Source organism: Oxalicibacterium flavum, assembly GCF_014635065.1.
In the GTDB taxonomy this organism is placed as follows: domain Bacteria; phylum Pseudomonadota; class Gammaproteobacteria; order Burkholderiales; family Burkholderiaceae_D; genus Oxalicibacterium; species Oxalicibacterium flavum.
Map to the genome: position 1 here is coordinate 1 of NZ_BMCG01000004.1, position 377,211 is coordinate 377,211.

At 62.3% G+C, this 377,211-nt stretch carries 372 protein-coding genes, 6 tRNA genes, 3 pseudogenes and 1 riboswitch; of the genes and pseudogenes, 259 read left to right on the top strand and 122 right to left on the bottom strand.

Features of this window, described 5'->3' with window-relative positions:
* The 4 genes from fdhF to IEV38_RS15385 form a co-directional block, all read left to right on the top strand.
* The coding region (gene fdhF, locus IEV38_RS10335) for a formate dehydrogenase subunit alpha (protein WP_188396145.1) at positions 1-1,860 on the top strand (1,860 nt) is incomplete at its 5' end.
* 21 nt (positions 1,861-1,881) lie between these two features.
* Entirely contained in the window at positions 1,882-2,706 is an 825-nt protein-coding gene (gene fdhD, locus IEV38_RS10340) for a formate dehydrogenase accessory sulfurtransferase FdhD (protein ID WP_188396146.1), read from the top strand.
* 29 nt (positions 2,707-2,735) lie between these two features.
* On the top strand, positions 2,736-2,963 hold the full coding sequence (locus tag IEV38_RS10345) for a formate dehydrogenase subunit delta (protein WP_188396147.1): 228 nt from the start codon (positions 2,736-2,738) through the stop codon (positions 2,961-2,963).
* 18 nt (positions 2,964-2,981) lie between these two features.
* Positions 2,982-3,113 (top strand): hypothetical protein, encoded by a 132-nt coding sequence (locus IEV38_RS15385; protein WP_268234722.1) that lies wholly within the window; start codon positions 2,982-2,984, stop codon positions 3,111-3,113.
* Positions 3,114-3,159: 46 nt separating this feature from the next.
* On the opposite strand, the gene IEV38_RS10350 is transcribed toward IEV38_RS15385, so the two are convergent.
* Both IEV38_RS10350 and IEV38_RS10355 read right to left on the bottom strand, forming a co-directional pair.
* Positions 3,160-3,357 carry a hypothetical protein gene (locus IEV38_RS10350; protein ID WP_188396507.1) on the bottom strand — a complete coding sequence of 66 codons (198 nt, stop codon included), beginning with the start codon at positions 3,355-3,357 and terminating at the stop codon, positions 3,160-3,162.
* 538 nt (positions 3,358-3,895) lie between these two features.
* Positions 3,896-4,138, bottom strand: a complete 243-nt coding sequence (locus IEV38_RS10355) for a hypothetical protein (protein ID WP_188396148.1) — start codon at positions 4,136-4,138, stop codon at positions 3,896-3,898.
* 151 nt (positions 4,139-4,289) lie between these two features.
* On the opposite strand from IEV38_RS10355, the gene IEV38_RS10360 reads away from it, so the two are divergent.
* Together IEV38_RS10360 and IEV38_RS10365 are read left to right on the top strand one after the other, a co-directional pair.
* Complete coding sequence (locus IEV38_RS10360; protein WP_188396149.1) at positions 4,290-5,249, top strand: LysR family transcriptional regulator; 960 nt, start codon at positions 4,290-4,292, stop codon at positions 5,247-5,249.
* 192 nt (positions 5,250-5,441) lie between these two features.
* Positions 5,442-7,457: an AsmA family protein gene (locus tag IEV38_RS10365; RefSeq protein WP_188396470.1), complete on the top strand. Its 2,016-nt coding sequence runs from the start codon at positions 5,442-5,444 to the stop codon at positions 7,455-7,457.
* A gap of 17 nt (positions 7,458-7,474) precedes the next feature.
* On the opposite strand, the gene IEV38_RS10370 is transcribed toward IEV38_RS10365, so the two are convergent.
* Positions 7,475-7,930, bottom strand: coding sequence for a hypothetical protein (locus IEV38_RS10370; protein ID WP_188396150.1), 456 nt, complete (start codon positions 7,928-7,930; stop codon positions 7,475-7,477).
* A gap of 799 nt (positions 7,931-8,729) precedes the next feature.
* Here IEV38_RS10370 and IEV38_RS10375 point away from each other — a divergent pair.
* The 17 genes from IEV38_RS10375 to IEV38_RS10455 all read left to right on the top strand — a co-directional run bounded on the left by IEV38_RS10375 (position 8,730) and on the right by IEV38_RS10455 (position 24,277).
* On the top strand, positions 8,730-10,247 hold the full coding sequence (locus tag IEV38_RS10375) for a CoA-acylating methylmalonate-semialdehyde dehydrogenase (RefSeq protein WP_188396151.1): 1,518 nt from the start codon (positions 8,730-8,732) through the stop codon (positions 10,245-10,247).
* A 77-nt stretch (positions 10,248-10,324) separates the two neighbouring features.
* Positions 10,325-11,089 carry a sulfite exporter TauE/SafE family protein gene (locus tag IEV38_RS10380; protein ID WP_188396152.1) on the top strand — a complete coding sequence of 255 codons (765 nt, stop codon included), beginning with the start codon at positions 10,325-10,327 and terminating at the stop codon, positions 11,087-11,089.
* A 134-nt stretch (positions 11,090-11,223) separates the two neighbouring features.
* The gene (gene mnmG / locus IEV38_RS10385; RefSeq protein ID WP_188396153.1) at positions 11,224-13,155 is read left to right on the top strand and encodes a tRNA uridine-5-carboxymethylaminomethyl(34) synthesis enzyme MnmG; all 1,932 of its coding nucleotides are present in this window, start codon (positions 11,224-11,226) and stop codon (positions 13,153-13,155) included.
* On the top strand, positions 13,152-13,817 hold the full coding sequence (gene rsmG / locus IEV38_RS10390; protein ID WP_188396154.1) for a 16S rRNA (guanine(527)-N(7))-methyltransferase RsmG: 666 nt from the start codon (positions 13,152-13,154) through the stop codon (positions 13,815-13,817). The genes mnmG and rsmG overlap by 4 nt, the downstream gene beginning before the upstream one ends.
* 99 nt (positions 13,818-13,916) lie before the next feature.
* Positions 13,917-14,687, top strand: coding sequence for a ParA family protein (locus IEV38_RS10395; RefSeq protein ID WP_188396155.1), 771 nt, complete (start codon positions 13,917-13,919; stop codon positions 14,685-14,687).
* A 47-nt stretch (positions 14,688-14,734) separates the two neighbouring features.
* Complete coding sequence (locus IEV38_RS10400) at positions 14,735-15,625, top strand: ParB/RepB/Spo0J family partition protein (RefSeq protein ID WP_188396156.1); 891 nt, start codon at positions 14,735-14,737, stop codon at positions 15,623-15,625.
* Positions 15,626-15,856: 231 nt separating this feature from the next.
* The gene (locus tag IEV38_RS10405) at positions 15,857-16,195 is read left to right on the top strand and encodes an ATP synthase subunit I (protein WP_188396157.1); all 339 of its coding nucleotides are present in this window, start codon (positions 15,857-15,859) and stop codon (positions 16,193-16,195) included.
* Positions 16,196-16,208: 13 nt separating this feature from the next.
* Complete coding sequence (atpB, locus tag IEV38_RS10410) at positions 16,209-17,039, top strand: F0F1 ATP synthase subunit A (protein WP_188396158.1); 831 nt, start codon at positions 16,209-16,211, stop codon at positions 17,037-17,039.
* An 82-nt stretch (positions 17,040-17,121) separates the two neighbouring features.
* Positions 17,122-17,364 carry a F0F1 ATP synthase subunit C gene (gene atpE / locus IEV38_RS10415; RefSeq protein WP_188396159.1) on the top strand — a complete coding sequence of 81 codons (243 nt, stop codon included), beginning with the start codon at positions 17,122-17,124 and terminating at the stop codon, positions 17,362-17,364.
* Between the two features lie 73 nt (positions 17,365-17,437).
* A complete protein-coding gene (locus IEV38_RS10420; protein ID WP_188396160.1) occupies positions 17,438-17,908 on the top strand; it encodes a F0F1 ATP synthase subunit B in 471 nt (156 codons plus the stop codon).
* Between the two features lie 2 nt (positions 17,909-17,910).
* Complete coding sequence (locus tag IEV38_RS10425) at positions 17,911-18,444, top strand: F0F1 ATP synthase subunit delta (protein WP_188396161.1); 534 nt, start codon at positions 17,911-17,913, stop codon at positions 18,442-18,444.
* Between the two features lie 38 nt (positions 18,445-18,482).
* Positions 18,483-20,018, top strand: coding sequence for a F0F1 ATP synthase subunit alpha (gene atpA, locus IEV38_RS10430; RefSeq protein ID WP_188396162.1), 1,536 nt, complete (start codon positions 18,483-18,485; stop codon positions 20,016-20,018).
* 27 nt (positions 20,019-20,045) lie between these two features.
* Positions 20,046-20,921, top strand: a complete 876-nt coding sequence (atpG, locus tag IEV38_RS10435) for a F0F1 ATP synthase subunit gamma (protein ID WP_188396163.1) — start codon at positions 20,046-20,048, stop codon at positions 20,919-20,921.
* 78 nt (positions 20,922-20,999) lie between these two features.
* Positions 21,000-22,400 (top strand): F0F1 ATP synthase subunit beta, encoded by a 1,401-nt coding sequence (gene atpD, locus IEV38_RS10440; protein ID WP_188396164.1) that lies wholly within the window; start codon positions 21,000-21,002, stop codon positions 22,398-22,400.
* A gap of 87 nt (positions 22,401-22,487) precedes the next feature.
* Entirely contained in the window at positions 22,488-22,910 is a 423-nt protein-coding gene (locus IEV38_RS10445; protein WP_188396165.1) for a F0F1 ATP synthase subunit epsilon, read from the top strand.
* Positions 22,911-23,016: 106 nt separating this feature from the next.
* A complete protein-coding gene (locus IEV38_RS10450) occupies positions 23,017-23,451 on the top strand; it encodes a CoA-binding protein (protein ID WP_188396166.1) in 435 nt (144 codons plus the stop codon).
* A gap of 16 nt (positions 23,452-23,467) precedes the next feature.
* Complete coding sequence (locus IEV38_RS10455) at positions 23,468-24,277, top strand: PPK2 family polyphosphate kinase (protein ID WP_188396167.1); 810 nt, start codon at positions 23,468-23,470, stop codon at positions 24,275-24,277.
* Between the two features lie 33 nt (positions 24,278-24,310).
* Here the strand turns inward: IEV38_RS10455 and IEV38_RS10460 are convergent, their stop codons facing one another.
* The 7 genes from IEV38_RS10460 to IEV38_RS10490 form a co-directional block, all read right to left on the bottom strand.
* A complete protein-coding gene (locus tag IEV38_RS10460; RefSeq protein ID WP_188396168.1) occupies positions 24,311-25,678 on the bottom strand; it encodes a sulfite reductase subunit alpha in 1,368 nt (455 codons plus the stop codon).
* Positions 25,675-26,700, bottom strand: a complete 1,026-nt coding sequence (locus IEV38_RS10465; protein WP_188396169.1) for an FAD:protein FMN transferase — start codon at positions 26,698-26,700, stop codon at positions 25,675-25,677. Before IEV38_RS10465 ends, IEV38_RS10460 begins: the two co-directional genes overlap by 4 nt.
* Positions 26,701-26,758: 58 nt before the next feature.
* On the bottom strand, positions 26,759-27,646 hold the full coding sequence (locus IEV38_RS10470; protein WP_188396170.1) for a DUF4198 domain-containing protein: 888 nt from the start codon (positions 27,644-27,646) through the stop codon (positions 26,759-26,761).
* 11 nt (positions 27,647-27,657) lie between these two features.
* On the bottom strand, positions 27,658-28,170 hold the full coding sequence (locus IEV38_RS10475; RefSeq protein WP_188396171.1) for a DUF2271 domain-containing protein: 513 nt from the start codon (positions 28,168-28,170) through the stop codon (positions 27,658-27,660).
* A gap of 42 nt (positions 28,171-28,212) precedes the next feature.
* Positions 28,213-28,875, bottom strand: a complete 663-nt coding sequence (locus IEV38_RS10480) for a PepSY-associated TM helix domain-containing protein (protein ID WP_188396172.1) — start codon at positions 28,873-28,875, stop codon at positions 28,213-28,215.
* Positions 28,876-29,008: 133 nt separating this feature from the next.
* Positions 29,009-29,890 (bottom strand): DUF4198 domain-containing protein, encoded by an 882-nt coding sequence (locus IEV38_RS10485; RefSeq protein ID WP_188396173.1) that lies wholly within the window; start codon positions 29,888-29,890, stop codon positions 29,009-29,011.
* Between the two features lie 9 nt (positions 29,891-29,899).
* Positions 29,900-30,412: a DUF2271 domain-containing protein gene (locus tag IEV38_RS10490; RefSeq protein ID WP_188396174.1), complete on the bottom strand. Its 513-nt coding sequence runs from the start codon at positions 30,410-30,412 to the stop codon at positions 29,900-29,902.
* Positions 30,413-30,809: 397 nt separating this feature from the next.
* Between IEV38_RS10490 and IEV38_RS10495 the strand changes: the two genes are divergently transcribed.
* Positions 30,810-31,268, top strand: a complete 459-nt coding sequence (locus IEV38_RS10495) for an Hsp20 family protein (protein ID WP_188396175.1) — start codon at positions 30,810-30,812, stop codon at positions 31,266-31,268.
* A gap of 76 nt (positions 31,269-31,344) precedes the next feature.
* Here the strand turns inward: IEV38_RS10495 and IEV38_RS10500 are convergent, their stop codons facing one another.
* On the bottom strand, positions 31,345-32,208 hold the full coding sequence (locus IEV38_RS10500) for a LysR family transcriptional regulator (RefSeq protein ID WP_188396176.1): 864 nt from the start codon (positions 32,206-32,208) through the stop codon (positions 31,345-31,347).
* A gap of 153 nt (positions 32,209-32,361) precedes the next feature.
* Here IEV38_RS10500 and cfa point away from each other — a divergent pair, with 153 nt between their 5' ends.
* Entirely contained in the window at positions 32,362-33,519 is a 1,158-nt protein-coding gene (cfa, locus tag IEV38_RS10505) for a cyclopropane fatty acyl phospholipid synthase (protein WP_188396177.1), read from the top strand.
* Positions 33,520-33,665: 146 nt separating this feature from the next.
* A complete protein-coding gene (locus IEV38_RS10510) occupies positions 33,666-33,884 on the top strand; it encodes a hypothetical protein (RefSeq protein WP_188396178.1) in 219 nt (72 codons plus the stop codon).
* A gap of 162 nt (positions 33,885-34,046) precedes the next feature.
* On the opposite strand, the gene IEV38_RS10515 is transcribed toward IEV38_RS10510, so the two are convergent.
* Both IEV38_RS10515 and glpD read right to left on the bottom strand, forming a co-directional pair.
* On the bottom strand, positions 34,047-34,379 hold the full coding sequence (locus tag IEV38_RS10515; RefSeq protein WP_188396179.1) for a hypothetical protein: 333 nt from the start codon (positions 34,377-34,379) through the stop codon (positions 34,047-34,049).
* Positions 34,380-34,518: 139 nt separating this feature from the next.
* Positions 34,519-35,973: a glycerol-3-phosphate dehydrogenase gene (glpD, locus tag IEV38_RS10520; RefSeq protein WP_229728982.1), complete on the bottom strand. Its 1,455-nt coding sequence runs from the start codon at positions 35,971-35,973 to the stop codon at positions 34,519-34,521.
* 278 nt (positions 35,974-36,251) lie between these two features.
* Between glpD and IEV38_RS10525 the strand changes: the two genes are divergently transcribed.
* The 10 genes from IEV38_RS10525 (at position 36,252) to thpD (ending at position 46,156) form a co-directional block, all read left to right on the top strand.
* Positions 36,252-36,746 carry a hypothetical protein gene (locus tag IEV38_RS10525; protein WP_188396180.1) on the top strand — a complete coding sequence of 165 codons (495 nt, stop codon included), beginning with the start codon at positions 36,252-36,254 and terminating at the stop codon, positions 36,744-36,746.
* 123 nt (positions 36,747-36,869) lie between these two features.
* Positions 36,870-37,967 carry a uroporphyrinogen decarboxylase gene (gene hemE / locus IEV38_RS10530; protein WP_188396181.1) on the top strand — a complete coding sequence of 366 codons (1,098 nt, stop codon included), beginning with the start codon at positions 36,870-36,872 and terminating at the stop codon, positions 37,965-37,967.
* Between the two features lie 1,054 nt (positions 37,968-39,021).
* On the top strand, positions 39,022-41,067 hold the full coding sequence (locus IEV38_RS10535; RefSeq protein WP_188396182.1) for a primosomal protein N': 2,046 nt from the start codon (positions 39,022-39,024) through the stop codon (positions 41,065-41,067).
* Between the two features lie 129 nt (positions 41,068-41,196).
* Complete coding sequence (locus tag IEV38_RS10540) at positions 41,197-41,619, top strand: lysozyme inhibitor LprI family protein (protein WP_188396183.1); 423 nt, start codon at positions 41,197-41,199, stop codon at positions 41,617-41,619.
* Positions 41,616-42,074, top strand: a complete 459-nt coding sequence (locus tag IEV38_RS10545; protein WP_188396184.1) for a GNAT family N-acetyltransferase — start codon at positions 41,616-41,618, stop codon at positions 42,072-42,074. Before IEV38_RS10540 ends, IEV38_RS10545 begins: the two co-directional genes overlap by 4 nt.
* A 97-nt stretch (positions 42,075-42,171) precedes the next feature.
* Complete coding sequence (locus IEV38_RS10550) at positions 42,172-42,768, top strand: MarR family winged helix-turn-helix transcriptional regulator (RefSeq protein WP_229728983.1); 597 nt, start codon at positions 42,172-42,174, stop codon at positions 42,766-42,768.
* A 121-nt stretch (positions 42,769-42,889) separates the two neighbouring features.
* The gene (gene ectA / locus IEV38_RS10555) at positions 42,890-43,429 is read left to right on the top strand and encodes a diaminobutyrate acetyltransferase (RefSeq protein ID WP_188396185.1); all 540 of its coding nucleotides are present in this window, start codon (positions 42,890-42,892) and stop codon (positions 43,427-43,429) included.
* 70 nt (positions 43,430-43,499) lie between these two features.
* Positions 43,500-44,801 (top strand): diaminobutyrate--2-oxoglutarate transaminase, encoded by a 1,302-nt coding sequence (ectB, locus tag IEV38_RS10560; protein ID WP_229729022.1) that lies wholly within the window; start codon positions 43,500-43,502, stop codon positions 44,799-44,801.
* Entirely contained in the window at positions 44,798-45,229 is a 432-nt protein-coding gene (locus IEV38_RS10565; protein WP_188396186.1) for an ectoine synthase, read from the top strand. The genes ectB and IEV38_RS10565 overlap by 4 nt, the downstream gene beginning before the upstream one ends.
* Positions 45,230-45,241: 12 nt before the next feature.
* Positions 45,242-46,156: an ectoine hydroxylase gene (gene thpD / locus IEV38_RS10570; RefSeq protein WP_188396187.1), complete on the top strand. Its 915-nt coding sequence runs from the start codon at positions 45,242-45,244 to the stop codon at positions 46,154-46,156.
* 308 nt (positions 46,157-46,464) lie between these two features.
* Here thpD and IEV38_RS10575 read toward each other — a convergent pair whose 3' ends face one another.
* Positions 46,465-46,998, bottom strand: a complete 534-nt coding sequence (locus IEV38_RS10575; RefSeq protein ID WP_188396188.1) for a hypothetical protein — start codon at positions 46,996-46,998, stop codon at positions 46,465-46,467.
* A gap of 312 nt (positions 46,999-47,310) precedes the next feature.
* Between IEV38_RS10575 and IEV38_RS10580 the strand changes: the two genes are divergently transcribed.
* A complete protein-coding gene (locus IEV38_RS10580) occupies positions 47,311-47,637 on the top strand; it encodes a BON domain-containing protein (protein ID WP_188396189.1) in 327 nt (108 codons plus the stop codon).
* A 63-nt stretch (positions 47,638-47,700) separates the two neighbouring features.
* Here the strand turns inward: IEV38_RS10580 and IEV38_RS10585 are convergent, their stop codons facing one another.
* Positions 47,701-48,192, bottom strand: a complete 492-nt coding sequence (locus tag IEV38_RS10585) for an SRPBCC family protein (RefSeq protein WP_188396190.1) — start codon at positions 48,190-48,192, stop codon at positions 47,701-47,703.
* A 192-nt stretch (positions 48,193-48,384) separates the two neighbouring features.
* On the opposite strand from IEV38_RS10585, the gene IEV38_RS10590 reads away from it, so the two are divergent.
* From IEV38_RS10590 to IEV38_RS10605, 4 genes are all read left to right on the top strand, one after another.
* A complete protein-coding gene (locus tag IEV38_RS10590; protein ID WP_188396191.1) occupies positions 48,385-50,439 on the top strand; it encodes a UvrD-helicase domain-containing protein in 2,055 nt (684 codons plus the stop codon).
* A 72-nt stretch (positions 50,440-50,511) separates the two neighbouring features.
* Positions 50,512-51,900 (top strand): chloride channel protein, encoded by a 1,389-nt coding sequence (locus IEV38_RS10595; protein ID WP_188396192.1) that lies wholly within the window; start codon positions 50,512-50,514, stop codon positions 51,898-51,900.
* The gene (locus IEV38_RS10600) at positions 51,897-52,100 is read left to right on the top strand and encodes a SlyX family protein (RefSeq protein ID WP_188396193.1); all 204 of its coding nucleotides are present in this window, start codon (positions 51,897-51,899) and stop codon (positions 52,098-52,100) included. The genes IEV38_RS10595 and IEV38_RS10600 overlap by 4 nt, the downstream gene beginning before the upstream one ends.
* Positions 52,101-52,112: 12 nt before the next feature.
* Positions 52,113-52,442: a DUF2288 domain-containing protein gene (locus IEV38_RS10605; protein WP_188396194.1), complete on the top strand. Its 330-nt coding sequence runs from the start codon at positions 52,113-52,115 to the stop codon at positions 52,440-52,442.
* Positions 52,443-52,479: 37 nt separating this feature from the next.
* On the opposite strand, the gene IEV38_RS10610 is transcribed toward IEV38_RS10605, so the two are convergent.
* Complete coding sequence (locus IEV38_RS10610; RefSeq protein ID WP_188396195.1) at positions 52,480-53,010, bottom strand: NAD(+) diphosphatase; 531 nt, start codon at positions 53,008-53,010, stop codon at positions 52,480-52,482.
* A 229-nt stretch (positions 53,011-53,239) separates the two neighbouring features.
* Between IEV38_RS10610 and IEV38_RS10615 the strand changes: the two genes are divergently transcribed.
* Complete coding sequence (locus IEV38_RS10615) at positions 53,240-54,388, top strand: helix-turn-helix transcriptional regulator (RefSeq protein WP_188396196.1); 1,149 nt, start codon at positions 53,240-53,242, stop codon at positions 54,386-54,388.
* Positions 54,389-54,424: 36 nt separating this feature from the next.
* On the opposite strand, the gene IEV38_RS10620 is transcribed toward IEV38_RS10615, so the two are convergent.
* Complete coding sequence (locus tag IEV38_RS10620; protein ID WP_188396197.1) at positions 54,425-55,000, bottom strand: outer membrane beta-barrel protein; 576 nt, start codon at positions 54,998-55,000, stop codon at positions 54,425-54,427.
* A 115-nt stretch (positions 55,001-55,115) separates the two neighbouring features.
* Complete coding sequence (locus IEV38_RS10625) at positions 55,116-55,808, bottom strand: hypothetical protein (protein WP_229728984.1); 693 nt, start codon at positions 55,806-55,808, stop codon at positions 55,116-55,118.
* A gap of 258 nt (positions 55,809-56,066) precedes the next feature.
* On the opposite strand from IEV38_RS10625, the gene IEV38_RS10630 reads away from it, so the two are divergent.
* From IEV38_RS10630 to IEV38_RS10655, 6 genes are all read left to right on the top strand, one after another.
* On the top strand, positions 56,067-56,399 hold the full coding sequence (locus tag IEV38_RS10630) for a hypothetical protein (RefSeq protein WP_188396199.1): 333 nt from the start codon (positions 56,067-56,069) through the stop codon (positions 56,397-56,399).
* 218 nt (positions 56,400-56,617) lie between these two features.
* Complete coding sequence (locus IEV38_RS10635) at positions 56,618-57,049, top strand: hypothetical protein (protein ID WP_188396200.1); 432 nt, start codon at positions 56,618-56,620, stop codon at positions 57,047-57,049.
* Between the two features lie 149 nt (positions 57,050-57,198).
* Positions 57,199-58,356 carry a DNA polymerase IV gene (gene dinB / locus IEV38_RS10640; protein ID WP_188396201.1) on the top strand — a complete coding sequence of 386 codons (1,158 nt, stop codon included), beginning with the start codon at positions 57,199-57,201 and terminating at the stop codon, positions 58,354-58,356.
* 107 nt (positions 58,357-58,463) lie between these two features.
* Entirely contained in the window at positions 58,464-59,018 is a 555-nt protein-coding gene (locus IEV38_RS10645) for an RNA polymerase sigma factor (RefSeq protein ID WP_188396202.1), read from the top strand.
* A complete protein-coding gene (locus IEV38_RS10650) occupies positions 59,015-59,905 on the top strand; it encodes a FecR family protein (protein ID WP_188396203.1) in 891 nt (296 codons plus the stop codon). The genes IEV38_RS10645 and IEV38_RS10650 overlap by 4 nt, the downstream gene beginning before the upstream one ends.
* Positions 59,906-60,038: 133 nt before the next feature.
* On the top strand, positions 60,039-62,453 hold the full coding sequence (locus IEV38_RS10655; RefSeq protein ID WP_229728985.1) for a TonB-dependent siderophore receptor: 2,415 nt from the start codon (positions 60,039-60,041) through the stop codon (positions 62,451-62,453).
* Between the two features lie 67 nt (positions 62,454-62,520).
* Here IEV38_RS10655 and mqo (IEV38_RS10660) read toward each other — a convergent pair whose 3' ends face one another.
* The 4 genes from mqo (IEV38_RS10660) to IEV38_RS10675 all read right to left on the bottom strand — a co-directional run bounded on the left by mqo (IEV38_RS10660) (position 62,521) and on the right by IEV38_RS10675 (position 67,669).
* Positions 62,521-64,206: a malate dehydrogenase (quinone) gene (mqo, locus tag IEV38_RS10660; protein WP_188396205.1), complete on the bottom strand. Its 1,686-nt coding sequence runs from the start codon at positions 64,204-64,206 to the stop codon at positions 62,521-62,523.
* A gap of 240 nt (positions 64,207-64,446) precedes the next feature.
* Complete coding sequence (mqo, locus tag IEV38_RS10665; RefSeq protein WP_188396206.1) at positions 64,447-66,060, bottom strand: malate dehydrogenase (quinone); 1,614 nt, start codon at positions 66,058-66,060, stop codon at positions 64,447-64,449.
* A 244-nt stretch (positions 66,061-66,304) separates the two neighbouring features.
* Entirely contained in the window at positions 66,305-66,964 is a 660-nt protein-coding gene (locus tag IEV38_RS10670) for an epoxyqueuosine reductase QueH (RefSeq protein WP_188396207.1), read from the bottom strand.
* A 117-nt stretch (positions 66,965-67,081) separates the two neighbouring features.
* Entirely contained in the window at positions 67,082-67,669 is a 588-nt protein-coding gene (locus IEV38_RS10675; protein WP_188396208.1) for a DUF4202 domain-containing protein, read from the bottom strand.
* A 102-nt stretch (positions 67,670-67,771) separates the two neighbouring features.
* Here IEV38_RS10675 and IEV38_RS10680 point away from each other — a divergent pair, with 102 nt between their 5' ends.
* The 12 genes from IEV38_RS10680 (at position 67,772) to IEV38_RS10735 (ending at position 80,029) form a co-directional block, all read left to right on the top strand.
* Positions 67,772-69,391, top strand: coding sequence for a sigma 54-interacting transcriptional regulator (locus IEV38_RS10680; protein ID WP_188396209.1), 1,620 nt, complete (start codon positions 67,772-67,774; stop codon positions 69,389-69,391).
* Positions 69,392-69,615: 224 nt separating this feature from the next.
* Entirely contained in the window at positions 69,616-70,170 is a 555-nt protein-coding gene (locus tag IEV38_RS10685) for an OsmC family protein (protein ID WP_188396210.1), read from the top strand.
* 17 nt (positions 70,171-70,187) lie between these two features.
* On the top strand, positions 70,188-71,321 hold the full coding sequence (locus IEV38_RS10690; RefSeq protein WP_188396211.1) for an acyl-CoA dehydrogenase family protein: 1,134 nt from the start codon (positions 70,188-70,190) through the stop codon (positions 71,319-71,321).
* Positions 71,318-72,565 (top strand): FAD-dependent oxidoreductase, encoded by a 1,248-nt coding sequence (locus IEV38_RS10695; RefSeq protein WP_188396212.1) that lies wholly within the window; start codon positions 71,318-71,320, stop codon positions 72,563-72,565. The genes IEV38_RS10690 and IEV38_RS10695 overlap by 4 nt, the downstream gene beginning before the upstream one ends.
* A gap of 87 nt (positions 72,566-72,652) precedes the next feature.
* The gene (locus IEV38_RS10700) at positions 72,653-73,861 is read left to right on the top strand and encodes a PAS domain-containing sensor histidine kinase (RefSeq protein ID WP_188396213.1); all 1,209 of its coding nucleotides are present in this window, start codon (positions 72,653-72,655) and stop codon (positions 73,859-73,861) included.
* On the top strand, positions 73,858-74,526 hold the full coding sequence (locus tag IEV38_RS10705; RefSeq protein WP_188396214.1) for a response regulator: 669 nt from the start codon (positions 73,858-73,860) through the stop codon (positions 74,524-74,526). The genes IEV38_RS10700 and IEV38_RS10705 overlap by 4 nt, the downstream gene beginning before the upstream one ends.
* Before the next feature lie 177 nt (positions 74,527-74,703).
* Positions 74,704-76,101 carry a CmpA/NrtA family ABC transporter substrate-binding protein gene (locus IEV38_RS10710; protein WP_188396215.1) on the top strand — a complete coding sequence of 466 codons (1,398 nt, stop codon included), beginning with the start codon at positions 74,704-74,706 and terminating at the stop codon, positions 76,099-76,101.
* Between the two features lie 2 nt (positions 76,102-76,103).
* Entirely contained in the window at positions 76,104-76,937 is an 834-nt protein-coding gene (locus tag IEV38_RS10715; RefSeq protein ID WP_188396216.1) for an ABC transporter permease, read from the top strand.
* A complete protein-coding gene (locus tag IEV38_RS10720) occupies positions 76,927-77,859 on the top strand; it encodes an ABC transporter ATP-binding protein (RefSeq protein ID WP_188396217.1) in 933 nt (310 codons plus the stop codon). Before IEV38_RS10715 ends, IEV38_RS10720 begins: the two co-directional genes overlap by 11 nt.
* A 42-nt stretch (positions 77,860-77,901) precedes the next feature.
* A complete protein-coding gene (cynS, locus tag IEV38_RS10725; RefSeq protein WP_188396218.1) occupies positions 77,902-78,345 on the top strand; it encodes a cyanase in 444 nt (147 codons plus the stop codon).
* Between the two features lie 18 nt (positions 78,346-78,363).
* Positions 78,364-79,224 (top strand): MBL fold metallo-hydrolase, encoded by an 861-nt coding sequence (locus tag IEV38_RS10730; RefSeq protein ID WP_188396219.1) that lies wholly within the window; start codon positions 78,364-78,366, stop codon positions 79,222-79,224.
* Positions 79,225-79,237: 13 nt separating this feature from the next.
* On the top strand, positions 79,238-80,029 hold the full coding sequence (locus IEV38_RS10735) for a sulfite exporter TauE/SafE family protein (RefSeq protein ID WP_188396220.1): 792 nt from the start codon (positions 79,238-79,240) through the stop codon (positions 80,027-80,029).
* 192 nt (positions 80,030-80,221) lie between these two features.
* On the opposite strand, the gene IEV38_RS10740 is transcribed toward IEV38_RS10735, so the two are convergent.
* Together IEV38_RS10740 and IEV38_RS10745 are read right to left on the bottom strand one after the other, a co-directional pair.
* Positions 80,222-80,298 (bottom strand) — tRNA-Asp (locus IEV38_RS10740).
* A gap of 41 nt (positions 80,299-80,339) precedes the next feature.
* Positions 80,340-80,415 (bottom strand) — tRNA-Val (locus IEV38_RS10745).
* Positions 80,416-80,640: 225 nt separating this feature from the next.
* On the opposite strand from IEV38_RS10745, the gene IEV38_RS10750 reads away from it, so the two are divergent.
* A complete protein-coding gene (locus tag IEV38_RS10750; protein WP_268234727.1) occupies positions 80,641-81,057 on the top strand; it encodes a PACE efflux transporter in 417 nt (138 codons plus the stop codon).
* A gap of 10 nt (positions 81,058-81,067) precedes the next feature.
* On the opposite strand, the gene IEV38_RS10755 is transcribed toward IEV38_RS10750, so the two are convergent.
* A complete protein-coding gene (locus IEV38_RS10755; protein ID WP_188396221.1) occupies positions 81,068-82,201 on the bottom strand; it encodes a mechanosensitive ion channel family protein in 1,134 nt (377 codons plus the stop codon).
* Positions 82,202-82,362: 161 nt separating this feature from the next.
* On the opposite strand from IEV38_RS10755, the gene pip reads away from it, so the two are divergent.
* The 9 genes from pip to IEV38_RS10800 all read left to right on the top strand — a co-directional run bounded on the left by pip (position 82,363) and on the right by IEV38_RS10800 (position 88,819).
* The gene (pip, locus tag IEV38_RS10760) at positions 82,363-83,328 is read left to right on the top strand and encodes a prolyl aminopeptidase (protein WP_188396222.1); all 966 of its coding nucleotides are present in this window, start codon (positions 82,363-82,365) and stop codon (positions 83,326-83,328) included.
* 77 nt (positions 83,329-83,405) lie between these two features.
* On the top strand, positions 83,406-83,873 hold the full coding sequence (locus tag IEV38_RS10765) for a TonB family protein (RefSeq protein ID WP_188396223.1): 468 nt from the start codon (positions 83,406-83,408) through the stop codon (positions 83,871-83,873).
* Positions 83,874-83,914: 41 nt separating this feature from the next.
* Positions 83,915-84,685, top strand: coding sequence for a YdcF family protein (locus IEV38_RS10770; RefSeq protein WP_188396224.1), 771 nt, complete (start codon positions 83,915-83,917; stop codon positions 84,683-84,685).
* 148 nt (positions 84,686-84,833) lie between these two features.
* Positions 84,834-85,298: a hypothetical protein gene (locus IEV38_RS10775; protein WP_188396225.1), complete on the top strand. Its 465-nt coding sequence runs from the start codon at positions 84,834-84,836 to the stop codon at positions 85,296-85,298.
* A gap of 106 nt (positions 85,299-85,404) precedes the next feature.
* Positions 85,405-85,884 carry a hypothetical protein gene (locus IEV38_RS10780; protein ID WP_188396226.1) on the top strand — a complete coding sequence of 160 codons (480 nt, stop codon included), beginning with the start codon at positions 85,405-85,407 and terminating at the stop codon, positions 85,882-85,884.
* A gap of 81 nt (positions 85,885-85,965) precedes the next feature.
* The gene (locus IEV38_RS10785; protein WP_188396227.1) at positions 85,966-87,399 is read left to right on the top strand and encodes a dihydrolipoyl dehydrogenase; all 1,434 of its coding nucleotides are present in this window, start codon (positions 85,966-85,968) and stop codon (positions 87,397-87,399) included.
* A gap of 293 nt (positions 87,400-87,692) precedes the next feature.
* The gene (locus tag IEV38_RS10790) at positions 87,693-87,995 is read left to right on the top strand and encodes an ElaB/YgaM/YqjD family protein (RefSeq protein ID WP_188396228.1); all 303 of its coding nucleotides are present in this window, start codon (positions 87,693-87,695) and stop codon (positions 87,993-87,995) included.
* Positions 87,996-88,013: 18 nt separating this feature from the next.
* Positions 88,014-88,409: a phage holin family protein gene (locus IEV38_RS10795; protein WP_188396229.1), complete on the top strand. Its 396-nt coding sequence runs from the start codon at positions 88,014-88,016 to the stop codon at positions 88,407-88,409.
* A complete protein-coding gene (locus tag IEV38_RS10800) occupies positions 88,406-88,819 on the top strand; it encodes a hypothetical protein (RefSeq protein ID WP_188396230.1) in 414 nt (137 codons plus the stop codon). Before IEV38_RS10795 ends, IEV38_RS10800 begins: the two co-directional genes overlap by 4 nt.
* Before the next feature lie 73 nt (positions 88,820-88,892).
* Here IEV38_RS10800 and IEV38_RS10805 read toward each other — a convergent pair whose 3' ends face one another.
* Complete coding sequence (locus IEV38_RS10805) at positions 88,893-89,423, bottom strand: c-type cytochrome (protein ID WP_188396231.1); 531 nt, start codon at positions 89,421-89,423, stop codon at positions 88,893-88,895.
* Positions 89,424-89,620: 197 nt separating this feature from the next.
* Between IEV38_RS10805 and IEV38_RS10810 the strand changes: the two genes are divergently transcribed.
* Positions 89,621-89,696, top strand: a tRNA-Arg gene (locus tag IEV38_RS10810).
* Between the two features lie 219 nt (positions 89,697-89,915).
* Positions 89,916-90,620 carry a DUF6602 domain-containing protein gene (locus IEV38_RS10815; RefSeq protein WP_188396232.1) on the top strand — a complete coding sequence of 235 codons (705 nt, stop codon included), beginning with the start codon at positions 89,916-89,918 and terminating at the stop codon, positions 90,618-90,620.
* Between the two features lie 107 nt (positions 90,621-90,727).
* Here the strand turns inward: IEV38_RS10815 and IEV38_RS10820 are convergent, their stop codons facing one another.
* Entirely contained in the window at positions 90,728-91,138 is a 411-nt protein-coding gene (locus IEV38_RS10820) for a universal stress protein (RefSeq protein ID WP_188396233.1), read from the bottom strand.
* A gap of 162 nt (positions 91,139-91,300) precedes the next feature.
* On the opposite strand from IEV38_RS10820, the gene IEV38_RS10825 reads away from it, so the two are divergent.
* Positions 91,301-92,002: an META domain-containing protein gene (locus IEV38_RS10825; protein ID WP_188396234.1), complete on the top strand. Its 702-nt coding sequence runs from the start codon at positions 91,301-91,303 to the stop codon at positions 92,000-92,002.
* A gap of 9 nt (positions 92,003-92,011) precedes the next feature.
* Here IEV38_RS10825 and IEV38_RS10830 read toward each other — a convergent pair whose 3' ends face one another.
* From IEV38_RS10830 to IEV38_RS10840, 3 genes are all read right to left on the bottom strand, one after another.
* Positions 92,012-92,431 (bottom strand): CBS domain-containing protein, encoded by a 420-nt coding sequence (locus tag IEV38_RS10830; RefSeq protein ID WP_188396235.1) that lies wholly within the window; start codon positions 92,429-92,431, stop codon positions 92,012-92,014.
* A gap of 88 nt (positions 92,432-92,519) precedes the next feature.
* A complete protein-coding gene (locus tag IEV38_RS10835) occupies positions 92,520-92,867 on the bottom strand; it encodes a plasmid stabilization protein (RefSeq protein ID WP_188396236.1) in 348 nt (115 codons plus the stop codon).
* 114 nt (positions 92,868-92,981) lie between these two features.
* Positions 92,982-93,170 carry a hypothetical protein gene (locus tag IEV38_RS10840; protein WP_188396237.1) on the bottom strand — a complete coding sequence of 63 codons (189 nt, stop codon included), beginning with the start codon at positions 93,168-93,170 and terminating at the stop codon, positions 92,982-92,984.
* Positions 93,171-93,376: 206 nt separating this feature from the next.
* Between IEV38_RS10840 and IEV38_RS10845 the strand changes: the two genes are divergently transcribed.
* The 5 genes from IEV38_RS10845 (at position 93,377) to IEV38_RS10865 (ending at position 98,038) form a co-directional block, all read left to right on the top strand.
* On the top strand, positions 93,377-93,580 hold the full coding sequence (locus tag IEV38_RS10845) for a hypothetical protein (RefSeq protein WP_188396238.1): 204 nt from the start codon (positions 93,377-93,379) through the stop codon (positions 93,578-93,580).
* 143 nt (positions 93,581-93,723) lie between these two features.
* A complete protein-coding gene (locus IEV38_RS10850) occupies positions 93,724-95,865 on the top strand; it encodes a TonB-dependent siderophore receptor (RefSeq protein WP_188396239.1) in 2,142 nt (713 codons plus the stop codon).
* Between the two features lie 10 nt (positions 95,866-95,875).
* Complete coding sequence (locus IEV38_RS10855; RefSeq protein WP_188396240.1) at positions 95,876-96,988, top strand: PepSY-associated TM helix domain-containing protein; 1,113 nt, start codon at positions 95,876-95,878, stop codon at positions 96,986-96,988.
* Entirely contained in the window at positions 96,981-97,709 is a 729-nt protein-coding gene (locus IEV38_RS10860) for an ABC transporter permease family protein (protein ID WP_188396241.1), read from the top strand. The genes IEV38_RS10855 and IEV38_RS10860 overlap by 8 nt, the downstream gene beginning before the upstream one ends.
* Positions 97,706-98,038 (top strand): hypothetical protein, encoded by a 333-nt coding sequence (locus IEV38_RS10865; RefSeq protein WP_188396242.1) that lies wholly within the window; start codon positions 97,706-97,708, stop codon positions 98,036-98,038. Before IEV38_RS10860 ends, IEV38_RS10865 begins: the two co-directional genes overlap by 4 nt.
* Before the next feature lie 30 nt (positions 98,039-98,068).
* Here the strand turns inward: IEV38_RS10865 and IEV38_RS10870 are convergent, their stop codons facing one another.
* The 3 genes from IEV38_RS10870 to IEV38_RS10880 form a co-directional block, all read right to left on the bottom strand.
* Positions 98,069-98,521 carry a YybH family protein gene (locus tag IEV38_RS10870; protein ID WP_188396243.1) on the bottom strand — a complete coding sequence of 151 codons (453 nt, stop codon included), beginning with the start codon at positions 98,519-98,521 and terminating at the stop codon, positions 98,069-98,071.
* 129 nt (positions 98,522-98,650) lie between these two features.
* Positions 98,651-101,218 carry a cyanophycin synthetase gene (gene cphA / locus IEV38_RS10875; RefSeq protein ID WP_188396244.1) on the bottom strand — a complete coding sequence of 856 codons (2,568 nt, stop codon included), beginning with the start codon at positions 101,216-101,218 and terminating at the stop codon, positions 98,651-98,653.
* A gap of 58 nt (positions 101,219-101,276) precedes the next feature.
* A complete protein-coding gene (locus IEV38_RS10880; protein ID WP_188396245.1) occupies positions 101,277-103,448 on the bottom strand; it encodes a cyanophycin synthetase in 2,172 nt (723 codons plus the stop codon).
* Positions 103,449-103,645: 197 nt separating this feature from the next.
* Here IEV38_RS10880 and IEV38_RS10885 point away from each other — a divergent pair, with 197 nt between their 5' ends.
* The 3 genes from IEV38_RS10885 to IEV38_RS10895 are packed head-to-tail and all read left to right on the top strand — an operon-like array spanning position 103,646 to position 107,387.
* On the top strand, positions 103,646-105,865 hold the full coding sequence (locus IEV38_RS10885; RefSeq protein ID WP_188396246.1) for a cyanophycin metabolism-associated ABC transporter: 2,220 nt from the start codon (positions 103,646-103,648) through the stop codon (positions 105,863-105,865).
* Positions 105,862-106,329 (top strand): cyanophycin metabolism-associated DUF1854 family protein, encoded by a 468-nt coding sequence (locus IEV38_RS10890; RefSeq protein ID WP_188396247.1) that lies wholly within the window; start codon positions 105,862-105,864, stop codon positions 106,327-106,329. The genes IEV38_RS10885 and IEV38_RS10890 overlap by 4 nt, the downstream gene beginning before the upstream one ends.
* Before the next feature lie 56 nt (positions 106,330-106,385).
* Positions 106,386-107,387, top strand: a complete 1,002-nt coding sequence (locus IEV38_RS10895) for an NAD(P)H-dependent flavin oxidoreductase (RefSeq protein WP_188396248.1) — start codon at positions 106,386-106,388, stop codon at positions 107,385-107,387.
* An 18-nt stretch (positions 107,388-107,405) separates the two neighbouring features.
* On the opposite strand, the gene IEV38_RS10900 is transcribed toward IEV38_RS10895, so the two are convergent.
* The gene (locus IEV38_RS10900; protein ID WP_188396249.1) at positions 107,406-107,981 is read right to left on the bottom strand and encodes a TMEM165/GDT1 family protein; all 576 of its coding nucleotides are present in this window, start codon (positions 107,979-107,981) and stop codon (positions 107,406-107,408) included.
* Between the two features lie 16 nt (positions 107,982-107,997).
* Positions 107,998-108,170, bottom strand: a riboswitch (yybP-ykoY riboswitch).
* Between the two features lie 185 nt (positions 108,171-108,355).
* On the opposite strand from IEV38_RS10900, the gene IEV38_RS10905 reads away from it, so the two are divergent.
* A complete protein-coding gene (locus tag IEV38_RS10905; protein WP_229728987.1) occupies positions 108,356-108,709 on the top strand; it encodes a hypothetical protein in 354 nt (117 codons plus the stop codon).
* Between the two features lie 99 nt (positions 108,710-108,808).
* On the opposite strand, the gene IEV38_RS10910 is transcribed toward IEV38_RS10905, so the two are convergent.
* The 5 genes from IEV38_RS10910 to IEV38_RS10930 form a co-directional block, all read right to left on the bottom strand.
* The gene (locus IEV38_RS10910) at positions 108,809-109,450 is read right to left on the bottom strand and encodes an NrsF family protein (RefSeq protein ID WP_188396250.1); all 642 of its coding nucleotides are present in this window, start codon (positions 109,448-109,450) and stop codon (positions 108,809-108,811) included.
* Entirely contained in the window at positions 109,447-110,010 is a 564-nt protein-coding gene (locus tag IEV38_RS10915; RefSeq protein WP_188396251.1) for a sigma-70 family RNA polymerase sigma factor, read from the bottom strand. Before IEV38_RS10915 ends, IEV38_RS10910 begins: the two co-directional genes overlap by 4 nt.
* A gap of 17 nt (positions 110,011-110,027) precedes the next feature.
* Positions 110,028-110,813 carry a phytanoyl-CoA dioxygenase family protein gene (locus IEV38_RS10920; protein WP_188396252.1) on the bottom strand — a complete coding sequence of 262 codons (786 nt, stop codon included), beginning with the start codon at positions 110,811-110,813 and terminating at the stop codon, positions 110,028-110,030.
* A gap of 76 nt (positions 110,814-110,889) precedes the next feature.
* On the bottom strand, positions 110,890-112,398 hold the full coding sequence (locus IEV38_RS10925) for a sensor domain-containing diguanylate cyclase (RefSeq protein ID WP_188396253.1): 1,509 nt from the start codon (positions 112,396-112,398) through the stop codon (positions 110,890-110,892).
* Positions 112,399-112,493: 95 nt separating this feature from the next.
* Positions 112,494-112,946 carry a 2,4'-dihydroxyacetophenone dioxygenase family protein gene (locus tag IEV38_RS10930; RefSeq protein WP_188396254.1) on the bottom strand — a complete coding sequence of 151 codons (453 nt, stop codon included), beginning with the start codon at positions 112,944-112,946 and terminating at the stop codon, positions 112,494-112,496.
* A gap of 158 nt (positions 112,947-113,104) precedes the next feature.
* Here IEV38_RS10930 and IEV38_RS10935 point away from each other — a divergent pair, with 158 nt between their 5' ends.
* The gene (locus tag IEV38_RS10935) at positions 113,105-113,938 is read left to right on the top strand and encodes an aldo/keto reductase (protein ID WP_188396255.1); all 834 of its coding nucleotides are present in this window, start codon (positions 113,105-113,107) and stop codon (positions 113,936-113,938) included.
* A gap of 249 nt (positions 113,939-114,187) precedes the next feature.
* On the opposite strand, the gene IEV38_RS10940 is transcribed toward IEV38_RS10935, so the two are convergent.
* Positions 114,188-114,814, bottom strand: coding sequence for an IMPACT family protein (locus tag IEV38_RS10940; RefSeq protein ID WP_229728988.1), 627 nt, complete (start codon positions 114,812-114,814; stop codon positions 114,188-114,190).
* A 266-nt stretch (positions 114,815-115,080) separates the two neighbouring features.
* On the opposite strand from IEV38_RS10940, the gene IEV38_RS10945 reads away from it, so the two are divergent.
* Entirely contained in the window at positions 115,081-116,778 is a 1,698-nt protein-coding gene (locus IEV38_RS10945) for a methyl-accepting chemotaxis protein (RefSeq protein WP_188396256.1), read from the top strand.
* 75 nt (positions 116,779-116,853) lie between these two features.
* Here the strand turns inward: IEV38_RS10945 and IEV38_RS10950 are convergent, their stop codons facing one another.
* Both IEV38_RS10950 and IEV38_RS10955 read right to left on the bottom strand, forming a co-directional pair.
* A complete protein-coding gene (locus IEV38_RS10950; protein WP_371869867.1) occupies positions 116,854-117,420 on the bottom strand; it encodes a DUF1109 domain-containing protein in 567 nt (188 codons plus the stop codon).
* A gap of 71 nt (positions 117,421-117,491) precedes the next feature.
* Positions 117,492-118,076 carry a sigma-70 family RNA polymerase sigma factor gene (locus tag IEV38_RS10955; RefSeq protein ID WP_188396258.1) on the bottom strand — a complete coding sequence of 195 codons (585 nt, stop codon included), beginning with the start codon at positions 118,074-118,076 and terminating at the stop codon, positions 117,492-117,494.
* 311 nt (positions 118,077-118,387) lie between these two features.
* Between IEV38_RS10955 and IEV38_RS10960 the strand changes: the two genes are divergently transcribed.
* Positions 118,388-118,666, top strand: a complete 279-nt coding sequence (locus IEV38_RS10960) for a pentapeptide MXKDX repeat protein (protein WP_188396259.1) — start codon at positions 118,388-118,390, stop codon at positions 118,664-118,666.
* A gap of 98 nt (positions 118,667-118,764) precedes the next feature.
* On the opposite strand, the gene ettA is transcribed toward IEV38_RS10960, so the two are convergent.
* A complete protein-coding gene (gene ettA / locus IEV38_RS10965; protein WP_188396260.1) occupies positions 118,765-120,432 on the bottom strand; it encodes an energy-dependent translational throttle protein EttA in 1,668 nt (555 codons plus the stop codon).
* Between the two features lie 231 nt (positions 120,433-120,663).
* Here ettA and IEV38_RS10970 point away from each other — a divergent pair, with 231 nt between their 5' ends.
* Complete coding sequence (locus tag IEV38_RS10970) at positions 120,664-122,544, top strand: potassium transporter Kup (protein ID WP_188396261.1); 1,881 nt, start codon at positions 120,664-120,666, stop codon at positions 122,542-122,544.
* A gap of 44 nt (positions 122,545-122,588) precedes the next feature.
* Here IEV38_RS10970 and rarD read toward each other — a convergent pair whose 3' ends face one another.
* The 3 genes from rarD to IEV38_RS10985 all read right to left on the bottom strand — a co-directional run bounded on the left by rarD (position 122,589) and on the right by IEV38_RS10985 (position 127,224).
* Entirely contained in the window at positions 122,589-123,479 is an 891-nt protein-coding gene (rarD, locus tag IEV38_RS10975; protein WP_188396262.1) for an EamA family transporter RarD, read from the bottom strand.
* A gap of 202 nt (positions 123,480-123,681) precedes the next feature.
* The gene (locus tag IEV38_RS10980; RefSeq protein WP_188396263.1) at positions 123,682-125,868 is read right to left on the bottom strand and encodes a TonB-dependent receptor domain-containing protein; all 2,187 of its coding nucleotides are present in this window, start codon (positions 125,866-125,868) and stop codon (positions 123,682-123,684) included.
* 297 nt (positions 125,869-126,165) lie between these two features.
* Positions 126,166-127,224 carry a GGDEF domain-containing protein gene (locus IEV38_RS10985; protein WP_371869868.1) on the bottom strand — a complete coding sequence of 353 codons (1,059 nt, stop codon included), beginning with the start codon at positions 127,222-127,224 and terminating at the stop codon, positions 126,166-126,168.
* Between the two features lie 403 nt (positions 127,225-127,627).
* Here IEV38_RS10985 and IEV38_RS10990 point away from each other — a divergent pair, with 403 nt between their 5' ends.
* Positions 127,628-127,834 carry a cation transporter gene (locus IEV38_RS10990; RefSeq protein ID WP_188396264.1) on the top strand — a complete coding sequence of 69 codons (207 nt, stop codon included), beginning with the start codon at positions 127,628-127,630 and terminating at the stop codon, positions 127,832-127,834.
* 60 nt (positions 127,835-127,894) lie between these two features.
* On the opposite strand, the gene cueR is transcribed toward IEV38_RS10990, so the two are convergent.
* Both cueR and IEV38_RS11000 read right to left on the bottom strand, forming a co-directional pair.
* The gene (cueR, locus tag IEV38_RS10995) at positions 127,895-128,332 is read right to left on the bottom strand and encodes a Cu(I)-responsive transcriptional regulator (protein ID WP_188396265.1); all 438 of its coding nucleotides are present in this window, start codon (positions 128,330-128,332) and stop codon (positions 127,895-127,897) included.
* 38 nt (positions 128,333-128,370) lie between these two features.
* Positions 128,371-130,827, bottom strand: coding sequence for a heavy metal translocating P-type ATPase (locus IEV38_RS11000; RefSeq protein ID WP_188396266.1), 2,457 nt, complete (start codon positions 130,825-130,827; stop codon positions 128,371-128,373).
* Positions 130,828-131,073: 246 nt separating this feature from the next.
* On the opposite strand from IEV38_RS11000, the gene IEV38_RS11005 reads away from it, so the two are divergent.
* Entirely contained in the window at positions 131,074-131,973 is a 900-nt protein-coding gene (locus IEV38_RS11005) for an aldo/keto reductase (protein WP_188396478.1), read from the top strand.
* Positions 131,974-132,150: 177 nt separating this feature from the next.
* Positions 132,151-134,553, top strand: a complete 2,403-nt coding sequence (locus IEV38_RS11010; protein WP_188396267.1) for a catalase — start codon at positions 132,151-132,153, stop codon at positions 134,551-134,553.
* 235 nt (positions 134,554-134,788) lie between these two features.
* On the opposite strand, the gene IEV38_RS11015 is transcribed toward IEV38_RS11010, so the two are convergent.
* Both IEV38_RS11015 and IEV38_RS11020 read right to left on the bottom strand, forming a co-directional pair.
* The gene (locus IEV38_RS11015) at positions 134,789-135,157 is read right to left on the bottom strand and encodes a c-type cytochrome (RefSeq protein WP_229728989.1); all 369 of its coding nucleotides are present in this window, start codon (positions 135,155-135,157) and stop codon (positions 134,789-134,791) included.
* Positions 135,154-135,696 carry a c-type cytochrome gene (locus IEV38_RS11020; protein WP_188396268.1) on the bottom strand — a complete coding sequence of 181 codons (543 nt, stop codon included), beginning with the start codon at positions 135,694-135,696 and terminating at the stop codon, positions 135,154-135,156. The genes IEV38_RS11015 and IEV38_RS11020 overlap by 4 nt, the downstream gene beginning before the upstream one ends.
* A gap of 214 nt (positions 135,697-135,910) precedes the next feature.
* On the opposite strand from IEV38_RS11020, the gene IEV38_RS11025 reads away from it, so the two are divergent.
* From IEV38_RS11025 to IEV38_RS11040, 4 genes are read left to right on the top strand one after another with little or no spacing between them, the layout of a single operon-like run.
* Positions 135,911-136,318 carry a c-type cytochrome gene (locus IEV38_RS11025; protein WP_188396269.1) on the top strand — a complete coding sequence of 136 codons (408 nt, stop codon included), beginning with the start codon at positions 135,911-135,913 and terminating at the stop codon, positions 136,316-136,318.
* Positions 136,315-137,340 (top strand): cytochrome c oxidase subunit II, encoded by a 1,026-nt coding sequence (coxB, locus tag IEV38_RS11030; protein WP_188396270.1) that lies wholly within the window; start codon positions 136,315-136,317, stop codon positions 137,338-137,340. Before IEV38_RS11025 ends, coxB begins: the two co-directional genes overlap by 4 nt.
* A gap of 41 nt (positions 137,341-137,381) precedes the next feature.
* Positions 137,382-139,922: a cytochrome c oxidase subunit I gene (ctaD, locus tag IEV38_RS11035; protein WP_188396480.1), complete on the top strand. Its 2,541-nt coding sequence runs from the start codon at positions 137,382-137,384 to the stop codon at positions 139,920-139,922.
* Between the two features lie 10 nt (positions 139,923-139,932).
* Positions 139,933-140,289, top strand: a complete 357-nt coding sequence (locus tag IEV38_RS11040; protein WP_188396271.1) for a hypothetical protein — start codon at positions 139,933-139,935, stop codon at positions 140,287-140,289.
* 51 nt (positions 140,290-140,340) lie between these two features.
* Here IEV38_RS11040 and IEV38_RS11045 read toward each other — a convergent pair whose 3' ends face one another.
* The 6 genes and pseudogenes from IEV38_RS11045 to IEV38_RS11065 all read right to left on the bottom strand — a co-directional run bounded on the left by IEV38_RS11045 (position 140,341) and on the right by IEV38_RS11065 (position 149,331).
* Positions 140,341-144,195, bottom strand: coding sequence for an autotransporter domain-containing protein (locus tag IEV38_RS11045; protein WP_229728990.1), 3,855 nt, complete (start codon positions 144,193-144,195; stop codon positions 140,341-140,343).
* Positions 144,196-144,303: 108 nt separating this feature from the next.
* Positions 144,304-144,411 (bottom strand): annotated as a pseudogene (locus tag IEV38_RS15470) (ESPR domain-containing protein); the annotation flags it as partial.
* A gap of 203 nt (positions 144,412-144,614) precedes the next feature.
* A complete protein-coding gene (locus tag IEV38_RS11050) occupies positions 144,615-146,480 on the bottom strand; it encodes a sensor histidine kinase (protein ID WP_188396273.1) in 1,866 nt (621 codons plus the stop codon).
* Positions 146,477-147,160 (bottom strand): response regulator, encoded by a 684-nt coding sequence (locus tag IEV38_RS11055; protein ID WP_188396274.1) that lies wholly within the window; start codon positions 147,158-147,160, stop codon positions 146,477-146,479. Before IEV38_RS11055 ends, IEV38_RS11050 begins: the two co-directional genes overlap by 4 nt.
* 245 nt (positions 147,161-147,405) lie before the next feature.
* Positions 147,406-148,734 (bottom strand): PQQ-dependent sugar dehydrogenase, encoded by a 1,329-nt coding sequence (locus tag IEV38_RS11060; RefSeq protein ID WP_188396275.1) that lies wholly within the window; start codon positions 148,732-148,734, stop codon positions 147,406-147,408.
* A gap of 258 nt (positions 148,735-148,992) precedes the next feature.
* The gene (locus tag IEV38_RS11065) at positions 148,993-149,331 is read right to left on the bottom strand and encodes a CzcE family metal-binding protein (protein WP_188396276.1); all 339 of its coding nucleotides are present in this window, start codon (positions 149,329-149,331) and stop codon (positions 148,993-148,995) included.
* A 250-nt stretch (positions 149,332-149,581) separates the two neighbouring features.
* On the opposite strand from IEV38_RS11065, the gene IEV38_RS11070 reads away from it, so the two are divergent.
* The 6 genes from IEV38_RS11070 (at position 149,582) to IEV38_RS11095 (ending at position 155,998) form a co-directional block, all read left to right on the top strand.
* Positions 149,582-151,159 carry an ABC transporter substrate-binding protein gene (locus tag IEV38_RS11070; protein WP_188396277.1) on the top strand — a complete coding sequence of 526 codons (1,578 nt, stop codon included), beginning with the start codon at positions 149,582-149,584 and terminating at the stop codon, positions 151,157-151,159.
* 60 nt (positions 151,160-151,219) lie between these two features.
* A complete protein-coding gene (locus IEV38_RS11075) occupies positions 151,220-152,206 on the top strand; it encodes an ABC transporter permease (protein ID WP_188396278.1) in 987 nt (328 codons plus the stop codon).
* On the top strand, positions 152,203-153,132 hold the full coding sequence (locus tag IEV38_RS11080; RefSeq protein ID WP_188396279.1) for an ABC transporter permease: 930 nt from the start codon (positions 152,203-152,205) through the stop codon (positions 153,130-153,132). The genes IEV38_RS11075 and IEV38_RS11080 overlap by 4 nt, the downstream gene beginning before the upstream one ends.
* Complete coding sequence (locus IEV38_RS11085) at positions 153,129-154,157, top strand: ABC transporter ATP-binding protein (RefSeq protein WP_188396280.1); 1,029 nt, start codon at positions 153,129-153,131, stop codon at positions 154,155-154,157. Before IEV38_RS11080 ends, IEV38_RS11085 begins: the two co-directional genes overlap by 4 nt.
* Entirely contained in the window at positions 154,150-155,157 is a 1,008-nt protein-coding gene (locus IEV38_RS11090; protein WP_188396281.1) for an ABC transporter ATP-binding protein, read from the top strand. Before IEV38_RS11085 ends, IEV38_RS11090 begins: the two co-directional genes overlap by 8 nt.
* A 151-nt stretch (positions 155,158-155,308) precedes the next feature.
* A complete protein-coding gene (locus IEV38_RS11095) occupies positions 155,309-155,998 on the top strand; it encodes a PEP-CTERM sorting domain-containing protein (RefSeq protein ID WP_229728991.1) in 690 nt (229 codons plus the stop codon).
* A 9-nt stretch (positions 155,999-156,007) separates the two neighbouring features.
* Here IEV38_RS11095 and IEV38_RS11100 read toward each other — a convergent pair whose 3' ends face one another.
* Positions 156,008-156,718, bottom strand: coding sequence for an LrgB family protein (locus tag IEV38_RS11100; protein ID WP_188396282.1), 711 nt, complete (start codon positions 156,716-156,718; stop codon positions 156,008-156,010).
* Positions 156,715-157,125, bottom strand: a complete 411-nt coding sequence (locus tag IEV38_RS11105) for a CidA/LrgA family protein (protein ID WP_188396283.1) — start codon at positions 157,123-157,125, stop codon at positions 156,715-156,717. Before IEV38_RS11105 ends, IEV38_RS11100 begins: the two co-directional genes overlap by 4 nt.
* 146 nt (positions 157,126-157,271) lie before the next feature.
* Between IEV38_RS11105 and IEV38_RS11110 the strand changes: the two genes are divergently transcribed.
* Entirely contained in the window at positions 157,272-158,141 is an 870-nt protein-coding gene (locus IEV38_RS11110; RefSeq protein WP_188396284.1) for a LysR family transcriptional regulator, read from the top strand.
* On the opposite strand, the pseudogene IEV38_RS15440 reads toward IEV38_RS11110, so the two are convergent.
* From IEV38_RS15440 to IEV38_RS11130, 4 genes and pseudogenes are all read right to left on the bottom strand, one after another.
* Positions 158,138-159,187, bottom strand: a pseudogene (locus IEV38_RS15440) (DUF418 domain-containing protein). The gene IEV38_RS11110 and the pseudogene IEV38_RS15440 overlap by 4 nt on opposite strands.
* A gap of 202 nt (positions 159,188-159,389) precedes the next feature.
* Positions 159,390-160,334, bottom strand: coding sequence for a YihY/virulence factor BrkB family protein (locus IEV38_RS11120; protein WP_188396285.1), 945 nt, complete (start codon positions 160,332-160,334; stop codon positions 159,390-159,392).
* 85 nt (positions 160,335-160,419) lie between these two features.
* Positions 160,420-161,343: an NAD(P)H-hydrate dehydratase gene (locus IEV38_RS11125; RefSeq protein ID WP_188396286.1), complete on the bottom strand. Its 924-nt coding sequence runs from the start codon at positions 161,341-161,343 to the stop codon at positions 160,420-160,422.
* Positions 161,344-161,348: 5 nt separating this feature from the next.
* On the bottom strand, positions 161,349-162,119 hold the full coding sequence (locus IEV38_RS11130) for a histidine phosphatase family protein (RefSeq protein ID WP_188396287.1): 771 nt from the start codon (positions 162,117-162,119) through the stop codon (positions 161,349-161,351).
* A gap of 615 nt (positions 162,120-162,734) precedes the next feature.
* Here IEV38_RS11130 and IEV38_RS11135 point away from each other — a divergent pair.
* Together IEV38_RS11135 and mdoH are read left to right on the top strand one after the other, a co-directional pair.
* Entirely contained in the window at positions 162,735-164,267 is a 1,533-nt protein-coding gene (locus IEV38_RS11135) for a glucan biosynthesis protein G (protein ID WP_188396288.1), read from the top strand.
* Positions 164,267-166,789: a glucans biosynthesis glucosyltransferase MdoH gene (gene mdoH, locus IEV38_RS11140; protein ID WP_188396289.1), complete on the top strand. Its 2,523-nt coding sequence runs from the start codon at positions 164,267-164,269 to the stop codon at positions 166,787-166,789. Before IEV38_RS11135 ends, mdoH begins: the two co-directional genes overlap by 1 nt.
* A 57-nt stretch (positions 166,790-166,846) precedes the next feature.
* Here mdoH and IEV38_RS11145 read toward each other — a convergent pair whose 3' ends face one another.
* From IEV38_RS11145 to trhO, 3 genes are read right to left on the bottom strand one after another with little or no spacing between them, the layout of a single operon-like run.
* Positions 166,847-168,871, bottom strand: a complete 2,025-nt coding sequence (locus tag IEV38_RS11145) for a sensor histidine kinase (protein ID WP_188396290.1) — start codon at positions 168,869-168,871, stop codon at positions 166,847-166,849.
* Entirely contained in the window at positions 168,868-169,764 is an 897-nt protein-coding gene (locus IEV38_RS11150; protein ID WP_229728992.1) for a pseudouridine synthase, read from the bottom strand. Before IEV38_RS11150 ends, IEV38_RS11145 begins: the two co-directional genes overlap by 4 nt.
* A 36-nt stretch (positions 169,765-169,800) precedes the next feature.
* Positions 169,801-170,652, bottom strand: coding sequence for an oxygen-dependent tRNA uridine(34) hydroxylase TrhO (gene trhO, locus IEV38_RS11155; RefSeq protein WP_229728993.1), 852 nt, complete (start codon positions 170,650-170,652; stop codon positions 169,801-169,803).
* A gap of 190 nt (positions 170,653-170,842) precedes the next feature.
* Between trhO and IEV38_RS11160 the strand changes: the two genes are divergently transcribed.
* Genes IEV38_RS11160 through IEV38_RS11170 form a run of 3 tightly spaced genes read left to right on the top strand, consistent with a single transcriptional unit; the run spans position 170,843 to position 171,928 of the window.
* Positions 170,843-171,337, top strand: a complete 495-nt coding sequence (locus tag IEV38_RS11160; RefSeq protein WP_188396293.1) for a hemerythrin domain-containing protein — start codon at positions 170,843-170,845, stop codon at positions 171,335-171,337.
* Positions 171,338-171,387: 50 nt separating this feature from the next.
* Positions 171,388-171,588 carry a hypothetical protein gene (locus IEV38_RS11165; protein ID WP_188396294.1) on the top strand — a complete coding sequence of 67 codons (201 nt, stop codon included), beginning with the start codon at positions 171,388-171,390 and terminating at the stop codon, positions 171,586-171,588.
* 22 nt (positions 171,589-171,610) lie between these two features.
* Positions 171,611-171,928, top strand: a complete 318-nt coding sequence (locus tag IEV38_RS11170) for a PQ-loop repeat-containing protein (RefSeq protein ID WP_188396295.1) — start codon at positions 171,611-171,613, stop codon at positions 171,926-171,928.
* 66 nt (positions 171,929-171,994) lie between these two features.
* Here IEV38_RS11170 and IEV38_RS11175 read toward each other — a convergent pair whose 3' ends face one another.
* Together IEV38_RS11175 and IEV38_RS11180 are read right to left on the bottom strand one after the other, a co-directional pair.
* A complete protein-coding gene (locus IEV38_RS11175; RefSeq protein ID WP_188396296.1) occupies positions 171,995-172,210 on the bottom strand; it encodes a hypothetical protein in 216 nt (71 codons plus the stop codon).
* Between the two features lie 81 nt (positions 172,211-172,291).
* Positions 172,292-173,371 (bottom strand): AI-2E family transporter, encoded by a 1,080-nt coding sequence (locus IEV38_RS11180; RefSeq protein WP_188396297.1) that lies wholly within the window; start codon positions 173,369-173,371, stop codon positions 172,292-172,294.
* 181 nt (positions 173,372-173,552) lie between these two features.
* On the opposite strand from IEV38_RS11180, the gene IEV38_RS11185 reads away from it, so the two are divergent.
* On the top strand, positions 173,553-174,263 hold the full coding sequence (locus IEV38_RS11185; protein WP_188396298.1) for an alpha/beta fold hydrolase: 711 nt from the start codon (positions 173,553-173,555) through the stop codon (positions 174,261-174,263).
* 158 nt (positions 174,264-174,421) lie between these two features.
* On the opposite strand, the gene oxlT (IEV38_RS11190) is transcribed toward IEV38_RS11185, so the two are convergent.
* Positions 174,422-175,699, bottom strand: coding sequence for an oxalate/formate MFS antiporter (gene oxlT, locus IEV38_RS11190; RefSeq protein WP_188396299.1), 1,278 nt, complete (start codon positions 175,697-175,699; stop codon positions 174,422-174,424).
* Positions 175,700-176,214: 515 nt separating this feature from the next.
* The gene (locus tag IEV38_RS11195; protein ID WP_188396300.1) at positions 176,215-176,724 is read right to left on the bottom strand and encodes an HPP family protein; all 510 of its coding nucleotides are present in this window, start codon (positions 176,722-176,724) and stop codon (positions 176,215-176,217) included.
* 224 nt (positions 176,725-176,948) lie between these two features.
* Between IEV38_RS11195 and IEV38_RS11200 the strand changes: the two genes are divergently transcribed.
* Complete coding sequence (locus IEV38_RS11200) at positions 176,949-177,566, top strand: TetR/AcrR family transcriptional regulator (RefSeq protein WP_229728994.1); 618 nt, start codon at positions 176,949-176,951, stop codon at positions 177,564-177,566.
* Between the two features lie 91 nt (positions 177,567-177,657).
* On the opposite strand, the gene IEV38_RS11205 is transcribed toward IEV38_RS11200, so the two are convergent.
* Complete coding sequence (locus IEV38_RS11205) at positions 177,658-178,572, bottom strand: pirin family protein (protein ID WP_188396301.1); 915 nt, start codon at positions 178,570-178,572, stop codon at positions 177,658-177,660.
* 2 nt (positions 178,573-178,574) lie between these two features.
* Positions 178,575-178,958, bottom strand: coding sequence for an OsmC family protein (locus IEV38_RS11210; RefSeq protein ID WP_188396302.1), 384 nt, complete (start codon positions 178,956-178,958; stop codon positions 178,575-178,577).
* A 217-nt stretch (positions 178,959-179,175) separates the two neighbouring features.
* On the opposite strand from IEV38_RS11210, the gene IEV38_RS11215 reads away from it, so the two are divergent.
* From IEV38_RS11215 to IEV38_RS11240, 6 genes are all read left to right on the top strand, one after another.
* Positions 179,176-180,213 carry an isocitrate/isopropylmalate dehydrogenase family protein gene (locus IEV38_RS11215; protein WP_188396303.1) on the top strand — a complete coding sequence of 346 codons (1,038 nt, stop codon included), beginning with the start codon at positions 179,176-179,178 and terminating at the stop codon, positions 180,211-180,213.
* 155 nt (positions 180,214-180,368) lie between these two features.
* A complete protein-coding gene (locus tag IEV38_RS11220; protein WP_188396304.1) occupies positions 180,369-180,635 on the top strand; it encodes a hypothetical protein in 267 nt (88 codons plus the stop codon).
* Between the two features lie 193 nt (positions 180,636-180,828).
* Complete coding sequence (locus IEV38_RS11225) at positions 180,829-181,338, top strand: sigma-70 family RNA polymerase sigma factor (RefSeq protein WP_371869876.1); 510 nt, start codon at positions 180,829-180,831, stop codon at positions 181,336-181,338.
* Positions 181,339-181,345: 7 nt separating this feature from the next.
* On the top strand, positions 181,346-182,356 hold the full coding sequence (locus tag IEV38_RS11230) for a FecR domain-containing protein (RefSeq protein WP_188396306.1): 1,011 nt from the start codon (positions 181,346-181,348) through the stop codon (positions 182,354-182,356).
* Positions 182,357-182,476: 120 nt separating this feature from the next.
* The gene (locus IEV38_RS11235) at positions 182,477-185,116 is read left to right on the top strand and encodes a TonB-dependent receptor (RefSeq protein ID WP_229728995.1); all 2,640 of its coding nucleotides are present in this window, start codon (positions 182,477-182,479) and stop codon (positions 185,114-185,116) included.
* A 15-nt stretch (positions 185,117-185,131) separates the two neighbouring features.
* The gene (locus IEV38_RS11240; protein WP_188396307.1) at positions 185,132-185,668 is read left to right on the top strand and encodes an EF-hand domain-containing protein; all 537 of its coding nucleotides are present in this window, start codon (positions 185,132-185,134) and stop codon (positions 185,666-185,668) included.
* Between the two features lie 253 nt (positions 185,669-185,921).
* On the opposite strand, the gene IEV38_RS11245 is transcribed toward IEV38_RS11240, so the two are convergent.
* Positions 185,922-186,344: a YbaN family protein gene (locus tag IEV38_RS11245; RefSeq protein ID WP_188396308.1), complete on the bottom strand. Its 423-nt coding sequence runs from the start codon at positions 186,342-186,344 to the stop codon at positions 185,922-185,924.
* Between the two features lie 206 nt (positions 186,345-186,550).
* Here IEV38_RS11245 and IEV38_RS11250 point away from each other — a divergent pair, with 206 nt between their 5' ends.
* From IEV38_RS11250 to IEV38_RS11395, 30 genes and pseudogenes are all read left to right on the top strand, one after another.
* Positions 186,551-187,075: a sigma-70 family RNA polymerase sigma factor gene (locus IEV38_RS11250; protein WP_371869877.1), complete on the top strand. Its 525-nt coding sequence runs from the start codon at positions 186,551-186,553 to the stop codon at positions 187,073-187,075.
* Between the two features lie 6 nt (positions 187,076-187,081).
* Positions 187,082-188,098: a FecR domain-containing protein gene (locus IEV38_RS11255; protein ID WP_229728997.1), complete on the top strand. Its 1,017-nt coding sequence runs from the start codon at positions 187,082-187,084 to the stop codon at positions 188,096-188,098.
* A gap of 93 nt (positions 188,099-188,191) precedes the next feature.
* Positions 188,192-190,654, top strand: a complete 2,463-nt coding sequence (locus IEV38_RS11260; RefSeq protein ID WP_229728998.1) for a TonB-dependent siderophore receptor — start codon at positions 188,192-188,194, stop codon at positions 190,652-190,654.
* A gap of 193 nt (positions 190,655-190,847) precedes the next feature.
* On the top strand, positions 190,848-191,360 hold the full coding sequence (locus tag IEV38_RS11265) for a sigma-70 family RNA polymerase sigma factor (protein ID WP_188396310.1): 513 nt from the start codon (positions 190,848-190,850) through the stop codon (positions 191,358-191,360).
* Positions 191,357-192,352, top strand: a complete 996-nt coding sequence (locus IEV38_RS11270) for a FecR domain-containing protein (protein ID WP_188396311.1) — start codon at positions 191,357-191,359, stop codon at positions 192,350-192,352. Before IEV38_RS11265 ends, IEV38_RS11270 begins: the two co-directional genes overlap by 4 nt.
* A gap of 113 nt (positions 192,353-192,465) precedes the next feature.
* Complete coding sequence (locus IEV38_RS11275; protein ID WP_188396312.1) at positions 192,466-194,973, top strand: TonB-dependent siderophore receptor; 2,508 nt, start codon at positions 192,466-192,468, stop codon at positions 194,971-194,973.
* A 159-nt stretch (positions 194,974-195,132) separates the two neighbouring features.
* On the top strand, positions 195,133-195,645 hold the full coding sequence (locus IEV38_RS11280) for a sigma-70 family RNA polymerase sigma factor (RefSeq protein WP_188396313.1): 513 nt from the start codon (positions 195,133-195,135) through the stop codon (positions 195,643-195,645).
* Complete coding sequence (locus IEV38_RS11285; RefSeq protein ID WP_188396314.1) at positions 195,642-196,664, top strand: FecR domain-containing protein; 1,023 nt, start codon at positions 195,642-195,644, stop codon at positions 196,662-196,664. The genes IEV38_RS11280 and IEV38_RS11285 overlap by 4 nt, the downstream gene beginning before the upstream one ends.
* Before the next feature lie 101 nt (positions 196,665-196,765).
* Complete coding sequence (locus IEV38_RS11290) at positions 196,766-199,219, top strand: TonB-dependent siderophore receptor (protein ID WP_229728999.1); 2,454 nt, start codon at positions 196,766-196,768, stop codon at positions 199,217-199,219.
* Positions 199,220-199,243: 24 nt separating this feature from the next.
* The gene (locus tag IEV38_RS15475; protein ID WP_371869878.1) at positions 199,244-199,525 is read left to right on the top strand and encodes a TonB-dependent receptor domain-containing protein; all 282 of its coding nucleotides are present in this window, start codon (positions 199,244-199,246) and stop codon (positions 199,523-199,525) included.
* On the top strand, positions 199,492-199,677 hold the full coding sequence (locus IEV38_RS15395; protein WP_188396316.1) for a TonB-dependent receptor: 186 nt from the start codon (positions 199,492-199,494) through the stop codon (positions 199,675-199,677). Before IEV38_RS15475 ends, IEV38_RS15395 begins: the two co-directional genes overlap by 34 nt.
* Positions 199,678-199,892: 215 nt before the next feature.
* Positions 199,893-200,414, top strand: a complete 522-nt coding sequence (locus IEV38_RS11305; RefSeq protein ID WP_188396317.1) for a sigma-70 family RNA polymerase sigma factor — start codon at positions 199,893-199,895, stop codon at positions 200,412-200,414.
* A 26-nt stretch (positions 200,415-200,440) separates the two neighbouring features.
* A complete protein-coding gene (locus IEV38_RS11310) occupies positions 200,441-201,415 on the top strand; it encodes a FecR domain-containing protein (RefSeq protein ID WP_229729000.1) in 975 nt (324 codons plus the stop codon).
* Between the two features lie 79 nt (positions 201,416-201,494).
* Complete coding sequence (locus tag IEV38_RS11315) at positions 201,495-203,951, top strand: TonB-dependent siderophore receptor (protein ID WP_188396318.1); 2,457 nt, start codon at positions 201,495-201,497, stop codon at positions 203,949-203,951.
* Between the two features lie 180 nt (positions 203,952-204,131).
* The gene (locus IEV38_RS11320; RefSeq protein WP_188396319.1) at positions 204,132-204,659 is read left to right on the top strand and encodes a sigma-70 family RNA polymerase sigma factor; all 528 of its coding nucleotides are present in this window, start codon (positions 204,132-204,134) and stop codon (positions 204,657-204,659) included.
* A complete protein-coding gene (locus IEV38_RS11325; protein ID WP_188396320.1) occupies positions 204,656-205,678 on the top strand; it encodes a FecR domain-containing protein in 1,023 nt (340 codons plus the stop codon). Before IEV38_RS11320 ends, IEV38_RS11325 begins: the two co-directional genes overlap by 4 nt.
* Positions 205,679-205,772: 94 nt before the next feature.
* On the top strand, positions 205,773-208,304 hold the full coding sequence (locus IEV38_RS11330) for a TonB-dependent siderophore receptor (protein ID WP_229729001.1): 2,532 nt from the start codon (positions 205,773-205,775) through the stop codon (positions 208,302-208,304).
* A 207-nt stretch (positions 208,305-208,511) separates the two neighbouring features.
* Positions 208,512-209,044 (top strand): annotated as a pseudogene (locus tag IEV38_RS11335) (sigma-70 family RNA polymerase sigma factor).
* Positions 209,041-210,060 carry a FecR domain-containing protein gene (locus IEV38_RS11340; protein WP_188396321.1) on the top strand — a complete coding sequence of 340 codons (1,020 nt, stop codon included), beginning with the start codon at positions 209,041-209,043 and terminating at the stop codon, positions 210,058-210,060. Before IEV38_RS11335 ends, IEV38_RS11340 begins: the two are co-directional and overlap by 4 nt.
* Positions 210,061-210,286: 226 nt before the next feature.
* On the top strand, positions 210,287-212,683 hold the full coding sequence (locus IEV38_RS11345; protein WP_229729002.1) for a TonB-dependent receptor: 2,397 nt from the start codon (positions 210,287-210,289) through the stop codon (positions 212,681-212,683).
* A gap of 117 nt (positions 212,684-212,800) precedes the next feature.
* The gene (locus tag IEV38_RS11350) at positions 212,801-213,175 is read left to right on the top strand and encodes a hypothetical protein (RefSeq protein WP_188396322.1); all 375 of its coding nucleotides are present in this window, start codon (positions 212,801-212,803) and stop codon (positions 213,173-213,175) included.
* A complete protein-coding gene (locus IEV38_RS11355) occupies positions 213,172-213,873 on the top strand; it encodes a DUF2325 domain-containing protein (RefSeq protein ID WP_229729003.1) in 702 nt (233 codons plus the stop codon). The genes IEV38_RS11350 and IEV38_RS11355 overlap by 4 nt, the downstream gene beginning before the upstream one ends.
* Positions 213,874-214,017: 144 nt before the next feature.
* On the top strand, positions 214,018-214,524 hold the full coding sequence (locus IEV38_RS11360) for a sigma-70 family RNA polymerase sigma factor (RefSeq protein WP_188396323.1): 507 nt from the start codon (positions 214,018-214,020) through the stop codon (positions 214,522-214,524).
* Entirely contained in the window at positions 214,521-215,519 is a 999-nt protein-coding gene (locus tag IEV38_RS11365) for a FecR domain-containing protein (protein ID WP_188396324.1), read from the top strand. Before IEV38_RS11360 ends, IEV38_RS11365 begins: the two co-directional genes overlap by 4 nt.
* Before the next feature lie 98 nt (positions 215,520-215,617).
* On the top strand, positions 215,618-218,086 hold the full coding sequence (locus IEV38_RS11370; protein ID WP_188396325.1) for a TonB-dependent siderophore receptor: 2,469 nt from the start codon (positions 215,618-215,620) through the stop codon (positions 218,084-218,086).
* 419 nt (positions 218,087-218,505) lie between these two features.
* Entirely contained in the window at positions 218,506-220,146 is a 1,641-nt protein-coding gene (locus IEV38_RS11375; RefSeq protein WP_188396326.1) for a PepSY-associated TM helix domain-containing protein, read from the top strand.
* 58 nt (positions 220,147-220,204) lie between these two features.
* A complete protein-coding gene (locus IEV38_RS11380) occupies positions 220,205-220,846 on the top strand; it encodes a nickel uptake transporter family protein (protein WP_188396327.1) in 642 nt (213 codons plus the stop codon).
* 31 nt (positions 220,847-220,877) lie between these two features.
* Positions 220,878-221,207 carry an iron transporter gene (locus IEV38_RS11385; protein WP_188396328.1) on the top strand — a complete coding sequence of 110 codons (330 nt, stop codon included), beginning with the start codon at positions 220,878-220,880 and terminating at the stop codon, positions 221,205-221,207.
* Positions 221,208-221,219: 12 nt separating this feature from the next.
* Positions 221,220-221,576 (top strand): DUF3325 domain-containing protein, encoded by a 357-nt coding sequence (locus tag IEV38_RS11390; RefSeq protein ID WP_188396329.1) that lies wholly within the window; start codon positions 221,220-221,222, stop codon positions 221,574-221,576.
* A 55-nt stretch (positions 221,577-221,631) separates the two neighbouring features.
* On the top strand, positions 221,632-222,261 hold the full coding sequence (locus IEV38_RS11395) for a hypothetical protein (RefSeq protein WP_188396330.1): 630 nt from the start codon (positions 221,632-221,634) through the stop codon (positions 222,259-222,261).
* Positions 222,262-222,302: 41 nt separating this feature from the next.
* On the opposite strand, the gene IEV38_RS11400 is transcribed toward IEV38_RS11395, so the two are convergent.
* A complete protein-coding gene (locus tag IEV38_RS11400; RefSeq protein WP_188396331.1) occupies positions 222,303-222,899 on the bottom strand; it encodes a DUF2242 domain-containing protein in 597 nt (198 codons plus the stop codon).
* Between the two features lie 174 nt (positions 222,900-223,073).
* On the opposite strand from IEV38_RS11400, the gene gpmA reads away from it, so the two are divergent.
* On the top strand, positions 223,074-223,796 hold the full coding sequence (gene gpmA / locus IEV38_RS11405) for a 2,3-diphosphoglycerate-dependent phosphoglycerate mutase (protein WP_188396332.1): 723 nt from the start codon (positions 223,074-223,076) through the stop codon (positions 223,794-223,796).
* A gap of 28 nt (positions 223,797-223,824) precedes the next feature.
* On the opposite strand, the gene IEV38_RS11410 is transcribed toward gpmA, so the two are convergent.
* The 3 genes from IEV38_RS11410 to IEV38_RS11420 all read right to left on the bottom strand — a co-directional run bounded on the left by IEV38_RS11410 (position 223,825) and on the right by IEV38_RS11420 (position 225,802).
* Positions 223,825-224,313 (bottom strand): GFA family protein, encoded by a 489-nt coding sequence (locus IEV38_RS11410; RefSeq protein WP_188396333.1) that lies wholly within the window; start codon positions 224,311-224,313, stop codon positions 223,825-223,827.
* A gap of 82 nt (positions 224,314-224,395) precedes the next feature.
* Positions 224,396-225,193 (bottom strand): hypothetical protein, encoded by a 798-nt coding sequence (locus IEV38_RS11415; RefSeq protein ID WP_229729004.1) that lies wholly within the window; start codon positions 225,191-225,193, stop codon positions 224,396-224,398.
* Between the two features lie 183 nt (positions 225,194-225,376).
* Positions 225,377-225,802 carry a hypothetical protein gene (locus IEV38_RS11420; RefSeq protein WP_188396335.1) on the bottom strand — a complete coding sequence of 142 codons (426 nt, stop codon included), beginning with the start codon at positions 225,800-225,802 and terminating at the stop codon, positions 225,377-225,379.
* 71 nt (positions 225,803-225,873) lie between these two features.
* Between IEV38_RS11420 and oxlT (IEV38_RS11425) the strand changes: the two genes are divergently transcribed.
* The 6 genes from oxlT (IEV38_RS11425) (at position 225,874) to pncB (ending at position 230,996) form a co-directional block, all read left to right on the top strand.
* Positions 225,874-227,211, top strand: coding sequence for an oxalate/formate MFS antiporter (oxlT, locus tag IEV38_RS11425; RefSeq protein WP_188396336.1), 1,338 nt, complete (start codon positions 225,874-225,876; stop codon positions 227,209-227,211).
* A gap of 255 nt (positions 227,212-227,466) precedes the next feature.
* On the top strand, positions 227,467-228,306 hold the full coding sequence (locus IEV38_RS11430) for an undecaprenyl-diphosphate phosphatase (protein ID WP_188396337.1): 840 nt from the start codon (positions 227,467-227,469) through the stop codon (positions 228,304-228,306).
* Positions 228,307-228,433: 127 nt separating this feature from the next.
* A complete protein-coding gene (locus IEV38_RS11435; RefSeq protein WP_188396338.1) occupies positions 228,434-228,712 on the top strand; it encodes a hypothetical protein in 279 nt (92 codons plus the stop codon).
* A gap of 97 nt (positions 228,713-228,809) precedes the next feature.
* The gene (locus tag IEV38_RS11440; protein ID WP_188396339.1) at positions 228,810-229,151 is read left to right on the top strand and encodes a zinc ribbon domain-containing protein YjdM; all 342 of its coding nucleotides are present in this window, start codon (positions 228,810-228,812) and stop codon (positions 229,149-229,151) included.
* A gap of 113 nt (positions 229,152-229,264) precedes the next feature.
* Positions 229,265-229,792 (top strand): SET domain-containing protein, encoded by a 528-nt coding sequence (locus tag IEV38_RS11445; protein WP_188396340.1) that lies wholly within the window; start codon positions 229,265-229,267, stop codon positions 229,790-229,792.
* 16 nt (positions 229,793-229,808) lie between these two features.
* The gene (gene pncB, locus IEV38_RS11450; protein WP_188396341.1) at positions 229,809-230,996 is read left to right on the top strand and encodes a nicotinate phosphoribosyltransferase; all 1,188 of its coding nucleotides are present in this window, start codon (positions 229,809-229,811) and stop codon (positions 230,994-230,996) included.
* Positions 230,997-231,165: 169 nt separating this feature from the next.
* Here the strand turns inward: pncB and IEV38_RS15480 are convergent, their stop codons facing one another.
* From IEV38_RS15480 to IEV38_RS11480, 7 genes are all read right to left on the bottom strand, one after another.
* Entirely contained in the window at positions 231,166-231,615 is a 450-nt protein-coding gene (locus IEV38_RS15480) for an ASCH domain-containing protein (protein ID WP_503826656.1), read from the bottom strand.
* Entirely contained in the window at positions 231,602-233,764 is a 2,163-nt protein-coding gene (locus IEV38_RS11455; RefSeq protein ID WP_188396342.1) for a GNAT family N-acetyltransferase, read from the bottom strand. The genes IEV38_RS15480 and IEV38_RS11455 overlap by 14 nt, the downstream gene beginning before the upstream one ends.
* 82 nt (positions 233,765-233,846) lie before the next feature.
* The gene (locus IEV38_RS11460; protein WP_188396343.1) at positions 233,847-234,425 is read right to left on the bottom strand and encodes a sugar O-acetyltransferase; all 579 of its coding nucleotides are present in this window, start codon (positions 234,423-234,425) and stop codon (positions 233,847-233,849) included.
* A 70-nt stretch (positions 234,426-234,495) separates the two neighbouring features.
* A complete protein-coding gene (locus IEV38_RS11465; protein WP_188396491.1) occupies positions 234,496-234,822 on the bottom strand; it encodes an antibiotic biosynthesis monooxygenase family protein in 327 nt (108 codons plus the stop codon).
* A gap of 14 nt (positions 234,823-234,836) precedes the next feature.
* Entirely contained in the window at positions 234,837-235,478 is a 642-nt protein-coding gene (locus IEV38_RS11470; RefSeq protein ID WP_188396344.1) for an FMN-binding negative transcriptional regulator, read from the bottom strand.
* Positions 235,479-235,485: 7 nt separating this feature from the next.
* The gene (locus IEV38_RS11475) at positions 235,486-235,803 is read right to left on the bottom strand and encodes a DMT family transporter (protein ID WP_188396345.1); all 318 of its coding nucleotides are present in this window, start codon (positions 235,801-235,803) and stop codon (positions 235,486-235,488) included.
* Positions 235,804-235,907: 104 nt separating this feature from the next.
* On the bottom strand, positions 235,908-236,207 hold the full coding sequence (locus IEV38_RS11480) for a TehB family protein (protein ID WP_188396346.1): 300 nt from the start codon (positions 236,205-236,207) through the stop codon (positions 235,908-235,910).
* 204 nt (positions 236,208-236,411) lie between these two features.
* Here IEV38_RS11480 and IEV38_RS11485 point away from each other — a divergent pair, with 204 nt between their 5' ends.
* Together IEV38_RS11485 and IEV38_RS11490 are read left to right on the top strand one after the other, a co-directional pair.
* Positions 236,412-238,682 carry a DEAD/DEAH box helicase gene (locus IEV38_RS11485; protein ID WP_188396347.1) on the top strand — a complete coding sequence of 757 codons (2,271 nt, stop codon included), beginning with the start codon at positions 236,412-236,414 and terminating at the stop codon, positions 238,680-238,682.
* Positions 238,683-238,714: 32 nt separating this feature from the next.
* Positions 238,715-239,719: a 2-hydroxyacid dehydrogenase gene (locus IEV38_RS11490; protein ID WP_188396348.1), complete on the top strand. Its 1,005-nt coding sequence runs from the start codon at positions 238,715-238,717 to the stop codon at positions 239,717-239,719.
* 39 nt (positions 239,720-239,758) lie between these two features.
* Here IEV38_RS11490 and IEV38_RS11495 read toward each other — a convergent pair whose 3' ends face one another.
* Together IEV38_RS11495 and IEV38_RS11500 are read right to left on the bottom strand one after the other, a co-directional pair.
* Positions 239,759-240,115 (bottom strand): response regulator, encoded by a 357-nt coding sequence (locus IEV38_RS11495; RefSeq protein WP_188396349.1) that lies wholly within the window; start codon positions 240,113-240,115, stop codon positions 239,759-239,761.
* Positions 240,116-240,117: 2 nt separating this feature from the next.
* Entirely contained in the window at positions 240,118-241,599 is a 1,482-nt protein-coding gene (locus tag IEV38_RS11500) for an ATPase domain-containing protein (RefSeq protein ID WP_188396350.1), read from the bottom strand.
* Positions 241,600-241,822: 223 nt separating this feature from the next.
* Between IEV38_RS11500 and IEV38_RS11505 the strand changes: the two genes are divergently transcribed.
* Complete coding sequence (locus tag IEV38_RS11505) at positions 241,823-242,194, top strand: response regulator (RefSeq protein ID WP_188396351.1); 372 nt, start codon at positions 241,823-241,825, stop codon at positions 242,192-242,194.
* Positions 242,195-242,248: 54 nt separating this feature from the next.
* On the opposite strand, the gene IEV38_RS11510 is transcribed toward IEV38_RS11505, so the two are convergent.
* Together IEV38_RS11510 and IEV38_RS11515 are read right to left on the bottom strand one after the other, a co-directional pair.
* Positions 242,249-242,707, bottom strand: coding sequence for a hemerythrin domain-containing protein (locus IEV38_RS11510; protein ID WP_188396352.1), 459 nt, complete (start codon positions 242,705-242,707; stop codon positions 242,249-242,251).
* A gap of 127 nt (positions 242,708-242,834) precedes the next feature.
* Entirely contained in the window at positions 242,835-243,974 is a 1,140-nt protein-coding gene (locus IEV38_RS11515) for a DSD1 family PLP-dependent enzyme (RefSeq protein WP_188396353.1), read from the bottom strand.
* Between the two features lie 359 nt (positions 243,975-244,333).
* Between IEV38_RS11515 and IEV38_RS11520 the strand changes: the two genes are divergently transcribed.
* The 3 genes from IEV38_RS11520 (at position 244,334) to IEV38_RS11530 (ending at position 247,399) form a co-directional block, all read left to right on the top strand.
* A complete protein-coding gene (locus tag IEV38_RS11520; protein WP_229729005.1) occupies positions 244,334-245,293 on the top strand; it encodes a Bug family tripartite tricarboxylate transporter substrate binding protein in 960 nt (319 codons plus the stop codon).
* A 65-nt stretch (positions 245,294-245,358) separates the two neighbouring features.
* A complete protein-coding gene (locus IEV38_RS11525) occupies positions 245,359-245,883 on the top strand; it encodes a tripartite tricarboxylate transporter TctB family protein (RefSeq protein ID WP_188396355.1) in 525 nt (174 codons plus the stop codon).
* Between the two features lie 13 nt (positions 245,884-245,896).
* On the top strand, positions 245,897-247,399 hold the full coding sequence (locus IEV38_RS11530; protein ID WP_188396356.1) for a tripartite tricarboxylate transporter permease: 1,503 nt from the start codon (positions 245,897-245,899) through the stop codon (positions 247,397-247,399).
* Between the two features lie 112 nt (positions 247,400-247,511).
* Here IEV38_RS11530 and IEV38_RS11535 read toward each other — a convergent pair whose 3' ends face one another.
* The gene (locus tag IEV38_RS11535) at positions 247,512-248,225 is read right to left on the bottom strand and encodes a GntR family transcriptional regulator (RefSeq protein WP_188396357.1); all 714 of its coding nucleotides are present in this window, start codon (positions 248,223-248,225) and stop codon (positions 247,512-247,514) included.
* A 253-nt stretch (positions 248,226-248,478) separates the two neighbouring features.
* On the opposite strand from IEV38_RS11535, the gene IEV38_RS11540 reads away from it, so the two are divergent.
* The 5 genes from IEV38_RS11540 to IEV38_RS11560 all read left to right on the top strand — a co-directional run bounded on the left by IEV38_RS11540 (position 248,479) and on the right by IEV38_RS11560 (position 255,431).
* The gene (locus tag IEV38_RS11540) at positions 248,479-249,702 is read left to right on the top strand and encodes a pyridoxal-phosphate-dependent aminotransferase family protein (protein WP_188396358.1); all 1,224 of its coding nucleotides are present in this window, start codon (positions 248,479-248,481) and stop codon (positions 249,700-249,702) included.
* Between the two features lie 133 nt (positions 249,703-249,835).
* Positions 249,836-252,832, top strand: a complete 2,997-nt coding sequence (locus IEV38_RS11545; RefSeq protein ID WP_188396359.1) for an FAD-binding and (Fe-S)-binding domain-containing protein — start codon at positions 249,836-249,838, stop codon at positions 252,830-252,832.
* A gap of 70 nt (positions 252,833-252,902) precedes the next feature.
* A complete protein-coding gene (locus IEV38_RS11550; protein ID WP_229729006.1) occupies positions 252,903-253,856 on the top strand; it encodes a lactate/malate family dehydrogenase in 954 nt (317 codons plus the stop codon).
* A gap of 216 nt (positions 253,857-254,072) precedes the next feature.
* Entirely contained in the window at positions 254,073-254,480 is a 408-nt protein-coding gene (locus IEV38_RS11555) for a GlcG/HbpS family heme-binding protein (protein ID WP_188396360.1), read from the top strand.
* 177 nt (positions 254,481-254,657) lie between these two features.
* Positions 254,658-255,431 carry a phytanoyl-CoA dioxygenase family protein gene (locus IEV38_RS11560; protein WP_229729007.1) on the top strand — a complete coding sequence of 258 codons (774 nt, stop codon included), beginning with the start codon at positions 254,658-254,660 and terminating at the stop codon, positions 255,429-255,431.
* Positions 255,432-255,627: 196 nt separating this feature from the next.
* On the opposite strand, the gene IEV38_RS11565 is transcribed toward IEV38_RS11560, so the two are convergent.
* The 7 genes from IEV38_RS11565 to IEV38_RS11595 all read right to left on the bottom strand — a co-directional run bounded on the left by IEV38_RS11565 (position 255,628) and on the right by IEV38_RS11595 (position 263,051).
* Complete coding sequence (locus IEV38_RS11565; RefSeq protein ID WP_229729008.1) at positions 255,628-255,873, bottom strand: hypothetical protein; 246 nt, start codon at positions 255,871-255,873, stop codon at positions 255,628-255,630.
* Between the two features lie 400 nt (positions 255,874-256,273).
* The gene (locus IEV38_RS11570) at positions 256,274-257,506 is read right to left on the bottom strand and encodes a porin (protein ID WP_308633624.1); all 1,233 of its coding nucleotides are present in this window, start codon (positions 257,504-257,506) and stop codon (positions 256,274-256,276) included.
* Between the two features lie 154 nt (positions 257,507-257,660).
* The gene (locus IEV38_RS11575) at positions 257,661-258,401 is read right to left on the bottom strand and encodes a YoaK family protein (RefSeq protein WP_188396362.1); all 741 of its coding nucleotides are present in this window, start codon (positions 258,399-258,401) and stop codon (positions 257,661-257,663) included.
* Positions 258,402-258,486: 85 nt separating this feature from the next.
* Positions 258,487-260,907 carry an acetamidase/formamidase family protein gene (locus IEV38_RS11580; protein WP_188396363.1) on the bottom strand — a complete coding sequence of 807 codons (2,421 nt, stop codon included), beginning with the start codon at positions 260,905-260,907 and terminating at the stop codon, positions 258,487-258,489.
* Between the two features lie 128 nt (positions 260,908-261,035).
* The gene (locus IEV38_RS11585) at positions 261,036-261,230 is read right to left on the bottom strand and encodes a DUF1427 family protein (RefSeq protein WP_188396364.1); all 195 of its coding nucleotides are present in this window, start codon (positions 261,228-261,230) and stop codon (positions 261,036-261,038) included.
* Between the two features lie 44 nt (positions 261,231-261,274).
* Entirely contained in the window at positions 261,275-261,484 is a 210-nt protein-coding gene (locus IEV38_RS11590) for a XapX domain-containing protein (protein ID WP_188396365.1), read from the bottom strand.
* Positions 261,485-261,626: 142 nt separating this feature from the next.
* A complete protein-coding gene (locus IEV38_RS11595; RefSeq protein ID WP_188396366.1) occupies positions 261,627-263,051 on the bottom strand; it encodes an acetamidase/formamidase family protein in 1,425 nt (474 codons plus the stop codon).
* Between the two features lie 386 nt (positions 263,052-263,437).
* Between IEV38_RS11595 and IEV38_RS11600 the strand changes: the two genes are divergently transcribed.
* The 5 genes from IEV38_RS11600 to arsH all read left to right on the top strand — a co-directional run bounded on the left by IEV38_RS11600 (position 263,438) and on the right by arsH (position 267,188).
* Positions 263,438-264,202: a DNA-3-methyladenine glycosylase gene (locus tag IEV38_RS11600; RefSeq protein ID WP_229729010.1), complete on the top strand. Its 765-nt coding sequence runs from the start codon at positions 263,438-263,440 to the stop codon at positions 264,200-264,202.
* 288 nt (positions 264,203-264,490) lie between these two features.
* On the top strand, positions 264,491-264,829 hold the full coding sequence (locus tag IEV38_RS11605; protein WP_188396367.1) for an ArsR/SmtB family transcription factor: 339 nt from the start codon (positions 264,491-264,493) through the stop codon (positions 264,827-264,829).
* Between the two features lie 69 nt (positions 264,830-264,898).
* Positions 264,899-265,405, top strand: coding sequence for an arsenate reductase ArsC (locus IEV38_RS11610; RefSeq protein ID WP_188396368.1), 507 nt, complete (start codon positions 264,899-264,901; stop codon positions 265,403-265,405).
* A gap of 9 nt (positions 265,406-265,414) precedes the next feature.
* Positions 265,415-266,452 (top strand): ACR3 family arsenite efflux transporter, encoded by a 1,038-nt coding sequence (gene arsB, locus IEV38_RS11615; RefSeq protein WP_188396369.1) that lies wholly within the window; start codon positions 265,415-265,417, stop codon positions 266,450-266,452.
* 1 nt (position 266,453) lies between these two features.
* Positions 266,454-267,188 (top strand): arsenical resistance protein ArsH, encoded by a 735-nt coding sequence (gene arsH, locus IEV38_RS11620; protein ID WP_188396370.1) that lies wholly within the window; start codon positions 266,454-266,456, stop codon positions 267,186-267,188.
* A 390-nt stretch (positions 267,189-267,578) separates the two neighbouring features.
* On the opposite strand, the gene glmS is transcribed toward arsH, so the two are convergent.
* The gene (gene glmS, locus IEV38_RS11625) at positions 267,579-269,396 is read right to left on the bottom strand and encodes a glutamine--fructose-6-phosphate transaminase (isomerizing) (RefSeq protein WP_188396371.1); all 1,818 of its coding nucleotides are present in this window, start codon (positions 269,394-269,396) and stop codon (positions 267,579-267,581) included.
* Positions 269,397-269,542: 146 nt separating this feature from the next.
* Here glmS and IEV38_RS11630 point away from each other — a divergent pair, with 146 nt between their 5' ends.
* Positions 269,543-270,013 (top strand): Lrp/AsnC family transcriptional regulator, encoded by a 471-nt coding sequence (locus tag IEV38_RS11630; RefSeq protein ID WP_188396372.1) that lies wholly within the window; start codon positions 269,543-269,545, stop codon positions 270,011-270,013.
* A gap of 25 nt (positions 270,014-270,038) precedes the next feature.
* Here IEV38_RS11630 and IEV38_RS11635 read toward each other — a convergent pair whose 3' ends face one another.
* The gene (locus IEV38_RS11635; RefSeq protein WP_229729011.1) at positions 270,039-270,920 is read right to left on the bottom strand and encodes a LysR family transcriptional regulator; all 882 of its coding nucleotides are present in this window, start codon (positions 270,918-270,920) and stop codon (positions 270,039-270,041) included.
* Positions 270,921-271,015: 95 nt separating this feature from the next.
* On the opposite strand from IEV38_RS11635, the gene IEV38_RS11640 reads away from it, so the two are divergent.
* A complete protein-coding gene (locus IEV38_RS11640; protein WP_188396373.1) occupies positions 271,016-272,191 on the top strand; it encodes an MFS transporter in 1,176 nt (391 codons plus the stop codon).
* A gap of 42 nt (positions 272,192-272,233) precedes the next feature.
* Here IEV38_RS11640 and glmU read toward each other — a convergent pair whose 3' ends face one another.
* The gene (gene glmU, locus IEV38_RS11645) at positions 272,234-273,589 is read right to left on the bottom strand and encodes a bifunctional UDP-N-acetylglucosamine diphosphorylase/glucosamine-1-phosphate N-acetyltransferase GlmU (RefSeq protein WP_188396374.1); all 1,356 of its coding nucleotides are present in this window, start codon (positions 273,587-273,589) and stop codon (positions 272,234-272,236) included.
* A gap of 18 nt (positions 273,590-273,607) precedes the next feature.
* Here glmU and IEV38_RS11650 point away from each other — a divergent pair, with 18 nt between their 5' ends.
* Positions 273,608-274,504 carry a DUF6279 family lipoprotein gene (locus IEV38_RS11650; protein WP_188396375.1) on the top strand — a complete coding sequence of 299 codons (897 nt, stop codon included), beginning with the start codon at positions 273,608-273,610 and terminating at the stop codon, positions 274,502-274,504.
* A gap of 3 nt (positions 274,505-274,507) precedes the next feature.
* Here IEV38_RS11650 and IEV38_RS11655 read toward each other — a convergent pair whose 3' ends face one another.
* From IEV38_RS11655 to IEV38_RS11665, 3 genes are all read right to left on the bottom strand, one after another.
* On the bottom strand, positions 274,508-275,158 hold the full coding sequence (locus IEV38_RS11655) for an FMN-dependent NADH-azoreductase (protein WP_188396376.1): 651 nt from the start codon (positions 275,156-275,158) through the stop codon (positions 274,508-274,510).
* Entirely contained in the window at positions 275,155-275,592 is a 438-nt protein-coding gene (locus IEV38_RS11660) for a GNAT family N-acetyltransferase (protein ID WP_188396377.1), read from the bottom strand. Before IEV38_RS11660 ends, IEV38_RS11655 begins: the two co-directional genes overlap by 4 nt.
* Positions 275,593-275,660: 68 nt before the next feature.
* Positions 275,661-276,101, bottom strand: coding sequence for a carboxymuconolactone decarboxylase family protein (locus tag IEV38_RS11665; RefSeq protein ID WP_188396378.1), 441 nt, complete (start codon positions 276,099-276,101; stop codon positions 275,661-275,663).
* A 102-nt stretch (positions 276,102-276,203) separates the two neighbouring features.
* Here IEV38_RS11665 and pdxR point away from each other — a divergent pair, with 102 nt between their 5' ends.
* On the top strand, positions 276,204-277,631 hold the full coding sequence (gene pdxR / locus IEV38_RS11670; protein WP_188396379.1) for a MocR-like pyridoxine biosynthesis transcription factor PdxR: 1,428 nt from the start codon (positions 276,204-276,206) through the stop codon (positions 277,629-277,631).
* A 39-nt stretch (positions 277,632-277,670) separates the two neighbouring features.
* Here pdxR and ttcA read toward each other — a convergent pair whose 3' ends face one another.
* Genes ttcA through IEV38_RS11685 form a run of 3 tightly spaced genes read right to left on the bottom strand, consistent with a single transcriptional unit; the run spans position 277,671 to position 279,828 of the window.
* A complete protein-coding gene (gene ttcA, locus IEV38_RS11675; protein WP_188396380.1) occupies positions 277,671-278,618 on the bottom strand; it encodes a tRNA 2-thiocytidine(32) synthetase TtcA in 948 nt (315 codons plus the stop codon).
* Positions 278,615-279,016, bottom strand: a complete 402-nt coding sequence (locus IEV38_RS11680) for a dihydroneopterin aldolase (protein WP_188396381.1) — start codon at positions 279,014-279,016, stop codon at positions 278,615-278,617. Before IEV38_RS11680 ends, ttcA begins: the two co-directional genes overlap by 4 nt.
* 32 nt (positions 279,017-279,048) lie before the next feature.
* Complete coding sequence (locus IEV38_RS11685; RefSeq protein ID WP_188396382.1) at positions 279,049-279,828, bottom strand: SDR family oxidoreductase; 780 nt, start codon at positions 279,826-279,828, stop codon at positions 279,049-279,051.
* Positions 279,829-279,891: 63 nt separating this feature from the next.
* Here IEV38_RS11685 and IEV38_RS11690 point away from each other — a divergent pair, with 63 nt between their 5' ends.
* The 7 genes from IEV38_RS11690 to IEV38_RS11720 all read left to right on the top strand — a co-directional run bounded on the left by IEV38_RS11690 (position 279,892) and on the right by IEV38_RS11720 (position 287,715).
* Complete coding sequence (locus IEV38_RS11690) at positions 279,892-281,052, top strand: class I SAM-dependent methyltransferase (protein ID WP_188396383.1); 1,161 nt, start codon at positions 279,892-279,894, stop codon at positions 281,050-281,052.
* 26 nt (positions 281,053-281,078) lie between these two features.
* Complete coding sequence (locus IEV38_RS11695) at positions 281,079-281,273, top strand: DUF2905 domain-containing protein (RefSeq protein ID WP_188396384.1); 195 nt, start codon at positions 281,079-281,081, stop codon at positions 281,271-281,273.
* Positions 281,274-281,315: 42 nt separating this feature from the next.
* On the top strand, positions 281,316-281,525 hold the full coding sequence (locus tag IEV38_RS11700) for a DUF2905 domain-containing protein (protein ID WP_188396385.1): 210 nt from the start codon (positions 281,316-281,318) through the stop codon (positions 281,523-281,525).
* Positions 281,526-281,672: 147 nt separating this feature from the next.
* Positions 281,673-282,998 (top strand): hemolysin family protein, encoded by a 1,326-nt coding sequence (locus IEV38_RS11705; protein WP_188396386.1) that lies wholly within the window; start codon positions 281,673-281,675, stop codon positions 282,996-282,998.
* 204 nt (positions 282,999-283,202) lie between these two features.
* Positions 283,203-284,627 (top strand): DHA2 family efflux MFS transporter permease subunit, encoded by a 1,425-nt coding sequence (locus IEV38_RS11710; RefSeq protein WP_188396387.1) that lies wholly within the window; start codon positions 283,203-283,205, stop codon positions 284,625-284,627.
* 123 nt (positions 284,628-284,750) lie between these two features.
* The gene (locus IEV38_RS11715) at positions 284,751-285,965 is read left to right on the top strand and encodes a GGDEF domain-containing protein (protein WP_188396388.1); all 1,215 of its coding nucleotides are present in this window, start codon (positions 284,751-284,753) and stop codon (positions 285,963-285,965) included.
* A gap of 103 nt (positions 285,966-286,068) precedes the next feature.
* Positions 286,069-287,715: a tetratricopeptide repeat-containing response regulator gene (locus tag IEV38_RS11720; protein WP_188396389.1), complete on the top strand. Its 1,647-nt coding sequence runs from the start codon at positions 286,069-286,071 to the stop codon at positions 287,713-287,715.
* A 2-nt stretch (positions 287,716-287,717) separates the two neighbouring features.
* Here IEV38_RS11720 and arsC read toward each other — a convergent pair whose 3' ends face one another.
* Positions 287,718-288,086, bottom strand: a complete 369-nt coding sequence (arsC, locus tag IEV38_RS11725; RefSeq protein ID WP_188396390.1) for an arsenate reductase (glutaredoxin) — start codon at positions 288,084-288,086, stop codon at positions 287,718-287,720.
* A gap of 160 nt (positions 288,087-288,246) precedes the next feature.
* Between arsC and IEV38_RS11730 the strand changes: the two genes are divergently transcribed.
* The 37 genes from IEV38_RS11730 (at position 288,247) to IEV38_RS11910 (ending at position 308,816) form a co-directional block, all read left to right on the top strand.
* On the top strand, positions 288,247-289,326 hold the full coding sequence (locus IEV38_RS11730) for a type 1 glutamine amidotransferase (RefSeq protein WP_188396391.1): 1,080 nt from the start codon (positions 288,247-288,249) through the stop codon (positions 289,324-289,326).
* A 108-nt stretch (positions 289,327-289,434) separates the two neighbouring features.
* Positions 289,435-289,520 (top strand) — tRNA-Tyr (locus IEV38_RS11735).
* 52 nt (positions 289,521-289,572) lie between these two features.
* Positions 289,573-289,646: transfer RNA gene (locus tag IEV38_RS11740), tRNA-Gly, on the top strand.
* A 42-nt stretch (positions 289,647-289,688) separates the two neighbouring features.
* Positions 289,689-289,763 (top strand) — tRNA-Thr (locus IEV38_RS11745).
* 86 nt (positions 289,764-289,849) lie between these two features.
* Positions 289,850-291,040, top strand: coding sequence for an elongation factor Tu (tuf, locus tag IEV38_RS11750; protein ID WP_188396392.1), 1,191 nt, complete (start codon positions 289,850-289,852; stop codon positions 291,038-291,040).
* An 81-nt stretch (positions 291,041-291,121) separates the two neighbouring features.
* The gene (gene rpsJ, locus IEV38_RS11755; RefSeq protein WP_188381155.1) at positions 291,122-291,454 is read left to right on the top strand and encodes a 30S ribosomal protein S10; all 333 of its coding nucleotides are present in this window, start codon (positions 291,122-291,124) and stop codon (positions 291,452-291,454) included.
* 210 nt (positions 291,455-291,664) lie between these two features.
* A complete protein-coding gene (gene rplC / locus IEV38_RS11760) occupies positions 291,665-292,327 on the top strand; it encodes a 50S ribosomal protein L3 (RefSeq protein ID WP_188396393.1) in 663 nt (220 codons plus the stop codon).
* 3 nt (positions 292,328-292,330) lie between these two features.
* Positions 292,331-292,951 (top strand): 50S ribosomal protein L4, encoded by a 621-nt coding sequence (rplD, locus tag IEV38_RS11765; RefSeq protein WP_188396394.1) that lies wholly within the window; start codon positions 292,331-292,333, stop codon positions 292,949-292,951.
* Positions 292,948-293,265, top strand: a complete 318-nt coding sequence (gene rplW / locus IEV38_RS11770) for a 50S ribosomal protein L23 (protein ID WP_188396395.1) — start codon at positions 292,948-292,950, stop codon at positions 293,263-293,265. The genes rplD and rplW overlap by 4 nt, the downstream gene beginning before the upstream one ends.
* Complete coding sequence (rplB, locus tag IEV38_RS11775) at positions 293,265-294,092, top strand: 50S ribosomal protein L2 (protein ID WP_188396396.1); 828 nt, start codon at positions 293,265-293,267, stop codon at positions 294,090-294,092. Before rplW ends, rplB begins: the two co-directional genes overlap by 1 nt.
* A gap of 10 nt (positions 294,093-294,102) precedes the next feature.
* On the top strand, positions 294,103-294,378 hold the full coding sequence (rpsS, locus tag IEV38_RS11780) for a 30S ribosomal protein S19 (RefSeq protein ID WP_124574225.1): 276 nt from the start codon (positions 294,103-294,105) through the stop codon (positions 294,376-294,378).
* Entirely contained in the window at positions 294,375-294,707 is a 333-nt protein-coding gene (rplV, locus tag IEV38_RS11785; RefSeq protein WP_188396497.1) for a 50S ribosomal protein L22, read from the top strand. Before rpsS ends, rplV begins: the two co-directional genes overlap by 4 nt.
* Positions 294,708-294,716: 9 nt before the next feature.
* Positions 294,717-295,535 carry a 30S ribosomal protein S3 gene (gene rpsC / locus IEV38_RS11790; RefSeq protein ID WP_188396397.1) on the top strand — a complete coding sequence of 273 codons (819 nt, stop codon included), beginning with the start codon at positions 294,717-294,719 and terminating at the stop codon, positions 295,533-295,535.
* Between the two features lie 2 nt (positions 295,536-295,537).
* Positions 295,538-295,957: a 50S ribosomal protein L16 gene (rplP, locus tag IEV38_RS11795; RefSeq protein ID WP_188396398.1), complete on the top strand. Its 420-nt coding sequence runs from the start codon at positions 295,538-295,540 to the stop codon at positions 295,955-295,957.
* A 12-nt stretch (positions 295,958-295,969) separates the two neighbouring features.
* Positions 295,970-296,161 carry a 50S ribosomal protein L29 gene (gene rpmC / locus IEV38_RS11800; RefSeq protein WP_188396399.1) on the top strand — a complete coding sequence of 64 codons (192 nt, stop codon included), beginning with the start codon at positions 295,970-295,972 and terminating at the stop codon, positions 296,159-296,161.
* Complete coding sequence (rpsQ, locus tag IEV38_RS11805; protein WP_188396400.1) at positions 296,161-296,433, top strand: 30S ribosomal protein S17; 273 nt, start codon at positions 296,161-296,163, stop codon at positions 296,431-296,433. Before rpmC ends, rpsQ begins: the two co-directional genes overlap by 1 nt.
* A 214-nt stretch (positions 296,434-296,647) precedes the next feature.
* On the top strand, positions 296,648-297,016 hold the full coding sequence (gene rplN, locus IEV38_RS11810) for a 50S ribosomal protein L14 (RefSeq protein ID WP_188381164.1): 369 nt from the start codon (positions 296,648-296,650) through the stop codon (positions 297,014-297,016).
* 9 nt (positions 297,017-297,025) lie between these two features.
* On the top strand, positions 297,026-297,340 hold the full coding sequence (rplX, locus tag IEV38_RS11815; protein WP_188396401.1) for a 50S ribosomal protein L24: 315 nt from the start codon (positions 297,026-297,028) through the stop codon (positions 297,338-297,340).
* A gap of 6 nt (positions 297,341-297,346) precedes the next feature.
* Positions 297,347-297,886 carry a 50S ribosomal protein L5 gene (gene rplE / locus IEV38_RS11820; RefSeq protein WP_188396402.1) on the top strand — a complete coding sequence of 180 codons (540 nt, stop codon included), beginning with the start codon at positions 297,347-297,349 and terminating at the stop codon, positions 297,884-297,886.
* Between the two features lie 7 nt (positions 297,887-297,893).
* Positions 297,894-298,199 carry a 30S ribosomal protein S14 gene (rpsN, locus tag IEV38_RS11825; protein WP_188396403.1) on the top strand — a complete coding sequence of 102 codons (306 nt, stop codon included), beginning with the start codon at positions 297,894-297,896 and terminating at the stop codon, positions 298,197-298,199.
* Between the two features lie 14 nt (positions 298,200-298,213).
* A complete protein-coding gene (gene rpsH / locus IEV38_RS11830; protein ID WP_188396404.1) occupies positions 298,214-298,609 on the top strand; it encodes a 30S ribosomal protein S8 in 396 nt (131 codons plus the stop codon).
* Positions 298,610-298,619: 10 nt separating this feature from the next.
* Entirely contained in the window at positions 298,620-299,153 is a 534-nt protein-coding gene (rplF, locus tag IEV38_RS11835; protein WP_188396405.1) for a 50S ribosomal protein L6, read from the top strand.
* Between the two features lie 9 nt (positions 299,154-299,162).
* On the top strand, positions 299,163-299,525 hold the full coding sequence (rplR, locus tag IEV38_RS11840; RefSeq protein WP_188396498.1) for a 50S ribosomal protein L18: 363 nt from the start codon (positions 299,163-299,165) through the stop codon (positions 299,523-299,525).
* Between the two features lie 12 nt (positions 299,526-299,537).
* Positions 299,538-300,056: a 30S ribosomal protein S5 gene (rpsE, locus tag IEV38_RS11845; RefSeq protein WP_188381171.1), complete on the top strand. Its 519-nt coding sequence runs from the start codon at positions 299,538-299,540 to the stop codon at positions 300,054-300,056.
* A gap of 10 nt (positions 300,057-300,066) precedes the next feature.
* A complete protein-coding gene (gene rpmD / locus IEV38_RS11850) occupies positions 300,067-300,246 on the top strand; it encodes a 50S ribosomal protein L30 (protein WP_229729013.1) in 180 nt (59 codons plus the stop codon).
* A 26-nt stretch (positions 300,247-300,272) separates the two neighbouring features.
* Complete coding sequence (gene rplO / locus IEV38_RS11855; protein WP_188396407.1) at positions 300,273-300,704, top strand: 50S ribosomal protein L15; 432 nt, start codon at positions 300,273-300,275, stop codon at positions 300,702-300,704.
* A 27-nt stretch (positions 300,705-300,731) separates the two neighbouring features.
* Positions 300,732-302,063 (top strand): preprotein translocase subunit SecY, encoded by a 1,332-nt coding sequence (secY, locus tag IEV38_RS11860; protein WP_188396408.1) that lies wholly within the window; start codon positions 300,732-300,734, stop codon positions 302,061-302,063.
* A gap of 24 nt (positions 302,064-302,087) precedes the next feature.
* Positions 302,088-302,306 carry a translation initiation factor IF-1 gene (gene infA, locus IEV38_RS11865; protein WP_005663428.1) on the top strand — a complete coding sequence of 73 codons (219 nt, stop codon included), beginning with the start codon at positions 302,088-302,090 and terminating at the stop codon, positions 302,304-302,306.
* Positions 302,307-302,345: 39 nt separating this feature from the next.
* A complete protein-coding gene (rpmJ, locus tag IEV38_RS11870) occupies positions 302,346-302,459 on the top strand; it encodes a 50S ribosomal protein L36 (protein WP_012081231.1) in 114 nt (37 codons plus the stop codon).
* A 27-nt stretch (positions 302,460-302,486) separates the two neighbouring features.
* The gene (gene rpsM, locus IEV38_RS11875) at positions 302,487-302,852 is read left to right on the top strand and encodes a 30S ribosomal protein S13 (RefSeq protein ID WP_188396409.1); all 366 of its coding nucleotides are present in this window, start codon (positions 302,487-302,489) and stop codon (positions 302,850-302,852) included.
* Between the two features lie 40 nt (positions 302,853-302,892).
* Positions 302,893-303,297, top strand: coding sequence for a 30S ribosomal protein S11 (gene rpsK, locus IEV38_RS11880; RefSeq protein WP_188396410.1), 405 nt, complete (start codon positions 302,893-302,895; stop codon positions 303,295-303,297).
* Between the two features lie 170 nt (positions 303,298-303,467).
* Positions 303,468-304,091: a 30S ribosomal protein S4 gene (gene rpsD, locus IEV38_RS11885; protein WP_188396411.1), complete on the top strand. Its 624-nt coding sequence runs from the start codon at positions 303,468-303,470 to the stop codon at positions 304,089-304,091.
* A gap of 94 nt (positions 304,092-304,185) precedes the next feature.
* On the top strand, positions 304,186-305,163 hold the full coding sequence (locus IEV38_RS11890; RefSeq protein WP_188381178.1) for a DNA-directed RNA polymerase subunit alpha: 978 nt from the start codon (positions 304,186-304,188) through the stop codon (positions 305,161-305,163).
* Between the two features lie 145 nt (positions 305,164-305,308).
* Positions 305,309-305,704 carry a 50S ribosomal protein L17 gene (rplQ, locus tag IEV38_RS11895; protein ID WP_188396412.1) on the top strand — a complete coding sequence of 132 codons (396 nt, stop codon included), beginning with the start codon at positions 305,309-305,311 and terminating at the stop codon, positions 305,702-305,704.
* A 192-nt stretch (positions 305,705-305,896) separates the two neighbouring features.
* Positions 305,897-306,259, top strand: a complete 363-nt coding sequence (cutA, locus tag IEV38_RS11900) for a divalent-cation tolerance protein CutA (RefSeq protein ID WP_229729014.1) — start codon at positions 305,897-305,899, stop codon at positions 306,257-306,259.
* Between the two features lie 31 nt (positions 306,260-306,290).
* Positions 306,291-308,069, top strand: a complete 1,779-nt coding sequence (dsbD, locus tag IEV38_RS11905; RefSeq protein ID WP_188396499.1) for a protein-disulfide reductase DsbD — start codon at positions 306,291-306,293, stop codon at positions 308,067-308,069.
* A gap of 108 nt (positions 308,070-308,177) precedes the next feature.
* Positions 308,178-308,816, top strand: a complete 639-nt coding sequence (locus IEV38_RS11910; protein ID WP_188396414.1) for a peroxiredoxin — start codon at positions 308,178-308,180, stop codon at positions 308,814-308,816.
* A 67-nt stretch (positions 308,817-308,883) separates the two neighbouring features.
* Here the strand turns inward: IEV38_RS11910 and hemB are convergent, their stop codons facing one another.
* On the bottom strand, positions 308,884-309,897 hold the full coding sequence (gene hemB / locus IEV38_RS11915) for a porphobilinogen synthase (RefSeq protein WP_188396415.1): 1,014 nt from the start codon (positions 309,895-309,897) through the stop codon (positions 308,884-308,886).
* 165 nt (positions 309,898-310,062) lie between these two features.
* A complete protein-coding gene (yihA, locus tag IEV38_RS11920; protein ID WP_188396500.1) occupies positions 310,063-310,782 on the bottom strand; it encodes a ribosome biogenesis GTP-binding protein YihA/YsxC in 720 nt (239 codons plus the stop codon).
* A 162-nt stretch (positions 310,783-310,944) separates the two neighbouring features.
* Between yihA and IEV38_RS11925 the strand changes: the two genes are divergently transcribed.
* From IEV38_RS11925 to msrQ, 5 genes are all read left to right on the top strand, one after another.
* Positions 310,945-311,607, top strand: coding sequence for a c-type cytochrome (locus tag IEV38_RS11925; RefSeq protein WP_188396416.1), 663 nt, complete (start codon positions 310,945-310,947; stop codon positions 311,605-311,607).
* 124 nt (positions 311,608-311,731) lie between these two features.
* The gene (locus IEV38_RS11930; protein ID WP_188396501.1) at positions 311,732-313,852 is read left to right on the top strand and encodes a cytochrome c biogenesis protein ResB; all 2,121 of its coding nucleotides are present in this window, start codon (positions 311,732-311,734) and stop codon (positions 313,850-313,852) included.
* A 138-nt stretch (positions 313,853-313,990) separates the two neighbouring features.
* A complete protein-coding gene (gene ccsB, locus IEV38_RS11935) occupies positions 313,991-315,118 on the top strand; it encodes a c-type cytochrome biogenesis protein CcsB (protein WP_371869872.1) in 1,128 nt (375 codons plus the stop codon).
* Between the two features lie 121 nt (positions 315,119-315,239).
* On the top strand, positions 315,240-316,214 hold the full coding sequence (gene msrP, locus IEV38_RS11940; protein ID WP_188396418.1) for a protein-methionine-sulfoxide reductase catalytic subunit MsrP: 975 nt from the start codon (positions 315,240-315,242) through the stop codon (positions 316,212-316,214).
* A gap of 1 nt (position 316,215) precedes the next feature.
* Entirely contained in the window at positions 316,216-316,863 is a 648-nt protein-coding gene (gene msrQ / locus IEV38_RS11945) for a protein-methionine-sulfoxide reductase heme-binding subunit MsrQ (RefSeq protein ID WP_188396419.1), read from the top strand.
* Positions 316,864-316,903: 40 nt separating this feature from the next.
* Here msrQ and lysA read toward each other — a convergent pair whose 3' ends face one another.
* Positions 316,904-318,190, bottom strand: coding sequence for a diaminopimelate decarboxylase (lysA, locus tag IEV38_RS11950; protein ID WP_188396420.1), 1,287 nt, complete (start codon positions 318,188-318,190; stop codon positions 316,904-316,906).
* Positions 318,191-318,207: 17 nt separating this feature from the next.
* The gene (gene lptM, locus IEV38_RS11955; protein WP_188396421.1) at positions 318,208-318,432 is read right to left on the bottom strand and encodes an LPS translocon maturation chaperone LptM; all 225 of its coding nucleotides are present in this window, start codon (positions 318,430-318,432) and stop codon (positions 318,208-318,210) included.
* A 49-nt stretch (positions 318,433-318,481) separates the two neighbouring features.
* Between lptM and cyaY the strand changes: the two genes are divergently transcribed.
* A complete protein-coding gene (gene cyaY / locus IEV38_RS11960; RefSeq protein ID WP_188396422.1) occupies positions 318,482-318,820 on the top strand; it encodes an iron donor protein CyaY in 339 nt (112 codons plus the stop codon).
* An 8-nt stretch (positions 318,821-318,828) separates the two neighbouring features.
* Here cyaY and IEV38_RS11965 read toward each other — a convergent pair whose 3' ends face one another.
* A complete protein-coding gene (locus IEV38_RS11965) occupies positions 318,829-319,458 on the bottom strand; it encodes a hypothetical protein (protein WP_188396423.1) in 630 nt (209 codons plus the stop codon).
* 45 nt (positions 319,459-319,503) lie between these two features.
* Entirely contained in the window at positions 319,504-321,852 is a 2,349-nt protein-coding gene (locus IEV38_RS11970) for a penicillin-binding protein 1A (protein ID WP_188396424.1), read from the bottom strand.
* Between the two features lie 309 nt (positions 321,853-322,161).
* Here IEV38_RS11970 and IEV38_RS11975 point away from each other — a divergent pair, with 309 nt between their 5' ends.
* From IEV38_RS11975 to IEV38_RS12005, 7 genes are read left to right on the top strand one after another with little or no spacing between them, the layout of a single operon-like run.
* Complete coding sequence (locus IEV38_RS11975) at positions 322,162-323,235, top strand: pilus assembly protein PilM (RefSeq protein ID WP_188396425.1); 1,074 nt, start codon at positions 322,162-322,164, stop codon at positions 323,233-323,235.
* Entirely contained in the window at positions 323,235-323,864 is a 630-nt protein-coding gene (locus tag IEV38_RS11980; RefSeq protein ID WP_188396426.1) for a PilN domain-containing protein, read from the top strand. Before IEV38_RS11975 ends, IEV38_RS11980 begins: the two co-directional genes overlap by 1 nt.
* Positions 323,865-323,879: 15 nt before the next feature.
* On the top strand, positions 323,880-324,548 hold the full coding sequence (locus IEV38_RS11985; protein ID WP_188396427.1) for a type IV pilus inner membrane component PilO: 669 nt from the start codon (positions 323,880-323,882) through the stop codon (positions 324,546-324,548).
* Positions 324,549-324,580: 32 nt separating this feature from the next.
* Positions 324,581-325,078, top strand: a complete 498-nt coding sequence (locus tag IEV38_RS11990) for a pilus assembly protein PilP (RefSeq protein ID WP_371869873.1) — start codon at positions 324,581-324,583, stop codon at positions 325,076-325,078.
* Between the two features lie 44 nt (positions 325,079-325,122).
* On the top strand, positions 325,123-327,171 hold the full coding sequence (locus IEV38_RS11995; protein WP_188396429.1) for a type IV pilus secretin PilQ: 2,049 nt from the start codon (positions 325,123-325,125) through the stop codon (positions 327,169-327,171).
* A 59-nt stretch (positions 327,172-327,230) separates the two neighbouring features.
* Complete coding sequence (aroKB, locus tag IEV38_RS12000) at positions 327,231-328,895, top strand: bifunctional shikimate kinase/3-dehydroquinate synthase AroKB (RefSeq protein WP_188396430.1); 1,665 nt, start codon at positions 327,231-327,233, stop codon at positions 328,893-328,895.
* A 42-nt stretch (positions 328,896-328,937) separates the two neighbouring features.
* On the top strand, positions 328,938-330,092 hold the full coding sequence (locus IEV38_RS12005) for a deoxyguanosinetriphosphate triphosphohydrolase (RefSeq protein WP_188396431.1): 1,155 nt from the start codon (positions 328,938-328,940) through the stop codon (positions 330,090-330,092).
* Between the two features lie 15 nt (positions 330,093-330,107).
* On the opposite strand, the gene IEV38_RS12010 is transcribed toward IEV38_RS12005, so the two are convergent.
* Entirely contained in the window at positions 330,108-331,196 is a 1,089-nt protein-coding gene (locus tag IEV38_RS12010) for an enoyl-CoA hydratase/isomerase family protein (protein WP_188396432.1), read from the bottom strand.
* A 113-nt stretch (positions 331,197-331,309) separates the two neighbouring features.
* Between IEV38_RS12010 and IEV38_RS12015 the strand changes: the two genes are divergently transcribed.
* Genes IEV38_RS12015 through IEV38_RS12045 form a run of 7 tightly spaced genes read left to right on the top strand, consistent with a single transcriptional unit; the run spans position 331,310 to position 339,570 of the window.
* Positions 331,310-331,840: a GspH/FimT family pseudopilin gene (locus tag IEV38_RS12015; protein ID WP_188396433.1), complete on the top strand. Its 531-nt coding sequence runs from the start codon at positions 331,310-331,312 to the stop codon at positions 331,838-331,840.
* A complete protein-coding gene (gene pilV / locus IEV38_RS12020; RefSeq protein WP_188396434.1) occupies positions 331,833-332,372 on the top strand; it encodes a type IV pilus modification protein PilV in 540 nt (179 codons plus the stop codon). The genes IEV38_RS12015 and pilV overlap by 8 nt, the downstream gene beginning before the upstream one ends.
* Positions 332,369-333,205: a PilW family protein gene (locus tag IEV38_RS12025; RefSeq protein ID WP_188396435.1), complete on the top strand. Its 837-nt coding sequence runs from the start codon at positions 332,369-332,371 to the stop codon at positions 333,203-333,205. The genes pilV and IEV38_RS12025 overlap by 4 nt, the downstream gene beginning before the upstream one ends.
* 20 nt (positions 333,206-333,225) lie before the next feature.
* A complete protein-coding gene (locus tag IEV38_RS12030) occupies positions 333,226-333,858 on the top strand; it encodes a pilus assembly PilX family protein (RefSeq protein ID WP_188396436.1) in 633 nt (210 codons plus the stop codon).
* On the top strand, positions 333,855-338,354 hold the full coding sequence (locus tag IEV38_RS12035) for a pilus assembly protein (RefSeq protein WP_188396437.1): 4,500 nt from the start codon (positions 333,855-333,857) through the stop codon (positions 338,352-338,354). Before IEV38_RS12030 ends, IEV38_RS12035 begins: the two co-directional genes overlap by 4 nt.
* Before the next feature lie 29 nt (positions 338,355-338,383).
* Positions 338,384-338,806 (top strand): type IV pilin protein, encoded by a 423-nt coding sequence (locus IEV38_RS12040; protein ID WP_188396438.1) that lies wholly within the window; start codon positions 338,384-338,386, stop codon positions 338,804-338,806.
* Entirely contained in the window at positions 338,728-339,570 is an 843-nt protein-coding gene (locus IEV38_RS12045) for an energy transducer TonB (protein WP_188396439.1), read from the top strand. The genes IEV38_RS12040 and IEV38_RS12045 overlap by 79 nt, the downstream gene beginning before the upstream one ends.
* Positions 339,571-339,628: 58 nt before the next feature.
* On the opposite strand, the gene hpf is transcribed toward IEV38_RS12045, so the two are convergent.
* From hpf to IEV38_RS12080, 7 genes are all read right to left on the bottom strand, one after another.
* Positions 339,629-339,982 (bottom strand): ribosome hibernation-promoting factor, HPF/YfiA family, encoded by a 354-nt coding sequence (gene hpf, locus IEV38_RS12050; RefSeq protein ID WP_188396440.1) that lies wholly within the window; start codon positions 339,980-339,982, stop codon positions 339,629-339,631.
* Between the two features lie 94 nt (positions 339,983-340,076).
* Positions 340,077-341,543, bottom strand: a complete 1,467-nt coding sequence (locus tag IEV38_RS12055) for an RNA polymerase factor sigma-54 (RefSeq protein WP_188396441.1) — start codon at positions 341,541-341,543, stop codon at positions 340,077-340,079.
* A gap of 18 nt (positions 341,544-341,561) precedes the next feature.
* Positions 341,562-342,302: an LPS export ABC transporter ATP-binding protein gene (lptB, locus tag IEV38_RS12060; protein WP_188396442.1), complete on the bottom strand. Its 741-nt coding sequence runs from the start codon at positions 342,300-342,302 to the stop codon at positions 341,562-341,564.
* 1 nt (position 342,303) lies between these two features.
* A complete protein-coding gene (lptA, locus tag IEV38_RS12065) occupies positions 342,304-342,855 on the bottom strand; it encodes a lipopolysaccharide transport periplasmic protein LptA (protein WP_188396443.1) in 552 nt (183 codons plus the stop codon).
* Positions 342,856-342,890: 35 nt separating this feature from the next.
* The gene (gene lptC, locus IEV38_RS12070) at positions 342,891-343,490 is read right to left on the bottom strand and encodes an LPS export ABC transporter periplasmic protein LptC (RefSeq protein ID WP_188396444.1); all 600 of its coding nucleotides are present in this window, start codon (positions 343,488-343,490) and stop codon (positions 342,891-342,893) included.
* Complete coding sequence (locus IEV38_RS12075) at positions 343,487-344,056, bottom strand: KdsC family phosphatase (protein ID WP_371869874.1); 570 nt, start codon at positions 344,054-344,056, stop codon at positions 343,487-343,489. Before IEV38_RS12075 ends, lptC begins: the two co-directional genes overlap by 4 nt.
* Position 344,057: 1 nt before the next feature.
* Positions 344,058-345,089, bottom strand: coding sequence for a KpsF/GutQ family sugar-phosphate isomerase (locus tag IEV38_RS12080; RefSeq protein ID WP_188396445.1), 1,032 nt, complete (start codon positions 345,087-345,089; stop codon positions 344,058-344,060).
* A 347-nt stretch (positions 345,090-345,436) separates the two neighbouring features.
* On the opposite strand from IEV38_RS12080, the gene IEV38_RS12085 reads away from it, so the two are divergent.
* The 4 genes from IEV38_RS12085 to IEV38_RS12100 all read left to right on the top strand — a co-directional run bounded on the left by IEV38_RS12085 (position 345,437) and on the right by IEV38_RS12100 (position 349,921).
* A complete protein-coding gene (locus IEV38_RS12085) occupies positions 345,437-346,951 on the top strand; it encodes a UbiA family prenyltransferase (protein ID WP_229729016.1) in 1,515 nt (504 codons plus the stop codon).
* On the top strand, positions 346,948-347,328 hold the full coding sequence (locus IEV38_RS12090) for an SMR family transporter (RefSeq protein WP_229729017.1): 381 nt from the start codon (positions 346,948-346,950) through the stop codon (positions 347,326-347,328). Before IEV38_RS12085 ends, IEV38_RS12090 begins: the two co-directional genes overlap by 4 nt.
* A 61-nt stretch (positions 347,329-347,389) precedes the next feature.
* Entirely contained in the window at positions 347,390-348,916 is a 1,527-nt protein-coding gene (locus tag IEV38_RS12095; RefSeq protein WP_188396447.1) for an ArnT family glycosyltransferase, read from the top strand.
* 87 nt (positions 348,917-349,003) lie between these two features.
* On the top strand, positions 349,004-349,921 hold the full coding sequence (locus IEV38_RS12100; protein WP_188396448.1) for an AEC family transporter: 918 nt from the start codon (positions 349,004-349,006) through the stop codon (positions 349,919-349,921).
* A gap of 68 nt (positions 349,922-349,989) precedes the next feature.
* On the opposite strand, the gene IEV38_RS12105 is transcribed toward IEV38_RS12100, so the two are convergent.
* Positions 349,990-354,096 carry an autotransporter outer membrane beta-barrel domain-containing protein gene (locus IEV38_RS12105; protein ID WP_188396449.1) on the bottom strand — a complete coding sequence of 1,369 codons (4,107 nt, stop codon included), beginning with the start codon at positions 354,094-354,096 and terminating at the stop codon, positions 349,990-349,992.
* 306 nt (positions 354,097-354,402) lie between these two features.
* On the opposite strand from IEV38_RS12105, the gene IEV38_RS12110 reads away from it, so the two are divergent.
* Positions 354,403-355,056, top strand: coding sequence for a response regulator (locus IEV38_RS12110; RefSeq protein ID WP_188396450.1), 654 nt, complete (start codon positions 354,403-354,405; stop codon positions 355,054-355,056).
* A 215-nt stretch (positions 355,057-355,271) separates the two neighbouring features.
* Complete coding sequence (locus IEV38_RS12115) at positions 355,272-356,987, top strand: sensor histidine kinase (protein WP_188396451.1); 1,716 nt, start codon at positions 355,272-355,274, stop codon at positions 356,985-356,987.
* 197 nt (positions 356,988-357,184) lie between these two features.
* Here the strand turns inward: IEV38_RS12115 and IEV38_RS12120 are convergent, their stop codons facing one another.
* A complete protein-coding gene (locus IEV38_RS12120) occupies positions 357,185-357,463 on the bottom strand; it encodes an acylphosphatase (protein WP_188396452.1) in 279 nt (92 codons plus the stop codon).
* Positions 357,464-357,465: 2 nt separating this feature from the next.
* Positions 357,466-360,318 carry an excinuclease ABC subunit UvrA gene (uvrA, locus tag IEV38_RS12125; protein ID WP_188396453.1) on the bottom strand — a complete coding sequence of 951 codons (2,853 nt, stop codon included), beginning with the start codon at positions 360,316-360,318 and terminating at the stop codon, positions 357,466-357,468.
* 212 nt (positions 360,319-360,530) lie between these two features.
* Here uvrA and IEV38_RS12130 point away from each other — a divergent pair, with 212 nt between their 5' ends.
* The 19 genes from IEV38_RS12130 to IEV38_RS12220 form a co-directional block, all read left to right on the top strand.
* Positions 360,531-361,724: an MFS transporter gene (locus tag IEV38_RS12130; protein WP_188396504.1), complete on the top strand. Its 1,194-nt coding sequence runs from the start codon at positions 360,531-360,533 to the stop codon at positions 361,722-361,724.
* A 12-nt stretch (positions 361,725-361,736) separates the two neighbouring features.
* A complete protein-coding gene (gene ssb / locus IEV38_RS12135) occupies positions 361,737-362,213 on the top strand; it encodes a single-stranded DNA-binding protein (protein ID WP_188396454.1) in 477 nt (158 codons plus the stop codon).
* Positions 362,214-362,440: 227 nt separating this feature from the next.
* A complete protein-coding gene (locus IEV38_RS12140) occupies positions 362,441-363,763 on the top strand; it encodes an NTP/NDP exchange transporter (protein ID WP_229729019.1) in 1,323 nt (440 codons plus the stop codon).
* A gap of 57 nt (positions 363,764-363,820) precedes the next feature.
* Positions 363,821-364,588: a GntR family transcriptional regulator gene (locus IEV38_RS12145; protein WP_188396456.1), complete on the top strand. Its 768-nt coding sequence runs from the start codon at positions 363,821-363,823 to the stop codon at positions 364,586-364,588.
* A 357-nt stretch (positions 364,589-364,945) separates the two neighbouring features.
* On the top strand, positions 364,946-366,676 hold the full coding sequence (locus tag IEV38_RS12150) for a fumarate reductase/succinate dehydrogenase flavoprotein subunit (protein ID WP_188396457.1): 1,731 nt from the start codon (positions 364,946-364,948) through the stop codon (positions 366,674-366,676).
* Positions 366,677-366,691: 15 nt separating this feature from the next.
* Positions 366,692-366,925 carry a 4Fe-4S dicluster domain-containing protein gene (locus tag IEV38_RS12155; RefSeq protein WP_188396458.1) on the top strand — a complete coding sequence of 78 codons (234 nt, stop codon included), beginning with the start codon at positions 366,692-366,694 and terminating at the stop codon, positions 366,923-366,925.
* Between the two features lie 9 nt (positions 366,926-366,934).
* Positions 366,935-367,882 carry a HEAT repeat domain-containing protein gene (locus IEV38_RS12160; protein WP_188396459.1) on the top strand — a complete coding sequence of 316 codons (948 nt, stop codon included), beginning with the start codon at positions 366,935-366,937 and terminating at the stop codon, positions 367,880-367,882.
* Positions 367,882-368,211 (top strand): ferredoxin FdxA, encoded by a 330-nt coding sequence (fdxA, locus tag IEV38_RS12165; protein ID WP_188396460.1) that lies wholly within the window; start codon positions 367,882-367,884, stop codon positions 368,209-368,211. Before IEV38_RS12160 ends, fdxA begins: the two co-directional genes overlap by 1 nt.
* Before the next feature lie 76 nt (positions 368,212-368,287).
* Positions 368,288-369,757, top strand: coding sequence for an ABC transporter substrate-binding protein (locus IEV38_RS12170; RefSeq protein WP_188396461.1), 1,470 nt, complete (start codon positions 368,288-368,290; stop codon positions 369,755-369,757).
* Between the two features lie 2 nt (positions 369,758-369,759).
* Positions 369,760-370,695: an ABC transporter permease gene (locus IEV38_RS12175; RefSeq protein ID WP_229729020.1), complete on the top strand. Its 936-nt coding sequence runs from the start codon at positions 369,760-369,762 to the stop codon at positions 370,693-370,695.
* Positions 370,692-371,549: an ABC transporter ATP-binding protein gene (locus IEV38_RS12180; protein ID WP_188396462.1), complete on the top strand. Its 858-nt coding sequence runs from the start codon at positions 370,692-370,694 to the stop codon at positions 371,547-371,549. The genes IEV38_RS12175 and IEV38_RS12180 overlap by 4 nt, the downstream gene beginning before the upstream one ends.
* Positions 371,539-371,928 carry a DUF971 domain-containing protein gene (locus IEV38_RS12185; protein ID WP_188396463.1) on the top strand — a complete coding sequence of 130 codons (390 nt, stop codon included), beginning with the start codon at positions 371,539-371,541 and terminating at the stop codon, positions 371,926-371,928. Before IEV38_RS12180 ends, IEV38_RS12185 begins: the two co-directional genes overlap by 11 nt.
* Positions 371,921-372,694, top strand: coding sequence for a ferredoxin--NADP reductase (locus IEV38_RS12190; protein ID WP_188396464.1), 774 nt, complete (start codon positions 371,921-371,923; stop codon positions 372,692-372,694). Before IEV38_RS12185 ends, IEV38_RS12190 begins: the two co-directional genes overlap by 8 nt.
* Positions 372,695-372,857: 163 nt before the next feature.
* Positions 372,858-373,859 (top strand): YeiH family protein, encoded by a 1,002-nt coding sequence (locus IEV38_RS12195; RefSeq protein ID WP_371869879.1) that lies wholly within the window; start codon positions 372,858-372,860, stop codon positions 373,857-373,859.
* A gap of 20 nt (positions 373,860-373,879) precedes the next feature.
* Positions 373,880-374,650 (top strand): electron transfer flavoprotein subunit beta/FixA family protein, encoded by a 771-nt coding sequence (locus IEV38_RS12200; protein WP_188396465.1) that lies wholly within the window; start codon positions 373,880-373,882, stop codon positions 374,648-374,650.
* A gap of 15 nt (positions 374,651-374,665) precedes the next feature.
* A complete protein-coding gene (locus IEV38_RS12205) occupies positions 374,666-375,643 on the top strand; it encodes an electron transfer flavoprotein subunit alpha/FixB family protein (RefSeq protein WP_188396466.1) in 978 nt (325 codons plus the stop codon).
* Between the two features lie 58 nt (positions 375,644-375,701).
* Positions 375,702-376,448: a sulfite exporter TauE/SafE family protein gene (locus tag IEV38_RS12210; RefSeq protein ID WP_188396467.1), complete on the top strand. Its 747-nt coding sequence runs from the start codon at positions 375,702-375,704 to the stop codon at positions 376,446-376,448.
* Between the two features lie 43 nt (positions 376,449-376,491).
* On the top strand, positions 376,492-377,103 hold the full coding sequence (locus IEV38_RS12215; protein WP_188396468.1) for a TetR/AcrR family transcriptional regulator: 612 nt from the start codon (positions 376,492-376,494) through the stop codon (positions 377,101-377,103).
* Positions 377,096-377,211: FAD-binding protein (locus IEV38_RS12220; protein ID WP_188396469.1), on the top strand; the 116-nt coding region annotated here is incomplete at its 3' end. The genes IEV38_RS12215 and IEV38_RS12220, both read left to right, overlap by 8 nt.

The following is a 377,211-nucleotide window of genomic DNA, read 5'->3' on the forward strand; positions in this document are numbered from 1 at the left end:
GGCGGCCTGGTGTCGTCGCGCTGCACCAACGAGGAAGGCTATCTGGTGCAGAAGCTGGTGCGTGCTGCCTTCGGCAACAACAACGTCGACACCTGCGCACGCGTCTGCCACTCGCCGACGGGTTATGGCCTGAAGGTCACCATGGGTGAATCGGCCGGTACGCAGACTTTCGATTCCGTCATGAAATCGGACTGCGTGCTGATCATCGGTGCCAACCCTGCAGCAGGTCACCCTGTGTTCGCCTCGATCATGAAGCGTCGCCTGCGTCAGGGCGCCAAGCTGATCGTCGTCGATCCGCGTACCACCGAAATGGTCAAGTCGCCGCACATCCAGGCCGACTACCACCTGAAACTGAAGCCGGGTGCCAACGTTGCCATCGTCAACGCGCTGGCGCACGTCATCATCACCGAAAACCTGCACAAGCCGGACTTCATCAAGGAACGTTGCGAAGTCGATTCCTTCGAGGAATGGGCAGAGTTCGTCTCGCTGCCGGAAAACTCGCCGGAAGCGCTGGAGTCCGCAACCGGTGTGCCTGCAGCCGACATCCGCGGCGCCGCCCGCATGTTCGCGAGCGCCAAGAACTCGGCCATCTACTATGGCCTGGGTGTGACCGAACACGCACAAGGTTCGACCACCGTGATCGGCATCGCCAACCTGGCGATGGCAACCGGTAACGTCGGCCGCGAAGGCGTGGGCGTCAACCCGCTGCGTGGCCAGAACAACGTGCAGGGTTCGTGCGACATGGGTTCGTTCCCGCACGAGCTGCCGGGCTATCGTCACGTGTCCGACTCGACCGCACGCGCCGAATTCGAAGCGGTCTGGGGCTGCACGCTCGAATCCGAACCTGGCCTGCGCATCCCGAACATGTTCGACGCCGCGCTCGAAGGCACCTTCAAGGGCCTGTACTGCGAAGGCGAGGACGTGGTCCAGTCCGACCCGAACACCCAGCACGTCACCGCTGCGCTGGAAGCCATGGAGTGCGTGATCGTCCAGGACATCTTCCTGAACGAAACCGCCAAGTACGCACACGTGTTCCTGCCGGGCGCATCGTTCCTGGAAAAAGACGGCACCTTCACCAACGCCGAACGCCGTATCTCGCGCGTGCGTAAAGTGATGCCGCCGAAAGCCGGTTACGCCGACTGGGAAGTCACCATGATGCTGTCGAACGCATTGGGTTACCCAATGAACTACAAGCATCCGCGCGAAATCATGGACGAGATCGCCGCACTGACGCCGACCTTCACCGGTGTGAGCTTCAAGCGCATCGACGAACTCGGCGGCAGCATCCAGTGGCCATGCAACGACGAGGCACCGGAAGGCACCCCGACCATGCACATCAACGAATTCGTGCGCGGCAAGGGCCGCTTCATCCCGACCAAGTTCTACGGCAGCGGCGAGCGTCCGAGCAAGGACTACCCGTTCATCCTCACCACGGGTCGCATCCTGTCGCAGTACAACGTCGGCGCGCAAACCCGTCGTACGTTCAACAACATGTGGCACAGCGAGGATCGCCTGGAAATCCATCCGGACGATGCCGCTGAAAAAGGCATCAAGCAGAACGACTGGGTCGGTATCAAGTCGTCTGCCGGTGAAACCGTGCTGCGTGCCGACATCACCGAGCGCATCCAGCCGGGCGTGGTTTACACCACGTTCCACTTCCCGGAATCGGGTGCCAACGTGATCACGACGAACTCGTCCGACTGGGCCACCAACTGCCCAGAGTACAAGGTGACGGCCGTTCAGATCACGCCGGTGAACCAGCCGTCGGAATGGCAGCGTACGTACAACCGCTTCAACACGCAGCAGGAACGCTTTGCGACCACCGACATGGTGCCGCGCGAGCCTGCCGCCACGAAGTAAGGTTGGCGTTCGCCCTGTGCGATGAATGCCGTCATTGACGATGAACGCAGTGCACTGGTCCGCGTCCCGGTAGAAAAATGGGACGTGGACAACCGCACCGTCTGCGAAGACGATGTGGCCGAGGAAGTGCCTGTGGCATTGGAATACAACGGCATCTCGCACGCGGTGATGATGGCATCGCCCTACGATCTGGAAGACTTCGCGCTGGGCTTTTCGCTCAGCGAAGGCATTCTGGAAAACAAATCCGAGCTGTATGACTGCGAAGTAGTGCCCGGCTGCGATGGCATCCAGGTTCAACTGGACATCGCCACCGAGCGCTTCGTCGCGCTGAAGGACAAGCGTCGCAACCTGACCGGACGTACCGGTTGCGGCCTGTGCGGCGCCGAAACGCTGGAACAGGCGATTCGGCATCCGCAGGCAGCCAGCGGCAACGCCATGTTCAGCGCCGCGCAGATCCATGCCGGCATGCGCGCCATGCGTGCGCAGCAGCGCCTGCAGAAATATACGGGCGCCACGCATGCAGCGGCCTGGATGGATTTGAGCGGAGAGGTGGTGCTGGTACGCGAGGACGTGGGGCGTCATAACGCACTCGACAAGCTGATCGGCGCCATGGCCAACCGCCAGCTCGATTTTTCGGCGGGCGCCGTGCTGATCACCAGCCGCGCCAGCTACGAGATGGTGCAGAAGTCGGCCACGATGGGCATCGGACTGATCGCCGCCATTTCGGCGCCGACCAGCCTGGCGATCAAGATGGCCAACGACACCAATGTCACGCTGATCGGCTTTGTTCGCGATCACAGTCACGTGGTGTATGCGCAGCCGCATCGGTTGAAGCACGATAATTGAAATAGTTATTCTTTCGAAGGAAGACAGGAATGAGCGGCAATAACATTGATACGCTGATCAAGATGGCAAACCAGATCGGCGATTTTTTCGTGGCGATGCGCGACCGCAATCAGTCGATTGACGAATTTATCGGTCATCTCAAGCGTTCGTGGGATCCACGCATGCGCAAGGCGCTGATGGCGCATGTCGAGGAACACGACGGCGAAGGCCTCAGCGAGTTCGCACTGGAAGCCGTGCGTTCGCGCAAGCTGCTCTGATTTAAGCAGACGGGCATCATGCCCGCCGCCGAAAACAAGGACTGCATGGCCGTATCAGCGGCATGCAGTCTTTTTTATGGCGATTTCAGACACAGCAACGACTTTTACCAAGATGGCTTGGTCAGCCGCGAAGGAAACGAAGAGGAATGAAGAAATGTCTCCGGCATGAAAAAAGCGCGGTCAATGCCGCGCTTTTTCATTCTTCGGCAAAACGATCCTCGCTGGCCGTTTTCAATTCCTTCGCTTCCTCTACCATCCTGCGATGCGCAATGCGCTTGCGCATGATTTCCGCATGCTGTTCTGCTGTCATCGGCGGTGCCGTCATCAATTCCTTCAGCAAGGCGTCATTGGCGTAATTGTTTCGGATAATGCGACCCAAATGCTTCTCCTGCAATAGCAACTCTCGTGGAAACTACGGGACACGCATATTTTGCACCCAAACCACTTTGCGTGCCGTCATTCCTCAAAATCGCGTGTCAATGCGCAACAGGCATGGTATGAGCATACTTCCAAGCACCCTTTAATCTTCTGTTTGCGGATTCCGTTTCGGAACTCTACGTCTCCACTCGCTGATCCACGGATAGAACGCTAGTCGGCAGGATTTATCCATCAGCGATCAGGCAACCCCTACGAAAACCTGCCACCGTGGTTACGCATGGCCAGGACAAGACGGCCAAGCTGCAGCCGGTGGTCATGCATTCTGACGAATCGACTTGCCAATAACACCCTCATAACGGACAAAAAAAAGCCCCGCGGCAGTCGGCACGCTGGGGCTTGAACCTTCCTTGAGAGGGAGGAGGAGACACGGCTGGATGGCGCTTCTGACCGGCAGAGCCGCCATCCTGAATCAATTTCGATATTTCGTTCTGTTGCCATGCTTGCAAATCCGGAAACCGGCTCTATCTGAGCCGAATACCGGATCGCCAGCGGACTCAGGCAAAAATACGTGGGGTGCGGACTTCGGCGTGCGGCTGCAGATTCGATACAGCGGGGGCCGCGCTGCTTGCCTTGGTACCGCTGGTGCGGGTCTGCTTCTTGCTGCCATATGCGGCGAGCATGCGCAGCTGGATCGCCAGTTCGGGCTGCGACTGGGCAATCTGGTTGGCGCGGCGATTCAATGCAAAAGGCGACTGCACGGACTGGCTGGAAGAAGCGCGGCGGAAGAAGTTGAACATGACGATTCCTTGAAGTTGAAGCGATATGCTTTATCGTTGAATGCAGTATAGGTACACTAGAGATATAAATCTAATTTCAAGTTAGGATAGCTGTCATAACTCTCGTGAATGATTTAAATACCCACTTTTACATTTTAGAAACCCGAACAAAATGAGCTTTCTGACCTTGGATCTGAACCTGTTGCGCGTCTTCGATGCCGTGATGACGGAACAGAACCTGACCCGCGCCGCCAACCTGCTCGCCATGACCCAGCCGGCCGTGTCGAATGCCCTGCGCCGATTGCGCGATACCCTGGGCGATGAACTCGTCATCCGCACCGCCCACGGCGTCAAGCCGACCTCGCGCGCGGTCGAACTGTGGCCGATCGTGCGGCGCGCGCTGTCCGACCTCGAGGCGGCAGTGACGCCCGACACCTTCGATGTGTCACGTGCCAACACCACCTTCCGCATGGCCATGGCCGACGCTACCGCAGCGCTGTGGCTGCCGTTCCTGGTGCGCGCCATCGAACGCGACGCGCCGGGCCTGAACGTGCGCATGGTACCGCTGACAACGCGCGAACCGCGGCCGATGCTGCTGCGCGGCGACATCGACTTGGCGATCGGCTTTTTCCCGGGCGTGGCGGCGCAGCTCGCGAGCGGACAGAACACCGCGGTGTCGCAGATCCGTCACGAACGCCTCTATACCGGCGAGTACGTGTGCGTGATGCGCAAGAACCATCCATTGGCGAAGGAAGAGCTGAACCTGGACAATTACTGCGAAGCGCACCATCTGCTCGTCAGTTTTTCGGGCCGCGCCAAGGGTCTGATGGACGATGCGCTCAGCGAGCTCGGCCGCGAGCGTCGCATCCTGCTGACGGTCAATCAGTTTTTCACCGCCGGCAAGGTGGTCGCGAGCTCCGATCTGATCACGGTTCTGCCACGCCACCTGATTGCCGCTACCGGCATGGAGGAAGCCTTGGTTGCCAAGAGCCTTCCTTTCGAACTGCCGGACGTACACGTCGATATGCTGTGGCACGAGCGCGACGCACGTAATCCGGCGCACAAGTGGCTGCGCGAGCAATTGAGCGCCAGTACCGAAGAAGGCGTAAGTCGCATCAAGAAACGCAAGTAACCCTGCTGCATGCATCCCGCCCCGACGGCGGGTTTTTTTTTGCCTGTATCGGACCAAATTCCGGTTTTCCGACAACATTCCTTTCTCCCCTTCTTCCTGTCTGACAGCGCACAGGCTCTTATTGAACTCGCAACGACACGTGCGGGTCCCATCGTTTCAGGCACTCAAGAAAAAGAGAGAAGAGAGATGGCTATGTCGCGCGCAAGAAAAATAACCATGTGGAGCGGTCTGACAGTGCTGGCGCTACTGATCATTCTGGTCATCGTACTGGTTACGTTCGACTGGAACAGGGTCAAGCCATGGCTCAATGAAAAGGTCAGCGATGCCACCGGACGTCCCTTTGCCATCAACGGCGACCTGTCGCTGACCTGGCAGCGTGCCACGCCGCGTACCGACACCTGGCGCGACTGGATACCGGCACCGCGTTTGAGCGCCCATGATGTGGTCATGGGCCAACCCGACTGGTCTAGGCAGGAAGGCAATATGGCGGAAGTAGGGCACATCACCTTCTCGATCAATCCTCTGCCGCTACTCGCAAAGAACATCGTGATTCCGCGCCTGCAGCTCGACGATCCGAAGATCGTGCTGGAACGCATCAAGGATGGCCGCAACAACTGGACCTTCAAGCAGGACGACGATGACGCTCCCTCGCCGTGGACGCTGGATCTGCAGCGCCTGGTGTTCTACAAGGGTGAAATCCGTCTGAAGGACGAGATCAAGAACATCGATGCCAAGGCCGACATCGATACGCTGGAACCGTCAACCGACAATGACTACGTGATGGGCTGGAAGCTCTCCGGCTCCTTCAATGGCGCGCGCATAGGTGGCGACGGCAAGGCTGGCGAACTGCTGGCACTGCGCAACGTGGAGAAGCCATTCCCGCTGCAGGCGAGCCTGACGGTCGGCAAGACGGCAATTTCCGTGTCCGGCACCGTGACCAAGCCGCAGGAACTGGCAGCGATCGACATGCGACTCAAGCTGTCCGGACCGAGCATGGCCGATCTGTACCAGCTGACCGGCCTCACGCTGCCCAAGACGCCCGAGTATTCGACCGAAGGGCGGCTGCGCGGTATCACCAACGATCTCGGCGGCAAGTGGACCTACGAAAACTTCAAGGGCCGCATGGGCGAGAGCGACATCGGCGGCACGCTGACCTACGAAGGCAAGAAGCCGCGCCCGCTGCTGTCTGGCGAAGTGGTATCCAACCTGCTCAAGTTCGAGGATCTGGGTCCGATCGTCGGTGCCGATTCCAATGAAAGCAAGCGCGAGCGCGGCGTCGCTACCAAGCAGCCGGAAGACAAGGTGCTGCCGGTCGAGAAATTCACCACCGACCGCTGGGGCAGCATCGATGCCGACGTCAAACTGACCGGCCGCAAGATCCGCAAGGACGAGGCGCTGCCGATCGACGACCTCTACACGCATCTGAAACTGCAGGACAGCGTGGTCACGCTGACGCCGCTGAAATTCGGCATGGCCGGCGGCACGCTGACATCGAACATCAAGATGGATGGCCGCAATCCGACCATCAAGGCAGAAGCCAAGGTCGCGGCACGCGGTCTCAAGCTCAAGCAGCTGTTCCCGACCTTCCAGCCGATGCAGGCGAGCTTCGGTGAAGTCAATGCCGACACTTCATTGTCGGCCACCGGCGATTCGATTGCGACCTTCCTTGCCAAGTCCAACGGCGAGATCAAGGCCCTGGTCAACGACGGTACCATCAGCAAGCTGCTGCTCGAGCAGATCGGTCTCAACGTCGGCAACATCGTGCTCAACATGCTGTTCGGCGACAAGCAGGTGCAGCTCAACTGCATGGCGACCGATCTCGCCGTCACCGATGGCCTGATCCGTACGCGTACGCTGCTGGTCGATACCGAGGATGCCGTCATGCATGTGGACGGTACCATCAACCTCGCCACCGAACAGCTCGAGCTCACGATTCGCCCTGTCACCAAGGGCCTGCGCATCGTCTCGCTGCGCGCACCGATCTACGTGCGAGGCACCTTCAAGAAACCGGACGTGGATATCGACAAGGGTGTACTGGCACTCAAGGCGGGCAGTGCCATTGCGCTGGGTGCGGTGGCACCGGTGACGGCACTGCTGCCACTGATCAATGTCGGTGGCGAAGAAGAAAGCAAATGCGCTGCACTGCTCAAGGAAGCGCAGGCCAAACCGGTGGCACCGCCACCTGGCAAGACCATGAAGAAGAAATAAAACCGTTAATCGTTTCTTTAATCGCTTGCATCCCTGGCTTCGCCAGGACAGGCATACAGCCGCCATTCGGTTCGGCCCGGCAGGAACCATTGCGTGCCATTGCGCGCAATGTCCTGGCTGTAATAGCAGATCACCGGATCGGAGCCATCGAGCTTCATGGAAATGGTCCAGTTGTGCGGCCCGCAATTATGCGCCTCGCATCCCCAGGAATGGATGCGCTCCTGCTTGATCCAGATCGGCGTTTTCGGTCCTGCCGAATTGAGCAGCCAGCGTCGAATATCCGTAAGGGGGACAGTCTGCTCGACAGCCTGGACAACGAGTGGATGTTCGAGGAAAGAGACTGGCAACGAGGAGTCGGCTGGATACTTGCCTTCATACACGGACAGAGATGAGGGTTGTCCATTTTGCGCAGATGCGGGAAAAGCCGTTGCAGCGGCAATCAACAGAAATCTCCCAAGTGCCAAGGCATTCATTTTTGTCCTTTTGTCTATTCCAGCTATTCAACGGATCAGGATGTGCTGCATGCATCGCACGGTAGCGCCGTTCTTCTTTTATTTCTTCTGGTTTGTATATATAGATAGTAGTAATGGTTAACGCAGGCCTGTTTCTGTGGATAAGTCAGTTAACAGTTTGCAGATCAATACCTTATCGATTTCATAGCTGGTTGGAAAAGACCTGTATGCGATCAGGATAAATTCTGTACAAGAATTCTCTTCACTGCTTTGAGATGGATATCCACCAAGACTGGTTCCTGTTGTCCAAAGGCTTATCCACAATCGTTGTTTGTATTACTGGCAGATGAATCGTGAAATTCCTTTTTCAACAGTAAAGATGTTTATTTTTCCATAAGATAAATGTGTCGAAATGACATGTCATTTCCCATTCTTTTTTGGAACGTTCACGCGATCTTTTTCATGCCGTGTGTGCAGAGAGAGGAAGGGGGTTTTAATCTGTTGTTTATATATATGGATAGTAGTAATAGTTAACATATGGCTGTTTCTGTGGATAAGCAGGGAAATGCAATTGAAATCAATGACTTGAAGAATTCATAAATCCTGCATAAGAGGTGTATGGCGGCAGGACAGATTTTGCATAAGATCAGTGCTTCACTCTACCTATCGTTTATCCACACACTATCCACGGCTTGACCAAAACCTTATCCACATGATGACCAATGTCCGTTGTGCGGAGCCACTGCTTGTTTCGCATGCGTGGTGGTAATCTTGATGCCTTCATTACCCAGGGCGAGCGCCATCAAAAGAGGGAGACATCATGAGCAATGACAGCACGGAGCTGGGACACCATATCGGAGGTCGCCGCGTCAGTCCCACAGGAAGAGAACGGCAACCAGTCTATAACCCGGCTACCGGAGAAGTGGGCACGCACGTCATTCTGGCGGATGATTCGGATGTGCAGAGCGTGGTAGCGACGGCGAAGGCAGCAGCGCCGGCCTGGGCTGAGACTCCACCGCCAAAGCGGGCGCGCGTGTTGTTCCGGTTCAAGGAGTTGATAGAAAAGCATCATAATGAACTGGCTGCTGCAATCACGCGCGAACATGGCAAGGTGTTTTCGGATGCCTACGGCGAGGTGACGCGCGGGCTGGAAGTGGTGGAGTTTGCCTGCGGGGTGCCGCAACTTCTGAAGACCGCATTCACCGACAATATCGGCGGCGGGATCGACAACTGGAACATGCGTCAGCCGCTCGGGGTGACGGTCGGTATCACGCCGTTCAATTTTCCTTTCATGGTGCCGATGTGGATGGCGCCATTGGCCCTGGCGACCGGCAATACCTTCATTCTCAAACCGTCGGAACGCGACCCCTCGCCATCGTTGATGGTGGCCGATCTGCTGCAGCAGGCAGGTTTGCCCGATGGCGTATTCAATGTGCTGCAGGGCGACAAGTGTGCCGTCAATGGCCTGCTTACCCACCCTGATGTAAGGGCGGTGTCCTTTGTCGGGTCAACGCCGATTGCAGAGCATGTCTATACGACAGGTACTGCACGCAAAGGGCCTTATCCATTGCGGGTACAGGCGTTGGGTGGTGCAAAGAATCATCTGGTGGTGATGCCGGATGCCAATCTGGAACAGGCGGTCGATGCCTTGATGGGTGCAGCCTATGGTTCTGCCGGAGAACGCTGCATGGCGATCTCGGTGGCGGTAGCGGTCGGTTCGGTTGCGGACGATCTGGTCGCAGCGCTGGTGGCAAGAGTGAAGACCTTGAAGGTTCGTAACGGCATGGAAAAAGATGCCGAGATGGGACCGGTGGTCAGTGCAGCACACAAGGCAAGAATCGAGCAGTATATCGAGGATGGCAAGCAGGCCGGAGCAAAGCTGCTGGTTGATGGACGAGGGCTGCAGGTGGCGGGGCACGAAAAGGGATTCTTCCTTGGCGGAACCCTGTTCGATCATGTGACGCCGGACATGACTATTTATAAGGACGAGATTTTTGGTCCGGTATTGTGCGTGGTGCGGGTGCCGGATCTGGGGGCGGCGATCGATCTCATCAACGGGCATGAATTCGGTAACGGTGTGGCGTTGTTCACGGCAGATGGCAATACCGCGCGCGAGTTTTCGAGAAGAGTGGAGATCGGCATGGTTGGCATCAATGTACCGCTGCCGGTTCCCATGGCCTGGCATTCCTTCGGCGGCTGGAAACGATCGATGTTTGGCGACCTGCATGCATACGGAGAAGAAGGTGTGCATTTCTATACGCGTTATAAGTCCGTCATGCAGAGGTGGTCGTCGTCGATAGGGAAGGGTGCTGAATTCTCGATGCCGGTCAACAAGTAGTGTTCATTGGTAATATTATTTGGCAACAAGGACTGGATGTTTCACGTGAAACATCCAGTCCTCTTTTTTAGAATCAGATGGATGAAATAGTCTTGCTGCTGGCACTGGCTGCTTTTTGTGCCGGCATGATCGATGCGGTGGTCGGAGGCGGAGGGCTGATCCAGGTGCCCGCGCTTTTCTCTGCCTTGCCCCAGGCCGTGCCGGCTACATTGCTAGGCACCAACAAGCTCGCCAGTGTATGGGGAACGGCCGCTGCTGCGCATGGTTATGCGCGCAGAATCCGCGTGCATTGGAACACTGCGTTGCCGGCAGCACTTGCGGCATTCGCGCTTTCATTCATGGGTGCATTGACGGTCACGCATATTCCTGCTGACTTCATTCGCAAATTTCTGCCCGTTATCCTGATCCTTGTTGCTGTCTATACTTTCATCAAGAAAGACTTCGGCAAGCATCATGCGCCGGCGCATACCGGCCGCAAGGAGCAGCTGATGGCGATCCTGGTTGGCGGCAGCATCGGTTTCTATGATGGGTTCTTCGGCCCGGGGACCGGGAGTTTCCTGGTATTCCTGTTCATCCGCTTCTTCGGTTTCGACTTCCTGGCTGCCTCGGCCGTCGCCAAGGTCGTGAACGTTGCCTGCAATGTGGCGGCATTGCTTTGGTTCGGCTACAGCGGCCATCTTCTCTGGCAGCTGGGTTTGCTGATGGCAGTGTGCAATGTGGCGGGTTCGCTGATTGGCATCAGACTGGCAATCCGATATGGCACCGGATTCGTGCGCATACTGTTCCTGATCGTGGTATCGGGTTTGATTCTGAAGACCACCCATGACGCTTTCTTCATGTAGGCGCTAAGTGTTTCACGTGAAACACTCGGGGCTGTTTGCCACACTTTTTAGTTGCATTCGCCCCGCGAGGGGAAATCCTCCGGCAAAGCGTTTATAATTTCGCCTCTTGTTCACTTGCCGCCTCGAGGCGCACCATGCTCTTTCCAACCACATTCGATGTCATCGTTGTCGGCGGCGGTCATGCCGGCACGGAAGCCGCGCTGGCTTCCGCCCGCATGGGACAGGCCACGCTGCTGCTGACGCACAATATCGAGACCCTCGGTCAGATGTCGTGCAACCCGTCCATCGGCGGGATCGGCAAGGGGCACCTGGTCAAGGAAGTCGATGCGATGGGCGGGGCGATGGCGATCGCCACCGACGAGGCCGGCATCCAGTTCCGCATCCTCAATTCTTCCAAGGGACCGGCGGTGCGTGCCACGCGTGCCCAGGCCGACCGTCTGCTCTACAAGCAGGCGATCCGTTCGCGGCTCGAAAACCAGCCCAACCTCTGGCTGTTCCAGCAGGCAGTTGACGACCTGATCGTTGACGGCAATCGCGTGGTGGGTGCAGTGACGCAGGTCGGCATCCGTTTCCAGGCAAGGGCGGTGGTACTGACGGCCGGTACCTTCCTCGATGGAAAAATCCACGTCGGGTTGAACAACTACGCGGCAGGCCGCGCGGGCGATCCGCCGGCGGTTTCCCTGTCGGCGCGCCTGAAGGAATTGCAGCTGCCGCAGGGCCGGCTGAAAACCGGTACGCCGCCGCGCATCGACGGGCGCACCATCGATTACTCGGTGATGGAAGAGCAGCCGGGCGATCTTGATCCGGTGCCGGTCTTTTCGGTCATGGGCAATGCGTCCATGCATCCGAAGCAGCTGCCGTGCTGGATCACGCATACCAACGAGCAGACCCACGACATCATCCGCAGCGGACTCGACCGCAGCCCGATGTACACCGGCAAGATCGAGGGTGTGGGTCCGCGCTATTGCCCGTCCATCGAGGACAAGATCCATCGCTTCGCAAGCAAGGAATCGCACCAGATCTTCCTCGAGCCGGAAGGGCTGACCACCAACGAGTTCTATCCGAACGGCATTTCGACCAGTCTTCCGTTCGACGTGCAATTGCAGCTCGTGCATTCGATGCGCGGCCTCGAGAATGCGCACATCCTGCGTCCGGGCTACGCGATCGAATACGACTACTTCGATCCGCGCGGCCTCAAGGCCTCGCTGGAAACCAAGGCCATCGAAGGCCTGTTCTTCGCGGGCCAGATCAACGGCACCACCGGTTACGAGGAAGCGGCGGCACAAGGCATGCTGGCCGGCCTGAATGCCGCGCTTCATACGCAGGAACGCGAAGCGTGGACGCCGCGCCGCGACGAAGCCTATCTGGGTGTGTTGGTTGACGATCTGATAACCAAAGGCGTGCTCGAACCCTACCGCATGTTCACCAGCCGCGCCGAATACCGCCTGAGCCTGCGCGAGGACAATGCCGACATGCGCCTGACCGAGATCGGTCGCAAGCTCGGCTGCGTCGGCGATGCGCAATGGGAAGTCTTCGAGTGCAAGCGCGAAGCCGTGGCGCGCGAACTCGAGCGCCTGCGCTCGACCTGGGTCAATCCGCGCATTCTGGCGCAGGCCGAAGCGGAACGCGTGCTGGGCAAAGCGATAGAGCGAGAGTATGCGCTCGCTGACCTTCTGCGCCGGCCAAACGTCAACTACGCATCCCTGCTGACGCTGACCGGCATCGATGGCCAGGCGCTGGCGGCACCGGGCGTGGAGGACGACAGCGTGCGCGAACAGGTCGAAATCCAGATCAAGTATGCGGGCTACATCGAACGCCAGGCACGCGAGGTCGAACGTCACGACCATTACGAAAACCTCAAGCTGCCGGCCGAATTCGACTACATGGAAGTCAAGGGCCTATCGATCGAGGTGCGCCAGAAGCTCAACAAGCAACGCCCGGAAACGCTGGGCCAGGCATCGCGCATCTCGGGCGTGACGCCGGCCGCGATCTCGCTGCTGTTGGTGCATCTGAAAAAGGGTGGTTTCAAGGAATTCCTGGCGGCGCAGTCCGAAGCCGCCGCATGAAGGGCGCCTTCGACCGCGCCGCGCTGACCGCGCAGCTGCAGGCCGGCGCGCAGGCGATGGCGCTCGATCTCGGCGCGCGCCAGCTGGAAAAGCTGATCGACTACCTGGCGCTGATGGTCAAGTGGAACAAGGTCTATAACCTGACCGCGGTGCGCGACCCGGCGCAGATGGTGGTGCAGCACCTGCTCGATTCGCTGGCTGCCGTGACCGCCTTCGACGGCGCGCGGCAGGTGCTGGACGTGGGCGCCGGCGGCGGCCTGCCGGGCATCGTGCTGGCGATCTGGGCGGCCGAGGCGCAGCCGGACCTGCGGCTGACGATGATCGATACCGTACACAAGAAGACCGCCTTCCTGACGCAGGTGAAGGCCGAACTCGCGCTGCACAACGTCAGCGTGCAGACCGGACGCGTCGAGCAGTGGCAGGCGCCGCATGCCTTCGACGTCATCACCTCGCGCGCTTTCGCGGAGCTTGCGGATTTCGTCGCGTGGACCCAGCATCTGCTGGAAGAGGGCGGTCATTTCATCGCGCTCAAGGGCGTTGCGCCCGACGACGAAGTGGCGCACCTGCCGGCCGGCTGGCGGGTTACCGAAGTGCGTCGGCTGCAAGTGCCGATGCTCGAAGCGGAGCGCCATCTGGTGTTCGTCGAAAGAGCGATGGCGTGATTCATCCGCCGGCGATCAGGCAACAGGGAGCAGTCATTTTCAGCGAGCGGCAGATGTCGCACCGAACAACAAGCAGCGATCACCAACCAGAACGAGAACATGGCAAAAATCTTTTGCGTCGCCAACCAGAAGGGCGGCGTCGGTAAAACCACCACGGCAGTCAATCTGGCAGCAGGCCTGGCACGGCTCGAACAGCGCGTGCTGCTGGTCGATCTCGATCCGCAGGGCAATGCCACCATGGGCGCCGGCATCAACAAGGCCGAACTCGACGCCTCGATCTACGAAGTCATGCTCGGCCTGGCCGATGTGCGCGCCGCGCGCGTGCGCTCGGAAACCGGGCACTTCGACGTGCTGCCGGCCAATCGCGAACTGGCCGGCGCGGAAGTGGAAATGGTCGAACTCGACAACCGCGAAAAGCGCCTCAAGGATGCATTGGCCGCGGTCGACGACGAATACGATTTCATGCTGATCGACTGCCCGCCGGCGCTGTCGATGCTGACGCTCAACGGCCTGTGCGCCGCGCATGGCGTCATCATCCCGATGCAGTGCGAATACTATGCGCTCGAAGGCCTGTCGGATCTGGTCAACACCATCAAGAAGGTGCACGCCAAGCTGAACCCGGATCTGAAGATCATCGGCCTCTTGCGCGTGATGTTCGATCCGCGCATGACGCTGTCGCAGCAGGTGTCGTCGCAACTCGAGCAGCATTTCGGCGACAAGGTGTTCCGCTCCATCATCCCGCGCAACGTGCGGCTGGCCGAGGCGCCGTCCTACGGCATGCCCGGCATCAACTTCGATCCCTCGTCCAAGGGCGCACAAGCCTATCTGGCATTCGGCGCGGAAATGGTCGAGCGCATCAAGACGCTCTGAAGAGAATCAAGGCGTCCCTCGAAACAAACGGAAAGCAGAAAAGAGATATGGTCACGAAAAAACAGAAGGGACTCGGACGCGGCCTCGACGCCCTGCTCGGCGGCGGCAGCGATTTCACCGAAGCGGTTGCCACCGTGCCGGGTGCGCCGACCACGTTGTCGGTCGGCGACATGCAGGCCGGCAAATACCAGCCGCGCACACGCATGGACGAAGGCGCGCTCAACGAACTGGCGGCCTCGATCAAGGCGCAGGGCCTGCTGCAGGCGATCCTGGTTCGCCCGATCGCATCCAGCGGTGGCCGCCAGCGCTACGAGATCATCGCCGGCGAGCGCCGCTTCCGTGCCGCCCAGCTGGCCGGCCTGACCGAGGTGCCGGTGCTGGTCAAGGAAGTCGACGACGAAGCCACCGCCGCCATGGCGCTGATCGAGAACATCCAGCGCGAGGACCTGAATCCGCTCGAAGAAGCACAGGGCATCCATCGCCTGATCACCGATTTCAACTTCACGCACGAACAGGCCGCCACCGCGGTCGGTCGTTCGCGCAGCGCGGTCTCCAACCTGCTGCGCCTGCTGAACCTGGCCAAGCCGGTGCAGACCATGCTGATGGCCGGCGACATCGACATGGGTCATGCGCGCGCGCTGCTGGCAGCCGACTCCGCGACCCAGATCACGCTGGCCAACCAGATCGTCGCCAAGCGCATGTCGGTGCGCGACGCCGAAAAACTGGTCACGCGCGCCACGGTCGAGCAGGGCAGCAGCCCCTCGCGCGTCAGGGAGAAGTCGCGCGACATCGCCCGGCTGGAAGAGGAGTTGTCGGACACCCTGGCCACCGCGGTGTCGATCAAGCTCGGCGCGCGCAACAAGGGTCAGTTGCTGATCGACTTTGCCAACCTGGACGCGCTGGATGGCATCATTGCCCGCCTGCGCGACAGGGAATGATGCGGTCCTGAAATCCGGGGCTTCTGCACCAAAAACGGGCCGGAATGGATGCCGGCGTTGTACCGGTGCAATAACCGCCATGAACTTGATTCATTGCAGCGCAAACGTTTGACGCTATCCTGAGAATCCACTTATAATCCCGTGGCTTCACGGAACGCAAGAGTTTGCATTAATTTCAACTCGGTAAGCGGCCAGTAGTTTTGCCGCCGAACTGCACCATCTGGACCTGTAATGCTGCCCGTCGTCCTTACGCAACTTGCGACTACGGTCATCACCAGTGTCATAGCCGGCCTGATTGCCGGCTTGCCCGGATTCTTTTCTGCGCTGTTGGGTGGTTTGTGCTGCGTGGTGCCAAACGGCTTGTTTGCCTTGCGCTTGTATATCGCGGCGCAAATGACCAAATCCGTTAGCCCGATGACATTTTTCTTCGGGGAATTTATAAAGATCGGCGTGACGATTGCCGCACTGGCAGCAGTCGTCTGGTTGTACCGCGATGTGAATGTGCTGGCGCTGGTCGCTGCCTTCATCGTGGCACTGAAAAGTTACATCATCTTATTGTTTAGGCACTGACATGGCGACTGAAATGGCAACAGCAGGAGCGGCGCATCACGCACCAACCGCTTCCGAATATATCGTTCACCATCTGGGGCACTTTTCGACCAAGCACCAGGACAAGATCGTCGATTTTTCGGTCATCAACATGGACACGATTTTCTGGGCCGTGTTTGCCGGTGTGGTTGGCTGCCTGTTGATGTGGGCCGCAGCACGCAAGGCAACCTCGGGCGTGCCGGGTCGCTTCCAGGCTGCCATCGAGATGATCGTCGAGATGGTTGACGGCCAAGCCAAGTCGATCGTGCATGGCGACCGCACCTTTATCGCCCCATTGGCGCTGACCGTGTTTGTCTGGGTTGCGTTGATGAACTCGCTGGATTTCCTGCCGGTCGATATGTTTTCGTCCTTTTTCCACTGGGTCGGTATCGATCACATCATCCCTTATCACCGCGTCGTGCCTACCGCCGATCTGAACGGCACCATGGGCATCGCCCTCGGCGTGTTCGCGCTGATGATCTACTACAGCTTCAAGATCAAGGGCGCCGGCGGCTTCATCCACGAATTGTTCGCCGCTCCGTTCGGCATCTGGCTGGCACCGTTCAACCTGCTGTTGAACATCATCGAATTCGCGGCCAAGACCGTTTCCCTCGCGATGCGGTTGTTCGGCAACATGTACGCCGGCGAATTGCTGTTCCTGCTCATCGCATTGCTGGGTTCGACCGCGACCGCGTTCGGCTTCCTCGGCCATGTCGTGGCGGGTTCGCTGTGGGCCATCTTCCATATTCTGATCGTGCTGCTGCAGGCATTCATTTTCATGATGCTGACGCTGGTCTATATCGGTCAGGCGCACGAGGCTCACTAAACCTGGTTTGAAATTGCAGTATCGGCAGGATCCGTTTTTGTATTTTTTTGCTTTAACTTAACTTAACTTAGAAGGAATTGTCATGACCGACCTCTCATTTGTTGCACTGGCTTGTGGTTTGATCATTGGTCTGGGTGCAATCGGCGCCTGTATCGGTATCGCTATCATGGGCGGCAAATACCTTGAGGCTTCCGCACGTCAACCCGAGTTGATGAACACGCTGCAAACCAAGATGTTCCTGCTGGCCGGTCTGATCGATGCTGCATTCCTGATCGGTGTCGGTATCGCCATGCTGTTCGCATTCGCCAACCCGTTCGTTGGTTAATTCGGTTCTCGTTACCGGTCATCATGCTGAAACATCTGGTTTCAGCAGACGTTAATTTGAGAAGGAAATTACTGTGAACTTAAATGCAACCTTGTTTGCACAGTTCGTGGTCTTTTTCATCCTGGCGCTGTTCACGATGAAATTCGTGTGGCCGCCACTGATGAAGGCACTCGATGAGCGTGCCGCAAAGATCGCGGACGGTCTGGCTGCAGCAGAGCGCGGCAAATCTGACCTCGCCATGGCTGAGAAGCGTGTCCAGGCAGAACTGGCATCGGCACAAGAAGCTGGTCAGAAGCGTATCAACGATGCTGAGAAGCGCGGTCAATCGATTGTTGATGGAGCCAAGAAAACGGCAGAGGAAGAGGCAGCGCGCATCATCGCTGCCGCCAAGGCCGAAGCCGAGCAGCAGATCACCCAGGCGCGCGAAGCCCTGCGCGATCAGGTTGCCACGCTGGCCGTCAAGGGCGCCGAGCAGATCCTCAAGCGCGAAGTCAACGCAGCGGCTCACGCCGACCTGCTGAACCAACTGAAGACCGAGCTGTAATCATGGCTGAACTCGCAACGATTGCCCGTCCTTACGCCGAAGCCCTGTTCCGTGTGGCGAAAGCCGCCGATCTGAACAACTGGTCCGCTCTGGTTTCCGAAATGGCCCAGGTGGCGGCGAATCCGGATCTTCGTGAACTGGCGCACAACCCGAAAGTGTCGGACGCCGACATCGCTGCCGTCTTTACCGCGGCATTGAAGTCTCCGGTCGGCAACGAAGCGAAAAACTTCATCGCCATGCTGGTCGAAAACGATCGCCTGACGCTGTTGCCCGAGATCGCCGAGCAGTTCTTCGAACTGAAGAACGCGGAGCAGGGTTCGGCCGATGCGCAGATCGTCAGTGCGTTCGAACTGTCGTCGGCGCAGGTTGCCGAGTTGGTCGCCACGCTGGAAAAGAAATTCGGCCGCAAGCTCAACCCGATCGTGACCGTGGATAGCGCCCTGATCGGCGGTGTACGCGTCGTCGTCGGCGACGAAGTGCTCGATACCTCGGTACGCGCCAAGCTGCAGCAGATGCAGATTGCACTGACCGCCTGATCGTCGTCCAAGCCAAAGAGAAAATTTTAGGAGTTAACATGCAACTCAACCCGTCTGAAATCAGCGAGCTGATCAAGAGCCGGATTCAAGGGCTCGGCGACACAGCTGAGATTCGCAATCAAGGTACGGTGATTTCCGTGTCCGACGGTATCTGCCGCATCCACGGCCTGTCCGACGTCATGCAAGGCGAAATGCTGGAGTTCCCGGGCAATACCTTCGGCCTCGCACTGAACCTCGAGCGCGACTCCGTCGGCGCCGTTATCCTGGGCGAATACGAACACATCTCCGAAGGCGATACCGTCAAGTGCACGGGCCGCATTCTGGAAGTGCCGATCGGTCCCGAACTGCGTGGCCGTGTGGTCAACGCACTGGGCCAGCCGATCGACGGCAAGGGTCCGGTCAATGCAAAACTGACCGCACCGATCGAAAAGATCGCACCGGGCGTCATCGCCCGTCAATCCGTCGACCAGCCTCTGCAAACCGGTATCAAGGCAATCGATGCGATGGTGCCGATCGGCCGTGGTCAGCGTGAGCTGATCATTGGCGATCGCCAAACCGGTAAATCGGCTGTTGCAGTCGATGCGATCATCAACCAAAAAGGCCAGGGCGTTACCTGTATCTACGTCGCCATCGGTCAGAAGGCATCGTCGATCAAGAACATCGTGCGTTCGCTCGAACAGCACGGCGCAATGGAATACACGATCGTGGTCGCCGCCTCGGCTTCCGAATCGGCCGCAATGCAATTCGTGTCGGCCTACTCGGGCTGCGCGATGGGCGAATACTTCCGCGACCGCGGTGAAGACGCGCTGATCGTCTATGACGATCTGTCGAAGCAAGCCGTCGCCTACCGTCAGGTTTCGCTGCTGCTGCGCCGTCCGCCGGGCCGTGAAGCATTCCCTGGCGACGTGTTCTATCTCCACAGCCGCCTGCTCGAACGCGCAGCACGCGTCAATGCCGATTACGTCGAAGCCTTCACCAAGGGTGAAGTCAAGGGCAAGACCGGTTCGCTGACCGCACTGCCGATCATCGAAACGCAAGCCGGCGACGTTTCCGCCTTCGTTCCGACCAACGTGATTTCGATCACCGACGGCCAGATCTTCCTGGAAACCAACCTGTTCAACTCGGGCATCCGTCCTGCGATCAACGCCGGTATCTCGGTGTCGCGTGTCGGTGGCGCTGCACAGACCAAGGTCATCAAGGGCCTGTCCGGCGGTATCCGTACCGACTTGGCACAGTACCGTGAGCTCGCAGCGTTCGCACAGTTCGCTTCGGACCTCGACGCGGCAACCCGCAAGCAGCTCGACCGCGGCGCACGCGTGACCGAACTGCTGAAGCAGGCACAGTACGCACCGCTGTCGACCTCGCTGATGGCTGTCTCGCTGTTCGCGGTCAACAAGGGTTATCTCGACGGCGTCGAAGTCAAGGACGTGCTGCGTTTCGAATCGGGTCTGCACAGCTACATGAAGGCCAGCCACGCTGCCCTCCTGCAGAAGATCGAAGACACCAAGAAACTCGAGAAAGACGACGAAGCAGCACTGGCCGCCGCGATCGCGGAATTCCAGAAATCGTTTTGATCTCACTGTAGCGAAGGAGTAACTCTCATGGCTGCAGGCAAAGAGATACGTGGCAAGATCAAGAGCGTAGAAAATACGAAGAAGATCACCAAGGCGATGGAAATGGTCGCGGCATCGAAAATGCGCAAGGCGCAGGATCGCATGCTGTCGGCCCGTCCGTACGCGGACAAGATCCGCAACATCACGGCCAACCTGTCGCAGGCGAATCCCGAGTACTCGCATCCTTTCCTCGTGCAGTCGGAAGGCGCGAAGACCGTTGGCTTCATCGTCGTCACGACCGACAAGGGTCTGTGCGGCGGCATGAACACCAACGTGCTGCGTGCCGTGACGAACAAGCTGCGCGAGCTCGAGAAGGAAGGCAAGAAATTCGAGATCGCTGCCATCGGCAACAAGGGTCTGGGTTTCCTGAACCGTATCGGCGCGCCGATCGTGTCGCAGGTTACGCAGATCGGCGATACGCCGCATCTGGAAAAGCTGATCGGCACCATCAAGGTGCTGCTCGATGCGTACGAGGAAGGCCGTCTTGACGCCGTCTATCTCGTGTACACCAAGTTCATCAACACGATGAAACAGGAACCGCGCCTCGAGCAGTTGCTGCCGCTGTCCTCGGACAGACTGCAGGCCGATGAAGGTTCGAATGCGCTGTCGTGGGAATACATTTACGAACCGGATGCGCAGACCGTCATCGACGATCTGCTGATGCGTTATGTCGAGGCCCTGGTATTCCAGGCAGTTGCCGAGAACATCGCATCCGAGCAATCGGCCCGTATGGTGGCAATGAAAGCGGCGAGCGACAACGCCGGTAGCGTGATCAGCGAACTGAAGCTCGTCTATAACAAGACGCGTCAGGCAGCGATCACGAAGGAACTGTCGGAAATCGTCGCGGGTGCCGCAGCGGTTTAACACGATTGATGTGCGGCGCCGGCGATCCGGTGCCGCATTCGAACCAGACTTTAATCTTATCTATTTGAAGGAACGAAAATGGCTGAAGGCAAAATCGTTCAGTGTATCGGCGCTGTGGTGGACGTGGAGTTTCCGCGCAATGCGATGCCCAAGATTTATGACGCCTTGAAAATGGAAGGCTCCGAGCTGACGCTGGAAGTTCAGCAGCAGCTGGGCGACGGCATCGTCCGTACCATTGCACTGGGTAGCTCCGACGGCCTGCGCCGCGGCATGACGATTCAAAACACCGGCAACCCGATCACGGTGCCGGTCGGTCCTGCGACCCTGGGCCGCATCATGGACGTGCTGGGCAACCCGATCGACGAATGCGGTCCGATCAGCCAGGAACAAACGGCATCGATCCACCGCAAGGCTCCTGCCTACGACGAACTGTCGCCATCGACCGACCTGCTGGAAACCGGCATCAAGGTCATCGACCTGGTCTGCCCGTTCGCCAAGGGCGGCAAGGTCGGTCTGTTCGGCGGTGCAGGTGTGGGCAAGACCGTCAACATGATGGAACTGATCAACAACATCGCAAAAGCACACTCGGGTCTGTCCGTGTTTGCCGGCGTTGGTGAGCGTACCCGTGAAGGCAACGACTTCTATCACGAAATGTCGGACGCCAAGGTCGTCGATCTGGAGAACCCTGCCAACTCTAAAGTGGCAATGGTCTATGGTCAGATGAACGAACCGCCGGGCAACCGTCTGCGCGTGGCGCTGACCGGCCTGACGATGGCGGAAGCCTTCCGTGACGAAGGCCGTGACGTGCTGTTCTTCGTTGACAACATCTACCGTTTCACGCTGGCCGGTACCGAAGTGTCGGCACTGCTGGGCCGTATGCCTTCCGCTGTGGGTTATCAGCCGACGCTGGCAGAAGAAATGGGCAAGCTGCAGGAACGCATCACCTCGACCAAGGTTGGCTCGATCACCTCGATCCAGGCCGTCTACGTCCCTGCGGATGACTTGACCGATCCGTCGCCTGCCACCACGTTTGCCCACTTGGATTCGACCGTCGTTCTGTCGCGTGACATCGCCTCGCTCGGTATCTACCCGGCAATCGATCCGCTGGATTCGAGCTCGCGTCAGCTCGACCCGCAAGTCGTCGGCCAGGAACACTACGAAACCGCACGTGCCGTGCAAGGCACCCTGCAGCGCTACAAGGAACTGCGTGACATCATCGCGATTCTGGGCATGGACGAACTGGCACCGGAAGACAAGCTGCTGGTGGCGCGTGCTCGTAAGATGCAGCGTTTCCTGTCGCAGCCGTTCCACGTTGCTGAAGTGTTTACCGGCGCGCCTGGTAAATACGTGTCGCTGAAAGATACGATCAAGGGCTTCCAGATGATCGCATCGGGCGAACTCGATCACCTGCCGGAACAAGCGTTCTACATGGTCGGCACGATCGAAGAAGCCATCGAAAAAGCGAAGAAACTCAACTGATCGTTGACGCCGGCGCGGTGATGCTCATTGCGCCGGCATTCGTATCGATCTCCGGATCGATTCCAGCACGAATAAAAAGGTTCTCACATGGCACACACAATGCGCGTAGAAGTCGTCTCCGCCGAAGAAGAAATCTTCTCCGGCCAGGCGGAATTCGTTGCGCTGCCGGGTGAAGCGGGCGAACTCGGCATTCTGCCGGGCCACACGCCGCTGATCTCTCGCATCCGTCCGGGTGCGGTGCGCATCAAGGTTTCCGGCAAGGCAGACGAAGAGTTCGTGTTCGTCGCCGGCGGTATCCTCGAAGTGCAGCCGGAAGTGGTGACGGTTCTGGCCGACACCGCCATCCGTGGCGGCGATCTCGACGAAGCCAAGGCGGCAGAAGCAAAACGACTGGCCGAGGAAAGTCTGGCCAACAAGGAATCGACGATCGACTATGCGCAGGCGCAGGCGGAACTCGCCAGCGCGGTGGCACAGTTGGCGGCGATCCAGCGTCTGCGTCAGAAACGCTGATCGCGCGAACCGTCCGGTTCCCGCATACAATGAAGGGCAGCTCAGGCTGCCCTTTTTGTTTGTGCGTGGCATTCGTCTTCACTGCAGGAAATCAAGCAAGGAAATCATGTACCAGGACCCTGACGTCATTACCGCCCTGCTGGCCGAATCGCGCGTGATCGCGGTGGTCGGCCTGTCGCCCAAACCCGATCGGCCGAGCCACGAGGTCGCCGCCTATCTGCAGCGCCACGGCTACCGCATCATTCCCGTCAATCCGGCTGCTGCCGGCACCCAGATCCTCGGCGAGCACTGCTACGCGACGCTGACGCTGGCCGCCGCTGCGCTGGCCGAACAGGGCACGCGCATCGATCTGGTCGATGTGTTCCGCAAGCCCGATCAGGTCGAGCCTGTGGCCGACGAGGCGATCGCGATCCGCGCCAAGGGTCTGTGGCTGCAGCTTGGCATCGTCAACCAGGCCGCCATCGACAAGGCGCTGGCAGCGGGGCTGGCGGTGGTGGCGGACCGCTGTACCAAGATCGATCACGCCATCCGCCACCGCTAGCCAGGAAAGGAGTCCCATGCCGAACATCCGCAAGCTGCTGCGTGCCTCCCCGAATCTGAAGGTGGCGGACGAGGATGCCGCGCGCAAGCCGCTGTCGAGCGGCGACAAGGCTGCCGACAAGCAGCTCGTCGAGGATCTCGCACGGCAGATTTCCGACCTGCAGGACATCCTCTATGCGCAGTGCAAGCACAAGGTGCTGGTCGTGCTGCAGGGCATGGATACCTCGGGCAAGGATGGCACCGTGCGCGGCGTGTTCGGCCGCATTGATCCGCTCGGCGTGCGCAGCGTGCCTTTCAAGGCGCCGACCGAGCCGGAAAAGAGCCGCGATTTCTTGTGGCGCATCCACCAGCAGGTGCCGGCCGTGGGTGAACTGGTGATCTTCAACCGCAGCCATTACGAGGACGTGCTGATCACGCGCGTGCACGACTGGATCGACGAGGCCGAATGCAAGCGCCGCCTCGCGCACATCCGCGATTTCGAACGCATGCTGAGCGAGACCGGCACCGTCATCGTCAAGTGCTTCCTGCACATCTCGGCCAAGGAACAGAAGGCGCGGCTCGAGGAACGCATCGCCGATCCGAACAAGCACTGGAAGCTGCAGCCGGACGACCTCAAGGAAAGAAAATTCTGGGACGACTACCAGAAGCAGTACGAGACGGCGATCCGCGCCACCGATGCCGATCACGCGCCGTGGTATGTCGTACCGGCGGATTCCAAGACCCACCGCAACCTGGCCATCGCCAATATCGTGCTTGAAACCCTGCAGGATCTCAAGCTGGCATATCCACCCGCCAATCCGGCCTATGCCGACCTGAAAGTAGATTGACGCATTCGACCGACAAACGGCAGCCGGCAGGCATCAATAGACGTCGCGTCGATAGCGTCCTTCCTCGATCAGGCGTGCGGCGCCTTCTCCTCCGGTGATTTGCCTGAGCGCTGCATCGACGCCGCCGGCCATGCCCTGCAGGCTGCCGCAGACATAGATGGCGGCGCCGTCCGCCAGCCATGCGCGTACCACCTCGGCCGATGCCAGCAGGCGATCCTGTACATATTCGCGGCGCTCGCCGTCGCGCGAAAACACGATGTCGGCGCGTTCCAGCACGCCCGAACTCTGCCATTGCAGAATCTCGTCGCGATGGAAGAAATCGTGTTCGGCATTGCGTTCGCCGAAGATCAGCCAGTTGCGGCCTGGCTGACCAGCCGCAGCACGCGCCTTCAGATGGCTGCGCAGGCCGGCCAGGCCGGTACCGTTGCCGATCAGGATCAGCGGACGCGCGGCATTGTCGCCGAGGCGGAAGTTGGCATGCGCGCGCAAGCGCAGATCGACGATGGCGCCGAGCGGCGCTGTTTGCGTCAGCCAGCCCGAGGCGATGCCGAGCGAACCGTCGGTACGCCGTTCCTGCCGCACCAGCAGATGCAGGCTGCCGTCGGATGGAATCGAGGCGATCGAATAATCGCGCGGGCGGTGCAGGTCGGCCGGCACCAGAATCTGCACCAGGTCGCCGGCTTCCCAGTGCACGGTTTCGTCATGCGGCGCCTGCAGTTCGAGGTGAAAGGCGGGGTTGCCGGCACTGTCCGGGTTGAGTTCGCGCCGCGCGGTCAGGACCCATTGCTGATAGGTCGGTCCTTCCCAGTCGGGCGCATCGTTGGTGCCGGCGATGTGGCTCAGGTGATGGCGCCATGCCTCGAGCGATTTCCTGGTTTCGCCGCCGCTGTTGACGGCGATGTTGTCGAACAGCGGTTGCGCGCCGCGTGCCTTGAGCCAGGTCGTCAGGTCGCGGCCGAAGCCGCAGAATTGCGGATACTGCGTGTCGCCCAGCATCAGCATGCCGAAGTGCAGGTGCGCGAGCGATGGCTGGCCGGAGCTCATGACCTTGCTGGCGAAGGCGGCACCGTTGTCGGGCGCGGCGCCTTCGCCGTAGGTGCTGACCACGAACAGCGCGCGCTCGACATTGGCGAGGTGCATGGCGTCAACGTCGGACAGCACGCACAGATGCGCCTGCACGCCGCCGGTTTTCAGGATCTCGACGGTCTTCTGCGCGAGCTGCTCGGCAAAGCCGGTCTGGCTCGCGTAGGCGACCAGCCACGATTGCCGATCGCCGGACGCGAGTTGTGCACGCTGCGCGCGCTGGCGACGTTGCGACCACCAGATGAAGCCGCACATTAGCAGGTAGCCGACGATGAAGAGGGCGGCGACGATCATGCGTGTGGATTGATCCCAGTTCATTGCAGCATCTCTTTCATCGAGCGGCTTTGCGTCTCGCGCAACGCGTCGCCCTCGCGCGTGAGGAACAGCGCCGCCAGGCCGAGCCGGTCGGCGCAGGCCAGACCTTCTTCGGCGCCCAGCACGCCGAGCGCGGTGGACCAGGCGTCGGCCAGCATGCATTCGGTGTGGATCACGGTCACCGATGCCAGCGTGCGCGCGAGCGGCCGGCCGCTGCGCGGATCGATGGTGTGTGCATAGCGCGTCGCGCCCTGCATGAAGTAGCGGCGGTAGTCGCCGGAGGTGGCGATGGCGCGGCGGTAGAGCGCGGCCACATAATCATCGGCCATTGCGCCGGCCATCGCCTGCCCGTCGGCCGGTTGCTCGATGGCGACCCACCACGGTTGTCCGTCGGGCCGGATGCCGCTGCCGCGCAGTTCGCCGCCGATCTCGACGAGGAAACTGTCGAAGCCGTGCGCCTCCAGGCACTGCGCGACCAGATCGACGGCAAAGCCCTTGGCGATGGCGGAAAAATCGAGCACGAGTCCGCCGGGCTGGCCCACGCGGCGTGTTTCGCGGTCGAGCGCGATGCGTTGCCAGCCGCAAAGCGCGCGTGCATGTTCCAGTTCCGCATCGGTCGGCGGCACGAAGCCCGGCTGGTCGTAGCGCCGTTCGGGACCGAAGCCCCACAGGTTGACCAGCAGGCCGGCACCCGGATCGTAGGCGCCGTCGCTGGCCTGCGCCACGTGCAGCGCGCAGTCGAGCACGGTGTAGAAGGCGTCGGGCAGCGCATGCCAGGTGCCGGGCGCGGCGCGGTTGTAGAGAGACAGGTCGGAGTCGGCTTCCCAGGTGCTCATCTGCGCGATCACGAGGTCAAGCTGCCGTTCGATCGCCGCGCGCACGTCATCCAGCGGCCGGCCGGCGCGCGTGACGAGCCTGACGCTCCAGGTGGTGCCCATGGTCTGTCCCTGCAGCGATTGCACGACCGTTCCCAGCACCGGTGCGGCGGGTGGAACGTCGATCAGGGGAACGAAGGCGTGGCGCATGGGGAATATTCGGGGAGCTGCCGCCGGACGGTGCCGGCGGCAGTCGTCGTGACGCAGATTACGGTTGCAGGACTTCCAGTGTAGCGGTGTAGCTGGCGCGGCGCGTCGGCTTGTCGATGGTGCCGACCGGCAGCGCATGCGATGGCTTGATCGGCACGGCCGAGCCGGGGCCCGACACCTGCAGTTCGCCGTTGTCCTCGGCGGCGTTGAGCCAGACCATGCCGGCATCCGCCCACGTCACGCTGAACTTGCCGTTGGCGTCCGTGCGCAGGCGCATGTCGCCGAGCTTGTCGCGATAGCGCGCATTGCCCGGGATGACGGTGACGTCGAGATCAGGCGCGGGCTTGCCGTCGAGCAGGAACTGGAACTGGGTGGTGTCGCCCGCGTACAGGTCGTTGGGGTGCGACAGCGGCACCAGTTCCAGGCCGGTATTGGCGGGCTTCAATACCGCGTCGCTCGGTTTGCCGACCGTGATGAAGGTTTCGTAGCGCGCCTGCGCGAGCGAGACGTTCACATTGGTCGCATCGGCCGGAATCTCCCTGGCGAAGTTTTCCGCCTTGCCGCGCCAGCGCTTGTTGGCCTTGCCGAGCGTATAGGTGGCGACCAGCGTTTCGTTGGTCACGACGGTCTTGTAGGTGCCGTTGGCGACGGGCTTGAATTCGAAGCTGTTGCGCAGCTTGCCGTTGTTCAGGTTTTCCGGTGCCAGTTCCTTGCCGTCGGGGCCGAGGATGTGCAGGTTGTTGAGCGCCAGCGGACCGAGCTTCAGGTGGAACAGGTCGTTGGAGACGGCGGCATCGACCGTCACCCACTCGGAACCGGACAGCACGGTGGCCGACGGCAGCAGCCAGCCGCGATGTGCGTGCGCCGCCATCGGCAGCGCGAGCGAGAGCGTGGTGATGAGAGCAGTGGCGACGAGGGTGGGGCGCAGCAGGGAAGCGTTCTTCATGGTCGTTGTCCTCATGGTTTGACGGTGACGGAGACGCTGCCCAGTTCGCTGTCGCCCTTGGCTTGCGCGGTCTGCGCGGACTTGGTCGGCCACTGGAACGGCACGCGCAGCAGTTCACGGCCACCGGCTTCGCGCGCGGCTTCCACCACCAACTGATATTCGCCGGCCGGCAGCTTATCGAGCCCGGCCTTGGCGCCGTTGAAGTTCAGCGTATGCGTGCCGGGCGCGCGCGTGGCGCCGCTCAGGCCGTCGAGCGGCATCTGCAGGTCGCGGCCGCTCTTGCGCCACCACTGGCGCAGGTCCTTGATGTACTTGTCGCCTTCGTTGTTCTTCGATTTGAGCTGGTGCCAGACCGCCAGGTTCTGCGCGAACTTCTGGTCCTTGTCCTCGATCCAGAAGGCGACATAGGGCCGGTGATAGGCGGCGACGTTGAGCAGCGGAATCTCGACCGACACATTGAGGTCGGCGGCGACGGCGGGTGCGGTCAAAGCCGTGCCGAGCAGGAAGGAATAACGCAGTTGCATGGAAGAAGTCTCGTGGATGGGAAGGAAATCGGTGGACGAATATCAATGAACGAAGATCAGTGCCAGCACCACCGGGATCAGCACGCCAAGGCCGAACAGCGGCCAGGTCTTGGGCCGGTTGGCGGCGTGCATCTTCAGGATGAACAGGCCGGTCAGTGCGAACAGCAGGCAGGCCCCGGCAAAGACGTCGATCAGCCAGCTCCAGGCCTTGCCGGTGTGGCGGCCCTTGTGCAGGTCGTTCAGGTAGGCGATCCAGCCGCGGCTGGTGGTTTCGTATTCGATCTCGCCGCTGGCGCGGTCGATGCGCAGCCAGCCGTCGCCGCCGGGGCGCGGCAGATTGATATAGACCTCGTCCGGCGACCAGTCGACTTCGCGCTGGCGCACGTCGGCCGAGAGCTTGTCGCGCAGCCAGTCGGAGACGGCGGTCGGCAGCGCCAGATTCTCGCCCTTGGCCGGCTTGCGCGCATCCCAGTCGGCCAGCAGCGCGTTCAATTGCGGCGGCAATTGCGCCTCGCGCATCTCGACCCTGGGCGTGGCCTCGATGTGCGCCGCGTTGTTGAGCGTGATGCCGGTCGCCGCATACAGCAGCATCAGCAGCAGGCTCAGGGCTGCGCTGATCCAGTGCCATTGATACAGTGTCTTGAGCCACCAGGCTCTGCGCTGGTTGGGAATGTGCGCTTGCGGAGATGATGCGGAGGAATTCATATCGAGCGCTATTCTATCAGTAAATAGCAATTATTCTCATCTGTGTCTTGGCCAGGTGCCGGCCGCAATGGCGGTCCACCATGGAAAACGCCCGTCACCGGGATGGCGACGGGCGTGCAGCGTTGCGCAGCGATCAGGGTTGCAGGACTTCCAGCGTGGCGCTGTAGCTGTTGCGGCGGATCGGCTTGTCGATGGTACCGACCGGCTGCGGCTTGCGCACGGCTTCCGAGGCCGGCGCGTTCGGCGCCGGCCGCTGCATGCGCGGCGCGCCGCCCTGGCTGGCGCTCAGCCAGTACATGCCGGGCTGCGGCCACTTGATGCTGAACTTGCCGTCCTTGTCGGTCTTGACCTTGATCTCGCCAAGCTGGTCGCGGTAGCGGATGCCGCCCTGGATCACCGTCACGTCGATGTCGGCCGCCGGCTTGCCGTCGAGCAGGAAACGGAAGCTGGCGCTCTCGCCGGCGAACAGATCGTTGGGATGCGTGATCGGCGCCAGTTCGAGGCCGCTGTTGGTCGGCTTGAGCACGGTGTCGCTCGGCTTGCCCGAGGTCACGAACACTTCCATGCGGCTCACCGTGCGCGAGACGTTGACGTCGGTGGCGCCGGCCGGCACTTCCTTGGCGAAGTCCTCGGCCTTGCCGCGCCAGCGCTTGGTTTCGCTGCCGACCTTGTAGGACGCCATCAGGCCGTCGTTGACCACGGCCAGCTTGTAGGTGCCGGGCTCGGCCAGCTTGACGTCGAAGGTGCTGCGGTACTTGCCGCTGTGCTGGTTCTCCGCCGTGCGGGGTTTGCCGTCGGGACCGGTCACCTGCAGGTTGTCGAGGCGCAGCGGAAAGTGGTCGAAGTAGAACAGGTCGTTGGAAACGGCGGCATCGACCGTGACCCAGGGCTCGTTGCCGGCGAAGACGGTGGCCGAAGGCAGCATCCACGCGCGGTGGGCGTGCGCCGCCATCGGCAGGGCGACGGACAGCAAGAGGGCCAGGGTGGCCGCGCGCAGCAGGGAGGTTTTTTTCATTGTCGATCCTCAGGGTTTCAGTTGAAGGGAGACGGTGCCGAGCTCGTGCTCGCCCTTGGTCTGCGCACGCTGGCCGGCTTTCAGCGGCCACTGGAAGGGCACGCGCACGAGTTCGCGGCCGCCGACTTCACGCGCGGCCTCGACCACCAGTTCGTACTGGCCGGCCGGCAGCTTGTCGAGTCCGGTTTTTGCCGTGTCGAAGGACAGCGCGTGTTCGCCTGGCGCGCGCGTGGCGCCGCTGATGCCGTCGACCGGCAGCGTCAGTTCGCGGCCGCTCTTGCGCCACCACTGGCGCATGTCCTTGAGCCACTTGGTGCCGCCGCTGTCCTTGAGCTTGAGGTCGTACCAGACCGCGAGGTTCTGCACGAAGGCCTGGCTGGTGTCTTCGACCCAGATCGCGACATAGGGGCGGTGGTATTCGGCCACCGTCAGGCGCGGAATCTCGACCGACACGTTGAGATCGGCGGCAACGGCCGGCGTCGCGAACGCGGCGCCGAGCAGGAAGGAAGTGCGAACTTGCATCAGACAGGCTCCTTGTAATCAATCTGTGAATGACGACGTATGCGTCCGTGGCTGTCGTCAATGCGGCCGGGCCGGCGGCGTCTGTCGATGGCGGGGACTTCGGGGGATTCTTCGTATTCCACTGGTGCAGGGGCGGAAACAATGCACCAAATGGAAATGATTCTCATCTGAATTGTCCGTGATCGGATTCCTGCGTGCAACAGCTTTTGTGTAAAGAAGTTTAAAGATGGCCGCCTGCCAGAGTTTGGCAAATTGTGTCCGCGCTGCGGATGCGAACCGAAACGCGATCATTGGAAGGGGTCTTGAAAAGGATGGGCCACGCCCTATATCGGATTCAGCGGACGCTCATCGGAGGTCCGCCTGACTTTATCGCTTGAAACATTGAAAGGATATGACCATGAGAACCTTTGACTTTACCCCTCTCTACCGTTCCGCCATCGGCTTCGATCGCCTGGCCCAGTTGTTCGACGACGCGCAACGCGACGCGCAGCCGAGTTATCCGCCGTACAACATCGAGCTCGTGGGCGAGGACCAGTACCGCATCACGATGGCAGTGGCCGGTTTCGACCGTTCGGAGATCGACATCGAGACCGAACGCGACACGCTGAAGATCACCGGCCGCAAACAGGCCGAGCAGGCCGCGCGCAATTTCCTGCACCGCGGCATCGCCTCGCGCAACTTCGAGCACACCTTCCAACTGGCCGACCATGTGCACGTCGTCGGTGCCAAGCTGGACAATGGCTTGCTCAACATCGAGCTGAAGCGCGAGATTCCGGAAGCGCTGAAGCCGCGCAAGATCGCGATCGATGGCGATGTGCCCGGCAACGTGCAGGTGCTGGAACAGAAGGCGGCCTGATTCAGGTTGGCTGGATGAAAAACGCGGGCCAGGTGCCCGCGTTTTTCATGGTCCATCCGGTTTGCTTTGCACAGGGTTATGGCGTGAATTCCCAGTGCTCGGTCCAGTCGGCTTCGTCGGCGACGACACGACGCAGCGTTTCGAACGCCTGCTGCAGCACCTCCGGATTACGGTCGCGCGAATAGACGAGATAGACCGGGTACGAGAATTCCGGCGCCGCGTTGTTGATGCGTATGCGTCCTTCGGCCAGCGCGCGCCGTGTCACGCGCGTGCGGAAGTAGCCGGTGCCGCCGCACTGCAGCAGATATTGCAGCGCCAGCGGCCCCAGGTTGAACGACAGCGTGTTCTTCGCTTTCTCCGGCAAGGCCGCGTCGTGCTCCTTGCGGAAGTCCGGTCCCCAATCGACGAAGACATACGGTTCCGGATTGCGTGTCGATGAAATCTGGATCAGTTTTTCTTCCAGCAACTGCTCGACCTGCATGCCGGCCCAGTACTGCGGCCGATAGACCAGCGCCGCGTCGAGCAGGCCGCGTTCCAGCCTGGATTGCAGGTCGGCTCCTTCCCCCACTTCCACGCGGATCGCATGCGACGGCATGCTGCGGCGCAACTGCATGGCCCATTGCAGCAGCAAGGGGTTCGACAGGCTGACTTCCGCTCCCAGCGTCAATGAATGACCCATGCCGTCCGGCAATGGCAGGTCGCGGCGTGCGGCGTCCCACGCCTGCACCAGCTGGCTCGCATAGCGCACGAAGCGCTCGCCGTCGTCTGTCAGCCGTGCGCCGCCACGATTGCGGATGAACAGCGTGCAGCCAAGCTGCGCTTCGAGGTTTTGCACGCGTGCCGTGACGGCAGTCTGCGTCACGTGCAGCCGCGTGGCGGCGGCGACGAAGCTGCCGGAATGGGCAATGGTGAGAAAGGTGCGCGCGAGTTCTATGTCCATTTTTTACTGCAAGTCTTTTGATAATAAATCCGCGCATGTTTCATTTTTCATGCAGATTTTTAATATGCATAATTTATACATGTTTACGGGAGTGGTGTCGAACGACAACGTGTTTTCGACATCGTGTGTGACGGATGCAAAGGGAGGGTTCGCGTGTCTTCTCCGGCTTGTTCGAAAACGGTTCCAGTGCTGGTGTCGGAAACTTCGCGTGCACATCGCGTGGCAGCCGACCTGCTGTGTGCGGCGGGCATCCGCATCAACGGCTCGCGGCCATGGGACATGCAGCTGAAGGAAACCGGCGTGCCGGAACGTGCCCTGGCGCACGGCAATCTGGGTCTCGGCGAAGCCTATATGGACGGCGCCTGGGAAGCCGAAGCGCTCGACGACTTCTTTGCGCGCCTGCTCGGCACGCGCATGACGGACAACATCCAGCCCTGGCGCCTGTTCGGCCACGTGTTCGCGGCCAGGCTGCTCAATCGCCAGAATGTGCGGCGCGCCAGACAGGTCGGCGAACAGCACTACGACCTTGGCAACGCGTTCTATGCGGCGATGCTCGATGCGCGCATGACTTACACCTGCGGCTACTGGGAAGGCGCATCGACGCTGGAGCAGGCGCAGGAAGCCAAGCTCGAGATGATCTGCCGCAAGCTGCAGTTACGGCCCGGCATGCGCCTGCTCGACATCGGTTGCGGCTGGGGCAGCCTGATGGCCTATGCCGCAGAACACTACGGTGTGCAGTGCGTGGGCGTCAGCATTTCGAAGGAACAGGTCGAATGGGCGCGGCAGCGCCATGCACACCTGCCGCTGGAATTCCGTCTGCAGGATTATCGCGACCTCGATGAGCCGTTCGATGCGATCGCCAGTGTCGGCATGTTCGAGCACGTGGGGCGCCGCAACCATCGCGCCTACATGGAAGTCGCGCATCGCTGCCTGCGCGGCAACGGCCTGTTCCTGCTGCACACGATCGGCAAGAATGCGCGCCGCTCGGCGCCCGATCCCTGGATAGACAAATACATTTTCCCGAACGGCGATCTGCCGTCGATCGGCCAGATCGGCGATGCGGCGGACGGTCTGTTCGTGGTGGAAGACCTGCACAACTTTGGTGCCGATTACGACAAGACGCTGATGGCCTGGTACCGCAACTTCGAGGCGGCCTGGCCGCGCTTCGAGCAGGAACTCGGGCCGCGTTTTTACCGCATGTGGCGTTACTACCTGCTGTCGTGCGCGGGCGCGTTTCGCGCGCGCGACATACAGCTCTGGCAATGGGTACTTTCAAAGGAAGGCGTTCCCGGCGGATATCGCAGGCCCTGAAGGCTGCGACGAAGGCGGGAGGTGGAGACGTCCGTGCAGTGTGCCCTGTGCGGACAGATAAATAAAAAGGCACGCATGGCGTCGTTGCGGGCGGTTACTTGGCCCGCAACGACGGAGTAAGCGAATCAACCATACAGGAGGTCAAAATGAGAGTCGCCGACGAATTCAGAATCCGCAGTGCGGAAGGCCATGTCGTCATTCTGCAGAAGGTCGCCAAGGGCATCAGCTATCTCGATTTCGGGATGACGCATCTGCCGCGCGACTTCGAGGGGTATCGCGTCAAATACACGGACCGTATCGCCGTGGAGGAGGGCGACGGCGCGTTCAGGCTGTCGGGCACGGACAAGGTATATCACCGTGTATAAGGATTAGCATCTCGCAGTACGTTCCGGGACGGCACGGAATCGACAAACCCCGACTTCATCGAAGCGGGGTTTTTATCATTGGAAGAAAGATTGTCGCAGCCAACAAAAACGCGGGACCCGCGTTTTTGGGTGGCCTTCGGAATGGCCGTTGATTGTCAATACTCAGACTTCCACTTCCGGACGCGGCTTTGGCCGGCCGTCCGGAACCGCGTCGTCGGCATCGTCATCGGACCGGTTCGATGGATCAAGTTCCACGCCTTCGTCGATGCGGTCGGCGTCGATGTCTTCGGCCTGGCCGGTGTTGCGCATATCGACGCTGGCGCGTTCACCGGTGCCGGTGGAATCGGTATCGCTGTCGAAGTCGGTCAGTCCGACCATGTCGCTGCCGCTATCGGAGCGGTCGCTCGGGCCCAATGCATCGGTGCCGTGCCCGCGCCCGATGGAGCGATCGGCCAGCATAGCCTTGTCCAGATCCAGGGTTTCCTTTGCCATCATGGTCTCCTTGCGTCCAATGTACATGGGACCATGTTAGGCAGCGCTGGCAGGCCGCCCAATCAGATAATGGACGCAATGCATGTAGGAATATGGCTGGCCCGTGCGGTTGCGCACGCTGGTTGCCGCGTGTCCAATCGTTTCAATACTGGCCGAATTCGTGACGTACCAGATAATCGGTTTCCGCCGCGAACACGCCGGGCGCGGTTTCAATTCCGAGTTCCTGCATCGATTGCCTGCCGGCGAGCAGGACATGGATGCGCGTGCCGTACCTGTGCACATACCGTTCGACCAGCGTCGGCGGCAGCCAGTCGTAACGCGCCTGCATCTGCGCGACGAACTCCGCGAAGCCGAGCACGTTGCGGTTGTCGGGCCGTGCGCCGAACAGGTCGCCGCCCGGCAGGCAGGCGTCGGCGGTCCAGTGACCGTGGCGATTGTCCAGATGCGAGGCCAGCCGATCGACGGCTTCCTCCGCCAGCTTGCGATAGGTGGTGAGCTTGCCGCCGAACACGGTGAGCAGCGGCGCACCTTCGGTATCGAGCGCGAGCCGGTAATCGCGCGTGGCGGCGGAGGCGGTGTCGCGCTGGTGTGCCTCGTCATTGACCAGCGGACGCACGCCGGAGAACGAGGCGATGACGTCGTGCCGATCGATGGCTTGCCGGAAGTAGCGGTTGATGAGCGCGCACAGGTAGTCGATTTCGTCATCGGTGATCGCCACTGTGGCCGGATCGCCATGGTATTCGACATCGGTGGTGCCGATCAGCGTGGTGTCGTCACGATAGGGAATGGCGAAGACGATGCGGCCATCCGGGTGCTGGAAGATGTAGGCATCCTCATGATCGAACAGCTTGCGCACCACGATATGGCTGCCCTTGACCAGCCGCAGCGACTGGCGCGCGCCCGCATGTGCCACATCGTGCAGAAAGCCGGCCGCCCACGGACCGGTCGCATTGACCAGCATGCGCGCCTTGACGGTGAAGGATTGCGCCTCGTTGCGTGTGTCGTGCAGGGTGGCCAACCAGTGATTGCCATGGCGCTCGGTGGAGGTGCAGCGTGTATGCGTAAAGATGGCGGCGCCCTTTTCCCTGGCATCCAGCGCATTGAGTTCGACCAGGCGACGATCGTCCACGGCGGCATCGGAGTAGGCAAAGCCGCGCTCGAACATGGGCTTGAGCGGCAAGCCGGCTGCATGGCGACGCAGATCGACGGCTGCGGAAGCAGGCAGCAGTTCGCGCCTGGCCAGATGATCGTACAGAAAAAGGCCGAGACGGATCAGCCAGCCGGGCCGCTGGCCGCGATCGTGCGGCATGACGAAGCGCAGTGGATGGATGACGTGCGGTGCGATGCGCATGAGCACCTCGCGTTCGCGCAGCGCCTTGCGTACCAGGCCGAATTCGTAATGCTCGAGATAACGCAGCCCGCCGTGGATCAGCTTGGTCGACGCCGACGAGGTATGCGCGGCCAGCGCATCCTGTTCGCACAGCACGACCGACAGGCCGCGCCCGGTCGCGTCGCGCGCGATGCCGGCGCCGTTGATGCCGCCGCCGACGATCAGCAGATCGCATTCACGTGGCGGGGATGGCATGGTCTTGCTCATTGCAATGATTCCTCCGTGCTTGGCCATATTCCTGTTGCCATGCTTTCCGGCTTTCCTACATCACGATTGGAAATCCGCCGATAGCGGACGATGCGAACGCTTCGTACAATCGCTTCAACATCACCGGAGCCGGCGGTTCGAAAATATACCGGCACCAATTCTGCGGCGCAGCCTGCTGCTGCGCCTCGCACCGGACGGTCTTCTACCGTCATTCCGGATTCTGCCGGAACCCGATGGACGCAGTTACACTGTACCGTCATCTTTCATTTTCATCTCCCATGTTTTTTCTTGATGCCGCCTTCTGGGAAGTGGCGAGCTACGTCGTGGCGACGCTGGCGCTGCCGTTTGCGATCTTTCTGTTTCTGCACGAGCAGCGCAAGGAGCGCGACGCCGAGGACGAGGAAGCGTATCAATTGCTGCAGGATGCCTACAACGATTTTCTGAAGATCGTGCTCGACAATCCCGACCTGCGACTGCGCAGCGCCAAGGCACGCGACGATCTGACCGACGATCAGCGCGAACGCACCCTGATCATCTTCGAAATGCTGATCGCGCTGTTCGAGCGCGCCTACATTGTGGCCTACGCGCCCGACCTGAGCGGCGTGGCGCGCAAGCGCTGGCATTCGTGGGATGACTACATGCGCGAATGGTGCCGGCGCGAAGATTTCCATTACCTGCTGCCGCAACTGCTGCGTGGCGAGGATGAAGAGTTCGCCGCCTATATCCGCAGGCTGGCAGAAGAAGAACGTCCGGGCCTTGCCGCATCCATGTAGCCGCCGGCTTTTACCGTGGCGTCGTGCCGATGACCTCGCATCGGCGCGGACGATTGCATGGCGACGCACACCTCTTGGGCGATAATAGAGGCTCACTCACCTGTCGCGAGCACGATTCGTCCGATGCCTACCTTCCCCCCGCTGCAAAACGATACCTTCCTGCGCGCGCTGCTGCGCCAACCCGTTGACTACACGCCCCTGTGGCTGATGCGCCAAGCTGGCCGCTATCTGCCCGAATACCGCGCCACGCGCGCGCGCGCCGGCTCCTTTCTGGGGTTGGCGAAGAGTCCCGATTTCGCTACCGAAGTCACGTTGCAGCCGCTGGATCGTTATGCGCTCGATGCCGCCATCCTGTTCTCCGACATTCTGACGGTGCCTGATGCCATGGGGCTGGGTTTGTATTTCGTTGACGGCGAAGGACCGCGCTTCGAACGCCCCTTGCGCGACGAGGCGCAGGTGCGCGCGCTGGCGGTGCCGGACATGGACTCGCTGCAATATGTATTCGATGCCGTCACGCAGATCCGTACCGGACTGGCAGGGCGCGTGCCGCTGATCGGCTTTTCCGGCAGCCCGTGGACGCTGGCCTGCTACATGGTCGAAGGCGGCGGCTCGGACGACTTCCGCACCGTCAAGTCGATGCTCTACAACCGTCCCGACCTCATGCGCCACATCCTCGAGACCAACGCGGCGACCGTGGCGGCCTACCTGAATGCGCAGATCGATGCCGGCGCGCAGGCCGTGATGATCTTCGACACCTGGGGCGGCGCGCTGGCCGACGGCGTCTATCAGGAGTACTCGCTCAAATATATCCGCGACGTGATCGCGGCATTGCAGACCGAGAAGGACGGGCAGCGCATTCCGAGCATCGTCTTCACCAAGGGCGGCGGCCTGTGGCTGGCCGAGATTGCCGACAGCGGCGCCGATGCGGTCGGGCTCGACTGGACCGTCAACCTCGGCGCGGCGCGTGCCGCGGTCGGCGGCAAGGTGGCGCTGCAAGGCAATCTGGACCCGACCGTGCTGTTTGCCCAGCCCGAACAGATCCGGCGCGAGGTCGCGCGCGTGCTGGAAACCTTCGGTGCGCACACGCCGGGTTCCGGCCATGTCTTCAACCTGGGCCATGGCATTTCCCAGTTCACGCCGCCGGAAGCGGTGTCGATACTGGTGGATGCCGTGCACGAATTCAGCCGGCCCCTGCATGCAGGCGCAAATCGCGGCAATTAAGTGCTGATAACGGTCCGTTGGGCTGGAAAAGGGAGGCATCAAGTCGTGCTTATGCACAGCAAAGGGGAGTGGGCAAGCACTTCGGTGGATAAGATGGTGTGTGGCATATCGTACAAAAGCGTTTTTGCAAGTGCTTGATTTTATTGGATAAAAAATCTGCTTTTTGTTTTGGCATTTTATTGAAACCCGCATCAGATCAAGCGTTTGCGAATGGAAGAGGCGGTTACCCACAAAGTTATCCACAGGATTTGTGGATAGCAGAAAAAAGTGCTTAAGAATCGAATGCTTAGCGGGATTGCTCAGAATTTACATGAAGTCACAATTTCGCTTGTCGGAGAGCACCGACAAAAAACCATGAGCCAAAAATGGCTGTCCATGCGCAAACGGCAGATGCTTATTCACAAAATGGTGCAAGCGCCCAATGAGAAGGGTTAGCATTGGCAAAAATCGGTCCCAAGGCAAGGTGATTGCAAGTAATTGATTTTTATGAGGATTTATTCTGACCAAAAATCGGGCAGGACTTGCAGAGCCAAAGCTGGCATGGCTTGGTGACGTATTGCAGGCGGTTGTTCACAAAGTTATCCACAGCATGTGTGGATAGCTGAAAAAGTGTTTATGAAACCGTCGCTTAGCGCGTTTTGTGAGAAATACGGTAAGCAGAATGTGCGATTGCAGCAGCGGATGGCTTCACCGACTTTCCATCATGTAATTCAATCGCACCATCGAAAAGCATTCATTGTGGAAATGTTATGAAGAGGAAAGAATAGTTGCATGTGACGCGCATACTTATTCACAAAAACAAACTATTGCGCAGCAACATCAAATTTTTAACAAATATTTTCTCGAAGCAGAGGCGTATTTTCAAGTTGTTGATTTCAAAGAGAATTTTTTCTGCCTTGGTTTTGGGCAAATTGTTGAAACCCGCATCATTCCTTGCAGTGCCGGCTGTCAAGAGCAGCTTGTACACAAAGTTATCCACATCAGGTGTGGATAGTTGAAAAAGCGCTTATGAAACGAGTAGTTACAACATTTCTTCAGGATTTACCTTAACTCCGTGAGCGATTGCATCCTCAAAGTCGCGCTCGACACTCCCCTTGACATGTGCTTCGACTACCTGTGGCCGGTCGCGGAGGGCGAGCGGCCGCAGGTCGGGCAACTGGTGCTGGTGCCGTTCGGCCGGCGCGAGGCCGTGGGCCTGATCGTCGCCGTCGAGGACGACAGCGATCTGCCGCGCGACAAGCTCAAGCCGGCACTGGCGCTGCGCGCGCAGATGCCGCCGCTGTCGGCCGAGTGGATCGCGTTGTGCGCGTTCGCCGCCGACTATTACCAGCGTCCGCTGGGAGAGGTGGCGCTGCCGGGTTTGCCGAAGAACCTGCGCACCGCCAAGACCGCCTCGCTCGACAAGGCGCTGAAGAAGCTGACCAAGGCCGTGCAGCCGCATGACGCCACGCCGCATGCCGCGCCACCGTTGAATGCGGCACAGCAGGTCGCTGCCGATGCCATCGCCGGCGTCGCCGGCTTTGCGCCGACGCTGCTCTACGGCGTGACCGGCAGCGGCAAGACCGAGGTCTATCTGCAGGCGGCGGCGCAGGTGCTGGCGCACAGCGACGCCGGCCACAATCCGGCGCAGATCCTGATCCTGGTGCCCGAGATCAACCTGACGCCGCAGCTCGAAGCCAATGTGCGCGCACGCTTTCCCGGCGTGGCGGTGGCAACCCTGCACAGCGGCCTGGCCGAGGGCGAGCGCCTCGCGCACTGGATGGCGGCGCATACCGGCCACGCGCGCATCGTGCTCGGTACGCGGCTCGCGATCCTGGCCTCGATGCCGCACCTGCGGCTGATCATCATCGATGAAGAGCACGACCCGTCCTACAAGCAGCAGGAGGGATTGCGGTATTCGGCGCGCGATCTGGCGGTATGGCGCGCGCGTCAGTTGAATATCCCGATCGTGCTGGGCTCGGCCACGCCCTCGCTGGAGACCTGGCATCACGCGCAGTCGGGGCGCTACCGCAAGCTCGAGCTGCGCGCACGCGCGGTACAGGACGCGGTGCTGCCTCGCGTCGGTCTCATCGATCTGGAGCGCAAGGCGCCGCGCGAGCAGATGACCGAAGGCATCAGCGGCACGCTGCTGGCGGCGGTCCGCAAGCGCATCGAGAAGAACGAGCAGTCGCTGCTGTTCCTGAACCGGCGCGGCTACGCCCCCGTCATTGCGTGCGACAGCTGCGGCTGGATCAGCAACTGCCGCCGCTGCACCGCCTATCTGGTCTTGCACAAAGGCGACCGCCGGCTGCGCTGCCACCATTGCGGCTGGGAAGAGCGGATCCCCGCCTCCTGCCCCGACTGCGGCAACGTCGATCTGCAGCCGCTGGGACGCGGCACGCAGCGCGTGGAAGAAACCCTGCAGGCGGTTTTTCCGGAAGCGCGCATCCTGCGCATCGATGCCGATTCGACGCGCCGCAAGGGCAGTGCGCAGGCCGCCTTCGATACCGTGCATCGCGGCGAGGTCGATATCCTGGTCGGCACGCAGATGGTGGCCAAGGGACACGACTTCCGCAACCTGACGCTGGTCGGCGTCATCAATCCGGACACCGCGCTGTTCTCGCACGACTATCGCGCCAGCGAGCGCCTGTTCGCGCAACTGATGCAGGTGGCGGGGCGCGCCGGTCGTGCGGCGCAGAAGGACGGCGGCAACCCGGCCGAGGTCCTGATCCAGACGCGCTATCCGCGCCATCCGCTGTACGCGGCGGTGCGCGATCACGATTACGATGCGTTTGCCGGCGAACTGCTGGTCGAGCGGCGCCAGGCCAACTTCCCGCCCTTCATGTATCAGGCACTGCTGCGTGCCGAAGCGCGCGAACTTCAAACCGCGCTGGATTTCCTGCACGCTGCCATGGCGTGCATCGATCCCGCCGGCATTACCTTCAACGACCCGGTGCCGATGACCATGACGCGCGTGGCCAACGTCGATCGCGCGCAACTGCTGGTCGAATGCGCATCGCGTCCCGCGCTGCAAGCCTTTCTGAAGGACTGGATCACGGCATTGCGCGGCATGAAGACCCGCGTGCGCTGGTCGCTCGAGGTCGATCCGGTCGATATCTGAACCGCAGGCTCATGCCCGCCAGTCCTGGGCGCGGCGCCGTACGCAAAAAGGCCGGCAAACCGGTGGCCGGCAAACCCGTGGTCCGGCAAACCGGGTAAGCTGCCCGCACGTGTTCCATTCGGAGAAGCCATGAAAAACATCGTCCAGGCCATCGTCCTGACCGCCGGCATGCTGCTGGCGTCCGGCGCGCAGGCCGGCGCCGCACCGGACGCCGCCATGCAGGAGGCGCTGCAGGATTGCGACCGCAACCAGATGAACATGAACCTGTGCGCCGCGCATCGCCACCAGCAAGCGGATCAGGCACTGAACCGGCAATACCGCGAGACGCTGGCGAAGCAGTCCGATGACGCCGCGCGTCAGCGCGTGCGCGTGGCACAACGCGCATGGATCGTGTTCCGCGACAAGGATTGCCTGGCAAGCAATGGTCCGCGCGAAGAGTCGGGTTCGATCTGGCCATTGCTGCAGGCGGACTGCCTGGCGCGCCATACCGAACGCCGCACCGAGGATCTGAAGCTGCAGGCCTGCGGCATGGAAGGCTGCGCCGAGCGATGATGGCCGTGCGCTGGCAGTGGGCGCCGTTCGCGGCACTCGACGGTGCGGCCGTGCATGCGATGCTGGAAGCGCGCCAACAGGTGTTCGTGCTCGAGCAGCGCTGCCTGTACCCGGACATCGATGCCCTTGACCGCGATGCGCATCACCTGCTGGGCTGGTGCGAGCGGGATGGCGCGCCGGTACTGGCTGCCTATCTGCGCTGTCTCGCGCCCGGCGCCCATGCGCCGGAAACCGTGCTCGGGCGCGTGCTGACGACGGCCGCGTGGCGCGGGCAGGGACTGGGCCGGCAACTCATGGACGAAGGCATACGCCGCGCCGAAGCCGCCCATCCCGGTCATCGCATCCGCCTGTCGGCGCAGGCGCATCTCGAACGTTTCTATGCCGGCTTCGGCTTCCGGCGTGTCTCCGACGTCTATCTGGAAGATGATATTCCGCACCTCGCGATGTTGCGCTGAACCTGCGCGCGGAGCGCCCTGCCTCGACCCCCGCAGCCGCTGTTGTCCCTCCGCGTATTCGTTTCATTCATATTCATTTGAATTCGAATGATTTGACATGAATGGATGGGTCCGTTATAATAGTTGCTCTTTTATAAACAGGGACATCAGAAAAACAGGAAAATGTGAGGTTGTTGTGATGCGGCGCGACACAGAAATTACGGATGTCGCTACACTCGCGGTCATGAATGACATTCCTCAACTTGTTGCCGTCAATGATTCGATTCGTATTCTGCAAAGCGTTCGTCGCATTGCGCAGTGTGTTGAGCATCATTCGAAACGCCTGGCTGTCACCCACAACATCACATCGCCGCAACTTGTGGCGCTTCTTGCCATTGCCCAGACCGGGCCCAGCACGCTCAAGGCCATAGGACGGGCGATCCAGCTCAGTCCCAGCACGGTGGTCGGCATCGTCGATCGCCTCGAGGAAAAGGGGCTGGTGAGCCGTCAGCGCGATACGCGCGATCGCCGCAATGTATTCGTCGCCGTCACGGCGGCGGGCCAGACCGTGCTGGCGAATGCGCCGCCGGCGTTGCCGAACGGTTTCAGCAGTGCGCTTGGCGGCCTGTCGGAAGCCGATCGTCAGGCGCTGGTGGTAACGCTGGAGCAATTCGCCACCTTGCTGGAAGCAAAGATTCCTGTCGAACCTGCCTGACTGGCGGTTCCGTTCTGCAGCAGTCGGTCACGCCTCTGCGGCGCTTTCTGATTCCCTTTTAGACGAGTGTAACTGCGGCAACTTTGTCGCGGGGATCGCTTTTCTCAACCAAGGAGAAAGCATGACCGCACGAGTACTCACCCCGGTATCGCCACGCCAGATCGTGTTGCGCATGCCGGCCCGCCGGGACGGCGCAGCGCTGCATGACCTGATTGCACACTGTCCGCCGCTCGATCTCAATTCGCGCTACGCCTATCTGCTGCTGTGTGACCACCATGCCGATACCTGCGTGGTGGCCGAAGTCGATGGGCGCATCGTCGGCGCCATCACGGCCTACTTCCCGCCGACCCGTCCCGACACGCTGTTCGTCTGGCAGGTTGCGGTCGATCCGAGCATGCAGGGCCAGCGTCTGGCCTCGCAGATGCTCGACAGCCTGATCGAGCGCTGCATCGCCAATCGCCCCGGCGGACAGCCGCTGCGTGCGGTGGAAGCCACCATCAGCCCGAGCAACATCGCCTCGCGCAAGCTGTTCACCAGTTTTGCGGTGCGCCATGGCGTCGAGATCGTCGCCGGCCTGCACTTTTCCGCCGCCGATTTCGGCAACGGCGAGCACGAGGAAGAGTGGCTGTACCGCCTCGGACCCTGGCCGGTCCGCGCCTGACATCCCTTCTCGCGGCTGCGCCTTGCGCGCGGCCGCATCCGCCATTCATCAAAACATCCAGAACAGGAGAATCATGATGCGTATTTTCAATCGACTCGAATCCGAAGTTCGCGGCTACATCCGCTCTTTCCCGACCATCTTCTCGAAAGCCCAGAATGCAGTGCTGACCGACGAGAGCGGCAGCGAGTACATCGACTTCCTGGCCGGCGCCGGCACGCTCAACTACGGCCACAACAATCCGATCCTCAAGCAGGCAGCGATCGAATACCTGAGCGAGGACGGCATCGTCCATGGTCTCGACATGGCGACCAGCGCCAAGAAGCATTTCCTGCAGACCTTTGAAGAGCACATCCTCAAGCCGCGCAAGCTGCAGTACAAGATCCAGTTCACGGGCCCGACCGGCACCAACGCGGTCGAGGCCGCGATCAAGCTCGCGCGCAACGCGACCGGTCGCCAGAACGTGATCTCGTTCACCAACGGCTTCCACGGCGTGTCGCTGGGTTCGCTGGCGCTGACCGGCAACCGCAAGTTCCGCGACGCTGCCGGTACCGCGCTCAACGACGTGCAACGCGCGCCTTACTCGGGTTACTTCGGCCAGAACATCGACACCATTGCGATGCTCGACAAGCTCATCGTCGATCCGAGCAGCGGTGTCGATCTTCCGGCTGCGGTCATCGTCGAATGCGTGCAGGGCGAGGGCGGCCTCAACGTCGCCGGCTTCAACTGGCTCAAGAAGCTCGAGCAGCTGTGCCAGCGCCACGAGATCCTGCTGATCGTCGATGACATCCAGGCCGGTTGCGGCCGTACCGGCACCTTCTTCAGCTTCGAGCCGGCCGGCATCAAGCCCGACATCGTCACGTTGTCCAAGTCGCTGTCCGGCTTCGGCCTGCCGATGGCGATCCTGCTGATGAAGCCCGAACTCGACATCTGGAAGCCGGGCCAGCACAACGGCACCTTCCGCGGCAACAACCTGGCCTTCGTCACGTCGGCCAAGGCCATCGAGACCTACTGGAGCGACAACCGCTTCCAGGGCATGGTGCAGAAGAAGGCGCAGATCATCGAGGACTTCCTCGACAAGCTGGTCAGCAGCTATCCCGATGCGCAACTGACGCGCCGCGGCCGCGGCATGATGCAGGGCATCGCCTGCGCCGATCCGGCCCTGGCCGACCGCATCACCACCATCGCCTTCCAGAACGGGCTGATCATCGAGACCTCGGGCGGCCAGGACGAAGTGGTCAAGCTGCTCATGCCGCTGACCATCGAGCAGGAAAAACTGCTGGCCGGCCTCGACATCCTCGAACAGGCCGTGGCCGAGGCGAGCAGCGAAAAGAACGACAACGAAGTGGAAACGACCAAGGAGATCGCAGCATGATCGTACGCAAACTGAAAGACATTCTCGATACCCCGCGCGACGTCAAGGCGCCCACCTGGTGCAGCCGCCGCCTGCTGTTGCAGGACGACAACATGGGTTTTTCCATGCACCACACGGTGATCTACGCCGGCACCAAGACGCACATCCACTACAAGAACCACCTGGAAGGCGTCTATTGCGTGCAGGGTACCGGCTCGGTCGAGTTGGTGAAAACCGGCGAGGTGTTCCGGATCGAACCCGGCACGCTCTATGCGCTCGACCAGCACGACGAGCACTGGCTGCGCGCCGACGACACCGACCTGCACCTGATCTGCACCTTCAATCCGCCGCTGGTCGGCGACGAAGTCCACGACGAGAACGGCGTGTATGCGAGCGCCAGCGAATTCACGCGACGGGCGGCCGAGAAGGCCGCCACCGCCAAGACATAAAGGAGGTTCTACATGCTTTCCCAGGATGCCTACCCCACCCGTGTTTCCAACAGCGCCGCCATCCTCGCGCGCAACGAACCGGTCATTCACGACACGCTTGCCAGCCAGGCCGGACAGCTGAGCGCGCAGCAGCGCGCCAACTACGAGCAGGACGGTTTCCTGCTGGTGCCTGACCTGTTCAATGCCGAGGAAACCGGTTTTCTGTTCGATGCGATGCAGGGCATGCGCGAGGAATTCACGCATGCAGGCCGGCCCGAGGTGATTGCGGAGCCGGGTAGCGGCGAAGTGCGTTCCATCTTCAACGTGCATCGTCTGAACGACGTGTTCGCCAACCTCGTGCGCGATCCGCGCGTACTGAACGTGGCGCGTGAAATTCTGGGCAGCGACGTTTATATCCACCAGTCGCGCATCAACTACAAGCCCGGTTTCAACGGCAAGGAGTTCTACTGGCACTCGGACTTCGAGACCTGGCACAGCGAGGACGGCATGCCTGCCATGCGCGCGCTGAGCTGCTCGATCCTGCTGACCGACAACAGCGAAGCCAACGGCCCGCTGATGCTGATTCCGGGTTCGCACCGCCACTACGTGTCGTGCATGGGCGAGACACCGGACGAGAACTACAAGAAGTCGCTCAAGAAGCAGGAAGTCGGCGTGCCCGACGACATCCTGCTGCGCTACCTGGCCGATCTGGGCGGCATCCGTACCTGCACCGGCAAGGCCGGCTCGGTGATCTTCTTCGACTGCAACACCATGCACGGCTCGAACAGCAACATCTCGCCGTTCCCGCGCAGCAATGTGTTCTTCGTCTATAACAGCATCGCCAACCAGCTCGAGGCACCGCGCGGCGGTCTCGCACCGCGACCGGAATTCGTGGCGGCGCGCGAGGGCATCAAGGCGTTGACGCCGGCACCGCTCGAGATCGATTGAGTGGGGTTTGCGGAGTGATCAGGCCGGCGCCTTCGGGCGGCGGTTTTCTTGAGGCGAGCAAAAAGCGGATGCGATTGCTTGTAGGTGTTGTCTCTTCGGACAAGCGGCATTCTGGATTCCCGCCTGCACGGGAATGACGGTTCTATGTTGGCTACCATATGGGACCGGTTTGGCGCTAAATACGTATCTAGTTTTCTGCGTCATTCCCGCGCAGGCGGGAATCCAGTTGGCGTCTCACGAATCACTTACGCTCGATTATTCCTTGCCGGAAGTGCAGAAAGACACGCAAGTGCGGAACGCTCCCAACCCTAGGCCTTCTCCCCAATAAACTCCGGCGTCGACAAGGGATCGAAATCCCCCCAGTCCCCCTCCACGATCTGTCCCTGCGCCCGCTCCAGGCAGGTACCGCCCGCCTGCCGCAGCACGTCGATCGCACGCCGCTCTTCGTCCGGCGTGGAAACCGACACTGCCACCAGCATGCCGGCCTGGCGGATCGGCGGGATGTCCTTGTCTTCGTCGGTCTGCGACAGCGAGCCGAACAGCGAGCCTACGTGGGCGCCGACCAGGCCGCCGACGATGGCGCCCAGCGGACCGGCTGGCGCACCTGCGGCGGCACCGGCCACGCCACCGGCGCCGATGCCGGCAGCGCTGCCCTTATCGACATCCTCGGCGCCCGGCGATTCGTCGCGGTCGCCGCCGACCGGATACAGGTCGTGCTGGCCCGGCGGGTTGACATAGAACGACGTGATCTGCGCCGCCGGCGCGCCGGCCTGCTGCAGCGCGGCGATGGCGTGCTGCACCTCCTCCTGCTGGGCGAAGCGCCCGGCGATGATGGTAGCCATGTCTGCCTCTCCAAAGTGGTGTGAGGGAACGCATGCGGCGGCACGTCCCAGGGCCGCATGGGCGCACCATACGTCGGGCGGTGGCGGCGGATCGGTACGCTACCGCACCCGCATGGGTAATGTTGCAGCCAGGCGACACGCGTTCGACGGGCTTGCCTCTGACGCATGAAAAACCGGCTTGCCGGCAGCAAATATTTGATGACAGGTAACGCCTTTTTAACCTGCCTTGTGAAATACTCGTTTGCGGAAACGGTCCATCGTTTCCGTTAAAAAACTCAACAAAAAACGACACCCCTTTGATGGAGGAGACTCATGAAGCAGATTCATCGCGCTTGTGCATTGGCATTGTGTGCGGCGGTACTGGGCGGTTGCGCCAGCACTGCGCCCGAGGCCAATAAGGAGACCACCGCTGCCGCCGCGCCTTCCAGCGCGGATGCGGCACTTCGCAAGGATGTGGAAAAGGCGATTGCCGCCGAAAGCCAGCTCGACGGCAGCAAGATCGCCGTGGCGGCCAAGGATGGCGAGGTCACGCTGAGCGGCCAGGTCAAGAACGACTGGCTCAAGTATCTGGCCGAAACCACGGCCAAGGGCGTGAAGTCGGTCAAATCGGTCAAGAACAGCATCAAGGTTCCGGACTGAAGAGACTGCGCCACCATGAAAAACGCCGGCTCGAAGCCGGCGTTTTTTGTTCTTCGATGCCGATCAGACCGGCGGCTGCAGCCGGCCCTGCGCTGCCAGTTCGCGGATCATCTTGATGGTGTCGATATCGGCTTCCTGGTAGGCCGAGCGGCGGAATTCGTTGTAGAAGGCATCCATGCTGTCGTCCTCGGAACGGCCGTCGTCATAGACGAAGCGCACGAACAGCGCGCCTTCCTGCGGCTCCTCGATCGTCACCACCAGGCTGGAGGTCGGAATCTCTCCCTGCGCTGGCACGTCGTAGCGCACGTTCTGCTGCGGCGTGAAGGTCACGGTATCGCGGATGCGCAGCGCGTCGTAGCGCAGTTCGCGCGTCAAGGTGTCGCGTTCCTGGGCATCGGTTTCCCGCGCCAGATGCGTGCATTCGTCCAGATACGAGACGAACAGCATCGGCTGTTCGGCCCGCAACACCAGTCCGCGCCAGAGCTGGTCGCGCGTCAGCGCATCGATCAGCGGGTTGAGACGGTCGTTGATTTCAATCAGATGTTCGAATTGCATGCAGTGACAAAAATGAAAGAGTCGGTGAAGAATCGGTGAACGTGCGCAGCCACCATGACCCTTATTGTACTGTGCCGAACGCGGTGCCAACGCGTGCAAGCGCACGCAGTGACCATATGCGGGGCCGATGCGGATGCCGGCGGCCGGGTGCGCTGCTACAATGAAACGCTTTGTCGTCCCTCCGGTCTTCCGATGTCTGCCTCCCCCCAAGCTTCTACCCATGGCCTGAACGCGCCGCAGCGCGAAGCCATCCATTACATGGATGGGCCGTGCCTGGTGCTGGCCGGCGCCGGCTCGGGCAAGACGCGCGTGATCACGACCAAGATCGCGAAGCTGATCGAGGAATACGGCTACGAGGCACGGAACATCGCGGCGCTGACTTTCACCAACAAGGCCGCGCTCGAAATGCAGGAGCGCATCGCCAAGCTGCTCAAGGAACCCAAGCAGGCCAAGCAGCTGACGGTCAGCACCTTCCATTCGCTCGGCGTCAAGATCCTGCGGCAGGAAGCGCAGGCGCTGGGTTTGAAGGACCGCTTCTCGATCATGGACAGCGACGACTGTTTCTCGCTGGTGCAGGAGATGGCGGTCACCACCGACAAGCAGCTGATCCGCCGCATCCAGACCGCGATCTCGCTGTGGAAGAACGGCCTGATCGATCCCGACACGGCGCTCAACCGCGCGCAGGACGAGGACGAGGCACAGGCCGCACGCATCTATCGCAGTTACGTCGCCACGCTGTCGGCCTACCAGGCGGTTGATTTCGACGACCTGATCCGGCTGCCGGTCGAACTGCTCCGCCACAACGAACAGGTACGCGACCGCTGGCAGCGCAAGCTGCGCTATCTGCTGGTTGACGAATACCAGGACACCAACACCTGCCAGTACGAACTGGTCAAGCTGCTGGTCACCGGCCTCGGCAAGAAGCCGATGTTCACGGCGGTCGGCGACGACGACCAGGCGATCTATGCGTGGCGTGGCGCGACCATCGAAAACCTCAAGCAGCTGCAGGTCGATTTCCCCGACCTGAAGGTCATCAAGCTCGAACAGAACTACCGCTCGAGCACGCGCATCCTGCAGGCGGCCAATGCCGTCATCGGCAACAATCCCAAGCTGTTCGAGAAATCGCTGTGGTCCGAGCATGGCCTCGGCGATCCGGTCAAGGTGATGGCCATGGACGACGACGAGCAGGAAGCCGAGCAGGTCGCCATCCTGCTGTCGGCGCACAAGTTCGAGCGGCGCGCCAAGTTTTCCGACTACGCGATTCTTTATCGCGGCAACCATCAGGCGCGCGTGATCGAACAGGCGCTGCGGCGCGAGCGCATTCCGTACACGATCTCGGGTGGCCAGAGCTTCTTCGACCGCGCCGAGATCAAGGACATCATCGCCTACCTGCGCCTGATCGCAAACCAGGACGACGACCCGGCCTTCATCCGCGCGGTGACCACGCCGCGCCGCGGCGTCGGGCAATCGACGCTGGAAACGCTGGGCGCCTTCGCCGGCCAGTGGCAGTGCTCGCTGTTCGAGGCGGTCTTCAAGGGCGGTCTCGAAGCCAAGCTGGCCGAACGCCAGCTCGCGCCGCTGCGCGAATTCTGCACTTTCATCAACAACCTCGAGACGCATGCGCATCGCGAGGGCCATGCGGCCGGCTTGCTCGACGACATGATGAAGGCGATCGATTACGAAGCCTATCTGTACGACACCTTCGACGACCGCCAGGCGCAGTCCAAGTGGCAGAACGTGATCGACTTCACGACCTGGCTCAAGGAAAAGGGCAGCGGCGGCAAGGACGGCACCGACGACGAGCGCAGCCTGCTCGACCTGACGCAGATGGTGGCGCTGATGTCCATGCTCGAAGGCAAGGACGAGGAGCCCGATGCGGTGCGCATGTCCACGCTGCACGCCTCCAAGGGACTCGAGTTCCCGCACGTGTTCCTGGTCGGCGTGGAAGAGGGCATCCTGCCGCACAAGGGCGATCCCGATGCGCCGGCCGACACGCTGGGCGCGCGCATCGAGGAAGAGCGGCGCCTGATGTACGTCGGCATCACGCGTGCGCAGCGCTCGCTGCACGTGACGTGGTGCAAGCGCCGCAAGCGCGCGCGCGAATACGTGCACTGCGACGTCTCGCGCTTCATCAAGGAAATGAAGCTCGACGAGGGCGACGCGGTGCCGACCGAAGAAGAAACCATCACGCCGCAGAACCGGCTCGCCAACCTCAAGGCGCTGCTGCAAAAGCCGCGCGCGGCGTGACGGGCAGACGGCCGATGGCATGGATCATGCGTGACGGCGGCTCGTCCTTCTCTTCGTCGTCGCACTAGATCCATGACCGATTCCGTCGTCCGTCCCGCCCTCGGAAAACGCGCGCGCCATAAACGCCATACGCGCCGCGTGTCCCGCCACTCGTGGCGCATCGCCGTCTTCCTCGGCGGCGCGGCGATCGTCGCGCTGTTCTCGCTCGGCTTTGCATGGCTGGCCGAAACCATGCTGCACTGGAACCGCCACATCACGCATGCGCACTGGTGGAGCGCGCTGCTGATGCTGCCGCCGGCATTCGCCGCGATCCGCTGGCTCACCTTGCGCTACGCACCCGAGGCACGCGGCAGCGGCATTCCGCAGGTGATCGCGGCGATGTCCATGCCGGCCGGGAGCGCGCAGACCACGCTGGTGTCGCTGCGCCAGTCGCTGTGGAAGATCGTGCTGACTGCCGCCGGCCTGCTGGCCGGTGCGTCGATCGGGCGCGAGGGACCGTCGGTGCAGGTTGGCGCGGCCGCCATGCTGGCCTGGGGCAACTGGTGGCAGAAGCGGCGCCGCTTCGCAGTCGGTTTCCGGCCCGACGCCTTGATCGCGGCCGGTGCCGCCGGCGGGCTTGCGGCTGCCTTCAACACGCCGCTGGCGGGCGTGGTGTTCGCCATCGAGGAGCTCGGGCGCGGCAGCGTGGTGCGCTGGGACCGGCTGGTGATCGCGGCGGTACTGAGCGCGGGCTTCATCGCACTGGCGCTGGTCGGCAACAATCCGTATTTCCAGATTCTCGAATCGATGCTGGCGGTGCAGGCCGCATGGGGCGCGGTTCTGCTGTGCGCGCTGTGCAATGGCGTGCTCGGCGGCCTGTTCGCCAAGGCCCTGCTGGCCGGCCCCGCCGCATGGCTGCCGTCGCGCCTGCGCACATGGCCGCAACGCCGTCCGATCCTGCTGGCGGCGATCTGCGGGCTGTTGGTGGCGCTGCTGGGCCTGCTGACGGCGGGCACCACCTACGGCACCGGCTACGAGCAGTCGGCGGCGCTGCTGAACGGCCATCCGGTCGACAGCATGCTGTTCGGGCTGGCCAAGCTGGGCGCGACCATCCTCTCGTATTTCGCCGGCATCCCGGGCGGCATCTTCACGCCTTCGCTGGCGATCGGCGCCGGCATCGGCGACAATATCGCGCAGTTCCTGCCGGGCCTGGCCGACGGCAGGCTGATCGTGCTGCTGTCGATGGCGGGCTTCCTGGCCGCCGCCACGCAGTCGCCGATCACCGCCGCCGTGATCGTGATGGAAATGACGCGCAGCCAGGAAATCACGCTGTTGCTGCTGGCGACCACGCTGCTGGCTTCCTTCGTTTCGCGCCAGTTCTGCCCGCGGCCGTTCTATCACATGGCCGCACGCAACTTCCGGCGCGAAGCCATGCACCGGCACCAGGCCGAACAGGCGCAAACCACATCGGAAAAGACATGAACGAAGAACGCATCGCCGATCTCGAAATCAAGCTGGCGGCGCAGGAAGACCTGCTCGATACGCTGAACCGCACGATCTATGAACAGCAGAAGAAGCTCGACGAACTGGAAGCGGTATGCGCCGGTCTCGCGCGGCGCCTGGTCGAGGTGCGCGAGGAAGCGCAGCAGAAGCCGCTCAACGAGCCGCCGCCGCATTACTAGGATGAACAACGCATGAACGACGAACAGGAACGCCAGCTGCTGCACACCAAGCTGAACCTCGAAACCTCGCAGATCGCATGGGAAGAACTGCAGCGCTTCTTCGCCGGCGGCCACGTGGTGGTGGTCAGCAACGAACTCGACCTCGTCGATGTGGCGGCGCGCGTCTCGATCGACGACAAGACGAGCATCGAGCAATGGATCAACGAAGGCCGCATCGTGCGCGCCAACGACGAGCACGCGCTGGCGTGGAGCGCCAGCAATCCGCTGCTGTGGACGGTGGTGGCGCGGCCCTGGGTGCTGGTGCAGGAGAGGAAGCCGGAGCCGGGCAAGTCCGTGCATTGAGATGCCGCGCCGGCCGCGCGCGCTTCTTCGGTTCTCTTCAGTTCAGGATGGAAGCGGCCGGGCGCAGGCGCTGTTCGTTGTCGCCGAGCCGCGCGACGATGGCGAGCAGGAAGGCCTTGGCCAGGCTGCCGTCCTTGATCTGCCGCGTCGCTTCGTGGAGCGGAAACCAGACCGCCTTGCTGATCTCGTAGTTGAGGCGGCTGACGTCTTCCGAGTCGGCGACGCACACGAAGTTGAGCATCAGCGTATTGGTGCGCGCGAAATAGCGGCTGCGCATGTATTCGAAGGCCGTCACGTTCAGGCCGACTTCCTCGCGCACTTCGCGCACCAGCGTGTTCTCCGCATCCTCGCCTTTCTTCACGTAGCCGGCCAGCAGGATGAAGTCGTCGCGGTTGGTCTGGCGGATCAGCAGCACCCGGTCCATCGCCGGGTTCAGAATGGCGGTGCTGACCGCCGTGCTGAAGACCGGAAAGCGGAACGCTGCGCACGGCGTGCAGTATGGGACGTCGCCTTCTTCGGGGAAGGGGCGCAACGTGAGTCGATGGCCGCATTCGTGGCAGTGGTTCATGGAGGCAATCGGTTGAATGACGATGCTTGCATGGTGAATCCGATGGAAGGCGATATCCAATCGTTTGCATGAATTTCGCGATAGCCGAGACTTATGGAATCGTCTTCACCCACGTGCCGGCGGCGGGCATCGGGCCGGGCATGTTCTTGCCTTGCATCCACGGCTTGTTTATCATCCGACGACCTGCCGTCGGGCAATTTTCCAGTCGATGTCTTCGCGTTCCTCTCTTATGCATACCGGTACCCGCATCCCCGATGGTTACGATTTTCTCGGACATCTTTACGATGCGGTGCTGGCGCCGGACGGTTTTCGTCTGTTTGTCGACAAGCTGGTGGAGGTGCTGGACCTGAGGGCGGTGACCATGATCATCCGCCATTGCGATACCCACGAGGTGAAGGCGCTGTGGCTGGCCGGTGCCATCACCCAGGCATGGGCCGAATCCTATGCGCTTGAATATGCGCGCGATGACGTGTTGGCGAGCCATATCATGCAGGCGCCGATTGCGCACTTCTATGCCAGCAACCTCGACGTCAGCTACCCGGACGGTTTTTCACGGACGCGTTTCTATACCGAATGGCTGGCGCCGCAAGGCGTGGCTTATGCGGCGGGCGCCATCGTGCTGCAGGAAGGGCCGTGGCTGACGCAGCTGATCCTGCAGCGCCGCCGCGACCAGCCGCCGTTTGCGCGAGATGAGATGGATCTCCTCAATCGGCTGGTGCCGCACCTGCAACGGGCGATCCAGATGCGCCAGCGACTCGACGAATCGCGCATCGATCGGCAACTGCTGGCTGCAGGGTTGGATGCGCTGGCCATGCCGGTCTTCCTGTTCAACGAGCGCATGCGCGTCGCGCATTGCAATCGCAGTGCGGAAAGATTAATCGAGGAAGGTGTGCTGTATTTGCAGGATGGTCATCTGCAGGCGCGCAATGGCGCGCTGACACGCCGTCTGGGATTCGACGTCTCGCTCGCAGTGGCGGCAAGCAGGCGTGACGGTATCAGTCACGAATCCGTTACCCGATTGCCGCGTGAAGGACATCCGCCGTTGCTGCTGTTGATGGTGCCTCTGCATGCCGGCGATGCGGCACTGCCTCACGGCGCGGCGCTGATGTTCGTGTTCGATCCGGAGCAGCAGCCGCAACCGGTGCTCGCTACGGTGCAGGCGCTGTTCGGCTTGTCTGCGGTGGAGGCGCAATTGGCGGTTGCGCTGTGTTGCGGACGGACACTGGGCGAATTCGCGGAAGAACGCGGGACTTCGCTGCATACCGTCAAATCGCAACTGAAGAATATCTATCTCAAGACCGGGACGCGGCGTCAGCCGGATCTGGTGTCGATGTTGCTGGCGAGTCCCGCCTTCTTTGTCGTTCCTCCCGTGTCGTGACGCCGGGCAGGTGCGCCCGGCGTATCGCGCGTGCGATTAGAAGGCGTAGCGCAGACCGATCGATACCAGGTTGGCTTTCAGTTTGACGTCGCTGAACTTCACATTGCCGTAATTCTCGTATTCGAGGACCGCTGCCAGATTCCTGGAAAAGTGGAAGCTGGCACCGACGCCGAACAGGCCAGTGGTGCGGCTCTTCGAGGCGGAAGCGAAGTTTCCGTTTTCGACGATGCTGGCCTTGACCCGGTTCTGGGTCACGCCCAGTTTGCCGAACAGCGAGAACTGCTCGCTCAATGGCAAGGTGCCGGTGGCGGCGACGTAGAGCGCACGGCCCTTGATCGTCTCGCTGCCGGAGTCGCCGGCGCCGTCGTCCCAGCTGTCGCTGTATTTGCCCAGGTGGGTGTAGCCACCCTCGACGCCGAAGTTCTGGTTGAAATTGTAGCCGGCATACAGCTTGTAACCGGTTGCGTTGTCCTTGGCGGATTCGCCGTCGTCGAAATGAACCTTATGATTGGCGCGTCCGGCATTGACGCCGACATAGGCGCCTTCTGCGAAGGCCGAAAGCGGCAGGGCGGTGGCAATGCCGAATGCGAGGAGGGAGAGTTGTTTTTTCATGTCTGCCTTTATGCGGGAATGAGCAAAATTGCTATCCGGCATGATAGGGAGGCAGCTGTACGCCCGCTATCCCTCATGCGAGGGATGCGGCGTTACATGATGAAGGGGGGCTGTCTTACAGTTTGGACTGGTGATGCAGCGCGACGAACAGCGTGGCGAGTGCGGTCAGCACGGCGGAGAAATGTTCGTCCGGTTCGGTGTTGTCCCAGATGTAGTGCGCCATCACGGCTTCGAATTCCTTGCTTTTCTTTTTCGCCGTCACGCTGTGCGCGCGCGTGATCGCCTTCAGGAACTGGCGGCGCATGCTGGGCAGGACCGGGATGTGTTCGCTGTCGTCGAGGAATTCGAAACCGTTCGGCAGACGGCCGCCCTTGATCTGGAATTCCAGGCGCTCATAGACGGCCGGCGGCAGGTTCTTGGCGAGTTCGCAGGCGCTCTCGTTGAGTTTGAGCACCATGCTGAAGCCGGGCGGATAGATCACGTCCTCGTCCTCGCGTTCCGACAGGAACACCGCGAGCCGCAGCGCGTATTCGGCATGGAAGGCATCCTCGCGCGTACTGGTCTCGCTGGTGCGCGTGGGCGGCCAGAAGATCAGCGTGCCGGGCGTGCTCTCGTCGTCGGGATCGGGGAAGAATTCGACGCTGATCTCGTCGGCGATGCCGGCTGCCTCGAGCAGCTGCAATACGGGTTCGGAGAGCTGGCCGAGGATGGAGGCTGCCAGCTTGCCGGTGGCGGCGATGTCGGCGTTGCTCAGGTCTTCGACGATGTAGGCGTCGAGCGGCTTCAATAGTGCGTGAGGATCGGGCATGGAAACGGGATTCATTTTTGTGGAGGCGGAGGCATGGAAAGTCATGCCGTCGAAGTGCGAGCAATATAACTTAAAAAGACGCACAGGATTGCGTTAAAACCATGGCGAATCATTGCGCAGGGAGGGCCAATGATCTCGGCATGGCCGGCGCGCAATCCGAATGCAACGTATGCTTGCGCCGGCAGTCAATAAACTGCAGGCCTGCGGTTTCGACACGGATCGCCTGCCTTCATTCACTCCTCGACAAGGATTTTCATCATGTATGCATGGCTGTTGCCCACGATCAAGGCGATTCTTCCCCATGTCGGCACCATCATCACGGCGGCGCAACCGATCTTCAAGAGCCGCAAGATCGACCGCTCCGCCGGCAGCGATGAACTGCTGCTGCAGGATCAGATCAGCGAGTTGCAGGAAGCCGCCTCGCAGAATGCGACCAATATCCGCGAACTGGCCGAGCAGTTGCAGAAAACCGTGATGACGCTGGAACGCGCCGCGCTGGAAAACCAGCAGCGCAGTCGCCGCATGATGGTCATGGCAACGACCGCGCTGGCCTGCTCGGTGGTCTCGCTGGCGATCGTGCTGACGCGATGAATCCCTGCATTGCGCTTTTATGTTGGTCATCGTACAGAGCAGGGCCGATGACGCATGCTTGAATGCAGTTCGCCTGAACTCTGCGCTGCCACCGAGGTCTCTCGGTACAAGCGCACACTGTGTGCGATCCGATGGCCGCATGAAACATGTGCCGAAGCGTTCAGCATTCGGCTGCCGTTTCGTCGGTTTTTGATCAAAGTAAAAGAACAGGAGTCGATATGACCAAGCTCAAACCCATTCTGGCCGGTGCCGCCGTCGCCATGTTCTCGCAATTCGCCGCCGCTCAGTCGGCCCCGGCGACCGCGCCTGCGCAGATCGTGGTGCCTGCGGAATCCGCCCCTGCGAACCCGAACGATCCGGCATACACCGATCAGTCGCGCCTGAACTACACGAACGATCCGTACGTGAAAAAACGCGTGGCCACTGCCGAGGCACGCGCTGACTACAAGGCCGAAAAAGGTGCTGCAAAAGACGAATACAAGGCTGAAAAGAAAGCTGCCAAGGAAGAGTACAGGGCCGAGAAGCGCGAAGCCCGTCAGGAACGTCGCGAAGAAGTAAGACAGATGAACCAGGGTCAGCCGCCTGTCGATCCCGTGACCGGCAAGCCGTCCACCCCATCCGATCCGGTGGTGCCCGCTACCACGCGCTGATCGGGTGATTCCATCGTGCGCCAGGGCGGAACCATGCAAGTGGTTCCGCCCTTGTCGTTGGCAGACGCGGTGCGAGATCATGACTGTATGCATGTACAGTAAAGGTGCTATGCTTGCGCCTGCCTTTTTGCCTCGCCAGCCTATTCCTCATGTCTTCCGTTTCCGGTCCGATCGCGCATCTCGACATGGATGCCTTCTATGCATCGGTCGAACTGCTGCGCTACCCGGAACTGCGCGGACAGCCGGTGGTGATCGGCGGCGGTTCGGCTTCGGCGCCGGTCGAACAGGCCGACGGCAGCTTCTGTTACCGGCGCCTGCGCGACTACGCGGGCCGCGGCGTGGTCACTACCTCGACCTATGAAGCGCGTGCGCTCGGCGTGTTCTCGGCCATGGGTTTGATGAAGGCCGCCAAGCTCGCGCCCGATGCGATCCTGCTGCCGACCGACTTCAACGCCTATCGTCATTACTCGCGCCTGTTCAAGGCGGCGGTGGCGGCAATCGCGCCGCAGATCGAGGATCGCGGCATCGACGAAATCTACATCGACCTGCAGGCGTTCGGTACCGAGGCCGATGACGTCGCGCGCCGCATCAAGCAGGCCGTGCGCGAGGCGACCGGATTGTCGTGCTCGATCGGCCTCGCGCCCAACAAGCTGCTCGCCAAGATCTGCTCCGACCTCGACAAGCCGGACGGTCTGACCATCCTCACCGAGGCCGACATCCCGACGCGCATCTGGCCGCTTCCGGTGCGGAAGATCAACGGCATTGGTCCCAAGGCCGCGCAGAAACTGGCGACACTGAACATCCATACCATCGCCGAACTGGCCGCCTGCGACGCCGGCGTGCTGCAGGCGAACTTCGGCCGCAGCTACAGCGCGTGGCTGGTGCGCGTGGCGCAGGGGCGCGACGAACGGCAGGTCGTCACCCATTCCGAACCCAAGTCGGTCAGCCGCGAAACCACCTTCGAGCGCGACCTGCATGCGAAGCAGGACCGTGCCGAACTGTCGGCGCTGTTCACGCAGCTCTGCGAACGCGTGGCGGGCGACCTGCAGCGCAAGAAGGTGGTCGGCCGCACGGTCGGCATCAAGCTGCGCTACGCCGATTTCAGCACCGTCACGCGCGACCTCACGCTGCCCGAGGCGACGGCCGACGCCGCCGTGATCCGCCAGGCCGCCGGCGAATGCCTGCGGCGCGTCAAGCTCGAACAGCGCTTGCGCCTGCTCGGCGTGCGCATCGGCACGCTGACACCCAGCGACGGCATGCCGGCCAGCAGCGCGCAGCAGGGCAGCCTGTTCGATCTGCACGCCTGAGGTGTCGTGTATAGCCAACGGCCGCGACGACTTTGCTTTGCCAAGAAGAGAATGATTCTCGTTATGGTCTATACTTGGCGTCCTTTGCCGTTGTCTTCCCGCACGAAATGCTTTCCAAGGACGTTCCTTCTCCATTGCTCGCCAGGCTGGTCCAGCACTACGAAGAGCTGGTCGGCTACGTCTGCCGTGCCGCCGGTGCGTTCCAGAGCGATCGTCATCAGGTGCGCGACACCGCGCGCGAAGCCGTGCACGAAGTCTGCCTGCAACTGCTCAAGGGCGAGCAGGGCGGCGAAGAGGTCAAGGTGCCGCTGGCCTTCCTGCGCACGCTCAGCAAGCGCCGCGCCATCGACAACCTGCGGCAGGAAAACGGCTGGCGCCAGCTCGCCACCTCGTTCGACGATCATCCCGAACTGCAACACCTGTGCGCAGGCCAGGCCAGCGAACCGGAATACCGCCATGCGATGCGCCAGCAGTTGATGTTGCTCGCGCAATCCATCGACTCCCTGCCGCCACGCTGCCGCGACGTCTTCGTGCTGCACAAGATCCATGAGTGGCCGCAGGCCGAGGTCGCGCGCCATCTCGGCATTTCGCTCAAGACGGTGGAAAAACATCTGCGCATCGGCGTCGCCTGCTGCCGCTTTGCCTTGCAGTCCGCCGCATGAAGATCAGCACCGCTCATGAGCCTGAAGACAGGCAGCCCGAGACCGCTGCCGGCCATGCGACGCGCAAACAGCGCGATGCCGAAAAAGTAGGCGCAGCTCTCGATACGCATCGCGATGCGCTGAAGACGATGTTCCCGGTACCGTCGTCCCGCGCGCCGCGCCGCAAACGCACGGCCGCAGCCGGCACCGCATTGGCGGCGTTGCTGGCAGCAGGTCTGTGGGGGATCGACCCGGCCTATCGCAGCGAGCATTTCGTCACGCAGATCGGAGAGCGCAGCACGGTCGAGCTTGCGGACGGCAGCCGGCTGGTGCTGGATACCGCCACCGAATTGACGGTGCAATGGCATCTGCGTTCGCGCCGCGTGGTCCTGGCCGATGGCCGCGCGCATTTCGACGTGGCAGCGGCCATCTGGCGGCCATTCACCGTGGATGCGGGGCAGACGCAGGTGCGCGTGGTCGGCACGCGCTTCGACGTCTGGCGGCGGCCGGACGGCACCAGCGTATCGGTCTACGAAGGCAAGGTGGCCGTCTGGCGCAAGGATCGCAAGAATGCGCAGATCGTGCTGCTTCCAGGACAGCAGGCCGAGGTATCCGATGTCGACGAGGCGCAAGCGTTGTCCCGCGCGGACATCGCCGGAGACACGCAAGGCGCGTGGAAAGACGGGCGGCTGGTCTTCCTCGACACGCCGCTGACGGAAGCCCTTGCCGTCATCCAGCGCTATCACCGCGCGCCCATCCGGCTGGCGGACGCGCAAACCGGCCGTCTGACCGTTTCCGGCGTGTTCGACAGCCGCAATACCGACCAACTTCTCAGGCTGTTGCCGGGCATCCTGCCGCTACAGGTCGAGCGCAAGGCGGACGGCAGCACCGAACTTGGCGCCAGATAAAAATTATTTTCATTTGCAGGTAGGGTCGGGCATACCCTCGAACGACAAGCTTCCTCGAAACCATCTACAACTTGAGGAAACCATGTCCCGACCCACGCAATCCCGTTCTCTTTCCCTGCCAAGGTGCCATGCGATGACCATCAGCCTCGCACTCGCCGTGGCAACCGGCGCCTTCGTCTCTCCGACAGATGGCCATGCGCAGTCGTCACAAGTATCAGCCGGCACAACGGCGCACGCCATCGATCTCGCGGCAGGCCCGTTGGGGCAGGCGCTCAACACTCTGGCGCAGCAAACAGGAATCCAGGTCATCTTTTCCGGCAGCCTGACCGAAGGCAAACAGGCTTCGGCCCTGCGTGGCAGTTACACGGCGGCGGATGCGTTGAGAGCCTTGTTGACGGGCAGCGGCCTGACAGCCACGGCGCGCGATGCGAAGACGTTTACGGTGACGAACGGGCCGGGCGCTGATGTGGAGAGCGGAGTGTTGCCGGCAGTGACGGTCAATGCGGGGCTTGATGCAATCACCGAGAATACGGGGGCCTATACGACCGGTGTGACGAGCACGGCAACCAAGATGAATCTGTCGCTGCGTGAAACGCCGCAGAGTATCAGCGTCATCACACGCCAGCGTATCGATGATCAGCAGATAAACAGCATGACCGAAGTGCTCAATCAGGTACCTGGCATCACGATGTCGCAGGATGGCTTGGAGCGTTACAGCATTTCTTCACGTGGCAGTGCGTTGGATACCTATCAATTGGACGGAGTGACGACTACTCAGCAAAGCCAGACACGCAACATGCCGAGCACATTGCTTGATATGGCCTTGTACGATCATGTCGAGGTGGTGCGAGGCGCAACTGGCTTGATGACAGGTGCAGGTGAACCGAGTGGCGTTGTGAATTTGGTGCGGAAGCGTCCTGTCAAGGGATTTCAAGCACATGCACAGGCAGGTATCGGATCGTGGGATTTCTATCGTGCGGAAGCGGATGTCTCCGGGTCATTGAATCAAGCCGGAAACGTACGAGGTCGATTGGTTGCGGCAACACAGAAAAGCAATAGCTTCATGGATTGGTACGGTCTGGATAAAGATATCCTGTATGGCGTCATTGAGGCCGATCTGACCGACACGACTTTACTTCGTTTTGGTGTCGATTATCAGAAGTATCAAACGTCCGGCGCCCCTGGTGTGCCATTGATTTTCAATAACGGTGTGCAAACCAACTTTCCTCGTTCGGTCAGCTCCGGAGCGCGCTGGAACACTGAAAATATCGAGACATACAACTATGCATTTGGTCTGGAACAAAAACTGCCGAACGACTGGTTGCTGAAACTTGCCGCAAATTATATGGATGCAGATCGATCGGCGGTGTCCGGTGCATACCGTACGTCAGGTGGGCGATCCTATATTGATCAGGCGACCGGTAGCGCACAGATGCTTCATTACAGAGCGGGCGCTGATCAGGTACAGAAAGGCATGGACGTCACTCTCCAAGGGCCTTTTGATCTGCTGGGGCGCAAGCATGAATTTGCCGCCGGCCTCAACTATGCATCCTACGACAACAAGCACATTGGTTATGACGCAGGATTGTCAACGGTCAATTTTTATACCTGGAATAATGAATTGGCGATGCCGGTAGACACGGGAGCGGTAGCCGAAATATTCAATATAGCGACTCGTCAGCGAGGGGCTTTTGCAGCGACCAAATTCAATCTGGCAGATGAGGTAAAAGTTTTTGTTGGCGCAAGGGTGTCTGATTACGACTATGACTACTTTTACGAAAGTCCCCCGGATAACTGGGTGCAGCGTATTTCCATGAGAGAGCGTAGCCAGATTACTCCCTATGCGGCGCTGGTCTACGATCTGACACGGGAACAATCCCTGTATGCCAGCTATACCGATATTTTCAAGCCGCAATCCGCTCAGGATCGTACAGGGCAAGTCTTGGATCCCATAGTGGGCAAGAACTACGAACTGGGTTGGAAAGGTGAATTCTATGGCGGGCGTTTAAATGGCAGCGCAGCAATCTATCGAATTGACCGCGACAACGTGGCTGAATTGGATACAGGCTACACGGTTCCCGGAACCACTAACAATGCGTACCGTGCCATTAAAGGAGCGCGTACGGAAGGCATTGATCTTGAGCTGACTGGCGAGATTGCCCGTAACTGGAATGTCCAAACGAGTTTCTCCAGATCCACAACCAAAAATGCTCAAGGGATTAGGTCACTTACATATGTACCGTCCAATACCTTCCGTCTTTGGACAACCTATGCGCTTTCCGGCGAGTGGAATAACTTGATGCTGGGCGGAGGCATTAATTGGAATTCCGACAGTTCACTTTATTTCAGCAGTTACGGAGCGACTGTGCATCAGGAGTCTTATGCCGTGGTGAATCTGTTGGCACGATATCGGTTCACTAAGCAGTTGGTTGCTACCTTGAATGTGAACAATCTGTTTGATAAGACATACTATGCGGGCATGGGTGGAAGTTACGGGCACTATGGTTCCCCTCGCAATGCCGTGCTCACCGTACGTTACGACTTCTAAGTGGTCTTGCAGAAAAAATGGCACTGCAAGCAGTGCCATTTTTTGTTTGTAAGCTGCGGTACGTTTTCTACAACGCCTGCAACTCCCGATTGATGTGATCCTCCACCGGCGGATTCTCGACTGGCACCGGACCGCTTGCCGCCGGCTGGCCGTTCTCCGGCACCTGCAGGTACGGCAGCTTGAGCGTCTCGCTGGTGTAGCGGCGGATCTGGTTGGTCAGTGCCGGGCTGTCGTTGAGTTTCTTGCCGTAGGACGGGATGATTTCCTTCAGGCGCGATTCCCAGCGCGCGGCCATCTCTTGCGGGAAGGTCTTCGACAGCACGGTCAGCATGATCGGTGGCGAGGTCGAGGCGCCGGGCGAGGCGCCGAGCAGGGCGGCGATCGTGCCGTCCTTGTCGGTCACGATCTCGGTACCGAACTGCAGCACCGTGCCTTTTTCGGGATCACGCTTGATGACCTGCACGCGCTGGCCGGCGGTGACGAGCTTCCAGTCTTCCTGCCTGGCCTGCGGGAAGTACTTGACCAGTTCGGCCTGACGGTCCTTGTCGTTGAGCGTGGCCTGCTGCACCAGGTATTTCACGAGGTCGAGGTTGTCCTTGCCCACGCGCAGCATGCCGGTGAAGTTGTCGTGGTTGACCGACGAGAACAGGTCGAACCATGAGCCGTCCTTGAGGAACTTGGTGCTTTGCAGCGCGAACGGGCCGAACAGCACGACCGGCTTGCCGTCGAGCTTGCGCGCATCGAGGTGCGGCACTGACATCGGCGGCGAACCGGTTTCCGCCATGCCGTAGGCCTTCACGCCATGACGGCCGGCGATGGCGGGCGATTCGAAGGCGAGGAACTGGCCGCCGACCGGGAAGCCCGCGTAATCCTTGGCTTCCGGAATGCCCGACAGCTGCAGCAGCTTGAGCGCTGCGCCGCCGGCGCCGATGAAGACGAAGCGCGACTTGATCGTGCGGTCCTTGTTGGCCTTCAGGTCATGAACGGTGACGTTCCAAGTTTTGTCCTCGTTCTGGTGCAGGCCACGCACTTCATGACTGAGTTCGAGGTGGAAGTTGGGATTGCGTTGCAGCGACTGCATCAGCTGGTTGGTGATGACGCCGAAGTTGACGTCGGTACCCAGCGGCATGTAGGTGGCGGCGATCTTCTGCTGCGGATCGCGGCCTTCCATCATGAGCGGTGCCCACTGGTGGATTTGCTGCGGGTCTTCCGAATACTGCATGCCGTAGAACAGCGGATTCTTCACCAGCGCCTCGTGGCGCTTGCGCAGGTAGGTGATGTTGTCGTCGCCCCAGACGAAACTCATGTGCGGCGTCGGGTTGATGAAATCCGATGGCACGTTGAGTCGGCCCTGCTTGACCTGATGCGCCCAGAACTGGCGCGAGACTTCGAACTGTTCGGCGATGCCGACCGCGCGCTTGGTCTCGATGGTGCCGTCCGGTAGTTCCGGCGTGTAGTTGAGCTCGGCGAAGGCGGAGTGACCGGTGCCGGCGTTGTTCCAGCCGTTCGAGCTTTCGAGCGCGACGCCGTCCATGCGCTCGAACACGTGGATCTTCCAGTCGGGTTCGAGCTCCTGCAGGTAGGTCGCCAGCGTGGTGCTCATGACGCCGGCGCCGATCATGACGGCATCAACCGGCTGTTCGTTCTCCGCCTTGGGCGCGGAGCGTGGGAAAAGCGGCCAGTAGAGGAAGAGGGCGAGTGCCACCAGCAGCGACAGCACGATGATGAGCAAGGTTTTGAGCGTCTTTTTCATAAGCAGGACCTGCCATTGAAGAAGTTGAGAAGGAGGCGCCCGGTGCAGTCATGCCATCGGGCGATCTGATTGCCTTGCTAGAGTATCAATTCAGATGCAGGAGGGGAAATGAAAAATGTTAAAACCCCTTGCCCGCCATAGTCATTGACTTGACGGCAGGCAATAAGTGCAGTGCGGTGGATGGGCAGATGCCCGTTGGAGCAGAACCGGGGTGTGCCCCGGTTGCGGAGGTGGCCGTGCTTACAGCGCCTGCATTTCCTTGGTGCTTCCGTTCTCTTCGACGGCGGCAGTGACGGCAACCGCGAAGGCATCGGTCTCCGGCACCTGCAGGTGGGGCAGTTGCAGTGTTTCGCTGGTCAGGCGGCGAATCCGGTTGGTCAGTGCCGGGCTGTCGTTGAGCTTGTGGCCATGGGACGGAATGATTTCCTTCAGGCGCGCTTCCCAGCGCGCGGCCATCTCTTGCGGAAATGCGCGCGACAGCACATTCAGCATGATCGAGGGCGCGGTGGAGGCGCCTGGCGAGGCGCCCAGCAGCGCGGCGATGCTGCATTCGGCGTCGGTGACGACTTCGGTGCCGAACTGCAGCACAGCGCCTTTCTTCGGATCGCGCTTGATGACCTGCACGCGCTGACCGGCCGTGACGAGTTTCCAGTCTTCGGGTTTGGCCTGCGGGAAGTATTTCACCAGTGCGGCATGGCGGTCGGCATCGGTCAGCGTGGCCTGCTGTGCCAGGTATTTGACGAGATCGAGGTTCTTGCTGCCCACCGCGAGCATGCTGGCGACATTGTGGCGGTTGACCGAGGTGATCAGGTCGAGCCGCGAGCCTTCCTTGAGAAACTTGCTGCTCTTGAGCGCGAACGGGCCGAACATGACGGCCGGCTTGCCGTCGAGCCGGCGCGCGTCGAGGTGCGGCACCGACATCGGCGGCGAGCCGGCCTCGGCCTTGCCGTAGGCCTTGACGCCGTGGCGTTCGGCGATGTCCGGCGAATTGAAGGCGAGGAACTGGCCGCCGACCGGAAAGCCTGCGTAATTGCGCGATTCCGGAATGCCCGAACGTTGCAGCAGCTTGAGCGAGGCGCCGCCGGCGCCGATGAAGACGAACTTGGACTTGACGGTGCGCTGGCGGCCGGCCTTGACGTCGAACACGGTGACGTTCCACGTCTTGTCGGCGTTCTGGCGCAGGCGGCGCACCTTGTGACACAGGTGCAGGTGGAAGTTCGGATTGCGTTCGAGCGCGTGGATCAGCTGGCAGGTGATCTCGCCGAAATTGACGTCGGTGCCGAGCGGCATCCAGGTCGCGGCGATCTTCTGCTGCGGATCGCGGCCTTCCATCATCAGCGGCGCCCACTCGCGAATCTGCGCGGGGTCTTCCGAATACTGCATGCCGTAAAACAGCGGATGCGTGATGAGCGCCGCATGGCGCTTGCGCAGGTAGGCGATGTTGTCCTCGCCCCAGACGAAGCTCATGTGCGGGGTCGGATGGATGAAGTCGGATGGCGAGGGCAGGCGGCCGATGCGCACCTGGTGCGCCCAGAACTGGCGCGAGATCTCGAACTGCTCGGCGATGTCGATCGCGCGGCTGGTGTCGATGCTGCCGTCGTCGCGCTCGGGCGTGTAGTTGAGTTCGGCAAAGCCGGAATGGCCGGTGCCGGCATTGTTCCAGCCGCTGGTGCTTTCCAGCGCCACGCCGTCCATGCTCTCGAACAGATGGATCTTCCAGTCGGGCTCCAGCTCCTGCAGATAGGTCGCCAGCGTGGTACTCATGATGCCGCCGCCGATCAGGACGGCGTGGACGGGCTTGTCGTTTTCCGCCGTGAGGGTCGAGCGTGAGAAGCGCGGTCGGGGAAAATACATAGTGAGTGCCACAAGGAGGTGAAGGTGCGAGCCGGAGCGGAAACTAATTTCGGTTATCTGTACTGCTTCGAGACGTATCTGCTCTCAAAACGATGCCAAAAATGAAAGGCAGGCGTTTTTTGCCGTTTGCCGGGCCAAAGAGGGTCAATTTTAGCGCCTGACGGCAGTGCGCGCAAAAAAACCTGTCCGATCCCGTCATGACCTGCCTCGACCGGCACGCGCCGCGTCGGGGCCGATGACGGCCTTACTTGGCCGGGTTCGAGCGATAGAACTGCACGCCGAACTGGATGCGGTCGCGGCCGTTCTCGCGGCGGTGGCGATTGGTGTCGCGCAGCGAATAGACGCAGCCGCAGTATTCCTGCTGATAGAAATCCTCGCGCTTGGAAATCTCGATCATGCGCGCCGAGCCGCCCTGCTTGCGCCAGTTGTATTCCCAGTACATCAGGTCCGGATACCTGGCCGCCGCGCGCACGCCGCAGTCGTTGATCTGCGCCATGTTCTTCCAGCGCGAGATGCCGAGCGAACTCGTGATGACCGGGAAACCGTGCTCGTGCGCATACAGCGCGGTGCGCTCGAAGCGCATGTCGAAGCACATGGTGCAGCGGATGCCGCGCTCGGGTTCGTCCTCCATGCCCTTGGCGCGCGCGAACCAGTTGTCGGTGTCGTAGTCGGCATCGATGAAGGGCACGCCGTGCTTTTCGGCAAAGCGGATGTTCTCCTCCTTGCGCAGCAGGTATTCCTTCTCGGGATGGATGTTGGGGTTGTAGAAGAAGATCGTGTAGTCGATGCCGCTCGCGAGCATGGCTTCCATCACCTCGCCCGAACAGGGCGCGCAGCACGAATGCAGCAGCACCTTGCCGGGTTTTTCCGGCAGCGGAATGGGGTTGCGATTGAAGTCGGTCATCTGTGGTCTCGTGGCGTGGCGCCGGCGTTTGCCGGCAGTTTCGCGCGGACCGCTATGGTATCAGAAGGGACGTGCGCCGTGGCTGCGCGCATCCAACGTTGCGAAGGAGAAATGTTGTCAGCCCTGCAGCAGCCGCACGGCGTCGTCCACCGAGGCGCGCGCCGCCGGCGAGTAGGGCAGTTGCAGTGCATGGCGATGACCCTCGCCATCCATCTTCACCAGCGACTTGCGCAGGATCTCCACGATCTTGTCGGTATTCTTCGCGTGGAAATCCTCGTACTGGAATTCGAGGAACACCAGGCACAGCGCATTCTCCATCGTCTGCACCTCGTCGTCCTGCTTGATGCCCTGCTTGAGCAGGATGGTGCGCACGCGCGCGATGGTGTCGTCGTCGTAACCGATCCCGCGCAGGATGCCGGCCGCCTTGTCGGCGTGGTAGCGCGTCAGGTCCTTGCGCCAGGTCAGGTAGCCGATGCGGCCTTCCGGATAGCTGCTGCGTGGCACTTCCCAGCGCCCGATGTGCTGGCAGCGCGCGGCGAGCAGCAGCGCCTCGCCGGCATCCGGGCGCAGCTTCAGTACCCATTCGTGCAGCTTGAGGGCGAAGAAATATTCGCGCGGCCATTCCTCGCCTTGCCAGACGAAGACGTTCGGGTCGTTGCGGTTGTAGGCATCGAAGGCCTGCAGGGCCTGTTCCAGCTTGCTCATGGCGTGATCCGTGATCGGGAAGGTGGCTATTTTCGCGCAGATGGCGTCATTGTGCAGCACGGCGGCGCGGGCGATGGCATGCAGCTTGCATCGCAACGTGCCATGAACCGTCCGACTCGTCCTCGTCCCGCCCGCACCTCGTCCGCCCGCCCTTCCGAACCTTCGTGGCGCGAGCAGGAGCGCCTGTTGCTCGGCGAAGTGATGCGGCTGGTTGGGAAAAGTCTGGCGCCGGAGATCGTGTTCCGCGAGATGCTGCATCTGCTGTCGGAGCTGCTGGGCCTGAACCGTGGCCGCATCGTGTTGCTCGACGGCCTGGAGCAGGACGAGACCCGGCCGCCGGCGCAGGCTTCCGCCTCGATCCGCTACTCGTACGGACTGACGCGGCGAGAGGCCGCGCGTGGCAGCTATGCCTATGGGGAAGGCATCACTGGCGCGGTGCTGGCGAGCGGCCAGGCCATCATCGTGCAGAACATCGACGCCGAACCGCGCTTCCTGGGCCGTGCCGTGTCGCGCGCGCAGCTACCGCAGGAGACCGTGGCCTTTCTTGCGCTGCCGATCGAGATGAACCGTCGCACCGTCGGCGTGCTCGGCGTGCATCGCATCCGCAGCCGCAAGGCCTTGCTGGCCGACGACGTGGCGCTGCTGGGCATGCTGGCGACATTGGTTGGGCAATTGTTGCAGTTGCAGTCGCTGGTGGAAGAAAAGACCCGCGCACTCGAAAATCGCAATGCCTTGCTGTCGCGTGCGCTCGAATCGGCAGCGGCGCGCTACGGCATCATCGGCAGTTCGCCGGCTCTGTTGCGTGCGCTCGACGAACTCGAGCGCGTGTCGCAGGCCAGCGCCAGCGTGCTGCTGCTCGGCGAGTCCGGGACCGGCAAGGAACTGTTCGCACGCGCATTGCATCTGGCCAGCGGCCGGCGCGATGCGCCGTTCATCAAGGTCAACTGTGCGGCGATCCCGGACACGCTGTTCGAGTCAGAATTGTTCGGCCATGAACGCGGCGCCTTCACCGGCGCGACGGTGGCGCGCGCCGGCTGGTTCGAGCAGGCGGACGGCGGCACGCTGTTCCTGGATGAGATCGGCGAGATGCCGCTGGCGTTGCAGACCAAGCTGCTGCGCACGCTGCAGGAGGGCACCATCGTGCGGCTCGGCGGCAAGCGCGAGATCGCGGTCGACGTGCGGCTGGTGGCGGCCACCAACCGCGATCTGGCGGCGGAGGTCGCGCGCGGCGCTTTCCGGCGCGACTTGTTCTACCGGCTCAACGTGATTCCCATCCGTCTGCCGTCGCTGGCCGAGCGGCGCGAGGACATCCGCGCGCTTGCCCTGCATTTCCTCAACCGCACCAATCAGGCCAACCAGCGCAACGTCCATCTGTCCGGCGCCGCGCTCGACGTGCTGGAGGCGCAACCGTGGCCGGGCAACATCCGCGAGCTGTCGAACACGATCGAGCGGCTGGTGCTGCTGACCGATCAGCCGGTGGTGTCGGCCGACGAGGTGACGCGCCTGCTGCCGCGCGAGGTTGACGTGCAGGCGCTGTCGGAATCCGCGGCGGCGGCCGATCCCGCGCTGGTGCGCGCCTACCTGCACCGCGATTCCCATCCGGCCGAGGCCTTGCGTCAGGCGCTGCAAAGGCATGGCGGCAACCAGTCGCGCGCGGCGCAGTCGCTGGGCCTGACGCCGCGCCAGTTCGGCTACCGGTGGCGCAAGCTGCAGGGCGGCTGATCCTGCAGCGAGCACCGACTGCCGACAATGTGGCGACATTTTGTCGACAAAGTGTCGTGATCCGGGCGCATGACCCATCTCGCCGGTTACCCGACGGATCGCGCCATTTGCCCGCAGCGCCTTGATTCATGCGGCCTGACGGGCTGCGAAGCGATTTTTTCCGCCTGTGGCACACCCCTTGCAAAAGAACAGGGGCATCCCTTCATTTCCCACAGGAGAATTTCATGACCGCATCCGTCGCATCCCCTCAAACCGTTAAAACCTCTCTGCGTCCGATCGACCGCGACGGCCTGCTCGCGTTTGCCGAGAAAGGCCGCGGCAATCCGGCCCAGCGCGGCACCAACAAGGTCCATACCGTGATGGAAGGTCAGTACCGCTCGCTCAGCTACGTCGGCGAGCACAAGCCGGTGGTGGTCGACGAGCCGCTGCATCTGTTCGGTCAGGACACCGCGCCGGCACCAGGAGAAATCGTGCTGTCCGGACTCGGCGGTTGCCTGGCGGTCGGCATCACGGCGGTGGCCACGCAGCGCCAGGTCAAGCTCTACAAGCTCGAAATCTTCCTCGAGGGCGACATCGGCAATCCGGCTGCCTGGGGCGCCGGCGGCGCCGAGATGGCGCCGGCCGACATGGGCTTCCAGGCGATCCGCGTCAAGGTGGTGGTCGAGGGCGATGCGCCGCGCGAAGAACTGGACTGGATCGTGCAGCACGCGAACTTCTATTCGCCGGTCGCCAACACCATGCGCAATCCGATCCCGTTCACGATCTCGCTTGCCGATTGATGCGTCAGGGAGCCGCCATGTCCGCCGTACCCGAAACCCGCTCTCCCATCCTGTCGTGCGGGCAGGAATCCATGCTGGCTGCCGTACGCCGCATCGCATCCGGTCCGCTGGCGGCGATGGCGGACGAGATCGACCGCGCCGGCACCTATCCGAAGACCGTGCTCATGCAGCTTGGCGAAGCAGGCGCCTACAAGGCGCACATGGCGGCGGGCGGCACTGATTACGGCGCGGCGATCCAGGCGATCGCCGAGGTCTCGCGCGTGTGCGCCGCGACCGGCTTCATGGTCTGGTGCCATGACGTCTGCGGTCTCTACATGGAGGAGTCGGGCAATCCCGTGCTGCAGGGTGCGCTGCTGCATGCGCACATGAACGGCCAGACGCTCGGCGGCACCGGTCTCAGTAATCCGATGAAGAGCCTGGCCGGCATCGAGGCCATGCTGCTGCGCGCGCGCAAGGTCGACGGCGGCTATCTGGTCAACGGCACGCTGCCGTGGGTCAGCAACCTTGGTGACGATCATTACTTCGGCGCGATCGCCGCGGTCGAGGACGACGAGGGGCACGAACTGATGTTCGTGGTCGATTGCGCCTCGCCGAACGCCGCGCTGCGCACGTGCCCGTCGTTCGCCGGCATGGAAGGCACCGGCACCTGGGGTGTGCGCCTGACCGATTACTTCGTCGGCGCGCACAATCTGGTCGCCGACCCGGTGCGGCCCTTCATCGCGCGCATCCGCGCCGCTTTCATTCTCCTGCAGTGCGGCATGGGACTTGGCGTGGCGCAGGGCGCGATCGATTCGATGTGGGAGGTCGAGCAGCAGCTCGGCCACGTCAACCAGTTTCTCGAAGACCGGCCCGATGCGCTGCAGGCCGAACTCGACGCGCTCGACACGCGCGTCATGGCGCTGGCGCGTACGCCGTTCGCCACCGACACGCAGTACCTGATCGACGTGCTCGACGCCCGCGCCCATGCCTCGGAAATCGCCTTGCGCGCGGCGCAGTCGGCTCTGCTGCATCAGGGCGCGCGCGGCTACCTGCTGTCGTCGGCGGTGCAGCGTCGCGTGCGCGAATCGCACTTCGTCGCCATCGTCACGCCCGCGCTCAAGCACCTGCGCAAGGAGATGGCGCGCCTGTCCGAACAGGAGCTGCCGGCATGAGCGCCGTGATTGCCGACGCCGCACCGTGGCGCAAGTACATCTGCCTGGCCTGCGGCCTGATCTACGACGAACAGGAAGGCGATCCCGACAGCGGGCTGGCGCCCGGCACGCGCTTCGAGGACATCCCGGATGACTGGTCGTGCCCGCTGTGCGGCGTCTCCAAGGCCGATTTCGTGCAGTGGGAAGCGCGCCCGCCGCAGCGTGCCGTTGCCTCTTCCGCGGCGCCGGCCTCGCTCCGGCGTGCCGATGCCGGCGTGGTCATCGTCGGCGGCGGTTGTGCCGCGTGGCAGATGGCGCAGGCGTTGCGCGCACATGACGCCGACCTGCCGATCATCATGGTCACCGCCTGCAGCGGCGACGTCTACGACAAGCCGCTGCTGTCTGTGGCGCTGCAGAAGAAACTGCCGATGCCGGCGCTGGTGCGTGAAACCGGCGCCGACGCGGCAGCCCGCCTGGGCGTGCGTCTGTTGCCGCATACCCACGCCATCGCCGTCACGCGCGAAGGTTCGGCGCTGCGGACCACGCGCGGGTCGGTGCGCTACCGGCACCTGATCCTCGCCCACGGTGCCGCGCCGCGCGCCGAACCGAGCATGCCGGCCTCGCTGTGCTGGCGCATCAACGACCTGCGCGCGTATGCGCGCTTCCGCGCCTGCCTCGACGCGGCGCATGGCGCGCCGCAGCGCGTCCTGATCGCCGGCGCCGGTCTGGTTGGCTGCGAGCTGGCGAACGACCTTGCGCTGGGCGGGCACACCGTACTGCTGCTCGACCCGCAGCAGTTGCCGTTGCAGGCGGCGGCCGGCGCCGCAGACGCGCGGGCATTGCTTGACGCATGGCAATCCCTGCCGCTGCAATTCCTTGGTGGCACGCGTATTGCTCGCGTTTTCTGCGAAGGGGCGGGCCGCGTGGTGATCGCGGAAGACGGACGCCGGTTCGAAGTCGATCATGTCGTTTCGGCAACCGGGTTGCAGACACCGAACCGCCTCGCACGCAGCGCTGGGCTGGCGTGGGACGCCGGCATCGCGGTCGATGCGCGCACGCTCTGCACCAGTGTCGAGAACATTCATGCGCTGGGCGACTGCATCAGCATCGCGGGCCGGACCCATCGCTACATCGAGCCGATCGCGCGACAGGCGAAGCTGATCGCCGCCCGCATCGTCGGCGCCGAGGCCGAACCCTATGTCTGCCGCCGGCCGCCGATCAGGGTCAAGACCGGTTCGCGCGGATTCACGATTCCGCCGTCCTGAACATCGCGGGGCGGCGGCCGGAAAGGAAGGAAACATGCAGATGACGATCTCCACGGCCATTGCCGCTCCTCGCGCACGGAGCATCGCATGAGCGCGGCGCCGGCCGAGATGCACGCGCCGCAGCGGCTGGCGCAGGGCGGGCGCGGTGCGCAACTGTGGCGCGACCGCCTCGACCTGCTGCTGGAATCGACGGGGGACGGCATCTTCGGCGTCGACATGCAGGGCAACTGCATCTTCATCAACCGCGCCGCCGCCGACATGATCGGCTGGTCGCCGGATCAAGTGCTGCACCAGAACATGCATCACCTGATCCACCACACGCACAACGACGGCAGCCATTACCCGGTCGAGCATTGTCCGATCTTCCACGCCTTCAGCCACGGCCTGCCGTGCCACATCGAGGACGAGGTGCTGTGGCGCAAGGACGGCTCTTCGTTCCAGGCGGAGTACACCTCGCACCCGATCGTCGAGCACACGGCCGACGGCGCCGTCATTCTCGGCGCGGTCGCCACCATCAAGGACATCTCCGAGCGCAAGCGCGCCGAGCAGTTGCTCAAGCAGGCCAACGACGAGCTCGAGCGGCGCGTCGCCGAACGCACCGGCGCACTGACGCGCGCACTGGCCGACCTGCGCGAACTGGCCGCTTATCTGGAAACCGTGCGCGAGACCGAGCGCACGCGCATCGCGCGCGAAATCCACGACGAACTCGGCTCGCTGCTGGTGGCGCTCAAGATGGACGTCAACTGGCTCGAGAAACGCCTCGACGACCGGCCGCTGCTGCGCCGCAAGTGCGACAACATGGGCACGCTGATCGACACCGCGGTGGACAACGTCGGCCGCATCATCACCGACCTGCGTCCCAGCATCCTCGATCATCGCGGGCTGTGGGCGGCGCTGTCGTGGCAGGCGCAGGAATTCATTAAGAGCGCCGAGGTCACGTCGGACATGCAGATGCACGTTGCGGCCGGCGTCGGCAATCCCGAACGCGGGCAGGCGACGGCGGTGTTCCGCATCTTCCAGGAAATCCTCAGCAACATCGCACGTCACGCGCATGCCAGCTCGGTCACGATCCGCATTCTGGTCGATCAGCCGCCCGACCCGGTGCTCTACATCGAGGTGCACGACGACGGCGTCGGCGCCGCGCGCGAGCAGCTTAACAGTCCGCAAAGCTATGGCGTGGTCGGCATGCGCGAGCGCGCCGGCTACTTCGGCGGCACGCTGACCATCAATGGTCTGCCGGGGCAGGGCACCTGCGTCAAGCTCGTCATGCCGCTGACGATGCAGGAGGACGCATGAGCACGATCAAGGTACTGGTCTGCGACGATCACCTGATCGTGCGCCAGGGCATACGCCAGATTCTGGCCGATGCCGACGACATCGAGGTCGCGGCCGAAGCCGGCAGCGGCATCGAGGCGATCCGCCAGGTACGCGAACACAACGATGGCGCGCAGGGTATCGACGTCGTCCTGCTCGACATCGCCATGCCGCAGCGCGACGGGCTCGACATGCTCAAGCAGTTCAAGAACGAATTTCCGAAGCTGCCGGTGCTGATCCTGAGCACCTATCCGGATCGCCAGTACGCGGTGTTCAGCCTCAAGCTCGGCGCTGCCGGCTACCTGAACAAGAGCGCCGATTCCGAACAGATGATCGCGGCGATCCGCAAGGTGGCACAGGGCGGGCTGTTCATCACGCCCTCGGTGGCGGAACTGCTGGCGTTCTCGGTCGGCGCCGGGCCGCTCGACCGTGGCGACCGGCCGATCCAGGAACTGCTGTCGGCGCGCGAGCATCAGGTCTATCGACTGCTGTCGCAGGGACAGAGCGTGAGCGAGATTTCGGCGCAGCTGTCGCTGTCGCCGAACACGGTCAGTACCTATCGCTCGCGCATTCTCGAAAAGACCGGCGTGCGCAACGATGTGGAGCTGGCGCTGTTTGCGATGCGGCAGTCTTCGCTGGCCGGCTAGAACCGCCGGCAGCGGCCTGTGAAGGGACGGCGAGCCGTCCCTTTTTTCTTGGCGCGGACCATGTAGTGCCATCACTACACGCTGTAGTGCCAGCCCTACACAAACTCGCCGCCCCGCACGATAGTGCGAACACCCCACGGCTCCTAACATGGCTATACCAACCACAGGGAGAATGCCATGAGCCGTTTCTTTGATCCGTTCAACGCCGACAAGCCGCTGCACATGGGCTGCAGCTGCGGCAAGCATGACAGCCAGGAAGCGCACGACGCCAGCACGCAGTCCGCCATCGACACCTTGCGCGCGCGCAGCGAGACGGCCGAGTTCGAGGCGTATTCGAACGAGTTCATCGAGGCCACGCTGGTCAAGGCACTGTTCCCGCAGGACGCAGTACGCCGCCGCTTCCTGCGCGCGGTCGGCAAGGGCACGGCGATGGCCGCGATCTCGAGCGTGCTGCCGATCGCCAGCCTGCAGGCGATGGCGCAGGAAAAGGGCGCACTCGAAAAGAAGGACCTCAAGATCGGCTTCATCCCGATCACCTGCGCCACGCCGCTGATCATGGCGCATCCGCTCGGCTTCTACAGCAAGCAGGGGCTGAACGTGCAGGTGCTGAAGACGGCCGGCTGGGCGCTGATCCGCGACAAGATGATGAACAGCGAGTACGACGCCACGCATTTCCTGTCGCCGATGCCGCTGGCGATCTCGCAGGGCCTGGGTTCCAATGCGCAGGCGATGAACGTGGCGACCATCCAGAACGTCAACGGTCAGGCCATTACGCTTTCTCTCAAGCACAAGAACAACCGCGATCCGAAGAACTGGAAGGGCTTCAAGTTCGCGATTCCGTTCGAATACTCGATGCACAACTTCCTGCTGCGCTACTACCTGGCGGAGGCCGGCCTCGATCCGGACAAGGATGTGCAGTTGCGCGTGGTGCCGCCGGCCGAAATGGTCGCCAATCTACGTGCCGGCAACATCGACGGTTTCCTCGGCCCGGACCCGTTCAACCAGCGCGCCGTGTACGAGGAAGTCGGCTTCATCCACCTGCTGACCAAGGACCTGTGGAACGGTCATCCGTGCTGCGCCTTCGGCACCTCGGCCGAATTCATTCAGAAGAACCCGAACACCTTCGCCGCCCTGTATCGCGCGGTGCTGACCTCGGCCGCAATGGCGCGCGACAAGAAGAATCGCGAACTGATCGCCAAGGTGATCTCGCCGCAGGCCTATCTGAACCAGCCCGAGGCGGTTGTCGCCCAGGTGCTGACGGGCCGCTACGCGGACGGGCTGGGCAACGTCATGAACGTGCCGGACCGCGCCGACTTCGACCCGATGCCGTGGCAGAGCATGGCGGTCTGGATGCTGACACAGATGAAGCGCTGGGGCTACGTCAAGGGTGAGGTCGACTACAGGCAGATCGCCGAAAAGGTATTCCTGCTGACGGACGCGAAGAAGCACATGAAGGAACTCGGTCAGGAGGTACCGGCCGGCGGCGCCTATCCGAAGTTCACCATCATGGGCAAGACCTTCGACGCCGACAAGCCGCAGGCCTATCTGAACAGCTTTGCGATCAAGCGTGCCTGATCATGAAGACGTCCGCGCTTTCCCGCTTCAAGTCGCCGCTGCTGTCGCTGGTGGTGTTGCTGGTGCTGATCGGCATCTGGCACATCGCCACGCTGCCGACCAAAAGCACGGCGGCCAGCCTGACGCCCGAGCAGATCGAGTACGCCAGGCTCATGGGCAAGGATCCGGAGCAACTGGCAGCGCCGGTCAAGTCCGCCTTTCCGACGCCGGCCGACATGGGCGCGACCTTCGTTGACCAGTTGCGCGACCCGTTCTATGACAACGGTCCCAACGACAAGGGCATCGGCATCCAGATCGCGCATTCGCTGCAGCGCGTCGGTCTCGGCTTCGTGATCGGCATGAGTCCGCTCGTCTATCGCGTGCTCGATCCCTTCATTCAACTGCTGAAGCCGATCTCGCCGCTGGCCTGGATGCCGATCGCGCTCTACACGATCAAGGATGCTTCCTTGTCCGGCATCTTCGTGATCTTCATCTGCTCGATCTGGCCGATGCTGATCAACACCGCCTTCGGCGTGGCCGGCGTGCGGCGCGACTGGCTCAATGTGGCCAGCACGCTTGAAGTCAGCCCGGTGCGCAAGGCCTTCGAAGTGATCCTGCCGGCCGCCGCGCCGACCATCCTGACCGGCATGCGCATCAGCATGGGTATCGCGTGGCTGGTGATCGTGGCGGCCGAGATGCTGGTCGGCGGCACCGGCATCGGCTACTTCGTCTGGAACGAATGGAACAACCTGTCCCTGACCAATGTGATCTTCGCCATCCTCATGATCGGCGCGGTCGGCATGGTGCTGGACCTGATCTTTGCCAAGGCGCAGAAAGCGGTGACCTATGCCGACTGAACTCACTCCATCGCCGGACACGACGGCGCGCGAAGGCAAGCCCTTCCTGCAGGTCGAGGGTTTGTCCAAGACCTATCCGGGCGGCAGCGAACCGGTATTCGACAGCGTCAACTTCAACATCGAGCGCGGCGAGTTCGTCTGCATCATCGGCCACTCGGGCTGCGGCAAGACCACCATCCTCAACGTGCTGGCAGGACTCGAGCACGCGAGCGAAGGCCACGTCTTCATGGACCAGCGCGAGATCGGCGGTCCGAGCCTGGAGCGCGGCGTGGTGTTCCAGGGGCACGCGCTGATGCCGTGGCTGACGGTGCGCAAGAACATCGCCTTCGCCGTGCGCAGCAAGTGGCCGGCGTGGAGCGCGGAAAAAATCGACCGTCACGTCGAGGAATACGTGGAGCTGGTCGGACTCACGCATGCGATCGGCAAGAAGCCGTCGGCGCTGTCGGGCGGCATGAAGCAGCGCGTCGGCATCGCGCGCGCCTTCGCCATCGAACCCAAGATGCTGCTGCTCGACGAACCCTTCGGCGCGCTCGATGCGCTCACGCGCGGCACCATCCAGGACGAGCTGCTGCGCATCTGCGCCGAGACGCGGCAGACCGTCTTCATGATCACGCACGACGTCGATGAAGCCGTGCTGCTGGCCGACAAGATCCTGCTGATGAGCAATGGTCCGCGCGCACGCGTGGCCGAGATCGTGCGCAACACCATGCCGCGCGATCGACAGCGCGCCACGCTGCATCACGATCCGCAGTACTACCGGATTCGCAATCACCTCGTCGATTTCCTGGTGACGCGATCCAAGAACCTGTCCGGCGGCCGTGCGCCCGCGCAGCCGCCGGTGGTCGAACCCGGACTCGCCGACGACGCGTCCGAAGACAAGCCTGCCGTTGCCGCCGCCGTGCCGCTGCACAGGATTGCATAAGCAAACACAACCCCATCGATATTCACCCAACAGGAGCAATCAATGAGTCGCCTCGAAGTCACCGAAAAAATCATCGCTACCAAGGTCGCCAAGGGCCTGAAATGGTCCGACACCGCCGCCAAGGTCGGCCTCAGCAAGGAATGGGTCACCGCCGGCTGCCTCGGTCAGATGACCTTCGATCCGAACGCCGCCGACATCCTCGCCACTATCTTCGGCCTGACGGATGAAGAAAAGAAATGGCTGATGGTCGTGCCCTACCGCGGCTCGCTGCCGACCGCGGTGCCGACCGATCCGACCATCTACCGTTTCTACGAACTGGTGCAGGTCTACGGCACCACGTGGAAAGAACTGATCCACGAGGAATTCGGCGACGGCATCATGAGCGCGATCGATTTCAAGATGGACTTGAGCCGCCTGCCGGACCCGAACGGCGACCGCGTGCAGATCGTCATGAGCGGCAAGTATCTGGCCTACAAGACCTATTGATCGGGCCGCCGTCGCACCATGTCCTGTCAGGTCCAGTCCTTTTTCGATCCGGCGACCGCCACCGTCAGCCATGTGATTCACGCTGGCGCGGGCACCGCCTGCGCCATCGTCGATCCGGTGCTCGACTACGACAGTCGCAGCGGCCGCACCGCCACGCGTTCCGCCGACCGCATCGCCGCCTTCGTCGAGGCGCTGGGCCTGCACGTGCAGTGGCTGCTCGAGACGCATGCGCACGCCGACCACGTGTCGGCAGCGCCCTACCTGCGCAGCCGCTTCGGCGGTCGCATCGGTATCGGCGCGTGCATACGGGATGTGCAGCAGTTGTTTTGCCATGTCTACAATTTCAGCAAGGTGCCGTATGGGATCGCGCGCGATTTCGATCACCTGTTCGAGCCGGACGAGGTGTTCGCCATTGGTGAACTGCAGGCATGCGCATGGCATGTGCCGGGCCATACTCCGGCGGATACCGCCTATCTCGTCGGCGACAGGGTCTTCGTCGGCGATACGCTGTTCATGCCGGACGTAGGCACGGCGCGCTGCGACTTTCCGGGCGGCGATGCCGCCGCGCTGTATCGTTCGATCAGGCGTCTGCTGGCATTGCCGGCGCAGACGCAGTTCTATCTGTGTCACGACTATCCGCCGGATTCGCGTGCGCCAGCCTGGACATCCACGGTGGCCGAGCAGCGCGCATGCAACTTGCATGTGCGCGACGGCATTGCCGAGCGCGAATTCGTTGCCATGCGGCGTGCGCGCGATGCCACGCTGGCGTTGCCGGAGCTTATGTTGCCTGCCGTGCAGCTCAATATCCGCGCCGGACTGCTGCCGCCACCCGAAGACAATGGCGTGCGCTATCTGAAGATCCCGCTCGACTTGCTGTGACACGCTCGCTGCCATGTTGTTGACTGCCATTGCGCTCGGCGCTGTCGTCGGCATGACGCTTGGCTTGACGGGGGCCGGCGGCGGTGTACTGGCGGTTCCCGCACTCATGCTGGCACTCGGCTACTCGCTCGCCGATGCGCGTCCCATTGCACTGATCGCGATCGGCCTTGCCGCGCTGCTGGGCTGCCTGGACGGGCTGCGACGCGGTATTGTCCGCTATCGTGCGGCGTTCTGGATCGCCGCCGCCGGCATTGTCTGTGCGCCTGTCGGCAGCGCGCTCATACAAGTGCTGCCGGCGCGCTGGAGCGGCCTGCTGTTCAGCCTGCTGATGCTGTGTCTCGCTGCGCGCACATGGCGCGGAGCACGGCAGGCGGAGACCGGGCACGCGGCGGGGGGGTGCCGAATCGATCCGCTCACCGGGCGTTTTCGCTGGACGCGCCATTGCGCATCCCGGCTGGCGGCGGTCGGCGGCGCGGCGGGCCTGCTGACGGGCATGTTCGGTGTCGGCGGCGGGTTCGTCATCGTGCCGGGCCTGCGGCGTATCAGCGACGCCGGCGTGCATGCGAGCGTGGCGACCTCGCTGATGGTGATCGCCCTGGTCTCCGGTTTTTCCGCCGCCACCATGCTGCTTGGCTCGGTTGCGGTCGGCGCAACGGGATGGCTGTTCGTCGTCGCGGCACTATGCGGCATGCTGGCGGGGAGAGTGTGGCAGCCGCATGTGCCGGCTCGGCCGTTGCAGAGGGTGTTTGCGGGGGTGATGGGAGTGTCGGCGGTGGTGTTGGGGGTGAATGTCTTGGCGCATTGAGGTGCGCTTCAAAGGTGGGCAAAAAGCCGAGACGAAACGTTCGCAGAGCGAACGTCGAAGTACGAAGGGGCTCGCCCACATACTGCGGGCCGCGGAAACGCCTGCATGCGTTTCCCTTCGAGCCCCGCCGCGAGCAATGCTCGCTCCACTCCTCTGAAATGGAAATGCCCGCTTGCGCGGGCATTTTTAATCTGGCGGAGTGGACGGGGCTCGAACCCGCGACCCCCGGCGTGACAGGCCGGTATTCTAACCAACTGAACTACCACTCCTAACTGCATAACCTTTTTCAGGGGGATGACTGACCGATCTCTGGTGGGTGCTGAGAGGCTCGAACTCCCGACCTACGCCTTGTAAGGGCGCCGCTCTACCAACTGAGCTAAGCACCCGCACGCGTATGCCGACCCGGTCAACATCGCTGGAGTGTCAATTCCAGCATGCCTGAAGGGGGCGAAGTATAGAGTATCTTTTTCTGCTTGTCACGGTTTTGTTTGGAAAAAGTTGCGGGGACATGCGTTTTTGGCAAACCCGGAAGCGTCGCGGCGGCGAAAAAACGGGGCGGCTATAATGACGGCCTTCGCTGTCTTTCCTCGAGTTTCGCCATCAATACCCTGCTGCGCCGCATTCTGCACGCCGTCCTGTTCGAGGTGTGCGCCCTCGTGATCCTGGTTCCGCTGATGTCCTACGGTTTCGGCATGGACATGCTGCATTTCGGCGCGCTGGCGCTGATCCTCGCGGTCTGCGCGATGGCATCCAACATGATCTACAACCATTTCTACGAGATGGTCGAGCACCGTTACGGCTGGCGCCGCACGGTGCCGATGCGCATACTGCACACGCTCGGGTTCGAGGCCTTCTTCATGGCGCTGGCGCTGCCGTTGACGGCATGGTGGCTGGACATCGGCATCCTCGATGCGCTGCTGCTCGACGTGACCTTCTCGATCTTCTTCATGATCTACGCGTTCTGCTTCAACTGGGTGTTCGACATCGCGCGTCATCGCCTGGCCGGCTGGCAGGCCGCCAGGCGATAGGCCGCACGCGTCAGACCAGCCCCGGACCGGTGGCTGGCGCGGACTGTGCGGCCTGGTCGTCGGTTTCTTCGGCAGGCTGCGCGACGCGCACTTCCGATCCCATGTGCATGATGGTGGTCGGCCGTGCGAAGTGGATGTCGCGCTCGGCGCACGCCTTCATCAGTTCCAGATTGATGCGCTGCTGGATGTCCATATAGACGTTGAAGTCGCTGCCGAGGACGATATAGACGACCTCGAAGTCGAGGCTGCTCTCGCCGAATTTCTGGAAATGCGCGCGATCAAAGCGCGTCTGCTCGATGCCGGTGATGATCTGCTTGACCACGCCGCCGAGCGCGCCAACCTGTTCGATCGGCGTTTCGTAGCGGATGCCGAAGCTGAACACCACGCGGCGTTCCGACATGCGCTTGTAGTTGCGAATCACCGATTTCAGCAGTTCCGCGTTCGAGCGCACCAGTTGTTCGCCGCCGAGACTGCGCAGGCGCGTGGTCTTGATGCCGATGTATTCGACGGTGCCGAGCATGACCTCATCGACGATGATGAAGTCGCCGACCTCGAACGGCTTGTCGAAGGCGATCGAGAGCGAGGCGAACAGATCGCTGAGGATGGTCTGCAGTGCCAGCGCTACCGCCACGCCGCCGATGCCGAGGCTGGCGACGAAGGCCGTGATGTTGATGCCGAGGTTGGCCAGTACCGCCAGCAGTACCGTGACCAGCACCAGCAGCCGCACCAGGAAGGCGATGGTCGTGGTGGTGGCGCGGTTGCGCAGATCAGGCGTGGTTTCGGGATTGACCACGCGCCGCATCCATGCCGAGATACCGCTGTTGAACCAGATCGCGACCTGGATGCCGATCACGATCACGCCGAGCTGCGACAGGCGCAGTTCCACCTTGCCCGGCAGGTCCAGCGTGCCGAGCCCGATCACGAGTGCCAGGATCAGGATCAGCCAACGCTTGGTGTGCGACAGCGCGTCGGCAAGCACATCGTCGAAGCGGCCGCGCGTGCGCGACGACAGCGCGGTCAGGCGGCGCGTTGCGAAACGCGCGACGACGTCGATCACGAGGAAGGCGACGACGACGACCACCAGGGCCTTGAGCCAGTCGTCGAGCGGGATGCCGGCCAGCAGCCAGTCGTTCAGTACGTGCATGGCATGTTCTCCTGTCGATTGCGCGCGATGCCCGTCGGGCATCGCCATTGACGTTATGAGATAGCGAGGATGGATAAGTTCTTCCTGTGTGCATGCCTGTGTGAGTTGCCTCACCTGCGTACAATCGTTTCATTCCTTCAATTGACTCGTTGAAATCAACCATGGACGATTCCGCCTGCCCCTTGTTCCCAGCGCTGGAGCCGTATCGCCACGGCATGCTGGAGGTTGACGCGCGCCACACCCTGTACTGGGAGGAATGTGGAAATCCACAGGGTCAGCCCGTGCTGTTCCTGCACGGCGGGCCCGGCGGCGGCGTGTCGCCGCAGCATCGCCGCTTCTTCGATCCGGCGCATTACCGCATCGTGCTGTTCGACCAGCGCGGTGCCGGCAAGTCGGTCCCGCTCGGCGAATGGCGCGACAACACCACGCCGCTGCTGGTGGCCGACATCGAAGCCCTGCGCCTCATGCTCGGCATCGAGCAATGGCTGGTGTTCGGCGGTTCGTGGGGCGCGACGCTGGCGCTGGCCTACGGACAGGCACATCCGCAGCGCTGCCTGGGTTTCGTGCTGCGCGGCATCTTCCTGTGCACGCGCGCCGAGATCGACTGGTTCCTGCACGGCATGCGCCAGTTCTTCCCCGAAGCGCACGAAGCGTTTCTCGCGCCGATTCCGCTCGAGGAGCGCGGTGAACTGCTGCAGGCCTACGGCAAGCGATTGTTCGGCGACGATCAGGAAATCTCCCTGCAAGCCGCGCGCGCGTGGAGCCGCTACGAGGGAAGCTGCCTGTTCCTGCGGCCGCAGGAAGACGCCATCGCCAGCTTCGAGTCGGACGCGGTGGCGCTCGGCATCGGTCGGCTCGAGGCGCATTACTTCCTGCACGGCGGCTTCATGGAAGAGGATGCGCTGATCCGCAACATGGCGCGCATCGCGCACCTGCCGGCCGTGATCGTGCAGGGCCGTTACGATGCCGTGTGTCCGCCGGTGTCGGCGTGGTGTCTGCATCGCGCCTGGCCGGGTTCGGTGCTGCGGCTGATCGCCGATGCCGGCCATGCGGCGCTCGAACCCGGCACCGCGGCGGCGCTGGTTGCTGCGACCGAACAGTTCCGCCTGCAGCAGCGGTTTGTTTGAAACCGCATTGAGCGCGCGCGGCGGCTGACATACACTGTGCGGCAGCTTTCAGGAACGAACAACAAGAAGAGGACGACATGAACAAGACCATTATCCGTCGCATCGTGCTGTGCGCATCCGTACTGGCACTGGCCGCCTGCAGCGGCCTGCGTCCGGCCGACCAGCCGGTCGGCACCACGCCCGACGGCACCTCCAAGGCGGACAGCGCGGCCGAATACCAGATCGCGCTCGCGCATCGCATCGTGCAGGTCAATTCCACCAAGGTCTTCATCGGCCGCCCGCAGGCGCTGTTGCGTTCGGTGGTCGTGGTGCGCTACGTGGTGGACGCCAACGGCAGCCTGGTGCGCAGCGAGATCATGCGTTCCAACCGCGACCGCGTGACCGAATCGACGGCGCTGGCCTCGGTGCGCGCCACCGCGCCATTCCCCAAGCCGGCGCCGGCGCTGCTGCGCAACGGCCGCGTCGAAGTCATCGAAACCTGGCTGTTCAACAAGGATGGCCGCTTCCAGCTGCGCACCATCGCCGAACCGCAGATGGATCAGTGAACACGCATGCGTGACCGGCAACGGCGCAGGGCGGCGCGCGCATGAGCAACGGCTGGCTCATCAACACGCTGCTCGGCGCGGTGCTGTTGCCGCCGCTCAATCTGCTGCTGTTGTGCGCGCTCGGCTTTGCGTTGCGCCGGCGCTGGCCACGTACCGGTCTTGCCGTGTCGCTGGGGGCGCTGGTGCTGCTGGCCCTGTTGAGCACGCGGCCGGTGGCGTCCCTGTTGGCGCGTCCGCTTGAACAGGACAGCGCGCCGTTGCTGCTGCCGTATCGCGGTGATGCGCAGGCCATCGTCGTGCTCGGCGGCGGCCGGCTCGGCAATGCGCCGGAATACGCGGGCGCCGATACGCCCAATCCCGCCACCCTGCGGCGGCTGCGCTACGCGGCCACGCTGCATCGCGCCACCGGCCTGCCGCTGCTGGTGACCGGCGGCAGCCCCGAAGGCGCGCCGGCGTCGGAAGCGCAGATCATGGCGCGCAGCCTGCGCGAAGACTTCGGCGTAGCGGTGCGCTGGGAAGAGGGCGACTCCGACAATACGGCCGACAACGCCGTCCATTCCGCCGTCATTCTGCAGCGTCATGACATGACTCACGTTCTGCTGGTGACGGACGCCATCCACATGCCGCGCGCTCTGCAGGTATTCGCGCGCACCGGCTTGCGCATCACGCCGGCGCCGACTTCCTTCCTCACTGCCGATCAAGCGCTGCCGGCCGACTATGTGCCGCGCGCCCGCTGGCTCGCACAGAGCAGCTATGCACTGCATGAATGGATAGGCATGGGCTGGTACCGGCTGCGCCATCGCACACCCTAGCCGCGCCGCAACAGTGCTGCGCAACAAGTTGCCGCATGGCGACGCGCGGGCGGCCGATAGGTGATCTTCCGCACACAGGCATGCACATGCATGAAACGTCGCGGCCGCTTTGCCCTCCAATCCTTTCAATCACGAAAGGAGACCGATCATGCATGTATCCAAGACTATGCGTTCCCTGTGTTTCGTCGCGGCCTCGCTGTCCTCGGTTGCGGTGGCGCAAGGTGTGAGTGCGGGCGTTGGTGCCGGCGCCGGTAGCGGCAGCGCGGGCGCGATGGGACAGGCTGGCGTTGGTGCGCGGGGCAATGGCGGCGGTGTCGGCGTCGATGCGCACGGTGGCGTATCGGCCGGTTCGGAACAGGGCACGCGCTCGGGAACGGCGTCGGGGCAGGGTAGTGCATCCGGCGCGGCCGGCGTCGGCGCCCGTACCGGGACCGGCACGTCGTCCGGCAGCGCCGACGTCACCGGCGGTGTGAGCGGCGGCGCGGGCATCGATGCGCAAGGCCGTCGCGATGGCGAGCGTACCGAACAGCAGCGCCGCGAACCGGATGCGCGCACGCGCGGCAGCGGCAGCGTGCAGCCCTCGACCCCGCAACCCGTGCGTCCGGGTTACTGACGATGACGAGCGGCCCTTGCGGCCGCTCCGCAGTTTGCCGCTGCCCGAATATTCTGCTTAAATGGGCGGACCTGGTCACCTGATCATTCTTCAACCTGGATCGCACATGACCACGATGGATCATCCACGCCCGCCCAAGCTCTACTACTTTTCCGAGCGGGACAAGCTCGAACGCTCACTCACCCTGGGCGAATTCCGCCTCGTTCCTCCCACCCTCGCGCCCGCTGCCGGCGGCGATGCCGAATTCCTGATCTTGAGTCTGGCGCAGCAGCCGGATGGCGCGCTGTTCGAAGGTAAGCAGAGTGCCGACGCCTATCTGGTCGTGCACGACGCCGAGACCTTCGGCGAGCGCCTGCATCGTGCCGTGCAGCGCGTGCTGCCCAACTGGACCGGCATCGATGCCGCCATGTCCTATGGCAAGACCAGCCCGCTCGGCCGGCTGTTTTCCAAGGATCGCCAGCACGCTGCCGAAGGCGAATGGCGCTTTGCCTGGCGTCCGATACAATCGCGCGCCGCCGCGCATCCGGTGGTGGTGCAGCTGGGCAGCATCGCCGACATTGCCGAGCTGCGCGTCATCAATGCCTGAACCGGTAGCGTATTGACCGGCGGCACACGCGGCCGGTGCCGAATGCCCGGACAACCGTCCGCATCCACAGCAGGAGCGTCCATGAAACGAATCGAATGCGAAGTGGCGGTGGTCGGCGCCGGCAGCGCCGGCCTGTCGGCCTTCCGCGCCGCGAAGTCGCACGGGCGCCGCACCGTGCTGATCGAAGGCGGTGCCTACGGCACCACCTGCGCGCGCGTCGGCTGCATGCCGAGCAAGCTGCTGATCGCGGCGGCGGAAGCGGCGCACGGCGTGGCGACGGCCGATGGTTTCGGCATCGCGGTCGAAGCCATGCGCGTGGACGGTCGTGCCGTAATGGCGCGCGTACGCGATGAGCGCAACCGCTTCGTCGGCCTCGTGCTCGACAGCGTGAACGGCATTCCGGCCGAGGAACGCCTGCTCGGTCATGCGCGCTTTGTCGCGCCCAATCGGCTGCAAGTCGGCGAGGGCATCGAGTTGCATGCCGAACGCATCGTCATCGCCACCGGCTCGCGGCCGGCGATTCCGGACGAACTGCAGGGCCTGGGCGAACGCCTGGTCGTCAACGACGACGTATTCGACTGGGACGACCTGCCGGACTCGGTGGCCGTGGTCGGCGCCGGCGTGATCGGACTCGAGATCGGCCAGGCGCTGCACCGGCTCGGTGTTCGGGTCGCGGTGTTCGGGCGCGGCGAGCGGCTGGCGCAGATCGCCGATCCGGAAGTGAATCGCGCCGCACTCGATAGCATTGGCGGCAAACTCGACCTGCGCATGCGTACCGCGATCGTCTCGGCACGCGTGGTCGGCAAGGAAGTCGAACTGCAATCGCGCGATGCCGACGGCGGTGTGCGCACCGAACGCTTCCGCACTGTGCTGGCCGCCACCGGCCGCCGGCCCAACCTCGACAAGCTCGGCCTCGAACTGACCGGGCTGAAACTGAACGACAAGGGCGTGCCGCTGTTCGATCCGCTGACCATGCAGTGCGGCGACAGCCCGATCTTCATCGCCGGCGATGCCGACAACGACAAGCCGCTGCTGCACGAAGCCACCGACGAGGGCCGCATCGCCGGCGACAACGCAGCGCGTTTCCCGGAGGTGGCGGCCGGCCTGCGCCGCCTGCCGCTGGCGATCGCCTTCACCGATCCGCAGATCGCCGCGGTCGGCCGCACCGTGCGCGATCTGGAACGCGGCAAGTACGAATGCGGGCAGGTCTCGTTCGCCAACCAGGGCCGCAGCCGCGTGATGCGGCAGAACCGCGGCCTGCTGCGGTTGTATGGCGAGCGCGGCACGCACCGCCTGCTGGGCGCGGAGATGGTCGGCCCGCGCGCCGAGCATCTGGCGCACCTGCTGGCCTGGGCCTGCCAGGCCGGACTCACGGTCGATCAGCTGCTGGACATGCCGTACTACCACCCGGTGATCGAGGAGGGCGTGCGCACTGCGATGCGCGACCTCAAGGAAAGTCTGACGCGGCAGGTTGACGAGATCGAGCATTGCGCCGACTGCACGCCCGGCATTTGAGGAAGCACCGGACAATTCAGCCGGGACAGGCGAATTATTCGGCGCATTCCTGAAATCTTCTCCTTGCGTGCGCTACCGCCCTGTTCAACGACGACCAAGGTGTGTTAAAACGGAACATGCCGATGCAGGGAAACGCGAAGACGAATGTGCAGTGATATTGCAACCAATCAACTGCGTATCTGTCACATGGTCTGATGGTTGTTCGCTGACCGCGTCGAGCAAGACCAACAATCATTTTCACCGCCAGCGCCGTCATGCACGGCGGCTGTTTCTCCAGAAAAGGGGCCATCCACATGAAAGCATCCACCTTGAAAACCACACGGAGCGATATGAAAACCCTCGTCAAGGACGCGCAGGAACTGTTCCGCGAAGCCACCAGCGCCACTGGCGAGCGCGCCGAGGAACTGCGCACGCGCGGCCTGCAGCTGCTCGATACCGCCGTGGTCAAGGCACAGGAAGTGCAGACCGCCGCGCTCGAGACAGGCAAGGAAATCGCCGTCAAGACCGACGACTACGTGCACGAGAACCCATGGCGTGCGGTCACCATCGCGGCCGGCATCGGCGTGCTGTTCGGCTTCCTCATCTCACGCAAGTAATCATGGACGGGCCTGCTCATGGATAACCAGCCTGCAAGCGCACGCAATACGGGATCCACTCTGCTGGGTGGCGTATCGGGCCTGATCAGGAACACTGTCGGTCTGCTGATGAGTCGGGTCGAACTGGCTGCCGTCGAGCTGGCCGAGATTCGCGCCAATGCCGGCCGCCTCGTCGTGCTGACCATCGTCGGCGCCATCGTCGCGTGGTTTGCCGTGGCCTACTGGTCGGCATTGATCGTCTATCTGAGCTGGCCGTCCCTCGGCTGGAAAATCCTGCTGATCATGGCGCTGGTGGCCACCGTGGCCGTCATCGCCATCTTCCTTTACATCCGGTCGATGGTCAGTCAGGGACTGTTCTCGATGCCGGCCACGATGGAAGAACTGCGCAACGATCGGGACGCGCTATCCCAATGAGAGAGGTCCAAGTGGAAGAACAATCGAGCGAGGCCATTCCGGAAACCCTCGCGCAGCAGAAGGAGCGTCTGCGCCAGCAATGCCGTGCCTACCGCAGCGGCATCGGCCAGTCGCGCCAGGTGGTGCGCAGCCAGCTTGGCAGGGAAGCGTTGGCCAAGACGGCACTGGGACTGGTCAGTGCGCGCGCGCAATCGGCATTTGCCAATGTGAGCGATCTGGTTCATGTCGGCAATCTGTCGGGCATCAAGCTGCAGAAACTGCTGCCGGTGGTGTTGAGCGGGATTTCGCTGCTGTCGCGGCGCTCCGTTCTCAAACCGGTGGTGCGCGGCCTGACCGTGGTGAGCGCGGTGGGCGCCGGCCTGTATTTTTTCGCCAGAAAGAAGAAGGGTCAGCCGCCATCGGTCGAGTAAGGCGTTCCTGATTTCTCGCGATAGCCGAAAAAAGCCGACATGCAGTCGGCTTTTTTCATGGGGCGTGATGTACTTATTGTTTGGCCGGCTCTTCCGGCGCGGCGGCCGGCTGCGGTTCGGTGAAGCTGGCCCCGGCATTGTTGGCCATGACCACTACGGCGCGTGCGACCTCGATGTCATCCAGGTCCGGATGGCCGCCCTTGGCCGGCATCAGGCGCAAGCCTTCGATCGCATGCTTGACCAGAGTGTCGTAGCCTTGGGCGACGCGCTCCTTCCATGCTGCCGCATCGCCCAGCTTGGGCGCACCATTCACGCCTGTGCCGTGGCACATGGCGCAGGCCATCTTGTAGATTTCGTCGCCGCTGCGCAATGCCTGCGGCGCGTTTTCTTCCTTCAGCGTGAAGCCGTCGTCGGCAACCGGGCGGATGCGCTTTTCGATGGCGGCGGGAGAGTTGTCGGAACCGGCACCGATCTGCTGATCGTTGGTCACGAACATGACCAGCAGGACGATTGCGACGATGGGAACCAGAAAGCCGGCGGTCACGGCCAGGATGAGTTGTTTAGGCGTCTTGATTGCGGATTCTTCGTGATGTGCGTCGCTCATTATTCCCTCAACATGATTTTGAAATCAAAAACAGGACGCGGAATGGTTCTTCCGCGGAGGTACATATCGACTGCCATACTTCGCCAAACGCCTGATTATAGACACAAAAGAATCGCGTTGGGAACGTCGGGATGCGGCTTTGCGTGGACGCCGAGGGAGAAAAACGGTATGCTTCAGGCCTCCTCGCGTTTGCATATGCGGCTGTAGCTCAGTGGATAGAGTATTGGCCTCCGAAGCCAAGGGTCGCTGGTTCGATCCCAGCCAGCCGCACCACTTTATGCGTTTAGTCACATAGACTGAAGAGTAACGCAGTAAATCAATAAAAATTCGGCTCCTCGCTCCTTTATCGTAGGGCGTCACAAGCCCTACGCCGACATTTCCTAGCTAGCTTAAACTTTGTATTGATATCTGTAATGGCCTTTGGTATTTCAATGCCGCGACTTGGCTGCAACTATGCGAAAGTAGCGTAGCAAATTCAGAGAAAGCATATGAATGAAGCCCCTGATCCAGTATTGTCATGGAGCTGTTAAGGCACTTAACGCTCAATACGAGATGACGAACGTGTTGGGCCACTCTGGTACTGCGGGAGCAGCGAGGGAGCGACTCATCCAAGATTTTCTAATTAAGCACTTACCAGAGATGACAAGCGTGGTAAGTGGGATGATTGTTGATGCAAGTGGTCGTCGCTCTAAACAACAAGACATAGTATTGATGTTGAAATCGATGCCCCGACTACCATTTGATAGCGGTCATGACTTAATTTTTCAGGAAGGGGCTGTAGCTACCTGTGAAATAAAGACGCAGATTACTCCTTGTGTCCTTGACGAAATTTCTCAGAATATTGAAAGTGTTAAATTGCTCAAGCCTAGTTCATTAGGGGGTGTCCAATTAGGGAACTTGGATTGGCCATGGGCTAGGATATTCACCGTTGTTTTGACGTATAAAGGCGCTCCTTTAGACAATATTGAGCAAAAGCTTGCGACGTTATTAGAGTCAGGGCAGCCGGATGTTTATCTAGACCTTACGAAAGGCCTTCTAGTTAAGAATGAAGGTTTTCTTTTCGAAAAGAGCGGAACGGATTTATATCTCCGATTTAATGATCCAGCTGAAGGTCTTGCCAGATTTCTCGTATTGCTTTCGAAAGTGACAAGTCGTTTGGTAATGAGAGACGTGAAATGGGAAGAATATGTTACTTGAGCTAGGTCTTTCAGCAGTGGTTGGTTGTTGACGGATTTTTAATTTCCTTTTGGACCGCAAAAAAACGCCCGCATATGCGGGCGTTTTTCATTTGGTACCTTGCACGATTACTTGAGAACGACGACTGGGATCGAACTGTTCAGCAATACTTTCTGCGTCACGCTGCCGAGCAGCAGGCGGTCAAGTCCCTTGGCGCCGTGCGAACCCATGAAGATGGCATTGCACTGGAATTTCTCTGCCGTCTTGATGATTTCTTCGTACGGACTGGCAGATTCAAGATAGATCGGTTCGTAATCCACACCCAGTTCGGCGGCCTTGTCGGCGATTTTCTGCACGCTGTCCCTGGCCGCCTTTCTTTCCTTCTCGGTATAGGAAGCGTAGGGGAAGTAGGGGAAAGTCTCTTCCACGAACAGGCCGATGACCTTGCTGCCGTTTTCCTTGGCGAACTGCAATGTCTTTTCGGCGGCCTTGCCGGACAGTGCGGAACCGTCGGTGGGACAGAGGATGGTTTTGAACATGCAGACGTCTCCTTTCAGGTTGATATTTCTTTCACGTGGATGGCACACTTATCCTAATTGCTTCCGAAGCCGGGCATTTGATGTGCATCAACAAATGTGACGATGCTGCGGAATGGAGAATTGCATTGTGCGGTTCTCCGCTTTCTCACGCAAGGAGATCCTGTGCGCGGCTTTTTCCTGATGGGTTCCATCCTCCTTCTTTCGGCCTGTGCGTCTTCCGTCAACCAGCCCGACGCATCGGCTTCCTACCGTGCGGCCGGCAACGAACCGTTCTGGCATCTGAAGGTGGCAGGTCGGCAGGCGACCGTGGAGCGACCGGATGCCGAGCCGACACACCGCACGCTCGACGAAGAGCGCCGTAACGACGACGGCCGGTTGTTGCGCGGACAGGGGATAGAGGTACGTATCGAACACGCGCGCTGCGAGGACGACATGAGCGGTGCACCCTATGCCGACACGGTGAGCATGACGCTGGATGGTCGTAGCTATCGCGGTTGCGGTGGCCACGGTTTGCCGCCCGCACGTCTGGAAGATACGCAGTGGGTCGTGACCGAGCTGCATGGCCGCAGCCCGGGCGAGGAAGAGTTGCCGACGCTCGCCATCGATGACAAGGGCGGCGTCAGCGGCTCCGATGGCTGCAACCGCATCAGTGGCGGCTTTGCGTTGCTGCCGGCGGGCGAGGTACAGCACCGGCCTGCGGGCTGGATCGCCACCCGCATGGCATGCGCACCGGCTCGCATGCAGTTGGCCGAGGCTTATGGCAATGCGCTGCGATCGGCAGCAAGCTGGCGCTTTGACGGCGCCGACCTGTTGCTGCTGAACGCGCAGGACACCGCCGTATTGCGCTACCGTCGCGCCTACTGAGCAAACCGATCAGGCCGGTACCGAGATTTCCGACAGGGTTTCGCCCACGGCCTGCAGATCGGTGCTTTCCACTGCGAAGTCGCCAAGCGAAACGATGCCGACCAGCCGTTTGGCGCTGTTGACGATGGGCAGCCGGCGAACCTGATGTTCGGACATGATGCGGGCGCCTTCCTCGATGGAATCGCTTTCGTAAGCCCAGACGATGCCTTCGGACATGATCTCGCGAATCTTGGTATTGCCCGATTTGCCTTGCGCCAGTGCGCGGATCGCGATGTCGCGGTCCGAAATGGCGCCGATCATGCGATCGTTCTCGCCAACCGGCAGCATGCCGAAGCCGCCGTCGCGCATCCAGCGCGCGGCTTCCGTCAGATTGGCGTCGGGACTGATGACCTTGACGTGGGGACTCATGACGTTTTTCAGGGTTTGCATGGTATTCCTCCAATGGAAAGACCGGCGAACGAATGCGTTCGCGCCGGCAGGGTTTCGGGGAAAGCGGCCTCCGCATGGAGGCCTTTCATCAATGAGCGCGCTTGATGGCAGCGCCAAGCGCGCGCTGCAACTGGGCCTTGTTCATGGTGGAGCGACCCGGAATGCTGCGCGCCTGTGCATCCTTGTACAGCTGCGCATAGGTGCGTCCGGCTGCGCCACGATGTGAGCGCAGACCGCCGCGGCGCGGTGCAGGCGTGCTGTTGAGCGTGGCCTTGCTGGCCTGCCTGGCTTCGCCGTGCTGGGCGCGTTCCTTGTTGACGGTGCGCGCGGCGATTTCGTCGGCGCGTTTGGCGCGGCTGCCGCCGCGTTTCTCGATGCTGCTCTTGATGTGTTCGTACTGCCGTTCTCGCTTGTCGCTCCAGGCTGCGCGTGGCATGACAATCTCCTTTGCAGATGAGGTGGGAACCGGCGACGCCGGTTCGGTCATCGAGAAGCGGGCAGCAAGCTGTCAGGCCGCGTAGGTCGGGCCGCGTAGGCCGGGCCGCGCAGGTCAGAGCGCGATGCGCGGGTGATCCGGTGTGAATCGCGTGGATTCCGGGTCACGGTAATCCGGCCCGTCGCTGGCATGCAAGCCATGCATGACGCGCCGCGTATCCGTTGCCGCCGATCGCCGTGCCGTCGGGGCTGGCGTGGAACGCCGTGTGGCGGCGCGGGCCTGCTTGCGGTCGCTCTTTTCCATTTGCTCGCTCCTCGTTCGTCGCCGATCACGATGCGATCGACATGGCTGCCAGTGTACGCAGCGCGTCGGTTCGCATCTGTAGGATGAGCCAGTGACTCCATGTCAGAAAACCATGCTGCATGCCGCCTGGCAACGCGCGCAAATTCGCACGCGCAACTTTGCTGTCCGCGCATGGGTCAGACCGGTTTTGAGATGGAGGAATGGTCATGGGCGCAACGAAACCGATCCCGCCGGAGATTCCGGTCATCCCCGATCCCCAGCCGGAGATCGAACCGAACCGCACGCCGGAACCGGAGATTCCACCGCCGTCGCGCGATCCGGTGGAGCCGCCGGGTCCTGACGGTCCGGAAATCGTGCCCGAGCATTCGCCGCCGGAAGCACCGCCGCTGCCACCCGAGCATGCTGCATAGGCATCTGCGGATGCAAAGCCGCGTAAGCGGGAAGGCGGACTGACAGATAAACAACAGCAGCAGGAGAAATCGGTGACGAAAGGGAATGGTTGATGTGATAATGAGAACCATTATCAATCATGTGGCTTTCCTCCCTTTTTCTCATGTCTTCCTCCTGCTTCTCCCTGCGGCCCTCGGTGGCCGCAGTTCGTTTCGCCCTGCTTGGTTTTTCCACCTTCGCCCTGATGTCCGCCTCCCAGGCGCAGGAATCCGCGCAATCCGACGCGGCCGATAACGTGCTGCCCGCAGTGCAGGTAACCGGCAGTGGCGACTTTGGCTTCACGGCGCAGCAGGCCGTTTCCAGCACGAAGTCGGACAAACCGCTGTTCGAAACGCCGCAGTCGATCTCGGTGCTAACGCGCGAACTGCTCGATGCGCGTCAGGTGACGAGCCTGAACGAGGCGATCCAGACCACCGCCGGCGTGTCGTCGGGCGGCTATGGCCGTCGTGGCTGGGATGACTTTTCGATCCGCGGCCAGCGTGCCTCGGAATCGATTTACGTGGATGGCCTCAAGCTCGGGCAGGGTAGCTGGATTGCGCAGGAAGTGTTCGGCGTCGAGCGTATCGAGATCGTCAAGGGACCGGCTTCGATCAACTTTGGCCAGATGCAGCCGGGCGGCATCGTCAACATGGTCAGCAAGCGGCCGCGCGCGGAGGCGTTCGGGCAGGTCGGTTTTACGGTCGGCAGCTACGGCTACCGGCAGGCGACCTTCGACTTCGGCCGTCCGCTCGAATCGGCCAACGGCAAGGCGGCCTTCCGCATCAACGCGATGCTGTCGGACGCCGACGATCCGACCGATTACGTCTACTACAAGAACCGTTACATCGCGCCGTCGATCTCGCTCGACTTCGGTCCACGTACCGATTTCACGATCCTGGCTTCCTACTACGACCGCGAATACATCCGTCAGCAGGGTTTGCCGACGCGCGGCTCACTGCTGCCCAATCCCAACGGCCAGCTCGACCGCAGCCTGTTCATCGGCGATCCGGGCGTGGGCCCGTACGAGGGCGAGCAGAGCACCATCGGTTACGCGCTCACGCATCGTTTCGATTCGGGCTGGACGCTGCGCCAGAACTTCCGCTGGCTGGACATGAATATGACTGGAAGAGCGGTATTCGTCTCTGGAGGGCTCAAGAACAATTATACGGAGCAGGGACGTAGCGTTACGCTGCAAGATGTCAAGGAACAGGTTGGGGCACTGGATACCAATATTGAACGCACCTTCAACTTGGCTGGCATCGCGCATACGGTGATGGCAGGTCTGGATTTGAACCGCGACAAACTGCACAGCGGTAATACGCAATGCAAGATCGCCAATCTGAATATTTATTCGCCAACTTACAACCTGCCGTATTCAGATTGCGCGATACGCACGAACGGTCTGACCGAAACATCCGTGCAATACGCCGCTGTATATCTACGCGATCAGATCAAGTTCAATGAACGCTTGAGTCTGAATGTCGCATTTCGTCACGATCGAGTAGAAACTGAGACAGTGAATCTACAGGACGGTAGCGTTCAAAAGCAGAACAAGAATGCCAACACCGGGAACGCGGCGTTGATGTATGAACTTACAAAAAACATTGCTCCTTACATTGGTTACGCAACTTCTTTTCTACCGCAAGCTGGTCTTGCGGTAGGTGGGCGGCAGTTGAATCCAGAGGAAGGAAAACAATCCGAAATGGGGGTCAAGTTCCAGTCGGATGATAAACGCCTCAACGCCAGTATTGCCTACTATGATCTGACACGAAAAAATGTCGCCTCCGATGATTTGGAGAACGATGGATATCAAGTCGAAATTGGTGAGCAGCGCAGCAAGGGCTTCGAAGCCGAAGTCGCCGCTGATCTGCGCAACGGCTGGAGCCTGGCCGGCGCGCTGGCACTGATCGATGCCGAAATCACCGACGACACCAATGCCGCCAACATCGGCAAGCGTCTGCAGAACGTGCCGCGCCGCGCTGCCAGCTTCCTCGCCAACTACCGCTTCGACGGTGCGCTGCAGGGCTGGGGCGCCGGTTTCGGCATTCGTCACGAAAGTGCGAAGACCGGCCCGGCCGTTAACTTCTCGGTGCCCGGCTATACTGTGGCCGATGCCAACGTCAGCTATCAGGGCGCGGGTTATCGCGTGATGCTCAACGTGAAGAACCTGTTCGACAAGGATTACTTCGCCGGCACGCTGAACGCGAATGTGGTGCCGCTCGGCGATCCGCGCACGGTCATGCTGAAGGCAGTGTTCGACTTCTGATCCCTTTCCCATGGCAGCATCCCGCCGCACCGTCGTCATCCTCTACGCCCTGCATTCGTGGACCGGCATCGTGACGGGGCTGCTGCTGTTCGTGATCTGCTTTTCCGGCGCGGTGGTCGTCTTCAAGAACGAGATCGACCTGTGGGCCAATCCTTCGCTGCGCGCATTGCCGCAGGTGGCGGCGCCGGCCGGGCCGGACGCGGTACTGGCCCATCTGGCGCAACGTTATCCCGGCATCAAGCCCGAAAGCATGACGGTGCCCAACGAGGTCACGCCGGCCTGGTTCGTCTTTGCGCGCATGCCTGACAATCCGCAGCGCATGAAGATCGCCGCGCGCGCCGACAATGGCGAGATCATCGGCGAGGTGGACAGCGAACTCGGCCAGTTCTTCCGCATGCTGCACGTGTTCCTGTTCTTCGGTCCGCGCTGGATCGTCGGCTTTCTCGGCGTGGCGATGTTCTTTCTGATCGTCTCCGGCTTCGTCATCCATCGCAAGATCATCAAGGAACTGTTCACCGTGCGCTGGCGCAAGAGCCTGCGCGTGACCGGTTCCGACCTGCACAAGAGCGTCGGCGTGTGGGCGCTCGGTTTCCATTTACTGATCGCCTTTACCGGCGCCTGGCTGGGGCTGGCGCCGGTGTTCGAGCGTGCCTATGCGCATGTTGCCGGTGCGAGTACGGCCGGGTCGGCGATGGCGGCCGTGGCGGCAGAAAGACCTTCGTCTTCTGCCGCGCCGTTTTCGGTCGATCGCCTGATGGCGCAGGCCAAGGAGGATATGCCGGGTCTGCGGGTCAAGGGCGTCACGTTGCGCAATCCGGACCGGGACGACGCGGAAGTCGGCTTCTATGGCGGACTCGATGGCCTGTTGTTCAACAATACCAATCTCGCCTATCGCGGCGGACAACTGGTGCGCAGCAACGATCCGCGCGTCAAGGGTTTCTGGAGCCAGTTCAACGGCTTGATGGAGCCGCTGCATTTCGGCGACTACGGCGGCCTCGTATTGAAATGGCTGTACTTCCTGATCGGCATGAGTCCGGCGCTGTTGTCGCTGAGCGGCACGCTGCTGTGGATCGAACGGCGCAAGCTCAGGCAGCGCAGCCGCAGCGGAGGCCAGCATGTTTGAGCGCGCGATGACCGGCTTGCACGTGGCGCTGACTGCCGCGCTGGCGGCGATGGCAGTGGCCTCGGTGCTGCTGGGCGCGGATTTCGAACTATTGGCGGCGCGCCAGGGCAATGGCGCCTGGTGGTTCATCGGTATCTGGCTCGTGCTGAGTGCGCTCATCGCCGTGCTGCCCGGCAGCATCGTGCAGTGGCGGGCCGGTCTGTGTGTGTCGGCCGCCGCGCTGCTTGTGGCGGCGTTGGCCGGCTTGTGGCGCGGGGCGCCGCATGCGATGGCGATGGGTATCGCGCTGCTGACGCTGGCGGCGATCCTGGTGTTCAGCGCCTGGCAATTGCGCGCACGGCCGCACAAGCCGGCGCATCTCGCCAGGTCAGACGCACGGCCGGCCGACTGGAAGCGCCGGCTGTGCTGGTGGATAGTGGTGCTGTGCATGGCGGAAGCCTTCCGCATGGCGCAGCTGGGTGCGGGCAATGCGGTCAAGGGCGCCGGCAGCTTCGGCATGCTGCTCGTCTTCTTCGTACTGCTGCCGGCGTTGTCGGTCTCGACCTGGTTTCCGCGTCTGGCCGGCATTGGCTGGCTGCTGGCGACGGTGCCGATGACGTGGCTGCTGTGGCGTACGCCGAGCGTCAGCGTCGCGATCGGCATGGCGCTGGTGGCGGCCGGTGGCGTCATGCTGCTGCGCGCGCCGGTGCAGGACATCGACAAGAGCGAGATGCCGCAATGACGGCGGCGCTCGGTTTCGTCCTGCTCGGCTGCGGCGGCATCGCCTGCTGGTATGCCGGTGCCGACACGCGCAGCGGCGAGCGCGCCGCGCTGCCGGCCTGGCTGCGCAGTCACGGCCGGCGGCTGGCTCTGGCGGGACTATTGCTGCAGCTGGCGTTGTCGGCGTGGCTGCTTGGTGCCGCCACCGGGCCGTTGCTGGTGGCGGTGGCGTGGATGACGGTCGGCTGCCTCTTCGTCGCCTGTGTCAATGCGTGGCCGGCGCACAGCGTACGGCTGGGTCTTGTGCTCGGCGTGCTGGGCGCTGTCGCCTTGGCTGTTTCGTTGTTCTGACCCCGCCGCGCTGCGACAGCAGGTGCGCATCTATCGGTAGCCGCTGGGCTCCATATTGCGGATCGCGGTGATCTTCCATTCGCCATCCTTGCGCACCGCGACGAAGGTGCTCCACATGCGTCGCAGCGAACCGTCGGAATTGGGCAGCTCGTAACGCGCGTCGGCAATGGCGGTATTGCTGTCCAGCAGCCGCACGGTTTCCACCGTGAGCGTGCTTCCGCCAGGATTCTGGGTGGAGCTGCGTTGCATGCCGCTGAGCGCGCCATCGATGCCGCGCCGCCATTCTCCCGAAGAAACGAGCTGATCGACATCCTCGGTGAGCAGGTTGCGAATGGTAGCGGCATCCCGTGCCATGCGGGCCTGCTGGTGGCGGTCCACCAGGCTTGTGATGGCCTGTACATCGGCGCTGGAAGTGGTTGCGGGTTGTGCGAACAGCAGGGCGGACAGCGTGCTCAGGCACAGAAAGCAGAGCAATTTTTTCATCGTCGTATCTCCTGAAAGTGGGGGACTGCCAACCGATCGAGGCGGAAAGACGCAGGGACGAACAGGAGAGATTCTACAGACAGGCGGCGGTGCACCCCGCAGCGGCGAGGTGCACCGGTTGCCGGCCGGTTAGGCCGCCACGCGCGACGCGATATGGGCGAGCGCTTCTTCCACCTGATCGACCAGGATCAGGCACAGGTCGCCCGATTGCAGCTTGTTCAGCGCGGTATCGATGGCGAGGAATTCGCCACGGATTTCATTGACCGACTGCGTGCGCTTGGCCTTGCTCAGGCCTTCGCGCAACAGTTTGACCACCTCGCCGTCGGCGCGGCCGCGCTGGCACTGGTCTTCGTAGAGGATCACGTCGTCGAAGGCGTCGCCGAGGATTTCGGTCTGACGGCGGATGTCGTCGTCGCGGCGGTCGCCGGCGCCGCTGATGACGACCGAGCGGCGCTTGGACGGCAGCGACTCGACCGCGCGCGTGAGCGCGGCGATGGCATCCGGGTTGTGGCCGTAGTCGGCGATCACGGTCGCGCCCTGGTGCGTGAAGACGTTGAAGCGGCCTGGCGTGGTATCGGTGCCGTTGCGGAAGCTGCGCAGGCCGTCGAGCATGACGTCCCAGTCGATGCCGAGTCCCCATGCCGCGCCGATGGCGGCCATCGCGTTCTCGATCTGGAAGCCGATCAGGCCGTTGAGCGTGATCGGAATGTCGGCCAGGCGGATCCGATGTTCGAAGCTGCCTTCGGCGGCGACGATGTGGCCCTGATCGACGAACAGCACGCGCTGGCCCTGCGCGCGATGGGTGGCCAGCACGGCTTGATTGAGGTCCTGCGCGAAGAAGGTGACGCGGCCCGGGCAGCTGGCGGCCATGCCGGCGACGATCGGATCGGCCGCGTTGAGCACCGCCATGCCGGCCGGTGCCACGTTCTGCACGATCACGCGCTTGACGATCGCGAGGTCCTCGACGGTGGTGATGAAATTCAGGCCCAGATGATCGCCGACGCCGATGTTGGTCACCACCGCGACGTTGCAGCGGTCGAAGCCGAGGCCCTCGCGCAGGATGCCGCCGCGCGCCGTCTCGAATACCGCCGCATCCACGCGCGGATGCATGAGCACGTTGCGCGCGCTGCGCGGACCGCTGCAGTCGCCGGTGTCGATACGCTGGTTCTCGATATAGACGCCATCGGTGCTGGTCATGCCGACGCGATATTTGTCGGCGGTCAGGATATGGCCGATCAGGCGCGTGGTGGTGGTCTTGCCGTTGGTGCCGGCCACCGCGACGACCGGAATGCGGCCGTCGTCGCCTTCCCTGAACATCGACGCGACGATCGCCTCGCCGACCGCACGGCCCTTGCCGAACGACGGTTTGATGTGCATGCGCAGGCCCGGCGCGGCATTGACCTCGACCACGCCGCCGCCTTGTTCCTCGAGCGTCTTGAGTACGGTTTCGCAGACGATATCGACGCCGCAGATGTCGAGTCCGATCATCTGTGCGGCCTCGACCGCGCGCGCTGCCAGTTCCGGATGCACGTCGTCGGTGACGTCGGTGGCGGTGCCGCCGGTGGAGAGATTGGCATTGTTGCGCAACAGGACCGGCACGCCGCGCGCCGGGATGCTGTCGATGGTGTAGCCCTGTTTTTCGAGGGTGGCGATACCGATGCTGTCGAGGCGGATCTTGGTCAGCGGCGTGGCGTGGCCGTCGCCGCGCAGCGGGTCCTGATTGACGATGGCGACCAGCTCGGCAATTGTGTGTTCGCCATCGCCGCGCACTTCCGGCGGCGAACGGCGTGCCGCGGCAACGAGTTGCTTGCCGACCACCAGCAGACGATAGTCCTGCCCCGGCAGGAAGCGTTCGACCACCACGTCCTCGCAGATCGCGAAGGCGGCGGCGAACGCCGTGCGCACTTCGTCCTCGGTCTTCATGTTGACGGCCACGCCCTTGCCCTGGTTGCCGTCGCGCGGCTTGATGACGACCGGCGCGCCGATCTCCTGCGCGGCGGCCCAGGCGTCGTCGGCGGTGCCGACCGAGCGGCCATCCGGCACCGGCACGCCGGCGGCCGACAGCAGCAGCTTGGTCATTTCCTTGTCCTGCGCGATGGCTTCCGAGATCGCGCTGGTGAAGCCGGTTTCGGCGGCCTGGATGCGCTGCTGCCTGCTGCCCCAGCCGAACTGCACCATGCTGCCTTCGGTCAGGCGGCGATACGGAATGCCGCGCGCGACGGCGGCGTCAACGATGGAGCCGGTTGACGGGCCGAGCCGCACGTCCTCGTCGAGTTCGCGCAGCGAGGCCAGTGCCGTTGCCAGATTGAACAGCGTGTCGTCGAGTGCTGCCTGGCACAGTTGAACCGCGAGATCGAAGGCGAGGCGGCCGACCGCTTCCTCGGTGTATTCGACGATGACCTGGTAGGTGCCGGCCTCGACCGTCTGCACCGTGCGGCTGAAGGTCACCGGGCAGCCGGCCTGCGCCTGCAGGCACAGCGCGGCCGATTCGAGCGCGTCGGCCAGCGAGAAGAGCGGGCCCTGGCGCGCGGTGTCGAGCAGTTCGATTTCCGGAAAGCGCGCGCGCAGACGTTCCTCGAAACCCGGCAGCAGGGCAATGTTCTGTTCGTCATGGCTGCAACGAACGACTGCCTCGATCGAGGTATGACGACTCCACAGGTTGGGACCGCGCAGGGCGCGCACGCGTGAGATTTCCATTCCTTGTTCCTTTTGGCTGAGCGGTTGCTCGTGGTCTCTGTTGTTCTGGTGACGGGAATCAGGCCGGCGCGCGTTCGGCCGGCTGCATGAAGGATTCGATGCCGGCGCGCATCAGGTCGGCGCCGATGCCGAGCGCCCAGCCGGCCGCGATGGCCGCCAGCAATGCGCGCAGTTCGGCATCGCTGCGCTCCGCGTCGGGCAGCGGCACGCCGGTTTCCGTGCCGGCATGGGCCAGCACCACGCTGTTGCCGTCGAGATAAACGCAGCGGCCGCCGGCCTCGCGATGCGCGGCCAGCACCGGCGCCCGCGCCGAGGTGGCGAAGAAGAGTACGCTGCCGTCGCACAGCGGCGCCAGTTCGGCCACGCGCGCGTCGTCGGCGTTGAGGACCGCGGTGCCGCTCGGCAGCACGACATCGACCTGGGTGCGGATCACGCGGCTCATCTGGTCGGCATCGTTGACGTAAAAATCGGGCAGCACGTCGTCCTCGGCGATGTCGGTCACCACGCCGACGTCGCACCAGTCGTAGGCCAGGCCTTCGGACAGGATGGTTTTCGCGCCGTTCTCGAACACGGCAGCCTCGACCATGCGGTTGAGCAGCACCTGGCGCTTGCGCTCCCAGTTGTCGCTCGGGCGGTTGCTGACCTGGCGCTGGCGGAAGAACAGGCCGTCGCGGCAGGCGAGGCCGACGTAGCTGCCCTGCAGGTGCAACAGCCACGCGATCAGGCGCGCGGTGGTCGTGGTGGCGCTGGAGCCGGTCACGCCGACCAGCGGGATGCGGCCGTTTTCCTGTTCGTCGAACAGGTGATCTACGATCGCGCGGCCGACCGGGCGCGCTTCGCCGTCGGCCGGTTTCAGGTGCATGTTGAGGCCGGGACCGGCATTGACCTCGACGATGGCGCCGCCCTGTTCGGCCAGCGGACGCGTGATGTCTTCGGCCACCAGATCGACGCCGGCGATGTCGAGTCCGACCACCTGCGCCGCCAGCGATGCCGCGGCGGCCACATCCGGATGCACGTGTTCGGTCACGTCGCACGAGACGTTGCCGTTGCGTTGCACCAGCACGCGCGCGCCGTCGGCCGGCACCGAGTCGGTGGCAACACCCTGGCGTTCGAGCTGCATCAGCACCGGGCGCGGATCGTCGGCCGGATCGGTCAGGATCAGGTTGAGCGGATGTTCCTCGCTGCTGCCGCGGCGCGGGTCGCTGTTGAGCTGGCTTTCGATCAGCTGCATGACGGTCGAGCGGCCGTCGCCGGTGATCCAGGCTTCCTCGCCGCGCGCGGCGGCGACCAGCTTGCCGCCGACGATCAGCAGGCGATGTTCGTGGCCGCGGACGAAGCGCTCGACGATGACGTCGCTGCTTTCCTGCACGGCGAGGTCGAAGGCGGCGCGCACCTCGGCTTCGGTATTGAGGTCGGTCGAGACGCCGCGGCCGTGGTTGCCGTCGAGCGGCTTGACGACGACCGGCAGGCCGATGTCCTGCGCGGCTTCCCATGCGGCTTCGGCGGAGTCCGTGATGCTGCCTTCCGGCACCGGCACGCCGCAGGCCTGCAGCAGGGTCTTGGTCAGTTCCTTGTCGCGCGAGATGGTTTCGGCGATGGCGCTGGTGCGGTCGGTCTCGGCGGTCCAGATGCGGCGCTGGCGCGCGCCGTAGCCGAGCTGCACCAGATTGCCTTCGGACAGGCGGATCGACGGAATGCGGCGTTCGGCGGCGGCTTCGACGATGGCGGCGGTGCTCGGGCCGAGCGCAACCGATTCGAGAATCTCGCGCAACTGCGCCACCGTACCTGCGACGTCGAACGGCTTGTCCTCGATGGCGGCCATCACGAGGTCGCGCGCGGCGACCAGCGCGGCACGGCTGACTTCCTCGTGGCGCGCACGCACCACGACCTTATAGACGCCGCGCTTGCCGGTTTCGCGCGCCTTGCCGAAGCCGCTCTGCATGCCGGCCAGGTTCTGCAGCTCGATCATCACGTGTTCCATGATGTGGCCGGGCCAGGTGCCCTCGCGCAGGCGCAGCAGGAAGCCGCCGCGCTCACCGACGCCGCAGTGGTGCTCGACCAGTGTCGGCAGGAAGGCCGTCAGCCGCTCGTAAAAGCCGGGAATGGTGTTGGAAGGAAAGTCTTCCAGGTCCTTGATATCGACCCAGGCTTCCAGCGCCGGGCGGTAGGTCCAGATATTGGGGCCGCGCAGGTGCAGGACATCGAGGATTTCGATGGTTTTATTGTTCATTATGTAAGGAGTAGGGTTTGGAATAACCGGATAACTCTTGTCTCAATGGGCCAATAACGCGCCGCGGCGACTTTGGTTTACAGGCGGACGGAATATTTTTGAATGTGGCGAAATCGCCGCAACGGAGGCAATTCCTTTGGCTATACTGGCCGCCATTTGCCTGTTCGCAGGCCCGCTTTCTGGTCAAGAACCGCTCGATGAGTCTTCCCGCCGCATCTCCTTCCGCATCCTCCGAACCCCTGCTCGCGCCCGGCGAAACCGTGCTGGCGCGGCTGGCGCTCGATCTGGACGGCGAGCTGCATTTCGCGCGTGGCGCGGTGGCGCTGACCGGCGAACGGCTGCTGGCGCGCAGCGGCGACGGTTCGGTCTGGCAGGAATGGCCGCTGCGCGCCGGGCTTGCGCTGCGGCATCACGACCAAGCGGGTGTGGGCACGCTGGAATTGCATGACGAACACGCCAGACTGGCCGGCTGGCGCTTCACGCTCGCGCATCATGCCGAGGCGTTGCAGTTGGTAGCGCAGTTCGACAAGCGACAGGCCTTGCTGGCCGGCGCCGAACGGCAGGCGGCGGAAGGGGACGAGGGCGACGAGGAAGAAGACGCCGAATTCGGCGGCGCCGCCGAGCAGCCGCCGTCTACCGCCTCGCTGTTCCGCCTGTGGCGCTTCGCACGGCCGTATCGCGGCCAGCTGTTGCTCGGCTTCCTGCTGACGCTGGCGTCAACCGCCGCCACGCTGGTGCCGCCCTACATGACGTTGCCGCTGATGGACAACGTGCTGATCCCGTACCAGAACGGCGCGCCGCTCGACGTCGAACTGGTCTCGCTCTACCTCGGCGGCCTGTTCGCGGCGGCGCTGGTGGCGTGGGGACTGGGCTGGGCCAAGACCTACATCCTGGCGCTGGTGTCCGAACGCATCGGCGCCGACCTGCGCACCACGACCTACGAACACCTGCTGCGGCTGTCGCTGCAGTACTTCGGCGGCAAGCGCACCGGCGACCTGATGACGCGCATCGGTTCCGAGACCGACCGCATCTGCGTGTTCCTCTCGCTGCATCTGCTGGACTTCTTCACCGACGTGTTGATGATCGCCATGACGGCGGTGATCCTGGTCTCGATCAATCCGTGGCTGGCGCTGGTCACACTGCTGCCGCTGCCCTTCATCGCATGGATGATCCACGTGGTGCGTGACAGGCTGCGCAACGGCTTCGAGAAGATCGACCGCATCTGGTCGCAGGTCACCAACGTGCTGGCCGACACCATTCCCGGCATACGCGTGGTCAAGGCCTTCGCGCAGGAAAAGCGCGAGGCGGCGCGCTTCCGCGAGGCCAACCAGCACAACCTGCTGGTCAACGACCGCGTCAACAAGGTATGGTCGCTGTTCTCGCCGACCGTCACCTTCCTGACCGAGATCGGCCTGCTCGTGGTGTGGGCCTTCGGCATCTGGCAGGTCTCGCGCGGCAGCATCACGGTCGGCGTGCTGACGGCCTTCCTCGCCTACATCAGCCGCTTCTACACGCGGCTCGATTCGATGAGCCGCATCGTCTCCGTCACGCAGAAGGCGGCGACCGGCGCCAAGCGCATCTTCGACATCCTCGACCACGTGTCGTCGGTGCCGGAAGCCGCGCAGCCGGTGCCGCTGAAGAAGATAGCCGGGCGCATCACGCTGCGCGACATCGGCTTCCGCTACGGCAACCGCGCGGTGATCCGCGGGCTCGACCTCGACATCCGTCCCGGCGAGATGATCGGACTGGTCGGCCACAGCGGCTCCGGCAAGAGCACGCTGGTCAACCTGATCTGCCGCTTCTACGACGTTTCGCAGGGCGCGATCCTGGTGGACGGCACCGATATCCGGGCGATCTCGATTCCCGACTACCGCCGCCACATCGGCCTCGTGCTGCAGGAACCCTTCCTGTTCTTCGGCACCGTTGCCGACAACATCGCCTACGGCAAGCCGGACGCCACGCGTGCCGAGATCGTGGCTGCCGCGCGCGCCGCCAACGCGCACGAATTCATCCTGCGCCTGCCGCACGGCTACGACTCCATGGTCGGCGAGCGCGGCCAGACGCTGTCCGGCGGTGAGCGCCAGCGCATCTCGATTGCGCGCGCGCTGCTGATCGACCCGCACATCCTGATCCTCGACGAGGCCACCTCGTCGGTTGACACTACCACCGAGCGCGAAATCCAGAAGGCGCTCGACAACCTGGTCAAGGGCCGCACCACCATCGCGATCGCACACCGCCTCTCGACGCTGCGCCGTGCCGATCGCATCGTGGTGATGGACAAGGGGCGCATCGTCGAAGTCGGTTCGCACGACGAACTGCTGGTGCGTGAGGGCGCGTATTACGCTCTGTACCAGGCGCAGCAGCGTCACGCTGCCGAGCTCGATCTGGCGGGCAGTGCGGAAGGAGAACAGGCATGAGCGCGAACGATTTTCTCTTGAGCCGCAACGCCTTCGGCCGCCTGGTGTTCGTGTGCGGCGACGAGGTGCACGAAGGCGTGGTGCCGGTGCGCGCGTTTCCGATCGCCGCGCCCGAGGAAGGCATCGCCATCGTCAGCGCCGAAGGCCACGAACTGCTGTGGATCGACCGTCTGGCCGAGGTGCCGGAGGCGGCGCGCGCGCTGATCGCGGCAGAACTCGCGAGCCGCGAATTCCTGCCGGAGATCGCGCGCATCACGCATGTGTCGGCCTACGCGTCGCCAAGCACCTGGCAGGTCGAAACCGATCGCGGCGCCGCCACGCTGGTGCTCAAGGGCGAAGAAGACATCCGCCGCATCGGCGAGGCCGCGCTGCTGATCGCCGACGCGCACGGTGTGCAATACTTGATCCGCGATCTGCGCCGGCTCGACAAGCCCAGTCGCAAGATGCTCGATCGCTTCCTGTAATGAAATAACTGCCATAGGCCCGCTCGCGGCGCGTTGGCACGCCGAGGAGAAAGCCGATGTCCGCCGTACCCGTTTCCGCATCCACTTCTGTCTCGTCGCGCCTGCCCGCTGTCCTGCGCGAACTGGTGCTGCCCGTCATTGGCGCACCCATGTTCATCGCCAGCGGACCGGCGCTGGTGCTCGCGCAATGCAAGGCCGGCGTCATCGGCGCCTTTCCCGCCCTGAACGCGCGGCCGGCCGAGCTGCTCGACAAATGGCTGACCGATATCCAGGCCGAACTCGCTGCGCACAAGGCTGCGCATCCGGACGCCATCGTCGGTCCGATTGCCGTCAACCAGATCGTCCATCAATCGAACGAACGGCTCGCGCATGACGTGGAAGTCTGCGTGCGGCATCGCGTGCCGATCATCATTTCCTCGTTGCGCGCGCCGCCGCGCGAGATGCTCGACGCGATTCACGGCTATGGCGGCATCGTGCTGCACGACGTGATCTCGATCCGCCATGCGCAGAAGGCGCTGGAAGCCGGCGTCGATGGCTTGATCCTGGTCGCGGCCGGCGCCGGCGGCCATGCCGGCACGCTGTCGCCGTTCGCGCTGGTCGGCGAGGTGCGCAAGTTCTACGACGGCCCGCTCGCCTTGTCGGGCGCCATTGCCAGCGGCGACGCGATCCTTGCCGCGCAGGCGATGGGCGCGGATCTCGCCTACATCGGCTCGCGCTGGCTGGCGACGCCCGAGTCCAACGTGCCCGATGCCTATCGCGCAGGACTGCTCGCCGCCGCCGCGGCCGATATCGTCTATAGCAACCTCTTCACCGGCGTGCACGGCAACTACCTGCGCCAGTCCATCGTCAACGCCGGCTTCGATCCCGACAAGCTGCCGACGGCCGACAAGTCCAAGCTCGATTTCGGCTCGGGCGGCAACGCGAGCGCCAAGGCCTGGCGCGATATCTGGGGCGCGGGGCAGGGCGTGGGCCTGATCGATCGTGTGGAGAGCGTGGCGGATATCGTGGCGCGGTTCAGGAACGAGTACGACGCGGCCAGGAAACGCCTGTTGTCCTGACCGCCGAAACAGCCCGGATCAGAAGCCGAGCCGCTCGCCCATTCCCATCAACGTCGCCACGCCGAGTACCGCAAAAATCGCTGCCGCGATCCGATGCACGAGCGTTACCGGCATGCGCCCCGCGATCCGGTCGCCGAGATAGACCGCCGGCACGTTCGCCAGCATCATGCCGAGCGTGGTGCCGGCAACCACCCAGAAGAAGGAGTGATATTTCGCCGCCAGTGCGACGGTGGCGATCTGCGTCTTGTCGCCCATTTCGGCGAGGAAGAAGGCGATGAAGGTGGTAAGGAACACGCCGTACTTTGCGAGTCGGGCGTCGTCATCGTCGAGCTTGTCCGGGATCAGGATCCAGACCGCCATCGCGAGGAAGGAAATGCCGAGCACCCAGCGCAGCACGTCCGGCCCCAAGAGGCTGGTGATCCAGGTGCCGATGGCGGCGGCAAAGGCGTGGTTGAACAGCGTGGCGGCCAGGATGGCGGCGACGATGGGCAGGGGTCTGCGGAATTTTGCGGCGAGGAGAAAGGCGAGGAGCTGGGTCTTGTCGCCGATTTCTGCGAGGGCGACGATGCCGGTCGAAACGAGGAATGCTTCCATGGGGTAAAAACTTTCCGGGCCGGGATGACGAATACCAGGGATCAAACGGCGACCCCGGCCACATCCGGTCGCAATTCGATCCATGGTCTCGCCAAGTCTTGCGACCATCTGCACCATGGCCTGCGGGCCAAATGTGTTGATGCAGATTTTCCTGCGGGCAGGAAACGGCTACTCCCCAAAGTTCGGCCGCCATCTTAGCAGAAGGAGGGACTTTGTGCGCGGCATTGTGTGTTACGTCACGCTGGCCGGCAGATCGCGGGAATCATTGCCGGGTCCGGCACTCCTACCGAAAGTAGTATGTGTGCAACTGCAAGTTGCGTGTGCGTCATGGAAACATCCTCCGCTTGCAGCGCCGAGGATTTCAGGAGGACGAGATGAATACAAAAGCAAAACAGAACAGCACCGCCGCCGACAAGGGCACCGCCATGCCGGAAGCACAGGTATCGACCGACAAGCGGCACGACGACCGTGCCGGCCTGCGCGAAACGAAGGAAAACGCCGCTTCCTCGCCGCGCCTGCCGCACGAGCGCGACGAATCCTTCGACAGCCAGGACGACAAGCCGCGCGAGGTGATCGAGCGCGCGCATGACGACATCGTCGAAGGTCAGGTCGATACCGACCGGCGCGGCATGGCTGGCGTGGAGGAAGTGCGGCGCGACGACGCCAATGCGACGCAGAAGGAAATCCCTGATTCGTCGCGCAACCCGCCGAGCACGCCGCGTCGCTAAGAGCGGCGAACGAAACCTCGATACGTCGGTGCTTCGCTCCTCGTCGCAACCGCGAACCCGCGGTTCGTCGGGTTTGTTCGCCGCGCTAAACGTGGGCGCTTACCAGCGCAAGAAACGTGGTCCGATCAATGCGCCGGCCACGACCGGCAGCAGGATGCCGAGCGGATACCAGCTGGCCCAGAACGGCACTGCCATTTCACGGCAGGACAGTGCATAGACGGTGGCGGCCAGTGCGCCCGCCAGCAGGCCGCTGGCGGCGCCTGCCAGACGCGGACGCGTCGGCGCCAGGCCCTGCATGGCCCAGATCGTCGCAGCCAGGGTCGGGACCGAGAGCAGGGCGATGTTGACCAGACAGCCGGCCCAGCTGTGGCCTAGCACCAGCTCCGCGCGCGCCGCCTGCGGCGCATCCATCAGAATCGCCAATGCCGCCAGCCATACGAGGGCGAGCGGCAGCGCCGGCAGCCAGCCGGATTTTCCCGTTTTCATGCCCGGATGCCCGAGCCGCAGCACCAGCGGCAGCGCGCTCAGTGCGAGCGCGGCCGGGAACGCGAGCTTGCCCCAGAACGCCGGCGTTGCCGCCATCGCGGCGAAGTCGTTGCGGATGCCGAGCACGGCGGCCAGCAGCATCAGCGCACCGGCGGCGCCGAACAGCAGCGCCAGGCCGAAGCGGCGCGCGGTCTGCCGCGGCGCGGGCGGTGCCGCATGCGAGGCGAGCATGGCAATCAAGTCGTCTGTCTTCATGTGGTTTCCTGAATTCTTGCGGCGAGCGCCTTGAGCCCGCGGTGAATGCCGACCTTGACCGCCGCTTCCGACAGGCCGGTCAGGGCCGCCGTTTCCTGGATCGATAATCCCTGCAGCTTCACGTGCAGGATCGGCAGGCGCTGCTTTTCCGGCAGCAGCGCGAGCAGCTTGCCGATGTCGAGCCGCGCTTCGGTCTGCTGCGCATCGCTGGCGGCAAGGATGTCGAGCGCGTCGTCCAGCGGATCGGTGAGTGCATCGTGGCGCGCGTGCGCGCGCAGGAAGTCGGTCAGCTTGTAGCGTGCGATCGCATGCACCCAGGCCGTCAATGGCTGCTCGGGGCGATAGGTGTGGCGGCTGTTGTGGATCGCCAGCAGCGTTTCCTGCACGATGTCTTCGACGTCGGCCTGTGCATGCAGCAGGCGCCGACGCACGAAGGCGCGCAGATGTCCGCTCAACTCATCGAGGAAGGCGCGGTAGGCCTCGCCATCGCCCTGCAGGGCGGCCAGCAGCGCGGCGCGCAGCCGGCTTTCGGTCGCCTGCAGTTGTGGCGTGCTGGTCATGGGCCGATGCCGTATCGCTAGTCCGTCAGGCGGATGTCCGGCGAGGCGGAGGAGCGCGTGCCCGGCAGCGGCTGGTTGCTGCAGCCGTGATAGACGAAGGCGACCGAGGTCTTGACGACCGGCGAGGTATTCACGCCGGCCGCGTGGAACAGGTGGCTGTGGAAGAACACCACGTCGCCGCGCTCCAGTTCCATGGCCTGTCCCTGCGCGAACAGCGCCTGGTTGGCCGGATGATCGGGGCGCAGGAACAGCAGGTCGTCGAGCTGTTCGCGCGGTACCTGCAAACGGTGCGAACCCGGAATGAAGCGCAGGCCGCCGTTGGACGCGGTCTCGCTGCCGAGCGCGAGCCAGACGCAGATCAGGTCGGGTTGTGTGAATGACCAGTAGCGGATGTCGCGATGCCAGCCGGTCGCCGTGCCGTAGCGCGGATGCTTGGTCATCACGCAGTTGTGATGCGCGAGCGTCAGGCACACGGGTTCGCCGATCAGTTGCTGCACCTTGTCGACGATGCGCGGGTCTTCGGCCCAGGCGCGGAATACCGGATCGCGTTCGTAGGCGCCGCGCAGGCGGCGCACGGTACGGCCGCCTTCGGCCTCCAGCGAGGAGGGCGCGCCGGCGTAGCCGAGTTCGGCTTCGTACTCGAGCGGCTGCGCGGCTTCCTGCAGCTGTTGCGCGGCCACTTGCAGCATGCGTTCGCAGGCGGCCGGTTCCAGCATGTTGCGGAAGACCAGGAAGCCGTCGCGCTCGAACTGCGCGATCTGCGCGGGCAGGAGAGCGGATGCGGTGGCGGAGAGGGTGCTCATGGTTCGTGACGACGCGGTCGGCAAAGCAACAGTGTACGCCGTTCGTTCGCGTCTGTCCGTTGCCGGCCGGCCATTATTATCCGTTGTCGCGCGTCGTCGGCGGGGCCGATGGCGAGGTCGGCTGTGAGGGCGGTTGTGATACCGCGATGCGGTTGCGGCCTTTTTCCTTGGCCTGATAGAGCGCGCGGTCGGCGCGCGAGAAGAAGTCGGACGGCGATTCGCGCTGCGCGTATTCGGCGATGCCGAGGCTGGTCGTCAGCAGCAGGTCGCTGCCCTGCAATGCGAAATCGTGCGTGGCGATCCGCGTGCGCAGTTTCTCGGCGATCACGATCGCCTGCTGCAATGGACAATCCTTGAGCAGCACCAGGAATTCCTCGCCGCCCCAGCGCGCCACGATATCGTTCTCGCGCACTGCGCCGCGCGCGATGCCGGCGACATCGCGCAGGACGCGGTCGCCGGCCAGATGGCCGTGCGCGTCGTTGACGTTCTTGAAGTAGTCGAGGTCGAACAGGATCGCGCACAGCGGCGTGCCGCGCCGTTCGCTGTCGAGCATGGCCTGATGGAACACCATCTCGAAGGCCTGCCGGTTCAGCAGGCCGGTCAGCGTGTCGGTGCCGGCCACGGCTTCCATCTGCCGGTGCGAACGCCGTACCACGAGCTGCACCATGCCGAGGATCAGCAGCGTGACGATGGCGCTGATGGCGATGTTGAGATACAGCACGCGCTGCACCGGCAGTACGTCGTCGCTGATGTTCTGCTCGACCAGCAGGTACCAGTTCAGTTCCGGAACGAAGCGCGAACTCATGAGAACGGTGGCGTCGCCGCGCTGGAACTCGTGGTGGATCGGCGTCGAGCTGTCGTTGAGCACCTTGTCGGCAACGTCGGCGATGCCGGGCAGTCTGCCGATCGGATCGTGCACGTCCTTCAGCGCCTTGCCGGCGAGCTTGATGTTGCCTTCGCGATCGACGAAATAGACGGTGCGATGGAAGCGCGTCTGGTAGTTCTCGAGCAGATGGGCGACTGCGTCGAGCGTGAGACCGACGCTGGCCACGCCGATGAAGTTGCCGTCGTAGTCGAACATGCGATGGTTGATGAAGATCGTCATCGCATCGCGGTTGGCCATGTCGATATCGACGTTGATCTCGTAATCGGCCTGCATGTCGCGCACGCGGTAATACCAGACGTCGCGCGGTTCCGTTGCGCTGATGGTCTTCAGCAGTCCGCCGGCATAGTAATAGTTCAGCGTGTGTGCCGAGATCAGCGAGGTGCTGACGGTGCCGTACTTTTCCTTGATCTGCTTCAGGTAGCGCGCGATGCGGTCGGTATCGTGCTCGCCGGTCAGAATCCAGTCGCGCACGAAGGTGTCGTTGGACATCAGCGAGGTGATGAAGACCGGGCGCAGGATGTCCTTCTGGATTTCGGAATAGATGTTGTCGCTGGTCAGCGGCAGCGTCTGCTCGGCCACGTTCTGCCGGATCGCATCGCGCGAGACCACGTAGCTGGCGATGCTGGTGGCAAGAAAGCCGGCGACCAGCAACAGGCTGATCCACGTGAGCAGACGATAACGTTCCGGAAGAAGACGCATGGAAAATCGGAAAACGGGCGCGCGCCCAAAGCGGCATTATAGGGAGCGCGGCCCGGCCGCAGGTAAAAATCTGCCTGCTTGCGTGGCGCGGATGCTCATTCCGTCAGGCCGTCCGGCACGTAATCGTGGCCGGCCGCGTTCCATGCCTTCACGTGCCATTTCCAGTGGATGCGGCCCGTCAGGTTGCCGTCGTCGTCGAGCCCTTCGACCGGGCCGTGGAACACCGCGAACATCACGCCGCCGTGCGGACTGACCGGCTGGTGCACGGCGCCTTCGTCCTCGTACAGGTAGCTGCCGGCGTCGAAGCGCGTGTCCGGATCGTCCTTGTAATAGAAGCCGCCCTCGAGCATGTAGCCCTCGACCGCGCCGACATGGCGGTGGATCGGCGCTTCGGCGCCGGCCGCAAACCGGATCAGCAGCGTGAAATGGCCGGTCGCCGCGTTCGCGTGCAGCAGCTTGAAATGCGCGCCCGGCATCGCCCATGGCACCCAGTCCATGGTATCGGGGCGGCAGGTGAACAGGGTTTCGGGGGTGGGCAGGACGGACATGACGGATGCGATCGGAGGTAACGCGGAGCGTGCGGCGCGGTGATGCGCGGGATTCCCGCGAAGGGTTTCGTATAATCGGCATTCTATAACGCCCCTCCCGCCGCCGCGCCATCCGGGCGTGCCGCCGCGGGACGGATGCAGAACAGAAAGGCGCACGAATGCACACCACCACACTTCCTTCCGGCGAAACCGTTCCCGTGCTCGGCCAGGGCACCTGGTACATGGGCGACCACGCCAACCGCCGCGCGTCCGAGATCGCGACCCTGCGCGAAGGGCTGGACCTCGGCCTGACTTTGATCGATACCGCCGAGATGTACGGTGACGGCGCATCCGAGGAACTGGTCGGCGAAGCGATCGCCGGCCGCCGCGACGAAGTCTTCCTGGTCAGCAAGGTCCTGCCGAGCAACGCCTCGCGCAACGGTACCATCGCCGCCTGCGAACGCAGCCTGCGCCGCCTCGGCACCGACCGCATCGATCTTTACCTGCTGCACTGGCGCGGCCGCACGCCGTTCGCCGAAACCATCGAAGCCTTCGAGCGGTTGCAGGACGCCGGCAAGATCCGCCACTGGGGCGTCAGCAACATGGACGTGCGCGACATGCAGGAAATCGACCGCGCCGCCGGCGGCCACGCGGTCGTCACCAACCAGGTGCTCTACAACCTGACGCGGCGCGGCATCGAATGGGACCTGTTGCCGCAGGCGCAGAAGCGCGGCCTGCCGTTGATGGCGTATTCGCCGATCGAGCAGGGCCGTCTGGCCCACTATCCCGAAGTGCAGGACATCGCCGAGCGTCATGGCGTGACGCCGGCGCAGGTGGCGCTGGCCTGGGTATTGCGCCAGCAGGGCGTGATCGCGATTCCGAAGGCCTCGAAGGTCGAGCACGTGCGGCTGAACCGCGCGGCGCTCGATCTGAAGCTGACGGCGGAGGATCTGGCGGAACTGGATGAGGCGTTTCCACCGCCGGAGGGGCCGGAGCCGCTTGAGATGATTTGAGGAGCGGTTGCCTCGGCGCTTGCCGGGTTTGGTCCTGGCGGGCGCTGGCGCTGATTGAGGCTTACTCTGGATTCCCGCCTGCGGCGCGCATCGGCACTTGCAAGTGCCGATCGTTACGCAGGCAGCCAGCGCATGCTGGCTGAATCCCCTGCCTCACCCTGCGCAGGCGGGAATCCAGTACTACGGTTGATTCACATGCCGTCGCTCGATCAGCGAACACGACACGAACCGGCATGCACCGGGCTTCCATCATTCTCCGTCCGCGTCTTCCATCACCCGCAACTCCCCGCGCAGCAAATCCATCGCCTGCGCACAGAACGCCGCCGCCAGATCGGCCTTCATCCGCACCGTCAGCGTCACCGACTCGCCGTAGGCCGCATCCAGCACGGCGGCGCCCTGTTGCTCGCAATAGCGGCGGAACGCCGACTCGTCTGCAAATCCGAGCACGAAGCGCCGCTCGCACATGACTTCCACCGGCACCAGCACCGCCTCCTTGCAGGCTTCCGACACCGCCTGCCCGTAGGCGCGCGTCAGGCCGCCGGCGCCGAGCTTGATGCCGCCCCAGTAGCGCACCACCACCGCCAGCACGTTGAATAGCTGCTTGTGCACGAGCACGTTGTACATCGGCCGCGCCGCCGTGCCCGACGGTTCGCCGTCGTCGTCGAGGCCCGAATCGCCGTCGCACATCAATACCCAGCACACGTGCACGGCCGTCGGGTGCTCGGCGCGCAGCCGCGCCAGATGCGCCATCGCCTCGGCGCGCGAGGCGACCGGATAGAGCAGGGCGATGAAGCGGCTTTTCTTGATCTCGATTTCGGCGGAAGCGGGAGCGGCGAGCTGGTACATGGGAACGGAAACGGCAGGGAAGGCCGTCATGATAAGTCATGGTTGGATAGCTCCGGCAAAAAGGAGGCGTCAGCGCACTGTGCCGGGTGTTTATACGGGAACGAAAGCGGGGAGGGGGATGATGGAACTCGCAACAATTCGCAACAAAATATCCAATTGCTGGCGGTATTAACGTTAAATAACGTTAATTACCATATTCATGGGAATTGAGATTAGACGTGAACGTATAGAATTTCCTGTTGGAAATTTTTGCATCGCATCCTTCCGGTCTCTTTCACTCCTCACTTCCCTTTGTCATGAAAAACCTGAAAATCGGCCAACGACTGGCCCTGAGCTTCGGTGCGGTCGTCGTCGTCCTGATCGTGCTGGCCGCCCTTGCGTATTCGCGCTTCACGCTGATCGACCAGGATGTCTCGATGATCAACGACAACCGCTATCCGAAAGTCGTGATGGCGAATGAAGCCAAGGATGCGATCAACGTGGTCGCGCGTGCCATGCGCAATACGCTGCTGATGACGGAGCCGGCGGAAATCCGGGCCCAAATCGCCTCGATCAACGCACAGGCCGCCGCCAGCGCCAAGCTGCTCGACACGCTCGATGCCGAGATCAGGCTGCCGCAGGGCCGCGTCCACATGGACGCGCTGCTCGCGGCGCGCGGCAAGTTCCTGCCGGCCAAGGACCGTTTCGTCACGCTGGTCGAGCAGGGCCAGCGCAACGAGGCGCTCGCCCTGTTGTACAGCGACCTGCGTCCGCTGCAACTGGATTACATGGCACACCTGGACCAGCTCGTCGCCTTCCAGGCCGACTTGATGAAGCAGGCCGGCGACGATGCGCACACTTCCGTCGCCACCGCGATCCGGATGCTGGAAGCGCTGTCGGTCGCGGCCATCCTGCTGAGCGCGCTGTTCGCCTACCTCGCCACGCGCAGCATCACGCGGCCGCTGTCGGAAGCGGTCGGCCTGGCGCAGAAGGTCGCCGGCGGCGACCTGACCGGCAACATCGAAGTGCGTTCGCGCGACGAGACCGGCCAGTTGCTGCAGGCACTCAAGGACATGAACACCAGCCTCGTCGGCATCGTGTCGCAGGTGCGCACCGGCACCGACACCATCGCCACCGCCTCGACCCAGATCGCCACCGGCAACCTCGACCTGTCCTCGCGCACCGAGGAGCAGGCCAGTTCGCTTGAAGAAACCGCGTCGTCGATGGAAGAACTGACCTCGACGGTGCGCCAGAATGCCGACAACGCGCGCCAGTCCAACCAGCTCGCAATGACCGCGTCCGACGTCGCGGTGCAGGGCGGCGAGGTGGTTGCGCAGGTGGTCGATACGATGGGTTCGATCAAGGAATCTGCGAGCAAGATCGTCGACATCATCGGCGTCATCGACGGCATCGCCTTCCAGACCAATATCCTGGCGCTCAATGCCGCGGTGGAAGCCGCGCGCGCCGGCGAGCAGGGGCGCGGCTTTGCAGTGGTGGCGGCCGAGGTGCGCACGCTGGCACAGCGTTCGGCCAGCGCCGCCAAGGAGATCAAGACCCTGATCGGCGATTCGGTGGAAAAGGTCAACGTCGGCTCGGCACTGGTCAATCAGGCCGGCACTACCATGACGGAGGTGGTGAGCAGCGTGCGCCGCGTGACCGACATCATGGCCGAGATCACGGCCGCCAGCCAGGAACAGACCGAAGGTATCGAACAGGTCAACCAGGCCGTCATGCAGATGGACCAGGTTACGCAGCAGAACGCGGCGCTGGTAGAGGAGGCGGCTGCAGCGGCAGCGTCGCTGCAGGAACAGGCCGCCAACCTGTCGCAGGTGGTCAGCGTGTTCAGGCTGGACGGCCGCGCGTCGGCGCAGCAGCCGGCAACGGTGCACAGGCAGGTGGCGATGAAGATGCAGGCGCCGGAAAAACCGGCGACTCCGCCGTCCACGGCCGCGCCACGGCTTGCGCGCAAGGAGCCGGTGACCGCTGCAGGCGGCGGCGATTGGGAAGAATTCTGATCGTTGCCGGCGGGTGAAAACGAAAGGCCATGCATCGCATGGCCTTTTTTCATGGCGGTGACGAACTTGCCGGCATTACCAGCGCAGGATGCGTGGTCCGACCAATGCGCCGAGAACGGCCGGAACCGTCACGCCGAGTACGTACCAGATACCCAGGAAGGGAGCCGAGATTTCCGGGCAATGCATCGAATAGATGACACTGGCCGCTCCGCCCGCGGCAAAGCCGGCGCCGGCGCCGGCCAGACGCAGGCGCGTCGGTGCCAGATGGCGCATGATCTGCAGCACGGCGGCGAAGATCGGTAGCGACAGCAGCGCGATCAGCAGGGTGCAGTAATACCAGCTATCGCCCCAGAGCAGATGATGGCGCTCAGCCGGCGCGGCCTGCATCAGCCTGATGGTGGCCGCGATCCAGATCGACAGCAACGGCGCGGCGATCAGCAGCGGCAGCATCGACGTGCGCGCGCCCGGCATCGACAGGCGCGTCGCCGCGATACCGCCGGCACCTGTCAGTGCAACGACGAAAGCCATCTTGAACCAGAACGCCGGCTGCATTGCCAGTTCATTCAGGTCGGGGCGCACGCCGAGCAGCATCAGCATCAACAGCACGCTGGTCAGGAGTCCGGTCGACGCAAGCAGTGCCATGCGGCGTACCGGCAATGCCGGCGCCCGGACATCTGGCCCGCTGGCCAGCATGTTGATCAGGTCGTCTGTTTTCACGATTCTCCGCTTTGCAATCTTGTCGCGAGTGTCTTCAGGCCGCGATGTACGGCAACCTTGACCGAGGCTTCCGAAATCCGCATTGCCGCGGCCGCTTCGCGTACCGACAGGCCGCCAATTTTCGTGTGCAGGATGGCGGCGCGTTGTTGCTCGGGCAGCATGGCCAGTACCTGTTCCAGATCGCGCCTTGCTTCGCTGCCGTCCGTATCGGCGGTGGAGAAAAGCTCGCTGACATCCTCGAGCGAATCGTTCAATCCTTCATGACGCGCATGGCGGCGCAGCCAGTCGATCAGCTTGTATCGCGCGATCGCATACATCCACGCCGTCAGCGGTGCATCGCGATGGTAGGTCATGCGCTGATTGTGCAATGCCAGCAGCGATTCCTGCACCAGGTCCTCGACTTCGTCCGGCCAGCGGCTCAGGCGACGGCGCAGGAAGGCGCGCAGATGGGTTGCGCTTGCCTGAAGAAAATCGCGATAGGCAATCTCGTCGCCGTCCATGCCGCGGAGAAGAAGCGCACGCAGTCGCTGTTCGGTCTGCGCGACGATAGTTTTCTCCTCTCCTTCTTGTATACGACGCATCGGCGCTTTTGGTTACACGTGAACGAAATAAAACATTGGCCAGGTCTTTTTTCTGCGGGAATGTAACCCGTTGCGGTTGTCCTACGAATTACCCTGCGTGTCATTCGACGGTAATCGAATGACACGCGGTGCGCATCGCGACTGGGGTGCCATCGTATGCCGGGACGGCCCGAGAAGTCAAAAGGCGCTGGCGTTGGGACATGTCCGACGCTCTTCGTCATCGAGGCCGATCCGGCAATTCAGGAGATCAGGCTGCTGCCGACACGGGGACAGCATCATTGCTTTGACTTTAACTTCAAGAGGAAACGATCATGAAAAAATTTGCCGCCGCCATTCTGTCTGCAGCGCTGTCGATGTCGACTGCCGCATTCGCGCAGGATGTCATGAAGAAGGATGACATGATGCACGACAGCATGGCCAAGGACAGCATGTCCAAGGATGGCATGTCGAAAGGCAAGATGAAAAAAGATGGCATGAAGACGGATACGATGAAAAAGGACGCCATGAAGAAGGATCACATGTCGAAGGACGGGATGAAGATGGATGGCACGTCGCATGACGGTATGAGCAAGGATGGCATGAACAAGTAATGCCATCGTCATGCACGGACTGCATCGTGCATGGGATATGAAAAAAGGGAGAACGATCGGATGATCGGCTCTCCCTTTTTGTCGGGCTGGCGGACGTATCAGCGCGTGACCGGCTTGTAGCGTACGCGCTTCGGTTTCGCGCCTTCCTCGCCGAGCCGTTTCTTCTTGTCGGCTTCGTATTCCTGGTAGTTGCCGTCGAAGAAGGTGACCTGCGAGTCGCCCTCGAAGGCGAGGATGTGGGTCGCGATGCGGTCGAGGAACCAGCGGTCGTGCGAGATCACCATCACGCTGCCGGCGAACTCGAGCAGCGCGTCTTCGAGCGCGCGCAGGGTTTCCACGTCGAGGTCGTTCGACGGTTCGTCGAGCAGCAGCACGTTGCCGCCCTGCAGCAGCGTCTTGGCCAGGTGCAGGCGGCCGCGTTCGCCGCCGGACAGGTTGCCGACGATCTTCTGCTGGTCGCTGCCTTTGAAGTTGAAGCGGCCCAGATACGCGCGCGACGGCATCTCGAAGCGGCCGACGGTCAGGATGTCGGCGCCGTTGGACACGTCCTCGAACACGGTCTTGGTGTTGGCGAGGTCGTCGCGCGACTGGTCAACCAGCGAGATTTTCGCGGTCTGGCCGATCACGACCTCGCCGCTGTCCGGTTTGTCGAGGCCGGCGATCATCTTGAACAGCGTCGATTTGCCGGCGCCGTTGGGGCCGATGATGCCGACGATGGCGCCCGGCGGAATGGTAAACGACACGTTGTCCATCAGCAGGCGGTCGCCGAAGGCTTTCGAGACGTTCCTGAATTCGATGACTTCGTTGCCCAGGCGCTCGGCGACCGGGATGAAGATTTCCTGCGTCTCGTTGCGCTTCTGGTATTCGTATTCGGAGAGTTCGTTGAAGCGGGCCAGACGCGCCTTGGACTTGGCCTGGCGTGCCTTCGGATTCTGGCGCGCCCATTCGAGTTCCTTGGCGAGCGCCTTCTGGCGTGCCGATTCGGTGGCTTCTTCCTGCTTCAGGCGTGCCTGTTTCTGATCGAGCCACGACGAGTAATTGCCTTTCCATGGAATGCCGCTGCCGCGATCGAGTTCGAGAATCCATTCGGCCGCATTGTCGAGGAAGTAGCGATCGTGGGTGATGCCGACCACGGTGCCCGGGAAGCGCAGCAGGAACTGCTCGAGCCATTCGACCGATTCCGCATCCAGGTGGTTGGTCGGTTCGTCGAGCAGCAGCATGTCCGGCTTGGACAGCAGCAGCTTGCACAGCGCCACGCGGCGCTTCTCGCCGCCGGACAGCACGCCGATCTTGGCGTCCCACGGCGGCAGGCGCAGCGCATCGGCGGCCATTTCGAGTTGCAGGTTCAGGTTGCCGCCGTCGGATGACGAGATGATGGCTTCGAGCCGCGCCTGTTCGGCGGCGAGTGCGTCGAAGTCTGCATCTTCCTCGGCATAGGCGGCATACACGGCATCCAGCTTGGCTTGCGCTTCGAAGGCTTCGCCGAGGCCGGATTCGACTTCCTGGCGCACGGTCTTTTCCGGGTCGAGCTGCGGTTCCTGCGGCAGATAGCCGATGTTCAGGTTGGGTGCGGGGCGTGCTTCGCCGATGATGTCGGTATCGATGCCGGCCATGATCTTGAGCAGCGTCGATTTGCCCGAGCCGTTCAGGCCCAGCACGCCGATCTTGGCACCGGGGAAGAAGGACAGCGAGATGTCCTTGAGGATCTGACGCTTGGGCGGGACGATCTTGCCCACGCGGTTCATGGTGTAGACGTAATTTGCCATTGAATTCCGTTAATTCCGTAAAGAGGGGGATGCCGAAGGGCCACAGGATACCCGATCGTGCAGGGCAAGGCGAACCGCTGCCGCGGCGCCGGTTTTTCCGGCTTTGTAAAGTGTGGAAAGCGGCAGCGCGACGTCGGCGCAACAGGGCGTGCTGCGCGGATCGTGATTTTCTTGCATTATGGTGGGCCTTGGCCTAAGGTGCGACGCATCTTCCTTTCTGGAGTACGTTTCTTGGCTTCGCCAAATTCGAAAAAAAGCAGTCTTGCCGCATTGACCCTGGGTGCCGTCGGCATCGTCTATGGCGACATCGGCACCAGCCCCCTCTATGCAATGAAGGAGGTTTTCGCCGAAGGCCACGGCCTGGCGCTCACCCAAGAGAACGTGCTCGGCGTGGTCTCGCTGATCGTGTGGGGCCTGATCATCATCGTTTCCCTCAAGTACGTCACGCTCGTGCTGCGCGCCGACAACCGCGGCGAGGGCGGCATCATGGCGCTGATGGCGCTGGCGCTGTCCTCGGTCGGGCGCAACTCCAAGCTCTACTTTCCGCTGCTGGTGATCGGTGTGTTCGGCACCACGCTGTTCTATGGCGATGGCGTCATCACGCCGGCGATCTCGGTGCTGTCGGCGGTCGAGGGCCTGAGTGTGGCCGCGCCCGGCTTTTCGCATTACGTGGTGCCGGTCACGGTGGCGGTACTGACCGCGCTGTACGCACTGCAGGCGCGCGGCACGGCTGGCATCGGCAAGTGGTTTGGCCCGATCATGGTGGTGTGGTTCGCCACGCTGGCGATCCTCGGCCTCGTCAACATCGTCGCCTCGCCGCAGATCCTGCAGGCGCTCAATCCATGGCATGCGTTGCACTTTCTCGAAGGCAACCGCTTGCTGGCCTTTATCTCTCTGGGGGCGGTGGTACTGGCGTTCACCGGTGTCGAGGCGCTGTATGCCGATATGGGCCACTTCGGTCCCAAGCCGATGCGCGCCGCATGGTTCTTCGTCGCGTTTCCGGCGTTGGCGCTCAACTACCTGGGCCAGGGCGGCCTGCTGCTCGCGCATCCGGAAGCGGTCGACAATCCCTTCTTCCAGCAGCTCGGCCCGTGGAGCGTGATTCCGCTGACGATTCTGGCGACGGCAGCGGCCGTGATCGCCTCGCAGGCGACCATCTCGGGCACCTTCTCGATGACCAAGCAGGCCATCGCGCTCGGCCTGCTGCCGCGCATGAAGATCGAATACACGTCGGCCAGCGAGATCGGCCAGATCTACATCCCGGTCGTCAACTGGCTGCAGCTGGCAGTGGTGCTGATGGTGGTGATCGGCTTCGGCTCGTCGTCGCTGCTGGCCGCTGCTTACGGCATCGCGGTGACCGCGACCATGATGGTGACCACGCTGCTGACCTTCTTCGTGATCCGCTACCGCTGGAAATACAACCTCGCGCTGTGCATCTTCGCGACCGGCTTCTTCCTCGTCATCGACATCGGCTTCCTGTCGGCCAACATGCTCAAGCTCACGCACGGCGGCTGGTTTCCGCTGCTGCTCGGCACGCTGCTGTTCACCATGATGCTGACCTGGAAGCGCGGCCGTGAACTGGTGGTCGAGAACCTGCAGAAGCATGCGATCCCGCTCGACGATTTCCTGACATCGCTGTTTGTCGATCCGCCCACGCGCGTGCCGGGCACCGCCATCTTCATGCGCAGCGAATCGGACGGCGTGCCGCACGCGATGCTGCACAACCTGCTGCACAACAAGATCCTGCACGAGCGCGTGGTGTTCCTGACCGTCTCGATGGCGGAAGTGCCTTACGTGCCGACCGAGGAACAGGTGCGCGTGCACAACCTCGGCAATGACTGTTATCAGATGGACGTGCTGTACGGCTTCAAGGACACGCCGGACATTCCATGGGCACTGGAATTGGCGCGCTTCCAGGGGCTCGGCTTCGAGATGATGGAAACCTCGTTCTTCATCGCGCGCCAGACCGTGGTGCCCAATCCCGACCGCGGCATGGCGCTGTGGCGCGAACACCTGTTCGTCACCATGTCGCGCCACGCGCGCGATGCGGCCGACTACTACCGGATTCCGTCGAACCGCGTGATCGAGCTCGGGACCAAGATCGAAATCTGATCGGAGGGGAAGACATAAAAAAGCCGGCATCGCGCCGGCTTTTTTCATGGCGTATCGTTTTTCCGCAGACGGCTGTAGTTGAGCCACAACCCATCCAGTGTGTACAAGGCCAGCGCCACCCAGATCGCCGCGAAGCCGATCAGGCGCGCGCCGCCGAACGGTTCGTTGTAGAGCCAGATGCCGACCAGCAGTTGCAAGGTCGGCGTCAGGTATTGCAGCAGGCCCATGGTCGAGAGCGGCACGCGGCGTGCGCCGGCGGCGAACATCAGCAGCGGTACGACGGTGATCGGGCCGGACAGCACCATCAATATTTGCGCCAGCGGCGAGGCGTCGGCAAAACCGTGCGCGCCCTGCGCGGTCATGAACAGCAGTGTGATGGCGGCCAGCGGGAACAGCACGGCGGTTTCGAGGGACAGGCCTTCGAGCGCGCCGAGCGCGGCGGTCTTGCGCAACAGGCCGTAGCCGCCGAAGGTGATGCCGAGCAGCAGGCTGATCCATGGCGGATGGCCGGCCTGCCAGGTCAGCCACAGCACGCCGACGGCGGCCATCGCGACCGCCGCCCATTGCAACCGGCGCAGGCGTTCGTGCAGGACGACGGCACCCAGCAGCACGTTGACCAGCGGTGTCATGAAATAGCCGAGGCTGGCATCGAGCACGCGGTCGTGGTCGACCGACCAGATGTAGAGGAACCAGTTGCTGGAGAGAAGCAGCGCGCTGGCGGTGAAGCCGACCAGCACTTTCGGCTGGCGCAGCACCGGACCTATCCATGCCCATTGCCGGCGCACCGCGAGCACGCCGCCGAGAAAGACCAGCGAGAAGATCATGCGATAGAGCAGGATTTCGAGCGGCGGAATCTCGTGCAGCGACTTGAAATAGATCGGGAACATGCCCCAGATCGCGTAGGCGCCAAGTGCGAGCAGAATGCCGGGGTTCATGTCGGATACCCCCTGTGCAGTGGCAGCAGGCAACGTCGAGGGGGAAGAATTGGCGAAGGCGTCATTATCCGCCCAATTCTGAAAAATCGCTGGCTGGTGTCATGGTCTTCAGCCGTGTCGGACGCTTGCATGAAAAAAGACCGGCATGGCAGCCGGTCTTTACGGGTCCTTCTTCACCCCGGCACGGGCCGGGCAGCGATGGCTAGAAGGAGTAGTTGGCGGAAACCCACAGGCGGCGTGGTTCCTGATTGTTGCGGTAGTTGGCGTATGTCGTGCCATTGACGACGGTCGCCGTGTTGAATGTCTTGTCGAACAGGTTGAAGACGGTGGCATTCAAGGAGAGGTTCTCGGAAACCTTGTAGGTGCCGCTCAGGTGGATCTGCGTGTAGCCTTTCCAGTCGCCGACCAGGTCGCGCACTTCATGCGTGACACCGTCGATGGTCTGCGTGCCGCTGCGATAACCGGAACTGCGGTACTCGCCGCGAATCCATGTCGACAACTTGTCGCTTGCTTTCCAGCGCAGGTTGGCATTGAACATGTGCTTCGGCGTGTCGTTGATCGGATCGCCAATGCTGTCGCCGCTGCGCTGTTCGCTGTCCGTGTAGGTGTAGTTGGCGGCGAGACTCCAGTTCGGCGCGAACTGCCAGCGCGAGAACAGTTCGATTCCCTGGATCGTGGCTTTGTCGATGTTGACCGGACGGCGCAGGGTGAAGCTGTCCGCAGCGCCGCCGCTGGCGGGGTAGTTGCGATAACCCATGTCCCAGTAGCTGCCGAAACTGGCCAGATAGTCTTCGCATTCCGCTTCGTTGGTGGCGGTGTTGCAGCTGAGGGCGATTGGACCGGCGGATGTGCTGATGAAGTCCTTGTACTTGCTCTGGAAGATCGTGGCGCCGGCAGTGAACCCTTGCAGATTGTCGAAGATCGCGCTGATCTCCGCATTGACGCTGGTTTCCGGCTCGAGATCGGGGTTGCCGATTTGCGGGGAGCGTCCCTGGCCGCTGACGGTATAGATGCCGTTGGTCAGGTATTCCAGTCGCGGAGCCTTGTAGCCGCCGCTGGCGCCGCCCTTGAGGGTCCAGTTGTCGTTGGCGCTCCATACCAGGTAGGCGCGCGGCGTGGTGTAGCCGCCGAAAGTGTCGTGGTCGTCATGCCGTACGCCGAGTGTCAGGGCGAGGTCCTGACGCAGGCGCCATTCATCTTCGAGGAAGACGCTGATCTGCCTGAACTTGGTTTCCTGCGGCAGCACGCCATCGGCCATTTTGGCATCCCAGTACTGGCCGCCGACCGTCAGGGTGTGGTTGTCGATCGCGGTTACGTACTTGGTATCGAAAATGAAGTCCTTGGCCGTCAGGTTGCGGTCGCCGCTGCGGCCGATCAGGCGTGCCGGGATCAGGCGTCCCAGTGTTTCCGTTTCGTTGTAGCTGAGGCTGGATTCAAGCAGCCCGGATGCAGTGCGCCAGTTGTGTGCGAGCAGAATCTTGTTGCGCTTGTATTCCTGTGCGGGGCCGTAGCCGCCGGCTGCACCGAGCGTGCCGAGCTGGCCTTCGCTGTTGTCGAACCAGTGGGTGCTCGAGTCGATATCCAGCCAGAGGTCGTGATCCTTGTTGGGCGTGAGCGTCAGCCGGGCGCCATAGGCATCGCTGCGCGATTTGGTTGCGTTGCGGCCCTGTGTCAGCTCATCGCCCTCGGTGCCATCGTCGAGTTCATAGGCGATATGCGACTGGTCCCGGCTCGCCTTGCGGCCGCGGACCTGCAAGCCGAGCAGGCCTTCCTTGATCGGGCCGGACAGGAAGACTTCCGCCGATCGCGAGTCGCCGAACTTGGAATCTTCGAGGAAAGTGCCGTCCACGGTAACGGAACCGCTCCATTCCTTGCCGACCTTGCGCGTGATGATGTTGACGACGCCGCCCATCGCGTCTGAGCCGTACAGCGTGGCCATCGGGCCGCGTATGATCTCGATGCGCTCGATGGCCGATACCGGCGGCAGGAAGTTGTTGCGCGCCTCGCCGAAGCCGTTCGGATAGATGTTGCCGGTGCTGTTCTGGCGGCGGCCGTCGATCAGGATCAGCGTGTAGTCGTTGTCGAGGCCGCGCATGCGAATGTTCAGACCGCCGGTTTTGCCTGCGCTGCCGCCGGTATCGATGCCTTCGACATCTGCCAGCGCATCGGCGATGCTGGTGACGCGCTTGGTTTCGAGGTCTTGTTTGGTGATGACGGTGATGCTGGCGGGCGCATCCTTGATCTGCTGTTCAAAGCCGGATGCGCTGACGACGATTTCCTGCAGTTGCTGTTCGGACGTATCTTGCGCATGCGCGAGCGGGGCGGTTAATGTGGCCGCGGCAAGTGTCCATGTGCGGATTGTGCCTGCCCGTTTTTTGCTTTTTGGCATGTGATATCTCCCAGTGCGAGTAGAAATGGACTGGCTGGCTACTGCGGGAGGGAACTGCCGGGGGAGATGGCGAGAAACCGGGAGCGCTTGGCTGGCTGTTGAAAAACTCACAAAATCCTAACATCCCGCTCACACTCTTTTAGGAAGCGCAACGCGATCTTTACTTAACTTTACATGCGACATGCTGAGGTTTCTGCGCGCAAGTCGTTCATTTGCAAGGGTTTGGCGGGAGTTTTCGGAAGGGAGCGGCGTGTTGCATTTGCGCAACCGGGCCAATATCGACGGCGGGTGCGGAACCTAGTCGAAGAAGATTTCGACCGATTCGCTTTGCTTGCTGCGTCCGATCAGGCCCTGTTCGACCAGTTCGTCGTAATGGCAGACGCGATTGCGGCCGCTGTCCTTGGCGTGATAGAGCGCCTGGTCGGCATGACCGAGGATGACCACCGGCGTTTCCTGCGTGATGGCGGCAAAGCCGAGGCTGATGGTGATGCAGCCGACCTGCGGAAACGCATGTTTTTCGACATTGGCGCGGAAGCGCTCGAACACCATGCGCGCATCTTCCAGCGTGGTGGAACGCAGCAGGACGACGAACTCTTCGCCGCCGAAGCGGAAGATGCAATCCTGCGCGCGGAAGGAGGCGCGCAGGATGTTGGCGACCAGGATCAGCACTTCGTCGCCGTACAGATGGCCGAAAGCGTCATTGACGCGCTTGAAGTGATCGATATCGACCACTGCCAGCCATTGCGTCTTGATGTTGCCCGACTGGCGCCGGTCGTGTTCATCGACAGGTTCGCTCTGCCTGGCGCTGGCGAGGCGGCTGAATTTCTCGTCGAAGGTCTTGCGGTTGAGCAGGCCCGTCAGCGAATCGCGCTCGCTGTATTCGAGCAGGCTCTGGTAATTGCGATAGACGCTCAGGATTCCCTCCATGACCTGCAGCATGTGCGGCATGAAAGGCTGGCTGTGCACGATCTCGAGGCAGGTCGAGACCTTGTCGTTCTGCCACATCGGAATCCACAGCACATGGCGGCCGTCGGCGCGCGTTTCCTCGAGACGGCTCCTGCGCTGGGCGATGCACGATACCAGGCCCGGATAGGCGACGATGGGTTCGCCGTTGTCGGCTGCCGACGATTCGGGTTGCGCGGCCTGTACCTTGCCTTCCGCGATCCGCACGCGCGGACGCACCAGCAGTTCGCCGCGCGATTGAAACAGTTCGAGCACGCACGCCTGTTCCACGCCCACCATGTTCATCAGCGCGCTCATCACCGAAATGTCGAGCAGTTCGTGATCGCGGTGACCGGTGATCTCAACCAGATGCTCGAGCAACGATTTCATCTTGAGAGGGTCGGAAGTGTTCACGGTAATCCATGAAAAATTGGCGCGCGGCGTTTTCTTCGTTTTGCATTTGTCGCAGCGGTGCCGTGTGCGGGAAGATTGCATGCGTCCAAGCCTGCGATTCATCTTAGCGGAATCGATTGCATCGTCAGGACGCGGCGGAACGGATGAAACCATATTTTACGTTTCCTGTAAGAAAAACATTGGTTCATGCGCAAGCCGCGAGATTTGCGTTCCCAAAAAGCAACACGATTATTTCCGTATGGAAATTATCTTGGCAAAACCTTGCTGTGCGCGCATTTGCAGTGCTTCCTGCAAGCAATAGTCGGGCCAAATACCTAGGCCTGCGTATGCGTATTGCGGCCTTGACCTTCCCATCGTGGCAAGGCCCAGACTTGTCTTCATTGATCATTGAAAGGAGCGAACCATGTACACGATGCAAGTGGAAAACATGAGCTGCGGCCACTGCGTGAATGCGGTGACGAAGGCGGTGCAGGCGGTTGACGCGCAGGCGGCGGTGAACGTCGATCTGGCGCAGAAGACGGTGAAGGTGGAGTCGGGCGCGCCGCTCGATGCGGTGGCGGCAGCCATTGTCGATGCCGGTTATCCGGTGACGGCCAGGGCGGCGTCCTGACGACTGCGAAGCGGATGTAAAACGGGCGATGTACACCGCCCGTTTTTTTTTGCGCGCTGCCTATTCGTGGCGGTGCGCGGCGGCGTGGCCGCAGCAGGCGGCGGTGTCGGCCGGCGCGGCGAGTCCGCGCAGGATCGGACAGTCGGCGCGCGCGTCGCCGCTGCACGACCGCGCCAGTTCGCTCAGCGTGTCGCGCATCTCGGTCAGCTCGGTGATGCGCCTGTTCAGTTCATCGACGTGCTCGAGCGCGATGGCCTTGACGTCGGCGCTGGCGCGGTGCGCATCCTGCCACAGCGACAGCAGCGCCTTGATCTGTTCGAGCGAGAAGCCGAGCGAACGCGCGCGCTTGATGAAGCGCAGCGTGTGCAGGTCCTTTTCCTGATAGATGCGGTAGCCGGCGTCGCTGCGCGCGCCGGGTGCGATCAGGTGAATCGCCTCGTAGTGGCGGATCATCTTGGCGGAAATGCCGGATGCGGCGGCGGCCTGTCCGATGTTCATGACGACTCCCGAAGTATTTCGTATATACCAGTGTAGCGTCAGGGCTTGCGCTGCGCCTGGCCGCCGGCCTTCCAGCGCCGCAGCAGCAGCGCGTTGCTGATCACGCTGACCGAACTGAAGGCCATCGCCGCGCCGGCGAACATCGGGTTCAGCACGCCGAAGGCCGCGAGCGGAATGCCGACCACGTTGTAGATGAAGGCCCAGAACAGGTTCTGGCGGATCTTGCCGTAGGTGCGGTGCGAGATGTCGATGGCGTCCGCCACCAGCGCCGGGTCGCCGCGCATCAGCGTGATGCCGGCCGCGTGCATGGCGACGTCGGTGCCGGTGGACATGGCGATGCCGACATCGGCCGCCGCCAGCGCCGGCGCATCGTTGATGCCGTCGCCGACCATGGCGACGATCTGGCCGCCGTTCTTGAGTTCGGCGATCTTCTCGGTCTTTTCGGCCGGCAGCACCTGCGCGATCACGCGGTCGATGCCGAGCGTCCTGCCGACCGCATCGGCATTGCCCTGGTTGTCGCCGCTGAGCAGCACGGTGGCGATCTTCTGCGCGTGCAGGCTGTCGATCGCCTGCGTGGCGCTGGCCTTGATGGTGTCGCTGGCGGTGATGAAGCCGAGCAGCCGGTGCGCGGGCGTGACCTGCGCCAGCCACGACAGGCTGCGGCCGCTGCGCTCGCGTTCCTGCGCCTGCACGTTCGCTTCGCTGTCGAGCGCGATGCCTTCCTCGCGCATCAGGCGCGCGGTGCCGAGCACGTATTGTTTGCCATCGATGGTCGCGCGCAGGCCGAGCCCGGCCAGCGCCTGCACCGCGTTCGCCTCGCCGGGCGCGATCTGCAGTTCGGCGGCGCGCTGCATGACGGCCAGGCCGAACGGGTGCTCGCTGCCGCGCTGGATGGTGGCCGCCAGTTGCAGCAGGTCGTGTTCGCCGATGCCGATGGCCTGTACTTCTGCGACGCGCGCGCGGCCTTCGGTCAGGGTGCCGGTCTTGTCGAACACGACGGTGGTGACACGGTGCATGGTTTCCAGCGCCTCCGCATCCTTGATCAGGATGCCGTATTTGGCGGCGACGCCGGTGCCGGCCATGATGGCGGTCGGCGTGGCGAGGCCGAGCGCGCACGGGCACGCGATCACCAACACGGTCACGGCGTTGATGATGGCCATTTCCGCGCCGGCGCCGGCCAGCCACCAGCCGAAGAAGGTGAGGGCGGCGATGACCAGCACCACCGGCACGAAGATCGCGCTGACCTTGTCCACCAGCCGCTGGATCGGCGCCTTGGCCGACTGTGCGTTCTCCACCATGCGGATGATGCGCGCCAGCGTGGTTTCGGCGCCGATCGCCTCGGTGCGCACCAGCAGCATGCCTTCGGCATTGATGGACGCGCCCGTCACGTGGTCGCCTTCCTGCTTGACGACCGGCATGCTCTCGCCGGTGATCAGCGATTCATCGACATGGCTGCGGCCTTCGACGATGCTGCCATCGACCGCGATGCGCTCGCCCGGACGCACGACCACCAGATCGCCGACGCGCACCGATTCGATCGGCACGTCCACGTCTTGCCCGTCGCGCCGCACGCGCGCCGAATCGGGCCGCAGTTTCTGCAGCGCGCGGATGGCGGCGGCGGTCTGTTTCTTGGCGCGCGCTTCCAGCCACTTGCCGAGCAGGATCAGCGTGATGACGACGGCCGAGGCTTCGAAATACAGGTGCGGCTCATGGCCGGGATGCGCGGACTGGGCGTTGATAAGTAAGTACACGCTCAGTCCGTAGGCCGCGCTGGTACCAAGCGCGACCAGCAGGTCCATGTTGCCGGTGCCGGCCTTCACCGCATGCCAGCCGGCGCGATAGAAGCGGAAGCCGAGCCAGAACTGCACCGGCGTCGCCAGCAGCCACTGCACCCAGCCCGGCGGCATCCAGTGGACGCCGAACGGCTGCAGCAGCATGGGCGCGACCATCGGCAGCGCCAGCAGGGCGGACACTGCCACCGGCCACCAGTCGGCCTTGCCGTGTTCTTCGGTTGCGGCCTGGTCGCGCTTCGGCAATGACGCTTCGTAGCCGGCGTCCTGGATGGCTGCAATGAGCGCCGCCGTCTCGGTGCCGGCCGCGATTTTCACGCGTGCCTGTTCGGTGGCCAGGTTGACGCTGACGTCGAGCACGCCGTCAACCTTGCGCAGGGCCTTCTCGACGCGGCCGACGCACGACGCGCAGGTCATGCCGCCGACCGCAAGATCGATCTCGCTGGCGGGCACGTCGTAGCCGGCCTTGCGGATCGCGTCCTGGATGGCGGTGGCCGGCACGCCGGCGTCGAGTTCCACCGCCACCGTATCGGTCGCCAGGTTGACGCTGGCTTCGTGCACGCCGGCCACGGCCTTGACGGCCTTTTCGACGCGCGCCGCGCACGAGGCGCAGGTCATGCCCTCGACGCCGAGCGTGAGCCGGCGCGCCGGCGTATCGACAGGCGAACGGGAAGCAGTGTCGGAAGTGGCGCTTGCAGTGTTCATGACGATTCCACCAAAAAAGATTGAAATGCGGGAAGCAATGTCTGCAGTATCGACCTTGCCATGATGGGAAGGTCAATTTTTTCGTGCGGTGCGGGTGCGGCCGGGAATCCTGCGGCCGGGAACCGGTCTATCGCTTGCCATTCATCGATCGGCATCACGCATCCGCAAGGAGCCTGCATGCATTCGTTTCCTCCGGAACATACCGCGCACATCCGGCGCCGGCAATTGCTGGGCATGCTGCTCGGCATGTCGGCCGGCGCCGCCGGTCTGCCGCTGGCCGTGGCACAGAGCGCGCCGCCACAGGCGGCGGCGAACGGACAGAAGATGAACGTGCGCCTGATTCCCGCCACGCGCGAACCGCTGCCGGTGATCGGCTGCGGCACCTGGGTCGGTTTCGGCCATGCGCCGGGCAGCGCCGAGTACCGGCGCCTGCCGGACGTGCTGCAGGCGCTGTTCGATGCCGGCGGCACCGTGATCGACAGTTCGCCCATGTACGGCCGTGCCGAGCAGACCACGGGCGAACTGCTGGCCGCCTCGCCGCAACGCACGCGTGCCTTTCTTGCGACCAAGGTCTGGACGCGCGGCCGCGCCGAAGGCATTGCTCAGATGGAGCAGTCGTTCGCGCATCTGCGCACGCAGAAGATCGACCTGATGCAGATACACAACCTGGTGGACTGGCGCACCCATCTGGCGACGCTGCGCGACTGGAAGGCGCAGGGCCGCATCCGCTACATCGGCATCACGCATTACACGCCGTCGGCCTTCGGCGAGGTCGAGGCCGTGCTGCGTGCCGAGCGGCTCGACTTCCTGCAGATCAACTATGCGCTCGACGATCGCACGGCCGAGCAACGCCTGCTGCCGCTGGCGGCCGAGCGCGGCGTGGCGGTCATCGTCAACCAGCCGTTCGGCGGCGGCGGGTTGCTGCGGCGCCTGCGCGAGCGGCCGCTGCCGGCATGGGCGGCGGAGATCGGCTGCACGAGCTGGGCGCAGCTGCTGCTGAAGTTCACGTTGAGCCACCCCGCCGTGACCTGCGCGATTCCCGGTACCAGCCGGCCCGAGCACATGGCCGACAACGCGCAGGCCGGCTTCGGCACGCTGCCCGATCCCGCCTTCTGGCGCAGCCGTGCGGACACGGTGCTGGCCTGACGCAAGCCTGACTACTACCGATGCATTTGCCGCGCGCGCGCATGCGGTGCGGCAACGCTGTCGATTTTCCTACGCGAGCCTCCTCGCTTCTCTGATAGGCAGTGAAAGGCGCCTTCCCTATTCTTGCAGAAGCCCTTGCAGCGGCATGGGTTTACTCATTTTTTGGGGAAGAGACAAATGCCATCCAAGAAGACCTCCACAGAAAACGCCGGCACCGTCCTGAGCACGATCGCCGGTCCGTCGAGCGGTCCGCCGCCCGGCAGCAAGGGCCCGGCCGCGCTGCCGTCCGATTTGCTGAAGAAGATCGCCGGCACCGCGAGCATGAGCGAACAGATGCCGGACAACCCGGCCAAGCCCGGCGAAATCGGCGCAGCGGCCTACGACCCGCCGGTCGGCAACCACGTCGAGCCGCCGCATCCGGCGGTGACGGGCAGCACCGTCAGCGAGCGCAATGCATCCGACAAGGTCGGCGCCGGCAAGTCGGTGCCCGGCAACAACGCCACCACCGAATCGCTGGACCGCGTGCGCGTCGATTCCGGCGGCCAGGTGCTGACCACCAATCAGGGCGTGCCGATCGCGGACAATCAGAATTCGTTGAAGGCCAGCCTGCGCGGGCCGACCGCGATGGAAGACTTCATCCTGCGCGAGAAGATCACGCACTTCGACCACGAGCGCATCCCCGAGCGCGTGGTGCACGCGCGCGGTTCGGCCGCGCACGGCTACTTCGAATGCTACAAGGCGCTGACCCAACTCACGCGCGCCGCGCCGTTCGCCGAGGACGGCAAGCGCACGCCCGTGTTCGTGCGCTTTTCCACGGTGGCCGGCGAACGCGGCTCGACCGACACCGCGCGCGACGTGCGCGGCTTCGCCGTCAAGTTCTATACCGACGAAGGCAACTGGGACCTGGTCGGCAACAACATCCCGATCTTCTTCATCCAGGATGCGATGAAATTCCCGGACCTCGTGCATGCGGTCAAGCCGGAGCCGCATTTCGCGATGCCGCAGGCGTCGAGCGCGCACGATACCTACTGGGACTTCGTCTCGCTGATGCCGGAATCGACGCACATGCTGCTGTGGCAGATGTCGGACCGCGCGATTCCGCGCAGCTACCGCATGATGCAGGGTTTCGGCGTGCACACCTTCCGTCTCGTCAATGCGGCCGGCGAATCGGTGTTCTGCAAGTTCCACTGGACGCCGCTGGCCGGCACGCATGGTCTGGCGTGGGACGAAGCGGTGAAAATTTCCGGCGCCGATCCGGACTTCCACCGCCGCGACCTGTGGGAAGCGATCGAGGCCGGCGCCTATCCCGAATGGGAGCTGGGCCTGCAGGTGTTTTCCGAGGAACAGGCCGAGGCCTTCGAGTTCGACGTGCTCGATGCGACCAAGATCGTGCCGGAGGAACTGGTGCCCATCGTGCCGGTCGGCCGGCTGGTGCTGAACCGCAACCCGGACAACTTCTTTGCCGAGACCGAGCAGGTCGCCTTCTGCACTGCGCACATCGTGCCCGGCATCGACTTCACCAACGACCCGCTGCTGCAGGGGCGCATCCATTCGTATCTGGATACGCAGATCAGCCGGCTCGGCGGCGCCAACTTCCACGAGATTCCGATCAACGCGCCGATCGCGCAGGTCCACAACAACCAGCGCGACGGCATGCACCGCCAGGCCATCGCGCGCGGCCGCGTGTCCTACGAACCCAATTCGCTCGGCGGCGGCTGCCCGTTCCAGGCCGGCCGCATGCAGGGCTTCACCAGCGTGCCCGAGCCGATCGCGGGCGACAAGGTGCGCGGCAAGCCCGAGAAGTTCGCCGACCACTACTCGCAGGCGCGGCTGTTCTGGCAGTCGCAGTCGCCGACCGAGCAGAAGCACATCATCAAGGCGTTCCGCTTCGAGCTCACGCGCGTGCAGACGCAGGCCATCCGCCAGCGCGTGGTGTCGCTGCTGGCGAATGTCGATGACGAACTCGCGCAGGGCGTGGCGCAAGGACTGGGCTTCCCGGTGCCGCCGCCGGCGCCCAACATCTCGCCGTTGCCGCCGCACACCTATGAGCCGTCGCCGGGACTGTCGATGATGTCGTACCCGGCGCCCGATATCCGCACGCGCCGCATCGCCATCCTGGTGGCGCCCGGCACCGACGGCGCGATGGCGCGTGCGCTGTACGGCGCGCTGGTGGAAGCCGGCGCTGTGCCGCGCCTGGTCGGCCCCATGCTGGGCGAGATCGCCGACGACAAGGGCAAGCCGCTGCACGTCGAGATTTCGGTCGAGGCCGGTCCGGCCGCGCTGTACGACGCGGTCGCGATCCCCAACGGCAGCGACGCGACGGCGACCCTGCTCAAGGATGGACACGTGCTGGAATTCATCAAGGACCAGTACCGCCACTGCAAGCCCATCCTCGCGCTGGGTGTGGCCTCGGCGCTGCTCGAGAAGATCGGCATCCCGCCCGCGCTGCCGGACGGCGAGCCCGATCCGGGCATCGTCGGTCTTGCCGGCGAATCGCTGGAGAGCGCGACGGCGGCCTTCATCTCGGCCATCCGCCAGCACAAGATCTTCGAGCGCGAGACGGACCCGCCGCTGGTGTAGGAGCATCTCTGGGCTCCCGCCTGCGCGGGAGCGACGGAGGAAATGGATTCGTTCGCTGAGTCTTTGCCAAAGGGAACAGACTGTGCTCATGCTCCATACGTCGTTCCCGCGCAGGCGGGAACCCAGAAAGCCGCATGACGAATCATTGGATCATTTCACTTACTCGCACGCACGGACTTTTGTTTTTCATGAATCGACAGGTCGTGCGCAAAGATCGAGTGAATCAATCGCTTGCCTACTTCAAGGTCTCCAGGTAGGCCGCCATGTCCCGCGCATGCTGTTCCTGCACGCCCATGTCGGGCATCGCATTTCCCGGCGACACGTCCTGCGTATGCATGATCCAGCGCAGCATGTTCTCGGGTGTGTTCGGCAGCTTGCCGGCGATCAGTTCGCGCGACGCCATGCCGTCCAGCGCCGGGCCGACGAAGACCTGCGAGCCGGTCACGCCGGGGATCGTGTGGCAGGCGTGACACGCATATTGCGTGAGCGCCATGCGGCCGCGTTCGGCGTCGCCCGGCGCGTTGACCGGCTTGACGCTGCTGTCGTTGCTGCAGGCGGCGAGCAGCGCCAGCGCCGGCATGGCAAGGAAGCGACGCTGCCTCATGGCCGCTCCTCTCTCGCTGCGATGGCTGCGTAGTCGGCCGGCGTCAGCTGCGGCAGGCGGCGCATGAAGGCGACCGTATCCCACAGTTCTTCCTCGCTCATCCGGTATTCCCAGGCCGGCATGCCGCTCATCTTGATGCCGTGGCGCACGATCCAGTAGAGCTCGTTGGGCTGCCATTTCTCGCCGGAATCGACCAGCGGCCCCGGCACCGGCTGCATGCTCATGCCGATGCCGCGCGGCGCGATGCCCGGTGCGCCGTGGCACTGCACGCAGGCGGCGTGATAGAGGCGGGCGCCGCGCGCGATGCGCTGCGGATCGTCCAGCGGCGGCGGTGCGATGCCGCGCGCATGGAAGCGCACCGACTGGTGCATGCCTTTCTCGAGGAAGGAATAGACGAACTGCAGATGCTGCGAGGTGGCCGAGATGTTGTAGATGCCGCTCATCATGAAGGCATACGCGCCGGCCGCGCCGCCGACCGCCAGCACCAGCAGCGTGAGCAGGACGATCTTGACGGTGGAGGGGCGACCGGGCTGGTGCATGGCGAGCGCAAGTGGCGGGAACTGCGGTCCAGTCTAGCGACGCTGCCTGCACCCGTCTGTTAGACAGCGCACCGCGCCGGCCGCATGCCTGCTTCGACAATCAGGGTTGTTCACCGGTAAGGACGACGGCGCCCGGCCGCTCGTCGTCGCCGGTTCCTCCCCGGACGGCAAGTGCCGCGCCGGATGCCGCCGCCACGCCATCGCAAGGAACCTCATGCACGCACCTCGGGCTGCGACAACCTGGATACGTCATTGCACGCTGGCTCCCGTGATGCTGCTGGCCGTGCTGGCCGTGCTGGCCGGCAGCGCGCGCGACAGCGGCGCGGCGGAGCCGGCCGATGGCGGCAGCGTCGAGCGCGGCCGCCTGCTGATCAACCGTTACCAGTGCGGCGCCTGCCACACGATTCCGGGCGTGCCGCTGGCGCGCGGCAATGCCGGACCGCTGCTGGCCCAGTTCGGCCGCCGCAGCTACATCGCCGGCAAGATCCCTAACACCGAGGAGCTTCTGGCGAAATGGATCGTCTCGCCGCACAGCCTGATCGCCAACACCGCCATGCCGAGCATGGGCGTCACGCCCGACGATGCGCGCGACATGGCGGCCTACCTGAAGTCGCTGCAATGAGGCGGCGCCTGCCGGCATTCCTGCGCACCGTGCGGCGTCGTGCGACGCCGGCCGGGGCGTTGCTGCTCGGCGGCTGCAGCGGCGAGCAGCTGCAGTCGGTGCTGCATCCGGGTGGCGGCGATGCGGCCGTGATCGCCGAGATCGCGTGGTTGCTGTTCATCGGCGCGACCGTCATCTTCGTCGGCGTGATGGTGCTGCTGGCGATGAGCCTGCGCGACGGCCGGCGCAAGGTGCGGCCGGCGGTGTGGCTGCTGGGCGCCGGCGTCGCATTTCCGGTCGCGGTGCTGTCGGCGCTGCTGGCCTACAGCATCTCGCGCAGCCAGCACCTGCTGGAGCCGGTCTCGCACGATGCACTGGTGGTCTCGGTCACGGCACGCATGTGGTGGTGGGAAGTGCGCTACCGTGATCCGCACAGCGGGCGCGACGTCACGCTCGCCAACGAAATCCGCGTGCCGGCCGGCAAGCCCGTCTATCTGGCGCTGTCCAGCGGCGACGTGATCCACAGCTTCTGGGTGCCGGCGCTGGCCGGCAAGGTCGATATGCTGCCGGGCCGCCTGACGCGGTTGCGCATCAATACCGATAAACCTGGCGTCTATCGTGGCCAGTGCGCCGAATACTGCGGCGAGCAGCATGCGCGCATGGCGTTGCACGTGGTGGTCGAGGAAGCGCAGGTGTTCGACGCCTGGCTCGCCAATCAGGCGCGTCCCGCCAACACGCCAAACGATGCGCTGACCGAGCGCGGCCGGCGCATCTTTCTCGAACAGCGCTGCAGCGCCTGCCACACGGTGCGCGGCATGGCGGAAGAAAACCTGGTCGGCGGGCTCGAACTCGCGCCCGACCTGACCCACGTCGGCAGCCGTCTCTACCTTGGCGCCGGCACGCTGCGCAACGAGGGCGAATCCATGCGCGACTGGATCGGCCAGACGCAGCGTTTCAAGCACGGCGCGCGCATGCCGTCCTTCGAACACCTCGACGACGAGCGGCTCGATGCGCTGACCGCCTACCTGGAGCATCTGCAATGAGCGGCCCCATCGACACCACGCGCCAGGAGATCGAGGCGGCGATGCAGCCGGGCGCACCGCTGCCGAGTTCGCTGCCGCGTCCGCCGGGTGAGCTCGAGAAACTGCGCGCGGTGTGGGAAACGCCGCGCGGCCTGCGTTTCTTCAGCTCGGTCAACAACGTCAACATCGGCCTGCTCTACATCTGCACCGCGCTGCTGTTCTTCGTGCTGGCCGGCATCCTCGGTCTCCTGATCCGCGCGCAGCTCGCGGTGCCCGACAGCGAACTGATCGCCGCCGGCACCTACAACCAGATCTTCACCATGCACGGCACCGTGATGATGTTCCTGTTCGCGATCCCGATCGTGGAGGCGATCGCGGTCTATCTGCTGCCGGGCATGCTGGGCGCGCGCGACCTGCCGTTTCCGCGCCTGTCGGCCTATGCGTACTGGGCCTATGCGATCGGCGGACTGGCCTTCTTCTGCACGCTGTTCGTGGGTCTCGCGCCGGACGGCGGCTGGTTCATGTATCCGCCGCTGACGAGCAAGGAATTCTCGCCCGGCGTCAATGCCGACTTCTGGCTGCTCGGCATCGGCTTCATCGAAATCTCGGCGATTGCGGGCGCGATCGAGATCATCATCGGCATCCTCTTCACGCGCGCGCCCGGCATGACGCTCTCGCGCATGCCGATCTACGTGTGGTCGATGCTGGTGGTGGCGCTGATGATCGTGTTCGCGTTCCCGGCCATCATCGCCGGCACCATCCTGCTCGAACTCGAGCGCGCCTTCGACTGGCCGTTCTTCATCGCCGCGCGCGGCGGCGACCCGGTGCTGTGGCAGCACCTGTTCTGGTTCTTCGGCCATCCCGAGGTCTATATCATCTTCCTGCCGGCAGCCGGCATGGTCTCGACCATGATCCCGACCATCGCGCAGACCGGGCTGGTCGGTTACCGCACCATCGTGGTCGCGCTGATCGGCGTCGGCGTGCTGAGCTTTGGTCTGTGGGCGCACCACATGTTCACCGCCGGTCTTGGCGCGATGGAACTCAACTTCGTCTCGGCCGCCAGCATGGCGGTCGCGATCCCGACCGCGATCCAGGTCTTCGCGTGGATCGCCACGCTGTGGCGCGGCAAGGTCAGACGCTCGACGCCGATGTACTTCCTGCTCGGCTTCATGTTCATCTTCGTGCTGGGCGGCCTGACCGGCGTGATGGTGGCGGTGCTGCCGTTCGACTGGCAGGTGCACGACACCTACTTCATCGTCGCGCATCTGCACTACGTGCTGATCGGCGGCATGGTGTTCCCGATGTTTGCCGGGCTCTATTACTGGATGCCGCTGATCAACGGCAACACGCTGTCGGAGCGGCTCGGCAAGTGGGTTTGCGGACTGATGTTCGTCGGCTTCAACCTCGCTTTCTTCCCGATGCACATCGCCGGCCTGCTCGGCATGCCGCGCCGCGTCTATACCTACAGCGCCGAGATGGGCTGGGATTTCTGGAACATGCTGTCGTCGATCGGCGCGCTGGTGCTGGCGGTCGGCGTGGCGCTGTTCTTCGCAGACGTGTTCCGCCTGATCGGCAGGCCGGCGCGGCAGAACGACAATCCGTGGCGCGCCTCGACCATGGAATGGCTGTCGTCGGAAGACTATTCGTCGCGCAGCATTCCGCAGGTGCACTCGCGCGATCCGCTGTGGGACAACCCCGATCTGTCGCGGGAAGTCGAGGAAGGCCGGCACTGGCTGCCCGGGGCGACGACCGGCGGGCGCGAGACCCTGATCACCAGTCCCGTGCGCGCATTGCCGACCCACGTGCAGGTGCTGCCCGGCGACAGCTGGCTGCCGCTGCTGGCGGCGGCCGGCACCGCCGCCTTCTTCCTGCTGCTGACGGTGGAATGGGTGGTGCCGGCCTTCATCGGCGGCATCATCGCGATCGCCGCCATCATGCGCTGGCTGTGGCAGGTTGACGGGCGGCCGGTGGCCGAGCAGGTGCAGGTGGCCGACCGCATCTGGCTGCCGGTCGGCGCGATCGGCACCGCCTCGCATTCGTGGTGGGCCACCGTCATCATGCTGATCGTCGATGCGACGATCTTCGCTGCCATGATGTTCGCCTACATCCACATCTCGATGCTGCTGCAGGTCTGCCCGCCGCCGGGTGCGGCGCTGCCGGCCGGCAGCTGGCCGCTGCTGGCCGGCGGCCAGCTGGTCGTCGGCTCGCTGCTGTTCGAGATCATGCGCCGGCGTTCGCTGCAATTGCAAGCGAATGCGCTGCACGCCTTCCAGCCATGGCTGCGCACGGCGGTGCTGGCCGCGCTGCTGCTGGCCTGCGCCGCCTACGCCGCCGACCTCGGCAGCCATCTGCTGGCCGGGCTCGACCCGACCGCGCAGGCATGGAGCGCGGCGGTCGCGGTCATGCTCGCGTGGCAGGGTTTCCACATGGCGGTGCTGGTGCTGCTGGCCGCCTACCTGCTCGCGCGGTCGTGGGCCGGCCGGCTGGGTCCCTCGAGCCGCGGCACGCTCGACAACATCGCGCTGATCTGGCACTACGTGACGCTGCAGGGCTGCGTGGCGGCCTTCGCCATCCACATGCTGCCGCGCCTGATGGAACTGTGAGGCCGCCGCCATGGAATCGATCAGCCACCACGACCGCTTTCTGTCCTCGCTGCTCGATGCCGGCGCGCCGCTGATCCTGTGGGCGCTGTGGCTGTTCGGCATCTATGCCTACGCGGCGGTGGCCTGCGACACCGCGCTCGCCAATACCACATGGGCCGGCCACCCGGCGATCGTCGTGGTACTGGCCGGCACCACGGGGCTGACCTTGCTGATCCTGCTGGCCATGCTGGCACGCGCCATCGCTCGTTTGTGCGCCGCACCGCGCAGCCTGATGGCTTTTGCGCGTGTCGGCATCGCGCTGCTGGGTTTGATCGGCACGGTGTGGGGCGCCTTGCCGATCTTCATGATGACGAACTGCGTGGCATGAATGAACAAGGGACGCCGCGGCGTCCCTTGTGGTGTGGACAGACGGTGCCCGTCACCAGTTCTTGCGCAGTCCGACCAGCAGCGCGAGTCCGGTCTGGCGGCTGTTGAACTCGCCCTGCACATCTGCGAACAGCGACAGGCCATTGCCGGCGCGCCCGGCCACGGTGATGCCGGCGATCAGGCTGTCGCGCGGCAGATCGACGCCGTAGGTCGTGAAGGATGCGGCCGGTGCGCCCTGGAACTGCGCCGTCATTCCCTTGTTCACATCGCCGAACTCATGCGCCCAGATCGCGCGTGGCTGCACGCTGATGCCATCGAAGTCCAACAGTGCGCGCGCGCCGAGCAGGGTACGCGTCGAGGTGACGCTCTGCGCATCGGCCCGGATGTTCAGCGCGCCGGCACCGGTTTCCGTGAAACCGTCGTTGCGGTTGTGCAGAACGGCCAGACCTGCCAGCGGCTGCAGCGTCCAGCTCGCCTGCGGCAGGTCGTAGCCGACCTCGCCGTAGGCCGAGACGGTCTTGCTGTCGAACCGCGCATGCGCGGTGCGGACCAGCGTGCCGACCGTGATGTTCCTGTCCATCTCGTTCGCATTGTGTGCCAGCATCAGGTTGCCGTTGACGGTCCACGGACCATTCGCATGGCTCGCATAGACAGCCACGGCGCTGCTGCGCGTCTCGCCGGTCTCGGCAAAGCTCGCGCGCACGTCGGCATCGCTATGGCTGAACGCCACACCGACCACCAGATTGTCGCGCACGCGCGCATCGAAACCGGCGCTGATGCCGACTCCCTGCACCCGTGACCCGGCCGCGTTGCCGTCACCTGAGGTGTCCTGGTCCGAACCGAAACCGCGCAGCCAGAAGCCGCGCCTGCCCGCGTCCACCGGCATGCCGCCGCCCAGCGAGAATGCCGACGGCGACGCATCCGACACCGTGTTCTGCGCCAGCGCCGGCATCAGATCGTTGATGCGATCGCTGGCCGCCAGCTGCATGCCGTTGATCGACTGCGCGGTCCTGCTCATGCCGACGGTCTGCAGGCGGCTCATCAACTGGTTACTGAAATTGTTGCTGAAGCCGACACCCGAGCGCTGCATGCCGGTCAGGCCGGCGCCGCCGATGCTGTCGTACGCTGCACGTGCCTGATCGGCCGAGAGATTGTTGACGGCGTTGATGACCGTGCTCATCTCGGCGCTGGGGGCCGACACGTTCTGCAGCGCTGCGGCCACGCTGCGCTGGTTCCGCGTACTTGCAACATCGGTATAGGCGACGTCGTTGCGCGCAAGTGTCAGATAGACGTGATTGGCATCCTGCGACAGGGAGGGATCGAGGAACGCCAGCGAGGAAGAGACACCGTCGAACTGCCCTGCCAGGGCATTGGCCTGGAGAATGGTGTAGGTGGTATCGGCGGCATAGTTGCCGTTGGCTGTCACTGCCGCCACGTTGCCGGCCAGGGTGGCGGTGCCGTTGACGATCACCTTGTCGCTGTTGCCGGCGGCATCCGTCTCGACGCGATAGGTCGAACCGCTGGCGAAGTTCAGGTTGCCGTTTACCGTCAGGGTACCGATCGAGTTGCCGGGAGCCAGCGTGCCGCCGCTGGCGACCGAGACGGCGCCGACGGTACCGGAGCCGCCCAATGTACCGCCGCTATTGACGAGAACATTGGAGGAAGCGATGGAACCGTTGACGGCAAGCGTGCCGGCATCGATGGTGGTGGTGCCCGTGTAGCTGTTGTTGCCGCTCAAGATCAGCGTGCCGGCCCCGGCCTTGGTCAGCGTCTTGCCGTCCCATCCTGTCGTGGCATTGGCGATCTGATCGGAAAGCGATATGCCGACATCAAAATTTTCCGAGGCATCCACGAGGGTAAACATGCCGTGTGCCAGGTTGTTGCCGGCAGTCCAGCTCAGGTCGTAGCTGGCCAGGTATTGGCGGTTATCGGCGGATTTGCGCGTGTTGACAGTCAGGTAGTCCACCGAACCGGTGAAACCGCCAACACTCACCGTGGCAAAATCGCCGTTGATAGCGGTGCTGGTGTCGATCAGCACGACCTCGTCCGGGCTGGCGCTGTGAATTCCGCCAAGCCGGAAGGTCACGTCGTTCCCGAGCGTCACCGTGTCTGCGCGCAGCGGCGCGCCGTTCGCGCCCGCCGCGAGGTCGAGAACGGTGTGGTCGGCCATGCCGATATCGCCCGTCGTTCCCAGTGTCGCCGGCCCCTGCACCGCCAGCGTGCTGCCGGCGCCCGACACCTTCAGGTCGCCGGCCAGCCTGCTGGCCGCGCCAGAGGCGCCATCGCCATACTGCAGCGTCCCGCCTGTCACTTCGGCCGACCCGCCCAGTTGCCCCAGTACCACCAGTTTGCCGCCCGACACCGTGGTCTTGCCCAGGAAGGCGCCGTTGGCGCCCGTCAGGAACGTGGTGCCGGCAACCTGGTTCAGGCTGTGCGCGCCGCTGCCCGTGCTCTGCAACCGTGTCGCGAACCGGTAGGCGGTATCGGTATGGTTGAAGTTCAGCGTGGCAATGCCCGCGCCGAACTGCACCGCGCCGGCGTTGAGCGTGCCCGCGCCTGCGGCCGGCTGCCCTGGCGCCGCGCCGATGTTGAGGGTGCCGCTGGTGGGAAAGATCAGGAACCGGTCCAGCGCCAGCGACACGATCCCCGTGCCGGACGCGCCGACGTTGACGGCGCCGCCTTGCCCGATCGTCAGGGCGCCGGCGCCCGTTCCCACGCCGAAGCCCAGGATCATCGCGCCGCTGTTGTTCCAGGTGGAACCGGCGCCGCGCACCACGACATTGCCGTTGCCGCTCATGCTGCCCACATAGCTGTCGCGGTTCGAGACGGTGCCGCCCGACTCGATGCTCAGGGTGCCCTGGCCGGATACGTCGCCCACCCTGAGCTCGCCGGCATTGGCCCAGGTCGACCCGTGCCCCGACACCAGGAAATTGCCGTTGCCGTTCTGATTGCGCCCGACGACGCCATCGACGCTGGCGACATACCCGCCCGCCAGGACCGACACGGCGCCCCTGCCGCCCTCCGAGCCGACCAGCAGCGCCGCGCGATTGTTCCAGAGCGCCCCCAAGTCCGAAACCGTGACGGTCGCCGCGCCGTTCCGCTGCGCATCGACCGTGGCGAACTGGTTCGAGACCGTGCCTTGATAGAAGATGCTCAGGTCGCCAAGCCCGCTGCCGCCAACGAACAGGTTGCCGGTCAGGGCCCAGGTCGAGCCGGCGTTGTTCACGTTGACCCGGGCCGAGGCGCCAGGCGCCGCGCCGGCATCGATCCGGCCTTGCGCGGTGCCCAGCTTGTTGGCGATCTGCAGGGATCCGCCCGTGACGGTGGTATCGCCGTCGAAGCGCGAACTGTCGCCCTGCAACGCCGTGATGCCGGCGTAATGATTGAGCTGGTGTTGCCCACCCTGGCCGCCGTTCAGGGCGGGCGCGAAGGCCAGGGCTCCCGTCGAATTGAAGTTCAGCGTGCCGCTGCCCGCGCCAAAGCGCACCTCCGCTGCGTCCAGGATGCCGACGGCATCGGCGGCCGCGCTGCCGGGCGCGCTGCCGATGTTGATGACGCCGACCGCGTCGCGATTGCTGGCCAGCTCGACACTCCCCAGGCCATTGGCGCCCACCGAGACCATGCCTTGATTGGCGATCGTCAGCGTGCCGCTGCCGTTGGCGCCGACGACCAGGCGGCCGTTGACCACCCAGGACGCGCCCGGGCCCGATACCGTCACCGTGCCCTCGCCGTTCGGCGTCGCCCCCAGCCAGCCGTTGGCGCTGCGCACGATCGTCGCCGGGGACTCGATCAACAGCGAACCGAACGCGGCATTGCCGACGACCAGATCATTGGCGCCGTTCCAGTTCATCGAGGGGGTCACGTCGCCGACCGCCACCGTACCGGCCAGCGCCTGTGCAAAAGGCACGCTGCACAATGAAACGATCAGGATTGAACGGGTGCGGCGCCAATTTCTTGGCGCCAACCTATCCTCGATGCAGAAGTTGCCATCCGATTTCTTGATGGCGCACCTATGCCTGTGACGCGTAGATTGGCTGCTTTTGCTCTTGCCGCGTGTCATTTCGCTGACCGCCTGCCAGCTGCGTGTGACGGCGTTGAATATCACGCGATAGATGCGATTCATGTGTCGTTACCTTAAAGATGTCGCCATTCTGCCGGCTCGCTCTCGAACGATTGTCCGGATGGCGTGAGCGCACTGGAGACCGGGATGGCTGTTGCTGAAAGGTAAAATTAGACAGGGCGCATGGATTCTTGAACATCACTGAAAACTGGTAATCGGTGATGTTTTTGCGGGAAATGCGCCGGCTGGCGTGCAGAAAGGGGCGGCTAGGGCGATGCAGGAGCCAGCCGCAAGGTGGCGGTCAGCACGGTACGGCCGGGAACGGATTGCACATCGAGCCGGCCGCCGACGGCTGCGATGCGCGCATGCATGCTGCGCATGCCGACGCTGATGCCGGCGTGGCGCACGGCATCGACGTCGAAACCGACGCCATCGTCCTCGATTTCCAGCACCAGCAGATCGTCTGCCGGCTGCCACATGCGCAGTTGCACATGCCGCGCACGGCTGTGCTTGACGATGTTGATCAGGGCTTCCTCGGCAAGGCGTGTCAGCGCCAGGCATTGCAGTGCGTTGGGCGGCGTGCGCCAGTGCGGCGGCAATGTCCAGCTCACCTCGGTGTCGCGATCGTCGAAGAGCTGCATGAAGCGATGGCGCAATGGCGCGATCCATTCGGTCGGCGTGGCCGGCACCTTGACGCCGTTGCTGGAACCGGCGTCGATGGTCTGCCGCAGGTCGTCGCGAATCAGCTTGAGCAGCGAGAGGAACTGCTGGTTCTGCAGCGGTGCCTCGGCCTGTTCGACCATGGCCATCATGCGTACCAGCGAACCGCCCAGGCCGTCGTGCAGATCGTGCGAGATCCGCAGCCTTTCCTGCAGGCGCGTATTGGCCAGCACCAGCTCGTGTTCGCGCGCGAGCCGCGCTTCCAGTTCGTTGCGGGCATGGTCGATGCCCTGTTCCAGTTCCTCGTTGAAGCGCTCGATGCGACGCATGTTGCGCGCATGCCGCAGACCGAGCACGCCCGACATGCAGAGCATGGCGGCGATGCTGGTGACGGGCGTCAATGCCTTGCCATCTCCGATCACATGGAGCATCAGCAGCAGATCGTGCAGCGCAACGCCGAAGAACAGCAGCAGGGCGACGGCAAGGATCCGGTTTTCGATCTGGCGCGTGCGCAGCGCATGCACGGGGAACTGCAGGCAGTTGATGAAGAAGAAGGTGGCGGGAACCAGATGGGCGACTGCCAATGTCTGCTGCAACATCGCGGCCGGCATGCAGGCAACGAAGACGAGCAGGATGGCGGAAGCCGCCCACAACGCCTTTTCGATGCGCGGCAGGGATTGCCGGCCGAAGCGCCAGGTGAATACGCAGAAGCAGGCGACGTACAGCACGAGCGCCATGGCATTGGCCCTGGCCGCCGTCACGGTATCGCCGAACGGCCATGGCGTGGTGGCCAGTATGTTGGCGGCGAACAGTACCCAGAACAGCGACATCAGCGCGTACCAGCCGTATTCGCCCTGTTTGCGGTTGGTGAGCCAGATGCAGAAGAAGAGGCCGCTCAGCACCATGGAGATGGTCAGGTTGCTCGTGAACAGCGTGCGGTTGCGCCACCAGCGCTCGTCGTGCTGCTGCTGGAGCGCATGCGCTTCTCCGAGGTACACCGGGCCCAGCCCCGGCGATTGCCCGGCCACGCCGACCACGCGAAACAGCAGTGTGTTGGTACCGTCGTGCAGCATGGCCTGCGGCAGCCGCCAGTAGCGCGGCATGTTCCAGCTGCGCGACAGCGGTTCGCTCAGGCTGGCGTCGCGCCAGATCAGGTTGTCGTTGACATGGACTTCACCGGCCATGACGATCGATTCGATCGCCAGCGCCAGTTGCGCGTGTGCGCATTGCGGCTTCCAGTCGATGCGGTACCAGGCCGTGCCGCTGTAATCGGGCCAGCGCGTTGTCCAGTTGTCGGGCAGGGTGACGGTTTGCCATGGCGCATCGGTCGCAAGCGTGCCGTCCGGCGCTGCCTTGGTGGTCTGTATGGAGAGTATTCGTGCCGTGCAGGTTTCGTCCGTCGCGGGTTCGGCCGCGCGTGCCGGCGTGCAGAGCAGCAGTGCCAGCCACAGCAGTGCCGCCAGCCATTTCATTCCAGCAGGCCGCGCGAACGTGCGGTGTGAATGGCGCGCGTGCGCGAGGAAACGGCGAGCTTGCGATAGATATGCTTGATGTGGCATTCGACGGTGTAGCGCGACAGATTGAGCCGTTCGGCGATTTCGCGATTGCCGAGACCTTGCGCCACCAGCCCGAGGATTTCGTTTTCACGCGGGCTCAGCGTGTCGATCTGTTGCATCGCGGCCGGCTGTTCCGTCTTGGGGCGCAATTCGTCAATGATGCGGCGCGCGACGAAGGGATCGATGGGCGCGCCGCCGCGCAGCACGCTGCGAATGGAGAGGGCCACCTCCATGTCGTCGCGTTCCTTGAGGACATAGCCGGTGGCGCCGGCACGCAGCGCGGCGAGAATGGCATCCTCGGTGCACCAGGCCGAGATCACCAGTACCGGCAGGCTGGCGTCGGCCGCATGAATCTCGCCGATCAGGTCGATGCCGTTGCCGTCGGGAAGGCCGAGGTCGACCAGGATCAGCGCGAAGGGCTGGTGTGCGAGGCAGGCGCGCGCTTCCTTCAATGAGGTGGCGGAAATCAAGGCGTCTTCCGTATAGCCCAACTGCAGCAGCAAAGCCTTGAGACGGCGATGGATCAGCGGTTCGTCCTCGACCAGCAGGACGGGTGCCGGCAGGGTGGGATCGGCGGAAAGTGGTTCAGCGGACATGGGAAATGGGTGCAAACGGTTCAGCCCGTACTGTGGACGAATGCGCGCCGACTGAACATCACTGAAAACTGGTATTCGGACGGCCGGGGCCACGCAGGCTGCGAGCACAGCGCGCAGCATAGCACCGGCAAAAAACAAAAGCGACCGCGTGGTCGCCTTCGTCATCCGCGCTGACTGCGCATTCCCCTTGCGTGCAAGCCATGCCGCCACAGGAAAGCGGCGGCCGGATCGGATCAGGGTTCCGATTACTTCGTGCCCGCCGCCTTCACGCGCCAGATCACATTGCCGACGTCGTCCGCCACCAGCAGCGCGCCCTTGCCATCGGCCGTCACGCCGACCGGGCGGCCGTAGGCTTCGCCATCCTCGCTGAGGAAGCCGGTCAGCACGTCCTGCGAGGGGCCGGACGGCTTGCCGTTTTCGAACGGAACATAGACGACCTTGTAGCCGCTGTGCGGCTTGCGGTTCCACGAGCCGTGCTGGCCGATGATGGCGCCGTTCCTGTATTGCGGCAGCAGGTCGGCCGTGTAGAACATCAGGCCCAGCGAGGCGGTGTGCGCGCCGAGCGCATAGTCGGGCACGATGGCCCGGGCGACGAGCTCGGGATTCTGCGGGTCCACGCGGTCGTCGATGTGCTGGCCGAACCAGCTGTAGGGCCAGCCGTAAAAGCCGCCGTCCTGCACCGAGGTCAGGTAGTCGGGCACGAGGTCGCTGCCGAGCTCGTCGCGCTCGTTGACCACGGTCCACAGCTGCCTGCTCTGCGGCTGCCAGGCCATGCCGTTGGGATTGCGCAGGCCGGAGGCGAACACGCGCGTGGCGCCGCTGGCGACGTCGATCTCGAGGATGGCAGCGCGGTTGACTTCATTCTCCATGCCGTTCTCTGCCACGTTGGAATTGGAGCCGGTGGTCGCATAGATTTTCGTGCCGTCCTCGCTGGCGATGATGTTCTTGGTCCAGTGGTGGTTGACCTCGCCGGCCGGCAGGGCGGCCAGCTTCTGGCCCGGTACCGTGATGCGCATCTGGCCGGTGGTGTAGGGGAAGCGCAGCACGGCGTCGGTGTTGGCGACGTAGAGGTCGTTGCCGATCAGCGCCACGCCGAACGGCGAGTTGAGGCCGGTCAGGAATTCGCTGCGGGTTTCAGCCTCGCCGTCGCCGTCAACGTCGCGCAGCAGCGTGATGCGGTTGGCGCTCTCGGTGGCCGAGCCGGCGCGCTTCATCACCATGTTCTGCACGATCTTGCGCGGATTCAGTCCCGCTGCGCGCTTGGGGCCGTTGGATTCGACCACCAGCACGTCGCCGTTGGGCAGCGTGTGGACCCAGCGCGGATGATCGAGGCCGGTAGCGAAGGCGTGGACTTCGAGGCCGGCCGCGGCGACCGGCTTGCCGCCTTCGGCCCAGCCCCTGGCGGGCGCGATGTTCAGCGTCGGGATCAGGGATTTCTTCGGTTCGACCAGCTGCGGCTGCGGGCCTTCGTCGGCCCTGGCTTCGATCCTGGAAGTGTCGCCGCAGGCAGTGAGGCTGAAGGCAAGTGGCGCAATGGCCAGCAGGGCAAGCGACGGGCGATGAGGTACGGACATGGTTTCTCGACGGTCGAGGGACGCCGTGAAGGGGATACGGTGTCGTGTTGGAAGATTGCCAATATAAAGTCATCGCCGTCAGACGATTGCCAGACAACTCCGCTTTATCGTGTAGGAATTAAGAGCGGCTAACAAAATCCTCGATACGTCGTTGCTTCACCTTGTCGTACTTTTGTACTGTCTGCGGTTTCGCGCCTCGTCTCGACCGCGAACCTGTGGTTCGCTGGGTTTTGTTAGCCGCTCTAAGTGCTTGCTGCCTCAATCAAAACCGCGATAGCGTGGATCGGGCGACACGTAGGCCGTCACGCGCTGCTGCAGCACGCCGGGCGGCGCCACCAGGTTCAGGTCGAAGTGGGTAACGGTGAAGCCGACGTAGAAATCCCAGGCGAACATCCTGTCGCCGACCACGAAGTTGACGACCTCACCGCCTTCGACGTTGACCCAGCGCGTCTCGGGCGTGATGACGATGGTGCGTTGGGCGGCTGCGGACGGCGCCGGGCTGCCGTAGAGTTCGACGCGCGGCGGTCCGGCACAGCCAGCGGCAAGCGTGACCACGGCGACGAGCGCGGCGATGGCGGCAAGGGAGGAAGGGCGCATGGCGGCTCCGTATTGCTTGTGAAAAAAGACGGCGATAGCCGTTGGAACGCCAATCCGGCCACGCGTTCCAGCCTGTGTCGGTGTGCATTTGCGCGGCGGGCATCCGAGCGCGATCGCCATCGATCCATTACATTACACCTTTCGGCAATGTGGTTGTTGTGTCATCGCCGCGTTGCGATTGCACCTGCCGTCGTACCGATTTGTACCGATCTGTACCGAATTGTCATACCGATTCTTGCAAGGGGAAAGCATGTCCGGATTCAAGCGAAGCACGCTGCGTGCTGGTGTGCTGGCCGTTGCGCTCGCGCTGGGCGGCGCTGGCAGCGCGCTGGCCGCCGATCTGCGGCTGGGACTGGCGGCCGACGTGTCGTCGCTCGATCCGCACTATCTGAACATCGCGCCCAACGTGGCGATGTCCGCGCATTTCTTCGACGCGCTGGTCAACGTCGATGCCGACGGCAAGCTGGTGCCGGGACTCGCGACCTCATGGAAGGCGGTTGACGCGACAACCTGGGAGTTCAAATTGCGCCAGGGCGTGAAGTTCCACGACGGCTCCGACTTCACGGCGCAGGACGTGATCTTCTCGCTCGACCGGCCGGCGGCGCTGACCAACAGTCCGGGTCCGTTCACGGCCTATACCAGGCAGATCGTCGGCAAGAAGATCGTCGATCCCCACACGGTGCGCCTGACCACCGCCGCGCCCTACGGCCCGATGGCGCTCGACGTCAGTTCCATCTTCATCGTCTCGAAAAAGGCGGTGGAAAAGGCGAGTACCGACGACTTCAACAACGGCAAGGCGCTGGTCGGCACCGGCCCCTACAAGTTCGCCGGCTTCAAGCGCGGCGACCGCATCGAGGCGGTGCGCAACGATGCCTATTGGGGCGGCAGGAGCGCGTGGGACAAGGTGACCTTCCGCATCATCGCCAATTCGGCGCCGCGCCTGGCGGCCTTGCTGTCGGGCGACGTCGATGCGATCGAGAGCGTGCCGACCGCCGATCTGTCGCGCCTCAAGCGCAACGACAAGTTCCGTTTCGAGCAGAAGATTTCGTGGCGCACCATCTTCTGGCATCTTGACCAGCAGGCGGGGCCGTCGTCCTTCGTGACCGACAAGGCCGGCAAGCCGCTGGCAAAGAATCCGCTGCACGACGCGCGCGTGCGCAAGGCGATCTCGCTGGCGATCAACCGCAAGGCGCTGGTCGAGCGCACGATGGAAGGACTGGCGGTGCCGGCGTCCAACATCGTGGCGCCGGGGCTGGTCGGCTACAACGCTGCGCTCAAGGTCGATGCCTACGATCCGGCAGCCGCCAGGAAACTGCTGGCCGAGGCCGGCTACCCGGACGGCTTCGCGCTGACCATCCACGGTCCCAACGACCGTTACATCAACGACGAGCAGGTGGTGCAGACGGTTGCGCAATTCCTGAACCGTATCGGCATCCAGACCAAGGTGCAGACCATGCCGCTGTCGGTCTATTTCGGCAAGGCGCGCAATGGCGAATTCAGCATGGCGCTGCTGGGCTGGGGCACGCTGGCCGGCGACTTCGGCCTGCGCACGCTGGTCGGCACGCCGAATCAGGCGACCGGCTGGGGCACCTGGAACTGGGGCAAGTACAGCAATCCGGCAGTCGATAAACTGATCGTGTCGTCGCTGGGCTCGGTTGACCAGAGCAAGCGCGACGGTTTCGCCAAGCAGGCGGCGGCGCTTGCGCTCGGCGACCATGCGGTGATCCCGCTGCATCATCAGTACGCGACCTGGGCCATGCGCAAGGGGATCAAATACACGGCGCGCACCGACGAGTTCACGTTTGCGCATCAGTTCAGTCCCGAATGAGTCGTATGGCGTCGATGCGTGCGATGAAGATGGCTGCGCCGTGCTGAACGAGGAACACGCATGCTCGATTTCCTGATCCGCCGTCTGCTGCAAAGCGCGCTCGTGCTGCTGGTCATGTCGCTGCTGGTGTTCGTCGGCATTCACCTGATCGGCAATCCGATCGACATCCTGCTGAGTCCCGACGCCGACCAGGTCGAACGTGCGCGCATCGTCGCCGCCTTCGGTCTCGACCAGCCGCTGTGGCGGCAGTATTTCCTGTTCATGCAGAATGCGCTGGCCGGCGACCTCGGCCGCTCGTTCGCCTTCGGCACGCCGGCGCTGGACCTGATCCTCGAGCGTCTGCCGGCCACGCTGGAACTGGCGCTGGCGGCCATCGTGATCGCGATCGCGCTCGGCATTCCGCTCGGCCTGCTGGCCGGGCTGCGGCCGAACGGCTGGCTGGGCCGCAGCATCATGACCGTGTCCATCCTCGGCTTTTCGCTGCCGACCTTCTGGGTCGGGCTGATGCTGATCCTGATCTTCGGCGTGCAGCTCGGCTGGCTGCCGGCCAGCGGGCGCGGCGAGACGGTGGCGGTGCTTGGCGTGCCGCTGAGCTTCCTGACGGCGGACGGCCTCAAGCACCTGCTGCTGCCGGCCTTCAACCTTGCACTGTTCAACATCGCGCTCGTAATCCGGCTGGTGCGTGCCGGCGCGCAGGAAGCGCTGCTGCAGGATTACGTGCGCTTCGCGCGCGCCAAGGGCTTGCGCAACCGCCGCATCGTCGGCGTGCACGTGCTGAAGAACATCCTGATCCCGGTGGTGACCGTGATCGCGCTGCAGTTCGGCTCCATCATCGCATTCGCGATCGTGACCGAAACCATCTTCGCCTGGCCCGGCATGGGCAAGCTCATCATCGATTCGATCCGCGTGCTGGACCGGCCCGTGATCGTCGCCTACCTGATGCTGATCGTGGTGCTGTTCGTCTTCATCAACCTGCTGGTCGATATCGCGTATTCGCTGCTCGACCCGCGCGTGCGGCTGTCGGATGCGCAGGGAGCGCGCGCATGACGGCGCCGCTGAACGCGCACATTGAGAACGCTGCGACCGCGGCGGCTGCCGACACGCCGTGGCGCCGCTTCGTGCGCGACTACTTCGCAAGCCGGGTCGCGCTGTTCGGCACCGTGCTACTGCTCGCGCTGGTGCTGGCCGCCGTGTTCGCGCCGCTGATCGCACCGCAGAATCCCTACGACCTGTCGCAGATCGACATCATGGATTCGCGGCTGGAGCCGGGGCAGCAGGCGATGGAAAGCGGCATGACCTATCTGCTCGGCACCGACGAGCAGGGGCGCGACATGCTGTCCGCCATCCTGTACGGCTTGCGCATCTCGATCCTGGTCGGGCTGTCGAGCACGGTGATCGCGCTCGCGCTGGGCCTGACGCTGGGACTGCTGGCCGGCTACTTCGGCGGCCGCATCGATGCGCTCATCATGCGCATCGCCGACATTCAACTGTCGTTCCCGCCGATTCTGGTGGCGCTGATCCTGCTGGCCCTGAGCGGCCCCGGCGTCGGCAAGATCATCATTGCGCTGGTGGCCGTGCAATGGGCGTATTACGCGCGCACCGCACGCAGCGCGGCGCTGGTCGAGCGCGGCCGCGAGTACATCGAGGCCGCCAGCGGGCTCGGCCTGTCGCCGCTGCGCATCGTGTTCCGGCACCTGCTGCCGAACTGTCTGCCGCCGCTGATCGTGATCGCGGCCCTGCAGGTGGCGTCGGCCATCTCGCTGGAAGCCACGCTGTCCTTCCTCGGCCTCGGCCTGCCGGTGACCGAGCCGTCGCTGGGCCTGCTGATCGCCAACGGCTTCGACTACATGATGTCCGGCAAGTACTGGATCAGTCTGTTTCCGGGGCTGGTGCTGCTGCTGACCGTGGTGGCGATCAACCTGGTGGCCGACCAGTTGCGCGACGTGCTCAACCCGAGGCTGCAGACGCAATGAGCCGGCCAACCGTTCCCCCGGTGCTCGAGGTGCAGAACCTGCAGATGCACTTCGCCGCGCGCGACGGCGTGGTGCGCGCGGTGGATGACGTGTCGTTTTCGGTCGGGCGCGGCCGCGTGCTCGGCATCGTCGGCGAATCGGGTTCGGGCAAGTCGATGACGGCCTATTCGATCATGCGTCTGATCGATGCGCCGGGCCGCATCGTCGGCGGGCGCGTGCTGCTGCACGGTGAAGACCTGCTGGAAAAATCGCCCGAGCAGATGCGGCGCGTGCGCGGCGACCGCATCGCCATGATCTTCCAGGACCCCATGATGACGCTCAACCCGGTGCTGCGCATCGACACGCAGATGATCGAGGCGGTGCGCGCGCATCGCAACGTCTCGCGCGGCGAGGCGCTGGCACTGGCGCGCGAAGCCCTGGTGCGCGTCGGCATCGCCGCGCCCGACGAGCGGCTGACATCGTATCCGCACCAGTTCTCTGGCGGCATGCGGCAGCGCGTGGCGATCGCGATCGCACTGCTCAACAAGCCCGACCTCATCATCTGCGACGAACCGACCACCGCGCTCGACGTCACGATCCAGGGCCAGATCCTGCACGAGATGCAGACGCTGTGCCGCGAATCGGACACTGCGCTGATCTGGATCACGCACGACCTGTCGGTAGTGGCCGGACTGGCCGACGAGCTGTGCGTAATGTACGCGGGCCGCGTGGTCGAGAGCGGCAGCGTGCAGCGGGTGATCGAGACGCCGCGCCATCCCTATACGCAGGGCCTGATCGCCTCGTCGCCGTCGCGCAACCGGCGCGGCGCACCGCTGCATCAGATTGCCGGCAGCACGCCGTCGCTCCTGAACCTGCCGTCGGGCTGCGCCTTCCGCACGCGCTGCGCACACGCGACCGACATCTGCGCGACGACCCCGCCGCTGTCGCAGGATGACGCTGCGGGGCGCACCTGGCGCTGCTTCCATCCGCTGCACGAAGCGGCAATGCGGGGGGCGGTTATCCATGAGGAGGGCAGTGATGGCTGACGAGCGCAAGCCACTGCTGTCGCTGCACAAGGTCTCCAAGCGCTTTGCGCGTCCGCTGGATGCGGCGTCGCGCATCGCCAACCTGTTCGGCGCGCAACGCGCGCCGCAGACGGTGCACGCGGTTGACGAGGCGACGCTGGGCATCCACGCCGGCGAGGTGGTCGGGCTGGTTGGCGAATCCGGCTGCGGCAAATCGACGCTGGGCCGCATGGCGGTCGGCCTGCATACGCTGTCGTCGGGCGTGCGCGAGTGGAAGGGCGAAGACCTCGCGCAGTTGAATGCGGCGCAGCGGCGCAGGGCGCAGCTCGGCATGCAGATGATCTTCCAGGACCCGTACGCCTCGCTGAATCCGCGCCTGCGCGTGCGCGACATCATCGGCGAGGCGCCCGTGGTGCATGGCATGGCGGCGGCCGGCGAGCGCGACGAACTGGTGGCGTCGCTGCTGCAGAAGGTGGGCCTCGATCCTTCGGTGGCGCGCCGTTTTCCGCACCAGTTTTCCGGCGGGCAGCGTGCGCGCATCGGCATTGCGCGCGCCCTGGCGGTCAATCCCGAACTGCTGGTCTGCGACGAGGCGGTGGCGGCGCTCGACGTCTCGATCCAGGCGCAGGTGCTCAATCTCTTCATGCGCCTGCGCGACGAACTGGCGCTGACCTATCTGTTCATCAGCCACGACCTCGGGGTGGTGCGCCACATCTCGGACCGTGTGCTGATCATGTACCTGGGCCGCATCGTCGAATCGGCGCCGACCGACGCGCTGTTCGCGCAGCCCAACCATCCCTACACGGTCGCGCTGCTGGCCTCGGCGCCGAAGCTGGAAGCGCGGAAGGTCGCCTTCCACGCCGTCAAGGGCGAGATTCCCTCGCCGCTGCATCCGCCCTCGGGCTGCCATTTCCATCCGCGCTGCCCGCACGCGATGCCGCGCTGCCGCGACGAACAGCCGCCGCTGAAGGAAGTCGCGCCGCGCCATTTCTCGGCCTGCCATCTGAACGACGTGCCGTAGGAACGCAGAAATGGCGACGAAATTGGCGCGGGGAAATTGACGCCAGGGAATTGGTCTGTTTTACGCCACGCTTTTTCAGGTTCCGATTGCCGGATGATGTAATTTCGACAATGCTTCGATTGCGCATGCGCGTATCCGAATCGGAGGCATCATGAACATCCAATGGCACACCACGCTCGCATTGGCAGCCGGCATGCTGACTGCGTCCGGCGCCGCCAGGGCCGATCTGGTCTATACCTACACCAGCGGCGAGATGGAGCGGATCTCGTCGTACCTGTACGGTGTGCCGGACGAATACGGCATGCCGACCACGCCCGGCTTCTCGTTCTCGTTCGCGGTGAGGGAAAGCTGGCTGTCGTCGTCGCAACCGATCACGCTGACGCTGCCGGCCAGCGGCGCATCGACTGTCGATCAGCATTTCGCCAGCGCGCCGGCCGTGGCCGGCAGCGGCAACACGGTGACCATCAATCCCGACCGCAGCATTGCGGGCTGGAACTTCAACCTGCTGCTGACGGAATCGGTGCCGGTGCCGCCCTTCGATCCGCGCATCACGCTGGGCTCGGTCTTCGGCGCCGACACCTGCAACTGCAGCACCTTCCGCTACGACACCATCCTCTACCTCGATCGCGGCTGGGGTTATGTGGAACTCGGCCCGGCGCAAGTCACCTATCGCAGCGATTCCCTGCCCGGCAACTGGTCGGTCGCGGCTGTCTCGGCCGTGCCCGAACCGCAGACGTATCTGATGATGCTGGGCGGACTGGCCGTGATGGGTAGCGTCGCATGGCGGCGCAGCAGACGGCAGGAAGGCCGCATCGCCGGCAAGGCCTTGCTGCCGGCCTGATGCCGCAGTTTACTGGCGCAGCAGGTGCATGAACAGCGCGCTGCCGAGCACGTTGACCACGCCGACCATCACCATGATGAGCCCGGCCACCGCGCCTTCCTCGGTGCCGACCTCGCGTGCGCGCGCCACGCCGGCGCCGTGTGCGCCCATGCCGAACAGCGCGCCGCGCGCGAGCGCCGAGCGCAGCGGCAGGCAGGCGATCACGATGTCGCCGAGCGCCGCGCCGGCTACGCCGGTCACCACCACGAACACCGCCGTCAGTTCCGGAATGCCGCCGATGGTGCCCGAGACTTCCATCGCGAACGGCGTCGTCATCGAGCGCGGCAGCAGGCTTTCGCGCAGGGCGGCGTCGAAATGGAAGACGCTGGCGAGCAGCCAGCCGGAGGCGATCGCGGCCACGCTGCCGGCCAGCACGCCGATCAGCAGCACCGGCCAGTGGCGGCGGATCAGCGCGCGCTGCTCGTAGATCGGCACCGCGAAGGCGACCGTGGCCGGCCCCAGCAGTGCCACCAGCCAGTGCGTGCCGAGAATGTAGTCGCCATAGCTGACGCGCAGCAGGCAGGCGGCGGCGATCAGCGGCAGCGGCGTGATCAGCAGCGGCGACAGCCACCAGCGCGGCCAGCGGCGATACAGGCGCTGCGCGCCCAGGTAGAGGACGATGGTGGCGACCGACCACACCGGCGTCGCCACCAGCGGATTGGCCCAGTCGATGGCGATCATTGCGCGGCCTCGCGCCGCTGCCGCCAGCGGAAGCACAGTTCCACCGTCCACGCCGTGCTCGCCATCACGATCAGCGTGCCGGCCAGGATCGCCAACAACAGCTTGAGGCCGGTCCAGCCGAGAAATTCCGGATGATTCATCACCGCCAGCACGGCCGGCACGAAGAACAGCAGCATCTGCGCCAGCAGGAAATCCGACCCCTTCTTGACCGCCGGCAGCCGCAGCCAGCCGCTCAGCAGCAGCGCCAGCATCAGTCCCATGCCGACGATGCTGCCGGGCACCGGCAGGCCGGCAAGACGCACGATGAGCTGGCCGGCCTGCCACGCCGCGGCCAGCAAGGCGGCTTGCCACAGCAGGCTGGTGCGCAGGCGGCGGCGCAGTGGAACATGGATTCTGGCGATGGACATGGCGAACTCCTTGGCTATCCCTTGTGGGGTCATCCTTTGCGAGCATTCCCTTTGGGGGAGGGCCCTTTGCTGCAGCCAGTTTACGCCGCGCGCTCCCATCTATAAAATGAATCGTTTTCATAACAACCATTCCTGAAAGGAATGTCATGGAGCTGCGCACCCTGCGTGCCTTCGTCGAGGTGGTCCGGCAGGGCGGCTTTTCGCCGGCTGCGCGCACGCTGTTCACCACGCAGTCGAACGTCAGCAAGGCAGTCAAGTCGCTGGAGGAAGAACTCGGCTGCCAGCTGCTCGACCGCATCGGCCATCGCAGCGTGCTGACCGAGGCCGGCGTGATCGTCCACGAGCGCGCGCAGGCCATGCTGGCCGCCGCCGACAGCCTGGTCGACGAGCTCGACGCGCTGCGCGGCATGCGGCGCGGCACCTTGCGCATCGGCCTGCCGCCGGTCGGCAGCGACATCCTGTTCGCGCCGCTGCTGGCGCGCTACCGCGCCAAGTACCCGCAGATCGACATTAGCCTGGTCGAGCGCGGCGGCCGCACGCTGCGCGACATGGTGCTGTCGGGCGAGCTCGACCTGGCAGCCGCCATGTTGCCGGTCGACGAGGAACAGTTCGAATGGAAGCCGGTGCGCACCGAGCCGGTCGACGCGCTGGTCAACCTCGCGCATCCGCTGGCGAAGCAGAAGCAGGTCTCGCTGCGCGAGCTGGCCGACACGCCCTTCGTGCTGTTCGAGTCGAGCTTCGCGTTGAACCAGGTGATTTTGGATGCCTGCCATCGCCAGGGCTTCGCGCCGCGGGTGGCGGTCAACAGCAGCCAGATCGATTTCATCGTCGAGCTGATCGCGGTCGGCATGGGCGTGGCCTTCATGCCGCGCCTGATCGCGCGCCAGCGCTCGCACCCGCGTGTGCGCCGCATCGCGCTCGACGATGCGGCACTGGAATGGACCATCGCCATGATCTGGCGCCGCGGCGGCCGCCTGCCGCAGACGGCGCAGGCATGGCTGGACCTGGTGCGTTAGGAACTTTTCGCCAGCCAGCGTCGCTGCCAGCCTTCGATCGGCCCGTTGGCGTGACGCGCCAGCCACCAGCGGCTCCACAAGGATTGCGCCGCCACGATCGCGCCGGCCAGCGCCATTCAGCCGGTCGGCGGCAAGGTGGCGCCGAGACCGAAGCCGAAGCCCTGCAGCAGCGCCGCGCACAGCAGCGATTGCAGCAGGTAGTTCGTCAGCGCCATGCGGCCGACCGGCGCCAGCCAGCCTTGCACCGCGCGCATCGGGCCGCCGTCGGCCAGCATGAAAAGCGCGACATAGCTTGCCGCCAGCAGCATGCCGCCGAGCGGCAGCGTAGCGAACAGGATGTAAGTCCACGGCCACGGGTGCAGCGGATCGATGGCTTCCAGCAGGCGCATCGTCGCCCATGCCAGGTTGAAGGGCAGGCCGACCGTCAATCCGATCCAGAAGGTGCGCCGCCACAGCATGCGGTGCCGCCACGGCCGCGTGAGCCAGCCGCGCCGCACCGACCATGCGCCGAGCAGGAACAGCACGGCGACCTGCGGCACGATCAGCAGCGATTGCGCGGTCATGGTCAGGTAATCCTGCAGCCGCAACTGCGCGATCGCGAGCCAGTCGCCCTGCGTCAGGATTTGGCGCGAGGCTTCCACGCCATCGACCGCGGCCAGCGCCAGTGCGGCCTGTTCGTCACCGCTCAAGGGTTGCAGGCTCAGCCACAGTCCGACGCCTAGCAATGCGAAGAACGCCAGCAGCCACAGCCGCAGATGCAGCAGCAGGGTGCGGGCGCGCACGCCGACGATGCCGAGCAGCACCACGCAGCCGAGCAGGCCGTAGAGTGTCAGGATGTCGCCGAACCAGATCAGCGTGCCGTGCAGCACGCCGCAGGCCAGCAGCCAGAGCAGGCGGCGCCGGTAAAGCCGGCGCGCCTCGTCCCATCGTCCGCTGCGGCGGCGGATGGCGCGCGTGATCAGCACCGCGCTGGCGCCGAACAGGAAGGCGAATACCGGATAGAACTTCTGTTCTGCCAGCAGCGCGGTCAGAGCCAGCGACAGCATGTCGGCCAGCGTGGCATCCGGCGGCAGCACGCCATAGCGCAGCGGCTGGAATCCCCAGACGTGCGACCAGACGTTGACGAACAGGATGCCGAACACGGCGAGCCCGCGCAGCGCGTCGATGCGGGCCAGGCGAGGGCGGACAGCGGCGGCGGAAGCGGACGAGGCAGTCAAGCGGTGCTGCAGGCAGTGGCGTTCGCGGAAATCAGGCCGGCGGATTGCCGGCCGTCGTTGTGCCGTTCAGCGTTTTGTCTGCAAACGGGTCGCCATTCTCCTCGACTTCCTGCTTCATGCGCGCCAGCGAGCCGTAGCGCAGCGCGAACACGCGCGTGAATTCGGCGCCGAACAGGAAGATCTGCGCCGAATAATAGACCCACGCCAGCAGTACTACCAGCGAGCCGGCCGCGCCGAAACTGGAGCCGATCGAGGCCTTGCCGAGGTAGAGTCCGATCAGGAACTTGCCGATCGTGAACAGCAGCGCGGTGACGATGGCGCCGATCCAGACGTCGCGCCACGGGATGGAAGCGCGCGGCATGAACTTGTAAATGATGGCGAACAGGCCGGTCACGACGCCGAACGAGATCGCCACGTTCAAGCCTTCGAGCACGATGGTCCAGCCGCCGAGCATGCTGCTCCACCAGGTGCCGAGTGCCGCCAGCACCGCGCTCAGGATAAGCGAGATGAGCAGCATGAAGCCCAGACCCATCACCATGCCGAACGACAGCAGGCGCTTGCGCAGCATGCCCATGATGCCGCCTTTTGCTTCGGGCGGAATTTTCCAGATGCGGTCGAGCGAACTCTGCAGTTCGGCGAAGACGGCGGTGGCGCCGATGGTCAGCGTGACGATGCCGAGCGTGGCGGCGACGATGCCCTTGCCCGGTTCGCTGGCCGACCTGAGCAATCCTTCGACGGCGCTGGCGGCGGTGACGCCGACGATGTCGCGCAGCTGTGCGACGATCTCGCCCTGGGCCGCATCGTGGCCGAAGAAGAAGCCGGCGATCGCAATCACGATCACCAGCATCGGCGCCAGCGAGAAGACGGTGTAGTAGGCGAGCGCCGCGCCCATGCTCGGCGCAAAGTCGTCTAGCCATGCCATGACCGCATCGCGCGTCAGCAGCCAGGCTTTCTTCGGCAGGGAATCGTCGTTCATCGGGTGCGGACCTTTCGCGGCATGGACTGCCTGTTGTTCTTCATGCGCGCAGCGTACCACCTGTGCGCGTTTGTGCAAGTGTGCTTCATGCTGTGCGCGACCCCAGGGAAGCGAGCGCGGCCGGTACCTCGTCGGCGATCTCGCGCGCGAGGAAGCCGAGCGGTCCGATGCGCTGCGCCAGCCGCCGTCCCGCCTGCGCGTGCAGCATCACGCCGCAGGCCGCGGCCTGTTCGACGCTGGCGCCGCGCGCGGCGAGGCCGGCGATGATGCCGGCCAGCACGTCGCCGGAACCCGAGCTGGCGAGGCCGATGTTGTCGCCCGCATGCTCCCAGTTCTGGCCGGACGGCGCGGCGATGCAGGTGGTCGCGCCCTTCAGCGCCACCACCGCGTTCCAGTTCTTTGCGGCGTCGCGCGCCGCGCCGTGCGGATCGGCGCGCACGGTTTGCTTGTCGTCGCCGAGCAGGCGTGCCATCTCGCCCGCGTGCGGCGTCAGGATCAGACGCGTGGGACCGGTGTTCTCGCCATCTTCCTGGTAGGCCTGGCTGCCGCGCACCACGGCCATGGCACAGGCGTCGAGCACGATCTTCGCGTCGGGAAACTGCGGTAGCAGCGCGCGCACGAAGGTGCAGACCGCATTCTCGTCCTGCATGCCGGGACCGATCAGGATGGCATCGAGATTGCGGCGCGCCAGCGGCTCGAAGAGATCGACGCAGTGCGCGGGAATGCCGCCGCCGTCGGTTTCCGGCAGGCCGATCACGCGCGACTCGGGCAGGGCCGAGGCCACCAACTGCGCCACGCTTTGTCCGGTCGCCACCGACAGCTTGCCGGCGCCGGCGCGCAGCGCGGCGGTAGCGGCCAGGATCACCGCGCCCGGCATCTGGCGCGAGCCGCCGATCACCAGCACATGGCCGCGTTCTTCCTTGTCACCGTCGGGCGACGGCATGGGCAGCGGCCATGCCTGCAGCAGGTCGGCGTCGAGCGTGGTGACGGCGGAGTCGATGGCGGCCATGGGTATCAGGGTTTGGGGGCGCCGGTCTTGTCGGGCGCGTCGGTGATGGCGGCACCGGCTTCGAGCAGCGGTGCGACGAAGTTGGTCATGCGCAGTTCGAGCTGGCCGAACTTGCCGATGTTGGGGTTGTAGCGGTACGAGGTGACAGAGCAGTTGGGCACGTCGCTGGCGCGGTCGATGCCGAGGATCTTGCTCTCGTCCATGTGTTCGAGCAGGTAGCGGAAGCAGTGCACGATCACCTGGTGGCAGACGATCAGCACGCGCTCGCCCGGATATTCGCGCGTGATGGTGTCGAGCGCATTGCGCAGGCGCAGGATCACGTCGCACCAGCTTTCGCCGCCGGGCGGACGGAAGTAGAACTTGCCGACGTGCTGGCGCTGTTCGTAGAGTTCGGGATGATGGCGCGCGATGCCGAGTTGCGTCAGGCGATCGAGGATGCCGAACTCCTTTTCGCGCAGACGCTCGTCGTTGATGAAGGTGTGTGGCGGATCGTTGTCGCCGATGCCTTCGAGGATCAGCTGCGCCGTGTGCCGCGCGCGCAGGTAGGGCGACGACAGCACCACCGTCGGCTTGTGTTCGGGCGCGAGATTGCCGAACCAGTGGCCGAGCGCGCGGGCCTGCTGTTCGCCAAGTTCGGACAGCGGCACGTCGATGTCGCGCTCGGCGATGTCGATGATCGCAAAGCCGCCGGTTTCGGCCACTTCGCGCGCCACGTTGCCGGAGCTCTGTCCGTGCCGCACCAGCCAGATCTGTTCGGGCCACTTCTGGTTCGTCATGTGCCAACTATCCTTTGCTTGAACCGCGAGCGCGATTCAGGTCAATAGAAGGCCAGTATCCCCGGCCCGCGCGAATCGTCTCTGTACGAAATCACGCATTTGCATGCGCGGACCACAGTGCAGCAGCAGTCGCGGACCATGGTAGCAAAAGAAAAAACCCTCTTCATGACAGAGGATTGACGCGGCCATATCGCGCGCATCGCACGCAGCAGCCGGCAGCCGGGAGTGGATGGAAAGCAGAGGTACGCGGGCCGTGAATCGGCATCGGCTGCAGTCGCCGGCTTTTTCTTCTCATGAGGAACCTTTTTGCCGGTTTTCAATCCATTTCCTCTCAGGCAGGGGCAGTTTCCCCGGCAATTGCCCCAAGGCCGGCCTGATACCCGCTTTTCTCCGCCCCTGCCGGTGTGTTCGAGGCAACGGGCGCGGGACTCCATGTAAAATCCGGTAATCTTGCTTGGCAATTAATAACCGAGCCGTTTGCAGAACGGCGCGACCGATGGAGATGCACTGCGCATGCCGCACGTCTCCATGCATTCCGCTGGCAACGGCCTTCGAAATGGCAACCGGCTTCTGTCGCATTCGACAGGCGGCTGGCAATGCCTTTGATTGGAAATCATGTTCGTGAATGTTTTTAAATTGGTACGGCTTCATCCTCGCGCCCTGGTTTTTGCGCTGACTCTTCTTCCCTGCATTCCTTCCCTCGCATTCGATTTCAACGACGTCGCCAAGCGCGCGCAGCAATTGTCGAAGACGGCCTACAAGGAACCGCAGGTCAAGCTGCCGAAGGGACTGGCCAACCTCGACTACGACGAATACCGCGACATCCGCTACAAGCTCGAGAAATCGCACTGGCGCGCGCAGAACCTGCCGTTCGAACTGAGCTTCTTCCATCAGGGGCGCCAGTACGCGCATCAGGTGAAGATCAACGAGATCGTCGCCAACCGCGCACGCCCGATCCCGTTCGACCCGCGCAACTTCGATTACGGCAACAACAAGATCAATACCTCCGAGATGCGCAGCATGGGCTTTGCCGGCTTCCGCGTGCATTACCCGATCAACACGGCGAAGTACAAGGACGAGGTCATGGTGTTCCTCGGCGCCAGCTATCTGCGCGGCGTCGGCAAGGACCAGACCTACGGGCTGTCGGCACGCGGCCTGGCGGTCGATACCGCGCTCAACTCGGGCGAGGAATTCCCGCGCTTCACCGAATTCTGGATCGAGCGTCCGACTGCGCGCAGCAAGCAGATCACGATCTATGCGCTGCTCGATTCCAAGCGTGTGACCGGCGCCTACCGCTACGTCATCAAGCCGGGCGATCCGACCGTGACCGAGGTCAAGTCGCAGCTCTATCTGCGCGAGAACGTGACCAAGCTCGGCATCGCGCCGCTGACCAGCATGTATTTCTTCGGCGAGAACCAGCGCGCGGCGGTCGAGGACTATCGTCCCGAGGTGCATGATTCCGACGGCCTGTCGATCGCGTCCGGTACCGGCGAATGGATCTGGCGCCCGCTGGTCAATCCCAAGCGCCTGCTGGTCACGTCCTATTCGCTCAGCAATCCGACCGGTTTCGGCCTGATGCAGCGCGATGAAAAATTCAGCAGCTACGAAGACCTCGAGGCGCGCTACGAGACACGTCCGAGCGCCTGGGTCGAGCCGGTCGGCAAGTGGGGCGCGGGCCGCGTCGAGCTGATCCAGATTCCGACGCCCGACGAGTTCAACGACAACATCGTCGCCTTCTGGATTCCGGATCAACTGCCCAAGCCGGGCCAGCCGATCAATTTCGACTACAAGCTGAGCTGGGGCAAGGAAGCGCAGCAGCGTCCGCCGCTGGCATGGGTGACGCAGACGCGCCGCGGCCATGGCTACATCCGCAAGCCGGACAACACGATCGGTCTGTTCGTCGATTTCGACGGACCCGCGCTGAAGAAGATGAAGGCCGATGCCAAGGTCGGCCTGCGCGTGTCGGCCGATGCCAACGGCCAGATCGTCGAGTCGCATGCCTATCCGAATCCGAAGACCGGCGGCTGGCGCGGCACGGTGCGTGTACGACGCGTGGATGACACCAAGCCGGTCGAACTGCGCGGCTTCCTGCAAGATGAAAACGCCACGTTGTCCGAAACGTGGAGCTACATTCTGCCGGCGGATTGATGAAGAGCGCATCCATTCCCGCTCTGTGTAAGCGCTATCTCGATCGCCTGGCACTGCCCGCTGCCACGCGCCGCCAGATCGATACCCTCCTTGCGAACGAACTGCCGGCAGCGGCCGACGAGCAGGCCGCGATGGCGGCACTGCATCGCATCCTGGCCGGCGGCCATGCCGGCGACAATCCCGCACACGCCTCGGCGATCGCACGTGCGCAGCTGGCGGTCGAGCAGGATGCCGGCTGGTGCGACGAACACGGCAGGCTGGTGGCCGATGCCGCCGGTGCTGCCTCGCTGTGCGTGGCGCCGCCGATCCACCGCGCCTCGATGGTGCCGCATCCGTGGGGCTCGCTGAACCCGCTGGTGCGCTGGTGGCAATCGATGTTCAGCCGCAAGCAGGCGCAGGCCGAGGAAACTGAAGCCTCGGAAGACGGCGATCTGCCGCCGCCCGGCAAGACCGGCGGCGGCGCGCGCCGGCTGGTGCTGCTGTTCCTGATGCTGGGGCAGACCGCGATGGCGACCTATTTCATGAGCCGCGTGCTGCCTTACCAGGGCAGCGAACCGCTCGAGATGGCGATCCTTGGTTTGTTCGCATTGCTGTTCTGCTGGGTGTCGGCCGGCTTCTGGACCGCGATGACCGGCTTCCTGCTGCTGGCGCGCGGCAAGGACCCGTTCCTTATCACGCGCGACGTGACCACCGGCGGCGCCATCGATCCGGCGGCGCGTACCGCGATCGTCATGCCGATTTGCAACGAGGATGTCACGCGCGTGTTCGCCGGCCTGCGTGCCACTTACGAGTCGGTCGCCAGGACCGGCCAGCTCGACCGTTTCGACTTCTATGTGTTGAGCGACACCAACGGCAGCGACACCGCTGCCGCCGAAGTCGCGGCCTGGAACAGGCTGTGCAACGCGGTCGACGGTTTCGGACATATCTTCTATCGCCGCCGCCAGCGCCGCGTGCGTCGCAAGAGCGGCAACATCGACGATTTCTGCCGCCGCTGGGGCAGCCAGTACCGCTACATGGTGGTGCTCGACGCCGACAGTGTGATGAGCGGCGACTGCCTGACCAAGATGGTGCAGGCGATGGAAGCCAATCCCGATGCCGGCATCATCCAGACCGCGCCGCGCGCGGCCGGTCGCGATACGCTCTATGCGCGCATCCAGCAGTTCTCGACGCGCGTCTACGGTCCGCTGTTCACTGCCGGCCTGCATTACTGGCAACTCGGCGAATCGCATTACTGGGGCCACAACGCGATCATCCGCATGGTGCCGTTCATCCGCCATTGCGGGCTGGCGCTGCTGCCGGGCAAGGGCACCTTCTCGGGCGAGATCCTGTCGCACGACTTCATCGAGGCCGCGCTGATGCGCCGTGCCGGCTGGAAGGTCTGGATCGCCTACGATCTCGACGGCAGCTACGAGGAAATGCCGCCCAACCTGCTCGACGAATTGAAGCGCGACCGCCGCTGGTGCCAGGGCAACCTGATGAACTTCCGCCTGTTCATGGCGCGCGGCATGCATTCGGTGCATCGCGCAGTGTTCGTCACCGGCGTGCTGGCCTACCTGTCGGCGCCGCTGTGGTTCCTGTTCCTGATCCTGTCGACGGCGCTGCTGGCGCAGCACACGCTGGTCGAGCCCGCCTACTTCACTGAGCCGTGGCAGCTGTTTCCCAAATGGCCGCAATGGCATCCGGAAAAGGCGATGGCCCTGTTCAGCGCCACCATCGTGCTGCTGTTCCTGCCCAAGCTGCTGAGCGTGATCCTGATCTGCTTCCAGGGCGCCAAGCACTTCGGCGGCCGCTTCCGCCTGTTCGTCAGCATGTTCATCGAAATGCTGTTCTCGATGCTGCTGGCGCCGGTGCGCATGCTGTTCCACACCCACTTCGTGATCGCCGCCTTCATGGGCTGGGCGCTGCGCTGGAAGTCGCCGTCGCGCGAGGATTCCGAAACCACGCCGGGCGAGGCGATCCGCTACCACGGTTACCAGACGCTGCTCGGTCTGGCCTGGGGCGGCGCGATCTTCTGGCTCAATCCGGCCTTCCTGCCGTGGCTGCTGCCCATCGTCGGTTCGCTGGTGGTGGCGATTCCGGTCTCGATCTATTCGAGCAAGGTCTCCAACGGTCTGCGCTTCCGCCGCGCCAAGCTGTTCCTGATTCCGGAAGAGGACGTGCCGCCGGTCGAACTGCAGGAAACCGTGCGCCACGTGCGGGAGACGCCGCTGCAGCCGGACTTCATCCAGGCCGTGGTCGAACCGCAGTTCAACGGCCTGGTCTGCGCCACCGGCATTCGTCACCCGCGCCGTTCGGCGCGTGCGCTGAAACTGCGCGAGGAGATGGTGCGCACCGCGCTCGTGAAGGGGCCTGCCGGTCTGCCCGATGCGCAGAAGAACAAGCTGCTGACCGATCCGGCATTTCTGTCGCAACTGCATCTGGCCGTGTGGACCTCGGCGGAAGCGCATCCGCAATGGCTGCGCGATCTGCTGCCGGAAGAGGAAGTGGTGCAGGCGCAACTGCGCCTGCGACAGGTTGCCTGAGGCAGGCGGACCTTCGATGAAAAAGCCGGCTTGTGCCGGCTTTTTTCATGCGCGCGATCAGGCCGGCAGGAAGATGCGGAAGGTGGCGCCGGGTTCCGTCGTTTCCAGCAGGATCAGCGTGCCGCCGTGGCGTTCGATCAGATGCCGCGCCAGTGCGAGTCCAAGCCCGGTGCCGGCCTGGTTGCCGGCGGCGCGGCCGCGATAGTAGCGATTGAAGATGGCGTCGCGTTCTTCGGACGGAATGCCGGGGCCGTTGTCCGCGATGTCGATATGCCAGCCTTCTGCCACCGATGCCGCGCGCAGCACGATGGTGGTACCGGCCGGCGTGTACTTGATGGCATTGTTGACCAGCGTGCCGAGCACCAGCCGCAGGATGTCGGCATCGGCGCGCACCTGCATCCTCGCCTGTTCGGTGTCGATGCGGAAGCTGTGCCTGCCGGTCAGCGAGCGCATCATGTTGACGGTGTCTTCCAGCATCGGCAGCAGGGTGACGTTGTCGTGCCGGACCGGCTGCGAGAACATCTTCAGGCGCTCGCCGTTCAGGTACTGGCCGAACAGGGAAGACAGGCGTTCGGTCGAGCGCCGGATCTTGTCCATGCGCTGCATCGACTTCGGCGAGAGATGGCTTTCCTCGCGCGCGACGTTCTGTGCGGCGGCATCGATGATGGCCAATGGTGTGCGCAGTTCATGCGAGACCATGGCGATGAACTGTTTCTGTTCTTCCTGCGCCGCCCGTTCCTGCGACAGCGCCTTTTCCACTTCTTCCATCGCCATCATCACTTCCTGTGTCCGGTTCATGACCTGGCGCTCGAGTTCGCGCTCCGACTCGCGCATCATCTGCAGAATTCTGTGCTGCGCCGCTTCGTTGGCTTCGCGCAGACGTTGATGCCGCTTGGTGATCGAATGGAAGATCATCAGGCACAAGATGGTGGACATGATGGTCGTCGAATAATCGAACAGGGCGATGCGCACATAGCCCTGGCTGGCGAGGAACTGGATCACGATCGCCAGCCCGCCGTAGGTGATCAATATCAGCAAGGGCAGCCGGATCTCGTTGTGGCCGCGCACCGCGTGCGCCAGGATGATCAGCAGGCAGATGGGCGCGGCGATCATGAAGCTGTGCGCGATGATGGTGATGGCGAGCGCGAAGTATCCGCACAGCGAAATGACGATCGAAAAGGCGGCGACTACATAGACGGGCACCAGCAATGCCCGCGTCAATCTGGGATAGCGTATCGTCAGACCCAGGAAGCGCAGGACGAAATGCATGCATGTCGCGATCAGCAGCGCGGTACTGATGAAGCGTATCTGGTTGATCGTTTCCAGATGCTCGTCGCCGAGCATGTTCCTGATCAGGCTGGCCGCGGCCAGATTGGCGACCACGGCGCAGAACAGATAGGCCGAAAAGGTCAGGTAGAAGCCGTCGCGCGTGGCGCGGTAGAACCAGATGCTGACCAGTCCCAGCAGCAGGCTGATGCCGGTGCGCAGCCCCCACAGCCATTCTTCGGTGATGCTGCCCTGGACGAAGGCGTCGGCTTCCCACAGCACGATGCGCTTGATGGTGGTCTGCCGGTTGTCAACGCGCAGATAGAGCGTCAGCGGAGTCTCCGGCGACAGCGTGAGCTTGATGATGGCATTGCGATAGTGCTCGATGGGCAGGGGCGACGGACCGCTCTGCGGCAAATAGACCTGCAGCGTTTCCGGGGTATAGAAGGCAAGCTGCTCGGCCGCCGACGGGCGCTGTATTTCCAGCCAGCGCTCCTGCTTGCCGGAGGCCAGCGGCGCGATGCTGAATCTCAGCCACAGGACGCTTCCGCGCCGCGTCTGCCGCAGAATATCGGCACCGTCCGGTTGCCAGCCGCTTGCCTGCATGGCCTGTTCGAGCGTCAGGTTCTCATCCGCGTTGAGCAGGATCTCCATGTGGTTGCCGATATCCAGCCGCTCGCCGTCAGGTTGCAGCGGTTGCGCGGCACTGCCGATGGCCGGCAGCAACAGGCACAGAATCAGAATCCGGCGGAACAGGAAGCGCATGGCAAGGAAGGAAGAAGAGGTCAATCGGTTCGGCATGGGCGCGATATTCATGTCGGCCACGAGAGTCTTTGCCGGCTTTCGAATTCCAGTACACGACCCGAGATCGGGTCGGTGAAGCGGATGGATTTGGCGAGCAATTGCAGCGGATGGCGGAAATCCTGTTGTTCGCCTTCTTCCGGAAGCAGACGCGGATAGATGCGGTCGCCCACGATCGGCATGCCGAGCGCCGCCATGTGCGCGCGCAGCTGATGCTTGCGGCCGGTGACCGGCGACAGTCGATAGCGGCCGAGCGCGTCCTGCGCTTCCAGCAGTTCGATCATGGTTTCGCTGTTCGGCGCGCCTTCGCTTTCCTGCATCTGCATGAAAGCCGGACTTTCGATCAGCCGGCTGCGATAGACGGTCGGCAGCGCGAGATCGGCACGCAGCGGTGCGATCGCCTCATAGATTTTCTCGACACTGCGGTCGCGAAACAGGCCCTGATACAGATTGCGCGTGGGCGGCCGGATCGTGAACAGTACCAGCCCCGCCGTCTCGCGGTCGATGCGGTGCATCGGCGTCAGGGTCGGAATGCCGAGCCTGCGCTTGAGGCGCACCAGCAGCGTTTCCTGCACGTAGCGGCCGGACGGCGTGACCGGCAGGAAGTGCGGTTTGTCGGCGACGACCAGATAGTCGTCCTGATACAGCACGGATTCCTCGAAAGGAATGCGCGGTTCGGCCGGAAGATGGCGGTAATAGAACAGGACGGTGCCGGCGCAGTACGGCGCATCGGGGGCGACCGCCTGTCCGTCGCGGTCGATGATGTCGCCCTGTTGCATGCGCATGCGCCAGTCGGCGGCCGATACGGCCGGGAAGCGTTCGCTGATGAAATCGACGACGCACCGCCACGGGCCGGGCGGCAGTACCACGCGGCTTGCGCCCACGCCGTCGCGATCCGGCGGCCGCATTGCCTGCCTTGCCTGCCGCCGGCTCATGCCTTGTTCTTACTCACTGTCTTCTTCGAGCCGGCGCGCACGCTGCAGCCGCCATTCCCATGCGGGTTCGCCGCCATAGACGTCTTCCGGCGTGGTCGGCGTTTCCTGCAGGTGGGTGTCGAGCGCGATGCGGTTGTCGAAGACGAAGCACTCGCCTTCCCAGTCGCGCTCGGCATCCGGCATCTTCTCGAAATAGTTGAGGATGCCGCCCTCGAGCTGATAGACGGGCACGCCCAGGTCGTGCATCCAGGCGCTGGTCTTCTCGCAGCGGATGCCGCCCGTGCAATACATGGCCACGCGCTTGCCTTCCCTCTTCCAGAGCGGAACGTTGTCTTCGATGAACCTGGGAAAGTCGCGGAAATTATCGACGCCCGGATCGATCGCGTTATGGAACTTGCCGAGCCGGTATTCGAAGCTGTTGCGGTTGTCGATCACCACCACGTCGTCCTGCGCGATCAGTTCGCGCCACTCGGCTGGCGGCACGTCGATGCCCTTCTTCGCAACGGCATCCACATCGTCCACCCCGAGGAACACGATCTCCGACTTGCGGTGCACCTTCATGCGCGCGAACGGCGGCGTGTCGCAGGCGCTGTGCTTGAAGTGCACGTCGGCGAAGCGTCCCGCGAACAGCGCATCCTCGCGCAACGCCTGTTCGAACGCGGCGACCGCCGCCGGATTGCCGGCCAGTACGCCGTTGATGCCTTCTTCCGCCACCAGGATGCTGCCGAACAGCGATTGCGTCAGTTCGCGCAGGCGCGTTGTCACCGCGTCGGCATCGTCGAGGCGGACGAACTTGTAGAAGGCCGTATGGATCATGGACGGTGCCGTTGCAGGCAGGGTGGAAGAAGTCGGATGCGTCATGGCGGAATTGTCGCAGATTTGCCGGGCTGCCGGCATTGATGCGCAGCAATGACACGGGCGCTGAATGCACATGCGTGCGATTCCTACGACAGATGATGCAGATTTCCGATACGCGCGCGGCGGCAGCCGGCTTACATTGCTTTCGAAGGCAGTTGCTGCCTTTTCAACCAATGTCATTCAGGAGGCAATCATGACCGCAAGAAAGACCAAGCCAGCAGCATCATCGCCAGCCAGGCAAGACGCCATTGCCCTGCTGATGGATGACCACAAGAAAGTGAAAAAGCTCTTCAAGGAATTCGAAAAGCTCGCCAAGGCCGACGACACCGACGGCAAGGTGGAAGTGGCGCGCCAGATCTGCGAGGAACTGACCGTCCACGCCATGATCGAGGAAGAAATCTTCTATCCGGCCGCGCGCGCCGCGGTCAAGGACGAGGACATGTTCAACGAGGCCGAGGTCGAGCATGCGAGCGCCAAGGACCTGATCGCGCAGATCGAGGCAATGGATGGCGACGATCCGATGTACGACGCCACCGTGAAGGTGCTCAGCGAATACGTCAATCACCACGTCACCGAGGAAGAGGAAGAGATGTTTCCCAAGGTGCGCAAGTCCAAGCTCGATCTGGACGCCGTCTGCGTCCAGCTCATGGAGCGCAAGGAAGAGCTGACCGAAGGCGTCGCCGCCTGACCGTCACGCAGGCCGGCGCGACGCGGCTGGTCGCGCCGGCGGGAGCAGCCATGAGCAAGCGCAACGGCGGTATCAACGACCGCCCCGACGAAAGCGGCGAGCAGGGACATGCCGACGGCAATTCCGGCATCGACAATCGAATCGGCGGCGAAACCCTGCCCGCTCCGCCCGACACACTGACATCCGAACAGGAGCGGCAACGCCATCATCATGCGTCGGTGCCGGACCGGCGGCGCAAGGGCGTGCTGTAGCCGCAACTTTACGGGAGAGCGAATGGGAACCGAGATCATCGGCTGGATCAGCGCATGCCTGTTGTTGCTGACAATATCGACGCAAGTCTGGAAACAATGGAAGAGCCGCAGCAGCGCCGGCGTGTCGTCCTGGCTGTTCATCGGGCAGATCAGCGCGTCTACCGGCTTCGTCATTTACAGCTACCTGGTCGACAATCTGGTGTTCGTGCTGACCAACAGTCTGCTGCTGTGCGCGGCCATCCTGGGACAGTGCCTGTACCTGCACAACCGGCGGCGCGAAGGACGACAGCGGAAGAAGGGCGGGGAACGGGCGGGCGCTGGCCTGCCTGTCAGGTCCTGATGCAAAAAAGCCCGGCCGCAGGAGTCGGACGGGCTGTTAGGGGGCGAATGTCGCGCAGGCCGACGCTTATTCGGAACGCGGCATCGGAATCGCCTGTCCCGGGAACACCTGCTGATAGACCTCTGCCAGCAGCTGCGGATCGACGCCTTCCATCCTGCTCTGGTGGATGGCCTTGCCGAGCAGGGCGTGCGCGGCCATCGGGTCGCGCGTCGCGTGCGCTTTCATCAGCTCCATGGACAGATGCTTGAGTTGCGTGATGGCGTCCTGAAGTTGCTTTTCCATGCTTTCTCCCAATGAAGACAGGTAAAAAGCCCTGTTTACCATAATCGGCAGCACAGGTGGGCAAGCCCGGAGGTGCGGTCGTTATTCGGGACGATGCAGCTTGTCGGCCTCGTGCTTCTGGTTGCCGGCCGAGAACATTTCCCACAGCGTGATGCACATGGCCGCAATCACCGGCCCGATCACGAAGCCGTTCAGCCCCAGCAGCGCCATGCCGCCAACGGTGGAAATCAGCACGATGTAGTCGGGCAGCTGCGTATCCTTGCCAACCAGCATCGGGCGCAGGATGTTGTCCACCAGACCGATCACGATGACGCCGTAGGCGATCAGGCCCACGCCCTCCCAGATCGAGCCGGTCAGGATGAAATAGATCGCCACCGGCAGCCAGATCAGCGCCGCACCCACCGCCGGCAGCAGCGACAGGAAGGCCATCAGCACCGCCCACAGCAGCGCGCCCTGCACGCCGAGGAACCAGAACGCGATGCCGCCGAGCGCACCCTGCACCGAGGCGACGATGATGTTGCCCTTGACGGTGGCGCGGATCGCCGTGGTCAGGTTGTTGAACAGCGCGCGCTTGTGGTCGTGGTTGAGCGGCGTGGCCTGCTTGACCTGCACCACCAGGCGGTCGCCGTCGCGCAGCAGGAAGAACAGGATGTACATCATGATCGCGAAGCTGACCATGAAGTTGAAGGTGTTCTGGCCGATGTTGATGGCCTGGCGCGTCAGGAACTCGCTGCCCTGCACGGCGGCGTTCGCCAGCTTGGCCTGCAGCGCCGACAGGTTGCCCACGCCGAAACGATCGAGCACGTTGACCACCGAATCCGGCAGTGCCGCGAACAGGCGGTTGACGAAGCCGACGATGTCGATCTGCCCCGAGCGCAGGTTGTTGTAGATGGCCGACGCCTCGCGTACCAGCGACAGCGAGATCAGCACCAGCGGCAGCACCACCAGCAGCACGCAGATCAGCAGGGTGGCGGTGGCGGCCAGGTTGGGGCGCTTGTTCATCTTCGCCAGCAGGCGGCGATAGAAGGGGGCGAAGATCACGGCCAACACCACGGCCCAGAAAACGGCGCCGTAGAACGGCAGCAGGATCACGATGAACGCGATGGTGAAGGCGATCAGCAGGATCAGGAAGGTCTTTTGCCGGATTTCGGGATAGTTCATGGAAAAAGGCCTTGCGACAGGCCGGCATTCAGGGTGCTTCAATCCTACCCGAAGTTGGCCGCGGAAAGAGCGGTTTGCCGCACATACCCGCGCTGTCGCTGCGGTTGTTTGAACGCATTGCGCAGCGGCCTGTCACACGCAGAATGCAGGATTCCCGCCGTTCGTCCCACCAGAGACCGCCATGTCCTATCTGATGAAGCCCAATCTGATCCTCCTGCCCGGCCTGCTCAACGATGCCCGCCTTTGGCAGGCGCAGGCCGAAGGCCTGGCGGAAGTCGCCAATGTCTCGGTGGCCGATCTGACCGGCAGCGACACGATTGCCGGGTTGGCGGCCAGCGTGCTGGAACAGGCGCCGGCCGGCCTGTTCGCGCTGGCCGGGCTGTCGATGGGCGGTTACGTGGCGCTCGAGGTGATGCGGCAGGCGCCGCAGCGCGTGATGGCGCTGGCGCTGCTCGACACCAGCGCGCGGCCCGACACGGAAGAGACGAAGGAAAACCGGCTGCGCCTGATCGAACTGGCACGCACCGATTTCCCGGCCGTGCCGCGCGGCCTGCGTGAAAAACTCCTGCATCCGGCGCACCTGGGCGACGTCGCGCTGGCCGAACGGCTGGACGACATGGCGACGGTGATCGGCAAGGACGGTTTCATCCGCCAGCAGCAGGCCATCATGGCGCGCATCGACAGCCGGCCGACGCTGCCGCAGATCGCGTGTCCGACGCTGGTGCTGTGCGGGCGCGAGGACAAGCTGACGCCGCTGGAAGTGCATGAGGAAATGGTGGCGCTGATCCCGCATTCGGGACTGACGATCGTCGAGCATTGCGGCCACCTGTCGCCGCTCGAACAGCCCGATGTCGTCACCGCGGCGCTGCACGGCTGGCTGCAGAAACGCTAAAGACAGCCGCAGAATTTCCGGCCGCCAAATAAAGACCTCTCGGTCAAGTCCCACGGACTTGACCGGTCCCCCAAGGGGACGCTTTTTATCTTGAGACGGCCGGCGATAAAAAAAGACCGGCGCGAGGCCGGTCTTGAATGGTGTGCCGAAGGAAACGATCAGTTCGTTTCGACTTCCGCAGGTTTGCTCATGTGACGTGCACGCATCGGTTTCAGAACGAACCATGCCATCAGCGCGGCAACGGCGTTCAGGATCGAAGCCAGCACGAACACCGAGTACCAGCCACCGGTGGCGGTTGCCAGCACAGCCGACAGCGGAACCAGCAGCGAAGCGGTACCTTTTGCGGTGTACAGCAGACCGGCGTTGGCCGATGCGTACTTGGAGCCGAACGTATCTGCGCAGGTCGATGGGAACAGCGAGTAGATCTCACCCCATGCGAAGAACACGATACCGGTCAGGATCACGAAAGCGTACGGGTTGTGGCCGTAGTGGAACAGCGCCAGGATACCCACTGCTTCGATCGCGAAGGCGATGAACATGGTCGGTTCGCGGCCGATCTGATCGGACACCCAGCCGAAGAACGGACGGGTCAGGCCGTTCAGCACGCGGTCGATTGCCAGTGCGAAGGTCAGGGCAGGCAGGGTCAGGCCGAGCATGCTGACTTCGACGTCGAACACCTTGAAGTCGCGAGCGATCGAGCCCAGTTGCGCGGTTGCCATCAGGCCGCCGGCTGCCACCATGACGAACATCGCGTACATGATCCAGAACACAGGCTGTTTCAGCACTTCGCTCGGCTTGTATTCGCGACGGGTCTGTTGCACGTTGGCGACCTGTTCGGCCTTCTTGTGCTCAGGCGGACGAACCAGCAGCAGCGCGATGATCACGACGACGATACCCTGGCCGATACCGAAGTACAGGAAGGCGTCTTCGTAGCCGCGGTTGGCGATCATGGCCGAGATCGGCAGAATCGTGATGGCCGAACCGGCACCGAAGCCGGCAGCGGTCAGACCTGCTGCCAGACCGCGACGGTCAGGGAACCATTTCAGGGCGTTACCAACGCAGGTGCCATAGACGGCGCCTGCACCGATACCGCTGATGACGGCTGCGAAGTACAGCACGGCCAGCGTGTCGGCGAACGAGTTGATGAACCAGCCCAGACCGCACAGGATGCCGCCGACCAGAACCACGGGACGCGGACCGAATTTATCGACGAACCAGCCTTCGATCGGAACCAGCCAGGTTTCGGTCAGCACGAAGATCGTGAATGCGACCTGAATGGCGGCACGGCTCCAGCCATGCTTTGCAGCGATCGGATCGACGAACAGCGTCCAACCGTACTGCAGGTTGGCAATCATCGCCATGGCGATGATGCCGAAGATCAGCTGACCCCAACGGAAACCGTCGGAGCGAGCTGGCGTATTAGCTGCTTGATTCATTTTTGCCTCTCTCAAAACTCTCAAGTATCAAAATGCACCGCCGGAACCGTGCAGTGCGCCGTTGCAATAAACAGCCTGATTCGTGTCGATCATTTGCAACCGCCGCGATCACCCTCGAAGCTTGTAACTTGCCGGGTATTGCCGCGACGATCCGTGTTTATCTTTTTCAACGACGCCACTATCGAAGAAGAAAAGGGCGATCGCAATACGTCAAAGCAAGAATATGAGATATTCAGCTTGTGGATATCACGTAATCTCGCGTGCTTGAAAAATGGCCATTGTGGATAGCCCGTAAATTATTTGTGGATAGTACGTAAGCCGCATGAACGTTACGGTTTGGTTGCGTTACGTTTGGGTTAAAGGTTTTTAAATGTGTCGAAAACTGCGATGCAGGTGCGTCATTTGCGGACGGGTTTTCGACGTGAATCGCGCCGGAAACGCGGCTGCAATGACGACGGCCCCCGCGCATGGAACGGATGCGCAGAGGCCGTCGTCGATGGGAAGAAAGGCGGGCTTCAGAGCCAGTACTTCGGATAGCTGCGTTCCTTGATCAGGTTGTTGTAGAGCACCGCGACGGCGACCACGATGACTGCTCCCAGCAGCGTCGGCGTCAGCAGGAATTGCCAGCCGGGAACCGCCAGCATCACGATCACCGGGTTGGAGCCGGCCGGCGGATGCACGGTGCGCGTGACCAGCATCAGCGCGATCGCGGTGGCCAGCGCCAGCGCCATGCTCCACCAGTGAGGACCGAACACGCTCAGGAAGGCGAGGCCGGTCAGCGTCGACAGGAAGTGGCCGCCGATCACGTTGCGCGGCTGCGAGAACGGCAGGTCCGGGAAGCCGAACACCATCACGCAGGTCGCGCCGAAGGAGCCGAGCACCAGCGGCATGTTGCTGGCATCGGTCAGCAGGCCGACGGCGGCAATTGCGAGGAAGCCGCCGAGCCAGGCGATGGCGACCAGGCGCAGGGCGGGTTGCGGCGGCAATGCGGCACCGCCGCGCATCTTGGAGAAGTAGTGGGTCATGACAGTGCTCCTGGAAAATGATGTGTGGTGAACGAATCGCCGTGGCGGATGCTCCGGTTGCAGTCCTCGCCAGTGGCATGCATCTGTATAATTGAAATCAATAATATACAGATCTGTCTGTATATTATTGATTCAGGAAGCGGCATGCAAGCGCTTTCTGCGGCTGTGGCTTTTGCGCAATCCGGCTGCCGCGTGCATATGCAGCGCATGTTTCTTGCTGGTCCGTGGGACAATTCCTGCGGCTGCCGGTGCGCGGCGGCCGTGCAATCTGGATGGAGAACGAGGCAATGGCAGCAGACAAGAAGGAGGCGCTGGTCGGCAAGGCGATGGAATTGTTCGCCAAGGGCGGCTATACGGCGATCGGCATCGACCGCATCCTGGCCGAGGCGGGGGTGGCCAAGATGACCCTCTATAAGTACTTCCCGTCGAAGACAGACCTGATCCTGGAAGTGCTGGTCCGGCGCGACGATTACTTCCGCAACTCGCTGATGGCGGCGGCCGAGCGCAAGAAGAGTACGGCGGCGAAGATCCAGGCACTGTTCACCTGGCACGAGGAATGGTTCCGGCGCGACGACTTCAACGGCTGCATGTTCATCAACGCGGCTGCCGAATTCCACGAACGCGACAGCCCGATCCACCAGGTCGCGGCGCGTCACAAGCAACTGATCGTCGATTACATCGAAGGCGTGCTGAAGGACGAGTACGGCGCGCGTGCGCGCAAGCTGGCGCGGCAGATCAACATGCTGCTGGATGGTGCGATCGATGCCGCCCACGTGATCGGCAATCCGAACGCCGCAGCCGAGGCGTGGGAAGCCGCCAAATCTCTGCTGGGCCGGAGTTGAACGGCGGCATGCAGGCGGGCGGCGAGAAAATTTCCGGCGCGATGGAATAAACCGGCCGGCGATGCGCGACCCGGGCTGATGAGGAAAAGTCCTAGGGATAGCCGACGGGTTTGCCCGGCAGGTCGGGCAGCGGAATCCATTCGGTTTCGCCGGGCACCCTGGCGAAGCGTTGCTGCCGCCAGTCGTCCTTGGCCTGTTCGATGCGCTCCAGCGAACTGGAGACGAAATTCCATGCCACGTAGCGCGTGGCGTCCATCGGTTCGCCGCCCAGCAGCATCAATCGCGTCACGCCGGGACCGGCGCCGCGCAGCGTGATGGCGGTGTCCGCCTTCAGCACCAGCAACTGTCCCGCGTCGAACATGCCGTCGCGGCCGAGATCGAGCCTGCCTTCGACGATGTACATCGCCTGTTCCGGATACTCGGCCGGCACGTCGAGCCGTGCGCCCGGCTGCAGCACGACGTCGGCATAGAACAGGTCGGACAGCGTCGGCGCCGGCGAGCGCGTGCCGAAGAAACTGCCGGCGACGATGATGGCCGAGGCGCCGTCGCCTTCGATGACGGGCAACGCGTCGGCCGAAATGTGTTTGAAGTCCGGATCGATTTCTTCGTGTGCCTTGGGCAGCGCGACCCAGCATTGCAGGCCGAACAGCGACGACGGCCGCTTGCGCGTCTCGATGTTCGTGCGTTCGGAGTGGACGATGCCGCTGCCGGCCGTCATCCAGTTGACCGCGCCCGGCTGGATGGTCTGCACCGAGCCGACGCTGTCGTGGTGTTCGATCTCGCCATCAAATAGATAGGTAACGGTCGCCAGCCCGATATGCGGATGCGGGCGTACGTCGAGGCCATGCCCGGCATCGAAGCCGTGCGGGCCCATTTGGTCGAGGAAGACAAAGGGGCCGACCATGCGTTTTTGCGTGGTCGGCAGTGCACGGCGCACCTCGAAGTTGTCGCCGAGGTCGCGCGTGCGCGGGACGACGACGGTTTCCAGTGCGCCGTCCGCGTGCATGATCAGACCGCCTCGGTGACGATCTTGATTTCGCCCGACAGGATCTTGTGGATCGGGCACTTGTCGGCGATACCGAGCAGGCTGGTCTTCTGCTCATCGGTCAGGTTGCCGTGGAAGGTCAGCTTGCGATGGAAGACGTAGGCGCCGTCCTTGTCCGCGTGCTCGACTTTCACATCGACTTTCTGCAGGTCGATTTCCTTGCGCTTGGCGTACATGTTCAGGGTCAGCGCGGTGCAGGCGCCGAGCGAGGCGGCCAGCAGGTCGTGCGGCGTGAAGCCGGCATCGTCTCCGCCGTATTGCGACGGCGCATCCGCGATCAGTTTGTGCGGACCGGCCTCGACCACGTGCTGCAGCTTGCCTTCGCCTCTTGTTACATTGATGTCCATCTAGGTTCTCCACGTTGCATTGATAAATGGTTGATGCGGACCGCGCGCGGCGGCGCATCGCATGCTGGCGCATACTATACCGCACACGGTGCGTACGGATTTCATGTCAGCAAGCGGAAAGATTTGCCTGTCATCATGCATGTGTTGCCGCCGTGTTTTTCGTCTGTGCCGGCTCGCGCCGGTCCGTATCGCTGTCTTCCTCTTTCCAGGAATTGCCATGACCACCGCTTCCCGCAACAAGATTCCCGCCACCCTGATCCCCGGCGACGGCATCGGCCCCGAGATCGTCGATGTCGTCGAACGCGTCTTCGATGCGCTCGGCAGTCCGTACGAATGGGAGCGGCGGCAGGCCGGCCTCAACGCGCTGGAACAGGGCGGCGACCTGTTGCCGGAAGCCACGCTCGACAGCATCCGCCGCACCGGCCTCGCGCTCAAGGGACCGCTGACGACGCCGGTCGGCGGCGGCTTCCGCTCGGTCAACGTGCGCCTGCGCGAGGCGTTCCAGCTCTACGCCAACGTGCGGCCGGCGCGCACCATCATTCCGGGCGGCCGTTACGAGAACATCGATCTCGTGCTGGTGCGCGAGAACCTCGAAGGCCTGTACGTCGGCCACGAGCATTACGTGCCGATCGACGACGATCCGCATGCGGTGGCGATGGCGACCGGCATCAACACGCGCGCCGGCAGCCGCCGCATCGCGCAGTTCGCCTTCGACTACGCGGTGCGTAACCGGCGCCGCAAGGTCACCATCGTGCACAAGGCCAATGTGCTCAAGGCGCTGACCGGCCTGTTTCTGGAGACGGCGCGGCAGGTTGCGAGCGGCTATGAAGGCCGCGTCGAGGTTGACGAACGCATCGTCGATGCCTGCGCCATGCAGCTCGTGCTCAATCCGTGGCAGTTCGACGTGATCGTCTCGACCAATCTGTTCGGCGACATTCTGTCCGACCAGATCGCCGGCCTAGTCGGCGGGCTCGGCATGGCGCCGGGCGCCAACATCGGAGACAAGGCTGCCATCTTCGAGGCGGTCCACGGTTCCGCGCCCGATATCGCCGGCCAGGGCAAGGCCAATCCGTCGGCGCTGCTGCTGGCCGGCGCGCTGATGCTCGATCACAGCGGCTTGTTTAATGAGGCGCAACGCCTGCGCGCGGCGATCGACGCCGTGCTGGCGACCGACAGCGGCCGCACCCACGATCTCGGCGGCAGCGTTTCTACTTCGGCCTTCGGCGATCTGCTGACCGAGCGACTGCGCGGATAAGACATCGGCGGCAGCGCAGTACGGGATTTCCGCAGCGTCTGTCGCATTAAACCGCGAATGTTTTTGACAGGCGCGACATCGGCTACAGCCCGCCGAGCGGCGCGACCGAGTTCACCGAGTTCTACTGGGGCGATTGGCTGCGGTCCAAGGTTGACGTGAAGGACTATAACCTCGGTGCTCCTGGTGCAGACTACGCGACGGCTTTGGCTTCTTATCTGAAGGCTGTGGAGGATGCCTCCAATGCGATGGTGACGCTGCAACCGTCCGACGTCGTCAGCAACGGTTTCACGGCGACGCAACTGGGCGGCTTGACGAGCTTCGGTAGTGCGGAATTCACGGCGTTGTCGCAGCCGCTGACTGCAACCAAGCCTGGCAAGCTGCCGTACGCCGTCGATTACAAGGTGAAATTGCCGCAGAACTAATTCTTCCTTGTTTCCCCGCTTGTCCCCGTCGCCGTTGTTCGGCCGCGGGGATTTTTTTCGGCCAGGAATCCTGAATGCCCCGACTGGCATTGCGGTCAATATCGACAAACACGCATGCCCACATTATTATGAATAATTCTCATTTAGATGTAGCATCTGCTCAGCGAGCTTTGATTTTGTGCCATTGCGAGGCATCGTGTCTGTCAATCAACTTACTCCTCCCACTGTCGAGACGCTATACGTCGATCATCATGCCTGGTTGCGAGGCTGGCTCAACCGCCGCCTGAACGACAGCTGCGAGGCTTCCGATCTTGCGCAGGACACCTTCGTCAATGTCATCGCCGCCGGCAATGCCGCCGAGATTCGCGAACCACGGCCGTTTCTCGTCACCATCGCGCGTCGTCTGCTGGCGCATCGTCACCGCCGACATCTGCTGGAAACGGCCTACCTCGATGCCCTGAGGGCATTGCCGGAAGCGCTGATGCCATCGGCGGAGATGCGCCTGATGGCAATCGAGGCGCTGCAGGAAATCGACCGTGCACTCGACGGTCTTCCGCGCGCGGTCAAGCAGGCATTCCTGCTGGCCCAGCTCGAAGGCTTGAGCTATGCGCAGATCGCCGAGCGGCTCAAGGTGTCCGCCAGTTCGGTCAAGCAGTACCTGACGCGCGCCAATCGCCAGTGCTTCTTCGCGCTGGCTGCCTGAGGCCGGCATGAGCGCTTCCGTCGCTGCCGGGCTGCCGGCCGGTGCGCCGTGTGCCGGCGGGCGCGTCATCCGCGAAGCCAGCGCCGACCAGGCCGCGCAGTGGCTGACTCTCTTCATGTCGGGCGAGGCCAGTGAGCAGCAGCGTGCCGACTGGCAGCGCTGGCGCGCCGAACATCCGGACAACGAACTGGCCTGGCAGCACATCGAGGCGGTACGTGCGCGCTTCGGTGGGCTGCACGGTGCGGCTGCCAGCCGTTCTCTCTCTGCCCTGGATGCACCGCGCGCGGGAAGACGCAAGTACCTGGCGGTGATGATCGGCGCGGGTCTGGCGGGCGTGGCCGGTGTCGCTGGCATGTCGGCGCCGTCGCTCGACCGGCAGCTTGCCGATCTGCGTACCGGCATCGGCGAGCGGCGCGAATGGACGCTGGCCGATGGCACGCGTGTGCTGCTCAACACCGGCAGCGCGATCAATGTCAGCTTCGATGCGCGGCAGCGCCTGTTGCGGTTGCTGGAAGGCGAAGTCCGCATCGTGACCGGCCACGATCCGGCCTACGCCGACCGGCCTTTCTTGGTGCAGACCGCCGAAGGCAGTCTGCGCGCGCTCGGCACGGATTTCCTGGTACGCCAACACGTCGGCCGCACCGAACTCATGGTGCAGCAAAGCGCGGTGGAGATCGTGCCGGCCCGCGTGCCGCGCGCGTCGCGTGTGGTACAGGCCGGCGAACGCACCTGGTTCTCGCCGGATCGCGTCGCCGTGCCGGTCGGTATTCCGGAGGATGCGGTGGCCTGGCTCTCGGGCCGGCTGGTGGCCGACGAAGTGCGCCTGGCGGATTTCCTGCAGGAACTGGCGCGTTACCGGCGCGGCGTATTGCGCTGCGCGCCGGCGGTAGCCGACCTGCGCTTCTCCGGCGTGTTCCCGCTCGACGATACCGAACGCATCCTCGCCATGCTGCCGCGCGTGCTGCCGGTGCGCCTGCATGCACGCACGCGTTTCTGGATCACGGTTGACGCGGCCTAGCGCCTCGCCGCTGCCTGTCTCCAAAATTTTTTTCGTCTTTTTGAAATTTTTTCTGCCCGATTCGATTTCTCGCGGCACCTATCAAGTGAGGTCTTCATTCAATCACTTGAGGAAATGGTCATGAGCAAGAAAAATCGGAAGGCGCGGCTATCGGGAGAGATCGCGCCCCTGCGGGAAGTCGGTACCTTCACACGCCGGCCGTTGGCCTGCGCCGTGTCGCTGGTCGTCTGCAGCATGGCGGTCGGGCTGACCGCGCCGGCGGCATGGGCGCAGCAGGCAGCGCCGCAAACACAGGTGGCAAGTCAGGAATTCAATGTGCCGGCGGGACCGCTGGCACCGGCACTGCGCAGCTTTGCCACCGCCAGCGGCATTCCGCTGAGCTTCACTGCCGGCCAGACCGCGGGCAAGACCACGGCCGGTCTGCGCGGCCAGTTCAGCGTGCAGCAAGGGTTTTCCACCTTGCTCGAAGGTACCGGTCTGCAGGCGCAGCGTCTGGACAACGGCGGCTACGTGCTGCGCGCAACGGCAACGGAGCAGGGCGGACAGGGATCGCATACGCTGCCCGAAGTGCTGGTCACTGCCGACGCCTTGCGCGAGGCCGGTACCCGTACCATCCTGACCCAGGAAGACGTCGAGCGCACCGGTGCCACCAGCATGGCCGACGTGATCCGCTACCAGCCATTGGTCGAGGCGCCGGGCACGGTACAGGGCGCCACGCGCGGCGCGAGCCGCTATGACCGCAGCGGTACCACCGGCTACAACATCCGCGGCGTCGAGGGCAACCGCATCGGCCTCGACGTTGACGGCATCGAAATGCCGGACGCCATCAGCCGCGCGCCGCTGACCAACCGCGCGCAGGACGGCACCTTCGGCATGGGCCGTGACTTTATCGATCCCGACATGTACGGCGCGGTTGACATCCAGTCCGGCACCACCAACTCGCAGCGCACGGCCGGCGGCATCGGTGGTGCGGTCAGCTTCCGCACCAAGTCGCCCGAGGATTACGTCAGCGCCGACAAGCCGTTTTACGCCGGTGCCAAGCTCGGCTACGCGGAAGCGAGCGAAACCTGGACCAAGGGCGTGACCGCTGCCCTGCAGTCGGGTGACTTCGGCGGCCTGATCAGCTATTCGCGGCGCGACGGCGAGCAGACGCGGAACAACAGCGACACGGTGCAAAGCTTCCCCGACGACTGGCACACCGACGCGCTGCTGTTGAAGGGCGTGCAGCGCATAGGCGCCGATCATCGCCTGGAACTGACGGCCGATCTGTACCGCAAGCAGAGCAATTCCGAATTCGAGACCTGGAACACGACCGCCACCGCCGTGTCCGGCATCTCGCGTCAGCAGGCCGACACCAAGCGCGACACGATTTCCTTCGCCCATACCTGGACGCCGGGAGCGGACGGCTGGATCGACCAGCTCAACACGCGTGTCTATTATCAGAAGACCGACATGGACGACGTCACCGACACCACGCTGACCAGCGGTGCACTGGTGCGCGAAACCTCGCAGAACACCACGCGCCAGATCGGTTTCTCCAGCGTGGGCGAGAAGCGCATCGGCAATCAGTTGCTGAAGTTCGGCGTCAATCATTCGACGGCGCGCAACGAGCATCCGTTTACGTCCACCGAAGCCTTCGGCTCCAAGCAGCCGTTCCCGGATACGAAGACCGACCGCACCGGCATTTTCGTGGAAGACACCATCGAGTTCGATGTGGGCGGTCATCGGCTGGCAGTGGCGCCGGGACTGCGAGTGGATCGCGTGTCGCCCAGCATCCGCAATGCCGGTTCCTTCGAGGGTAACCTCATCACCGAGGACGAGTTGAATGCGATGTACGGCAACACGCCGTCGACCACCATCGTCAGCCCCAGTCTGGCCGTGCTCTACGACATTCAGCCGGCGTTGCGCGCCTATGCGCAATGGAAGCGCAGCGGCCGCGCGCCGAGCAACAGCGAGCTCTTTGGCTACTGGAACAGCGGCGGCGGGACCTACGCGCTGCTGGGCGACCGTGACTTGAAGAAGGAAACCAGCGATGCCTTCGAGCTCGGCCTGAAAGGTTCGCCGACTGCCGGCGTCATCCTCAACGCCTCGGCCTTCTATACGCGCTACAAGGATTTCATTTCCTACACGCGCTACACGCGCGCCGCCAATCCGGAGAAGTTCACCAACATCCCGACCAACCTGACGGTTCTGTACCAGGCCGACAACCGTGATTCGGCAAAGATTTATGGTTCCGAACTCAGCGTGCGGCTCGAGCATGGCACCTGGTCGCCCGAGCTGCGCGGCCTGTACAGCACCTGGGCCGTTGGCTACAGCAAGGGCACTTCCAAGTCCAGCTACGCGGGCGACAAGGATGTGGATCTCGACACGGTGCAACCGGCCAAGGCCATCATCGGCGTGGGCTATGATGCACCGGAAAAGCTGTGGGGCATGAACCTGATCGGTACCTTCGTGCGTGGCAAGCAGGCGGTCTCGACCAACCGCCAGTCGTTCGGCAACAATCCCGGCGACACCCTTGCCGATTCCACGGTTGAGTTGTTCGACGTGCCCGGCTACGCGCGCTTCGACCTGTTCGGCTACTGGCGCGTCAGCAAGAACGCGCGCATCTCGGCCGGTATCTACAATATCGCCGACAAGAAATACTGGGCCTACGGCAGCACGCGCAGCCTGCAACCGAGCTCTGCCCAGGACCGCCGCCAGATCGATCTTTCGACGGCACCGGGACGCACCGTCGCCGTCAATCTCAACATCGACTTTTAAAAGGAGGACTCACCTGTGAAAACGTTTAACCCTGCCTACTCTCTCGCCGCACTCGCCGCGGCTGCCATGTTGACGGCCTGCGCCGGCGGCGCAAGTCAGCCCGCGACGCCTGTGGCAGAGGCCAAGAATCAGCCGGCGCGCCCGGCCGGTGGCCATGGTCTCGATGCCTTCCTCGGCAGCTACGACGCCAATCGCGACGGCGTCGTCACGCGCGCCGAGTACGACACGATCCGCGAACAGCGCTTCCGTGCCGCCGACACCAACGGTGATGGCGTGCTGAGCGAGGCCGAATACGTGGCCGAGTTCGAGGGCCGTCTCAAGCGCCAATACTTCGACCAGGGCCGCGAACCCGACAAGGCCTACGAGCAAGCCATCAAGCAGGCACACGTGCGCTTCGGCATCGTCAACCGTGCGCGTGACGGAAAATTCACGCGCGAGGAAGATAAAGCAATCGCCGATCGTACCTTCAAGGGTGCGGACACGAACGGCGATGGCGTTGTTGACCGCAACGACCCGCCGCGCCAGCGTGAACAGTCGGGCGACGGCAACTGATCGTCTGCTTCAAATGCAAAACGGCCGGTACGACGTTCGTCGTACCGGCCGTTTTCTTATGCATAGAGCAATCACAATGCTGTTCGGCTAAATTTTCTCCATCATTCCCGCGCAGGCGGGAATCCAGCAAATGCCACGATTGCGCATGCCAGGGTTAAATATCGAACGTGATGCTGGATATGCCAATTGGATTCCCGCCTGCGCGGGAATGACGGGAGATGACACAAGCGTCATCTGGATTGCCCGCAAGATTTCATTCGACGCTTTCACGCACCCGCGTCGGAATCCTTAGTACGCACCACGCGCCAATCCCGCCCAACAGCAGTAGCGAAAGTTGTATCCAGGGCCGTCCCGCGAAGCTCCAGGCAGACAGGCTGATCATGATCGCCATCGAGCCTATCGCGATGCATTTGGTGCGTAGGGTCAGACTGCGGTGCGTCTCCCAGTCGCGCACGAAAGGACCGAGCACGCGATGATTGAGCAGCCAGCGGTGCAGGCGTGGCGAAGCCTTGGCGAAGCAGGCAGCCGCCAGCAGTACGAAGGGCGTGGTCGGCAGGCCGGGCACGAAGATTCCCACGATGCCCAGCAGCAGCGAGACGCAGCCCGCGAGCGCGAACAGCGCACGCGCGACGGGCGAGCGGGCGGGGGAGGTCGGAGCCGGAGCGTTCTGGGTCATGGGCAATGTGACGGACGGGGCAAACGGCGGCACGTGGAAGCAAAGCCGCGCGGCTGCTCCCGATCATACCGGTCGGCAAGGTTGTTGTAAGTACGCATCTTCCGGCGGGCCGGTTTCTCGACAAAGCGGCGAAGGCTCACTTAGAATCAAGAATGATTCTCATTCGTATATTGGTCCAGTGGCCGATATCCTGTCAGCCCCGGAGCATCGTGTCAGTCCCACCGGTTTCTTCCCCTCCTGTCGAATCGCTGTATGTCGAGCATCACGCGTGGCTGTGCGGCTGGCTGAACCGCCGCCTGCACAACAGCGCGGAAGCCTCGGATCTGGCGCAGGATACCTTTGTACGCCTGCTGGTGGCGCCGGCGTCGGCCGCGCAGGGCGAGCACAGTCCGCTGCGCGAACCGCGCGCCTATCTGGCAACGGTGGCGCGCCGCGTGCTGATCAACCACCTGCGCCGTCAGTCGCTCGAGCAAAGCTATCTTGATGCGCTGGCCGTTCTGCCGGAAAACCTGGTGCCCTCGCCCGAGGAACAGGTGCTGCTGTTCGAGGCGCTGCAGGAGATCGACGCCATGCTTGCCAACCTGGCGGACAAGGTGCGTGCCGTATTCGTGCTGTCGCAGATCGAAGGCCTGACCTACGCGGCGATCGCCAGGGAACTCGGCATCGGCGAACGTTCGGTCAAGCGTTACATGGCGCAGGCCATGGCCGAGTGCGTGCTGCTGGCGCCCTGATTCGGCATGAAGCAGGCCAATCCGATCGCCGCTGCCGGCATGGCGCCGTCCGAAACCAATCGCTCGCTCGAGCGCCGCATCGCCATGCGTGCCGCCGAGTGGTTCGTGCTGCTGGACTCCGGCGAGGCGGGCGCTACAGAGAAAGCGGATTTTCAGCGCTGGCATGACAGCGATCCCGAACACGCGCGTGCCTGGGCGCGCATCCAGCATGTCAGTCGCCGTGCCGGCAGTGTGCCGGCCGCCATCGGCTCGCCCATTCTGCGCCGTGCCGCTATGCTGGACCGACGCATCGCCATCAAGGCGCTGGCACTGCTGATCGCGGCGCCGCCGGCCGCCGTGCTGGCGTGGAACATGTGGCCGCAGCAAGGCCAGCGCTACGTCACCGCGACCGGCGAACAGCGCGACGTGACGCTACCCGATGGCACACGTCTGCGTCTGAATACCGCGAGCGACATTTCCCTTGCCTACAGCACGCACGAACGCGTGGTGGTCCTGCATACAGGCGAAGTCCTGATCGAGACGGCCAGCGATCCGATGCAGACGCAGGGAGCTGGTCGCCCCTTCCTCGTGCGCACCGCCGAAGGACAGGTCCGCGCGATCGGTACACGCTTCGTGGTGCGTCAGCTTGATGCCATGAGCATCGTCTCCGTGCTGCAGGGCGCAGTCGAACTGATGCCCATGCATGGCAGCGCGCCGCGCCGGCTGGAGGCCGGGCAGCAGGGTAGCTTCGATGAGCATAGCGTCGGTGCGGTGGAGGCGGTTGATGCCACGCATGGCGGCGCATGGGCGCAAGGCGTCCTGGCCGTGCACGACGTGCGGCTCGACGAATTCGTCGCCGAGCTGTCGCGCTATCGGCGCGGCTACATCCGCTGCGATGCGGCGGTCGCGCACCTGCGCCTGACGGGCGCCTTCCAGTTGGCGGATACGGATCGTATCCTGCAGAACCTGATCGAACTGCTGCCGGTCGAGGTGACGTTCTATACGCGCTACTGGACCGCCATCTCGGCCAGGAACGCCGGCTGAAAATCTTTTTGGCAAGGCTGGCCCCTTTTCCTTTCCCCATTTGTCCTGTTGGTATCCGCATACAACAACAGTCCGTTTCAAGGGGAAAGCATCATGCACAATCATCCACCTTTCCATTCCTCCGCATGCCGTCCGCCTGCGCTCACGCGCATGGCCTGCGCGCTCGCTGCCGCCTGCGCTGCCATGGCCTTTGCGGCCACGCCGCCACCGGCAGTGGCGGCGGATGGCGGTGTTGCCGCCAGCCAGCGTATCGCCTTCGATATCGCAGCCGGCCCGCTGGAGCAGGCGCTGCCGCAGTTTGCCGCCGCCAGCGGCGCGACGATCAGCGCGCCGCCGGAACTGGTGAAGGGCGTGCGTTCGTCGCCGGTGCGCGGCGCTTATTCCGTGCAGCAGGGGTTGCAGCAACTGCTGAACGGAACCGGATTGCAGGCGGTGCCGCATGGCACGGGCGGCTATGTGCTGGCCAAGGCGGCCGCCGCGCAGCCGGCTGACGCCGCCACCTTGCCGGCGGTGACCGTCAGCACGGCACTGGCCACCACCGAGGGCACGGGTTCGTATACGACACGCTCGATGAACACCGCGACGCGTCTGGGCCTGTCGCCGCGCGAGACGCCGCAGTCGATCAGCGTGCTGACGCGCCAGCAGATGGACGACCAGGGCATCACCACGCTGGACGAGGCAGTACAGAACATCACCGGCCTCGTGATGCAGAAGGGCTATTACTCGGGCAACTCCGGCAGCTTCCTCGCACGCGGCTTCCCGGTCGACAACATGATGCTCGACGGCCTGCCGACCAACATGGGCGCCAACGGGACCTTCAACGCCGACAATGCCGACCTCGCCATCTATGACCGCGTCGAAGTGGTGCGCGGCGCCAACGGCCTGACCAGCGGCAGCGGCAATCCGGCGGCCAGCATCAACCTCGTGCGCAAACGCCCGACCGCCGAACGTCAGGTATCGCTGACCGCCAGCGCCGGCAACTGGAACAACTACCAGTTGCAGCTCGACGCTGCCAATGCTCTCAATGAAGCCAAGACCCTGCGCGGCCGCACCGTGATCAGCGTGCAGGACAAGGACAATTTCTACGACGTGGCGCACGATCGCACGCAGCAGCTGTACGGCATTCTCGAAGCGGACATCGGCCGCGATACCACGCTGACCTTCGGCGCGCACTACCGCAAATACGAGAACGATGGCGGCTACCAGGAACTGCCGACGCGCGACGATGGCAGCCAGCTTGGCTTGCGTCGTTCCGCCACGCTTGGCAACGCTTACGATTTCTGGAACCAGACCGACAAGACCGTGTTCGCGGAACTCGATCACCGCTTCGCCAACGGCTGGAAGGCGCGCTTCTCCGCCGTCAAGAAATGGCAGGACCTGAGCATGGTGTTCTCGTCCTTCGGTGGCTCGGAAGGGGCATTCACGCAGAACTCGCAGGCGTACTGGCTCGACAATGCGCAAAGCAGCTTCGACGCGATGCTCAGCGGTCCTTTCCAGCTGTTCGGCCGTTCGCATGAGGCGGTCGTCGGTGTTGGTCACCGCAAGGCGCTCAACTACAACTACGGCGACTGGGGCATTCGTTCGACACCGCTGCCGCTCGATCCCTGGAACTGGAATCCCCATGCAGCCAGCATGCCGGGACCGATCGACTACGATCGCTGGCTGTACAAGTACACCTTGCGCGAACAAGGCCTGTATGGCTCGGCGCGTTTCAGCATCAGCGATCCGCTGTCGGTCATCGTTGGCGCACGCGCAAGCTGGTACGACTTCGTCAACAACGGCAATGGCACAGGCTACAAGGTCACGCGCGAGTTGACGCCCTACGCGGGCGTGATCTACGACCTCGATGCCAACCACTCGCTCTACGCAAGCTGGACCGAGATCTTCCAGCCGCAGTCAAGCAGGGATATCAACGGCGACCTGCTCAAGCCCATCACCGGCACCAACTACGAAGCCGGCATCAAGGGCGAGTACTTTGGTGGCCGTCTCAATGCCAGTTTGGCCGTGTTCCAGATCAGTCAGTCGAACCGCCCCATGACGGATCGTGATGGCCCATCGCCTTGCCCGAGTACCGGCAGTACCTTCTGCACGCGGGCTGCCGGCGAGGTGGAAAGCAAGGGCGTGGAACTGGAAGTCAGCGGCGAACTTGCGCCGGGCTGGCAGGCCACGGCCGGTTATACCTATGTTTCGGCCAGGTACACGCGCGATTCAAACGTGAGCAACATCGGCAAACAGTTCGATACCGATTTCCCGCGCCATCAGTTCAAGGCATCGACCAGCTATCGGCTGCCCGGCGAGTACAACCGCTGGCGTGTTGGCGGTTCGGTCTATGTGCAGAACGGCATTCGCACCTCGGATGACGACCGCATCACGCAAGGCGGCTATGCGGTCTTCGGCCTGCATGCCGGCTACCAGTTCAGCGACAACCTGAGCCTGCGTCTGAACGTGAACAATCTGTTCGACAAGACCTATTACCAGGGACTGGGATGGAGCACCGGCGGCAACAGCTACGGCACGCCGCGCAATGCGCTGCTGACGCTGAACTACAAACTCTGATCGTTCATCTTCCAGAAGAAAGCCGGCGCAGAAAATTTCTGTTCCGGCTTTTTCTGTTTATCCGATGGCGCGATGTTTGCCTGCGGATAGCCTGACGCATTTTTGCAACGTTGCGATGCTGCCGAATTGCGCCCACCAAGTAGCCTGTCGTATTATGAGAATAATTCTCATTTGTAGCGTTTGGCATCTTTCCATGGCGTCCGCCGACTCTCTCCAACAGCAGGAAATCGCATCACTTTACACCGAGCACCACGGCTGGCTGCAAGGCTGGCTGCGCAAGCGCCTGGGCGATGCGGCCAAGGCGGCCGATCTGGCGCACGATACCTTCGTACGTCTGCTGGCGCGCGAGGAAGTGATCGCGGCGCGTGAACCGAGGGCCTTCCTGACGACGGTGGCGCAGCGCGTCCTGTACAGCCACTGGCGGCGCGAAGAACTGGAACGCGCCTATCTGGACGCGCTGATGCAGATGCCGGACGAAATGGCGCCATCGCCGGAAGAGCGCGCGATTCTGCTGGAGATGCTGGTGGAAATCGACCGCATGCTCGACGGTCTGCCGCGTATCGTGCGGCGCGCCTTCCTGCATGCGCAGCTCGACGACATGACGCACGCCGAGATCGCCGCCAAGCTCGATATTTCTGTCAGCACCGTCAAGCGCCACCTGATACGTGCTGGCGCGCAGTGCTACTTCGCCTTGTCGGTCGCATGAGCAAAAGTTTCACCGGTGGCGTGCGTGCGCCGGATGTCCCTCCGCATGTTGCGCGTCGCGCCGTCGAATGGCTGGTCGAACTGCAATCGGGCACGGCGAGCGAATCGGCGCGCAGAGGATGGCAGGAATGGCTGGTGCAGCACGATGACCATGCGCGTGCCTGGCGTCATATAGAAACGGTCAATGCCAGCTTGAGAGGAAACGGCACTGCCTCGACTATGCTGGCACGGGCCACGCTGACGGCACCGTGCTCGCTCAAGCGTCGCGCCGCCGTCAAGACACTGGCTGCATTGTTCTTTGTCGGCGGTACCGCGTGGGTCGCCCGTGAACAGGCGCCATGGCGCGAATGGATAGCCGACGAGCGCACCGCCGTCGGCGAGCGCCGCCACCTGACCTTGCCGGATGGCACGGCCGTCGCTCTTAATACCGACACCGCAATTTCCCTGCGTTACACCGAGACCGAACGCCGCTTCGTCCTGCTGCGCGGCGAGATCATGGTGACCACGGCACGCGATCCGCAGGCGCGTCCCTTCCTGGTGGAAACCGCGCAGGGCGAACTGCAGCCGCTCGGCACGCGTTTCACCGTCTATCAGAAGCCTGTTTCCAGTCATCTTGCAGTCTATGAAGGCGCGGTCAGGATCGTGCCGCGCGACGATGCGGCTGGCGTGCGCGTGGTGCAAAGCGGCGAGCAGGCAGAGTTCACGGGTTCACAAATCGCCTCGGTCGCTGCAGCGCAGGAAGGCGATGCCGCATGGAGCGAGGGCATGATCGTTGCCAGCGGCATGCGGCTGGAAGATTTTGTCGCGCAGCTGTCGCGTCACCGTCGCGGTCGCATAGGCTGCGATCCGCAGATTGCCGATTTGCGCGTCTCTGGCACTTATCCCCTGGAAGACACCGATCGCGTGCTCGGCGCTTTGAGCGCGAGTCTGCCCGTCAGGCCGCACTTCATTACGCGCTACTGGGTCACGCTACGCCCGGAACAGCCTGTTTGATTCTCCGCGCACGAGCTGAAAATTCTTTTCAAAAAGATGGTCTTTTTTTGAATCTCGTCGGACATACGAGATGAAACCTTCATCTCATCAACACCGAACAGGACCAAAAGACCATGCAATATCCTTCTTTTACGGCTTCCACGCTCGTCCCGCATTGCCGTCGCACAGCGCTCGTCTGTGCCATGAGTTCGCTCTGGCTGACAGCTGGATTAAGCAGCGCCCTGCTTGTCGGCGACGCGTATGCCGAGACAGCCAGCACTTCATCCAGCCAGCAGGCGCGCAAGTCCTATGACATTCCGGCTGGTCCGCTCGAAAGCGCGCTGAACCGATTCGGCCGCGAAGCCGGCATCCTGCTTTCCTTTCCCACTGATGCCACTGCCGGTGCACGCACCGATGGTCTGAGTGGAAATTACTCTGTGGAAGAGGCGCTGCCACTGCTATTGCGTGGAACCGGACTTGAGGCCAGCGGCAGCGGTAATACTTTCGTGTTGCGCAAGGTGGCCGGCAGTGCGGCCGGTGGTGATGCGCAACTGCCAGAGGTGAAGGTCATGGGTCTGGCGGATGCCACCACAGAGGGCAGTGGCTCGTACACGACTACCGGACAGGTTTCGACTTCCACCAAGTTGGGACTGTCACCGCGTGAAACGCCGCAGTCGATGACCATCGTCACGCGCCAGCGCATGGAAGAGATGGGACTGCAAACCTTGTCCGAGACCATGCAGGCGACCACGGGTATCTTCGTCAACGCCAACGACACCGAACGGATCACATACAACGCGCGTGGCTACTCTGTGACGAATTTCCAGGTCGATGGCATGCTCAACACCTACGGTGGCTCCCTGAAAACCAATGGCGACAACGTCATCTATGACCGCATCGAAGTGGTACGTGGCGCGACCGGTTTGACTACGGGTGCGGGAGATCCATCTGCGACCATCAACCAAGTGCGCAAGCGCCCGACGCGTGAATTCCAGGGCAATGCAGCGGTGCGTATCGGCAGCCATCACATGCGCCGGGGTGAGATCGATCTGAGCGGTCCGCTGGCTTATGACGGCAAGATTCGCGGCCGTTTTGTGGCAGCGAGACAAAAAGCTGATTCCTTCCGGCCACTCTACAAGGAGGATCGCACCGTACTCTACGGCATCCTTGAAGCGGATATCGGCAGGGATACGGTCGTGGCTGTTGGCTATGAGCAGCAGAAGAGTGATCCACGTGGCGTGACCTGGGGCACGGTGCCTTACTGGAATTCGGATGGCAGCGTTGCCAATCTGCCGCGGAACCTGAATCTTTCCACGCCATGGGCGTCCTGGAACATCGACGAGAAAAAGACGTTTGCCACGCTGGAACACAACTTCAATGATTCCTGGCGTTTGCGTGCAGCTGCCACGCATAGTGACAGGCGGCAGGACGGCAGCCTCTACTTCGGCTATGGCGGTTATCCCAATGCGGACGGCAGCGGCATCTTCGTCGCCTACGGCAGCTTCCCGAGCGACGAGAAGATGGATGTCTTTGACATCAACCTCGATGGCAAGTACGGCCTGTTCGGCCGGCGTCACGACGTAGTAATGGGCATCGGCAGTTCGGAGCGTAAGAGCATCTCCGACTCCGTCTATTACGATGGCATTCCGGCGGGCTACGATGTCATTCCTGACTGGAGCAACTGGACGGGCAACATTCCACAATTCGATGTGATTTCGCGCGGGTTTCCTTCGTCCATCTCCAAGATCAAGCAGCAGGCCAGCTATGTCGCGACACGCCTGAATATTTCCGATCCGCTGAAGGTGATCGTCGGTGTACGTTACGGAACCTATGAAACACGTACGCAGAACTATTCGACCACGGGTGTTGCCGCGACGCCAAGCGGATACAAGAACTCGGGCGTGCTTACGCCTTATGCCGGCCTGCTGTATGACATCGACGATCAGTGGACTGTCTATACGAGCTACACCGACATCTTCCAGCCGCAGAACTACCGCGACAAGAACAACGAGATTCTTGATCCGGTGGTCGGCAAGAGCTATGAGATCGGTATCAAGGGTGAATTGTTCGACAAGAACATGAACGTCAGTGCAGCCGTCTTCCGCAGCAACAAGGATAACGTGGCGGAGATCGACGATTCCGTGCCGCCGAACTCCCTGCCGGGAAATGCGCAAGCCTACAAATCCACCGGCAAGGGCAACGTGGTTGACGGCATCGAACTGGAAGCATCGGGGCAGGTCACCAAGCAATGGAATCTGTCGGCTGGCTATAGTCATACGCGCTCCCGTAATAACAAGGGAGAGCCGATCAATACCGTCATCCCACGCAGTTTGCTGCGAGTATTCACAAGTTATCACTTCAACGGAGATTGGGAGGGGCTGACGCTCGGTGGAGGTATAAGTCTGCAGAGCAGCTTCTGGAATACTGCGCGCAAGCCGGATAATTCCATGTCACGCATCGACCAGGGAAGCGTGACGCTGGTCAATCTGATGGCAAGCTACAAATTCAACAAGCAATGGACCGGCACACTCAACGTCAACAATGCTCTGGATAAGCATTATTACGGTCGTGTCGGTTTCTATAACGGCGTCCATCATGCCGAACCACGCAGCATTTCGTTAGGATTGCGCACGACGTTCTGACGCACAAGTTGCTGGATGGGCAGGAAAGCGAAGGGTGTATGCCCTTCGCTTTTTTTCTTGAGCGCAGCACAATTGCAACACTGGTTGGTTGCGAAATTGATGCAGGGTAGCGTCCTCATATATTATGAGAACAATTCTCATTAAGACAGTTTGCTTCTCATGGCATCCGCCGACTCGCCCCAGCATCAGCAAATCCACGCGCTGTACAACGACCACCACCATTGGCTCAACGGATGGCTGCGTCGGCAGCTTGGCAATGCGTTCGATGCGGCCGACATTGCGCAGGACACCTTCATGCGCATCCTGGCGCGGCGCGAGATTCCGGAACTGCGGGAGCCGCGCGCTTTCCTGAGCACGGTGGCGCGCGGGCTGGTAATCGAACACTGGCGGCGGCGCGAACTCGAGCAGGCGTGGCTGGAAACGCTGGCGCAATTGCCGGAGACCGAAGCGCCGTCGCCGGAAAGCCGCCTGCAATTCCTCGAAGCGCTGGTCGCCATCGACCGCATGCTGGACCAGTTGAAGCCGGCGGTGCGCCAGGCCTTTCTGCTGGCGCAACTGGACGGGCTGACCTGTCCACAGATCGCGCATCGGCTCGGCGTATCGCTCTCGACCGTCGAACGCTATATCGCGGCCGCGTTGCGGCATTGCTACACGCTGCGGTTCGGCGCATGAGTCCTCCGCTTTCGCGATCGGCCGGGGCAGAATCGCCGCGCGACGAGATTCCTTCGTCCGTCATCGACGCCGCCATTGCCTGGGCGGTCAAGCTCGAGTTCAATCAACCGACTCCTGCCACACGCCAGGCCTTCGAGCATTGGCTGCATGCGCAGACGTTGCATGCACGTGCGTGGCAACGTGTGCAGTCGTTGCGCGAGGATTTTTCCGCTCTGCCGCAGGATCTCGCGCGCGACGCCTTGCGCAAGGTCGAGGCGCAGCGCAAGGCGGCCGGAGTGAATCGCCGGCAGGCGCTCAAGCTGCTGATGCTTGCCGGCGTGACAGTGACCGGCGCCTGGCTGGTGCGCGACCGGCTTGGCTGGCAGCAGGTGATGGCAGATGCCAGCACACGCATCGGCGAACAGCGCACCGTGCAGCTCGATGACGGTACTGTAGTGGTGCTCAACACCGACAGCGCCGTCAGTTTCGAGATGACGGATGTGCAACGCCGCATCGTGCTGCGGCGCGGTGAGATCATGATCACCACGGGTGACGACCGCGCCTATGCCAGCCGCCGTCCATTCTGGGTCGATACGCCCTTCGGTGCCATGCAGGCCCTGGGAACCCGTTTCGTGGTCCGGCTGGAAGATGCGCAGGCGCGTGTCAGCGTGCAGGACGGTGCGGTCCGTATGCATCCCGCCGCAGGCGGTGCGACGGCGGTGGCGCAGCCGGGTGAAAGCTGGTGGTTGCGCCGCGATGCCGTGATGTCGGCCGCACAGCAGGGTTTTCGTCCCGACGGCTGGTCCGACGGCGTGATCGCCGGTCAGGACATGCGGCTGGCGGATCTGCTGGGAGAACTGGCGCGCTACCGCAGCGGCCGCATCGTGTGCGACGACAGCGTGGCCGATCTGCGCGTGTCCGGCATTTACCACGTGCGCGATACCGATCAGGCGCTGCGCTTCCTGCTGCAGACACAACCGGTCAGCATCACGTACTACACGCGATTCTGGGTAGCGGTCGGGCCTGATCGCACACGCTGACGGCTCACGGAAAAATATTTTTCGGAAAAGTGAGGGGATTCGGATTTTCGAGCGGCCTACAGAACAGAAGCATCGATCCATTCTGATTCTGAAAGCAAACCATGTCCCGAATCCACGCCGTTTCTTGTACCACTTCCCGTGTGCGCCTGCCGCAGCGCACTCTGCTGGCTGCTGCCATCCTGCTGATGGCAGGTGGCGTGCAGTTTTCTCCGAGCGCACATGCGCAAACGCCGCAGACCGCTGCCGCGTCCATATCCTTCCGCATCGCAGCCGGACCGCTCGGCACGGCGCTTGAACAGTTTGCGCGTGCCACCGGCGTGAACGTTTCCTACGACGCGCAACTGGTCAATGGCGTTTTTACGCCGGGTCTGGATGGTACGTATGGTGTTGCTGCCAGCTTGCGGCTTCTGCTGACGGGCAGCGGTATCGAGGCGATCGAGCAACCGGGTGGCGGTTTTCAGTTGCGTAAGGCGGCAACAGCGGCAGTCAATGCGGTGACGTTGCCTACGGTTTCTGTTACAACACAGGCCGAGACAGCAACTGGCCCTTTGGTTGGTTATGTGGCGCGTCGAGCGACGGCGGGCAGCAAGACAGATACGCCGATTGTTGAAACTCCACAGTCGGTCTCGGTAGTGACCAATGACGAGTTGCGTAATCGGCAGGCTGAAACCCTTGCTCAGGCATTGAACTACACGCCAGGCTTTACCAGCCAACCCACCAGCTTTAACCGTACCGCTGATCGTTTTCGTATCCGCGGTATCGATGTGGAGTCTGCGAATAGTGGTTCCATGCGAGACGGGTTGCGACTGCAAAGCAATTCTTATGATGGCATCCAGGAACCCTATGGGCTGGAGCGTGTTGAAGTACTGCGTGGTGCAGCTTCAGTTCTTTATGGGCAGCTTTCGCCGGGTGGCGTGGTCAATGCTGTCAGTAAACGTCCTGTCAGCGAACCTATACGTGAAATAGGTCTGCAACTGGGGAGTCATGATCGCCGTCAGTTGATGGCAGACTTTAGTGGGGCTGTGCCGGGTAGCGAGACGTTGGATTATCGTCTGACTATGTTGGGGCGTGACAGCAATACAGCAGGGAAATACATCCCCGATGACAAGCTCTATATTGCTCCGGCACTTACCTGGCGTCCTAGTGCAGCAACTTCTCTCACCTTGCTGTCTTTCTACCAAAAGACCGATACCCGCTTTTCTGCACCTTTGCCATACCAATTGGTCGAGGGCGTGGGTAATGGCCCGCATACCATTGGTCGCGATGATTTTATCGGGGAACCGAACTACGACAAGATGAAAGGGGAGATGTTCACCATAGGTTACGAATTGGATCACGCATTGAATGCCAACACACGCATCAATCACCGTTTACGTTTTTTTGAATCCAAAGTGACCTGGAACTATCTGCAGGCGCAGACCAGTGCTGCCGCCATTGCTGCTGCCGCATCGACCGGTATCCTGCGTCGTCAATATAGCGATCGGCAGGAACATGCAAAAGGGATTGCGTCAGACACACGCGTGGAGTGGGATGGCTTCCTGCTGGGTGCCGAACATAAGCTGCTGGTGGGCATCGACGCATATCGAATGGACTACGATTCGCAGAATTTCAGAGCCAATGCATCCTCGTTGAATATCGATACATACAATTATGGTCAACCGGTGGTGGTCAACCGTGATCCATCTTTGAACCGTGGTTCTCGCTTGCAAACCAATCAGACCGGGCTTTATGCGCAGGACCAGATCAATCTGGGAGAACGTTGGTCAATGGTTTTTGGGCTGCGTCATGACTGGGCTGAGCAAGATCAGACCGCGCATCGTGACGGTCGTCGTGCCTTGCAAAAAGATGAAGCGACTACCTGGCGTGCAGGAGTTGTGTACAAGATGGCTAACGGGTTTGCTCCGTATCTGAGTTACAGCGAGTCGTTTTTCCCCGTATCCGTTTCAGAAGTGTCTGGTCAGACTTTCCAGCCGACCCGTGGCAAACAGTACGAAGCGGGTTTGCGTTATCAGCCTGAAGATAGCCGTATGTTGCTGAGTGCGGCAATCTATGAATTAACGCAGGACAATGTGCTGAAATTCGACGCGGGGCAAAATGCTTATCGCCAGACAGGAGAGGTTCGTTCGCGAGGTTTCGAGATCGAAGCGAAGGCAGAGGTCTCTCCTGAGCTCAGCATCATTGCTTCGTACGCCTATACCGATGCCCGTGTGACACGCAGCACTATTGCCAGTGAGATCGGGCAGCGCAGCGAGGATACTCCTTATCATCAGGCCGCAGTGTGGGCAGATTACAATTTCGGCGCTTGGAGAGTACCGCAACTACGTCTGGCTACCGGGCTCCGGTACAAAGGCACGACACATGCCTCCGGAATCTCGACTCCCATGCCTGCCTATACGCTGATCGATGCCATGCTGGGTTATCAAATTGATGCACATTGGGACTTCAGCTTCAATGTCAGTAATCTTGCCGATAAGAAGTTCACCTATTGTGAATTCGCTATTTGCCGCTACGGTGACGAACGGCAGGTCAGCGCCAACCTGCTCTACCGCTGGTGATTACATTTTTTGGCGGCTGACAAGGTGGTCGGCCAAGGGGCCGATTTCAGTCTCAACGGCGAGCTGGCGCCGGGCTGGAACGCGGCTGCCGGATATACCTACGTGGGAAGCGAATATGCCTCTGGCGTCGACAAGGGAGCGCGCTACATGACTTACATGCCGCGTCACAGCGTACGTCTGGCGGCCAATTATCGTCGGCCTGGTTCGGATTGGAGTGTGGGTGGCAACCTGCGCTTCCAGAGCGGTATTACCGTGCCGGCACCGGCTACCGTATGGAACAGGGGGGCTACGCAGTGGTGGGTCTGACTGCGAAATACTGGCTCAGCCGGCAGGTCGAGTTGACGGTCGTGGTCGATAATCTGTTTGACCGCCGATTCTACGAAGGTCTGGAAACGGTGTATTACTCGAACTATGGCGAACCACACGGCCTGTCGGCCAGTTTGAAATACCACTTCTGATTTGACCGCAGATCGCACCGAGGCCATGTTTTAGGGCTCCTTTATCCCCTGCCGTAAACGCGCCGTCCATATCGGCTTTGCCGAATGGACGGCGCTGTGTCATCCAGCCATCTGTTGATGTGTTCCCGCAACGCTTCGCTGTTTGCGGCTTGCCTGCGTTGGCAGGCGTCCGTATTATGAGAACAATTCTCATTTGATCGTTGTTCTCCCGCCCGATGGCATCCGCCGATTCTTCCCACCAGCAGCAACTTCACACCCTGTACGCGGATCACCACGGCTGGCTGTTCGGCTGGCTGCGTCGCAAGCTCGGCTGTGCGGACAATGCGGCCGATCTGGCGCACGACACCTATCTTCGCGTCATCGAGGCACGCAGCGTGGAAGCCATTCAAGAGCCACGCGCCTTTCTGACGACCGTGGCGCGTCGTGTCATGGCCAGTCATTTCCGGCATCGCGAAGTCGAGCAGGCCTATCTGGACAGCATTGCCCATTTGCCCGAGCAGCAGGCACCGAGCCCGGAAACGCGCGCCATCGTGATCGAGACGCTGGTGGAAATCGACCGTATCCTCGACGGCCTTCCGCCCAAAGTGAAGGCGGCTTTCCTGTGGGCGCAACTGGACGGCGTTCCCTATGCAGAAATCGCGCAGCGACTCGATGTTTCGTTGAGTTCGGTCAAGCAGTACATGGCGCGCGCGATTCGTCAGTGCTATTTCTCCGATGTCACCGGGGAGGCGCAGTGAGGGCGTCCGCATCTCGGCCTTCTCCCTTGTCGCCACAGGCGGTTGATCAGGCCGTCGATTGGCTGGTGCTCTTCCTGTCCGGCAGTATGGATGAGCATTCGCGTGCCGCGTGGCAGCGCTGGCGCGATGCCGATCCCGAGCATGCCCGTGTCTGGCATCGCGTCGAGACGATGGAGAACCGCCTGCGTACCGGCATGGCAGGCACCGATGCGTCTGCGGCGATTGCCGCCGTCACCGCTGTTTCGCATGGCCGCCGCAGGGCGCTCAAGAGCCTGTCGATATTGCTGGGTGCGGGGGCTGCTGTGTGGTTTGCTGGCGGGGCCTGGCAGGGGCGCGCCGATTTCCGCACGGATGTCGGTGAACGCCGAAGCTTCCGTCTGGCAGAAGGCACGCGGCTCGACCTCAATACCGGCAGTGCGGTCCGCGTGCATTATGGCGATGGCGAGCGCGTCGTGCAGCTGCTGCAGGGTGAAGTGCTGATTGCCACCGAGTTGGACACGGCTGTCCCCGCCAGACCTTTTGTAGTCGAGACGGCAGCTGGCCGCGCGCGGGCGCTTGGCACCCGGTTCGTCGTCAGGCAGATGGACGATGTGACGCGCGTTGCCGTGCTCGAGCATGCAGTGGAGTTTCGACCGGCAGACAATCCTGCGCTGGCATTGCGACTGGAAGCGGGGCAGGTCGCCAGCTTCGATCGCCGGGAGATGCTAAAGCTGGCGAGTGCATCGGCGGAAGAGGCGAGCTGGGCCGACGGCTTCCTGCATGCGTCTGACATGCGTCTCGATGCGTTCATTGCAGAGCTGGCGCGTTATCGTCCAGGACGCATCGTATGTGCTCCGGAATGCGCAGGATTGCGTCTATCCGGCATGTTCCCTCTTGGCAATACGGATCTGATCCTGCAAGCGCTGACCGAGGTATTGCCGGTCGATGTGCAGATGCTGACCCGCTATTGGGTCACGGTTCTGCCGCATCAGGAACTGCCCCGCAAAAATAATCGCGGCTGAATCTGTACCTTTTTGAGCGTCGCGCGACAAGTCAGATGAAGACATTCATTTGACGCAAGCAACGCGAGAAAAGGACATCATGAAACCTACTGCATCACACCGCCGCTGTGCCGGTACCGCCCGGCGCGGCATCTTCCATCGCAAGCTGCTTGCCTTGTCCCTGCAGCAGGCCATGCTCGGCATGGCAGTGACGTCACTGAGCCTGGCACCCGTTGCGTTCGGCAGTCATGCCATGGCACAGACGGCTGCAACGGCCCGCACGCATTATGCGATTCCGGCCGGCCCGCTCGAAGGCGCGCTGGCGGCTTTCGCCAGAACCTCCGGTGTACTGGTCGCCTATACGCCCGATCTGGTGGCTGGTGTGCACAGCGCCGGCTTGAGCGGCGACTACGCAATCGACGAAGCGTTGCATGGCTTGCTGGCCGGGACCGGTTTGGCCGGTGTCGCCACTGGTGGCGGTAAATACACGCTCCGGCGCCTGCCGCCGTCCGATACCGCCAGCACCACCTTGCCGGCCGTGGAGGTCAATGCAAGGCTTGACGGCACGACCGAGGGAACGGATTCATATGCTGCTCGCGCAGCCACTGTCGGAAAGACCGCCCAGTCCTTGCGCGAGATTCCGCAATCGGTGACGGTGATTACCCGCAAGCAGCTGGACGATCAGAACCTGCATTCGATTGAGGATGCGCTGAAAAACGTGACGGGCGTCACCGTGCAGCGTTTCGACGCGGCCGGACACTATAGCGTCTTCAACGCGCGTGGTTTCGGCAGCGATACGTACCAGATGGACGGCGTCACGCTGCAGACCGATGCCAACGGCGTGTATCTCGACCTTGCGGTCTTCGACCGGGTGGAAGTATTGCGCGGTGCGTCGGGCATGTTCAGCGGCGCGGGCGAACCGGGCGTGACCATCAATCTGGCGCGCAAGCGCGCGCTCGCCCCTTTCAAGGCCGAGGCATCGGCCAGTGTCGGCTCCTGGAACAATCTGCGCGCCGAGCTGGACGTGACGGGCGCGCTGGTTGAATCGGGTCGTGTGCGCGGCCGTCTCGTTACCCTGGTGCAGGACTACGATACCTACATGGACAACGTGGACGGCAGCAAGAAGCTGGTCTATGGCACCGTGGAGGCCGACCTGAGCGAGAACACCACGCTTTCGCTGGGTGCGACCTGGCAAGACGTACGGTCGGTGCTCTCGCGCGGCCTGCCGACCTGGGCCGACGGCACGCTCATCGACCTGCCGCGCTCGGTGATGCCCGTGCAGCACTGGAACCGCCAGCGGCTGGAGACGCGCAGCTACTTCGCCGAACTGGAACACCACACGGATAACGATGCGTTGCTCAAATTCACCTTGCGTCGCAGCGAACGCGGCAATCGCGCCAAGTACACCGACCCGTCGCCGCCCGATGCCAATGGCCTGATGACGGCACTCGCCTCATCGGCCTTCATACGGGAAGACACCGACAATTCGGCCGACCTGTACTTCAACACGCCGTTGCAAGGGGGCGGGCGCACGCATAACCTGCTGGTAGGCGCGGACTGGCGCGAGACCGACAATCGCACCAACTATGCTCCCTACGGCGTCTCTGCACTGGAATCCGTGAACCTGTTTTCGCCGAATCCGTATGCGATTCCGGAACCGGATTTCGACTATGACACCAACGTTTCGCGTACGCGTGTGCAATCACACGGGGTGTATGGACAGTTCCGTTACAAGGCAGGCGATGCGCTGACGCTGATCGGCGGTGGCCGTGTGAGCTGGTGGAAGTCCAGCGGCGTCTCGAACGGCACTCCTTCGGGCTATGAGGAAAAGGGAGAGTTCACGCCTTATGCCGGCGTCATTTGGGACCTGGTGCCCACGCTGTCGCTTTACAGCAGCTACAGCCAGATATTCAAGCCGCAGAATAGCCTCACGGTGGAAGGCGAGCAGATCAAGCCGCGCACAGGCTCGCAAGTGGAAGTGGGCCTGAAGGGCGAGTCGGATGGCGGAAAGGTTCAGTATTCTGCGGCGCTGTACCGCATCGTCGATGAAAATCGCGCGCTTGCCGATCCGGAAAACAACGGTTTCTCCATTGCCGCAGGCAAGGCACGCAGCCAGGGTCTGGAAGCGGAAGTGCGTGGCCAGGTTACACGTCAATGGAATCTGGCAGCGGGCTATGCCTACACCTCGACCAAATATCTGCGCAGCACCGCCGAGCAGCAGGGACAGACCTACAGTACCTTCACGCCTCGTCACAATGTGAACCTGTGGGCGCAATACGAGGTACCGGCCAGCGTCTTGCCCGGTCTGGATGTGGGCATGGGCATGCGCATCGTCAGCGACTTTTACAGCCAGTCCGGTGCGATCACCGTGCGTGGCCCGGGCTATGGCGTTGCCGCGCTGCGCGCAGGCTACAAGATCAACGACCGCTACCGGCTCGCGCTCAATATCGACAACCTGTTCGACAGGAAGTACTGGGAAAAGGTCAGCGGCACCACCCGCCAGAACTTCTATGGCGCTCCACGCAGCGTGACGTTGACCTTGCGTGGCAGTTTCTGAGGAGCTCCGATGGCATGCATCCGTCTGATGCATGGTGCTGAGAAAGATATGAAAACGGAGAGCGCAAGCTCTCCGTTTTTTCTTGTACTGCGCGATTGCAACACTTGGTTGCGGTGAAATTGCTGTATTGCTCCAACCTCATATATCATGAGAACAATTCTCATTTGTAACTCGTTTCCCATGTCTTCCGCCGACTCCTCCCGGCAGCACATCCGCACGCTCTACATCGATCACCATAACTGGCTCTTCGGTTGGCTGCGGCGCAAGCTCGGCTGTGCGGACAATGCCGCCGATCTGGCGCAGGACACCTTCGTGCGGCTGATGGCGCGGCCGCGTCAGCTCGATGCGGAGCAGGACCCGCGCGCCTACCTGACGACCATCGCGCACGGGCTGGTGGTCGATCACTGGCGTCGACAGGAGATCGAGCGTGCCTGGCTCGCCACGCTGGCCGCGCATCCGGAGGCGGAAGCGCCGTCGGCCGAGCACCAGGCCATCGTGCTCGAAACGTTACTTGAAATCGATCGCCTGCTCGCCAGCCTGCCCGAGAAGCCGCGTCGCGCCTTCCTGCTGGCGCATCTGCACGATATGGCCTATGCCGACATCGCTGCCGAACTTGGCGTGTCCGAACGCATGGTGAAGAAGTACATGGCGCAGGTGATGCTGCATTGCCTGACCAGCGGCGCTGCGTTTCGCGCAGCGCTCGCATGAGCGCGCAATGGCCGTTGCCGGCGGCGGTGCAGGCATCAGAACCTGCATCGGAACCGGATTTCAATACGCTGGAACAGGCGGCCGAGTGGTATGCCGTGTTGCGTTCAGGGTCGGTCAGCGCAGCCGAGCGGCGCGGCTGGCAGGAGTGGTGCCAGGCATCGCCGGCCAACCGCGCGGCGTGGCAGCGCGTGGAAGCCATCAGCAGCGGCATGTCCTTGCCGCGCGAACAGCCGCTGGCGGCGGAGGCTGCCTTGAGCGCGGCCGAGCGGCTGCGCAAGCGGCGTCGCACGATCAAGGCGCTGTCGCTGCTGGCGGTGGTCGGCCTGGGCGGCTGGAGCGCATCGCGCACGCAGGTCTGGCAGAACGTGCAGGCCGGAATCGACGCCGACTTCAGTACCGGCGTCGGTCAGATGCGCGAACTGGTGCTGCAGGAAGGCTCGCAGGTCTGGCTCAATACGTCCACGGCGCTCGACCAGCGCTACGACGATGTCATGCGCCTGCTGATCCTGCGCCGCGGCGAGATCATGGTTGCCACGCATCCCGACGATCGCGGTCCGGCGCGACCGTTCGTGGTCGAGAGCCTGCATGGCCGCATGCGGGCGCTGGGCACGCGCTTCAACGTGCGGCAGATGGATGACGCAACTGAACTGAGCGTCTTCGAAGGTCGCGTGGAAGTCACCACGGCGTCGGGCACCGAACGCCGCATCATCGATACCGGCCAGCGCGTGACGTTCACGCAGACGCGCATGGATGCCGTGTCGGAAGCCGGTCAGGCACGCGCCATGTGGAGCAAGGGCATCCTGCTGGCCGACGATCTTCCCCTGGGCGATGTGGTGGCCGAACTGTCGCGCTACCGCCGTGGCCGCCTGGCCTGCGATCCGGCTGTCGCCAGCCTGCGCGTGGTCGGCGGCTATCCGCTCGACAATCCGGACCAGGCGCTTGCCATGCTGCAGGCCGCGTTGCCGATTGAGGTATATGCCGTGATGCCCTGGTGGATCACGGTGCGGGCGCGTCGATAAAAAATTTTCTGCTCACGGTTCCCTTTTTGCCGGCTCGTTCGGAAAGCAGAGTGAAGGCATGTTGCCCATCACTCTTTTCCGAAGGATGCATTCGATGAACAAGCAAGCGCGCGGCGTGGCTGCGCATTCTTCCGTGTGGCGGTTTTCTCCCGTGGTCATGGCTGTGCACCTGCTGTGTGCCGGCGCGCTGGCGGTCGCCGTATCGCCGGCTTCCAACGCCGCCGAGCCTGCCGCCGTATCGAACACCGCTGCGACAGGCGTACGTCACTACGATATTCCTGCCGGTCCGCTGAGCACGGCGATCAACCGCTTCGTCGCGACCTCGGGCGTGCTGGTCTCGGCCGACGGCGCGCTGACCGAAGGCAAGCGCAGTGCGGGTGCGCACGGGCAGCTTGCAGCACAAGATGCGCTGGCACGCGTGTTGGCGGGCACGGGGCTGGATGCGGTGCGGCGGGACGACGGTAGTTATGTGTTGCACCTTCTTCCGACGACGGGACAGGATGCGATATTGCCGGCGGTGCAGGTCAGTACCAATGTGCTGGATGGCACCACGGAAGGGACTGGTTCCTATACGACACGCGCGACCGCCACGGCCACCAAGTTGCAGATGTCCTTGCGTGAGACGCCGCAGGCGGTCACCGTCGTTACCCGCGAACGTATCCAGGATCAGGGCCTGGCGACGGTCAACGACGTGGTGCAGAACGCTCCCGGCCTGACCTTCCGGCGTTTCGGACCGGAGCGCGCATTCTTCTATTCGCGCGGCATGTACGTGGACAACATCATGTACGACGGTTTGCCCGTGAGCCTGGACAGCTCCAACCTGTCGCAAGATATGCTGGCTACTGACATGGCCATCTACGACCGCGTGGAGATCGTGCGTGGCGCTACCGGCCTGGCGCAAGGCGCAGGCAATCCGTCGGCCGCCATCAACCTGGTGCGCAAGCGCCCGACCAAGGTGCCGCAGGTGTCCGCTGGCGTGAGCGCTGGTAGCTGGGACCGCTACCGCGCCGAGCTGGACGCCTCCGGCCCGCTCTCGGAAGACGGCAGTCTGCGCGGCCGCGCGGTGATCGCCGCCCAGGACTATGGAAGCTACAAGCGCGGCGAAAGCAGCAAGGGCCAGACGCTGTACGGCATTCTGGAAAAAGACGTGGGCTCATCTACCACGCTCACACTCAGCGCTCTACACCAGGAAAACAAGGTCCGGGGCAACGGCTTCACCGGTCTCCCGGTGGCCAGCGATGGCAGCGACCTGGGGCTACCTCGCTCCACCTCCTACGCCAACGACTGGGAGCACTGGAACAAGACCACCAACTCGGCCTTCGTGGGTCTGGACCACCGCTTTGACAACGACTGGCGGGTAAATCTGTCGGCCTACTATGCACAGGCCGAACTGGATATGCAGGGGCACTACCTCAACCACGTCGTCACTACCGGCATCTACAACCAGTTGGGTGCGCGCAATGCCCACCAGGAAAAACAGACCAGCGTCAGCCTGTATGCCAACGGCCCCTTCGAACTACTGGGTCGCAAGCATGAACTGGTGCTGGGGGCAAGCTACCGGAACATCGATTTCGACGGCAACAGCCGCCAAGGCCTGACGCTCACCGGCAACCTGAATCTGTACAGCTTCAATCCTGGCGCCGTGGCCAATCCCTACATCCCCCTGCGGGACTGGATGGACAGCAAGATCACCCAGCAAAGCATCTACGCCACCACGCGCCTGAACCTGGCCGATCGACTGAAGCTGATCCTGGGCGGACGGCTGGACTGGTTCGACTACAAAGACACCGTCAACACCTATCCTAACTTCGACGCCAACACGCCGTCCGTCAGCGCCCACAACCGCTACAGCGTGGACAACCAACTGACGAAGTACGCCGGCCTGGTCTACGACCTGAACGACCAGTACGCGCTCTACGCCAGCTACACCGACATCTTCAAGCCCCAGAACTACCTGGATGCCAGCAGCAAGCTGCTGGACCCGGTGGAGGGTCGCAACTACGAAATCGGTTTGAAGGGTGAGTACTTCGACGGCGCCTTGAATGCCTCGGTGGCCGTGTTCCGCATGGACCAGAAGAACCGTGCCTTCCGCAGCACCGACCAGACGCAGTGCGCAAGCTACCCGACCGTTATCTGCTATTCGGCCGCTGGCGAGGTGCGCAGGGAGGGTGTCGAGTTCGAGGTGCAGGGCGCCATCACGCCCAACTGGCAGGTGGGCGCCGGCTACACAGTGGCCATCGCGCGTTACCGCAAGGACGCGAACGCCAGCAATGTCGGCATGCTCTTCGATACCGACACGCCGCGGCACCTGTTCAAGCTATCGACCATGTACCGGCTGCCGGGCGACCTGCAGCGCTGGCGCGTTGGTGGCTCGGTCTATCGCCAGGGTTCCATCTACAACCAGGGGACCACGAGCGGCGTGCCCTTCCGCATCACGCAAAGTGCATACACCGTGGCCGATCTCGTAGTGGGCTGGCAGGTCACGCCGAAGCTGGACGTGCGGCTCAACATCAACAACGTGTTCGACAAGACGTACTACAACGCGTTGTCGGGCCTTGTGAATTTCCCGAGCAACGTCTATGGCGAGCCGCGCAACGCCATGCTGTCGGCGCGCTACCAGTTCTGAAGCACAGGGTCGGCATGTTCATTGCCGGCCTGAGCGGCGCGGTTCGCGTGGTGCCATGAATTGAACGAGGGGGAAGTTCCCTGACGATTCCGGGCTTCCTGCCTCGCAATGATGCGTCCTCGCAACGCTTGTGCTTGTCCGCGTTGCGCGGGCAGCCATGCATCCATTATTATGAGAACAATTCTCATTTGATTGTTGTTCTCATCCATGGCATCCGCCAATTCCACCGCCAGTCCTCTCCAGCAGGAAGTGCACACGCTGTATGCCGACCATCACGGTTGGCTGTTCGGCTGGCTGCGCAAGAAGCTCGGCTGCGCGCACCACGCGGCGGATTTGGCGCATGACACTTTCGTGCGCATTCTCACCGCGCAGGACAAGAGCGACGAGCTCGCCGCATGACACGTTGCGCGAGCCGCGCGCCTTCCTGACCACGGTGGCGGGGCGCGTACTGCTCAATCACTATCGCCGCCTGTCGCTCGAACGCGCCTATCTGGAAGCGCTGGCGATGGTGCCGGACATGCACGCGCCCTCGCCAGAGGATCGGCTTGTCATTCTCGAAACCCTGCACCAGATCGACGCCATGCTCGACGCGCTGCCACACAAGGCGCGCATCTTTCCTGCTCGCGCAGTTCGAAGGCCTGAGCTACGCCGAGATCGCCGAACGTCTGCAAGTGAGCACGCGAACGGTCAAGCGCTACATGGCGCAGGCCTTCGAGGAATGCATCGTGCTCGGCCTATGAACGCGTCGCCCACCGATACCGCCATCCTGTACGAGGACAGCCGCCCGATCGATCGCGCCATTGCGCGGCAGGCTGCGCATTGGATGACCACGCTGTACGGCGGCAACGCCGCGCCGGAAGACGTCAAGGCCTGCGAATACTGGCGTGCCGCCGATCCCGAACACGAGCGCGCCTGGCAGCGCGCCCAGCGCATCAATCAGCGTTTCGGCGTGGTGCCGGCCAGTTTGGGTTTGCCGGCATTGGGCCGCAGGGAAAGAGTCGAGCGCCGCCGCGCGCTCAAGACCCTGCTGGTGCTGATGACCGCCGTGCCTGCCGGTTACGCCGCGTGGCGCAGCACGCCATGGCGCGAATGGAGTGCCGATGTGCGCACCGCCACCGGCGAGCGGCGCGAGCTGCAACTGGCCGATGGCAGCCGCGTGCATCTGGGTACTGCCACTGCGCTCGACGTGATCTTCGACGGCAGCCAGCGCCTGCTGCGCCTGCATGCGGGTGAAATCCTCGTGACCACCGGCGCCGACAGCGAGGCGGCTGCGCATCGTCCCTTCATCGTACAGACCGAACACGGTCGCATTCGCGCGCTCGGCACGCGCTTCGTGGTGCACAAGGAAGAAGCGGCATCGCAGACCAGCGTCGGCGTACTTGAACACGCGGTCGAGATCCGGCCGCAAGCCGCATCCGGCTCACCCTTCGTGTTGCAGGCCGGTCAGCAGGTGCGCTTCGACAGTGCGCGCATCGATGCCGTGGAAGCCGCCGATCCGCACGCGGCCGATTGGGCGCGCGGCGTGCTGTTCGCCGACCGCATGCGGCTGGCCGACTTTGCGCGTGAACTCAATCGTTATCGTCCCGGCCTGCTGCGCTGCGACCCGGCCGTGGCCGAGCTGCGCATCACCGGTGCCTTCCAGCTCGACAACACGCAAAGCATTCTCGACGCCTTGCCGGACACGCTGCCGGTCGAGGTGCATTACCGCACCCGTTACTGGGTCACGCTCGCGCCGCCCTCGGCTGGAAAGGGCTGAGACGTCGAGCTGGGCGCCCTATAGGCTACGCCGCCATCCCCGCATTTCGCAGTGCTCTTGTCGTTCTGTTGTTCCTCGTGTCGATCGCGAAAGTCGGCATTTTTTCTGCCGGCCCCTGGTGGCCGGCATCTTTTTTTGAAAATCGTCATGTTGCATGTCCCCTTTGAACGAGTTGCGTGTCATTGGCACAGGAATAACCGAAACGCATTCGAATAAGGGGAATGAAATGAAAGTTCTACCGACACTACAGGCCATGTCACGGCCGTCGGAACCGGGATCGGCCACACGCGCCGTGGTGTACGCCGCTCTGCTGGGATTGTCCATGGGAGCGGTGATGTTGCCGCATGGCGCGCAGGCACAGTCTGCGGCAGCCGAAGCCGCGGCACGTCAAAGCTATCAGGTGGGGGCAGGCACGCTGGGCGCGGTGCTGTCCGAATTTGCCATGCAGGCTGGCGTGACCATCCAGATCGATTCCACGCTGGTCGAGGGCCGGCAATCGGTTGGACTCAAGGGCAGTTACACGGTGGAAGAAGGCTTTGCCCGTCTGCTCGCCGGCTCCGGCATGGATGCGGTCAGGCGTGGCGGCAAGGTTTATGTATTGCAGGGCGTCGTACCGGATGCGGTGCTCCCGGCGGTGACGGTACGCGAGCAACTGGATGCGACGAGTGCATTGCAGCAGGAAGGCAAGGCGGCCGACGGTTACCGCAGCAAGACGGTTTCCTCGGTGGGCGCACTGGGTAGCATGGCGCTGGTCGATGTGCCGTTTTCAGTCAGCGTGGTGCCGCAGGAACTGATCCAGAATATCCAGGCGCAGTCCACTGACGATATCTACCGCATCAATCCCTACACCCGCACCATGACCGCACAGGGGACCGGCTGGTCGCCAGTGGTCAATATGCGTGGCTTCACTACCAGCGACACAGCCGAGGATGGTCTGCGTCGTCCGTACAACCACGCCGCCGTGGTGGAGGACAAGGAGCGCGTCGAAGTGCTCAACGGTCTATCCGGCTTTCTCTATGGAGCGGCCGCGCCGGCCGGCATGATCAACTACGTTTATAAGCGCCCGACAGTGGAGCGTCTCAATCGCATCACGGTCGGCAACTATGGCGGCAGCCAATACTACGTGCATGGTGATTTCGGCGGCCGCTTCGATGAGGCGGGCCGTATCGGCTACCGTCTCAACGTGGTGCGCCAGAATGGCGAAACCGCGATCGACGACCAGAAGATAGATCGCAACCTGGTCAGCGCCGCGTTCGACTGGAAAGTGACCGATGACCTGCTGCTGGAAATGAATGCGATCTACAACAACTACAAGACGCAAGCTCCTTCCGCATACTGGTTCTACAACGCAGCGATTCCGCGCGGTCCGGCACCGGACGCCAGCAAGAACTGGTCGCAGCCCTGGATTCATGACGAGTTCAACAACACCAAGCTCTCGGCGCGGCTGACCTACAAACTCAACGACAACGTGACCCTGCGCGGCGGTTATACACAGAACAGCATCGACCGGCCGGTGCAGGACCACACGATGAACAGTGCGTTCTCGACCACGCAGTATCGTCAGCTGCGCCAGCGCGCCGGCGCGTCGGAAGACACCTTCGACGCCGGACAGGCGATGATCGATATCGGTTTCAATACCGGCACCGTCGAACACAAGGTGACGGCCGGCTATTACATGTATTCGGCACGCTCATGGTCCAATCCGTTTGCGCCGCATACCGGTTATGTCGGTCCTTATCCTTTGACAGAGCCAACGCATGTACCGGAACCGGTATTCCCGGCCAACACGGTACCCATGGAATATGACGGCAAGGCCAGCAACGACAATATCCTGATCGGCGACATGATCCGCTTCAACGATCAATGGTCCATCCTGGCCGGCGTCAACCGCAGCACCATCAAGAGCCAGGCTGAGGGTTACGACAAGAGCAAGACCTCGCCGTCGTTCTCGGTCATGTTCAAGCCTGTCCCCAATGTCACGACTTACGCCAGCTACATCGAAGGTTTGGAGATGGGTGGCGTTGCCGACGATACAGCCGTCAACCGTGGCACGGTAATGCCACCCATGGTCAGCAAGCAGAAGGAGGTCGGCATCAAGGCGGAAGTCGGCGGTATGCTGCTGACCGGCGCGCTGTTCGAGATCGAGAAGAGCTACGAATACATCAATGCCGGCAATGTTTATACACAGGATGGTCGCCAGAACCACAAGGGGCTGGAATTGACGGCAACCGGCAAGGCTACGCGCAACCTGACGTTGATTGGCGGTGTGACCTTCCTCGATCCGAGCATCAAGGGCGGCAGCAGCGAAGGCTTGCAGCCAATGAACGTTGCCAAGACCTTAGCCAAGCTATACGCCGAATATGCCTTGCCTGCCGTGCCCGGCCTGACGCTGACCGGCGGCGTGTTCCACACCGGCAAGCAGTGGGCCAACGCGGTCAACAGTTCGCGCCTGCCAGCCTATACAACCGCCGATCTCGGCGTACGGTATGCGACTCGTGCAGGAGGACGACCATGGACCTTCAGCCTGTACGCAAGTAATGTGACCGACAAGAATTACTGGCTCAACAGTTATTACCTTGGTGCACCACGCAGCATCGCGTTTTCGGCGCAGACCGAATTCTGAATTCTTTGCAGGTCGAAAGAGAGGTCGCCCATGGGCGGCCTTTTTTTATGTACATCGTTTCACAAATAGGAATAATTCTCATTTATAATCGACGTTCGTCCATCGCAGGAGAGCGTCATGCCCGATGCTGCCGTCGATCGTCTTTCTTTAGAAGCGGCCAATGCGCCGCTGCACGCCGTGCTGTCGGCCTTACCATCCACGCTGCGTATTCCGTCGGTCGGCGATTGCCATGCGCAGGCAGTGCTGGCGGCGGGACGTGCGAAGCGGCATTCGTCGGTGCGCGACACGTCAGCCGAATTTCACTGGGGGCCGCGCCGGCTGGACGAGCTGACGCGACCGCATTCGCGCCTGCGCCATGCCGGCACCTACCGCGTGATGGAGGGATACGGGTTGCCGTACAGCCTGCTCGGTCCGGTCTTCAGGCGGCTGTTCGGTGTGCCGTTCTACGCGGTGCACGCGCTGACCACGAGCGACGAAGGAGAGCGAGCATGAACGACGCGCAATCGCTGGAAGATATCGCAAGGGAACACAGGATGTTGTTGAACGAATACGGCCGTGTGCAGCAGCGTTGCAGCGACCTGATTGCCGGCCAGGCAGGGCGGCTCGAGCAGCAGGCACAGCGCATACGGCAACTGGAGGCGGAAACCATGCGCCTGCGCGGCGAACTCGTCGCGCGCGACACGGCACTGGCCTGCGCGCGGGAAGACATGGCGAACCTTAAGCAGGCAATCCCGGGTTTGCCGACGCGCATCACGCTGGCGCGCCGCGTGGAATCGCTGAGCGCGCGCGTGCAGGATCTGATGCGCGAACTCCTGCGCATGCAATGGCTGCGCAAGGAGTCGGGCAAATCCGCCACCGCTGATGTCTGGGCCAAGTCGGTGCTGTGCATCGGCCGCGAGATGGAAGGTGCGGACACGCGGCGCGCGATCGAAAGCGCCGGCGGTCGCTTCCTGCAGCATGCCGAGGAAGACGACCACGCCGCGCTCGAAGCCAGCCTGGTGGCGGCTGATCTGGTGATCTGCCAGACCGGCTGCATCAGCCACGACGCCTACTGGCGCGTGCAGGATCATTGCCGTCGTACCGGCAAGCAATGCGTGCTGGTGGAGCAACCGCAGGCGATGCGCTTCGTGCGCAACAAGGAGATCACGGCAGAGGTCGTGACGGCGCGCGAACCCGCAGCCTCTTCCTGATCGCCGTCATGGGTTTGCCGCTCTGCATGCGGCGTCAAAACAACAGCAGGTCTGATGGAAATTGCCCGATCGCCAGCCGACTTGTATCATTTGCGAATAATTCTTATCCGCATTTGAAGGGGCCAGTCCCGCAGATGAGGGACCATGCCTGTCGCCGACCATCCACACCACGACCAACTCATCGCGCTCTACAGTGACCACCACGGTTGGCTGCTGGGCTGGCTGCGCCGCAAGATCGGCAACACCTTCGATGCGGCCGACCTCGCGCAGGATACCTTCGCGCGCATCATGGTCTCGCGCGAACTGGGCACAGTGCAGGAGCCACGCGCCTATCTGACTACCATCGCCAAGGGCCTGGTCGTCAACTGGTACCAGCGCCAAGCGCTCGAGCGTTCCTATCTCGATGCATTGGCTGCGATGCCCGAAGAGCAGGCGCCGTCCGCCGAGCAGCGTTGCCTGATTCTCGAAACCCTGCATGAAATCGACCGCATGCTCGATGCGTTGCCGGCCAAGGTGCGGCAGGCCTTCCTGCTGTCGCAGCTCGAAGGCATGAAATACGAAGACATCGCACGCCAGCTCGACGTGTCGCTGATCAGCGTCAAACGCTACATGAAGCAGGCATTCCTGCACTGCCTCGCGGTGATCGAATGAGTGCGGTGACCGACGCGCCAGCCGCGCCCATCGACCCCGACATCCTCGAGGAAGCGGCGGACTGGCTGGTGCAACTGCACGCCGGGGCAGTGTGCAACGCCGATCGTGCGGTGTGGGAACGCTGGCGCGAGCGCAGCCCGGAACATGCGCGCGCCTGGGCCCGCGCCGAACTGCTGCTGAACAAGCTGGGCGGCGTGCCGCCGTCGCTGGCGATGCCAACGCTGGCGCGTACACCCGATCGCCTGCGGCGCACCACCGTGATCAAGCTCGCGGCGTTGATGGCGGCAGTGCCCGCCGCGTGGCTGGCCTGGCCGCGCCTTGAACTGCTGGTCAGCACGGATTACCGTACCTCGGTCGGTGAGCGGCGCGACGTGCGGCTGGCGGACGGCACCTCGGCCTTTCTCAATACCGATAGCGCGGTGGCGGTACGTTTCGACGAGTCACAGCGCAGGCTCGTGCTGCAGCAGGGCGAAGTTCTGGTTACGACCGCGCCCGATAACCACGCCACGCATCGCTCCTTCATCGTCGCTTCGCAGGAGGGCCGGATGGAGGCGCTGGGCACGCGTTTTTCAGTGCGGCAGGAAGACGGCCACACGCGCCTGACGGTGTTCGAAGGCGCGGTGCGGATCACGCTGGCCGACAGCCATGACGAACGCGTGATTGAAGCCGGCGAGCAGACGCGCTTCACGCGGCGCGCGATCGCCGAGGTCACGCCGGCCGACGACATCGGCTGGGCCTGGACGCAGGGCATGCTGGTGGCCGACAACATGCGGCTCGATGCCTTCGCGGCCGAACTCGCGCGTTACCGCAGCGGCCTGCTGCGTACCGAGCCATCAGTGGCCGGCGTGCGCATTTCCGGCTCCTATCCGCTGGACGACACCGACCAGACCCTGGCGATGCTGGTGACGACCTATCCGGTCGATGCCGTCACCCGGTTCGGCGGACGCTGGGTCACCTTCGTGCCGCGCGTGGCGCAGGCACCGCGTCATCCGTAGTCCGTAGGCAAAAATTTTTTCAGGACGCTGATACTTTTTTCCATCCTGGCTGGCAGACGAGGTGAACCCCTCCATACATCAGCCAGAAGGATTGCTTTATGTCACGTCACTTCCCGCGCACTGCCGAACGCCGCTTCTCCGAGCGCCGTGTTTCGCGCGCCGTTCGCATCGCTCTGTTCGGCATGGCCGTCGTCGCCACGGCCGTCACTGTCGGCCTTACACCCGTCCATGCGGCCGGTGCGCCGCTCGACAGCGCCGTCGTTCATGCCTATAACATCCCGGCCGGCCCGCTGGGCCGCAACCTGTCCAACTTTGCCGCGCAGTCCGGCGTCGCGCTGTCCTTCGATCCCGCGCTGACCGCCGGCCTCACCAGTCCGGCGCTGTCCGGCAGCTATTCGCCGCGCGAGGCGATCGGCCGCCTGCTCGCCGGCAGCGGGCTCGAAGTCGTCACGCGCGCCGACGGCAGCTATACGTTGAAGAAGGCGGCGGAAGAAGCGCCGCGCGAAAGTTCGACGCTGCCGGCGGTGCAGGTAATGGCCGACGTGCTGGGCAGCACCACCGAAGGGACCGGCTCCTATACCACTGGTGCCGCCAGCACGGCGACGCGACTGAACCTGTCGCTGCGCGAGACGCCGCAGTCGGTCAGCGTGATGACGCGCCAGCGCATGGAAGATCAAGGCTTGACGCAGTTGCAGGATGTGGTGGCGCAGACGGCGGGTCTGGTCATTTCGCAAGGCGGCAATGCGGGATCGGATTCCAGCCCGATCTATTCGCGCGGCTTCCAGGTGGAGAACTATCAGATCGACGGCGTCGGCCAGGTCTATGGCGGCTACAACGGCATCTTTCAGACCAACGACATGGTCTTGTATGACCGGGTCGAGGTGGTGCGCGGCGCGACCGGCCTGATGAACGGCATCGGTACGCCAAGTGCGACGATCAATCTGGTGCGCAAGAAACCGACTTCGCAATTCCAGGCAATGGCGCGCGTGGAGGTCGGATCGTGGGATTACTACCGGGCAGAGGTGGATGTCTCGAGCACGCTCAACGAAGCCGGTACGGTGCGTGGTCGCCTGATCGCAGCGGTACAGGACAACGATTCCTACATCGACCGCCTGCACGAAGAGAAGAAGATCGTTTCCGGCATCGTCGAGGCGGACATCGGCCCTTCGACGCTGGCCACGGTTGGATTCACCTATCAGAAGCATGACGCGACCGGCCATGCGCGCGCAGGCTTGCCGGCCTATTACGCCGATGGCGGCCGCATCCAATGGTCACGTTCGGCATCGGCGGCGGCTTCCTGGGCCTACTCTGAACGCGAAATGCAATCCGTGTTCGGTTCGATCGAACATCAATTTGCCAATGACTGGATGGTCAAGGGCACATTGAGCTACGCGCAAAGCAAGTATGACGAAGTGCTGGGTTATGCGGCTGCCTATTACCCGACCCAGTTCCCCGATCGCGCAACCGGTGCCAACGTCGATCTGTGGGCTGGCCGTTGGGCGGGACAGCCGATACAGACCAGTCTCGATTTGTATGCGACCGGGCCGTTCGAACTGTTCGGCCGCAAGCATGACCTGGTACTGGGTGCGACGTCTTCCTATACGAGGGACAGCACCGTCGGTTACGACCTGTGGTGGATCGGCACCTGGGACCCGTCCATCGGCAACATCTTCAACTGGGATGGCAACACGCCGGCCGCACCATACAACCCGGCAAACAGCGATATCGTCACCTCCGAGCGCATCACCAGCGCCTACACCACGGCGCGCTTCAAACCTACGGACCGGTTGTCGGTCATTCTGGGTTCACGGATAACCAACTGGGCAAACGATTCCCGCTACGAGCGCAACAAGGTCACGCCATATGCGGGCCTTGTGTACGACCTGAGCCAGGACTGGTCCACTTACGTCAGTTACACCGACATCTTCAAGCCGCAGAGTGCACGCGACATCAACAACAACTTCATCGATCCGCTGCTCGGCAGCAGTTATGAAATCGGCGTGAAGGGCGAACTGTTCGACAAGCGGTTGAACGTCGGTGCCGCTATCTACAAGATCAAGCAGGATAATCTTGCCGTGACGATCGTGCCGAATGTGCCGGTTACCGGCGGCAATGCAGTCGAGGCGGTATCCGGCACCACCACCAAGGGCATCGAGTTCGAAGTCGGTGGCGAGCTGGCGAAGAACTGGCAGGGTTCGGCCAGCTTTGCGCGAAACATCTCCCGAGATCGGGACGGCGTCTCGCTGAACACGGATGTTCCCCAGAACACCGTCAAACTGTTCACCACCTACCGCATGCCGCAAGTCGGTGGAGGATTGACGATCGGCGGCGGTGTGCGCTGGCAAAGCGCCTTGTACAGCGATAATCAGGGACCGGCGGGTGACCAGCGCTTTACGCAAGGTGCCTATTCGGTGGTCGACCTGATGGTGCGCTATCAGATCAACAAGCAACTGTCCGCAACGGCCAATTTATATAACGCGTTCGATAAATGGTATTACACGGGTACCGGCAATACCTACTATGGTGCACCGCGCAGTCTTCGCGTTTCCCTGGATATGCGCTTCTGATGTCTTTTGCGTAAGGGCCGTCGAACTGCGACGTTCGATGGCCCTTTTCATTTCGCTGACTTGTTGATGCGAATGGGAAACCAGCTTGCCTCTGTGGGATGGCCTCTCCGCAGGTCAGATGTCAAGTCTGCACGGGCGGCCCTATACCCTTTGGAGTGCCAAATGAGATTTATTATCATTTTCGTGAGATTTCAGCGAAAATAGCGGGCGCGGAACAGGAGATTTGCCCGAATCCTGGCCCTTTTTTGATTCTCGTTGGTCATAGTTAACAGGAGCAGTGTGATTTGCTCCTCCCCGCCGGCAATTGCCGGCGTTTTCAAATGGTGCAATGTGTTGACGTGGATGCTTTCTTCGATGGTTGATCCTTTCCTGCCCTGTGCGGGAAGGGCCGTATGCACGCGTCGGTTCGAGGAGCGCGCATGAAGGAAGGTTTTCGCCAGTGCATGGCATGGCTGCATACCTGGACTGGGCTGGTGGTCGGCTGGGTCCTGTTCTTTGTTTTCGTGACCGGTACTGCCGGCTACGCGACCTATGAGCTCGACCGCTGGATGCGGCCTGAACTGCCGCTGGCCGCACCGTCGCAGGTCAAGCCGGCCGAGGCGCTGACAAAGGCCGAAGCCTTCCTCGAGGAACGCGCCAAGGACGCCAGTACCTGGACCATCGTGCTGCCGGGCGACCGGTCGCAGCCCAACCTCGGCGTGTTCTACCAGTCGCCGCCCAAGGAAGGCGAGGGGCGGCGCGGACGCTTCAGCCGCGCCACGCTGGATGCGGAAACCGGCGAAGAGATCAAGCTCGAGCAGGTGCGCGAGACCGGCGGCGGGCATCTGCTCTACCGCATGCACTACAGCCTGCACTACATTCCCTACGATGTCGCTTTCCGCCTGGTCGGCGTCTGCACCATGCTGATGTTCATGGCGATCATCAGCGGCGTGATCACGCACAAGAAAATCTTTGCCGACTTCTTTACCTTCCGTCCCGGCAAGGGGCAGCGCTCGTGGCTGGATGCGCACAACCTCATCAGCGTGATGGCACTGCCGTTCTTCGTGATGATCACCTACAGCGGACTGATGTTCTTCATGTTCCAGTACATGCCGCTGGGCGTGGCGGGCGTCTATGGCAAGGGCGAGGAGAATGCGCAGAAGTTCTACGAGGTGCTGTATCCGCAGCGCGCGGGTGGCCAGAAGGATGCGCAGGCCGCAGGGCGCGCGCCGCTGTTGCCGATGCTGCAGGAAGCCGAACGCCGCTGGGGTCCGGGACAGGTGCAGCGCATCAGTATCCGTCAGCCGTATCTGGAAGGCAGCGAGACCACCGTATCGCGCATCGGCACGACTACGGTCGGCCGTTCGTCGGAACTGAAGTTCGATGGCGTCAATGGCAAGCTGACCGGCGTGGACGAGCCGCAGTCCAATGCCCGTGAATTCCAGGACGTGATGTTCGGCCTGCACGAAGGCCGCTTCGCCGGGCCGCTGCTGCGCTGGCTGTACGTCGCGAGCGGCTTGCTGGGCGCGGCGATGATCGCAACCGGGCTGGTGCTGTGGACGGTCAAGCGCAAGGTCAAGCAGGACAAGCTGGTCAAGGCGGGCGAGAAGCGCGAGTTCGGCTTCCGGCTGGTCGAGTGCCTGAACATCGGCACCGTCGCCGGCCTGCCGTTCGCGATCGCCGTCTATTTCTGGGCCAATCGCCTGCTGCCGGCTGCGATGGAAGGCCGCCGCGCGTGGGAAGTGCATGCCATGTTCATCGCCTGGGGTTTGACGTTGCTCTATCCGGCCTTCCGCTCGTCTATGCGTGCCTGGATCGACGAGCTGTGGCTGACTGCCGGCGCCTTTGCGCTGCTGCCGGTGCTCAATGCCCTGACCACCTATCGCCATCTTGGCGTGACGATTCCGGCCGGCGACTGGTCGCTGGCCAGCATCGATCTGACGCTGCTGGCGCTGGGTCTGTTCTTCGCACTGGCGGCGCGCAAGGTGCAGCGCAAGCTGGCGGCCACGCCGCCGGTCAAGGCGGCGGCACCGAAGAAGACAGCGCCGGTTCCCGATGCGCCGCCAGAACCCGCATCGTGACCATTGCATGACTTTCGCAGGACTTCCCGTTTTAAACCAATCAGAAAGGAACCGTTCCATGATCAGGAAACCGCTTGTTACGCTGTTGCTGTCCGTTTTTGCCATCGGCGCCCAGGCGCACCAGGTGTGGGTCGAGCGCGATGCGACCGGACCCGCCAAGATTTACGTCGGTGATGTTGACGGCGATCGCGATGAGGGCGACGACGTCAAGAAGCTCGAAGCGACCACGCGCGTGTTCGGTACCGATCCCAAGAAGACCGTCAAGGTGGTGGCCAAGCATGGTCACCTGGAAGCGGATGCCGGCAAGGGCGACGTGCGCCTGATCAACGACCAGGTCTGGAAACCGTGGAAGAACAAGGACGGACAGCTGCAGGCTGCGGTCTTCAACTCGCGCGCCGGCCGTACCGAGACTTCCGCCGCGCTGGATTTCGAGCTGGTGCCGGTCGCCGCCAACAGCAATACCTTCACGCTGCTGTTCAAGGGCAAGCCGCTTGCCAACAAGAACGTAACGATCGTCAATCCCGAGCAATGGACCAAGGGCTTCAAGACCGATGATGCCGGTCGCATCGACGTGCCGGTGGCAGGCAAGGGCCGCTACATCCTGATGAGCAGCCACGAACTCAAGGGCGATGCGGAAGTCGGCGGTGAAAAGGTGCAGAAGCTGTCGTACACGACGACGCTGAGCTTCGTCGCAGAGTAATCGCATTGCGCATCACTTCCACGGGGCAGGCATGAGCAAGACAGGTTCGGGCAAGGCGGCAGCCGATAGCGGCGCGGGTTATCGCTGGATGGTGGCGTCGCGGGTGGTCGCCGGTTTCATCGGCGGCTATCTGCTGGCGTCGCTGGCGACCGTGGTGCTGGCGCTGCTGCTGCCGCGCGTGTCGGATACCTCGCAGGCCGAGGCATTGCTGATTGCCACCCTGTGGAGCTTTGCGCTCTATGCCGTGATCGTCATCTGGACTTTCACCACGCGTAGCGCGACACGCGCCTGGGTCGGCATTGGCGCATGCGGCGCGGCGCTGTCGCTGGCGTGGCTGCTGTTGCGCGCACTGTCCAACTAGGTGGACGCATCCATGACTTTCATTGCAACCCTGATGGCGGCGCTGCTTTGCTATGCCGCCATGTCTTCCCTCAGCCTGGCGATGGATCGCCATTACGAACAACTGACCAGCCAGCGCGAGGTGCCGGCAGCGCGTCGTCGCGTCTTCCGCATTGCGGGCTGGACGCTGCTGGTGCTGTCGGCTGCCGCCTGCATCCGCATCTGGGACATCGGCATCGGGCTGACGGTCTGGTTCGCGCTGTTGATGACTGCCGCGCTGGCGGTGGCTTGCGGCATGACCTATGTGCCGCGTGTGGCGGTGGCGATCTCGGTGGCGGCAATGCCGCTGGGGCTGCTCGGTTTCGGCACGGTGTGGGCACTCGGACTGTGAGTCGGTCTGGCCGTTTGCTGCCGGTTTTCCAATTACTTTTTCTGCAGGACTCGTCATGCAATTTTCTTTTTCCTCGACCATTCTCCCAACCCTGGGTTTTGCGCTGGCGGCGCTGTCGTCGGTCGCTCATGCCGATTACGTCTGGCTGGAACGCGATGCCAATGGCGCGCCGCATGCCTATGTGGGCGAACTCGCGGCTGACAAGCAGCCGCCCGCGAGCGTGACTGCGCCGCGTGCCTATCTGGCCGACGGCAAGGATCTGCCGGTCTCGGCGGTGGAGCAGGCGCTGGTGGTGGATACGAGCGCCGCGGGCGATGTGCGGCTGGTGACCAGCCGCGTCGGCGAGAAAGGCGTGCTCAATTACTATCAGGCACGTTACGGCCGCAGCGAGACCAAGGCGGTCAACGATCTGGAACTGGTGCCGACCGAACCCAACGGCAATACCTTCAAGCTGGTCTGGAAGGGCAACACGGTAGCGGCATCGCAGGTCAATGTGGAAACCTCGGCCGGCTGGTCGCGCGTGCTCAAGCCCGCTGCCGACGGTACGGTGACCTTGCCGACGCAGTTCCCGGGCCTGTATCTGCTGGAAGTGACGGCACGCGTCAACGGTTCGGTCACGGTTGACGGCAAGAAGTACGACGACGTGCGCCACACCGCCACGCTGACCTTCGACGTCAAGAACTGATCGGGCCGGCAGCGTGCCGCACGGTCACGCTGCCTCCATCCCTATCGCTCGGGAAACTCCGCAGTCACCGGTTGCTGCGGGGTTTGCTGATCGGCATTGGCGGGAATTTCGGTGCTGTAGGTGCCGAGGAATTTGCCGACCAGATTGAAGAAGCTTTCATAGAATTTGCCGACCGAGATCGTCTCGCTGCCGACCTTTACCAGCGAGTCGTCGCTCGACGAGAACGGCAGCGACACCGAGCCGAGCGCCCCCACGCCCAAGCTGGCAGCGCTGTTGACCTTTTTCAGTGCGTAGCGGTCTTCCAGCGCATTGACGAACATCGAGCTGGCCTTGCCGTCCGCGCCATCTTCCGCGCACACCACCCGAAACGCGATCTGCACGTGGGCATCGGCCTGCGGCTGGAAATTCTTGCGCGCATCGATCTGGGTCGAGGTAAAGGCGCTGATCACGTAACCCTGGCTCAGCAGCGTACGGCGCGCCGCCTCGCAGGAGGTGGCGGCAGGAAAGGCGTAGTTGCGCGAATAGACGCCGGCGGAATCGAATTTTTCCGTTTCGTAGGTGCCGGTCGGCATGGAGCGGCAGCCGGCGAGGGCGAGCAGGACCGTGACCGGCAACAGAAGGCGCAAGTGGGATGCCATGGAATTCCTCTGAATCAGGAAGGGATGGACTGCATGTCCGCCGGAAAATTCCCATTATGTCGGATTCCCGCAGTGCGCTGGAAGAGAATGGCCCCATCGCCATTGCTGGCAATTTATGCATCGTTTCTCCGAATCTCGGTTAATCTTCACCCTTTCGCTTGAGAAGAGAAAAAGATGGGCAATCTTGTCATCGTTCGCCACGGCGAGTCGCAGTGGAACTCGCAGAATCGCTTTACCGGCTGGACGGATATCGACATGACGGAAAAGGGCGTTCAGCAGGCGCGGTGCGCGGGACGGGCGCTGGCACAGGCGGGCTATCGCTTCGATCTCGCGTTTACCTCGGTGCTGAGGCGCACGATCCGCTCACAATGGCTGATTCTCGACGAGATGGATCTGATGTTCATTCCGACCGTCAGCCACTGGCGTCTCAACGAACGGCACTATGGTGCGCTGACTGGCCATACCCGTGCCGAGATCATCGAACGCTTCGGCGAGGAGCAGGTGTGGCAGTGGCGCCGCGGCTATGCGAGCCGGCCACCGCTGATGGCAGATGACGATGCGCGCGCGCCAGTGCGCGAATCGCGCTATCGCGCCGTCGATCCGGCCTTGCTGCCGCTGGGCGAATCGCTGGAAGACACGGTGGCGCGCGTGCGCGTGTTCTGGCACGAGGCGATCGAGCCGGTGCTGCGCCAGGACAGGGATGTGCTGATCTGCACGCATGGCAACAGCCAGCGCGCGCTCGTGCGCCTGCTGGAGCCGGCCATGGCCGACGAGGAAGTGGCGCGGTTCGATGTGCCTAACGGCGTGCCGCTCGTTTATCGCTTGAACAGCGACCTTGCGGTGCTGGACCGCCACTCCCTGCAGATTCCGGAAGCCACCGTTTCTGCGTTGCTCTGATCGATCTTCCCGCCGCGCATGGCGGGCTTCAGTCGGTCAGCATGCCGTGGCGCACGTGCCAGTCGGCCAGCGATTCCTCCGGATAGGCGCCGAATCGCAAGTCCTTGCGGCCGCCTTCCACTTCCACCCATTCCGGTTTGAAATCCAGCATCAGGTGCGTATGTTCGGGTGCCGCCGGTAACGGTGTATCGATCGCCGAGGCAAACGGATGTACGAGCTCGGGCCAGTCGGGATCGAACAGCCACAGACCGCTGCCACAGCGCTGGCAGAAATGGCGCTCGGCGCCGCTGGCGTGGTTGGGTTTGCCGTGCTCGCGCATCACTGCATGATAGACGGTGATGTCGTCCTTGCCGCTGATCTGCAGGGTGCGCGCGTCGCCGCCGATGTTGATGGCATAGCCGCCTCCGCCCTGCGTCTTGCGGCAGATCGAACAGTAGCAGCGCTGGTAGGGGACGGGCGTGACGCTTTCGAGCGAGAAATGCACGGCGCCGCAATGACAGGATCCTTCGAGTCGCATGATTGCCTCCGTCTTGAGGGCAAAGCTGCATGCTGCGCGCCGCCGGTGTCGCCTGCCGTGCGGTACGCCTCTTTCGGCTTCGCTATTCGAGGAATTCCTTCTTCAGAAAATCCTCCAGCGCATCGTTGTCGCGCAGCCGCGCCGACAGCGTGATGGTGCGTCCCAGGCGACGCGATTCCCATTGAAAATCGCCGCGTTCGGTCTGCCGGATGATCTCGATCATGCGCCGCACGATGGCGGTATCGACATCGCCACCGAGGCCGGCATCCACCTGGATCAACTGGCGCATGTTGGTGTTGCGCCGCGTGTTCCATCCGCGAAAGATGAATTCGGCGTTGCGCACACCCTTGTACGTGATCTGGAACACGCCGCCCGATTCGTTGCGTCCGCGCGCCTGTTTGTCCATCAACTCCTGCACGTTGGCGCGCGCAATGGCGCTGTCGTCCTGCGGTGCCGGCTGGCTGCTTTCCGGTTCCTGGATGCCGGCCGCGCGGCGCCGCTCGCGCGCGGCGTTGAGCATGTCGGTCATGTCCATCTGCGGATCGAATTTGCGTTCAGCTTGCGGGGCAGGCGGAATGCTGGCTTGCCGCGGTTCGCTTCTTTCGCTGGGCGGTTGCTTGCGCGCCACCGGGGGCGAAGGACGCTGGCGTACCGGTTTGTTGGGGCGCGGCGCCGGGGGAGCAATGACCGGACGTGGAGCCGGCTCGGAGGCGGGGGCCTTCGGCAGTAGCTGAACCTGCAGCGGCGCGGTGCCCGACTCGCCTGTTTCTGCCAGACGTGGCGGGGGCTGATCCAGGTAGAACAACAGGATCAGGGCATGGATCAGCAGGGAAAGCGCGAGGCCGAGATAGAAGCGGGCATTCGGGCTATCGGGAATCAATCGAAACTTCATCGACGGCGTGATGGCAAAACGAGTCTCATTATGGCTGCAGGGAAGGCGCTTGGCGCGCGGCCACCGCCTTTTTAGACGCTTTTTTCCATGTAAATTCCCATGTCATCACAAAAGCAAATAACAGATATTTACTTATGTTTGGTGATAGTGATTACTAACAAATGGCAAAAGTCAAGGAAATTTATAAGGGATATCACGTACATCAATACGTATAACTACGTATTGAGACCATAAGGGCAAATACGTATCGTCACGAAAACTTAACGTGAACCTAACCATTTCTTGAGATAAACATCTTCTTTTACCGCTTTGTTTTCCTGAACCAAGGGGCGCAAAACGGCAAGAGATGAACAGCGGGACTACCAGCAGGAATGGTTTTCCTGAAAGTGAGGTGAGTGATACGAATTGCAATACCCCTGCAATACCCCGCCGAAACATCCGCGTGATCGCTCGGCAGAAGGCGGAACGGCATTCGACCGGTCCATTCAATGGCTGCCTTTCAAACATCCTTGCGGACGTCTTCCAGTCGTAAAGACGAACAAATTTATTATCAATCGTCGTTCTCGAACCTTCAAGGTCGAAACGATCATTTGGCATGAGGAACATTATGGCAAGAGCAACACACTTCACGCTGGCGCGCGCGCCGCAGTTTCTGAAAGGAGCGCGTCATGGCTGAAACCGAACTCTCCGCATCGGCAATCCGTCCTGATCAACCGATCAAGGAAAGCACCCGCTGGCTCCAGCTGGTCGTTGGCGTCATCTGCATGGTGGCAACCGCCAACATCCAGTACGCATGGACCCTGTTCGTTCCTGAAATCCAGGGCACCTTCGGCTGGGCTCGCGCAGAGATCCAGATCGCCTTCACCATCTTCGTCCTGGTCCAAACCTGGCTCGCTCCGATCGAAGGCTTCTTCATCGATAAATTCGGCCCGCGTGTCATGGTCGCCTTCGGCGCCATCGGCATCGGTCTGGCATGGGTGCTGAACTCGCAAGCCACCACGCTGATGGGCTTCTACGTCGGCGCGGCAGTCGGTGGTATTGGCGTCGGCTGTATCTACGCTACCTGTATCAACAACGCACTGAAGTGGTTCCCTGATCGTCGTGGTCTGGCCGTTGGCCTGACCGCCGGCGGCTACGGCATGGGTTCGGCTGCGACGATCCTCCCGATCGCTGCCATGATCAAATCCGACGGCTTCCAGGAAACCTTCTTCTTCTTCGGTCTGCTGCAAGGCGGCCTGGCGTTCATCGCTGCATGGTTCCTGCGTTCGCCGAAGTCGCACGAGGTGAAGTCCTCGGCCAAGCTCGAGCAGTCGCGCCGCGACTACACGCTGAAGGAAGCAATGAGCACCAAGCTGTTCTGGCTCATGTTCTTCATGTTCATCATGGTCGTCACCGGCGGCATGATGGCAGTGGCACAGCTGGGCGTGATCGCACAGGATCTGGGCGTCAAGGAATTCGAAGTCGACATGTACTTCTTCACCATGGCTGCTCTGCCGCTGGCACTGATGCTTGACCGTATCATGAACGGTATCTCGCGTCCCCTGTTCGGCTGGATCTCGGACAACATCGGCCGTGAAAAAACCATGGTCATCGCGTTCACGCTGGAAGGCTTCGGCATCATCGCGCTCGGCTACTGGGGCCACAACCCGTACGCGTTCCTGATCCTGTCGGGTGTCGTGTTCCTGGCATGGGGTGAGGTGTACTCGCTGTTCTCGGCACTGGCAGGCGATGCCTTCGGTACCAAGCACATCGGCAAGATCTACGGCGTGCTGTACTGCGCCAAGGGTATCGGCGCACTGTTCGTCCCGATCGGCAACCTGATGATGGAAGCGACCGGTACGTGGTCCACGGTTCTCTATACAGTGGCGTGCATGGACTTGACTGCTGCGATCCTGGCGGTGGTGGCCCTGCGTCCGATTCTGGCGAAACACGTTGCCTACTCTGCAGACCTGCTGCAGAAGGAACGTGCTGCTGCCGGAGCGCAACCGACCCCGGCCAACGCCTAAGCTGCTTTAAACTCATTCGTCGCAAGTTTGGCGGGCTTCCTCGGAAGCCCGTTTTTTATTGGGGCGCGGCAAGGATGAGCTTTGCCTCTATATATAGAGCAACATACAAACGCTTACAAAAAAGCGCGCTTGCCGCAGGCGCGCTTGTCGAAATCCTTACATCGCCAAAGGCGCGCCGGTGTATATTGCCAAAGTTGAACTGTTCGCCCCCGGACGGCTCATAGTCATCAAACGTACATCACAGGTTCATCAAGCATGAGTTCATCCGTCGGCTGGGGAGAAGCCGCCTTTCTGGGTCTGATACAAGGTCTGACCGAGTTTCTGCCCATTTCCTCCAGCGCCCATCTGCGTATCCTCGGTCCCTTTCTTCCTTCCGGCACGGACGCTGGCGCAGCCTTCACCGCGATCGTGCAGATCGGCACCGAACTGGCGGTGTTGCTCTACTTCCGGAAAGACATCTACCGCATCGCCGCGACCTGGATCGCCGCGCTGTTCGACCCATCGATCCGCAAGGAGCCGGATGTGCGGCTCGGCTGGCTGGTGATCCTCGGCTCGATCCCGATCGCCGTGCTCGGCCTGCTGTTCCAGGATGCGATCGAAACCTACCTGCGCAACCTTTACCTCACCGCCACCATGCTGATTCTGTTCGGACTTGTACTCGGCGCGGCCGATCGCATGGCCAGCCAGAAACACACGCTGGAACAGATGACCTGGCGTGACGGCATCATCTTCGGCTTCGCGCAGGCGATGGCGCTGATTCCGGGTGTGTCGCGTTCGGGCGGCACCATCACCGCCGGCCTGCTGATGGGCTACACGCGCGAGGCGGCGGCACGCTATTCCTTCCTGCTCGCGATTCCGGCCGTGCTGGCTTCCGGCTTTTATCAACTCTATAAAAGCTGGGGCGTGGCCGGACCGGTCAGCCATGGCGCGACGGCACTGGCGGCAGCGATTTCCTTCGTGGTCGGTTATGGCGTGATCGTGGTGTTCCTGCGCATCGTCAGCAGCCGCGGCTACTGGCCGTTCGTCGTCTATCGGGTGTTGCTGGGCTTTGGCGTGCTGGCCTTGCTGGGGCTTGGTTATATCGCACCGGTCTGAATGCACTGCCGTGCGGCAACCGTGACCTGATACGGCTTCCCACATGCGGTCGTCCCGATGTCTGATTGTGGAAGACAGGCATCGGCGTACAGTGAGCAGTCGAGCTCAACCACATCAGGAGGCTGTCATGTCCGCCAACAAGAACGTCGTTCCCGTCACCAATGCAGAAGATGCCAAGGCCAACGACAAGCTGGAGCGCCCGCCTGCCGACCGGCCGGGCAACAACCTGCGCGCGCAAACGCATGCCAATACCATCTTCGACGACAAGCCGCAGCAGAAGGAACTGTCGGACGGTTCGACCGCAAACGATCGCAACAATCGCCTGCACAACAATCCGAACGACGTGACCGAGCGCGATCCGACGCGTTCGAGCGACAAGCCGCTGTCGGGGAAAATCCAGAAATAAGAATGTTGGTAGGGGCCGGGAAGCGCGCTTTCCGGGACTGCCCCGACCGGGGTTGTATACTGTTGGGCATTCCCGTTTCACTTTAGAAGAAGCCCGCATGAGCAACCTCCCCGCCTGTCCCCAATGCCAGTCCGAATACACCTATGAGGATGGCGCGCTGCTGATCTGTCCCGAATGCGCGCACGAGTGGTCGCCGCAGGCCGCAGCCGAAGCGACGGATGCCGCACGCGTCTATCGCGATGCGGTCGGTGCCATCCTGCAGGACGGCGACACCGTCACCCTCATCAAGGATCTCAAGCTGAAGGGCGGCGGCGGCACGCTGAAGATCGGCACCAAGGTCAAGAACATCCGCCTGGTCGACAGCGATCACGACATCGATTGCAAGATCGACGGCTTTGGCGCCATGAGCCTGAAGTCGGAATTCGTCAAGAAGGTATAAAAGAAGGTATAGGCCCGCGCGCGGGCAGTCGCGCCGCCAATGTACGCTGCCCGACACAAGGCTTGGTGGTTGGTCGGTAGAATCTGCCGGTAGCCTTCACAAAATTTGTCGTCATGCCTGCCTCGCGCAACAAGTCCGCCGGATCTCCCGCACTGCCTTCGTACGTCGTCAAGACCTCGCCCATCCATGGCCGCGGCGTCTTTGCGCGCCGTGCCATCGCGCCCGGCGATGCCATCATCGAATACACGGGCGAACGCATCGAATGGGACGAAGCCAACCGCCGCCGCGACGACGACGATCCGCTCAACCTCACCTATTTCTTCACGCTCAACGACGGCCGCGTGATCGACGGTGGCGTCGGCGGCAATGCGGCGCGCTACATCAACCACTCGTGTGAACCGAACTGCGAAGCCATCGAGTACGAGGACGGCAGCGTCTGGATACACGCGCTCTACGGCATCGCGCGCGGCGACGAACTCAGCTACGACTACACGCTGGTCTATGAAGGGCGGCACACGCCGGCCGTCAAGCGTGCCTTTGCCTGCCATTGCGGCACGCCGAGCTGCAGCGGTTCCATGCTGATGTCCAAGCGCTCGGCGCGCTATCGTGCCAATATGCGGCTGATGAACACGAAAGGTTGAGTCAACAAGGGGAACCATGAGCCGCATCGTCACCAGCCTGCTTGAAACCGATCTCTACAAGTTCACGATGTGGCAGGCGCTGCTGCACAGCCATCCCGACGCACAGGCGACCTATCGCTTCATCTGCCGCAACCAGCCCGCTTACCCACTCGCGCAACTGAAGGACGAAGTCGAACAGGAACTCGACCATCTCTGCACGCTGGCTTTCCGCGAGGAGGAGTTGAGTTACCTGCGTTCGCTGCGCTTCATCAAGAGCGACTTCGTCGATTTCCTCAGCGTGTTCCGCTACCAGCGGCGCTTCATCAGCGTATCGATCGATGGCGAACGGCTAGAAATTGTCGCCCACGGACCGCAGGTGCACGTGATGGGCTTCGAGATCCACGTGCTGGCGATCGTCAACGAACTGTATTTCCGCCGCTTCGACCAGCAGGCCGCACTGGCGGAAGGGCGCAAGCGGTTGGCTGCCAAGATCGCGCTGTTGCGGGATTTCTCGGAAGAACCGGTGCGTCGGCACCCGTTCGAATTCTTCGACTTCGGTGTACGTCGCCGCTTTTCCGCCGTCTGGCACGAGGAAGTCGTCGCCACGCTCGCGCGCGAACTGCCGCAGTTCTTCAAGGGCACGTCCAACGTCCATTTCGCGCGCCAGTTCGGTCTCGTGCCGATCGGCACCATGGCGCATGAATATCTGCAGGCCTACCAGGGCTTCGGTGTGCGGCTGCGCGATTTCCAGAAAGCCGCGCTCGAGGACTGGGTGCAGGAATATCGCGGCGATCTCGGCATCGCGCTGACCGACGTGGTCGGCATGGACGCCTTCCTCGCCGATTTCGATCTCTATTTCGCCAAGCTGTTCGACGGCTTGCGCCATGATTCCGGTGATCCGGTCACATGGGGCGAAAAGGCGCTCACGCATTATGCGAAGCTGCGGCTGGATGCGCACACCAAGCGCCTCGTCTTCTCCGATGCGCTGGACGTGCCGCGCGCTCTTTCCCTGTATCGTCACTTCGCCGACCGCACCGTGACCGGCTTCGGCATCGGCACCAACCTCAGCAACGATGTCGGCTACGAACCGCTAAGCATCGTCATGAAGCTGGTCGCCTGCAATGGCCAGCCGGTCGCCAAGCTGTCGGACTCGCCGGGCAAGGCGCTGCCGACCGACGAAACCTTCCTTGCCTATCTGCGGCAGGTCTTTCACAAGCATGATTGACGTTGTTGCGGCTTGCCGAGCGGCAAGGCATGCAACGCGCTGACACGGATTGACGCCACCGTCCGACAGATTTGCGCCGCGCATTTCCTATTATTCTGAAAACTACATTCAGCCAAGAAGATGCCATGAACCTGCCCGCACAGCCACAGACACCGCCTGGCAAGGAAGTCTATGGGTGTTTAAGTTTCTTTTTAAGTTTGAGAGTCGTTAGTAATGGATTGTCTTCATGTAGTCTTGTAAAGAATTGTGGCGGCTGAAAATCTGGATTTAATGATCGTAAGATATCAAGGGAGACTGGTGAGGAAATTCGCTCTGCACTTTCTAACGACAACGCGAACCCCTTCTCTACATTCTCGAAGTATTTAAAAAACTCTTTTCTATTCAAGCCGGAAATATTGGAGAATTTATTCCATAAAGTGGATGGCGCTAAGGAGTGACATTCCTTAACGATTGCCTTTCCCGCAATTGCGCCGATAGGGATTTTTATATAGATCCATACGATCGTGCCGACATCAACATGCATCTTTCGAGTTCTAAATTCGATTGCCTTATGACCGGAAAATATGTTTTCCGCATGTCGTTCTTCTAACGAAATTAGGATGTGACTAGCTGTTCTCACTGAAACCTGCCGAGATAATTTGTTGAAGTTGTGTATCGTTAATTGGTTTGGTAGTAATTAAATCTGACGGAAGTCCACAGCCAAGTCGTTTTAATATTTCGAGGGAGACAGGTTTAGGAAACGCGAAAAGATTGTCAAATGCTGTAACGGTTTTTTCTTCTGACTTGCCAATCGAGCTTAAAGTACTTTGTGAAAGTACAGACGGATCAAGATCGCCAGAATTAAGAATTTCTATGGGTTTTAAGTACGCTTGCTTAACTCTTGCGACGGCCACAATCGCACCTAACCCTCGTTTGCGCTGCGATTCATAAAATAAAATGAGAGCTCCTCGTTGAAAAAATTTTAATGTCCTTGGGTCACTAAAATAATGTTTTTCTTGATAAAGAGAAGCGCGCGAAGAGGGCAGCAGAGATCTTTGTTGTGAATGTCCTAGCAATAAATCTGAGAAAGATTTATTGATTGGACTAATAACAGATTTTCTTCCGGGAAGACAAAATAATGCTGGCGTTAGTAAAGTCTCCAGAGACTCGAAGGATAGATAGGATCTATTTCCATCGGGGGTAAATAGTTCCAGTTTTTGATCAATATTACGAAAACTCGGAACATTTTCTGGTAAGCGAAGATTTCCAATGTTCAGTAAATCTTTTCGACAGCTTTCCCAATTTTCAGGGGTGACTATTTTTCCCATCAAAAGTTTGCTCAAGGCTATAGGAGAGGATGTTCCCCTAAACCCTAACGATGCAGCAATTTCTCGCACATGAGATTGATGAGGTGGAAATTCCAATCGTATCTTTGCTGTTTGATTGACAGGTATTTGATGAAGAAAAGATGTCAAAAGAACGCGGGCGGCATTAAGCGCATTAGGAGAGGATTCATCAATCGCTACTTTTAGAAGTGTGCTGTTATTAGGGCCCCAAGGTGCTGAAGAAAAATAACCTATTAAACCCGACTCGCTCCACAAACCTTGCCGAACAAAGACTCGGTTGCTAGTATCTCCGCAGCCCCAATCGGAAGCTAGTGAACTACTTGGAACTTTTAATTTAGTTAGTAGATGATGAACAGCGTGTTCTTGACTCTCCTTGATTGGAGTTATGTATAACGGGTCAGAAGATGTTTCATAGCTATCTTCCGTTGAGCTGAAGTGACTCGCCTGTTTAAATGCAATAGGTGAAATTACTTCGATTTCGTACCTTTCCTTCAGCGCAACAGAAGCATTCAAAATGAAACTGTCATTGGTTATGAAGCCCGCTAATTTGTGTTGAATGGCGGTTACTAAGTGTATGAGATCGGAGTTGTCGTTATGAGTCAGGCTGTCGCTAAGGCTGCGTTCAGGAAATATGAGTTTTGCTAGATCATTTTGCAGTTGGCTCGATGTCTCACCTACCAACAAGGGGAACGTCGAAAAAATCCTTGTGTAAGCTTGCATTTGATCCGTTTGTCCGACTTTTGCAGTACGTTTCAGTTCTTCTCGAAGTTCAGAGCTAACCGCAAATTTGAAGCCACCTAAGCGTTCAGTTTGGAACAGGTCAACCGTTACGTCATTACGTGGGCGTCGGGGAGCCAAATCAAAAAGAACATTTAGATCCAACAAATATGTTGGGACTTCGTTATCGGTAACGTCTAGGCCAAGTGGGTTAGCTGTTGAGAGCCCGCTGGTGGGGAAAAGTTGTGGCGAGCGAAGTTCATGACTCCGTACCAAGATCGTTCTGTTTCTTGTTGCGCCACCTCGCTCGATTCTTTGAACGTAAAAATCCATTTTTTCCCAAAAAGCATTTGCTTGTAGATCTTCTGCTACTCGGGCACGAATCGAAATGTATTGGAACTGAGTCAGTTTTTCCTTTAACTGATTTAGAAGTGTGGTGGCAATGCCAAAATTCCGATATTGAGGTAAGGCTAGCATTTGTAGAATGCTAGCCTTAGGTGGACGACAGTCGAACAGTAAATGCCCCGCATATTCCCACTTTTTGTCAGTTGGCTGATGGATCGCTATATAGAGCTGATCCTTGCGAGCAAACTCATGAAAAACACGGGTGGCAAAGAAACCCAAGGCATCTTTGAATTGATCTGCACTTTCACTGGCTTTCGCTACAAAAGGAGCAGTGTCTGCATACTTTTCAAGGATGACGATTTTTATCTTTTTATCGGTCATTTCTCAGCTTTAAAAGGCACGGTTATAGTGTCAGTCAAAGCGTATGATGCCAGAAGACAACTTTGAGTCGTTGTAAAGTTTCCTAGTCGATATTCCGCACTACTTTCGCCGGATTCCCGACCACCACCACATTCGCCGGCACATCCTTCGTCACAACCGCGCCTGCGCCGATCACGCTGTTCTCGCCGACAGTCACGCCGGCGAGCACGATCGCGCCGCTGCCGATCCAGACGTTGTCGCCGATGACGATGGGCTTGGCGGCTTCGAGTCTTTTCCAGCGCAGCTCCGGCTCCACCGGATGCGTGGGCGTCAGCAGTTGCACGTTGGTGCCGATCTTGACGTTGCGGCCGATGGTGATGGGGGCGACATCGAGCGCGACCAGGCCGTAGTTGACGAAAGTGTCGTCGCCGACGTGCAGGAAGCGGCCGTAGTCGATGTAGAGCGGTGGGCGGATGTTGACGTTATTGCCGATGCTGCCCAGCAGTTTTTCGAGCACTTGGTTGCCGGCTTCGATGCTGACCGCGTACTGCGCCTCGAACTCGCGCATCAGCAGGTAGGCGCGCCGCTGTTCGGCGGCGAGTTCCTCGTCGTCGGCGGTGTAGAGTTCGCCGGCCTGCATCTTTTCAAGCTGGGTACGGGCGTTGTTGTCGTCTTGGGACATGCGGGGCTCCTTGTCGATGGATGTGTCATCGATAAGGGCGTGTTTTGCGCGGAAGGTTCCGTTGTGCGCGTCAGCCGGCGTTGGCAGGGCGCTGCATGCCGAGTGCCGGTTCACCGTATTCGCGCAGGACTTCGGAGATGACGACGCGATAGCCGTCGAGCCAGTTTGCCTGTGCGGCCTTGGCCTGCAGATGTGTCGGATGCTGCATCAGGGTCTGCAGAGCCTCCATCGATTCCCAGTAATAGACGTTGGCATAGAGTCTGGTGCCCGGGTTTTCCCATGTCTCTTCGCCGAGATAGCCGGGAATGTGCCTGGCTGCTTCGGCAATGGCCTGGTCGAGGCGATGGAAGTCGTGGTCGAACTGCTTCTTGCCGAAGATGAAGGTGGCGCTGTACATGGTGCGGGCCTGATTCATTTGTCTGCGGCAAGCGAGCGCGTCATGGCAATGGCGAGGTCTGCATCGCCGCGTTCCCGCAGAATGCGTGCCACGTTCTCGCGGTCGCGCGTTTCCTTGTTCTGGCCGAGCTTGGATTTGCCTTCGAGCCGCGTGATGCGGATCTCGAGTCCGACGATGGTAGCGAGCATGGCGGCCATGTAATCGTGCGGCGCGTCGGCCATGCGCCACGGGTGTTCTTCGCCGGTGCGTTCCTCGTGCGTGCGCGTGAGGCGGCCGACGATGCCGCGCAGGAATTTTTCGTCGTGATGGATGTGCAGCGTGCCGTGCGCATGCACGACCTGGTAATTCCAGGTCGGCACCTGGCGGTGCGTCTCGTGCTTGCTCGGATACCAGTTGGGCGAGATGTAGGCTTCCGGCCCGCGGAAGATGACCAGCACTGCGTCGCCGTCGCGGCATTTTTCCCATACCGGGTTGGCGCGCGCGACGTGCGAGGTCAGCACGCCGTGCCTGCCGGCCGCCGCATCGAAGGCGAACGGCAGGTGGTCGGCATCCAGTCCGTCGGTACTGCGCGTGACGAGGATGCCGAACGGATGCGCGGCGATCAGGCGGTGCATCTCGTCGGCGCGACTTTCGGTGAAATGGGCCGGCAGGTACATGGCGGTATCAGCTCGACGACAGTTTCATCAGCACCAGGCCGATGACGATCAGCGCCGCCGCCACCACGCGCATCGGGCTGGCGGCTTCGCCGAGCACGAAGATGCCGACCGCGAATGCGCCGACTGCGCCGATGCCGGTCCAGACCGTGTAGGCGGTTCCCAGCGGCAGGGTGCGCATCGAGATCGACAGCAGCACGAAGCTGGCGGTCATGAAGACGAAGGTGACGATGCTGGGAACGAGACGGGTGAAACCGGCGGACTGCTTCATGGAAAATGCCCAAACGACTTCGAGCACGCCGGCGATGACGAGATAGATCCAGGCCATGTGGCCCTCCTTGTGAAAGGCCGGGTCGTCCCGGATGCTGATTCCCGATATGGGGGAGGTCGTCCTCCTGATCCGGAATTATAGCGATTTGCCGGAATTTCCGGTTACGCCTCGTCGTCGAGCGCGGGCGGATGGTCGTAGAACTCGACCTGCATGCGCATGGCGCCCAGCGGTTCGACGTGATGAAGCTGGCCGGGCAGGACCAGTCCCGGGTGCTCTGGCGTGAGGACGGTTTCGGCCTGCGTCTCCTCGATCACGTAGCGCAGCCGTCCTTCGAGCACGCGGATGACGCCCCAGGTGCCGGCCTTGGTCTGGTGCGCGTTGCGGAGCTTGTCCGGCAGCGTGTGTTCGTCGAAGACGGGCGTGGCCTTGTAGAAACGGTCGGGTGGTTGGGGCGAGGACATGGCGTCTCCTGTCACGGTCGATACGCATACTGTAGCAGCCGGCTAGCGTCTCGGGAAAGGGCGGCGCCTGACGTCGCAAGGTGGATGCGGACTCCGGAGCTCCGGCACGACATATGTGCGCATGGACACGCCGCTGGATGGCGGCAAGGAGTAAACTGCCGCCATATCGTTCGCATCCCGCGAAGCGTGTTTCCGCGAGCAACCATGTCCGAATCTTCCCTCCCGCTGTTTTCCGATCTCAACCTGGGCGAGCCGCTGCTGCGCGAGCTGGCCGAACTCGGCTACGAAGCGCCGTCGCCTATCCAGGCCGCGACCATTCCCTTGCTGCTCGACAACCGCGACGTGCTGGGGCAGGCGCAGACCGGCACCGGCAAGACGGCCGCGTTTGCGCTGCCGATCCTGGCGCGTCTCGATCTGCGCCAGAAGACGCCGCAGGCGCTGGTGCTGGCACCCACGCGCGAACTCGCGATCCAGGTGGCCGAGGCGTTCCAGACCTATGCCAGCTATCTGCCGGGCTTCCATGTGCTGCCGATCTACGGCGGCCAGAGCTATGGCGTGCAGCTGAGCGCATTGCGGCGCGGTGTGCACGTGGTGGTCGGCACGCCGGGGCGCGTGATCGATCATCTGGAGAAGGGTTCGCTCGACCTGTCGGCATTGAAGACGCTGGTGCTTGACGAGGCCGACGAGATGCTGCGCATGGGTTTCATTGACGACGTGGAAACGATCCTGCAGCAGACGCCGGCCGAACGCCAGACCGCGCTATTCTCGGCCACCATGCCGGCCGCCATCAAGCGCATCGCCACCACCTACCTGCGCGATCCCGAGCAGATCACGGTCGCTGCCAAGACCGGCACCGCCGACAACATCCGCCAGCGCTACTGGCTGGTCAGCGGCATGCACAAGCTCGACGCGCTGACGCGCATCCTCGAGGCCGAAACCTTCGACGGCATGATCATCTTCGCGCGCACCAAGCTCGGTACCGAGGAACTGGCCAGCAAGCTGCAGGCACGCGGTTTCTCGGCCACCGCGATCAATGGCGACATGCAGCAGCAACAGCGCGAGCGCACCATCCAGCAACTGAAGGATGGCAAGATCGATATTCTGGTGGCGACCGACGTCGCGGCGCGCGGTCTCGATGTCGATCGCATCAGCCACGTCATCAACTACGATGTGCCCTACGATCCGGAAAGCTATACGCACCGCATCGGCCGCACCGGGCGCGCCGGTCGCAGCGGCGAGGCCATCCTGTTCATCTCGCCGCGCGAGCGCAACCTGCTGAAGCTGATCGAGCGCGCCACGCGTCAGCCGGTGGCGCCGCTGACGCTGCCGAGCGTGCAGGACGTCAACAACGTGCGCATCGCACGCTTCAAGCAGCAGATCGCCGACACCATCGCGGCCGGCGAGCTCGACAGCTACCAGGCCGTGATCGAGGATTACGAGCGCGAGCACAATGTACCGGCGCTCGAGATCGCCGCCGCACTGGCGAAGATCGCGCGCGGCGACGTGCCGCTGCTGCTGGACAAGAAGGCGAGTGCTATTCGCGAGCATGCCGACGAACGTCCTGCCGCCGGCACCCGCTTCGAACGTAGCGAACGCGGCGAACGCACGGAGCGCGCGCCCATGCCGCGCAAGGAGCGCATTCACCGCGAACCCGATCCCGGCATGGAAACCTTCCGCATCGAAGTGGGCCACATGCATGGCGTCAAGCCGGGCAACATCGTCGGTGCGATTGCCAACGAGGCGCAACTCGATGCCAAGCATATCGGCCGCATCGAAATCTACGACGACTACAGCACGCTCGACCTGCCGCAAGACATGCCGGACGATCTGCTCGCGCATCTGAAGAAAGTCTGGGTTGCCGGCCAGCAGATCAATATCAGCCGCGACAGCGAGGGTGCTGCCGTGCCGCCGGCCAAGCCGGCACGCAAGGAGAAGGCGGCTGTCAAACCATCCGTCATGGATCGTTTTGCGGCAGAGGAAAAGCCTGCACGCAAGGGACAACGCCATCTGCCGGACAGTCCGATTGCCGAAGACGCATTCGAAGAGGACGCTGCGCCCTCGAAGAAAGAGCGCGGCGAGCGCAAGAGCCAGGGGATGGCGATGGAAGCCTATCGCATCGAGGTCGGCCGCAATCATGGCGTCAAGCCGGCCAATATCGTCGGCGCGATCGCCAATGAAGTCGGCATGGATGCCAAGTACATCGGCCGCATCGAAATCTTCGACGACCACAGCCTGCTCGATCTGCCGCCGGGCATGCCGCCGGAAGTGTTCCGCCAGTTGCAGGGCGTGGTGGTCGCGGGTCAAAAATTGCGTATCAGTCCGTCCGGGGACCGCCGTCCGCAGGAGGTGACGCCGGCCAAGCGCATCGCGCTGACCGGACCCAACAAGGGCGGCGATCGCCGTGTGAAGGAAAAGCGCGGCGGCTATGAAGGAAATGTTCCGTTTCGCACCAGGTCGCCGCGCAAGGGCGGCTAGGCGGCCGGCAGGTCATCAGGGGAAGGACGATCATGAAGCTCACTCTGTTCGGTGCGCAACGCTACGATCGGGCTTTCTTCGATCGTGTCGGCCGCGCGCACTTTGCGCAGTGCGGCTACCGGATCGACTACCAGGAAAGCCTGCTGACCGAGGCCACGGTGGCGCTGGCCGACGGCAGCGATGCGGGCTGCGTCTTCGTCAACGATCAGGTGACGCGGACGGTGCTGGCGGGATTGAAGGAACTGGGCATCCGCATCGTGCTGCTGCGCTGCGCCGGCTACAACCAGATCGACCTGGTGGCGGCGCAGGAACTTGGCATTACGGTGGCGCGCGTGCCGGCCTATTCGCCGGAGGCGGTCGCCGAGCACACGCTGGCGCTGATCATGACGCTCAACCGCCATACGCATCGCGCCTTCAACCGCGTGCGCGAAGGCAATTTCTCGCTCGACGGCCTGCTGGGACAGAACCTGCACGGCAAGACGGTCGGCCTGATCGGCACCGGCAAGATCGGACTGGCGACGGCACGCATCTTCAGCGGCTTCGGCTGCCGCGTGCTGGGCAGCGATCCGGTCGAGGCGCCGGAATTCCTGGCTTGCGGTGAATACGTTGCGCTCGATACGCTGCTCGCGCAGTCCGACATCGTCTCGCTACACTGTCCGCTGCTGCCGGCGACACACCACCTGATCGATGCAGATACGCTGGCGCTGATGAAGCCGGGCGCCATGCTCGTCAATACCTCGCGCGGCGCGCTGGTGGATACGCGTGCGCTGATCGCGGCGCTCAAGTCGAGACGGCTGGGCGCGCTCGCGATCGATGTCTATGAGCAGGAAGGGCCGCTGTTCTTCCAGGATCGCTCGTTCGAGATCATCGACGACGAGGTGTTCCAGCGGCTGATGAGTTTCCCGAACGTGCTGGTGACCGGCCACCAGGGTTTCTTCACCGAAGAGGCGATGACCGAGATCGCGATGGTGACGCTGGGAAACCTGCAGGAATGGGAGCGAACCGGAAGCTGCACGAATCGGGTGCTGCCCGATTGACGCCGTGCAATGCGGTGTTCGGGGAAGGGGGCGCGGTATTCAGTCCGCCAGCAGCGCCCTGACCTTGTCGATCAGTTCGTCGAAATGAAACGGCTTCTTGAGGAAGCCGTCGATGCGCACGCTGGCGAGATCATGCTGTTCGGGGGCGGCGCTCATCAGGATGAAGGGCACCGCTTCCAGCAGGCGGTTTTCCTCCACCTTCTTGCGGAAGGCGACGCCGTCCATCACGGGCATCATGCAATCGGAAATGATGAGGTCGGGAATGCGGTTCTCGAGCAGCGTGAGCGCCTCGCTGCCGTTGGAGGCGGTCAGCGTCTCGAAACCGTGTACCTCGAACAGCAGGCTGAAGGTTTCCGTGATGTCGATTTCGTCGTCAACGATCAGGATCAGTTTCATCGTTACGATGCCGCAGGCAGCTTCTTCTTGATGTCGGAAATGGTGCCGTCGACCGTGACGCCCTGATCGGAAATGATCATCAGGTGATTGGCGTTGTCGTAGCCGTTCTCGCGCAATTTCATGACCGAGATCTGACGGTAATGGACATCCTCGTGCTCGACGAACTCGAGCAGCATGATGTTCTCGTACAGCGCCGACGCCGACGAGTTGCTGCGGCAGGCATTGTCCTTGAAGTACGGCAACTGCTCGGTGACGAAGGTGGTCACGCCGTTGACGCGCAGTTCGTTGACCAGCGCGATCAGGAAACCGGGCGCGCGATCGGGATGCATGGCGAGATGGCGGATGCCCTCCACGCCGTCGATGAACAGGCGCTTGACGCCGCGTTGCCTGACATTGTCGAGGATGCGGCAGGCCAGTTCGTCGAGCAGGACTTCGAGCGGCAGTTGCCACATGATGTCGAGCTGGCCGCCGGCATGCGGACTGCCGAGATCGAGGCCGATGCGGCGCGCCTTTTCGATCAGGCGCTGCGGCGATTCGAAGAAACCGACGATCAGGCACGGGTCGCCGGCCTTGAGACCCTGATCGATGAAGTGCAGCCCCATCGAGGTCTTGCCGACGCCGGGACTGCCGAGCAGATTGGTGACCGAGGCCTTGACGATGCCGCCGCCGATCACGCGGTCCCACGATGCGATGCCGCAGCTGATGTACTCGCTGGAGGCGGGCGCCGGAACGTTCTTCTTGCCGACCGTGGTTTCCAGCCGCGGATACATGACGATGCCATCGGGCTGCACGTCGAATGCGTGCTTGCCGAGCAGGTGGTTGGCGCCGCGCATCTTGAAGACCTTGATCTCGCGCACCAGCCGCATGCCCTGCTCGTACTGGCTCAGCTCGATCAGGCCGTCGACCAGCGTGTTTTCCGAATCGGGCACATTGCCTTCCACCGGCGACAGCAGAAAGGTGGTGCAACCCATGGTCGCCACCAGCGAATTGAGCGAGTGCATGAATTCCGACAGGTCGAGGTCGGACGGACTGGCACTGCGCACCGAGCGGAAGCCATCGACGATCAGGATGCCCGGCTTTTCTTCGGCCAGCGAGGCCGTGATCAGCCGCAGCAGTTCGCGCAGGCCGCCCTTGGCCAGGCTGGCGTAGGCGCTGTGCAGCATGATGCGGTTGCCGATCAGCGTCTCGTCATAGAACGAGAAGTTGCTGAAATGGTTGATCATCTTGGCGTGCGATTCGGCGATCAGCGTCAGGATCAGGACTTTCTCGCCGTTGCGCGCATGCGCGAAACCCATCTGGCAGGCGAGCGTGGTCTTGCCGCTGCCGGCCAGGCCCTGGATCAGGTACAGGCTGTGCATGGGCAGGCCGCCGCCGAGAATTTCGTCGAAGCCGGGAATGCCGGTCTTCAGCAGCCGGATGCGACCGGCGGGGGAACGGGAGGTGCCGGTTGCCGAAGTGTCGCGTGATGTGTGTTCGTGGGCCATGATCTTCGAAGGCGTGTGATGGGCGGCCGGTAAGGCCGCGGCGAAGTGCCAGGGCAGCAACATAGCATATGCGGCTGCGCCTCGTTGGGCATTCAGCGCCGCCGCCGACAGACAATGTTTTGCAGCCGGATGAAGTGGCATTTTCTCACAGCAGATTTTCCTTTTTGCCTACATATCTTGCGACGGCTTCATGCGACCATGCGCAAAACGGAATGGAATGCCTATGAAAACGGTATTGATAGTGGATGACGAGCGGGATGCGGTCGATGTGCTGAGTCTCATGCTCGAAATGAACAGCTTCGAAGTCATGGTGGCGTACGACGGTGCGCAGGCGACGGGCATGATCGAGACGAGACGGCCGGACCTGATCCTGTCCGATTTCATGATGCCCGAGCTGGATGGCGCCGCCCTGTGCGAAAGAATGAAATCCGATCCCGACACCGCGCATATTCCCTTCATCCTGATGACGGCCGCCATCAAGCCGCTCGACGAAATTCCGGCCGATTCGGTCATCAAGAAACCGGTCGAACTCGGCGTGCTGCTCGACACCTTTGCCTATTTTCTCCAGCGCGGAGGCACGGCCCGCTACGCGTGACCGCGCATGATGCCGTGACCGTTTCCGGCCACGGCATCATGCGCGCACAATCTCCTACTTGGCGGCCAGCACCGCATGCATGCGCCGATAGTCCTTGCGGTATTTCGTGGCGAGCTGCGATTTCTGCACGTCGGACAGGATCTTCCCCGAAATCTGGAAGAACTTCTTTTCCTCTTCCTTCAGATGATGATGCACGAGCTTCGACAGCTTTTTGGCGTGCGTCAGCCATGCCTCGCCGGACGGGTCGAGGCTGGACAGCTTTTCGACCTCCTCGTCGATCTCGTGGTGTTCCGACAGCGCATGGCGTGACGGATCGAGCCCCATGTCGTCCATCAGCATCGGCACGTACAGATAGCGTTCCTCGGCGGCGGCATGCGCGGCCAGTTCCTCGGCGAGCTCGCGGCACAGCCGGCGCCGCGTGTCGCCCGCCGGCCTGGCGCGCACCAGCTTGCGGCACAGCGTGCGTTGCACTTCGTGACTGGCTCTGAGGGCTTCATAGATATTTTCCTGCATGGCTTGTCCTTTCGATCCGGAGGGAGCCGGTTCGTGAAACGGAACCGGCGCATGCCGGATGGTAGCCACGGGGCATCTTTCCTCTCGGTGCTGTTCCGCACATTGCGGGCACCGCTGCAGCCGATCGCTACTGGCTCAAGCCGCGCGCGTCGATCGCCCACAGCGCTTCCACCACGCCATCGCGCACGCAGACGAACTGGTCATGAAGATTGCAGGTCGGGTCGCAATGGCCGGGAATCAGCAGCAGCCGCTCGCCGAGCCGGTCCGGCTGCTGCGCGTCGACGAGATGCAGGATGCCGTGTTCGTCGTTGGCCGCCGTGTAGCGAAGGTCTGCCGCCGCCGCGCCATGGACGCGCGGCAGGCCCGAGTCGACCGCCACCCCCTTGAGGCCGACATCGCACACCGCCATGCCGGGCTTGGCGGTGCTCATCACGGTGCTGGCGATGAACAGGCCGTGGCGCGGACGGAAGCCGCCCAGCCATTCGCTCGAACCGTAATGACCGTCGAGGAAGATGTAGGAACCGGGCTGCAGTTCGGTGAACACGCCGCTGGCCGCATCGAACTCTACCGTGCCGGTGCCGCCGCCGGTGACCACCGGGCAGGGCAGGCCGCGCGCTTCCAGAAAGCGCACATAGGCGGCTGCCTTGTCGGCCGAGCGCGCCGCCGCCACGCGTCGCTGATCCCATTCCGCCACGTGCTGAATGCCGCCGTGATAGGCCTGCAGGCCGCCGAAGCGCAGGCCGGGATGCGCTGCAATGGCATCGGCCAGCGCTGCCAGTTGTTCCTCGCTCGCCACGCCGCAGCGGCCCTGGCCGATATCGACTTCCGGCAGTACCGCGATGGTGACGCCGGCCGCGTCCGCCGCTGCACCGATGTCGCGGACCTGCTGCACGTGGTCGACACAGATGCTGAGCGTGATGTGACGCGCCAGTTCGATTGCCATGGCGACCTTGTCGGCGCCGACGAACTCGTTGCTGATATGGACGTTGCGTATGCCGGCCCGCACGAAGGGATAGACCTCGGTCAGTTTCTGGCAGCAGATGCCGACCGCGCCGGCCTCGAGCTGGCGCTGCGAGATCGCGCTCGACTTGTGCGCCTTGGCATGCGGCCGCAGCGCCACGCCGGCTTTCTTTGCCATGGCCGCCATGGCTCCGACGTTGGCATCGAAGGCATCCAGATCCAGGATCAGTGCCGGCGTGCTCACGCGCTCCAGCGGATCGCCGATGCGGGCAAGGGGAGGAAAGGCTAAATGGACATCCACACTCATAACGCTCCTTTAAATTGCATGCAAAATTTTCGTTAAGGTTTCGCCGGAAGCGCAGCGCTGGTGCAGAAAGGCGCTGTTTTCAGAGGAGAGCTGTTACAAAAAACTTTGATTGACAATGATTGAAATTATTCTCAGAATGTATATTGTATTCAATATTCTAAATTTAGCCACATCAATAGCTGGGATAATTTTCAAGAAAGGTAGTAAATCCGATGGCAGAAGCAGGTCATCACCCATTCAGGATGTGAGCCTCCGTGTTCACAGCTGATGCAGATTAAGTCAATAAAAGGCAACCCGCCTCAATATAAGGAGACAGCATCATGCAAAACAGCATTATTCGTCGTTCCAGCAAAATAACGATGTTCATCGCAGCCATGGGTACCGCCCTGAGCGCTGCGGCCTGGGAGCCGACCAAGCCGGTCGAACTGGTCGTTCCATTCAGTGCGGGCGGTGCGTCCGACCAGATGGCGCGTAACATCCAGGGCATTATCACCAAGCACAATCTGATGAAGCAGCCGCTGATTGTGCAGAACAAGGCCGGTGCCAATGGCGCCGAAGGCCTGCTGGACATCAAGGCATCCAAGGGCGATGCGCACAAGATCATCGTCGCTTCTTCCTCCATCTACACCACGCCGCTGGCGACCAAGTTGCCTTTCAACTGGCGCGAAGTGACGCCGATTGCGATTGTGGCGCAGGATCTGTTCGTTCTCTGGGTGAATTCGCAAGCTGGTTACAAGAACCAGAAGGAATTCATCGATGCCGTCAAAGCGAAGCCGGAAGGTTTCAAGATGGGCGGCACTAGTTCCAAGCGCGAAGACCACATGATCACGACGATGATCGAGAAGAAGACCGGCGCGAAATTCCTCTACATTCCTTATAAAGGCGGTGGTGAGGCGGCAACCCAGCTTTCCGGCGGTCACATCCAGTCGAATCCGAATAACCCTTCCGAATCCATCTCGCAATGGCGTGCTGGCGAACACCAGGCGCTTTGCGTGTTCTCCGATACCCGTATCCCTTACAAGGAAAAAATCACCAAAGACAAGGCCTGGTCCGACATTCCTACCTGTAAGGAAGAAGGGCTGGACGTGAAGTATGAAATGCTGCGCATCTTCCTGATGCCGGGCGGTGTGAAGCCCGAGCAGCAGCAGTATTACGTCGATCTCCTGAAGAAAGTAACGGAGACGCCGGAATGGAAGAGCTACCTGGAAAAGAATGCACTGAAACCCGAGTTCATGACGGGCGACGAGCTCAAAGGCTTCCTCGAGAAGGATGAGCAGTTGCACAAAACGATCATGACCGAAGCCGGTTTCACCAAATAATTTTTCACCTGACTGCAGAGCACGGTACACGGACCGCTCTGCAGTCACCAAACAGGTAGCTGAACATGCAAACTCCCGAAATCAATACGACGGAGGAGGAGCGCGTCTCCTCGCCAACCGTCATTACCATGCGCACGGCGGAAATCGCCGTTGCGGTCATTCTCGGACTCGCTTCTGCCTGCACCATCTGGAGTAATTACCAGCTTGGTGCAGGCTGGGGTGGTTACGGTCCCGAACCTGGTTACTTTCCGCTGCGCTTAGGCGTGGTGGTGCTGATCGCGGCGGTCTTTGTCGTCTTTCATGCGATCCGCGAAAACAATCAGGATGCCTTTCTCGAGATCGAGCAGGCCAAACTGGTCGCCGTCATTCTCGTGCCGCTGATGATCTTCATCGCGACCATCGGCTTCCTCGGCATTTATGTTGCGTCGGTACTATTCATCGCAGCCTTCATGCTTTTCCTCGGCAAATTCCCATGGTGGAAGTGCGTACTGGTATCGGTGGTCATGATGGCAGTGTTCTTCTACGTATTTGAAATTCAGTTCAAGGTTCCGCTGCCCAAAGGGCCGCTGGAAGCCATGTTCGGTTATTAAGCAAGGAGCGATCATGGAAGAACTTAATGCATTAATGGGCGGCTTTGGTCATGTGTTGAGCATGCACAACCTGGGCCTGATGTTCGTCGGTATCCTGCTGGGTATTGTGGTTGGCGTGTTGCCGGGACTTGGTGGTCCGAATGGTGTGGCGATTCTGTTGCCGCTGACGTTCTCGATGAACCCGACTTCCGCCATCATCCTGCTCTCGTGTATCTACTGGGGCGCGTTGTTCGGTGGTGCGATCACGTCGATTCTGTTCAACATTCCGGGTGAAGCGTGGTCGGTTGCCACGACCTTCGACGGCTATCCGATGGCACAAAAAGGCAAGGCCGGCGAAGCACTGACGACGGCTTTCACGGGTTCGTGCTTCGGCGCGCTGTTCGGTGTGGTGATCATCACCTTCCTGGCGCCAATCGTGGCGAAGTTTGCGTTACGGTTCGGGCCGCCCGAATTCTTCGCCGTCTATTTCCTGACCTTCTGCAGTTTCATCGGCATGGGTAAGGAACCGAAAGCCAAGATCATCATTTCGATGTGTATCGGTTTCATGCTGGCAGCGGTTGGTATGGATACGGTCTCGGGCGAACTGCGCATGACATTCGAGGTGCCTGAATTGCTGCGCGGCTTCGACTTCCTGGTGGCCGTCATCGGTTTGTTCGGTATCAGCGAAATTCTGCTGACGATGGAAGAGGGTCTGGCATTCAAGGGCAAGAAAGCCACCATCGATCTGAAGGTCGTGTTCAAGACCTGGGCATCGCTGCCGAGGTACTGGATGACCCTGCTGCGTTCGTCGGTGATCGGTTGCTGGCTTGGTATCACCCCGGGTGGTGCCGTTGCTGCATCCTTCATGGGATACGGTATGGCAAAGAAGATGTCGCGGGATCCCGATTCGTTCGGCAAGGGCAATGAAGAAGGCGTACTGGCACCGGAAACCTCGGCACACGCCGCCGGTACCAGTGCGCTGCTGCCGATGCTGGCACTCGGTATTCCGGGTTCGGCCACCGCAGCTGTGCTGCTGGGCGGCCTGATGATCTGGGGTCTGCAACCGGGACCGATGCTGTTCGTCGAACAGAAGGACTTCGTCTGGAGCCTGATCGCCAGCATGTATCTCGGCAACATCGTCGGTCTGCTGGTGGTGTTGAGCACGGTGCCATTGTTCGCGGCCATCCTGCGCATTCCGTTCTCGATCATTGCACCGGCCATCATGGTCATCTGTGCCATCGGTGCATTCACGGTACACGGCGCGTCGTTCGATATCTGGCTGATGGCGATCTTCGGCGTGGTGGGCTACATCTTCAAGAAGCTGCAGTATCCGTTGGCACCGATGGTGCTGGCACTGGTACTCGGCGATCGTGCAGAAGATGCATTCCGTCAGACCATGGTCGGTTCCAAGGGTGAACTTGGTGTGTTCTGGAGCAATGGCCTGGTCGGTACCGTCATGACCTTGGCATTGATCGCTCTGCTCTGGCCGCTGATCGGCAGCCTGATCAGCCGTCTGCGTGCACCGAAGCATGCCTGATATGCATCGCTATCCCGCACGCGGGCTGGATTAAAAAAGCCTGGGGATTCCCAGGCTTTTTTTGGCGATGGCAACGAATCAGACGTCGACATCGCTTGTCGTGATGCGCTCGTCAGTTGTTGACGGCTTGTTTGCTATTCATTCTGCGCAGCTCTTCCATGACCGAATCACGCTTGTCCAGCAAGTGCTGGCGCAGGATGGCAGCCAGACGCTTGCCGTCGCGCGTTTCGAGGGATTCGATCATTTCTTCGTGTTCCTTGATGGCGCGATCCCACTTCGCTTCCTTGAAGTTGGATTTGAAGCGATGTGTTTGCAGGCGACGATTGACCGACAGGTAGATCTGGCGCAGCACGGAGTTGCGTGCGGCTGCGTTGATCTTGTTGTGAATTGTCTGATTGCGGCTGTAGTAACCCGGCAGGTCATTTTCGGCACGGCACTGGAGCATGGCGTTGTGCAGGTCCTTGATTTCGACGATCTCGGCAGGCGAGATGCGTTCTGCAGCAAGCTCACCGGACAAGGCCTCCAGGCCGCTCATCATTTCAAATGTCTCCCAGATTTCGGTGTCGCTCATTTTGGAGACGAATGCACCGCGGTTGGGAGCGATTTCGATCAAGCCTTCGGAGGCCAGCACCTTCATGGCTTCCCGCAGCGGCGTACGCGAAATGCCAAGGCGTTCGCAGACTTCGCGTTCGTTGAGCTTGGTGCCGGGAGCGAGGGTGCCCTCGATGATGAGTTTTTGTAAATGTTCGACGACAGCGTCGTGCAGACGCTGCCTTTCGACCTTCGGCAGGATCGGGCTGCTGACGGGCAGGACGGTATCACTCATGGTATGCCTGGAAAGTGTCTTATGTATGACGTCATTTTAATGCAATTGCATGCAATCTGGAAAACTGTATCACGGTGCTTCGTGGTGCAATGCACAGCAAAGCTATGGCTTTCGCATGCTTTTCAACGTAATCAGTTACATGCGTTGCATTACTGCCACGCGAAAATTGCATGCAATTTCTTTACTCGGCTAAAAACATCTGCTAAAGTATTTTGTATGCAATATTCAATTTATGTTTTTTGAGGAGATAGATATGTTGACGCTTGATTTTCATCCCGCTGGTCGCCACTTCCTGCAGATTCCCGGCCCGAGCCCGGTGCCGGACCGCATCCTGCGCGCGATGAGCTACCCGACGATCGACCACCGCGGCCCCGAATTCGGCGCGCTGGGCCTGAAGGTCCTGTCGGGCATCCAGAAGATCTTCAAGACCACGCAGCCGGTCATCATCTATCCGGCTTCCGGCACCGGCGCCTGGGAAGCGGCGCTGTCCAACACGCTGTCGCCGGGCGATCACGTGCTGATGTACGAAACCGGCCACTTCGCCACGCTGTGGAAAAAGATGGCCGAGGCGCTGGGCCTGAAGCCCGAATTCCTCGGCCTGCCGGGCATCGAAGGCTGGCGCCGCGGCGTGCAGGCCGACATGATCGAAGCACGTCTGCGCGACGACAAGAACCACTCGATCAAGGCCGTCTGCGTGGTCCACAACGAGACCTCGACCGGCGTGACTTCCAACATCGCCGCCGTGCGCAAGGCGATCGACGCCGCCGGCCACCCGGCGCTGCTGCTGGTCGACACGATCTCGGGCCTGGCCTCGGCCGACTACCGCCATGACGAATGGGGTGTCGATGTCACCGTCTCCGGATCGCAGAAGGGCCTGATGCTGCCGCCGGGCATCAGCTTCAACGCCGTCTCGCAAAAAGCGATCGAAGCCAGCAAGACCGCCAAGCTGCCGCGCGCGTTCTGGGGCTGGGGCGAGATCATCGAGATGAACAAGACCGGCTACTGGCCGTACACGCCGAATACCAACCTGCTGTATGCGCTGCACGAGTCGATCGAGATGATCCTCGGCGAAGGGCTCGACAACGTCTTCGCGCGCCACCAGCGCTTGGCCGCCGCCTGTCGCGCCGCGGTGCAGGCCTGGGGACTCGAGGTGCAATGCGCCGATGCGGCCGTGTATTCGCCAGTGTTGACCGGAGTGATGACGCCGGAAGGTGTGGACGCCGATGTGGTGCGCAAGGTGATTTACGAGCGCTTCAACATGTCGCTGGGAGCTGCCCTGGGCAAGATGAAAGGACGCATGTTCCGTATCGGTCACCTAGGCGAAGCCAACGACCTCACGTTGATGGCCACCCTGGCAGGTTGCGAGATGGGCCTGAAACTGGCAGGCATCAAGCTGGCCGGCAGCGGCGTGACGGCAGCGATGGAATCCTTGGCGACGAACGAGCAGCAAGCGCCGCGCTTGAAGAAGGCTTCCTGAAGCGAACCCACAACCAACGTTCAACACCGTCGATGCCCGATCTCGATGTCGATGTCTGATGCGTGCCGCAACATGACGTTGCGGTACGCAGTAATACGCCCGCACCACGTTGTGGGCAAAGGATGTATGCACCATGACCGTGAAGCCGATTCATTTCGCACGACAAGCCAGCCCTGTAACTAGCCCGCTTGCCGCACGCCTGCGCAAAGAACTGCGAGGAGACGTGCTGTTCGGGCAAGCCGATCGCGGGCGTTACGCAACCGATGCATCGATCTACCAGATCATGCCGATAGGCGTGGTGGTGCCGCGCGATCAGAAAGACTTGTTGCTGGCGCTGGAGATTGCGCAGTCTGAAAAGGCGCCGATTCTCGCGCGTGGTGGCGGTACCAGCCAGTGCGGTCAGACAGTGGGCGAAGCACTTGTCATCGATAACAGCAAGTGGCTGAACAACGTAATCGAGTTCGATGCGGTAGCGCGGACCATCATTGTCGAACCCGGCATGGTCCTCGATCATCTGAATGCCTGGCTGAAGCCTTACGGCCTCTGGTTCCCGGTAGATGTCTCGACCGCGGCGCAATGCACGATCGGCGGCATGGCCGGTAACAATTCCTGCGGTTCGCGTTCCATCGAATACGGCAACATGGTGCACAACGTGCTCGCGATCGATGCCGTGCTGGCCGACGGCACGCAAGGCCGGTTCGAAACCATCGACGCCATGGTGCAGACGCCGCGCCTGCAATCCATCGTCGAACGCATCCAGCAGATCGCGCAGCGCGAACATGCGGAGATCATCGAGCGCATTCCCAAGGTGCTGCGCCGCGTCGGCGGCTACAACATCGACGTGTTCGACTGCCAGAACCCGCGCGCCTATACCGACGACGGCAAGGCCAACCTCGCGCACATCCTGGTCGGCTCGGAAGGTACGCTCGCCTACAGTCGCCAGATCAAGCTCAAGCTCGCGCCGCTGCCCAAGCACAAGGTGCTGGGCGTCATCAACTTCCCGACCTTCTACAAGGCGATGGATTCGGCGCAGCACATCGTCAAGTTGCTGCCGGTGGCGGTCGAACTCGTTGACCGCACCATGATCGACCTGTCGCTGAACATCGCCGCCTTCCGTCCGGTGATCGAGAAGGCGCTGGTCGGCTCGCCGCAGGCGATCCTGCTGGTCGAGTTCGCCGGCGACGACCAGGCTGCGCTCGTGCAGCGGCTGGCGGCGCTGTCGGACCTGATGAGCGATCTCGGCCTGCCGGGCATGGTGGTCGATATGGTGGATGCCAACGAGCAGAAAGCGCTATGGGACGTGCGCAAGGCCGGCCTCAACATCATGATGAGCATGAAGGGCGATGGCAAGCCGGTGTCCTTCATCGAGGATTGCGCGGTGCCGCTCGAACACCTGGCCGCCTATACCGACAAGCTGACCGAGGTCTTCCACAAGTACCACACCGAAGGCACGTGGTACGCGCATGCGAGCGTGGGTACGCTGCACGTGCGGCCGATTCTCGACATGCGCCGCGACGGCGCGGCCGACATGCGCGCGATCGCGGAAGAAGCATCGGCGCTGGTGCGCGAATACAAGGGCGCCTATTCGGGCGAGCACGGCGACGGCCTGTGCCGCGGCGAATGGGTGGCATGGCAGTACGGCCCCAGGCTGAACCGCGCCTTTTCCGAAATCAAGGACCTGTTCGATCCGGACAACCGCTACAACCCGGACAAGATCGTGCGGCCGCCGAAGATGGACGAGAAGTCCAACTTCCGCTTCAAGCCCGGCTACCGCGAACTGCCGCTGCAGACGAAGCTCGACTGGTCGGCGTGGAACGTCAAACGCGATCCGGCGACCGGCGTGGAAACGCCGCCCGGCACCGGCGACGACCTGACCGGCGGCCTGGCGAAGGCGGTCGAGATGTGCAACAACAACGGCCACTGCCGCAAGTTCGACGCCGGCACCATGTGCCCGAGCTACCGCATCACCAAGGACGAGCGCCACGTCACGCGCGGCCGCGCCAACACGCTGCGGCTGGCGATCTCGGGCCAGCTCGGCGACGACGGTCTGGCCAGCGCCGAGGTCAAGGAAGTGCTCGACCTGTGCGTCTCGTGCAAGGGCTGCAAGCGCGACTGCCCGACCGGTGTCGATATGGCGCGCATCAAGATCGAGGCACGGGCGGCATGGGCCAAGCGCAATGGCATCACCTTGCGGGACAAGCTGGTTGCATTCATGCCGCGTTATGCGCCGGTGGCGAGTCGCTTCGGTGTCTTGCTGAGCGCAGGCGAAAAGTTGCCCTTCATCGGCAACTGGGTCAAGAAAGCGATCGGACTGGCACCGCAACGTTCGTCGCCTGCATTCAAGACGTCCTTCCTGTCGAAGGTCTCTGCTTCGCCGGCCAAGGCGAGCGGCATGGAAGTGATGCTGTTCGTCGATACGTTCAACAATTACATGGAACCGGAAAACGCACGCGCAGCGCAGCAGGTGCTGGAAGCGGCCGGTTACCACGTGCACTTCAATACACGTCAGGGCGAACGCCCGCTCTGTTGCGGTCGTACGTATCTGTCTGCAGGGTTGGTCGAACAGGCCAAGGAAGAGGCGCGTCGCACGCTGGATGCGCTGATGCCTTTCGTCGAGCGCGGTGTGCCGATTGTCGGTCTGGAGCCATCCTGTCTGCTGTCCCTGCGCGATGAGTTCCTGAACTACGGTTATGGCGAGGAAGCGCGTCGTCTGGCAAACAATGCATTCCTGTTCGAGGAGTTCCTGGTACGCGAACGCAAGGCCGATCGTCTCAAGCTGGATCTGAAACCATTGCCATCGAACAAGGCGATGGTGCACGGACACTGTCATCAGAAGGCGTTCGATGCCTTCCGTCCCGTGCCGGAAATTCTCAAGTGGATTCCGGATCTCGATGTCTCGGTGATTGAATCGTCGTGCTGCGGCATGGCCGGCAGTTTCGGTTATGAACACGAACATTACGAGGCATCGCTGGCGATGGCGGAACTATCGTTGCTGCCGGCCATACGCAAAGCGGAGAAGGGAACGATTTTCGTTGCCGACGGGACGAGTTGCCGGCATCAGATTCAGGATGGGACGGAAGAAACGCCGTTGCACGCAGCGCGCGTGCTTGCGATGGCATTGCAGCAATGAATAAGTTGAAGCGCTAGGTAAGTCCGGATTGGCCAGAGGCCAGCGTTCATATTCACACAGGGGAAATGCAATGCAGAATCAAACATCTATGAAAATGGCTATCGTCGGCGTCGGGGCGGTTGGTGCGGCAACGGCTATGACTATCGTGCTGCGGGGTCATGTGCACGAACTCATTCTTATCGACAAGGATGCAGCCCGCGCCAAGGCGGTGGCGACTGACATGAAGTACGGCGTGCCACTATCGCCACTGATGACCGTCCGTGCTGGCGACTACGAGGACCTGGAAGGTGCCGGCCTCGTCGTCATCACGGCCGGTATCAACGAAAAAGCCGGCGGCGCGACCGACCGTTCGGACCCGGCTGGGCGCCTTCGCTTACTCGACACCAACGTCAAGATATTCGAAGACATTGTGCCGCGCATCGTCAAAGTGGCGCCTCAGGCGGTGATCCTGGTCGCAACGAATCCTCCTGAGCCATTGGTCGAAGTCGCGCGACAGCTCGCCGGCCATGATCGCGTCATGAGTACTAGCACAGCACTCGACAGCCTGCGCTTCCGCGTGCATCTGGCGGAGCGGCTGAGTGTAAGTCCTGCCTATGTCAATGCCCACGTAATCGGCGAACATGGTACGTTCAGCGTCTTCCTGTGGTCGTCAGCGCGCGTCGGCAGCTTGCCAATCAAAAACGTGCTTGCCAAGAAAAACATCGAGTTTGAGGCTTTCCGTAAGGCAGTTGAGGACGATGTCCGCTACGCCAACATCACAATTATCGAGGGCACAGGCGCGAGTCAGTACGGCATCGGCATGGTTGTAGGCCGCGTCGCAGAGGTCATCCTGCGCGACGAGCGGGCAGTGTTTCCGGTCGGTTCGCATAACCGTGATTACGGCATCACACTTTCGCTGCCGAGCGTCGTCGGCGCGGCCGGTATTTGTGACGTACTGATGCCGGAAATGACGGAGGGCGAACTTGCCGGCCTTGTGCGCAGCGCCGACCGCCTGCGCGAAGTGACAGGAAAATACTTGCGCTGACGTGGAACATCAGCCGCCATCCTGAGTTACGCAAGCGCTTGCGGACAGCTGACACCATTTTCGGCAATTACAAAATTCCCTTTTAGACTTTTTAACTCCAACTGGAAGCATGGCTTGCGGTTGCCGCAAGATTTATGCGTATAGGCTCAGTACACATCGCGACTGACCGCACGCATTGTCTATCGACAATGTCAGCTCATTTTTAAAGGAGGCACTATGCAAACAAAACAGGTTCTTACACTCGAAGAAGTCAAGAAAATCGCTGCCGGCGCTGAAACAGAAGCAAAACTGCACAAATGGAATGTGACGATTGCTATCGTTGACGATGGTGGTAATTTGCTATGGCTGCAACGCATGGATAGTGCCGCACCGATTTCGTCGCACATTGCGCCAGCCAAAGCAAAAACGGCCGCTCTCGGTCATCGCGAATCCAAAGTTTATGAAGACATCATCAATAATGGACGTTATGCCTTCATGACGGCCCCAACGCTGGAAGGTATGCTGGAAGGTGGCGTACCGATCATGGTTAACGATCAATGCGTTGGCGCAGTTGGCGTTTCCGGTGTCAAATCCAACGAAGACGTGCAGATTGCCAAGGCAGGTATCACTGCGCTCGGACTTTGATTTAGTCCATTCCTGATTAACTCATAAACTGGACGCATAATCTTGCGGTTGCCGCAGGATTATGCGTCTAGGCTCATCCTGCATTTCATTAACATTCCGGCAGAAGCGCGCTGACAGCGTGACACATGATTCTTTGGGCAAGAGGCCCATTTTCATCTCATGAATTCGCAGCCCACCATGACGTCGGATACGGGGTTATCTGAAACGCAAATCACCCAATTCGCGCGTGATGGCTTTCTTGTGTTTCGCGGCATGGCTGATAAGGCTATATGCGAACATATGCTCACCGTCGCCTCCCGACAATTACAGGAAGCAGCGCAACCGCTGGAGTTCGAAGCCGAGCTTGGCTACGCAGGCGCGCCGTCATCACTCGAGGCTGAAGGCGGCCGAACCGTTAGACGCCTGCGCGGCGCCTATGATCGCGATGCATGCTTTCACGACTGGGCTGAAGATCCGCGTATCGTCGATAAGGTGCGTCAACTGGTCAACGAACCGGTTTGCCTGACACTTGCACATCACAATTGTGTGATGACCAAACATCCGCAGTACGGCACCGCAACCGGCTGGCATCGCGACATTCGCTATTGGGCATTCACCCAACCAGATCTGATCTGTGTGTGGCTGGCGCTTGGCGAAGAAACTTCGGCCAATGGTGGCTTGCGCTTCATCCCTGGCTCACATCGCTTGCAGATCCCACGCGATCAATTGGATGATCTGCTATTCCTGCGCCCTGAACATCCTGCCAATCAGGCGCTGTTTGAACAAGGACAAGCGATCGAGTTGCATCAGGGTGATGTGGTGTTTTTCCATAGCCTGCTGTTCCATGCAGCAGGCGTCAATACATCCAACGTCGTGAAGAAATCGGTCGCCTTTGTTTATCACGGCTGCAGCAATCAGCCCTTGCCAAACACGCGCTCATCGTCGGCAGCAGACATCCGTTTATCGGATTAAGCTTGTATCGCAAGTGATACTAAAACGCCCTTCAACGAAGGGCTTTTTCTTTTCTGCGTACCTTAATCCTTGGGCGTGCATGGCAGGTAGCTTCGGCTACGAGGAAGAGCACTACGAAGCCTCGCTGGCGCTGGCCGGCAAGGCGTGAGCCGGTTACGCAGTTTTCCTCATGGTTGTCCGGCCAGACCGGATACGCTCAGTCATGCGACTGGCCGGGCGCAGTCGTCTGCCGCGCACGGGTAGCGCGCGCGAGGGTTTGCACCGCACCCAGCAGATCGCCCTTGCTCATGTCGCGCTCGACATGGACGCCGCAGCTGGCGGCTTCTTCGAGATGCTCGGGCGAGGCCGCATCTTCCTGATCCTCGCGCACCGTGATGGATTGGCGGATTGCATACTCGAGGCTGGTCAGCCGGCCGACCAGATAGTCGGCGAGATGGGTCACTTTTGCAGGTTCCAGGATAGTGCTCCTTCGTGCGTCGGGATGCCGCCCGGATGCGGCATGCTCATGCCGCGATGATACCGCCGGAAAATGAAAAGGAGCGATGCAAACCTGCATCGCTCCTTGGCACATCGTTGCGCATCTTCACGCATCGTCGAATTGGTGCCGGTATATTTTCGAACCGCCGGCTCCGGTGATGGGTGATTGCCATGTCTTCATGCCAATCAGTGACGCTACTGTAGCGGTGCAGACCGGCGGCCGGCAACGAATCATTTCCGATATGAATATGGCCTGAGCGTTTAAGAATCTTCGGTAATTTGCTTATCCGTTTTGCCCATTCCGTTCCGTGCCATGAAGCCGGGCCCGAGTCACCGGGCCCGGATGTCTGCTCCGATGTCCGTCGTCAGAAACGCTGGCGAATGCCCACGCCCACGCTGACTGCGTTGGATTGCTCGGTGATCTTGTCGACGCTGACCACGCCATAGATATCCGTGCGCTTGGAAAAGAAATAGTCGTAGCCCAGCGAGGCCGTGTTGCGCACGATCGACGACTGCACGTCCGAGCCGCCCAGAACGGCGCTGAAATCGCCTTTTGCCTTCACATTGGTGCGTGCCCACGAAAACAGCACCGAGCCGTTGCCGGCGGGGATGCTGGTTCCCAGCTGCACCGTGTTCGATTTGAGATCGTACTGGCTGTCGTCGGCCGCGCCGATCAGTCGCATCGTCGAGTAATTGAGGGTGCCGAACAGTTTCATGAAGCGCAGGTCGTAGGCGCCGCCGACGAACCAGGTATCGTTCTTCGAGGCGGACAAGGTATACGTCGCGCCGCTCACCCTGTTGTAAGGCGTGAAGCTGAACACCTGCGAATCGCCGCTGACGGTGGCGTCGAGCGGATTGTTGACCTTGACCGACTGGAAGTAGGCGCCGAAGGAAAGCGGCCCCTGCTCGTACATGGTGTTCACGCCGAAATTGTTCTTGCCCGAGTTGCCGGCCTGTTCGCCGAACTGGAAGAACAGGCTGGTGGTGAAGCCGCCGAGCTTGGGCGTGACGTACATGATCTCGTTGCTCCAGCCGGTATCGCCGGAAACGGTGGGCGACCAGGCCTGGCCGCGATAGCTGCCGGCGGAAGTCTGCGTATGCAGTTCGAGCGGAGCGAATGCGAACGAGCCGCCGAACGGGCTGAAGCTCAGCGTCGGGATGAAATTGGGTGCCAGGTTGCGTCCCACGGAGACGCTGCCGAACGAACCGGACAGGCCGACATTGGCATCGCGCGAGAACATCGTATCGCCATCAAAGCGACCGCTGGCACCGCTGTCCGGGCGCAGGAAGCCGGTCAGCGCGAAATGCGCCTGCAGGCCATTGCCCAGGTCTTCCTTGCCCTTGAAGCCCCACCAGGAGGTTTCCATGCCGCTGCTATCGACGACCGAGGTCCGGCCGTTGTCGCCGCTGCGCTTGATGGAACCGGCGTAGGCATCGATGGTGCCGCCTATCTGCACGGAGGTCTGCGCCAGCGCCGCCGTTGATGCCATGCACGCCGCCAGGCCCAGCATGCCGCCCATGGCAGCATGCCGCAGCGATGTTTCCGAAGCGCGTCCTGCTGCGCGCAAGACGCTTCCCTTCGTTGCGATTTCCTTCATTGTCTCTTCTCCTCTTGTATTTGTATTTGCGCGACGAGCGCGCAATCGGGCGAACCGAGCAATCTCGATTTGCCTTGCCGATACTAGGAGAGAAGGAGAATGCGATCTTGTCCGTCAACGAACAAATCATTGTCCGCAGGACGATGCCGGGAAACTACTGCCGTTTCGGTGCGCGTTCCGCCTGGCGCCTGGCATCGCGCGCTTCGGCATAACCGAGTACCAGAAGCAGCACGATGGGCAGCAGCAAGGCCTGGAAGCCGAAGCGGAAGCAGGCGAAGGCCGCGATCAGTGCACCGAGGCCGAAGGCGATCATCGGCCAGAAATGCTTGGCGCATCGGTTGCGCGCCTTCTTCCCGCCGCGACCCTGGAGAAGTTCGATGAAATCGATCACGAGCTGCGTGACGTTGCCCGTCATCATGACGGTCGGTGCGAGTTCCGGCAGCAGCAGGCGGCCGCAGGCACCGTGCACGCCCATCGCCATTGCGCCCGTGATGCCGGCGAAAATGGCCGCGCCCGACATGTTTTCTTCGATCGGCCCGGCGACGAGGCCGACCAGCATGAAGACGGTAAGCAGCACCATCTCGACCGCGTACAGCGCGAGCAGTGCATTGCTTCCCTTGCGCTGGCAGCGGGTCGCGATCATCTTCGCCAGCGCCACACCGATGATGAAGGCCGGCAGGGCGAGAATCTTCAGCAGCGGGAAAGTATGTCCGGGCGTGGCCATTTCTGCGCCGAGCAGGACGAAGTTGCCGGTGATGTGGGCGGTGAACAGGCCGAACAGTGCGATGAAGCCGAAGGCATCGACATAGCCGGCCAGAAAGCCGAGCGCGATATTCAGGGAGAGTGTCGAGCGCAGTCTCCCGTGGGCCTGGGCGCGTCGCAGCAGCGATCGCATGCCTAGCGGCCTACCACGATGGAGCGGGTTTCACGCGCGCCGACATGACGCACTCGCTGCAACCGGACGATGAGGAAAGCGTGCTTCATGAAATATCCGGAAACAGCGATTTGCGGACGATGGCATGCACGCCCCAGTTGCCGTTCACCACCTGCGTCACGCCGAAATCCACGCCGACCGAGATCAGCGAGATGGCCTCGTCCTCGGTGAGTTTGTGCGCGGTCATCAGGTAGCGCCGTACCTTGCGGAAAGCGTCGCGCATCGCCAGGTCCAGCGAGGCGTTCTTATAGACATCCGTTTCCGCCAGCGGTCCCAGTTGCGCCAGGTGATTGGCATAGCTGAAGCCCTGGATCACCCATTCGGTCTCGGTCTCCAGGAACGGATAATCGAGATCGGCGAAGAAGCCGCCCTCCAGGTTCTTCTTCTTGTGCAGCAAGAGCTGGAATTTTCCGCTCAGTGAGCATTCGATCGCCGTGCCGCACAGTTCGGAATCGCCTTGCGAGGCATGCGGGTCGCCGACCGAGAACAATGCGCCCTCGACCGCCACCGGCAGATAGAGTCTGGCACCCTTGGTGGCGCGCCAGTTGTCGAGATTGCCGCCGAAGTAGCTCGGCGGCACCGAATCGATCGGCTCCTCGTGCGCCGGCGCCACCGCCAGCACGCCGAAGTGCGGTCGCACCGGAATGCGCACGCTCTTGAGCACGTCGAAATTCTTCTCGATGGTGTCGTGATCAACCGGTACGCCCGGATAATCCATCGTTTCGTGTACCACGCCGAACGGATCGGTCTGCGGTGTCCAGCGGAAGTTATAGACCGCCTTGGCGCAACTGCCGTGGTCGGCATCGAGGATTTCATAGACGGTCACGACCTCGCGCGGCTTGGGCTCGGTCAGCAGGTCGTGATAGTGAAAGCCCCACCACAGCGCCGCGTTGCTGCCGAACGACTGGCCGGCGTACTTTGGGTTGGCGGCCGGCCTGGGCATGACGTCGAGGATACGTATTTCGAGCACGTCGCCGGGTTCGGCATCGCGTACATAGACCGGTCCGGTGCAGATATGCACGCCGAAACCTTCGCCCGCGCCGCGGCCGAAGATCGAGGCATCGATCGGCCCCGCGCCGCGGCGGTCGATGGCCTTCCTGTCCTTGTCCCAGTAGAAGATGCTTTCGATGCCGGCGTCGCCCTGGATCATGCGTTCGTAATCGTCGTAGGCGTGCTGGGTGACGGTTTCGATGGTCAGGCAGTCGCCGGAATCGATGGTCAGGATGGGTTTGATGAGACTGCTGAAGTAGCCCCAGTGCACGGTGTTGGCGGAAGCCGGGATGTAATAGTGCGTACCGGTCTGTTCTTCCTCGTCCGCGTCATCGGTCTTGTGCGCAGCGGAGCGCTTGGGCGTCAGCGCCAGCGAGGTTTCCAGCAGCGCCGCTTCCACCAGCACTTCGGCGAAGCGCGCGCTGCGCGGCAGTTCCTCGTTCTGCGCCAGCGCATTCTTGGCATGCTCGGTTGACGACGGCGTGGGCCGGCCGCGCAATTCGTAGCGCTTTTCGGCGGCGCGCGGTTGCGAGCGGTAGGCCTTGGGCGAGACGCCGTATTCGAGATGAAAGGCGCGGCTGAAGTTGGCGGCGTCGTTGAAGCCCCAGCGGAAACACAGTTCGGAGATCGTCAGATGCCTGAGGCTCTTGCTGGCGAGGTCGATGCGGCAGCGGTCGAGGCGGCGCTTCTTCACGTACTCGCCGAAGGTGGTGCCGGCCGAGGCGAACAGTTTCTGCAGATAGCGCGCCGACAATTGCTCGGAGCGGGCGATATCGACTGCCGACAGGTCGGGATCGGTCAGCCGAGCCTCGATGGTGCGGCAGATGCGGCGCAGGTGGCTGAGCTGCATCGAGGTTGACTGTTCGCCGTCGTCCTCGTCCTTGTGCGCGAGGCCGGCGACGAACATCGCGCCGAGCGCACCCTCCATCTGCTCGAGGTCCTCGGGACCGAGCGAGGGCAACTGGAAGGTGATGGTCTTGACGAATTCGAACGCGATGTTGCCGATGCCCGAGACCGACGAGATCTTGCAGATGTCGGACTTCCCGGTGTGCATCAGCCGCGATATGAAGTTGCTTTTTTCCAGCCGGATGACGCAGGCGCGAAACGCGGAGGCGAGTTCCAGCTTCCATTCGCGGGAAGAGTCCAGCAGGTAAATGTCGCCGGACGAGACGACCGCCGATTCGGCGCCGACGTCGATCTGACCGACGCCATCGAACAGCACGAATGCGGTGACGCAATCCGTGCGCACGAGCATGGCGGGGTCGCGCGCCGTGAATGCCTGCGGCGAGGCATTCAGCGTGCCGAATACGGAACCTGTCTGCGAAACGCCGAACGTGATGTAGCCGACCAGGGCGGCCTTGTTGCGGCTCGATATCTCGGAGCGCAGCGCCAGGCTGGCAAGCGCGTTCTGCCACGCCTCTTCACGCAGTTCCACCGGAAATGCGTCTGTAGAGAATGGTTGCGGATCGTCATGCATGCCTGGCCCTTTCGTTCCCGGTAGGGTAACTGAAACGAGAGCATCGGGCGTCATGTCGGACGGACATATTCCTTGCGCGCTGGCTGGATGAAAAAAGGGGGGGCGAGAATGCGCCCCCTGGATGATGCCTAGCTTACAAAGACCAGTTGTCCGCGCAGGGCGGCAACGAACAGGAAGCCGATGAAGGTGCCCAGGATGGCGAAGATGCCGCCAAGCACGTTGGGGGCCGGAATCGGTGCGCGCACCGAGGTATAAATCAATCCGGTAACCAGGCCGACGCAGGACGCCAGCAGTTCGGTGGTGCCAAATCCAATCTCGATCATGTATGTCTCCAGTTTTTATTGATGAATGGCGGTGCGGTGCGCGCTTATTCCTTGGGGTGGCCGAATACCACCGCCTTGCGGAAGACCTGCACGATCAGATAGCCGATGTAGGTGAAGATGATGGCGAAGATGCCGCCGAGGACGTTGGGCGCCGGGATCGGCAGGTTCAGCCATGAGTACAGCGTGCCCGTGATCAGGCCGACGACCAGCGCCACGATTTCGTTCCTGCCGATATAGACGTGTTCGGGTTTCATTCCAGTTCTCCTCCAGGGTGGTTGGCATATTTCTGCCGCTAAGACTCGGGTGGCCGGCTGCTCCTTGTTGTGGTTGTGGCGGAGCGGCAGCGGCATGTAAAAAAGTGCCGGCGGCGTTCACCGCCGGCACAAGGCGACATCCTCACTTGGGAAAGATGTCCTTCCGGATGATGGCGTGCACGCCCCAGTTGCCGTCGACGACCTGAGTCACGCCGAAGTCCACCGAGATGGAGATCAGCGAGATCGCCTCGTCTTCCGACAGGTTGCGCGTGTCCATGAAGAAGCGGCGCGTCTTGTTGAAGGCGTCGGTCATGGCGGTATCGAGCGAACCCTTGATCAGCGCGGTCGGGTCTTCGGCGCCGGCGAACTCCTGCAGATAGTTCGGGCTGCTGAAGCCGTGCACGATCAGTTCGCTGGCGGTTTCGAGCAGCGGATAGTCGAGGCCGTACAGCTTGGTGCCCGGCAGGTCCGCCTTCTTGTGCAGGATGAACTGGAACAGGCCGGTCAGCGAGCACTCGATGGCGGTGCCGCACAGTTCCGCATCGCCCTGCGACGCATGCGGGTCGCCGATCGAGAACATCGCGCCGGCCACCGAGACCGGGAAGAAGCAGGTCGCGCCCTTGCCGGTACGCCAGTTGTCGAAGTTGCCGCCGGTGTAGCTGGGCGGGTTGGACGAGACGATGTCCGCTTCCGCTGGCGCTACGGTCACCATGCCGAAGTGCGGACGCACCGGGATCTCGTAGCCCTTGAGCACATCGTAGTTGGGCGTGATCAGGCTTCTGTTGACGGGAATGCCCGGGTAATCGATGGTCGGATGCACGCGGCCCGAAGGATCGGTTTGCGGCGTCCAGCGATAGTTGTAGACCGCCTTGGCGAAGGTCTGCTGGCTGGTGGCGTCAACCTCATAGACGGTGATGACTTCGCGCTGCTTCGGTTCGGTGATCAGGTTGTTGTACTGCAGACCCCAGTTGGCCGCCACGTTGACGCCGAAGGACTTGCCGCGATAATCGGGATTGCTCGACGGACGCTGCATGGTGTCGATGATGCGCACCTCGAGCACGTCGCCCGGCTCGGCGCCATTCACATAGACCGGCCCGGTGCACACGTGCACGCCCATGCCGCCGCCGGCACCGGCCGGGTGGTCCATCGGACCCGCGCCGCGACGGTCGATCGCCTTGCTGTCCTTGTCCCAGTGGAAGATGCTTTCGACGCCGGCGTCGCCCTGGATCATCCGTTCGTAGTCGTCGAAGGAGTGGTGGGTGACGGCTTCGATGGTGGCGTAGTCACCGGAATCCAGCTTCACCAGCGGATCCATGGACTTGCTGAAGTAGCCCCAGTGGACGGTATCCTTGTTGGCCGGGATGTAGTAGTGCTTGACGTTCTCGCCTTCCTTCTTGGAAGGCAGCGGACGTTGCGTGACGCCGCCGGTACCTGCCTTGCCGCTGACTTTGGTACCGCCGATATTGGAACGTAGGCTGTGACGCGCTTCCGCGAACTCCGCCTGCAGGTCGGGGTCGTTCAGGTGAGAAAAGTGATTGCATCCAGCGCTGCAAATATGATCTGACATAAGTCTCCTGATTTTCTGATGGCACCACTTGATCGTGGTCTGTGTCAGATCATAGGAGCGCAGGAATCGGGATTCTTGTTCAGAGGCGCACTATTTGTTGTCGAATGTTGTGAGCGCGCTGTTGCAAGGCATCCTTAACTGCTATGTGGAGGGGCATATCTGAGCAGGTGGCTGGTGACCATGCAGTCATGTTCATGCGGTCGTCGAATGGGCTTGCAGGTGCGTATCATCCTTTGTCGCCTTGAGCGACGCGCATCGGTTGGCAGCCCTTGGAACACAAAAAGGAGATGGGACTTGTCGATACATGGTTTTCAGGACATGCGCCATCCTTCGATAGCAGGTTGTGTTGATGCGTGGCAATGTGGCAATACTTCAGGAAGATTTCGATGAAAGACGACATGCATGCAGCAGCCCCCGGCAATACTCGGCTTCATATGCTGGAGCCATCCTTCTTCAATCGCGACAGCCCTGCGCTGGCACGCGCGCTGATCGGCAAGGTGTTGCGCCGGCGCTGGAAAGACCAATGGCTGTCGGCGCGCATCATCGAAACGGAAGCCTACCGCCTGGATGACCGTGGCAGCCATGCATCGCTGGGCTACACCCACAAGCGGCGCGCCTTGTTCATGGAACACGGCGGAACCATCTACATGTACTACGCGCGCGGCGGTGATTCATTCAATGTCGGGGCGGCAGGCGCCGGCAATGCGGTCCTGATCAAATCGGCCTATCCGTGGATCGATGCGATTGCAGGGCCGGAAGCGCTGGCGATCATGCAGGAACAAAACCCAGGCGCCGGCGGCGAGATGCGGCCCCTGCATCGGCTGTGCGCAGGGCAGACCCTGCTATGCCGCGCGCTGGCGCTGCGTGTGCCGGACTGGGATGCGCGATCGTTCGATCCCGCCGAACTTTTCATCGACGACGTAGGCGAATCTCCGGAGCTTCTGATCCAGACGACGCGTCTGGGGATTCCGGCGGGACGGGACGAACATCTTCCCTACCGCTATGTCGATCCCGCCTATGCGCGCTACTGCACGCGCAATCCGCTGCGCCGGGGACAGACCGTGCCCGAGCATTACTGCTGGGTGGATCGGGATGGAAAGGTGGTGGCCTGCGAAGGATTACCGCCGGCAATGGCTCCATCATCCATATGAACGGCGGAGTTACGGACGCGCCGGAGATCTGATTCCGGTAATTGCGGTTTCCATAATTGTTGGCGTACCGTTGCTTTCAAAGAAACGCAGGCAGCAGCCAATACCGCGACAGAGTGTTCCGGCGACTAATGACGAGAGAAAACAATGTTCGTCGAGTGCGGGGTAGCTAAGTTACTGAGTTAATTACAGCTGCTCACTGCTCCAAAGTTTGTTGGCGATGCAGACATGACGCTTGCATTAATTCAATATTTCAACTATTGTTGAACAAATATTTCAAGGATTATTGAAGTGACTCCTAAAGCTGTCGTAGCCGCGCTTGGCGCATTGGCACAAGAAACACGTTTGAGCGTGTTTCGTCTTCTCGTACAAGCAGGGCGTGCTGGGCTATCAGCATCTCAAATTGCGGAAGGCATTGGCATCGCGCCGTCACTGCTCTCCTTCCATCTTAAAGAGCTTTTGCATGCCGGCTTGGTTACGCAAGAGCGTGAAGGTCGTTCACTCATCTACGCAGCTGATTTTGATGCGATGAATGGACTGCTCGGGTACCTGACCGAGAACTGTTGCGGCGGAAATCCATGCTCTCCCGATTCAAAGGTTGCCTGTGCTACAGAAGGCGGCTGCACGTAGAAATCTTCGTTTCTCCACCAGCTATATCAGCGTGTACGTGCACGCTAATTCACTCTACAAAGGAAAATCATGTCTAACAAGCAGTTCAATATCTTGTTTCTCTGTACTGGCAACTCCGCACGCTCCATCATGGCTGAAGCCCTTGTGACGACCATGGGCCATGGTCAATTCAAAGGCTACAGTGCTGGCAGTAACCCCAACGGCGTCGTCAATCCATATGCGATTGAGCAGGTCAAAAAGACGGGTTATCCAACGGACAATCTCCGTAGTAAAAGCTGGGACGAGTTCGCAGCACCTGATGCGCCTCACATGGACTTCATCATCACTGTTTGCGACAACGCCGCTGGCGAAGTGTGTCCAATCTGGCCAGGTCATCCATCATCGGCACATTGGGGATTTCAGGACCCTGCGGCTGTTGAAGGTACTGACGAAGACAAGCGTGCAGCATTCGAACGCGTCTTCAAGCAAATCTTGGCTCGCATGAACACCTTCGTCAGCTTGCCGCTCAACATGCTGGAGAAGCATGCCATTCATCAGGAAATCAAAAAGATTGGCGCAACTCCTGTTGCTGAGTAAGGACAGAAGATGGGACGCTTCGAACGATACCTGACAGTATGGGTTGGCTTGTGCATCATTGCAGGTGTCATCCTCGGGAAGCTCTTCCCATCTCTGTTCCAATCCCTTGCCCAAATGGAAGTCGCACAGGTCAATCTGCCTGTCGGCCTTCTCATCTGGGTAATGATTATCCCGATGCTGGTCAAAATCGACTTCTCTGCGCTCTCACAGGTGAAAAATCATTGGCGCGGCATTGGTGTGACACTAGTCATCAACTGGTTAGTCAAGCCATTCTCGATGGCACTACTGGGCTGGCTCTTCATTCGACATGTCTTCGCAGATTGGCTGCCGGCAGACCAGATTGACAGCTACATCGCTGGCCTAATCCTGCTTGCGGCTGCGCCCTGTACGGCAATGGTGTTTGTGTGGAGCCAGCTATGCAAGGGCGATCCTTACTTCACGCTATCGCAAGTAGCATTGAACGACGCCATCATGATTGTGGCGTTTGCACCGTTGGTTGCACTGCTTCTCGGCATGGCATCCATTACGGTGCCGTGGGATACGCTTATCACGTCGGTCGGCTTGTACATCATCGTGCCGGTTGTCTTGGCGCAGATGATTCGAAAGACACTGCTCAAGCAAGGACCAGATGCCTTGACAAAGGTCTCCCAGCAGTTGGGACCGTTCTCGATAGCGGCCCTGTTGTTGACGTTGGTCTTGCTGTTTGCTTTCCAGGGTGAAGCTATAACCGAACAACCGCTTGTTATCGGCATCCTTGCTATCCCCATCCTGATTCAGGTCTTCCTGAACTCAGGGCTGGCTTACGTACTAAACCGCAAGCTCGGTGTGGCGCACTGCGTTGCAGGGCCATCCAGCCTCATCGGTGCTTCAAATTTCTTTGAGTTATCCGTAGCGACCGCCATTAGCCTCTTCGGCTTTCAGTCTGGAGCGGCCTTGGCAACCGTGGTCGGCGTACTGATAGAAGTGCCGGTCATGCTGTTAGTCGTCGGCATCGTCAATCGGTCACAGGGTTGGTACGAGGCAGGCATTGGAAGCAATGGGAAATGACATGACAAACAGCAATGCAGAACTACCAAATTTATCGTCTCAACTCGACATACCCACACACGCGCAGTTAGACGCATCGGGCGTCTCCAAGCATCCACCTCGAATTCTTCTGCTGTATGGCTCGCTTCGTGAGCGTTCATACAGCAAGCTATTGACGCTGGAAGCTGAAAGAATCCTGAAGCACTTTGGTGCCGAAACAAGAGTCTTCGACCCGACTGGCTTGCCAACGGTCGATAGCTGCCCAGCAGACCATCCAAAAGTGCAGGAGCTACGCAATCTATCTGCATGGTCTGAAGGTCATGCCTGGTGCAGTCCCGAGCGTCATGGCGCAATGACGGGTGTATTTAAATCCCAGATTGACTGGTTGCCACTTGAAGTCGGCAGCATCCGCCCTACGCAAGGGCGAACGCTGGCGGTGATGCAAGTGAGCGGCGGCAGCCAGTCATTTAACGCTGTCAATCAGTTGCGTGTACTCGGCCGCTGGATGCGCATGGTCACTATCCCGAATCAAAGTTCGGTTGCCAAGGCATTCGAAGAGTTCGATGACGCCGGGCGGATGAAGCCATCCAGCTATTACGACCGCTTGGTCGACGTGATGGAAGAACTGTACAAGTTCACACTTCTTGTTCGCGACCGGTCGGAATACCTAACCGACCGATACAGCGAACGTAATGCAGAACAAGAGAAACAACGGGCTGCCTTGGCAGCTAAGGCCATGAGTCATGAAAGGAAGTAAGCAAGAGGTCCGCTATTGGCCGATTGCGGACGTTAGCCAATACGAATCGGTGGCAATGTTTATCCGAATATCATTCAGCGGCATTTATCCCCAATATCTGAAGCCATGAACACGTTAGGAACTGGCTTTTGAAGAATTGGTGGACGTTCGAAAACTAATCTGAGAAGTGTAAAAACAGCCGGGAAATCCCGGCTGTTTTCTTGTGAGATGGAAAGCTAACGCGTGTTGTTTGGGCTTTCTCAGTTTGCTTCTGCTAAGAGTACATTCAGGCGGCTCTTGGTATTGTTGCGAGTTCATTCTACGGCTTTGGGGCCATCTATTCTATGACTTCGAAATCAATTCTATGACTCTGATAACAATGAACATTCAGTGCAATTGCCGAATGATGCTTTATTCCACCGTCACCGACTTCGCCAGATTGCGCGGCTTGTCGACGTCCGTGCCGCGCGCCAGCGCGGTGTGATAGGCGAGTAGTTGCAGCGGTACCACGTGCAGGATGGGCGACAGCAGGCCGTAGTGCTCGGGCATGCGGATCACGTGCACGCCTTCGCTGCTGGTGATGCGCGAATCGCCATCGGCAAACACGTAGAGCTCGCCGCCGCGTGCGCGCACTTCCTGCATGTTGGACTTCAACTTCTCGATCATCGAATCGGCCGGCGCCACCGTGACAACCGGCATCTCTTCCGTCACCAGTGCCAGCGGACCGTGCTTGAGTTCGCCGGCCGGATAGGCTTCGGCGTGGATGTACGAGATTTCCTTGAGCTTGAGTGCGCCTTCGAGCGCGATCGGGTAGTGGATGCCGCGGCCGAGGAAGAGCGCGTTTTCCTTGCGTGCGAAGGCTTCGGCCCACGCGATGATCTGCGGCTCCAACGCCAGCACGGCGGTGATGGCGGCCGGCAGGTGGCGCATTTCCTTGAGGAAGGCGACTTCCCTTTCCTCCGGCAGGCGACCCTTGACCTGCGCCAGCGTCAGCGTCAGCAGGAACAGCGCGGCAAGCTGGGTGGTGAAGGCCTTGGTGGAGGCGACGCCGACTTCGACGCCCGCGCGCGTGATGTAGGCCAGCGCGCATTCGCGCACCATGGCACTGGTGGCGGCGTTGCAGATCGTCAGCGTGTGCTGCATGTCTTGTGACTGCGCATGGCGCAGCGCGGCCAGCGTGTCGGCGGTCTCGCCGCTTTGCGAGATGGTGACGACCAGCGCGTTCGGATTCGGCACGCTGTCGCGGTAGCGGTATTCGCTGGCGATCTCGACGTCGGTGCGCACGCCGGCGACGGCTTCGAGCCAGTACTTGGCGGTCAGGCCCGCGTAGTAGCTGGTGCCGCAGGCGAGAATCAGCACCGAGTCGATCTTCTTGAAGACCTTGTAGGCGTCGTCGCCGAAGATGTCGGGCGTGATGCTCTCGACGCCTTCGAGCGTGTCGGCAATGGCGCGCGGCTGCTCGAAGATTTCCTTCTGCATGTAGTGGCGATACGGGCCGAGCTCGACCGCGCCGGTATGCGCGTGCACGGTCTTGACCTCGCGTGCGACCTGGCGGCCGTTGGCGTCAACGATCCAGATGCGCTGCATCTGCAGATCGACCACATCGCCTTCTTCCAGATAGATGATCTGGTCGGTGGTGCCGGCTAGCGCCAGTGCGTCGGAGGCGAGGAAATTTTCGCCATCGCCCAGGCCCACGATCAGCGGCGAACCGCGTCGTGCGCCGACCACGCGGTGTGGCTCGTCGCGGCAGAACACCGCGATCGCGAAGGCGCCGGTCAGACGCCGCGTGGCGAGCTGCACGGTTTCGAACAGATCGCCCGTATAAAGGTGATCGACAAGGTGAGCGATTACTTCGGTATCGGTCTGGCTTTCGAATTCATAGCCGGCGGCGCGCAGTTCATCGCGCAGTTCGTCGTGATTTTCGATGATGCCGTTGTGCACGAGGGCGATGCGGCCGCGTGAGAAATGCGGATGCGCATTATGCGAGGCGGGCGCGCCGTGCGTGGCCCAGCGCGTGTGGGCGATGCCGGTAAAGCCTTCGAGGTGCGCTTCGGCGACCTGCTTTTCGAGCTCGGCCACGCGCGAAGTGCTGCGCGAACGCTCGAGCTTGCCTTCGATGTGCAGCGCGATGCCGCAGGAATCATAGCCGCGGTATTCGAGGCGTTTCAGTCCTTCGACCAGGATGGGAGTGATGTTGCGTTGCGCAACCGCGCCGACGATACCGCACATGATGAGCCTTGCTGAAATAGGGAAGATGGCTCATCCTAGCGAAGCGCGGATGAAATAAGGTTTCGAAATTATGAATAATTTGGTTTATTATTTCTCGTTGATGCTATATTGAAATAATATTTCAAATCATATTCATATTTGACTGAATGGATGCTGAAATCGAACTCGATGAACTGGACCGCCGCATCCTGAACGCCCTACAAGCCGATGCGTCGCTGACCAACGCCGATCTGGCGGCGGCCGTGCATGCATCGCCGCCGACCTGCCTGCGCCGCGTCAAGCGCCTGACCGATGCCGGCGTGATCGAAAAGCAGGTCGCCATTGTCGCGCCGCACAAGGTTGGACTCGGCCTCACCGCCATCGTCGAGATCACGCTCGACAACCAGGCGGCCGAGCGCCAGACCGAGTTCGAGCAGTTGGTGGCCGACGAGCGCGCGGTGCTGCAGTGCTATCGCGTCTCGCCGGGGCCGGATTTCGTGCTGCTGGTGCAGGTGGCCGACATGCCGGCCTACAACGCGCTCGTGCATCGGCTGTTCGCCGCGCATGCGAATGTGCGCAACGTGAAGACCTTCTTCTCCGTGCATCGCAGCAAGTTCGACACGCGCATCGACGTCTGATCGCGCGCGGTGCGGATCGGCGGCGTTAGAACATTTCGAGAAACTTCCTCGCCGCCGCCGACAGCCGCTGGCCCTTGAGCCAGGTGATCGCCACCGATGACTCGAGCCGGCAATCCGTGATCTCCATGATGTGCAATGCCTCACTGGGTTTGAGCGCCGCCGCCGAGCGCGGCACGATGGCGGCGCCCATGCCGAGTTCCACTAGTGTCAGCAGCGCCGTCACGTTGTCGCTCTCGCAGAACACGGTCGGTTCGACCCCGGCCGCGCGCAGCGCATCCGACACCATGTCGTGACATTGAATGCCCTGCTGCCGGTGCATGAGCAGCAGCGGCTGGCGCGCCAGCTCGGCCAGCGAAATGCTGGGCGGGCGCGCCTGTCCTTGCGCGGTACGCGTCACGGCGACCCACGGTTCGGTGACGAGCGGCTTGATCTCGTAGGCGTTTTCATCCACCGGCAGCCGCACGATGCCGATCTCGATCACGTGCGCATCCAGCAGTTCGAGCACGCGATAGGTATTGCCCTCGCGCCACTGGAAGCTTACTTCCGGATAGGCGGCATGGAAGGCGGCAATGCGCGATGGCATGGTCAGGTGGCCGATGCCGGGCGGGCTGCCGATGCCGAGCGTGCCGCGCAGGCCTTGGTCGAACTCGCGGATTTCCTTGGTCGTGTTGTCAACCAGGCCGACGATCTGCTCGGCGCGCTGGTAGAGCGCGTGGCCGGCTTCGGTCAGGCGCAGGCGCTTGTTGGTGCGCTCGATGAGTTGCACGCCGAGTTCCTCTTCCAGCGTTTTCAGTTGCAGGCTCAGCGGCGGCTGTGCCATGTGCAGGCGCCGCGCGGCGCGGCTGATCTGGCCTTCCTCGACGATGGCCATGAAATATTTGAGTTGGCGCAGGTCCATGTCTTTCATACTAAATGCATATGATGAAGCGACAAATATAGTATTTTTCTTATGATCGTGCCGCGGCTAGACTGCCTTTTCCATTTTCAGAATCGGGAAGTTCGATGCTGCGTAAAACAACAGTCTGGATCATGGCCGTGACGGGCGGCATGGTGGTCGCCAACAACTATTACAACCAGCCGCTGCTGGTGGAGTTCGCCCATACCTTCGGCGTGACCGAAAAGGCGGCCGGTCCCGTGGCCGCGCTCACGCAGTTCGGCTATGCGGTCGGCATGCTGCTGTTCCTGCCCTTGAGCGACATGTTCGAGCGGCGCCGCATGATCCGCCTGCTGCTGCTGGCGGCGACGCTGGCGCTGATCGCCACCGCGCTGTCGCCGTCCATCCACTGGCTGATCGTGGCGGGTTTCGCGGTCGGCTTCACTTCGGTGGTGCCGCAACTGGTCACGCCCTTCGCAGCGCAACTGGCCGATCCCAAGGAGCGCGGCAGCGTGGTCGGCATCGTGATGGGCGGGCTGCTGACCGGCATCCTGTTGTCGCGCACGATCGCCGGTTTCGTCGGCGCGCATCTGGGCTGGCAGGCCATGTACTGGATCGCGGCCGGATTGATGGTCGTGCTGTTCTTCGTTCTCGGCCGCACGCTGCCGCAGGGACCGCCGACCTTCGAGGGCAGCTATGGTTCGCTGCTCAAGTCGCTGGCCGAACTGGTGCGCACCCAGCCGGTGCTGCGCGAAACCTCGCTGGTGGCGGCCCTGCAGTTCGCGGCCTTCAGCGCCTTCTGGACCACGCTGGTATTTCACCTGCACAGTTTTCCCGAGCAGTACGGCAGCGACGTGGCCGGCATGTTCGGCGTCATCGGCGTGCTCGGCGCGATGGCGGCGCCCTACGCGGGCAAGTTGTCGGACCGTACCGGCGCACGCCTGACGGTGATGTTGAGCAGCATCGTCTTCGTGCTCGCCTTCCTGGCGTTCGCCGCCTTCGGTTACGGCCTGGTCGGGCTCGCGTTCGGTGTGGTGTTGCTGGACCTCGGCATGCAGTCGGGCCACGTGTCCAACATGACGCGCAACTTCGCGCTGAAGAAAGAGGCGATGGGGCGTGTGAACACCGTCTATAACGTCACGCGCTTCCTCGGCGGCGGTATCGGCTCGGTGGTCGGCAACGTCGCGTGGAGCCACTGGCGCTGGCCCGGCGTATGCGCGATGGGCGTGGTCCTGTGCCTGCTGGCGGTGGCGGTGCAGCTGTACTACGGGCGACGCTATGCAGCCGCGGCGCCGGCACAATGAAAAAACGGGCCCGCGGGCCCGTTCTTCTTTTCATGGTCCAACCTACTTCTTCTTGACCGGCCGCTTCCAGTTCTCGACCGTCACCTGCTTCGCGCGCGCAACGGTCAGCTTGTCCGCCGGCGCATCCTTGGTCAGCGTGGTGCCGGCGCCGAGCGTGGCGCCCTTGCCGACGCGGATTGGCGCCACCAGTTGCGTGGCGCTGCCGACGAATACGTCGTCCTCGATCACCGTGCGCGACTTGTTGACGCCGTCGTAGTTGCAGGTGATGGTGCCGGCGCCGAGGTTGACGCGTGAGCCGACCGTGGAGTCGCCGACATAGGTCAGGTGGTTGGCCTTGCTGTGGGCGGCGATCTCGCTGTTCTTCACTTCCACGAAGTTGCCGATGTGGACGTCCTCCGCCAGCACGGTGCCCGGGCGCAGGCGCGCATAGGGGCCGATGATGCACTCGGGGCCGACCACGGCCTGCTCGAAATGCGAGTAGGGACGAATGTGCGTCTGCGCACCGATGCGCGTATCGCGGATCACGCAATATGCATCGACGCGCACGCCGTCGGCCAGCACGACGTCGCCTTCGAAGATGCAGCCGACGTCGATGCTGACGTCGCGTCCGCAGGTCAGCGCGCCGCGCACGTCGATGCGCGCCGGATCGGCCAGCGTCACGCCCTGTTCGAGCAGGGCATGCGCGATGTTGCGCTGGTGCGTGCGTTCAAGTTCGGCCAGCTGCACCTTGCTGTTGACGCCGTGCGTTTCCCACACGTGGTCTGGCTGCGCGGAGACGACTTCCACGCCGTCGCGCACGGTGGCGGCCACGATGTCGGTCAGGTAGTACTCGCCCTGCGCATTGTTGTTGGACAGGTTGGCCAGCCAGTTCTTGAGCAGACCGGTCGGCGCCACCATGATGCCAGTGTTGACCTCGTGGATTGCACGCTGCGCTTCGTTCGCATCCTTCTGCTCGACGATGGCGCGGATCTTCCCGTCCTCGCGCACGATGCGGCCGTAGCCGGTCGGGTCCGCCAGATCGACAGTCAGGATGCCGAGCTTGTCGTTGTCGGCGATCGCCAGCAGGCGGCGCAGCGAGGCGGCGGTGGTCAGCGGCACGTCGCCGTAGAGGATCAGCGTCGGCACGCTGAAGTCGAGCTGCGGTACCGCCTGCATGACGGCATGGCCGGTACCGAGTTGCGGCTCCTGTCTGGCGAAGCAGAGATCGGCAGCCTGCAGCGTTTGCGGTACCTGTTCGCCGCCGTGGCCGTAGATCACGCACAGGCGCGACGGCGAAAGCTGGCGCGCGGTATCGATGACGTGGGACAGCAGCGGTTTGCCGGCGAGCGGATGCAGGACCTTGGGCAGGGCGGACTGCATGCGTTTGCCCATGCCGGCGGCAAGAATGACGATGTTCATAAAAGGCCAGTGAAGAGAATGCAAAATACTATCACGCAGAAGTCCCGTTTCCGGTGGCGCACGCTGCTGATCGTGGCGTTTGCCGGCCTGCTGGCAGCCTGCAGCGCGGCGCGCATCGGCTTCAACAACGGCACCACCGTTTCCTACTGGTGGCTCAACAGCTACGTCGATTTCGAAGGCGAGCAGAAGCCGTGGGTCAAGCGCCATATCGACGAGCTGTTCGCCTGGCACCGCCGCACCCAGCTGCGCGGCTATGTCGAACTGGCTTCACGCATCCAGCGTCGCGACCTGGCGACTGTCACTGCCGAGCAACTGCTGAGCGATTACGAGGACGGCAAGACGCGCGTCCTCGCCATCACCGACAAGGCTGCGCCCGAACTGGCCGACCTCGCGCTGTCGCTGACGCCGGAGCAGATCGTCAACATCGAGGACAAGCTCGAGAAGAACAACCGGAAATTCCGCAAGGAATACCTGCAGGGCAGCAAGGAGAAGCGGCAGGAATTCCGCTACAAGAAGATGATGAAGCAGGCCGAATACTGGTTCGGCAACTTCAACCGCGAGCAGGAGGCAAAGCTGCGCCAGCTGTCGGATGCGCGGCCGCTGAACAACGAACTGGTGTTCGAGGACAGGCTGCGCCGTCAACAGGAACTGATCGACCTGCTGCGCAAGATCCAGGCGCAGCGGCCGGCCAGGGAAGAGGCCGCACGCCTGATTCGCGCCTACATCGCGGCCGCTTCCGACCGCTTCGGCAACCGCCAGCACCAGGCATTCTTCGATGCCACCGTTCGTGGCAATGCCGAACTGGTGGCCGGCATGATGCACCTGGCGACGCCGGCGCAGCGCTCGCACTTCGTCAAGACGCTGCAGGACTGGATCAGCGATTTCAACCGGCTGTCGGCGCTGGCGGAGTCCTGACTGTCATTGCTGCCGATATCCGACAGCAGCGCCGGCTGGCGTGGACATGCGCGCAATCGTCAGCGACAATTTCTCATGCAACTGGCGGCGTGCGTCATCGAGCGCGGTCGCCACGGCTTGGGGGCCGAATACCAGCCCCTGCAGCGGAAAGAAATGCACGTCGCGAATGCCGATGGATGCCAATGCATAGCGCAGGTACGGGGTCAGGAAGTCGGCCTGCCTTGCGTGTTCTCCTGCATGAAATCCGCCGGAACTGACCAGCACGAAAGTGGGCCTGTCCTTCAGCAGTCCGATCTTGCCTTCCGGCGTTGCATGAAAGGTGCGGTGGATGCGGATGACATGATCAATCCACAGCTTCAGCGTGGCTGGCACGGTGAAGTTGTGCATCGGTGTGACGATGAATAGCATTTCATGTTGTTCCAGTTCCACGATCAGCCGTTCCGACCAATCGAATGCCTGGGCGTCGGTCGCCGTGTCGGAGGTAATTGCCAACGCATATTCGCGGCCGATGACAGGCAGCGGCGTGCGTATCAGATCGCGTTCGGTGATCTGCTGTTCCGTGATGCCGTGCGCGGCAAGAGTGTCGCGCGCCAGCCGGTAGCCGTGGCTGGCCCCGCTGTGCGGGCCGCTGTTCAATAACAGAATGCTGCTCATGATTCTTCCTGTGGAAGCGTTTCGACGAAATGCAGGCCACGTGCAAGCAAGCCTTGCCGGAAATAGAAGCGCTGCGCCAGCGCCATGTGCAGGCCGGTGTCGAGCACGAAGTGCTGGCATTGCAGGGCAATGGCCTGCTGCCGTGCTGCCTGCAGCAGCCGTTCTCCGACGCCTGCACGGTGCAGCGCAGCGGTGACGACCAGGTCATCGACATAGACGAAGCGGCCGTACAGCAGGTTCTCGAGCACGCGGTAGCCGGCCAGGCCGACGACGCCGCCGTCGCGCCATGCCGCCAGCAGGTAATAGCCCTGCGTGCGCTGGCGCGCGATTTGCGCGATATAGCTTGCGCGGTTGACAAGATGCGGCCGCAATTCCTGCATGACGGCAAAGGAGGCGTCCAGTCCGGTGTCGTCTTCGATGTGTCTGATGTCCATGTGATCGGCGCGATGTGGTGTCCGGTCGGATTGACGGCGGCCTGTGTCTGGCCATGTCACCGCGTTGCTTATTCCGCCGGCATCTTGCGGAAGGCGACACAGAAGCGGTTCCAGCTATTGATCGACGTGATCAGTAGCGTCAGTTCCGCCAGTTCGGCATCGGTGAAGTGTGGCCGGACGGCTTCCCAGACGGCGTCCGGCACGTGGGTTTGCGCCACCAGCGTCAGCGATTCGGCCCATTCCAGCGCGGCGCGCTCCTGGTCGTTGAAGAACGGCGCCTCGCGCCAGGCGGCGACGGTGGCGAGACGGCGTTCGCTTTCGCCCGACTTGCGCGCATCGGTCGTGTGCATGTCGAGGCAGAACGCACAGCCGTTGATCTGGGATACGCGCAGGCGGACCAGCTCCTTCAGTAGATGATCGAGCCTGCTTTTGCCGATCTGGGTTTCGACGCCCATCTGGGCTTTGACGATGTCCGGGCCGGCTGCATAGAAATCGAGGCGGGGCTGCATGTGAACTCCTTGGTTGGGGTGACGGTTCGGTGTGAATGAAGCGTAGTATGCGAGTATCTTGGTCATGTCAGAAGGGCCAAGAAATGCAAAAAGGACTAGTCCATGATGGCCGCCAAATCGAATCTCGACTTGCGCATCGACCGCGCGCTGGCGCAGCCGATGTATCTGCAAATCTGCCAACGCTTCAAGACGGCGATCGAACGCGGGCATCTGCGTGCTGGCGATCGCGTGCCCGCGGTGCGCGCGCTGGCAACCGAACTCAATCTGGCGCGCGGTACGGTCGATATGGCGTATCGGGTCTTGGCCGACGAGGGATATTTCCAGGTGCGCGGCGCGGCCGGTACCGTCGTTTCGCCCTCGCTGCCGCAGCCGGCGCTGGCCAAGCCGCAAGCCACGGTGCCTCGTCATTCCTCGGCCGTTGCCACGGACTACGACGGCAGAGCGCCCAGGCCCCTGCAGTTGGGCCTGCCGGCACTCGATGCCTTTCCGCGCAAGGTGTGGAACAGGCTGGTCGCGCACCGGCTGCGTTACAGCGAACCGATGCGGCTGGCCTATCCGCATCCGGCCGGCTATGACCAGTTGCGCGAACGCATTGCCACCTATCTGGGCGTCTCGCGCGGAGTGGCCTGCCTGCCGGAACAGGTGTTTGTCACGAGCGGCTTGCGAACCTCGCTGGAACTGACGTTGAGCAGTCTGTCCAGTCCGGGCGATGCATTCTGGTACGAGGATCCGGGCTACCTCCTTGCGCGTCCGTTTCTGCAAAGCGCGGCGATCCGGTTGGTGCCGGTGCCGGTCGATGAAGATGGACTGATGGTCGAGCAGGGCCGGCGACTCGCGCCGCACGCAAGATTCGCAATGGTCACGCCATCTCACCAAAGCCCGCTAGGCATGACGCTCTCATTGGAGCGCCGGATGGCGTTGCTGGAATGGGCCGCCAATGCCAACAGCTGGATCATCGAGGACGATTACGACAGCGAATTCCGCTATCAGGGCCGTCCTTTGCCGGCGTTGAAAAGCCTGGATCGCAATGACCGCGTCATTTATTGCGGCACGTTCAGCAAGGTAATGTTTCCGGGCTTGCGGCTGGCCTACGTGGTGGCGCCGGCCAGCGCGGTGGCGCGTTTCGAGGCCGTGTCCTCCAACCTGAATGCAGGCGGTCCCTATCTGTTGCAGGCGGCGGTGGCCGACTTCATGTCCGAAGGACATTTTTCCCGTCACCTGAAGAAAATGCGGCAACTGTACGCAGAACGCCGGGACATCACCCAGCGCGTATTCCAGGAAGTATTGGGCGAGCGGATACGCATCAATTTGCGGCCTGGCGGGTTGCAGATGCTGGCAAAACTGGATGAGCGCGAGAACGATGTCCTGCTGGGAGCGCGGGCGCGTGCGGCAGGATTGGCGCCATATCCGCTGTCGCGCTGGTATGTCGATGCGAAGCCGCAGCAGGGCTTGCTGCTGGGGTTTGCCAATGTGCAGGACGAGGCGGAGGCCGAACGCCTGGCGCTGACGCTAAAGCGGGCATTCGCATGAGGCAAGGCTTTCCATGCCTCGCCTCCTGCAGCTAGCTGCCTAGTCGTCGTCTTCCTGCGCGCGCAAGGGAATGACGCTGGACACGGTGCTGCCGGTCGAGCACGGCTCCTCGTCGAAGGCAATGTCGCCGCCGGGCACCGCTTCGCCGGTCGCCTTCAGTTCGGCGAAGCCGAACTGGCCGCGGTCCATCAGGTGCGAGGGCACCACGGTCGAGAGCGAGGCGAAGATGTTCTCGACGCGGCCCGGATACTGCTTCTCCCATTCGCGCAGCATGTTCTTGATCTGCTTGCGCTGCAGGTTTTCCTGGCTGCCGCAGAGGTCGCACGGGATGATCGGGAAATTCTTCACCTTCGCATAGCGTTCGGTATCGGCTTCCTTCACGTAGGCGAGCGGACGGATCACGATGTGCTTGCCATCGTCCGACTGCAGCTTGGGCGGCATGCCCTTGATCTTGGCGCCGAAGAACATGTTGAGGAAGAAGGTTTCCATGATGTCGTCGCGGTGATGGCCGAGCGCGATCTTGGTCGCGCCCAGTTCGTCGGCCACGCGGTACAGGATGCCGCGCCGCAGGCGCGAGCACAGTGAACAGGTGGTCTTGCCTTCCGGGATCAGGCGCTTGACGATGCTGTAGGTATCCTGGTTCTCGATGTGGTACGGGATGCCGAGCTTGTCCAGATAGGCCGGCAGCACGTCGGCCGGGAAGTTCGGCTGCTTCTGGTCGAGGTTGACGGCGACGATGTCGAAATGAATCGGTGCGCGCTCGCGCAGCGTCATCAGGATGTCGAGCAGCGCATAGCTGTCCTTGCCGCCGGACAGGCAGACCATGACCTTGTCGCCGTCCTCGATCATGTTGAAGTCGCCGATCGCCTGTCCGACCTGGCGGCACAGGCGCTTGTGCAGCTTGTTGTTCTCGTAGGCGATCTTCTCGATCTGTTTTGCCGTCGGGCTGGCGCTCAGGCCGGCCTCGTTCTTCAGCACGGAACTCATGACTGGCTCTCCTTGATGCGGAACACTTCCACGCCGACCGAATGGCAGTCCGGATAGACGTCGGGCTTCTCGGTCGAGACGCGCGCGGCGCGCACCTTGGGATGCGCGAGCATGGCCTTGATGACGTCGTCGCACAGGGTTTCCTGCAGGTGGATGTGACCCTGCGCCATGCGTTTGGCGATGGTGCTGCGCATGAAGTCGTAGTCCACCACTTCGTCGAGCGAATCGTGCGACGGCGTCGATTCGTCGAGCGGGATGAAGAGATCGACGTTGATCAGCACGCGCTGCTCGCCCTTCTTCTCGAACTCGTGGACGCCGATGTTGATCTGCACCTCGTAGTCGCGCAGGAAGAGGCGGCGGCAATCGGCCAGGTTGGGATGGAACAGGAACGAATTCATGGAAGCAATCGGTTGAGCAACAGGAAAAAAGATCAGGACGCGACGAACATCACGTCGCGCTGCAGGGGAATCAGGTGCTGGCCGCCGTCAACGAGCAGCGTGGTGCCGGTGATGGCGGGCGAATCGGCGACGAAGCAGACGGCGGCCGCGATGTCGTCCGGCGTGCTGGAACGGCCGAGCGGCGTATGCGCGTGCGCTTCCTGAAACTGCGCCTCGCTCATGTCGCCCGACACCAGCGTGATGCCGGGCGCCACGCCGGCCACGCGCACCTTGGGCGCGAGCGCCTGCGCGAGCATGGTGGTGGCGCTTTGCAGCGCGGCCTTCGACAGCGTATAGGACAGGAAGTCGGGGTTCAGGTTGTAGAGCTTCTGGTCGAGCAGGTTGACCACGACCGCCTGCGCGCCGTCCGGCGTGGCCGCGTGCAGCGCCTGCGCGAGCAGGATGGGCGCGGCGAGGTTGACGTGCATGTGGGCATCGAGCGCGGCGGTCGAAAAGCCGGTGGCATCGTCGAAATCGAAGCGCGAGGCATTGTTGACCACGCACGACACCGGCCCCAGCGCCTGCGCGGCCTGTGCCAGCAGCTGCCTCACCGCCGCCTCGTTTGCCAGTTCGCAGGGCAGGGCGACGGCGCGTCGGCCCAGTGCCTGGATGTCGCGCACGGTCGCCTGCGCCTCGTCCGCCGAGCGCGCGTAGTGCACGGCCACGTCCCAGCCGCGCTGCGCGAGCGCGAGCGCAATCGCGCGCCCGATGCGGCGTGCGGCACCGGTGACGAGGGCGACGCGGCGGGCGTCTGGATGAGTGGCGGTGGACATCGAAGCCTGGTCTTATGTTGGCCTAAGGTTGTGTGTTTTGCCGAATTCTCTACAATACCTGCCATGCAAGCGCATCTTCCCGAACCTTCCCCGGACGCCTACCAGGCATCTTCCCAGCTCCAGAACCTGATCGTTGAAGAAATTCGCCGACAAGGCGGATGGATTCCCTTCGCGCGGTACATGGACCTGGCGCTGTATGCGCCGGATCTCGGTTATTACAGCGGCGGCGCGGCAAAACTCGGCAAAGACGGTGATTTTACAACCGCTCCCGAGATGACGTCGCTTTTCGGGGAAACCCTGGCCCACGCGGCCGACGAGCTGATGCGCCAGAGCAGCGCCCACATCCTCGAGTTCGGCGCCGGCACCGGCAAGCTGGCGGCCGACATCCTGACCGAATGCGCGGCGGCCGGCATCACGGTCGAGCGCTATTCGATCGTCGAACTGTCGGGCGAACTGCGCGCGCGCCAGCAGCAGACGCTGGCGGAATTCCCGCAGGTCAACTGGCTCGACGACTTTCCGCAGGCTTTTTCGGGCGTGGTGATCGGCAACGAGGTGCTCGACGCGATGCCGGTGTCGCTGGTCGTCAAGCACGACGGCCGCTGGCACGAGCGCGGCGTGGTCTGGCAGGACGGGCGCTTCGATTACGAGGACCGTCCCTGCGCGGCCGAACTGGTCGAGCAGATTCCGGAGGCCGATGCCTTGCCCGACGGCTACCTGACCGAAGTGCATCCGGTCGCGATCGGCTTCATGCGCACGCTGGCCGGCATGCTGACGGCCGGTCACGAGCAGAACGGCAAGGGCGGCGCGGCGATCCTGATCGACTACGGCTTCCCCGGCAGCGAGTTCTACCTCGACCAGCGCAGCCAGGGCACGCTGATGTGCCATTACCGCCATCATTCGCATCCCGATCCGTTCTACCTGCCGGGTTTGCAGGACATCACGGCGCACGTCGATTTCACGGCGATGGCCTATGCCGCCGTGCGCAACGGGCTGGAAATGCTGGGCTACATGAGCCAGGCCGGCTTCCTGATGTCGGCCGGCATCGCCGACCGCCTGCTGCAGACCTCGCCGGAAGACGTGCAGCTTTACCTGCCCAAGGCCAACGCCGTGCAGAAGCTGACTTCGCCGGCCGAGATGGGCGAGCTGTTCAAGGTGCTGGTGGTCGGCAAGGAAGTGGTGATGGATGACCGCTTCGACCGTGCCGACCAGAGCCGGCGCCTGTAAGTCCATTCACGAGCGCGCCCCTTTCCATGCTGCGCTGGTTCATCGTCATCTTCCTCGCCGTGATCGTGTTCTCGGCCGCGCTGCCATGGCTGGAAAAGCTCGGCATCGGCCGCCTGCCGGGCGACTTCCGCTTCCGCATTTTCGGCCGCACCGTATTCCTGCCGTTCGCTTCGACCGTGCTACTCTCGCTGCTGGTGTTCCTGCTGGTCCGCCTGTTCTGAGCGCGGCAACACTTCCGGCGACAACTTCATGGAGGAAAGGCAATGATTCGATGGGTCGTGGTGATCTTTTTGTTTCTGACCATCTTCAATGCATTGCTGCCCTGGATCTTCATCAAAATCGGCGTCGGCCGCATCCCGGGCGATATCCGCCTCAAGCTCGACCGCCGCACGCTGATCCTGCCTCTCGGCTCCACCGTGTTGTGGTCGGCGGTCGCCTTCCTGATCGCGGAGCTCGTCAAGCGCGTGCTGTGATGCCGGCGGCGCTCGGCTTACTTCGCTGAACATGCCGTCATCTGACATGAAATTGACAACATTTCGGCTAGGGTGCCGGCTGGATGGTATGATTCCCCTCCTTTCAACAGCAGGGCTGGCGGGTATTAACCGCGAGTTCCCTTTTCAGTGGACATACTGATCATCCTTGGTTTGATTCTGGTCAATGGCATCTTTGCCATGTCCGAAATCGCCGTCGTCACCTCCAAACGCATACGTCTTCAAAAACTCGCTGAAAACGGCAGCCGCGGCGCCAAAGCCGCGCTCGATCTGTCGGACAGTCCCAGCCGTTTTCTCTCGACCATCCAGGTCGGCATCACCCTGATCGGCATTTTCAACGGCGCCTTCGGCGAGGCCTCGCTGGTCGCGCAACTGACGCCCGAGGTGGCGATGCTGCCGTTGGTCGGCGACTACGCGCGCGAGATTGCGCTCGGCATCGTGGTGGTCGGCATCACCTTCGCCTCGCTGATCTTCGGCGAACTGGTGCCCAAGCGCATCGCCATGCAGTATCCGGAAGTGGTGGCCTCGCTGGTGGCGGCGCCCATGCTGTGGCTGTCGCGCCTGATGGGGCCGTTCGTCAGGGTACTGACGGTCTCGACCGAGTTCATCCTGCGCCTGCTCGGCATGCATCACAAGAAGGATGATGCGGTCACGGAAGAAGAGATCGCCGGCCTGTTCCGTGAAGGTGCCGACGCCGGCCTGTTCGAAAAGACCGAGCACGACATCGTCTCGCGTGCGCTGCGCCTCGACGACCAGCGCGTGACGGGACTGATGACGCCGCGCATGGACGTGCACTTCATCAACATCGACGACTCGCTCGAGATCAATCTGACCAAGATCGCAGACAGCGCCTATACGCGCTTCCCGGTCTGCAAGGGCGATCTGTCGAACGTGATCGGCATCGTGCACGCCGGCAGCCTGTTCGACCAGGCGATCCGCGGCAATGCGATCACGGCCGTCGATATCGCCGCCGCCACGCGTCCGCCGCTGTTCGTGCCGGAGACCATCAGCGCCATGCAACTGCTGGAAACGCTCAAGAAGAACCGCGCCGAACTGGCCCTGATCATCGACGAATACGGCGAGATCGAAGGCATCGTGACGCTGAGCGACGTGCTCGAGGCATTGGTCGGCGACGTCTCCGTGATCGACGAGCATCACGAGGTGGACGGCGTGCGGCGCGACGACGGCTCGTGGCTGCTCGACGCCGGCATCACCTTCGATCGCTTTCGCGAATTGCTGGAGACCGAAGTGCGCTTCCCCGACGAGGCATCGGGTTCCTACCATACGCTGGCGGGCTTCGTGATGTCCTTCCTCGGCCACATTCCGCAGATGTCGGACAGCTTCGAATGGGAAGGCTATCGTATCGAGGTCATCGACATGGACCGCAACCGCATCGACCGCCTGCTGGTCAGCCGCCTGCCGGAGCAGGCGGAAGCCGCCGACGAGACGGTCTGAACATCTGAACCCTGAAAGCCGGATCGCCGATCCGGCTTTTTTTTACCCGGCCGATCACGTTGGGCTTTCGAATTTTTGCGGAACAGCGCCGGCGTCCGCAGTCAGGCAAGCCGCGCGCACGAACTGCCGCACGCCAGACCAGTCGAACCAGGCATTCCCCCGCGATTCCCGCAAGGCGCGGCCTTCCGCTATCGTCACGAACCTATGGCGCACACACTCGAAGAACTGCGGACGCGTTACGGCGCCCGCTACAAATGGCTGGTCCTGCTGACCTGCATGATCGGTAGCGTCGCCGCCATCCTGTCCTCGACCATCGTCAACGTCGCGATTCCCGACCTGAGCCGCCACTTCGCGCTCGGCCAGGAACGCGCGCAATGGGTCTCGACCGGCTTCATGCTGGCGATGACGCTGTCCATGCTGACCACGCCGTGGCTGCTGATGCGCTTCGGGCTGCGGCGCACCTACATGGGCGCGATCTGTCTGCTGTTGTGCGGCGGCGTGCTCGGCGGCTTCAGCATCAACTACTCGATGCTGCTGACGATGCGCGTGGCCGAAGGCATCGCCTCCGGCATCATGCAGCCGATTCCGGCCATCGTGATCCTGCGCGCCTTCGCCACCCACGAGCAGGGAAGGGCGATGGGTATCTTCGGCTTCGGCGTGGTGCTGGCGCCAGCGGTCGGGCCCAGCGTCGGCGGCTTCCTGGTGGAATTGTTCGGCTGGCGCTCGATCTTCTTCGTGGTGGTGCCGCCGTGCCTGATCGTGCTGGCGCTGATCCAGCGCTATCTGCCGCTCTACAGCCAGTTGTCGGAGGCGCGCCGCGCGCTCGACTGGAAAGGACTGGGGCTGATGGCGCTGGCGGTGCTGGGCATCCTCAACGGCCTGGTCGAACTGCGCGCCGATGCGGTCGAGGCCGGCGTGCTGCTGACGGTCGGGCTAGCCAGCCTGGCGGCGTTCGTCGTCTATCAGTTGCGCACGCATGCCGAGCCGCTGCTCAACATGCGGCTGTTCCGCTACCGCCAGTTCACGATGGGTGCGCTGGTCGCCTTCATCTACGGCATGGGGTTGTTCGGCTCGACCTATCTGTTGCCGATCTACATGCAGATGGCGGTCCATTACTCGCCCTCGGAAGCGGGGCTGGTGCTGCTGCCGGCCGGCATCGTGCTGGCGGTCACCATCCCGCTGGCGGGCCGGCTTGCCGACCGCTATCCGCCCAATGTGCTGGTGGCAATCGGCCTGAGCCTGTTGGCATTGTCGTTCGCGCTGATGGCGCTGGGCGGCACGGCATCCGGCTACGTACTGCTGATGATCTGGGCGGCGCTGGGCCGCATCGGCCTCGGCTTCGTGCTGCCGGCGCTGAGCCTGGGCGCGATGCGTGGTCTCGACGTCGATCTGATCGCGCAGGGGGCGAGCGCCGTCAATTTCGTGCGGCAACTGGGCGGCGCGATCGGCGTCAGCCTGGTCGGCATCGTGCTCGAATGGCGCATTTCGGTGCATGGCGCGCAGGCAACAGGCCAGCGTGATGCATTCGGCGAGACTTTCCTGCTGGTCGCCGGGCTGTGTGCGCTGGCGGTGGTGGCGGCATGGTTTATGCGTGAAGCGCAGGCGGCTGGCCCGGCCGCCACGCAATGAGTTGCCGTTGTTGCCAATGGCAAACAATGGGCGCATGATTCCAGCCAAGCGGTGCGATGCCGTCGGTTGCGCCGCGATGCTGCCCGTATGGGCGGCCGGATTGTTTCGGATCATCTCATTCCCATGCAGCGCACAGGCGAACAGGACGACGAGGGCGCGCCGACGGAATCGGCGACGGAAGCGGACGATGAGGCCGCGCCCTCGCCATTTCCGCCCGGATTTCCTGCTGCATCTCCCTCCACGCCGCCCGAACGCCGCCAGTCCGTGTTGTCCAGCCTTGCGGACCAGCAGGCAGCGCGCCTGTCGCGCCTGACGCTGACCGGACTTTTCTCTGCTCTATACCTGGCGACGCTGGGTATCTTCCACCTGCTGGGCCGGCTCGAGCTGCGCGTGCTGCAGACGGCCGCCATTCTGACTCTCTGCGCCTATATCGTCTTTTACGGCTTGTTCGCCAGCGGCCTCAACCTGCGCAGCCGCGCCCGCAACCTTCGCATGCCGATGGCGGTCAGCGCGATCGGCATCATGCTGTTCGTGGTCTATCTGGAGCCGGCCGCACAGATGGCGTTTGCGCCGTTCTTCCTGCTGACGATGGCGTTCGTGATGCACCGCATGTCGTCGCGCACCATGTTCCGGCTGGCCTTGTCCGTGATGCTCTTCCACGCACTGGTGATCGCCGCGCATTACCGGCAGTATGCCGATCTCGACCTGTTCAAGCTGGAGGCGATGCAGTTTCTGGCATTGGCGCTGACGTTGCCCGGCTTCGTCATGCTGGCCGATCGCGTGCAGCGGCTGCATGGCGCGCTGTACCGCGCCAACCGCAAGATCCGCGACATAGAGGCCGACGCGCAGCGCGACACGTTGCTGGGCTGCTACAACCGACGCTACATCGTGGCCGCGCTGGAACAGCAGAAGCGGCTGGCCGAGCAGAGCGGCGAGCCGCTGTGCCTAGCGGTGCTCGATCTCGATCATTTCAAGCTCATCAACGACGATGCCGGCCATCTGGTCGGCGACGAGGTCTTGTGCAAGTTCGCGCGGATCGCGTTGCGCAACATCCAGCCGACCGACATTTTCGGCCGCTACGGCGGCGAGGAATTCCTGCTGGTGCTGCCGCGCACCACGCTCGAGGTCGCGTTGCCGGTGGTGGAAGGCATCCGGCGCCAGATCGAACGCTTCGACTGGGGCGTCTCGCTGCGCCACCGGGTCACGGTTTCCATCGGCCTGGCGCAGCACGTGCGCGGCGAATCGGTGCTCGACCTGTTTTCGCGCACCGACGCGGCGATGTACAACGCCAAGCAGGCAGGGCGCAACCGCGTGGTGGTCGACCAATCGACAGAATGACTTTCTGACATGTTGTGCAATGTGATTTAACAGTTGCGCGGCGCGGGAGTAATATTGCGGCACGGCATCATTTGGTGCCCTTCGTTATTTGCCATTCACTCCCATGCAAGCACTCGCAGGACTGACCGCCCTCATCATCGAGCCGCACGCCGGCATGCGCGCCGGCATTCACAACATGCTGAGCCAGGGCGGCCTGACCAAGATCGACTATGCCGTCAGTGCCAGCACGGCGATCCGTCCGCTGCGCAACCGCACCTTCGATCTGGTGATCTGCGAATACGATCTCGGCGAAGGGCAGGACGGTCAGCAACTGCTCGAGGACCTGCGCCACCATCGTCTGCTGCCGCCGGAAACGGTATTCGTCATGGTGACGGCCGAGCGCACGCGCGACAAGGTGGTCAGCGCCGCCGAGCTGTCGCTCAACGACTACATCCTCAAGCCTTTCACAGCCGAGATGCTGCTCGAACGCCTGGCGCGCGCCATCGAGCGACGCAATGCGCTGCAGGCGGTGCGCCAACTGATCGAGGATGGCAACCTCGCCGGCGCGATCGAGGCCTGCGCCGCCGGTGCCGAAAAGCTGCCGCGTCATGCGCCGGACTTCATGCGGGTGCGCGCGGAACTGCACACCATGCTCGGCGAACTGGCCGAGGCTGAAAACATCTACGCCGACCTGTACGCACGCCGTGCGCTGGCCTGGGCCCGGCTCGGGCAGGCGGTCACGCTGCACCGGCAGGGACGCTTCTCCGAGGCGGAAACCATGCTGCAGGCGCTGATCGAGAGCAAGCCGCAGTTTCTGGAGGCCTACGACTGGCTCGCGCGCACGCAGGAAGAGTTGGGGCGCTTCGAGCAGGCGCAGCGCACGCTGCAGGCGGCCGTCGAGCGTTCGCCGCATGCCGTGCAGCGCCTGCGGCGACTGGGCCGCGTGGCGCTGGAGGCCGGCGATGCCGATACCGCGCACCGTGTGTTCCAGCAGGTCGTCAACCGCACGCGTTTTTCTGAATTCCGCGAACCGGAAGACCATGTGCGGCTGGTCGAGACGGCGCTGGGGCAGGGCGAGGCGCAACTGGCTTCGTCACTGATCCGCGATCTGTCCAAGACATTGGCGCATGCGGCCAGGACGCCGGTCTGTCGCGCGCTGTCGATGGCCATGCTGCATCGCCACGAAGGTGAGCAGGAGCAGGCCGTCGAGGCGCTGGAAGAAGCGGTGGCGGCGTGCCGCCAGCCGGTCGCGCTGTCGGCCGACGCACGCATGCTGCTGGCCAGGAACTGCCTGCAGAGCGGATTGGAGCAGGGCGCGGTGGAGGTCATGACGACCGTGGTCGGCAATGCCTCGGGCACTGCCGCTGCGGCGCGTACCTTGCGTCTGTTCCACGACGCGGGACGCCAGGACCTGATCACCCGCGTCAAGCGCGACAGCAAGAACCAGGTGCTCGATCTGGTTGCCTCGGGAGCCGAGAAGGCGCGCCTGGGCGACTATCGCGGTGCGGTGGCGCTGATGTCGGAAGCCGCCACGCGTCTGCCGGACAATCCGCAGGTGGTGTTCAATGCCGCCGTCGCGGTACTCAAATGTCTGGACAATCAGGGCTGGGACGAGGAACTCGGGGAGCGGGCGCGCGATTACGTCTCTGCCGCGCGCCGCCTCGACCCGCGCAATCCGCGCCTGTCGCTGCTCGGCAGCATGTACCGCGAACTGCTGAAGAAATATGCGATCAGCCGCAGTGATCGCCATGGCGGTTTCGCGCGCCTGTAGTCTCAGTCCTGCAGAATGCGCAAGGCCAGTTCGGAAGGGCGCGCGATGATGGCGCGTTCGTCGCGGCGCACGATCGGGCGTTGCAGCAGGATGGGGTGCGCGGCCAGCGCATCCAGCAGCCGGGCATCGTCGGCGTCGTCCAGGCCCAGTTCCGCGAAGACGGCTTCACCGTCGCGCACCATGTCGCGCACGGAAACCGCACCTTCCGACTGCAGCAGTCGGTGCAGCTCTTCCAGTTGCGCGCGCGTCAGCGGCGTCTTCTGATAGTCGATGATGTGCAGCTCTAGGCCGTGCCGTTCGGCGAACTGCGTTGCCAGTTCCAGGGCGCCGCGCGATTTCGAGCAGCGCGGATTGTGATAGATGGTCAGCATGATTCGATGTGCAGGAATGAATGCCCGCATTATGCATGCGCGCCCGATCCGTTGCAGGTTTGTCGTCCCGCCAACGGCATGCTTGGACATGGAACGGCAGGGTGGCGGATAATTCACGGCAGGTTGTTGTCTATCACCTTTCGATTCCAGAGCGAGCTTTATGTCCGACCAGTCCGATATCAACCTGCCACCCGCACCCCGAAACGCCGCCGGCGTGACGCCGCCTGCCGATCCGTTGCCCCCTGCCTCGCAAGCCCCCGTCGAAGGAGAAGCGCCGGTCGCTGTCGAAGCGGCATCGGTCGAACCGCCGGCACAGCCTGCGCCCTACACGCCGCGACCGGACTTCGGCAGCAGCAGCGCACCCGCCTACCAGCGTCCCGACGACTCCGTTTGGCAGCATACGTGGCGCGTGTTCTCGGCACGCATTCGCAGCCTGTCGGATCAGGTTGGTCGCCGGCTGACGCAGCGCACGCTCAAGATTGGCGTCTCGGCGCGCATCTTTCATCCCGAAAGCGGCGCCAAGGGATTGCAGGCCAAGACGCTGCAGTATCTGGAGGAATCGATTGCGCAATGGGTCATGTCGCGCGACGTGCTGGTCTTCATGATTCCGACCGTCAATACCAACGGCATGCTGCATCCGAGCAAGATTCGCCTGCGCGACTACGCTAAGCACCTCGACGGGCTGGTGCTGCAGGGTGGCGCCGACGTCGCGCCGCAGACGTATTCGCGCACCGCGACGCGCCCGGAATGGATAGGCGACAGCGCGCGCGACATGTACGAGCTCGAACTGCTGCACGAATTCATCGAGGCCGGCAAACCGGTGCTCGGCATCTGCCGCGGTTGCCAGTTGATCAACGTCGCCTTCGGTGGCACCTTGTACCAGGACATCGCCACCGACGTGCCGGAAGCCAATCCGCACGTGCACGAAACCTACGACAACCACCGCCACCGCATTCAGTTCCCGGCCGGCTCCTCGCTCGGCGCGCTGTTTTCGACGCACAAGGCGCCGCTCGTCAACTCCATCCACCACCAGGCGGTGCGCGATCTCGGGCGCGACCTCATCATCGAGGCCGTTTCCGAGGGCGACAACATCGTCGAGGCGGTGCGCCACACCAAGTCGCGCTTCGTCATGGGGCTGCAATGGCACCCGGAGTTCCACCGCGCCGGCGGTGCCGACCTGCTCGACTGCACGCCGATTCTCGACAACTTCCTGCGCGCCGCCCGCGAAACGCGCTTCTAGTTTCGGGGAAACCCCGGCGGCGGATCGGTATCGCGAAAATTTATGGTTTTGGATGCTGTCGATTGTTGACAAGCTGCATGAACTCGCCTATAGTCTGCGGTTCCCTGCGGAGGGGTGGCCGAGTGGTTAATGGCAGCAGACTGTAAATCTGCCCTCTTACGAGTACGCTGGTTCGAATCCAGCCCCCTCCACCAGTCCGGATGATCGGATGCAGAGAGAAATGGCAGTAGAGAAGTGGTGATCCTCGCGGGTGTAGCTCAATGGTAGAGCTGAAGCCTTCCAAGCTTATGACGAGGGTTCGATTCCCTTCACCCGCTCCAGTTTCAGAATTGGGCGCACCGTTCGGTGCGAGCAATTGAAATGCCCTTGTAGCTCAGTGGTAGAGCACTCCCTTGGTAAGGGAGAGGCCACGTGTTCAATCCACGTCAAGGGCACCAAGAATTCAGCAGTCTTTTCTGTGTTTCGTAGTATGTCGGTCGGGCGCGTGCCTGAGCATTCTCATCAAAATTGTTAGGAGTCCAAGATGGCAAAAGGCAAATTCGAGCGGACCAAGCCGCACGTGAATGTGGGCACGATTGGTCACGTTGACCATGGCAAGACGACGCTGACGGCGGCGATTGCGACGGTGTTGTCGAAGAAGTTTGGCGGTGAAGCCAAGGGCTACGACCAGATCGACGCGGCACCTGAAGAGAAAGCACGCGGCATCACCATCAACACCGCGCACGTCGAATACGAAACCGCCAACCGTCACTACGCGCACGTTGACTGCCCAGGCCACGCCGACTATGTGAAAAACATGATCACGGGCGCTGCGCAGATGGACGGCGCCATCCTGGTCTGCTCCGCAGCCGACGGCCCGATGCCGCAAACGCGCGAACACATCCTGCTGTCGCGCCAGGTTGGCGTTCCGTACATCATCGTCTTCCTGAACAAGGCAGACATGGTTGACGACGAAGAACTGCTCGAACTGGTCGAAATGGAAGTGCGTGAGCTCCTTTCGAAATACGAATTCCCAGGCGACGACCTGCCGATCGTCAAAGGCTCGGCCAAGCTCGCCCTCGAAGGCGACACCGGTCCTCTGGGCGAACAAGCCATCATGGCCCTCGCAGAAGCCCTCGACACCTACATCCCGACGCCGGAACGCGCCGTTGACGGCACCTTCCTGCTGCCGGTCGAAGACGTGTTCTCGATCTCGGGTCGTGGTACGGTCGTCACCGGCCGTGTCGAACGCGGCGTGATCAAGGTCGGCGAAGAAATCGAAATCGTCGGTATCCGCGACACCCAGAAAACCACCTGCACCGGCGTCGAAATGTTCCGCAAGCTGCTCGACCAAGGTCAGGCAGGCGACAACGTCGGCGTGCTGCTGCGCGGCACCAAGCGTGAAGACGTCGAGCGTGGTCAGGTGTTGGCAAAACCAGGTTCGATCAAGCCACACAAGCACTTCACCGGCGAGATCTACGTGTTGTCGAAAGACGAAGGCGGCCGTCACACCCCGTTCTTCAACAACTACCGTCCGCAGTTCTACTTCCGTACGACGGACGTGACGGGATCGATCGAACTGCCGAAGGACAAGGAAATGGTCATGCCGGGCGACAACGTGTCGATCACGGTGCAGTTGATCAACCCGATCGCAATGGAAGAAGGTCTGCGTTTCGCCATCCGTGAAGGCGGTCGTACCGTCGGCGCCGGTGTCGTGGCTAAGATCATCGAGTAATTCGATTCATGTGGCGGCAGTGATGCCGCCGCTCATCGCCGCGGGCATCTCGCTCGCGGCTCGCTCTTTTAAGGAATGAACATGTCGACCGCACCAAAGTCTGCTCCAAACCAGAAAATCCGTATCCGCCTGAAGGCATTCGATTACCGTCTGATCGATCAGTCGGCACTCGAAATCGTCGATACCGCCAAGCGTACCGGCGCCGTCGTCAAGGGCCCGGTCCCGCTGCCGACCCGCATTCAGCGCTACGACGTTCTGCGTTCGCCGCACGTCAACAAGACTTCGCGTGACCAGTTTGAAATCCGCACCCACGTTCGTCTGATGGATATCGTCGATCCGACCGACAAGACCGTGGACGCATTGATGAAGCTCGATCTGCCGGCTGGCGTCGACGTCGAAATTAAGTTGCAGTAATAGAAATACCCGCTTGCATTGCCGAAAGGCAGGCAGGCGGTAAGGCGCGGAAACAACAGCTTTTTCGCTGCTTGTTGTGAATGCCCGGTTTCCGCGCTATAATTTCCGGCTTCGTCAAGGATTCCGTTTGTGGAGTCCTTGCGGCGCTTGCAGTTCCTGTAGTTTCAAATACATCAGCCCCGCCCAATCGCAGGTGGGAATGGAGAAAAAATGAACCAAAACCAAGGCCTCTTGGGTCGCAAGGTTGGTATGATGCGCATCTTCACGGATGACGGGGATTCGATTCCTGTGACCGTGCTCGACGTGTCAAACAACCGCGTGACGCAAATCAAAACGCCTGACACCGATGGTTATTCGGCTGTCCAGGTCGCTTTCGGCTCCCGCCGTGCCTCCCGTGTCAATAAAGCCGCTGCTGGCCACTTCGCCAAGGCTGGCGTCGAAGCCGGCACCATGCTCAAAGAATTCCGTATCGCTGCTGATGCTGCTTCCGAACTGAAGGTTGGCGACGTGTTGCCAGTCAGCCTGTTCGAAGTCGGTCAGAAGGTCGATGTGCAAGGCGTGTCGATCGGTAAGGGCTATGCCGGTACCATCAAGCGTTACAACTTCGCATCCGGTCGTGCCACCCACGGTAACTCGCGTTCCCACAATGTTCCTGGCTCCATCGGTATGGCGCAGGATCCGGGTCGTGTTTTCCCTGGCAAGCGCATGACGGGTCACCTGGGTGATGTCACCACCACCACGCAAAACCTCGAGATCGCTCGCATCGATGCTGAGCGCCAGCTGCTGCTGGTCAAAGGTGCTGTTCCTGGTGCAAAAAACGGTCAGGTTGTCGTGTCGCCGGCTGTTAAAGTCAAAGCAAAGAAGGGGGCTTAATCCATGGAACTCAAGCTCCTGAATGATCAAGGTCAAGCTGCATCGAACGTTGCTGCGCCGGACACCATTTTCGGCCGTGACTACAACGAAGCGCTGATTCACCAGGTCGTCGTCGCATATCAAGCCAATGCTCGCAGCGGTAACCGCAAGCAGAAGGATCGCGAAGAAGTCCATCACACGACCAAGAAGCCATGGCGTCAAAAAGGTACGGGCCGTGCTCGTGCCGGTATGTCGTCGTCGCCTCTGTGGCGCGGCGGTGGTCGCATCTTCCCGAACTCGCCTGACGAAAACTTCTCGCACAAGGTCAACAAGAAGATGTATCGCGCAGGTGTCTGCTCGATCCTCTCGCAACTGGCTCGCGAAGGCCGTCTGTCGGTTATCGAAAACCTGTCGGTTGACGCGCCCAAGACCAAGCTGCTGTCGCAAAAACTGAAGGGTATGGGTCTGGATTCCGTGTTGGTCATCACCGACAGCCTGGATGAAAACCTGTTGTTGGCGTCCCGCAACCTGCCGAACGTGCTGGTTTGCGAGCCGCGTCATGCCGATCCTGTTTCGCTCGTGTTCTACAAGAAAGTTCTGATCACGAAGCCGGCATTGGCCAAGATTGAGGAGATGCTGGCATGAGCGCAGTGCAGAAATTCAGCGATGAGCGCCTGATGAAGGTGCTGCTCGCGCCGGTCATTTCCGAGAAAGCCACGTTCGTTGCCGAAAAGAACGAGCAAGTCGTTTTCCTCGTGACGCCGGATGCAACCAAGCTGGAGGTCAAGGCAGCCGTCGAATTGCTGTTCAAGGTCGAAGTGGAGTCCGTTCAGGTCGCCAACCGCCAGGGCAAGCAAAAGCGTTCGGGTCGTTTCGTCGGCCGTCGCAACCATACTCGTCGTGCCTTTGTGAGCCTCAAGCCTGGTCAGGAAATCAATTTCACCGAGGAGGCTAAATAATGGCACTCGTTAAAGTCAAGCCGACCTCGCCTGGTCGTCGCGGCATGGTCAAGGTCGTCAACAGCGACCTGTACAAAGGCCGTCCGTTTGCCGGCCTGATCGAAAAGAAATCGAAGTCGGCCGGCCGTAACAACAACGGTCACATCACCACCCGTCACATCGGCGGTGGTCATCGCCAGCACTATCGCGTCATCGACTTCAAGCGCAACAAGGATGGCATTCCTGCGAAAGTGGAACGTATCGAATACGATCCAAACCGCACCGCCAACATCGCGCTGCTGCTGTACGCGGATGGCGAGCGTCGCTACATCATCGCGACCAAGGGTCTGGCAGTCGGCGATCAACTGCTGAGCGGCTCGGAAGCGCCGATCAAGGCAGGCAACACGCTGCCGATCCGCAATATTCCGGTCGGCACGACGATTCACTGCGTCGAAATGCTGCCAGGCAAGGGCGCGCAGATTGCGCGTACTGCCGGCGCCGGCGTGGTGCTGATGGCGCGTGAAGGCGTTTATGCGCAGGTTCGTCTGCGTTCGGGTGAAGTTCGTCGCATCCACGTCGAATGCCGTGCAACGGTTGGTGAAGTCGGCAATGCCGAGCACAGCCTGCGCAAGATCGGCAAGGCTGGTGCGATGCGCTGGCGCGGTGTTCGTCCTACCGTTCGCGGTGTGGTCATGAACCCGGTCGATCACCCGCACGGTGGTGGTGAAGGTAAAACGGCGGCAGGTCGTCACCCGGTATCTCCGTGGGGCCAGCAGACCAAGGGCAAGAAGACGCGCAGCAACAAGCGCACGTCTTCCATGATCGTCTCGCGCCGCGGCAAGAAATAAGGGATAAGACATGACACGTTCATTGAAAAAAGGGCCGTTTTGCGACGCCCACCTGGTGAAAAAAGTCGAAGCCGCGCAAGCGAACAAAGACAAGAAGCCGATCAAAACCTGGTCCCGTCGTTCGACCATCATGCCTGACTTCATCGGCCTGACGATCGCGGTGCACAACGGCAAGCAGCACGTGCCGGTCTATGTGTCCGAGAACATGGTTGGTCACAAGCTTGGCGAATTCGCGCTGACCCGTACGTTCAAGGGCCACGCTGCTGACAAGAAGGCTAAGAAATAATGGAAACTAAAGCTATCCTCAAGGGCGTTCGCCTGTCGGATCAGAAAGGTCGCCTGATCGCCGATCTGATTCGCGGCAAGAAAGTCGATGCTGCCTTGAACATTCTGCAGTTCAGCCCGAAAAAAGGCGCTGCAATCGTCAAGAAGGTGCTCGAATCCGCCATCGCCAACGCTGAACACAACGACGGCGCCGATATCGACGAACTGTTCGTGAAAACGATCTACGTCGAAAAGGGCCCGATCCTGAAGCGCTTCACTGCTCGCGCAAAAGGTCGTGGTGATCGTATCTCTAAACAATCCTGTCACATTTACGTGACTGTCGGTAACTAAGGAGTCACGATGGGACAGAAGATACATCCAACCGGTTTCCGTCTCGCGGTTTCGCGTAACTGGGGCTCGCGCTGGTATGCCGGCAACGGCAACTTCGCTTCGATGCTGAACGAAGACCTGCAGGTGCGTGCCTACCTGAAGAAGAAACTGAAGAACGCCTCGGTCGGCCGCGTGGTCATCGAGCGTCCTGCCAAGAACGCGCGCATCACGATTTACAGCTCGCGTCCGGGCGTCGTGATCGGCAAGAAGGGCGAAGACATCGAAGTGCTGAAGTCGGCGCTGACCAAGATGATGGGCGTGCCAGTGCACGTCAACATCGAAGAGATCCGCAAGCCGGAAACCGACGCGCAACTGATTGCCGATTCGATCTGCCAGCAGCTCGAAAAGCGCATCATGTTCCGTCGCGCCATGAAGCGTGCGATGCAGAACGCCATGCGTCTGGGCGCACAAGGCATCAAGATCATGTCGTCGGGCCGTCTGAACGGCATCGAGATCGCCCGTACCGAATGGTACCGTGAAGGCCGTGTGCCGCTGCACACGCTGCGCGCCGACATCGACTACGGTTTTGGCGAAGCGGAAACCACCTACGGCATCATCGGTGTCAAGGTCTGGGTTTACAAGGGCGATCGTCTCGCAAGCGGCGAAGCTCCGGTGATCGACGTTGCTGCCGATGACGACAAGAAGCGTCGCGGTCCTCGCCGTGACGACGGCAAACCAAGTGGCCGTCCACGTACCGGCGCAGCGCCGGGTGCGCCAGCTGCCAAGCGTGTGCGTGCCAAGAAGCCTGAAGGCGCCGAAGGCGCAACGGCTGAGAAAGCAGGAGAATAATCATGCTGCAACCAGCACGCAGAAAATATCGCAAAGAGCAAAAAGGTCGCAACACCGGTATTTCGCATGGCACCGGCACCGCCGTGTCGTTCGGCGAATTCGGCCTGAAGGCAGTTGGTCGTGGTCGTATCACGGCACGTCAGATCGAAGCCGCGCGTCGCGCAATGACCCGTCACATCAAACGTGGCGGTCGTATCTGGATCCGTATCTTCCCAGACAAGCCGATTTCGAACAAGCCGGCCGAAGTCCGTATGGGTAACGGTAAAGGTAATCCGGAATACTACGTCGCCGAGATTCGTCCAGGCAAAATGTTGTACGAGATGGATGGTGTGGATGAAAGTCTGGCGCGCGAAGCGTTCCGCCTGGCTGCAGCGAAGCTGCCTTTGGCTACCACGTTCGTTGTCCGTCAAGTCGGCCAATAATAAGGGGCTAACATGAAAGCATCTGAACTCAAGGGCAAAGACCAAGCGGCTTTGGCCAAGGAACTGAACGATCTGCTGAAGGCCCAGTTTGGCCTGCGCATGCAGATCGCTACCCAGCAGCTGAACAATACTGCGCAGCTGAAGAAGGTACGTCGCGACATCGCACGTGTCAAAACGGTCATCAACCAGAAGGACGCCAAATAATGAACGATCAGGCAAAACAAGCGCTCAAGCGTACGTTGATTGGCAAGGTTGTGTCCGACAAGATGGACAAGACCGTTACCGTGCTGATCGAGCGTCACGTCAAGCATCCGCTGTACGGCAAGATCATCGTGCGCTCGAACAAGTATCACGCACACGATGAAAGCAACCAGGCCAAGGAAGGCGATACCGTCGAGATTCAAGAAGGTCGTCCGATTTCCAAGACCAAGGCTTGGACCGTCACGCGTGTTGTGCAGGTGGCACAGGTAGTTTAATTAGTTGTTGCAAGCCCGCCGTTTATCCCTGATAATGGCGGGCTTCGTTCCTGCAAAGTAACGCAGGAAAAGCAGTAAAGTTAGTGCCGAAGAGTTGTACTAATCGAAGTTTTGAAAAACGTCCACCTCATCAGCCTGCCACGCAGGTTGCCGAGACCAAGACTGACCGTACCGCGCATTGTGCGCAGCGGGTTAAGTTGGGAAAGAAAATACTATGATTCAAACTGAAAGCCGGCTCGAAGTAGCCGACAACACGGGCGCTCGTGAAGTCCTGTGCATCAAGGTGCTGGGCGGTTCGAAGCGCCGTTATGCCAGCATTGGCGATGTGATCAAGGTCACGGTCAAGGTTGCTGCGCCGCGTGGTCGCGTGAAGAAGGGCGAAATCTACAACGCAGTTGTCGTGCGTACTGCCAAGGGTGTTCGTCGCCAGGACGGCTCGCTGGTCAAGTTCGACGGCAATGCAGCCGTTTTGCTGAATGCAAAGCTGGAGCCAATTGGTACGCGTATTTTTGGACCGGTTACACGTGAGCTGCGCACTGAGCGCTTCATGAAAATCGTTTCTCTCGCGCCTGAAGTTCTGTAAGGAGTCGTGATGGATAAGATTCGTAAAAGCGACGAAGTCATTGTGCTGACAGGCAAGGACAAGGGCAAGCGTGGCGTGGTTCAGCGTCGCGTCGATGCCAACTACGTCATCGTGGAAGGTGTCAATGTCGCCAAGAAGGCGACCAAGCCGAATCCGATGACGGGTGCTACCGGTGGCATCGTCGATAAGTTGATGCCGATTCATGTGTCGAATGTTGCGTTGTTCAATGCGGCAACCGGCAAGGCAGATCGCGCTGGCTTCAAGGACGTGGATGGCAAGAAAGTCCGTGTCTACAAGTCGAGCGGCGAAGTTGTAAAGGGTTAAGAGATCATGGCCCGTCTCCAAGAGTTTTACAAAGAAAAAGTCGTTGCCGATCTGACTTCCAAGTTCGCTTACAAGTCGGTGATGGAAGTGCCGCGCATCCAGAAGATCACCCTGAACATGGGTCTGTCGGAAGCTGTTGCCGACAAGAAGATCATCGAGCACGCTGTGGGCGACCTGACCAAGATCGCTGGCCAGAAGCCTGTCGTGACCAAGGCACGCAAGGCAATCGCTGGTTTCAAGATCCGCGAAGGTTATCCGATCGGTTGCATGGTGACCCTGCGTGGCGCCCAGATGTACGAATTCCTCGATCGCCTGATCACGGTTGCGCTGCCTCGCGTGCGCGATTTCCGTGGTGTGTCGGGCAAGGCATTCGATGGTCGTGGCAACTACAACATCGGTGTGAAAGAGCAGATCATTTTCCCCGAGATCGAGTACGACAAGATTGATGCGCTGCGTGGTCTGAATATCAGCATCACGACAACCGCGAAGACCGACGACGAAGCGAAAGCGCTTCTCGCCGCATTTAAATTCCCGTTCAGAAACTGAGGTTGCCATGGCAAAACTGGCGCTGATTAACCGTGAACAAAAGCGTGCGAACCTGGTGAAGAAATACGCCGGCAAGCGCGCCGAGTTGAAGGCAATCATTGATGACCAATCGAAGTCGGAAGAGGAACGTTACGAAGCGCGTCTGAAGCTGCAGGCTCTGCCGCGTAACGCCAATCCGACCCGTCAACGTAATCGTTGCACTCTGACTGGTCGTCCCCGTGGCACTTTCCGCAAGTTCGGTCTGGGCCGTATCAAACTCCGTGAAACCGCCATGCGTGGCGAGATCCCGGGTATGACCAAAGCTAGCTGGTAATAGGAGAACAAGCAATGAGTATGAGCGATCCTATCGCCGATATGCTGACCCGTATCCGCAATGCGCAAGTCGTGCAGAAAACGACGGTTGCAATGCCTTCCTCGAAGGTCAAGGTTGCCATCGCCAACGTTCTGCGCGACGAGGGTTACATCGAAGATTTCGCCGTGACGGAAGCTGCCGGCAAGGCAGAACTGAAAATCGGTCTGAAATACTACGCCGGTCGCCCGGTCATCGAGCGTCTCGAGCGTGTCTCGCGTCCCGGCCTGCGTATTTACAAGGGCAAGGACGAGATTCCAAGTGTCATGAACGGTCTGGGCGTTGCCATCGTGTCGACCCCTCGTGGCGTCATGACTGATCGCAAAGCGCGCGCAACCGGTGTCGGTGGCGAAGTGATTTGCTACGTCGCGTAAGGAGTGCAAGATGTCTCGTGTAGGTAAAATGCCGATTGCACTGCCGAGTGGCGCAGAAGTCGCCATCAGCGCAGAGCAGATCACCGTCAAGGGCCCGCTGGGCAGCCTGACCCAGGCGCTGACCGGTCTGGTCAAGATCGAAAACGACAACGGTACGTTGAACGTCAAGCCGGCTGATGAAAGCCGCGAAGCCAATGCCATGTCCGGCACCATCCGTGCGCTGGTCAACAACATGGTCAACGGCGTCACCAAGGGTTTCGAGAAGAAGCTGACGCTGGTCGGCGTGGGTTTCCGCGCTGCCGCTCAGGGCGACAAGCTCAACCTGTCGCTGGGTTTCTCGCATCCGGTCGTGCACCAGATGCCGGAAGGCATCAAGGTTGAAACGCCGACGCAAACCGAAATCCTGATCAAGGGGATCGATCGTCAACGTGTCGGTCAGGTTGCTGCGGAAGTCCGTGCTTACCGCTCGCCGGAGCCTTACAAGGGCAAGGGCGTTCGCTATGCGGATGAAGTGGTTGTAATCAAAGAAACCAAGAAGAAGTAAGGGTTGATGATGGATAAGAAACAATCACGTCTGCGCCGCGGTCGCCAGACTCGCGCGAAGATCGCCGAGTTGAAAGTGAATCGTCTGGCCGTGCATCGCACCAATCTGCACATCTACGCCACCGTCATCGGTCCTGATGCCAAAGTGCTGGCTTCGGCTTCGACGCTGGAAGCGGAAGTGCGCAAGGAACTGGCCGGTCAATCGGGCGCTGGCGGCAATGTGGCCGCTGCTGCCCTGGTCGGCAAGCGCGTTGCAGAGAAAGCACTGAAAGCCGGAGTTGCCGAAGTTGCGTTTGATCGCTCCGGTTTCCGTTATCACGGCCGCATCAAGGCAGTTGCAGAAGCTGCGCGCGAAGCCGGTCTGAAGTTCTAAGGAAGAATCGTCATGGCAAAAATGCAATCGAAAATGCAAAGCGATAAGCCGGATGATGGCATGCGCGAAAAAATGATCGCGGTCAACCGTGTGACCAAGGTGGTCAAGGGTGGTCGTATCATGGGTTTCGCAGCACTGGCCGTGGTCGGTGACGGCGATGGCCGCATCGGCATGGGCAAGGGCAAGTCGAAGGAAGTCCCGGTCGCCGTGCAGAAGGCAATGGAAGAAGCGCGTCGCAAGATGATCAAGGTCACCTTGAAGAACGGCACGCTGCAGCACACGGTTACCGGCAAGCACGGTGCGTCGTCGGTCCTGATGCTGCCGGCCAAGGACGGTACGGGCGTCATCGCCGGCGGTCCGATGCGCGCAATCTTCGAAGTCATGGGTGTGACGAACGTGGTGGCCAAATCCACCGGCTCGACCAACCCGTACAACATGGTTCGCGCCACGCTGGACGGCTTGTCCAAAATGAATACGCCGTCGGAAATTGCTGCCAAGCGCGGCAAGTCCGTCGAAGAAATCCTGGGCTAAGGTGAACGCAATGGCAAATACCATCAAAGTCAAACTGGTCAAAGGTCTGATCGGCACGCGTGAGACCCACCGTGCAACCGTTCGCGGTCTCGGTCTGCGTCGTGTCAACTCGGTTTCCGAACTGGAAGATACGCCGGCAGTGCGCGGCATGATCAACAAAGTAGCGTACCTCGTGAAAGTAGTGTCGTAAGCTTCGGCTCGCACACGGAGAACATCATGGAATTGAACACCATTCAACCAGCGGACGGCGCCAAGCACGCAAAGCGTCGCGTCGGTCGCGGTATCGGCTCCGGCCTGGGCAAGACGTCCGGCCGTGGTCACAAAGGTCAGAAGTCCCGTTCGGGTGGCTTCCACAAGGTTGGTTTCGAAGGCGGTCAGATGCCTTTGCAACGTCGTCTGCCGAAGCGCGGTTTCAAATCGCTGGCAACGCCGTACAAGGCTGAGGTTCGTCTGTCCGACCTGGAAAAGCTGCCGGTTTCGGAAATTGACATCCTGGCGCTGAAGCAGGCAGGCGTGATTGGCGAGCTGGCACGTGTCGTGCGCGTTATCCAGTCCGGCGAGATCACCAAGAAAGTGGCGCTCAAGGGTCTGATCGCCACCAAAGGCGCAAAAGCGGCGATCGAAGCAGCTGGTGGTTCCGTTGCTTAATCCTGCAGTCTGATAACGGAGTAAGAATTGGCTACTACTCCTCAGCTTGCCAAAGGCGCTGCCAGCGGTTTTCCGTGGTCACGTCTGTGGTTCCTGCTTGGCGCACTGGTTGTTTTCCGCATCGGCGCGCACATTCCGGTTCCAGGTATCGATCCGGAACAGCTGGCGCAGTTGTTCAAGCAAAATCAGGGCGGCATCCTCGGCATGTTCAACATGTTTTCCGGTGGTGCGCTGTCCCGTTTCACGATTTTTGCGCTGGGCATCATGCCGTACATTTCGGCATCGATCATCATGCAGTTGATGACGGTCGTGTCGCCGCAGCTCGAAGCGCTGAAGAAGGAAGGCGAATCGGGCCGTCGCAAGATCACGCAATATACGCGCTACGGCACTCTGGTGCTGGCGACGTTCCAGGCGCTGGGTATTGCGGTGGCGCTGGAATCGCAGATCGGTCTGGTCATCGATCCGGGTCTGGCTTTCCGTGCTACCACGGTTATCACGCTGGTTACTGGCACGATGTTCCTGATGTGGCTGGGTGAGCAGATTACCGAGCGCGGACTGGGCAACGGCATCTCGATCATCATTTTTGCGGGTATCGCGGCAGGTTTGCCGAGCGCGATCGCAGGATTGTTCGAGCTGGTGCGTACGGGTTCGATGAGTGCTCTGGCGGCGATCCTGATCTGCGTGGTGGTGGCACTGGTGACGTATCTGGTCGTGTTCATCGAACGCGGTCAGCGCAAGATCCTGGTGAACTATGCCAAGCGTCAGGTCGGCAACAAGATCTATGGTGGCCAAAGCAGCCATCTGCCGCTGAAGCTGAACATGGCAGGCGTGATTCCGCCGATCTTTGCATCGTCGATCATCCTGTTCCCGGCCACGATCACGAGCTGGTTCACGTCGGGCGAAACGAGCAACCCGGTGGTGCGCTTCCTGAAGGATCTGGCAGCGTCGATGGCACCAGGCGAGCCGATTCATGCCTTGCTGTACGCAGCGGCGATCGTGTTCTTCTGCTTCTTCTATACCGCGCTGGTGTTCAACAGCAAGGAAACGGCAGACAACCTGAAGAAGAGCGGCGCCTTTGTGCCGGGTATTCGTCCAGGTGAGCAGACGGCACGCTACATCGACAAGATCCTGACGCGTCTGACCCTGGTTGGCGCGGTGTATATCACGCTGGTGTGCTTGTTGCCGGAATTCATGATCGCGCGCTGGAAGGTGCCGTTCTACTTCGGTGGAACCTCGCTGCTGATTATCGTGGTGGTGACGATGGACTTCATGGCGCAAGTACAGAACTACGTGATGTCCCAGCAATACGAGTCGTTGCTGCGCAAGGCGAATTTCAAGGGTGGCATTCCGACGCGATAAGCGGGCGGTAAAACAGGCGAACGAATGGCAAAAGACGACGTAATTCAGATGCAGGGCGAGATTCTCGAGAATCTTCCGAATGCAACATTCAGAGTCAAGTTGGAAAATGGGCATGTGGTGCTCGGTCACATTTCCGGAAAGATGCGCATGAACTACATCCGCATCCTGCCGGGAGACAAGGTGACGGTGGAACTGACGCCTTATGATTTAAGCCGGGCACGGATCGTTTTCCGTACCAAGTAATTTAAAAACGAATCAAGAACTGTAAGGAAGAGGGCAAAAATGAAAGTGCTCGCATCAGTCAAGCGGATCTGCCGCAACTGCAAGATCATCAAGCGCAAAGGCGTCGTTCGCGTCATCTGCATCGAACCGCGCCACAAGCAGCGCCAAGGTTAATTAACGTTATTGATTGAGGAATAACGAATGGCACGTATCGCTGGGGTAAACGTACCCAATCATCAACATACCGTAATCGGTCTGACCGCAATCTATGGTATCGGCCGTCCACGCGCGCAGAAAATCTGCGACACAACGGGCGTTCCGACGACCAAGAAGGTCAAGGATCTGGACGATAACGAGCTGGAAAAGCTGCGCGACGAAATCGCGAAGTTCATCGTCGAGGGCGATCTGCGTCGTGAACTCTCGATGAACATCAAGCGCCTGATGGATCTGGGCTGCTATCGCGGTCTGCGTCATCGCCGTGGTCTGCCGGTTCGCGGTCAGCGTACCCGTACCAATGCCCGTACCCGTAAAGGTCCGCGCAAGGCAGCGCAATCGCTGAAGAAATAATCCAGTCGCAGTTTGACTCGTCGGATTCAAGGAAAGAATTATGGCAAAAGCATCCAATAACGCCGCAGCAGCACGCGCGCGCAAGAAGGTTAAAAAGAACGTTGCCGAAGGCATCGCGCACATCCACGCGTCCTTCAACAACACCATCATCACGATCACCGATCGTCAAGGCAATGCCTTGTCGTGGGCAACGTCGGGCGGTGCAGGCTTCAAGGGTTCGCGCAAATCGACCCCGTTCGCCGCGCAGGTCGCTGCCGAAACCGCTGGCAAGGTTGCCATCGAGTACGGCATCAAGAACCTCGAAGTGCGTATCAAGGGCCCGGGTCCTGGCCGTGAATCGTCGGTTCGCGCCCTGAACAACCTCGGTATCAAGATCACGCAAATCCAGGACGTGACGCCTGTTCCGCACAACGGTTGCCGTCCGCCGAAGCGTCGTCGTATCTAAATTTGCTGTATCATCGGCAGTTTTTCTGTCGTTCCCGGCCCGCCAAATGTTTGGCGGGTTTTGTTCTTAAGACCACCGTCTGATTGCAGGTTGATCAGACTAGCGCCCGATGAATTGTGTTTTCGCAAGAAGATTCATTCCGGGGCGTCATGCATAACTAAGGAAAAATCGTGGCACGTTATATCGGACCCAAAGCAAAACTCTCCCGCCGTGAAGGCACCGACCTCTTCCTGAAGAGCGCACGCCGTTCGCTCGACTCGAAGTGCAAACTCGACTCCAAGCCAGGTCAGCACGGTCGCACCTCGGGTGCACGTACCTCCGACTACGGCAATCAGCTGCGCGAAAAGCAAAAGGTAAAGCGCATGTACGGCGTCCTCGAGCGTCAGTTCCGCCGTTACTTCGCCGAAGCCGATCGCCGCAAGGGCAACACCGGTGAAACGCTGCTGAAGCTGCTGGAAGCCCGTCTGGACAACGTCGTCTATCGCATGGGGTTCGGTTCGACCCGCGCCGAAGCACGTCAGCTGGTGTCGCACAAGGCACTGACCGTCAACGGTATTGTCGTCAACATCGCGTCGTACCAGGTCAAGGCCGGTGACGTGATCGCCATCCGCGAAAAAGCCAAGAAGCAGACCCGTATCGTCGAAGCGCTGTCGCTGGCGGAACAGGTCGGCCTGCCATCGTGGGTGTCGGTCGATTCCAAGAAAATGGAAGGCACCTTCAAGTCGGCACCGGATCGCAGCGAGATTGCCAACGACGTCAACGAATCGCTGATCGTCGAATTGTATTCCCGCTAATCAGTTTTTCCGGCCCACCTACTTGGTGGGCTTTTCTCGTAATGCCATCAGCCTTATCGGTGTAATGAGCCGAGGGTATTGAAAAGGACATTTCATGCAAAACAGCTTGTTGAAACCCCGTATTATCGAAGTCGAAGCACTCGGTGCCGGTCACGCCAAGGTCGTGATGGAGCCGTTCGAGCGCGGCTACGGCCACACCCTGGGCAATGCCCTGCGTCGCGTTCTGCTGTCGTCGATGGTCGGCTATGCCCCGACCGAAGTGACGATCGCCGGTGTCGTGCACGAATACTCGTCGCTGGACGGTGTGCAGGAAGACGTCGTCGATCTGCTGCTGAACCTGAAAGGCGTGGTCTTCAAGCTGCACAACCGCGATGACGTCACGCTGATCCTGAAGAAGGAAGGCGAAGGCGCCGTGCTGGCTTCCGACATCGAGCTGCCGCACGACGTCGAACTGATCAATCCGGATCACGTGATTGCGCATCTGACCGCCGGCGGCAAGCTGGACATGCAGATCAAGGTCGAAAAAGGCCGCGGCTATGTGCCGGGCAACGTGCGTCGCCTGTCGGAAGACGCCAACAAGACCATCGGCCGCATCATCCTTGATGCCTCGTTCTCGCCAGTGCGTCGCGTGTCGTACGCTGTCGAATCGGCGCGTGTGGAACAGCGTACCGATCTGGACAAACTGGTCATCAACATCGAAACCAACGGCGTCATCACGCCGGAAGAAGCGATCCGCCAGTCGGCACGCGTGCTGGTTGACCAGCTCAACGTGTTCGCGGCACTGGAAGGCACCGAAGCGCCGGCAGATGCACCGTCGCGCGCACCGGCCGTCGATCCGATCCTGCTGCGTCCGGTTGACGATCTGGAACTGACGGTGCGTTCGGCCAACTGCCTGAAGGCCGAAAACATCTACTACATCGGCGACCTGATCCAGCGCACCGAGAACGAACTGCTCAAGACGCCGAACCTCGGCCGCAAGTCCCTGAACGAAATCAAGGAAGTGCTGGCATCGCGCGGTCTGACGCTGGGCATGAAGCTCGAAAACTGGCCGCCGGCTGGTCTCGAGAAGTAATTGTCGTATCCGCGGCGGCTGGAGATTCCGGTCGCCGCGGCTGTAGTGCCACAGCCTGCCAGGCTGTATAATTCGATCCCCTACCGGTCCGCGTCACCTGATGACGATAGAAGAACTGGATACAAACTAACTGAAAGGAAATACCATGCGTCACCGTCACGGCCTTCGCAAGCTGAACCGTACTTCTTCCCATCGCCTCGCGATGCTCCGCAACATGACCGTTTCGCTGCTGCGTCATGAAGCCATCAAGACCACGCTGCCGAAGGCAAAAGAACTGCGCCGCGTCGTCGAACCGATCCTGACCCTCGGCAAGAACGACACGCTGGCCAACAAGCGTCTGGCTTTCAACCGTCTGCGCGACCGCGAAATCGTCGGCAAGCTGTTCTCGGAACTGGGCCCACGCTACGCAAACCGCAACGGCGGCTACCTGCGTATCCTGAAAATGGGTTTCCGCGTTGGCGACAATGCACCGATGGCCTTCGTCGAACTCGTTGACCGTCCGGAAAACACCGAAGCCGTGGAAGACAACAGCGGCGAATAATCGATTCCGCATCGATTCGGTATCGATCAAGCAAAGCCAGGCATCGCCTGGCTTTTGTTTTTTGTGCATCTGCAAGACAGATGGTTTATGGCAAGATAGGTGCTCGCCGCATCCGGTGGCGAACCGGCGGCCGGTTTTGGCGTCTATTCGTGACTTCCATCTGTGGCAGCCATCATGCGCGCGGCGACGCGCATGTACTACCCATTCAAGAACATGCTGACGACACAACACATGCTGCTGGTCCTGACGACCTGGCCCGATCGCGCTTCGGCCGCGGCGTTCGCGCAGCGCGTGCTGGAGGCGCGCCTGGCGGCCTGCGTGCACATCGGCATGCCGGTGCAGGCGCTCTATCGCTGGCAGGGAAAGATCGAGCAGGGCGAGGAAATCCCGCTGCAGATCAAGACCACGCAGGCACGCTACGCGGAAGTGCAGGCAGCGATCCAGGCAGCGCATCCCTACGACGTGCCGGAGATCGTCGCAGTGCCGATCAGCGAAGGACTGCCGGCCTACATGAACTGGGGCGCGGCCGAAACGGAACCCTTGCAGCGGACCTGAGGGACGGATGACGAAGACTCTCTTGCAACGAATGGATGGTGTAGTCCTGCCTGCGGCGACAGGGCTGCGCAGGCTGCTCCGTGCGCTGATCATGTTGTTCATGTTCGCCGCCTTGCCGTCTGCACAGGCGGCGGAAGAATTTCTCGACCCGCATGCGGCCTTCGCGCTGTCGCTGCGCATGAGCGAACCCGGTGTGGTGGAAGCGCGCTACCGGATCGCCGACGGCTATTACATGTATCGCGAACGTTTCGGCTTCGAAGCGCAGGAAGCACAGCTCGGCGCGCCGCAGATACCGGACGGACGCATTACCTTCGACGAAACCTTCCAGAAGGACGTGGAGGTCTATCGCGACAGCGTGACGATCCGGCTTCCGGTGCAGACGGATGGCACCTTCACGCTGGCCGTGACCAGCCAGGGCTGTTCTGACAAGGGACTCTGCTATTCACCCGTGACCACGCTCGCGCAACTGTCGCCCGATGGCGGTACGGTGCGTCTGCTCGATGCGGCCGACGGCGAAGGGATGGCCTCGAGCAGTCCACCCGAATCCGAGATGGGACGCATAGAGCGCACCCTGCAGGGTGGCCGGCTGCTGGCAGTGGCCTCGCTGTTCTTCCTGCTGGGCCTGGGGCTCGCGTTCACGCCGTGCGTGTTGCCCATGCTGCCTATCCTGTCCGGCATCATCGTCGGCGAAGGAGCAGTCACGCGGCGCCGTGGCTTCGTGCTGGCGCTGGTCTATTCGCTCGGCATGGCGATCGTCTATACCGCGCTCGGCACTGCAGCCGGCCTGATCGGCGAAGGGCTGGCCGCCGGCCTGCAGAATCCATGGGTGCTTGGTGCCTTTGCGCTGCTGATGGTCGGATTGGCGCTGTCGATGTTCGATGTCTATCAGTTGCAGATGCCGGTCTTCGTGCAGGGCAAATTGAGCGATACCTCGCGCCGCCAGCGTGCGGGACGCCTGCCCGGCGTGTTCGTGATGGGCGCGCTGTCGGCGCTGATTGTCGGACCCTGCGTGGCGGCGCCGCTGGCCGGTGCGCTGCTCTACATCAGCCAGACGCGTGACGTGGCGGTTGGCGCCGGTGCGCTGTTCTCGATGGCGATGGGCATGAGCGTGCCGCTGCTGCTGCTCGGCCTGTCGGCCGGTACGCTGCTGCCGCGCGCCGGCGCCTGGATGGATGCGGTCAAGCGCTTCTTCGGCGTATTGATGCTGGCGGTGGCGCTGTGGATGATTTCGCCGGTGATCCCGGCCGTGGCCTACATGTTTGGCTGGGTGGCGCTGGGCATCGGTTATGGCGGCTGGCTGCTGTGGGGGGCGCGCGGCGGCTGGCTGGCGAAGGCGCTGGGTGTGTTGTTCGTTGCCGGCGGCCTGTTGCAGCTGGTTGGGCTGGCGACTGGCGGACGCGATGTGCTGGCGCCGCTGGCGCATCTGACGGGCGAGCCGCACGGCGAAGAAGTGAAGTTCGTGCGGGTCAAGACCGTGGACGACCTCGAACGTGCACTGCAGCAGGCGCGCGGAAAACCTGTCATGCTCGACTTCTACGCCGACTGGTGCGTATCCTGCATCGAGATGGAACGGTTCACCTTCAGCCAGCCGCAGGTGCGTGCGCGGCTCGACGAGATGGTGCTGCTGCAGGCGGATGTGACGAAGAACGATGCGGACGACAAGGCCATGTTGCGCCGCTTCAATCTGTTCGGGCCGCCCGGCATCATCTTCTTCGACCGCAATGGGCAGGAGGTGCAGGGCGGGCGCGTGATCGGATTCCAGAACGCGCAACGTTTCCTGCAGTCGCTGGACTTTGCGGCCGGCAAATGATTGCCGCTGGTACATAGCTTGTCGTTATTTGTTTAATGCATATTTGTCGTTGGTAAAAGCGCACGATGCTTCTATAGTCAAACATTGATCAATGCAAAGGAGAAAGCGATGACCTTACGTCTGGGCGATACCGCACCCGATTTCGAACAGGATTCCTCGATCGGCAAGATCCGGTTTCATGAATGGGCGGGCGATTCCTGGGTGGTGCTGTTCTCGCACCCGGCCGATTTCACCCCGGTCTGCACCACCGAGCTGGGCCTGACCGCCAAGCTCAAGCCCGAATTCGACAAGCGCAACGTCAAGGCGATCGCGCTGTCCGTCGATCCGGCCGAGAAGCACATCGACTGGATCAAGGATATCGAAGCCACGCAGAAGACCGTGGTCGGCTTCCCGATCGTTGCCGATGCCGACAAATCGGTGTCCGACAAGTACGACATGATCCACCCGAACCAATCGACCACGGCCACCGTGCGTTCGCTGTTCGTGATCGATCCGCAGAAGAAGGTGCGCCTGATCTTCACCTACCCGCTGACCACCGGCCGCAACTTCGAGGAAGTGCTGCGCGTGATCGATGCGCTGCAGCTGACCGATGGCTACTCGGTTGCCACGCCCGGCAACTGGAAGGACGGCGACGACGTCATCATCCCGCTGACGATCCAGGACGAGGAAGTGATCAAGCAGAAATTCCCGAAAGGTTACAAGGCCGAGCGTCCGTACCTGCGCGTGACGCCGCAGCCGAACAAGTAATCAGGTTATGCATCGACACTAAAAAAGCGTCCCGCGGGACGCTTTTTTATTTGAGCGAGCGGTAAGCTCAACCCTGCTTGAGCCGGCGCGCGACGTCGAGCGCGAAATAGGTCAGGATGCCGTCGGCGCCGGCGCGCTTGAAGGCGATCATGGATTCCATCATGGTGCGGTCGTGGTCGAGCCAGCCGTTCTGTGCGGCGGCCTTGATCATCGCGTACTCGCCGCTGACCTGATAGGCGAAGGTCGGCACCTTGAACTCGTCCTTCACGCGGCGCACGATGTCCAGATATGGCAAGCCGGGCTTGACCATCACCATGTCGGCGCCTTCGGCCAGATCCAGCGCGACTTCGCGCAGCGCCTCGTTGCTGTTGGCCGGGTCCATCTGGTAGGTCATCTTGTCGCTCTTGCCGAGCGTGGCGGAAGAGCCGACCGCGTCGCGGAACGGGCCGTAAAAGGCCGACGCGTACTTGGCCGAGTAGGCCATGATGCGCGTGTAGATGTGGTGATGCGCTTCCAGCGCGTTGCGCACTACGCCGATGCGGCCGTCCATCATGTCGGACGGCGCAACGATATCGACGCCGGCTTCGGCCTGTGCCAGCGCCTGCCGCGTCAGGATGGCGCAGGTTTCGTCGTTGAGCACGTAACCGTGCGCATCGAGCACGCCATCCTGGCCGTGGCTGGTATAGGGGTCGAGCGCGACGTCGGTCAGGATGCCGAGTTCGGGAAACCGTTTCTTGAGTTCGCGCACGGCGCGCGGGATCAGGCCGTCCGGATTGGCGGCTTCGCTGCCGTCCGGTGTCTTGAGCGAGGCGTGGATGACGGGGAACAGCGCCATGACCGGAATATTGAGCGCCACACACTCTTCGGCCACACTCAACAGTTCGTCGAGCGACAGGCGCTCGACGCCCGGCATCGACGAGACCTTTTCACGGTGGTTTTCGCCTTCGGTGATGAAGACCGGATAGATCAGGTCGGCCGGCGTCAGGACATGTTCGCGCATCATTGCGCGTGAAAACGCATCCTTGCGCATGCGGCGCATGCGGACGGCGGGGAAGTGGGAAGCGGTCGCAGATTTGATCATGGTCTTCGCAAGGAAAAGGTGCCGAAAAGGCAATGTAAAAAAGTCCGCAAAAAATATGAAACGAAACCGAAACTTTTTCGCAGCCGACTCATCCTAGTAGCAGATGCTTTGCATCTCCCGCTTCTCCTCCCTGAGCGGGGCCATGCCGCTTCATGCGGGATGGCGTTATTGCCCCGGAGATACTCCCCTTTCTCCGGGGCTTTTTTTATCCTCTTCTTCCGTCTCGTTCAATCCCAGCAGTTCGATGATGCGGTCGTTCGCTTCCTCGATGCCGTCGCGTTTCAGCGCGGAAAACAATTGGGCCGTGAAGGGGAAGGGTTGCCCCTCTTCATCGACGTAACTGTTCAGCAGCGTGCGCGCGGCGCGCAGGGCGTTGGTGGCCTCGTTGCGATTGAGTTTATCCGACTTTGTCAGCAGACAATGAATGGGTTTGCCGGTTGGCGCAAACCATTCGAGCATCTGGATATCGAGATCGGTGAAGGGCCGGCGCGAATCGACGATCAGCACCAGCGCCGCCAGTTGCTCGCGGCGTTGTACATAGTCACCCAGCAGGCTTTGCCAATGCAGCTTGGCCGAACCGGACACTTCGGCATAGCCGTAGCCGGGCAGATCGACCAGCAAGGCGCGGATTTCATCGACCCTGGTGGCATCCTTGCGGTGCTGCCCCACATGCGCGCCGCCGATCGAGAAAAAATTGATGTGCTGTGTGCGCCCCGGCGTCTTGGAGGCGAACGCCAGCTTTTTCTGGTTTGCGAGAATGTTGATCGCGGTCGACTTACCGGCGTTCGAGCGGCCGGCGAAGGCGATCTCGGGGACTTGTGTATTTGGCAAATCACGGAGATGATTCACCGTGGTGAAGAAGCGGGCTTGCCAAAGTCGGGACATAGGGATGAGGGAGAAAAAGCTGCGGGCTGGCAAAAATGCCGAAAAGCTATTGTACAATGCGGCGTTACATCGCGTTGCGCAAGGGAGTGAACTCGCACCTCAGTAGCTGCTAAAAACGGTTGCCAACCTGGCAGATTTTAAACAAGTCTTCAAGGTGTCCGAATGAATCGTATTTGCCTACCGGTCGTAAAAACGTTGTTCATCGCTATCCTGACGGCTGCTTTCTCTGCCCAGGCCGCCGAGCAGAAACCTGCTGCCAAGCCCGATCCCGCCAAGGGAGAAATGCTCTACAACATGGGTGACACGGCACGTAACGTGATTGCCTGCATTACCTGCCACGGTCCGGCAGGCAACGCATCCCTTCCTGAAAATCCCAAGCTCTCGGCCCAGCACGGCGCCTACATCCACAAGCAGCTCGTCAATTTCCAGACTGGCGAGCGGCACAATCCGATCATGGAGCCCATCGCCAAGGGCATGACGGAGGAGGATATCCGCAACGTCGTGGCCTACCTGGCAAAATCGTCCAAGCCTTCTCCAGGTGCGGCGCGCAACGCCGACACGGTGGAGCTCGGCAGGAAAATCTTCCGCGGCGGCATCGCCGAGCGCAGCGTGCCGGCCTGCGCGGCCTGCCACAGCGCCAACGGTGCCGGCATCCCGGCCCAGTTCCCGCGTCTGGCCGGCCAGCATCAGGCCTATACCGAAGCGCAACTGCTGGCTTTCCGTTCCGGCGCGCGCAAGAACAGCGAGCAGATGACGCAGATCGTCAAGCGCATGTCGGAGGAGGAAATCAAGGCGGTTGCGGATTACGTCGCCGGCCTCAAGTAGAACGATCACCGATCGCATGAACAAGGGGCAGCCGGACTGCCCCTTTTTATTCTGGCGGCCGGCAAGACAGTAAAATCGACGCAGGCATGGATAGAGACAAAGAGGAGCAGGTCGCGGCATGACGATGGAAGCGGATACGAGCACGACCGGCTGGCAACTGAATACGCGTCGCCGCTGGCTGGCGGAAAGTGTCGAATTGCTGTCGTCCATGCGTTTCGCCATCAGTCTGCTGACGCTGATCTCGATCGCTTCCGTGATCGGCACCGTGCTCAAGCAGAACGAGCCGATGTCCAACTACGTCAACCAGTTCGGTCCGTTCTGGTTCGAGGTGTTCGGCAAGCTCGATCTGTACGCGGTCTATTCCACCTGGTGGTTCATGGCGATCATGGGATTCCTCGTGATCTCGACCTCGCTGTGCCTGATCCGCAACGCGCCAAAAATGGTGCGCGACATGCGCAGCTGGCGCGACAACGTGCGCGAACAGTCGCTGCGCAATTTTCATTACCGGCGGGAATGGCAGGCTGATGCCGCACCGGAGCAGGTAGTGGAGCAGGCGGCTGCATGCATCACCGCGCACGGCTACCGCAGCAAGGTGGTGGAAAAGGATGGCGGCACGCTGATTGCCGCGCGCAAGGGCACTGCCAACAAGTGGGGCTACATCTTCGCGCATGCCTCCATCGTCATCATCTGCCTCGGCGGTCTGCTCGATTCCGACCTGCCGATCCGCATCCAGCAGCTTTTGTACGACAAGACCCCGTTCGCCGGCAATGGCCTGATCGCGGAAATTCCGGCGCAGCACCGGCTCGGTATCGGCAATCCGAGCTTTCGCGGCAACACGATGATTCCCGAAGGCGGCAGCAGCAGCACCGCCATCGTGCCGCAGCAGGATGGCGTGCTGATCCAGGACCTGCCGTTCTCTATCCGGCTCACGCGCTTCGTCATCGAGTATTACTCGACCGGCATGCCCAGATTGTTCGCCAGCGAGGTGACCGTCACCGACCATGACAGCGGCGCCAGCTTCCCGGCCACCATCAAGGTCAACGAACCGCTTATTCATCGCGGGTTTGCCGTCTATCAGTCGAGCTTCGAGGATGGCGGCAGCCAACTGGAACTGCAGGGTTATGCAATGCGCGGTGGCGCCTACAGAACGTTCGCTCTGGAGGGAACGGTAGGCAATGCGACGGAACTGGGGCCGGATCGCGGTGGCGACTACACAATCGAGTGGTCGGGATTTCGCCCCTTCAATGTCGAGAACATGGCGCAGGAGGGGCAGGATGTACGCGCCGTCAATCCGAATCAGGGCTTCAACCGCCGGCTGGCCGAAGGGCTCGATCGCCATCTCGGCTCGGCGGCGAAGACGGTGGATATCCGCGAATTCCGCAATGTCGGTCCCAGCGTGCAGTACAAGCTGCGCGACCGCAATGGTCAGGCGCGCGAATATCACAACTACATGCAGCCGGTCGAAGTGGATGGCGCTTACGTCTTCCTCGCCGGAGTACGCGAATCGCCGAATGAACCTTTCCGTTTTCTGCGCATTCCGGCCGACGACAACGATTCGGTCGAGGAATGGATGCGGCTGCGCGCGGCGTTGCTGAACCCGGCACTGCGCGAGCGTGCTGCGCGTGCCTATGCGGCGCGTGCGCTGCCGGATGCGCGCGCCGCGGCGGATGGCCTGCGCGTACAGTTGCAGGCGTCTGCCCTGCGTGGTCTGACGATCTTTGCCGGCGACGAGGAGAGTGCCGGCTATGTCGCGGTATCGCAATTCCTGGAACGGATTCCGGCACAGGAACAGGAGAAGGCGGCCGATATCTTCATGAAGATCCTGCATGGCAGCCTGTGGGATCTGTGGCAGTTTGCCCGTCAGCAGGACGGGCTGCCTGCGATTGCGGCTGACGACCGGCATGCGCGTTTCCTGCAACTGTCGGCCAATGCCTATTCCGACGCGTTCTTCTATGGCTCCCCGGTCTATCTGCAGTTGCGCGGTTTCGAGGAGATCAAGGCCTCGGTGCTGCAGGTGACGCGTTCGCCCGGCAAGAACATCGTGTATCTTGGTTGTCTGCTGCTCACGATTGGTGTGTTCTCGATGTTCTATATTCGCGAACGCCGGCTGTGGATCTGGATCAAACCCGAATCCGGCGGCGGGACGCAAGCCATGATGGCGATGAGTTCGCAACGTCAGACGCTGGACTTCGAAAAGGAATTCGACACGCTCGGGCAGCAGCTTGCGCAATCGGGGCGCGATTGACCGCAACAGCTTGAGAAACCGCCGTTGCCCGGACAGGGCGACCTGGCGTGCAGAATAAAAAAGCAGGCAACGATAAGGCAGGCGTCAAGGACGCGTTACCGAAAAGGAGATGGCATGGAGATTGTTCAGGATCGCAGAATGGTGCAACCTGTCGGCTATTTCAGGCGTTTGACGATTCCCGACTGGCTGTATGCAGCGGCATGGCTGATCGGTGCGGTGTTTGCACTGAACCGGTATGGCCATCACATGGATGTCTATGAAGAAACCATTCTGCTGCTGACGGTGCCGACTTTCTCGTGGCTCGGTTGGCACTGGAAATCGGTGCGTTGGCTGTGTGTCCTGCTGGCGGTGTTGTCGCTGTTCGCCATCTCCCTGTACGACGGTTCGCTGGCGGTCGCAGAGCAGAAGTTCTTTCTCAAGTACCTGCTGTCGAGCCAATCCGCGATCCTCTGGATGAGCACGCTGTTCATTCTTTCCACGCTGTTCTACTGGGGCGGCCTGATTGCGCGCTCGGCCACTGGCGGCTCGATCGGCTCCCGCTTGTGCTGGGCGGCAGTGGTCATGGGATTCGTCGGCATGCTGGTGCGCTGGTACGAGTCGTACCTGATCGGCCCGGACATCGGCCATATTCCAGTTTCCAACCTGTACGAAGTCTTCATCCTGTTCTGTCTGGTGACGGCGCTGTTCTATCTGTACTACGAACAGCAATACGCGACGCGCCAGCTCGGCCCCTTCGTGCTGCTGGTGATCACGGCGGCGGTTGCCTTCCTGCTCTGGTACATGGTCTCGCGCGACGCCGGCGAGATCCAGCCGCTGGTGCCGGCGCTGCAAAGCTGGTGGATGAAAATCCACGTGCCGGCCAACTTCATCGGCTACGGCACCTTTGCGCTGGCGGCCATGGTGGCGATCGCCTATCTGCTCAAGGCGCGCGGCATCTTCGTGGATCGTCTGCCGGCGCTGGAAGTGCTGGATGACATCATGTACAAGGCGATCGCCGTCGGCTTCGCCTTCTTCACCATCGCCACCATTCTCGGCGCGCTGTGGGCGGCGGAAGCCTGGGGCGGCTACTGGTCATGGGATCCGAAGGAAACCTGGGCGCTGATCGTCTGGCTCAATTACGCGGCATGGTTGCACATGCGCCTGATCAAGGGCCTGCGCGGGCAGGTCGCGGCGTGGTGGGCGGTGGTGGGTCTGCTGGTGACGACCTTTGCCTTCCTTGGCGTCAACATGTTCCTGTCTGGCCTGCATTCCTACGGCGAGCTGTAACTTTTCGGCGAGCGGCGACGAATTAAGGGGTAACCGTGTTTCATCGCGCCAAGGCGATGAAACATCCTGCGGGGTGCATGGTCTGACTGGTGCCCCGAGCGTCGCCTTCAATGGAGTTGCCATGCTGATCAAACGCCCCCCCAACGGACGCGACCTGCCGTTCGCCTCGGAAATCACGCCGCGCGCGGTATTCGAGTCGCGCCGTACCTTCATCCGCCAGCTGGCGCTCGGCTCGATCGCAGGCAGCGCGCTGTTCGAAATGGCAACGCGCGAAGCCTTCGCTGCGTCGGCGCAGCAACTGGCCACCAAGGCCAATCCGGCCTATACCGTGGCCGACAAGCAGACGGCATACAAGGATGCGACCACCTACAACAACTTCTACGAGTTCGGCACCGACAAGGGCAGCCCGGCGCGCTACGCATCGGCCATGAAGACGCGGCCGTGGACGGTGTCCATCGAAGGCGAGGTCGGCAAGCCGATGACGCTGGACATCGACGCGCTGCTGAAACTGGCGCCGCTCGAGGAACGCGTCTATCGCCTGCGCTGTGTCGAAGGTTGGTCGATGGTGATCCCGTGGATCGGCTATTCGTTGTCGGCGCTGATGAAGAAGGTCGAGCCGACGTCGAATGCGAAGTACGTGCAGTTCGTGACGGCGGCGGACCGGCAGGCGATGAACGGCCTGCGCTATCCGGTGCTGGATTGGCCTTACACCGAAGGCTTGCGCATTGACGAGGCCGCGCATCCGCTGACGCTGCTGACGCTCGGCATGTACGGCGAAGTGCTGCCGAACCAGAACGGCGCGCCGGTGCGCATCGTGGTGCCATGGAAATACGGCTTCAAGTCGGCCAAGTCCATCGTCGCCATCCGTTTCGTCAAGGACCAGCCGCGCACCGCGTGGAATCGCGCGGCCCCCGGCGAATACGGCTTCTATTCGAACGTCAATCCACAGGTCGATCATCCACGCTGGTCGCAGGCCAGCGAAAGGCGTATCGGTGAAGACGGCTTCTTCACGAAGAAGCGTCCGACCCTGATGTTCAATGGCTATGACGATGTGGCATCGCTGTACAGCGGCATGGACCTGAAGAAATTCTACTGAGATGGCGACCGGTTTCAATCCGGCGCCACGGCAACTGCTTGCCATCAAGGCCGGCCTGTTCGTGCTCGCCCTGCTGCCGTTCGGACGCCTGCTGCTGGGAGCGCTAACCGACGCGCTCGGCGCGAATCCGCTCGAATTCATCACCTGGAATACCGGCGAATGGACGCTGTATTTTCTGACGATGACGCTGGCGGTGACACCGCTGCGGCGCTGGAGCGGCTGGAACTGGCTGATCCGGTTGCGGCGCATGATCGGGCTGTTCGCCTTCTTCTATGCATTCCTGCATTTCACGGCCTTCTTCTGGTTCGACCATTTCTTCGACCTGCGCGAGATGCTGCGCGACGCAGTGCGGCGACCGTTCATCCTGGTCGGGTTTGCCGCCTTCGTGCTGCTGATTCCGCTGGCCGTCACCAGCACCAACGCCATGGTGAAGCGGCTGGGCGGGCGGCGCTGGCAGTGGCTGCACCGGTTGATTTATGTGATCGTGCCGTTGGGTTTGCTGCACTTCTGGTGGATGCGCGCCGGCAAGAACAATTTTGCGGAGCCGCTGATCTTTGCCCTCATCGTCGGATTCCTGTTGGCGGTGCGGGTAGTGTGGGCATGGAGAAAGCGCGCAAGGGAACAGATGGCGCGCAGACCGGTGGCCTAGCCAGGAAAAGAAAAAAGCAGATGATTTCATCCGCTTTTTTTCATGGCAGCAGGGATTCCTCCGCAAACAGTTCGGCTGGCAATTCGCGCTTGCGGATCAAATGCACATCCTTGCCGTCGACCATGACTTCGGCGGCGCGGCCGCGTGTGTTGTAGTTCGACGCCATCGTCATGCCGTAGGCGCCGGCGGACAGGATCGCCAGCAGGTCGTCCTGCGCGATCGAGAGTTCGCGTGCGCGCGCCAGCCAGTCGCCCGATTCGCAGACCGGGCCGACCACGTCATAGACTTGTGCCGGCTGCTCGCCTGCCTGCTTGACGGTCTGCACGCCGTGCCAGGCTTCGTACATGGCGGGGCGCATGAGATCGTTCATGGCGGCATCAACGATCGCAAAGTTCTTGGTTTCGCCATGCTTGATGAACTGCACCTCGGTCAGCAGCACGCCGGCATTGCCGACGATGGAGCGGCCGGGTTCGAACAGCACCTTGATCGGCGCGCCGTTGTGCCTGGCAGCCCGCCAGGCATCGATCTTGGCGAACAGGCGCGACAGGTAGTCGCCGACCGCGACCGGCTTGTCGCCGTTGTAGTCGATGCCGATGCCGCCGCCGATGTCGAGGTGATGCACCGTGATGCCTTCCGCCGCCAGCGTGTCGATCAGTTCGATCAGCTTGTCGACGGCCTCCAGCAGCGGCGCGTCGTCGAGCAGTTGCGAGCCGATGTGGCAGTCGATGCCGGTCACTTCGATGTGCGGCAGCGCGGCGGCGACGCGATAGGTCGCCAGCGCATCCTCATAGGCGACACCGAACTTGTTGTCCTTGAGGCCGGTGGAAATGTAGGGGTGGGTCTTGGCATCGACGTTGGGGTTCACGCGCAGTGAAACGGGCGCGCGCTTGCCAAGTTCGGCCGCGACTTCGTTGAGACGGTGCAGTTCGGGGATGGATTCGACGTTGAAGCAGAGGATGTCGTGCGACAGCGCCAGCCGCATCTCGTCGCGCGACTTGCCGACGCCGGAAAAGATCACCTTGCGCGGCGAGCCGCCGGCGGCCAGCACGCGCAGCAGTTCGCCGCCCGAGACGATGTCGAAGCCGGAGCCGAGCCGCGCCAGTACGTCGAGCACCGCGATGTTGGAATTGGACTTGACCGAATAGCAGACCAGCGCCGCCTCGTCGTTGCGGCCGTGGCGGCGGCAGGCGTCCGCATAGGACAGGAAGTTGGCGCTCAGGGCTGCCTTGGAATAGACGTAGGTCGGCGTGCCGAAGCGGCGCGCGATATCGGCCAGCGAGACGCCTTCTGCATGCAGGACGCCGTCTTGATAGGAAAAATGCGACATGGAAAAGCGGGTTGGGCTTACTGGGTAATCGGTGAAGCCGACGGCGTGTACACCTCCGGCAATGTGCTGTCCGGTGCCTGCAATTGTTCGTCGGCCGGTGCTGCCGGCTGCGTGCCGGGCGCAGTCGGATAGGTCGGCATGTACAGCGGACCTTTCACGCCGCAACCGGCCAGCAGGCCAAGAGTGCCGATCACGATGGCAAGGGGGGGCATGATGCGGCGCAAGCCGAAAGCGGACTTCACGATTAGAATCCCGGTTTGGGTAAATGAACAAAACGACTTGGAGTGTAGCATGACCGAATCCGAATTCCTGAAGCAGGCCGAGGCCGTGCTAAACCATATCGAGGCCGAACTGGAAGCGCTGGCCGATGCCGACGCGCTGGACGTCGAGTGCTCGTGCAGCGGCAACGTGCTGGAGATCGAGATCATCGCCAACGGCTCGAAGATCATCGTCAACAGCCAGGCGCCGATGCAGGAGCTGTGGGTGGCGGCGCGCTCCGGCGGCTACCACTTCAAGGCGCAGGACGGCGAGTGGCGCAATACGCGCGACGGCAGCGAATTTTTCGAGGTGCTGTCACGCGCGGTCAGCGAGCAGGGCGGCGTCGCCGTCACCATTGGCAAGCCGGCCTAAGTAGTTTGCTACTGCCACTTTTCATAATTATTTACATCCATATGAACATTGTCCACGTGTGACAGGCGATATTCGTGAGTAAAAAATTGTTGCAACTCAATTTTGGTAGAGCCGACTCCCATGGCCTGAGCTTTCAATAGATATTGCTTCGCTGCTTGAAGATTTGGACGTAAAAACAGCTGAAGTCCGTACTTCAGAACCAAACCTTTCAAGAAATAGCCCATAGCATCGTCTTGTTGTATCAAGTAATCGATCGACTCCATTACGAAATCGGGATTGCTAAGGAAATTACTTCCTGAGGTGCTGGTTGAACCACCGGTGTACGCAGCCAAGGTCAATCCATATAACAGTGGAGCAGAGGTATGCTCAACATTTGTTGATATTTGAGAGCCTATGCGTTTTTGGATGAATTTATAGAATGGTTGAATGCATTCTGCATCAAGTATTAGATGTCTATGTCGATTTACTAACGTAGTTAGAATGTTTGATGCGCGGTCATATGCGACGTTGTAAGTTTGTCGATGGGTATCGGCACAAGTTGTGAGTACCTTTTCTTTGACTCGTACCCACTCGTGCTCCAGATTTTCATCTGTCATGGTGGCAGGATTCTTAAGGCTGCTGAGAAGAGTCCTAAACATGCGCGAAATCCTTAGATTGACAACTGTATTGCACCGGAAAGGCGATTAGAACAACTCGTTCTTGACCTCGTCGCGCGTCGGCTGTCCCTGCCATTGTTCGCCCGGCACGTCGAGGCTGCGTACGCCGAGCCCCGGCGGATTCTCGGCATAGAAATAATCGCCATTGGCCTGGATGATGCCGTCCGGGATGTCGCGCGTGACCATGGGCACGCCCTTGAGCGCCTTTTCCATGTAGCTGATCCAGATCGGCAGGGCGAGGCCTCCGCCGGTTTCGCGGCTGCCCAGATTGCGCGGCTGGTCGAAGCCGATCCACGCCACGCCGACCAGCTCCGGCTGGTAGCCGGCGAACCACGCATCGAAGGAATCGTTGGTGGTGCCGGTCTTGCCGGCCAGATCGGTGCGATTGAGTGTCTTGGCGCGGCTGGCGGTACCGGAGTTGACGACTTCCTTGAGCATGCTGTCCATCAGGAAGGCATTGCGCGCATCGATCACACGGTTGCTTTCGTCGCCGGCCTTGTCGGGCTTGGCCTGCGACAGCAGGCGGCCTTCGGCGTCGGTGATGCGCGAGATCAGGTAGGGATTGACCTTGTAGCCGCCGTTGGCGAAGACCGCGTAGGCGCCCGCCATCTGCAGCGGCGTGACAACGCCGGCGCCGAGCGCCAGCGTCAGGTAGGGTGGGTTCCTGGCCGCATCGAAGCCGAAGCGCGTGATGTATTCCTGGCCGTACTTGGCGCCGATCTTGTGCAGGATGCGGATCGAGATCATGTTCTTCGATTTCGCCAGACCCTTGCGCATGGTCATCGGGCCGTCGTACTTGCCGTCGTAGTTCTTCGGTTCCCACGGCGGGCCGCCGGTGGTGCCGCTGCTGAAGCTGATCGGCGCGTCGTTGATCAGGGTAGATGGCGACAGTCCCTTTTCAAGCGAGGCGGAATAGATGAACGGCTTGAACGACGAACCCGGCTGGCGCCAGGCCTGCGTGACGTGATTGAACTTGCTGCGATTGAAATCGAAGCCGCCGACCAGCGCGCGGATCGCGCCATCGCGCGTATCGGCGGCGACGAACGCCGATTGCACTTCCGGCATCTGCGTCACGCTCCAGTCCTTGCCTTCCTGCATGACACGGATGACGGCGCCGCGCCGGACCTTCTTGCCGGGGGGCGCATTGTCGCGCAGCAGTTGTGCGGCAAAGCGCAGGCCTTCGCCCTGGATGGCGAGCTCCTCGCCGGAAATCAATACGGCGCGGATCAGCTTGGGCGTGGCTTCCAGCACCACGGCCGCGACCAGGCCGTCGCTGTCCGGATGGTTGGCCAGTTCGACCTCGATCGCGTCCTCGGCCTCTTCCTTGCTGTCGGGGATCTCGATGAAGTTTTCCGGGCCGCGATAGGCTTGCCGCTTTTCGTAGGCCATCACGCCGCGCCGCACCGCCAGGTAGGCGGCATCCTGGTCGGCCTTGGTGATGGTGGTGAAAACGTTCAGGCCGCGCGTGTAGGTTTCTTCCTTGAACTGTTCATAGACCAGTTGGCGCGCCATTTCTGAAATGTATTCGGCATGGACGCCGAACTCGCTGCTGTTGGTCTTGATCTTGAGTTCTTCCTCGCGTGCCTCGTTGTACTGCGGCTCGCTGATGTAGCCGAGCATGTACATGCGCTGCAGGATGTATTGCTGGCGCGCCTTGGCGCGCTTGGGATTGACCACCGGGTTGTAGGCCGATGGTGCCTTGGGCAAGCCGGCCAGCATGGCGGCCTCGGCCACCGTGATGTCCTGCAGCTGCTTGCCGAAATAGATCTGTGCGGCGGAGGAGAAGCCATAGGCGCGCTGTCCCAGATAGATCTGGTTCATGTAGACCTCGAGAATCTGGTTCTTCGACAGGTTGCGCTCGATCTTCCACGCCAGCAGGACTTCATAAATCTTGCGCTTCAGGGTCTGTTCGCTGGACAGAAAGAAGTTGCGCGCGACCTGCTGCGTGATGGTGGAGGCGCCCTGCCGCGCACCGCCGCCGAGGTTGTGCAGGGCGGCGCGCGCGATACCGAGGTAATCGACGCCGCCGTGTTCGAAGAAGCGGTCGTCCTCGATCGCCAGCACGGCCTTCTTCATGATGTCCGGAATATGGTTGATGCGCACCAGATTGCGTCTTTCTTCGCCAAATTCGCCGATCAGGACGTTATCTGCGGAGAAAATGCGCAGTGGAATCTTGGGGCGGTAGTCGGTCAGCGAGTCCAGCGCAGGCAGGTTCGGGTAAGCCAGCGCCAGCGCGAACACCAGGATCAGGGCGCCAATCGTTCCCAATCCGGCCACCAGACCGATGAATCCCAGGAACAGACGTAATGCGGTGGAAGATGCGCGTTTGGGCGCCTTGTCGGACTTGTCTTTGGAGGCGGATTTTTGGGAAGCCATGCAAGGGGAAATGAGAGAGGTATCCGCTCCATTATAGCGGCGTGCCTGTGACGATTTAACGAATCCCGCCGAATATCGGCAAAGGTGTTGCGTGGACATTTGGCAACGCATTTGCAAATTTCCGGAAGGAAATGTCTTTACACTTTCCAATTCTTGGCGCTAGGATTTGGAGCAATGTTGCACACAGGCATGCAAATCGCCGGTTCCTGAATGCTTGTCGTCAAAACGCTGTGGCACGGATGTCGGCGCCAGACCGATACAAATAGCGTGACGTTTCAATCAGATAAGAAGATTTGAGGGAGAGTCAGCTTGGCCTTTGATTTCGGTGCCCTGTTCGGCAGGAAGAAGCTGCCGCTGGTCGGTCTTGACATCAGCAGTTCGGGGATCAGGCTGGTCGAGCTGTCCGATGCGGGCAAGAACCAGCTGCGTCTGGAATGTTTTGCCACCGAACCGCTGCCGCGCGGCGCGGTGGTCGACGGCAATATCGAGAACATCGAGCAGGTATCGGACGCAGTGGCCCGCGCCTGGAAGAAGAGCGGCACGCGCGCCAAACAGGTGGCGCTCGGCATGCCGCCAGCCTCCGTCATCACCAAGAAAATCATTCTGCCCGGTTCGCTGTCCGAGGATAACCTCGAGCTTCAGGTCGAGACCGAGGCCAGCCAGTACATCCCGTTCGCGCTCGACGAAGTGCGTCTCGATTTCGACGTGATCGGCCCGGCCGACAATTCTCCTGAAGACATCGAAGTGATGCTGGCTGCGACGCGCAAGGAGAAGGTCGAGGACCGCGTTGCGGTCGCGCAGGCGGCCGGCCTCAAGCCGACCGTGATGGATATCGAATCCTATGCGGCGCGCGCCGCCATCGAGCGCATCACGCGGCAGAAGTCGCAACGCGGCCAGATTCTCGGGCTGTTCCAGATCGGCACCAATGTCACGCACGTCTCCATCCTGCAGGACGGTGAGGTGCTTTATGAGCGCGAGCAGCCGTTCGGCGGTCATTCGCTGACGCAGGATATCGTGCGCAATTACGGCCTGTCCTACGAAGAGGCCGAGCTTCGCAAGAAAACCGGCGATCTGCCGGACGGCTATCAGACCGATATCCTGGAGCCTTTTCTGGAGAACGCCGCACTCGAAGTCACGCGCGCCATCCAGTTCTTCTTCACTTCCACGCCCTACAGCCAGATCGACCAGCTCTTTCTGGCTGGCGGCTGCGCCACCATTCCCGGCCTGGTTGAAACGGTCGCCGATCGCACGCGGATATCGACGGCAGTCGTCAGTCCCTTTGCCGGTATGCAGCTCGGCCCGAATGTGCGCGAAAAGCAGTTGCGTGCCGAAGCGCCAGCCTATCTGGTGGCTTGCGGTCTGGCGATGCGGAGGTTCGACTGATGATCCGTATCAATCTGCTCCCGCACCGGGAGGAAAGGCGCAAGCAGCGCAAGCAGGCATTTGTCGCATTGATGCTGGCCAGTGCCGTGGTCGGTGCGTTGATCGTGGCCGCGGTCGGCGGCTATTTCGCCAGCCGTCTGGCGAACCAGGAAACGCGCAACCAGTACATCAAGGCCGAGAATGCGCGTCTCGATGTGCAGATCAAGGAAGTCGCCACCCTGCGGCAGGATATCGAGGCGCTGAAGGCGCGCCAGCAGGCGGTCGAAGATCTGCAGAGCGATCGCAACCAGCCGGTCTATCTGCTCGACGAACTGGCGCAGCAGGTGCCCGAAGGCGTCTATCTGAAGGCTTTCCAGCAGAACGGCCAGCGCGTGAAGCTCAACGGCTACGCGCAATCGAACGAGCGGGTCTCCGAGCTGCTGCGCAATCTGGGCAACCGTTCTCCGTGGCTCGAGAAGCCGGATCTGGTCGAGATCCGTTCGGTCAGTCTCGGTCAGGGCAGGGGCAACGACGCCAAGCGCGTCTTCGAATTCACCGTCAATGTCGATATCCGCCGCCCGCGTGACATGGAGCCGGCTGCGGCCGAAACCGACAGCGGTGCGCCAGGCAAGCCTGCCAAACGTTCCTGACCGAAGAGATCGCATATGGCAGACCTGAAAAACATCGGTGAAACCGTCAGCGCCCAGTTCCGCGGACTCAACGGCCTGCATCCCGGACAGTGGCCGATCGTGCCGCGTGCGCTGTGTGCGCTCGGCGTGGCAGCGGCCGTGGTGGCACTGGGATGGTTCTTTTACTGGAGCGATCAGATGGAAGACATCGATCGCGCCGTGGCGCAGGAAGCGCAGTTGCGCGACGCCTACAAGAGCAAGGTGCAGCAGGCGGTCAACCTGGAAGCGCTGCGCAAGCAGAAGGAGCAGGTCAACCAGTACGTCTCGACGCTCGAAAAGCAGTTGCCGAGCAAGGCCGAAATGGATGCGCTGCTGTCGGACATCAATCAGGCCGGCCTTGGCCGCGGCCTGCAGTTCCAGTTGTTCAAGCCGGGGCAGGTGGTGGTGCGTGACTACTATGCCGAGCTGCCGATCGACATCAAGGTGACCGGGACCTACCACGATGTCGGGGCCTTCACGAGCGACATCGCCAACCTGCCGCGCATCGTCACCCTGAACAAGCTGAACCTGGTCGCCGGCAAGGACGGCGCGCTGACACTGGAGGCGGTTGCCAAGACCTTCCGCTATCTCGACGACGAGGAAATCGCGGCGCAGCGCAAGGCTGCTGCCGACAAGAAAAAAGCAAAGGGAGCACGGAAGAAATGAACGCCTTTCCGCTTCGTCTGACAGGAACCCTTGTGCTGCTTGCCGTCTTGTCCGGTTGCGGCGGCAGCGACACGGCGGAGCTGCGCCAGTGGATGGATCAGACCCGTGCGCAAAGTCGCGTCTCGATCAAGCCCTTGTCCGAACCCAAGAAATTCACGCCCTTCACCTATGAGGCCAACGGCCGCGAAGACCCATACAGCGCGCGCAAGCTGGAGACTGCGCTCGCGAAGGCGGCCAAGACCGGCGGCATCCGGCCCGACCTCGACCGCCGCCGCGAACCGCTGGAAAGCTATCCGCTCGATACCCTGCACATGGTTGGCACCTTGCAGAAGCCTGGACTGACCTATGCGCTGCTGCAGGTGGACAAGATCATTCATCAGGTCAAGGTCGGCAATTACGTCGGATCGAACATGGGGCGCGTGATCAACATCACCGAATCCGAAGTGCAGTTGGTGGAAACAGTCCAGGACGCGTCCGGCGAGTGGGTCGAACGCGAAGCCAAGCTTGAATTGCAGGAGACGCAAAAATGATGGCGTATCAAAAACAGGTTTCGGGTATGCAGTTCGTGCGAAGTATGGGATGCATCCTGGCGTTCGCGTTCCTGGCAATGGCAGGCCGCACGGCGCTTGCCGCCTCCAATGAAATCCAGTCGATCACCTCGACCCAGCAGGGCAGCAATGTGGTGGTCAAGATCGAACTGAAGAATCCGGTGGCGGCGCTGCCCATGGGGTTCTCGATCACCAGCCCGGCGCGCATCGCGCTCGACTTCGCCGATACGGCGAATGCGACCGGCAAGGGCATGCAGGAAATCGGACTGGGTGACGTACGCAACGTCAATGTGGTGCAGGCCGGCGAACGTTCGCGCCTGGTGTTCAATCTGCAGCGTTCCCTCAACTATGCCACCGCGATCGACGGCAATGCCGTGGTCGTGACCATCGATGGTTCGGGCGGCCCGGCCGCGGCAGTGAATGCATCTGGGCTGCCGGTCGCACCCGCGCAGCAGGCGGCTGGCCGGCATGCGCTGCGCGATATCGATTTCCGTCGCGGCAACAACGGTGAGGGCCGCGTGGTGGTCGATCTGCCGGGCAGCCAGATCGCGGTCGATGTACGCCAGGTCGGCAAGAAGATCGAGGTAGATTTCCTCAAGGCCAGCCTGCCGCAGGTGCTGCGCCGGCGCCTCGACGTTGCTGACTTCGGCACGCCGGTCAACACCATCACCACCCAGCAGCAGGGCGACAACGTGCGCATGCTGATCGAACCGCAAGGCAACTGGGAGCACAGTGCCTATCAGAGCGATACGCAACTGGTGATCGAGGTCAAGCCGATCCGCGAGGAACCCAACCGGCTCGGCATGGGGACCCAGAATTATCGCGGCGAGAAGCTCTCGCTGAATTTCCAGAACGTCGATGTGCGCGCCGTGCTGCAGGTGATTGCCGACTTCACGGGTCTCAACATCATCACCAGCGACACCGTCAGCGGCAATCTGACGCTGCGGCTGAAGGACGTGCCGTGGGATCAGGCACTCGACATCGTGATGCAGGCCAAAGGCCTGGATATGCGCAAGAACGGCACAGTGCTGTGGATCGCGCCGCGTGACGAACTGCTGACCAAGGAAAAGCTGGAGCTCGAGCAGCGCGCGCAGATCGCCGATCTGGAACCGGTGCGCACCGAAACCTTCCAACTCAACTACCAGAAGGCAGAAGCCTTCAAGCAGGTGTTCGGCATCGACGGCGGCAACCGCAGCATCCTGACCAAGCGCGGCAGCGCGGTGGTCGACCCGCGCACCAACCAGTTGTTCGTGACCGACATCGCTTCCAAGCTCGAGGAAATCCGCGCGCTGGTGCAGAAGACCGATATCGCCAGCCGTCAGGTCATGATCGAGGCGCGCATCGTCGAAGCCAGCGATACCTTCAGCCGCGACCTCGGCGCCAAGCTGTCGTTCGGCGTGCGCAACCAGGGCAACTACCAGCTTGGCGGTTCGCAGGCGGCGCCCGGCAGCAACGGCGCGCTGCCGACGCTGGGTAACAGCGCGGTCAGCCTGCCGGCATCGGCCATCAATTCGAACAACCCGGGCACCATCGCGCTGACGCTGTTCAACGCGGCGGCCACGCGTTTCATCGGGCTGGAGTTGTCGGCACTGGAAGCCGATGGCAAGGGCAAGGTGATTTCGAGTCCGCGCGTGATCACGGCCGACCAGTTGAAGGCATTGATCGAGCAGGGCACCGAACTGCCGTACCAGCAGGCGACGAGCTCGGGCGCGACCAGCATCTCTTTCCGCAAGGCCAACCTGAAGCTCGAGGTCACGCCGCAGATCACGCCGGACGGCAACGTGATCCTCGACGTCGACGTCAACAAGGACAGCGTGGGTGCGGAGACGCGTGCCGGCTTCGCGATCGACACCAAGCACGTCAAGACGCAGGTGCTGATCGACAACGGCGGCACGGTCGTCATCGGCGGTATCTTCCAGCAGACCGAGCGCAACAACGTGGCCAAGGTGCCGCTGTTCGGCGACATTCCGGTGGTCGGCAACCTGTTCAAGAACACGCGCCGCGTTGACGAAAAAACCGAGCTGCTGATCTTCCTGACGCCCAAAATCCTCAACGACAAGGTGGCAATCAGGTAGGATGCCGGTTGTAGGCAGCGCCATGTCGGCGTCTGCATCTGGCATGGAAGAGTGCGGTAGTGGCAGGAAACATATTTCTGGTCGGCCTGATGGGAGCCGGCAAAACGACGGTCGGCAAGGCGCTGGCCAAGCGTCTCAACAAGCGTTTCGTCGACTCCGACCATGAAATCGAGGCGCGTACCGGCGCCACCATTCCGCTGATCTTCGAAATCGAGGGCGAAGCGAGCTTCCGCCGCCGCGAGGCGGAAGTCATCCGCGATCTGACGGCGCAGGACGATATCGTTCTGGCAACAGGTGGCGGCGCCGTGCTCAATCCCGACAGCCGCGCCCTGCTCAAGGAGCGCGGTACCGTCATCTACCTGCGCGCCAGCGTCGGCAACCTGCTGCAGCGCACCAGCCACGACCGCAACCGCCCGCTGCTGCAGAAGGGCGATCCGCGCAAGACGCTCGAGGAACTCACGCGCGTGCGCGATCCGCTCTACAATGAGGTGGCGGACTTCATCATCGATACCGGACGTCCTAACGTACAATTCCTGATGCAGTCCATCCTGTCGCAGCTCGACCAGGGCGCGCGCAAGCAGGCAGCGGACGCCTCCGCTCAACCAACATCCGGTCCGGCAACCGTCATGACATTACCGCCTTCCACTTCCGAAGTGCTGCACGTCGATCTCGGCGAACGCAGCTATCCGATCACCATCGGCCATGCGCTGCTCGACGATCCGGCCATCGTCGCCGCGAAGATTCCGGGCAACCGCGTGGCCGTCGTCACCAATACCGTGGTGGCGCCGCTCTATCTCGAACAACTGTGCTTCACGTTGGCCGCGGCCGGCAAGAAGGTGACCCAGATCGTCCTGCCCGACGGCGAGGAAGAAAAGAACTGGGAAAACCTGATGAAGATCTTCGACACGCTGCTGACCGAGAAATGTGACCGCAAGACCACGCTGATCGCGCTTGGCGGCGGCGTCATCGGCGACATGACCGGGTTTGCGGCAGCCGCCTACATGCGCGGCGTGCCCTTCGTGCAGATTCCGACCACACTGCTGTCACAGGTCGACTCTTCGGTCGGCGGCAAGACCGGCATCAACCATCCGCTCGGCAAGAACATGATCGGCGCCTTTTACCAGCCGCAGGCGGTGATCGCCGATACGCTGACGCTGAACACGCTGCCCGACCGCGAGCTGGCGGCAGGCCTGTCGGAAGTCATCAAGTACGGCGCCATCATCGACGTGCCGTTCTTCGACTGGATCGAACAGAACGTCGGCAAGCTGGTGGCGCGCGATGCCGCTGCGCTGACCTATGCGATCCGCCGCTCGTGCGAGATCAAGGCCGACGTGGTGCGGCAGGACGAGCGCGAAGGCGGCTTGCGCGCCATCCTCAATTTCGGCCACACCTTCGGCCATGCGATCGAAGCCGGCATGGGCTATGGTGTCTGGCTGCACGGCGAGGCGGTTGGTTGCGGCATGGTGATGGCGGCCGACCTGTCGTACCGCCTCGGCTTCATCGACGAGGCGAGCAGGTCGCGCATCGCCGCCGTGGTCAAGGCCGCGGGCCTGCCGACCAAGGCGCCGAATCTGGGCCAAGCGCGCTGGCTGGAACTGATGGAAGTCGACAAGAAGAACGAGGGTGGCCAGATCAAGTTCATCCTGCTCAAGCCGCTCGGCACCTCGGTCATCATGCCGGTGCCGCAGGACAAGCTGCTGGAGACGCTGGCCGCATGCGTATGAGTCTGATCTTGCTACTGCCGTCGCCGTTGGAGACGGCATGAAATGACGGACATCGAAGCGCACCTCGCGCCCTGTGCGGCGCGCTCCGAACTGTCCGCCGGCCGGCGCTATGCCGAAGCCGCGCCGTCCTCGCGCACCGAATTCCAGCGCGACCGTGACCGCATCATCCATTCCACGGCATTCCGCCGACTCGAATACAAGACGCAGGTCTTCGTCAACCATGAAGGCGACCTGTTCCGCACCCGCCTGACGCACAGCATCGAGGTCGCGCAGATCGCGCGTTCGATCGCGCGCAACCTGCGCCTGAACGAAGACCTGGTCGAAGCCATTTCGCTTGCGCACGATCTCGGCCACACCCCGTTCGGTCATGCCGGCCAGGATGCGCTGAATGCCTGCATGCAGGACTACGGCGGCTTCGAGCACAATCTGCAGAGCCTGCGCACGGTCGATACGCTGGAACAGCGCTACGGCGCCTTCGACGGCCTGAACCTGACCTTCGAAACGCGTGAGGGCATCCTCAAGCACTGCTCGCTGAAGAATGCGCGCAAGCTCGGCGACGTCGGCCTGCGCTTCATCGAGAAGAAGCAGCCGTCGCTGGAAGCGCAGCTCGCCAACCTGGCCGACGAGATTGCCTACAACAATCACGACATTGACGACGGCCTGCGCTCGGGCTTGTTGACCACGGCCCAGCTCGACGAGATCGATTTCTACGCGCGTCACCGCGACGAGGTCGAGCGCGCCTATCCGGGCATCGCCGGCCGCCGCGCGATCAACGAAACCATCCGGCGCATGATCAATGCACTGATCGTCGATCTGATTCGCACCTCGCAGAACCGCATCCATGCGGCTGGTGTCGCCAGTCTGGAAGACGTGCGCAATGCGCCTCCGCTGATCGCCTTCTCGGAACAGATGCAGGCGGAAGCGGCGCTGCTCAAGAAATTCCTGCGCGAGAAGCTGTATCGTCACTACCAGGTCAACCGCATGACCAGCAAGGCGCGCCGCATCGTCAGCGAACTGTTCGATGCCTTCATGCGCGAACCCGCATTGCTGCCGCCCGACTACCAGGTCAGCGGAGGCGATCCCGAACGCGCCGTGCAGCAGCAGGCGCGCCAGATCGCCGACTACATCGCCGGCATGACGGACCGCTACGCGATCCGCGAGCACAAGCGGTTGTTCCTGATCGACGAAATGGGTTGAGGGAAGGCTGGCGGTTCAGGCCAGATCGCGCAGGGGATGCAGATGCGCGGGCCATGCCGGCTCGAAGAAGCGCTCCACCATCGTCTCGGTAACGGCGTCCAGATGCGCCGGCTGCCAGCGCGGCTGCCTGTCCTTGTCGATGATGGCGGCGCGTATGCCTTCCAGCACCTCGTCATGATCGAAGCAATGCCGGATCATGCTGCGCTCCATGCGCAGGCAATCCGCGAGCGACAGTTCCCTTGCCCTCTTCAATTGCCTGAACGTCACGCACAGCATGAGCGGCGAGCGCTGCATCATCGCCGCCAGCGTGCGGCGCGCGAACGGTGAATCGTCGCGCCGCAATGAATCGGCGATCGCCGCCACACTGTCCTGCGCAAAGTGCTGCGCGATCGCGGAGCGGTTTGCCGATAATCCTTCTTCTTCAATCCAGTCTGCATCCGCTACCGATACTGCCGCCTCTGCGATGCAGGCGCGGACATCGCCATCGCCCGCTTGCTGCAATGCGTCGAGCAATGCAGGCATGCGCGCCGACGGCAGCAGGAAATCGGCCAGGCCGATGCGTACCGCGTCGGCGGCACTCAACGCTTCGCCGCTGAGCGCCAGATACAGGCCGACATGATCCGGCAGGCGCGACAGGAAGCGGCCTCCGCCCACGTCCGGGAAGAGTCCGATGTTCACCTCCGGCATTGCCATGCGCGCGCGTTCCGTGACCACGCGCACGCACGAAGCGCCGCCCTGCGCCATGCCCATGCCGCCGCCCATGACGATGCCGTCCATCAGCACCAGCCAGGGTTTAGGGTAGTGGTGGATCAGGTGATCGAGGCGATATTCCTCGGTGAAGAAATCCTCGAGCGCTTCGGCTCCGCCATGCAGGCCGGCGCGGCAGGCTTCGTGGAAGAAGCGCAGATCGCCGCCGGCGCAGAAGGCACGCGGGGAACTGCTGCGGATGGCCACGGCCTGCACGGCGGGATCGGCGCGCCACGCGGTCAGCGCGCGGTACAGATCGCGCACCATGCCCAGCGACAGTGCATTCAGTGCCTGCGGCCGGTCCAGGACCACTTGGGCCAGGGTGCCGGTACGGCTGGTGGCGATGTGACTATCCATGTGTGGCGGAAAACGGATGTGCGGAGTGAAATGCCGGACAGGCGGTGTGCCGGGCCTCATGCCTTTTCATTATGATCGTTGCCATCGAATAACAAACCTCTGCGGGGAGCGGCATGCAAGGCAGAGCCCGAGGATTCACGCTGATCGAACTGATTGTGACGATCCTCGTCGCCGGCATCCTCATGGCGGTCGCCATGCCTTCCTTCACCCAGTTCATGAAAGACGCCGCCCTCGGCAGCCAGGCGCGCAGTCTGTTGTCGGACCTGCAGTATGCCCGAAGCGAGGCCGTCAGGCGCAACCTCAACGTGGCGCTGTGTCCGAGCGCCGACGGTGCGAGTTGCGGCAGCGACGGCTGGAATACCGGGCGGCTGGTCTTCGTCGACGACGACCGCGACGGCAGTCGTGGGCCCGGTGAAGAACTGTTGCGCATTTCCGAGGCGCCTTCGGCGCCGAAGACGTTGACTGGCGAGGCGGCCGGTTCTGTTTCCTTCCGTTCGACCGGGCAGGTCAACAGTGCAACGACATTTATCGTCTGCGACGAGCGCGTCGGCAACTTCGGCCGGCTGGTCTCGGTCGAGACGTCCGGCCGTAGCGACGTCTCGGTCACCGACTGCGGAGAGGGCGGGGATGATGAGGATGAATGACATCGCACGACGTCGGCGGGACGGTTCTACGCAGGGCGGCTTTACGCTGATCGAGGTGCTGGTCGCCATTCTCGTCTTCGCCACCGGCCTGCTGGCGCTCGCCGGCCTGCAACTGCAGACGCTGCGCTATGGCCACAGCGCAGGCTTGCGCACGGTGGCGACCATGCAGGCGGCCTCGCTGGCCGACATGATCCGTGCCAACAAAGCCTTCGATTACCGCGAACTCGCCACGGCGGGCAGCGATGCCGAAACGCCGGATACAGAAGTGCCCGACACGGGAGCGGCCGCGGCGGACGTGCCGGAAACCGAGGGCGGCGATACCGTGGCCGCCTGTTTCTCCGAGGACGGTTGCACGCCGGGACAGATGGCGCGTCTGCATCTTGCCTTGTGGCGCGAGTCCAACAAGGTGCTGCCGAGCGGCGACGGCGCGATCTTGCTCGATGACGATGGCCGCTATTGGATCGATATCTGGTGGAACGAACGCACCGACGATAGCAAGCCGACTCACTTCATCACGAGCCTGCAGCCATGACAGCAAGCCGTCCTTATCTCCGATTCGTTACCGGCTCCGGTCCCGTTCATGCCATGCGCGGTTTCGGCCTGATCGAACTGATGGTCGCCGTCGTCATTTCGCTGATGGTGGTGCTGGCGATCTCGTCGCTGTTTCTGGTGCAACGGCGCAGTTACGCGACGCAGGACGACTTCTCGAGAATGCAGGAGAACGCGCGCACCATGACGCAGACGCTGAGTCACGCGCTGCGCAATGCCGGCTACTGGGATGCCTCGACGGTCAACAGCTTTGGCGCCGATCCGGTGCTTGACGGCACTAACGGCAGCGGCAACGGAAGCGCTGCCAGCGATACCTTCACTGTGCGTTTCTACGGTTCATCCACGCTCGACGATTCTGCGGTGCCCGACGACAGCATCGTCGATTGCGCGGGTACCGGCGTCGCACGCGACAGCATGGTGGTGCAGACCTTTGCCATCCAGGACGTGGGCGGCGTGCCTTCGCTGACATGTCGGATCGGTGCTGCCGATCCGGTCCAGCTGTTCCCGGATGTGGAGAGCATGCAGCTTCTGTACGGCGAGGATACCGATGGTGACGGCTCCATCAATCGCCTGCGGCCGGCCGGTTCGGTCAACATGGCCAACGTCAAGAGCGTGATGCTGTCCTTCGTCATGCGTACGCCAACCAACAACCATCCAACTGCCGCCAACACCGTGTTCAACCATTTTGGCGCCGAGTATGCACCGGAGAACGTGGCGCCTGCGGATGACGCCGGTAGTGTCTTCGTTCCTGCCGATGACCAGCGCATGCGCAGGCAGTTTGCATTCTCGGTCGGCGTGCGCAACCGGCTGAACTGACACGGGGCCGCTTCATGGACATGACCCAGACAATGAAAGCGCGCGCGGCATACGTTCGTTTGCGGCTGCCGTCCCGTCAGCGCGGCGCAACGCTGTTGGTCGGTATCATCTTCCTGATCGTGCTCATGCTGCTGGGCATCTCGGCGGCGACCATCAGTTCGCTCGACGAGCGCATGGCACGCAACTATCGCGACCGCAACATCGCCTTTCAGGCAGCGGAAGCGGCGCTGGTACAGGCACGCGCGATGCAGGCGCAGAAGCTGAGTGGCTATTTCGGTTTTCCTTCGGTCGCCGGTTCCTGCAGCAGCGATGAGGATGCGGCAGGAAAAGGCCTTTGCCGCCCGGCGCAGGAAGGGCAGCCGGTATGGGAGGCAATCCTGCGCGACGACGACGGTGCCGATTTCTTCATCGAGTATGCCAGCAGCGAGGAATCTGCGGCATTCAAGACGGACGGCTCGCCCGGCAGTGTGCGGAAGCCGCCGCGCTATCTGATCGAAATCCTGCCCGATCTGGGGAGCACCGATGGCCTGAGTACGAGCGCCGAGTACGGCGCTTCCAAGGTAAGGGTGCTGTATCGCATTTCGGCGCTCGGCTTCGGTTCCAACGAAGGCACCCAGGTCCTGCTGCAGGAAGTGGTCAGGCCCCAGCCATGAAGCATCCATCTATCGGAGGCAATGTGTTCCCGTCCATTCTCCTCAGTGCCATCGCATCCTTGCGCGCAAGGATGCGTCTCTGTGCGTTGTTCCTTTTGCTGACTGCGGTGCCGGCAATAGCGCAGCTGGATCTCTCGCAGCGGCCGATCTATTCGGGCGGCAACATCCCGCCATTGGTCATGATCGATCTGTCCAAGGATCACCAGCTTTACTTCAAGGCCTACAACGACTATTCCGATCTGGATGGCGACGGCAACCTCGAGACCACCTATACCCACTCCATCGATTACTACGGTTACTTCGATTCGTACAAATGCTACAACTACAATACGTCGGCCAATCGCTTTGTGCCGCACAGTATTACGGCCAATAAGTACTGTTCGGGCAACTGGAGCGGCAACTTCCTGAACTGGGTCGCGATGTCGCGCATGGATGCGGTGCGCAAGCTGCTGTATGGCGGCCTGCGCTCGACGGATGAGCCGGCCACGGTGGCGACCGGTTCGGGAACGGCAACGCGGTCAGGGATCACCGTGCTCGAACGCTCGTTCCAGCCGACCGACGCCCACGCATGGGCGAAGTTCTACAACGGCACTGATCTGACTCAACTCACGCCGGCAACCGCGGTGGGCAGCGGACTGACTTTCTGCAACATGACGCCGGGTTCGAGCAGTGGCGTCAACAAGTACTCTCAAACCAATACCAATGCGCCGCAGATACGGGTGGTGGAAGGCAATTACGCATTGTGGGCTTCCAACGAACGCTGGCAATGCACATGGAGCGAGGAACACAGTGCTTCCAATGCCAACAATTCCGCTTCTTCCGGCATCGCTGCCGCCGGCAGTAATCCAAAGCGCGCCGACAAGGGCTTTGGCACCGGGAGCGGAAAGGGGGAATACACGGCGCGCGTCCAGGTCTGCGTGCCGGATCTGATCGGCAAGGAAAAATGCGAGCAGTATCCCGATCTTAATTACAAGCCGGTCGGCCTGCTGCAGACATACGGCGAGCGCGGCCAGATGAAGTTTGGCCTGATGACCGGCTCCTACACGAAGAACATCTCGGGCGGCGTCCTGCGGCGCAACATCTCCGATTTCTCGAGCGAGATCAATGTCTCTTCCAACGGCACGTTCAAGCTCGGCTCGAATGCGGCGAGCGGCGAGGTGAAGGGAATCGTGCACAACCTCAACAAGATGCGCATCTATGGCTACAACTACGATGGAGGCGGCTACACGGAGGTAAGTGCCGATTCGGAGAGTTGCAACTACCAGATGACAGGCATGGTTCTGACCGGCGGCGGCACCGGCCAGGGCGATGCCGCACCGGAAGGGAACTGTTCGTCGTGGGGCAATCCCATCTCCGAAATCTTCCTCGAATCGATACGCTACTTCGCCGGTCTGCAACCGACCGATGCCTTCAAATACACCTCGTCGGAAAACGGTACCAAGGACGACAAGCTCGGACTCACCATCGAAGCATGGCAGGACCCGCTGACGGCCACCAACTACTGCTCGCCGCTCAATACGCTGGTCTTCAATCCGGCCGTGTCTTCCTACGATGGCGACCAGATGAACATGACGGGCATCGGCGATGCGTCATCGACCACGGCGGCCACCTGGACCGACAGGGTGGGTGTAGACGAGGCGGTGACGAGCGGCTCCAAATGGCTGGTCGGCAGCAATGGCACCACCGATAACGGTTCATGTACGGCCAAGGAGCTTAGCGGACTGAGCGGCGCGCTCGGCATCTGCCCGGAAGCACCGACGCAGAAAGGCACCTACCTGATGGCTGGTGCTGCCTATTACGCGAAGACAAACCGGATACGTACCAGCGGCACAGTGGCAAGTGCGGTGCCGGCGGCCGATGCCAAGTCGCTCAAGGTGACGACCTACGGTATCCAGCTCGCCAGCAACACGCCGAGCATCACGATCAATGTCAATGGCCACCCGGTCAAGATCATTCCGTCCTACCGCGTCAATGCCGGCGGCAAAGGTGTCTATGCCAGCGGCACGCTGGTGGATTTCAAGGTCGTTGAACAGACGGCTACCAGCGGCAAGTTCTATGTGAACTGGGAAGATTCCAACCAGGGTGGTGACTTCGACCAGGACGTGTGGGGCATCCTGAGTTATTCCATCAATGGTGACGAAATATCGGTGACCACGGAGGCGATCACCACGGCGTCGGCCAACGGCCAGGGCTTTGGTTACGTGATTTCCGGTACCAACAAGGATGGTGCGCATTTCCACTCGGGTGCCTACGGCTTCAATTACACCGATCCGATTGCCGGCGTGACGGGCTGTACCAATTGCCGCGCTGGCAGCGAAACGGCGAGTGGACAGAAAGGACCGACGACCGTCACCTACACCGCGACCGGCGACAGTGGCGGACAGTTGCAGGACCCGCTCTGGTACGCGGCCAAGTGGGGCGGTTTCAACGGTACCAGCGGCAAGCCTGACGATCCTGCCAAATGGGATACCCGCCGCGCGGATGGCTCTCCCGGATCCGACGGCGTGCCCGACAACTATTTCTTCGTCGCCAATCCCGGCGCGCTCGAAACTGCGCTGGAGCGCGCCTTCATCTCGATTCTGGCGACGTCTTCCTCGTCTTCGGTGGCAACCAATTCCGCCTCGCTGCAGACCGGTTCGCGCATTTACCAGGCGCGCTTCAATGCCACCGACTGGTCGGGGCAGCTGCTGGCCTTTCCCATCGATCTCGATGGCGTGATCGCGGATGTGCCGGAATGGGATGCTGCGCAGAAGATGCCGGCGCACGGCAGCCGCGTGATCGTGACCTATGACAACGACCCCGACTCGAACCGGGCCGGAATCCCGTTCCGCTGGAACGAGGCCTTCCCCTACAAGCTTGCGCTGCAGGCGGAGGGCGAAGCCGACCTGAGCAAGGCCGAGCAAAGGCTGGCATGGCTTCGCGGCGACCAGTCGCAGGAAGGCAACGGTCCGACCCAGATGCGCAGGCGATCAAGCCTGCTCGGCGACATCGTGAATTCGAACCCGCAGTTCGTCGGCAAGCCGGCCAGCGGACATGACGACAGCGCCTACTTCACCTTTGCCAATACCCACAAGGATCGTGAGCCGATGCTCTACGTCGGCGGCAATGACGGCATGCTGCACGGTTTCCTGGCAAGCAATGGGGTCGAGAAACTCGCCTACATTCCCTCCAGCGTGGTTCCCAATCTGAAGGAACTGACAGGACAGTCGTACGGACATCGCTATTTTGTCGATGGCACGCCGACCATCGCCGACGTCAAGGTTGACGCAAGTACCTGGAAGACGCTGCTGATCGGCGGCCTCAATGCGGGCGGCAAGGGACTCTATGCGTTGGACGTGACGGATGTGGGCACGTTCTCCGAAGAAAATGCCGGCAGCCTCGTGCAGTGGGAATTCACGGATGCCAACGATGCCAATCTTGGCTATACCTTCGGCCGGCCCTCGGTGGTGAAGATGGCCAATGGCCGCTGGGCTGCCGTATTCGGCAACGGTTATAACAGCACGACCGGCAAGGCGGCATTGTTCATCGTGTTCCTCGACCGCGAAGCCGGCAGCAAATCGTGGGTGGCAGGCACCGACTACATGCGCATCGATCTTGCAGGCCTGAGCGGTGTCAACGGTCTGTCATCGCCCACCGTCATCGACAACAATGTCGATGGCGTGGCCGACTACATCTATGCCGGCGATCTGCTTGGCAACATGTGGAAGTTCGACGTGCGCGCGGCCGATGCTGCGCTGTGGAAGGTCGCCTACGGAACTACTGAAGCGGCGCAGCCGTTATATTCGGCGCGCAGTGCGGCAGGCGCGGTGCAGCCGATCACATCCGGTCCCGAGATCGTGCGCAATCCCGCCGGTGGCTTCGTGGTGCTGTTCGGTACCGGGCGTTACCTGGAGGCAGGCGATGCACGGACCACCGCGGCCCAGACCTTCTACGGAATATGGGACGAGAACGCATCGACTACCCCGACCATCGATCGCAGCAGCCTGGTCCAGCAATCGATCATCGCCGAACTGACGGTCAGCAACATTGACTATCGTCTGACATCGGATGAAAGCGTCGTCTATGGCGATGTGTCGCCACGCGCGCGCGGCTGGTACATGGACCTCAGCACCCAGGGCGAACGCGTGATCTACAACCCCGTCGTCAGGAACGGCAGGCTCATCTTCACCACCATCGTGCCGTCCGAGAACGTCTGTACCTCCGGTGGCGGAAGCTGGCTGATGGAGCTCGATGCCGTGACCGGCGGCGCGCTCGACAGCTCGCCACTGGATGTCAACCGCGATGGCGTCATCAACGATGCCGACCGCTTGCTCTACAACGACACACTGAACGTCGTGGGCGGACGCAAACTCAACGGCCTGGTGCCGTTCCCGACCATCATCAAGGGGCAGGAAGGCCAGGAACACAAGATATTCTCGGGCCCGGACCTTGAAAGCGTGCGCGAAGCCGATTCGAGTTCGAGCGGCCGGCTGTCATGGCGCGAGATCATGCAATGAACAACCGTGACCCATACCGGAGAAACACCATGAAGAAAGCGAACGCCGGATTCACCCTGATCGAACTGATGGTGGTGGTGGTCATTGTCGGCATTCTGGCGTCCATCGTTTATCCCTCTTATGTCGAATACGTCAACAAGGGCCGGCGCGCCGAGTGCGCCTCGGCCATCCTGCAGACTGCCAATCTGCTGGAGCGGTATTACACCGTGAACAACAAGTACGTTGCCAATTTCAACGATATCGGCGGCTGGAATTTCTCGGGCAATAGCGCCGCCTCCAGCGCCTGTGGGTTGAGGATCGATCCCGAGGTAGCCGGCGGTTCCCAGGATGACGGGTTCCGCATCACGGGCACCCCCCGAATTGCCGATGCCAAATGCGGCAATCTGACTTTCACCCACAAAGGCGTCAAGGGGGAAAGCGGCTCGGAGAGCGTGGATTACTGCTGGCGTTAGCAATGCGATTCTTCACGCCGAACAGGCAGGCGGGCCTGCTGTTCCTGATCCTGTCAGCAGCCGTGCATGCGGGGCTGGTGCATGGTGCCTATCGCCCCGCTGTCGCGGTGCAGGATACCGTGGCGCCGCTGGAAGTCTCGCTCATTCGTGCGGCCGTCTCGCACTCCGCGCAAGCAGCAGGAAGTGGCAACGAAGCGGCATCCGCCGAATCATCATCGTCGCCAGTGGCTGCGCGCGCAGTGCGGCACATGGAACAAGAACCCGCGAGCGGCATGCATTCGGACGCGGTGGTGCCGGGCGAGGTGCTGATGCTGCCGATCCTGCAAGTCCAGGAGCTGTTGTATGACCGTCTCGCGAGCGCGGGATTCGACGCATCCGAATACCTGCAGGAACCTGCCGCCGACTCGCGTTATTACGGCGCGGCGGATGTGCAGCGGCGCGTCAAGGCGCGGCAGAATCTGTTGCCGGTCTATCCGAAGGAAGCCTATGACGCCAACCGCCAGGGGCGAGTGATGGTGGAGCTGTTGATCGATGCCGAAGGTGTTGTGGAAGAGATTCGCGTGATTGCGGCGACCGCAGGCTTCGATGTGTCGGCACGGGAAGCGCTGCGTGGCATGCACTTTCATCCCGCGGAACGACACGGCGAGAAGGTGGCGAGCCGGATGCTGATCGAGATGCAGTATCTGCTGGTAAAGGCATCTTCCGGGCAGGTGGACAATGAAAGCGTCATGCCGATCGGCTCTTTCGCACCTGCCAGTTCATGAAAAAGGGCGCATCATGCGCCCCTTGTCTCCGCTGGCCTCTGGGGCCTGATTCCCCTTCCTAGGAAGCGGCTGCCTCCGATGCATCCGGCATGCGTTTGATGGTGTCGTGCTGGTGTTTCTGCTGCATGGTCTTGTACTTGATCACCTGGCGGTCGAGCTTGTCGATCAGGGTATCGATGGCGGCATACAGATTGGTTGCGATGCTTTCCGCATGCAGGTCCTTGCCGCGTACACGCAGATTGATTTCCGCCCGTTGGCGTTTCTCTTTTTCTGGGAGATTGTCGACCGTCAGGATGACGGCAATGTCGATGACGTGATCGAAATGTCGTTTGATGCGTTCCAGTTTTCCATGCACGTACTCGCGAATGGCTGGAGTCAGTTCGAGATGATGTCCGCTGATGGTGAGGTTCATACAGAGTGCTCCTATTTGAACTCACTGGAGGTTCGCCGCACCTTGAGGCTGCGGGAACACAGCAAGGTAGAACAAAAACTGCAAAGGACGTTATCTACAACGACTTGCGCAGATTGACCGGAGGAATCTTCAGGGCTTCGCGATATTTTGCGACGGTGCGTCGGGCGACGACCATTCCCTGTTCCGCCAGCATGTCTGCAATCTTGCTATCGGAAAATGGGCTTTTCGGGTCTTCGGCTCCTATCAGTTGCTTGATCAATGCGCGTATTGCAGTGGACGATGCCTCTCCGCCGGTTTCCGTTGCCACGTGGCTGCCGAAGAAATATTTCAGCTCGAACATTCCGTGCGGTGTCAGCATGTATTTCTGCGTGGTCACCCGAGAAATGGTGCTCTCGTGTAAACCCAGTGTATCAGCAATTTCGCGCAAGACAAGAGGGCGCATGGCGACCGCGCCGTGCGAGAAAAAATTGCGCTGACGGTCGACGATGGCCTGCGCCACGCGCAGGATGGTATCGAAGCGCTGGCGCATGTTCTTGATCAGCCACTTGGCTTCCTGCAACTGCGCGCCGAGCGAGCCTTCTCCCTTGCTTTGCTTGAGAATATTGGCGTACATGCTGTTGACGCGCAGACGCGGCATGACGTCGTGGTTGAGCATGACCTGCCAGCCGTTGCGCGTGCGCTTGACGATGACGTCGGGCACCACGTAGTCGGATGTGTCTCCCGCGAAGGGTGCTCCCGGATGCGGATTGCATTGCTTGATGACGGCCTGTGCCTCGCGCAGGTCTTCGTCGTCGCAATTGAGTGCCTTGCGCAGCTTGTTGAAATCGCGCTGTGCGAACAGCGGCAGATGATGCTCGACGATTTCCAGCGCCATGCGGCGTGTGACGAACGGCACCTTCGGAAAGCGCTTGATCTGCAGCGCCAGGCACTCCGACGCATTGCGCGCGCCGACGCCGGCCGGATCGAAGCTTTGCAGCAGCGTCAGCGCGATGTGCAGTTCTTCCAGCTCGATCTCGAGCTCCTCGGGCAGGCGTGCGTGGATTTCTTCCAGCGATTCCTCGAGATAACCGTTGTCGTCGAGCGCATCGATGATGAGTTCGAGCAGCGCGCGGTCGCGTAACTCACGTACCGTCAGCGAAACCTGTTCGAGCAGGTGTTCGCGCAGGGTGACTTCATGTGCCTCCAGTTGCGGACGGCCGTCGTCATCTTCAGGTGCCTTGGAAGTGCGCGCCACATCGTCGAAGCTCCAGTCGGGTTCGCTGGCAGCCTGTTCGGGGGCATCGCCGGCTTCGTAGCTGGCTTCGCCATCCGCAGCCGGCGCCGGCGCATCGCCTGCGCCGTCGCCGGCCACGCCAGGCGCACCGATGGCGCCGTCGGCCAGCAGGCGGGTGGCATGATCGAGCGGATCGTCGGTGCGTTCCAGCATCGGATTCTCGGCGAGAATCTGTTCGAGCTCCTGATGCAGTTCGAGCGTCGACAACTGCAGCAGCCGGATCGACTGCTGCAGTTGTGGTGTCAACGCCAGATGCTGTGAAACGCGTAATTGCAGCGATTGCTTCATGAGCCCCTGTCTTCCCGATTACATGCGGAAGTGTTCGCCGAGATAGACACGGCGCACGGATTCGTTCTCGATGATGTCGTCGGGACGGCCGCTTGCCAGCACCGCACCCTGGTTGATGATGTAGGCGCGGTCGCAGATGCCGAGCGTCTCGCGCACGTTGTGGTCGGTGATCAGCACGCCGATGCCGCGTTCCTTCAGGAAGCGCACGATGCGCTGGATCTCGATGACGGCGATCGGATCGACGCCGGCGAACGGTTCGTCGAGCAGCACGAAGCGTGGATTGGTGGCGAGCGCACGCGCGATCTCGACGCGGCGGCGTTCGCCGCCCGACAGCGACATGGCCTGGTTCTCGCGCAGCTTTTCGATTTGCAGGTCCGCCAGCAATGTATCGAGCCGCTGTTCGAGCTGTTCGCGATTGAGCGACTTGCCGTTGATGCGCTGCAGTTCGAGCACGGCGCGGATATTGTCTTCCACGCTGAGCTTGCGGAATACCGAGGCTTCCTGCGGCAGATAGGACAGGCCGAGCACGGCGCGCTCGTGGATGGGGCGGCGCGAAATGTCGACACCGTCGAGTTCGATGACGCCGGCGTCCGACGGCACCAGCCCCACGATCATGTAGAAGGAGGTGGTCTTGCCGGCGCCGTTGGGGCCCAGCAGGCCGACCACTTCGCCGCTCTCGACCTGCAGGCCGACATCGCGCACGACCTGGCGTGCGCCATAGCTCTTCTGCAATCCGCTGACGATCAGTTTGCTCGACATCTTATTGGGCTCCTGCCTCGTTGCGCGGCTGGATCACGGCACGGATGCGTCCGCCGCCTTCCTTGCTGCTGCCGTCGGCGGTGTTGTGCACGGTGAAGAATTCGGCACGCGTGTCATAGGAAATGTATTCGCCCTGTACCTCGTCGGTCGATTTCCCGCTTTCGAGGCGGCGCATTTCGGCGCGCACGAACAGCTTCATGATCTCGGTCTTGTCGTCGTATTCGATGCGTTCGGCCTTGCCCTCGATCCACTGGTCGTTGCCGCCATCGCGCTTCTGGCGGAAGGTGGCGAGTCCGTTGGGCGGCGCGTACATGGTGACGAACTGGTAGCCTTCCGGATCCTGACGTACCACCATGCGCGCCGAGGTCATGCGGATGGTGCCGCGGGTGAGGACCACGTCGCCGGTGAAGACGTTGATCTGCTTGACGTCGTCGTATTCCATCTTGTTGGCTTCGACGTTGGTCGGCTTGGTCGAATCCGCCTTTTCGGCATGCGCTGCTGCGCCCGTGAGCAGGGCAGCAAGAACGAGGGCGGAGAAAAGAAGTCGTTTCATGGAATGTCTCTGGTTGGGCGCCGCCAAGGCGGCGTTCAGTTTTTCCTGACAGCGGGCTGATACATGCCCTTGACGTCGCCGGACAGCGAGAATTCGCCGGTTGCATTGTTGGCCACCATGCCGACACCATTCAGAATGGAGCCGCCGAGCCGCAATTCAACGGCCTTGGGCGTCTTCATGATGTCTTCGTCGGGCAGCAGCAGCAGGTAGGACGTCTTCAACTGGAAATGCTGGGAGGTCGGCGACGGCGGCCGGTCGATGTGCACATCGTCATACATGTGCACCTCGGTATTGTTGTTCTGCACGGTGGCGCGTTTGGATCGGCTCACCATCGGCGGTCGGTCGGTGCCGTAGCTGTGCATGATCGGATTCTGCACCAGATAGGAGTCGTCGGCCGGGTAATGCTGCATTTGCGAGCCGGTCAGGTTGTAGCGCGCCTCGCCATTCTTCCCCATGCGCACGAAATTGAATTTCTCGACATAGAAGTCGGGATCGGTGCGCGCGGTTTCCGGCAGGATGTTGTCGGTCTGGCGCCGCATGACTTCCACCAGCCACAGGCTGCCGAGCGCCAGCGCCGCGGCCAGAACGACCAGCACCACCAGCCGCAGGGTATGGGTCGGACGGAGATTCTTCATGCCAGATACGGCGCCAAAGCCGCCTCATAGGTACCCTGCGCGCGCATGATGAAGTCGCACAGTTCGCGCGCCGCGCCGCGTCCGCCGCCGGCTTCGGTCACGTAGTGCACGCGACTGCGCACTTCCGGGTGGCCGTTCGGCACGCTGGCGGCAAAGCCGACGCGCGAGAGGATGGGCAGATCGATCACGTCGTCGCCGACGAAGCCGCACTCCTCCGGCTGCATGCCCGTTTTGTTCAGCAGGGAGTCGAAGATGGTGCGCTTGTCGTGCGCGCCCTGGAACACGTGCTGTACACCCAGATCGGTGGCGCGGCGCAGCACGATCGGCGACTGGCGCGCGCTGATGATGGCGGTTGCCACGCCCGACTGCTGCAGCAGCTTGATGCCGTGGCCGTCGAGCACGTTGAAGGTCTTCATCGTTTCGCCATCGGTACCGAAATGCAGGCTGCCGTCGGTCAGGATGCCGTCAACATCGAAAATCATCAGGCGCACGCGCGCGGCGCGTGCCACGGCGTCGGCGTTCATGGCGGCGCTGGCGGCGGCAGCGGGCAGGGAGGCGGCGCTCATCTTAGATTACTTTCGCGCGGGTCAGATCATGAATGTGCAGGGCGCCGACCAGACGCTGCTGGCTGTCTGTCACCAGCAACTGGTTGATGCGGAACTGTTCCATCAGTTCGACCGCCTCGACCGCCAATTGCTCGGGCTGCACGCTACGCGGATTGCGGTGCATGACCTCGGAAATCGTCATCTTCGAGAAATCCTGCACGTTCTCGATCAGGCGGCGCAAATCGCCGTCGGTAAAGACGCCAATGGCACGGCCGTCGCCATCGACGATGGCCGTCATGGCCATGCCCTTGCGGCTGATTTCGAGCAGGGCGGCATAGACGGTGGCGTCGACGCCGACCGTCGGTACCGCGTCGCCGGTGCGCATGACGTCGCGGACATGGGTCAGCAGGCGGCGGCCGAGCGCACCGCCCGGGTGCGAGCGCGCGAAATCCTCTTCGCCAAAGCCGCGCGCATCGAGCAGCGCGACCGCCAGCGCGTCGCCGAGTGCCAGCGTGACGGTGGTGCTGGCGGTGGGCGCGAGGTTCAGCGGGCAGGCTTCCTTCTGCACGCCGACGTTAAGGTGCACGTCGGCCAGCTTGGCGAGGCTGGAGGCGTCGTTGCCGGTGATGGCAATCAGTGTGGCGCCCATGCGCTTGATGATGGGCACGATCGCCAGCAGTTCGGCGGCTTCGCCCGAATACGAGATGGCGATCAGCGCATCCTTGGCGGTGATCATGCCGAGGTCGCCGTGCGAGGCTTCGGCCGCGTGCACGAACAGCGCCGGTGTACCGGTCGAGGCCAGCGTGGAAGCGATCTTGCGCGCAATGTGGCCGGACTTGCCGATGCCCGAGACCACTACGCGGCCCTCGCAATGCAGCAGCAGTTCGACGGCACGGACAAAAGGCGCACTGTCGTTGGCAATGCGTTGCTTCAAGGAAATGATTTCTTCGGCCTCGATCTGCAGCGTCGTGTCTGCGTATTGCAGCGCGCGCGCGACGCGCGTGGCATCGAGGCGAGGGGGCGAATCGGAATGGGGTGCTGTGGGAGCGGTCATTCCCAAAGTATAGCTGAATTCGTAAAGCAAAAAACCTGCCAGATATAAACTAAATAGAATGGCGCGGCATAAAAATGACAGCGGCATCTTTGTCCGCGAACGCATTGCGCAAGGATTGCCCGGGTTGACGGTGGCGTCCCTCTGCGCAAAGGTTGACGCTACCGACCCGAAGTCGGAAAATTGCCGGCCGGACCATGGCGGACGCCGACAGTGGCGATTCGCGGCCACGTGGAACGGGTGGGCGAGGACGCCGTTCGTCATGAAAGGCAAGAAGATGGCAGCCGCCGGCGCCATCGGGACGATCCCGGCCCGTCCCCGAACCCCAAACCTTGTTTCCAGGTGGTGATTTGAGCGTTTCCCCCGACAATCTGCCTCATGCCGCGTCTTCGGTGCCTGCGCCGGACGAGGGTGACGCCGTTGCCACGATCCTGCACAAGGACGCGCCGCCGGTCTATGTCGATCTCGACGGCACCCTGACCTACAGCGACCTGCTGTTCGAGTCCTTCCTGCTTCTCATCAAACGCAGCCCTCTTTATCTGTTCGCCTGCGTGTGGTGGCTGCTGCGCGGGCGCGGCTATCTGAAGGCGCAGATCGCCGCGCGCGTGACGCTCGACGTCTCGCTGCTGCCCTACAACCAGGAACTGCTCGACTGGCTGCGCGTGCAGCACGCGGCCGGGCGCCGGCTGGTGCTGGCCAGCGCCTCGGACCGTCGGCTGGTGCAGCAGGTGGCCGATCACGTCGGCATTTTCAATGCCGTGCTCGGCAGCGACGAGGCCACCAACCTCAAATCGAGCGCCAAGCTGCGCGCGATCCAGGCCGATGCCGGCGGCAGCTTCGCCTATGCGGGCAACGGCCGTCCCGACCTGGCGGTATGGGAGCAGGCGTCGGAAGTCATCGTCGTCAATGCGCCGGCCGCCATCGTGCGACGCGCTCGCGCGCTGCGCACGCCGGTCATGGTGATCGAGCCGCGTCCGGTGCCGCTGCTGCTGACCTTCAAGGCGCTGCGCCTGCACCAGTGGTCCAAGAACGTGCTGATCTTCGTGCCGCTGCTGGCGGCGCACGAGCTTGACGGTGCGCGCTGGCTGATCACGCTGCTGGCCTTCGTCGCCTTCGGCATGTGCGCCTCGGCCACCTACGTCATCAACGATCTGTTCGACCTCGCCTCGGACCGCGCGCATCCGCGCAAGCAGCAGCGGCCGTTCGCCTCGGCACGGCTGTCGATTCCATTCGGCGGCGCGCTGATCTGCGTGCTGCTGCCGCTGTCGCTGCTGTTGGCGGCCTGGATATCGCTGCCTTTCCTTGGCCTGATGCTGCTCTACGTGACGGTGACGCTGCTGTACTCGGCGCGCTTAAAGCAATTGGCGATCGTCGATGTGCTGGTGCTCGCCACCTTGTATACACACCGCATCCTGGCCGGCGGCGAGGTCAGCGACGTGGTGATTTCCAACTGGCTGCTGGCGGTGTCGCTGTTCATGTTCCTGAGCCTGGCGCTGGTCAAGCGCTGCGCCGAACTCGAATTCATGAACGAGGATGGCCGCACCTCGGCCGCCGGGCGCGGCTACCGTACCAGTGATCTGTCGTACCTGATCTCGATGGGCATCGCCAGCGGTTTCGTCGCCGTGATGCTGATGGCGCTCTACATCGACCGTCAGGACAGCGGTGAGCTCTATCCGCAGTCCGACATCCTGTGGCTGCTGCTGCCGCTGATGCTGTTCTGGATCATGCGCCTGTGGCTCAAGATCTCGCGCATGGAAATCCACGACGATCCGCTGCTGTTCGCGATCACCGACCGCACCAGCTGGATCGTCGGCTTTCTGGTAGCCTGCGTGGCGCTGGCCGCCTCGTTCGGAGGCTGGCAATGAGCCAGTTCGGCGCGCTCGGCCTGGCCCTGTTCTGCGTCTGCCTGACGGCGCTGGCGCAGGTGCTGCTCAAGATGGGCATGTCGACGCCGGTCATCCAGCAGGCGCTGGCGCAGGGGCTGCGTGCCGTGATCTGGCCGGCGCTCTGCAGTCCGCTGATCTGGGGCGGCATGGCGTGCTTCGGCGCCAGCGCGGGCTTGTGGCTGCTGGTGCTCGGCAAGCTCGAGGTCAGCATGGCTTATCCGCTGATCTCGCTCGGCGTGGTGCTGACCACGCTGGCCGGCATCTTCCTGCTCGGCGAATCGGTCAGCGTATACAAGATCGTGGGCGTGGCGCTGGTGGTGGCCGGTGTGCTGGTGCTGGCGATGAAAGCGCAGTAATAGGGTGTGCAGTAACAAGGTGCGGCAACCGCGCACGCAATAAGAGTTTTCAAGGAATCGAATGAATCTGGATTTGACGCGTTCGCTCTATGCCGACGCAGACCCGGTGCACGCGCGCAAGGTGTTCTTCCGCGTGTTCGTCGTCACCCTGCTGCTCAAGATGTGGCTGGCGGCAGCCTTCCCGATGACGGGCGACGAAGCGTTTTTCTATCAGTGGGGCGTGTTTCCCGACTGGGGTTATTCCGATCACCCGCCGATGGTCGGCTGGCTGCTCTACGTGCTCAACGGCATTTCGCCAAGTCCGTTGTCGATCCGCTTCTTCACCGTGCTGCTGTGGAGCCTGATCGCGCTCGGCATGGTCGATCTGCTCAAGCGCATGGCGCCGTCGCAGGAGGGCGCGGCATGGTGGATGGGCACGCTGTTCCTGCTGCTGCCGTTCACGCTGCTGCTGAACCTGGTGACCACCGATACGCCGCTGATCTTCTTCACGTTCCTGTCGGGCTACAGCTTCGTGCGCGGCACGCTGTCCGGCAAGCGGCTGTGGTTCGCGGCCGCCGGCGTCTTCCTCGGCGGCGCGCTGCTGTCCAAGTACTTCGCCGGCCTGCTGGCGATCGCCTACTTCGTCTATTTGTGCCGTTCGCGCAATGGCTGGATCAACCTGATCATCATCGCACTGTGTTCGGCGCCGCTGTTCGCCATCACCGTCGTCTTCAATGCGCATCATTGCTGGACCAACGTGATGTTCAACCTCATCAACCGCAACGAGGATGCGCAATGGTCGCTGGCCACCGTCGGCCAGTATCTGGCGATGATGGTCTATCTGATCACGCCGTGGGCGCTGATCCGCATCGTGCGTTCCGGCCGCGCGCTGTGGCAGCACGGCGCACTGGTGGTGCTGTTCGTGGTGCCGTTCGCGCTGTTCCTGATCCTTTCGATGGAGAAGTCGATCGGCCTGCACTGGGTGCTCGGCTTCATGCCCTTTGTGTTCCTGTTCCTCGGCATGGTGGCCGGTGCGCGCGACCTGCGCCGCTACGCGATCTGGACCGCGCTCTACACGGTGCCGCCGCTGCTGTTCCTGCTGGCACTGATCCTGCTGCCGACCTCGCTGTGGCAGGGCCATACGCTGCACGACGACATCGTGTTCCATCGCGAGACCGACAGCATCGTGGCGACGTTGCGCAAGGACCTGCCGCAGGACGGCATCGTCATGGGGCGCGCATTCACACCGTCTTCCATCCTCTCGTACCACGCCGGCGAATACTGGCCGACCTTCGGCCAGGGCAAGTTCCATGCGCGCCAGGATGATCTGCTGATCGATTTCCGCGACTATGCGGGCAAGACCATCCGCATCTTCGACCGCCGCGCGATCGATGCCGCCGACCTGACGCCATACTTCTCGACGGTGACCGTGCATCGCTTCGAGATCGACGGCGTGCCGTTCTGGTATGCGGACGGCACCAACTTCAACTACGAGGTCTATCGCGAGCGCATCCTCAAGACGGTGGCCGAGCTCTACTACCGCATTCCGTCAGCGCTGCCGGTCCATGGCTGCGGCTTCCTCGAACGCTACGACCTGCCGCGCCCCTGAGCGTCACGTGCAGCAGCGATATGCAGTAAGCTGACGCGTGCCGGGACGGGCTTCTCCGTTCCGGCATTTTTCATGTAGCGGAACATCATGGAAATCTTCGAACGCATCCTCGGCATCATCCTGCCGGTGCTCATCATCATCGCGCTCGGTTACGGCTATGCGCGTCTGCGCGGCGAGGCCGTCCGCACCGACATGAGCGCCGTCAACCGTGTCAGCATGGACGTGCTGTGCCCGCTGCTGATCTTCACGGCACTGGCGGCCAAGGATTTCGACCTCGTGCACAACGGCGTGCTGATCCTGGCCGGGGCGCTGATCTCGCTCGGCTCGGGTCTGCTGGCATGGCCGGTGGCGCGGCTGTTCGGCTACGACGTGCGCACCTTCGTGCCGCCGATGATGTACAACAACTGCGGCAACATGGGCCTGCCGCTGGCGGTGCTGGCCTTCGGTACTGCCGGCCTCGGTTCGGCGGTGGCGCTGTTCATGGCCTGCAACCTCGTCTATTTCTCGGTCGGCATCAAGATTCTCGAAAGCGGTACGCGCGACACGCCGATCCGCGCTTCGCGCTGGCAGTTCCTGCGCAATCCGATGATGGTCGCCATGCTGTTCGGCACCGCGTTCGCCGCCATCCACGTGCCGTTGCCGCAGCCGCTGTTCTTCGCCATGAAGATGCTGGGCGATGCCTGCATTCCGCTGATGCTGTTCGCGCTCGGCGTGCGCATGGTCGATGTCAGCCTGAAGAGCTGGCACATCGGCCTGGTCGGCGCCGCCGTCTGTCCGCTCGCGGGATTGGCGGTGGCCGGCCTGCTCGATCAGTTGCTGGGCCTGACGCCAGAACAGCGCGGGCAGATGTACCTGTTCGCCGCACTGCCGCCGGCCGTGTTCTGCTTCATGATGGCCGAGCAGTACCGGCAGGAGCCGGACAAGGTGGCATCCATCGTCCTGCTCGGCAATCTGGCATCGGTGGTGTTCGTGCCGCTGGGATTGTGGCTGGGTTTGCCGAAGTGAAGGGGCAGGTGGCAAAAAAAAGCGAACCGATGCGGTTCGCTTTCATATGAATGCCAGTGCCGCCGGTCTTACCAGCTTGCCCGCAAGCCCAGCAGCAACCCCAGATTGGTTTGCCTGGCGTTGAACTCGCCCTGCACGTCGGCGAACAGCGACAGCCGTTCGCCCGGTTTGCCGGCCACGGTCAGTCCGGCAATCAGCGCGTCGCGCGGCAGATCGACACCATAGGTGGTGAAGGCAATGGTCGGTGCGCCTTGCAACTGCGCCGTCATGCCCTTGTTGACGTCGCCGAACTCATGCGCCCAGATCGCGCGCGGTTGCAGGCTGATGCCGTTCTTCAGTTCGAATAGCGCCTTGGCGCCGATCAGTGTCCTGATGGAGGTCGTGCTTTGCGCATCGACTTGCAGATTCAAGGCATCTGCGCCGGTTTCGGTGAAGCCATCGGTCTTGCCGTGCATCAGTGCGAGTCCTGCCAGCGGCTGCAGCTTCCAGCCGTCTTGTCGCACGTCGTAGGAGGCTTCTCCGTAGGCGGCAATCGTCTTGCTGTCGAAACGCGCGCTGGCGTTACGGTCGAGCGTTCCGATCTGGATGCGGCGCTGCATGTTGTTGGCATGGCGCGCTAGTGTCAGATGTCCGGCGATGTTCCATGGCCCGCTGGCATAACTTGCATAGACGGCCACTGCATTGCCCCGCGACTTGCCGGTTTCCTCGAAGGTGGCGCGCACATCCGCATCGCCGTGGCTGAAGGCGGCGCCGATCACCAGATCATCCCGCACTCTGGCATCCACGCCGACGCTGATGCCGGCTTCCTTCAGTCGCGTACTTGCCGCATTGCCGTCGCTATCGGTTTCCTGATGCGTGCCGTATCCGCGCAGCCAGAAGCCGTGTTGCGTGTTCTCGGCCGGGATGCCGCCTGCCAGCGTGAACTTCTCCGTGTCTGCCTGTGCCAGCGTCGGTAATAAGTCGGCAACGCGATCGTTGGCCGCCAGTTGCATGCCGTTGATCGATTGTGCCGATGCCACTGTCCCGACCGCGTTCAGGCGTGCCTGGATCTGGTTGCCAAGACCTGCGGCAAACGACGATCCCGCCCGGCGCAGGGCGACCAGGCCGGCACCGCCGATCCGGTCGTAGGCGGCGGGTGCCTGTGCTGCCGACAGATTGTTGACGGCATTGAGTGCGGCGCCCATGTCGCCGGAAGGATCGAGAGATGCCTGCTGCAAGGCATCGGCCGTTGCCACCTGATTGCGCGTGCTGGCCATGCTCGCGTACGCGATGTCGTTGCGCCTCAGGCGCAGATAGACGTTGTTGGCATCGTAGGAAAGGTCGGGGGTCAGGAAGGCCAGATCGGACGATACGTCTGAAAAACTCGTGCCGTTGAATCCGCCGCCCGCATTCAGAATGGTATAGCGCGTGTTGGTCGCGTAATCGCCGGACGCCGGCAAGGCCATGACGCTGCCGTTGAGCAGCGCCGTGCCAGATACATTGACGCGATCGCTGTTGCCCGCCGCATCGGCTTCGACGCGATAGATTGAACCGGGGGCAAAGGAGAGATTGCCGTCGATGGTGAGGGTGCCGATGGAATTGCCCGGCGCCAGCGTGCCGCCGCTTTCCACATGGACGTTTCCTGTCGTACCGGTGCCGCCCAGCATGCCGCCGTTGAGGATGCGGGTGGCGGAGACGATCGATCCGTTGACCGACAGCGTGCCGGCGGAAACGACGGTGTTGCCGGTGTAACTGTGGGTGCCTGTGAGGACGAGCCTGCCCGTGCCGTTCTGCGCAAGCGAACCGGCACCGCTGATATCGCCTCCGTATGCGAGGTCGTCGCTGCGATTGAAAACCAGCGCGGCGTCGTTGACGATGTTGCCCGTCACGGAACCGGTCGTGCCGCCATCGCCGATCTGCAGCGTGCTGTTGCTGATGATCGTATCGCCGCCATAGGTGTTGGCGCCGGAAAGCGTGAGTACGCCGCTACCGGTTTTGGTCAGGCCGCCAGTGCCGGCGATGCTGCCGGAAAAATTCGTACTGGTGTTGTTGCCGGTGGCAAGTTGTGCGGAACCCAGGATGACGTTGCCGCTGCCGGCGAGCGAAGCGAGGGTCTGGTCGAAATTGTTCAGATCGAGCGTTGCACCGGCATTGACGGTAGCAGAACTGTCGCCGAACACATTCGCGGCACCGGCTTGCAGCGTGCCGCCGCTGACAGTGGTGCTGCCGGAATGGGTATTGGCGCCGGAAAGGGTCAGCGTGCCGCTGCCTTGCTTGTCCAGGCTGCCGGTGCCGGAAATGATGCCGGAGAAGGTCGTGTCGGCATTGTTCCCGACGGTGAGCAGTGCCGCCCCCAGCTTCAGGTTGCCGCTGCCGGCGAGCGAAGCGAGGGTCTGGTTGAAATTGTTCAGATCGAGCGTTGCGCCGGCATTGACGGTAGCAGAACTGTCGTTGTCGAACACATTCGCGGCACCGGCTTGCAGCGTGCCGCCGCTGACGGTGGTGCTGCCGGAATAGGTATTGGCGCCGGAAAGCGTCAGCGTACCGCTGCCTTGTTTGTTCAAGCCGCCAGTGCCGGAAATGATGCCGGAGAAGGTCGTGCTGGCATTGTTCCCGACGGTGAGCAGCGCGGAGCCCAGACTCAGGTTGCCGCTGCCGGCGAGCGAACCGAGCGTCTGGTTGAAGTTATTCAGATCGAGTGTCGCGCCACTCGCGACGGTTGTCGCGCTGCCATCACCGAATGCGTTGGCAGAGCCGGCTCGCAGGATGCCGCTGCTGACGTTGGTATCGCCCGTATAGATGTTGACACCGGAAAGTGTCAGTATGCCTGCGCCCTGCTTGATCAGGTTCCCGCTGCCGCTGAGGACGCCGCTGTATGTCAATGCATTACTGCGATTGAAGACCAGCGAAGCGTCATTGATGATGTTGCCGCTGATTGCGCCGGAGGTGCCGCCGTTGCCGATTTGCAGCGTGCCGCCAGTGATCTGCCATGCTGTAGCCGTGCTGTCGGTGACGATCCAGGTGCTGCTGCCAGCTTTCTGGAAGTTGTTGAATCCTTGGTACTGGAGGCCGATCTGGGAAAGGTCGAAACTGGTATTGGCACTGCCGCCCAATACCAGCGTATCGCCGCCATTGGTCGTGCCGCTGCTGCTGACCACGTTACCATTGAATGTATAGCCGGCTTGCAGTTCCAGCGTGTTGCCGCCGCCGGATAGCGTCATGGCATTGGCGCGCGTCGTGCCGTTGGCAGCAAGTCCGCCGCTGATGCTGCCGCTGTTGACGATGGTATTGCCGCCGCCGCTGACGACGAGGCCGACACCGCCCACTCCGCCGCTTCCCGCGCCGCCGGTGCAAAAAGTGTCGCACGGGCCTGGCTGACCGCCATTGCCGCCCGCGATACTGCCAGCATTGGTCAGTTGAATCTGGCTGCCGGACAACGCGATGCCATTGCCGCCGTTGCCGGCATTGCCGCCCCGACCATTGCCGCCGCCATCTCTGCCGCCATTCCCGCCATTCCCGCCGGTGACACTCCCATTATTCGTGATGGTCGTTGTGCCGGATGCCGTGGAAACGAATTGAACGCCGCCACCGCCACCGCCACCGCTGCCACCGCCGCTGCCGTTATTCCCGACGGCGCCGCTGCCACCGCTGCCGCTGCTGTTGCCGCCGGCGCCGGACGTCGTGTTGTAGCCGCCGCCGCCGCTGGTGCCGCCGACCCCGCCGGCGCCGCCCGTGATGGCAGCATTGACGGTCAACGATGTGCCGGTGGAGTTGGTTTCCACATACAGCGCCGACCCGCCGCCGCCGCCACCGCCGCCGCCGTAACTACCCCATCCTCCAACGCCGCCCGTGCCGCCGGTAATGGTGGCATTGCTGTTCAAGTTGCCGCTGGCGTTTGACAACACGATCCCGAAACCGCCCGCACCGCCGCCGGCACCATCGGCATCCTCCATGCCGCTGCCATCGTAGGCATTGCCGCCATTGGCGCCGCTGACCGGCGACCCGCTCAAGGCGGTGCCGCCGTTGCCGCCGCCATTGCCGCTGCGGGAATCGGAGCCCGCAGTGGGGCCGGAGACGCCGGCATTGCCGCCGATTCCCCCGGCCGCCACGCCGTTGCCGGGCGAGCCGGAAGCGCCGCCGCCGCCATAGGCAATGCCGAGTGTCTGCGCATGCGACGGACTGCCGGCCAGCAGCATGCATGTAAATGCGGCAAGACTGAACAGCGGCTTCACCCCGACGAATCCGCTGTCGAAGGTGGATGGCAACGGTCTGGATTTTGGCGAGCTGCCGCAGAAGGAGATTGGTTGATCTGCCTGATGTCTGGAATTGCGGGTCATGTCTTCCTTCCTGCGGCCGGTCGGCCGATGCGCTGATTGATCGCCGAACTATATTGATTCGACAAGGCATTGTCTGTCCCCTAAACAGAGGACAAGAGCCGGCGCAAAGGGGCAGGGCAATGCCGGTTTCAGCTACACTGCAAGCTCTGCGGGGAGGCGGAAAAAATGATTGCAGTGGCCATGGTGGAAGACGATGTGTTGTTTCGCGATTCCGTCCGGAATGCGTTGGCAGACGCGCCGGACGTCGTCCTTGCCGCCGTTGCCGCCACGCAGGCGGAAGGCATGGCGCTGCTGGAGGCGGCAGTGGCCGATGTGATGATCGTCGATCTCGGTTTGCCTGACGGTTCCGGCATCGATGTGATCCGTGCCGCGCGGCGCCGCTGGCCGGCATGCGAGGTGATCGTGGCGACCGTCTTCGGAGACGAGGACAAGGTGCTGTCCGCCATCGAGGCCGGCGCGTCCGGTTATCTGTTGAAGGATGCGATGCCGGCCTTGCTGGTCGATGAGATCCGCAATGTGCATGCCGGCGGCAGCCCGGTCAGCCCGATGATCGCCCGGCAATTGCTGCGGCGTTTGCGGGCGGCGCCGATGGTCAGCGAGTGCGAAGGGAAGGAGCGTCTGTCTGCGCGCGAGATTCAGGTGCTGGAGCGCATGGCATTGGGCTATACGATGATCGAGACGGCGGCATATCTCGGCATCGCCGCCACGACGGTGCATACCTTCGTTCGGCGCATCTACAAGAAACTCGGCGTCTGCTCCAAGGTGGAGGCGATCGATGCCGGTTATCGCCAGGGTCTGTTGCAGCGGCGCGGACGATGACGATTGCCCGCCTGTGCCTGTTGTTTTGGCTGCTCTGCGCGAGCGGATGTGCTGCGGCAGCCGATGCTGCAACAGTCGACGCTACAGCATCGGATGCAACGCATGCCGAGCATGTCGTTCGCACCGAACGCTTGATCCAGTTCGATAAAACGTCATTGCCGGTTCCAGGAAAAATAGTACCGCCGCTGCCCGACGCAGGATGGCAGCAGGTCGATTTGCCGGACACCGCCATGCAGCGCACGCCGGGAGCGATGGCGGAGCTGCAGACGCAGACAACCTGGTACCGCTTCACGCTTGATCCGCAACTGGCAAAAAACAAGTCCGAGCTGTATTTCTATTTACCGCGCTGGCAAACGGTAGGGCAAGTCGCCTTGTACGGAGACGATCGACTGCTGTGGCGTTCGTCCGGCGATCCGGTATGGAACGGCTTCAACCAGCCGTTGTGGGTAGCGCTGAATGCGCCGGAGCTGACAACGCGGCCGCAAGTCCTCTTGTTGCGGATGGACAGTGTGCACGGAGCCGGCGCCGGTCTCTCGACAGCGTGGATCGGCACGCGATCCGAACTGGGCTGGCGTTACCAGACGCGTACGGCATTGCAGGTCTATCTGCTGCTGGCGACCGGTATCGCCTTTCTCGCGCTGGGTCTTTTCTGTCTCGGTGTCTGGTACAAGCGCCGGCATGAACATCTGTATCTGCTGTGCTTCCTCGCATCGCTGTGCTTTGCGGGGAGGCATCTGCATTACGTGACGCCGCTGAACACCGGCCTGATTTCTGCCGCCTGGTATGGCTGGATGAGCGTGAATGCGGTGAACTGGCTGGCGACCGTCATCCTGATCTTCAATTTTCGCCTGTGTCATCGACGCTATCGCTGGCTCGAACGCTGCATGATTGCCAGCGTCGTGCTGCACAGCGTGGCGACGTTGCCACTGCTGGAAAGCAGCGAGGCCATTGTTTCCCTGTCGCCCTACGTCTACCTGCTGGTACTGCTGTTCGCCATTCCGGCATGCGGGTTTGCGCTGTACGCGGCATGGCGGGAACGCGAGAACGCCGGGCTGCTGCTGGCGTTGATCGCACTGGCAGGCATTCCATTGGGCGTGCACGACCTGATGCTGCACGGTTATCGGATCAGCGTCGAGCATCTGTATCTGCTGCCGCTGGCGCAGATGGGTTTCTTCGTCGTGTTCGCCTGCATCATCCTGCAGCGCTATCTGAACGGCATCGAACACCTGGAGCAAAGCCGTGCATTACTGGCGCAGCGCCTGCAGCAGCGCGAAACCGAACTTGCCGAAAGTTATGCCAGGCTGCGCGAGGTCGAGCAACGCGATCTACTGAGCCGCGAACGCCAGCGGCTGATGCAGGACATGCATGATGGCCTGGGCGGCGCGCTGGTCGGCATGATGCGCATGGTCGATCGCGGCGATGTGCAGTCCGCGCAGCTGAAGACGGCATTGCAGGATTCGATCGACGAATTGCGCCTGACGATCGACTCGCTGGAGCCGGTCGGTTCCGATATCAGCGTATTGCTGGCCGGCTTGCGTTTCCGCCTGCAGCCGCGGCTGGACGCCGCCGGCATACGACTGCGCTGGCAGCCGGAAGCCCTGCCGCCGCTGCCATGGCTGACGCCGGGGCATGCGATGCACCTGATTCGCATCGTGCAGGAAGCGGTGACCAATATCGTCAAGCATGCCGGCGCCAGCGAGATCGTTTTTGCGACCGATGCCGATGCGATGCATGCGCGCATCTGCATCAGCGACAACGGCGACGGATTTTCCGGAGCGGCGCGCGAGGACGGCGGCAAGGGGTTGCACAACATGCGTTATCGGGCGGACCGGTTGGGCGCCACATTGCGCTGGCAGGAAGCTGCCGATGGCGGATGTGTGCGGGGGACGCGATTCACGGTGGAGTTGCCGCTGGCACGTGCCGGATCGTAAAGAACCTTGTACTCGCCGACTGGCAGAAATGGCAGACTGAAAAAAGAAGAAACCTAGAAAAGCCAGTGCACCGCCAGCACCCAGTCGGGAACGATGCGCAGCGCACAGGCATGGCGCTGGCGCAGAAAATAAAAAAGCGAACATCGTTCGCTTTCCTGTCCTGTATGACTCATTCCGGCAGTCGTATTGTGGGCCGCTTATTTGGTGGGACGAATCGCAAAGCTGTCGGCGCCGATCTGCCTGTCGTCCGATTCCCTGACGTCGACATGATCGACGTGTGCCATCGCCGGACCGTGATGCGCCCATGCGATCAGTTGCTGCACCGAGGCATCGTTGCCGCGAATCATGGCTTCCACCGAACCATCGCGGCGATTGCGGACCCAGCCCGAGAGGCCGAGTGCGCGTGCCTGCGCATCGAAGCCGGCGCGATAGCCGACGCCTTGCACGATGCCGTGGATGCGCAGGTGTTTCGCCATCGTCACTTCTTCTTCAGCAGCGGCACCAGGTACTTGCCGGTGAAGCTGTCCGGGTTCTTCGCCAGGTCTTCCGGCGTGCCGCTGCCGATGATCTGGCCGCCGCCTGCACCGCCTTCGGGACCGAGGTCGATCAGCCAGTCGGCCGTCTTGATGACGTCGAGGTTGTGCTCGATGATGACCACCGTGTTGCCCTGGTCGCGCAGGCGATGGATGACCTTGAGCAGCAGGGCGATGTCGTGGAAGTGCAGGCCGGTGGTCGGCTCGTCGAGGATGTAGAGCGTGCGGCCGGTGTCGCGCTTGGACAATTCCAGCGACAGTTTCACGCGCTGCGCCTCGCCGCCCGACAGCGTGGTCGCGCTCTGGCCGAGGCGGATGTAGCCGAGGCCGACGTCGAGCAGGGTCTGCAGCTTGCGCGCGATGACCGGCACCGGCTTGAAGAATTCGTGCGCTTCCTCCACCGTCATCTCGAGAATCTCGGTGATGTTCTTGCCCTTGTATTCGACTTCCAGCGTTTCGCGGTTGTAGCGCTTGCCGTGGCAGACGTCGCACGGCACATAGACGTCCGGCAGGAAGTGCATCTCGACCTTGATCACGCCGTCGCCCTGGCAGGCTTCGCAGCGGCCACCCTTGACGTTGAACGAGAAGCGGCCGGCCGAATAGCCGCGCTCCTTGGCCTGCGGCACGGTGGCGAACAGTTCGCGGATCGGTGTGAAGAGGCCGGTATAGGTCGCCGGGTTCGAGCGCGGCGTGCGGCCGATCGGCGCCTGATCCACCGAGATCACCTTGTCGAAGTGCTCGAGGCCGGAAATCGATTCGTGCGCGGCCGGCTCGGCCTGCGAGCCGTACAGGTGGCGCGAGGCGGCCAGGTATAGCGTGTCGTTGACCAATGTCGATTTGCCGGAGCCGGACACGCCGGTCACGCAGGTCAGCAGGCCGACCGGCAGTTCCAGCGTGACGTTCTTGAGGTTGTTGCCGGTGGCGCCGGTAATGACGAACTGCTTCTTCGGATTGGGCGGCGTGCGTTTCTTCGGTACCTCGATCGCGAGCGTGCCGTTCAGGTACTGCGCGGTCAGCGACTTCTTGTTCTTGAGGATGTCCTTCAGCGTGCCTTCGGCAATCACCTCGCCGCCGTGCACGCCGGCGCCGATGCCCATATCGACTACGTAGTCGGCGCAGCGGATCGCGTCCTCGTCGTGTTCGACCACCAGCACGCTGTTGCCGATGTCGCGCAGGTGCTGCAGCGTGGCGATCAGACGGTCGTTGTCGCGCTGGTGCAGGCCGATCGACGGTTCGTCGAGCACGTACATGACGCCGGTCAGGCCCGAGCCGATCTGCGACGCCAGGCGGATGCGCTGCGCCTCGCCGCCGGACAAGGTGTCGGCGCTGCGCTCGAGCGACAGGTAATCGAGACCGACGTTGTTGAGGAAGGTCAGGCGCGAGACGATTTCCTTGATGATGCGGTCGGCGATCTCTTTCTTGGCGCCGGTCAGCTTGAGGTTCTGGAAGAAGGACAGCGTGTCGCGCAGCGGCGTGGCAGCCACTTCGTAGATCGCGCGCTGCTGGCGGCCGCTGCCGACCTTCACGTTGCGCGCTTCCACGCGCAGGCGCGCGCCGGCGCAGCTCGGGCATTCCTTCTCGTTGATGAACTTGGCGAGTTCTTCCTTGACCGCCATCGAATCGGTTTCGCGATAGCGGCGCTGCAGGTTGTTGACCACGCCTTCGAACTCGTGCTCGCGCACCACGGCGCGGCCGCGCTCGTTGATGTAGCTGAACGGCAGCTTCTGCTTGCCGGAGCCGAACAGCACCACGTCCTGCGCCTTCTGCGGCAGCTTCTCGAACGGCGTGTCGATGTCGAACTCGTAGAAATCGGCCAGCGCCGTCAGCATCTGGAAGTAGAACTGGTTGCGGCGGTCCCAGCCCTTGACCGCGCCGCTGGCCAGCGACAGGTTGGGGAAGGCGACGATGCGCTTGGGGTCGAAGAATTCGATGTGGCCGAGGCCGTCGCATTCGGGGCAGGCGCCCATCGGGTTGTTGAACGAGAACAGGCGCGGCTCGAGTTCCTGCAGCGCGTAGCCGCAGACCGGGCAGGCGAACTTGTTGGAGAACAGGTGTTCCGCACCGCTGTCCATCTCGACCGCCAGTGCGCGGCCTTCGGCCAGGCGCAGTGCGGTCTCGAAGCTTTCGGCCAGGCGCTGCTTGATGTCGGCCTTGACCTTGACGCGGTCGATGACGACGTCGATCGTGTGCTTCTCGGCCTTCTTCAGCTTGGGCAGCGCATCGACGTCATAGATGTGCGCATTGCCGGTGCCGCTCTGCACGCGGAAGCGCACGAAGCCCTGCGCCTGCATCTGCTCGAACAGGTCGAGATGCTCGCCCTTGCGGTTCGCCACCACGGGCGCCAGGATCATCAGCCTGGTGTCTTCCGGCATCGCCAGCACGGCGTCCACCATCTGCGATACCGATTGCGCGGCGAGCGGCTTTTCCGGATGGTCGGGGCAGTAGGGCGTGCCGACGCGCGCGTACAGCAGGCGCAGGTAGTCGTGGATCTCGGTCACGGTGCCGACCGTCGAGCGCGGATTGTGCGAGGTCGCCTTCTGCTCGATCGAGATCGCCGGCGACAGGCCTTCGATCAGGTCGACATCGGGTTTTTCCATCAGCTGCAGGAACTGGCGCGCATAGGCCGACAGCGATTCGACGTAGCGGCGCTGGCCTTCCGCGTACAGCGTGTCGAAGGCGAGCGACGACTTGCCGGAGCCGGACAGACCGGTGATCACGATCAGCTTGTTGCGGGGAAGGTCCAGATTGATGTTCTTGAGGTTGTGCGTGCGCGCACCCCGGATACGAATTTCTTCCATTCACTCTTTCAGTCAGGCTGGTTCGGCCGCCACGCGATTTTTGTGAAGCCGCGCGGGAGGTTTAAACGGGTCAACCTGATACTATAGCTGGTTTTGAAGGCACCCGTAAAAGCCTGTCCAGGTGTGCTTTTGGCTTGTCTGAGCGTCATTGTTACTGCAGCAAGTATCCAATCCGGTCTGCCTTGATGACATCCTCTTCCTCCACTACCGGCATGACTGCCGGCGAACGGCGCGCCAGCATCTCGCTGGCTGGCATCTTCGCCTTGCGCATGCTCGGCCTGTTCCTGATCCTGCCGGTCTTCGCGGTCCATGCGAAAAGCATGCCGGGCGGCGACAGCGCGATGCTGGTCGGCCTCGCGCTCGGCGTCTATGGCCTGACGCAGGCGTGCGGCCAGATTCCGTTCGGCATCGCGTCCGACCGCTACGGCCGCAAGCGCGTGATCGTGATCGGGCTGCTGCTGTTCGCACTCGGTTCCTTCATGGCGGCGACGGCGACCAGCCTGGTCTGGGTCATCGTCGGCCGCGCGGTGCAGGGCGCCGGCGCGATCTCGGCCGCCGTCACCGCGCTGATCGCCGACAGCACGCGCGAGGAGCAGCGCACCAAGGCGATGGCGATGATCGGCGCCTCCATCGGCATCTCGTTCGCCGCCTCGCTGGTGCTGTCGCCGCTGTTGTATCAGGCGATCGGCATGGGCGGTATCTTCGGCCTGACCGGCGTGCTGGCGCTGCTGGCGATCGTGGTCGTGCTGCGCGTGGTGCCGCCCGCGCCGGCGCTGCCCCGTGGCCGCGTCTCTATCCGCACGGTGCTGGCCGACCGCGAACTGCTGCGCCTGAACTACGGCGTGTTCGTGCTGCATCTGGTGCAGATGGCGATGTTCGTGGTGATGCCCGCCACCCTGATCCGCATCATGCATCTGCCGCTGGCCGAACACTGGAAGATTTACCTGCCGGTCATGGTGTTCTCGTTCGTGCTGATGCTGCCGCCGCTGCTGACTGGAGAAAAGCGCGGGCGCGCCAAGCAGGTCTTCCTCGGTGCCATCGCGCTGTTGTTGCTGGTGCAGCTCGGCATGTGGCGCCTGCTGTCGCAGCCGCAGCCCGGATGGTGGGCGCCGCTGGTGCTGCTGTTGCTGTTCTTCGTCGCCTTCAATATCCTGGAAGCCAGCCAGCCGTCACTGGTATCGCGTCTGGCGCCGCCGGCAGGCAAGGGCGCGGCGCTCGGCGTCTATAACACGCTGCAGTCGCTGGGCCTGTTCTGCGGCGGCGCACTCGGCGGCATACTGGTGCAATTCGCGGGGCCGGCTGCCGTATTCCTGCTTGGCGCCGTGCTCTGCATCGGCTGGCTTATAATTGCTGCCAACATGAAAAACCTGCCGCGGCGCGGCGCCGTCAGTCCCGCCGCCGTCTAATCGGAGAAATCAATGGCATCTGTCAACAAAGTCATCATCGTCGGCAACCTCGGCCGCGATCCTGAAACGCGCTACATGCCCAATGGCGATGCCGTCACCAACATCGCCGTCGCCACGTCCGAATCGTGGAAGGACAAGAACACCGGCGAGAAGAAGGAACTCACCGAGTGGCACCGCATCACCTTTTACCGCAAGCTGGCCGAAATCGCCGGCCAGTACCTGCGCAAGGGTTCCTCGGTCTATGTCGAAGGCCGCCTGCAGACGCGCAAGTGGACAGACAAGGATGGCGTCGAGCGCTACACGACCGAAATCATCGCCGACACCATGCAGATGCTCGGCGGCCGTTCCGCCGGCGGCAGCGCCGGCATGGATGACGACTACGGCAGCAGCGCCCCGGCCCCGCGCCAGAGCGCCGCACCGGCCAGCCGTCCGGCACCGCGCCAGCCGGCATCGAACTTCAACGACATGGATGACGATATCCCGTTCTGACGTTCTTGCTGCACGCAAACTTGCGGCTCTGTTGCACACCTGAATGAAAAGCCCTCCCGTCACACGGAGGGCTTTTCATTTGGTGCAATCGTTCGTTGCAAAGCCCGCATGCACGGCGCGGCATTCTGTGTGAGGATGGCCGAATCCGTCCGGTGCGGTTGTTGCGCCGGTATCCGACGACTAGCATGCCTGTCCCGTCAGGCATGCATGTTTTGCGAAGGATGGGCTTGAACGATTCCGGCATCCAGACGAGCAAGCGCACTGCCTGGTGGCAGGCATACATCACGCGCCTGCTCGATGTGCGGCCGGGCGAGGGTAGGCTGCTGGCGTGGGGCGGACTGTGCATCTTCAGCCTGATGACGGCGTATTACGTACTGCGGCCGGTGCGCGACATGCTGGGCGTGGCCGGCGGTGTCGAGAACCTGCCGTGGCTGTTCACCGGCACGCTGCTGGCGATGCTGGCGGTCACGCCGGCGTATGCCGCGCTGGTGCGGGCGCTGCCGCGGCGGCGCTTCATTCCGCTGGTCTATCTGTTCTTCATTTCCAACCTGGTGCTGTTTGCGTTCCTGTTCGCGCTGGCGTCCGCGCCGCAGCAGGTCTGGATCGGCCGTGGTTTCTTCATCTGGCTGTCGGTCTTCAACCTGTTCGTGGTCTCGGTGTTCTGGGCGCTGATGGCCGATCTGTTCGAACCGGTGCGGGCCAAGCGCCTGTTTGGCGGGCTGGCAGCCGCGGCCAGCGTCGGTGCGATTGCCGGTTCTGGCGTGACCGCGACCATGGCGCGCGCCTTGCCTCTGCCGGCGCTGATGCTGTGCGCGGCCCTGCTGCTGGCGCTGGCGATCCTGTGCGTGGCGCGCACGCTGGCAGCGGCCGGCGCGCTGCATGGCCGGTCCGCGCAGGCGGCGCGGGATGCGGAGGAACAGGCGATCGGCGGCGGCATCCTGGCCGGCATCACGCACACGTTGCGCTCGCCCTATCTGGCGAACATCTGCTTCTACATGCTCGCCTATTCGATCACCTCGACGTTCCTCTACTTCCAGCAGGCGACGATCGCGCGCGATGCGTTTGCCGACAATGCCGAACGCACGGCCTTCTTTGCCGCCGTCGATCTGACGGTCAATACGCTGACGCTGCTGGTGCAGCTGTTCCTGACCGGCCGCCTGCTGCGCGTGTTCGGCGTGACGGTGGCGGCCGCTTTTCTGCCGGCGCTGACCTTGCTCGGATTCGGCGTCTTCGCGGCGTTTCCGGTCCTGGCGGTGCTGGTGGCATTCCAGGTGTTGCGGCGCGTCGGCAACTTCGGCCTGTCGCGGCCGACGCGCGAATTGCTGTTCACGGTGCTGCCGCGCGAGGACAAGTACAAGGCCAAGAACGTCATCGATACCGTCGTCTATCGTTTGGGCGATCAGCTCGGCAGCTGGTCGTATGCGCTGCTGGGCGCGCTCGGTTTCGGCATGGTCGGCGTGTCGCTGATCGCGCTGCCGCTGGCGTTCGCGTGGATGCTCAACGGCGTGTGGCTGGGACGCAGGCAGCAGGCGATGCAGATGCGGCGATGACGGAACAAGGCTTCCGTTTGGCCTGCGATCTACTCACCTTGCCGGCCTGACTCTATAATGAGTCGCATCCCCGCGTGCTTCAATCCGAAAATCATCATGCCGCTGCCACCGTCTTCCACCGTCCCGCTGTATGCCCAGATCAAGGAGGCATTGCGGGCCAAGATCATCGATGGCACTTATGTCGCCCATCAGAAACTGCCTTCCGAGAGCGAGATGATCAATGCCTTCGGCGTCAGCCGCATCACGGTGCGCCAGGCCATGAACGATCTGCAGAAGGAAGGTTTTCTGTTCAAGGTGCATGGCAAGGGGACCTTCGTCGCCCGGCCCAGCGTGTCGCAGGAACTCACGCATCTGCAGGGCTTTGGCGAGGCCGTGCGCTATCTGGGGCACGAGACGTTTTCGGAAGTCCTGGGTTTGCGCACGATGGCGGGCAGCGCGCTGGTGTGCGGCAAGCTCGGCCTGCGCGAGGGTGACACGGTGACCGAAATCCGCCGCCTGCGCTACCTGGATCGGGAGCCGATCTCCATCGATCACTCATGGGTGCGGCACGATATCGGTTCGCGTCTGACCGAAAAGAACCTGCGCGACAAGGATCTGTTCTCATTGCTGGAAAACGAACTGGGGCAGCGCCTGCATTCGGCCGATGTGGAGATCGATGCGACCGCTGCCGACGAGGAAATTGGCCGTCGCCTGAAAGTCCAGGCCGGCTCGCCCATCCTGCGCATCGAACGGCTGACCTATGCCAGCGAGGATCGTCCGCTGGTATTCGAGTACATCCATTACCGCGCCGAGAGCTTCAAGTACAAGCTGAAGGTGCTGCGCTGATAAAAATGAGAATCATCCTCAATTTAGGAAAGATGCGTGACGTTGGCATCATCTTGCGCGATTTTGGATCGTTCGGTCTCACTGAATCGGGTCCCTTTTCTGGTCGCGATCCCCACAATGATCCATTCCTTTCCCTCTCCATCCGCAGTTCTCCCGCATATGGCCCGTAAACCGGGCCGCCAAGCCTGAAAATCCGCTGGCATACGTTTTGCTCAACTGGTTATGACGAGTCATGACGAGATTGTGCGGACGTTGTGATTCGACACGAATATTTCATCGCTGACCGTTTGCTCGTCTTTGTTGTGGCGAGGCAATGCAGGACAGCGTGGCGTCGCATCACTCACTGGAAAGGCAGATATGAACACCATCGAACTGGAATACGACCTGGTGATCGTCGGGGGCGGAACCGGCGGCCCCATGGCGGCCGTCAAGGCCAAGGAAAAGAATCCAAAGCTGCGCGTGCTGGTGCTGGAAAAGGCCAACGTCAAGCGCAGCGGCGCCATCTCCATGGGCATGGACGGCCTGAACAATGCGGTGATCCCCGGCCATGCGACGCCCGAGCAATATACGAAGGAAATCACGGTCGCCAATGACGGCATCGTTGACCAGAAGGGCGTGTTTGCATACGCCAGCAACAGCTTCGCGATGATCGAGGAGCTCGACCGCTGGGGGGTGAAGTTCGAGAAGGACGAGACCGGCGACTATGCCGTGCGCAAGGTGCACCATCTGGGCAGCTATGTGTTGCCGATGCCGGAAGGACACCATATGAAAAAGGTCCTTTATCGCCAGCTGAAGCGCCAGCGTGTGGAGATCACCAACCGCGTGGTGGCCACGCGCCTGATCACCGGCAGCAACGGCGAGATCGCCGGCGTCATGGGCTTCGATTGCCGTACCGCGGATTTCTACGTGATCAAGGCCAAGTCGGTGGTGCTGTGCACGGGCGCGGCCGGTCGTCTCGGCCTGCCGGCATCGGGCTACATGTTCGGCACCTACGAGAACCCGACCAATACCGGTGACGGCCATGCGATGGCCTTCCACGCCGGCGCCGAACTGACGAACCTCGAGTGCTTCCAGGTCAATCCGCTGATCAAGGACTACAACGGTCCCGCCTGTGCCTACGTGACCGGCCCGTTTGGCGGCTTCACGGCCAACTCGCAGGGCGCGCGTTTCATCGAATGCGATTACTGGAGCGGCCAGATGATGCTCGAGTTCTACAACGAGCTCGAAGGCGGCCGTGGTCCCGTTTTCCTCAAGCTCGATCACCTGGCCGAGGAAACGATTGCCGAGATCGAGCACATCCTGCACACCAACGAGCGGCCGAGCCGCGGCCGCTTCCACGAACGGCGCGGCAACGATTATCGCCAGAAGGCGATCGAGATGCACATCTCGGAGATCGGCTTTTGCAGCGGCCACAGCGCATCCGGCATCTGGACCAACGAAAAGGGCGAGTGCTCGATTCCCGGCCTGTATGCGGCAGGTGACTGCGCGAGCATCCCGCACAACTACATGCTGGGCGCCTTCGTCTATGGCAAGTTCTGCGGCGAGAACGCGGCCGACTACGTGTCGGGCATGAGCGAGCCGGTCATCAACACCGACATGGTGGAAGCCGAGCGCAAGCGCATCATGGCGCCGCTGTCGCGCAGCGAGGGACTGACGCCGTTCCAGGTCGAGTACAAGACCCGCCGCATCGTCAACGACTATCTGCAGCCGCCCAAGATCACGCGCAAGATGGAAATCGCCCTCGAGCGCTTCGGCGAAATCCGCGAAGACCTCAACGACATGGTCGCCGAGAACCCGCACGAACTCATGCGCGCGATGGAAGCCCACACCATCCGCGACTGCGCCGAACTGGCCGCGCGCTCCTCGCTGTTCCGCAAGGAAAGCCGCTGGGGCCTCTATCACCTGTGTGTCGATCATCCGGAAAAGGATGACGAAAACTGGTTCTGCCATACCAACGTCAAGAGCGACGGCAACGGCAGGATGGCGTTCCGCAAGCGCGAGATCGAACCCTACATCGTCGAACTCAACGACGACGAGAAGGCCGCCTATCAACGTCTGCGTGTCGCCGGCGGCAAGCAGGCCAACTAAAGGAAGGAAATCATCATGACCATTGCAACGACGAGAACACAGGCGCCGGTCGTCGTCGACCAATCCAAATGCATCGCGGAGAAGGGCTGCACCGTCTGCGTCGATGTGTGCCCGCTGGACGTGCTGGCGATCGACATGGTGTCGAACAAGGCCTTCATGAAGTTCGACGAATGCTGGTACTGCATGCCGTGCGAACAGGACTGCCCGACCGGTGCGGTGCAGGTCAACATCCCTTATCTGCTGCGCTAGGAGCCGGCCATGATCGCCATGAGCATTCACGACAGACTCAAGAGCCCGGACGCGGCGGTACGCCGCATCGCCGTGATCGATCTTCCCTATACCGAGGAGGAAGACGACATCGTGCCGTTGATGATCGCGGCCTTGTCCGATCCTGACGCCGCCGTGCGACTGGAAGCGGCAAAGGCCATCGAAGGATACGAAGAACCCGAAGTGCTGGAAGCGCTGGTGCCCCTGCTGAAGGACAGCGACGAGGAAGTGCGCAGGGCCGCCGCGCTGACGCTGGCAGAGCTGAAGGAAGCCGCATCGGCGTCGTATCTGCTGCCGTATCTGGGCGACAGCGATTCCCAGGTGAAGATCCATGCGCTGCATGCGATCAAGGCGCTGCGCTCGGAAGCCGCGTTCGAGCCTGCGATGGCGGCTATCGGCGATGCGCATGCCGGCGTGCGCCGGGAGGCGATCGGCGTCCTCGGCTATCTGAAGAAGCCGGAGGCAATCGGCGTACTGACCAATGCGGCGGCCAACGATGCCGATCCCGAGGTACGCCGCATCGCCATCGGCGCGCTCGGCTATTCCTCCGAAGTCAGCATCCAGCCGACCTTGAGCCGCGTGCTGTCCGATCCGGTCTGGCAAGTACGCGAAGAGGCTGCCACCACCATCGGCAAGCTCGGTCTGTCGCGCGGCATTCCCGATCTGGTCAAGGTGATGGACGACGAATTCTGGCAGGTGCGGGTCAAGGCGGCACGCAGCCTGGGCAAGCTGAAGGCCAGGCCCGCGGTGCCGGCCTTGTGCGATGCACTGGTGCATCCGATCAGCAATCTGCGCAAGGAGGCGGTGATTGCGCTCGGCGAGATCGGCGACGAACGCGCGATGCCGCATCTCGAGCATGCGCTGACCGACGCCGATTCCGACGTGCGCAAGCTGTCCAAGCTTGCCATGGCGAGCATCCGCCTGAATGGAGGTGCGTGATGACACACGTCGTTGGCGAAGCCTGCATCGGCTGCAAATACACGGACTGCGTGGCCCTGTGCCCGGTGGAATGCTTTCACGAAGGACCGAACTTCCTGGTGATCAACCCCGATGTCTGCATCGACTGCGGCGTTTGTGTGGCGGAGTGCCCGGTGGAGGCGATCTTTGACGAAAAGGATCTGCCGGAGGCGCAGCGCGAATACGTGGAATTGAACCTGCGGCTGGCGCAAAGCTGGCCGCTGATCACCGGTTCCAAGGAGCCCATGCCGGAAGCCGACGCATGGGCGGAAAAGAGCAGCAAGCGGGAGTATCTGGTGGAGATGGTTTGAAAGCGCCGCTTAGTGCGTCTGTAGTTCTCTCGTTGATTCAACGTGGCTCATTGTGCATAAACAGGAAGGATTGAACATGACTATCTCGCTTTCATCACCCGCTCTTTCATCCCCGCGATCCGTCGGGCGTCTGCGCGCCGCGGCGGCTGGTATTGCCCTGCTGTCGGCCGCGCTGCTGTGCGCAGGCGTTGCGCAGGCGAGGGAGACCGTGACCATCGGTATCGGTACGCAGAACACGACCACCAACACCGTCACCGGCGGCATCGTCATCAAGGAACTGAAGCTGCTCGAGAAGTACCTGCCGAAGACCGGCAAGTATGCCGACATCGATTTTCGGCTGGACTGGCAGAATGCGACCTCCGGGCCGCCGATCACGAACGGCATGATCGCCAACAAGATCCAGATCGGCATGATGGGCGACTATCCGCTGCTGGTGAACGGCGCTACCGGTCAGCAGAACAAGGGCAACGAGACCGAGCTGGTGGCGGTGATTGCCTATAACGCCTTCGGTGCCGGCAACGGCGTGGTGGTGCACAAGGACAGTCCCTACTACCAGCTGTCGGACCTGAAGGGCACCACGGTCTCGGTGCCGTTCGGTTCGGCGGCGCACGGCATGCTGCTGCAGGCGATGCAGGCGCGCGGCTGGAACGATGGTTACTGGAATCTGGTCAGCCAGAGTCCCGAGGTGGGTACCACCAACCTGCAGGAAAAGAAGATCGATGCGCATGCGGATTTTGTGCCGTTCGCCGAGCTGCTGCCGTACCGCGGCTTTGCCCGCAAGATCTTCGACGGCGCCGAAACCAAGATCCCGACCTTTCACGGCATCGTGATGCGCAAGGACTTTTCGGCTAGGTATCCGGAAGTCGCGGTGGCCTACATCAAGGCCATGATGGAAGCCGACGACTGGGTGCGCAAGAATCCCAAGCTGGCGGCCGAAAAAATCCAGGAATGGACCAAGATCGAGAAGGAGGTCGCCTACATCTTCCTTGGCCCCGGCGGCATCCATACGCTGGACCCTTCGATCAAGCCGATGCTGGTTGACTCGGTTCGCACGGCCTACGGCGTGTTGAAGAAAATGAATCGCGTCAAGGAGTTCGATGTCGATGGCTGGGTCAACGAAACCTACGTGCGGCAGGCCTTCAAGGAGCGCGGGCAGGACTACGACGCGCAAAAGCAGACGCTGGCCAACTATGACATCGGCGGCATCGACCCGGTGTGCAAGAAGCCCATCACGCGGCCGCGCGAAGCCGGCGAAATCTGGATCGAGGGCGGCGACATCGTTGCACTGAGCTCGACGGCGTGCACCTTCATGGGCATCAGGAAGTACGAGAGCGAAGGCAAGAAAATTGCGGTGTCGTATGTGTTCGACAAGGCGCTGGGCATCAAGGTCTTTGCCGACAAGGCGTTCTATTCGGTTGCAGGGACCGATCCGGCCAAGCTCGAGATCGTGCCCTTCCTGCTGAAGAAGGATGCCGAAGCGTATGCGGGCAAGGCTGGCGCGGTCGTTGCTACCTATACGGACGTACTGGCGAAAATGGGGAAATGATCATGGCTCTGACTGACCGACACGCAATCGACCCGCCCATGAATCCGGCGGCGGCTCCCGTCCACACCGCGACCCAGCGGCCCGCATTGTCCGCGATCCAGGGCGGCAAATCGGCGGCAGCCGAGACGCCACGCCCGTTCAGTTTCGGCGACTGGCTTGATACCACGCTGGCCCGCATCGTCCTGGGGAGCATCTCGATCGGCGGCGTGCTGCTGGCGTGGTACCTGGCGACGCGGTATCAGCTCGACTTCTATGTGCGATTCGGCAATATCCCGACGCCGATGGACGTGCTGGACAAGATGCGTGAGGTCAATCAGTCCACCCGCTTCCTGACCAACGTCGGCATCAGCCTGCGGCGGGTGCTGATGGGATTTGCGATCGCCGGCGTGCTTGGCATCGGGCTCGGCATCCTGATCGGACGCTACCGCCTGTTCCGTTCGCTGACCATGCCGGCGCTCGAGATCTTCCGTCCGATCCCGGCGATCGCATGGGTGCCGATGGCGATCATGCTGTGGCCGAGCAACGAGGTCAGCATCGTCTTCATCACCTTCCTCGGCGCCTTCTTCCCGATCCTGATCAACACCATCCATGGCGTGGAGGAGATCGACGAGGTGCTGTTTCGCGCGGCGCGCAGTCTGGGCACGCGGGAAATCGACCTGATCCTGTATGTGGTCGTCCCCGGCGCGCTGCAGCACATCTTCACCGGCCTGTCGGTCGGCATGGGCGTGGCATGGGTTTCACTGATCGCGGCCGAGATGATCTCGGGACAGTTCGGCATCGGCTACTTCACATGGGAAGCCTATTCGCTGATCTCGTATGCGGAAATCGCGCTCGGCATGATCACGATCGGCATTCTGGGTCTGCTGTGCAGCAAGGCGATCCAACTCACATCCAGACTGGCCATGCCGTGGATGGCGGCGGCGGGAGGCAAGAAATGAGCGCATTGTCAGGACATATCGAGGTACGCGATCTCAACATCAGCTTCAAGGCCAGGAGCGGCACGGTCCAAGCGGTCAAGTCGGTTTCCATCGACGTGCAGCCAGGCGAATTCGTCTCGCTGATCGGCCCTTCCGGATGCGGCAAATCGACGCTGATGAACGCGGTCGCCGGCTTCACGCGCTTCAACAGCGGCACGCTGACGCTGGACGGCAAGACCATAGTCGGACCGGGTGCCGATCGCGGCGTGGTGTTCCAGCAGTACTCGCTGTTCCCGTGGATGACGGTGCGCAGGAACGTCGAGTTCGGCCTCAAGATGCAGGGCGTGGCGCAGAGCGAGCGGACCTCGCAGGCGCGCACGCTGCTGGGACTGGCCGGGCTGCTGGCGTTCGAGGACCACTATCCGTCGCAGCTGTCGGGTGGCATGAAGCAGCGCGTGGGCATCGTGCGCGCGCTGGCGACAAGCCCGCAGGTGCTGCTGATGGACGAACCGTTCGGCGCGCTCGATTCGCAGACGCGTTCCGTCATGCAGGAAATCCTGACCAACATGTGGCAGCGCCTGCGCCTTTCGGTGCTGTTCATCACGCACGACATCGAGGAGGCGATCTTCCTGTCCGACCGCATCTATGTGATGACGGCGAGGCCGGGCCGCGTCAAGGCCGAGATCGTGGTGCCGCTGCCGCGTCCGCGCAAGCCGGAGATGATGGACACGCCGGAATTCACGGCACTGATCCGCCAGATCAAGCGGCTGATCCGCGAGGAAAGTCTGGCGGCGATGGGCGGCGAATTGTCGCAGGGCGGCTGCGAAGGGCTGAGCATGGAGATCGGGCCGGAAGGAGTGCGCCATGTCCTCTAGCGCGGTGTGCGACGAGACCGATGTGCAGGAAGTGCCGTATCCCTACGCGCTCGAACTCGACCCCAGGGCGTGCCGGCTGGAAATGAAGTGGCCGGACCTGCAGGCCGCGGTGCCGTACAAGGTGCTGCGCCAGTCCTGCCGCTGCAGCGTCTGCGAAAGCGTGCGCCGCGCGCTCGACGACGTGCCGCCGGTGGATGCCGGCGTGACATTGCTGAAGATCGAATTGCTGGGATCGATGGGCGTGCAGCTGTTCTTCTCGGACGGCCACGAGCGCGGCATCTATCCGTGGACCTACCTGCGCCGCATTGCCGACGGCCGTGCCGCCGAAGGCGTTGATGACTTCCCGCAGGCATTGATGAAAGGGTGGAAAGATGAGTAATTTTTACCAGGCCGAAGTGCTGTCCGTCCATCACTGGACCGATCGCCTGTTTTCCTTCACGACCACGCGCGAGGCCAGCTTCCGCTACCAGAGCGGACAGTTCGCGATGATCGGACTCGAGGTTGACGGCAAGCCGCTGATGCGCGCCTACAGCATGGTCAGCCCGCATTACGAAGAGACGCTGGAATTCCTCAGCATCAAGGTGCCGGACGGCCCGCTGACCTCGCGCCTGCAGAATATTCGCGTCGGCGATTCCATCCTGGTGGGGCGCAAGGCGTCCGGCACGCTGCTGACGCAGAACCTGCTGCCGGGCCGGCATCTCTACCTGCTCGGCACCGGCACGGGCCTCGCGCCGTTCATGAGCATCGTGCACGATCCCGAAGTCTATGAACTCTACGAGAAGGTGATCCTGGTGCATGGCTGCCGGCAGGTGAGCGAACTCGCCTACCAACAGCGCATCGCGAAGGAACTGTTCGAGCATGAGTTCCTCGGCGAACTCGCGGCCGGTCGCTTGCTGTACTACCCGACCGTCACGCGCGAACCGTTCGAGAACCAGGGGCGCATTCCCGACCTGCTGCAAAGCGACCATTTCTTCGCCAGGCTGGGGCTGCCCGCCTTCTGCAAGGCAGACGACCGTTTCATGCTCTGCGGCAGCCCGGCCATGCTGAAGGACACGGTGGCCGTGCTCGAATCGAGGGGACTCACGGAAGGCAACATGAGTCACCAGGGACATTACGTGATCGAGCGCGCGTTCGTCGAGAAGTAGCAGTCATCCGCGGGCGGCTTCCGGTCGCCCATTCCATTGAAATGTTCAGACAGGTGCGTGCCGCATCGGGGCCGGTGCACGCCTGTCGAACCGCAAACGTGACGAGCATGGCGTGAAAGAAAAGAGTCTTCCATCGTGGACGTGGCAGCAACGGTCGCTGGCCCTGCTGTCGGTCTGGCGGCCGGCGGCCTTGCGCAGCAACTGGCGCGGCGTGACGATCTGCAGCGTGATCGCGCTGGCGGCAACCTTCGTCTCCACTACCTACGGCGGCCCGCAATTGCTCTATGCCCTGTTCTTCGGGCTGGCCTTTCATTTTCTCTCGCAGGATGCGCTGTGCCTGCCGGGCATCCAGTTCTGCAGTCAGACATTGCTGCGCACCGGCGTGGCGCTGCTGGGCGCGCGCATCACCTTCGATCAGATCGCGCACATCGGCGTGCTGCCGCTGCTGCTGGTGCTGCTGGCGGTGGTTTCCACCATCGCCTGCGGCGGCCTCGTCGCCCACGTGCTCGGCAGGCCGCGCAGCGAAGGCCTGCTGTCGGGCGGTGCGGTAGCGATCTGCGGCGCGTCGGCGGCGCTGGCGATCTCGGCGGTTCTGCCGCGCACGCGCGAGAACGAGCAGTTCACGCTGCTGACGGTGGTCGGCGTCACGGCGCTGTCCACGGCGGCGATGATCGTCTATCCGTTGCTGGTGCACGTGCTCGCGCTCGGCCATACGGCGGCTGGCATCTTCCTCGGCGGCACGATTCATGACGTGGCGCAGGTGGTCGGCGCCGGTTATCTGATCTCGCCGCACACGGGAGAGATCGCCGCCATCGTCAAGCTCACGCGCGTCGCCATGCTGGTGCCGGTGGTGATCGCGGTCTCGCTGCTGTTTCGCACCCGGATGCAGGCCGAGGCCACGCGCATGCCGCTGGTGCCGGTGTTTCTGGTGGGCTTCGCGCTGATGATGCTGGCCAACAGCCTGCACCTGATTCCGCCGGCGGTGGACGAGGGACTCAACGCGCTGTCGCGCGCCTGCCTGGTGCTGGCGATCGCCGCGCTTGGCGTCAAGACTTCGTTCCAGGCGCTGGCCTCGCTCGGATGGAAGCCGGTACTGATGCTGGTCAGCGAGACGGTATGGATCGCGGCGCTGGTCCTGCTCGCGTTGGCATGGATGGGATGGTGAATGGAACAAGGAGAACGAGCATGAAGATTCTGGTGGCGGTCAAACGGGTCGTCGATGCCAACGTCAAGGTGCGCGTGCGTGCCGACGGCACCGGCGTCGATACGGCGAACGTCAAGATGGCGATCAATCCCTTCGACGAGATCGCGGTCGAGGAGGCGGTGCGCATGAAGGAAGCCGGGCTGGCGAGCGAGGTGATTGCCGTGTCCTGCGGCGACGCGCCGTGCCAGGACGTGTTGCGCACGGCGCTTGCGATCGGCGCCGATCGCGGCCTGCTGCTGCAGACCGATGCCGAGCTGCAGCCGCTGGCGGTGGCGCGCCTGCTGGCCGCGGCTGCCGAGCTCGAAGCGGCCGATCTGGTGCTGCTCGGCAAACAGGCCATCGACGACGACTGCAACCAGACCGGCCAGATGCTGGCGGCGCTGCTCGGCTGGCCGCAGGCGACCTCGGCCTGCGCGATACATGCGGGCGCGGGTACCGGCACGGTCGAGGTGGTGCGCGAGATCGATGGCGGCACCGAAACCGTGGCGCTGACGCTGCCCGCGGTGGTGACGGCGGACCTGCGGCTGAACGAGCCGCGCTTCGTGAGTCTGCCGAACCTGATGAAGTCGAAGAAGAAACCGATCGAAGTGCTGGCGGCGGCACAGTTCGGGCTCGACCTGTCGCCGCGCTGGCTGACGCTGAACGTGCGGGAGCCGGCCGCGCGCCAGCCGGGCGTGCTGGTGCCGAACGCGGCCGCGCTCGTCGATGCGCTGTGGCGCGATCCGCGCGCGGCCCGCTGCATTCCCTGCTGATCGAAAGGAAACAACATGAGCGTACTCGTCATTGCGGAACAGGAGATGAACGTGCTGAAGCCAGCCGCCCTGCATGCCGTCACCGCCGCGCGTTGCTGCGCAGAGGAGGTGCACCTGCTGCTGGTCGGCGCGGAATGCGAAGCCGCGGCGCAGCAGGCTGCGTGCATCGTCGGCGTCGCGCAGGTATTGCTGGCCGATGCGCCGCAGCTCAAGGACGCGTTGCCGGAGATCGTCGCGCAGCAGGTGCTTGCGCTGCTGGCGACCGGACACTACACGCATGTGCTGTCAGCGGCGACGGCCTGGGGCAAGAGCGTGCTGCCGCGCGTGGCGGCCAGTCTGGACGCCGGGCAGATTTCCGATGTGACGGCGATTCTTTCGCCCGATACCTTCGAACGTCCGATCTACGCGGGAAATGCGATCGCCACCGTGCGTTCGCTGGATGCGATCCGCGTGCTGACCGTGCGCGCCGTCAGTTTCGCCGCCGCCGCAACGGGAACGCAGCAGGCACCCGTGCAGCGGATCGCGGCGGCGAACGAGGGCGATGGCGCACGCGCGCGCTTCGTCTCGCGCGCGCTGCTCGCCTCGGAGCGGCCCGAGCTGGCATCGGCCGCGATCGTGGTGGCGGGCGGCCGCGGCCTGGGCTCGGCCGAGCATTTCCGCTTGCTGGAACCGTTGGCCGACCGGCTCGGTGCTGCCATGGGCGCATCGCGTGCGGCGGTGGACGCGGGCTTTGCCGCCAACGATCTGCAGGTGGGTCAGACGGGGAAGGTGGTGGCGCCCGACCTCTATCTGGCCATCGGCATTTCCGGGGCGGTGCAGCACCTGGCCGGCATGAGCGGATCGCGCATCATCGTCGCCATCAACAAGGATGCCGAAGCGCCGATCTTCTCGGTGGCCGACTACGGAATCGTCGGCGACCTGTTCGAGGAGGTGCCGGCCCTGCTGCGCGCGCTCGACGATGCGCAGGTACAACAGGCGATGAAAGTTGCCTGATCTAACTCGTTATAACAAGTTATAATGATGGCTTGCACAGATATCCTGCCGGAGCGCGATGATTACCCATGCCACCCTTATCCTGATCTCGCTCGGCATCGGTGTGCTGGTCGGCGGGGCGGGCGTGGGCGGGTTCTTCATGCCGACGGCATTGACCTTCTTCGCCGGCGTGTCGGTGCACGAGGGCACCGCGACCTCGCTGTTCACCTTCATCTTTCTGGGCGTGGCCGGCGCCATCTATTTCCATCGCAAGGGCAGCATCGACTGGGATCTGGTCAAGCCGATCTGCCTGGGCGCCGCGCTGACCGGCTTCGCCGGCGCATGGATCGGCTCGCAGATGAGCACGGCCCTGTTGTCCATTGTGCTCGCCGTGCTGATCACGGCGGCCGGGCTGTATACGCTGGCGGTGGGCACGCGCGTGCCGCGCGCCGTGATCGGCCAGCCGCGCAGTCGCTGGCTGCTGCTGATCGCGATCGGCGCCTTCACCGGCTTTCTCTCTGGCCTGACAGGCATCGGCGGACCGGCGCTGTCGGTGCCGCTGATGCTGTTCTTCGGCTTCTCCATCCTGCATTCGATCGGTGCCGGGCAGGTGCTGCAGATCGTCGGCGCATTGTCGGGCACGCTCGCCAACATGCGCTACGGCACCATCGATTTCGGGCTGGCCTTCTTCATCACGGCGTTCGAGATCGTCGGCGTGCTGGCCGGCGCCTACCTGATCCACCGCATCAACATCGACCTGATCCGCAAGCTGGTCGGCGCATTATGTCTGGTGGCGGGCTGCGCGTTCCTGTTGAAGGCGCTGTAGCCGTCGCGTCGTGCGCGATGCCTCCGTGCGGAGAGCGGCGGGCATGAGCAGGGGCAAGGAATTCCGGCGCGAAGACGTGCTGCGGGAAGCCATTCCGGTATTCGCGCAGGGCGGCTATGCCGGCACCTCCACCAACGCGCTGCTCAATGCGATGGGCATCAGCCGCCAGAGCATGTACGACACCTTTGGCGGCAAGCGCAGCCTGTATCTCGCTGCACTGCGCCAGCACCTGCAGCAGGTCACGCGGCAGCGGCTCGCCATTCTGGAGGCGGACGGAACGCCGCTCGCCCGGATCGCCTCGCTCCTGCAACAGGTCGTCTCGCAGGCCGCGAATGCGGAAGCCGCCGCGCTGCTGGAAATCGGCAGCGTCTGCGAGTTCGGCTGCAGCGATCGCGAGATCGGCGCGGTGCTGGAACAGGCGCACGACACGCTGCTGCGCGCCATCGAGCGCTGTCTGGCGCAGGCGCGCAACGCAGGGCAGGTCGGGGAGCGGCTGGATAGCGCAGACGCCGCGCGCTTCCTGTCGGCCAACATGACCGCGATCGAACTGGCGGCGCGCGGCGGCGCAAGTCCCGCCATCCTGCAAGGCATCGCCACGCTGGCGATGCGCACGCTGACGCATGTTTTCTCCACCTTCACCGAACGCAATGATTAAGCAGAGCCTCCTCGACCAATACGGTCCGCGCGACACCATGGACTACGACGTGGTCATCGTCGGCGGCGGTCCTGCCGGCCTGTCGGCCGCCATCCGCCTCAAGCAGCA

Coding starts and splice junctions, on each gene's coding strand:
- IEV38_RS10370 (WP_188396150.1), bottom strand. CDS start 7,930: ATGAATGCCTTGGCACTTGGGAGATTTCTGTTGATTGCCGCTGCAACG.
- IEV38_RS12035 (WP_188396437.1), top strand. CDS start 333,855: ATGAAGCATCCATCTATCGGAGGCAATGTGTTCCCGTCCATTCTCCTC.
- IEV38_RS10910 (WP_188396250.1), bottom strand. CDS start 109,450: ATGAAGACAGACGACTTGATTGCCATGCTCGCCTCGCATGCGGCACCG.
- IEV38_RS11230 (WP_188396306.1), top strand. CDS start 181,346: ATGAGCGCTTCCGTCGCTGCCGGGCTGCCGGCCGGTGCGCCGTGTGCC.
- IEV38_RS10580 (WP_188396189.1), top strand. CDS start 47,311: ATGAAGCAGATTCATCGCGCTTGTGCATTGGCATTGTGTGCGGCGGTA.
- IEV38_RS12190 (WP_188396464.1), top strand. CDS start 371,921: ATGAGTAATTTTTACCAGGCCGAAGTGCTGTCCGTCCATCACTGGACC.
- IEV38_RS10795 (WP_188396229.1), top strand. CDS start 88,014: ATGGATAACCAGCCTGCAAGCGCACGCAATACGGGATCCACTCTGCTG.
- IEV38_RS11185 (WP_188396298.1), top strand. CDS start 173,553: ATGTCCTATCTGATGAAGCCCAATCTGATCCTCCTGCCCGGCCTGCTC.
- rpsE (WP_188381171.1), top strand. CDS start 299,538: ATGGCAAAAATGCAATCGAAAATGCAAAGCGATAAGCCGGATGATGGC.
- thpD (WP_188396187.1), top strand. CDS start 45,242: ATGCTTTCCCAGGATGCCTACCCCACCCGTGTTTCCAACAGCGCCGCC.
- cyaY (WP_188396422.1), top strand. CDS start 318,482: ATGACCGAATCCGAATTCCTGAAGCAGGCCGAGGCCGTGCTAAACCAT.
- IEV38_RS11575 (WP_188396362.1), bottom strand. CDS start 258,401: ATGCGATCGCTGCTGCGACGCGCCCAGGCCCACGGGAGACTGCGCTCG.
- IEV38_RS10885 (WP_188396246.1), top strand. CDS start 103,646: ATGAGTCTTCCCGCCGCATCTCCTTCCGCATCCTCCGAACCCCTGCTC.
- IEV38_RS10830 (WP_188396235.1), bottom strand. CDS start 92,431: ATGCAAACCCTGAAAAACGTCATGAGTCCCCACGTCAAGGTCATCAGT.
- IEV38_RS11340 (WP_188396321.1), top strand. CDS start 209,041: ATGAACGCGTCGCCCACCGATACCGCCATCCTGTACGAGGACAGCCGC.
- IEV38_RS11525 (WP_188396355.1), top strand. CDS start 245,359: ATGCAAACTCCCGAAATCAATACGACGGAGGAGGAGCGCGTCTCCTCG.
- IEV38_RS11585 (WP_188396364.1), bottom strand. CDS start 261,230: ATGATCGAGATTGGATTTGGCACCACCGAACTGCTGGCGTCCTGCGTC.
- IEV38_RS10455 (WP_188396167.1), top strand. CDS start 23,468: ATGCCGAACATCCGCAAGCTGCTGCGTGCCTCCCCGAATCTGAAGGTG.
- hpf (WP_188396440.1), bottom strand. CDS start 339,982: ATGAACCTCACCATCAGCGGACATCATCTCGAACTGACTCCAGCCATT.
- IEV38_RS11980 (WP_188396426.1), top strand. CDS start 323,235: ATGATCCGTATCAATCTGCTCCCGCACCGGGAGGAAAGGCGCAAGCAG.
- IEV38_RS12130 (WP_188396504.1), top strand. CDS start 360,531: ATGACTGCCGGCGAACGGCGCGCCAGCATCTCGCTGGCTGGCATCTTC.
- rpsS (WP_124574225.1), top strand. CDS start 294,103: ATGACACGTTCATTGAAAAAAGGGCCGTTTTGCGACGCCCACCTGGTG.
- IEV38_RS11690 (WP_188396383.1), top strand. CDS start 279,892: ATGCAAGCGCATCTTCCCGAACCTTCCCCGGACGCCTACCAGGCATCT.
- IEV38_RS10590 (WP_188396191.1), top strand. CDS start 48,385: ATGTCTGCCTCCCCCCAAGCTTCTACCCATGGCCTGAACGCGCCGCAG.
- rplO (WP_188396407.1), top strand. CDS start 300,273: ATGGAATTGAACACCATTCAACCAGCGGACGGCGCCAAGCACGCAAAG.
- IEV38_RS10900 (WP_188396249.1), bottom strand. CDS start 107,981: ATGGAAGCATTCCTCGTTTCGACCGGCATCGTCGCCCTCGCAGAAATC.
- IEV38_RS11995 (WP_188396429.1), top strand. CDS start 325,123: ATGGGATGCATCCTGGCGTTCGCGTTCCTGGCAATGGCAGGCCGCACG.
- IEV38_RS11145 (WP_188396290.1), bottom strand. CDS start 168,871: ATGAATATCGCGCCCATGCCGAACCGATTGACCTCTTCTTCCTTCCTT.
- IEV38_RS11260 (WP_229728998.1), top strand. CDS start 188,192: ATGCACAATCATCCACCTTTCCATTCCTCCGCATGCCGTCCGCCTGCG.
- rplF (WP_188396405.1), top strand. CDS start 298,620: ATGTCTCGTGTAGGTAAAATGCCGATTGCACTGCCGAGTGGCGCAGAA.
- IEV38_RS11535 (WP_188396357.1), bottom strand. CDS start 248,225: ATGAGTGATACCGTCCTGCCCGTCAGCAGCCCGATCCTGCCGAAGGTC.
- IEV38_RS10905 (WP_229728987.1), top strand. CDS start 108,356: ATGAATACAAAAGCAAAACAGAACAGCACCGCCGCCGACAAGGGCACC.
- IEV38_RS11730 (WP_188396391.1), top strand. CDS start 288,247: ATGTCCGACCAGTCCGATATCAACCTGCCACCCGCACCCCGAAACGCC.
- IEV38_RS11375 (WP_188396326.1), top strand. CDS start 218,506: ATGAAGGAAGGTTTTCGCCAGTGCATGGCATGGCTGCATACCTGGACT.
- rpsK (WP_188396410.1), top strand. CDS start 302,893: ATGGCAAAAGCATCCAATAACGCCGCAGCAGCACGCGCGCGCAAGAAG.
- IEV38_RS10880 (WP_188396245.1), bottom strand. CDS start 103,448: ATGAACAATAAAACCATCGAAATCCTCGATGTCCTGCACCTGCGCGGC.
- IEV38_RS10680 (WP_188396209.1), top strand. CDS start 67,772: ATGAACCGTCCGACTCGTCCTCGTCCCGCCCGCACCTCGTCCGCCCGC.
- pncB (WP_188396341.1), top strand. CDS start 229,809: ATGAGCCGCATCGTCACCAGCCTGCTTGAAACCGATCTCTACAAGTTC.
- IEV38_RS10550 (WP_229728983.1), top strand. CDS start 42,172: ATGAATGGATGGGTCCGTTATAATAGTTGCTCTTTTATAAACAGGGAC.
- IEV38_RS12090 (WP_229729017.1), top strand. CDS start 346,948: ATGAGCCAGTTCGGCGCGCTCGGCCTGGCCCTGTTCTGCGTCTGCCTG.
- IEV38_RS11090 (WP_188396281.1), top strand. CDS start 154,150: ATGGCTGACGAGCGCAAGCCACTGCTGTCGCTGCACAAGGTCTCCAAG.
- IEV38_RS11365 (WP_188396324.1), top strand. CDS start 214,521: ATGAGTGCGGTGACCGACGCGCCAGCCGCGCCCATCGACCCCGACATC.
- rplD (WP_188396394.1), top strand. CDS start 292,331: ATGGAACTCAAGCTCCTGAATGATCAAGGTCAAGCTGCATCGAACGTT.
- arsB (WP_188396369.1), top strand. CDS start 265,415: ATGGGACGCTTCGAACGATACCTGACAGTATGGGTTGGCTTGTGCATC.
- rplX (WP_188396401.1), top strand. CDS start 297,026: ATGGATAAGATTCGTAAAAGCGACGAAGTCATTGTGCTGACAGGCAAG.
- IEV38_RS12055 (WP_188396441.1), bottom strand. CDS start 341,543: ATGAAGCAATCGCTGCAATTACGCGTTTCACAGCATCTGGCGTTGACA.
- IEV38_RS11315 (WP_188396318.1), top strand. CDS start 201,495: ATGAAACCTACTGCATCACACCGCCGCTGTGCCGGTACCGCCCGGCGC.
- IEV38_RS10575 (WP_188396188.1), bottom strand. CDS start 46,998: ATGGCTACCATCATCGCCGGGCGCTTCGCCCAGCAGGAGGAGGTGCAG.
- IEV38_RS11165 (WP_188396294.1), top strand. CDS start 171,388: ATGAGCAAGCGCAACGGCGGTATCAACGACCGCCCCGACGAAAGCGGC.
- IEV38_RS10475 (WP_188396171.1), bottom strand. CDS start 28,170: ATGCAACTGCGTTATTCCTTCCTGCTCGGCACGGCTTTGACCGCACCC.
- IEV38_RS11560 (WP_229729007.1), top strand. CDS start 254,658: ATGACGTCGGATACGGGGTTATCTGAAACGCAAATCACCCAATTCGCG.
- IEV38_RS10655 (WP_229728985.1), top strand. CDS start 60,039: ATGACCATCAGCCTCGCACTCGCCGTGGCAACCGGCGCCTTCGTCTCT.
- rplE (WP_188396402.1), top strand. CDS start 297,347: ATGGCCCGTCTCCAAGAGTTTTACAAAGAAAAAGTCGTTGCCGATCTG.
- IEV38_RS10945 (WP_188396256.1), top strand. CDS start 115,081: ATGAAAAACCTGAAAATCGGCCAACGACTGGCCCTGAGCTTCGGTGCG.
- msrP (WP_188396418.1), top strand. CDS start 315,240: ATGCTGATCAAACGCCCCCCCAACGGACGCGACCTGCCGTTCGCCTCG.
- IEV38_RS11985 (WP_188396427.1), top strand. CDS start 323,880: ATGGCAGACCTGAAAAACATCGGTGAAACCGTCAGCGCCCAGTTCCGC.
- IEV38_RS11515 (WP_188396353.1), bottom strand. CDS start 243,974: ATGAGTGTGGATGTCCATTTAGCCTTTCCTCCCCTTGCCCGCATCGGC.
- IEV38_RS11550 (WP_229729006.1), top strand. CDS start 252,903: ATGCAGAATCAAACATCTATGAAAATGGCTATCGTCGGCGTCGGGGCG.
- IEV38_RS10765 (WP_188396223.1), top strand. CDS start 83,406: ATGAACAAGACCATTATCCGTCGCATCGTGCTGTGCGCATCCGTACTG.
- IEV38_RS10715 (WP_188396216.1), top strand. CDS start 76,104: ATGAAGACGTCCGCGCTTTCCCGCTTCAAGTCGCCGCTGCTGTCGCTG.
- IEV38_RS10405 (WP_188396157.1), top strand. CDS start 15,857: ATGCTGCCCGTCGTCCTTACGCAACTTGCGACTACGGTCATCACCAGT.
- IEV38_RS12095 (WP_188396447.1), top strand. CDS start 347,390: ATGAATCTGGATTTGACGCGTTCGCTCTATGCCGACGCAGACCCGGTG.
- IEV38_RS11380 (WP_188396327.1), top strand. CDS start 220,205: ATGATCAGGAAACCGCTTGTTACGCTGTTGCTGTCCGTTTTTGCCATC.
- msrQ (WP_188396419.1), top strand. CDS start 316,216: ATGGCGACCGGTTTCAATCCGGCGCCACGGCAACTGCTTGCCATCAAG.
- rpsH (WP_188396404.1), top strand. CDS start 298,214: ATGAGTATGAGCGATCCTATCGCCGATATGCTGACCCGTATCCGCAAT.
- uvrA (WP_188396453.1), bottom strand. CDS start 360,318: ATGGAAGAAATTCGTATCCGGGGTGCGCGCACGCACAACCTCAAGAAC.
- IEV38_RS12040 (WP_188396438.1), top strand. CDS start 338,384: ATGAAGAAAGCGAACGCCGGATTCACCCTGATCGAACTGATGGTGGTG.
- IEV38_RS10870 (WP_188396243.1), bottom strand. CDS start 98,521: ATGAAAAAATTGCTCTGCTTTCTGTGCCTGAGCACGCTGTCCGCCCTG.
- IEV38_RS11025 (WP_188396269.1), top strand. CDS start 135,911: ATGCACGCACCTCGGGCTGCGACAACCTGGATACGTCATTGCACGCTG.
- IEV38_RS11160 (WP_188396293.1), top strand. CDS start 170,843: ATGACCGCAAGAAAGACCAAGCCAGCAGCATCATCGCCAGCCAGGCAA.
- IEV38_RS10650 (WP_188396203.1), top strand. CDS start 59,015: ATGAAGATCAGCACCGCTCATGAGCCTGAAGACAGGCAGCCCGAGACC.
- IEV38_RS10930 (WP_188396254.1), bottom strand. CDS start 112,946: ATGTCCGTCCTGCCCACCCCCGAAACCCTGTTCACCTGCCGCCCCGAT.
- IEV38_RS10845 (WP_188396238.1), top strand. CDS start 93,377: ATGGGCGCAACGAAACCGATCCCGCCGGAGATTCCGGTCATCCCCGAT.
- IEV38_RS10920 (WP_188396252.1), bottom strand. CDS start 110,813: ATGAGCACCCTCTCCGCCACCGCATCCGCTCTCCTGCCCGCGCAGATC.
- pip (WP_188396222.1), top strand. CDS start 82,363: ATGGACGATTCCGCCTGCCCCTTGTTCCCAGCGCTGGAGCCGTATCGC.
- IEV38_RS12210 (WP_188396467.1), top strand. CDS start 375,702: ATGATTACCCATGCCACCCTTATCCTGATCTCGCTCGGCATCGGTGTG.
- IEV38_RS11650 (WP_188396375.1), top strand. CDS start 273,608: ATGCAAAATACTATCACGCAGAAGTCCCGTTTCCGGTGGCGCACGCTG.
- rpsN (WP_188396403.1), top strand. CDS start 297,894: ATGGCAAAACTGGCGCTGATTAACCGTGAACAAAAGCGTGCGAACCTG.
- IEV38_RS11600 (WP_229729010.1), top strand. CDS start 263,438: ATGAAAGACGACATGCATGCAGCAGCCCCCGGCAATACTCGGCTTCAT.
- IEV38_RS11490 (WP_188396348.1), top strand. CDS start 238,715: ATGAAGCTCACTCTGTTCGGTGCGCAACGCTACGATCGGGCTTTCTTC.
- IEV38_RS12150 (WP_188396457.1), top strand. CDS start 364,946: ATGAACACCATCGAACTGGAATACGACCTGGTGATCGTCGGGGGCGGA.
- IEV38_RS10540 (WP_188396183.1), top strand. CDS start 41,197: ATGAAAAACATCGTCCAGGCCATCGTCCTGACCGCCGGCATGCTGCTG.
- IEV38_RS11095 (WP_229728991.1), top strand. CDS start 155,309: ATGAACATCCAATGGCACACCACGCTCGCATTGGCAGCCGGCATGCTG.
- IEV38_RS12005 (WP_188396431.1), top strand. CDS start 328,938: ATGACGGACATCGAAGCGCACCTCGCGCCCTGTGCGGCGCGCTCCGAA.
- IEV38_RS11510 (WP_188396352.1), bottom strand. CDS start 242,707: ATGCAGGAAAATATCTATGAAGCCCTCAGAGCCAGTCACGAAGTGCAA.
- IEV38_RS12015 (WP_188396433.1), top strand. CDS start 331,310: ATGCAAGGCAGAGCCCGAGGATTCACGCTGATCGAACTGATTGTGACG.
- lysA (WP_188396420.1), bottom strand. CDS start 318,190: ATGTCGCATTTTTCCTATCAAGACGGCGTCCTGCATGCAGAAGGCGTC.
- IEV38_RS10500 (WP_188396176.1), bottom strand. CDS start 32,208: ATGGACATAGAACTCGCGCGCACCTTTCTCACCATTGCCCATTCCGGC.
- IEV38_RS10730 (WP_188396219.1), top strand. CDS start 78,364: ATGTCCTGTCAGGTCCAGTCCTTTTTCGATCCGGCGACCGCCACCGTC.
- dsbD (WP_188396499.1), top strand. CDS start 306,291: ATGGATGGTGTAGTCCTGCCTGCGGCGACAGGGCTGCGCAGGCTGCTC.
- IEV38_RS11130 (WP_188396287.1), bottom strand. CDS start 162,119: ATGACGAACCAGAAGTGGCCCGAACAGATCTGGCTGGTGCGGCACGGA.
- rpmJ (WP_012081231.1), top strand. CDS start 302,346: ATGAAAGTGCTCGCATCAGTCAAGCGGATCTGCCGCAACTGCAAGATC.
- IEV38_RS11400 (WP_188396331.1), bottom strand. CDS start 222,899: ATGGCATCCCACTTGCGCCTTCTGTTGCCGGTCACGGTCCTGCTCGCC.
- IEV38_RS10605 (WP_188396194.1), top strand. CDS start 52,113: ATGAACGACGAACAGGAACGCCAGCTGCTGCACACCAAGCTGAACCTC.
- IEV38_RS12155 (WP_188396458.1), top strand. CDS start 366,692: ATGACCATTGCAACGACGAGAACACAGGCGCCGGTCGTCGTCGACCAA.
- IEV38_RS11555 (WP_188396360.1), top strand. CDS start 254,073: ATGCAAACAAAACAGGTTCTTACACTCGAAGAAGTCAAGAAAATCGCT.
- lptC (WP_188396444.1), bottom strand. CDS start 343,490: ATGAAGAATCTCCGTCCGACCCATACCCTGCGGCTGGTGGTGCTGGTC.
- cutA (WP_229729014.1), top strand. CDS start 305,897: ATGTACTACCCATTCAAGAACATGCTGACGACACAACACATGCTGCTG.
- glpD (WP_229728982.1), bottom strand. CDS start 35,973: ATGAGCAAGACCATGCCATCCCCGCCACGTGAATGCGATCTGCTGATC.
- IEV38_RS11055 (WP_188396274.1), bottom strand. CDS start 147,160: ATGTCCGCTGAACCACTTTCCGCCGATCCCACCCTGCCGGCACCCGTC.
- IEV38_RS11345 (WP_229729002.1), top strand. CDS start 210,287: ATGAAAGTTCTACCGACACTACAGGCCATGTCACGGCCGTCGGAACCG.
- IEV38_RS11630 (WP_188396372.1), top strand. CDS start 269,543: ATGGATGCTGAAATCGAACTCGATGAACTGGACCGCCGCATCCTGAAC.
- IEV38_RS11320 (WP_188396319.1), top strand. CDS start 204,132: ATGTCTTCCGCCGACTCCTCCCGGCAGCACATCCGCACGCTCTACATC.
- dinB (WP_188396201.1), top strand. CDS start 57,199: ATGTCTTCCGTTTCCGGTCCGATCGCGCATCTCGACATGGATGCCTTC.
- IEV38_RS10755 (WP_188396221.1), bottom strand. CDS start 82,201: ATGCACGTACTGAACGACTGGCTGCTGGCCGGCATCCCGCTCGACGAC.
- IEV38_RS11520 (WP_229729005.1), top strand. CDS start 244,334: ATGTTCATCGCAGCCATGGGTACCGCCCTGAGCGCTGCGGCCTGGGAG.
- IEV38_RS11930 (WP_188396501.1), top strand. CDS start 311,732: ATGGAAGCGGATACGAGCACGACCGGCTGGCAACTGAATACGCGTCGC.
- ccsB (WP_371869872.1), top strand. CDS start 313,991: ATGGTGCAACCTGTCGGCTATTTCAGGCGTTTGACGATTCCCGACTGG.
- rpsQ (WP_188396400.1), top strand. CDS start 296,161: ATGAACGATCAGGCAAAACAAGCGCTCAAGCGTACGTTGATTGGCAAG.
- IEV38_RS10450 (WP_188396166.1), top strand. CDS start 23,017: ATGTACCAGGACCCTGACGTCATTACCGCCCTGCTGGCCGAATCGCGC.
- IEV38_RS11445 (WP_188396340.1), top strand. CDS start 229,265: ATGCCTGCCTCGCGCAACAAGTCCGCCGGATCTCCCGCACTGCCTTCG.
- IEV38_RS11370 (WP_188396325.1), top strand. CDS start 215,618: ATGTCACGTCACTTCCCGCGCACTGCCGAACGCCGCTTCTCCGAGCGC.
- IEV38_RS15395 (WP_188396316.1), top strand. CDS start 199,492: ATGGAACAGGGGGGCTACGCAGTGGTGGGTCTGACTGCGAAATACTGG.
- IEV38_RS10670 (WP_188396207.1), bottom strand. CDS start 66,964: ATGACCGACTTCAATCGCAACCCCATTCCGCTGCCGGAAAAACCCGGC.
- IEV38_RS10890 (WP_188396247.1), top strand. CDS start 105,862: ATGAGCGCGAACGATTTTCTCTTGAGCCGCAACGCCTTCGGCCGCCTG.
- IEV38_RS11540 (WP_188396358.1), top strand. CDS start 248,479: ATGTTGACGCTTGATTTTCATCCCGCTGGTCGCCACTTCCTGCAGATT.
- IEV38_RS11580 (WP_188396363.1), bottom strand. CDS start 260,907: ATGCATGACGATCCGCAACCATTCTCTACAGACGCATTTCCGGTGGAA.
- IEV38_RS10805 (WP_188396231.1), bottom strand. CDS start 89,423: ATGAGCGACGCACATCACGAAGAATCCGCAATCAAGACGCCTAAACAA.
- IEV38_RS11660 (WP_188396377.1), bottom strand. CDS start 275,592: ATGGACATCAGACACATCGAAGACGACACCGGACTGGACGCCTCCTTT.
- IEV38_RS11385 (WP_188396328.1), top strand. CDS start 220,878: ATGAGCAAGACAGGTTCGGGCAAGGCGGCAGCCGATAGCGGCGCGGGT.
- oxlT (WP_188396336.1), top strand. CDS start 225,874: ATGGCTGAAACCGAACTCTCCGCATCGGCAATCCGTCCTGATCAACCG.
- IEV38_RS12025 (WP_188396435.1), top strand. CDS start 332,369: ATGACAGCAAGCCGTCCTTATCTCCGATTCGTTACCGGCTCCGGTCCC.
- lptA (WP_188396443.1), bottom strand. CDS start 342,855: ATGAAACGACTTCTTTTCTCCGCCCTCGTTCTTGCTGCCCTGCTCACG.
- IEV38_RS10800 (WP_188396230.1), top strand. CDS start 88,406: ATGAGAGAGGTCCAAGTGGAAGAACAATCGAGCGAGGCCATTCCGGAA.
- IEV38_RS11890 (WP_188381178.1), top strand. CDS start 304,186: ATGCAAAACAGCTTGTTGAAACCCCGTATTATCGAAGTCGAAGCACTC.
- IEV38_RS10360 (WP_188396149.1), top strand. CDS start 4,290: ATGAGCTTTCTGACCTTGGATCTGAACCTGTTGCGCGTCTTCGATGCC.
- hemE (WP_188396181.1), top strand. CDS start 36,870: ATGCCTACCTTCCCCCCGCTGCAAAACGATACCTTCCTGCGCGCGCTG.
- trhO (WP_229728993.1), bottom strand. CDS start 170,652: ATGACGCATCCGACTTCTTCCACCCTGCCTGCAACGGCACCGTCCATG.
- IEV38_RS10695 (WP_188396212.1), top strand. CDS start 71,318: ATGAGCGCCGTGATTGCCGACGCCGCACCGTGGCGCAAGTACATCTGC.
- IEV38_RS10790 (WP_188396228.1), top strand. CDS start 87,693: ATGAAAGCATCCACCTTGAAAACCACACGGAGCGATATGAAAACCCTC.
- IEV38_RS11410 (WP_188396333.1), bottom strand. CDS start 224,313: ATGCGACTCGAAGGATCCTGTCATTGCGGCGCCGTGCATTTCTCGCTC.
- IEV38_RS11505 (WP_188396351.1), top strand. CDS start 241,823: ATGAAAACGGTATTGATAGTGGATGACGAGCGGGATGCGGTCGATGTG.
- IEV38_RS11635 (WP_229729011.1), bottom strand. CDS start 270,920: ATGAAAGACATGGACCTGCGCCAACTCAAATATTTCATGGCCATCGTC.
- IEV38_RS11485 (WP_188396347.1), top strand. CDS start 236,412: ATGTCCGAATCTTCCCTCCCGCTGTTTTCCGATCTCAACCTGGGCGAG.
- IEV38_RS11595 (WP_188396366.1), bottom strand. CDS start 263,051: ATGTCAGATCATATTTGCAGCGCTGGATGCAATCACTTTTCTCACCTG.
- IEV38_RS11235 (WP_229728995.1), top strand. CDS start 182,477: ATGAGCAAGAAAAATCGGAAGGCGCGGCTATCGGGAGAGATCGCGCCC.
- IEV38_RS11665 (WP_188396378.1), bottom strand. CDS start 276,101: ATGCAGCCCCGCCTCGATTTCTATGCAGCCGGCCCGGACATCGTCAAA.
- IEV38_RS11455 (WP_188396342.1), bottom strand. CDS start 233,764: ATGACCGATAAAAAGATAAAAATCGTCATCCTTGAAAAGTATGCAGAC.
- IEV38_RS10690 (WP_188396211.1), top strand. CDS start 70,188: ATGTCCGCCGTACCCGAAACCCGCTCTCCCATCCTGTCGTGCGGGCAG.
- IEV38_RS10585 (WP_188396190.1), bottom strand. CDS start 48,192: ATGCAATTCGAACATCTGATTGAAATCAACGACCGTCTCAACCCGCTG.
- IEV38_RS11270 (WP_188396311.1), top strand. CDS start 191,357: ATGAGCAAAAGTTTCACCGGTGGCGTGCGTGCGCCGGATGTCCCTCCG.
- IEV38_RS10675 (WP_188396208.1), bottom strand. CDS start 67,669: ATGAGCAAGCTGGAACAGGCCCTGCAGGCCTTCGATGCCTACAACCGC.
- rpsM (WP_188396409.1), top strand. CDS start 302,487: ATGGCACGTATCGCTGGGGTAAACGTACCCAATCATCAACATACCGTA.
- IEV38_RS11710 (WP_188396387.1), top strand. CDS start 283,203: ATGGCGCACACACTCGAAGAACTGCGGACGCGTTACGGCGCCCGCTAC.
- pdxR (WP_188396379.1), top strand. CDS start 276,204: ATGATGGCCGCCAAATCGAATCTCGACTTGCGCATCGACCGCGCGCTG.
- IEV38_RS11420 (WP_188396335.1), bottom strand. CDS start 225,802: ATGCCAAATGATCGTTTCGACCTTGAAGGTTCGAGAACGACGATTGAT.
- IEV38_RS11050 (WP_188396273.1), bottom strand. CDS start 146,480: ATGAAATGGCTGGCGGCACTGCTGTGGCTGGCACTGCTGCTCTGCACG.
- IEV38_RS10850 (WP_188396239.1), top strand. CDS start 93,724: ATGTCTTCCTCCTGCTTCTCCCTGCGGCCCTCGGTGGCCGCAGTTCGT.
- cphA (WP_188396244.1), bottom strand. CDS start 101,218: ATGGAAATCTCACGCGTGCGCGCCCTGCGCGGTCCCAACCTGTGGAGT.
- IEV38_RS10955 (WP_188396258.1), bottom strand. CDS start 118,076: ATGCGTCGTATACAAGAAGGAGAGGAGAAAACTATCGTCGCGCAGACC.
- IEV38_RS11350 (WP_188396322.1), top strand. CDS start 212,801: ATGCCCGATGCTGCCGTCGATCGTCTTTCTTTAGAAGCGGCCAATGCG.
- IEV38_RS11330 (WP_229729001.1), top strand. CDS start 205,773: ATGAACAAGCAAGCGCGCGGCGTGGCTGCGCATTCTTCCGTGTGGCGG.
- IEV38_RS12215 (WP_188396468.1), top strand. CDS start 376,492: ATGAGCAGGGGCAAGGAATTCCGGCGCGAAGACGTGCTGCGGGAAGCC.
- atpD (WP_188396164.1), top strand. CDS start 21,000: ATGGCTGAAGGCAAAATCGTTCAGTGTATCGGCGCTGTGGTGGACGTG.
- IEV38_RS11070 (WP_188396277.1), top strand. CDS start 149,582: ATGTCCGGATTCAAGCGAAGCACGCTGCGTGCTGGTGTGCTGGCCGTT.
- ssb (WP_188396454.1), top strand. CDS start 361,737: ATGGCATCTGTCAACAAAGTCATCATCGTCGGCAACCTCGGCCGCGAT.
- IEV38_RS11180 (WP_188396297.1), bottom strand. CDS start 173,371: ATGAACTATCCCGAAATCCGGCAAAAGACCTTCCTGATCCTGCTGATC.
- IEV38_RS10685 (WP_188396210.1), top strand. CDS start 69,616: ATGACCGCATCCGTCGCATCCCCTCAAACCGTTAAAACCTCTCTGCGT.
- IEV38_RS10835 (WP_188396236.1), bottom strand. CDS start 92,867: ATGCCACGCGCAGCCTGGAGCGACAAGCGAGAACGGCAGTACGAACAC.
- IEV38_RS12170 (WP_188396461.1), top strand. CDS start 368,288: ATGACTATCTCGCTTTCATCACCCGCTCTTTCATCCCCGCGATCCGTC.
- IEV38_RS15385 (WP_268234722.1), top strand. CDS start 2,982: ATGCCCGCCGCCGAAAACAAGGACTGCATGGCCGTATCAGCGGCATGC.
- ctaD (WP_188396480.1), top strand. CDS start 137,382: ATGCAGCCGGGCGCACCGCTGCCGAGTTCGCTGCCGCGTCCGCCGGGT.
- IEV38_RS10635 (WP_188396200.1), top strand. CDS start 56,618: ATGACCAAGCTCAAACCCATTCTGGCCGGTGCCGCCGTCGCCATGTTC.
- IEV38_RS10895 (WP_188396248.1), top strand. CDS start 106,386: ATGTCCGCCGTACCCGTTTCCGCATCCACTTCTGTCTCGTCGCGCCTG.
- IEV38_RS10470 (WP_188396170.1), bottom strand. CDS start 27,646: ATGAAGAACGCTTCCCTGCTGCGCCCCACCCTCGTCGCCACTGCTCTC.
- IEV38_RS11150 (WP_229728992.1), bottom strand. CDS start 169,764: ATGCGGCCGCCGGATCGCGACGGCGTGGGCGCAAGCCGCGTGGTACTG.
- IEV38_RS11120 (WP_188396285.1), bottom strand. CDS start 160,334: ATGAACGACGATTCCCTGCCGAAGAAAGCCTGGCTGCTGACGCGCGAT.
- IEV38_RS11305 (WP_188396317.1), top strand. CDS start 199,893: ATGGCATCCGCCGATTCTTCCCACCAGCAGCAACTTCACACCCTGTAC.
- IEV38_RS10865 (WP_188396242.1), top strand. CDS start 97,706: ATGACGGCGGCGCTCGGTTTCGTCCTGCTCGGCTGCGGCGGCATCGCC.
- IEV38_RS10465 (WP_188396169.1), bottom strand. CDS start 26,700: ATGCGCCACGCCTTCGTTCCCCTGATCGACGTTCCACCCGCCGCACCG.
- IEV38_RS11080 (WP_188396279.1), top strand. CDS start 152,203: ATGACGGCGCCGCTGAACGCGCACATTGAGAACGCTGCGACCGCGGCG.
- IEV38_RS10610 (WP_188396195.1), bottom strand. CDS start 53,010: ATGAACCACTGCCACGAATGCGGCCATCGACTCACGTTGCGCCCCTTC.
- IEV38_RS12160 (WP_188396459.1), top strand. CDS start 366,935: ATGATCGCCATGAGCATTCACGACAGACTCAAGAGCCCGGACGCGGCG.
- IEV38_RS11465 (WP_188396491.1), bottom strand. CDS start 234,822: ATGTACAGCGCCACCTTCATCTTCGGCAAGAAGCAGTTCGACCACGAC.
- IEV38_RS11475 (WP_188396345.1), bottom strand. CDS start 235,803: ATGGCCTGGATCTATCTCGTCATCGCCGGCGTGCTCGAAGTCGTTTGG.
- IEV38_RS11440 (WP_188396339.1), top strand. CDS start 228,810: ATGAGCAACCTCCCCGCCTGTCCCCAATGCCAGTCCGAATACACCTAT.
- IEV38_RS10630 (WP_188396199.1), top strand. CDS start 56,067: ATGTATGCATGGCTGTTGCCCACGATCAAGGCGATTCTTCCCCATGTC.
- IEV38_RS11570 (WP_308633624.1), bottom strand. CDS start 257,506: ATGAAGGAAATCGCAACGAAGGGAAGCGTCTTGCGCGCAGCAGGACGC.
- IEV38_RS11925 (WP_188396416.1), top strand. CDS start 310,945: ATGAATCGTATTTGCCTACCGGTCGTAAAAACGTTGTTCATCGCTATC.
- atpG (WP_188396163.1), top strand. CDS start 20,046: ATGGCTGCAGGCAAAGAGATACGTGGCAAGATCAAGAGCGTAGAAAAT.
- IEV38_RS10710 (WP_188396215.1), top strand. CDS start 74,704: ATGAGCCGTTTCTTTGATCCGTTCAACGCCGACAAGCCGCTGCACATG.
- IEV38_RS11010 (WP_188396267.1), top strand. CDS start 132,151: ATGCCATCCAAGAAGACCTCCACAGAAAACGCCGGCACCGTCCTGAGC.
- IEV38_RS12175 (WP_229729020.1), top strand. CDS start 369,760: ATGGCTCTGACTGACCGACACGCAATCGACCCGCCCATGAATCCGGCG.
- IEV38_RS10460 (WP_188396168.1), bottom strand. CDS start 25,678: ATGAACTGGGATCAATCCACACGCATGATCGTCGCCGCCCTCTTCATC.
- fdhD (WP_188396146.1), top strand. CDS start 1,882: ATGAATGCCGTCATTGACGATGAACGCAGTGCACTGGTCCGCGTCCCG.
- IEV38_RS11255 (WP_229728997.1), top strand. CDS start 187,082: ATGAAGCAGGCCAATCCGATCGCCGCTGCCGGCATGGCGCCGTCCGAA.
- mqo (WP_188396205.1), bottom strand. CDS start 64,206: ATGAAAAAGACGCTCAAAACCTTGCTCATCATCGTGCTGTCGCTGCTG.
- IEV38_RS11910 (WP_188396414.1), top strand. CDS start 308,178: ATGACCTTACGTCTGGGCGATACCGCACCCGATTTCGAACAGGATTCC.
- IEV38_RS11325 (WP_188396320.1), top strand. CDS start 204,656: ATGAGCGCGCAATGGCCGTTGCCGGCGGCGGTGCAGGCATCAGAACCT.
- IEV38_RS11020 (WP_188396268.1), bottom strand. CDS start 135,696: ATGCACCAGCCCGGTCGCCCCTCCACCGTCAAGATCGTCCTGCTCACG.
- IEV38_RS11970 (WP_188396424.1), bottom strand. CDS start 321,852: ATGGCTTCCCAAAAATCCGCCTCCAAAGACAAGTCCGACAAGGCGCCC.
- IEV38_RS11135 (WP_188396288.1), top strand. CDS start 162,735: ATGTTCGTGAATGTTTTTAAATTGGTACGGCTTCATCCTCGCGCCCTG.
- IEV38_RS10860 (WP_188396241.1), top strand. CDS start 96,981: ATGTTTGAGCGCGCGATGACCGGCTTGCACGTGGCGCTGACTGCCGCG.
- IEV38_RS11530 (WP_188396356.1), top strand. CDS start 245,897: ATGGAAGAACTTAATGCATTAATGGGCGGCTTTGGTCATGTGTTGAGC.
- mqo (WP_188396206.1), bottom strand. CDS start 66,060: ATGTATTTTCCCCGACCGCGCTTCTCACGCTCGACCCTCACGGCGGAA.
- IEV38_RS11005 (WP_188396478.1), top strand. CDS start 131,074: ATGTCGGCCGGCGCCGCCGGTCTGCCGCTGGCCGTGGCACAGAGCGCG.
- atpA (WP_188396162.1), top strand. CDS start 18,483: ATGCAACTCAACCCGTCTGAAATCAGCGAGCTGATCAAGAGCCGGATT.
- IEV38_RS10625 (WP_229728984.1), bottom strand. CDS start 55,808: ATGCCCGATCCTCACGCACTATTGAAGCCGCTCGACGCCTACATCGTC.
- rplP (WP_188396398.1), top strand. CDS start 295,538: ATGCTGCAACCAGCACGCAGAAAATATCGCAAAGAGCAAAAAGGTCGC.
- IEV38_RS11040 (WP_188396271.1), top strand. CDS start 139,933: ATGGAATCGATCAGCCACCACGACCGCTTTCTGTCCTCGCTGCTCGAT.
- IEV38_RS12010 (WP_188396432.1), bottom strand. CDS start 331,196: ATGGATAGTCACATCGCCACCAGCCGTACCGGCACCCTGGCCCAAGTG.
- IEV38_RS10595 (WP_188396192.1), top strand. CDS start 50,512: ATGACCGATTCCGTCGTCCGTCCCGCCCTCGGAAAACGCGCGCGCCAT.
- IEV38_RS10940 (WP_229728988.1), bottom strand. CDS start 114,814: ATGACGGCCTTCCCTGCCGTTTCCGTTCCCATGTACCAGCTCGCCGCT.
- rsmG (WP_188396154.1), top strand. CDS start 13,152: ATGAAGGGCGCCTTCGACCGCGCCGCGCTGACCGCGCAGCTGCAGGCC.
- IEV38_RS11085 (WP_188396280.1), top strand. CDS start 153,129: ATGAGCCGGCCAACCGTTCCCCCGGTGCTCGAGGTGCAGAACCTGCAG.
- tuf (WP_188396392.1), top strand. CDS start 289,850: ATGGCAAAAGGCAAATTCGAGCGGACCAAGCCGCACGTGAATGTGGGC.
- IEV38_RS10950 (WP_371869867.1), bottom strand. CDS start 117,420: ATGGCACTGCTTGCGTCGACCGGACTCCTGACCAGCGTGCTGTTGATG.
- IEV38_RS10525 (WP_188396180.1), top strand. CDS start 36,252: ATGTTTTTTCTTGATGCCGCCTTCTGGGAAGTGGCGAGCTACGTCGTG.
- IEV38_RS11170 (WP_188396295.1), top strand. CDS start 171,611: ATGGGAACCGAGATCATCGGCTGGATCAGCGCATGCCTGTTGTTGCTG.
- cynS (WP_188396218.1), top strand. CDS start 77,902: ATGAGTCGCCTCGAAGTCACCGAAAAAATCATCGCTACCAAGGTCGCC.
- IEV38_RS11290 (WP_229728999.1), top strand. CDS start 196,766: ATGTCCCGAATCCACGCCGTTTCTTGTACCACTTCCCGTGTGCGCCTG.
- IEV38_RS11500 (WP_188396350.1), bottom strand. CDS start 241,599: ATGGCCCACGAACACACATCACGCGACACTTCGGCAACCGGCACCTCC.
- IEV38_RS10705 (WP_188396214.1), top strand. CDS start 73,858: ATGAGCACGATCAAGGTACTGGTCTGCGACGATCACCTGATCGTGCGC.
- IEV38_RS12105 (WP_188396449.1), bottom strand. CDS start 354,096: ATGCTGCTGGCCGGCAGTCCGTCGCATGCGCAGACACTCGGCATTGCC.
- IEV38_RS11720 (WP_188396389.1), top strand. CDS start 286,069: ATGCAAGCACTCGCAGGACTGACCGCCCTCATCATCGAGCCGCACGCC.
- IEV38_RS11110 (WP_188396284.1), top strand. CDS start 157,272: ATGGAGCTGCGCACCCTGCGTGCCTTCGTCGAGGTGGTCCGGCAGGGC.
- IEV38_RS12045 (WP_188396439.1), top strand. CDS start 338,728: ATGCGGCAATCTGACTTTCACCCACAAAGGCGTCAAGGGGGAAAGCGG.
- IEV38_RS11965 (WP_188396423.1), bottom strand. CDS start 319,458: ATGTTTAGGACTCTTCTCAGCAGCCTTAAGAATCCTGCCACCATGACA.
- IEV38_RS12075 (WP_371869874.1), bottom strand. CDS start 344,056: ATGAGCGCCGCCTCCCTGCCCGCTGCCGCCGCCAGCGCCGCCATGAAC.
- IEV38_RS11195 (WP_188396300.1), bottom strand. CDS start 176,724: ATGACCCACTACTTCTCCAAGATGCGCGGCGGTGCCGCATTGCCGCCG.
- rplC (WP_188396393.1), top strand. CDS start 291,665: ATGAACCAAAACCAAGGCCTCTTGGGTCGCAAGGTTGGTATGATGCGC.
- IEV38_RS10490 (WP_188396174.1), bottom strand. CDS start 30,412: ATGCAAGTTCGCACTTCCTTCCTGCTCGGCGCCGCGTTCGCGACGCCG.
- rpmD (WP_229729013.1), top strand. CDS start 300,067: ATGGCAAATACCATCAAAGTCAAACTGGTCAAAGGTCTGATCGGCACG.
- IEV38_RS10960 (WP_188396259.1), top strand. CDS start 118,388: ATGAAAAAATTTGCCGCCGCCATTCTGTCTGCAGCGCTGTCGATGTCG.
- IEV38_RS10510 (WP_188396178.1), top strand. CDS start 33,666: ATGAGAGTCGCCGACGAATTCAGAATCCGCAGTGCGGAAGGCCATGTC.
- IEV38_RS10425 (WP_188396161.1), top strand. CDS start 17,911: ATGGCTGAACTCGCAACGATTGCCCGTCCTTACGCCGAAGCCCTGTTC.
- ttcA (WP_188396380.1), bottom strand. CDS start 278,618: ATGAGTTCCGTGCTGAAGAACGAGGCCGGCCTGAGCGCCAGCCCGACG.
- atpB (WP_188396158.1), top strand. CDS start 16,209: ATGGCAACAGCAGGAGCGGCGCATCACGCACCAACCGCTTCCGAATAT.
- mdoH (WP_188396289.1), top strand. CDS start 164,267: ATGAAGAGCGCATCCATTCCCGCTCTGTGTAAGCGCTATCTCGATCGC.
- IEV38_RS11245 (WP_188396308.1), bottom strand. CDS start 186,344: ATGACCCAGAACGCTCCGGCTCCGACCTCCCCCGCCCGCTCGCCCGTC.
- yihA (WP_188396500.1), bottom strand. CDS start 310,782: ATGTCCCGACTTTGGCAAGCCCGCTTCTTCACCACGGTGAATCATCTC.
- hemB (WP_188396415.1), bottom strand. CDS start 309,897: ATGATCAAATCTGCGACCGCTTCCCACTTCCCCGCCGTCCGCATGCGC.
- IEV38_RS12080 (WP_188396445.1), bottom strand. CDS start 345,089: ATGACCGCTCCCACAGCACCCCATTCCGATTCGCCCCCTCGCCTCGAT.
- ettA (WP_188396260.1), bottom strand. CDS start 120,432: ATGGCAAATTACGTCTACACCATGAACCGCGTGGGCAAGATCGTCCCG.
- IEV38_RS12180 (WP_188396462.1), top strand. CDS start 370,692: ATGAGCGCATTGTCAGGACATATCGAGGTACGCGATCTCAACATCAGC.
- IEV38_RS10925 (WP_188396253.1), bottom strand. CDS start 112,398: ATGCGTCTTCTTCCGGAACGTTATCGTCTGCTCACGTGGATCAGCCTG.
- IEV38_RS10400 (WP_188396156.1), top strand. CDS start 14,735: ATGGTCACGAAAAAACAGAAGGGACTCGGACGCGGCCTCGACGCCCTG.
- lptB (WP_188396442.1), bottom strand. CDS start 342,302: ATGTCGAGCAAACTGATCGTCAGCGGATTGCAGAAGAGCTATGGCGCA.
- IEV38_RS12200 (WP_188396465.1), top strand. CDS start 373,880: ATGAAGATTCTGGTGGCGGTCAAACGGGTCGTCGATGCCAACGTCAAG.
- IEV38_RS11430 (WP_188396337.1), top strand. CDS start 227,467: ATGAGTTCATCCGTCGGCTGGGGAGAAGCCGCCTTTCTGGGTCTGATA.
- mnmG (WP_188396153.1), top strand. CDS start 11,224: ATGCTCTTTCCAACCACATTCGATGTCATCGTTGTCGGCGGCGGTCAT.
- IEV38_RS11100 (WP_188396282.1), bottom strand. CDS start 156,718: ATGATCGCCATCGACTGGGCCAATCCGCTGGTGGCGACGCCGGTGTGG.
- rpsJ (WP_188381155.1), top strand. CDS start 291,122: ATGTCGACCGCACCAAAGTCTGCTCCAAACCAGAAAATCCGTATCCGC.
- IEV38_RS11015 (WP_229728989.1), bottom strand. CDS start 135,157: ATGAGGCAGCGTCGCTTCCTTGCCATGCCGGCGCTGGCGCTGCTCGCC.
- glmU (WP_188396374.1), bottom strand. CDS start 273,589: ATGAACATCGTCATTCTTGCCGCCGGCATGGGCAAACGCATGCAGTCC.
- IEV38_RS11395 (WP_188396330.1), top strand. CDS start 221,632: ATGCAATTTTCTTTTTCCTCGACCATTCTCCCAACCCTGGGTTTTGCG.
- IEV38_RS10815 (WP_188396232.1), top strand. CDS start 89,916: ATGAAGCCCCTGATCCAGTATTGTCATGGAGCTGTTAAGGCACTTAAC.
- IEV38_RS11590 (WP_188396365.1), bottom strand. CDS start 261,484: ATGAAACCCGAACACGTCTATATCGGCAGGAACGAAATCGTGGCGCTG.
- IEV38_RS10840 (WP_188396237.1), bottom strand. CDS start 93,170: ATGGAAAAGAGCGACCGCAAGCAGGCCCGCGCCGCCACACGGCGTTCC.
- IEV38_RS10495 (WP_188396175.1), top strand. CDS start 30,810: ATGAGAACCTTTGACTTTACCCCTCTCTACCGTTCCGCCATCGGCTTC.
- IEV38_RS11215 (WP_188396303.1), top strand. CDS start 179,176: ATGACCACCGCTTCCCGCAACAAGATTCCCGCCACCCTGATCCCCGGC.
- IEV38_RS11175 (WP_188396296.1), bottom strand. CDS start 172,210: ATGGAAAAGCAACTTCAGGACGCCATCACGCAACTCAAGCATCTGTCC.
- IEV38_RS10990 (WP_188396264.1), top strand. CDS start 127,628: ATGTACACGATGCAAGTGGAAAACATGAGCTGCGGCCACTGCGTGAAT.
- IEV38_RS12185 (WP_188396463.1), top strand. CDS start 371,539: ATGTCCTCTAGCGCGGTGTGCGACGAGACCGATGTGCAGGAAGTGCCG.
- IEV38_RS10720 (WP_188396217.1), top strand. CDS start 76,927: ATGCCGACTGAACTCACTCCATCGCCGGACACGACGGCGCGCGAAGGC.
- IEV38_RS11460 (WP_188396343.1), bottom strand. CDS start 234,425: ATGTCCCAAGACGACAACAACGCCCGTACCCAGCTTGAAAAGATGCAG.
- rarD (WP_188396262.1), bottom strand. CDS start 123,479: ATGAACCCCGGCATTCTGCTCGCACTTGGCGCCTACGCGATCTGGGGC.
- IEV38_RS12145 (WP_188396456.1), top strand. CDS start 363,821: ATGAGTCGCATCCCCGCGTGCTTCAATCCGAAAATCATCATGCCGCTG.
- IEV38_RS11610 (WP_188396368.1), top strand. CDS start 264,899: ATGTCTAACAAGCAGTTCAATATCTTGTTTCTCTGTACTGGCAACTCC.
- fdxA (WP_188396460.1), top strand. CDS start 367,882: ATGACACACGTCGTTGGCGAAGCCTGCATCGGCTGCAAATACACGGAC.
- IEV38_RS10780 (WP_188396226.1), top strand. CDS start 85,405: ATGACCACGATGGATCATCCACGCCCGCCCAAGCTCTACTACTTTTCC.
- IEV38_RS11655 (WP_188396376.1), bottom strand. CDS start 275,158: ATGAGCAGCATTCTGTTATTGAACAGCGGCCCGCACAGCGGGGCCAGC.
- IEV38_RS11495 (WP_188396349.1), bottom strand. CDS start 240,115: ATGAAACTGATCCTGATCGTTGACGACGAAATCGACATCACGGAAACC.
- atpE (WP_188396159.1), top strand. CDS start 17,122: ATGACCGACCTCTCATTTGTTGCACTGGCTTGTGGTTTGATCATTGGT.
- IEV38_RS11685 (WP_188396382.1), bottom strand. CDS start 279,828: ATGTCCACCGCCACTCATCCAGACGCCCGCCGCGTCGCCCTCGTCACC.
- oxlT (WP_188396299.1), bottom strand. CDS start 175,699: ATGAATCAAGCAGCTAATACGCCAGCTCGCTCCGACGGTTTCCGTTGG.
- IEV38_RS10445 (WP_188396165.1), top strand. CDS start 22,488: ATGGCACACACAATGCGCGTAGAAGTCGTCTCCGCCGAAGAAGAAATC.
- arsC (WP_188396390.1), bottom strand. CDS start 288,086: ATGCTGACCATCTATCACAATCCGCGCTGCTCGAAATCGCGCGGCGCC.
- IEV38_RS10820 (WP_188396233.1), bottom strand. CDS start 91,138: ATGTTCAAAACCATCCTCTGTCCCACCGACGGTTCCGCACTGTCCGGC.
- rplW (WP_188396395.1), top strand. CDS start 292,948: ATGAGCGCAGTGCAGAAATTCAGCGATGAGCGCCTGATGAAGGTGCTG.
- rplB (WP_188396396.1), top strand. CDS start 293,265: ATGGCACTCGTTAAAGTCAAGCCGACCTCGCCTGGTCGTCGCGGCATG.
- IEV38_RS10770 (WP_188396224.1), top strand. CDS start 83,915: ATGAGCAACGGCTGGCTCATCAACACGCTGCTCGGCGCGGTGCTGTTG.
- IEV38_RS11125 (WP_188396286.1), bottom strand. CDS start 161,343: ATGGCCGCCATCGACTCCGCCGTCACCACGCTCGACGCCGACCTGCTG.
- IEV38_RS11545 (WP_188396359.1), top strand. CDS start 249,836: ATGACCGTGAAGCCGATTCATTTCGCACGACAAGCCAGCCCTGTAACT.
- IEV38_RS10480 (WP_188396172.1), bottom strand. CDS start 28,875: ATGAATTCCTCCGCATCATCTCCGCAAGCGCACATTCCCAACCAGCGC.
- IEV38_RS11470 (WP_188396344.1), bottom strand. CDS start 235,478: ATGTACCTGCCGGCCCATTTCACCGAAAGTCGCGCCGACGAGATGCAC.
- IEV38_RS11285 (WP_188396314.1), top strand. CDS start 195,642: ATGAGTCCTCCGCTTTCGCGATCGGCCGGGGCAGAATCGCCGCGCGAC.
- IEV38_RS12100 (WP_188396448.1), top strand. CDS start 349,004: ATGGAAATCTTCGAACGCATCCTCGGCATCATCCTGCCGGTGCTCATC.
- rplN (WP_188381164.1), top strand. CDS start 296,648: ATGATTCAAACTGAAAGCCGGCTCGAAGTAGCCGACAACACGGGCGCT.
- IEV38_RS10515 (WP_188396179.1), bottom strand. CDS start 34,379: ATGATGGCAAAGGAAACCCTGGATCTGGACAAGGCTATGCTGGCCGAT.
- IEV38_RS11480 (WP_188396346.1), bottom strand. CDS start 236,207: ATGTCCTCGCCCCAACCACCCGACCGTTTCTACAAGGCCACGCCCGTC.
- IEV38_RS10915 (WP_188396251.1), bottom strand. CDS start 110,010: ATGACCAGCACGCCACAACTGCAGGCGACCGAAAGCCGGCTGCGCGCC.
- infA (WP_005663428.1), top strand. CDS start 302,088: ATGGCAAAAGACGACGTAATTCAGATGCAGGGCGAGATTCTCGAGAAT.
- arsH (WP_188396370.1), top strand. CDS start 266,454: ATGACAAACAGCAATGCAGAACTACCAAATTTATCGTCTCAACTCGAC.
- IEV38_RS10700 (WP_188396213.1), top strand. CDS start 72,653: ATGAGCGCGGCGCCGGCCGAGATGCACGCGCCGCAGCGGCTGGCGCAG.
- IEV38_RS11105 (WP_188396283.1), bottom strand. CDS start 157,125: ATGTCCATCGCCAGAATCCATGTTCCACTGCGCCGCCGCCTGCGCACC.
- IEV38_RS10375 (WP_188396151.1), top strand. CDS start 8,730: ATGAGCAATGACAGCACGGAGCTGGGACACCATATCGGAGGTCGCCGC.
- IEV38_RS11435 (WP_188396338.1), top strand. CDS start 228,434: ATGTCCGCCAACAAGAACGTCGTTCCCGTCACCAATGCAGAAGATGCC.
- IEV38_RS10380 (WP_188396152.1), top strand. CDS start 10,325: ATGGATGAAATAGTCTTGCTGCTGGCACTGGCTGCTTTTTGTGCCGGC.
- IEV38_RS11265 (WP_188396310.1), top strand. CDS start 190,848: ATGGCGTCCGCCGACTCTCTCCAACAGCAGGAAATCGCATCACTTTAC.
- IEV38_RS11640 (WP_188396373.1), top strand. CDS start 271,016: ATGCTGCGTAAAACAACAGTCTGGATCATGGCCGTGACGGGCGGCATG.
- IEV38_RS10620 (WP_188396197.1), bottom strand. CDS start 55,000: ATGAAAAAACAACTCTCCCTCCTCGCATTCGGCATTGCCACCGCCCTG.
- IEV38_RS10980 (WP_188396263.1), bottom strand. CDS start 125,868: ATGCCAAAAAGCAAAAAACGGGCAGGCACAATCCGCACATGGACACTT.
- IEV38_RS11355 (WP_229729003.1), top strand. CDS start 213,172: ATGAACGACGCGCAATCGCTGGAAGATATCGCAAGGGAACACAGGATG.
- IEV38_RS11700 (WP_188396385.1), top strand. CDS start 281,316: ATGATTCGATGGGTCGTGGTGATCTTTTTGTTTCTGACCATCTTCAAT.
- IEV38_RS10485 (WP_188396173.1), bottom strand. CDS start 29,890: ATGAAAAAAACCTCCCTGCTGCGCGCGGCCACCCTGGCCCTCTTGCTG.
- IEV38_RS10600 (WP_188396193.1), top strand. CDS start 51,897: ATGAACGAAGAACGCATCGCCGATCTCGAAATCAAGCTGGCGGCGCAG.
- IEV38_RS12120 (WP_188396452.1), bottom strand. CDS start 357,463: ATGGCGAAACACCTGCGCATCCACGGCATCGTGCAAGGCGTCGGCTAT.
- IEV38_RS11280 (WP_188396313.1), top strand. CDS start 195,133: ATGGCATCCGCCGACTCGCCCCAGCATCAGCAAATCCACGCGCTGTAC.
- IEV38_RS12205 (WP_188396466.1), top strand. CDS start 374,666: ATGAGCGTACTCGTCATTGCGGAACAGGAGATGAACGTGCTGAAGCCA.
- IEV38_RS10395 (WP_188396155.1), top strand. CDS start 13,917: ATGGCAAAAATCTTTTGCGTCGCCAACCAGAAGGGCGGCGTCGGTAAA.
- IEV38_RS11715 (WP_188396388.1), top strand. CDS start 284,751: ATGCAGCGCACAGGCGAACAGGACGACGAGGGCGCGCCGACGGAATCG.
- IEV38_RS10615 (WP_188396196.1), top strand. CDS start 53,240: ATGCATACCGGTACCCGCATCCCCGATGGTTACGATTTTCTCGGACAT.
- IEV38_RS11205 (WP_188396301.1), bottom strand. CDS start 178,572: ATGCACGCGGACGGCGCACTGGAAACCGTCGTCGTCCCGCGCACGCGC.
- IEV38_RS10645 (WP_188396202.1), top strand. CDS start 58,464: ATGCTTTCCAAGGACGTTCCTTCTCCATTGCTCGCCAGGCTGGTCCAG.
- IEV38_RS11060 (WP_188396275.1), bottom strand. CDS start 148,734: ATGTCCGTACCTCATCGCCCGTCGCTTGCCCTGCTGGCCATTGCGCCA.
- coxB (WP_188396270.1), top strand. CDS start 136,315: ATGAGGCGGCGCCTGCCGGCATTCCTGCGCACCGTGCGGCGTCGTGCG.
- IEV38_RS10855 (WP_188396240.1), top strand. CDS start 95,876: ATGGCAGCATCCCGCCGCACCGTCGTCATCCTCTACGCCCTGCATTCG.
- IEV38_RS10785 (WP_188396227.1), top strand. CDS start 85,966: ATGAAACGAATCGAATGCGAAGTGGCGGTGGTCGGCGCCGGCAGCGCC.
- IEV38_RS11695 (WP_188396384.1), top strand. CDS start 281,079: ATGCTGCGCTGGTTCATCGTCATCTTCCTCGCCGTGATCGTGTTCTCG.
- cueR (WP_188396265.1), bottom strand. CDS start 128,332: ATGAACATCGGACAGGCCGCCGCCGCATCCGGCATTTCCGCCAAGATG.
- IEV38_RS10735 (WP_188396220.1), top strand. CDS start 79,238: ATGTTGTTGACTGCCATTGCGCTCGGCGCTGTCGTCGGCATGACGCTT.
- IEV38_RS10935 (WP_188396255.1), top strand. CDS start 113,105: ATGCACACCACCACACTTCCTTCCGGCGAAACCGTTCCCGTGCTCGGC.
- glmS (WP_188396371.1), bottom strand. CDS start 269,396: ATGTGCGGTATCGTCGGCGCGGTTGCGCAACGCAACATCACTCCCATC.
- rplR (WP_188396498.1), top strand. CDS start 299,163: ATGGATAAGAAACAATCACGTCTGCGCCGCGGTCGCCAGACTCGCGCG.
- IEV38_RS11210 (WP_188396302.1), bottom strand. CDS start 178,958: ATGGACATCAATGTAACAAGAGGCGAAGGCAAGCTGCAGCACGTGGTC.
- rpmC (WP_188396399.1), top strand. CDS start 295,970: ATGAAAGCATCTGAACTCAAGGGCAAAGACCAAGCGGCTTTGGCCAAG.
- IEV38_RS10365 (WP_188396470.1), top strand. CDS start 5,442: ATGTCGCGCGCAAGAAAAATAACCATGTGGAGCGGTCTGACAGTGCTG.
- IEV38_RS10355 (WP_188396148.1), bottom strand. CDS start 4,138: ATGTTCAACTTCTTCCGCCGCGCTTCTTCCAGCCAGTCCGTGCAGTCG.
- rpsC (WP_188396397.1), top strand. CDS start 294,717: ATGGGACAGAAGATACATCCAACCGGTTTCCGTCTCGCGGTTTCGCGT.
- IEV38_RS11000 (WP_188396266.1), bottom strand. CDS start 130,827: ATGAACACTGCAAGCGCCACTTCCGACACTGCTTCCCGTTCGCCTGTC.
- ectA (WP_188396185.1), top strand. CDS start 42,890: ATGACCGCACGAGTACTCACCCCGGTATCGCCACGCCAGATCGTGTTG.
- rplQ (WP_188396412.1), top strand. CDS start 305,309: ATGCGTCACCGTCACGGCCTTCGCAAGCTGAACCGTACTTCTTCCCAT.
- IEV38_RS10565 (WP_188396186.1), top strand. CDS start 44,798: ATGATCGTACGCAAACTGAAAGACATTCTCGATACCCCGCGCGACGTC.
- IEV38_RS11075 (WP_188396278.1), top strand. CDS start 151,220: ATGCTCGATTTCCTGATCCGCCGTCTGCTGCAAAGCGCGCTCGTGCTG.
- IEV38_RS11275 (WP_188396312.1), top strand. CDS start 192,466: ATGCAATATCCTTCTTTTACGGCTTCCACGCTCGTCCCGCATTGCCGT.
- IEV38_RS11680 (WP_188396381.1), bottom strand. CDS start 279,016: ATGAATTCGTTCCTGTTCCATCCCAACCTGGCCGATTGCCGCCGCCTC.
- pilV (WP_188396434.1), top strand. CDS start 331,833: ATGAATGACATCGCACGACGTCGGCGGGACGGTTCTACGCAGGGCGGC.
- IEV38_RS11390 (WP_188396329.1), top strand. CDS start 221,220: ATGACTTTCATTGCAACCCTGATGGCGGCGCTGCTTTGCTATGCCGCC.
- IEV38_RS12030 (WP_188396436.1), top strand. CDS start 333,226: ATGACCCAGACAATGAAAGCGCGCGCGGCATACGTTCGTTTGCGGCTG.
- IEV38_RS10345 (WP_188396147.1), top strand. CDS start 2,736: ATGAGCGGCAATAACATTGATACGCTGATCAAGATGGCAAACCAGATC.
- IEV38_RS10545 (WP_188396184.1), top strand. CDS start 41,616: ATGATGGCCGTGCGCTGGCAGTGGGCGCCGTTCGCGGCACTCGACGGT.
- IEV38_RS11360 (WP_188396323.1), top strand. CDS start 214,018: ATGCCTGTCGCCGACCATCCACACCACGACCAACTCATCGCGCTCTAC.
- gpmA (WP_188396332.1), top strand. CDS start 223,074: ATGGGCAATCTTGTCATCGTTCGCCACGGCGAGTCGCAGTGGAACTCG.
- IEV38_RS10775 (WP_188396225.1), top strand. CDS start 84,834: ATGCATGTATCCAAGACTATGCGTTCCCTGTGTTTCGTCGCGGCCTCG.
- IEV38_RS11065 (WP_188396276.1), bottom strand. CDS start 149,331: ATGCGCCCTTCCTCCCTTGCCGCCATCGCCGCGCTCGTCGCCGTGGTC.
- IEV38_RS12110 (WP_188396450.1), top strand. CDS start 354,403: ATGATTGCAGTGGCCATGGTGGAAGACGATGTGTTGTTTCGCGATTCC.